Origin of the sequence: Histidinibacterium aquaticum, from assembly GCF_008710275.1 — a bacterium.
Lineage (GTDB): Bacteria > Pseudomonadota > Alphaproteobacteria > Rhodobacterales > Rhodobacteraceae > Oceanicola > Oceanicola aquaticus.
In genome coordinates, this window is sequence record NZ_VYQE01000001.1 from 440567 (window position 1) to 887349 (window position 446783).

General features: G+C 68.1%; 444 protein-coding genes, 6 tRNA genes, 1 other RNA gene and 2 pseudogenes (2 of these 453 running past the window's edge). 217 read left to right on the plus strand and 236 right to left on the minus strand.

All coding sequences use genetic code 11. The features are described from left to right. From F3S47_RS02220 to F3S47_RS02245, 6 genes are all read left to right on the plus strand, one after another. Positions 1-2, plus strand: a 2-nt sliver of a protein-coding gene (locus tag F3S47_RS02220) for a LacI family DNA-binding transcriptional regulator (protein WP_150443575.1). 1018 nt of this gene lie to the left of the window's left edge; a 2-nt sliver of its 1020-nt coding sequence is all that appears in the window; its start codon lies off the left edge, out of view; only part of the stop codon is in view: it crosses the left edge, with 2 bases visible at positions 1-2. An 18-nt stretch (positions 3-20) separates the two neighbouring features. Further along, entirely contained in the window at positions 21-1367 is a 1347-nt protein-coding gene (locus F3S47_RS02225) for an ABC transporter substrate-binding protein (protein WP_150443576.1), read from the plus strand. A gap of 61 nt (positions 1368-1428) precedes the next feature. Further along, entirely contained in the window at positions 1429-2661 is a 1233-nt protein-coding gene (locus tag F3S47_RS02230) for a sugar ABC transporter permease (RefSeq protein WP_150443577.1), read from the plus strand. Next, on the plus strand, positions 2658-3860 hold the full coding sequence (locus F3S47_RS02235; RefSeq protein ID WP_150443578.1) for a carbohydrate ABC transporter permease: 1203 nt from the start codon (positions 2658-2660) through the stop codon (positions 3858-3860). Before F3S47_RS02230 ends, F3S47_RS02235 begins: the two co-directional genes overlap by 4 nt. Positions 3861-3909: 49 nt before the next feature. Then, positions 3910-5151: an MGH1-like glycoside hydrolase domain-containing protein gene (locus F3S47_RS02240; RefSeq protein ID WP_150443579.1), complete on the plus strand. Its 1242-nt coding sequence runs from the start codon at positions 3910-3912 to the stop codon at positions 5149-5151. Then, positions 5151-6200, plus strand: coding sequence for an ABC transporter ATP-binding protein (locus tag F3S47_RS02245; RefSeq protein ID WP_150443580.1), 1050 nt, complete (start codon positions 5151-5153; stop codon positions 6198-6200). The genes F3S47_RS02240 and F3S47_RS02245 overlap by 1 nt, the downstream gene beginning before the upstream one ends. Positions 6201-6222: 22 nt before the next feature. On the opposite strand, the gene F3S47_RS02250 is transcribed toward F3S47_RS02245, so the two are convergent. The 8 genes from F3S47_RS02250 to F3S47_RS02285 all read right to left on the minus strand — a co-directional run bounded on the left by F3S47_RS02250 (position 6223) and on the right by F3S47_RS02285 (position 14479). Beyond that, positions 6223-7368 (minus strand): alpha-hydroxy acid oxidase, encoded by a 1146-nt coding sequence (locus F3S47_RS02250; protein ID WP_150443581.1) that lies wholly within the window; start codon positions 7366-7368, stop codon positions 6223-6225. Next, positions 7365-8729, minus strand: coding sequence for an FGGY-family carbohydrate kinase (locus tag F3S47_RS02255; RefSeq protein WP_150443582.1), 1365 nt, complete (start codon positions 8727-8729; stop codon positions 7365-7367). The genes F3S47_RS02250 and F3S47_RS02255 overlap by 4 nt, the downstream gene beginning before the upstream one ends. Then, positions 8726-9040 carry an L-rhamnose mutarotase gene (rhaM, locus tag F3S47_RS02260; protein WP_150443583.1) on the minus strand — a complete coding sequence of 105 codons (315 nt, stop codon included), beginning with the start codon at positions 9038-9040 and terminating at the stop codon, positions 8726-8728. Before rhaM ends, F3S47_RS02255 begins: the two co-directional genes overlap by 4 nt. Next, complete coding sequence (locus tag F3S47_RS02265) at positions 9040-10047, minus strand: ABC transporter permease (protein ID WP_150443584.1); 1008 nt, start codon at positions 10045-10047, stop codon at positions 9040-9042. The genes rhaM and F3S47_RS02265 overlap by 1 nt, the downstream gene beginning before the upstream one ends. Next, entirely contained in the window at positions 10044-11024 is a 981-nt protein-coding gene (locus F3S47_RS02270) for an ABC transporter permease (protein WP_150444190.1), read from the minus strand. Before F3S47_RS02270 ends, F3S47_RS02265 begins: the two co-directional genes overlap by 4 nt. Then, complete coding sequence (locus F3S47_RS02275) at positions 11024-12568, minus strand: sugar ABC transporter ATP-binding protein (protein ID WP_150443585.1); 1545 nt, start codon at positions 12566-12568, stop codon at positions 11024-11026. The genes F3S47_RS02270 and F3S47_RS02275 overlap by 1 nt, the downstream gene beginning before the upstream one ends. A 63-nt stretch (positions 12569-12631) precedes the next feature. Continuing rightward, a complete protein-coding gene (gene rhaS, locus F3S47_RS02280) occupies positions 12632-13630 on the minus strand; it encodes a rhamnose ABC transporter substrate-binding protein (protein ID WP_150443586.1) in 999 nt (332 codons plus the stop codon). A gap of 42 nt (positions 13631-13672) precedes the next feature. Further along, positions 13673-14479 (minus strand): DeoR/GlpR family DNA-binding transcription regulator, encoded by an 807-nt coding sequence (locus F3S47_RS02285; RefSeq protein WP_150443587.1) that lies wholly within the window; start codon positions 14477-14479, stop codon positions 13673-13675. Between the two features lie 188 nt (positions 14480-14667). Between F3S47_RS02285 and F3S47_RS02290 the strand changes: the two genes are divergently transcribed. The 3 genes from F3S47_RS02290 to F3S47_RS02300 all read left to right on the plus strand — a co-directional run bounded on the left by F3S47_RS02290 (position 14668) and on the right by F3S47_RS02300 (position 19351). Next, positions 14668-16770, plus strand: a complete 2103-nt coding sequence (locus F3S47_RS02290) for a bifunctional rhamnulose-1-phosphate aldolase/short-chain dehydrogenase (RefSeq protein WP_150443588.1) — start codon at positions 14668-14670, stop codon at positions 16768-16770. Positions 16771-16849: 79 nt separating this feature from the next. Further along, positions 16850-18127 carry an L-rhamnose catabolism isomerase gene (rhaI, locus tag F3S47_RS02295; RefSeq protein WP_150443589.1) on the plus strand — a complete coding sequence of 426 codons (1278 nt, stop codon included), beginning with the start codon at positions 16850-16852 and terminating at the stop codon, positions 18125-18127. Between the two features lie 192 nt (positions 18128-18319). Next, the gene (locus F3S47_RS02300; RefSeq protein WP_150443590.1) at positions 18320-19351 is read left to right on the plus strand and encodes an aldo/keto reductase; all 1032 of its coding nucleotides are present in this window, start codon (positions 18320-18322) and stop codon (positions 19349-19351) included. A gap of 99 nt (positions 19352-19450) precedes the next feature. Here F3S47_RS02300 and F3S47_RS02305 read toward each other — a convergent pair whose 3' ends face one another. After that, positions 19451-20383 carry a LysR family transcriptional regulator gene (locus F3S47_RS02305; RefSeq protein WP_150443591.1) on the minus strand — a complete coding sequence of 311 codons (933 nt, stop codon included), beginning with the start codon at positions 20381-20383 and terminating at the stop codon, positions 19451-19453. A 111-nt stretch (positions 20384-20494) separates the two neighbouring features. Here F3S47_RS02305 and F3S47_RS02310 point away from each other — a divergent pair, with 111 nt between their 5' ends. Continuing rightward, positions 20495-20938, plus strand: coding sequence for a cupin domain-containing protein (locus F3S47_RS02310; protein WP_150443592.1), 444 nt, complete (start codon positions 20495-20497; stop codon positions 20936-20938). 31 nt (positions 20939-20969) lie between these two features. Here F3S47_RS02310 and F3S47_RS02315 read toward each other — a convergent pair whose 3' ends face one another. Further along, positions 20970-22034 carry a GlxA family transcriptional regulator gene (locus tag F3S47_RS02315; protein WP_150443593.1) on the minus strand — a complete coding sequence of 355 codons (1065 nt, stop codon included), beginning with the start codon at positions 22032-22034 and terminating at the stop codon, positions 20970-20972. Positions 22035-22230: 196 nt separating this feature from the next. Here F3S47_RS02315 and F3S47_RS02320 point away from each other — a divergent pair, with 196 nt between their 5' ends. The 3 genes from F3S47_RS02320 (at position 22231) to F3S47_RS02330 (ending at position 25954) form a co-directional block, all read left to right on the plus strand. After that, complete coding sequence (locus F3S47_RS02320; RefSeq protein WP_150443594.1) at positions 22231-22839, plus strand: LysE family translocator; 609 nt, start codon at positions 22231-22233, stop codon at positions 22837-22839. Between the two features lie 153 nt (positions 22840-22992). Then, entirely contained in the window at positions 22993-25449 is a 2457-nt protein-coding gene (locus tag F3S47_RS02325; RefSeq protein WP_150443595.1) for a heavy metal translocating P-type ATPase, read from the plus strand. A 109-nt stretch (positions 25450-25558) separates the two neighbouring features. Continuing rightward, entirely contained in the window at positions 25559-25954 is a 396-nt protein-coding gene (locus F3S47_RS02330) for a MerR family DNA-binding protein (RefSeq protein WP_150443596.1), read from the plus strand. Positions 25955-25975: 21 nt separating this feature from the next. On the opposite strand, the gene F3S47_RS02335 is transcribed toward F3S47_RS02330, so the two are convergent. From F3S47_RS02335 to F3S47_RS02345, 3 genes are all read right to left on the minus strand, one after another. After that, the gene (locus tag F3S47_RS02335) at positions 25976-26911 is read right to left on the minus strand and encodes a pirin family protein (RefSeq protein ID WP_150443597.1); all 936 of its coding nucleotides are present in this window, start codon (positions 26909-26911) and stop codon (positions 25976-25978) included. A gap of 227 nt (positions 26912-27138) precedes the next feature. Next, positions 27139-27225 (minus strand) — tRNA-Leu (locus tag F3S47_RS02340). 67 nt (positions 27226-27292) lie between these two features. Further along, positions 27293-27787, minus strand: coding sequence for a DUF2306 domain-containing protein (locus F3S47_RS02345; RefSeq protein WP_150443598.1), 495 nt, complete (start codon positions 27785-27787; stop codon positions 27293-27295). Between the two features lie 151 nt (positions 27788-27938). On the opposite strand from F3S47_RS02345, the gene F3S47_RS02350 reads away from it, so the two are divergent. Both F3S47_RS02350 and lipB read left to right on the plus strand, forming a co-directional pair. Continuing rightward, on the plus strand, positions 27939-28655 hold the full coding sequence (locus F3S47_RS02350; protein ID WP_191090053.1) for a LytTR family DNA-binding domain-containing protein: 717 nt from the start codon (positions 27939-27941) through the stop codon (positions 28653-28655). Then, a complete protein-coding gene (gene lipB, locus F3S47_RS02355; RefSeq protein ID WP_150443600.1) occupies positions 28655-29329 on the plus strand; it encodes a lipoyl(octanoyl) transferase LipB in 675 nt (224 codons plus the stop codon). Before F3S47_RS02350 ends, lipB begins: the two co-directional genes overlap by 1 nt. Before the next feature lie 3 nt (positions 29330-29332). Here lipB and F3S47_RS02360 read toward each other — a convergent pair whose 3' ends face one another. Continuing rightward, entirely contained in the window at positions 29333-30103 is a 771-nt protein-coding gene (locus tag F3S47_RS02360; RefSeq protein WP_191090054.1) for a DUF4403 family protein, read from the minus strand. A gap of 281 nt (positions 30104-30384) precedes the next feature. On the opposite strand from F3S47_RS02360, the gene ctaD reads away from it, so the two are divergent. The 4 genes from ctaD (at position 30385) to F3S47_RS02380 (ending at position 34410) form a co-directional block, all read left to right on the plus strand. Continuing rightward, a complete protein-coding gene (gene ctaD, locus F3S47_RS02365) occupies positions 30385-32058 on the plus strand; it encodes a cytochrome c oxidase subunit I (RefSeq protein WP_150443602.1) in 1674 nt (557 codons plus the stop codon). A 123-nt stretch (positions 32059-32181) separates the two neighbouring features. Next, positions 32182-33000 carry an SHOCT domain-containing protein gene (locus F3S47_RS02370; RefSeq protein WP_150443603.1) on the plus strand — a complete coding sequence of 273 codons (819 nt, stop codon included), beginning with the start codon at positions 32182-32184 and terminating at the stop codon, positions 32998-33000. Positions 33001-33016: 16 nt separating this feature from the next. Continuing rightward, complete coding sequence (locus tag F3S47_RS02375; RefSeq protein WP_150443604.1) at positions 33017-33526, plus strand: DUF2244 domain-containing protein; 510 nt, start codon at positions 33017-33019, stop codon at positions 33524-33526. Then, a complete protein-coding gene (locus F3S47_RS02380) occupies positions 33523-34410 on the plus strand; it encodes a glycosyltransferase family A protein (RefSeq protein ID WP_150443605.1) in 888 nt (295 codons plus the stop codon). The genes F3S47_RS02375 and F3S47_RS02380 overlap by 4 nt, the downstream gene beginning before the upstream one ends. A 75-nt stretch (positions 34411-34485) precedes the next feature. Here the strand turns inward: F3S47_RS02380 and F3S47_RS02385 are convergent, their stop codons facing one another. Further along, positions 34486-34953 (minus strand): GatB/YqeY domain-containing protein, encoded by a 468-nt coding sequence (locus F3S47_RS02385; protein ID WP_150443606.1) that lies wholly within the window; start codon positions 34951-34953, stop codon positions 34486-34488. A 191-nt stretch (positions 34954-35144) separates the two neighbouring features. Here F3S47_RS02385 and carA point away from each other — a divergent pair, with 191 nt between their 5' ends. Beyond that, positions 35145-36302 carry a glutamine-hydrolyzing carbamoyl-phosphate synthase small subunit gene (carA, locus tag F3S47_RS02390; RefSeq protein WP_150443607.1) on the plus strand — a complete coding sequence of 386 codons (1158 nt, stop codon included), beginning with the start codon at positions 35145-35147 and terminating at the stop codon, positions 36300-36302. A 59-nt stretch (positions 36303-36361) separates the two neighbouring features. Then, on the plus strand, positions 36362-38044 hold the full coding sequence (locus F3S47_RS02395; RefSeq protein ID WP_150443608.1) for a glycosyltransferase family 2 protein: 1683 nt from the start codon (positions 36362-36364) through the stop codon (positions 38042-38044). Here the strand turns inward: F3S47_RS02395 and F3S47_RS02400 are convergent. Further along, positions 37998-38651 carry a GntR family transcriptional regulator gene (locus F3S47_RS02400; protein ID WP_150443609.1) on the minus strand — a complete coding sequence of 218 codons (654 nt, stop codon included), beginning with the start codon at positions 38649-38651 and terminating at the stop codon, positions 37998-38000. The two genes, F3S47_RS02395 and F3S47_RS02400, sit on opposite strands and share 47 nt — an antisense overlap. Before the next feature lie 97 nt (positions 38652-38748). On the opposite strand from F3S47_RS02400, the gene F3S47_RS02405 reads away from it, so the two are divergent. The 4 genes from F3S47_RS02405 (at position 38749) to F3S47_RS02420 (ending at position 42261) form a co-directional block, all read left to right on the plus strand. Beyond that, positions 38749-39420 (plus strand): pyrimidine 5'-nucleotidase, encoded by a 672-nt coding sequence (locus F3S47_RS02405; RefSeq protein ID WP_150443610.1) that lies wholly within the window; start codon positions 38749-38751, stop codon positions 39418-39420. A gap of 10 nt (positions 39421-39430) precedes the next feature. Continuing rightward, entirely contained in the window at positions 39431-40630 is a 1200-nt protein-coding gene (locus F3S47_RS02410) for a UbiH/UbiF family hydroxylase (RefSeq protein ID WP_150443611.1), read from the plus strand. Positions 40631-40736: 106 nt separating this feature from the next. Beyond that, positions 40737-41831: a Hint domain-containing protein gene (locus F3S47_RS02415; protein WP_150443612.1), complete on the plus strand. Its 1095-nt coding sequence runs from the start codon at positions 40737-40739 to the stop codon at positions 41829-41831. A gap of 37 nt (positions 41832-41868) precedes the next feature. Next, the gene (locus tag F3S47_RS02420; RefSeq protein WP_150443613.1) at positions 41869-42261 is read left to right on the plus strand and encodes an HAD family hydrolase; all 393 of its coding nucleotides are present in this window, start codon (positions 41869-41871) and stop codon (positions 42259-42261) included. Here F3S47_RS02420 and F3S47_RS02425 read toward each other — a convergent pair. Together F3S47_RS02425 and F3S47_RS02430 are read right to left on the minus strand one after the other, a co-directional pair. Then, entirely contained in the window at positions 42258-42713 is a 456-nt protein-coding gene (locus F3S47_RS02425) for an Lrp/AsnC family transcriptional regulator (protein ID WP_150443614.1), read from the minus strand. The two genes, F3S47_RS02420 and F3S47_RS02425, sit on opposite strands and share 4 nt — an antisense overlap. Further along, complete coding sequence (locus F3S47_RS02430; protein ID WP_150444191.1) at positions 42710-43165, minus strand: Lrp/AsnC family transcriptional regulator; 456 nt, start codon at positions 43163-43165, stop codon at positions 42710-42712. Before F3S47_RS02430 ends, F3S47_RS02425 begins: the two co-directional genes overlap by 4 nt. A gap of 133 nt (positions 43166-43298) precedes the next feature. Here F3S47_RS02430 and ilvC point away from each other — a divergent pair, with 133 nt between their 5' ends. Next, entirely contained in the window at positions 43299-44321 is a 1023-nt protein-coding gene (ilvC, locus tag F3S47_RS02435) for a ketol-acid reductoisomerase (protein ID WP_150443615.1), read from the plus strand. A 78-nt stretch (positions 44322-44399) separates the two neighbouring features. Here ilvC and F3S47_RS19265 read toward each other — a convergent pair whose 3' ends face one another. From F3S47_RS19265 to F3S47_RS02480, 10 genes are all read right to left on the minus strand, one after another. After that, positions 44400-44561: a hypothetical protein gene (locus F3S47_RS19265; protein WP_191090055.1), complete on the minus strand. Its 162-nt coding sequence runs from the start codon at positions 44559-44561 to the stop codon at positions 44400-44402. 101 nt (positions 44562-44662) lie between these two features. Then, positions 44663-45121, minus strand: coding sequence for a GyrI-like domain-containing protein (locus F3S47_RS02440; RefSeq protein ID WP_150443616.1), 459 nt, complete (start codon positions 45119-45121; stop codon positions 44663-44665). 58 nt (positions 45122-45179) lie between these two features. Further along, entirely contained in the window at positions 45180-46529 is a 1350-nt protein-coding gene (gene glmM / locus F3S47_RS02445) for a phosphoglucosamine mutase (protein WP_150443617.1), read from the minus strand. Between the two features lies 1 nt (position 46530). Continuing rightward, on the minus strand, positions 46531-47376 hold the full coding sequence (folP, locus tag F3S47_RS02450) for a dihydropteroate synthase (RefSeq protein ID WP_150443618.1): 846 nt from the start codon (positions 47374-47376) through the stop codon (positions 46531-46533). Beyond that, a complete protein-coding gene (locus tag F3S47_RS02455; RefSeq protein ID WP_150443619.1) occupies positions 47373-48266 on the minus strand; it encodes a dihydroneopterin aldolase in 894 nt (297 codons plus the stop codon). Before F3S47_RS02455 ends, folP begins: the two co-directional genes overlap by 4 nt. 87 nt (positions 48267-48353) lie before the next feature. Further along, the gene (locus F3S47_RS02460; protein WP_317978251.1) at positions 48354-48890 is read right to left on the minus strand and encodes a cell wall hydrolase; all 537 of its coding nucleotides are present in this window, start codon (positions 48888-48890) and stop codon (positions 48354-48356) included. A gap of 339 nt (positions 48891-49229) precedes the next feature. Then, complete coding sequence (locus tag F3S47_RS02465; protein ID WP_191090078.1) at positions 49230-51737, minus strand: putative PEP-binding protein; 2508 nt, start codon at positions 51735-51737, stop codon at positions 49230-49232. 115 nt (positions 51738-51852) lie between these two features. Then, positions 51853-53904 carry a glycine--tRNA ligase subunit beta gene (glyS, locus tag F3S47_RS02470; protein ID WP_150443622.1) on the minus strand — a complete coding sequence of 684 codons (2052 nt, stop codon included), beginning with the start codon at positions 53902-53904 and terminating at the stop codon, positions 51853-51855. Then, positions 53904-54431, minus strand: coding sequence for a DUF6446 family protein (locus tag F3S47_RS02475; protein WP_150443623.1), 528 nt, complete (start codon positions 54429-54431; stop codon positions 53904-53906). Before F3S47_RS02475 ends, glyS begins: the two co-directional genes overlap by 1 nt. Continuing rightward, positions 54428-55348 carry a glycine--tRNA ligase subunit alpha gene (locus F3S47_RS02480; RefSeq protein WP_150443624.1) on the minus strand — a complete coding sequence of 307 codons (921 nt, stop codon included), beginning with the start codon at positions 55346-55348 and terminating at the stop codon, positions 54428-54430. Before F3S47_RS02480 ends, F3S47_RS02475 begins: the two co-directional genes overlap by 4 nt. Positions 55349-55530: 182 nt before the next feature. On the opposite strand from F3S47_RS02480, the gene F3S47_RS02485 reads away from it, so the two are divergent. Continuing rightward, the gene (locus F3S47_RS02485) at positions 55531-57393 is read left to right on the plus strand and encodes a serine protease (protein WP_150443625.1); all 1863 of its coding nucleotides are present in this window, start codon (positions 55531-55533) and stop codon (positions 57391-57393) included. 6 nt (positions 57394-57399) lie between these two features. On the opposite strand, the gene F3S47_RS02490 is transcribed toward F3S47_RS02485, so the two are convergent. The 3 genes from F3S47_RS02490 to metZ all read right to left on the minus strand — a co-directional run bounded on the left by F3S47_RS02490 (position 57400) and on the right by metZ (position 61342). Further along, a complete protein-coding gene (locus F3S47_RS02490; protein ID WP_150444192.1) occupies positions 57400-58848 on the minus strand; it encodes a TrkH family potassium uptake protein in 1449 nt (482 codons plus the stop codon). A 75-nt stretch (positions 58849-58923) separates the two neighbouring features. Then, positions 58924-60030, minus strand: a complete 1107-nt coding sequence (folE2, locus tag F3S47_RS02495; protein ID WP_150443626.1) for a GTP cyclohydrolase FolE2 — start codon at positions 60028-60030, stop codon at positions 58924-58926. 100 nt (positions 60031-60130) lie between these two features. Continuing rightward, positions 60131-61342 (minus strand): O-succinylhomoserine sulfhydrylase, encoded by a 1212-nt coding sequence (metZ, locus tag F3S47_RS02500; protein ID WP_150443627.1) that lies wholly within the window; start codon positions 61340-61342, stop codon positions 60131-60133. Between the two features lie 267 nt (positions 61343-61609). Between metZ and F3S47_RS02505 the strand changes: the two genes are divergently transcribed. Continuing rightward, on the plus strand, positions 61610-62479 hold the full coding sequence (locus F3S47_RS02505; RefSeq protein ID WP_191090056.1) for a DUF726 domain-containing protein: 870 nt from the start codon (positions 61610-61612) through the stop codon (positions 62477-62479). Between the two features lie 7 nt (positions 62480-62486). On the opposite strand, the gene F3S47_RS02510 is transcribed toward F3S47_RS02505, so the two are convergent. The 8 genes from F3S47_RS02510 to F3S47_RS02545 form a co-directional block, all read right to left on the minus strand. Then, positions 62487-63002: a GNAT family N-acetyltransferase gene (locus tag F3S47_RS02510; protein WP_223877691.1), complete on the minus strand. Its 516-nt coding sequence runs from the start codon at positions 63000-63002 to the stop codon at positions 62487-62489. Positions 63003-63109: 107 nt separating this feature from the next. Continuing rightward, on the minus strand, positions 63110-63277 hold the full coding sequence (gene rpmG / locus F3S47_RS02515) for a 50S ribosomal protein L33 (RefSeq protein WP_076622039.1): 168 nt from the start codon (positions 63275-63277) through the stop codon (positions 63110-63112). A 104-nt stretch (positions 63278-63381) separates the two neighbouring features. Further along, positions 63382-63757: RNase P RNA component class A (gene rnpB / locus F3S47_RS02520), an RNA gene on the minus strand. A gap of 43 nt (positions 63758-63800) precedes the next feature. Beyond that, positions 63801-64499, minus strand: a complete 699-nt coding sequence (locus F3S47_RS02525) for an N-acetylmuramoyl-L-alanine amidase (RefSeq protein WP_150443629.1) — start codon at positions 64497-64499, stop codon at positions 63801-63803. A gap of 5 nt (positions 64500-64504) precedes the next feature. Beyond that, positions 64505-65287 carry a hypothetical protein gene (locus tag F3S47_RS02530; RefSeq protein ID WP_150443630.1) on the minus strand — a complete coding sequence of 261 codons (783 nt, stop codon included), beginning with the start codon at positions 65285-65287 and terminating at the stop codon, positions 64505-64507. A gap of 33 nt (positions 65288-65320) precedes the next feature. Then, on the minus strand, positions 65321-66802 hold the full coding sequence (gatA, locus tag F3S47_RS02535) for an Asp-tRNA(Asn)/Glu-tRNA(Gln) amidotransferase subunit GatA (RefSeq protein ID WP_150443631.1): 1482 nt from the start codon (positions 66800-66802) through the stop codon (positions 65321-65323). Next, positions 66802-67089 carry an Asp-tRNA(Asn)/Glu-tRNA(Gln) amidotransferase subunit GatC gene (gene gatC, locus F3S47_RS02540; RefSeq protein WP_150443632.1) on the minus strand — a complete coding sequence of 96 codons (288 nt, stop codon included), beginning with the start codon at positions 67087-67089 and terminating at the stop codon, positions 66802-66804. The genes gatA and gatC overlap by 1 nt, the downstream gene beginning before the upstream one ends. A 71-nt stretch (positions 67090-67160) precedes the next feature. Beyond that, positions 67161-67826 carry a ceramidase domain-containing protein gene (locus F3S47_RS02545; RefSeq protein WP_150443633.1) on the minus strand — a complete coding sequence of 222 codons (666 nt, stop codon included), beginning with the start codon at positions 67824-67826 and terminating at the stop codon, positions 67161-67163. 57 nt (positions 67827-67883) lie between these two features. Between F3S47_RS02545 and F3S47_RS02550 the strand changes: the two genes are divergently transcribed. The 3 genes from F3S47_RS02550 to F3S47_RS02560 all read left to right on the plus strand — a co-directional run bounded on the left by F3S47_RS02550 (position 67884) and on the right by F3S47_RS02560 (position 70558). Further along, entirely contained in the window at positions 67884-68576 is a 693-nt protein-coding gene (locus F3S47_RS02550; RefSeq protein ID WP_150443634.1) for a metal-dependent hydrolase, read from the plus strand. A gap of 59 nt (positions 68577-68635) precedes the next feature. Further along, entirely contained in the window at positions 68636-70402 is a 1767-nt protein-coding gene (gene recJ / locus F3S47_RS02555; protein ID WP_150443635.1) for a single-stranded-DNA-specific exonuclease RecJ, read from the plus strand. Positions 70403-70483: 81 nt separating this feature from the next. Beyond that, positions 70484-70558 (plus strand) — tRNA-Glu (locus F3S47_RS02560). A gap of 167 nt (positions 70559-70725) precedes the next feature. On the opposite strand, the gene F3S47_RS02565 is transcribed toward F3S47_RS02560, so the two are convergent. The 7 genes from F3S47_RS02565 to F3S47_RS02595 all read right to left on the minus strand — a co-directional run bounded on the left by F3S47_RS02565 (position 70726) and on the right by F3S47_RS02595 (position 76317). Continuing rightward, entirely contained in the window at positions 70726-71796 is a 1071-nt protein-coding gene (locus F3S47_RS02565) for a hypothetical protein (protein WP_150443636.1), read from the minus strand. A gap of 9 nt (positions 71797-71805) precedes the next feature. Beyond that, positions 71806-72312, minus strand: a complete 507-nt coding sequence (locus tag F3S47_RS02570) for a DUF4411 family protein (RefSeq protein ID WP_150443637.1) — start codon at positions 72310-72312, stop codon at positions 71806-71808. Next, the gene (locus tag F3S47_RS02575) at positions 72312-73499 is read right to left on the minus strand and encodes an ImmA/IrrE family metallo-endopeptidase (protein ID WP_150443638.1); all 1188 of its coding nucleotides are present in this window, start codon (positions 73497-73499) and stop codon (positions 72312-72314) included. The genes F3S47_RS02570 and F3S47_RS02575 overlap by 1 nt, the downstream gene beginning before the upstream one ends. 140 nt (positions 73500-73639) lie before the next feature. Beyond that, positions 73640-74143, minus strand: coding sequence for a hypothetical protein (locus F3S47_RS02580; RefSeq protein WP_150443639.1), 504 nt, complete (start codon positions 74141-74143; stop codon positions 73640-73642). Between the two features lie 200 nt (positions 74144-74343). Further along, positions 74344-74919 carry a hypothetical protein gene (locus F3S47_RS02585; RefSeq protein ID WP_150443640.1) on the minus strand — a complete coding sequence of 192 codons (576 nt, stop codon included), beginning with the start codon at positions 74917-74919 and terminating at the stop codon, positions 74344-74346. Between the two features lie 56 nt (positions 74920-74975). Further along, complete coding sequence (locus F3S47_RS02590; RefSeq protein ID WP_150443641.1) at positions 74976-75665, minus strand: hypothetical protein; 690 nt, start codon at positions 75663-75665, stop codon at positions 74976-74978. A gap of 40 nt (positions 75666-75705) precedes the next feature. Beyond that, complete coding sequence (locus F3S47_RS02595; protein WP_150443643.1) at positions 75706-76317, minus strand: hypothetical protein; 612 nt, start codon at positions 76315-76317, stop codon at positions 75706-75708. Between the two features lie 1362 nt (positions 76318-77679). On the opposite strand from F3S47_RS02595, the gene F3S47_RS02605 reads away from it, so the two are divergent. The 4 genes from F3S47_RS02605 to F3S47_RS02625 all read left to right on the plus strand — a co-directional run bounded on the left by F3S47_RS02605 (position 77680) and on the right by F3S47_RS02625 (position 82019). After that, positions 77680-78324, plus strand: a complete 645-nt coding sequence (locus F3S47_RS02605) for a hypothetical protein (protein ID WP_150443644.1) — start codon at positions 77680-77682, stop codon at positions 78322-78324. A gap of 189 nt (positions 78325-78513) precedes the next feature. Continuing rightward, positions 78514-79935, plus strand: a complete 1422-nt coding sequence (locus tag F3S47_RS02610) for a TrkH family potassium uptake protein (protein WP_150443645.1) — start codon at positions 78514-78516, stop codon at positions 79933-79935. A gap of 1632 nt (positions 79936-81567) precedes the next feature. Further along, positions 81568-81759 (plus strand): hypothetical protein, encoded by a 192-nt coding sequence (locus F3S47_RS02620; protein WP_150443647.1) that lies wholly within the window; start codon positions 81568-81570, stop codon positions 81757-81759. 32 nt (positions 81760-81791) lie between these two features. Then, on the plus strand, positions 81792-82019 hold the full coding sequence (locus F3S47_RS02625) for a TFIIB-type zinc ribbon-containing protein (RefSeq protein WP_150443648.1): 228 nt from the start codon (positions 81792-81794) through the stop codon (positions 82017-82019). 715 nt (positions 82020-82734) lie between these two features. Here the strand turns inward: F3S47_RS02625 and F3S47_RS19270 are convergent. The 3 genes from F3S47_RS19270 to F3S47_RS02635 form a co-directional block, all read right to left on the minus strand. Then, entirely contained in the window at positions 82735-82884 is a 150-nt protein-coding gene (locus tag F3S47_RS19270; protein WP_191090057.1) for a hypothetical protein, read from the minus strand. 83 nt (positions 82885-82967) lie between these two features. Next, positions 82968-83243 carry a hypothetical protein gene (locus F3S47_RS02630; protein ID WP_150443650.1) on the minus strand — a complete coding sequence of 92 codons (276 nt, stop codon included), beginning with the start codon at positions 83241-83243 and terminating at the stop codon, positions 82968-82970. Between the two features lie 96 nt (positions 83244-83339). Continuing rightward, positions 83340-83660, minus strand: coding sequence for an H-NS histone family protein (locus tag F3S47_RS02635; RefSeq protein WP_150443651.1), 321 nt, complete (start codon positions 83658-83660; stop codon positions 83340-83342). Between the two features lie 183 nt (positions 83661-83843). On the opposite strand from F3S47_RS02635, the gene F3S47_RS02640 reads away from it, so the two are divergent. Then, positions 83844-84101: a hypothetical protein gene (locus F3S47_RS02640; RefSeq protein ID WP_150443652.1), complete on the plus strand. Its 258-nt coding sequence runs from the start codon at positions 83844-83846 to the stop codon at positions 84099-84101. An 8-nt stretch (positions 84102-84109) separates the two neighbouring features. Here F3S47_RS02640 and F3S47_RS02645 read toward each other — a convergent pair whose 3' ends face one another. From F3S47_RS02645 to F3S47_RS02690, 11 genes are all read right to left on the minus strand, one after another. After that, positions 84110-85651 (minus strand): hypothetical protein, encoded by a 1542-nt coding sequence (locus tag F3S47_RS02645; RefSeq protein ID WP_150443654.1) that lies wholly within the window; start codon positions 85649-85651, stop codon positions 84110-84112. Positions 85652-86448: 797 nt separating this feature from the next. Next, entirely contained in the window at positions 86449-86706 is a 258-nt protein-coding gene (locus tag F3S47_RS02650) for a hypothetical protein (protein ID WP_150443655.1), read from the minus strand. Next, complete coding sequence (locus F3S47_RS19275; protein ID WP_191090058.1) at positions 86703-86867, minus strand: hypothetical protein; 165 nt, start codon at positions 86865-86867, stop codon at positions 86703-86705. Before F3S47_RS19275 ends, F3S47_RS02650 begins: the two co-directional genes overlap by 4 nt. Further along, on the minus strand, positions 86864-87349 hold the full coding sequence (locus F3S47_RS02655) for a DUF5681 domain-containing protein (RefSeq protein WP_223877692.1): 486 nt from the start codon (positions 87347-87349) through the stop codon (positions 86864-86866). The genes F3S47_RS19275 and F3S47_RS02655 overlap by 4 nt, the downstream gene beginning before the upstream one ends. Continuing rightward, positions 87349-88443, minus strand: a complete 1095-nt coding sequence (locus F3S47_RS02660) for a bifunctional DNA primase/polymerase (protein ID WP_150443656.1) — start codon at positions 88441-88443, stop codon at positions 87349-87351. Before F3S47_RS02660 ends, F3S47_RS02655 begins: the two co-directional genes overlap by 1 nt. Further along, positions 88440-88670 carry a transcriptional coactivator p15/PC4 family protein gene (locus F3S47_RS02665; protein WP_150443657.1) on the minus strand — a complete coding sequence of 77 codons (231 nt, stop codon included), beginning with the start codon at positions 88668-88670 and terminating at the stop codon, positions 88440-88442. Before F3S47_RS02665 ends, F3S47_RS02660 begins: the two co-directional genes overlap by 4 nt. A 97-nt stretch (positions 88671-88767) precedes the next feature. Further along, the gene (locus tag F3S47_RS02670) at positions 88768-89154 is read right to left on the minus strand and encodes a hypothetical protein (protein WP_150443658.1); all 387 of its coding nucleotides are present in this window, start codon (positions 89152-89154) and stop codon (positions 88768-88770) included. A 105-nt stretch (positions 89155-89259) separates the two neighbouring features. Continuing rightward, the gene (locus F3S47_RS02675) at positions 89260-89454 is read right to left on the minus strand and encodes a helix-turn-helix transcriptional regulator (RefSeq protein WP_150443659.1); all 195 of its coding nucleotides are present in this window, start codon (positions 89452-89454) and stop codon (positions 89260-89262) included. 92 nt (positions 89455-89546) lie between these two features. Next, positions 89547-90020, minus strand: a complete 474-nt coding sequence (locus F3S47_RS02680; protein WP_150443660.1) for a hypothetical protein — start codon at positions 90018-90020, stop codon at positions 89547-89549. Next, positions 90017-90214, minus strand: a complete 198-nt coding sequence (locus F3S47_RS02685) for a helix-turn-helix transcriptional regulator (RefSeq protein WP_150443661.1) — start codon at positions 90212-90214, stop codon at positions 90017-90019. The genes F3S47_RS02680 and F3S47_RS02685 overlap by 4 nt, the downstream gene beginning before the upstream one ends. Before the next feature lie 60 nt (positions 90215-90274). After that, positions 90275-91477, minus strand: coding sequence for a tyrosine-type recombinase/integrase (locus tag F3S47_RS02690; protein ID WP_223877693.1), 1203 nt, complete (start codon positions 91475-91477; stop codon positions 90275-90277). A 283-nt stretch (positions 91478-91760) separates the two neighbouring features. On the opposite strand from F3S47_RS02690, the gene F3S47_RS02695 reads away from it, so the two are divergent. Then, the gene (locus tag F3S47_RS02695) at positions 91761-92810 is read left to right on the plus strand and encodes a YihY/virulence factor BrkB family protein (RefSeq protein ID WP_150443663.1); all 1050 of its coding nucleotides are present in this window, start codon (positions 91761-91763) and stop codon (positions 92808-92810) included. Position 92811: 1 nt separating this feature from the next. Here F3S47_RS02695 and F3S47_RS02700 read toward each other — a convergent pair whose 3' ends face one another. The 8 genes from F3S47_RS02700 to F3S47_RS02735 form a co-directional block, all read right to left on the minus strand. Further along, positions 92812-93687 (minus strand): DMT family transporter, encoded by an 876-nt coding sequence (locus tag F3S47_RS02700; protein WP_150443664.1) that lies wholly within the window; start codon positions 93685-93687, stop codon positions 92812-92814. A gap of 93 nt (positions 93688-93780) precedes the next feature. After that, a complete protein-coding gene (locus tag F3S47_RS02705) occupies positions 93781-94998 on the minus strand; it encodes a CaiB/BaiF CoA transferase family protein (protein ID WP_150443665.1) in 1218 nt (405 codons plus the stop codon). Beyond that, a complete protein-coding gene (locus F3S47_RS02710) occupies positions 94998-95369 on the minus strand; it encodes a Na+/H+ antiporter subunit G (protein WP_150443666.1) in 372 nt (123 codons plus the stop codon). The genes F3S47_RS02705 and F3S47_RS02710 overlap by 1 nt, the downstream gene beginning before the upstream one ends. Further along, positions 95366-95635: a K+/H+ antiporter subunit F gene (locus tag F3S47_RS02715; protein ID WP_150443667.1), complete on the minus strand. Its 270-nt coding sequence runs from the start codon at positions 95633-95635 to the stop codon at positions 95366-95368. Before F3S47_RS02715 ends, F3S47_RS02710 begins: the two co-directional genes overlap by 4 nt. Continuing rightward, positions 95632-96135: a Na+/H+ antiporter subunit E gene (locus F3S47_RS02720; protein ID WP_150443668.1), complete on the minus strand. Its 504-nt coding sequence runs from the start codon at positions 96133-96135 to the stop codon at positions 95632-95634. Before F3S47_RS02720 ends, F3S47_RS02715 begins: the two co-directional genes overlap by 4 nt. 1 nt (position 96136) lies before the next feature. Then, positions 96137-97744, minus strand: coding sequence for a monovalent cation/H+ antiporter subunit D (locus F3S47_RS02725; RefSeq protein WP_150443669.1), 1608 nt, complete (start codon positions 97742-97744; stop codon positions 96137-96139). Beyond that, a complete protein-coding gene (locus F3S47_RS02730) occupies positions 97741-98112 on the minus strand; it encodes a Na+/H+ antiporter subunit C (RefSeq protein WP_150443670.1) in 372 nt (123 codons plus the stop codon). The genes F3S47_RS02725 and F3S47_RS02730 overlap by 4 nt, the downstream gene beginning before the upstream one ends. 1 nt (position 98113) lies before the next feature. Next, a complete protein-coding gene (locus F3S47_RS02735; RefSeq protein WP_150443671.1) occupies positions 98114-100978 on the minus strand; it encodes a monovalent cation/H+ antiporter subunit A in 2865 nt (954 codons plus the stop codon). Between the two features lie 184 nt (positions 100979-101162). Between F3S47_RS02735 and F3S47_RS02740 the strand changes: the two genes are divergently transcribed. Further along, positions 101163-101939 carry a phosphatase PAP2 family protein gene (locus F3S47_RS02740; RefSeq protein ID WP_150443672.1) on the plus strand — a complete coding sequence of 259 codons (777 nt, stop codon included), beginning with the start codon at positions 101163-101165 and terminating at the stop codon, positions 101937-101939. A 264-nt stretch (positions 101940-102203) separates the two neighbouring features. On the opposite strand, the gene F3S47_RS02745 is transcribed toward F3S47_RS02740, so the two are convergent. Together F3S47_RS02745 and F3S47_RS02750 are read right to left on the minus strand one after the other, a co-directional pair. Continuing rightward, positions 102204-103529 carry an MFS transporter gene (locus F3S47_RS02745; RefSeq protein WP_150443673.1) on the minus strand — a complete coding sequence of 442 codons (1326 nt, stop codon included), beginning with the start codon at positions 103527-103529 and terminating at the stop codon, positions 102204-102206. A 465-nt stretch (positions 103530-103994) separates the two neighbouring features. After that, positions 103995-104068 (minus strand) — tRNA-Cys (locus F3S47_RS02750). 128 nt (positions 104069-104196) lie between these two features. Between F3S47_RS02750 and F3S47_RS02755 the strand changes: the two genes are divergently transcribed. The 4 genes from F3S47_RS02755 (at position 104197) to F3S47_RS02770 (ending at position 108940) form a co-directional block, all read left to right on the plus strand. Then, positions 104197-104850 (plus strand): protein-L-isoaspartate O-methyltransferase family protein, encoded by a 654-nt coding sequence (locus F3S47_RS02755; RefSeq protein WP_150443674.1) that lies wholly within the window; start codon positions 104197-104199, stop codon positions 104848-104850. Between the two features lie 44 nt (positions 104851-104894). Then, the gene (locus tag F3S47_RS02760) at positions 104895-106256 is read left to right on the plus strand and encodes a TolC family outer membrane protein (protein ID WP_150443675.1); all 1362 of its coding nucleotides are present in this window, start codon (positions 104895-104897) and stop codon (positions 106254-106256) included. Positions 106257-106388: 132 nt separating this feature from the next. Beyond that, on the plus strand, positions 106389-107564 hold the full coding sequence (locus tag F3S47_RS02765; RefSeq protein ID WP_150443676.1) for a hypothetical protein: 1176 nt from the start codon (positions 106389-106391) through the stop codon (positions 107562-107564). A 161-nt stretch (positions 107565-107725) separates the two neighbouring features. Beyond that, entirely contained in the window at positions 107726-108940 is a 1215-nt protein-coding gene (locus tag F3S47_RS02770) for a 3-deoxy-D-manno-octulosonic acid transferase (RefSeq protein WP_150443677.1), read from the plus strand. On the opposite strand, the gene F3S47_RS02775 is transcribed toward F3S47_RS02770, so the two are convergent. Then, positions 108937-110070 (minus strand): acetoin utilization protein AcuC, encoded by a 1134-nt coding sequence (locus F3S47_RS02775; RefSeq protein ID WP_150443678.1) that lies wholly within the window; start codon positions 110068-110070, stop codon positions 108937-108939. The genes F3S47_RS02770 and F3S47_RS02775 overlap by 4 nt on opposite strands. After that, on the minus strand, positions 110060-110521 hold the full coding sequence (locus F3S47_RS02780) for a glutathione peroxidase (RefSeq protein ID WP_263405964.1): 462 nt from the start codon (positions 110519-110521) through the stop codon (positions 110060-110062). Before F3S47_RS02780 ends, F3S47_RS02775 begins: the two co-directional genes overlap by 11 nt. 170 nt (positions 110522-110691) lie before the next feature. On the opposite strand from F3S47_RS02780, the gene F3S47_RS02785 reads away from it, so the two are divergent. The 5 genes from F3S47_RS02785 to F3S47_RS02805 all read left to right on the plus strand — a co-directional run bounded on the left by F3S47_RS02785 (position 110692) and on the right by F3S47_RS02805 (position 114664). Further along, positions 110692-111165 (plus strand): NUDIX hydrolase, encoded by a 474-nt coding sequence (locus tag F3S47_RS02785; RefSeq protein WP_150443679.1) that lies wholly within the window; start codon positions 110692-110694, stop codon positions 111163-111165. 83 nt (positions 111166-111248) lie between these two features. Then, complete coding sequence (locus tag F3S47_RS02790; RefSeq protein WP_150443680.1) at positions 111249-111689, plus strand: DUF1178 family protein; 441 nt, start codon at positions 111249-111251, stop codon at positions 111687-111689. Next, positions 111686-112330, plus strand: coding sequence for an SDR family NAD(P)-dependent oxidoreductase (locus F3S47_RS02795; protein WP_150443681.1), 645 nt, complete (start codon positions 111686-111688; stop codon positions 112328-112330). Before F3S47_RS02790 ends, F3S47_RS02795 begins: the two co-directional genes overlap by 4 nt. Before the next feature lie 7 nt (positions 112331-112337). Then, positions 112338-114152, plus strand: coding sequence for a M3 family oligoendopeptidase (locus F3S47_RS02800; protein WP_150443682.1), 1815 nt, complete (start codon positions 112338-112340; stop codon positions 114150-114152). Beyond that, positions 114149-114664, plus strand: coding sequence for an N-acetyltransferase (locus tag F3S47_RS02805; protein WP_150443683.1), 516 nt, complete (start codon positions 114149-114151; stop codon positions 114662-114664). The genes F3S47_RS02800 and F3S47_RS02805 overlap by 4 nt, the downstream gene beginning before the upstream one ends. A 101-nt stretch (positions 114665-114765) precedes the next feature. Here the strand turns inward: F3S47_RS02805 and F3S47_RS02810 are convergent, their stop codons facing one another. Then, positions 114766-115068 carry a DUF4389 domain-containing protein gene (locus tag F3S47_RS02810; RefSeq protein WP_150444197.1) on the minus strand — a complete coding sequence of 101 codons (303 nt, stop codon included), beginning with the start codon at positions 115066-115068 and terminating at the stop codon, positions 114766-114768. Between the two features lie 33 nt (positions 115069-115101). Beyond that, positions 115102-116073, minus strand: a complete 972-nt coding sequence (locus F3S47_RS02815; protein ID WP_150443684.1) for a Gfo/Idh/MocA family protein — start codon at positions 116071-116073, stop codon at positions 115102-115104. 97 nt (positions 116074-116170) lie between these two features. Between F3S47_RS02815 and F3S47_RS02820 the strand changes: the two genes are divergently transcribed. Beyond that, positions 116171-116728, plus strand: a complete 558-nt coding sequence (locus F3S47_RS02820; RefSeq protein WP_150443685.1) for a VOC family protein — start codon at positions 116171-116173, stop codon at positions 116726-116728. 57 nt (positions 116729-116785) lie between these two features. On the opposite strand, the gene F3S47_RS02825 is transcribed toward F3S47_RS02820, so the two are convergent. Both F3S47_RS02825 and F3S47_RS02830 read right to left on the minus strand, forming a co-directional pair. Beyond that, positions 116786-117523 (minus strand): Bax inhibitor-1/YccA family protein, encoded by a 738-nt coding sequence (locus tag F3S47_RS02825; RefSeq protein WP_150443686.1) that lies wholly within the window; start codon positions 117521-117523, stop codon positions 116786-116788. Between the two features lie 156 nt (positions 117524-117679). Then, the gene (locus tag F3S47_RS02830; protein ID WP_150443687.1) at positions 117680-117886 is read right to left on the minus strand and encodes a DUF1127 domain-containing protein; all 207 of its coding nucleotides are present in this window, start codon (positions 117884-117886) and stop codon (positions 117680-117682) included. A 139-nt stretch (positions 117887-118025) separates the two neighbouring features. On the opposite strand from F3S47_RS02830, the gene F3S47_RS02835 reads away from it, so the two are divergent. Beyond that, positions 118026-118880: a LysR family transcriptional regulator gene (locus F3S47_RS02835; protein WP_150443688.1), complete on the plus strand. Its 855-nt coding sequence runs from the start codon at positions 118026-118028 to the stop codon at positions 118878-118880. Positions 118881-118910: 30 nt separating this feature from the next. Here F3S47_RS02835 and F3S47_RS02840 read toward each other — a convergent pair whose 3' ends face one another. Further along, positions 118911-119513: a riboflavin synthase gene (locus F3S47_RS02840; protein ID WP_150443689.1), complete on the minus strand. Its 603-nt coding sequence runs from the start codon at positions 119511-119513 to the stop codon at positions 118911-118913. Positions 119514-119576: 63 nt separating this feature from the next. Beyond that, positions 119577-120863 carry a capsule biosynthesis protein gene (locus F3S47_RS02845; RefSeq protein WP_150443690.1) on the minus strand — a complete coding sequence of 429 codons (1287 nt, stop codon included), beginning with the start codon at positions 120861-120863 and terminating at the stop codon, positions 119577-119579. A gap of 288 nt (positions 120864-121151) precedes the next feature. On the opposite strand from F3S47_RS02845, the gene F3S47_RS02850 reads away from it, so the two are divergent. Both F3S47_RS02850 and F3S47_RS02855 read left to right on the plus strand, forming a co-directional pair. Further along, positions 121152-122249, plus strand: coding sequence for a polysaccharide biosynthesis/export family protein (locus F3S47_RS02850; protein ID WP_150444198.1), 1098 nt, complete (start codon positions 121152-121154; stop codon positions 122247-122249). Beyond that, the gene (locus F3S47_RS02855; protein WP_150443691.1) at positions 122236-124275 is read left to right on the plus strand and encodes a capsular polysaccharide biosynthesis protein; all 2040 of its coding nucleotides are present in this window, start codon (positions 122236-122238) and stop codon (positions 124273-124275) included. Before F3S47_RS02850 ends, F3S47_RS02855 begins: the two co-directional genes overlap by 14 nt. 75 nt (positions 124276-124350) lie before the next feature. Here the strand turns inward: F3S47_RS02855 and F3S47_RS02860 are convergent, their stop codons facing one another. Further along, entirely contained in the window at positions 124351-124665 is a 315-nt protein-coding gene (locus F3S47_RS02860) for a DUF6476 family protein (RefSeq protein WP_150443692.1), read from the minus strand. Between F3S47_RS02860 and F3S47_RS02865 the strand changes: the two genes are divergently transcribed. Beyond that, positions 124664-125689 (plus strand): RluA family pseudouridine synthase, encoded by a 1026-nt coding sequence (locus tag F3S47_RS02865; protein WP_150443693.1) that lies wholly within the window; start codon positions 124664-124666, stop codon positions 125687-125689. The two genes, F3S47_RS02860 and F3S47_RS02865, sit on opposite strands and share 2 nt — an antisense overlap. A gap of 164 nt (positions 125690-125853) precedes the next feature. Further along, on the plus strand, positions 125854-126750 hold the full coding sequence (rpoH, locus tag F3S47_RS02870) for an RNA polymerase sigma factor RpoH (RefSeq protein WP_150443694.1): 897 nt from the start codon (positions 125854-125856) through the stop codon (positions 126748-126750). A gap of 117 nt (positions 126751-126867) precedes the next feature. Here the strand turns inward: rpoH and ribD are convergent, their stop codons facing one another. The 9 genes from ribD to F3S47_RS02915 form a co-directional block, all read right to left on the minus strand. Further along, positions 126868-127956 carry a bifunctional diaminohydroxyphosphoribosylaminopyrimidine deaminase/5-amino-6-(5-phosphoribosylamino)uracil reductase RibD gene (gene ribD / locus F3S47_RS02875; RefSeq protein ID WP_223877696.1) on the minus strand — a complete coding sequence of 363 codons (1089 nt, stop codon included), beginning with the start codon at positions 127954-127956 and terminating at the stop codon, positions 126868-126870. Beyond that, positions 127953-128420, minus strand: coding sequence for a transcriptional regulator NrdR (gene nrdR / locus F3S47_RS02880; RefSeq protein WP_150443695.1), 468 nt, complete (start codon positions 128418-128420; stop codon positions 127953-127955). Before nrdR ends, ribD begins: the two co-directional genes overlap by 4 nt. 141 nt (positions 128421-128561) lie before the next feature. Continuing rightward, positions 128562-128975, minus strand: a complete 414-nt coding sequence (locus tag F3S47_RS02885; protein WP_150443696.1) for a secondary thiamine-phosphate synthase enzyme YjbQ — start codon at positions 128973-128975, stop codon at positions 128562-128564. A gap of 12 nt (positions 128976-128987) precedes the next feature. Then, on the minus strand, positions 128988-129266 hold the full coding sequence (locus F3S47_RS02890; RefSeq protein ID WP_150443697.1) for an HlyU family transcriptional regulator: 279 nt from the start codon (positions 129264-129266) through the stop codon (positions 128988-128990). Positions 129267-129270: 4 nt separating this feature from the next. Further along, positions 129271-131271, minus strand: coding sequence for an RNA polymerase sigma factor RpoD (rpoD, locus tag F3S47_RS02895; RefSeq protein WP_150443698.1), 2001 nt, complete (start codon positions 131269-131271; stop codon positions 129271-129273). 117 nt (positions 131272-131388) lie between these two features. Beyond that, positions 131389-133329: a DNA primase gene (gene dnaG, locus F3S47_RS02900; RefSeq protein ID WP_150443699.1), complete on the minus strand. Its 1941-nt coding sequence runs from the start codon at positions 133327-133329 to the stop codon at positions 131389-131391. A 73-nt stretch (positions 133330-133402) separates the two neighbouring features. Continuing rightward, a complete protein-coding gene (locus tag F3S47_RS02905; protein WP_150443700.1) occupies positions 133403-135187 on the minus strand; it encodes an SLC13 family permease in 1785 nt (594 codons plus the stop codon). Beyond that, positions 135184-136131, minus strand: a complete 948-nt coding sequence (locus tag F3S47_RS02910; protein ID WP_150443701.1) for a DMT family transporter — start codon at positions 136129-136131, stop codon at positions 135184-135186. The genes F3S47_RS02905 and F3S47_RS02910 overlap by 4 nt, the downstream gene beginning before the upstream one ends. Further along, complete coding sequence (locus tag F3S47_RS02915; RefSeq protein WP_150443702.1) at positions 136128-136943, minus strand: TIGR00282 family metallophosphoesterase; 816 nt, start codon at positions 136941-136943, stop codon at positions 136128-136130. Before F3S47_RS02915 ends, F3S47_RS02910 begins: the two co-directional genes overlap by 4 nt. 93 nt (positions 136944-137036) lie before the next feature. Here F3S47_RS02915 and F3S47_RS02920 point away from each other — a divergent pair, with 93 nt between their 5' ends. Beyond that, positions 137037-138146, plus strand: a complete 1110-nt coding sequence (locus tag F3S47_RS02920) for a pyridoxal phosphate-dependent aminotransferase (protein WP_150443703.1) — start codon at positions 137037-137039, stop codon at positions 138144-138146. 55 nt (positions 138147-138201) lie between these two features. Then, positions 138202-138402 (plus strand): hypothetical protein, encoded by a 201-nt coding sequence (locus F3S47_RS02925; RefSeq protein WP_150443704.1) that lies wholly within the window; start codon positions 138202-138204, stop codon positions 138400-138402. Here F3S47_RS02925 and F3S47_RS02930 read toward each other — a convergent pair. The 3 genes from F3S47_RS02930 to F3S47_RS02940 form a co-directional block, all read right to left on the minus strand. Beyond that, positions 138383-139585, minus strand: coding sequence for a pyridoxal-phosphate-dependent aminotransferase family protein (locus tag F3S47_RS02930; protein ID WP_150443705.1), 1203 nt, complete (start codon positions 139583-139585; stop codon positions 138383-138385). The genes F3S47_RS02925 and F3S47_RS02930 overlap by 20 nt on opposite strands. 141 nt (positions 139586-139726) lie before the next feature. Next, positions 139727-140356 (minus strand): inner membrane-spanning protein YciB, encoded by a 630-nt coding sequence (locus F3S47_RS02935; protein WP_150443706.1) that lies wholly within the window; start codon positions 140354-140356, stop codon positions 139727-139729. Positions 140357-140365: 9 nt separating this feature from the next. Continuing rightward, positions 140366-141268 (minus strand): DMT family transporter, encoded by a 903-nt coding sequence (locus F3S47_RS02940; protein ID WP_150443707.1) that lies wholly within the window; start codon positions 141266-141268, stop codon positions 140366-140368. A gap of 53 nt (positions 141269-141321) precedes the next feature. On the opposite strand from F3S47_RS02940, the gene F3S47_RS02945 reads away from it, so the two are divergent. Continuing rightward, the gene (locus F3S47_RS02945; protein WP_150443708.1) at positions 141322-141822 is read left to right on the plus strand and encodes an MgtC/SapB family protein; all 501 of its coding nucleotides are present in this window, start codon (positions 141322-141324) and stop codon (positions 141820-141822) included. Between the two features lie 83 nt (positions 141823-141905). Here the strand turns inward: F3S47_RS02945 and ftsY are convergent, their stop codons facing one another. Continuing rightward, a complete protein-coding gene (ftsY, locus tag F3S47_RS02950) occupies positions 141906-143147 on the minus strand; it encodes a signal recognition particle-docking protein FtsY (RefSeq protein ID WP_150443709.1) in 1242 nt (413 codons plus the stop codon). Positions 143148-143256: 109 nt separating this feature from the next. Here ftsY and F3S47_RS02955 point away from each other — a divergent pair, with 109 nt between their 5' ends. Both F3S47_RS02955 and F3S47_RS02960 read left to right on the plus strand, forming a co-directional pair. Further along, positions 143257-144303 carry an alkane 1-monooxygenase gene (locus F3S47_RS02955; protein WP_150443710.1) on the plus strand — a complete coding sequence of 349 codons (1047 nt, stop codon included), beginning with the start codon at positions 143257-143259 and terminating at the stop codon, positions 144301-144303. Positions 144304-144340: 37 nt separating this feature from the next. Beyond that, complete coding sequence (locus tag F3S47_RS02960) at positions 144341-144733, plus strand: hypothetical protein (RefSeq protein ID WP_150443711.1); 393 nt, start codon at positions 144341-144343, stop codon at positions 144731-144733. A 4-nt stretch (positions 144734-144737) separates the two neighbouring features. Here the strand turns inward: F3S47_RS02960 and xseA are convergent, their stop codons facing one another. Beyond that, on the minus strand, positions 144738-146282 hold the full coding sequence (xseA, locus tag F3S47_RS02965; RefSeq protein WP_150443712.1) for an exodeoxyribonuclease VII large subunit: 1545 nt from the start codon (positions 146280-146282) through the stop codon (positions 144738-144740). Positions 146283-146399: 117 nt separating this feature from the next. On the opposite strand from xseA, the gene purD reads away from it, so the two are divergent. Beyond that, a complete protein-coding gene (purD, locus tag F3S47_RS02970; RefSeq protein ID WP_150443713.1) occupies positions 146400-147662 on the plus strand; it encodes a phosphoribosylamine--glycine ligase in 1263 nt (420 codons plus the stop codon). 22 nt (positions 147663-147684) lie between these two features. On the opposite strand, the gene F3S47_RS02975 is transcribed toward purD, so the two are convergent. Continuing rightward, positions 147685-148488: an SDR family NAD(P)-dependent oxidoreductase gene (locus tag F3S47_RS02975; RefSeq protein ID WP_150443714.1), complete on the minus strand. Its 804-nt coding sequence runs from the start codon at positions 148486-148488 to the stop codon at positions 147685-147687. A gap of 28 nt (positions 148489-148516) precedes the next feature. After that, positions 148517-150259, minus strand: coding sequence for an extracellular solute-binding protein (locus F3S47_RS02980; RefSeq protein WP_150443715.1), 1743 nt, complete (start codon positions 150257-150259; stop codon positions 148517-148519). A gap of 280 nt (positions 150260-150539) precedes the next feature. Here F3S47_RS02980 and F3S47_RS02985 point away from each other — a divergent pair, with 280 nt between their 5' ends. From F3S47_RS02985 to F3S47_RS03005, 5 genes are all read left to right on the plus strand, one after another. Beyond that, complete coding sequence (locus tag F3S47_RS02985) at positions 150540-151502, plus strand: sugar ABC transporter substrate-binding protein (protein ID WP_150443716.1); 963 nt, start codon at positions 150540-150542, stop codon at positions 151500-151502. Positions 151503-151580: 78 nt separating this feature from the next. Further along, positions 151581-152378, plus strand: a complete 798-nt coding sequence (locus F3S47_RS02990; protein ID WP_150443717.1) for an SDR family NAD(P)-dependent oxidoreductase — start codon at positions 151581-151583, stop codon at positions 152376-152378. An 85-nt stretch (positions 152379-152463) separates the two neighbouring features. Continuing rightward, complete coding sequence (locus F3S47_RS02995) at positions 152464-153438, plus strand: ABC transporter permease (RefSeq protein ID WP_150444200.1); 975 nt, start codon at positions 152464-152466, stop codon at positions 153436-153438. A 13-nt stretch (positions 153439-153451) separates the two neighbouring features. After that, on the plus strand, positions 153452-154453 hold the full coding sequence (locus tag F3S47_RS03000; protein WP_150443718.1) for an ABC transporter permease: 1002 nt from the start codon (positions 153452-153454) through the stop codon (positions 154451-154453). Further along, positions 154450-155976: a sugar ABC transporter ATP-binding protein gene (locus F3S47_RS03005; protein ID WP_150443719.1), complete on the plus strand. Its 1527-nt coding sequence runs from the start codon at positions 154450-154452 to the stop codon at positions 155974-155976. Before F3S47_RS03000 ends, F3S47_RS03005 begins: the two co-directional genes overlap by 4 nt. A 70-nt stretch (positions 155977-156046) precedes the next feature. On the opposite strand, the gene F3S47_RS03010 is transcribed toward F3S47_RS03005, so the two are convergent. The 5 genes from F3S47_RS03010 to F3S47_RS03030 all read right to left on the minus strand — a co-directional run bounded on the left by F3S47_RS03010 (position 156047) and on the right by F3S47_RS03030 (position 161041). After that, positions 156047-156562: a CarD family transcriptional regulator gene (locus tag F3S47_RS03010; RefSeq protein WP_150443720.1), complete on the minus strand. Its 516-nt coding sequence runs from the start codon at positions 156560-156562 to the stop codon at positions 156047-156049. Between the two features lie 178 nt (positions 156563-156740). Continuing rightward, a complete protein-coding gene (gene fdxA / locus F3S47_RS03015; protein WP_150443721.1) occupies positions 156741-157076 on the minus strand; it encodes a ferredoxin FdxA in 336 nt (111 codons plus the stop codon). Positions 157077-157129: 53 nt separating this feature from the next. Beyond that, positions 157130-157501: an RNA-binding S4 domain-containing protein gene (locus F3S47_RS03020; protein WP_150443722.1), complete on the minus strand. Its 372-nt coding sequence runs from the start codon at positions 157499-157501 to the stop codon at positions 157130-157132. A gap of 6 nt (positions 157502-157507) precedes the next feature. Next, entirely contained in the window at positions 157508-160456 is a 2949-nt protein-coding gene (locus tag F3S47_RS03025; protein WP_150443723.1) for a helicase-related protein, read from the minus strand. A gap of 27 nt (positions 160457-160483) precedes the next feature. Beyond that, entirely contained in the window at positions 160484-161041 is a 558-nt protein-coding gene (locus F3S47_RS03030; RefSeq protein ID WP_150443724.1) for a tetratricopeptide repeat protein, read from the minus strand. A 72-nt stretch (positions 161042-161113) separates the two neighbouring features. Here F3S47_RS03030 and F3S47_RS03035 point away from each other — a divergent pair, with 72 nt between their 5' ends. From F3S47_RS03035 to ptsP, 11 genes are all read left to right on the plus strand, one after another. Then, positions 161114-161404, plus strand: coding sequence for an SCP2 sterol-binding domain-containing protein (locus F3S47_RS03035; RefSeq protein ID WP_150443725.1), 291 nt, complete (start codon positions 161114-161116; stop codon positions 161402-161404). 8 nt (positions 161405-161412) lie between these two features. Next, complete coding sequence (locus F3S47_RS03040) at positions 161413-162348, plus strand: alpha/beta fold hydrolase (RefSeq protein WP_150443726.1); 936 nt, start codon at positions 161413-161415, stop codon at positions 162346-162348. A 66-nt stretch (positions 162349-162414) separates the two neighbouring features. Beyond that, entirely contained in the window at positions 162415-162684 is a 270-nt protein-coding gene (locus tag F3S47_RS03045; protein WP_150443727.1) for a DksA/TraR family C4-type zinc finger protein, read from the plus strand. A gap of 40 nt (positions 162685-162724) precedes the next feature. Then, positions 162725-163741 carry a ligase-associated DNA damage response exonuclease gene (locus tag F3S47_RS03050; protein ID WP_150443728.1) on the plus strand — a complete coding sequence of 339 codons (1017 nt, stop codon included), beginning with the start codon at positions 162725-162727 and terminating at the stop codon, positions 163739-163741. Then, the gene (locus F3S47_RS03055) at positions 163738-165327 is read left to right on the plus strand and encodes an ATP-dependent DNA ligase (RefSeq protein WP_150443729.1); all 1590 of its coding nucleotides are present in this window, start codon (positions 163738-163740) and stop codon (positions 165325-165327) included. The genes F3S47_RS03050 and F3S47_RS03055 overlap by 4 nt, the downstream gene beginning before the upstream one ends. Positions 165328-165366: 39 nt before the next feature. Then, a complete protein-coding gene (locus F3S47_RS03060; protein WP_150443730.1) occupies positions 165367-166143 on the plus strand; it encodes a DeoR/GlpR family DNA-binding transcription regulator in 777 nt (258 codons plus the stop codon). Next, positions 166140-167285: an MFS transporter gene (locus tag F3S47_RS03065; protein ID WP_150443731.1), complete on the plus strand. Its 1146-nt coding sequence runs from the start codon at positions 166140-166142 to the stop codon at positions 167283-167285. The genes F3S47_RS03060 and F3S47_RS03065 overlap by 4 nt, the downstream gene beginning before the upstream one ends. A gap of 58 nt (positions 167286-167343) precedes the next feature. Continuing rightward, positions 167344-168582 carry an aspartate kinase gene (locus F3S47_RS03070; protein ID WP_150443732.1) on the plus strand — a complete coding sequence of 413 codons (1239 nt, stop codon included), beginning with the start codon at positions 167344-167346 and terminating at the stop codon, positions 168580-168582. A gap of 128 nt (positions 168583-168710) precedes the next feature. Next, positions 168711-169178 (plus strand): hypothetical protein, encoded by a 468-nt coding sequence (locus F3S47_RS03075; RefSeq protein ID WP_150443733.1) that lies wholly within the window; start codon positions 168711-168713, stop codon positions 169176-169178. 83 nt (positions 169179-169261) lie between these two features. Then, on the plus strand, positions 169262-169756 hold the full coding sequence (locus F3S47_RS03080; protein ID WP_150443734.1) for a hypothetical protein: 495 nt from the start codon (positions 169262-169264) through the stop codon (positions 169754-169756). 191 nt (positions 169757-169947) lie between these two features. Then, positions 169948-172200, plus strand: coding sequence for a phosphoenolpyruvate--protein phosphotransferase (ptsP, locus tag F3S47_RS03085; protein ID WP_150443735.1), 2253 nt, complete (start codon positions 169948-169950; stop codon positions 172198-172200). A 360-nt stretch (positions 172201-172560) separates the two neighbouring features. On the opposite strand, the gene F3S47_RS03090 is transcribed toward ptsP, so the two are convergent. The 6 genes from F3S47_RS03090 to F3S47_RS03115 form a co-directional block, all read right to left on the minus strand. Continuing rightward, on the minus strand, positions 172561-173094 hold the full coding sequence (locus F3S47_RS03090; protein ID WP_150443736.1) for a sarcosine oxidase subunit gamma: 534 nt from the start codon (positions 173092-173094) through the stop codon (positions 172561-172563). Continuing rightward, positions 173087-176008: a sarcosine oxidase subunit alpha family protein gene (locus F3S47_RS03095; RefSeq protein WP_150443737.1), complete on the minus strand. Its 2922-nt coding sequence runs from the start codon at positions 176006-176008 to the stop codon at positions 173087-173089. Before F3S47_RS03095 ends, F3S47_RS03090 begins: the two co-directional genes overlap by 8 nt. Next, positions 176005-176259, minus strand: coding sequence for a sarcosine oxidase subunit delta (locus F3S47_RS03100; protein ID WP_150443738.1), 255 nt, complete (start codon positions 176257-176259; stop codon positions 176005-176007). Before F3S47_RS03100 ends, F3S47_RS03095 begins: the two co-directional genes overlap by 4 nt. Positions 176260-176318: 59 nt before the next feature. Further along, positions 176319-176765, minus strand: a complete 447-nt coding sequence (locus tag F3S47_RS03105) for a hypothetical protein (RefSeq protein ID WP_150443739.1) — start codon at positions 176763-176765, stop codon at positions 176319-176321. A 30-nt stretch (positions 176766-176795) separates the two neighbouring features. After that, positions 176796-178049, minus strand: coding sequence for a sarcosine oxidase subunit beta family protein (locus F3S47_RS03110; RefSeq protein WP_150443740.1), 1254 nt, complete (start codon positions 178047-178049; stop codon positions 176796-176798). A gap of 119 nt (positions 178050-178168) precedes the next feature. Beyond that, positions 178169-179611, minus strand: coding sequence for a Glu/Leu/Phe/Val family dehydrogenase (locus F3S47_RS03115; protein ID WP_150443741.1), 1443 nt, complete (start codon positions 179609-179611; stop codon positions 178169-178171). 320 nt (positions 179612-179931) lie between these two features. Between F3S47_RS03115 and F3S47_RS03120 the strand changes: the two genes are divergently transcribed. The 3 genes from F3S47_RS03120 to F3S47_RS03130 are packed head-to-tail and all read left to right on the plus strand — an operon-like array spanning position 179932 to position 182749. Then, positions 179932-181635, plus strand: coding sequence for a TadE/TadG family type IV pilus assembly protein (locus tag F3S47_RS03120; RefSeq protein ID WP_150443742.1), 1704 nt, complete (start codon positions 179932-179934; stop codon positions 181633-181635). Beyond that, entirely contained in the window at positions 181632-182165 is a 534-nt protein-coding gene (locus F3S47_RS03125; protein ID WP_150443743.1) for a TadE/TadG family type IV pilus assembly protein, read from the plus strand. Before F3S47_RS03120 ends, F3S47_RS03125 begins: the two co-directional genes overlap by 4 nt. Then, on the plus strand, positions 182162-182749 hold the full coding sequence (locus F3S47_RS03130; RefSeq protein WP_150443744.1) for a TadE/TadG family type IV pilus assembly protein: 588 nt from the start codon (positions 182162-182164) through the stop codon (positions 182747-182749). The genes F3S47_RS03125 and F3S47_RS03130 overlap by 4 nt, the downstream gene beginning before the upstream one ends. Here F3S47_RS03130 and F3S47_RS03135 read toward each other — a convergent pair. Further along, complete coding sequence (locus F3S47_RS03135; protein ID WP_150443745.1) at positions 182746-183228, minus strand: hypothetical protein; 483 nt, start codon at positions 183226-183228, stop codon at positions 182746-182748. The genes F3S47_RS03130 and F3S47_RS03135 overlap by 4 nt on opposite strands. A 221-nt stretch (positions 183229-183449) precedes the next feature. On the opposite strand from F3S47_RS03135, the gene F3S47_RS03140 reads away from it, so the two are divergent. Together F3S47_RS03140 and F3S47_RS03145 are read left to right on the plus strand one after the other, a co-directional pair. Next, positions 183450-183809, plus strand: coding sequence for a hypothetical protein (locus tag F3S47_RS03140; RefSeq protein ID WP_150443746.1), 360 nt, complete (start codon positions 183450-183452; stop codon positions 183807-183809). Positions 183810-183882: 73 nt separating this feature from the next. After that, positions 183883-185169 carry a homoserine dehydrogenase gene (locus tag F3S47_RS03145; protein WP_150443747.1) on the plus strand — a complete coding sequence of 429 codons (1287 nt, stop codon included), beginning with the start codon at positions 183883-183885 and terminating at the stop codon, positions 185167-185169. A 3-nt stretch (positions 185170-185172) separates the two neighbouring features. Here the strand turns inward: F3S47_RS03145 and F3S47_RS03150 are convergent, their stop codons facing one another. Next, positions 185173-185625, minus strand: a complete 453-nt coding sequence (locus F3S47_RS03150; protein WP_223877697.1) for a YkvA family protein — start codon at positions 185623-185625, stop codon at positions 185173-185175. Positions 185626-185662: 37 nt separating this feature from the next. Here F3S47_RS03150 and glpX point away from each other — a divergent pair, with 37 nt between their 5' ends. Continuing rightward, entirely contained in the window at positions 185663-186634 is a 972-nt protein-coding gene (glpX, locus tag F3S47_RS03155; RefSeq protein ID WP_150443749.1) for a class II fructose-bisphosphatase, read from the plus strand. Between the two features lie 90 nt (positions 186635-186724). On the opposite strand, the gene F3S47_RS03160 is transcribed toward glpX, so the two are convergent. After that, positions 186725-187174, minus strand: a complete 450-nt coding sequence (locus F3S47_RS03160; protein WP_150443750.1) for a nucleoside deaminase — start codon at positions 187172-187174, stop codon at positions 186725-186727. 97 nt (positions 187175-187271) lie between these two features. Between F3S47_RS03160 and F3S47_RS03165 the strand changes: the two genes are divergently transcribed. The 15 genes from F3S47_RS03165 to F3S47_RS03235 all read left to right on the plus strand — a co-directional run bounded on the left by F3S47_RS03165 (position 187272) and on the right by F3S47_RS03235 (position 201896). Continuing rightward, on the plus strand, positions 187272-188081 hold the full coding sequence (locus F3S47_RS03165) for a pseudouridine synthase (RefSeq protein WP_150443751.1): 810 nt from the start codon (positions 187272-187274) through the stop codon (positions 188079-188081). 69 nt (positions 188082-188150) lie between these two features. Then, complete coding sequence (locus F3S47_RS03170; protein WP_150443752.1) at positions 188151-188996, plus strand: TerC family protein; 846 nt, start codon at positions 188151-188153, stop codon at positions 188994-188996. A 52-nt stretch (positions 188997-189048) separates the two neighbouring features. After that, positions 189049-189273, plus strand: a complete 225-nt coding sequence (locus F3S47_RS03175) for a hypothetical protein (protein ID WP_150443753.1) — start codon at positions 189049-189051, stop codon at positions 189271-189273. Next, the gene (locus tag F3S47_RS03180; RefSeq protein WP_150443754.1) at positions 189273-190136 is read left to right on the plus strand and encodes a 5-bromo-4-chloroindolyl phosphate hydrolysis family protein; all 864 of its coding nucleotides are present in this window, start codon (positions 189273-189275) and stop codon (positions 190134-190136) included. The genes F3S47_RS03175 and F3S47_RS03180 overlap by 1 nt, the downstream gene beginning before the upstream one ends. Positions 190137-190167: 31 nt before the next feature. Next, positions 190168-191379, plus strand: coding sequence for a toxic anion resistance protein (locus F3S47_RS03185; protein ID WP_150443755.1), 1212 nt, complete (start codon positions 190168-190170; stop codon positions 191377-191379). After that, positions 191379-192341 (plus strand): DUF2927 domain-containing protein, encoded by a 963-nt coding sequence (locus tag F3S47_RS03190; protein ID WP_150444201.1) that lies wholly within the window; start codon positions 191379-191381, stop codon positions 192339-192341. The genes F3S47_RS03185 and F3S47_RS03190 overlap by 1 nt, the downstream gene beginning before the upstream one ends. Before the next feature lie 4 nt (positions 192342-192345). Continuing rightward, positions 192346-193818: an L-lactate permease gene (locus F3S47_RS03195; RefSeq protein ID WP_223877698.1), complete on the plus strand. Its 1473-nt coding sequence runs from the start codon at positions 192346-192348 to the stop codon at positions 193816-193818. Between the two features lie 72 nt (positions 193819-193890). After that, positions 193891-195027 carry an SPFH domain-containing protein gene (locus F3S47_RS03200; RefSeq protein ID WP_150443756.1) on the plus strand — a complete coding sequence of 379 codons (1137 nt, stop codon included), beginning with the start codon at positions 193891-193893 and terminating at the stop codon, positions 195025-195027. Positions 195028-195282: 255 nt separating this feature from the next. Beyond that, positions 195283-196371, plus strand: coding sequence for a zinc ribbon domain-containing protein (locus F3S47_RS03205; protein ID WP_150443757.1), 1089 nt, complete (start codon positions 195283-195285; stop codon positions 196369-196371). 58 nt (positions 196372-196429) lie between these two features. Next, positions 196430-197344 carry a carbohydrate kinase family protein gene (locus tag F3S47_RS03210; protein WP_150443758.1) on the plus strand — a complete coding sequence of 305 codons (915 nt, stop codon included), beginning with the start codon at positions 196430-196432 and terminating at the stop codon, positions 197342-197344. Next, the gene (gene dtd / locus F3S47_RS03215) at positions 197341-197784 is read left to right on the plus strand and encodes a D-aminoacyl-tRNA deacylase (protein WP_150443759.1); all 444 of its coding nucleotides are present in this window, start codon (positions 197341-197343) and stop codon (positions 197782-197784) included. Before F3S47_RS03210 ends, dtd begins: the two co-directional genes overlap by 4 nt. Positions 197785-197826: 42 nt before the next feature. Further along, positions 197827-200223 (plus strand): ligase-associated DNA damage response DEXH box helicase, encoded by a 2397-nt coding sequence (locus F3S47_RS03220; RefSeq protein WP_150443760.1) that lies wholly within the window; start codon positions 197827-197829, stop codon positions 200221-200223. Between the two features lie 52 nt (positions 200224-200275). Further along, positions 200276-200980, plus strand: coding sequence for a ligase-associated DNA damage response endonuclease PdeM (gene pdeM, locus F3S47_RS03225; RefSeq protein WP_150443761.1), 705 nt, complete (start codon positions 200276-200278; stop codon positions 200978-200980). A gap of 102 nt (positions 200981-201082) precedes the next feature. Then, positions 201083-201400, plus strand: a complete 318-nt coding sequence (locus F3S47_RS03230; RefSeq protein ID WP_150443762.1) for an ArsR/SmtB family transcription factor — start codon at positions 201083-201085, stop codon at positions 201398-201400. A gap of 1 nt (position 201401) precedes the next feature. Next, entirely contained in the window at positions 201402-201896 is a 495-nt protein-coding gene (locus F3S47_RS03235) for an SRPBCC domain-containing protein (RefSeq protein WP_150443763.1), read from the plus strand. Positions 201897-201910: 14 nt separating this feature from the next. Here the strand turns inward: F3S47_RS03235 and folD are convergent, their stop codons facing one another. Further along, entirely contained in the window at positions 201911-202804 is an 894-nt protein-coding gene (folD, locus tag F3S47_RS03240; RefSeq protein WP_150443764.1) for a bifunctional methylenetetrahydrofolate dehydrogenase/methenyltetrahydrofolate cyclohydrolase FolD, read from the minus strand. 84 nt (positions 202805-202888) lie between these two features. After that, positions 202889-204565, minus strand: coding sequence for a formate--tetrahydrofolate ligase (locus tag F3S47_RS03245; protein ID WP_150443765.1), 1677 nt, complete (start codon positions 204563-204565; stop codon positions 202889-202891). A 188-nt stretch (positions 204566-204753) separates the two neighbouring features. Between F3S47_RS03245 and F3S47_RS03250 the strand changes: the two genes are divergently transcribed. Further along, complete coding sequence (locus F3S47_RS03250) at positions 204754-205800, plus strand: EF-hand domain-containing protein (protein ID WP_191090059.1); 1047 nt, start codon at positions 204754-204756, stop codon at positions 205798-205800. A gap of 84 nt (positions 205801-205884) precedes the next feature. On the opposite strand, the gene F3S47_RS03255 is transcribed toward F3S47_RS03250, so the two are convergent. Together F3S47_RS03255 and F3S47_RS03260 are read right to left on the minus strand one after the other, a co-directional pair. Further along, positions 205885-206502 (minus strand): MOSC domain-containing protein, encoded by a 618-nt coding sequence (locus F3S47_RS03255; protein WP_150443767.1) that lies wholly within the window; start codon positions 206500-206502, stop codon positions 205885-205887. A gap of 52 nt (positions 206503-206554) precedes the next feature. Continuing rightward, positions 206555-207457: a LysR family transcriptional regulator gene (locus F3S47_RS03260; protein WP_150443768.1), complete on the minus strand. Its 903-nt coding sequence runs from the start codon at positions 207455-207457 to the stop codon at positions 206555-206557. Positions 207458-207551: 94 nt separating this feature from the next. On the opposite strand from F3S47_RS03260, the gene F3S47_RS19630 reads away from it, so the two are divergent. Then, positions 207552-207683, plus strand: a complete 132-nt coding sequence (locus F3S47_RS19630) for a hypothetical protein (RefSeq protein ID WP_263405967.1) — start codon at positions 207552-207554, stop codon at positions 207681-207683. 57 nt (positions 207684-207740) lie between these two features. Here the strand turns inward: F3S47_RS19630 and ftsH are convergent, their stop codons facing one another. The 14 genes from ftsH to ruvC form a co-directional block, all read right to left on the minus strand. Beyond that, positions 207741-209657: an ATP-dependent zinc metalloprotease FtsH gene (ftsH, locus tag F3S47_RS03265; protein WP_150443769.1), complete on the minus strand. Its 1917-nt coding sequence runs from the start codon at positions 209655-209657 to the stop codon at positions 207741-207743. 76 nt (positions 209658-209733) lie between these two features. Beyond that, positions 209734-211008, minus strand: coding sequence for a tRNA lysidine(34) synthetase TilS (gene tilS, locus F3S47_RS03270; protein WP_223877699.1), 1275 nt, complete (start codon positions 211006-211008; stop codon positions 209734-209736). 10 nt (positions 211009-211018) lie between these two features. Then, positions 211019-211843: a tol-pal system protein YbgF gene (gene ybgF, locus F3S47_RS03275; protein ID WP_150443770.1), complete on the minus strand. Its 825-nt coding sequence runs from the start codon at positions 211841-211843 to the stop codon at positions 211019-211021. 10 nt (positions 211844-211853) lie between these two features. After that, entirely contained in the window at positions 211854-212366 is a 513-nt protein-coding gene (gene pal, locus F3S47_RS03280; RefSeq protein WP_150444204.1) for a peptidoglycan-associated lipoprotein Pal, read from the minus strand. 66 nt (positions 212367-212432) lie between these two features. Further along, positions 212433-213761 (minus strand): Tol-Pal system beta propeller repeat protein TolB, encoded by a 1329-nt coding sequence (gene tolB, locus F3S47_RS03285; RefSeq protein ID WP_150443771.1) that lies wholly within the window; start codon positions 213759-213761, stop codon positions 212433-212435. 157 nt (positions 213762-213918) lie between these two features. After that, positions 213919-215091: a hypothetical protein gene (locus F3S47_RS19280; protein WP_191090061.1), complete on the minus strand. Its 1173-nt coding sequence runs from the start codon at positions 215089-215091 to the stop codon at positions 213919-213921. Between the two features lie 6 nt (positions 215092-215097). Beyond that, a complete protein-coding gene (locus F3S47_RS03300; protein ID WP_150443773.1) occupies positions 215098-215574 on the minus strand; it encodes an ExbD/TolR family protein in 477 nt (158 codons plus the stop codon). A gap of 1 nt (position 215575) precedes the next feature. Next, positions 215576-216250: a protein TolQ gene (tolQ, locus tag F3S47_RS03305; protein WP_150443774.1), complete on the minus strand. Its 675-nt coding sequence runs from the start codon at positions 216248-216250 to the stop codon at positions 215576-215578. Positions 216251-216425: 175 nt separating this feature from the next. After that, positions 216426-216818, minus strand: coding sequence for a tol-pal system-associated acyl-CoA thioesterase (ybgC, locus tag F3S47_RS03310; protein ID WP_150443775.1), 393 nt, complete (start codon positions 216816-216818; stop codon positions 216426-216428). Beyond that, complete coding sequence (locus tag F3S47_RS03315) at positions 216815-217447, minus strand: hypothetical protein (protein WP_150443776.1); 633 nt, start codon at positions 217445-217447, stop codon at positions 216815-216817. Before F3S47_RS03315 ends, ybgC begins: the two co-directional genes overlap by 4 nt. A gap of 149 nt (positions 217448-217596) precedes the next feature. After that, positions 217597-217923, minus strand: coding sequence for an SH3 domain-containing protein (locus tag F3S47_RS19285; RefSeq protein ID WP_191090062.1), 327 nt, complete (start codon positions 217921-217923; stop codon positions 217597-217599). Positions 217924-218104: 181 nt separating this feature from the next. Continuing rightward, positions 218105-219124 (minus strand): Holliday junction branch migration DNA helicase RuvB, encoded by a 1020-nt coding sequence (gene ruvB / locus F3S47_RS03325; protein ID WP_150443778.1) that lies wholly within the window; start codon positions 219122-219124, stop codon positions 218105-218107. A gap of 49 nt (positions 219125-219173) precedes the next feature. After that, positions 219174-219839, minus strand: a complete 666-nt coding sequence (ruvA, locus tag F3S47_RS03330) for a Holliday junction branch migration protein RuvA (RefSeq protein ID WP_150443779.1) — start codon at positions 219837-219839, stop codon at positions 219174-219176. Continuing rightward, entirely contained in the window at positions 219836-220342 is a 507-nt protein-coding gene (ruvC, locus tag F3S47_RS03335) for a crossover junction endodeoxyribonuclease RuvC (protein WP_150443780.1), read from the minus strand. Before ruvC ends, ruvA begins: the two co-directional genes overlap by 4 nt. Before the next feature lie 302 nt (positions 220343-220644). Between ruvC and F3S47_RS03340 the strand changes: the two genes are divergently transcribed. Continuing rightward, positions 220645-220854 (plus strand): DUF1127 domain-containing protein, encoded by a 210-nt coding sequence (locus F3S47_RS03340; protein ID WP_150443781.1) that lies wholly within the window; start codon positions 220645-220647, stop codon positions 220852-220854. A gap of 94 nt (positions 220855-220948) precedes the next feature. On the opposite strand, the gene F3S47_RS03345 is transcribed toward F3S47_RS03340, so the two are convergent. The 5 genes from F3S47_RS03345 to F3S47_RS03365 form a co-directional block, all read right to left on the minus strand. Further along, positions 220949-221299, minus strand: coding sequence for a hypothetical protein (locus F3S47_RS03345; protein ID WP_150443782.1), 351 nt, complete (start codon positions 221297-221299; stop codon positions 220949-220951). 64 nt (positions 221300-221363) lie between these two features. Continuing rightward, positions 221364-222236, minus strand: a complete 873-nt coding sequence (locus F3S47_RS03350) for a 50S ribosomal protein L11 methyltransferase (RefSeq protein ID WP_150443783.1) — start codon at positions 222234-222236, stop codon at positions 221364-221366. 194 nt (positions 222237-222430) lie between these two features. Further along, positions 222431-223081 (minus strand): peptide-methionine (S)-S-oxide reductase MsrA, encoded by a 651-nt coding sequence (gene msrA, locus F3S47_RS03355; protein ID WP_150444205.1) that lies wholly within the window; start codon positions 223079-223081, stop codon positions 222431-222433. A gap of 65 nt (positions 223082-223146) precedes the next feature. Next, positions 223147-224379 (minus strand): MFS transporter, encoded by a 1233-nt coding sequence (locus tag F3S47_RS03360; protein WP_150443784.1) that lies wholly within the window; start codon positions 224377-224379, stop codon positions 223147-223149. A 63-nt stretch (positions 224380-224442) separates the two neighbouring features. Then, positions 224443-226671, minus strand: coding sequence for a primosomal protein N' (locus F3S47_RS03365; protein ID WP_223877700.1), 2229 nt, complete (start codon positions 226669-226671; stop codon positions 224443-224445). 128 nt (positions 226672-226799) lie between these two features. Between F3S47_RS03365 and fsa the strand changes: the two genes are divergently transcribed. From fsa to F3S47_RS03405, 8 genes are all read left to right on the plus strand, one after another. Beyond that, positions 226800-227453, plus strand: a complete 654-nt coding sequence (gene fsa, locus F3S47_RS03370; protein WP_150443785.1) for a fructose-6-phosphate aldolase — start codon at positions 226800-226802, stop codon at positions 227451-227453. Positions 227454-227540: 87 nt separating this feature from the next. Beyond that, positions 227541-228236, plus strand: coding sequence for a CoA transferase subunit A (locus F3S47_RS03375; protein ID WP_150443786.1), 696 nt, complete (start codon positions 227541-227543; stop codon positions 228234-228236). A gap of 80 nt (positions 228237-228316) precedes the next feature. Beyond that, entirely contained in the window at positions 228317-229366 is a 1050-nt protein-coding gene (locus tag F3S47_RS03380) for a PAS domain-containing protein (RefSeq protein WP_223877701.1), read from the plus strand. Positions 229367-229476: 110 nt separating this feature from the next. Beyond that, positions 229477-230106 (plus strand): CoA transferase subunit B, encoded by a 630-nt coding sequence (locus F3S47_RS03385; protein WP_150443788.1) that lies wholly within the window; start codon positions 229477-229479, stop codon positions 230104-230106. Further along, positions 230096-230392, plus strand: coding sequence for a GNAT family N-acetyltransferase (locus F3S47_RS03390; RefSeq protein WP_150443789.1), 297 nt, complete (start codon positions 230096-230098; stop codon positions 230390-230392). Before F3S47_RS03385 ends, F3S47_RS03390 begins: the two co-directional genes overlap by 11 nt. A gap of 146 nt (positions 230393-230538) precedes the next feature. Next, entirely contained in the window at positions 230539-231471 is a 933-nt protein-coding gene (locus F3S47_RS03395; protein WP_223877702.1) for a lysylphosphatidylglycerol synthase transmembrane domain-containing protein, read from the plus strand. Continuing rightward, the gene (locus F3S47_RS03400) at positions 231468-232769 is read left to right on the plus strand and encodes an FAD-binding protein (RefSeq protein ID WP_150443791.1); all 1302 of its coding nucleotides are present in this window, start codon (positions 231468-231470) and stop codon (positions 232767-232769) included. The genes F3S47_RS03395 and F3S47_RS03400 overlap by 4 nt, the downstream gene beginning before the upstream one ends. Further along, positions 232766-233491 carry an SDR family NAD(P)-dependent oxidoreductase gene (locus F3S47_RS03405; protein ID WP_150443792.1) on the plus strand — a complete coding sequence of 242 codons (726 nt, stop codon included), beginning with the start codon at positions 232766-232768 and terminating at the stop codon, positions 233489-233491. Before F3S47_RS03400 ends, F3S47_RS03405 begins: the two co-directional genes overlap by 4 nt. 107 nt (positions 233492-233598) lie before the next feature. On the opposite strand, the gene F3S47_RS03410 is transcribed toward F3S47_RS03405, so the two are convergent. Both F3S47_RS03410 and F3S47_RS03415 read right to left on the minus strand, forming a co-directional pair. Next, complete coding sequence (locus F3S47_RS03410) at positions 233599-235071, minus strand: UbiA family prenyltransferase (RefSeq protein WP_223877703.1); 1473 nt, start codon at positions 235069-235071, stop codon at positions 233599-233601. A 1-nt stretch (position 235072) separates the two neighbouring features. After that, entirely contained in the window at positions 235073-235948 is an 876-nt protein-coding gene (locus F3S47_RS03415; protein WP_150443793.1) for a lytic transglycosylase domain-containing protein, read from the minus strand. A gap of 420 nt (positions 235949-236368) precedes the next feature. Between F3S47_RS03415 and F3S47_RS03420 the strand changes: the two genes are divergently transcribed. The 11 genes and pseudogenes from F3S47_RS03420 to F3S47_RS19515 all read left to right on the plus strand — a co-directional run bounded on the left by F3S47_RS03420 (position 236369) and on the right by F3S47_RS19515 (position 247515). Then, positions 236369-236551: a Flp family type IVb pilin gene (locus F3S47_RS03420; RefSeq protein ID WP_150443794.1), complete on the plus strand. Its 183-nt coding sequence runs from the start codon at positions 236369-236371 to the stop codon at positions 236549-236551. 35 nt (positions 236552-236586) lie between these two features. Continuing rightward, positions 236587-236769, plus strand: coding sequence for a Flp family type IVb pilin (locus tag F3S47_RS03425; protein WP_150443795.1), 183 nt, complete (start codon positions 236587-236589; stop codon positions 236767-236769). A gap of 186 nt (positions 236770-236955) precedes the next feature. Next, the gene (locus F3S47_RS03430) at positions 236956-237141 is read left to right on the plus strand and encodes a hypothetical protein (RefSeq protein WP_150443796.1); all 186 of its coding nucleotides are present in this window, start codon (positions 236956-236958) and stop codon (positions 237139-237141) included. A gap of 103 nt (positions 237142-237244) precedes the next feature. Further along, complete coding sequence (gene cpaB, locus F3S47_RS03435; protein ID WP_150443797.1) at positions 237245-238102, plus strand: Flp pilus assembly protein CpaB; 858 nt, start codon at positions 237245-237247, stop codon at positions 238100-238102. A gap of 197 nt (positions 238103-238299) precedes the next feature. Then, complete coding sequence (locus F3S47_RS03440) at positions 238300-239715, plus strand: type II and III secretion system protein family protein (protein ID WP_150443798.1); 1416 nt, start codon at positions 238300-238302, stop codon at positions 239713-239715. Positions 239716-239730: 15 nt separating this feature from the next. After that, a complete protein-coding gene (locus F3S47_RS03445; protein WP_150443799.1) occupies positions 239731-240381 on the plus strand; it encodes an OmpA family protein in 651 nt (216 codons plus the stop codon). Between the two features lie 265 nt (positions 240382-240646). Continuing rightward, complete coding sequence (locus tag F3S47_RS03450) at positions 240647-241918, plus strand: AAA family ATPase (protein ID WP_150443800.1); 1272 nt, start codon at positions 240647-240649, stop codon at positions 241916-241918. Positions 241919-241945: 27 nt separating this feature from the next. After that, complete coding sequence (locus F3S47_RS03455) at positions 241946-243457, plus strand: CpaF family protein (RefSeq protein WP_150443801.1); 1512 nt, start codon at positions 241946-241948, stop codon at positions 243455-243457. A 6-nt stretch (positions 243458-243463) separates the two neighbouring features. Further along, positions 243464-244432: a type II secretion system F family protein gene (locus F3S47_RS03460; RefSeq protein WP_150443802.1), complete on the plus strand. Its 969-nt coding sequence runs from the start codon at positions 243464-243466 to the stop codon at positions 244430-244432. A gap of 200 nt (positions 244433-244632) precedes the next feature. Further along, positions 244633-245310: pseudogene (locus F3S47_RS19510) on the plus strand (vWA domain-containing protein); the annotation flags it as partial. 1230 nt (positions 245311-246540) lie between these two features. Further along, the gene (locus F3S47_RS19515; RefSeq protein WP_223877726.1) at positions 246541-247515 is read left to right on the plus strand and encodes a type II secretion system F family protein; all 975 of its coding nucleotides are present in this window, start codon (positions 246541-246543) and stop codon (positions 247513-247515) included. A gap of 79 nt (positions 247516-247594) precedes the next feature. Here F3S47_RS19515 and F3S47_RS03470 read toward each other — a convergent pair whose 3' ends face one another. Further along, positions 247595-248638: an aldo/keto reductase gene (locus F3S47_RS03470; RefSeq protein ID WP_150443804.1), complete on the minus strand. Its 1044-nt coding sequence runs from the start codon at positions 248636-248638 to the stop codon at positions 247595-247597. Positions 248639-248783: 145 nt separating this feature from the next. Between F3S47_RS03470 and F3S47_RS03475 the strand changes: the two genes are divergently transcribed. The 3 genes from F3S47_RS03475 to metG all read left to right on the plus strand — a co-directional run bounded on the left by F3S47_RS03475 (position 248784) and on the right by metG (position 252701). Continuing rightward, positions 248784-249539, plus strand: a complete 756-nt coding sequence (locus tag F3S47_RS03475; protein ID WP_150443805.1) for an SDR family NAD(P)-dependent oxidoreductase — start codon at positions 248784-248786, stop codon at positions 249537-249539. Between the two features lie 153 nt (positions 249540-249692). Beyond that, a complete protein-coding gene (locus F3S47_RS03480; protein ID WP_150443806.1) occupies positions 249693-250928 on the plus strand; it encodes an MFS transporter in 1236 nt (411 codons plus the stop codon). Positions 250929-250988: 60 nt separating this feature from the next. Next, entirely contained in the window at positions 250989-252701 is a 1713-nt protein-coding gene (gene metG / locus F3S47_RS03485) for a methionine--tRNA ligase (RefSeq protein WP_150443807.1), read from the plus strand. 3 nt (positions 252702-252704) lie between these two features. Here metG and F3S47_RS03490 read toward each other — a convergent pair whose 3' ends face one another. After that, complete coding sequence (locus F3S47_RS03490) at positions 252705-252893, minus strand: hypothetical protein (protein ID WP_150443808.1); 189 nt, start codon at positions 252891-252893, stop codon at positions 252705-252707. Between the two features lie 418 nt (positions 252894-253311). On the opposite strand from F3S47_RS03490, the gene F3S47_RS03495 reads away from it, so the two are divergent. Continuing rightward, positions 253312-254133: a LysR family transcriptional regulator gene (locus F3S47_RS03495; RefSeq protein ID WP_150443809.1), complete on the plus strand. Its 822-nt coding sequence runs from the start codon at positions 253312-253314 to the stop codon at positions 254131-254133. 74 nt (positions 254134-254207) lie between these two features. Here the strand turns inward: F3S47_RS03495 and asnB are convergent, their stop codons facing one another. Continuing rightward, complete coding sequence (asnB, locus tag F3S47_RS03500) at positions 254208-255740, minus strand: asparagine synthase (glutamine-hydrolyzing) (protein ID WP_150443810.1); 1533 nt, start codon at positions 255738-255740, stop codon at positions 254208-254210. Between the two features lies 1 nt (position 255741). Continuing rightward, a complete protein-coding gene (locus F3S47_RS03505) occupies positions 255742-256848 on the minus strand; it encodes an AI-2E family transporter (RefSeq protein ID WP_150443811.1) in 1107 nt (368 codons plus the stop codon). 137 nt (positions 256849-256985) lie between these two features. On the opposite strand from F3S47_RS03505, the gene F3S47_RS03510 reads away from it, so the two are divergent. Beyond that, positions 256986-257579, plus strand: a complete 594-nt coding sequence (locus F3S47_RS03510) for a YdeI/OmpD-associated family protein (RefSeq protein ID WP_150443812.1) — start codon at positions 256986-256988, stop codon at positions 257577-257579. A gap of 10 nt (positions 257580-257589) precedes the next feature. Here the strand turns inward: F3S47_RS03510 and F3S47_RS03515 are convergent, their stop codons facing one another. Beyond that, positions 257590-258654 (minus strand): S1C family serine protease, encoded by a 1065-nt coding sequence (locus F3S47_RS03515; protein ID WP_223877704.1) that lies wholly within the window; start codon positions 258652-258654, stop codon positions 257590-257592. Positions 258655-258791: 137 nt separating this feature from the next. Between F3S47_RS03515 and F3S47_RS03520 the strand changes: the two genes are divergently transcribed. Both F3S47_RS03520 and F3S47_RS03525 read left to right on the plus strand, forming a co-directional pair. Next, positions 258792-259598, plus strand: a complete 807-nt coding sequence (locus tag F3S47_RS03520; protein ID WP_150443814.1) for a lytic murein transglycosylase — start codon at positions 258792-258794, stop codon at positions 259596-259598. Between the two features lie 82 nt (positions 259599-259680). Then, positions 259681-259950, plus strand: coding sequence for a hypothetical protein (locus F3S47_RS03525; RefSeq protein ID WP_150443815.1), 270 nt, complete (start codon positions 259681-259683; stop codon positions 259948-259950). A gap of 31 nt (positions 259951-259981) precedes the next feature. Here the strand turns inward: F3S47_RS03525 and F3S47_RS03530 are convergent. Further along, positions 259982-260095, minus strand: a tRNA-OTHER gene (locus F3S47_RS03530). 159 nt (positions 260096-260254) lie between these two features. Here F3S47_RS03530 and F3S47_RS03535 point away from each other — a divergent pair. Then, complete coding sequence (locus tag F3S47_RS03535) at positions 260255-260914, plus strand: hypothetical protein (protein WP_150443816.1); 660 nt, start codon at positions 260255-260257, stop codon at positions 260912-260914. 97 nt (positions 260915-261011) lie between these two features. On the opposite strand, the gene F3S47_RS03540 is transcribed toward F3S47_RS03535, so the two are convergent. The 5 genes from F3S47_RS03540 to F3S47_RS03560 form a co-directional block, all read right to left on the minus strand. Next, positions 261012-262346, minus strand: coding sequence for an HNH endonuclease (locus F3S47_RS03540; protein WP_150443817.1), 1335 nt, complete (start codon positions 262344-262346; stop codon positions 261012-261014). Between the two features lie 113 nt (positions 262347-262459). Next, positions 262460-262852: a hypothetical protein gene (locus F3S47_RS03545; protein WP_150443818.1), complete on the minus strand. Its 393-nt coding sequence runs from the start codon at positions 262850-262852 to the stop codon at positions 262460-262462. Positions 262853-263034: 182 nt separating this feature from the next. Then, on the minus strand, positions 263035-263811 hold the full coding sequence (locus F3S47_RS03550; RefSeq protein WP_150443819.1) for a contractile injection system protein, VgrG/Pvc8 family: 777 nt from the start codon (positions 263809-263811) through the stop codon (positions 263035-263037). Between the two features lie 125 nt (positions 263812-263936). Then, complete coding sequence (locus F3S47_RS03555) at positions 263937-265256, minus strand: glutamine synthetase family protein (protein ID WP_150443820.1); 1320 nt, start codon at positions 265254-265256, stop codon at positions 263937-263939. After that, the gene (locus tag F3S47_RS03560; RefSeq protein WP_150443821.1) at positions 265253-266098 is read right to left on the minus strand and encodes a MurR/RpiR family transcriptional regulator; all 846 of its coding nucleotides are present in this window, start codon (positions 266096-266098) and stop codon (positions 265253-265255) included. The genes F3S47_RS03555 and F3S47_RS03560 overlap by 4 nt, the downstream gene beginning before the upstream one ends. Positions 266099-266271: 173 nt before the next feature. Between F3S47_RS03560 and F3S47_RS03565 the strand changes: the two genes are divergently transcribed. The 9 genes from F3S47_RS03565 (at position 266272) to F3S47_RS03605 (ending at position 274687) form a co-directional block, all read left to right on the plus strand. Then, positions 266272-267075, plus strand: a complete 804-nt coding sequence (locus tag F3S47_RS03565; protein ID WP_150443822.1) for an N-formylglutamate amidohydrolase — start codon at positions 266272-266274, stop codon at positions 267073-267075. A gap of 187 nt (positions 267076-267262) precedes the next feature. After that, positions 267263-267907 (plus strand): isochorismatase family cysteine hydrolase, encoded by a 645-nt coding sequence (locus tag F3S47_RS03570; protein WP_150443823.1) that lies wholly within the window; start codon positions 267263-267265, stop codon positions 267905-267907. Next, on the plus strand, positions 267904-269214 hold the full coding sequence (locus tag F3S47_RS03575; protein ID WP_150443824.1) for a M20 family metallopeptidase: 1311 nt from the start codon (positions 267904-267906) through the stop codon (positions 269212-269214). Before F3S47_RS03570 ends, F3S47_RS03575 begins: the two co-directional genes overlap by 4 nt. Positions 269215-269264: 50 nt before the next feature. Then, a complete protein-coding gene (locus F3S47_RS03580) occupies positions 269265-270500 on the plus strand; it encodes an ABC transporter substrate-binding protein (protein ID WP_150443825.1) in 1236 nt (411 codons plus the stop codon). Positions 270501-270560: 60 nt separating this feature from the next. Next, complete coding sequence (locus F3S47_RS03585; protein WP_150443826.1) at positions 270561-271292, plus strand: ABC transporter ATP-binding protein; 732 nt, start codon at positions 270561-270563, stop codon at positions 271290-271292. Next, positions 271289-272014: an ABC transporter ATP-binding protein gene (locus F3S47_RS03590; protein ID WP_150443827.1), complete on the plus strand. Its 726-nt coding sequence runs from the start codon at positions 271289-271291 to the stop codon at positions 272012-272014. Before F3S47_RS03585 ends, F3S47_RS03590 begins: the two co-directional genes overlap by 4 nt. Beyond that, on the plus strand, positions 272011-272883 hold the full coding sequence (locus tag F3S47_RS03595; RefSeq protein WP_150443828.1) for a branched-chain amino acid ABC transporter permease: 873 nt from the start codon (positions 272011-272013) through the stop codon (positions 272881-272883). Before F3S47_RS03590 ends, F3S47_RS03595 begins: the two co-directional genes overlap by 4 nt. Then, on the plus strand, positions 272880-273875 hold the full coding sequence (locus tag F3S47_RS03600; protein WP_150443829.1) for a branched-chain amino acid ABC transporter permease: 996 nt from the start codon (positions 272880-272882) through the stop codon (positions 273873-273875). Before F3S47_RS03595 ends, F3S47_RS03600 begins: the two co-directional genes overlap by 4 nt. 74 nt (positions 273876-273949) lie before the next feature. Next, positions 273950-274687 carry an alpha/beta fold hydrolase gene (locus F3S47_RS03605; protein WP_223877705.1) on the plus strand — a complete coding sequence of 246 codons (738 nt, stop codon included), beginning with the start codon at positions 273950-273952 and terminating at the stop codon, positions 274685-274687. Positions 274688-274958: 271 nt separating this feature from the next. Here the strand turns inward: F3S47_RS03605 and F3S47_RS03610 are convergent, their stop codons facing one another. From F3S47_RS03610 to F3S47_RS19710, 12 genes and pseudogenes are all read right to left on the minus strand, one after another. Further along, positions 274959-275492: an NrsF family protein gene (locus F3S47_RS03610; RefSeq protein ID WP_150443831.1), complete on the minus strand. Its 534-nt coding sequence runs from the start codon at positions 275490-275492 to the stop codon at positions 274959-274961. Beyond that, positions 275492-276364, minus strand: a complete 873-nt coding sequence (locus tag F3S47_RS03615) for a ribokinase (protein WP_150443832.1) — start codon at positions 276362-276364, stop codon at positions 275492-275494. The genes F3S47_RS03610 and F3S47_RS03615 overlap by 1 nt, the downstream gene beginning before the upstream one ends. Beyond that, positions 276361-277242 carry an HpcH/HpaI aldolase/citrate lyase family protein gene (locus tag F3S47_RS03620; protein WP_150443833.1) on the minus strand — a complete coding sequence of 294 codons (882 nt, stop codon included), beginning with the start codon at positions 277240-277242 and terminating at the stop codon, positions 276361-276363. Before F3S47_RS03620 ends, F3S47_RS03615 begins: the two co-directional genes overlap by 4 nt. Further along, the gene (locus F3S47_RS03625; RefSeq protein ID WP_150443834.1) at positions 277239-278456 is read right to left on the minus strand and encodes a CaiB/BaiF CoA transferase family protein; all 1218 of its coding nucleotides are present in this window, start codon (positions 278454-278456) and stop codon (positions 277239-277241) included. Before F3S47_RS03625 ends, F3S47_RS03620 begins: the two co-directional genes overlap by 4 nt. Continuing rightward, the gene (locus F3S47_RS03630) at positions 278453-279517 is read right to left on the minus strand and encodes an ABC transporter ATP-binding protein (RefSeq protein WP_150443835.1); all 1065 of its coding nucleotides are present in this window, start codon (positions 279515-279517) and stop codon (positions 278453-278455) included. Before F3S47_RS03630 ends, F3S47_RS03625 begins: the two co-directional genes overlap by 4 nt. A 3-nt stretch (positions 279518-279520) precedes the next feature. Beyond that, positions 279521-281590 carry an ADP-ribosylglycohydrolase family protein gene (locus F3S47_RS03635; RefSeq protein ID WP_150443836.1) on the minus strand — a complete coding sequence of 690 codons (2070 nt, stop codon included), beginning with the start codon at positions 281588-281590 and terminating at the stop codon, positions 279521-279523. Then, positions 281587-282798 carry an ADP-ribosylglycohydrolase family protein gene (locus tag F3S47_RS03640; protein WP_223877706.1) on the minus strand — a complete coding sequence of 404 codons (1212 nt, stop codon included), beginning with the start codon at positions 282796-282798 and terminating at the stop codon, positions 281587-281589. Before F3S47_RS03640 ends, F3S47_RS03635 begins: the two co-directional genes overlap by 4 nt. After that, complete coding sequence (locus F3S47_RS03645; RefSeq protein ID WP_223877707.1) at positions 282795-284210, minus strand: extracellular solute-binding protein; 1416 nt, start codon at positions 284208-284210, stop codon at positions 282795-282797. Before F3S47_RS03645 ends, F3S47_RS03640 begins: the two co-directional genes overlap by 4 nt. 35 nt (positions 284211-284245) lie before the next feature. After that, positions 284246-285139 (minus strand): carbohydrate ABC transporter permease, encoded by an 894-nt coding sequence (locus tag F3S47_RS03650; protein ID WP_150443837.1) that lies wholly within the window; start codon positions 285137-285139, stop codon positions 284246-284248. Further along, on the minus strand, positions 285139-286155 hold the full coding sequence (locus tag F3S47_RS03655) for an ABC transporter permease (RefSeq protein ID WP_223877708.1): 1017 nt from the start codon (positions 286153-286155) through the stop codon (positions 285139-285141). The genes F3S47_RS03650 and F3S47_RS03655 overlap by 1 nt, the downstream gene beginning before the upstream one ends. Positions 286156-286165: 10 nt before the next feature. Then, entirely contained in the window at positions 286166-287176 is a 1011-nt protein-coding gene (locus tag F3S47_RS03660; protein ID WP_223877709.1) for a LacI family DNA-binding transcriptional regulator, read from the minus strand. Between the two features lie 1657 nt (positions 287177-288833). Beyond that, positions 288834-289028, minus strand: a pseudogene (locus F3S47_RS19710) (helix-turn-helix domain-containing protein); the annotation flags it as partial. 305 nt (positions 289029-289333) lie between these two features. Here F3S47_RS19710 and F3S47_RS03665 point away from each other — a divergent pair. The 4 genes from F3S47_RS03665 (at position 289334) to F3S47_RS03680 (ending at position 293295) form a co-directional block, all read left to right on the plus strand. After that, positions 289334-289753 carry a hypothetical protein gene (locus F3S47_RS03665; protein WP_150443839.1) on the plus strand — a complete coding sequence of 140 codons (420 nt, stop codon included), beginning with the start codon at positions 289334-289336 and terminating at the stop codon, positions 289751-289753. Positions 289754-290273: 520 nt separating this feature from the next. Continuing rightward, on the plus strand, positions 290274-290462 hold the full coding sequence (locus F3S47_RS03670) for a hypothetical protein (RefSeq protein ID WP_150443840.1): 189 nt from the start codon (positions 290274-290276) through the stop codon (positions 290460-290462). Beyond that, positions 290459-291514: a site-specific integrase gene (locus tag F3S47_RS03675; protein ID WP_191090064.1), complete on the plus strand. Its 1056-nt coding sequence runs from the start codon at positions 290459-290461 to the stop codon at positions 291512-291514. Before F3S47_RS03670 ends, F3S47_RS03675 begins: the two co-directional genes overlap by 4 nt. 230 nt (positions 291515-291744) lie before the next feature. After that, positions 291745-293295 carry an Eco57I restriction-modification methylase domain-containing protein gene (locus F3S47_RS03680; protein ID WP_150443842.1) on the plus strand — a complete coding sequence of 517 codons (1551 nt, stop codon included), beginning with the start codon at positions 291745-291747 and terminating at the stop codon, positions 293293-293295. Positions 293296-293302: 7 nt separating this feature from the next. Here F3S47_RS03680 and F3S47_RS03685 read toward each other — a convergent pair whose 3' ends face one another. The 6 genes from F3S47_RS03685 to F3S47_RS03710 form a co-directional block, all read right to left on the minus strand. Continuing rightward, positions 293303-294031, minus strand: a complete 729-nt coding sequence (locus F3S47_RS03685) for a hypothetical protein (protein ID WP_150443843.1) — start codon at positions 294029-294031, stop codon at positions 293303-293305. Next, entirely contained in the window at positions 294028-295155 is a 1128-nt protein-coding gene (locus tag F3S47_RS03690) for a hypothetical protein (protein WP_150443844.1), read from the minus strand. The genes F3S47_RS03685 and F3S47_RS03690 overlap by 4 nt, the downstream gene beginning before the upstream one ends. Continuing rightward, entirely contained in the window at positions 295152-297464 is a 2313-nt protein-coding gene (locus tag F3S47_RS03695; RefSeq protein ID WP_150443845.1) for an ATP-binding protein, read from the minus strand. The genes F3S47_RS03690 and F3S47_RS03695 overlap by 4 nt, the downstream gene beginning before the upstream one ends. A gap of 314 nt (positions 297465-297778) precedes the next feature. Further along, a tRNA-Leu gene (locus tag F3S47_RS03700) sits at positions 297779-297862 on the minus strand. A gap of 48 nt (positions 297863-297910) precedes the next feature. Then, positions 297911-298456, minus strand: a complete 546-nt coding sequence (locus F3S47_RS03705; RefSeq protein WP_150443846.1) for a tetratricopeptide repeat protein — start codon at positions 298454-298456, stop codon at positions 297911-297913. A gap of 36 nt (positions 298457-298492) precedes the next feature. Continuing rightward, positions 298493-298960, minus strand: a complete 468-nt coding sequence (locus F3S47_RS03710; RefSeq protein WP_150443847.1) for an Lrp/AsnC family transcriptional regulator — start codon at positions 298958-298960, stop codon at positions 298493-298495. 110 nt (positions 298961-299070) lie between these two features. Between F3S47_RS03710 and putA the strand changes: the two genes are divergently transcribed. Beyond that, complete coding sequence (putA, locus tag F3S47_RS03715) at positions 299071-302523, plus strand: bifunctional proline dehydrogenase/L-glutamate gamma-semialdehyde dehydrogenase PutA (protein WP_150443848.1); 3453 nt, start codon at positions 299071-299073, stop codon at positions 302521-302523. A 134-nt stretch (positions 302524-302657) separates the two neighbouring features. On the opposite strand, the gene F3S47_RS03720 is transcribed toward putA, so the two are convergent. Continuing rightward, the gene (locus tag F3S47_RS03720; protein ID WP_150443849.1) at positions 302658-302909 is read right to left on the minus strand and encodes a DUF167 domain-containing protein; all 252 of its coding nucleotides are present in this window, start codon (positions 302907-302909) and stop codon (positions 302658-302660) included. A gap of 53 nt (positions 302910-302962) precedes the next feature. On the opposite strand from F3S47_RS03720, the gene F3S47_RS03725 reads away from it, so the two are divergent. From F3S47_RS03725 to F3S47_RS03735, 3 genes are read left to right on the plus strand one after another with little or no spacing between them, the layout of a single operon-like run. Beyond that, positions 302963-304066, plus strand: coding sequence for a class II histone deacetylase (locus F3S47_RS03725; RefSeq protein WP_150443850.1), 1104 nt, complete (start codon positions 302963-302965; stop codon positions 304064-304066). 51 nt (positions 304067-304117) lie between these two features. Further along, positions 304118-304693, plus strand: a complete 576-nt coding sequence (locus tag F3S47_RS03730; protein WP_150443851.1) for a nitroreductase family protein — start codon at positions 304118-304120, stop codon at positions 304691-304693. Then, positions 304690-305388: an EI24 domain-containing protein gene (locus F3S47_RS03735; protein WP_150443852.1), complete on the plus strand. Its 699-nt coding sequence runs from the start codon at positions 304690-304692 to the stop codon at positions 305386-305388. Before F3S47_RS03730 ends, F3S47_RS03735 begins: the two co-directional genes overlap by 4 nt. On the opposite strand, the gene F3S47_RS03740 is transcribed toward F3S47_RS03735, so the two are convergent. Both F3S47_RS03740 and mce read right to left on the minus strand, forming a co-directional pair. Continuing rightward, positions 305385-305672, minus strand: coding sequence for a DUF1467 family protein (locus F3S47_RS03740; RefSeq protein ID WP_150443853.1), 288 nt, complete (start codon positions 305670-305672; stop codon positions 305385-305387). The two genes, F3S47_RS03735 and F3S47_RS03740, sit on opposite strands and share 4 nt — an antisense overlap. Beyond that, positions 305672-306076: a methylmalonyl-CoA epimerase gene (mce, locus tag F3S47_RS03745; RefSeq protein ID WP_150443854.1), complete on the minus strand. Its 405-nt coding sequence runs from the start codon at positions 306074-306076 to the stop codon at positions 305672-305674. The genes F3S47_RS03740 and mce overlap by 1 nt, the downstream gene beginning before the upstream one ends. Before the next feature lie 141 nt (positions 306077-306217). On the opposite strand from mce, the gene F3S47_RS03750 reads away from it, so the two are divergent. Continuing rightward, a complete protein-coding gene (locus F3S47_RS03750) occupies positions 306218-306934 on the plus strand; it encodes a response regulator (protein WP_150443855.1) in 717 nt (238 codons plus the stop codon). Positions 306935-307049: 115 nt separating this feature from the next. Continuing rightward, the gene (locus tag F3S47_RS19290) at positions 307050-307226 is read left to right on the plus strand and encodes a hypothetical protein (protein WP_191090065.1); all 177 of its coding nucleotides are present in this window, start codon (positions 307050-307052) and stop codon (positions 307224-307226) included. 2 nt (positions 307227-307228) lie between these two features. Here F3S47_RS19290 and F3S47_RS03755 read toward each other — a convergent pair whose 3' ends face one another. The 5 genes from F3S47_RS03755 to F3S47_RS03775 all read right to left on the minus strand — a co-directional run bounded on the left by F3S47_RS03755 (position 307229) and on the right by F3S47_RS03775 (position 310475). Further along, positions 307229-307828: a sugar transferase gene (locus tag F3S47_RS03755; protein WP_150443856.1), complete on the minus strand. Its 600-nt coding sequence runs from the start codon at positions 307826-307828 to the stop codon at positions 307229-307231. Then, positions 307825-308646 (minus strand): NAD-dependent epimerase/dehydratase family protein, encoded by an 822-nt coding sequence (locus F3S47_RS03760; protein ID WP_191090066.1) that lies wholly within the window; start codon positions 308644-308646, stop codon positions 307825-307827. Before F3S47_RS03760 ends, F3S47_RS03755 begins: the two co-directional genes overlap by 4 nt. Before the next feature lie 59 nt (positions 308647-308705). Then, complete coding sequence (locus tag F3S47_RS03765) at positions 308706-309749, minus strand: succinylglutamate desuccinylase/aspartoacylase family protein (RefSeq protein ID WP_150443858.1); 1044 nt, start codon at positions 309747-309749, stop codon at positions 308706-308708. Positions 309750-309833: 84 nt separating this feature from the next. After that, a complete protein-coding gene (locus F3S47_RS03770) occupies positions 309834-310058 on the minus strand; it encodes a DUF1150 family protein (RefSeq protein WP_150443859.1) in 225 nt (74 codons plus the stop codon). 3 nt (positions 310059-310061) lie between these two features. Further along, positions 310062-310475 carry an Hsp20 family protein gene (locus F3S47_RS03775; RefSeq protein ID WP_150443860.1) on the minus strand — a complete coding sequence of 138 codons (414 nt, stop codon included), beginning with the start codon at positions 310473-310475 and terminating at the stop codon, positions 310062-310064. Positions 310476-310630: 155 nt separating this feature from the next. Here F3S47_RS03775 and F3S47_RS03780 point away from each other — a divergent pair, with 155 nt between their 5' ends. The 3 genes from F3S47_RS03780 to F3S47_RS03790 all read left to right on the plus strand — a co-directional run bounded on the left by F3S47_RS03780 (position 310631) and on the right by F3S47_RS03790 (position 312471). After that, on the plus strand, positions 310631-310852 hold the full coding sequence (locus F3S47_RS03780; RefSeq protein WP_150443861.1) for a YdcH family protein: 222 nt from the start codon (positions 310631-310633) through the stop codon (positions 310850-310852). A 67-nt stretch (positions 310853-310919) separates the two neighbouring features. After that, positions 310920-311408, plus strand: coding sequence for a 5-(carboxyamino)imidazole ribonucleotide mutase (gene purE / locus F3S47_RS03785; RefSeq protein ID WP_150443862.1), 489 nt, complete (start codon positions 310920-310922; stop codon positions 311406-311408). Then, positions 311401-312471, plus strand: coding sequence for a 5-(carboxyamino)imidazole ribonucleotide synthase (locus tag F3S47_RS03790; protein WP_150443863.1), 1071 nt, complete (start codon positions 311401-311403; stop codon positions 312469-312471). The genes purE and F3S47_RS03790 overlap by 8 nt, the downstream gene beginning before the upstream one ends. Here F3S47_RS03790 and F3S47_RS03795 read toward each other — a convergent pair. Continuing rightward, positions 312468-313247 carry an esterase/lipase family protein gene (locus F3S47_RS03795; protein ID WP_223877710.1) on the minus strand — a complete coding sequence of 260 codons (780 nt, stop codon included), beginning with the start codon at positions 313245-313247 and terminating at the stop codon, positions 312468-312470. The two genes, F3S47_RS03790 and F3S47_RS03795, sit on opposite strands and share 4 nt — an antisense overlap. A 127-nt stretch (positions 313248-313374) precedes the next feature. On the opposite strand from F3S47_RS03795, the gene F3S47_RS03800 reads away from it, so the two are divergent. Beyond that, entirely contained in the window at positions 313375-313818 is a 444-nt protein-coding gene (locus F3S47_RS03800; RefSeq protein WP_150443864.1) for an NUDIX domain-containing protein, read from the plus strand. Positions 313819-314264: 446 nt separating this feature from the next. Here the strand turns inward: F3S47_RS03800 and F3S47_RS03805 are convergent, their stop codons facing one another. From F3S47_RS03805 to F3S47_RS03815, 3 genes are all read right to left on the minus strand, one after another. Beyond that, positions 314265-315101: a GGDEF domain-containing protein gene (locus tag F3S47_RS03805; protein WP_150443865.1), complete on the minus strand. Its 837-nt coding sequence runs from the start codon at positions 315099-315101 to the stop codon at positions 314265-314267. A gap of 125 nt (positions 315102-315226) precedes the next feature. Continuing rightward, entirely contained in the window at positions 315227-316867 is a 1641-nt protein-coding gene (gene groL / locus F3S47_RS03810) for a chaperonin GroEL (protein WP_150443866.1), read from the minus strand. A gap of 54 nt (positions 316868-316921) precedes the next feature. Continuing rightward, positions 316922-317233 carry a co-chaperone GroES gene (locus F3S47_RS03815; RefSeq protein WP_150443867.1) on the minus strand — a complete coding sequence of 104 codons (312 nt, stop codon included), beginning with the start codon at positions 317231-317233 and terminating at the stop codon, positions 316922-316924. Positions 317234-317738: 505 nt separating this feature from the next. On the opposite strand from F3S47_RS03815, the gene F3S47_RS03820 reads away from it, so the two are divergent. Then, complete coding sequence (locus tag F3S47_RS03820) at positions 317739-318023, plus strand: hypothetical protein (RefSeq protein ID WP_150443868.1); 285 nt, start codon at positions 317739-317741, stop codon at positions 318021-318023. 85 nt (positions 318024-318108) lie between these two features. Continuing rightward, positions 318109-319095, plus strand: coding sequence for a TraB/GumN family protein (locus F3S47_RS03825; RefSeq protein WP_150443869.1), 987 nt, complete (start codon positions 318109-318111; stop codon positions 319093-319095). A gap of 17 nt (positions 319096-319112) precedes the next feature. Here F3S47_RS03825 and F3S47_RS03830 read toward each other — a convergent pair whose 3' ends face one another. After that, positions 319113-319760: a DUF2161 domain-containing phosphodiesterase gene (locus F3S47_RS03830; protein WP_150443870.1), complete on the minus strand. Its 648-nt coding sequence runs from the start codon at positions 319758-319760 to the stop codon at positions 319113-319115. A gap of 108 nt (positions 319761-319868) precedes the next feature. Here F3S47_RS03830 and F3S47_RS03835 point away from each other — a divergent pair, with 108 nt between their 5' ends. The 7 genes from F3S47_RS03835 (at position 319869) to F3S47_RS03865 (ending at position 325377) form a co-directional block, all read left to right on the plus strand. Then, positions 319869-320789, plus strand: coding sequence for a manganese-dependent inorganic pyrophosphatase (locus tag F3S47_RS03835; RefSeq protein WP_150443871.1), 921 nt, complete (start codon positions 319869-319871; stop codon positions 320787-320789). A gap of 65 nt (positions 320790-320854) precedes the next feature. Next, positions 320855-321313 (plus strand): VOC family protein, encoded by a 459-nt coding sequence (locus F3S47_RS03840; protein ID WP_150443872.1) that lies wholly within the window; start codon positions 320855-320857, stop codon positions 321311-321313. 61 nt (positions 321314-321374) lie between these two features. Continuing rightward, positions 321375-322247, plus strand: coding sequence for a TIGR01459 family HAD-type hydrolase (locus F3S47_RS03845; RefSeq protein ID WP_150443873.1), 873 nt, complete (start codon positions 321375-321377; stop codon positions 322245-322247). Between the two features lie 94 nt (positions 322248-322341). Continuing rightward, the gene (locus tag F3S47_RS03850; protein ID WP_150444212.1) at positions 322342-322785 is read left to right on the plus strand and encodes a MaoC family dehydratase; all 444 of its coding nucleotides are present in this window, start codon (positions 322342-322344) and stop codon (positions 322783-322785) included. A 98-nt stretch (positions 322786-322883) separates the two neighbouring features. After that, the gene (locus F3S47_RS03855) at positions 322884-323822 is read left to right on the plus strand and encodes a bifunctional riboflavin kinase/FAD synthetase (protein WP_150443874.1); all 939 of its coding nucleotides are present in this window, start codon (positions 322884-322886) and stop codon (positions 323820-323822) included. After that, a complete protein-coding gene (locus F3S47_RS03860; protein WP_150443875.1) occupies positions 323815-324318 on the plus strand; it encodes a YcgN family cysteine cluster protein in 504 nt (167 codons plus the stop codon). Before F3S47_RS03855 ends, F3S47_RS03860 begins: the two co-directional genes overlap by 8 nt. Next, complete coding sequence (locus tag F3S47_RS03865) at positions 324319-325377, plus strand: threonine aldolase family protein (RefSeq protein ID WP_150443876.1); 1059 nt, start codon at positions 324319-324321, stop codon at positions 325375-325377. Between the two features lie 188 nt (positions 325378-325565). Here F3S47_RS03865 and F3S47_RS03870 read toward each other — a convergent pair whose 3' ends face one another. Next, the gene (locus F3S47_RS03870; RefSeq protein WP_150443877.1) at positions 325566-326168 is read right to left on the minus strand and encodes a 2-hydroxychromene-2-carboxylate isomerase; all 603 of its coding nucleotides are present in this window, start codon (positions 326166-326168) and stop codon (positions 325566-325568) included. A gap of 94 nt (positions 326169-326262) precedes the next feature. Between F3S47_RS03870 and F3S47_RS03875 the strand changes: the two genes are divergently transcribed. The 3 genes from F3S47_RS03875 to F3S47_RS03885 all read left to right on the plus strand — a co-directional run bounded on the left by F3S47_RS03875 (position 326263) and on the right by F3S47_RS03885 (position 328449). Further along, positions 326263-327279 carry a ribose-phosphate pyrophosphokinase gene (locus tag F3S47_RS03875; protein ID WP_150443878.1) on the plus strand — a complete coding sequence of 339 codons (1017 nt, stop codon included), beginning with the start codon at positions 326263-326265 and terminating at the stop codon, positions 327277-327279. A gap of 74 nt (positions 327280-327353) precedes the next feature. Beyond that, entirely contained in the window at positions 327354-327884 is a 531-nt protein-coding gene (locus F3S47_RS03880; RefSeq protein WP_150443879.1) for a dihydrofolate reductase family protein, read from the plus strand. A 43-nt stretch (positions 327885-327927) separates the two neighbouring features. After that, entirely contained in the window at positions 327928-328449 is a 522-nt protein-coding gene (locus tag F3S47_RS03885) for a DUF6653 family protein (protein WP_150443880.1), read from the plus strand. 2 nt (positions 328450-328451) lie between these two features. On the opposite strand, the gene F3S47_RS03890 is transcribed toward F3S47_RS03885, so the two are convergent. The 8 genes from F3S47_RS03890 to F3S47_RS03925 all read right to left on the minus strand — a co-directional run bounded on the left by F3S47_RS03890 (position 328452) and on the right by F3S47_RS03925 (position 339126). Next, positions 328452-330326 (minus strand): ArnT family glycosyltransferase, encoded by a 1875-nt coding sequence (locus F3S47_RS03890; protein ID WP_150443881.1) that lies wholly within the window; start codon positions 330324-330326, stop codon positions 328452-328454. Then, the gene (locus tag F3S47_RS03895; RefSeq protein WP_150443882.1) at positions 330323-331273 is read right to left on the minus strand and encodes a glycosyltransferase family 2 protein; all 951 of its coding nucleotides are present in this window, start codon (positions 331271-331273) and stop codon (positions 330323-330325) included. The genes F3S47_RS03890 and F3S47_RS03895 overlap by 4 nt, the downstream gene beginning before the upstream one ends. Positions 331274-331387: 114 nt before the next feature. Further along, on the minus strand, positions 331388-332299 hold the full coding sequence (locus tag F3S47_RS03900) for a hypothetical protein (protein ID WP_150443883.1): 912 nt from the start codon (positions 332297-332299) through the stop codon (positions 331388-331390). Then, positions 332296-333201, minus strand: coding sequence for a hypothetical protein (locus tag F3S47_RS03905; RefSeq protein ID WP_150443884.1), 906 nt, complete (start codon positions 333199-333201; stop codon positions 332296-332298). Before F3S47_RS03905 ends, F3S47_RS03900 begins: the two co-directional genes overlap by 4 nt. Continuing rightward, the gene (locus tag F3S47_RS03910) at positions 333198-334307 is read right to left on the minus strand and encodes a glycosyltransferase family 4 protein (protein WP_150443885.1); all 1110 of its coding nucleotides are present in this window, start codon (positions 334305-334307) and stop codon (positions 333198-333200) included. The genes F3S47_RS03905 and F3S47_RS03910 overlap by 4 nt, the downstream gene beginning before the upstream one ends. A gap of 182 nt (positions 334308-334489) precedes the next feature. Further along, complete coding sequence (gene hrpB / locus F3S47_RS03915; protein WP_150443886.1) at positions 334490-336901, minus strand: ATP-dependent helicase HrpB; 2412 nt, start codon at positions 336899-336901, stop codon at positions 334490-334492. A 39-nt stretch (positions 336902-336940) separates the two neighbouring features. Beyond that, positions 336941-338467 (minus strand): cryptochrome/photolyase family protein, encoded by a 1527-nt coding sequence (locus F3S47_RS03920; RefSeq protein WP_191090068.1) that lies wholly within the window; start codon positions 338465-338467, stop codon positions 336941-336943. Next, complete coding sequence (locus F3S47_RS03925) at positions 338464-339126, minus strand: SDR family NAD(P)-dependent oxidoreductase (RefSeq protein ID WP_150443887.1); 663 nt, start codon at positions 339124-339126, stop codon at positions 338464-338466. Before F3S47_RS03925 ends, F3S47_RS03920 begins: the two co-directional genes overlap by 4 nt. Before the next feature lie 130 nt (positions 339127-339256). Here F3S47_RS03925 and F3S47_RS03930 point away from each other — a divergent pair, with 130 nt between their 5' ends. From F3S47_RS03930 to F3S47_RS03970, 9 genes are all read left to right on the plus strand, one after another. Continuing rightward, positions 339257-340012 (plus strand): hypothetical protein, encoded by a 756-nt coding sequence (locus tag F3S47_RS03930; RefSeq protein ID WP_150443888.1) that lies wholly within the window; start codon positions 339257-339259, stop codon positions 340010-340012. A gap of 241 nt (positions 340013-340253) precedes the next feature. After that, positions 340254-341819 carry a 2-isopropylmalate synthase gene (locus F3S47_RS03935; RefSeq protein ID WP_150443889.1) on the plus strand — a complete coding sequence of 522 codons (1566 nt, stop codon included), beginning with the start codon at positions 340254-340256 and terminating at the stop codon, positions 341817-341819. A gap of 43 nt (positions 341820-341862) precedes the next feature. Continuing rightward, positions 341863-342324 (plus strand): ASCH domain-containing protein, encoded by a 462-nt coding sequence (locus F3S47_RS03940; RefSeq protein ID WP_223877711.1) that lies wholly within the window; start codon positions 341863-341865, stop codon positions 342322-342324. 162 nt (positions 342325-342486) lie between these two features. Then, a complete protein-coding gene (locus F3S47_RS03945) occupies positions 342487-343527 on the plus strand; it encodes a rod shape-determining protein (protein WP_150443890.1) in 1041 nt (346 codons plus the stop codon). A 58-nt stretch (positions 343528-343585) separates the two neighbouring features. Further along, on the plus strand, positions 343586-344536 hold the full coding sequence (mreC, locus tag F3S47_RS03950) for a rod shape-determining protein MreC (RefSeq protein WP_150443891.1): 951 nt from the start codon (positions 343586-343588) through the stop codon (positions 344534-344536). Further along, the gene (locus F3S47_RS03955; RefSeq protein ID WP_150443892.1) at positions 344529-345071 is read left to right on the plus strand and encodes a rod shape-determining protein MreD; all 543 of its coding nucleotides are present in this window, start codon (positions 344529-344531) and stop codon (positions 345069-345071) included. Before mreC ends, F3S47_RS03955 begins: the two co-directional genes overlap by 8 nt. Next, a complete protein-coding gene (gene mrdA, locus F3S47_RS03960) occupies positions 345068-347023 on the plus strand; it encodes a penicillin-binding protein 2 (protein ID WP_150443893.1) in 1956 nt (651 codons plus the stop codon). Before F3S47_RS03955 ends, mrdA begins: the two co-directional genes overlap by 4 nt. Then, positions 347023-348162: a rod shape-determining protein RodA gene (gene rodA / locus F3S47_RS03965; protein ID WP_150443894.1), complete on the plus strand. Its 1140-nt coding sequence runs from the start codon at positions 347023-347025 to the stop codon at positions 348160-348162. Before mrdA ends, rodA begins: the two co-directional genes overlap by 1 nt. Beyond that, complete coding sequence (locus F3S47_RS03970; RefSeq protein ID WP_150443895.1) at positions 348159-349091, plus strand: 2-hydroxyacid dehydrogenase; 933 nt, start codon at positions 348159-348161, stop codon at positions 349089-349091. Before rodA ends, F3S47_RS03970 begins: the two co-directional genes overlap by 4 nt. A 10-nt stretch (positions 349092-349101) precedes the next feature. Here F3S47_RS03970 and F3S47_RS03975 read toward each other — a convergent pair whose 3' ends face one another. The 3 genes from F3S47_RS03975 to F3S47_RS03985 are packed head-to-tail and all read right to left on the minus strand — an operon-like array spanning position 349102 to position 351062. Further along, positions 349102-349884: an SseB family protein gene (locus F3S47_RS03975; protein ID WP_150443896.1), complete on the minus strand. Its 783-nt coding sequence runs from the start codon at positions 349882-349884 to the stop codon at positions 349102-349104. After that, positions 349881-350468: a uracil-DNA glycosylase family protein gene (locus F3S47_RS03980; protein WP_150443897.1), complete on the minus strand. Its 588-nt coding sequence runs from the start codon at positions 350466-350468 to the stop codon at positions 349881-349883. The genes F3S47_RS03975 and F3S47_RS03980 overlap by 4 nt, the downstream gene beginning before the upstream one ends. 15 nt (positions 350469-350483) lie before the next feature. After that, positions 350484-351062: a hemerythrin domain-containing protein gene (locus F3S47_RS03985; protein WP_150443898.1), complete on the minus strand. Its 579-nt coding sequence runs from the start codon at positions 351060-351062 to the stop codon at positions 350484-350486. A 266-nt stretch (positions 351063-351328) separates the two neighbouring features. On the opposite strand from F3S47_RS03985, the gene F3S47_RS03990 reads away from it, so the two are divergent. The 6 genes from F3S47_RS03990 to F3S47_RS04015 all read left to right on the plus strand — a co-directional run bounded on the left by F3S47_RS03990 (position 351329) and on the right by F3S47_RS04015 (position 357933). Next, complete coding sequence (locus F3S47_RS03990; protein WP_150443899.1) at positions 351329-352978, plus strand: peptide ABC transporter substrate-binding protein; 1650 nt, start codon at positions 351329-351331, stop codon at positions 352976-352978. An 80-nt stretch (positions 352979-353058) separates the two neighbouring features. Beyond that, positions 353059-353982: an oligopeptide ABC transporter permease OppB gene (gene oppB, locus F3S47_RS03995; RefSeq protein WP_150443900.1), complete on the plus strand. Its 924-nt coding sequence runs from the start codon at positions 353059-353061 to the stop codon at positions 353980-353982. Between the two features lie 13 nt (positions 353983-353995). Continuing rightward, positions 353996-354931, plus strand: coding sequence for an ABC transporter permease subunit (locus F3S47_RS04000; RefSeq protein ID WP_150443901.1), 936 nt, complete (start codon positions 353996-353998; stop codon positions 354929-354931). Between the two features lie 27 nt (positions 354932-354958). Then, positions 354959-355930: an oligopeptide/dipeptide ABC transporter ATP-binding protein gene (locus F3S47_RS04005; RefSeq protein WP_150443902.1), complete on the plus strand. Its 972-nt coding sequence runs from the start codon at positions 354959-354961 to the stop codon at positions 355928-355930. After that, positions 355930-356925: an oligopeptide/dipeptide ABC transporter ATP-binding protein gene (locus F3S47_RS04010; RefSeq protein ID WP_191090069.1), complete on the plus strand. Its 996-nt coding sequence runs from the start codon at positions 355930-355932 to the stop codon at positions 356923-356925. The genes F3S47_RS04005 and F3S47_RS04010 overlap by 1 nt, the downstream gene beginning before the upstream one ends. A 60-nt stretch (positions 356926-356985) precedes the next feature. After that, entirely contained in the window at positions 356986-357933 is a 948-nt protein-coding gene (locus F3S47_RS04015) for a YihY/virulence factor BrkB family protein (RefSeq protein WP_150443903.1), read from the plus strand. Here the strand turns inward: F3S47_RS04015 and F3S47_RS04020 are convergent. Both F3S47_RS04020 and F3S47_RS04025 read right to left on the minus strand, forming a co-directional pair. Next, positions 357930-358142 (minus strand): hypothetical protein, encoded by a 213-nt coding sequence (locus tag F3S47_RS04020; protein WP_150444216.1) that lies wholly within the window; start codon positions 358140-358142, stop codon positions 357930-357932. The two genes, F3S47_RS04015 and F3S47_RS04020, sit on opposite strands and share 4 nt — an antisense overlap. Continuing rightward, on the minus strand, positions 358139-360430 hold the full coding sequence (locus F3S47_RS04025; RefSeq protein ID WP_150443904.1) for an adenosylcobalamin-dependent ribonucleoside-diphosphate reductase: 2292 nt from the start codon (positions 360428-360430) through the stop codon (positions 358139-358141). Before F3S47_RS04025 ends, F3S47_RS04020 begins: the two co-directional genes overlap by 4 nt. A 93-nt stretch (positions 360431-360523) precedes the next feature. Between F3S47_RS04025 and F3S47_RS04030 the strand changes: the two genes are divergently transcribed. After that, positions 360524-360952, plus strand: coding sequence for a DUF1489 family protein (locus tag F3S47_RS04030; RefSeq protein WP_150443905.1), 429 nt, complete (start codon positions 360524-360526; stop codon positions 360950-360952). Between the two features lie 51 nt (positions 360953-361003). Here the strand turns inward: F3S47_RS04030 and hisG are convergent, their stop codons facing one another. Genes hisG through hisS form a run of 3 tightly spaced genes read right to left on the minus strand, consistent with a single transcriptional unit; the run spans position 361004 to position 364262 of the window. Next, the gene (gene hisG / locus F3S47_RS04035; protein WP_150443906.1) at positions 361004-361696 is read right to left on the minus strand and encodes an ATP phosphoribosyltransferase; all 693 of its coding nucleotides are present in this window, start codon (positions 361694-361696) and stop codon (positions 361004-361006) included. Beyond that, the gene (locus tag F3S47_RS04040; RefSeq protein ID WP_150443907.1) at positions 361693-362790 is read right to left on the minus strand and encodes an ATP phosphoribosyltransferase regulatory subunit; all 1098 of its coding nucleotides are present in this window, start codon (positions 362788-362790) and stop codon (positions 361693-361695) included. The genes hisG and F3S47_RS04040 overlap by 4 nt, the downstream gene beginning before the upstream one ends. Next, entirely contained in the window at positions 362787-364262 is a 1476-nt protein-coding gene (gene hisS, locus F3S47_RS04045; protein WP_150443908.1) for a histidine--tRNA ligase, read from the minus strand. The genes F3S47_RS04040 and hisS overlap by 4 nt, the downstream gene beginning before the upstream one ends. Before the next feature lie 115 nt (positions 364263-364377). Between hisS and F3S47_RS04050 the strand changes: the two genes are divergently transcribed. Continuing rightward, positions 364378-364575, plus strand: coding sequence for a SlyX family protein (locus tag F3S47_RS04050; protein WP_150443909.1), 198 nt, complete (start codon positions 364378-364380; stop codon positions 364573-364575). Positions 364576-364581: 6 nt separating this feature from the next. On the opposite strand, the gene F3S47_RS04055 is transcribed toward F3S47_RS04050, so the two are convergent. Together F3S47_RS04055 and dnaE are read right to left on the minus strand one after the other, a co-directional pair. Beyond that, a complete protein-coding gene (locus F3S47_RS04055; RefSeq protein WP_150443910.1) occupies positions 364582-365391 on the minus strand; it encodes a hypothetical protein in 810 nt (269 codons plus the stop codon). 159 nt (positions 365392-365550) lie between these two features. Next, the gene (dnaE, locus tag F3S47_RS04060; RefSeq protein WP_150443911.1) at positions 365551-369045 is read right to left on the minus strand and encodes a DNA polymerase III subunit alpha; all 3495 of its coding nucleotides are present in this window, start codon (positions 369043-369045) and stop codon (positions 365551-365553) included. A gap of 120 nt (positions 369046-369165) precedes the next feature. Between dnaE and F3S47_RS04065 the strand changes: the two genes are divergently transcribed. The 14 genes from F3S47_RS04065 (at position 369166) to F3S47_RS04130 (ending at position 383484) form a co-directional block, all read left to right on the plus strand. Further along, complete coding sequence (locus F3S47_RS04065; RefSeq protein ID WP_150443912.1) at positions 369166-369501, plus strand: ArsR/SmtB family transcription factor; 336 nt, start codon at positions 369166-369168, stop codon at positions 369499-369501. Then, positions 369498-369956 (plus strand): SRPBCC family protein, encoded by a 459-nt coding sequence (locus F3S47_RS04070; RefSeq protein WP_150443913.1) that lies wholly within the window; start codon positions 369498-369500, stop codon positions 369954-369956. The genes F3S47_RS04065 and F3S47_RS04070 overlap by 4 nt, the downstream gene beginning before the upstream one ends. A 51-nt stretch (positions 369957-370007) precedes the next feature. Next, entirely contained in the window at positions 370008-370481 is a 474-nt protein-coding gene (locus F3S47_RS04075) for an SRPBCC family protein (RefSeq protein ID WP_191090070.1), read from the plus strand. A gap of 128 nt (positions 370482-370609) precedes the next feature. Beyond that, the gene (gene xdhA / locus F3S47_RS04080) at positions 370610-371986 is read left to right on the plus strand and encodes a xanthine dehydrogenase small subunit (protein WP_150443915.1); all 1377 of its coding nucleotides are present in this window, start codon (positions 370610-370612) and stop codon (positions 371984-371986) included. Continuing rightward, the gene (gene xdhB, locus F3S47_RS04085) at positions 371983-374385 is read left to right on the plus strand and encodes a xanthine dehydrogenase molybdopterin binding subunit (protein WP_150443916.1); all 2403 of its coding nucleotides are present in this window, start codon (positions 371983-371985) and stop codon (positions 374383-374385) included. The genes xdhA and xdhB overlap by 4 nt, the downstream gene beginning before the upstream one ends. After that, positions 374382-375125: a xanthine dehydrogenase accessory protein XdhC gene (gene xdhC / locus F3S47_RS04090; RefSeq protein ID WP_150443917.1), complete on the plus strand. Its 744-nt coding sequence runs from the start codon at positions 374382-374384 to the stop codon at positions 375123-375125. The genes xdhB and xdhC overlap by 4 nt, the downstream gene beginning before the upstream one ends. After that, entirely contained in the window at positions 375122-376639 is a 1518-nt protein-coding gene (locus F3S47_RS04095; RefSeq protein WP_150443918.1) for an ABC transporter ATP-binding protein, read from the plus strand. The genes xdhC and F3S47_RS04095 overlap by 4 nt, the downstream gene beginning before the upstream one ends. Positions 376640-376651: 12 nt before the next feature. Beyond that, complete coding sequence (locus F3S47_RS04100) at positions 376652-377773, plus strand: ABC transporter permease (protein ID WP_150443919.1); 1122 nt, start codon at positions 376652-376654, stop codon at positions 377771-377773. 10 nt (positions 377774-377783) lie between these two features. Next, positions 377784-378698 (plus strand): ABC transporter permease, encoded by a 915-nt coding sequence (locus F3S47_RS04105; protein WP_150443920.1) that lies wholly within the window; start codon positions 377784-377786, stop codon positions 378696-378698. Positions 378699-378730: 32 nt separating this feature from the next. Next, positions 378731-379801, plus strand: a complete 1071-nt coding sequence (locus tag F3S47_RS04110) for a BMP family ABC transporter substrate-binding protein (protein ID WP_150443921.1) — start codon at positions 378731-378733, stop codon at positions 379799-379801. A 108-nt stretch (positions 379802-379909) separates the two neighbouring features. Beyond that, a complete protein-coding gene (locus F3S47_RS04115) occupies positions 379910-380593 on the plus strand; it encodes a lysophospholipid acyltransferase family protein (protein ID WP_150443922.1) in 684 nt (227 codons plus the stop codon). 52 nt (positions 380594-380645) lie between these two features. Continuing rightward, positions 380646-381581, plus strand: coding sequence for an aldo/keto reductase (locus F3S47_RS04120; RefSeq protein WP_150443923.1), 936 nt, complete (start codon positions 380646-380648; stop codon positions 381579-381581). Then, entirely contained in the window at positions 381578-382663 is a 1086-nt protein-coding gene (locus F3S47_RS04125) for an NAD(P)/FAD-dependent oxidoreductase (protein ID WP_150443924.1), read from the plus strand. The genes F3S47_RS04120 and F3S47_RS04125 overlap by 4 nt, the downstream gene beginning before the upstream one ends. Then, a complete protein-coding gene (locus tag F3S47_RS04130) occupies positions 382660-383484 on the plus strand; it encodes a glycoside hydrolase family 25 protein (RefSeq protein ID WP_150443925.1) in 825 nt (274 codons plus the stop codon). The genes F3S47_RS04125 and F3S47_RS04130 overlap by 4 nt, the downstream gene beginning before the upstream one ends. Here F3S47_RS04130 and F3S47_RS04135 read toward each other — a convergent pair. Further along, on the minus strand, positions 383481-384494 hold the full coding sequence (locus F3S47_RS04135; protein ID WP_150443926.1) for a Hint domain-containing protein: 1014 nt from the start codon (positions 384492-384494) through the stop codon (positions 383481-383483). The genes F3S47_RS04130 and F3S47_RS04135 overlap by 4 nt on opposite strands. Before the next feature lie 110 nt (positions 384495-384604). Next, positions 384605-387103 carry a GcvT family protein gene (locus F3S47_RS04140; RefSeq protein ID WP_150443927.1) on the minus strand — a complete coding sequence of 833 codons (2499 nt, stop codon included), beginning with the start codon at positions 387101-387103 and terminating at the stop codon, positions 384605-384607. 202 nt (positions 387104-387305) lie between these two features. Between F3S47_RS04140 and panC the strand changes: the two genes are divergently transcribed. The 3 genes from panC to F3S47_RS19295 all read left to right on the plus strand — a co-directional run bounded on the left by panC (position 387306) and on the right by F3S47_RS19295 (position 389239). Next, entirely contained in the window at positions 387306-388163 is an 858-nt protein-coding gene (gene panC / locus F3S47_RS04145; protein ID WP_150443928.1) for a pantoate--beta-alanine ligase, read from the plus strand. Then, positions 388160-388969: a 3-methyl-2-oxobutanoate hydroxymethyltransferase gene (gene panB, locus F3S47_RS04150; RefSeq protein ID WP_150443929.1), complete on the plus strand. Its 810-nt coding sequence runs from the start codon at positions 388160-388162 to the stop codon at positions 388967-388969. The genes panC and panB overlap by 4 nt, the downstream gene beginning before the upstream one ends. Positions 388970-389101: 132 nt before the next feature. Next, entirely contained in the window at positions 389102-389239 is a 138-nt protein-coding gene (locus F3S47_RS19295; protein WP_191090071.1) for a hypothetical protein, read from the plus strand. Between the two features lie 32 nt (positions 389240-389271). Here the strand turns inward: F3S47_RS19295 and F3S47_RS04155 are convergent, their stop codons facing one another. The 5 genes from F3S47_RS04155 to F3S47_RS04175 form a co-directional block, all read right to left on the minus strand. Further along, a complete protein-coding gene (locus tag F3S47_RS04155) occupies positions 389272-390282 on the minus strand; it encodes an NAD-dependent epimerase/dehydratase family protein (protein ID WP_150443930.1) in 1011 nt (336 codons plus the stop codon). A 76-nt stretch (positions 390283-390358) separates the two neighbouring features. Further along, positions 390359-390868: a pyridoxamine 5'-phosphate oxidase family protein gene (locus F3S47_RS04160; protein WP_150443931.1), complete on the minus strand. Its 510-nt coding sequence runs from the start codon at positions 390866-390868 to the stop codon at positions 390359-390361. A gap of 1 nt (position 390869) precedes the next feature. Then, positions 390870-391076, minus strand: a complete 207-nt coding sequence (locus F3S47_RS04165; RefSeq protein ID WP_150443932.1) for a CsbD family protein — start codon at positions 391074-391076, stop codon at positions 390870-390872. A gap of 34 nt (positions 391077-391110) precedes the next feature. Next, a complete protein-coding gene (locus F3S47_RS04170) occupies positions 391111-391272 on the minus strand; it encodes a DUF1328 domain-containing protein (protein WP_150443933.1) in 162 nt (53 codons plus the stop codon). A 199-nt stretch (positions 391273-391471) separates the two neighbouring features. After that, positions 391472-392458 (minus strand): 2-hydroxyacid dehydrogenase, encoded by a 987-nt coding sequence (locus tag F3S47_RS04175; RefSeq protein WP_150443934.1) that lies wholly within the window; start codon positions 392456-392458, stop codon positions 391472-391474. A gap of 99 nt (positions 392459-392557) precedes the next feature. Between F3S47_RS04175 and F3S47_RS04180 the strand changes: the two genes are divergently transcribed. From F3S47_RS04180 to F3S47_RS04190, 3 genes are read left to right on the plus strand one after another with little or no spacing between them, the layout of a single operon-like run. Beyond that, positions 392558-393058, plus strand: coding sequence for an SH3 domain-containing protein (locus F3S47_RS04180; RefSeq protein WP_150443935.1), 501 nt, complete (start codon positions 392558-392560; stop codon positions 393056-393058). A gap of 55 nt (positions 393059-393113) precedes the next feature. Then, positions 393114-394031, plus strand: coding sequence for a cation diffusion facilitator family transporter (locus F3S47_RS04185; protein WP_150443936.1), 918 nt, complete (start codon positions 393114-393116; stop codon positions 394029-394031). Further along, positions 394028-394264, plus strand: a complete 237-nt coding sequence (locus tag F3S47_RS04190; RefSeq protein WP_150443937.1) for a hypothetical protein — start codon at positions 394028-394030, stop codon at positions 394262-394264. Before F3S47_RS04185 ends, F3S47_RS04190 begins: the two co-directional genes overlap by 4 nt. Before the next feature lie 44 nt (positions 394265-394308). On the opposite strand, the gene F3S47_RS04195 is transcribed toward F3S47_RS04190, so the two are convergent. The 6 genes from F3S47_RS04195 to F3S47_RS04220 all read right to left on the minus strand — a co-directional run bounded on the left by F3S47_RS04195 (position 394309) and on the right by F3S47_RS04220 (position 401077). Beyond that, positions 394309-396330, minus strand: coding sequence for a M3 family metallopeptidase (locus F3S47_RS04195; RefSeq protein ID WP_150443938.1), 2022 nt, complete (start codon positions 396328-396330; stop codon positions 394309-394311). Positions 396331-396566: 236 nt separating this feature from the next. After that, positions 396567-397625, minus strand: coding sequence for a HesA/MoeB/ThiF family protein (locus tag F3S47_RS04200; protein WP_150443939.1), 1059 nt, complete (start codon positions 397623-397625; stop codon positions 396567-396569). Then, entirely contained in the window at positions 397622-398080 is a 459-nt protein-coding gene (gene dut / locus F3S47_RS04205; protein WP_150443940.1) for a dUTP diphosphatase, read from the minus strand. Before dut ends, F3S47_RS04200 begins: the two co-directional genes overlap by 4 nt. 37 nt (positions 398081-398117) lie before the next feature. Beyond that, positions 398118-399317, minus strand: a complete 1200-nt coding sequence (coaBC, locus tag F3S47_RS04210; RefSeq protein WP_150443941.1) for a bifunctional phosphopantothenoylcysteine decarboxylase/phosphopantothenate--cysteine ligase CoaBC — start codon at positions 399315-399317, stop codon at positions 398118-398120. A 135-nt stretch (positions 399318-399452) separates the two neighbouring features. After that, complete coding sequence (locus F3S47_RS04215) at positions 399453-400202, minus strand: ChaN family lipoprotein (protein ID WP_150443942.1); 750 nt, start codon at positions 400200-400202, stop codon at positions 399453-399455. Beyond that, positions 400199-401077 carry an RNA polymerase factor sigma-32 gene (locus tag F3S47_RS04220; protein ID WP_150443943.1) on the minus strand — a complete coding sequence of 293 codons (879 nt, stop codon included), beginning with the start codon at positions 401075-401077 and terminating at the stop codon, positions 400199-400201. The genes F3S47_RS04215 and F3S47_RS04220 overlap by 4 nt, the downstream gene beginning before the upstream one ends. A gap of 92 nt (positions 401078-401169) precedes the next feature. On the opposite strand from F3S47_RS04220, the gene cobU reads away from it, so the two are divergent. Both cobU and F3S47_RS04230 read left to right on the plus strand, forming a co-directional pair. Beyond that, complete coding sequence (cobU, locus tag F3S47_RS04225; RefSeq protein ID WP_150443944.1) at positions 401170-401694, plus strand: bifunctional adenosylcobinamide kinase/adenosylcobinamide-phosphate guanylyltransferase; 525 nt, start codon at positions 401170-401172, stop codon at positions 401692-401694. Then, the gene (locus tag F3S47_RS04230) at positions 401691-402269 is read left to right on the plus strand and encodes a histidine phosphatase family protein (RefSeq protein ID WP_150443945.1); all 579 of its coding nucleotides are present in this window, start codon (positions 401691-401693) and stop codon (positions 402267-402269) included. The genes cobU and F3S47_RS04230 overlap by 4 nt, the downstream gene beginning before the upstream one ends. Here the strand turns inward: F3S47_RS04230 and puuE are convergent. Next, positions 402266-403681 (minus strand): allantoinase PuuE, encoded by a 1416-nt coding sequence (gene puuE, locus F3S47_RS04235; protein ID WP_150443946.1) that lies wholly within the window; start codon positions 403679-403681, stop codon positions 402266-402268. The two genes, F3S47_RS04230 and puuE, sit on opposite strands and share 4 nt — an antisense overlap. A 95-nt stretch (positions 403682-403776) precedes the next feature. On the opposite strand from puuE, the gene uraH reads away from it, so the two are divergent. Further along, the gene (gene uraH, locus F3S47_RS04240) at positions 403777-404118 is read left to right on the plus strand and encodes a hydroxyisourate hydrolase (protein WP_150443947.1); all 342 of its coding nucleotides are present in this window, start codon (positions 403777-403779) and stop codon (positions 404116-404118) included. On the opposite strand, the gene F3S47_RS04245 is transcribed toward uraH, so the two are convergent. The 4 genes from F3S47_RS04245 to F3S47_RS04260 form a co-directional block, all read right to left on the minus strand. Beyond that, positions 404115-405629, minus strand: a complete 1515-nt coding sequence (locus F3S47_RS04245) for a YifB family Mg chelatase-like AAA ATPase (protein ID WP_150443948.1) — start codon at positions 405627-405629, stop codon at positions 404115-404117. The genes uraH and F3S47_RS04245 overlap by 4 nt on opposite strands. Before the next feature lie 55 nt (positions 405630-405684). Continuing rightward, the gene (locus F3S47_RS04250; RefSeq protein WP_150443949.1) at positions 405685-406359 is read right to left on the minus strand and encodes a glutathione S-transferase; all 675 of its coding nucleotides are present in this window, start codon (positions 406357-406359) and stop codon (positions 405685-405687) included. 77 nt (positions 406360-406436) lie between these two features. Then, a complete protein-coding gene (locus F3S47_RS04255) occupies positions 406437-407096 on the minus strand; it encodes a GntR family transcriptional regulator (RefSeq protein ID WP_150443950.1) in 660 nt (219 codons plus the stop codon). Between the two features lie 31 nt (positions 407097-407127). Then, complete coding sequence (locus F3S47_RS04260; protein ID WP_150443951.1) at positions 407128-407820, minus strand: M48 family metallopeptidase; 693 nt, start codon at positions 407818-407820, stop codon at positions 407128-407130. Positions 407821-407925: 105 nt separating this feature from the next. Here F3S47_RS04260 and F3S47_RS04265 point away from each other — a divergent pair, with 105 nt between their 5' ends. Both F3S47_RS04265 and F3S47_RS04270 read left to right on the plus strand, forming a co-directional pair. Continuing rightward, the gene (locus tag F3S47_RS04265) at positions 407926-408258 is read left to right on the plus strand and encodes a TIGR02300 family protein (RefSeq protein WP_150443952.1); all 333 of its coding nucleotides are present in this window, start codon (positions 407926-407928) and stop codon (positions 408256-408258) included. Positions 408259-408350: 92 nt separating this feature from the next. Further along, a tRNA-Ala gene (locus F3S47_RS04270) sits at positions 408351-408426 on the plus strand. Between the two features lie 102 nt (positions 408427-408528). Here the strand turns inward: F3S47_RS04270 and F3S47_RS04275 are convergent. The 6 genes from F3S47_RS04275 to F3S47_RS04300 form a co-directional block, all read right to left on the minus strand. Then, positions 408529-408900 (minus strand): hypothetical protein, encoded by a 372-nt coding sequence (locus F3S47_RS04275; protein ID WP_150443953.1) that lies wholly within the window; start codon positions 408898-408900, stop codon positions 408529-408531. A gap of 123 nt (positions 408901-409023) precedes the next feature. Further along, entirely contained in the window at positions 409024-410085 is a 1062-nt protein-coding gene (modC, locus tag F3S47_RS04280) for a molybdenum ABC transporter ATP-binding protein (RefSeq protein WP_150443954.1), read from the minus strand. Then, positions 410082-410774: a molybdate ABC transporter permease subunit gene (modB, locus tag F3S47_RS04285; protein WP_150443955.1), complete on the minus strand. Its 693-nt coding sequence runs from the start codon at positions 410772-410774 to the stop codon at positions 410082-410084. The genes modC and modB overlap by 4 nt, the downstream gene beginning before the upstream one ends. Further along, positions 410771-411517 (minus strand): molybdate ABC transporter substrate-binding protein, encoded by a 747-nt coding sequence (gene modA / locus F3S47_RS04290; RefSeq protein ID WP_150443956.1) that lies wholly within the window; start codon positions 411515-411517, stop codon positions 410771-410773. Before modA ends, modB begins: the two co-directional genes overlap by 4 nt. Before the next feature lie 81 nt (positions 411518-411598). Continuing rightward, the gene (locus F3S47_RS04295) at positions 411599-411964 is read right to left on the minus strand and encodes a winged helix-turn-helix domain-containing protein (RefSeq protein ID WP_150443957.1); all 366 of its coding nucleotides are present in this window, start codon (positions 411962-411964) and stop codon (positions 411599-411601) included. A gap of 42 nt (positions 411965-412006) precedes the next feature. Next, the gene (locus F3S47_RS04300) at positions 412007-412735 is read right to left on the minus strand and encodes a response regulator (RefSeq protein WP_150443958.1); all 729 of its coding nucleotides are present in this window, start codon (positions 412733-412735) and stop codon (positions 412007-412009) included. Between the two features lie 162 nt (positions 412736-412897). On the opposite strand from F3S47_RS04300, the gene F3S47_RS04305 reads away from it, so the two are divergent. From F3S47_RS04305 to F3S47_RS04335, 7 genes are all read left to right on the plus strand, one after another. Beyond that, on the plus strand, positions 412898-415027 hold the full coding sequence (locus F3S47_RS04305; protein WP_150443959.1) for a putative bifunctional diguanylate cyclase/phosphodiesterase: 2130 nt from the start codon (positions 412898-412900) through the stop codon (positions 415025-415027). 83 nt (positions 415028-415110) lie between these two features. After that, positions 415111-416733: an alpha-amylase family glycosyl hydrolase gene (locus F3S47_RS04310; RefSeq protein WP_150443960.1), complete on the plus strand. Its 1623-nt coding sequence runs from the start codon at positions 415111-415113 to the stop codon at positions 416731-416733. 97 nt (positions 416734-416830) lie between these two features. After that, a complete protein-coding gene (locus tag F3S47_RS04315) occupies positions 416831-418030 on the plus strand; it encodes an NAD(P)/FAD-dependent oxidoreductase (protein WP_150443961.1) in 1200 nt (399 codons plus the stop codon). Positions 418031-418040: 10 nt separating this feature from the next. Further along, on the plus strand, positions 418041-418880 hold the full coding sequence (locus F3S47_RS04320) for an NAD-dependent epimerase/dehydratase family protein (RefSeq protein WP_150443962.1): 840 nt from the start codon (positions 418041-418043) through the stop codon (positions 418878-418880). 259 nt (positions 418881-419139) lie between these two features. After that, complete coding sequence (locus tag F3S47_RS04325) at positions 419140-419868, plus strand: helix-turn-helix transcriptional regulator (protein ID WP_223877712.1); 729 nt, start codon at positions 419140-419142, stop codon at positions 419866-419868. 93 nt (positions 419869-419961) lie between these two features. After that, complete coding sequence (deoC, locus tag F3S47_RS04330; protein WP_223877713.1) at positions 419962-420960, plus strand: deoxyribose-phosphate aldolase; 999 nt, start codon at positions 419962-419964, stop codon at positions 420958-420960. Positions 420961-421338: 378 nt separating this feature from the next. Beyond that, positions 421339-423669, plus strand: coding sequence for an aldehyde dehydrogenase family protein (locus tag F3S47_RS04335; RefSeq protein WP_150443964.1), 2331 nt, complete (start codon positions 421339-421341; stop codon positions 423667-423669). A gap of 147 nt (positions 423670-423816) precedes the next feature. Here F3S47_RS04335 and F3S47_RS04340 read toward each other — a convergent pair whose 3' ends face one another. The 11 genes from F3S47_RS04340 to F3S47_RS04390 all read right to left on the minus strand — a co-directional run bounded on the left by F3S47_RS04340 (position 423817) and on the right by F3S47_RS04390 (position 435405). Beyond that, complete coding sequence (locus tag F3S47_RS04340; protein ID WP_150443965.1) at positions 423817-424851, minus strand: DUF3618 domain-containing protein; 1035 nt, start codon at positions 424849-424851, stop codon at positions 423817-423819. After that, positions 424841-425290, minus strand: a complete 450-nt coding sequence (locus tag F3S47_RS04345; RefSeq protein WP_150443966.1) for a phage holin family protein — start codon at positions 425288-425290, stop codon at positions 424841-424843. The genes F3S47_RS04340 and F3S47_RS04345 overlap by 11 nt, the downstream gene beginning before the upstream one ends. Then, a complete protein-coding gene (locus F3S47_RS04350) occupies positions 425290-425835 on the minus strand; it encodes a hypothetical protein (RefSeq protein WP_150443967.1) in 546 nt (181 codons plus the stop codon). Before F3S47_RS04350 ends, F3S47_RS04345 begins: the two co-directional genes overlap by 1 nt. 177 nt (positions 425836-426012) lie before the next feature. Next, complete coding sequence (locus F3S47_RS04355) at positions 426013-426696, minus strand: DUF1523 family protein (RefSeq protein WP_150443968.1); 684 nt, start codon at positions 426694-426696, stop codon at positions 426013-426015. Between the two features lie 13 nt (positions 426697-426709). Beyond that, a complete protein-coding gene (locus F3S47_RS04360; RefSeq protein ID WP_150443969.1) occupies positions 426710-426973 on the minus strand; it encodes a hypothetical protein in 264 nt (87 codons plus the stop codon). 5 nt (positions 426974-426978) lie between these two features. Then, on the minus strand, positions 426979-428325 hold the full coding sequence (locus F3S47_RS04365; RefSeq protein ID WP_150443970.1) for a DUF6638 family protein: 1347 nt from the start codon (positions 428323-428325) through the stop codon (positions 426979-426981). Between the two features lie 13 nt (positions 428326-428338). Further along, on the minus strand, positions 428339-428683 hold the full coding sequence (locus F3S47_RS04370; protein ID WP_223877714.1) for a hypothetical protein: 345 nt from the start codon (positions 428681-428683) through the stop codon (positions 428339-428341). A gap of 190 nt (positions 428684-428873) precedes the next feature. Then, on the minus strand, positions 428874-430805 hold the full coding sequence (locus tag F3S47_RS04375) for an AAA family ATPase (RefSeq protein ID WP_150443971.1): 1932 nt from the start codon (positions 430803-430805) through the stop codon (positions 428874-428876). Between the two features lie 57 nt (positions 430806-430862). Then, positions 430863-431978: a hypothetical protein gene (locus F3S47_RS04380; RefSeq protein WP_150443972.1), complete on the minus strand. Its 1116-nt coding sequence runs from the start codon at positions 431976-431978 to the stop codon at positions 430863-430865. A gap of 59 nt (positions 431979-432037) precedes the next feature. Beyond that, positions 432038-433114 carry a coiled-coil domain-containing protein gene (locus F3S47_RS04385; RefSeq protein WP_150443973.1) on the minus strand — a complete coding sequence of 359 codons (1077 nt, stop codon included), beginning with the start codon at positions 433112-433114 and terminating at the stop codon, positions 432038-432040. 131 nt (positions 433115-433245) lie between these two features. Then, the gene (locus tag F3S47_RS04390; protein ID WP_150443974.1) at positions 433246-435405 is read right to left on the minus strand and encodes an esterase-like activity of phytase family protein; all 2160 of its coding nucleotides are present in this window, start codon (positions 435403-435405) and stop codon (positions 433246-433248) included. 91 nt (positions 435406-435496) lie between these two features. Between F3S47_RS04390 and F3S47_RS04395 the strand changes: the two genes are divergently transcribed. Further along, positions 435497-436465, plus strand: a complete 969-nt coding sequence (locus F3S47_RS04395; RefSeq protein ID WP_150443975.1) for a P1 family peptidase — start codon at positions 435497-435499, stop codon at positions 436463-436465. On the opposite strand, the gene F3S47_RS04400 is transcribed toward F3S47_RS04395, so the two are convergent. Beyond that, positions 436462-437232, minus strand: coding sequence for an alpha/beta hydrolase (locus F3S47_RS04400; protein ID WP_150443976.1), 771 nt, complete (start codon positions 437230-437232; stop codon positions 436462-436464). The genes F3S47_RS04395 and F3S47_RS04400 overlap by 4 nt on opposite strands. 75 nt (positions 437233-437307) lie before the next feature. Here F3S47_RS04400 and F3S47_RS04405 point away from each other — a divergent pair, with 75 nt between their 5' ends. After that, positions 437308-438786, plus strand: a complete 1479-nt coding sequence (locus F3S47_RS04405; protein ID WP_150443977.1) for an NAD-dependent succinate-semialdehyde dehydrogenase — start codon at positions 437308-437310, stop codon at positions 438784-438786. A gap of 85 nt (positions 438787-438871) precedes the next feature. Here F3S47_RS04405 and F3S47_RS04410 read toward each other — a convergent pair whose 3' ends face one another. Beyond that, positions 438872-439369: a GFA family protein gene (locus F3S47_RS04410; protein ID WP_150443978.1), complete on the minus strand. Its 498-nt coding sequence runs from the start codon at positions 439367-439369 to the stop codon at positions 438872-438874. Positions 439370-439478: 109 nt separating this feature from the next. Between F3S47_RS04410 and F3S47_RS04415 the strand changes: the two genes are divergently transcribed. From F3S47_RS04415 to F3S47_RS04425, 3 genes are all read left to right on the plus strand, one after another. After that, on the plus strand, positions 439479-439877 hold the full coding sequence (locus F3S47_RS04415; RefSeq protein ID WP_150443979.1) for a VOC family protein: 399 nt from the start codon (positions 439479-439481) through the stop codon (positions 439875-439877). Between the two features lie 78 nt (positions 439878-439955). Continuing rightward, entirely contained in the window at positions 439956-440618 is a 663-nt protein-coding gene (locus tag F3S47_RS04420; RefSeq protein ID WP_150443980.1) for a potassium channel family protein, read from the plus strand. A 1-nt stretch (position 440619) separates the two neighbouring features. Then, positions 440620-441954, plus strand: coding sequence for a TrkH family potassium uptake protein (locus F3S47_RS04425; protein ID WP_150443981.1), 1335 nt, complete (start codon positions 440620-440622; stop codon positions 441952-441954). Positions 441955-441957: 3 nt separating this feature from the next. Here the strand turns inward: F3S47_RS04425 and F3S47_RS04430 are convergent, their stop codons facing one another. Then, positions 441958-442506: a hypothetical protein gene (locus F3S47_RS04430; protein ID WP_150443982.1), complete on the minus strand. Its 549-nt coding sequence runs from the start codon at positions 442504-442506 to the stop codon at positions 441958-441960. A 257-nt stretch (positions 442507-442763) separates the two neighbouring features. Between F3S47_RS04430 and F3S47_RS04435 the strand changes: the two genes are divergently transcribed. Next, a complete protein-coding gene (locus F3S47_RS04435) occupies positions 442764-443300 on the plus strand; it encodes an RNA polymerase sigma factor (RefSeq protein WP_150443983.1) in 537 nt (178 codons plus the stop codon). Continuing rightward, positions 443297-445264: a vWA domain-containing protein gene (locus tag F3S47_RS04440; RefSeq protein ID WP_150443984.1), complete on the plus strand. Its 1968-nt coding sequence runs from the start codon at positions 443297-443299 to the stop codon at positions 445262-445264. Before F3S47_RS04435 ends, F3S47_RS04440 begins: the two co-directional genes overlap by 4 nt. Here F3S47_RS04440 and F3S47_RS04445 read toward each other — a convergent pair. The 3 genes from F3S47_RS04445 to F3S47_RS04455 form a co-directional block, all read right to left on the minus strand. Next, a complete protein-coding gene (locus tag F3S47_RS04445) occupies positions 445233-445958 on the minus strand; it encodes a helix-turn-helix transcriptional regulator (RefSeq protein WP_150443985.1) in 726 nt (241 codons plus the stop codon). The two genes, F3S47_RS04440 and F3S47_RS04445, sit on opposite strands and share 32 nt — an antisense overlap. Position 445959: 1 nt before the next feature. Further along, positions 445960-446325 (minus strand): VOC family protein, encoded by a 366-nt coding sequence (locus F3S47_RS04450; protein WP_150443986.1) that lies wholly within the window; start codon positions 446323-446325, stop codon positions 445960-445962. Positions 446326-446397: 72 nt separating this feature from the next. Beyond that, positions 446398-446783: the 3' portion of a hydroxypyruvate isomerase family protein gene (locus F3S47_RS04455; RefSeq protein WP_317978252.1), read on the minus strand. 334 nt of this gene lie beyond the right edge of the window; 386 of the gene's 720 nt are visible here — the last part of the coding sequence; its start codon lies off the right edge, out of view; the stop codon is at positions 446398-446400.

Genomic DNA, 446783 nt, shown 5'->3' on the forward strand with positions numbered 1-446783 from the left:
AAACCAACGGGAGGAAAGCGATGACCACCAAAACACTGACCAGAGCCCTGATGGGCACCGCGCTGACGACGCTGATCGCGTTGCCGGCTGCGGCCGATATCCGTTTCTGGACAACCGAGGAACAGCCCGAGCGCCTCGAGCGTCAACAGCAGCTCGCGGCCGATTTCGAAGAGCAGTCGGGCATCGCCGTCGAGGTGATCCCGATCACCGAAAGCGACCTCGGCACACGAGCGACCGCCGCCTTCGCCGCGGGCGACCTGCCCGACGTGATCTACCACACCCTGCAGTACACCCTGCCCTGGGTCGAGGCCGGGATCCTCGACGCCGAGATCGCGACCGAGGTGATCGAGACGTTGGGCCCCGACACATTCGCCCCGGGCGCGCTGGAATTCGCCGCGACCGAGGACGGATACGCCGCCGTGCCGGTGGACGGATGGACGCAGATGATCCTCTACCGCCAGGACCTCTTCGAGGAGAATGGCCTCGAGCCGCCCACGACCTACGAGGCCGTGACCACCGCGATCGAGGCACTGCACAATCCGCCGGAGATGTTCGGGTTCGTCGCCGCGACCAAGGTGGACGAGAACTTCATGAGCCAGGTCCTGGAGCATGTCTTCCTCGCCAACGGCGCGAGCCCCGTGGGTGAAGAGGGCTTCACCGGCTTCGACGAGGAAGCGACCGTCGAGGTGCTGGAGTTCTACAAGACCCTCGCCGAGGCCTCGCCGCCGGGAGAACTCTACTGGGACCAGTCGCGCACGCTCTACTTCTCGGGCGAGGCGGCGATGATCATCTGGTCGCCCTTCATCCTCGACGAGCTTGCGGGCCTGCGCGACAGCGCCCCGCCCACGATCAACGACGATCCGACCTCGACCGAGCTGGCATCGAAAACCGGTATCGTCACGAGCTTCGCCGGACCTTCGAACCCCGACGGGGCGGCCTGGGCCGACGTGCGCTATTTCGGGATCACAGCGGACGCGGATTTCGACGAGGCGCAGGCCTTCGTCGAGTTCTCCATGAGCGACGGCTACACCCAGACGCTGGCCATCGCGCCCGAGGGCAAGTTCCCGGTGCGCCGCGGCACGCAGGAGAATCCGCAGGAGTTCATCGAGGCCTGGGCCGAGCTGCCGGTTGGCGTCGATCGCAAGGCGCCGCTCGCCGAGCTCTATGACGCGGAGATGATCGACGAGATCGTGGCCGGTCTCGACACCGCGCAGCGCTGGGGCATCGCCGACGGGCAGCTCGCGCTCGCCTCCAAGATCATCAACAGCCAGGTCATCAACCGCGTGGTCCGCCAGTACATCGACGGCGAGATCGACGCGACTGCTGCCGTGCAGCAGATGAACGACGAACTGGCCGAGATCGAGTGACGACAAGGGGACGCGCGCGGGATCACTGCCGCGCGCGTCCCGTCCGGGGGAGGAGACACCGATGACGGACGCCGTTCCACCGAAAGGCCGCGGCCCCCTTGCCCGGCGCGAAGCGCGTCTGGCCTGGAGCCTGCTCGCGCCCACGGTCGCCATCGTGTCGGCCGTCGTCGTCCTTCCCCTGCTCGCGATCTTCTGGATTTCGTTCAAGCCGGTGGGTCTCGCCGACCTGCGCCCACCTGCCCCGGTCGTCCGCGAAAGCCTGCGCGGCGACGGAGAGGACCTGCGCGTCCAGTACCGGCTGCGGAACTCGTCGCAGGATATCGCGATCTCAGGCGTGACGATCACCGACACCCTGCCGCCGGGCCTCACAGTCCGCGAAGCCGACGACCGCTGCGAAGTGAGCGACGGCACGATCCTGTGCGACCTCGGCGATCTCGAGGCCGGCGGGCGGGACGAGATCGAGATATTCGTCTCAACCGAAGACGATCCCGACGCACTCGGCGAAGAGGCCGAGGCGAGCGCGCCGGACGTGACCGGCCGGGCTCCGAACATCCTGACCAACGCCGAGTTCACGCTGGAGAATTTCGCCCGCATCTTCGACGGAGACGAGTTCTGGGGCGTGCTCGGGGTGACGCTGTTCTACGCCACGGTGGGCACCATCGGCGCGTTGGTCGTCGGGCTTTTCGCGGCCATGCTGCTCGACCGGTCCTTCCGCGGCCAGGGTATCCTCCGCGGCCTCTACCTCTTTCCCTACGTCGCCCCGGTGATCGCGGTCGCCTTCACCTGGGTGATCCTGTTCGACCCCTTCTCGGGTTCGGCCAACGCGCTGCTGCTCCGCATGGGCGTGACCGAGAACGCGATCAACTTCTTCGGCGACCGGCCGCTCGCGCTGATCATGGTGACCGTCTTCGAGATCTGGCGCTACTTCCCGCTGTCGTTCCTGTTCATCCTCGCGCGGATGCAGTCGATCCCCGAGGACATGTACGAGGCGGCCGACATGGACGGCGCCTCGCCCTTCCAGAAGTTCTGGTTCCTGTCGCTGCCGCAGCTTCTCGGCATCCTCTCGGTGCTGTTCCTGCTGCGCTTCATCTGGACCTTCAACAAGTTCGACGACATCTTCCTACTGACCGGCGGCAACGCCGGCACGCGGACGCTGACGGTCAATGTCTACGAACAGGCTTTCGCGGTTTCGAATATCGGAGCCGGCGCGGCAGTGGCCGTGGTGATCTTCGGCTGTCTGCTCCTGTTCTCTGTCTTCTTCTTCAAGGTCCTGAGCCGGGAGGAGGGACTATGAGCGCGCTACGCTACGGATACGTCACCGCCGCGATCCTCGGCCTCCTCTGGACCTTCACGGTCGCCGTTACCGTGGCCGTCGCCATGTCCTTCCTCACCGGCGCGGCCTTCCAGCCCTCGATGCTCCTGTCGGGCCTGGCCGGCGCGCTGGCCGGGGCCGCGTGTCTATGGGGGCGCGCTGGCGCCGGCATCGCGGCTTTCGGGCTGCTGGCGCTCGGTGTCATCGGTCTCGGCCCCGTCCAGACCGGGGAGGTCGGGCTTCTCTCCCTTGTCATCGGCCATGCACTCGCCGCATCCGCGACTGTGGCGGGGCTCGATGGCTTCCTTCGCAAGTTGCCCTCCGGGCGCCTCACGCGGCACGAGTTCGAGGACGCCGTCATCCGCTTCCTCACCGGCTTCGGCTACGTGTTCTTCACCGCCATCGTCGCCATCCCCTTCTACGTCATGGTGATGACCAGCCTGAAAAACCAGCAGCAGCTGGTGCAGAACCCGCTCGACTTCAGCATCGATCTCTCGCGGGGCTGGCACCTCTTCGACAGCTACGTCGAACTGTTGACCGTGTTCAATTTCGGCTCCTACCTCTGGACGAGCTTCTACGTCGCGGTGCTGACCGTCCTCCTGACGCTCGCCTTCTCGATCCCGGGGGCATACGCGGTGGCAAGGATGCGGTTTCGCGGCGCGGCGGTCTTCTCGCGCTCGATCCTGCTGATCTACATGGTGCCGATGATCGTCTTGGCCCTGCCGATCTACATCGGCTACTCGATGGTCGGCCTGCGGAACTCGATCCTCGGCATCGTGCTGATCTACCCGGTCACGACCATCCCCGTGGCTCTCTACATGCTGCAGGGCTACTTCCGGGGCCTTCCGGCCGAGGTCGAGGAAGCGGGGCTGATGGACGGTCTTTCGCGCCTCGCGGTGATCTGGAAGATCACGCTGCCGCTCTCCCTGCCCGCCCTCGCCTCGGTCTCGCTCTACGTCTTCATGATCGCGTGGAACGAGTTCCTTCTCGCCTTCATGCTGCTCGACGATCCCTCGAAATTCACCCTGACGCGCGGCATCGCCTCTCTCAACAGCTCCGAGATCCCGCGCCAGCACCTTATGGCCGGGTCGGTGATCGCGACGGTCCCGATCATGGCGATCTTTCTCGGCCTCGAACGCTTCATGACGCGCGGCCTCACTGCCGGGTCGGTGAAGGGATGAGGAGCGAAGGGACGATGCCGGAGGACCATACGATGCGAAAGACGGACCGATGACCGACGAAGACCTCGACGCGGTCGCGCGCGATATCCTGACCTCGAACGACCGCGGCGGCTACACGATCCCGACGGCGGGGCTCTACCCGTTCCAGTGGAACTGGGACTCCGCCTTCGCGGCCTGGGGTTTCTCGACCTTCGACGCGGACCGCGCCTGGACCGAGCTCGAAACCCTGTTCTCGGCGCAGTGGACGACCGGCATGGTCCCGCACATCGTGTTCCACCAGGAGGATGACGGGTATTTTCCCGGGCCCGACGTCTGGGCCACCGGGACGACGCCCGCCACCTCGGGCATCTCGCAGCCCCCCGTCGCGGCGATCCTCGCTCGGCTGATCCACGACAGCGTGGGCGGGACCGAAAGGCTCCGCGCACTCTATCCGAAGCTTCTGGCCTGGCATCGATGGTGGCGCGAGAGCCGCATGGCCCACGGCATCGCCTGTGTCGCTCACCCCTGGGAGTCGGGGCGCGACAACTGCCCGGACTGGGACCCGGGAATGGCCAATGTCGATACCACCGGCATCGGCCCCTACCAGCGCCGCGACACCGGCCATGTCGACGCCGCCATGCGTCCCGGCAAGGAGGACTACGACCGCTACCTTGCCATGGTGAAGTTCGGCCGGGACTGCGGCTGGGACCAGGAGAAGATCCGCGACGATGGCCCGTTCCTGATGGGCGATCCGGCGATCACCTTCATCCTGGTCCGCGCGAACCGGGACCTCGCGGCCATCGCCGAAGCCCTGGGCGAGGACGGGGCCGTGCCCGCCGCTTGGGCCGACGAGATGGAGGCCGCCCTGCCATGGCTCTGGAGCGAGTCGCTTCAGGCCTATGCGGCGCGCGACGTGCGCACCGGCACCTTCGCCGGCACCATCTCCTCGGGCGCGGCGCTTGGCCTGCTGGCCGGTGTCGAGAACGCGGCAATGGAAGAGAAACTCGCCGCCATGTGGGACCGCGTGCGCTACGGAATCCCGTCGAACGATCCCGCCACACCCAGCTTCGAGCCGCGTCGCTACTGGCGCGGACCGACCTGGCCGGTGGTCAACGCGCTCATCGCGGTGGGCCTCAAGTCGGCCGGCCGTATCGCCGACGAGGCGCGCCTGCGCCGTGAAACCGCAGAGCTGATCCGGCGCGGCGGCTTTTACGAGTACTTCGACCCGATGGACGGCACGGCCTGCGGCGGAGACCAATTCACATGGACGGCCGCCATCTGGCTGGCCTGGGCCAACAGGGAGGATGCGTGATGGGGGCGATCCGGCTCGACCGTCTCGAAAAGTGGTTCGAGGCGCTGCAGGTCATCAAGGGCATCGACCTCGAGATCGAGGACGGCGAGTTCATCGTCTTCGTCGGCCCCTCGGGCTGCGGCAAGTCGACCCTCCTGCGAATGATCGGCGGGCTGGAGGAGATCAGCCGCGGCAAGCTGGTGATCGACGGGCGCGACGTCACCTCCGATCCGCCGTCGAAGCGCGGCCTGTCGATGGTGTTCCAGAGCTACGCGCTCTACCCGCACATGTCGGTGCGCGAGAACATGGGCTTCTCGCTGAAGACCGCCGGCGCTCCGAAATCGGAAATCACCGAGAAGGTCGACGACGCCGCGCGCATCCTCAAGCTCGGCGACTACCTCGACCGGCGGCCGAAGGCGCTCTCGGGCGGACAGCGGCAGCGCGTGGCCATCGGTCGCTCGATCGTGCGCGACCCGACCGCGTTCCTTTTCGACGAGCCCCTGTCCAACCTAGACGCCGCGCTCCGCGTGGAGATGCGATACGAAATCGCCAAGCTGCACCAGACGCTGGGCCGGACGATGATCTATGTGACCCACGATCAGGTCGAGGCGATGACGCTCGCGGACCGGATCGTGGTGCTCGAGTTCGGCACCATCGCACAGGTCGGCACGCCGCGAGAGCTCTATGAGAGGCCCGCCAACCTCTTCGTCGCCGAGTTCATCGGTTCGCCCGCGATGAACATCCTGCCCTGCGTTCCGTCCGACGGCGGCCTCGCGGTGAAGGGCGGCCGCCAGATACCGGACAGTTCGGGGCGCGACGGAGCGGTGAAGATCGGCGTGCGGCCGGAAGACCTCGGGGCGGTTGCCCCGGGCGAGGGGATGCTCGACGCCGAAGTCGAGGTCGTCGAGTACCTCGGCGCCGACAGCTTCCTTATCCTCGGGACCGAGCAGGCCGGCCAGGTCACGCTGCGCGCGGACGGCACCACGCGCGCCAAGCCGGGCGACACGATGGGCCTCGCCCTGACGGGGAGGCTCCACGCTTTCGATGAGAACGGACAAGCGCTGCGCTGACGCCTGTCAGGCGCCCGGCTGACTACCGGAAGCGCAGGTTGTCCCGCCCGAGCTGGTCGAGGCTGGTACGGCCCATGAGCCGCATGTCCCGGATCAGCTCGTCGCGCATCAGCCCGAGCGCGCGCTCGACGCCGGGCCGCCCCGCCGCGGCGAGGGGGAAGAGGTAGTACCGGCCGAGGCCCACGGCTTTCGCCCCGAGCGAGAGCGCCTTGAGCACATGCGTGCCACGGGTCACGCCGGAATCCAGCATCACGTCCAGGCGGTCGCCCGCGGCCTGGACGATCTCGTCCAGCTGGTCGAAGGGCGAGCGGCTGCCGTCGAGCTGCCGGCCGCCGTGATTGGAGATCACGACGCCCTTGCAGCCGATCTCGGCCGCGCGGACGGCATCCTCGGGGGCCATGACCCCCTTGAGGCAGAACGGCCCGCCCCAGAGGTCCACCATCTCGGCGACATCGTCCCAGTTCATCGAAGGGTCGAGCATCTCGGTGAAGTACTGGCCGATCGAGGCGGTACCGGTCCCCAGATTGGTGTGCCCCTCGAGCTGCGGCAGCGAGAAGGGCTCGTGGGTGAAATGGTTGAAGGCCCAGGCCGGGCGGGCGGCGAAGCCGGCGATGCCCTTGAGGTTCAGCTTGAAGGGGATCGAGAAACCGGTGCGCTTGTCCCGCTCGCGGTTGCCGCCGGTGATCGAATCCACGGTCAGCATCATCACCTCGACGCCGGCCTCCTTGGCGCGCTGCATCATTGCCTTGTTCAGCCCCCGGTCGCGGTGGAAGTAGAACTGGTAGACCTGCGGCGTCTTGTGCTTCTTGCGCATCTCCTCCAGCGAGACCGTCCCCAGCGAGGAGACGCCGAACATCGTGCCGAAGGCCTCCGCCGCCGCCCCGACCGCGCGCTCGCCCTCGTGGTGAAAGAGACGCTGCAGGGCGGTGGGCGAGCAGTAGACCGGCAGGTCGAGCCTCTGTCCCATGACCGTGGTCGAGAGATCGACCTCCTCGACACCGCGCAGGATGTTCGGGATCAGGTCGACGTCGCCGTAGCTGGCGGCGTTGCGGGCATAGGTCGCCTCGTCGTCGGCGGCTCCGTCGATGTAGTCGAAGATCGGACGGGGCAGCCGGCGCTTGGCCAGCTTCCGGAAGTCCTGGAAATTGTGGCAGTCTGTCAGTCTCATCGGGTCTCCAGCGCGCTTCGCCAGCCCGCAGCATAGGTCCGCAGCGCCTCGGCGTCCTGCGGCACGATGCGGCGGCCCGGGGCGTCACGGTAGGTCTGAGCGAAGAGCAGAGCTCCGCCGGTCGAGGTCCCCGTGGCCGAGGTGGAGGCCTCCACCGGGCCGTCGCGAAGCGCGGCGAGCATCTGCAGGTAGTCCTCGTTCCGGGCGAAGGGCCCCTCGACGATCACCGGCCCCCGGGCGCCGATGAGGCTCAGACAGGTGTCGGTCATCAGGGCGAGGTAATAGGAGAGCGCCAGCATTCGCTGGCCGGTCGAACCGGGCTCGCTCGTGAACCCGCCCGATCGCTCCGGAAAAGGCCCGGATCCGGTGACAACCGCAGGCCGGAGGTACAGCCCCCGCAGGACGGCGGCCCGGTCCTCGGCAGAGGGATCGGCCTCCTGGCCCTCGCGGATGGTTTCGAATTCCCGCCCGCCCATGAAGCGGGCCGAGGGCACGGGCTCGCCGCGCGCGTCGACGTTGACCAGCGTGTCGCGCGCCGGGTCCAGCGTCACGTCCGACGCCCCGACCGCCATGGCAACGACCCAGGTCCCGGTCGAGACCACCGAGAACGGCGGCTCGCGGCCCGCGAGGTGCGGATAGAGCGAAGCGTTGCTGTCGTGGATGCCGCAGGCGACAGGCGTGTCGGGGGCGAGTCCGGTGGCCTTGGCGACCTCCTCCGTGATGGGGCCCAATCGGTCGAAGGAGCGCCGGGCCGGCGCGATCGCGTCGGTAAGGCCCAGGCGCTCGACCAGCGAAGAGGGCGCGCCCTTCCACGGGTTCCAGAGATCGGTGTGGCAGCCCAGCGAGGTGACATCCGTCGCGAAGGTCCCCGTCAGGCGATACCCCCAGTACTGCGGATAGGTCAGGAAATGCGCCGTCCTGTCCCGGAGCCCGGGATCGGTTTCCAGCATCCAGTGAAGCTGGGCCCCGAGGTTGAGCCCCCTCGGCAGGCGCGGACTGCCGGTCTCGGAGAAGGGCGGTCTCAGGGCGTCGTAGGCCTCGGCGAGGCTGTCCGGGCCATCGTGCTCGTAGTCGAGCATGGGCGCAGCGAGCTCGCCCTCTGCATCCAGCAGGACACCCGAGGCGCCGTGGGTGGTCACGGACACGGCGTCGACCCCATGCTCCCGGTGCATGCGGCCCAGCGCGTCCAGCAGGAACGCCCAGTGGCCGTCGAGATCGAAGTGCGGCCACGGCGGGCCCGGACGCACCGTGTTCGGCCGCGTCTCGACGGCGAGTTCCTCCAGCGACACGGCGTCGACCAGCGCGAGCTTCGCGTTGGTCTTGCCGATGTCGATGACGGCGATGTGGCGCAATTCGCTCATGCCAGGTGAAACATCGTCTGCAGGGGCACCTGTACGGGGGAGCCGTCCGGGTTCGTCTCCATGATGTCCGCCATGTGCGCCCACCACTTCTTCATCACCGGGTGATCCGGAAGGTCCGCCATGCCGTGCCCCTCGCGCCGCCAGAGCACTGCGAAGAGGTGGTTGGTCTCGGGATCGAGGTGGATCGAGTAATCCTCGACTCCGGCCTGGCGCAGCAGCTCGGCGAGCTCCGGCCAGATCTCGTCGTGGCGTCGCTTGTATTCCTCAACCCGGCCCGGGTGCAGGTTCATTCGGAAGGCGATCTTCTCCATCACGCCCTCCGCCGCAGACGCACCAGCGCGATCAGCCGCGGGATGGCGATGACGCCGATGAGCAGCGCGCCGATGAAGATCGACATGACGATCCCGGGGACGTTGAGCAGGCCGAGCCCGAAGGTCACGAGCCCCATGACCAGCGCCGCGATGACGACGCCGAGGATGCTGCCCGCTCCGCCGAGGATCGAGACCCCGCCCAGGACGACCATCGTCACCACTTCCAGTTCCCAGGCATAGGCGATGGAGGGCCGCGTCGAGCCCAGCCGCCCGGTCAGGCAGATCGCGGCGACGGCGGCCATGACGCCGGTCAGCAGGAAGAGAATGAACTTCACCCGCTCCACCCGGACGCCGGAGAAACGGGCCGCGGTCGGGTTGTTGCCGATGGTATAGATCTGCCGCCCGAAGTTTGTCTTGTGGAGCAGGACGCCGAAGACCACCGCGAAGACCGCGAAGAGGACCAGCTGCACCGAGACCACCCAGAAGGCGTAGCCGCGCCCGAGGAAGGCGATGCCCTCCGGATAGCCGTTGAAGGCCTGATCGCCGAGGATGATGTAGCTGATGCCGCGGAACAGGCTCATCGTCCCGATGGTCACCACGATGGACGGTAGCCCGAAACGCGTGACCAGCGCGCCGTTGAACGCCCCGCAGGCCAGACCGACTGCCAGCGCGATCGCGATGAGACCGGCCGTTCCGACATCGAACTGCAGCGCCCAGCCCATCGCGGTCGACGCGAGGGCGATGATCCCCGCGACGCTGAGGTCAATCTCCCCGGAGATGATGAGCAGCGCCATCGCGAAGCCGATCATCGCGCGTTCAGTGAAGTTGAACGTGGCGTCGGAGAGGTTCCAGGGATTGAGGAAGTACGGGCTCGCCAGGCTGTTTGCGACGAAGATGCCCACGGCGACCGCGAAGAGCAGCAGCTCCCAGCTCCGCAGAACCCGCTGCGAGCGTCCGGTCAGGCGGTCGGGTACGTGGCGGGGTTTGGTCCCTTCGGCGAGGCTCATGACGCATGCTCCGCAGACTTGAGAATGACCCGGCCCTTCGTGCGCTCTCCCCGCGCGTTGAAGGCCACGGCGATGATGATGGCCGCGCCCGAGATCGCCATCTGCCAGAAGGGCGAGATCCCGGCGACCGGCAAGGCGTTCTTGATCGTACCGAGGAAGAGCGCGCCGAGGACGGCGCCACCCACGGTCCCGATGCCGCCGGCGATGGAGATGCCGCCGATGACGCAGGCCGCGACGACGTCGAGCTCGAAGCCCTCCGCCACGTCCGTATAGGCCACCGCGTAGCGGGCGACCCAGAGATAACCGCAGAGCCCCGCAAGCCCGCCCGCGATGGTGAAGGCCGTGAAACGCGTCCGGCCCACGTCGATGCCGGTGTAGACGGCGGCGTGAGGGTTACCGCCGACCGCGTAGAAGGCCCGCCCAAGCGAAGTGCGGGTCACGAGCACGATGAAACCGAGGATGATCGCCACGGCGACCCAGGCCATCACCGGCAGGCCCAGGATCTCGAACCGGGGCAGCCCCTTGTAGGCCGCGCTCATCTCGTGGCTGTTGATCCACTGCCCGCCCGAGAGGATGAAGATCAACCCGCGGTAGATGGTCAGCGTGCCCAGCGTCACGACGATGGGGGGGATGTCGAGCTTCCACACGAGGATGCCGTTGAAAGCGCCCATGACCAGCCCCATGCCGATCGCCATGGCGATCAGGAGCGGGACCGGGATGCCGGGCATCGCCGCATTGACCATCGCCGTCGCCATGCCCGTGAGGGCGAGGTTCGACGCCAGCGAAAGGTCGATGCAGCGGGTCAGGATCACCAGCATCTGCCCCAGCGCCAGGATCATCAGGATCGCCGTGTCGTTGAAGACGGAGGCGAGGTTGCCCGGCGCCGCGAAGCCCGAGAACCGGGACTCCACCAGCAGCACCAGGGCGATCAGGGCTGCGGCGAGGATAGCCTCGCGCGATTTCAACAGGCCCGCCATCATGCCGCCTCCTCACCATAGCCGGCCGCCGCGCGCACGAGCGCCTCGGGCGACAGGTCGTCCTTCGGGTATTCACCCACCATCCGGCCCTCGCGCATGACCACCACCCGGTCGGACATGCCGAGGATCTCGGGAATTTCCGAGCTCACCATGATGACCGAGAGACCCTCGCGCGCGAGTTCGGCCATGAACTCGTGGACCGCGGCCTTCGAGCCCACGTCGATGCCCTTGGTGGGTTCGTCGAGGATGATGACCTTGGGCTTGGTCGCGAGCCATTTCGCGATCACGACCTTCTGCTGGTTGCCGCCCGAGAGCTCTCCCACAGGCTGGTCGAGCGCCGCGGCGCGCAGCTCGAGCCGCTGCGTGTACTCGCGGGCGAGCTTGAACTCCTCCGCCATGCGCACGAACCCCCGCTTCGAGGTCCGCCCGAGGGACGGCAGTGTCACGTTCTGGAAGATCGGCATGGCGGTTATCGCGCCTTGCCGCCCGCGGTCCTCGGGCACGTAGACGATGCCTTGATGGATCGCGTCGGCGGGCGAGCGTATCTCCGCGGCGCGGCCCTCGATCTGGACCGAGCCGCCCGATGGCCGGGTCACCCCGAAGAGCGCCTGCATGAACTCGGACCGCCCTGCCCCGACCAGCCCGTAGAAGCCGAGGATTTCTCCCCGGCGCAGGCTGAAGGAGATATCGGCGAACTCGGTCGGATGCGCGTAGCCCTCGACCCGCAGAACCTCTTCGCCCGGCTGCGACTGGCGCTGCGGGAAGATGGTGTCGACAGAGCGGCCGACCATCTTTTCCACCAGCGCGTTCTCGGACGTCTCCGAGATCAGGCCGGCATCGACCATCTCGCCGTCGCGGAAGACCGTGTAGCGGTCGGCGATCCGGAACACCTCGTCGAACTTGTGGCTGATGAAGAGGATCGCCTTCCCCTCCCCCTTCAGCCGCTCGACGAGGTCGTAGAGTTCCTCGATCTCGGTCTGGCTGAGCGATGCGGTGGGCTCGTCCATAACGACCACCCTCGCCTCGATCGACAGTGCGCGCGCGATGGCCACCAGGTGCTTGTTGGCGATCCCGAGTTCGCGCAGGACCACCTTCGGATCGATGCGTGCGCCGATCCGCTTGAGGATCTCGGAGGCCTCCCGGTTCATCCGGGGCCAGTCCACGAGCCCGAAACGGCCGCGCGGCGCATGCCCGAGGAATATGTTCTCGGCGACGGACAGCTCGTCGAAGAGCACCGTCTCCTGGTGAATGGCGGTCACGCCGGCCTCGGCCGCGTCGTTGGCCGTCGGGAACCGCGTGGGCGAACCGTCGATGACGATCTCGCCGCCATCGGGTTGGTAGATCCCGGTGAGGATCTTCACCAGAGTCGACTTGCCGGCGCCGTTCTCGCCCACGAGCGCGGTCACCTGCCCCGGATAGAGCGCGAGTTCGACGTCCGAGAGCGCCTTCACGCCCGGGAACGACTTGCTGATCCCGCTGAGCCGGAGCACCGGGTCTCGCTCGGAGACGGGCTCGACGGCCGCGGATTGTGTGTTCTGCTGCATGACTGCCTCGGAAGGGCCGGAACGAGAGGATGGGCCCGGCGAGACGCCGGGCCCGAGGGAACATCAGAAGATGTCCTTGTACTCGTCGATGTTGCTCGCGTCGTAGGTGAAGGGCTCGCTCATCGCCGCGGTGTTGTCGTCGTCGAGCGTGGCGGTGCCCATCCGGCCCATGCCGATCTCGGCGCCCGGCTCGGCGGTCGCTTCGTCGGTGGCGAGGTTGTAGGCCAGCATCGCGGTGGCATAGCCCAGGTCGACCGGGTTCCAGATCGCGAAGCTCTCGGAGGCACCGCTCTCGATGGCGCCGGCCATCTCGGAGGGCAGGCCCAGGCCCGTGACGTTCACTTCACCCACCTTGCCGGCGTCCTGAACCGCCTGTGCGGCGGCCACGATGCCCACGGAGGTCGGCGCGATGATCGCGTCGAGGTCCGGGTAGGACTGCATGAGGCCCTGCGCTTCGCGGTAGGACTTGTCGGCCAGGTCGTCACCGTAGACCGTCGCGACGACCTCGATGTCCGGGTACTGATCCATGACCGCGTTCATTTCCTCGATCCAGGCGTTCTGGTTCGTGGAGGTCGAGGTGGCCGAGAGCACGGCGACCTGCCCCCCTTCGGGCATGTGGTCGGCGGCGAGCTTGATGATCGTCTGACCGATCAGCTCGTTTGAGGACGGCGCGAGGTGCATCTCGCGGCCTTCAGGGGCGACACCGGAATCCCAGGAGATCACGGTGATGCCGCGCTGCATGGCGCGCTGCAGGGCCGGAACCACGGCGTCGGGGTCGTTGGCCGAGATCGCGATCGCGTCGACCTGCTGGGCGATGAGGCTGTTGATGACCTCGATCTGGCCCTCGGCGGTGGTGCTGGTGGGGCCGGTGTAGATGATCTCGGCGTTGCCGAGTTCCTCGGCGGCCTCCTCGGCGCCGCGGGCGGCGGCCTCGAAGAACCCGTTGCCGAGGCTCTTGGCGACGAGCGCGATGCGCACGTTGTCCTGCGCGATGGCGGCCGTACCGCCCATCAGGGCGCCGGCGAGAGTCAGCCCGGCGGCCAGTTTCGTGAAGAGTTTCATTGTCTTACCTCCCTAACGATGAAACCGGAGTTCCCCCGCCGGCTACCCGGCCGAGGGCATCTCCTCCTCGTGGGCGCGCGTCGGCGCCACGATCAGTCGCACGTCCGCGCTCTCGAGGAGTGCGGCGTGCCTGTCTTCGAGACCGTCGTCGGTGATCACCGTCCCCACCCGCTCCAGCGGGCAGAGGATCAGGCTCGACCGGCCCGCAAATTTCGAACTGTCGGCGAGAACCACCAGCTCCTCGGTCTGGCCGATGAGCTTCTCTTCGGCCTGGATGATGAGGGGGTCGGTCTCCATGATCCCGACCGGGGCGATGCCCTGGCAGCCCATGAACATGCGCCGCGCGTAGAAATTGCGCGTGACGTCGTTGTCGAAGGGGCTGAGGACGATGTTCTGCTCGCGGTAGATCGTTCCTCCCGAGAGCATGACCGTGTTCTTGGAATGCTTGAGCAGGTGTTCCGCGATCGGGAAGCTGTTGGTGAAAACCTGGCAGCGGCGATTGGCGAGCGGATGAACCATCTGGAACGTCGTCGTCCCGCCGTTGATGATGATCGGGTCGCCGTCTTCGCAGAGCTCGACCGCCGCCTTGGCGATGGCGCGCTTCTGCGGGGCATAGTGCGACTGGTTGACCGAGAAAGGCCGCCCGGCCAGTCCCGGGAAGGCCGGCGGCGCCACGGCCTCTGCCCCGCCCCGCACGCGGCGCAGCTTCTTCTGCATGTGAAGGGTCGCGATGTCCCTGCGGATTGTCGCCTCCGAGCTTTCCGTCATCTCGACCATCTCCGCGACAGTGACGACAGGCTTCGCCTGGACAGCGGAAATGATGAGCCGGTGGCGCTCGGATTCGTGCATCGTGTCCTCCCTGTCGCCGAGCATCGCCACTCAAACCGATCATTGTCAATCATAAATGATCGATACCGATTATTCTGCACCTGCAAAATGATCGCATGTGATCGTTTATGATTGACAATGACGGGTGAGGCCGGGATGGTCCGCGGGAACGATGTGGGGCCGAGTCCCGGCCCGATGGGAGGAAACCGATGTCACAGACCGCCGCCGGGTCCCGGCTCCAGAACCTTTGGGACGACGCCAAGGCCGCCTCGATGTCCGAGCCGGAGAAGCTCCTCTACCGCTCGAACCTGCTGGGCTCCGACAAGCGCGTCACCAACTACGGCGGCGGCAACACCTCCGCGAAGGTCACGGAACGCGACCCCCTCACCGGCGAGGACGTCGAGGTGCTCTGGGTCAAGGGTTCCGGGGGCGACATCGGCACCATCTCCATGGACGGTTTCGCCACGCTCTACATGGACAAGCTGCGGGCGCTGAAGGACCTCTACCGCGGCCCCGAGCACGAGGACGAGATGGTGGGCTACCTGCCCCACTGCACTTTCAACCTGAACTCCCGCGCCGCTTCGATCGACACGCCGCTGCACGCCTACGTCCCCCGCAAGCACGTCGACCACGTCCATCCCGACGCGATCATCGCCATCGCGGCCTCGGCCAACTCCAAGGAACTCACGCAGGAGATCTTCGGCGACGAGATCGGCTGGCTTCCGTGGAAGCGTCCCGGCTATGAACTGGGCCTCTGGCTCGAGGATTTCTGCAAGAAGAACCCCGACGCGAAGGGCGTCGTGCTCGAAAGCCACGGCCTCTTCACCTGGGACGACGACGCCAAGGCCTGCTACGAGCTCACGCTCGAGATCATCAACAAGGCCATCGCCTTCTTCGAGGAGAAGACGGACGGCATTCCGGCCTTCGGCGGCAAGACCCATGAGACACTGCCCGCCGACGATCGCCGCGCCGTCGCCGCGCGCCTGATGCCCGCGATCCGCGGCTTCGTCTCCGGCAACCAGCACATGGTCGGCCACTTCGACGACCAGGACGCCGTTCTGGAATTCGTCAACGCCAAGGACATGGAGCCGCTCGCCCGCCTCGGCACCTCCTGCCCCGACCATTTCCTGCGCACCAAGATCCGCCCGCTCGTCGTGGACTTCGACCCGGCCAAGCCGGACATCGATGCCACCGTCGAGAACCTGCGCGGCATGGTCGAGAGCTACCGCGACGACTACGCGGCCTACTACGAGCGCTGCCAACACGAGAACAGCCCGCCGATGCGCGACCCCAACGCGGTAGTCTACCTCGTCCCCGGCGTCGGCATGATCACCTTCGCCAAGGACAAGGCCACCGCCCGCATCTCCGGCGAGTTCTACGTGAACGCCATCAACGTCATGCGCGGCGCCCACGCGGTCTCGGAGTACCGGGGCCTGCCCGAGCAGGAAGCCTTCGACATCGAGTACTGGCTGCTCGAAGAGGCCAAGCTCCAGCGCATGCCCAAGCCCAAGAGCCTCGCCGGACGCGTGGCGATCGTGACCGGCGGCGCGGGCGGCATCGGCTCGGCCACCGCCGCGCGCTACCTCTCCGAGGGCGCCTGCGTCATGCTCGCCGATATCGACCCCGACGCGCTGGAGGCCACGCGAGAGCAGCTTGCCGGCAAGTTCGGCAAGGACATGGTCCGCACCGTCAGCATGGACGTGACCTCCGAGGACGCGGTGATCAGCGCCTACGGCGAACTCGCCGTCGAGTTCGGCGGCGTCGACCTCGTGGTCTCGAATGCCGGCATCGCCTCCTCGGCCAAGATCGAGGACACGACGATGGAGCTCTGGAACCGCAACCAGTCGATCCTCTCGACCGGCTACTTCCTGGTGGCGCGCGAGGCCTTCAAGCTGCTCAAGCAGCAGGGCATCGGCGGGTCGATGGTCTTCGTGGCCTCGAAGAACGGCCTGGCCGCCTCTCCCGGCGCCTCGGCCTACTGCACCGCCAAGGCCAGCGAGATCCACCTCGCCCGGTGTCTGGCGCTCGAGGGCGCGCCCGACGGAATCCGCGTCAACGTGGTCAACCCCGACGCCGTCCTGCGCGGATCCCGCATCTGGACCGGCGAGTGGCTCGACCAGCGCGCGTCGACCTACGACCTGGACAAGGAGGGACTGGAGGAGATGTACCGCCAGCGGTCGCTGCTTAAGCGCTCCGTCCTGCCAGAGGACGTGGCCGAGGCCTGCTACTTCTTCGCGGCAGAGGTGAGCGCCAAGTCCACGGGCAACATCATCAACGTGGACGCGGGCAACATCCAGTCGTTCACGCGGTAATCGGGGCGGTGCGTGCCTGGCACGCACCCCACCGCACACTTGTAGGGTGCGTGCGCGCCGCGCACCGGGAGGAGAGACAATGATCGACGCCGACGTCCTTCAGCAATCGAACGAGGCCGCCGAGGCCGACCTGCGCGCCGACTACGACTCGCTCGGCGAGCGCCTGGCCCGCCGCGGGATCGACATCGCGGCAGTGAAGGAAAAGGTCGCCGGCTACGGCGTCGCCGTTCCCTCCTGGGGCGTCGGCACCGGCGGGACCCGCTTCGCGCGCTTCCCCGGCCAGGGCGAGCCGCGCCACGTCTTCGACAAGCTCGACGACTGCGGCGTGATCCACCAGCTGACCGGCGCGACGCCCCGCGTCTCGCTGCACATCCCGTGGGACGACGCCGACCCCTCCGACCTGCTGGCCAAGGCCGAGCAGACCGGCCTCGGGTTCGACGCGATGAACTCCAACACCTTCCAGGATCACGAGAGCCACCCGCTCTCCTACAAGTACGGGTCCCTCTCGCACACCGACGCGGCGGTGCGCCGGCAGGCGGTGGAGCACAATCTCTACGTCATGGAGCTCGGACAGAAGATCGGCTCGAAGGCGCTGACCGTCTGGCTCGGCGACGGCTCGAACTTCCCGGGCCAGGTCAACATGACACGCCAGTTCGAGCGCTATCTCGAAAGCACCAAGGAGATCTACAAGGGGCTCCCTGGCGGCGACTGGCGTCTCTTCACCGAGCACAAGATATTCGAGCCCGCGTTCTACTCGACCGTCGTGCAGGACTGGGGGACCAATTACCTGATCGCCCAGGAACTCGGCCCCCAGGCTCAGTGCCTCGTGGACCTCGGGCACCATGCGCCCACGGTGAACATCGAGATGATCGTCGCCCGGCTGATCCAGTTCGGCAAACTCGGCGGCTTCCACTTCAACGACAGCAAGTACGGCGACGACGACCTCGACACCGGGTCGATCGATCCCTACCGCCTCTTCCTCGTCTTCAACGAGCTGGTCGATGCGGCCGACACGCCCGGCTTCGACCCCGCCCACATGCTCGATCAGAGCCACAACGTGACCGATCCCATCGAAAGCCTGATGATGTCGGCCATGGAGGTCCAGCGGGCCTACGCCCAGGCGCTGCTGGTCGACCGGCGGGCGCTCGCCGGGTTCCAGGACGAGAATGACGCGCTCATGGCAAGCGACACGCTCAAGCGGGCGTTCCGCACCGACGTCGAGCCGATCCTCGCCATGGCGCGTCTCGAGCGCGGCGCGGCCATTGATCCGATCGCGGCATATCGCCAGGGCGGCTACCGTGCCCGGGTCGCTGCGGAGCGCCCCCAGAGCGCGGGCGGCGGCGGTGGCATCGTCTGAGCCCAAGGGCTCGTCCGGCAGACGGGCCTCCAGCATCGGTTACTGCGGGCTCGCACGAGCAGTGCGGGTCGAGGAAGGCTGAGCGACGCGTCCGTGGCGCCTGTCGCTCCGCCCCTCCTTATTGGACCCGGCCGACTTCGATGATAGCCAGACCGAAATCAACTGAGCGCCACCGGGAATAGGATAAAAGATATGGAATACAGAAAGCTCGGTGGCAGCGGCGCCGTTGTCTCGAACCTCGCGCTGGGCACCATGACCTTTGGTGACGAGGCGGACGAGGCGACCTCGCACCAGCTCATCGATGACTACGTCGCGGCGGGCGGGAACTTCCTCGATACCGCGAATGTCTACAGCGCGGGCATCTCCGAGGAGATCGTCGGACGCTGGCTGGCCAAGAACCCCGCCGAGGCCGAGAAGATGGTCGTAACGACGAAGGCCCGCTTCCCGATGGGCGATGGCCCCAACCAGTTGGGCCTGTCCCGCATCAACCTGCGCAAGGCGCTAGACGCCTCGTTGAAGCGGCTCGGGGTGGAGCATATCGATCTCTACCAGATGCATGCCTGGGACGCGCTGACGCCCATCGAAGAGACCCTGCGCTTCCTGGATGACGCGATCAGCGCCGGCAAGATCGGCTACTACGGGTTCTCGAACTTCCTGGGATGGCAGCTCACGAAGGCCGTGCATGTCGCCCGGGCCGAAGGCTTCGCCGCGCCCGTCACCCTGCAGCCGCAGTATAACCTTCTCGTCCGGGACATCGAGTTCGAGATCGTTCCGGCCGCGCTCGACGCGGACATCGGGCTGCTGCCGTGGTCGCCCCTCGGCGGCGGCTGGCTCAGCGGCAAGTACAAGCGGGACGAGGAACCGACCGGGGCGAGCCGCCTCGGAGAACAGCCTGACCGCGGCATGGAGGCCTACGGGCCGCGCAACGCCCAGGAACGCACCTGGTCCATTCTCGATACCGTCCAGCAGGTCGCCGACCGGAACGGGGCCTCGATGGCACAGGTCGCCCTTGCATGGCTGGCAGCGCAGCCCGCTGTCACTTCCGTCCTGATCGGGGCACGGAACCAGAAGCAGCTATCGGACAACCTCGGGGCGGCGAACCTGAAGCTCTCGGCAGAAGACCTGGACCTACTGACGACCGTCAGCGCGCCGCAGCACAACGTCTATCCCTACGGAGACAAGGCCGACCAGCAGCGCCATCGCAACATCGCCGGCAGCCGGTAAGGCGACAGAGGCTTGGCCGTGCGTCCCCTGCGACTGCGGCCCGGCCCCCGGTCGAGACATCGATGCAGGGGTCGCACCGTCGGCTGGCCCGTAGTCGGATCAGGCGACGCCATCCAGCGGCTTGAGTAGCTCGAAGATCCGGGCGCGCATCCATGAGGCCATGGGTGCCTGATCCATCCTCTTGTGCCAGATGCCGATGATGAGGGCCGGATCGATCCGCATCGGCGGTTGGAAGACCTTCAGCCCGTAATCCGCCTCCACCTTGCGGGCGAGCTGGACCGGCAGCAGGGCGATCAGGTCGCTGCCGCCGACTGCGCGGCAGACCCCGGAGAACACCGGCACCGTCATCGCCACCTGCCGGGTCCGTCCGACCCTCGCCAGGGCCGCGTCTCCCATCGCGCTCAGGTTGCCTTCCGGTGAGAACAGGACATGGCGCAGCTCGCAGAAGGTGTCGATGGGCATGACCTCTCCGGGGGCAAGCCCCGAGATCCCGGGGTTCCCGTCCCGCGCGACCACGACGAAAGGCGACCAGAATAGCGGCTGGCGGCTGATCCAACCCGGCAACTCCGTGTCCGGGATCAGCGCGAGATCGGCGTCGTAGCGTTCGAGGCTTTCGATGTAGTCGTAGGGCACGAGATCGACCAGCTGCGCCCGAAGACGAGGAGCCTTCTTGTCCAGAAGATCGCCGAGCCGGGGCATCAGCATTTCCGCCATGAAGTCGGACGCCGCGATCTTGAACGTTCCCTCCGCGCTCGCGGGATCGAAGGCGGCAGGCGGAGACAGCAGCGACCGCAACCGCTCCAGTTCTTCCGGCAGTGTGTGGCGCAGCCCCTCGGCGAAATCGGTGGCGACGAGGCGATTGCCGTGCCGTACGAAGAGCGGGTCGTTCAGGGCGTGTCGCAGCCTCGTCAGGGACGAGGAGACGGCAGACTGCGACAGTCCCAGGCGTTCGCCAGCCCGGGTCGTGGAGCCTTCGCGGAAGAGCGCGTCGAGGACCTTCAGCAGGTTCAGGTCGAAGGTCGCGAAATTCATGCCGTCGATACCCTTTATGCCGAAAGGCGATTTGCTCCATATGGTGTGCTTGGATTAACCTTTGGTCAACGAAAGCGCTTTCGTTTCATCCCGGATCGAGGACCTGAAACGATGAAAGACCTGACCATGGACGACACCACGATCGAATGGCTTGGTGTCCGCTACAAGACCATCCTGGGGCCTGCAGACACCGGAGGCGCGATGTCCATCGTGGACAGCCTCTCTCCCGTCGGCAGCGGCCCACCGCGCCACGTCCACCACAACGAAGACGAGATTTTCGTGATCCTGAGCGGCACCTGCCGTCTCTGGATGCAGGGCGAGGAAACCGACCTGCTCGCGGGACAGAGCGCGTTCATCCCGCGAGGCAAGGAGCATACCTTCAAGGCCATAGGGGACGAGCCGTGCCGTCACCTGGTCATCCTGACGCCAGGCGGGTTCGAGGGCTTTTTCGCCGATATGGCGGCCGGACAGTTCGCCATTCCGGACGACATGCCCGCGATCGCGGAGTCGGCCGAACGGCATCACATGACCTTCACCGGTCCTCCGCTGGACTGATGCGGGGGACCCGGGGGAGCCGAGACGCGCGCTACCAGACGGACTTGCCGGCCACGACGCTTTCGAAATCCATCCGGAGAGTGTCGGCGGGCGGGTCCGTCCGCGTCGAGACGATGACCCCGAAGTTCGTTCGATACTGGCTAGGCGACACGCCCAGCCTCCGCTTGAAGACACGTCGCATGTTCGCGTCGGCCCCAAAGCCGCTCGACCGCGCGACGGACTGCATCGGATGGTCGGTCGTCTCCAGCAGCAGGCGGGCCCGGCCAAGTCGAACGTCTTCTATGTACTCGGAGAGGGTGCTGCCGGTCGTCTCCTTGAATCGTCGGACGAGGGACCGCTCGCTCATGTTGGCCGTCGCAGCGAGGCTCTTGTGAGTAAGCTCGGCCTCGGGGTTCTGCCAGATGTGAAGCTGCACCCGGCGGATACGGGGATCCTCCGTCGCGTCCGCCATGAGCTGTGCGCTGAACTGGGACTGCCCGCTGTTGCGCCGCAGGGCGAGAACCATGAACCGGGCGATGTCGAGCGCGAGCTGCCGGCCATGGTCGGCCTCCACGAGACCTAGCGCAAGGTCGACGCCGGCGAGCATGCCGGCGGAGGTCCAGAACTTGCCCGACCTAACGTAGATCGCATCGGGGTCGACGAGGCCGCCGGCCCCCTCTTTCTTCAGTCGCATGGCTTCGAGCCAATGCGTCGCGATCCGGTGATCCTTCGTCACCCCGGAGGACCGGAGCACGGTCGACCCGGTGCAAACCGAGCCCATCGTCCGGCAACGCGGCTCCAGCTTTCTGAGCCACCGTCCGATCTCCGGATCGGCGGCAGCCGCCATGTAACCGGGCCCCCCAGCCACGAGGAGCAGGTCCATACGGCCGGGGAGTTCGTCGACCGAGCAGCTCGGGCGGATGGTCAGATAGCCTCCGGCAACCGCCAGCGGCCCACCGTCGATCGAGGTCGTCATCGGGTGATAGAGGCGGCGGCCCGTCAGGAAATTGGCGAGGCCGAAGACTTCCAGCGCGCCCGTGACATCCACTGCAGCAACATGCTGGTAGAGAAACATCACCACCACTCTGGTGCGTTCGATCGTCCGGCCGTCGTTCACAAAGTGATTCCTTATTGAGCAAGTCCGACCTGCCGCGCGCTCAGTTAATCTTACCCTACGTCAGCGCGTCTATCCGTGGAAGCATTTGCTTGACGCCAGATACCGCTCAATCCGCGCCAAACTGGGTGGCCGCCGCCCTCACCTGCCGGAAGTCGTGCGAGCCTCTTTCATCGGCTCGCATTTCCTGGTGGTGGTCATGGAGACCTCTGCGGTCCTTACCTATCTCACGACTCTTGCGGCGCTCACCCTGACCCCGGGACCGCTCGTCGCCGTGCTTGCCGCGCGGTCGGCCAATGCCGACAGGGCCGGCGCCTGTGCCATCGCAGTCGGAATCTGTGCTGGCGACGTCATCGTGATCCTCGCGATCTGCGCCGGACTGGGGTTCTGGCTGCAGGCGAATCCGGAGGTCTTCAGTGTCGCCAAGTACGGCGGGGCCGTCGCGCTTTGCTGGATGGCCTGGCGGATGTGGTTCTCTGTGAAAGCCGACGAGGACGAGGCAAGCCCACCCACCGGAGTTTTGGCGGCGGTCGCGGCCGGGCTGTTGATCTGCCTCAGCAGCCCCCAGACCGTCGTCATCTACCTCATCCTGCTCCCGCGCGTGCTGGACCTTACCGCCATCCAGCCGAATGACGCCGCGATACTCATCCTGCTGACGGCACTGGTCCTGCTCGCCATCTTCATGAGCGTCATTCTGCTGGCCGAAGGGATGCAGCGGCTGTTGAATTCGGAAGGCGGGTCGAGGCTCTGGCAGCGATCGACCTCCATGGTGGTCGCGCTCTCGGCGGTCTGGATCATGGTCTCCTGAACGACGAAATGCGCGCTGGTGTTTGGCCGGCGCTTCGGTGTCTTCGGGTCCGGGAATTTTCGAACGTCATTCGCCAACTTTCCCCTTGACCCTCCAGCTACTGGAAGCCCCATCTACCAGCCTGAACACTCATTTCGGCGAGAAGGTCAGGCCATGGACACCGCGCACGCACACCACGAAACCGGGGATAACGCCATCATCCGGGACGCGGTCTGCGGGATGACAGTCGACCCGGACGCGGGCAAGCCCAAGGCCGAGGTCGAGGGCCATACCTACCACTTCTGCTCGGAGCGATGCCGCGAGAAGTTCGTCGCGGACCCGGAGGCCTACCGTACCGCCAAGGACCCGGTCTGCGGCATGACCGTGGAGCGCGCCAATGCCGCGCATATGGCCAAGCACGAGGGCGAGCGCTTCTACTTCTGCTCGGCCGGTTGCCAGACGAAGTTCGAAGATGACCCGGAGCGATATCTGGGCGACCGCCCTGCCCCCGAACCCATGCCGGAAGGCACGGAGTACACCTGTCCGATGCATCCCGAGATCGTGCAGGACCACCCCGGCGACTGTCCGAAGTGCGGCATGGCGCTCGAGCCAATGACCCCGACGGCCGACAGCGGGCCGAACCCCGAATACGTCGACTTCAAGCGCCGTCTCTGGATCACGGCTCCGCTCGCCCTCGCGGTCTTCCTGCTCGAGATGGGCAGCCACATCGGCCTGCCCTTCGCGGATTGGATCGGACACTCGGCCTTCGGCTGGCTGCAATTCGCGCTCGCCACGCCCGTCGTCTGGATCTGCCGCCCGTTCTTCAAGCGGGGCTGGGCCTCTGTCGTGAACCGCTCGCCCAACATGTGGACCCTGATCGCGCTCGGGACGGGCGCGGCCTACGTCTTTTCCATCCTCGCGCTGATCGCGCCCGGCCTCCTGCCCGCCCAGATGCGCGGCGGGATGGGCGGCGCGCCGGTCTACTTCGAGGCGACTGCGGTCATCCTGGTGCTCGTGTTGGTCGGCCAGGTCCTTGAACTGGCCGCGCGCGAACGGACCGGCGACGCGATCCGGGCCCTGATGGATCTCGCGCCGAAGACCGCGCGCAGGGTTACGGGCGACCGTGAAGAGGACGTTCCTCTCGACGACCTGCGGACGGGCGACATCCTCCGGGTCCGTCCCGGCGAGAGCGTGCCAGTGGACGGCGTGGTCACCGAGGGACGCTCCTCGGTCGACGAGAGCATGATCACGGGCGAGCCCGTCCCGGTGGAGAAGGTCGTGGGCGAAGAGGTCACCGGCGGCACGCTCAACAAGACCGGCAGCTTCCTGATGGAGGCCCGCAGCGTGGGCGCGGACACGACTTTGAGCCGCATCGTGCAAATGGTCGCCAGCGCGCAGCGGTCGCGCGCTCCGATCCAGGCCATGGCGGACCGTGTCGCGGCCTACTTCGTGCCCGCTGTGGTGGCAGTCGCTATCCTGGCCTTCGTGGCCTGGTGGATTTTCGGGCCCGCCCCGGCGCTGTCCTACGCCTTCGTCGCCGCGGTCTCGGTGCTCATCATCGCCTGCCCCTGTGCCCTCGGTCTCGCGACGCCGATGTCGATCATGGTCGCCACCGGCCGCGGTGCGAACGCGGGCGTCCTGATCCGCGACGCCGAGGCGCTGGAGCGCTTCGCGAAGGTCGATGCGCTGATCCTCGACAAGACCGGGACGCTCACCGAAGGCAAGCCGACACTCACGGACGTGGAGCCCGAGGGGCTCGAAGAGGCCGAGTTCCTGTCGCTCGTCGCGGCGTTGGAGCGCGGCTCGGAGCATCCGCTGGCCGAAGCCATCGTGTCGGGCGCCGAGGAGCGGGGCGCAGTCGGCAAGGACAGCGCCGACTTCGATGCCGTGACCGGCAAGGGTGTGACCGGAACTGTCGACGGCCGCAACGTGGCGCTCGGCAACGCGGCGCTGATGGAGCAGCTTGACGTCGAAACGGGACCCCTCTCCGACAGGGCCGCCGCGCTGCAGGCCGAGGGCAAGACGGCGATGTTCGTGGCGGTCGACGGCCGGGCCGCCGGTCTCATCGCCGTCGCGGACAGGATCAAGGAGACGACCCCGCAGGCGATCCGCGCGCTGCACGAACTCGGTCTGCGCATCGTCATGGCGACCGGCGACGCCGAAGCCACGGCACAGGCCGTCGCCCGCGATCTCGGGATCGACGAGGTCCATGCCGGCGTCAGCCCCGAGGACAAGGGCGCCCTCGTCCGCAAGCTGAAGTCCGACGGCCTGTCTGTCGCCATGGCGGGCGACGGCGTCAACGACGCGCCGGCGCTGGCCGAGGCGGACGTGGGCATCGCCATGGGCACGGGCGCGGACGTCGCGGTGGAGAGCGCCGGCATCACCCTGGTCAAGGGCGACCTGGGCGGCATCGTCCGCGCACGGAAGCTGGCGGAAGTCACCATGCGCAACATCCGGCAGAATCTCTTCTTCGCCTTCGTCTACAACACCGCGGGCGTTCCGGTCGCCGCGGGCATTCTCTACCCCTTCGTCGGCGTGCTGCTCTCGCCGATCTTCGCGGCGGCAGCGATGAGCCTTTCCTCCGTCTCGGTGATCGGCAACGCGCTGCGGCTGCGGGCGACGAAGCTGTGACGTTTGCGGGGCCGACCACTCCGGGGCGTGACCTACTACACGTGAGGCGTTGGGAGTCTTACCTTCCAGCAACGAGACGGTCCATCGAAGCTCGTCGAGGAGACTTGCCATGAACATCGGGCACGCGGCCGCTGATACCGGCCTGTCGGTAAAAACCATCCGCTACTACGAGGAGATCGGACTGATCGAGGCCGACCGGGCCGCGAACGGCTACCGCGACTTCGGCGAGCGGCACCTCGACCAGCTCCGTTTCCTGGCGCAGGCGAGGCATCTCGGCTTCGGGCTGGACGAGTGCCGCCGCCTGCTGGAGCTGTACGCGGATCCCGACCGGACGAGCCGAAGCGTCCGCGACCTCGCGATCGAGAACCTCGAGTCCGTACGGGCCAAGATCACCCAGCTCCGCACACTCGAAACGCGGCTGGAGACGCTGATCGATCAGTGTCACGGCAACGACGACCCCGATTGCGCGATCCTCGACAGCCTTGAAAAGGGGGCCCACGACTGAAGGTGGTGCCGGTCGGCGCGGCTACTCCGGCAGACGGATGAACTCGCTGTCGTCTCCGGGCGGCAGGTTGAAACGCCCGTTGGCCCAGTCCGCGGCAGCCCATTCGCTCTTGGCGGCCTCGATCCGCTCTCGCGAGGAGGCGACGAAGTTCCACCAGATGTATCTGGGGCCGTTGAACGTCTCGCCCCCGAGCATCATCAGCCGCGCGCCCTGCTCTCCGGCCGTGATCGTCATCGCGTCGCCGGGCCTGAAGACCATCATCCGGCCGGCCTCGAAGGTGTCGCCGGAGATGACGACGGAGCCCTCGGTGACGTAGATCGCACGGTCCTCGTGGTCGTCCGGCAAGGGAATCCGCGCTCCGGGATCGAGCCGCGCGTCGGCGTAGAACATCTCTGAATGGACCCTTGCCGGGGCCCGCTCGCCCCAGGCGGTGCCGAGGATGAGCCGGACGTCCTTGCCCTCCCCCTGCAGAAACGGCAGCGCATCCGATCCGGAGTGCTCGAAGGTGGGGGCTTGGTCCTCCACTTCCTCGGGCAAGGCGATCCAGGTCTGGATCCCGAAAAGCGAATGCCGCGACTTGCGCGTCTCGGCCCTGGTCCGTTCCGAATGCGTGACACCCCGCCCGGCCGTCATCAGGTTCACCTCTCCGGGGAAAATCGTCTGGTGCGCGCCGGTACTGTCCCGGTGCTCGAACTCGCCGCGGTAGAGATAGGTCACGGTCGACAGCCCGATGTGCGGATGCGGCCGGACATCGATTCCGCCCTCGGTGATGAATTCGGCCGGACCCATCTGATCGAAGAAGATGAAGGGCCCGACCATCTGCCGGGCTGGCGCCGGAAGCGCCCGCCGGACCTCGAAGCCGCCGAGGTCGCGTGCCCGGGGCACGATCAGGGTGGAGATGGAGTCGAGGTCGCCCGCGTCGGGGCAACCAGGCTCGATTGCGGGGTTCCAGCTCACACCAGACTCCGAACTGCTTCGCGAATGGACCTCGGTGGCGCGACACGAGCGCCACCCCGTTGACGACAGGATAGCACGTCGCGCGTCCGTCACAGTACGAATTTGAATCGCCCGGCCCGCAGACAGGAAACGCCCAGATTCGCCGGCGTTTCACGATCGTGCTGGGCGCGACCTGACGACCAGGGGCGCCGGGGCGGCCTGAGCAGCTGCTTCATCTGTCAGGAGAATGGTGCGGTCGAGAAGACTCGAACTTCCACGGGTGTTACCCCACAGCGACCTCAACGCTGCGCGTCTACCAATTCCGCCACGACCGCACTGCCTTGGCTTGGTGGCGGGTCTCTAACGAAGCGCCCGGGGAATGTGAAGGGCAAAATTCGCCCTTCACGCAACGGCCCGTCGAGCACGGTCTCGGAGCGCCACGACGGCCAGCAGGATCAGGCCCAGGACGATCGCCGACCAGGCCAGACTCGGGCGGCCTCCGAAGAGAACCTGTCCCATGATCCGGTCGGGCATGAAGGTGAACAGCCCCGCAACGCCCAACGCGCCGAAGGCCAGGGACCGCATCCCGCGCCGGTGCGCCTCGATGCGGCCCGCCCGGGCATCGCAGACCGCGCGCCAGAGCCCGACAAGCGTGATCGGAACGAGGATATGGATCGGGCCGTAGGGTCCGACCACGGCCAGGCCGAAGCTCGGGATGAAGAGAGCGGTCAGTGCCAGCGCGGCCATGGCGGTCACCCAGACATATCCTCCGGCCCGGTGGATGTGGTCACGCCGGTCGCGCCAGATCTGCAGCGGCGCCAGTATCACCGCGACGAGCGCGGCGAGGAGATGGAGTTGGATGACGGGGCTCGTCGAAAGGATGGGATCGAAGGTCATTGGGCCTCCCTTGTCTTGCTGGATTGGAGCGGTGCTGGCAGTCTCCTCGCCGATCCCTCGCGGGGGCGTCGACGCCTCCTGCGCAAGTTGAGGCCGCCGCTTCGTGAACCGCCCTGCCCCGTCATCCGCGCTTCGTGAAATGCGGCGTCACATGAGCGACCCGCAGGTCGCGGCGGCCCTTGGCGGGGTCGGCGTGATTCTCGGGATCGCCGGGCCCTTCGGTACGGACGACGTTCTGCGGCCCCTGCCGCGTGTGGCCTATTGGCTCGCGGTCGCGGTCGTGACCTACGGGCTGGGTGTCCTCGCCGACCTGGTCATCAGCCGACCGCTCCGTCTGCGCGGCTGGCCCTCCTGGGCCAGGATTGCCCTGGACGGCGTCGTCACAGGCCTGCTCGCAAGCGCCGCCGTCACGCTGATCACGCTGGCTGCCCTCGGAAACCCGCCTGCCCGGGGCCGGGAGTGGGCGGGCTTCATCGCCGCCGTCATTCTGATCTCGATGACGATCTCAGCCGTCGGGGCCGTGCGCCGGGGGCGCCGGAAGGAGAGCGACAGCGGGGCTCCTGCGCTCCTGGGCCGGCTCCCGGTCGCGAAGCGGGGGAGCATCCTCGCGCTTTCCGCAGAAGATCACTATGTCAGGGTGCGGACAACGAAAGGGGACGCGCTCATCCTCATGCGACTGGCCGACGCCATTGCGGAGACCTCACCGGTCGAAGGCCTTCGGATTCACCGGTCGCACTGGGTGGCACTGGGCGCCGTAGCCGGGGTGACCCGGCGCGGCGACGGAGCGGAGATAACGCTCCCCACGGGAGAGACCGTGCCGGTCAGCCGCGCGAACATGGCCGGCCTGCGAGAAAAGGGACTGTTGTGATGGTCGAGTGGATCACCTCGCCGGGTCTCGTGGATTACGAGGAGGCCGTTTCCATCATGGAGGCGCGGGCCGAGGCCATCCGCCGCGGCACCGAGGGCGAGGCGATCTGGCTGCTGGAACACCCGCCGCTCTATACCGCCGGAACCTCGGCCGACCCGAAGGACCTGACCGACCCGGACCGCTTTCCCGTGATCCCGACGAAACGGGGTGGTCAGTATACCTACCACGGTCCCGGGCAGCGGGTGGCCTACGTCATGCTCGACGTCGCCGCCCGTGGGCGGGACGTGAGGCGGTTCGTCCATGACCTCGAGGACTGGATCATCGCCACGTTGGCGGAATTCACCGTGATCGGCGAGCGGCGCGAGGGCCGCGTGGGCGTCTGGGTGACGCGGAAGGACAAGCCTCTCACCGCGGCGGGGCTGCCCCCCGAGGACAAGATCGCCGCCCTGGGCATCCGCCTGCGCAAGTGGGTCTCCTTCCACGGGATCTCGATCAACGTCGAACCGGAGCTGGAGCATTTCTCCGGCATCGTGCCCTGCGGCATCGCGGAGCATGGCGTCACAAGCCTCGTGGACCTCGGCCTGCCGGTGACGATCGAGGATCTGGACGTCGCCCTGAAGAAGACCTTTCCGGAGGTCATGGGCGTCCCGGAACTGGCGGCGGAGCGGCGCTAGGGCTCAGTCCTCCAGAAGGTCCAGCCTCTCCGGCAGCGGCGGACAGGCCATCGGCTCCAGCCGCAACTGGGCAGTCACGACGAGCGTCAGCCGGACGGCCTCCTCCTCGAAACGCGGCTGCGTGGCGGCGATGGCCACGGGCCGGAAGGCGCCCATTGCGCCCGCGTCAGCGCAGGCGTCTTGCCAGACATCCGCGAGGGATTCCTTCAGCACCGGTTCGGAGGCGAGTTCTTCCGCCCGTTCCCGAAGCGCCCGGTCCACCGCGCGGTCGAGCCTCGGCTGCAGTCGGCGTCGCAGGTCGATCTCCAGCCCCCAGAGGTCGAGCTCGGCCCGTTCGAGGCGCGCCCGGCCGGTCGGTTCGAGCTCCAGCGAGTAGTCCCCCCGCAGCCTCGGAAGGGCACTGAGATCGACGCGAACGCGAAGGTCGACCGTCTCATCGAAGAAGATGCCGGCAAGACGGCCCTTCACGTCGATCTCTCCTTCCGCCACCGCCCGGAGACGCAGGCCGCCCTGCTGCGCCGGGCCGGCGCTCACCTCGCGGACCTTGGCGGACCATTCGAGTTCATCGTCCGAGAGACGGTCGGAGACATCCTTTCGGCGGCCCTGCCAGTCCCTGTCCAGATCATCGCTCAGGAGCCGGGTCACGGCCTCGTAGGGCAGCTCCAGCGTCACGGCCGCGTGGCTGCCGGGCGACTGCAGGCGCTCAGCCAGCGTCTCGGCCCAGGCGCCCTGCGCAACTGCCAGTAGGGCCCCGATAAAGGCGGCACGACGCATGTCACTTTGCTCCCGATGCCCGCGAGACGGCTTCCGGCTGTTGATCTGGCGCAAGGCGCGGGGAGGTCCAGTCGGCGAAGACCCGTCCCGGGAGCCGGGAGGACGGGACCGGCCGCGGCGAGGGAGACGACGGCGCGCCGCGGCCGGCGCCTGCGCTAATTCGGCGCAATACATTCGGGCCTCGAAATATTGCTCCCCCGGCGCGAGGGCTCTAGAACCCTCCCCGATGACACGCGTCCGACTCAAGGACGCGCGCGAGACGCATCTTGGGAGAGCCAAACATGGCAGACGCCGCCATTCACGGCCACGAGCACGAAGACCAGCGCGGGTTCTTCACCCGCTGGTTCATGTCGACGAACCACAAGGATATCGGGATCCTCTACCTGTTCCTCTCGGGCGTCGTCGGCTTCATCGCCGTGGCCTTCACCGTCTACATGCGCATGGAGCTGATGCAGCCCGGCGTTCAGTTCATGTGCCAGGAGGGCGCCCGGTTCCTGCCGGCCGCGCCCAGCGAGTGCACGCCGAACGGTCACCTCTGGAACGTTCTGATCACTTACCACGGCGTCCTGATGATGTTCTTCGTGGTGATCCCGGCGCTCTTCGGCGGCTTCGGCAACTACTTCATGCCGCTGCAGATCGGCGCGCCGGACATGGCCTTTCCGCGGCTGAACAACCTGTCGTTCTGGCTCTACGCGACCGGTGTCTCGCTCGGCGTCGCCTCGATGCTCTCTCCCGGCGGCAACGGCCAGCTGGGTTCGGGCGTGGGCTGGGTGCTCTACCCGCCGCTCTCGACCTCCGAGGCCGGCATGTCGATGGACCTCGCGATCTTCGCCGTCCACGTCTCTGGCGCCTCGTCGATCCTCGGCGCGATCAACATGATCACGACCTTCCTGAACATGCGCGCTCCGGGCATGACCCTCCACAAGGTGCCGCTCTTCTCCTGGTCGATCTTCGTCACCGCCTGGCTGATCCTCCTGGCCCTGCCCGTGCTGGCTGGCGCGATCACCATGCTGCTGACCGACCGGAACTTCGGGACCACCTTCTTCCAGCCCGCCGGCGGCGGTGACCCGGTGCTCTACCAGCACATCCTGTGGTTCTTCGGGCACCCCGAGGTCTACATCATCATCATCCCCGCCTTCGGCATCATCAGCCACGTGATCGCGACCTTCTCGAAGAAACCGATCTTCGGCTACCTGCCGATGGTCTACGCGATGGTGGCGATCGGCGTGCTCGGCTTCGTCGTCTGGGCGCACCACATGTACACCGTGGGCATGTCCCTGACCCAGCAGAGCTACTTCATGCTGGCGACCATGGTCATCGCGGTGCCGACGGGCGTGAAGATCTTCAGCTGGATCGCGACGATGTGGGGGGGCTCGGTCGAGTTCAAGACGCCCATGCTCTGGGCCTTCGGCTTCCTCTTCCTCTTCACCGTGGGCGGCGTGACGGGCATCGTCCTGTCGCAGGCCGGCATCGACCGCGCCTACCACGACACCTACTACGTCGTGGCGCACTTCCACTACGTGATGAGCCTCGGCGCGGTCTTCGGCATCTTCGCGGGCATCTACTTCTACCTGCCCAAGATGGCCGGCCGCATGATGCCGGAGTGGGTCGGCAAGACGCACTTCTGGGCGATGTTCATCGGCGCCAACCTGACGTTCTTCCCCCAGCACTTCCTGGGCCGTCAGGGCATGCCCCGCCGCTACATCGACTACCCCGAGGCCTTCGCGACCTGGAACATGGTCAGCTCGATCGGCGCCTTCATCGCCTTCGCGAGCTTCGTGTTCTTCATCGTGATGCTCTTCAAGACGCTGCTCGCCCCCAAGAACGCGACGCAGCCCAACCCCTGGAACGAGTGGGCCGACACGCTGGAGTGGACGCTGCCCTCGCCTCCGCCGGAGCACACCTTCGAGACGCTCCCGAAGAAGAGCGACTGGGACCGGACCCACGCGCACTAGGCGCTGACCTCCCAGCAAGCCCATGACGAAGGCCCCGGACTGACCTCCGGGGCCTTTGACATTTCGGCGGAGCGATACAAACTCTGCCTCTGCCGGTTCGATGGATCGAAGGAGCATCCTCCAATGTCGCAGCTGACCGAGAGCGGACGTCGCATCGTCTCCGAGACCGCGGCACGCCACGGCGTGACGGAGGATACGGTCGCCCGGATGTTCGCCGCCGTCGCGCGCGGCGGTGGAACACAGGCCCAGTTCGACATTCCCGAGCTCGGCGGCATGGGGCAGTGGAGCCAGGGTGGCATGACCATGGTCGGCGACATGTTCAACACCGGCCTCCAGGCCCGCGTCTCCGCCCTCTGCGCCGACCTCGCCCATGCGCTGCGCGACGACACCAGCTTCCAGCCGGCCGGGAACACACAATCGCAGAGCCAGAACGGCGCCGCGCCGTCCATGCCGCGCACAGCCTATTTCGAGCCCGAAGGGCGAACCGCCCGCTGGCCGGACGAATTCGGCCCGCCCTCCAGCGAGGGCGCCCAGAACGATACGGCCTACGCCGTCTTCCCGCAGGTGAGACGGCTGGCGATCGAGAGAAACGGCAGAGTGACGATCTACGATACCGGCGACCATCGGATTTCGGGCGTCTCGCAATCGCAGGGCGTGGGGCACGGACTGACCTTCACCAGCCAGCACGGACTGGTGGGCCTCAGCGACCTGCCCGAAGTATCTCCGAAGGAGCCGGCCGCCCCGGTGGACAGGGCTCCGGCCGGCACCGCCGCCCCAACCGCCCGGCCCGACCCGGAGGCCAGCAGCCCGGTCGCCGCCGAGACCCTCTCCGATGACGCGATCTTTTCACGGCTCGAGCGTCTCGCCGAGTTGCGCGACCGGGGCATTCTGAGCGACGAGGAGTTCGCGGCCAAGAAGGCCGAGCTTCTCGCCCGCCTCTGATCCACCGCCCTGCCCCATGCCCTACGAATGGACAGAGCCTCGCCCGGGAGGACCCGGAAATGCGCCGCTCGAGGAATGCCACCTCTGGCCGTTCCGCTCGCTCCCCCGGCGCGGAATGGTCGTGTTCATCGGCATCACCTGCGCCCTGGTCTCGATTCCCCTTCTCGCGGTCGTCGGCTCCCCCGTGCTCTGGGGGCTTCTGCCTTTCCTCATCATCGCGATCGGCGGGGTCTGGTGGGCGATCGAACGCAGCTACCGGGACGGCACCGTCCTCGAAGTCCTGCGCCTCTGGCCGGACCGAGTTGCCCTCACCCGCCACAATCCGCGCGGCCCCCGGCAGGAGTGGGAGGCCAACCCCTACTGGGTCGACGTCCGGCTGCACGCCGATGGCGGACCGGTCGAGGACTATCTCACGCTCAAGGGTAACGGCCGGGAGGTCGAACTCGGCGCCTTTCTCGCGCCGGAGGAGCGGAAGGCGCTCCACGACGATCTGACCGGCCGCATCGCTCGGCTGCGTGCGCCATGAGCCAGGCGCCCGCCACTCCCAAATCGCGGCGCGCCTCCAGGCTCCTCCGGGCGCGGCTCGGCATGTCGCAGGGCGACCTCCTCCCCTCCGAGCGTGCGGCGCTGGCCCTCCGCGAAAAGCCGGCAGAGCCCCCGGTCGACCCCACCGTCGTCTTCCTTCTGCCCCTCGTCGGGGCGCACCACGTCACGGACCCGCGCGCGGTCGCCGAACGACTCACCCGCACGCTGGAGAGCTTTCGCGCGCAGACCGATCCGCAGTGGAGGGCGGTGGTCTGCAGCCAGGAGAACCCGGGGCTTCCGGAGGACGACCGTATCAGTTTCCTGCCCTTCACCGATGCGATGGAGGGCAACGACAAATGGGCGAAGCTCGACCGCCTCTGCCGTCACCTGCCCGATCTGGGCCCGGAGCTTGGCTACGTCATGCCCTTCGACGCCGACGATCTGCTCCACCCCGGGGCGGTCGAGGAGATGCGCAAACGGATGGAGCCGGGCGGCTACCTCGTCACCACCGGATACGTCCGGGACGTGGCATCGGGCATCATCGGGCGAGCCGCTCCTCCCTCACCGGCGGCCCCCCTGCGCAAGCCCTTCTGGAAGCTCTGCGGGAGCTGCGCGGCCTTCGCGACCGATCTGCGGGACGCGCGCGGGCCCGCCTTCCTCGCGGCGGCGACGGCGCACGAACACCGGATGTTTCCATATCTAGCGCGGCTGGCAGGACGGCCGCTGTCGCCGCTCTCCCGGCCATCGGTGCTCTACGAGCTCAATCACGGAGAGAACTTCGGCGCACGACGCGGCCGGGTCGGGTTCAAGACGCGCTTCACGCGCCGCTTCGCCGTGACCGATCGCGCCGAACTCGCGCGGATCGCCGAGGATTTCGCCCTCTAGCCGCCACCTGGCCCGCGGGACGGCGGGCGGGGCGCCTTCCTCCGCCGCGGGGCGGAGGAACAGCGTCGTCCGCCGTCAACCGGCGAGACGGTCCTTGACCATCGGCCCGACCTTGCCGAAATCCATCTGCCCTGCGTGGCGGGCCTTCAGAGCGGCCATGACGCGCCCCATGTCGCGGATCGAATCCGCGCCGGTCTCGGCGATGGCCTGGTCGACGGCCGCCTCCGTCTCCTCCGCGTCGAGCTGGCGCGGCAGAAACTCGGATATCACCTCGATTTCCGCCTGCTCCCGCGCTGCGAGGTCGAGCCGTCCGCCCTCCTCGTAGGCCCGCGCGCTCTCCTGCCGCTGCTTGACCATCTTGCCCAGGATCGCCAGCACCTCGTCATCGGAAACGCCGCCCGCGGCGCCCTCCTCGCCGGTGCGCGCGGCGATATCCCGGTCCTTGATGGCGGCATTGATCAGCCGCAACGTCGAAAGTCGTTCGGCCTCCTTCGACCGCATCGCGGCCTTCAGGGCCTCGTTGACCCGCTCTCGCAGTTCCATTGTCCCGATGTCCCCTTGCGGTCGCCGCCCATCCCCGGCGGCTTCACAGAAGTCGGACACTACTCAGAGGGCCTGCCGCTGACAACCGCGCGAGCCTTCTGCCGACCCTGGGTCAAGCGCCCTTGACCCCGCCGGACGGCACTCGTACCTGAGCACCGTTTACCCGCACACCGCCGCCGCAGGAGAGAGCCATGCCGGAGAGCCCCAGCCACCCGACCGCCTGCCTCGCGCTGGCCGACGGAACGCTCTTCTATGGCCGCGGCTTCGGTGCGACCGGCCAGACGACGGCGGAGCTTTGCTTCAACACCGCGATGACCGGCTACCAGGAGATCATGACCGATCCCTCCTACGCCGGGCAGGTGGTTACCTTCACCTTCCCGCACGTCGGAAACGTCGGCGTGAACCCCGAGGACGACGAGACTCAGGACCCGGTCGCGGAGGGAATGGTCGTGAAGTGGGATCCGACCGAGCCCTCGAACTGGCGGGCCGCCGAGGCGCTGCAGCCCTGGCTCGCGCGCCGCGGCCGGATCGGGATCGGCGGCGTCGATACCCGCCGGCTCACCCGTGCGATCCGCCAGCAGGGCGCGCCGCATGTGGCGCTCGCGCACGACCCCGAGGGAAAGTTCGACATCGACGCCCTCGTGAAGGCCGCCCGCGCCTTCCGCGGTCTCGAGGGGCGCGACCTCGCCAAGGGCGTCACCTGCGCCCAGTCCTACCGCTGGGACGAGACCCGCTGGGCCTGGCCCGAGGGCTTCGGCCGTCTGGACCAGCCGCGCCACCGCGTCGTCGCCATCGACTATGGCGCCAAGCGCAACATCCTGCGCTCTCTCGCCTCCGTCGGCTGCGAGGTGACCGTGCTCCCGGCGACCGCGACGGCCGACGAGGTCCTGGCGCTCGCGCCCGATGGCGTCTTCCTCTCCAATGGCCCCGGCGATCCGGCAGCAACCGGGCAGTACGCGGTACCGATGATTTCCGAGGTGCTGGATCGCAGCGAACTGCCGGTCTTCGGCATCTGCCTGGGCCACCAGATGCTCGCCCTCGCGCTCGGCGCCCGGACCATCAAGATGAACCACGGGCATCACGGCGCGAACCATCCGGTAAAGGACGTGGAGACCGGCAAGGTCGAGATCACCTCGATGAACCACGGTTTCACGGTCGACAGCCAGACCCTGCCCGCGGGCGTTCGCGAGACGCATGTCAGCCTCTTCGACGGGTCCAACTGCGGAGTCCGGATGACCGACCGGCCGGTCTTCTCGGTCCAGTACCATCCCGAAGCCAGCCCGGGTCCGCAGGACAGCGCCTATCTCTTCGAGCGCTTTGCCGCCGCCATGGCCGAACGCGCCAGTTAACCTAACGTTAGCCATGGCCGGGCAATGCTCCGTCCGACCCTTGGAAGGGACGGTACGGCATGACGGGACAGGCACCACAGGTTTTTGCGCAGCCCCCCGGCCAGCCTGAGGCAGCACCCGACGTACGGCTCGTCGAAGCCTACGGTCCGGCACGGTGTCTTCACGATGGCATCCTTCCCTTTCGCAACGTCGGGGGCTGCACGCTCGTCCTGACGACGCGCCTGCCCGTCGGGAGGCACCATCGCGACCGTCTTACGCGCCTCTTCGGCGCGGTCCGTTTCGCCACGGCGGACGAACGGCAGCTTGAACGGGGTGTGCGCGCGGTGAGCGAGGCGGCGCTCCTGCGCCGGGCTGAGGCACGCGTTCCCCGGCGCGAGAGCAGCCGCCTCTGGGCCAGGCGGCGCAACGGCGCCCTTGCGCTTGTCGCGGCCGGGCTCGTGGCTGCCGCCTCTGCTGCGGCGCCGGTCGCCGTGCTGCTCGCCCTCATCGGATTGGCCACGACGCTCCTCGTGCTCTCGACGGCACTGAAGCTGGCCGCCGCCCTTGCCAGTCCCGCCCGACGCCTCAAAACCCACGACCGGAGCGCCGACCGACCGACAATCTCCCTGCTCGTTCCGCTGTTTCGCGAGCGGGACATCGCGGGGCATCTGCTGAAGCGGCTCGAGGCCCTCGACTACCCCCGCGCGCGGCTCGAGGTCTGCCTGATCCTCGAGGCCGACGACCGGACGACGGCAGCGGCGCTGGACACCTTGTCCCTGCCCGCCTGGGTCCGCACGCTCTCGGTCCCGGCCGGCACGCTCCGCACCAAGCCGCGTGCGCTGAACTACGCCCTGGATTTCACGCATGGGGAGATCGTCGGCGTCTACGACGCCGAGGACGCGCCGGCCCCCGACCAGCTTCTGGTGATTGCCGAGCGCTTCGCCCGGCGTGGCCCGCAGGTCGCCTGCCTGCAGGGGACGCTCGACTACTACAACGTCGCCGCTGGCTGGCTGACGCGCTGCTTCACGCTCGAATACGCCGTGTGGTTCCGTGTGGTCCTGCCCGGCCTCGCCCGGATGGGTCTCGTCGTGCCGCTGGGCGGGACGACGCTCTTCCTGCGCCGCACTGCGCTGGAGCATCTCGGGGCATGGGACGCCCACAACGTCACCGAGGATGCCGATCTAGGCCTGCGACTTGCGCGCCACGGATACCGCACGGAGCTGATCGGGACCGTGACCGAGGAAGAGGCGACGAGCAGTGTCGCCCCCTGGGTCCGCCAGAGGTCGCGCTGGCTGAAGGGTTACGCGATGACCTACGCGGTCCACATGCGCGACCCCGCGCACCTCCTGCGCGACCTCGGTACCTGGCGCACCGCCGGCGTGCAACTCGTCTACCTCGGGACCGTGCTGCAGTTCGCCCTCGCCCCGCTACTCTGGCTGAGCTTCTGGCTCCTGCCCGCGACCCTGGGCGAGGCTTTGCCGGGCGCCGCCTGGTGGGCGCTCCTGATCCTCTTCCTCGCCGCCGAAGCGGTGAACCTGGTGTTGGCGCTGGTCGCCGCCCGCCGCGCGGGGAAACCGGGGTTGGCACTCTGGGCGCCGACACTCGTGTTCTATTTCCCGCTGGCGACACTCGCGCTCTACCGGGCGCTCTGGCAGCTCTTCCTGCGGCCGTTCTACTGGGACAAGACGGCTCATGGAGCCTCGCTCGCGCAGGAGCTTACTCCGCCGCCTCGACCGCCGCCGCGTCCAGCTTCAGGCGCGTGACGAAGGCCTTCGAAATGTGCTCCCGCAGGGCCTGGTCGGCCGCCTCGCCGTCGCCGGCCTCGATGGCGCTGACGATCTGCGCATGCTCGCGCAGCGTGTCCTCGGGCCGCCCGTCCGCCGCGATGGAGGTCGAGGCGAGCAGCGCCATGGATCGGTGAACCAGGTCGAGCTGCTGCACAAGGAACCGGTTGTGCGACGCCAAATGGATCTGCTTGTGAAACCGTCGGTTGGCCCGCGCCATCGCGTCGGGATCGGACACCAGCGCCTGATCCGCCTCGAGCATGTCCCGCAGCACGCGCACCTCCTCCGGAGCGGCGTGTCGCGCTGCCAGGCGCGCGGCGAGACCTTCGAGCTCGCCGCGGACGACGTAGAGCTCCGAGAGCTGTGAATGATCGAGCGAGGCGACGATCAGTGACCGCCCGTCCCGCGTCAGCAGGGACTGCGTCTCGAGCCGCTGGAGCGCCTCCCGGATCGGGGTGCGCGACACGCCGAAGCGATCGGCCAACTCGCTTTCGACGAGCCGGTCGCCGGGCTTGTAGAGCCCGGTGTCGATCGCATCGAGGATCAGCCCGTAGGCGTCCTTCTGCGCGGGCCGCGTCTCCGGCATGCGAGGCTCCTGCCGTTCAGGTCCCGCGATCCTATCCGCTCGGCGGCCTCTGCGGCAAGCCGGTTGCGGCGGCCCTCTCCCTGCGCGACAAGGCGGCATGGTCGCCGCCAGCTTTTCCCACGTCCGCGTCTGGGTCTTCGACCTCGACAATACGCTCTACGACCCGTCGGCCCGGCTCTTCGCCCAGATCGAGACGCGCATGGCCGCCTGGATCATGCGGGAGCTCGACGTGGACGAGGTCGAGGCCCAGCGCCTGCGCGCCGACTACTGGCGAGGGCACGGCACCACGCTCTCCGGCCTCATGGTCGAGCACGGCGTCGATCCGGTGCCCTTCCTCGAGGACGTGCACGACATCGATCTTTCCGGTCTCACCCCGGACCCTGCGCTGGCCGGGGCCATCGGCGCCTTGCCCGGCCGCCGGATCGTCTTCACCAACGGGGACCGTCCCTATGCGCACCGCGTCCTCGCCGCCCGCGGGCTGACCGACTGCTTCGACGCCGTCTACGGAATCGAGCATGCGGACTATCGCCCCAAGCCGCAGCAGGCCGCCTACGAGGCCGTTTTCGCGCTCGACAGCCTCCTTCCGAGCGAAGGCGCGATGTTCGAGGACGATCCGCGCAACCTTGCCGTGCCGCACAGCCTCGGGATGCGGACCGTCCTGGTGGGGCCAGAACCGCTGCCGCAGGACCATATCCACCATCACACGTCCGACCTGACGGATTTTCTGTCGCAGCTCTCCGCCCTTTCCGGTCCCCGCGGCGCGGCCTAGCTTGCGCGCCATGAGCTTCGACGCCGACATCTTCATTTCCGGGGGCGGCGTGGCCGGCCTGACCGCCGCCGCGACCTTCGGCGCGGCGGGCTTCTCGGTGGTCTGCGCGGACCCGGCCCCGCCCGTCACCGACGAGGCGGCCGAGGGCGCGGACCTCCGCACCACGGCCTTCCTTCAGCCCGCACGCGACCTGCTCGACGAGGCCGGCCTCTGGGACCGCCTTGCCCCTTACGCGACAGAGTTACGCACCATGCGCATCGTCGACGCCGGCGGCGAGCAGGCGGAGGCGCGCGTCACCCGCGATTTCGACAGCGCCGACCTCGGCGACGCGCCGTTCGGCTGGAACCTCCCGAACTGGCTGCTCCGGCGCGAGATGCTCGCACGCATCGAGGACCTGCCCACTGTCGACTTCCGCCCCGGCACGGGTTTCCGCGCGATGCTGACCCGCGAACGCGAAGCCCGGGTCACGCTGACCGACGGGGCCCGCCTTCGGGCTCGCCTTGTGATCGGGGCCGACGGACGGGGCAGCCCGGTGCGGGAGGCGGCCGGGATCGGCGTGCACACGATGCGATACGGGCAGAAGGCCGTCACCTGCGCGATGACCCACGAGGCGCCGCACGGGAACGTCTCGACCGAGATCCATCGGACGGGCGGCCCGTTCACCCTCGTCCCTCTCCCCGACCACGAGGGTCGGCCCTGCTCGGCGCTCGTCTGGATGGTGCCCGGCCCGGAGGCACAGCGCCTCGCCGCGCTCGAGCCCGAGACCTTCGAGACCGAGGCGACGGAGCGCAGCGCCCACCTTTATGGTCCGCTCACCCTTGCATCGCGCCGCATGGTCTGGCCGATCATCAGCCAGCTGGCCGACCGGATGAGCGCCGAGCGCACTGCGCTCATGGCCGAGGCCGCGCATGTCATGCCGCCCATCGGCGCGCAGGGACTGAACACGAGCCTGGCCGACCTCCGCGTCCTCCTCGACCTCGCCCGCGAGGCGCCAGACAGCCTTGGCGACCGTCAGATGCTTGACCGCTATCATCGCCGTCGCCATCCCGACGTCCGCCTGCGCGTCCAGGGCATCGACCTGCTCAACCGGACGTCCATGGCCGCGGCCCCCGCCCTTCGCGACCTCCGCGCAAGGGGCATCGAAACGCTCTACGGCATTGCTCCGCTCCGACGGTCGCTCATGCGGCTCGGCCTCGGCGCACGGTCCTGAAAGCCACCGTATCGCCAAGTTCGCGACGCGGTGAGGCCCCGACTCACCACGACTTTCGGGGGAACACTGCAGGCGCCCTCGAAGGCGCCGCGCCGAGGGGGCAGACGTGGACACGACGATCATTCTGAACGGGTATTCCGTTCTCGACGACCCGTCCGTGGGTACGACGAGCGGAGCCGGCTATCAGGGTGGCGGCCAAATCACGGTCAGCGGTGGCACGCAGCCGTTCGAAAGCGATGATATCGTCACCTTCCAGGTGAAGGACGCGACGAGCGATCTCGAGGTGGACGGTTCGAGCTCGATCATCGGGATCACCGTCTACGATTCCGCCGACGACTACCTGAGCGGAACCGTGAAGTACGACTACGGCCCGATGAACCCCGATCAGACCGCAACGATCCAGTCTGACCTGAGCGGGCTTGGCGACATCTACCTGCGCTTCAACGGCAGCGTCCTCGTGTCGGACGATCCCGACGCGCCGCAGCTGTCGAACATCTTCGCCGTCGCCGGAACGGATCTGCGCCAGGTCGCCGAGGGCGAGACCCTGACCGTCGACCGCTACGTCGACAACGACTACGACGAGGACGGCACGATCGAGAGCGGCACGGTCGAGGAGGCCAACGCCGCGTTCGCGACCCAGAACAACCAGATGACGGTCATCTGCCTGGCCGCCGGAACCCTCGTGGAGACGCCCGACGGCCCGCGACAGGTGGAGACTTTGGTGCCGGGCGACCTCGTCACGACCCTGGACGACGGTCCGCAGCCGCTGGCCTGGATCGGCCGCCGCCGCGTTCCCGCAGACAAGGAGCACGCGCCCATCCGCATCGCGGCCGGCACGCTCGGCGCCATGCGGGATGTCTACGTCTCGCCGAACCATCGGATGCTCATCGAGGGGCAGATGGCCGAGCTTCTCTTCGGCGAAGCGGAGATGCTCGTCGCTGCGAAGCATCTTATCAACGACAAGACGATCCGCCCCGTGCCACGCGACGAGATCGAGTACGTCCACGTTCTCTTCGACCGCCACCAGATCATCTTCGCGGAGGGCGCCCTGACCGAGAGCATGCACCCGGGCTGCGAGGCTATGCGGTCGCTCGCGCCCGAGACGCGAGACGAGCTTCTGGAACTCTTCCCCGAGCTGGAGCGCCGTCCCCTCTCGCGTCCGGCGCTTACTGCGCGGGAGGCTCGCCTGCTGCGCGCCTGAGATTGCCTGAGGGCCGCGCGCCGGGATATTCTTGCGCATGGTGACCATGCACGTTCCCTTCAGCGCGATTCTCTGGGTCGCCGATGGCGTCTTCGGACCCGATCACGCGGTGCTTGCGCCTTCCGACCGCCTGCTCGAAATCTCCGACAAGGCCAGCCGGCGCGGTCTCAGACAGGCGGTGGTCTCGAACGGAGAGGCCTCCGCGCTGGAGCCCCAGCTCGCTGCCCTGCCCGAAGCGGAGACCGTGATCGGCACCGACGACCTGACGAGGGCCGCCGAGGAGATGGGACTCGAGCCGCCCGAGATCCTGCTCGTCTCGACGTCGAGCGCGACGATCCACGAAGCGGCACGCGCCGGTTTCCGGACGTTCAAGTTCTCGACCCTCGCCCTCGACGCGCTCGACGCGCGCCTGCCCTCGCCCCGGCGCTAGAGCGGGCCGGGCCGGCGCTCCTCGGTCAGCAGGACGTTCGCCTCCACGTTGCCGATCCCGGGCAGGGTCATGATCCGCCGTCGCAACACCCGCTCGAAGTCGGCGAGGTCCCGGGCCACGACACGCAGCCTGTAGTCGTAGAGACCAAGCACGTGTTCGACCATCCGCACCTCGGGAATCGCGGTGACCGCGCGCTCGAAGTCCTCCAGCCCGACGCGCCCCTTGGTCGCCAGCTTCACCCCGAGGAAGACCGTCACGCCGAGCCCGAGCTTTTCCGGGTCGAGCCGCAGCCGTCGCCCCCTGAGAACGCCCGCCTGCTCCAGCCGGCGGATCCGGCGCCAGGTTGCCGGCTGCGAGAGGCCCACCTTGCGGCCGAGGGCCCCGGCGGACTGCCCCGCGTCCTCCATCAGCAGGCGCACGAGGGCGAGGTCGGTGTCGTCGGGCGCGCTCATACCGGCAGACCTCCCTCGTCCTTGACGGTCGAGATGGTCAGCAGCGCTTCGATGTCGGCGATGTGCGGCAGCGTCAGGATCCGGTCGCGGTAGACCTCCTGGTAGTGCGCCATGTCCCGGGCGATGACCGCAAGGCGCAGGTCGACGCGGCCGAGGAAGGTCTGGATCTCGATGACCTCGGGGATCTCCCGCGCCGCCGACATCAACTCGTCGAGCGCGCGCGGAGCGGCCTTGTCGACGGTAACCCGGAGCGAGACATGCACGGCGAAACCGAGCGCGGCCCAGTCGACCACTGCTTCGCGCCCCTGGATGATCCCCTCCGACTCCATCCGTTCCACGCGCCGCGCGGCCCGCGCGGGTGTGGTCCGAGCGAGGTCCGCGAGGTCGGGCATCGAGAGCCCGGGATCCGCCTGGAGCTGCCTGAGAATCCGTCTGTCGATGTCGTCGAGCATGAAACTGGCGATAATTGCCGAAACGGCGAATAGCAATCTTCACTTGAAGCCGCTTTTGCCCACCCGCGCATCTCGATCCCTAGACTGCAACGGATATTGTGCGCGCCGTAACACCAACGAAAGGGATGACCCGATGCGCGTTTATTATGATCGCGACTGCGACGTGAACCTCATCAAGGACAAGAAGGTGGCGATCCTCGGCTACGGCAGCCAGGGACACGCCCATGCGCTCAACCTGCGCGACTCCGGCTGCAAGAACGTCGTCGTCGCCCTGCGCGACGGCTCGCCCTCCCGCGCCAAGGCCGAGGGCGAGGGGCTTCAGGTCATGGGCATCGAGGAGGCCGCGGCCTGGTGCGACCTGATGATGTTCACCATGCCCGACGAACTGCAGGCGGCGACCTACAAGGCGCATGTCCACGACCACCTGAAGGAAGGCTCGGCGATCGCCTTCGCCCACGGGCTCAACGTCCACTTCGGGCTCATCGAGCCGAAGCCGGGTGTCGATGTCATCATGATGGCGCCCAAGGGCCCCGGCCACACGGTGCGCGGCGAATACGTGAAGGGTGGCGGCGTGCCCTGTCTGGTGGCGGTCGACAATGACGCCTCCGGGAAGGCCATGGAGATCGGCCTGTCCTACTGCTCGGCCATCGGTGGCGGGCGCTCCGGGATCATCGAGACCAACTTCCGCCAGGAGTGCGAGACCGACCTTTTCGGCGAGCAGGCCGTGCTGTGCGGCGGTCTCGTGGAACTGATCCGCATGGGCTTCGAAACGCTGGTCGAGGCCGGATACGAGCCCGAGATGGCCTACTTCGAGTGCCTGCACGAGGTGAAGCTGATCGTGGACCTGATCTACGAGGGCGGCATCGCGAACATGAACTACTCGATCTCGAATACCGCCGAGTACGGCGAGTATGTCTCCGGCCCGCGGATCCTTCCCTACGAGGAGACGAAGAAGCGGATGAAGGAGGTTCTCACCGACATCCAGACCGGCAAGTTCGTCCGCGACTTCATGCAGGAAAATGCCGTCGGCCAGCCGATGTTCAAGGCGACCCGCCGTCTGAACGACGAGCACCAGATCGAGCAGGTCGGCGAGAAGCTGCGGGGTATGATGCCCTGGATCGGCGCCGGCAAGCTGGTGGACAAGGCCAAGAACTGAGGCGGCGTCCAAATTTGGACACCCGCCCAACCCACTGAAAAGCAACGACGTTCGCGGCCTAGGCCGCGAACGTTAACCTTAGTTAAAGAGCCGCGGACCCGGCCCGTCCTTGGCAAGCGAAGACTTCTTGTGGTTCGGGTCGTGACGCAGATCGTCGGTGCGCCGCTTGCTGATGCGGGCGAGGATCAGGACGCCGACAAGGGTCCCGAAGGCGAGAAACGGAAGCAGGGCGTCGAACATCGGATATCCTTCCGGTCGAGTTCAGAGTCCGCACCGAACCCCACGACATCCCGGACCGTTCCCGGCGATGCCGCGACCGTGATGGTACCCGGAGGTGAGGGTCAGCCGACGGCCCGGAAGATCTCCGTGCGCAGCGCCTCCTCGGCTACCTCGCCGGGATCGTCCAGGTAGACTTCCCAGACGGGCATCCCGACCTCGAGCCCTTCGCCTCGCGCGTAGTCCCAGAGCTGCTGATGGGTCTGGCCGAGGGAGGAATAGGGCCCGACATGCACGCCCGCCACCGCCTCGGTTGGAAGGACGCCGGCCTGCACCGGGTCCGCCGCCTTCACCGCGTCGCCCTCCGCCACCACGACACCGGCGTGGAAGCGGATGGGGTCGGTCATGTCGAAGTAGACGCAGATCGGGGCGGACAGCGGCGTGATCCCCCGCGTCCCGCAAAAGCCGAAGACCTCCGCGAAGCCGGACCCGATCGCCTCGGACATGGCCTCGGGGGTCATGGCACTTTCGCGCGGAACGTAGAGATAGCTCTGCGGCGGGAGCGTGATCCGATCGAATGCCATGGAGACCTCCCGTGCAGCGGCTCCGTCAGCCTAGCCCGACTCCCACCGCGCTGGGAAGTCAGGCCGGGGCGGAGGCTGCCTGAACCTCGGCCACAATCCCCTCGACCACCTGGGTCAGAAGCGCCTCGTCCTCGCACTCGGCCATGACGCGAACCAGCGGCTCGGTCCCCGACTTGCGGATGAGGACGCGGCCCCCCTCGCCCATCTCGGCCTCGGCCGAGGCGATGGCCTTCTTGACCGCCTCGGAGGTGAGCGGATCGAGAGCGGGATCGTAGCGGACGTTTTGCAGCAGCTGCGGCACCCGGTCGAAGGTCTTCGCCAGGGCGGAGGCCGGCTGACCCGTCTCGACCATGGCGGCGAGGTACTGCAGGCCCGCGAGCAGGCCGTCTCCCGTGGTGGCGTAGTCCGTCATCACGATATGCCCGGACTGCTCGCCGCCAAGATTCCAGCCGCCCTTGCGCATGGCCTCGACAACGTAGCGGTCGCCGACCCGCGTGCGCTCCAGCCTGAGGCCCTGCCCCTGGAGGTAGCGCTCGAGCCCGAGGTTGGACATCACGGTCGCCACGAGCGTGCCGTCCCGCAGGCGCTGCTGCTCGGCCCAGCGGGCGGCGAAGAGCGCCATGAGTTGGTCGCCGTCGGCGACCTCGCCCGTCTCGTCGAGGATCATCACCCGGTCGGCGTCGCCGTCGAGGCAGATGCCCACGTCGGCTCCGCTCTCCAGGATGGCCTTCGAGGCGGCACCGGTCGAGGTCGAGCCGCAGTCCCGGTTGATGTTGAGGCCGTCGGGGTCGGTCCCCACCTCCACGACGTCGGCGCCCAGTTCCCAGAGCACCTCGGGCGCGACGCGGTGGGCCGCGCCGTGCGCACAGTCGATCACGACCTTCAGACCGTCCAGCCGCATGCCCGAGGGGAAGGTCGACTTCACCCGCTCCGCATAACGGAAGCGGCCATCGTCGATCCGGCGGGCCCGCCCGATTTCCCCGGCAGGCGAAGGCGACATGGGTCCGGCGACCATTTCCTCGATCTCCGCCTCGGCGGCGTCGGAAAGCTTGAAGCCATCGGGACCGAAGAACTTGATTCCGTTGTCCTCGTGCGGGTTGTGGCTGGCCGAGATCATGATGCCCATGTCGGCGCGCATCGATGTCGTGAGCAGCCCCACGGCGGGGGTCGGGACGGGGCCCAGCAGCAGCACGTTCATGCCGGTCGACGTGAGTCCCGCGGTCAGCGCGTTCTCGAACATATAGCCCGAGAGCCGCGTGTCCTTTCCGATCACCACCCGGTGGCCGTTGCGGCCGTCGCCCCGGAAGTGGCGGCCGGCAGCCGCGCCGATCTTGAGCGCCATCTCGGCGGTCATCGGCCAGCTGTTTGCGGTGCCCCGCACGCCGTCGGTGCCGAACAGCTTGCGCATGTCAGTCCTCCTCGAACCCGTCCTGGATCGCCAGATGCAGGCGGAGCGCCTGTCCGGTCTCGTGTGTGTCGTGCACGCGCAGGATATGCGCGCCCTTCGTCGCCGCCGCGAGTGCCACCGCGATGGAGCCGCCCAGCCTGTCTGCGGCGTCGTCCGCGCCGGTGATGGCCCCGATGAACCGCTTGCGCGACGCGCCGAAGAGCAGTGGAACGCCGAGCGCATGATAGCGGTCGAGATGGCGGATGAGACTCAAATTGTGTTGCAGAGTCTTGCCGAAGCCGATGCCCGGATCAGCGATGATGTTGCGGCGGTCGATGCCCGCATCCTCTGCCGCGGCGATGCGCTCTTCGAGGTGGGCGTAGACCTCTTCGACCACGTCGTCGTAGCGGGCATGGGCCTGCATGGTCTTGGGATCGGCGACCGAATGCATCAGGCAGACGGGGACGCCACGACCGGCCACGAGCGGTAGCATTTCCGGGTCGAAGCGGCCGGCCGTCACGTCGTTGACCATGTCGGCTCCGGCGTCGAGCGCGGCCTCTGCGACCGCCGCCTTGCGGGTGTCGATGCTGATGGGGGTGGCGAGGCCCGCCGCACGAATGGCCTCGATCACCGGTACGGTGCGAGCGATCTCCTCGGCCACCGGAACCTCTTCGGCGCCGGGCCGCGTGCTCTCGCCGCCGATGTCGAGGATCTCGGCCTCCCGCGCCATCGTCCGGGCGCGGGCCAGCGCCGCCTCGACCGTCGCGTGCCGTCCGCCGTCGGAGAAACTGTCGGGCGTGACGTTGAGGATACCCATGAGCCGGGGCCGGTCGAGAGCCAGGCCGCAGAGCGGCGGATGCGTGATCATGCGACCTCCGTCCTGACGGGGACCTCGGCCTCGGGCGGTTCCACGCCGACCACGACGAGCTCGGCCGCCGACATCTCGGCGGCGAACCAGGCGGCGAGGGCCAGCGGATCGCCGGTGGCGGGGCTCTCGACGGCGTCGAGGACGATCTTGGAGGGGGCCCAGACGCAGGTCTGGCCGTTCTTCATGGCCCAGTCGAGCTCGGTCCGCGATCCGGTGACCACGCAGCGGCGGTCCCGGCCGGCGAGGACCCATGCGTTCTGCTCGATGGCCAGCAGGTCGATCCGGCGCTGCGCGAGGGGCTGGTCGGCCTGCGGGGCGAGACGGTCGGAGGGGCCGACGGTGAGGATCAGCGGCGGGCCGTCGGTGAGGCGGTCGAGCAGGTGGGAGAGCCCGTCACCTTCGATGGCAGCGTTGGAGAGATAGGCGACTCGGGGATGCGGGGCCTCCTGGTGGACGGAGGCCGGCAGGTCGTCGCCCTCTCGCGAGCGGACGATCTCCACGCCGAGGTCGTAGGGGCCGCGGTCGATCTTCTCGATCCGGACGAAGACGCGGGCAGCGCGGGGTTCCGCCAGAATGCGCCAGGCGACACGCTCGGCCAGCGTCTCGAGCAGGTTGATGCGCTCCGCGCCGAGTTCGATGCCGATGGCCTCGGTCAGGCGGTCGTAGGAGAGGATGCGGTCGACGTCGTCGTCGATGGGACCGCGCTCTGGAGTGACCTCGACCGCGATGTTGAAGCGGACGCGCTGGAGGGTGCCGCGCTCCTGCTGGAAGGCGCCGATCTCGACCTCGACGGTATAGTCCCGGAGCGAGATGCGGTCGCGCGGCGCATGGGCCGATGCCTCGGCCCGCTCGGAGGGATGGGCAAAGGCCTGTCGGATCTCGTCGGTCATCTGCGCCCCCTTCGTGGTCCGCCCGGCTCGGCTCCGGGCGCCGCGACTTACCGCCGCCGGCGCCCGGGACGCAAGGGTGCCCCGTCCTCAGTTGGAGGCGGTGCGCAGCGGCCAGCGGTAGAAGTGGTGCACGCCGATGGAGGCGGTGCGGGGGAACTGCCGGGCCCAGCCGGGATTGACGGCGCGCGTGTGATAGTGCGTCGCCCCGTCGGTCAGGCGGCGCGGCGCGCCGTCGATCAGGAGCTTCGCGATCTTGCCGACGCGGCTCCAGGCCCCGCGTTCGGCCACGTTCTCGGGGCGACCGTCGCAGGTGTAGGTGAACTGGCACTCCCACTGGCGGCCGGTCCCCTGGTTCACGACAGAGCAGATGGTCCCGGGGTAGCGCGGATCGTCCACGCGGTTGAGGATCACCTCGCCCACGGCGAAGAGCCCCTCGAGGTCCTCCCCCCGGGCCTCGAAGTAGAGCGCCTCGGACAGGCAGCGCCACTGGGCGTCGCCGGTGGTGACCGGGAGGGCGTCGATCGAGGCCTCGGAATAGGTGACGGTGTCCGGCGCCGTGCCGCCGGCCCGGGTCTCGGGCGCGGGCGGCGCGAGCAGCACTTCCATCCGTCGGGATGGAACCACCTGGAGAGATTCGCTTTCTTGTCCCAGAAGGGACTCGAGCCGTGCGGCGAGAACGGTGTCGGCCGAGGCACCCCCGGCATGACCGAATCCAACAAAAACACACAGAGCCGCATATGCGGCGGCGCGCAGCGTAGCGCGTCCCGTCATGGTCTTCCCCCACTCTCTGTCGCGCGGGTCCAGCACCGCGCAAATTCGAACTGGTGGTGCGACAAGCCTGCCGCACAGCTGTCAAGGCTCTATCGCAGGGAGCCCGCGAAAACCACCCGGGGGCATGCCGTGCGGGTCACACTCGCCCACGCCCCGAGTCGGTTCCCCATATCTGGGGGGCGAATTCTTAACCTACGCTAAGGAACGGTTCGATTCCCGTTCCGCGAGTGCCAGCTGAGCAGCGGAAAGTCGCGCAATCGGCACGCGGAACGGCGAGCAGGAGACGTAGTCGAGGCCGTGCTGCCGGGAGAATTCGATCGCCGACCGGCTGCCTCCGTGCTCGCCGCAGATCGACAGCACGATGCCGGGCTCCGACGCCCGGGCCCGCTCCGCCCCCATCGAGAGCAACTCTCCCACACCGTCGAGGTCGAGGGTGTGGAAGGGGTCCTCGGCATAGACCTTTTGCTGCACGTAGGCGGACATGAACCGTCCGGCGTCGTCGCGGCTCAGACCGTAGGTCATTTGCGTGAGGTCGTTCGTGCCGAAGGACAGGAACGCGGAATGCTGCGCGATGTCGCCCGCCCGGAGCGCGGCGCGCGGCGTCTCCACCATGACCCCGAGACGATACTCCAGGTCGGCGCCGGTCTCGTTGTGAACATTGACCGCGACGGCATCGATCCGGTTCTTCACCAGCTCCACTTCGCGCATGGCCGAAACGAGCGGGATCATGATTTCAGGCACGACCCTGGCGCCGGACATCTTCGACAGGATCGCCGCCTCGAAGATGGCGCGGGCCTGCATCTCGTAGATCTCGGGGACGGTGACGCCGAGCCGGACGCCGCGCATTCCCAGCATGGGATTGTATTCCTCGAGCGCCTCGATCCGGGCCGTGACCTCGGAGAGCGGCCGGTCGAGCACGTTGGCGAGCTCGCGGATCCCGGCCTTGTCGGAGGGCAGGAACTCGTGCAGTGGCGGGTCGAAGAGGCGGATGCAAACCGGGTAGCCGCCCATGATGCTGAAGAGGTCCGCGAAATCGGCGCGCTGCATCGGCAGGAGCCGCTCCAGCACGGCGGCCCGGTCCTCGCCCTTGTCGGCGAAGATCATCTCGCGCATGACCGAGAGGCGCTCGCCCTCGAAGAACATGTGCTCGGTCCGACAGAGGCCGATGCCCTCTGCCTCGAAGTTGCGCGCCGTCTGCGCGTCGGCGGGCGTGTCCGCATTGGCGCGCACCCCGATATCGCGCACGGCATCCGCCCACTGGAGGAGCGTGCGGAAGGCCCCGTCGAGCGAGGCCTCCAGCATCGCCGGCTGCCCGGCGAGAACGTCGCCCGTCGTGCCGTCCACGGTGATAACGTCGCCCTCGCGGAACACGCGTCCGTCCGGCGCGGTGAGGCGCTTGGCCTTCCGGTCGATCAGGAGATCGGAGGCGCCGACGACGCAGGGGAGACCGAGCCCCCGGCCGATCACGGCGGCATGGCTCGTGACGCCGCCCCGCACGGTGAGCACTGCGGCGGCGGCGTGCATGCCGCGGATGTCCTCCGGAGAGGTCTCACGCCGGACGAGCACGCAGTCCTCGCCCCGGGCAGCGGAGGCCTGGGCGTCGTTCGCTGTGAAGACGATCCGCCCGGAGGCGGCGCCGGGGCTCGCCGCGATGCCGTTGGCGATGCGGTCCCGCTCGGCGTCGAGGGCAACCTGGCGGTGCAGCAGCTCCGACAGCGCGGCGGGGTCCACCCGCATCACCGCGTCTTCGCGCGAGATGATACCGTCCTGCGCGAGTTCGACCGCGATCCGGACCTTCGCGCGCGACGCCCGGTGGACCCGCACGGCGTCGAGGACCGAGAGCCGTCCGCCATCCAGCGTGAACTCGATCTGCATTTCCTCCCGGAGACGCGTGCGGGCGCGTTCGCCCATCTCCAGGAGCTCGGCGAAAACCTGTGGGTACTCGTCCTGCAGCGACGGCCCGCGCGGATCCCGGGTGAGGTAGACGGCCCCCGCCGGGTCCTCGAGCGCCTCACGTCCCTGGGACTGGCTCAGGTAGCGGCCGGTGACCTGCCGCTCCCCCGTCGCGGGGTTCACGAACTGGATGACGCCCGACCCGCAGGCGCCCTGCCCGACACCGAGCGCCAGTTGCTGGACGACGAGGCCCAGCCCGGCGCCCTCGGGCGCGCCCTTGGCCTTGCGCAGGAGGCGGGCGCTCGTCCCCTCCCAGGCGCGTGCCATGGAGCCCAGGATGTCACCCAGCTGGCGCTCGACCTCCTGCGGGAAGGGCTCTTCGGCCTCCTCCTCGTAGGTGCGCAGGGCGACAGCGAGCGTCTCGTGCGTCGGGTCCTCTGGCACCTCGAAGAGGTCGTCGTCGAGCCGGGCGACATGGGTCGCGTAGGCCTGGATGAAACGGAGGTAGAGCGAGGTCGCCGCGCGTTCACCGATCTCGTCGCAGAGCGTCGCGTGGAGGGTGTCGCAGATGCCGACGTTGAGGATGGCGCCGGGCCCGCCCCAGTCCGGGTCCTGGCTGGAGGGCCGGACCGAAAGCAGCGGCGTGGGGCCGAAGTGGCGCAGGATCTCGGTCACGTCGGGAGGCGTGCCGGCGGCGATCCGGCGCACGGCGTGAAAGCTGAGCGCCACGGTCTGCGGCACCGGCATCTCGAGCCGGATCAGCCGTTGCAGGCACTTCGCCCGGCCCCCGTGCACCTCCGCCGACATCCGCGCATCGGGCGTGATCGGGGTGATATCGGACTGGGCGAACTCTTTCTGCACTGCGGCATCCTCTTCGTCCCCACCATAGTCGGTGTGACCTTCGAGGCAATGGAAAGCTGAATCAGCCCTCGACGCGGGTCAGATCGGCCACCGAGAGGCAGAGCCTCCGGATCCGGCTGAGCAGGTTCAGCCGGTTGCGGCGCAGGATCTGGTTGTCGGAGTTCACCTGCACGGCCTCGAAAAAGGTGTCGATCGGCTGACGCAGACCGGCCATTGCCCCCATGGCGGCGACGAAATCCTCGCGCTCCATGGCCTCGTCGATCACCGGCTCTGCAGTGTCGAGAGCGGTGAAGAGCTCCTTCTCCTCGGCGGTCTCGGCGAACTTGGCGTCGGCGCCGAAGGAGTACTCCACCCCGTCCTTCTCCTCGGCCTGGGTGAGGATGTTGTTGGCGCGCTTGAAGCCCTGCAGGAGGTTGCCGCCGTCGTCGGTCTTGAGGAAGTCGCTCAGCGCCCCGGCCCGCTTGACCAGCAGGGTGAGGTCGTCATTGCCGGGCATGGCGGTGACCGCGTCGATCACGTCGTGCCGGATGCCCTCGTCACGGAGGTGCACCTTGAGGCGGTCGTGGAAGAAGGAGAGGAGGTCCTCTGCATCTGCTTCGCCGTTCGCCGAACCGATCGTCTGCAGCAAGCCGAGGCGATGGCCGTTCGACAGCACCAGCCGGATCACCCCGAGCGCGGCGCGGCGGAGGGCGAAGGGGTCCTTGGAGCCGGTCGGCTTCTCGTCGATGGCCCAAAAGCCCGAGAGGGTGTCGAGCTTGTCGGCGAGGGAGACGGCGACGGAGACCGGGGCCGAGGGGACGGTGTCGGAGGGGCCGAGGGGCGAGTAATGCTCTTCGCATGCCTGGGCGACCTCGGGCGGAAGGCCGGCGGCCTCGCTGTAGTAGCGGCCCATGAGGCCCTGAAGTTCGGGGAATTCGTAGACCATCTCCGAGCTGAGGTCGGCCTTGCAGACGCGGGCGGCCTGGGCGGCGAGCTCGGGATCGGCGCCGACCGTCGGAGCGAGCTCCTTCGCCAGCGCCTCGATCCGGGCGACGCGGTCGGCTTCGGAGCCCAGGCGGCGCTCGAAGGTGCGGTGGGAGAGGCTGTCGAGCCAAGGGCCCATGCCCTCCTTCGCGATGCGCAGGTCGTTCTCCCAGAAGAAGGCGGCGTCGGAGAGGCGGGCGGAGAGGACCTTCTGGTTGCCCGCGAGGATCGTGGCGCCCTCGTCGGCGGTCTCGATGTTGGCCACCGTGACGAAGTGCGTGATCCGGCCGTCCTTTCCGGCCGAGAGGAACTTCTGGTGCTCCTTCATGGAGGTCTGCAACACCTCGGGCGGCAGCTCCATGAAGCGCCGCTCGATCTCTCCCATGAGCACGACGGGCCATTCGACGAGCCCCGCGACCTCGGCCAGCAACCCGCGGTCCTCGCGCACGTCGAGCCCGGCGGCGAAGGCGCGGTTGGTGGCGTCGTGCCAGATCAGTTCCTGGCGCTCCTCGGCGCGCAGGAGAACCTTGGCGCGCTTCAGCTTCGCCTCGTAGTCCTCGAAAGAGCCTACGGAAAACGGCTCCGGCGCCATGAAGCGGTGGCCGCGCGTCGTATTGCCCGCATGGATGCCGTCGATCTCCAGCGGCACGACCTCGGCGCCCTCCTCGGTGGTGAGGATGCAGAGGATCGAGTGCAGCGGCCGGACCCAGCGCAGGCTGCCCTCGCCCCAGCGCATCGCCTTGGGCCAGGGGAAATTGCGGATGGTCTGCTCCAGCACCTCGGCCACGATCTCGGCGGCGGGGCGGCCGGACTTCTCGATCACCGCGAAATAGAACCGGCCCTTGTCGCTCTCGCGCTCTTCCAGCTCGTCGCGGCTCACGCCCGCGCCGCGGCAGAAGCCCTCGATGGCCTTGTCGGGCGCGCCGACCTTGGGACCGCGCCGCTCTTCCCGGGTGTCCGGGCTGCGCTCGCCCAGCCCTTCAACGGTCAGCGCGAGCCTGCGGGGCGTCGCGAAGCCTGCGGCAGAGGCGTAGGAGAGGCCGGACTCGACCAGGCCGTCGGTCATCAGCTTCTTCAGGTCCTCGGCGGCCCGGGACTGCATCCGGGCCGGGATTTCCTCGGAGAAGAGTTCGATCAGGAGATCGGGCATCAGCGGTATCCTTCGGGTGCGGGCGGGCAGCCCTCCGGCGCGGGATCGCCGTCGAAGACGACCTCTCCGCAGCGGTTCAACTGGTTCCAGGCGTAGGCGCGGCCGTCGGGCATCACTGCGACCACGCGGTCGACGCCGTATTCGATGTTCTCCTCGCCCAGGAAGGCGATGGCCTGGTCCTCGAGCGCGGCGCCGATCTCGTCGGCGTCGAAGCAGTCGAACCAGCCTGGAGCGACGAGGGGCACGGCCTCTTCGTAGATCTCGTAGGTTTCGGTCAGCGTGGGCACCGAGAGGCCCATGTCGAAGCAGGCGCGGTAGCGGATCGGAGAGCTGCCGGAGTCGATGCCCTGGAAGTTCTCGACGCGCACGTCTTCCGGCTCTCCGGTCGAGAGGTTCACGAGCTGCACCTTCGCCTCTTCCGGCGGGATCTCCTCGTAGTAGGCGAAGACCTGCAGGTAGTAGAGAGCGATCCCGGCGACGAGCGCAGTCACGAGAATTCCCAGTATGGCGATGCGGCCTGCGCTCATGCGGCGGCCCCGCCGGCCTCCGTCCTGACGAAGGCGTCGGCGCAGAGCTTGGCGAGGGTGCGGACCCGGCCGATATAGGCCTGCCGCTCGGTCACCGAGATGACGCCGCGCGCGTCGAGCAGGTTGAACAGGTGGCTGGCCTTGATGCACTGGTCATAGGCCGGATGCGCCATGACGATCTCGCGCCCCGTCTTGGGGTCGGTGTCGGGCTCTTCGAGAATGCGGCGGCATTCGGCCTCGGCCTCCTCGAAGTGGCGGAAGAGCAGATCGGTGTCGGCCACGTCGAAGTTCCAGCGCGAATATTCCCGCTCGGTCTGCCGGAAGACGTCGCCGTAGCTCAGCGGCTGCGGCGCGTCGGGGGCGTTGAAGGGCATGTCCATGACGTGATCGATGCCGAGGACGTACATCGCCAGCCGCTCCAGCCCGTAGGTCAGCTCGCCGGAGACCGGGTGGCAGTCGTGGCCGCCGACCTGCTGGAAGTAGGTGAACTGGCTGACTTCCATGCCGTCGCACCAGACCTCCCAGCCGAGGCCCCAGGCGCCGAGGGTCGGGCTCTCCCAGTCGTCCTCGACGAAGCGGATGTCGTGCATGCCCATGTCGATGCCGATGGCCTCGAGCGAGCCAAGGTAGAGCTGCTGGAGGTCCGGCGGCGAGGGTTTGATGAGCACCTGGAACTGGTAATAATGCTGCAGGCGGTTGGGGTTGTCTCCGTAGCGGCCGTCCGTCGGGCGGCGCGAGGGCTGCACGTAGGCTGCGGCCCAGGGCCGGGTACCGAGCGAGCGCAGCGTCGTGGCCGGGTGGAAGGTCCCCGCGCCGACTTCCATGTCGTAGGGCTGCAGCACGGCGCAGCCCTGCCCCGCCCAGTAGGTCTGCAGAGCGAGGATGATTTCCTGGAAGGAACGGGGTTTCTGGGCCATCGGCGCCTCTCTCCTCGGGTCGCGGCCTGCAATAGGCAAGGCCGAGGGGAGGGTCAATCACGCCACGTCCGATCAAAACCCTATCAGGCTGCCACTTTTCCGGCTGACGCGACAGGCTACTTTGCTAGGTTCGGCGAAAACATGAACAGGCGGCCGCGGAATGCGGTTCTTCGGAGAGATTGATGAACAAGACCTTGACCTCGTGTCTTCTCGCGACCGCGCTGGCTTGGCCCGCGGTCGGCATGGCCCAGAGCCAGGACACGGTATGGCTCCAGATCGAAGCGCGGCAGACCGTCGCCGGCGCGTCCTCCGCGGCGCGCTCCTACGCTCAGCAGCTCGAGAACGTCGTCGGCTTCTCCCTGGGCAACGGCTTCTACGGGATCGCGCTGGGGCCATACTCGCCACAAGACGCGCAGGCGCTGTCGCAGCAGCTGAAGGCACAAGGTCTGATCCCGCAGGACGCCTATATCGTCAGCGGCAACTCCTACGCGCAGCAGTTCTACCCGGTGGGCACCGGCGTCTCGCTTGACCCGCAGCCCCTGCCCGACGGGATTTCGGCGCCGGAGGGTGCGGCGACCGCGGAGGACTCCGCTACGATCTCGGTCGAGGACCTGGCGCGGGCGCTGGAAGAGCCGGTCGCTGCCGCCGAGGGTGAGGAAGAGCCCCAGGCCGAAGCGGAGACGGAGACCGCAGAGTCCGCGCCCGAGCCTCCGCCCGAGCCGCAGGAGACGCGCGCGGAAGCCGTCCAGTCCGAGCGTCAGCTGTCGCGAGACGAGAAGCGCGATCTGCAGATCGCGCTGGAGTGGGCCGGCTACTACGACGGGGCCATCGACGGGCTCGTCGGTCCCGGCACGCGCGGCGCGATGCGCGGGTGGCAGGAGGCGCAGGGCCTCGAGGCCACTGGCGTTCTCACCACCGCTCAGCGGAGCACGCTGCTGCGCCAATACAACGCGGTTCTCGAGGGTCTGGGCCTCGCCACCGTCCGGGACGACGCCTCGGGCATCGAGATGCTGATCCCGACAGAGGTCGTGGAATTCACCGAGTACGAACCGCCCTTCGTGAAGTTCGAGCCGACCTCGGACGACCTCCCGGCGCAGGTGCTCCTGATCTCCCAGCCCGGCAACGAGGACCGGTTCTTCGGCCTTTACGAGATCCTGCAGACGCTCGAAGTCGTACCGATGGAGGGAGAGCGCTCGCGCAACGGGCAGGAATTCACCATCGACGGCGAGAACGAGACCTACCGGACCCATATCCAGGCGAGCCGGGAGAACGGCACGATCAAGGGCTTCATGCTGGTCTGGCCCGCGGGCGACGATGAGCGCTTTAGCCGGGTCCTGGACGAGATGCAGGAGAGCTTCACCCGTATCGAGGGTGTCCTCGACCCGGCGATCGTCGCACCCGACGATGCGCAGGCGGTCGACCTCGTGGCCGGCCTCGAGGTGCGCAAGCCCGAGCTGTCGCAGTCGGGCGTCTTCATCGACCAGGCCGGGTCGGTCCTGACCAGCTCGCGGGTCGCCGAGGGCTGCACCGAGCTTACGATCGGCGGAGAGCACGAGATGCAGGTGGTCCACAGCGATCCCGACCTCGGCATCGCGGTACTGCAGCCCCAGGGCGCGCTCGCGCCGATGCGCGTGGCGGAGTTCCAGACCGCCACGCCGCGCCTTCGGGCCGAAGTGGCGGTCGCTGGCTACCCCTACGGCGGCATCCTCTCGGCTCCGGCGATGAGCTTCGGCACGCTGGCCGACCTGCGCGGGCTGGAAGGTGAGGAAGACCTCACGCGGCTCGAGATGACCGTTGAGCCCGGCGACGCGGGGGGACCGCTCTTCGATAACGGCGGTGCGGTTCTCGGGATGCTTCTCCCGCGGAACGACGAGGGCCGGGTCCTGCCGGAAGACACCAACTTCGCCGCGGATGCGGGCGCCATCGTGGCCTCGCTCGGGGGCGCCGGGATCGAGGTGCAGACCACCCGCGGCATCGAGGCGATCACGCCGGAGAGGCTGACCCAGCGGGCCGCGGAAATGACCGTGCTCGTCAGCTGCTGGTAGGGCCGCTCAGTCCTGCCAGAAACGGGCGGTGAGGATCGTCAGGACGGCGAGGACCTCCAGCCGTCCGACCAGCATCGCCGCCGAGAGCAGCCACTTGGCGGTGTCGTTGACCTCGTTAAAGTTGCCCACGGGCCCGATCTTGTCGCCGAGACCGGGCCCGACGTTCGCGATGGCGGTAGCCGCGCCGGAGACCGAGGTGATGAAGTCCTCGCCCGTCAGGCCGATCGCCACCGTGAAGAGACCCATGGTCACGATGAAGGCGACGAAGAAGCTCATGACCGAGTTCAGCACGTCCTCGCCCACGGGGCGGCCTTCGTAGCGTGGAGCGAAGACGCCGTGCGGTGAGTGGATCCGACGGATCTGCGTGCGGATCGAAGCGAAGAGCAGCTGGTAGCGGAAGATCTTGATCGAGCAGGAGGTCGAGCCCGCGCAGCCGCCGATCAGGCCGATGAAGAAGAAAAAAGTCACCGCGAACCCGCCCCAGAGCATGTAGTTCGCGCTCGCGTAGCCGGTTCCGGACATGATCGAGGTGACGTTGAAGAGGACCTCGCGGAAGGCCTTTTCGCTGAAGGTGCCTTCGTAGGTCATCAGCCAGAGGCTCAGCACGAGAACGCAGGCGAAGATGGTCCCCATGAAGCCGCGGATCTGGCTGTCCTTCCAGAGCGGGTCGGCCTGCCCCGAGACCAACTGGACGTAGCGCACGAACGGCAGGGCCGCGAGGACCATGAAGACGACGGCGACGTAGTGCGCCCCCGCCCCGTAAGCCCCGAACGAGGCGTCAGAGTTGGCGTACCCGCCGGTGGAGACCGTGGTCATGGCGTGGACCAGGGCATCGAAGCTCGTCATGCCCGTGGCCGTGTAGGCGATGGCGCAGGACAGGGTGAGTGCCACGTAGATCACGGAGATCCGGCTCGCGATCTCCGCCGCGCGGGGGAGGATCTTGCCCATGGTCTCGAAGGCTTCCGAGCGGAAGATCTGCATGCCGCCGACCTTGAGCTCGGGCAAGAAGACCATGGCCACGACGATGATCCCGATGCCGCCGAGCCACTGCAGGATTCCCCGCCAGAGCTTCAGTCCCTCCGGCAGGGCCTCGATGCCTCCGAGAACGGTCGAGCCTGTGGTCGTCAGCCCCGACATGGATTCGAAGAAGGCATTGGTGAACGAGAGGTTCGAGGCGCCCAGCATGAAGGGGATCGCCCCGAAGAAGGGAAGCGCGACCCAGACCAGGACGGTCAGCAGGAAGGTCTGTCGAAGCGTCAGCCCCTCGCTCACGCCGTTGGAGCAGGCGAGCGCCGTCAGGGCCCCGGCGACCACGGTGATCCCGGCCGACTCCAGGAAGACCGGCCAGTGACCGTTGCCCGAAACCAGGTCCGAGATCAGGGGCGCCAGCATGGTCAGGCCGAGGGAGGCGACCAGCAGGCCGATGACGTAGCCCACCGGCCTGAGATCGAGCATCGCGGTGTGATGGTGCCGCCGAGCGAGATTGTCGATCTGGTGTGACGACACCTTCAGCGCTCCATGGCCTGCGGCTCAGCCGACGTGGTGGAGCGTGTTGAAGAACTTCGGGTCGAGGCTCTCCGAAGAGAAGGTCTCGCCCTCGACGAGGATCGACACCGCGTCGTGGCTGTGCAGGCTCTCCTGGTGGCTGGCAGCCACCCGGAAGTCGCCGATCCGCGGGTCGGCGCGCAGGCGCTCGCAGAACAGCCGCGCGGCGTCCTCGACGAATATTGGGTTGGCGGCGTTGAGCTCGGCGAAGGCCTGTTCGTCCTCGCGCTTGACCATGACCTGTGTCTCGGTCGGCACGGCGTCGCGGGCCATGCCGATCAGGTCCTCGAACCAGAGGCAGCCGGGCGCGCTCTGATCGACCTCGACGGAAATCCGCGCGACGGACCGCTGGCTGTGCGGCGTCGCGAGCCGGCCGCGCACCTGGCGGGCGTGCTCGCTCAGTTCCAGCGAGCAGGGGCAGGTCGAGGAATAGACGTAGTCGAGATGGATGAACTTCTTGGCGACGCCGTTCTGCTCCACCAGTTCCAGCGCGATGTCGTAGTACTGAAAGCCGGCGAGGCCAGAGCGCAGGCTCTCGACCCGCATCGGGAAGGAGAAGCGCATCTGGATGCGGGCATCGATGCTCTCGAGGTCGGTCTTGTAGTCCGCCAGCGCCCTCTCGATCACGTCGAAGGAGAAGGTCTCCTCGGCGTGCCGGTAGAAGGTCCGCATGATGCGGGACATGTTGATGCCCTTCTTCTCGGCCTCGAGGCTGACCGTTCCGGTGACGCTGGTCTCCAGCGTCATGTCACCGCCCTCGCGGCTCTGGAAGCGGATCGGCAGGCGGAAGTTGGAGATGCCGACGTGCTGGATCGGCGTCGCCTCGCCGCGGATCAGCGCGGCGGGTCCGTTCTGAAGATCCGGCATCGTGGCCTTGTAGGCCTCGTCGGCGACGAAGTCGGCATCGTAGTCACGGGCAAGGTCGGGGTAGTTCGATACCTCGCGCCCCGGCAGCAGCCGGGACACGGCGGGGTCGAGCGTCGCGACCTCCTCGGGTGTCGCGCCACCGGCCCAGCGGCGCAGGACCGCCAGGGCGGTTTCGGCCTCGGTCCGCGTGGGCTCGCGGTCGATCTCTCGGGTGTAGAGGTTCATAGGTGTCGTCCCCCTCGTGCGGCCTCTCCCCGGAATGTGGGGTCTGAACCGCCGATTTCCATCGCATGTCGGCTGGATACGCCGCCCCGGCGCCCCTGGATCAAACGCCCTCCAGCGCGGCAACGAGGTCCGCAAGCAGGTCTTCGGGCGCTTCCAGCCCCACCGAGAGCCGCACGAGCCCCTCGGTGATGCCGAGCGCGGCGCGCTGCTCCTCGCCCAGCCGCTGGTGGGTGGTCGTGGCGGGGTGAGTCGCGATGGATTTCGCATCACCCAGGTTGTTGGAAATCGTCCATATTTCCAAGGCGTTGAGCAGGGCGAAGGCGGCGGCCTTGCTGCCGCAATCGATAGCCAGCACCGTGCCCGCCTCGCCCGTCTGGCGGCGGGTCAGCTCGTGCTGGGGATGGCTTTCGAGCCCCGGATAGAGCACCCGCGACAGTTTCGGGTGCTCCTCGAGCGCACGAGCAAGTGCTTTCGCGCCATGGCACTGTGCGCGAACGCGCAGGTCCATGGTCTCCAGCCCCTTCAGCAGGAGCCAAGCGGTGAAGGGCGAGAGGCTCCCGCCCGTGTGCTTCAGGTAGGGCTCCACCGTCTTGCGGATGAACTCCTTCGTGCCAAGGATGATGCCGCCCAGCGCCCGTCCCTGACCGTCGATGTGCTTGGTGGCGGAATAGACCACCACGTCCGCGCCCTGGCGGATCGCGTTGGAAAAGACCGGCGTCGCGAAGACATTGTCGACGATCACCTTCGCGCCGACCTCGCGGGCGACGGCGGAGACCGCCTCGATGTCGATGACCTCCAGCGTCGGGTTGGCGACGCTTTCGAAGAAAACGGCGCGGGTGTCGGGGCGCACGGCATCCCGCCACTGGTCCAGGTCGGTGCCATCGACGAAGGTGACCTCGACGCCGAAGCGGGGCAGGATCTCCTCCAGGATATAGAGACAGGATCCGAAGAGTGCCCGGGACGACACCACGTGGTCGCCGGCCTTGAGCATGGAGACCAGCGCCCCGTTGACGGCGGCCATGCCGGAGGCGGTCGCAAAGGCGTCTTCCGCGCCTTCCAGCGCGGCCATCCGCTCTTCGAACATGCGCACCGTGGGATTGCCGTAGCGGGCGTAGATGAACTCGTCCACGCCGGCCTTCAGGAACCGCTGCTCGGCGGCCTCGGCACTCTCGTAGACGAAGCCCTGTGTCAGGAACATCGCCTCACTCACCTCTCCGTACTGGCTGCGGCGGATGCCGGCGTGCACGGCCTTGGTGCGGCGGTCGAGGTCGCGGCCCGCGCGAAGGGCCTTGGGCTTGGGTAGTTCGGTCATCGGGTCGCTCTCCTGTTCCAGTCCCGACACCGGCAGAAGGCGACGGGGCTGCGGCCCCTGACCTCTTTAGCGGCTTTGATTCACGCGAGGCCAAGACCCCACGACCGTGGCCCGCAATCCGGTGAACAAATCGCCACGTCGGGCGGATTTACGCGCGGGGAGGCACTGCGGTCAAGCACGCTGCGGCGTCACGGGGCTGTAACGCTCCGGTCACGGCCATGTCGCACCTGAATGGCATGTGCCGACACAAGATGTCGTGGGGCAGCCATGTCACTCCTACAGGTCAACAGCGACGATCTTCCGGACGGCCCCCGGCTCCGGGCCGCGCTGGAGAGGCTGCCGCCGGGCGCTCCGGTCGTGGTGATGATCCACGGTTTCAAGTTCGCGCCGGGGTCCTCCTCCGATCCGCACCGACACATCCTGTCGCTGGAGCCTCGGCGTGACTGCTGGAAGTCGGTCTCGTGGCCCCGGCACCTCGGACTGGCGGGTGGCGGCGGGCTCGCGATCGGGTTCGGCTGGCCGGCGCGGGGCTCAATCTGGAGGGCGTGGCGGGCCTCCGCGCGAGCCGGGCGCAGGCTGTCGCGGCTGCTGACGATGCTCCGGGAGGTTGCGCCGGAGCGTCCGATTCACCTCGTTGGCCACTCGCTTGGTGCTCGGGTGGCGCTGTTGGCGCTGCCCGGCCTGCCGGAGCGCACGGTGGGCCGGATCATCCTGATTTCCGCCGCCGTGTTCCGGACGGAGGCGACTCGGCTGGCCGTGTCACCGGCGGGATGCAGCGCGGAGATCTTCAACGTCACGGGCCGGGAGAACACGCTCTTTGACCTCCTGCTGCGTCTGGCGATGCCGCTGGGTGGACGGACGCTGGGACAGGGCGGGCCCTCCGGGCGCAACTGGCTGGACCTCCCGCTCGACCGGTCCGGCCCTCTGCTGGCGCTGCGGGGGTTGGGGTACCGCATCTCCGCTCCGCGCGCCCGCATCTGCCATTGGTCGGGCTACCTTCGCCCGGGGGTCTGGCGCCTCTACCGCGCCCTGCTCCTGACGCCCGCCCGCACGCCCCTGCCGCTTCTTCGCAACCGTCTGGTCGCGGACCGGGAACGAGAATCGGCCTGGCGGCTGGCGGCCTTGCGCCGGGCCTGAGGCGCGATCAGAGCGGGCGCCACATCTCGACCGCCGGAAAGTCGATCCCCGGGGCGAGTGGCACGACGGTGTTCCCGATCCGGCGAAACCCCAGCGCCGCGTAAAAGGGCTCTGCCGTCAGCGTGGAGACGCAATGCATCCAGCGCCGGCCTGCCGCACGCGCCTCGGCAAAACTGTGCAGAAGCAGCGCGCGCCCGATCCCCCGGCGCAGCGTGCTGTCGCAGGTCACGACGTGCCGGACGTCGGCGCGTTGGCCCAACCGCCCGGGGCGGTCCGACGGGGTCCATCCGCCGGCGCCCCGGATCGCACCGTCGAGTTCGGCCACGTAATAGGTGCCGCTGGCGAGCAGCCGGGGCTGCGCTCGCGCGATCATGGGCACCGCGGTCACCAAAAGGGACGGCGGGTAGTCGGCCTTGAGAAGTCGCGGATAACTGCGGGCGAAGAGCGCGTCGAGTTCCGCCAGGTCCGAGGGACGGGCCGGTCGGATCCGCAGGGCCTCGGCCGCGTCAGGCGCGGGGGACACGGCGGTCGTTCACGCAATGAGGATCGGTCGTCATGGCCTCTCTCCCAAAACGAAAAAGGGCCGCGCCCGGTGGCGCGGCCCTTATCGAAGTCGTCCGGAGGCGAAGATTACTTGATCTTGCCTTCCTTGTACTCGACGTGCTTGCGCGCCACGGGATCGAACTTCCGTACCGTCATCTTCTCGGTCATGGTGCGCGCGTTCTTCTTCGTCACGTAGAAGTGCCCGGTCCCCGCGGTGGAGTTCAGGCGGATCTTGATGGTCGTCGGCTTCGCCATGTTAAGGGCTCCTGCTCCGCGGGCTCTTGGCCCGGCGTGAAATCCGTTGAAGCCCGCCTCTTACCGATTGCGCCCGTCATGTCAACCGGGATGGGCGGGGAAAGGCGCGCGGACGGCCTGTAAGCCGGATTCTGTTCCCCGGGCGTGCCCGGTTCGATGACCATTCCTCTGGACGGCCCGTTACCGGACCGCCTCCAGCTGCCAACCCGGGCCTCTCGGGTCAGGCTCCCCTGCCTTCCGGCGCGAGGCCCCTATTCGGCATTGCTCCCGGTGGGGCTTGCCATGCGGTCCCGGTTGCCCGGTCCCCGGTGGGCTCTTACCCCACCGTTTCACCCTGACCCCGGCCTGCGGGGCGGACTGTTCTCTGTGGCGCTCTCCCTGGGGTTTCCCCCGCCGGGCGTTACCCGGCACCGTGCCTTCATGGAGTCCGGACTTTCCTCCCCGCTCCCGGAGGAGCGAAGCGGCCATCCGGCCATCCGCGCGGAGCCCAGCTAAGGGCCGGAGGGCCCGGGGTCAATGTGCGTCAGTCGGGCCGGACAGGCCATCGGAGGGCGAGGTCCTCGGCCATGGCGAGGTCCGTTCCGTCGAAGGCCCCCGCCTCGGGGCGGAAGCGCTGCCGGAAGGCGTCGAAGAGCAGCGTCGCCTGGCTGCCCCGGTAGCCGAAGCCCGTGAGCGCCGCGGTGAGTCGCGCGAGCCGTTCCGGCGTGGCCTCTACCAGCTCGGGCGCGGCGCCGGTCTCGGGCCAGACCGAGAGCCCCTGCTCCGCCAGCCGCTGCCATGGAAAATGCGGGCCGGGGTCGCGCTTGCGGGACGGGGCCATGTCGGAATGGCCGATGACCCGTTCCGGCGGGATCGCGTGACGCTCGAGGATGTCCGAGAGGAGGCTCTCCAGGGCGGCAACCTGCACCTCGGCGAAGGGATGATCGCCCCGATTGTCGAGCTCGATGCCGATGGAGCGTGAATTGACGTCCGTCACAGGGCCCCAGGCGCCCTGCCCCGCGTGCCAGGCGCGCTGCTCTTCCGCGACGAGCTGCAGCAGGCTGCCGTCCTCTCCGATCAGGTAGTGAGAGGAGACGCCATGCTCGGGCGCGCAGAGCCGCTCGAGGGCGGCGTCGCAGCTCTCCATGGCGGTGTAGTGCAAGACGACCATGTCGGGCCGCACCCCGCCGCGCCGATCGCCGAAGTTCGGCGAGGGGTGCCAGAGCGCCCCGTCCGCCATCATGCCGCTCAGCCGCGGGCGGCGCGGAACGGCGCCGGATCCCAGCCGCAGGCGAAGCCGTCGCCGTCCGGGTCGAGGCCCCGGCGGTCGCGCTCCGGTCCGCCGCGCGCGAGGAAGTCGCGCTGCGCGGCGTCGGGCGTGCGGTACTCCGCGCAGTTGCGCTGGAACCGGCCCTGCGAGGGGGCAAAGCGGCGGTAGATCTGCTGGCCCCGCGCATTGGTCGTCTGGAGGGCATAGGCGACGATGTTCGGGCCCGCGTCCTGAGTGCGCTCCGGCGTGTTGCCCTGCACGACGCGGTAGTTGGCCTGCGCCTGCTCCAGCCGGGCCGCGTCGCCCTCGATCGAGCGACGGTCGGAGACGGCGTCGAAGTCCTGCTCGTCGGAGAGGCCGGGGTTGTTCACCAGAACCGGCGCGGCATTGGTCGGCGAGGCCTCGACCTGGACCGAGCGACCGGCCTCAGCCAGCGTGTCGCGCTGGCGCGGGAAGCCGGGCGGCGTGGCGGCCGGGCCGGTCGGCGGCGCTGCCACCGCTCCGGGCTGGGCACCGATTCCCGCCGAGGCGAGATCGTCGAGGGTGATGGAGCCGTCGGCGGAGCGGGTGGCACCGGCGGAGGCGACGGTGCCCGGAACGCCGGTCACCGGCACCCCGGCCGAAGGAGAGCCGGCTGCTCGGGCCGCCTGTTCCTGCGAGTAGGTCTCGTAGTCGCCGAAGCCGACGCCCGGCCCGCTGTCGGGCACCTGGGGCCCGCAGGCGGCGAGAAAGAGTGCCACAGCCGTCAGTTGGATCCGCATTCCGCTATCCCGAACTCCATGTCGGAGCGTGGCTTACCACCACTTCGTGGGTTTGGAAACGAAACCGGCGGCCTGCTCCAGCGCGTAGGCGGTATTGAGCAGATCGGCCTCTTCCCACGGCCGACCGATAAGCTGGAGACCGAGCGGCAGACCCTGCTTGTCGGTCCCGGCGGGCACCGAGATGCCCGGAAGGCCGGCCAGGTTCACCGTCACCGTGAAGACGTCGTTGAGGTACATCTGCACCGGGTCGGCCTCGGTCATCTCGCCCAGCCCGAAGGCGGCGGAGGGCGTCGTCGGCGTCAGGATCGCATCGACACCCTGGTCGAAGGCCTCGTCGAAGTCGCGCTTGATGAGGGTCCGGACCTTGCGGGCGCGGTTGTAGTAGGCGTCGTAGAAGCCGGCAGAGAGGACGTAGGTGCCGACCATCACGCGGCGCTTCACCTCGGCGCCGAAGCCCTCGGCGCGGGTCTTCTCGTACATCTCCACGATGCCGTCGCCCTGGTCCAGCTTGGCGCGGCGGCCGAAGCGCACGCCGTCGTAACGGGCGAGGTTGGAGGAGGCCTCGGCGGGGGCGATGACATAGTAGGTCGGCAAGGCGTACTTGGTATGCGGCAGCGAGATGTCGACGACCTTGGCGCCGGCATCCTCGAGCATCTTGCGGCCCTCGGCCCATAGAGCCTCGATCTCTTCCGGCATGCCCTCCATGCGGTACTCGCGCGGGATGCCGATGGTCTTGCCCTTGATGTCGCCCGTCAGAGCCGCCTCGAAATCGGGGACCGGCAGGTCGGCGGAGGTCGAGTCCTTCTCGTCGTGGCCGCACATGGCGGACAGAAGGATCGCCGTGTCGCGGACGTCCTTGGCCATGGGCCCGGCCTGATCGAGCGACGAGGCGAAGGCGATGATACCCCAGCGCGAGCAGCGCCCGTAGGTGGGCTTGAGGCCCGTGATCCCGGTGAAGGCGGCGGGCTGGCGGATCGAGCCGCCGGTGTCGGTGCCGGTCGCGCCGAGGCAGAGGTCGGCCGCCACGGCGGAGGCCGAACCGCCGGAAGAGCCGCCGGGCGTCAGCGACCGGTCGTCAACCTTCCACGGGTTCACGGCATTGCCGTAGGTCGAGGTCTCGTTGGACGAGCCCATCGCGAACTCGTCCATGTTGAGCTTGCCCAGCATGACCGCGCCCGCGTCCCGCAGCTTGGCCGAGACGGTGGATTCGTACTCCGGCCGGAAGTCGGTGAGGATCTTCGAGGCCGCCTGCGAGGGCACGGCCTCGGTGCAGAACAAATCCTTGATGCCGAGCGGGATGCCGCAGAGGTCGGGCGCGTCGCCGGACTTGATGCGGTCATCCGCGGCCCTGGCGCGCTCGGTGGCGATCTCGGGCGTCTTGTGGACGAAGGCGCCCAGCGCGTCGGCGGCGTCGATGGCGCCGAGGCAGGCCTCGGTCAGCTCCAGGCTCGTCACGTCGCCCTTGCGGAGGGCGTCGCGGGCTTCGGCGATCTTTAGTTTCGTCAGGTCGGACATCACTCAACCACCTTCGGCACGGCAAAGAAGCCCTCACGGGCGTCGGGGGCGTTCGACAGGACCTTCGCGGCCTGCGAGCCGTCGGTCACCACGTCCTCCCGGCGCTTGAGCCGCATGGGCGTGACGGAGACCATCGGCTCCACGCCGTCCACGTCGACTTCCTGAAGCTGCTCGATGAAGCCGAGGATGGTGTTGAATTCCGAGGCGAGCGCCGGAAGCTCGTCCTCCTCGACCCGGATGCGGGCGAGATGTGCGACCTTGCGGGCGGTGCTTTCGTCGATGGACATGGGGCCTCCGTTGAGGGGTCGCGACCGTCTAGCGCGGCCGCCGGGGGCCTTCAAGGCATGGCGCGGCGCGCTCAGCCCGCCTCTGCCGCCCGGCGGGCGCGCATGTGCCGCCGGTAGACCTCGATCATCCAGGGCAGCATCACCGCGTTCAGCGTGTGCCAGAGGAAATGCGTCCCCCAAGGGAACCAGTCGCAGACCATGAGATCGACCGACCGAACGGCGATGGAGACCGACAGCAGCGAGGCCCCGGCCACGAAGCCCCAGGCCGTGGCGCGGTTGCGCCGCGCGACGACGGGCGCATAGGCCAGCAGCAGGACCGGAACCGTCCAGTAGAAGTCCGAGATCCGGAAGAAGGCGACCCGGTCCAGCGCCGGCACCAGCACAGCCGCGTAGGGAAAGAACCCGGCCGTCGCGAGACCGGCCTTCCACCAGATCAGCCCGAGCACGTCGCGGTTCACCGCGAAGAGGTAGACGAGGATGAAGATGCCGATGGGCGTCGTGTCCGCCGTCGAGGCCCAGAGCGTCGCCGTCGTGTGAAAGAGGAAGGACCCGATCGCGATGAGGCCAAGGAGGATTGAAAGCAGGACCGCCAGCGGCAGCCCCTGCCGCCGGACCCGCAGGAACATCAGCATCGCGCCCGCCAGGTAGAGCCCGTTGGTCAGCGCGTTCAGCGGCTCCGACCAGAAGGTGAAATCGGTCCGCTCGCAATAGACGTCGATCTGCTGCGTCCAGTCCACTGGTCCCGTCCCCTCTTGCGACTAGTCTAGTTGGCAAGAACCCACCGGAGACGCACCATGAAAATCACCTGGCTCGGGCATTCCGCCTTCCGCATCGAGATCGGCGACCAGATCCTGCTCATCGATCCCTGGCTCGAGGGCAACCCCTCGTTTCCCGACGAACGCCGTGCGGAGGCCATCGACCGCGCGACGCATATCCTGCTGACCCATGCCCATGGCGACCACGCCTCCGAGGCGCTCGGAGTGGCCGAGGACACCGGCGCACCGATCTGCGCGATCTTCGAGCTTGCCGAGAAATGGATCGAACCGGCGGGATACGAGGCCAAGGGCTTTTCCAAGGGCGGGACGCTGGAGCTCGGCGACGTGCAGGTCACCATGGTGACGGCGCATCACTCCTCGTCGCTCGACTTCCTCAACAACCCGCCGCCAGCCGGGGCCGAGGCCGGGTTCGTGATCCGCGGCGAGGGCCATTCCATCTATGTCTCCGGCGACACCGACGTCATGGCCGACATGGACGTGATCGCCAAACGCTACGCGCCGGACATCGGCATTCTCTGCGCGGGCGGACACTTCACCATGGACATGGAGGGCGCGGCCTGGGCGGCGAAAACCTACTTCGACTTCAAGACCGTCATCCCCTGCCACTACAAGACCTTCCCCCTGCTCGCGCAGAGCGCCGAGCCGCTGGTGAAGGCCCTGCCGGACGTCGACGTGAAGACGCCGGAGGTGATGGAGCCGGTCGAGATCTGACCGATCGGAACGCAGGGTCGGACGTGGCGAATCCCGGCGGGCTCCTCTAGTATGTGCCCATGGTCGCCCTACAAGATATCGCCCCCACCGCCTTCCTCGGTGTCGAAACCTCGCTGAACGGCCGCCGCTGGGTCGGCCCGGATGCGGGCGCCGACCGGGCGGCGGAGGCTCTCGGACAGGCCACCGCCCTTCCTCTGGCCGTCTGCCGGCTGCTGGCCGCGCGCGGCATCGAAGCGGCGGGCTGCGAGGCCTACATGGCCCCTGCCCTGCGCGACCTCCTGCCCGACCCGCGCTCGCTCAAGGACATGGAGACAGCCGCGGAGCGCTTCGTCTCCGCGGTCGCCAGGAAGGAGAGGATCGCGGTCTTCGCCGACTACGACGTCGATGGCGGCGCCTCGGCCGCGCTGCTGCTCGTCTGGCTGCGCGAGCTCGGGCTCGAGGCGACGCTCTACATCCCGGACCGGATCGACGAGGGCTACGGCCCCAACGCCCCCGCGATGGCCGAGCTGGCCCGTGCGCACGACCTGATCCTCTGCGTGGACTGCGGCACGCTCTCGCACGATGCGCTCGCGGCGGCGCAAGGCACCGACGTGGTCGTGCTCGACCACCACCTTGGCGGCGAGACCCTTCCGCCCGCCCTCGCCGTCGTGAACCCAAACCGGCAGGACGAGGGCGGTGAGCTCGGACACCTCTGCGCCGCGGCGGTCGTCTTCCTGATGCTGGTCGAGGCAACCCGGCAGCGGCGGGTCGCGGGTCTCAAGAGCCCCGACCTGCTCGGCCTGCTCGACCTCGTGGCGCTGGCGACCGTCGCGGACGTGGCGCCGCTGACCGGGGTGAACCGGGCCTTCGTGCGGCAGGGCCTCGCCGTCATGGGACAGCGGCGGCGGCCCGGCCTGGTCGCCTTGGCCGACGTGGCCCGGCTGGACGAGGCCCCGACCTCCTACCACCTGGGCTACGTGCTGGGGCCCCGGGTCAACGCCGGAGGCCGGATCGGTGCGGCGGACCTCGGAGCCCGGCTCCTGTCTACCGCCGACCCGCACGAGGCCGCGGCCCTGGCGGAGCGGCTCGATGCTCTCAACACCGAACGGCGTGAGATCGAGGCGGCCGTCCGCGACGCGGCCCTCGCGCAGGCCGAGGAGCGTGGGCTCGACGCCCCGCTGGTCTGGGCCGCGGGCGAGGGCTGGCATCCCGGCGTCGTCGGCATCGTCGCGGCACGCCTCAAGGAAGCGACGAACCGCCCTGCCGTCGTCATCGGACTGGACGGAGAGATCGGCAAGGGATCTGCCCGGTCCGTAGCGGGCGTCGACCTTGGCGCGGCGATCCAGCGCGTCGCGGCCGAGGGCCTGCTGCTCAAGGGCGGCGGCCACAAGATGGCGGCCGGCCTGACCGTGGAGCGCGACCGCATCGAGCCCGCGATGGAGCGTCTGTCCGAGCTTCTCGCCCGGCAGGGCGCCGTACGCATGGGTCCCGCCGACCTGCGCCTCGACGGCATGCTCATGCCCGGGGCGGCCACCATCGATCTCTGCGAGGCCCTCGAGCGCTGCGGACCCTTCGGCCAGGGCGCCCCCGCCCCGCGCTTCGCCTTCGCCGACATGGCGATCGGGCAGGTGCGCGAGGTCGGCTCCGGCCACCTTAAGGTCGCGTTCCACGACGGCATGGGCGCCCGGCTCGAGGCCATTGCCTTCGGGGCCTTCGAGGGGCCGATGGGCCAGCGCCTCATGGCCCACAAGGGCGCGCGCTTCCATCTGGCGGGCCGTCTGGAGATCAATAGCTGGCAGGGGCGCCGCAGCGTCCAGGTCAAGCTGGAGGACGCCGCCCCTGCCTGACGCAAGCGGAGGTGAAAAATCCGCAAGAATCCCCTTGCACCGGCAAATCCCTTTGGCTAATCCACGCCCCACGCCAAGCGTGGCCCGTTCGTCTATCGGTTAGGACGCCAGGTTTTCAACCTGGAAAGAGGGGTTCGATTCCCCTACGGGCTGCCACTTCACCCTGATATCTAGTTGTAATCATTGACGCCTTGCGGGCTCTGCAAGATCCGTCCCGCCACTTGTCCCACCAGCGAGCATAGGTTCGGACCAGATTTGGGGCCGTCTGTGCAGAAAACCCGCTCTTTACTGCCGCCGTGATCTACGGCAACCGATCCTGAGTCCTAATCTCCCGCATCCTGCGACTCCCGGAGCTGGCGGGCTTCTTCCTCGGCTTCCCGTTGGCGTCGTTCGGCAAGAGCCGCGCGAGCCAGCGCGCTGTTGAGCTGTTGGCCGAGGGCCTCGAACTGGACGTCTGCGGCTCGGTCCTCTTCTTCGGCCATATTGAGTAGTGACTGTAGCGAACCTACTTGATCGCGGAGTTGGCTAAGCTGCTCGTTCAGAAGGGCGACCTGCCGCTGCGACTCGGCCGAAAGAGCTTCCTCCTCGGTGAGCGCACGATTGGCTTGAGCCAGCAAGCGCTCTCGGCGCTCAGCGTCTTCCAGCCGCTCCGTTGCTAGGCTCTCCGCTTCTTGTGCTCGCGCCATTGTATCGGACAGGCGAGCGCGTAGGCTGTGGAGTTCTTCCTCCACTTCAGACCTAGCAAGAAGCGCCTCGGCAAGGCGGTCTTCAAGCTGCGCTCGCGTGTTGCGATCCCCTGAAGTCGCGGCCCTCAATGAGGAGAGTTCTGCAGAAAGTGCTTCGCGAGCCATCACGGCGGAAGCTAGACGCCTCTCGACTTCCGCAAGTTCTTCGTCAGCTCGCGCCAAACGCTCATCCGCGAGAACGATTTGCTGCTCTCGCTCAATCACCCTCTGTTCGAGGGAGGAGATGCGACGCTCAACCACCTCATCAAGCTCTTGGGGTTCCAGTGCCATCGCAACCGAAAGCTCCGTCGACACATCGACGCATTCGCCCTGAACCAAGGCTCCATCCTCAAGTCGAAGAGCTCTTTCGTCGAGGAACTGGAATACTGCTCCGTCGAGTACCGCAGTCACTGTCCCGCTTTGGTTAGTAACCGAAGAACCCGGCGAGGCCAGTAGAACAAGTGAACCGTCCGGCTCAGGCTGGAATACGAAAGCCGAAGGATTCTCATCAAAAATACACATATAGGATAGAAGAGAGGGGCTATCCTCTCGCTCTAACTGCTCCTGCTGCCCAAGCGCGAGACTCCCAAGAACGAGACCGAGCCCGGTCGAAACCCAAAAAGTAAAGCGACCGACAATCATGAAGCGAATTCCACCCAATGCGCGCATCCCATCCACTTATGCCTTAATGTTCTCAGCCCTGAGCAAACGGTTAAAGTCGAAGTGCTCTACGTTCTCGCGGTCGCAGAGCTCCGGAATTCGTATTTTCTTCTGGCTAGGAGTGGTATTGCGCCTCTCCATGCTTGCGACTGGCAACCGCAAAGTCGCCCCAAGAGCAACAATTGAGCAATCGTTCAAGCCGACTGTGCCCTTTCGGTTTCCGTTGTATTCAGATATGTAATCCTTGTATTTTGTTCTGTAGCCTTCGAATATCTTCAGATACCTCCTCCAAGCCCAAGAACCGACACCAACTTCCAAACAACACTCTTGCTTCGCATTTCCTAGCTGCTGGCCGACTTGACCACCAATGGAACCGTCGAGCTCTTCCCAAATCTCGACATTCCAGCAAAAACTACCGACATCTATTAAGTGACCAATTTTTTCCCAAAGCGAGACATGGATATCGGGAGGCATCTCCAGTAGAGGATTCGAAATCCAAGAAGTATCCAGGCAGTATTTAGGCATCAAGAAGAAACATCTCGCCTGATATCCTCCAAATGCCGAAAGTTCTTTATTCCCATGAACTCCGCCGCATTGTGGGCAGATATTGCGCCAGCCGCCCAAGCCTCCATCACCAGACCAGTATAATAATCACCAAGCTTACTCTTATACCGCGAGCCATAGTAGGGGCTTCGGGCTGGTGGCGGCTCATATCCCTCTTCTTCTTCTATGAATTGGGGGCGCTTTATTCTCCAGTAATACTCCGCCTCAACATAATTGAGCGCAACAAGACGAATTAGCATCGCCTGCCGACTCACGCCAAATAGGGATGCCATCTCCGAGATAGTGTCGTCGGAGATTTCGTGATGCGGACTCTCAGGAACTGACAGGAACCTCAGCACCTCAGATGCTGGCATTAGAAATGCTGCAGCAAACCTATTACACCACCCCTCAACCTTCTTATTGAGGTTTCCGGTTCTCCCAAACCTTGGGTAGGAACTAATCGCACTTTGCCGAAGGATGATGTGAGCGAATTCATGTGCCAGAGTGAACGCCTGAGCGCCAGGCGCCTCATTTCCATACACAATGATCGGCAGTGGCTCCGCATACAGACAGAGGCCGCGAGTTCGAAGCCTTCCAAGAGAGCTATATTTGAGCACCAGAACATTGCATGATGAAAAATATGTTCTAACTATATTCGGCAGCTTATATTTTTCTGATCGCGGGAGACTTGTTTGCTCGTCCGGCGAGAATCCAAGAAAATCCCTAACGCGAATTGAGGCATCCTCTACATCGTCAGAGAGCTTTGAATAGAGTTTCTCTGGGAAAGGTGCAGGCGCTTCACCGAGTAGATCAAACAGGTCAAAGGCGTTCAGCCGTTGCTCCTCTGCCCAAGATTGAACCTGTTGCAGTGAATGCGTTTCCGCCGGGCCTGCAGGCTTCCTATGGAAGCGAAAATCGGGAACGAGACTAACCTCTGGGAGGTCAGGGACCTCGTTTGCGAAGAACTCTAGGAATGGTCGATGGTAGTGCTTGGCTAGGATTCGCGCTTGTCTGGGGGTCGGTGAGTCGTCGCCCTGCTCCCAGTCAACAACGCGCGACGGCCGGACGCCCGCCTTTGCGGCGGCATCCTCAACTTCGATACCTGCGCGCACTCGCGCCCATGCGAGTACTTGTGGGTTGATCGGAAGCTTTGCGCTCGCTGCGGCCATGGACTGAATCTAGTGTGTCATGTGCGCCTAAGCTAGTTGGTCGGCGGCATGACGCGGCTAGACTGCGGCAGTTTTGAATCATTTGTTCGTCGGGATGCTGTGTCTGCTTTCGGCCCTGCGATGCGACGCGTCAATATTCGCTATGAATGCGCCAGGACCAGCGGCGGCTCCTGAGGGAAGCTCCGGATGTCGAACCACTTGAACCGCGTCCCGTCCGGGTTGGACTTGTCACCCGAGGCGATGCGCAGCCCGTTCGCAGACTGACGGATGAGCGCGGCCCGGAAGGCACGCAGGTCGATGAGCCACCATCGCTCAATGTGCCTCTCAGAGGCGTCAGAGTGGCCGTAGAAGAGCCAGTCGCCCGCGCCGTTGACTATCTTCGCGAGCTCCGTCTCCGCGCCTGAGGGGACCTGGGAGCGGATCGTGAACTGGAACGGGTAGCGGTCGGCGTAGCCTGGTCTACGCACCCGTGCTGCGATCCTCAGGTCCCTGCCATCGAGGACCATGAGGTCCGTGGCCTGGTGCATGTCGAAGGGGTCTGCTGCGACGTCGAGCAGGTGGGCGCCAACGATACGCCTGATCTCTGGGATGAAGCGGTCGGACCACGACCGGTTGAAAGCATAGCCGTCAGGGTAAGCGTTCATGAACGAAAAAGCCCACAGCTGGAAGCGCGCGGCAGTCAGGTGGAAAGATTTCTCGGGAGCCCGGAAGCTCCCGAAATCTGATTCATCGGTCCCGTGATCTTGTTCATCTTGAGCGAGTAATGGGGACAGCGGGCGGTTGGGGTGTTTCTGTCCACCGGCCCCGCACTGTTGGAGAGCGACAGAGCCGGTGGCGGGGGCGCCTAAGCTGCTCTCTGCTCCTCGACCACCTGCCGATAGGTCGCCATGACCTGCTCGACGTTCAGCTTGTCAGCCAGAGCGATGCGGAGAGTGGCGGTCAGGGCGCTCAGTTCGGCCCGGCTCAGCCCTCGGACCGCATCGAGAGTATGCTCGTCCTCGAGCTTGGACCTCTGCATGAGCTTGACCAGCTTGTCCTGACAGCCGTGCATGAGCCAATCCAGGTCGCCGCCAGCTTCCCGGCAGAAATCGATCAGCTCATCGGTGAGGCGGGCGGCTCCGTGGTCTTCCGCCTGAACAGGGACCGGCTCCATGCCAGCCAAGCCGGCCAGCATGTCCACGCGCCGCTGCACGACGAGCTGTGACATGGCCTCGTTGTGCTCGCGGAAGGCCAGCGCCAGGGGGCGCACATCCCCGGCGAAGAGCCAGTCGAGACAAAGCTCCTGCTCGTCGGAGTACTGCAGCAGCTCATCCGTGGGCGCGCCGTCAGCGTCGACCAGCGACGCGGGTGCCTCGGTGTTGGTCCACCCGGCGAACTGGGCCAGCCGGGCGCGGGCTTCGATCAGGTCGTTGTTGGTCATGGTCGTCTCCTTGTTCGGAATGGCGGGGAGAACCCCGGTCTGGCCGGTGCGTTGGCTCAGTCGAGCTTTTCGAAGTCGCGCTTGCGACCGGCGAGGGTGTGTGCGCCGTAGCGCAGGGTGGCGAGGAATCGGGTCTCCGGGTCGTCCATGATCGAAGCCCAGATGTCGGTCCCCGGCGTCACGTCGAGGGTCTCGCGCCACTTCACGTCGAGCATCATGGCGAGGCCCTCCGGCGTCCTGGGCGGGGTCTTCTCGATTTCCCGTTCGAGCTTGATGAGGGCGTCAATGGCATCGCCAACGCGCGGGTCTTCGGGCATCCAGCCGCTCTCCTCCATGTTCGGCGTGGAGTTCAGAAAGTCCCGGATGCGCATTTGCCGCTGCGCTAGCTCGATGACCGGGTCGTCCTGCTCAAGGATGCGCTTGGCTTCGCTGGTGAGCGCTTCGAAGGCGCCCTCGGGAGGATCGCCCGCAAGGAGAGCGGCCACCTTGCGCAGCACGTCCTGCATGGTGCGGGCTTCGACCTTCACGAGGTCGGCGGCGGCGTCCGCGACGTTGGCGGCTGCCTTGTCACGGTCGGCTTCGGCTTTCGGGAGGCTGTCGGCAAAGCTCTTGCCGTTCACCCCGTTCGGCATGGTCTCGGCAAGGCGGCGAAGTCCCTCGACCTCGGATTCTGCTGACGCGAGGCGCTCGCGGAGGTCGGTCAGCGTCTCGACGGCCGCTTTCACGGTGTGGGCCTTGTAGTGCATGTGGGTTCTCCCTGGATCGAGTGGCTCGCCGGCTTGAGGCTCAGGCGAAGGTGTGGACTTGGCCGTTGGCGGCGATGCGCGAGATGGTGGCGAGGTTGATTGAGCGGCAGACTCGCTTCTGGGCGTCCCAGACCGGCATGAGGTTCGGATGGCGCTCAGCGCGCGTCTGAGAGGCCCTGCGGCCCGCGTCCGAGGCGTCTTCCCCCTTGAGGCGGGACCGCAGCGCGTCGGGCTGCACGGTCATGGTGCGCTCGGCTCCGTCCTTCTTGGTGAAGGTGACGGCGACAAAGCGGCCGGTGCCGGTGGCGATCAGCTCACGCTTCGCGGCGAAGTCCTCCCGCTCGCGGGCCCTGGCGAGAGCGCATCGAAGCTTGGCGAGGCGGTTGGCGCCATCGATGCCGATGATGCTGCGGTTCTCGATGTGCTCGATTTCCCGGGACAGGCAATCGACCGAGCGGGCCTCGAGTTCGGCCTTTGCGCGGGCGAGTTCCATGCGGGTCTTGGCGTTAACCCAGGCCTCCCGCAGGTAGCGGCGGAAGAGCGGGCGGAGGAACAGGCGGGGATTGTGGGCCAACGCCTCGTGGGTGCGGGACCAGGCCTCGGACATGATCGCGGAGAGGTCGTAGGTGGCGCTATGGTCGGCTACGGTCATCTTCGGGATTTCCTTAACCAGTGTTTTGTTCTACACCTCATATGTATGTAGATACACACCGCGTGTCAACACACAGTGTGTATCTTACAACAAAAAAAGTGTAGGTTGGAACGTATGCCTCTTCTGACTCCTCAGCTTTGCAAAGCAGCCCGGGCGTTGATCGAATGGACGGCGGCTGACCTGTCCGAGAGCTCCGGCGTCTCGTCGGACACAATCCGGTCTTTCGAGAGCGGAAGATCACGTAGCCTGCGAGGTGATAACGACGCCGCCGTCAGAGCTGCCTTCGCCCGCGAAGGAGTCCGCTTTCTTGACTCTGGAGAAACGGCTGAAGGAATTGGCGTCGTAAGGAAAACACCATGAAACGTGCAATCCTAGTCAGTCTCGCGTTGACCGTGGTTCTGCTTGGCAATTCAGGTGCCGCTCAAGATGCCTCCGGTCCGTTCCAGACAACATCGAACGGGAGCGGTCCTGGCGTATGGATCACAGACACGAGGAACGGCGCGGTTCGACTTTGCTTGCCCGAAGCCAACAGCGGCACGCGCACAGGCTACATCGTCGTATGCACTGACGCTGTAGAATGGAACGAAAAGGGCGGTTGACTCGCTGGCGCTCTGTTACGCTTCACTGCATGCTAATCGCGGGCCGACACCGTCAGATTATTCATAACTCATGCCTCTGAAAGCGATTGCCGCTGGCTGTCTGCACAATTCCCTACTCAGCATCACTCGCCCACTAAACTGTGCTAGAGTTGACTGGCGATAGTTAGCCGTGAGGTTTAAGAATGCGTTTCAGCCTAGTAATTTTCTCGGTCACATTGGCTTGGACCTCAGCCTGTATTGCTCAAGTCACGACAGTTGGTGACGCTATGGGCCGCTGCAGCAATCCCCACAGGCAAGGCGAAATCACCTTAAGCGGGGGACAAGAGGCCTACGACATTGGGGTTTGCTTAGGCGTTGCGAGGGGGGTCGCGTGGGTGATGATGAGCAACTGCAACGTGTATCGTCTGGAAACCGGTCAATACAACAATGGTGGTGGCCTCAGAGCAGCGCCGCCAATCGGCACTGGTGCTGCCTGGCAAGCCTTCAAAAACTGGTCGGAGGAGAATCCAGGATCATGGAACGAGCCGCTTCAATTAGGGATGACGAGGGCATTGAATGAGGGTCTTCCGTGCATCCGTTAGATACGCAACGAAGCTCGATGGCCGGGCCTGGAGTCGCCCTGCGGAACGAGGACTGACAGCGGTGTCGGCCGCGACCGGCATGGCGGCTGGCCGGAGGTCGTACCTCAGCGACTGAACTTGTGGCTCTTTCTCCAGTTGGTCGAGTCGACGCGCTGCGTCGCTCAAACCGAAGGAGAGAGCAAATGCCGAAGTTCAATCATGTTCAGGGTGCGACTGCCGTAATCGCGCTTCTTGCCCTCACCGCGCCTGCCGTGGCGCAGGACAGCTCCAGTGCCAACGGCTCTTCTGCTGACGCTGCGACCTCGGAGACCGACCAGGGCTCGGGCGGCGACCTTGCCGATGTGGTCGACGACGCGGAAGCGCCTGCGACTGACGGCACAAACCAGACTGAAGGCGCTGGCACCACAGGTTCAGCCGAAGGGAACACGCCTGGCGACACCGCCGTGGCGCCTGGCGACATGAACGTCGGCGGCATGACCAACCAGAACGCCGGGCAGACTGTGATGTTGGACATCGAGTCCTTCGCCCAGCAGATTTACGAGCGGGGCTACCGCCAAGGATACATGAGCGGCGTCTCCGACACCCGCCAGCAGGTCATGGAGCAGGTCCGCGCTCAACGCATGCAGCAGATGCAGAACGGCGAAATGAACATGCAGGGCCAACAGACCGGCAATGGTGACCAAGCATCGAACGACGCCGGGTCTGGGCCAAACGCACAAGGCACCAACCAACGCAGCGCGGCGCGCTCCGGTGGATCGATCATTGTCCTGCCGCCCGGTGTCAGCCCGGAAGCCTTCATCGAACAGATGATGCAGCAGAACCAGTAAGAGCCGCCGAGGCGATCAAACCCCAGTAGCCCGGCACCAACGCGGTGCCGGGCTTTTTTATCGGGTCTTCGCAACCCAGTACCAGAGCAACAAGCAACAGCTACTATAGCTGTCCCTAGTCGCCAGAGCCTGCTATCTGAGAATAACAGTTTTCTGCAGCTGATCTGTCCATAGCTTCAGGCCCTCCCCATGTCCTTCATAGTATTTGCGAACGGCCTTGTGCTGTTGGGCCTTGCAGCAGTCATGGGCGTGATTGGCATCTTTTTCCCGTTATCGAGAACCGTGTTCCTTGAGTCGGCGCTGCTGGCCGGGTTCATCGGTCTCTGTCTCGTACTCGTCGCGTCGTCTGATCGTCGAGGGCTTCAACGACTTCATGCTTTCCTACTAACGGCCAGCGTCTGGATCGTGGCAGCGCTGGCCGGTGCCTTGCCCCTTTGGCTCTGGGGGCTGCGCCTACCGGACGCCATCTTTGAAGCTGTGTCAGGCATCACGACGACGGGCTCGACGGTGATGGTGGGCCTCGACAACACCGAGCACGGAATTCTGCTCTGGCGGTCCATTCTCCAATGGATCGGCGGGGTCGGCTTTATTGTCGCGGGAATCGCACTCATGCCCATCATGCGCGTTGGCGGGATGCAGCTCTTCCGGACCGAGAGTTCCGAGCGCGGCGACAAGGAGATGACGAGTGCCGCTCTCTTCGCTGGCGCCACGGTGTGGATCTACCTCGGCCTGACGGCACTCTGCACGGTGGTCTACATGGCCGGGGGCATGCTGGGGTTCGATGCCCTGAGCCACGCCTTCACGACCGTCTCCACGGGAGGTTATTCGACTTCCGACGCGTCTTTCGGTCAGTTCGAGAGCAGCTACCTCCAGTGGTCCGCGACAGGCTTCATGCTGGCCGGAGCACTTCCATTCGCTTGGTACATCCGGCTCCTGAGACGTGGATCGGCTCAAAGCGAACAGGTTCGGACGCTCTTCTTGGGTCTGGCCGTCGCGATCCTAGTCATCACGACCTGGCGCGTCCTCGAGGCGCACACTCCGATCATGGAAACCCTGCGACTGGTGTCGTTCAATGTCGTCTCCGTCGTCACGACGACCGGCTACGCCACTGTGGACTATACGGCGTGGGGGCCGTTCGCGGCGACGGCATTTCTCCTGCTCACTGTCATCAGTAGCTGCACAGGCTCCACCTCAGGAGGGGGAAAGATCATGCGATGGATCATCTTTGCCCGGGCGACAGTCGTCCAGGCACGGGCCGTCCATAATCCTCACGGTGTCTTCAAGGTCCGCTACGAAGGCCAAGCCGTCGGCGATGATGTGGTCAGCGGCGTCATCTCATTCTTCGTACTGTATGCGGGAACGGTCTTCGCCCTCGCGTGGGCCCTTGGTCTGATCGGCCTCGATGCCACGACAGCCGTAAGCGGGGCTCTCACAGCCGTCGCGAACGTCGGGCCTGGAATCGGCGGCGTGATCGGTCCGGCAGGCAACTTCTCCTCCCTACCCGACCCCGCCAAGTGGCTGCTCAGCTTCGGCATGTACGCAGGCAGGCTTGAAATGCTGACCGTTTACGTGATCCTTTTACCGAGCTTTTGGCGCGAGCTGCCTCGCTGACCGGCCAATAGTGACGCGCCAGACTAATGCGCGAACTCCGAGCGCCGCTCGACCAGCCCAGAGCGCTCGCAGAGCATCCCGACATAGACCTTTACGCTAAGTCACATCTTCGGTGACACTGAAGCAGGTTGGTGATATGCGATCACTAGCCGTTTGGGGACGCGGCGCGGGAAGGCACTGCAGAGGACGGGACGAAGTGTTTGATTCCCTGGATGGGAGCAATCCGGGACGGCACGAGCGATGCAATATCTGCGAGGACTCGGGCCAGGTCGTTGATGCAGTTCCGATCATCCGCCTCACAGGTCCACGATACGCCGTTCTCCTCTGCCGAAAGCGGTGCTTTGCTTGCGTCGCAAGAAACCATGCGGACTGCGGCGGGAACCTGCTTTCGGCAATGGTAACCCTCTCCCTGTGCGACGGGAGAGAGTCTCTCGACGTCGCACCAGTGACATCTTGTCCGCTCTGTCCGGTTTCCGGAGACGGCTGAAGACGGTCAGAGGGTCCAGAGGTCTGGAACGATGGGTGCGCGATAGCGTGTCTTCTTGCGGCTGGCAGATTGCTGCTGAGCCCGAGGGGCCAAGCTGAGCCAGCACTACCAGAAGCGTAGAAAGCGGGGGAGTTTCACGCCTCGCCGGATGCCTTGGGCGCTTTCGCTACGCACGATGCCTCTGAGTTTCTTCCGCCGGTGGAGGACCGCGACACGTTCGACGAGTACCGCTCCAACGAAGAGCGCGACGTAAATCGCGGTGATCACCCGGCCCGCAGTCTCGGTGGCACCGCCCACGATCCCACTGAAGCCGAACACTGACGCGATAACTGCGATTAGAAGGAAGGAGACCTTCAAACTCATATCGATGCCCTCGCTAACCGATACAACCTACGCGACAGAGCTGTCGGGGGGAAGTTGCGGTGCCACAGCCCAGTAAAGTGTAGAGTCGCGGGTCGCCACCTCGACCGCTGTCCGATTCCGCACCAACGGTCCCAGCGATGCCCGAAAAGGCTCCGCCTTAATTGTCGCTCGGGGGTCTGGCGCGCACTTGGGCATCCTGTTGGACGCGCTGACGGCGAAACCAATCTACCGACCTGACGCAGACCACGAACAGGAAGAGCGCCAGATGAACGATGGTGATGAGACGGGCCGAGGCTTCGGTCGAGCCGCTGGTAACCCCCGAATAGCCGAACACCGCTGAGACAGCTGCAATGAGCAGGAGTATCGATGTCAGTCGCAAGGTCGCTGCCCCTCTGTCTTTGCTGCTCTCTCGGAACCCGACCAACTGCTTACCTTGCGTCAAAACCAGATGGCCCCCCTTCCGGTTCCAGAGGGTTCGCTTCCGTCGAACCCAGCCGCTCTCGACACCCAACGCAGGGCGTGAGAAGCATCTATCGGTGGCACAAACCTGGTTGCCGCATAGTGACCGAATGACTCGCCCCGGCCCGAAGGTCGGGGCCTTTTTCGTCGCCTTAGCCCGGACGGAATGTTCGGTTCCGTACTGGGACGATCCTGAACCACACCGATGCTCCGTGCATTGCCGTACTAGCCGCTGCGGCTGTCATCGGTACGCGAACGGTTCCCGCTCTGCTCCGTGGAGTGGTCGCCGCAGCGGCACCCACCTACTGAACGGATACTGACGCATGACCGATCAGCAGCGCGAAAAGGTGACCGCCACGGATGGCGAAGGTCGCGAATATGAAGTTTACCTCGAAGGTGACGGCGACAAGCCGAACGCGCGGCTCGCATCCGGTCTGACCGTGGAGGCGATCAGCCGTGACGTCTTTGCGATGCCTGCGACCGGTACCCTTCTAAGACGGGTCGATGACACCTAGCTTGTGGCTAGGACCGAAGGAGGGAGACCACGATGCAGTGCCCAGTTGACGGAACCCAGCTCGTCATGAGCGAGCGCGCCGGTGTCGAGATTGATTATTGCCCGCAATGCAGAGGTGTCTGGCTTGATCGCGGAGAACTCGACAAGATCATCGAGCGCTCGGACGTCCCTGAGGGCCCACGCCGCGAGGCTTCCGACTATGGACGCTCATCGTCAAAGAAAAAGCGAGGCGGTCTCTTGGGCGAAATCTTTGATTTCTGACGCCGCTAATTGAGCATTGCAGCCTTCAGGGCCCGGTGAAGGCTCCGCTCATCCGCAGGTTTGGCTAGCGTCGCCCGAGCTTGTCTATGGGCTTCGCTGAGCTGTTCAATTGGCCAAGCTGACACGACGACGAACGGGATACGGAAATCGGCCAGTTTCTCCGCCGCTGGCTCCGAAGTCTCTCCCCTAAGCCGCCCATCGAGGATGGCTGCGTCGAAGTTCTCGACCTCCACCAACATTCTGGCTTAAGCGTTGGAGTGAGCCATCTCGGCAGCGGTCCACCCCCAGCTCTCAATCATGTCCGCATAGTTCAGCGCTAGTATTGCCTCGTCCTCGATGACCAGGACGTTCGGCGAGCTACGAAGTTCAGTCACTTGTTCCCCTTCCATCGGGAGAAGAGACCGATTGGCCCCTGTGGGTGCAGAATGGCTGGAGAGAGGCTGGTGGCTCCAATGCCTTGGTGCGTACGTGGTAAACAAACGGTGCCGTTCAGCCGAAGGTTCCTGCACTGCAGAAGTTCAGAGGACGATGGAGGCGCGAACACCAGAGCGGAGTTCAGGAGTAGACTCCAATTCGCGCCTCGCACCGCCTCCCAACAGCACGCTCGTGAAAACGAGGGAAGCACACGAGCGCGCTTGTCCAAGAGTAACGAGACGGGGGTGCGGATGTTCCCGCCTTGGGTTGGCCCCGAGCGCCTCTCGGCCGCTCAGCGTGATCAGAAGAAGAGCGCGAGTGCTATCGCCGGGGCCAAGACAATTGCGTGGGCGCCAATGAAGCGCACAGCGGCCTCAACCAATGCCTTGGCTTCGGGATCATTTACGTTCTGCGCCCAGGCTTTCGCGGATCGGTTCGGAATGTGACTCATGGGTTCGACTCTTCTTGAACGCCCCCCACACTCGACGCTTTGAACGGGGCACGATGCTGGCCGGTTCCCGGCTATTTGGCGGCTTATGGTGCCTGCGACCGGTCCGCGAGAACGAAGTCGGGAAAGGCTCGTAGGAACGCCGCGCCGTCCTCGATCCGGCGAAAGTGAAATGCCATGGCATCGCACCCGAAGCTCTTGGCCGTGCCCTCCGCGAAGTTTCCTACACCGACGTTCTCGCGGCACCAGCGGATCGCGTCACCTAGACGATTGCCGAGGCCTGTTGGTGGAACAAGTACCTTCACGCGGATAGGGAAAGAGAGGTCATCGCGCTGGCTGGACGGCATGGTGCGGCGAGTCATCAGAGTGCCTAGATGTGAGTGACGAGCCAGCAGAATGCCGTCACTCAACGCCCTAGCCAAGCCGCACGTCGCGCCAACCCCGCGTAGCAGTCCGGTCTACTTGATCCGAAGCTCTTCGAGGTCCTTCCCGGCTTCGACCCATTCCTTGACCCACTCGGGACGGCGGCCCCTGCCGGTCCAGGTGACGTCGCTGTTCTCGGGGTGCCGAAACTGCGGGGCTCCCTTTGACCCGGTCTTCTTGGTCTTCCCGCCGGTCAACTCGGAAAGCGAAAAGCCGTACTGCTTGGCCGCGTCCTCGGCTGCCTTCCGGGCCGCCTCGCGCTCGCGCTTGTCGACTTGCGTCAGCGCCTTCTCCACGTCCTTGCGGAGGGAGATGAGTTCAGTCCTAGAGAACTCGTTCAGGTCGATTTTTGCCATCTCTGTCTTCCGTAATCATGTTTTGAGTGGGCAATCCGAGCGTTCATAAATTTATTCAGCGCTTCAATCACCGTCTGGGGCAACATACATCAGGAACAATCAACATCGTAGACCTATTGCCAGTAGCCATCTCGGCGCAAGGATCCATAAGATAGAGCTCGCATTCAGCACGGAGCGCAGACCATGATTGAGGCCAACGAAGAGCTGATGCAGCGCCGATTCGACATCAAGATTCAGGAGCGGCGCCGCGATTGGTGGCCTATCGCGATGGCGAGCTTTGCAGTTATTCTGGGCTTCTGGAACGGCGAGGGGAATATCTGGCTTCGCCTTAGCGGGGGAGAAGCCTTCGTGGCGGTTTTCCTATTCATCATTCTGCGCGAGGTGCTCGATATCAATGTCATGCTGCTGAGACGCGACCTCGCGCGCTCGATGGGGCGATAGGCTTAACCTCACCGCCCTCCTTGATAAGACATAAGCCCGGCGGGAGACGCCCCCGCCGCCGGAGCAGCAGGGTTCGAACGCCGCATCAGCGCCTCCACGATGGCCCTGCGGTGGTCGGTGCTAGCGACCGCGTCCCTCAGGCTGTTCCCCCTGCGTCTGACCATGGCGTCCGCGACCTTGCCCACGCCCCAGCCTGCCGCCGGTAGCGCAAGGGCAGTGGGACCGGCCGCGTAGGTCGCGCCGCCGGTGATTGCCACACCGGGCAGTGAATTGAGCGAGAAGAGGCGGCCAAGGCCGCGCAGCGTCTTCACCCCGGCCCCGCCCTGGGCGATGGAGCGCATGAGGCGGACTTCCTCGTCGCTGAAGCCCCGAAGATTGCGCGGGTTTCGCAGTAAGGTCCGGAAGCGGCTCTGGAGCGTCCGCTCGAAGTTGTCGTAGTTGCTCGCGTCGTCGATGATGCTCTCGATCCGACCAAGACGGCTCATCCGGGCCCAGAGCTGGCGCGCTTCTCGCAGCATCCCGCCCTGGTCGCTCAGCTCCTCCACCGTGTCGTCGATCCGGTCGATGGCGACCATGGCAAGCCGACGCTCATCGGGGTCCAGCGAGCTGGCCGCGTTGCCCGCGATCCGGCGCAGGATTTGCATGTCACTCATGGACGCCGCGCCGCGCCTCGCCATCTCGTCCATCTCGTCCAGGACGACGCTCAGGCGGGGGTGAAGCCGGGGATGGTAACCCTCGGCGCGCAGGGCCCTCTCAGAGCCCCGTGCGAGGCTCGTGACGCTCTGGCCGGGGATTGAGCCGCCCGACCGGTCCACGGCGGCGTAGAGGCGCTGTGACGCCTCCTTGAGGCTCTCCATGGTCGGAACGGCCTCCCGGAGCACAGGATTGCGGCTCAGCGCTCGTGCAGCCCGTGAGAAGCCCTCGCCGATGCCGGTGACAGCGCCTCCACCAAGAGCGCCCACACCTGCCCCGATGGCACCGCCCATCACGCGGCTTCCGGTGTCCTCGCCTTCCATCGCGCCCATGGTGGCACCGGAGGCAGCGCCAACGCCCGCACCACGGAGCAAGCGACCTCCGACGGTGCGGGCTCCGTTGATGACGGCACTTGCTCCCTTGCCGGGTCCGAGGATCGCACCGAGCGTGTCAGCCGTGATCGCCATGGCGGGAGCCTCCTCGCGCAGCTCCTCCTGCCGCCTGCGGTAGAACTCGGTGCGCTCGTCTGCATCGCCCCGACCGATCATCTGGTCGAAGCGGCCAGCGGCTTCGTCGCCGACAAGCCCCATTGTCATCATCTCGCCAGCGCTGTTGATGGCTGCGCCGATGTTTGCCCCGAGCTGCTGCCTACGGGCTTGGTCGTTGACTTCCCAGGCCCGCGCCTCCTGCGGGGTCTGTATATTGCCGTATCCTCCGGGAGTGCTGTCCAGGTGGCCTTGTGCGGGCGTCGTGACGCCACTTCGCGCCGGGATCGAAGGCGCATCATCGAGACCCGAGCGGTAGGCAGAGCGGCCGAAGCCGCGTTGTGCCTTCGCATCGTCGGCATACTGCGTCACCGGCTGCGCTGGGCGGGGCGTGGAGGGCGAACCTTGTCCTGGAGGGGGAATGCGTACCGTCTGACCGGCCGGGGCTCCTGACGCTCCCGTGGCGCGTCTGGCGCGTTCGGCACGAGCGAGTTCGAGAAGGTCGTCAATTTGGGACTGCTGTGCATCCCGCTTCTCCTGCTCTGCGGCAATGGCAGCGCGGCCGATGGCCTCGCGCTGAGCCGGGGTCAGCTCGCCCCTCGAAGCGGCAGGAGGCGGAATGCGAACAATGGCAGGGCCGGACGGGTCCACTGGAAGGCTGGGAGCACGCTGCGGTGTGGCCTGGGCATCCCACGGCTGCGGCATTGGCGACGGCACCCGAACCGGAGAACGGGGCGAAGGTTGCATCTGCGACGGCTGCTGTGGAGCAGCTTGGCGAGCGCGCGCGGCAGCCTCTCCTGGAACGTCCGGTGCAATGAAGGTCTGCGGCGCTGCGCTCGTGGACTGCGAGGTTTGCAGCGGCGAAGCCTGCGACGGGGAAGCGACGGGCCTCTGACCCGACCGCTCCGGAAGATAGCTGGACAGAGGTTCCTTGGACGGCTGCCCCCCGAGGATCGCCCCCATTCGAAGCGGCTGATAACCGTGTTCTGTCAGCGACTTATTGGGCTGACTCCTCCTCGGAGGGTCCATGAGCAGGTTCGCAATCACGGAGATGATCCCGCCGCCTTCGAAATGGGAGCCGGAGCGTCCGGGGCCCCCACCGTCGAACATGTCGCCGATTGACTGGTATTGGGTCGAGCGCCGCTGCTGGGGCACTTTCGTCGTTGTCATCATTGGGGTGCCCTCCGGCTCTCCAGTGTTTCGTTTACCGCGAGCTTCACCCTCTCTTCGAAGGCGGAAGCTGGCTCGTCGTCGTCTGCGTCGAAGAAGTCGGTGTCGTTTGGGCCATAGATGACGACCGCTCGCCTGAAGCGTTCGACCTCGCTGCCATCTGCTGCGTCGAAGAAGGTGCGGAAGAAGACGAAGATAGGCTCATCGGCCGGGGCGCGCTTGCGCTCGACTTGCTTCAACCTTTGTTCCAGTCTCATTGGGTTTCCTCCGGCTCACAGTAGCGACGCTCCCATTCCTCGGGCGTCATCTCGCCTTCCGGCTCATCGACTCCGACCGGGGAACGCCGGATGACCAACCGCTCCTTGCCAGCCACTCTGCGGCCATCCTCGAGCTTTCGAACGCGGTGCTTGACGGTCATTGGCTTCCCTCCAGTGCAGCGATGCGACGCTCCAGTTCGGTGAGTTCCAGCGTCTTCCGGTAGCCCTCCACCAGAGCCATCACGGACGCAGCCTCGACAGGGGTGAGTTCACCTTCTGAGACAGCCCTGAGGACGGCGGAAGCGGCCTCTGAGGCCTCCTGCGCGTTGGTCATCGGCGGAAGGTCGAACTGGACCGGCGCGTCCTTCTTCGCGGGCGCGATCCGCTCCAGGCAGAGACGCAGAGCCGTGGTGTCGCCTTCGAGAGCCAGCTCGACGGCCTTCCGGGTCAGGCCCTCGGCCTCGCCTTCAAGCAGCTCTTCGACGGCGCGTGTAGTGCGGTGGCGAGCACCTGCAGGCCGTCCGGGGTTGCCGGGCGCGAAGGTGCCGTCCGGGTTGCGGCGGTCCGTTGTGGAGCCGTTGTTACGGTCGGCTGGAGCACGGCAAATGCCATGCAACGGGATCCCGTAAACATAAGTGAACACTAAACCCCTCCCCCTGTGGCTTGGGCTGCATGCAGCTCTGTGACGTTCGAGGCTGACGGACGCAGACGGCTCAGTCGGTAGGTCCGTGGCTGCTTTCCAGCGATGTGGTGCTCGGCGACAGTGAGAAGCCCAGCCTCCTGAAGCGCCTTGCGAGCCGCGAAGAAACGCTCCCGGGAAAGGTCCGTATGGCCTGCTGCTTTCATTGCGGCATGGTCGAGCGGAAAGGCCACTGCGGGTCGGTGTCCGTGTTGGCTCTGCAAGACGACGAAGAGGCCCAGGGCATCGGTGGCGTTGGGCATCGCCATGATCGCATCGAGGGCCTGCCGGTTGATCCTGAACTCGCTGTTTCGGCCTCGAAACACGTTGCCCTCCAGACGCTTCGACCACGCCCAGGCAGCAATCTTGCGAAGCTCTTCATCCGGGATGCTGGCAGGGTCCTCGCACTCGTCGTCCCGGATGAAGGCCAAGTTGCCGAAGAGTTCGTCGGTGTCATCGACGGTCTCGACCATCTGGATCGCGGCGACGCTGAGCGCGTAGTTGCGCGTGCCCTTCTCGATCCCTTGCGAACGTTGCTTTTGGCTGGGGGTCTGGAGGAGGAGTTCGGGCAGGGTGTCGGAAGTAAGGTTGCCCTTATCCTGGACGTAGCTGCCACCATCGGCCCGCACCGAACCTGGTCCGGCGACGTAGGAATTCGCGCCGCGCTTGATGTCGACCGGCAGGCCTTCCTTGCGGAGGTTCGGATACTGGCCGGACGCACTGGCTCGGTAGTAGAGATGCCGACCGCGCGGGGTACGGACGTGAACAGGAGACGCGCCGAAGCGCGCCTCCATATTCTCGATGAGCTTGGGGTCATCCACGTCGCAATCGACTACGGCAAGGCCGTCCAGGCGGACGCCATAGCAGGTGGAGCCAGTGCGGTGCATCGGCGCGAGGACACGCTTCAGCGGCAGCCGTGACTTTCCCTTGAAGCCAATGATCGGGCTCTTGCCGTCCTCCCCGCCACCGAGTGGCAGCAGGGAGAAGCCAGCGTGATGCAGACGGGCCATCTCGTCGGACGGGATGGCGGAAGGAACGAGGCGAGGAAGAGCGGTCATGCAGCATCCTCCTTCGGCTCTGGCTGAGCGTCCTGCGCTCGCCGGAGGGCGTTCAGCAGCTCGGGCAGAAGCTCCGCCTTTAAGGCGATGCCCTGCTTGCCCGGCCTCATCTCGTCCCCCGCGTCGTAGAAGACGCGGAGGTTGATCATGTCGTGGCCCTTGTAGTCGTCGCGGGACACGCGCAGCTCTTCGCGGGCGTTCTTGCGGATGCTGGCAAGGACGGTCATCGGCTCCGCCCTCCGAAGGCCAGTTCGGCCACGGCGCGAGCCGCTGGTTCGGAGAGAGCGTGACGCTGACGGATATGGCGGATGCGCTGATCATGGGTCATGCCGCCTCCGCCGTCTTGGGAGCCTGGGCACCGAGGGTCTCGACCTGCGAACGCAGCACGTAGACTCCGAACCGCGTGGGCGGGTCGTTGGTGTCGTCCTCGAAGAAGAGCGTCTCGATGTCTGCGCCGTGCTCGCGCTTGAGGACGTAGACGACATCCGAGAGCCTGACGGGGCTCGCACAGTAGAGCGGCGAGCGCCGCAGCGCTTCGAGCACCTGGCGGTAGGTGGTCGAGATTGCGCTCGTGGTCTCGTTTCCTTCGCGGTCGGTCAGCCTGTAGAGTACGGCGGCGCGGGTGTTCGGCAGGTCCTTCCTGCGCATGATCCATCGGGTATCCGACGGAGGATGGATGCCTCTGGATTCCTTGGGAGTTTCAGTAGTCATTCTGCTCGTCCTTGTTGATTGGACGGGCGGACTGCGCTATATCCCTTGTACCGCTACACGAGATTGCGCCCCCGCCGCCCGTTCCGGGTTGGTGGGGGTTTCTCGTTAAGCGGCTTCCCGCATCTCTGCGGCCTTCGCGATTGCCTCCTCGATTTCGGACATGCGCCAACGGCTCATCCCACCAATCTTGATGGGCGGAGGGAACGTGCCGTCTGCGACACGCCGCCACCAGGTGGCGACTGACGCGTTGATCATTTTCGCGCCGTCTTTATCGCGGATGAGTGGATCGGTGATCGTCATTTCTCAGCCTCGCGCTTGATTGCGTAGGGCTGAGATATCTGACGACTCTTAGTGCGGCACTTTCGAAGAAATGGACATGATTTTTTCGAAAGCTACCAAGACATGCGATCCAAAAGATCACCCCATCCGGGGTCGCTCTTCCTGAGCCACGCCAGTCCTTGGCTTACAGACTGCTGAAGCCTGGTCTCTGACGGAGCGAACAAGCGTGTCCTTTTTTCAATTTTCCCTTGCTCAACTCCCAACTCGTCCAGGAACTTGACCATTCGGACCATTTCAATCTTGGTCTTCGGAGCCCAGCCCCTAGCCAGCATGTCCCGGTGCATGGCAGAAACAATCGCAGCGCGGATGGCGTCTTTCGGAACTTCCTTCTTTGGCGCTCCACGCGGACGCTTTTTCAGCTCTCTCAGCTCTTCTTGCGTTTCAACGAGAAGGCCCCGAAGGAAGTGCCTGAGCTGATGAACTGTTATCGTTCTGGGAAGGCGATATTCCTCAGCGAGCTGGATGACTTCCGGCGGCATGGCCAAGAGCTCTACGATCCGCGCGATACTCTCTTCTCGTTCCGTCATACGTGATCATCGCACGATGCCGAAGGTTGAGTATCAAGCCACTCGTTCAGCTGTGACTCGCGCCAGCCCACGGCGCGCATTCCGATCCTGGTCTGTCGTGGAAAGTCGTCCCGGCTCACCATCCGGTAAATCGTTGCCCTGCTCAGGCCGGTCAGGCGCTCGACTTCAGGCAGGCGGAGAATTCGGTCGTTCATCAATATATCCTCGTTAAGGTTGATGACCAATGTCCTACCAGTCCTGGGTTTCGGCATCGTTTAGGTTCCTGCTAGTCTGACGACCTTGCCGTCATCCTGCCCCGTCGCGAACTTGCCCCACTGCTCCATTAGCTCGACCCGCCGAAGAAAGAGGTCGGATCTGGCGTAGGCCCGCTCGACCTCGTTGCCGGTTGCGTGCGACAGCGCGGCTTCGGCGACTTCTCGGTCAACCCGGGCGTATTCACTTGCCCAATCGCGGAAGGTCGAGCGGAAGCCATGGGCAGTGACGCCCTCTACCTTCATCCGATCCAGCAGGCTGCCGAAGACGTTCACTGACTGTGGCTTGGCCTTGCCCGCTTCGTCTCGTGTGATCGCTGGGAAGACATACCGATCATCAAGGCCCTTTAGCTCTTCAACGACCGCAAGCGCCTCATTGGAGAGCGGCACCCTATGGGGAATGTCGCGCTTCATGCGCTCAGGAGGCACCGTCCAGATGCTTCCGGAGAACTCGCTCCACTCCGCGCCTCGCACCTCCCAAGAGCGGCACGCGGTCAGGATGAGGAACTTCAGCGTGAAGGCCGACATACCCTCGCGCTTCGAGAGGTCATCCATGAAATCCGGCAGCTCCTGCCAGGGGAGCGCGGGCCTATGCTTGGTCCGGCGTCGGACCTTCGGCAGGCCGCTCACCAAGTCCCGGTTGACCGGGTTCGCGTTACTGTAGTGCCCCGCTGCGATTGCCCAAGAGAACACGTTGGCGACGCGCTGCTTAACTCGCCGGGCCGTGTCGGGCTTGCTGGTCCAGATCAGTGCAAGCGCTGACCGAACATCAGGTTGGCCGATGTCCTCGATGAGCCTGTCACCGAAAGCCGGGAACACGTGGTTCTCCATCGAAGACCACCAGATGTTCGCGTGCCGCTCGCTTTTCCAAGTGGGCTTCATCTCCGCGTGGACGCGCTCAGCGGCCTTTCGGAAGGTGATCTCCTCGTGATCGCGAGCAGCACCTGGGTCCTGCCCTTGCCGCGCGAGAGCCCGAAGCTCCTGAGCCTTCAGCCGAGCGTCTGCTAGCGAGACGTCGTTGACCGAACCGAGTCCGCCCTCCCAACGCAGTGGCTTCCCGCTCTGCGTGAAGCGCCCCTTGATCCTTGTCCGCAGAATCCACGACTTCGATCCCGAGGGGCCGACGCGAAGGTAGAGCCCTCCACCGTCGCCATACATCCCCGGCTCCTTCTTCGCTTTCACTTCGCGAACCGTAAGGCTAGGCACCGAACCGTCCCGCCACTTGTCCCACCATCTGTCCCGCCACTTATTCTGAGTAGGTGTGAGTATTGATGAGAAGACACTAGAAGACCGGCGCTACTTTCTCAAGGATTTCAGGGATTAAATGAGAAGTCTTGGGTAGCCATGATGCTCTGGTGTGATAGCCCTACGGGCTGCCACCTTCCCTCCTCCTCAGCTGTACTTGCCTTCCCGGCCAACCGCTCTTCCTCGTGTTCGGATGGAGCGCATTGCGTGTCCCGCGTGTTATGGGGTGCGAAGGGAGTGACCGGTGCAGGACCGACCAGGCGAAGGCCCCGGCCCCGGACAGGGGGCCGAACCCAGTCCGAAGGGCGCGCACCCCGCGGCGCCGGAGCCGCGGGAGGAGGCCGAGCGCGAGACCGGTCACGGTCGCGAGGCCTGGCGGCCCCACAGCATTCCATTCTCCGGGTGGCGGGACATCTTCATGCGCGCGGGCGGACGCATCGGGCGGGACCTCGTGCCGCTCGTGGCCGCGGGAATCGCCTTCTTCGGCCTGCTGGCGCTCTTTCCCGCCATCGCCATGCTCGCCTCCCTCGCCGGCCTGATCTTCGAGACGGACATCGTGATCCGACAGATCGACGCGCTCGACGGGCTCGCCCCGGCCGAGCCGCTCGCCGTGGTCCGCGAGCAGACGGTCGCGCTCGCCGGGCAGGCGCCGGGCCGGGCGACGGTCACGGCCGTCGTCAGCCTCGCGCTCTCGCTGTTCTGGGCCTCGCGCGGGATCGACAACCTCGTGAGCGGAATCAACATGGCCCATGCAGAGGTCGAGACCCGGAACATCATCGTCCGGAACACCGTCTCGCTCGCCCTGACCGCGGTGCTGACCGCGCTGGCGTTGTCGGTCCTCGCCTTGGCCGTCGCCGTCCCGCCAGCCGCCGGGGCCCTCGGGCTCTCGGGCTGGACCGACACCATCGTCACCGTTGGCCGATGGCCCGTGCTGGCGCTCCTCTCGATGGTCGCGCTCGGCGTCCTCTACCGCTATGCGCCGGCGCGACGCCCTCCCCGCTGGAGCTGGGCGACCCCCGGCGCGATCACGGCCACGACCCTCTGGCTCGGCGGGTCGGTGCTCTTCTCGGTCTTCGTGCGCAATTTCGGCAGCTACCAGCCCACCTACGGCGCCATCGCCGGCGTGGTGATCCTGCTGCTCTACATGTGGCTGACCGCCTTCGTGGTGCTTCTGGGCGCCCTCCTGAACGCGGAGATGGAGCACCAGTCCCGCCGCGACACGACACGCGGTCGGGTCCGGCCCATGGGCGAGCGCGATGCCGAGATGGCGGACACCCTGGGCCGGCGGCCCTGACCTATCGGCGCGCCGGGACCCAGGAGACGACGGCGAGCCCCACGAGGATGAGCGCGACCCCCGCGAGGTTCGCGGGCGTCACGGGCTCCTGCACGACCAAGGTCGCGAGAAGCCAGGCCGTTGCGGGTTCCGCCAGTGCGAGCGTGACGGCAGTGGAGGCGGCGACGCGGGTCAAACCCCAGGTGTAGAAGGCATAGGAGAGGCCGGTCGCCCCGATCCCGAGAAATGCGAGGGCGACCCAGGCGCCGAGCGTGGTGCTCCAGCCGAGCGGGACAAGGAAGAGAACAGGCGAGGTGGCCAGCGCGGCGACGGAGAAGGTCGCTGCGGCGAGCGAGGTCGAGGGTGCCCGGCTGCCGCTCCGGCTCGTGATCAGTGAGTAGCCCGCGTAGCAGGCGCCCGCGGCCAGGGAGAGACCGAGGCCGGCGAGGGAGCCGGCCGGCCCACCTCCGACCAAACCGAGGAGCGCCACGCCAAGGATCGAGACCCCCTGCCCCATGGCCCGAAGAAGCCCCGGGTCGCGCCGCAGGATCACCGCCTCGTAGGCGGTCGTCCAGAGCGGAGCGCTGCCGATCGCGACGGCTGTGCCCACGCCGACTCCCGCCTCGAGCACCGCCCAGAAGAAGAGGAGGTTGTAGGCGCCGATCGATAGGCCCGCCCCGATCGCGCCCCGCCACGGCACCCGGCGCAACCCGGCGCGTGTCTCCGCCCGGACCAGAGCCAGGACGAGAAGCGCGGCGGCCCCGATCGCGAGGCGCAGGGCGCCGACGGCGAGCGGCTCGCGCCCCTCCGGCAGGAGAGCCTGGACCGTCCCTGTCGAGCCCCAGAGCACGGCCGCGAGAACGACCGCCGCAATCCCGGCCTCTCTGCCTGCCTGCATGTCCCGTTTCCTCGCCTGTCCGGCGCACCTACACAGCCAGCCTCGAGCATGGCAAGCGGGCCCTGCGCCCAACGATCCGCAGCCTGGCCGGGATCAGTCCTCGGGAGAGCCCTCGCCGCCGTTCGCGATCCAGTCCATCACCCGGACGGTGTCCTCTCCGAAGTGCGGCGGGGGACGTCGGTAGGTCACGGGAGAGGACGAGAACTTCAGCGGGTTGCCGATCAGTTCGACCCCGCCCCGCTCCACGTCCTCGCGCGCCATCTCGATCCGCATCCCTCGTGCAGCCACCTGGTCGGTGGCGAAGACCTGCTCCAGCGTGTTCACCGGCCCGACGGGCACCCGAAGCGCCTCCAGTCCGGCGATGATCTCGTCGCGTTCGCGCCGGGCGAGGAGCTCCGAGAGCAGCGGAATGAGATCGTCGCGGTTCGCAAGCCGCGCCGGGTTGGTAGCGTAGCGGGTATCGTCGCCCAGCTCGGGTCGGCCGAGGTAGTCGCAGAGCCGCCGGAACTGCGCGTCGTTGCCCACTGCCACGATGACCCAGCCATCCGCCGCGGCGAAGACCTGGTAGGGCACGATGGCCGCATGCCCGTTGCCCCGCCGCTGACGCGGCTCGCCCGTCGTCAGGTGGGCCACGCCCTCGTTGATGAGCCAGGAGACCTGCGTGTCCACCAGCGCCAGGTCGATGTGCTGGCCCTCGCCCGTCCGGTCGCGGTGGCGGAGCGCCGAGAGGATGCCGACGGCGGCGTACATCCCGCACATGACGTCGGCGACCGCCACGGCGACCTTCATCGGCTCGCCCTCCGGCTCACCGGTGAGCGACATGATCCCACCCCAGCCCTGCGCCATGAGGTCATAGCCCGGCTTTTCACGGTTGGGACCGGTCTGGCCGAAGCCCGAGATCGAGCAGTAGACGAGGTGCGGGTAGTCGCGAAGCAGCGTCTCGTGGTCGAGACCGTAGCGCGCGAGGCCGCCCGGCTTGAAGTTCTCGATCACCGCGTCCGCCCGCGCCGCGATCTTGCGGACGGCGGCCTGCCCCTCTTCGCTGGCGATATCCAGCGCCACCGAGAACTTGTTGCGGTTCGAGGACATGAAATAGGACGACAGGTCGGTCGGCGCCCCGTCCGGGTCGTGGACGAAGGGCGGGCCCCATGTCCGGGTGTCGTCGCCCCAGGTCGCGGGGTTCTCGATCTTGATGACGGTCGCGCCCAGGTCCCCGAGCAGCTGAGTGCAGGTCGGCCCGGCAAGGATCCGGCTGAGATCCAGCACCACGAGCCCGTCGAGGGGCCCGCGCGATGGCCGTTCCTCCGCCATCAGCCGGCCCTGTCGCGGTCGCCCGGCAGGTCCTTCGTGGCCCAGACCCGGTCGGCCGGAGGCCGCGGCAGCGGGTCGATGTTCCGGTCGCGGTGTATGTGCACCTTGGAGATGAAGTAGGCCGAGACCGGCGCGGTCACGAAGATGAAGGCCATGATCAGCAGCTCGTGCAGCGACCCGTCGCCCCGGACGAAGCTGTTGATCATCGACGCCATGAGGATGCTGCCGACACCCAGCGTCCCCGCCTTCGTCGGCGCGTGGAGCCGCGACATGGGGCGGTCCAGCTTGACCAGGCCGTAGGAGCCGACCAGCACGAAGAGCGCGCCGAGAATGAGCGCGATGGTCACGGCGATCTGTGCGATCTCGGTCATTCGATGATGTCCCGGCGCAGCACGAAGCGGCAGTAGGCCACGGTGGAGACGAAGCCGAGCATGGCGATGATCAGCGCCGCCTCGAAGTAGATCTGCGTTCCGCCCCAGATGTTCAGCAGCACGATCAGCGCCACCGAGTTGATCGACATCGTGTCGAGCGCGAGAACCCGGTCGCCCACGGACGGACCGGTCACGAGCCGCCACAGGCAGAGAAGCTGGGACAGCGCCACCGAGGCGAACCCGAAGTAGAGGGCGTAGAGGATCATTCGAAGATCTCCTTCAGCCTGCGTTCGTATCTGTGCTTGATCTGGTCGCGCACCGCGTTCGGGTCGGGCGCGTCGAGGGCATGGACCAGAAGCGCGTGCCCCTCGTCGGACAGGTCCACCGAAACGGTCCCGGGCGTCAGGGTGATGGTGCCCGCAAGCGCCGCGATCGCCTCGGGCGTCCGAAGCTCGAGCGGGATCGCGACCCAGGTCGGGGACATCTTGTCGTTGCTCTTGAACAGGACGATCAGCGCGACCTCGACGTTGGCGACGATGATGTCCCAGATGACGATGACGAGATACAGCCCCAGCTTCAGCGGCCGCAGGAGCTTCGGCTTGTCCGGCCAGTAGGCCGCCGTCAGCATCGGCACGGCGATGCCGAGGATCAGGCCGAAAGCCACGGTCCCGCCGCGCAGCTCGTTGATGAGCAGACACCACGTGACGGTCAGGAACAGCGTGAGGAGCGGGTGCGGGAAGATCCGCTGGACGAGACGTGCGGCCATGTCAGTCGTGTCCTCCCGCGTCGGTTTCGGCCTCGGCCTCGAGCTCCGCGTCGTACTCGTAGCCGTGGGTGATCTCCTTGCCGGGCGTCTCCATGACCTCGGTCACGTAGGCCTCTGGCGAAAAGAGTTGCTCCGAGGTCGCCGAGAGGAAACGCTGCGCCGGGCCGGCCAGAACGGTCAGCGCCACCAGCGCCGCGATGAGACCGCCGATCGCGATGACCGGTAGCACGGGCGGCGCGAGCGGCGGCACGAGCTCCGGATCGCGCCGCTCGGTTTCGGCGGCGGCATGACTCTTCCAGAAGATCGTGCTTCCGGCCCGGGCGAAGCCGACCACCGCCACGAGGCTGGACGAGAGGATCACCGCCCAGACCCACCAGACCCGGGGGTCGTCGAAGGCGGCGTCGAGGATCAGCAGCTTGCCGACGAAGCCCGAGAGCGGCGGCAGACCGGCCATGGCGATGGCCGAGGCAAAGAAGAGCCCCGCGATCAGGGCGGCTCCGGTGAAGGGCGGTGCCGCGACCAGATCGGACCCGCGTGCGCCGCGACGTTCCCGCACGATGTCGACAAGCAGGAAGAGCGCCGCGGTGACGAGCGTGGAGTGAATGGCGTAATAGAGCGCCGCCGAGATGCCCGCGGGCGTAAAGAGCCCCACGGCTGTCAGCAGCATCCCCATCGAGCCCACGACCGAGAAGGCGACCAGCCGGTCGAGCCCCCGTGCACCCAGAACCCCGATCATGCCGATGGCGCAGGAGACCAGCGCCGCCGGCAGAAGCCAGGCCCCGAACAGGCCCTGGGTCAGCGCGAGGTCCGGCGGGAAGACCAGCGTGTACATGCGGATGATCGCGTAGGCCCCGACCTTGGTCATGATGGCGAAGAGCGCGGCGACGGGCGCCGGAGCCTCCGAATATGCCGACGGCAGCCAGAAATGCAGCGGCAGGAGGGCGGCTTTCACGGCGAAGACCATGATCAGCAGGACCGCCGCCACCCGGATCCCGGCCGACCGGTCCGCTGGGATCTCGGCGATCCGCTGGGACAGGTCCGCCATGTTGAGCGTCCCGGTCTCGCCGTAGATCGTCCCCAGGGCGAAGAGGAAGAGCGTCGAGCCAAGGAGGTTGAAGACCACGTACTGCAGGCCCACGCGGAACCGTTCTGGCCCGCCACCGTGGATCATCAGCCCGTAGGAGGCGATCAGCAGGACCTCGAAGAAGACGAAGAGGTTGAAGGCGTCGCCGGTCAGGAAGGCGCCCATGAGGCCCATGAGCTGGAACTGGTAGAGGGCATGGAAGTGCCTCCCCCGCATGTCCCAGCCCGAGCCGATGGCATAGAGCAGGACCAGCACCGCGAGCAGTGCGGTCAGCAGGACGAAGAGCGTGGCGAGCCGGTCGGCCACCAGCACGATCCCGAAGGGCGCGGCCCAGTCGCCGAGCTGGTAGAGCGTGACGGTCCCGTCCGAGGCGTTCCAGAACAGCGCCGCCGCGATTACCAGGAGCGTGACCGTGCCGGCGAACGAGAAGACGCGCTGAAGCACCGGCTGGTGCCGCAGCACCAACACCATGAAGGCCGCCATCATGGCGGGCAGCACGACGGGAGCGATCGTCCAGTGCGTCATCCGTCCCCCCTGTCACTGTCGCCGCGGATCGAGGGGCCAAGGCCCGCCGGCTGATCGTCGACATGGTCGTCGTTCGAACTGAGATAGGCCGCGAGCGCGACCATCACCGCGACCGCCGTCATGCCGAAGGAGATCACGATGGCGGTCAGCACGAGGGCCTGCGGCAGCGGGTCGGTGTAGCTTTCCACGCCGTCCCGAAGGATCGGCGGCTGGTTCACCACCAGCCGGCCCGAGGCGAAGAGAAAGACGTTGACCGCGTAGCTCAGCAGCGAAGTCCCGATGATCACCGGGAAGGTCCTGAGCCGCAGGACGAGGTAGACCCCGGCCGCGGTGAGCACGCCGATGGCGCTTGCCATGAGCAGTTCCATCTCAGCCTCCCCGTCCGGCTTCCGCGCGCTCTTCGCGCGAGGGGTCGATGTCCATGGCGTGTTCGCTCCGGTCCTTCCGGGCCCGGCGCGCCAGCCGCGAGAAGCTCTCGAGCGAGAGCATGACGGCGCCCACGACCGCGAGGAAGACGCCGAGGTCGAAGCCCATGGCCGTCGCCAGCTCGAACTCCTCGAAGGGCGGGATGCGGAAATAGCCGAAGGCCGAGGTCAGGAAGGGATAGCCCGCGAACCATGAACCGATGCCCGTGACGCCCGCGACCAGCACGCCGGCTCCGATGATCGTGTGATAGGGGTAGCGCTGCCGCTCGTCAGCCCAGGCAAAGCCCGAGGCCATGTACTGCACCACCAGCGCGATGGCGACGACGAGACCCGCGATGAAACCGCCGCCCGGCTCGTTGTGCCCGCGCAGGAAGATGTAGATGCCGACCATCAGCATCACCGGCATCGTGACCCGCGTGACGACGACCATCAGCAGAGGATGCGCATCGCCCGCCAGGGGCTCGTCCGGTTTGCGGGCCGCGAGTCGCGCCCGGGTCGGCCCGATCAGCAGCGCCTCGGTGATGGCGTAGATGATCAGCGCGGCAATCCCCAGCACGATGATCTCGCCGAAGGTATCGAAGCCCCGGAAGTCCACGAGGATCACGTTGACCACGTTGGTCCCGCCGCCCCCGGCGTAGGAGTTCTCCAGATGGTATTCCGAGATCGGCGTCGTGGCGAAATCGCGGACCAGGATCGAGTAGATCAGCGCCGCCGCTCCGGTGCCCGCGCCGAGTGCGATCACCCCGTCGCGGATCCTGCGGGACCAGCTGCTCTCGACCGGGGTCTGCTTGGGCAGGAAGTTCAGCGCGAGCAGCATCAGGATGATGGTCACCACCTCGACCGAGAGCTGGGTCAGGGCCAGGTCGGGCGCGCTCAGGTAGGCGAAGCCGATCGAGACCATGAGGCCGATCACGCCCATGAGGACGAGCGCCAGCAGCCGGTTGCGGTGGCAGTAGACGAGGAAGCCCGTCGCGATCACCAGCATCAGCCAGCCGGCGAGCTGCATCGGCCCGAGCGGAATGAGGTCATGGGTCGGCGGCGATTTCGCCCCCGTCGCCCAGGCGTGATAGGCGACGGCCACCACCGTGACCGTGAAGATCAACGCATACCGGGTGAGCGCACCGTCGTGCAGTCGGCCGGTGACGAAGCGCGCGACCGAGACAGCGCCACCGATGACGCCGTCGAACATCGCCTTCGCGTAGGGCGGTCCGGCCGTCTGCCAGCCCTTATCCAGCGGGCGGAAGAGCGCCAGCAGCACCAGGCCCCCGAGCACGGCGATGATCGACATGTAGAGTGCGGGCGTGAACCCGTGCCAGATCTTCAGGTGAGCGTCCGGCATCTCCGCCGCCCCGCCAAGCACCGCCTGCGTCACTAGCCGCACCGTCGGTTCGGCCAGGAAGGGCGCGACGCCGATCAGCATGACGAGCGCCACGAGGAAGGCGGGCGGCCACCACATGCCGATCCCGGGGTCATGCGGATGCGAAGGATAGTCGTCCCGCTCCGCCCCGAGGAAGGTGTGCCCGAGGTAGCGGAAGGAATAGGCCGCCGAGAAGAGCGCGCCGATGGTCGCCAGGACCGGCACGAGCCAGGCGCTGTCGAAGAGAACGGTGTGGCTCGCCTCCTCCAGCATCATCTCTTTCGACAGGAACCCGTTGAAGAAGGGGATCCCCGCCATCGAAAGCGACGCGAGCGTCGCGATGACGAAGGTGACCGGCATCAGCTTCCGCAGACCGCCCAGCCGCTTGATGTCCCGAGTCCCCGCCTCGTGGTCGATGATCCCGGCCGACATGAAGAGCGCGGCCTTGAAGGTCGCGTGGTTCAGGATGTGGAAGACCGCCGCCATCGCCGCGTAGGGCGTGCCGATGCCCAGCAGCATCGTGATCAGGCCGAGGTGGGAGACCGTCGAGAAGGCCAGCAGCGCCTTCAGGTCGTCCTTGAAGAGCGCGATGATCGCCGCGACGACCATCGTGACGAGCCCCGCCGTGGTGACGATGAGGAACCAGGCGTCGGTCCCCGCGAGCACCGGCCACATGCGCGCCATCAGGAAGATGCCCGCCTTCACCATGGTGGCGGAGTGCAGGTAGGCCGAGACAGGAGTCGGCGCCGCCATGGCGTGCGGCAGCCAGAAGTGGAACGGGAACTGCGCCGACTTGGTGAAGCAGCCGAGCAGGATCAGGATCAGCGCAGGCAGGTAGAGCGGAGAGGCCTGGATCGCCTCGCGATTCTGCAGGATCGTCGTCAGGTCGTAGCTGCCCGCGATCTGACCAAGCAGGAGCATGCCCCCGATCATCGCGAGGCCGCCCATCCCGGTCACGGTGAGTGCCATCCGCGCGCCCTGCCGCCCCTCTGGCAGGTGTTTCCAGTAGCCGATCAGCAGGAAGGACGAGAGCGAGGTCAGCTCCCAGAAAACGAGCAGCATCAGGATGTTGTCGCTCAGGACAATGCCCACCATCGCGCCCTGGAAGAGGAGCAGGTAGCTGTAGAACTCTCCCATGTTGTCGCGCTCGGACAGGTAGGCGCGGGCATAGGCGATGATCAGCAGCCCGATGCCCAGGATCAGGCAGGCGAAGAACAATCCCAGTCCGTCGAGGAACAGGTTGACGTTCAGCCCCAGCGCCGGGAGCCATATGGCGCGGGCCGTGATCGTCTGACCGTCGACCACGGCGGGAATATGGGTCGCGAGGCCGATGAGAGCGGCGAGGGTCACCATGAAGGTGGCGGAGGCACAGGTCTGGCGCCCTGCCTGGATCAAGAGCCCCGGCAGAAGCGCGCCGAGGAACGGCAGTGCGACGATCAGAAATAGCGACATGGATTCCCGGTCTTCGTCCTCTCACGCAATCTTATGGGAACGCGCCGCCCTTAAGAGCGGTGGCCTGATGTCGCGCCCGTCCCGTCGTGCCCCTTAATCTAGATTGTGCCGCCCGGGGGCAAGTCGATCCGGTCCTCCGCCGCCCGGAACGGAACCGGCCGCGGGACTGCGCGGTTCGCCCCCCATGGACTTGAGCCGGGCCAAGCGAGGGGCGAGCTGGGTGCGCCGCAACGTCGAGATCAGCTCGATGCTGGTTCTCGCGCTGTCGGTCGCGGCCGTCTGGGCCTTCGCCGAACTCGCGGACGCGGTGCTGGAAGGCGCCACGCGCGATCTGGACCGTGATCTGCTTCTTCTGCTGCGCACGCCCGGCGATCTCTCCGACCCCATCGGCCCGCCCCTGCTCGAGGAGATCGGCCGCGACCTCACCGCCCTCGGTGGGGTGATCGTCCTGACGATGACCACGCTCGCGGTCGCAGGCTTCTTCCTGCTCCAGGGCAAGATCCGCTCGACAATCTTCCTGTTCTGCGCGGTCGGCGGCGGAATCCTGATCTCCGGCATTGCCAAGGAAGCCTTCTCGCGCCCCCGGCCGGATCTCGTTCCGCACGGTTCGATCGTCCACACGGCGAGCTTTCCTTCCGGCCATTCGATGATGGCGGCGGTGACGTATCTCGCGCTCGGCGTGCTCGTGGCCCGGGTGGTGCCGCTGCGCCGCCTCAAGGTCTACGTCCTGTCCGTGGCCACGACGATCACGATCCTCGTCGGGGTCAGCCGCGTCTACCTCGGAGTGCACTGGCCGACGGATGTCCTCGCCGGCTGGCTCGCCGGCGTCGGCTGGGCCGTCATCTGCCTCATCGCTGCGCGCCTTCTCGCGCTGCGCGGGCATGTCGAACCACACGCCGACGAAGACGATTCTGACCCCCGGTCAGCTCGCGAGACCCGCGCGCGGGCCGGAGGAGACTGACGCCCACTCCCCGACCTGCCTTGTCGTCCGACATGCCGAGATGCTCTCCTTGCGTACCATTTCGTACCAGGTTTCCGGGCTAGTTGCCGTTCGGTCGGCCGCCCGGCGAGGTCGCCGAGACGATGCTGCCATGCAAGAAATGACGTCAGACGTCGTTGCGGCTTTGGTTGATGCGTAAGTTTTTACCGAGACCGCTTTCGGGCGGTGGCCGCAGCGGCGTCGCCTTCCTCGCCCTCGCCTACCCCATCATCAGTCCGGCACCCGCTAGCCCGTGGGCCATTCCGGGTGCAGGCGGTCGATCACGACGGGATGCGCATGCCGTCGACGTCCACCGTGCTCCGCAAGGTGCGGATGGTCGGGAGGCAGGTCATCGTGCCCATGCGGTAGCGTCTGCGGATCACCCGCCGGCCAGAGCCGCAGGGCAGCGCCGATGCCGAATAGCGCCAGGGCGACGAGTCCGAAGAGCGCCACCGAAGCCCCAGCATAGGTCATCAGGAGCCCAGCGAGGGGATAGGTGATCAGCCAGCAGGCATGGCTGAGCGCGAACTGCGCGGCGAAGATCGCCGGGCGGTCCTCGGCATGGGCCGAGCGGCGCAGGAGCCTGCCCGAGGGCGTGAGGACCGTCGAATACCCGATCCCCGCGACCAGCCAGGCCGCGATCAGCAGCGGCCAGGAGAGGCCCGAGGCCAGGATCGTCGCGCCAAGGAGCACCAGTGTCGTCGTGAGCACGATCGCGCCGCCGAGCATCACGGGGCGGTCGGACGCGCGGTCCAGCACCCTCGGCAGGGCGAATGCCGCGATCATCGACCCGGTCCCGAAGGCCCCCATCGTCCAGGCCAGGGCGCTCTCTCCCAGCCCCAGTTCTCCGCGCACCAGGACGACGGTATTGACCAGCACCATAGCCCCGCCGGCCGCGGCGGCGAGGTTGAGCGCCAAGAGGCCCCGCAGGCGCGGCGTGGCGAGGTAGATGCGGATGCCGCGGGTGGAGCGCTCGTAGATGCCGCGGGGCTCGGTCGGCTGCGGGCTCGGCAGCAGCACCGAGACGACCAGCATGGCCGAGGCGAGGAAGCCCAAGACCGTGCCGAGGAACAGCACGTTGTAGGACATCAGCACCAGGAGCAGCCCGGCAAGCACCGGGCTCACGATGTTCTCAAGGTCGTAGGCCAGCCGGGAAAGGGAGAGGGCACGGGTGTAGCGTTCCTCCTGTGGAAGCACGTCCGGGATCGTCGCCTGGAAGGTCGGCGTGAAGGCGGCCGAGGCCGACTGAAGCAGGAAGATCAGGACGAAGACCTGCCAGATATCGGTGACGAAGGGCAGCGCGAGCGCCGTCCCGGCCCGGACGATATCGAGCCCCACGAGCATCGCGCGGCGCGGCCCCCGGTCGGCAAAGGCGCCTGCGATGGGCGCGACGGTGACATAGGCCACCATCTTGATCGTGAATACCGTGCCGAGAACGAGTCCCGCCCGGTCTCCGGCGAGATCGAAGGCCAGAAGGCCCAGCGCGACGGTCGCGAGGCCGGTGCCGAGCAGGGCCACGACCTGTGCGAGGAAGAGATGGCGGTATGTCCGGTCGCGGAGAATGCTCAGCATGGTGCCCTCGCAGGTTGAATGCGTTCGCCTTTCGTCTCGGCGCGATCGATCTCCGTGTTCCCGAATCCCGGTCGCGGGTGCCCTCGTTGAGGCCGACAGCACATGGCTCGGCTCCGAAGCGCCTGAGGACCTCGGCCGCCGAACGCAACTCGGAGGCGACTAATGGCGGAGCCGGCACCTCCCCGGCCGAGGCGGCGTACTAGTCGTCCCCCAGCGGCGCGACGCGGCGCAAAGGCAGTGATCGAATCCGCTCGGCGTAGTCTGCGCGGGAATTGCCCGCGCGTCACTCCTCGAACCGGAACGACGCTCATTCGCGCGAATGATCAGTGAATAGATCGAACTGGCAGCACTTTGATGGAAGCTGGACCAAGGTCCGAGGCTCAGCCCCACGCGGAGCCTGCTGGCCGTCACCGGTTGCGACCGTGACAGCCGACCGAACGCCGATCTTGCAGGAGCGAAGAAATGTGGAGGCGAGTACCGGAATCGAACCGGTGTACACGGATTTGCAATCCGCTGCGTCACCACTCCGCCAACTCGCCGAAGTGGCCTTTCGCATATCGCGCGCGCCCATCCGCCGCAAGGGGGGATGCGGGCCGATAGGCCGTTGCCCGACGGGCGGGGGTGTGGCATCACCGGCTCGACCCGAACTGAACCAACGAGTCCAGACTTGGCCGACTTCAAGACACGCCGGACCGCTATGGTCGACACCCAGGTTCGTCCCTCGGACGTGACCAAGTTTCCCATCATCGAGGCCATGCTGGCGATCCCGCGCGAGCTCTACGTGCCCGAGTCCATGCGCGAAGCGGCCTACATCGGCGAGAACGTCGATCTCGGAGAGGGCCGTGTCCTGCTGGAGCCGCGCACCTTCTCCAAGATGCTCGACACGCTCGATCTCGGCCCCGGCGACGTCGTGCTCGACCTGGGCTGCGGCCTTGGCTACTCGACGGCCGTCATCGCCTCGCTGGCCGAGTTCGTCGTCGCCGTCGAAGACGACGAGGAGCGCGCGGCCGAGGCGCAGGGCCTGCTCTCGGAACAGGGCGTGGACAATGCCGCCGTGGTGCACGGTCCCCTCGCCGAGGGAGCTGCCAAGAGCGCGCCCTACGACGCGATCGTCCTGCAAGGCGCGGTCGAAGTCATTCCGCAGGCCCTCGAGGCCCAGCTCAAGGACGGCGGCCGGATCTGCGCGATTTTCGCGGACGGCGCGCTGGGGACCGTTCGGATCGGCTGGAAGCTCGACGGGGCGATTACCTGGCGGTATGCTTTTCATGCCTCGGCTCCGGTTCTTCCTGGCTTCGGGCGCGCGGAAACCTTCGCACTATAGATAGTTCTGGTATGTTGGCTGCGAGCCACGAGGGGAGACAGGTCATGCAAATCCTCGGACGTGCCGCCGCCATCGCGTTCGCGCTGAGCCTGGGCTTCGCCGCTCCGGCCGCCCGCGCCCAGAGCCTCGCCGACACCCTCATGAACGCCTACGAGAGCTCGGGCCTGCTGACCCAGAACCGGGCGCTGTTGCGTGCCGCGGACGAGGACGTGGCGCAGGCGGTTTCGCAGCTCGCCCCGATCATTTCCTGGACCGCGAACGCGCAGGTCACCGATCCACGCCCGATCGACGGCGACTTCCTTACGACCTCGCTCGGCCTCTCCGCCCAGCTGCTGATCTACGACGGCGGCGCGACGCAGACCGCGATCGCCGCCCAGAAGGAGACGGTCCTCGCCACCCGCGCCGAGCTCCGCGGAATCGAACAGGACGTCCTCCTGCGCGCGGTCGAGGCGCATCTGAACATCCGCCGCGCGAGCGAGTTCGTGCAACTCCGCCGCAACAACGTCCGTCTCATCACGGAGCAGCTCCGCGCCGCGCGCGACCGGTTCGAGGTCGGCGAGGTGACCCGGACCGATGTCTCGCTGGCGGAAGCCCGTCTCGCCTCCGCGCGCGGCAACCTGGCCTCGGCCGAAGGCGACCTCGCCCAGGCGATCGAGGAATACATTGCCGCCGTGGGCACCCGGCCCGGCACGCTCGGCGCGGTCCAGCCAGCGCAGATCGGCTACGATCAGGCTGCCGCCAAGGCCTTCGCCGTGCGCAATCACCCCTCGATCGAGGCCGCCCAGCACCAGGTCGCCGCGGCCGAACTCAACATCCAGCGGGCCGAGGCCGCACTGCGCCCCAACGTGAACCTGCAGGGCAACATCGGCCTCGACGACGACTTCAACAGCACCGAATCTCTGAGCCTCAGCCTCTCCGGCCCGATCTCCCAGGGCGGACGCCTGGCGTCCTCGATCCGGCAGGCCATGGCTCGCCGCGATGCCGCACGGGCCGGCCTTCACATCTCGCGCCAGCAGATCGAGCAGCAGGTGGGCAATGCCTATGCCCTGCTCGCCGTTGCCCGGGCGAGCGCCGAGGCCACGGACCGCCAGGTCCGCGCGGCCCAGGTCGCCTTCGACGGCGTCCGCGAGGAGGCCACGCTCGGCGCCCGCACGACGCTCGACGTTCTCGACGCCGAGCAGGAGCTGTTCGACGCCCGGACGGCCCTGATCTCCGCGCAGATCGACGCCACCCTCGCCACCTACCGCGTGCTGGCGGCCATGGGCCTGCTGACCGTCGACCGACTCAACCTCGGCATCCAGACCTACGATCCGGCCGCCTACTACAACCTGGTCGAGGATGCGCCGCTCGGTCAGTCGGACCGGGGGCGCGCGCTCGACCGCGTGCTGCGTTCGATCGGCGACTGAACCGCGACAATACACGCTGGAGTTGTGGCTCCGTTGCCGTGAGCCGACCCAAAGGGACCAACTTTATCCATATGTGTTGTTGTATTCACGGGCGCGGGATACACTCTGTGGTGAGGCCGAAGCAGGAATCGCATGTCAGATCCCCTTACCAATGTGGAGATCGAGGACGTACTGGAATCGATCCGCCGTCTGGTCGCCGCCGGCGACTCGTCCGGACACGCCGTCCCGAAACCCGAGGACCGCGCGCGTGACAGGCTGGTCCTGACACCCGCGCTGCGTGTCGACCGGGATGCCGACAGGTCCGTCGAGGACACGCCGCCAGCGAGGTGGCGCACGGAGGACAGGCGCGCTGCTGCAACTCCGGCTGAAACAGGTGGCGCTGATCGGACCGCCAACACGAAGGACAGCGAGGAGCTGCTCGCCGGCATCCTTGCGGCCACCTCGAGCAAGCACATCGACGACGCCGAGTTCGTGGACCTCGCCGACGACGATGAAAGCGACGCCGACCGGGACAACGACGCAGCGCCCCGGAGCCGCCTCGCCTCCTCTGACCTCGCGCGGCTGATGCCGGAGTCCTTCGACTCCTCGGAAGACGATGAGGCCGAGGCCGACGACCACCGTGACCCGGCCACCAACGACGCCCGTCAGGACATCGAGACCGAAGAACCGCCGATGCCGACCTTCGTCGCCTCGCCCCGGCAGCGGCTCGAGGACACGATTGCCGAGCTCGAAGCCGCTGTGACCTTCTCCGGGCAGGACTTCGAGCCCGACGGCACCGAGCCCTCGGACTGGTCCACCGTGACCGCCAACCGCCCGGGCCGCCTGCATCTCGTCTTCCCCGATGCCGAAGAGGCCGCGGAAGAAGATTCGCAGCCTGAAGAGGCCACGACGGACGACAATTGGGAGGCCGCGATGGATGACGACACGCCGGCGGAACCGCCCGAGTCCAGTGAGAGCGTCGCGCCCCTGCGCCTGCGCCCCTCCGAGCGCACGCGCCGCAGCCCCGAGGCGCCGCAGCGCTCCTTCCGGGTCTACGAGGGCGACCGCGAAAGCCAGCGCGCCGAAGTCGCGCAGTCCGAGTCGCAGGAGAGCCGCCTCGCCGCCCGTCCCGATCTCGACGACGACGAGGATCTCGCCGCCTACTTGGGCAACACCGGCGCCGTCGACGAGGAAGCCATGCGCGAACTCGTGGGCCAGATCGTCCGGGAAGAACTTCAGGGCGTGCTCGGCGAAAGGATCACCCGCAACGTGCGCAAGCTCGTCCGCCGGGAAATCCACCGCATCCTGAACAGCCAGGACTTCGACTGACGGCCCGGGCCCTGGGCCCCGCCGACAGACAGGCATTTCTTCGCGCGCCCATGGGACGGCGGGCGGGGCGTCGCCGCAGGCGAGCGCCGTCCCGCCGGAGACTGGAACGCCCCCCTCCCGGCTGCTACGTCCGCCCCGTCTGACAACGGAGCGCCCGCCGCGTGATCCTCTACCGTCTCCTGCTGAGCATCGCGGTTCCGGTGCTGATCTCGCGCCTGCTCTGGCGACGCCTGCGGCGGGAGGATGGCCCAGGCAGCCTCTCCGCCCGCCTCAAGGGACCCGACCCCGAACCGGGGGCCCTCTGGATCCACGGCGCGAGCAACGGCGAACTCGCCTCCGCGCGTCCCCTCGCCGCCGCGCTTGCCGCGCGCACCGGTCGGCCTCTCCTCGTCACCGCCAACACCGCGACCGGCCGGACCCTCGCCGAGGGCTGGGACATCCCCCGCACGCAGGCCACCCTCGCCCCTCTCGACTTCCGGGCGAGCCTGCGCCGCCCCCTCTCCCGCGTCTCGGGGCTCCTCCTCCTAGAGAACGAGATCTGGCCCAACCGGATCATCCTCGCAGCGGCCCGCGGTCTGCCCGTCCTGATGGTCGGCGCCCGCATTTCCGAGCGCAGCGCCGCCCGCTGGGCCCGCTTGCCCGGCCTCGCCCGACGCATCCTGTCTAGCGTGACGCTCCTCTCGCCGCAGGACGCCGAAAGCGGCGCGCGGTTTCGCGCCCTCGGCCTGCCCGCCGACCGCCTGATCGCGCCTGTGCAGCTCAAGTCGCTCTACATCCCGCCCGACCAGCCGCCACCGGAGGAGCTGCGCACCGCCTTTCCCCGCGCACGCACGCTGCTCGCCGCCTCGACCCACGAGGGTGAAGAGGAAACGGTCCTCGACGCCTTCGCGCGTCTTCACGCCGAAAACCCGGGACTGAAGCTCATCCTCGCGCCGCGCCATCCCCGCCGGGCCGAGGCCATCGCCCGCCTCGCGTCGGAGCGCGGCCTCCGTACCGCCCGCCGCTCCGCGGCTGACGCGCCGGACGGTCCCGTCTATCTCGCCGATACGATGGGAGAGATGGCGCACTGGTACGCTCTCGCCGGCTGCGCCTTCGTCGGCGGCTCCCTCGTGCCGAAGGGCGGACACACCCCCTACGAGCCCGCGGTCCACGGCTGCGCCATCCTGCACGGCCCACATCTGGCCAATTTCGCCGACGAATACGCCCGGCTGGATACCGAGGGAGGGGCGCTTCAAGTCGAGGATGCCGCCGGTCTTGCCGAGGCCTGGCAGCTGCACCTCGAGACCTCCCCGATGCCGGACAAGGCGCGCGCCGTCCTCGCGCCCGGCAACGCTTCCGAGCTGCTCGACCGGATCGTGGAGGTCCTGTCCCGCTAGACCCAGACCCTCAGCCGCGCGTCCAGCCGGTCGAGCCTCTCTCTCACCTCGGGCCGGATCGGACCGGATCTCGGCGCGTCCCGAAGCGTCTCCACCCAGTGAGCTTCGGGAAAGATCTCGCGGCGCGGCCCTTCCCAGCGCAGCGCCTTGAGCACTGCCGCCGCGCGGTCCGGCAGGCGGCGCGGGATGTCCGCCCCGATGAGCGTGCCCCAGACCCCGGCCCAGAGCCGCCCGCAGGACCATGGGTTGTAGCCACCGCCCCCCAGGACGATCAGCCGGGGTGCGAGCCGCTTCACCGCCCCGACGACCGCCCAATGCGCGTTGTTCGACAGCGAAAGCCGCGACTGCGGGTCTTCCTCGACCCCGTCCGCCCCGCACTGCAGCACCACGGCGTCGGGCCGGTGGGCCTCGAGGACGGGGAGGATCAGCCGCTCCCGGATCAGCGCCATCTCGTCATCGTTGAGCCCTCGCGGCACAGGAAGGTTCCAGACCTGCCCCGCGCCACGGTCCTCCAGCGGACCGGTCCGGGGCCAGCGCCCCTCCTCGTGGGTCGAGATCAGACAGACCTCGGGCTCGTTCCGGAAAGCATGGTCGACACCGTCCGGGTGATGCGCGTCGATGTCGATGTAGACGACCCGGCGCGCACCCACACGGCGCAGCGAGAGGATCGCGAAGACGGGGTCGTTGAGGTAGCAGAATCCGTTCGCCCGGTCGGGCAGTCCGTGATGCGTGCCGCCCGCCGGGTTGTGGACTACGCCGCCCCTGGCCACGAGTTCGCCCGCCAGGATCGAACCGCCCACGGCAGTCGCGGGTCGTCGGTACATCTCGGGGTAGACCGGGTTCGAGGTCGTCCCCAGCGCGTGGCGCTCGCGCACCTCAGGGCTCACCCACTGGCGGTCCTCGGCGGCCTGAAGCTCGGCGACATAGGCCGGATCGTGGAAGGCGTGGAGGGCGGCCGGCTTTGCGCGCGGGCTCTGCACGAAGCGCGCCGGAGGCAGCCAGCCCAGCGCCCGCGTCAGGTCGGTGACGGTCGAGACGCGCGGGATGCGCAGCGGGTGCCACGCTCCGTAGGAGGAGTTCCGGTAGATCTCGGAGCCGATGTAGAGCGGCCCGCCGCCCTCAGCCGCCAAGCGCCCCCTCCACGGCCTCCGTGATCATCGGCGACATGGGCTGCACCGCCGAGGGCCAGTCGGTGATCACCCGGCCGTCGCGATCGATCAGCACCTTGTGGAAGTTCCACTTCGGCACGACCCCTTCGCCGGCGAGCCAGAGGTAGAGCGGATGCGCGCCCTCCCCCAAGACCGGCGTGATGGCGGTCATCGGCATGTCGATCCCGAAATGCATCGCGCAATAGTCGCGGACCGCCTCCTCGTTTTCGAGCTCCTGTCGGAAGTCGTCGGAGGGCACGGCGAGCACCATGAGCCCGTCCGATCGGTAGGCGTCCCAAAGGTCCTGGAGCCCGGCGAACTGCGGCGTGAAGGCGCAGAGCGAGGCGGTGTTCACCAGCAGGATCGGCTTCCCGGCGTAGTCGCCCAGGTCGATCTCGCCGCCGTCGATCGAATTCAGCGTCACATGGGGCATTTGCCCGTTGCGTTCTCCGGTCGCGGCGGCGGCCGCTGTCATAGTCACAAGAAGAACAATTATCGCATAAAGCGCACGAATTGCGGAATTATTCATTTGAGCCATCCGGCAAAGCCGTTCACATTACCGGACGATCTATCGCGCAGTAAAACGAAGGCAAGAAAAGCCCGATGTCCATCCAGTCCAGGATACAGCGCCCCTTGCGTCTGTCCGGTGCCGCCAAGACGGACCCGCGCACGCAATTCGCCGTGCTGCCCTGGCGGATCAGCAAGGGCAAACTGAAGGTCTGCCTTGTCACCTCGCGCGAGACCGGCCGCTGGATCCTGCCCAAGGGCTGGCCGATGGGCGGCGCCACACCCGCGCAGGCCGCGGGGAACGAAGCCTGGGAAGAGGCGGGGCTCAAGGGCGATATCGCCCCCCAGCCCATCGGCCTCTATTCCTACCGCAAGCGGCTCGGCTCGGACGAACTTCCGGTGATCGTCGTGGTCTACGCCATGCGCGTGACGGAGGCGGCGGCGGACTACCCCGAGCGCGGTCAGCGCAAGCGCAAGTGGATGGGCCTCAAGAAGGCCTCAGAGCGTCTCTCGGACGAGGAACTCGCGCATATCGTGCGGCACTTCGACCCCAAGCTCGCGAAGGTCTAGCGATCTTCCGAGGGCAGCCCTGCCATTGCATCGCGCCCGTCAGCGGCTAAATATCGGGAACTCCTGAAGCATCGGCACGAGAGATGATCCGATACGCCCTGAAATGCTCCGGCGGCCACAGCTTCGACAGCTGGTTCCAGTCCGCCGCCGCCTATGACCGCCTCGCCGAGGCGGGCCACGTCGCCTGTTCCGTCTGCGGTTCGAGCGAGGTCGGCAAGGAATTGATGAGCCCCGGCGTCAGCGCCCGCGAAGAGCGCGAGCCCGCGCGGCCCGCAGCCGACCGTCCGCTCGCGACGCCGAGCACGCCCATAGAAAAGGCCATGGCCGCCCTGCGCAGGAAGGTCGAGACGGAGAGCACCTACGTGGGCAACCGCTTCGCCGAGGAGGCCCGCAAGATGCACGAGGGCGAGACGCCCCAGGCCTCGATCTACGGAGAGGCGCGCCTCGCGGATGCCAAGCAACTGATCGAGGACGGCGTCCCAGTCTGCCCCCTGCCCTTCACGCCCCGCCGGTCGTCGAATTGACCCGCGCCCTGGTGACAGGCGCGAGCCGCGGCGTCGGCGCCGCGCTGAAGGCCCGGATGGAGGCGCGCGGTGACGAGGTGATCGGCACCTCGACCAGCGGCGGCGACGGCCTCATGCAGCTCGACGTCACCGATCCCGCCTCCGTCGCCGACCTCGGGAACAGCGTCACGGGGCCGCTCGATCTGCTCGTCTGCAACGCCGGCATCTTCCCCGACCGCCACGAGCGGCTGGACGACGGCTTTCCCGCAGAGATGTGGGCGGAGTCCTTCGCCGTGAACGTCACCGGCGTCTTCCTCACCGTGCAGGCGCTCCTTCCGGCCCTGCGCGACGCGCGCGGCCGCATCGCCATCCTGTCGTCGCAGATGGGCTCGTCCGAGAAGGCCGGCGGCGGATCCTACATCTACCGCGCCTCCAAGGCCGCCTCGGCCAACCTCGCGCGCAACCTCGCCACCGACCTGCGCTCGGACGGCATCGCCGTGGGGGCCTACCACCCCGGCTGGGTGGCGACCGACATGACCTCCCACAAGGGCGAACTGTCCCCCGAGCAGTCCGCTGCCGGGTTGATCGACCGCTTCGACGCCCTCACCCTCGACACGACCGGCTGCTTCCAGACCTGGGACGGCCGCGACCATCCATTCTGAGGTGACCATGACCAAGCGACCTGTCTTCGACGCCGAGCCCTCCGGCGGACGCGATCTCGGCCGGCTTCCCGAATGGGACCTGACCGACCTCTACGAGTCCCCCGACGCCCCGGAGCTGAAGCGCGACCTCGACTGGCTCGAGGCCGCCTGCCGCGACTTCGCCGCCGACTACGAGGGCAAGCTCGCCGAACTGACGGCTCAGGATATGCTTGAGGCGGTCCGCCGCTACGAGCGCATCGATGTCATTGCCGGCCGGATCATGTCCTACGCGGGCCTGCGCTACTACCAGGAGACCACCGACGCCGACCGGGCCAAGTTCCTCTCCGACTGCCAGGACAAGATCACCACCTACACCACGCCGCTCGTCTTCTGGGGGCTGGAGTTCAACCGGCTCTCCGACGAGCACGTCGAGGGGCTCTGGTCGGCATCGGACGAGCTCGCTCGCTACCGCCCGGTCTTCGACCGGATGCGCGCCATGCGGCCCTACCAGCTCTCCGACGAGCTGGAGAAGTTCCTGCACGATCAGTCCACCGTCGGCGCCTCGGCCTGGAACAAGCTCTTCGACGAGACCATCGCCGGGCTCACCTTCACGGTGAACGACGAGGAACTCGGCATCGAGGGCACGCTCAACCTGCTGACCGAACAGGACCGCGCGAGCCGCGAGGCCGCCTTCCGCGAACTTGGCCGCGTCTTCTCCGGCAACGTCCGGACCTTCGCCCGCGTGCACAACACGCTGACCAAGGAAAAGGAGATCGAGGACCGCTGGCGCGGGATGGAGACGCCGCAGACCGGCCGCCACCTGGCGAACCACGTCGAACCGGAGGTCGTCGAGGCGCTGCGCGATGCCGTCGTCGGCGCCTACCCGCGCCTCTCGCACCGCTACTACGCGCTCAAGGCCAAGTGGCTCGGGCTCGACCGTCTGCAGGTCTGGGACCGCAACGCCCCCCTGCCGATGGAGAGCGACCGCATCGTCGACTGGGACGAGGCGGTGGAGACCGTGCGCAGCGCCTACGCGGGCTTCGATCCGCGCATGGCCGAGATCGCCGAGCCCTTCTTCACCAAGGGCTGGATCGACGCGGGCGTGAAGCAGGGCAAGGCCCCCGGCGCCTTCGCGCATCCCACGGTGACCGAGGTGCACCCCTACGTGATGCTCAACTATCTGGGCAAACCGCGCGACGTGATGACCCTCGCCCACGAGCTGGGCCACGGCGTGCACCAGGTCCTCGCGGCCGGTCAGGGCGAGCTTCTTAGCTCCACCCCCCTGACCCTGGCCGAAACGGCGAGCGTCTTCGGCGAGATGCTGACCTTCCGCAAGCTGCTGGCGGAGGCCCCTTCCGAGGCCGAGCGCAAGGTCCTGCTCGCGGGCAAGGTCGAGGACATGATCAACACGGTCGTCCGGCAGATCGCCTTCTACGATTTCGAGTGCAAGTTGCACGACGCCCGCCGCGGCGGAGAGCTGACGCCCGACGACATCAACGCGCTCTGGATGTCGGTGCAGGCCGAGAGCCTCGGCCCCGTCTTCGACTTCGCCGAAGGCTACGAGACCTTCTGGGCCTATATCCCGCACTTCGTGCACTCGCCCTTCTACGTCTACGCCTATGCCTTCGGCGACGGGCTCGTGAACGCGCTCTACGCCGTCTACGAGGAGAGCGGAGAGAGCTTCAACGAGAAGTACTTCGACATGCTCAAGGCCGGCGGCGCCAAGCACCACAAGGAGCTGCTCGCTCCCTTCGGCCTCGACGCCTCCGATCCCTCCTTCTGGGAAAAGGGCCTCGGCATGATCGAGGGCTTCATCGAAGAGCTCGAGGCAATGGAGCGGTGACAGGCGTCACGCTTGCGCCCCTGCCCCGGTCCGAGACGCATCGGGTCCTGCACCTGAGGCTGCCGGAGGATCAGAAGGTGTTCGGCGGCGACATCGCGGAGACGGCCGCGGACCCGGATCCGGAGACGGATTTCCACGTGATCGAGGCCTCGGGGGCGGTCGTGGGCTTCTTCAAGATCGAGCGGCCCTACGGGACGCGGTACGACTTCGCGCCTGCGGGCGCCCTCGGGCTGCGGATGCTGCAGATCGACGCGGGCGCCCAGGGCTTCGGCTATGGCCGCGCGGCCTTCGCCGCGCTGCCGGGCTACCTCCGGGAGAGGTACCCGGACCGTTCGGAATGCTGGCTGACGGTGAACTGCCGCAATCCCCGCGCGGGACACGTCTACCTGTCCGGCGGCTGGGAGGACACCGGGGAACTCTACCATGGGGGCCCGGCCGGTCCCCAGCACATCATGCGCCTGTCCCTGGTCCCCGTGGCGGGAAGGGGGCTGTCTGCCCCCTCTTGCGCCTGACGGCGCAATTCACCCCCGAGGATACTTGGACCCAGAAGAGGGCCGTTTCCGGTTTTTCTTTCTGAATCAGGATGATGCCGAGGCGTCCAAATTTGGACGCCTCAGTCGAGCTCCGTCCAGGGCCAGGGCTTCACCTCCGAGGCGGCGGTCTGGTAGCGCGCGGCCTTGGCCATCCAGATGCCGAGATCCGTGCCCGCGTCGGCGAGCCGCTCGTTCGGCTCGCCCCGGTTGAGCAGCATCATCACCACCTGGAAGACCGCCATGACCCCGAGCGCGGTGCCGGCGAGGCTCAGCATCACGCCGATCAGGATCATGTAGAAGACCCGGAGCACGATGTTCTCGCGCTCCTCGGGCTCGTTCTGGTCGCCCAGCGTCCGGCCCATCACCTTCTCGTCGTCGGTCATGCCCATGGGGAGTCTCCCTCAGCCGCGGGAATATTACCCCTCCGCGGCCGCGAATACCATGTCGATCATCCGCAGCGTGCCTCGCGAGAACTCCAGCGGGCAGGCGTAGCTCTCGCCCTGGCGGAGCGCCCGGCCGAAGGCCTCGACCTGCAGGACGTAGTGGTTGTCGCGCGGCCAGCGCTCCAGCTCGACCTTGCCCGCCTCGCGCTCCAGCCGGAGTTCGGCGAGGTCGTGAACGTTGGCGTTGAAGGGACAGGTCAGCGTGATCAGCCCCTTCTCGCCGTGGAAGGTGATGTACTGCCGCGGGAAGGCGCGCATCGAGACGGTGCCCGAATAGGCGAAGTCCGGGAAGCGCGCCGCGACCTGGGTGAAGACATCGACACCGTTCTCGCGCCGCAGGTTGGCAAGGGTGATCTCCTCGGGCTCCTGCCCGGTCACGAAGCGGGCGGCGCCGAAGATGTAGACCCCGATGTCGTAGAGCGCCCCGCCCCCGGTCTCTGGCCTGTTGCGGATGTTGCCCGCGTCGCGGTTGTCGAAGGAGAAGACCGCATCGACCTGCACGAGATCGCCGATCGCCCCGCCCTGAACCAGCTCGCGGGCGCGCTGGAACTGGGGATGGTGGACGATCATGTAGGCCTCGGCGGCGAGGATGCCGGTCTCGTCGCGCTTGGCGATGACCGGATCGAAATCCGCCGCTGTCAGCCCGAGCGGCTTTTCCACCAGCACCGGCTTGCCCGCATCGAGGGTCTTGAGCGCCCATTCGACGTGAAGATGGTTCGGGAGGGGGATGTAGACCGCGTCGATCTCGGGATCGGCCAGCAGTGCCTCGTAACTGTCGTGGACGCGGAGGCCCGGTGCGAAGGCGCGAAAGCCCTCGGCCTTGTCGGGCGAGCTCGTGGCGAGCGCGGCGAGTTCGGCGCCGGAGGCGGCGTGGATCGCGGGGCCCATCTGGCCCTTGGCGAAATTGGAGGCGCCCAGAATGCCCCAGCGGATCGTATCGGTCATGTCCTACCCTCCCTTCGGTGTCCCGCGCACCAAACGCCAGTTGTCCGGGGAACGAAAGCCCCGCGGTGGATTTGACCCAGAGAAAGCGGAGGGCGACATGACGATCCAGGTCCAGGGACTGCACCACATCACGCTGGTCGGCGCGAGCCGGGCAGAGACGATCGACTTCTGGGAGGGCGTCCTCGGGATGCCGTTCCTCTTCGAGCAGCCGAACCTCGACGCACCGGAGGAGGCGCATCTCTACTTCGACCCGGGCGACGGGCGGCTGATCACGATCTTCTGCCACGAGGGCGCGGAGGCGGTCCACGACAAGACACCGCGGGATCCCGGCTGCGTTCATCACATCGCCTTCGCGGTCTCGAATGCCACCTTCCGGCAGATCCCGGAGCGGCTCGACGCGCGGGGGATCAAGCACTCCGGACCGAAAGACCGAGGGTTCATGGATTCGATCTACTTCCGCGATCCGCTGGGGCTGCTGATCGAGCTTGCCTCCTACCGCTTCGAGCCGCCCACCGGGGCGAGCCACGCGGAGGTGCTTCACATGGCTCACCGCCGTAGGGTGGAGCGGGGCGCGAGCCACATCGAGCCGCTGGATCTGGCGGACGCGACCGAGGCCCTGTCTCGGAGACGGAACCTCAGCCTCTCTGATGACTGACCCACGAAAAAGGGCCGCCCGAAGGCGGCCCTGTCTTGGTCGGCGGTCAGGCCCTGCTTACTCGCGGTTGCCCATGAGCTGGAGCAGGAACATGAACATGTTGATGAAATCGAGGTAGAGGTTCAGCGCGCCCATGATGGCGGCTTTGCCGAGCCACTCCTGATCCCCCTGCGCCGCGTGAGCGATGTAGGTGTTCTTGATGTTCTGCGTGTCGTAGGCGGTCAGGCCCGCGAAGATCAGCACGCCGAGGATCGAGATCGCGAACATGATCGCCGGCGAGGCCAGGAAGATGTTGACGATCGAAGCCACGATCAGGCCGATCACGCCCATGATGAGGAAGGTTCCCCACCCCGAGATGTCCTTCTTCGTGGTGTAGCCCCAGAGGCTGAGACCCGCGAAGGCGATCGAGGTCACCAGGAAGACCTGGGCGATCGAGTAGCCGGTGAAGGCCACGAAGATCCAGGACAGCGACAGGCCCATCACCGCCGCGAAGGCGAAGAAGAAGGTCTGCGCGCCGGCGGCGGAGAGCCGGTTGATCATGGCACCGAAGGCGAAGACCATGATGAGCGGCGCGAACATGGCGATCCAGCCCAGGATGTTGGGCTGCAGCGTCTGCGGATCGCGGAAGATCGCCAGCAGCTGCGGCGAGGTGCCCACGGCCCAGGCCACGGCAAAGGTGATCAGCATGCCTACGGACATCGTGCCGTAGACCTTGTTCATGTGGGCGCGCAGCCCCTCGTCGATGGCGGCGGAGCGGACACCGCCCGCCGTCCGAACCGTCTGATACTCGGCCATCCATTCCCTCCAGATGTATCGGTGGCGTCCGACAAGCCGGACGCCTTGCTCCGAAATATTGGAGGTTCCGGCCGTCGTTTCAAGGTTTTCCGGTCGGGATCCGGCCCTTCCCGACCGTTTGACGCAGGTTTGATCGGCGCCGGAGCGCCTGAGGCCTCAGCAGCGCCAGCCGGCGGGCACGTCCCAGACCGGGCGGGCGGCTTCGCGCGCGGCATCCGAGGCGCTCACGCCGATGTCGCGCAGGCCGGACGCATCGAGCCGGGCCAGCGCGCGGCGCTGGCGGTAGAGACCGAGAAGGTCGAGAAGGCCGGCGGCGCGGCGACGGCTGCCGGTGACGGCGAGCGTACGGGTCATGGTGGTCATGTCGGTCCTTTCCCGGAGCGCCGGCAGCCGGCCGATCCGTGATGTGTCAAAGCTCAATCATCATGTAGCTTGATTTATAGGGCCTCGGCTGGCATAGGTGAAACGAATGATTTTCAACTAACGCATCACGGAACGTGATATGCCCCGGAACCTCGACATCACTTCGCTCCGGTCCTTCGTCACCGTCGCCGAAAGCGGCGGGGTAACCCGGGCGGCCGGCCTGCTGCATCTGACGCAGTCGGCGGTCTCGATGCAGCTCAAGCGGCTGGAAGAGAGCCTCGACACCCGCCTGCTGGAGCGGGCCGGCCGCGGGGTCGGCCTGACGGCGGCGGGGGAGCAGCTGCTGTCGCACGCGCGGCGGCTTCTGGAGATCAATGACGACATCTACCGGCGCATGACCTCCGAGGATCTCGAGGGCGAGCTGACGCTCGGCGTCCCGCACGACATCGTCTACCCGGCGATCCCCGAGGTCCTGCGTCGCTTCGCGGCGGATTATCCCCGGATGAAGGTCCAGCTGCTCAGCTCCTTCACCCGCGCCCTCAAGGAACAGTACCGGCGAGGCCAGGCCGACGTGATCCTGACGACGGAGAGCGCCTGCGACCCGGGCGGCGAGACGCTGGCCACGCGCCGGCTGGTCTGGGTGGGCGCCCCGGACGGCAGCGCCTGGCGCGCGCGCCCGCTGCGGCTGGCCTTCGAGCGCAACTGCATCTTCCGCTCGGGCGTGCAGCGGCGGCTCGACGAGGCGGGCATCGGCTGGGAAATGGCCGTGGACAGCGACGCCAGCCGGTCGATCGACGCGACGGTGAGTGCCGACCTCGCCGTCAGCGCGCGGATCGAGGGGACCGAGGCCACCTACCTCGAGCAGATCGACCACGGGCGCACCCTGCCCGAGCTGCGCGAAATACAGGTGAACATGTACGTCGCTGATCACGGCCAGGGCCCGGCGGCCGAGGCGCTCGCCGAGATGATCCGGAACGCCTACGCTGCGGTGTAGCGCGCCCGAAACGGATCAGGCACGGCCTGGTCAGCCCCACTCCTGAAGACGCGCCACGTAGCGCGCGAGGGTGTCGATCTCGAGGTTCACGGCGTCGCCCTCCGCGACGTCGCCCCAGGTGGTGGCGACCTTGGTGTGGGGGATCAGGTTCACCCCGAACTCGTGCCCTCTCACCTCGTTCACGGTCAGCGACGTGCCGTTGAGCGCGACCGAGCCCTTGGGGGCGACGAAGCGCGCCAGATCGTCGGGCGCGCGGAAGCGGATGCGCGTGCTGTCGCCCTCGTCGGTGATCGAGACCACTTCCGCCACGCCATCGACGTGGCCCGAGACGATGTGACCGCCCAGCTCGTCGCCGACCTTCAGGGCGCGCTCCAGGTTGACCCGACGCCCCGGTGCCCAGGCATTGCGGCCGATCGAGGTCTTGGAGACCGTCTCGGCGGAGACGTCCACGTCGAACCAGTTGCGCGGCTCGGAGCCCTTGGCGACCACGGTCAGGCAGACCCCGTCGCAGGAGATCGAGGCGCCGATGTCGATACTGGCGGGGTCGTAGTCCGTCGCGATCCGCGCACGCAGGTCGCCACGCTGCTGCACCTCGATGACCTCACCGACGTCGGTGACGATGCCCGTGAACATGGCGCTGTCTCCTTCACTCGCTGCCCCGACTGCAGATAGCAGCGGATCGCGCGGGGCAACAGGTCAGTTGACGAGGCGTAGCGGCTGACGGGGCCCGGCCTTGCCGTTCTTGAGCGCGTCGTAGGGATCGTCGGCGGCGAGCATCATGTCGACGACCTGGCGGAGCAGTTGTCTGCGGCCCCGGGCCGAGTAGAAGCCGCCGGAGATCTGGCTGGTCTCCAGAAGGAACCGGCGGAAGTCGCGATAGGCCCGGCTGTCCGGGCGCGCGGGCTCGGAAAAGAACTCCGGAAGCGGCTGGCCGGAGACGAACTCCGGCTTGGCATAGACCGCCCGCCCGAAGACCTTGAGCGGAATGCCCCGCCAAAGCACCTGCTGGCCGGCGGTGGAATTGACGGTCACCGCCGTTCGGGCGTGATCCAGCAGCCGCGCGAGCTTGCCGCCCCGCACGTAGTGAATCCGGTCCGCGACCCGGTGCTTCCGGGCGACGCGCCGCAGGATCCTGCGGAGCGGCGACTGGCCGTTCTCGAGCGGATGCGCCTTGAAGACGAGGTGATGATGGCGCGGCGCGCCCTTGGCGAAGCCCTCGATCACGACCTCGATGAACTCCTCCATCCGGGAGAACGGCGAGTGCATCCGGAAGCTCGCGTCATGCTCGAGCTGCATCAGCACGAGGTGATAGGGGAAGCCGCCGTACTTGATCCGCGCGGTGGCGATCATCCGGTCGAGCGCGACGAAGGGCATGAGCAGGAGCCGCCGGGTATAGAGCAAACCTTCCCTGGCGACGGGCAATTCGCGGTGCCGGCGGAAACCTCGGTATTCGAGGGAGCGAAAAAGCAGGAACCAGTGGTAGAGCGCGCCGTAGAAGACATGGCTCTTCATGTCGCCCCAGTGCGCTGGAGGCTCAGGGATCTCCAGGTCGCTCAGCTCCAGGACCCGCTTCATTTCGGGCAGCGTCATGTCCATGAGGCGGGAGTGGCCGTTGGAGCCGCCGCGCTCGTAGGTGACCCAGTAGGGCCGCATGTAGCCTTCCTCGAAAACGTGGATCTCCAGCCCCATCTCACGCGCGGCCTCGACCGCCTGGGCATGCACCGGGCGCGTGTCGCCGTAGAGCACGAGATCGGTGATCCCGCGCTCCTCGACGATCTGCCGGAAGCGATCTGGCCAGTCCTCGGGCCGGCCCCGGTAGGGAATGTAGTTGTCGAAAGAGAACCAGAAGGCCCGGTCGCCACCGTTGAAACCGACCCGCCAGACCTCCGCCCCCGCCCGCGCCAGCATCCTGCCGAGACGGTGGAAAAAGGGGCCGTGTGGCCCCTGCAGGAACAGAAATCTGCGTGTCGACGGCATTGTCATCGGTTAGCGGTGCAATCTCCTCGCGGAAAGGCATAGGTCCGCAACCGGGCGGATTTGCGACCCTTTTCGCGGGATTGCGTGGCATGGAGGCCCGCTCAAAGGCGCCGCCGCAGGTTCCGCAGTCCGCGCGGCCCCTGCGCAACAGTCGCGAATCGGGCAGTGGCGCGCCCTCTAGGCAGAAATGTCCGAAGCCGCTAGGCTGCCAGAAAAAATATTGGCAGAGCATAAGGTCGAGGAGACCGAGCAGTGACAGTGAACAGCGTGCGCCTCGCGCGGGCCGCCCTCCTCATGGGGGCGCTCGCGCTTCTGGCGGGCTGCGGCCTTCCCCGGTCGGGCCCCACCCGCGGAGAGATTTTCAACGGATCGGTTCTGCGGGAGGGCGACGCCTTCGTGCTCGTCGTGACCGATCGCGTCAACGCCATCGCCTCGGTGGCCCCGGCCCTCGGGTTCTCGAGCGAATTCCGGGACGCGGGCCTCGTGGGCTCCGACATCATCAGCCCAGGCGACGTGCTGGGCCTGACCATCTGGGAGAACGTCAGCGACGGTCTTCTCGTCCCGACCGGCCAGAACGCCACCGTCCTCGAAGAGGTGCAGGTCGACGGACAGGGCTTCATCTACGTCCCCTACGCCGGCCGCATCCGCGCGGCGGGCAACACGCCGGAGCGCGTGCGCCAGATCATCACCGACCGCCTGGGCGACCAGACGCCGGATCCGCAGGTCCAGGTCCGCCGCGTCGCGGGCGACGGCGCCACCGTGTCCGTCGTCGGTGCCGTCGGCGCGCAGGGGATCTACGCCATCGAGCGGCCCACCCGCACCCTGAGCCAGATGCTGGCGCGTGCCGGCGGCGTCGCGGTCGATCCGGAGATCGCGCGCGTGACCGTCACCCGCGGGGGCCACACGGGCTCGGTCTGGTTCGAGGATCTCTACGAGCCGGGCCACGACATCGCCCTGCGCAACAACGACCGGGTCATCGTCGAGGCCGACACTCGCGCCTTCACGGCGATCGGCGCCACCGGCGCGCAGTCGCGCGTCAACTTCGAGAGCCAGTCGATCAGCGCAATCGAGGCCATCGCACAGGTCGGCGGCCTGAACCCCTCCCTCGCCGATCCCGAAGGCGTCTTCGTGCTCCGGAACGAGCCCGAGGAAATCGCCGAGCAGCTCACCGGCCAGGATCTCGTCGGGACGCAACGCATCGTCTACCTGCTCGACCTGACGCGGCCGAACGGCCTCTTCTTCGCGCGGGATTTCGCGGTACGCGACGGCGACACGATCTACGTGACCGAAGCCCCCTTCACCCGCATCAACAAGGCCGTCTCGGCGCTGACCGGCACGCTTGGCGGCGTCAACGCCGTCTCCAGCGCGGCCCAGCAGATTGCCGGGAACTGACCCGGACGAGGAGGCGCTGCGGCGCCTCTACGTCTACAACGGCGGGTTCCTGACCCAGGGCCGGGTCCGCCGCATCCTACAGCTTTCAGGCTACGACATCCGCATCGGCAAACCCGGCGAGGGCGACCTCGTCGGGGTCTGGGGCAAGTCTCCGACCGCCCCCCGCGGAGAGGCAGTCGCCGCGAAGACCGAAGCTCCGATGCTTCGGGTGGAGGATGCGTTCCTGCGCTCCGTCCTGCCCGGGCGCGCCGGGGGCGGCCCGCCGCTCGGACTGCAACTCGACCTGGGCGGCGTGCATTTCGACCCCGCGACCGTCTCCGACCTGGAGCGGCTGCTGTCCGAGCATCCGCTCGACGACACGGTCCTGCTGGACCGGGCGCGCGGCGCCATGGCCGAGATGCGGCGCCTTCACCTGACGAAGTATACCGGCTTCGCCCCGGAGGCTCCGGTGCCCGAGCCCGGCTACGTGCTCGTGATCGACCAGACCCGGGACGACGCGAGCGTCACAGCGTCAAAGGCGGGCCGGAACACCTTTCTCGAAGCGCTGATGCTGGCCCGGGAAGAACACCCGGCCGCGCGAGTCGTGGTCAAGGCGCATCCCGAGACCGCGGGCGGCCATCGCTCCGGCCATATCGGGAACGAAGACCTGCGGCCCGGCGAGACCCTGCTGACAGAGGCCGTCTCCCCCTGGCCGCTGCTGGAGGGTGCGGTCGGGGTCTACACCGTCAGCTCGCAGATGGGGTTCGAGGCTATCCTCGCCGGGCATCGGCCCGTCATCCTCGGCCAGCCGTTCTACGCGGGCTGGGGGCTGACCGACGACCGCGCGCCGCTCGCGCGGCGCCGGCGCAGGCTCACACGGCCCCAGCTCTTCACCGCCGCGATGATCCTGCACCCTGTGTGGTACGACCCCTTCCGCGACCGTCTCTGCGAGCTGGAGGACGCTCTCGCCATCCTCGCTGCCGAGACCCGGGCCTGGCGCGACGACCGGTCGGGATGGATTGGGACGGGCATGCGGCTCTGGAAGCGAGGTCCGATGACCGAGGTCTTCGGCCGTCCGCGCGGCATTCGCTTCGACGACCAGGAGAGCCGCGCCATTCGCCGCGCGCGGAAGAGCGGCCGCCGTCTCATGGTCTGGGCCGGCAAGACGACCCCCGCTCTGGAAGAGGCGGGGGCGCACCGGGTCGAGGATGGCTTCCTGCGGTCTCGGGGGCTCGGGGCCGACTTGGTGCCGCCCCTCAGCCTCGTGCTCGACGACCTCGGCATCTACTACGATCCGACCCGCGAGAGCCGGCTCGAACGGCTGATCGCCGCCTCGACGGAGCTGTCGCCGCAGGCGCGCTCGCGCGCGCGCCGCCTGATCCGGCGGCTGCTGACCGAGAGACTCGGCAAGTACAACCTCGGCGGCGCGGGCCTGCCCTCCGGCCTGCCCGCCGGACGGCGCATCCTTGTGCCGGGACAGGTGGAGGACGACGCCTCGATCCGGCTCGGCGCGGACAGCGTGGGCACGAACCTCGCCCTGCTGGAGGCCGCGCGCGCGGCGAATCCGGCAGCCGTGATCCTCTGGAAGCCGCATCCGGACGTGGAGGCCGGCCTGCGCCAGGGGAGTGTCCCGGAGGCTGGCGGCATCGCCGATGCGGTCCTCACGGAGACCGACCCGATGGCCGCCCTCGACGCCGTCGACGAGGTCTGGACGATCACCTCGACGCTGGGCTTCGAGGCGCTCCTGCGCGGCAAGACGGTCGTCTGCTTCGGTCGGCCCTTCTACGCGGGATGGGGCCTGACGGACGACCGCGGGGCGCCCCTGCCCCGGCGGACCGCGCGACCCGATCTCGAAGCCCTCGTTCACGCCTGCCTGATCGACTACCCCCGCTATTTCGACCCGGTCACCCGGCGCGCCTGCCCCGTGGAGGTCGCCGTCGACCGTCTCGCCTCGGGCGAGATCCCTCGGCCGTCCCGGGCCAACCGGCTGCTTGCCAAGTCGCAGGGCGCGCTCGCCGGACAGGCCTGGCTCTGGCGGCGGGGGTGAGTGAGAAAAGGGCCTTCGAAGGCCCATTTTCAAGCCGCTTCGAAGCGGCTTGACCCCCGGCCCGGGCGTGACGCGTCAGTTCTCGGGACGCGTGATCTCGATCTCCTGCCAGAGCTCGCCGGTCGCCCGCCCGTAGACCAGGATGCGGTCCTGTGAGGTCGTCACGGCGATCCAGTCGACGCCCTGGGTGAAGGCGACGGCCTCCTCACCTTGGGGCAGCTCTATCCGCTCTGGAAGAGGCAGGGGGCTCGCGCTAAGTCGGATGACAAGAGTGGCGATCAGGACTACAAACCCGCCGATCATCACCACCGTCAGCACCGTGACGAGCCTTCTGAGGCGCGTCAGATGCGGCGGCAACCCGTCCTCGTTTTCCTCTGGAGCGCCTACCATGCCGCCCTCCCTCGTCACATTCCGGATCGCGCCCGATCCGCCGCCGCGCCTTGATAAGGCGCTGGCCCGGGATGTGCCAGAGGAGGCCTCGCTCTCCCGCTCGCGCCTCGCCCGGATCATTCCCGACGGCGCGGTCCGGGTGAACGGGGTCGTGGTCACCTCGCCCCGCGCCCGCGTCGGCGTGGGCGACGCGGTGGAGATCGCCCTCGACATGGCCGAGGAGAGCCACATGGGGGCCGAGGCCCTGCCCCTCGATATCCGTTACGAGGACGACGAGGTCATCGTGGTGATGAAGGAGGCCGGCATGGTAGTGCACCCGGCTCCGGGCTCGCCGGACGGTACGCTGGTCAACGCGCTCATCCATCACTGCGGCGAAAGCCTCTCCGGCGTGGGCGGCGAGCGGCGGCCGGGTATCGTCCACCGGCTGGACAAGGAGACCTCGGGTCTCATCGTCGCTGCCAAGACCGACCGCGCGCACCATGCGCTGCAGGTCCAGTTCGAGGCCCGCGAGGTCGAGCGGATCTACCAGGCCGTCTGCTACGGCGTGCCCGATCCCGCCGATCCGCGACTGCGCGGGATCCGGGGCACGGCCTTCGAGCCCGGCGGCGTCCTCAGGATCGAGACCCAGATCGCCCGCCACAAGACCGATCGCCAACGCCAGGCGGTGGTCTGGCACGGCGGCCGCCACGCGATCACCCGCGCCCGGGTGCTGGAGCCCTTCGGCAAGCCGCCTGTCGCGGCCTTGGTCGAATGCAGGCTGCAGACCGGCCGGACGCACCAGATTCGGGTGCACATGGCCCACGTGGGCCACGGCCTGGTGGGCGATCCGACCTATGGCGGCAATCGCAAGCTCGCCAAGGACGCGGTCAGCGAGATGGCCCTTCAGGCGGTCCGCAGCTTCCCCCGGCAGGCGCTCCACGCGGCCTCTCTCGGGTTTCGGCACCCCGCAACCGGAAAATTGTTGAGGTTTGTCGCGGAAATGCCGCCCGACATGCAGGAACTCTGCGCAAGCCTGCGGAATTGAGACTGTAACGCCCGTCACATGTGCGGGAGCGCACGTTAATCGCTCTGGCGCCCGACGAACGCTGCATTCATGCTGCGTTATGAAAACTGAACTAACCGGTCTTGTATCGCGCCGTTAGCGCACACATATCCATGTTAAGCCCATATACATTGGGAGGGGCAGACATGTCGACTTACGCAAATCTTCCGGCTCCGTCGCCGGAACAGGGCCTGAACAGGTACCTGCAGGAAATCCGCCGGTTCCCCATGCTGGAGCCGGAGCAGGAGTACATGCTGGCAAAGCGCTGGGTGGACCACGAGGACACCGACGCGGCGCACCAGCTCGTCACCTCCCACCTCCGCCTCGCCGCGAAGATCGCCATGGGTTACCGGGGCTACGGCCTGCCGCAGGCCGAGGTGATCTCGGAGGCCAACGTGGGCCTGATGCAGGCGGTCAAGCGTTTCGACCCGGAGAAGGGCTTCCGGCTCGCGACCTACGCCATGTGGTGGATCCGCGCCTCGATCCAGGAGTACATCCTGCGGTCCTGGAGCCTGGTGAAGCTCGGCACGACCTCCGCCCAGAAGAAGCTCTTCTTCAACCTCCGCAAGGCCAAGGCCCGCATCGGGGCGCTGGAAGAGGGGGACCTGCGGCCGGACAACGTGAAGCAGATCGCCAACGACCTCGGCGTGACCGAGGACGAGGTGATCTCGATGAACCGGCGCATGTCGGGCGGCGACGCGTCCCTCAACGCCATGGTCGGCCAGGACAGCGAGAGTTCGACCCAGTGGCAGGACTGGCTGGAGGACGAAGGCGCCAACCAGGCGAGCGAGTACGAGGAACGCGACGAGCTCGACGCGCGCCGCGAGTTGCTGGCCGAGGCGATGGAGGTCCTGAACGATCGCGAGAAGGACATTCTCGTCCAGCGCCGCCTGCAGGACGAGGTCGTCACGCTGGAGGAACTCTCGGGCCAGTACGATGTCAGCCGCGAGCGCATCCGCCAGATCGAGGTCCGCGCCTTCGAGAAGCTGCAGAAGCGGATGCAGGAACTCGCCCGCGAGAAGGGCATGCTGGCGGTCGCCTGAGGCTGACTACGGCCGGGGGCTCTGCCCCCGTCCGCGCCATGTTGGCGCGGACTCCCCCGGGATATTTCGGCCCAGAAGAAGATGGTCCGTGCCCTGAAAGGCGCGGACCGTCTCGTCTCAGGATCGGGTCCAGCGGTGCAGGACGTCCGGCCCGATCGGCCGGGACTCGCCCAGAGCAAAGCAGGGCGCATCCGCGAGGCGACTGATGCCCATCGCCCCAAGCATCGGCGTGCCCTCGGCCCCGATGGCAAGGCCTGCGGTGAAGCAGATCAGTTCGTCCACGAGATCGGCGTCGAGCAGCGCCGCGGCCAGGCTGCCGCCGCCTTCGCAGAAGACCGATGTCAGGCCCGCGCGACCCAACGCCTGCAGGGCGGGTCCGGGGTCCAGCTGGCCGCCGGTGACGGCGGTCTCGATCAGCGTCGCTCCGGCCCCGGCCCAGAGGCTGCGGACCTCGTCGGGCGCATCGGGACCGTGGCAGAGCCAGAGCGGGGCTTGCGAGATCGTGGTGGAGAGCGCGGAGGGATGCGGCAGGTCCAACATGCGCGAGAAGACCACGCGGACCGGCTGGCGGTCGTGATGCCAGCCGCGCACCGTCAGGCTCGGATCGTCGGCGCGGGCGGTGCCCCCGCCCACCAGGACTGCGTCGGACCGGGCGCGCCAGGCGTGAACCAGCTGGCGCGCCGGCGCGGCCGTGATCCAGCGGCTCTCACCCGAGGCCGTGGCGATGCGCCCATCGAGGCTCGCGGCGAGCTTGAGGGTCACGCGCGGGCGGCCCTTGGTGACGCGCGTCAGGAATCCCGCGAGATCGGCGCGGGCCTCGGCTTCGCGGCAGGCGGTTTCTACCTCGACGCCCGCCTCGCGAAGCATGGCGATGCCCCGGCCGGAGGTGCGCGGGTCAGGGTCACCCGTCCCGATCACCACTCGCGCGACACCGGCGCGCGCCAGTTCGGCGGCGCAGGCGGGTGTTTCCCCGACATGGGCGCAGGGTTCAAGCGTGACGTAGGCCGTCGCGCCTCGCGGGTCGCACTGGGCGAGCGCCGCGGTCTCAGCATGGGGCCGACCGCCGTCCGTCGTGCGGGCCCGGGCGATCACCCGGCCGTCGCGAACGATCACGCAACCGACCGCGGGGTTCGGCCAGGTCCGGCCCAAGCCACGGCGCCCGAGCGCGAGCGCCTGGCCCATGAACCGCCGGTCGGCGTCGGTCACTGGTCGCCGGGGGCGTGCGGCCGCAGCTCGCTCACGAACTTGTCGAAGTCGTCGGCGGCCTGGAAATTCTTGTAGACGCTGGCGAAGCGGACGTAGGCCACGGTGTCGATCCGCGCGAGGCTCTCCATGACGATCTCGCCGATCACCTTGGAGGGGATGTCGGTCTCACCCATGCTCTCGAGCCGGCGCACGATTCCCGAGATCATCTGGTCGACGCGCTCGGGCTCGACGGGGCGTTTCTGCATGGAGATCCGGACGGAGCGCTCGAGCTTGTCGCGGTCGAAATCCTCTCGGCGGCCGTTGGTCTTGACCACGACGAGATCGCGAAGCTGCACGCGCTCGTAGGTGGTGAACCGTCCGCCGCAGGCCGGGCAGAAGCGGCGCCGGCGGATCGCCACATGGTCTTCGGCGGGCCGCGAGTCCTTCACCTGAGTGTCCACGTTTCCGCAAAATGGACAACGCATCGCAGTCCCCTCTCGTCTGCCTCTAGGGGGCCCCCGGCCCTTCTCGCCGAAAACTATAGGGGGGTCGCGAGGATTTGGGTAGGGGGCAGTTTTTGCCGCTAGATCATGGGGGTCGGGGCCGTTGCGGATCCGACTCAGGGGTCAGGCGAGGTGAGCCGCGACCTCGCGCCGATGGGGCCGGGCGCGGTGCTCGAAGAGGTATATGCCCTGCCAGGTTCCCAGCCGCATGCGGCGGTTCATGACGGGGATCTGCAGGCTCACCGGCAGGTGCGCGGCCTTGATGTGGGCCGGCATGTCGTCGGGCCCCTCGGTGACATGCGTGAGGTAACTCATCTCCGGCCGGTCGGCATCGGGCACGAAGCGCTGCAGCCAGGCCAGGAGGTCGCGCTGCACGTCCGGGTCCGCGTTCTCCTGGATGAGGAGCGAGCAGGAGGTGTGACGCACGAAGAGCGTCAGCAGCCCCTCGCCGGGGCCCTCGGAGACCCAGCGGGCGACCTCCGACGTGAAGTCGTAGAGGCCGGGGCCGCTGGTCTGGAGTGTGAAGGTCGTCTGCACGGCGTCGGCCCCTCAGTCGAAGAGCCGATCGCCCTGTTCGTCGATCAGCTGACGCGCCTTGCCGATGGAGGCATCGACCGCCGCCGTCTCTTCGTCGAGCGTGTCGACCCGGACGAGCTGGTGTTCCTTCAGCTCGCCGTCCACTTCCTTGACGATCCGGGCGGCGATCCGCCACGAACTGCCGTCGCGCACCGGCTCGGGATAGATGTCGTAATCCTTGTAGCGCTCAGGCTCGCGCGCCGGAGGCTCGTCGTCCCTGGGTCGTCCGAAGAGGCGTGAGAGGATTGACATCGGCCTACTGGTCCAGGAAGGACCGCAGCTTGCGCGAGCGGCTCGGGTGCTTGAGCTTGCGCAGAGCCTTGGCCTCGATCTGGCGGATCCGCTCCCGGGTGACGGAGAACTGCTGGCCGACCTCCTCGAGCGTGTGATCGGTGTTCATGCCGATGCCGAAGCGCATCCGCAGAACCCGCTCCTCGCGCGGAGTGAGCGAGGAGAGCACGCGGGTCGTGGTCTCCTTGAGGTTCTCCTGGATCGCGCTGTCCAGCGGCAGGACCGCGTTCTTGTCCTCGATGAAGTCGCCGAGCTGGCTGTCCTCCTCGTCGCCGATCGGCGTCTCGAGGGAGATCGGCTCCTTGGCGATCTTCATCACCTTGCGGACCTTCTCGAGCGGCATCTGCAGCTTCTCGGCCAGTTCCTCGGGCGTCGGCTCGCGGCCGATCTCGTGGAGCATCTGGCGCCCGGTCCGGACCAGCTTGTTGATCGTCTCGATCATGTGGACCGGGATACGGATCGTGCGGGCCTGGTCCGCGATGCTGCGGGTTATGGCCTGACGGATCCACCAGGTCGCGTAGGTCGAGAACTTGTAGCCGCGACGGTACTCGAACTTGTCGACAGCCTTCATCAGGCCGATGTTGCCCTCCTGGATGAGGTCCAGGAACTGCAGGCCGCGGTTCGTGTACTTCTTGGCGATGGAGATCACGAGGCGGAGGTTGGCCTCGACCATCTCCTTCTTGGCCTGCCGGGCTTCCTTCTCGCCCTTCTGGACCTGCGCCACGATGCGGCGGAACTCGGAGATGTCGACGCCGACGTACTGGCCGACCTGCGCCATTTCGGCCCGGAGTTCCTCGATCTTGGGCGAGGAGCGCTCGATGAAGCTCTGCCAGGCGCGGCCGGGCTTCTCGGCCATCCGCTCGGTCCAGGTCGGATCGAGCTCATAGCCGCGGTAGGCGTCGATGAACTCACGCCGGTTGATGCGGGCCTGGTCGGCCAGCTTCACCATGGCGCTGTCGATCGACATGATCCGGCGGTTGATGCCGTAGAGCTGGTCGATCAGCGCTTCGATGCGGTTGTTGTGCAGGTGGAGCGAATTCACCTGCACCACGATCTCGCTGCGGAGCTTCTGGTACTGGCCCTCGTCGGCCTCGGTGAAGGAGCCATCCTCGTTGAGGGTGGCCGACATGCGGGCATCCTGCATCTCGGACAGGCCGGCGAAGTCCTCGGCGATCCGGTCGAGGGTCTCGAGGACGCGCGGCTTGAGGGCGGCCTCCATCGCGGCGAGCGACATGTTCGCCGCTTCCTCGTCCTCTTCGTCGTCGTCCTTCTGGATCGGGTTGCCGTCCGCGTCGAGCTCCGGACCATCGTCCTTCTTCTGCGACTCGGAGTTCTGGGCAGCGGGCGCGGCGGAGGGATCGACGACGGGCGCATCGGCCACCTCGTCGCCCATCTGCGTGCCGAAGGTCGCCTCCAGGTCGATGACGTCGCGCAGCAGGATGTCCTCGTTGAGAAGCTCGTCCCGCCAGATCGTGATCGCCTGGAAGGTGAGCGGGCTCTCGCAGAGCCCCGAGATCATCGTGTTGCGGCCGGCCTCGATGCGCTTGGCGATCGCGATCTCGCCCTCGCGGGACAGAAGCTCGACCGAGCCCATCTCGCGCAGGTACATCCGCACCGGGTCGTCGGTGCGGTCGAGCTTCTCCTGGTCCCCGGAGCCCAGGGCAACTTCGCGGGAGCCTTCCTTGGTGACCAGCTCGGTCGACTTGCCGTCGTCCTCGGCCTCTTCGGATTCCTCTTCCTCGGTGACTTGGATGCCCATCTCGGAGAGCATCGACATCACGTCCTCGATCTGGTCCGACGAGACCTGATCCGGCGGAAGCACCTGGTTGAGCTGATCGTAGGTGATGTAGCCGCGTTCCCGCGCCTCGGCGATCATCTTCTTCACGGCGGCCTGGCTCATGTCGAGCGTCATGTGGTCGCCGTCCTGGTCGTCCTTCTCGCGGTCGTCGGTATCTTTCGCAGCCATGTGCGCTCCTCGATGTGCCGGCGGGCGGGCAAAATAGGCGTTCGTCCGAATCAAGATGCGACTCAGCCGATTCGCAAGTCCCCGAGGCCGGTTTTCCCTTACATGCGTCCCGGGTCGTCAGCTAGCGCCGCCACGTCCCTTTTCAAAACCGATTCGGGCGAGGAGCTCGTCGAGTCGCGCCTTCTCGTCCCGGTTCACGGGCGCGCCGTTCGGGGCGGTGTCGAACTCGGCCCGGTCCTCGCCGATACCCTGCCGGCCGGCCCGGTCCATCGCGGCGCCCGAAAGCGCGAGGCGGGCGGTGACGTGTTCACCCGCAACCTCTGCCGCGATGTCCTCCTCGGCCTCCTCGACCTCGCGCCGGTGGCCCCGGCGCGCGTTGAGCTTGGCGAGTTCCTCGGCCACGCAGAGCCGCGCGGCCTCGACATCGCCCGGGCGGCGTACGCCCGGAGTGAGCGCGACATGGCCATGGGCGAACAGCTTTTCAAGGGTTTCCGCGCCAGCCCGCACGGCAATGCGCGCCTCCGGATCGGGGCTATCGGCCTCCGCCAGCAGCGCCGCGGCGAGCGCGTCGTGACCCGGGCCGGTGAACTCCAGCGCCTCGATCTCGCCGGTAAACTCTTCGAGCGCGGCGGGCGTGCGGATGAGCGTGGCGAGGATCACCGCCTCGCGCAGGCCGTCCTCGGTCAGGCTGCCGGTCGCGAGCGCCGAACTGCGCGTGCCCGGCCGGGCCGTCGCCACGGGCATGCGCCGGCCGGTGCGGGCGGCGGGCCTCGGGCTGCGGAAGAGCTCCCAACGCAGGCGGCGAATCTCCTCGCCGTAGTGCGACCGGATCGAGGGGTCGCGAATCATCCCGATCCGCTCGCGCAGCGCCTTGTCGAAGGCCGCCCGACGTTCGGGACTGTCGAGCGAGCGCCCCTCGGTCTCGCGCCGCCAGAGCAGCTGCACCAGCGGCTGCGCCTCTTCGACGAGCGCGCGCATGGCCGAGGGGCCCTTGGCCCGCAGCAGATCGTCGGGGTCCTGCCCCTCCGGCAGCAGCACGAAACGCAGCGACTTGCCCGCCACCAGCAGCGGCAGCGCGAGGTCCATGACCCGGTGCGCCGCCCGCAGGCCGGCCGTGTCGCCGTCAAGCGCGATGACGGGCTCGTCCGCCATCCGCCAGAGCAGCTGCAGCTGGTGCTCCGTCACCGCGGTGCCGAGCGGCGCGACCGCGGCCGGGAAGCCGTGCTCCGACAGGGCGATCACGTCCATGTAGCCCTCGGCGACGATCAGCGGCGCGCCTTTCCCGGCGGCCTCGCGCGCGGGCCCGTGGTTGAAGAGCGTGCGCGACTTGTCGAAGAGCGGCGTCTCGGGCGAGTTCAGATACTTCGCGTTGTCGCCCGGATCCATCGCCCGCCCGCCGAAGGCGATGGCGCGGCCGCGCGCATCGCGGATCGGGAACATGATGCGGTGGCGGAAGGTGTCGTAGGGCTCGCGACCCTTCGAGCTCTCCTTCACGAGTCCGGCCTCGAGCAGACGGCGCCCCTCCACGCCGCGGCCGTTCAGGTGGTCGCGCAGGGCCTGCCAGCCGGGCGGGGCGAAGCCGATCTCCCACCGGGCCAGCGCCTCCTCGGAGAGACCCCGCTTCGCGAGATAGTCGCGCGCCTCGGCAGCGGCGCCGGTCCGGAGCTGCAAGCGGTAGAACTGGACCGCCTGCTCCATGACGTCGCTCAGTTCCGTCCGGCGGTCGGCCTTCTCCTGCGCGCGGGGATCGCGCTCCGGGACCTGCATCCCGACCTCTCCTGCCAGGATCTTCACCGCCTCCATGAAGTCGACGTTCTCGGTCTCGCGCACGAAGGAGATCGCGTCGCCCTTCGCGTGGCATCCGAAGCAGTAGTAGAAGCCCTTGCGGTCATCGACGTGGAAGCTGGCCGTCTTCTCCTGGTGGAAGGGGCACGGCGCCCAGAGGTCGCCCTTGGCCTGGTTGGACTTGCGATTGTCCCACATGACCTTGCGCCCGACGACCTGGCCGAGGCTCAGGCGCGAACGCAACTCGTCGAGGAATCCGGGGGGCAGACTCATGAAGGCAGCTTCGACTCCGTGAAGACCCGAAGGCTACCCCATGTCGCCGGCATGTGCGAGCCGCCGCGTGGCCCTATTGCAGCGGCCAGATGAATGGGATCGCGGTCGACACGACCAGCGCCAGGGTGATGTTCAGCGGCAGTCCGACCCGAAGGAAGTCCGAAAACTTGTAGCCGCCGGGGCCGTAGACCAGCGTGTTGGTCTGGTATCCGATCGGCGTCGCGAAAGCCGCCGAGGAGGCGAACATCACCGCCACGACGAGCGGCCGCGCATCGACGCCCAGCGCCTCGGCGAGGCCGATGGCGATCGGCGTCATCACCACGGCCACCGCGTTGTTCGAGACGATCTCGGTCAGCGTCGTCGAGAGCAGGTAGACCGCGAGCACGATACCGAAGCTCGGAAGCCCGCCCATGAGAGGGGCCACCGCGTTCGCGACAAGCTCCACCGCGCCGGAGGAATCGAGCGCGGCCCCCACCGCCAGCATCGCGAAGATCAGCGCGAGGAGCCGCCCCTCAACGTACTCGAAGGCCTCGTCGGCATCGATGCAGCCGGTCACCAGGACGATGGCGACCGCGATGACGGCGAGCGCGAGGATCGGCGCCACGCCAAGCGCGGCGAGGGCGACGATCCCGATGAGCGCGCCCACGGCGATCGGTGCATGGGCCCGCCGGAAGGCGCGTGCGGAGGGCTGGGAGACGTCGACAAGCTCCATCTCTGCCGCGAGCCGCTGGATGTCTTCCGGGCTGCCCTCGAGCAGCAGCGTGTCCCCGACCCGCACGACCAGGTCGTCGATGGCGCGGCCGATGTTCTGGTTTCTCCGGTGAACCGCGAGCACATAGACCCCGAAGCGCCGGCGCAGGCGCAGCGCGCCCAGCGTCCGGCCGACCATCTTGCAGCCCGGCGTGATGAGCACCTCGACCGTTTGCGTCTCGACAGAGCTCACCTGGTCGACGCGGCGCAGCGACTTGTTGCGCTGGAGCGAGAGGAGCTCCGTCATCGCGGTCCGCAGCACGACCCGGTCGCCGACCTGCAGCTCCACCCCCTGCAGGTTGCGCCGCAGGGACTGGTCGCCGCGGATGACGTCCACCAGCCTCACACCCTCGCGCTTGAAGAGCTGCACCCCGGTGACTTCGCGCCCGATCAGGTTGCTGTCCGGCGGGATCACGGCCTCGGTGAAGAACCGCATCTTGGACCGGTCGGAAAGGAGCTGCGCCATGCTGTCCCGTTCCGGCAGCAGCTTCGGCGCGACGAACCGTAGGTAGACCATGCCCCAGGCGATGACGATGAGGCCCAGCGGGGTGATCTCGAAAATGGTGAAGGGCTCCAACCCCTGGCTGCGGGAGACGCCGTCCACCAGCAGGTTGGTCGAGGTCCCCAGCAGCGTCAGCGTGCCGCCCATGATCGCGGCGTAGCTCAGCGGGATCAGGAACTTGGAGGCCGACTCGCCCAGCGTCTTGCTGAGTTGTACGATCACCGGGATCATCACGACCACGACGGGCGTGTTGTTCATGATCGCCGAGGCGAACATGACGAAGAGCAGGACCGCCGGGATCGCGAGCTTCGGGCGCCGCCGGGCGCCTCGGTCGGCAAAGGTCGTCAGCGCGTCTAGCGAGCCCGTCCGCACCAGCGCGCCCATGACCACGAACATCGCCGCGATGGTCCAGGGGGCGGGGTTCGAGAGCACTTCGAGCGCGTCGTCGTAGGGCAGCAGCCCGAAGATCAGCATGAGCGCCGTGCCCGCGATGGCGACGACCTCGGTCGGATAGCTCTCGCGCAGGAAGGCCAGGAACATCAGCACGACGATCGCGAGCGTCAGGATCGCCTCGCCGGTCTGGGAGAACTGGAGAAGATCGGTCATGGGGTTCCCGCGTCTGGCCGAAGGCGATCCTTAACTGGCACCGGACCCGGCGCAAGCGGCCTGCGCCGCCGCGGTTGCACGAGGGCCACGCCCGCGAGCATCAGGGCGAGCGCGAGCCAGACCGTCGTCGCGTAGCGCTCGCCCAGCATGAGCATGGACCAGAGCACCCCGAACCCGGTCACCAGGTAGGCGACCTGCGCCGCGAAGACCGAGCCCGCCCGGCCCACGAGCCAGACGTAGCCCGCGTAGACCACGGCATGGATGACCGCGAGCGCGATCAGGGCGAGATCGGCCTCCCCGAGCGGCCAGCGGGGCGTGATGAACTGCCCGGTGGCCAGCGCGAGTGGCGCGGACAGGATCGCGCCTATGACCGAGGCCGCGAAGAGTGTCTGGATCGGCCCCATCCCGGCGGTGCCCCAGCGCGCCACGACGTTGCCCTCGACCGCGTAGCAGAACGGCGCGAAGAGCGCGACGAGCACCCAGGGCGCGGCGGCCCCGGCCGGCAGGCTCGCCTCCGGCAGCGCGATGAGGGCGACGCCGCCGAGCCCCAGCGCGAGACCCAGCACGCGCAACGCCGAGAGCCGGTCCATCCCGAGAGCGAGCGCGATCGGAAAGGCGAACATCGGCACCGCCGAGACGGCGATCGCCATGATGCCGGCAGGCAGGTGATTGGCGGCCTGGTAGCTGGCCGAGTTCGGCAGGATCGTCCCCGTCAGCGCGATCAGGGTGCCGAAGGCCAGCGCCCTCCCGGACACCAGGACCAGCGGCCTGCGCCGCAGGAGCTGCACCAGCCCCAGCACGACCGCCCCGAGCGCGAGCTGCCAGAAGACGAGGCCCACCGCTCCGTAGCCGTCACGCACGGCGATCTTTGTGAGCGGCGTGGTCAGGCCCCAGCCCGCCCCGAGCAGAGCGAGGAGGGCCAGGAGGCCCGCCGTCTCCCTCATTGCGGTCCCGAGGCCTCCAGCCGTCCGCCCTGGCGCACGGGGACGCAGCGCGTCGCCGCGCCCGTCCGGTCGTCGGTCTCGATGTAGAGGCCCGAGAGCGTGGCCTCGCCGCGCGCAGGCTCGAACCGGCCCTTCGGCATACCGGTGATGAAGCGGCGCAGGGGCTCGTCCTTCTCCATCCCGATAACGGAATGGTAGTCGCCGCACATGCCCGCGTCGGTGAGGTAGGCCGTCCCGCCGGGCAGGATCATCGCATCCGCAGTGGGCACGTGTGTGTGCGTGCCGATAACGGCGCTCGCCCGGCCGTCGGCGAAATGGCCCATGCCCATCTTCTCAGAGGTCGCCTCGCAATGCATGTCGAGGATCGAGGCCTGCACGAGCCCGCCCCGAGTATGCGACCGCAACACCTGGTCGACCGCCGAGAAGGGATCGTCGAAGGGCCGCTTCATGAAGACCTGTCCCAGCACCTGCGCCACCAGGACCTTGCGCCCGCCCGGCGCATCGAACAGCCGCGCGCCCTTGCCCGGCGCGGCCTTGGAGAAATTGAGCGGGCGGACGATGCGCGGCTCGGTCTCGCAGAAGCCCATCATGTCCTTCTGGTCGAAGGCATGGTCGCCGAGCGTGATCGCATCCGCCCCGGCCTCGAGTATCAGCTTCGCGTGGTCGGGCGAGAGGCCAGCCCCGTTGGTGGCGTTCTCGCCGTTCACGACGACGAAATCGAGACGCCAGTCGGCCTTCAGCCTCGGCAGATGGTCCTTGATGGCGGTCCGGCCGGCGCGTCCCATGACGTCGCCGAGAAAGAGAATACGCATGACGCAAGGAGGTATCAGCGCCCCGGCCGGTCGGAAAGCCCGGATCGCGGGGGGCGTTTGCTCTTCCCGCGCTCCGGGGGCAGTCTGCGCGCCATGACAGACGATCCGCGCCTCACCCCGCTTGCCGCCTCGCTCCCGCCGACCGTCCCCTTCGTGGGACCCGAGGAGCTAGAGCGCCGCCGCGGCGCGCCCTTCCGCGCCCGGCTCGGCGCCAACGAGAGCCTCTTCGGCCCCTCGCCCCGGGCCGTCGTGGCGATGAAGGCCGAGGCGGCTGAGGCCTGGAAATACGGGGACAGCACCTCCCACGAGCTGCGCGAGGCGCTGGCGTCGCACCACGGCGTGCGGGCGGAGAACATCACCGTGGGCGAAGGCATCGACGGCATCCTCGGCAACCTCGTCCGGCTGCTCGTGGAGCCGGGAACCCCTGTCGTGACGTCCGCCGGGGCCTATCCCACCTTCAACTACCACGTCGCGGGCTTCGGCGGCGAGCTGCACAAGGTCCCCTTCGCGGGCGACCACGAAGATCCCGACGCCCTGCTGGCGAAGACCCGGGAGACCGGCGCCCGGCTGGTCTACCTGTCGAACCCCGACAACCCGATGGGCACCTGGCACGAGGCCGCGACCGTCGAGCGGATGATCGAGCAGGTCCCCGAGGGCGCGCTCATGGTCCTCGACGAGGCCTACTGCGACTTCGCCCCGGCCGAGGCGATCCCGGCCATGCGCGCCGATGACCCGAGGGTGATCCGGATGCGGACCTTCTCCAAGGCACATGGTCTAGCGGGCGCCCGTGTGGGTTACGCCATCGGGCCCGAGCCGGTCATCTCGGCCTTCGAACGCATCCGGAACCACTTCGGCATGACCCGCATCTCGCAGGCGGGCGCGCTCGCGGCCCTGCGAGATACCGAGTGGCTCGGCCATGTGGTGAGCGAAGTCGCCTCGGCCCGGGAGCGGCTGGCGCGGATCGCCGCGGACGCGGGCTGCACCTCCCTGCCCTCCTCGGCGAACTTCGTGGCCATCGACTGCGGCGGCGACGGCGCCCTCGCCAGGCGGGTGCTCGAGGAACTCGCGTCCCGGGACGTCTTCGTCCGGATGCCGGGCGTCGCGCCCCTCGACCGCTGCATCCGCGTGAGCTGCGGCACCCCAGCCGATCTCGACATCTTCGAGCAGGCTTTCGCTCCCGCGCTGGCCGCCGCGCGGAAATAGTCGACTCGGGCGCGGGGCTCGCTACCTTCGGGTCAGAGACAGCCCGGAGTCGCCCATGACCGACCGTCCGCGCCGCGCGCCGAACTACACCCGCGCCTTCCTCGTCACCACGGGGGGCATTCTCTTCATGGCCTTCTTCACGCTCGCCGCAACCTGGGGCTTCGCCTCTGTCGTGCTGACCGCGCTGCTGCTCGACCTCGGTCTTCAAGCCGCCGGTCGGAGGCGCGCAGAGGCCGTCACTCGGCGGCGCGGCTGAGGGCCTGCGCGGGCTCCGCGAGAGCCTGCGCCGCCGCGTCCCCCGCGCCTTCGCCGTGCGGGATGCCGAGTGCCCGAAGCCCGGCCTCGAGCACGCCGACCACGCCCATCACCATGTGCGCGTTGACGTGGCCCATGTGCCCGATGCGGAACCAGTCCTCCCGCGGCTCACGTCCCAGCCCGATGCCCAGGGTCACCCCGAGGTTCTCCGAGCACCAGAGCCGCAGCCTCTCGCCCTGTCCGTCGGGCAAGTGGACCGAGGTGATCGCCCGGCTCCGCGCCGCGCGCTCGCTCACGTTGATCCGCATGGGACCGCCCTGCGACCAGGTCTCGATCGCCGCCCAGTAGGCGGAGGCCAGCGTCTCGTGCCGGGTCCAGACCTGCTCCAGCCCCTCGGACTTGAGCATGTCGAGCGCGGCGCGAAGGCCGAAAAGGTGATGCGTGGGCGCGGTGCCGCCGAAGTGCTGGTAGTAGTACTCGGGATTGGCCCGCGGCGCCCAGTCCCAGTAGCGGCTGAGCGGCCGGGTGCGGGCCCCTGCCGCGCGGTCGTTGAACCAGATGAAAGCCATGCCGGGCGGCGTCATCAGGCCCTTCTGCGAGGCGGCGAGCGTCACGTCCGCACCCCAGGCGTCCATCTCGTAGCGGTCGCAGGCGAGCGAGGCGATGCAGTCGATGGCAAGCAACGCCGGGTGACCCGCCGCGTCGATGGCGGCGCGGAGGGCGGGAACGTCGTTGCGGACCGAGGACGAGGTATCCACGTGGCAGGCGAGCACGGCCTTGATCCGGCGCTCCGTGTCTGCGCGCAGCGCCTCCTCGATCCGGGCCGGATCGGCGGGCGCGGACATGCCGAAATCGAGGACCTCGGTCTCGATCCCCATCTCCCGCGCCATTTCGCCCCAGCCCTGGCCGAAGCGGCCGTTGGCGACGACGAGGACCTTCTCGCCCGGCTGGGCCATGTTCGCGAGCGAGGCCTCCCAGGCGCCGTGGCCGTTGGAAATGTACATGGCGACATGGCCCACGGTCCGGGCCACCCACTTGAGATCCTGAGCGATGGTATGGGTCGTCTCGACGAGGTCGCCCTCGTAGATGTTGGGCGCGGGCCGGTGCATGGCCTGCAGCACCTCGTCGGGCATGACCGAGGGGCCAGGGATGGCGAGGTAATGGCGGCCTTGGGAGAGGGTCATGGAAGGGCTCCGGGAGATGACGCCGCGAAGTCTAGGCCCGGCGCGCGGGCGCGGCAAGAGCGGGTGACCAGGGTTGGTCACTCCTGCAAATCACTGGAAACGAATGAAAAATATGGTTAACGCGTCGGGTGTTAACACTTTTCACGCGCTGCCCTGACCGGGGTCCTCCCCGGTCTTGTCGGGGTCGATGAGGTAGCCCTGCAGGGCGATGATCTGCCACCAGAGAAAGGCCACCAGCGCCGCGGGGAAGGCGAAGGTCTCGAGCTTGACCCAGAGATCGGTCGACTGCGTGCGCCAGATCAGCTCGTTGGCGACGGCGAGCAGCACCAGGAAGCCGGCAAGCCGCCGGGTCAGGATCATCCAGCCTTCGTGCTTCATCGGCATGAGCTCCCCGATGACCCACTCCAGCCAGCTCTGGCGCCGGAGCAGGCCGATCCCCAGCAGGCCCGCCATGACGCCGTAGACGATGGTGGTCTTCATCTTGAAGAACCGCTCGTCGTTGAACCAGGCGGTCAGCCCGCCGAAGAAGACGACCATGACGGCGGTGAAGATCTGCATCCGGCTGAGGCTGCGGGTCAGCGCCCAGAGCACACCCATGGCGGCCAGCAGCACCGGCACGAAGATCACCGTCGCGACGATGAAGCCGGAGTACTCCGCACCGGCGAAGCTGAAGCTCTCGTCGCGCAGGCGCAGGTAGATCAGGAAGAAGACGATCGTGGGTCCGAGTTCCAGGACCTGCTTCAGGACGGGATTGATGGGACGCTCGCTCATGGCTCCCCTTTATCCTCCGAGTTCGACGATGACAGCCCCAAGAGCGATCAAAGCCATGAGAATGAGCCGCCGCGGCCCCACGGTCTCGCCCAGGATGAACCAGCCGATGAGCGCGGCGAAGACCGTCGAGGTCTCGCGCAGGACCGCCGCCTCGCCCACCTTGTCGAGCCGCGTGGCCAGCATGACGCCGCCGAAGCTGATCCAGGCGATGAGGGCCCCGGCCGCCCCGCGCAGCGCCAGAGAGCGCAGGCCTCCCGGCACGCCCGAGCGGCGGATGCGCAGCGCGGCGATGACCGGAAAGTCGAGCGCCGTGATGAAGAAGAACCAGGCCAGGAAGGTGAAGGGGTCCGGCGACTGCCGGATGCCGTAGGCGTCGTAGGTCGTGTAGAGCGCGACCATGATCCCGCCGGCCAGCGCCCAGGCGAGGCCCAGCTTGAGCGCGTGGCGGTCGATCCGCTCTTCCGAGTAGTTGCGCAGCGCCAGCAGCAGGATCGCGCCCGAAAGGCAGGCCACTCCCAGCCACTGCGTCGGCGTGAAGCGCTCGTGGAAGACGACCGCGGCGAAGATCACCGTGACCAGCGGCCCGGTGCCCCGGATCACCGGGTAGACCACCGTGTAGGCGGCCTGCTCGTAGGCCAGAGCGACCGTCAGCTTGTAGACGAAATGCAGGGCGAAGGCCCCCAGCAGGATCAGCATCGAGGAGGGGGTCGGCCAGGGCACCACGAAGAGGGCGATGGGCGCGGTGAAGACCACCAGGAAGAAGTCGATGGAGCCGCGCATTAGCCAGGGATCGTGGCGGCCCTTCTGCAGCGCGCCGAAGACCGCGTGGGCGAGCGCCGACATCAGGGCGAGCGCCGTGGCGAGTTGCGCGCCCGCCGACGTGCCCGAGATGGAGACCAGCCAGTCGCTCATACAGGGAACGCTCTCGGTCGCCTGACGTTTCCGTGAGAATGACGGAGGACGGGATGCTGCAAGCCATACTGGACGAAATGACCGGCGGGTTCGCCGTGGTGGATCCGACGATATCGGGCGCGCGCCTGCTCGCCGCCGCGTTCCTCGCGGGCGCCATCGGCTTCGAACGCGAGCGCCGCGGCAAGGCCGCGGGCCTGCGGACCCATATCCTGGTGGGCACGGCGGCCTGCCTCTTCATCGTCGTGGGGCTGGAGCTGTCGCAGCTCCCCTTCGGTCGGGACGGCGAGATGCGCATCGATCCGCTGCGCCTGATCGAGGCGGTGACCGCCGGCGTGGCCTTCCTCGCCGCGGGGCTGATCTTTACCGCCAACGGCAAGGTCAAGAACATCACCACCGGCGCCTCGATGTGGCTCGCGGGCGCGGTGGGGCTCGCCTGCGGCGCGGGCGAGGTGCCGCTCGCCGCCATGGCCACGGTCATCGTGATCACGGTGCTCGTGGTCCTGCGCTGGATCGAGCGGCACTTCGGCTTCGAGCAGGAGGCCGAGGGCGAGTAGCGCCTTCATTGTCTTGATGTATCGCGGGGGGAGTCCGCGCCCTGCGCGGACGGGGGGCAGAGCCCCCCTGGCACCGGCCGCCCTCACGCGTCGAGACCCACCAGGGCGGCTGCGAACTCCTCCGGGTCGAAAGGCGCGAGGTCGTCGATCTGCTCGCCAACGCCGATGGCGTGGATCGGCAGGCCGAATTTGTCGGCCAGCGCCACCAGCACGCCGCCCTTGGCGGTCCCGTCGAGCTTGGTCATCACCAGCCCCGAGACGTCGGCGAGTTCCTGGAAGGTCTTCACCTGGCTCACGGCGTTCTGGCCGGTGGTGGCGTCGAGCACCAGCAGCGTGTTGTGCGGCGCGTCCGGGTCCTTCTTGCGGATGACGCGCACGATCTTGGCGAGCTCCTCCATGAGGTCGGCGCGGTTCTGCAGCCGGCCCGCGGTGTCGATCATCAGAAGGTCCGCGCCCTCGGCCTGCGCCTTGCCCAGCGCGTCGAAGGCGAGGCTCGCGGGGTCCGAGCCCTCGGGCGCGGTCAGCACCGGCACGCCGGCCCGGTCGCCCCAGACCTGCAGCTGCTCCACCGCCGCCGCGCGGAAGGTATCGCCCGCGGCGATCACCACCTTCTTGCCGGCGGCATTGAACTGGCTGGCGAGCTTGCCGATCGTCGTGGTCTTGCCCGAGCCGTTGACGCCCACGACCAGGACCACCTGCGGCTTGGAGGGATAGAGCGGGAGGGGCCGGGCGACCGGCTCCATGATCCGGGCGATCTCCTGGGCCAGCGCCTCCTTGATCTCTTGGGTCGAGACCTTCCGGCCGTAGCGGCCCTCGGCGAGGTTCGCGGTCACGCGCACAGCGGTTTCGACGCCCATGTCGGCGGTGATGAGCAGTTCCTCGAGGCTTTCGAGCATCTCGTCGTCGAGGGTGCGGCGCATGACCGGCGTGTCGGACTTGCGTCCCATGAGACGGCCAAGGAAGCCGCCGCGCTCCTCGCCCGGGTCGGCGGCCTGTTCGAAGGCCTCCTCGGGGATCGGCTCGGGCGTGGGCCGCGGCATCACCGGCTCCTGCGGCGGCGGGGGCTCGGGCCGCGGATCGGGCTCCGGCTCCGGGGCGGGCGGAGGCTCGGACGATCCCGGCGCGTCGGGTTCGCGGGCATCGGGGACGACCGGCGGCTCGTCGGAGGCGACGTGTTCGGCGGGCGGATCCTCGGCCTCGACGGGCGGCGTGGTGTCCTCGGTCACCTCTTCCTCGCCCCCCTCCTCGACGATGGCGTCGAGCCCCTCCTCGAGCTTGGAGGAGGACTTGAAGAGGCGGTCCTTGAGCTTGCGGAAAAAGGCCATGCGCGGGGCTCCGGGTCGTGGTTGGTTCCGACCTAGACCCGGGGGACGGCGATTGGAAGGGGCGCGGGCGCGGCTATGATCCCGGACGGTTGTCGTGATATGGACGGCCATGCGCAGTCCCGTGCCCTATTTCGCCGTCGCGACCCTGGCCCCGGTGGCGCTGATCCTCGCCGGCGGCGCCTGGGGCGGTGCCTGGGCGCTCGCGGGACTCCTGTGGATGACCGCGCTGGCCGCGACGCTCGACGAGGCGGTCGCGGCGGTGCTGCCGGAGGCGGACGCCGGGGCGGAGTTTCCCTCGGCCGACTGGCTCTCCGTCGCGCTGGGCCTCGCGCACATGGCGGTGCTTTTCGGCACGGTGGCGGCTCTCTCCTCGGGACGGCTCGCGGCCTGGGAGGGCATCTGCCTCTTCCTCGCCGCCGGGCTCTTTCTGGGACAGGTCAGCAATTCCAACGCGCACGAGTTGATCCACCGGGGCTCCCGCGGGCTGCGGCGGCTGGGGACGGCGGTCTACGTGACGCTCTTCTTCGGGCACCACGCCTCGGCGCATCCGCTGGTCCACCACGTCCATGTCGCCACCCCGCGCGATCCGAACTCCGCGCGGCTGGGCGAGAGCTACTGGCGCTTTGCCCCGCGCGCCTGGATCGGGTCGTTCCGCGCTGGCCTCGCGGCCGAGAGCGCGCGGATGGCGCGCGCCGGACGGCCGGCCTGGCGGCATCCCTACCTGGTCTATACCGCGGGAGGGCTCGCGGCGCTCCTGCTCTCGGCGCTGATCGGCGGCCTAGGGGGCATGGCCGCGCACATGACGCTCGCGGGCTTCGCTGTGAGCCAGCTGCTGATGTCGGACTACGTCCAGCACTACGGCCTCACGCGCCGGATCGGGCCGGACGGCAAGGCGGAGCCGGTCGGCGCGGCGCACAGCTGGAACAGCCCGCACTGGTTCACCTCCGCGCTCATGCTGAACGCGCCGCGGCACTCAGACCATCATGCGCATCCCTCCCGCCCCTACCCCGAGCTGGCGCTGGAGCCGGACGCGCCACGCCTGCCTTATTCCCTGCCGGTCATGGCCTGCCTCGCCCTCTCACCCCGCCGCTGGCGGCGGGTCATGACACCGCGCGCCGAGGCCCTGCGCGGCGAGGCCCCGGTCGCCGCGGAGTGACTGGCCGTGTCCGCCACGCTCTGACAGCCTGCGCGGCATGAAACCGATTCTCGCCCTGTTGTGCGCCCTCGCGGCCGCGCCGCTCCACGCCGAAACGCCGCTCGACGCCGAAAGCTTCGAGGCACTGGTCGAGGGCCGGACCCTGACCTTCGAGATCGCGGGCGAGCCCTACGGCATCGAACGATACATGGAGGGACGCCGCGTGATCTGGTCCTTCCTCGACGGCCAGTGCACCCAGGGCGAATGGTACCAGCAGGGCGAGGCGATCTGCTTCGTCTACGACCGCGCCCCCGACGATCCCCAGTGCTGGGAGATCTACGACGAGGGCGAACGGCTGCGGACGGTTTTCCTCTCTGGCGAGCAGCGCAGCACGCTCTACGAGGCGCGGCCCGGCGACGAGGAGCTGGTCTGCAACAACTTCGGTTTCTGATCCGCTAGAAGAGCGAGCCTTGTTCGGGCGGCTCGTCGCCCTTGCGCGCCCGCTTCGGGGCCCCTCCGCCCGGAGTCATGCGCCCGTCGGCGAATTCGATCTCCAGCGACACAGCCTTTCGAGCCTCCGCCGCGCGCGTCACGACGGCCCCGTCGCCGCGCACCACGGCATAGCCGCGGCTGAGGGTGGCCTTGTAGCTCAGCGTCTCGAGCAGCCGGGCCGCCCCCGCCACGCGTTCGGCCCGCCGCCGCTCCTGCGCCGAGGCGCAGCGCGAGAGCCGGGCGGTGGCCTCGGCGAGCCTGCGGCGGTCCCGCTCGGCGGCGCGGGAGAGCGGCTCGGGGCGCAGCTTGATCGCGCATTTCCGAAGCTCTTCGCGCTGGCGGTTGACCAGGCGCTGGAGCCCGGGCGCGAGGCGCGCGCCGTCCCGGTCCAGCCTCCGGCGCGCCTCGGCGAGCCGGGCGCGCATCCCTGCGGGGCGCAGGCCGCCGGAGGCCTCTGACAGCCGGTGGCGCTTGGCCTGAACGACAGAGGTAAGCGCGCGCGGCAGACGGTGGTCCTGAGCGTCGAGCCGCTGCCTCGGGGCCTCCACCAGCGACTGCGGTCGCCCGAGCCCCCGGGCGAGATCCCGCAGGCGCTGGCCGCGATTGACGAGACCCTGCGCGGTGCAATGGCTCATCCGCGCGCCCTGCCCGTCGAGCCAGGCGCGCAGCTCCGCGCGGACCGGCACGGCGATCTCCGCCGCCGCCGTGGGCGTCGGCGCGCGGCGGTCGGCCACGTAGTCGATCAGCGTGGTGTCGGTCTCGTGCCCCACGGCTGAGACCAGCGGGATCTCCGAGGCCGCCGCCGCCCGGGCCACGATCTCCTCGTTGAAGCCCCAGAGGTCCTCGATGGAGCCGCCGCCCCGCGCGACGATCAGCAGGTCGGGACGCGGCAGCGCGCCGCCGGGAGAGAGCGCGTTGAAGCCGGCGATGGCGCGGGCGACCTCGGGCGCGCAGGCCTGGCCCTGCACGGCGACCGGCCAGACCAGCACCTTGCGTGGGAAGCGCTCGCGCAGGCGGTGCAGGATATCGCGGATCACCGCGCCCGAAGGCGAGGTGACCACGCCGATGACCTCGGGCAGGAAGGGCAGCTTGCGCTTGCGCGACTCGGCGAAGAGGCCCTCCGCCTCCAGCGCCTTCTTTCGCTTCTCGAACATCGCCATGAGCGCACCGACGCCCGCGACGGAGACCTCCTCGACGTTGAGGTTGTACTTCGACTGGCCGCCGAAGGAGGTCATCTTGCCGGTGACGACGACCTCCAGCCCCTCTTCCGGCACGACCGAGAGGTTGGGGATCTGGCCCTTCCAGGTCGTGCAGGCGAGGACGTTCCGCTCGTCCTTCACGTCGAAGTAGAGATGTCCCGAGCGGGCGCGGAAGACGCGGCCGACCTCGCCCTTCACGCGGATGCGGCCGAAGGCATCCTCCAGCGTGCGTTTCACCGCGCCGGAGACCTCGGTCACCGTGTACTCGGGCAGGTTGCCGCCGGGGGTCGGGTCGTCGATCAGGTCCATGGGCGGACCCTAGGGCTTGCGGCGGCGGGAGGGAAGGTCGCGCCGCGGGGCGGGCGGGCCGGTTGCCCTCCTTTCCGGGCGGGACTAGGAGAGGCGCGACCACCGGAGGGAGGCCGCATGAACATCCTGATCCTCGGCTCCGGCGGCCGGGAACACGCCATCGCCTGGGCGGTGAAGCAGAACCCCAAATGCGACCGGCTGATCGTGGCCCCGGGCAACCCCGGGATCGCCGAACTGGCCGAAACGACCGAGCTGGACATCCTGGACGGCGACGCGGTCGCGGTCTTCGCCGCCGAGAACGCGGTGGACCTGACCATCGTCGGCCCCGAGGCGCCGCTGGCGGCGGGCGTGGCCGACCGGCTGCGCGCGGCGGGTCTCGCGGTGCTCGGCCCCTCGGCGGCGGCGGCGCGGCTGGAAAGCTCCAAGGGCTTCACCAAGGCGGTCTGCGACGCAGCCGGTGCGCCGACGGCGGGCTACGCCAAGTTCCAGAACCCGGTCGAGGCCCATGCCTACGTCACCGCCAAGGGCGCGCCCATCGTGGTCAAGGCCGACGGGCTCGCCGCGGGCAAGGGCGTCACCGTCGCCATGACCGAGGACGAGGCGCACGCCGCGCTCGACGAGATGTTCGGCGGCGCCTTCGGCGAGGCCGGCGCGGAGGTCGTGATCGAGGAGTTCATGACGGGCGAAGAGGCCTCGTTCTTCTGCCTGGTGGACGGGGAGACCGTGCTGCCCATCGGCACCGCGCAGGACCACAAGCGCGTGGGCGAAGGGGACACCGGCCCGAATACCGGCGGGATGGGGGCCTATTCACCGGCGCCGGTGCTGACCGAGGAGGTCGAGCAGGCGGCGCTGAACCGCATCGTGCGGCCGACGATGGCGGTCCTCGCCCGGCAGGGCACGCCCTTCCGCGGCATCCTCTACGCCGGGCTGATGATCGAGGACGGCGTGCCGCGACTGGTCGAGTACAACGTGCGGCTGGGCGATCCCGAGGCGCAGGTGCTGATGATGCGGCTGGGGGCCCAGGCGCTCGACCTGTTCCAGGCCTGCGCGGAGGGGCGGCTCGACGAGGTCGCGCCGAACTGGGCCGACGACCACGCGATGACTGTGGTGCTGGCGGCCAAGGGGTATCCGGGAGCCTATGAGAAGGGCAGCGCGATCGGCGGGCTCGAGGGGCTGCGGCGCGACAGCCAGCACATGGTCTTTCACGCCGGAACCGCAGAGGCCGACGGCAAGACCGTCGCCGCAGGGGGAAGGGTCCTTTCGGCCACGGGACGCGGCGCGAGCCTGCAGGAGGCGCGCGACCGGGCCTATGGCCTCGCCGACGGCGTGGACTGGCCCGAGGGCTTTTTCCGGCGGGATATCGGCTGGCGCGCGCTCTGAGACCCGCGCCAGCCGGCGCGCGTCACTGGATGACCCAGCCGCCGTCGATGTGGATCATCTGGCCGGTCATGTAGTCGCTGTCGTGGCTGGCGAGGAAGGCGGCGGTGCCCTTCACGTCATCGGGGTAGCTCACCTTCTTCAGCGCCAGGATCTCGGCGAGGTCGTCGAAAGCCTGCCCCTCGCGCTCCTTGAAGCCGATCTCGACGAGGTCCTTGTCGAGCTGCTCCCAGAGCGGGGTCTTCACCACGCCCGGGGCGTAGCCGTTCACCGTGATGTTGTGCTCGGCCAGGGCGATCGCGCCGCAGTGGGTCAGCGCCAGGCAGCCGTATTTCGAGGTGCAGTAGACGGTCACGTCCACCAGCGGCTTGCGCGAGGCGACGGAGCCCACGTTGATGAGCTTGTAGGGCGTCTCCTCGGGGCCCTGGGCGATCATCTGGCGCGCGGTCTCCTGCATACCGAGCCACATGCCCTTGGTGTTGACCGTCATGATGAGGTCCCAGTTCGGCTCGTCGATATCCATGAAGAACCGGGGCTTGTTGAGGCCGGCGTTGAAGACACCGATGTTGATCGAGCCGAAGGCCTCGACGGTGGCGGCCACCGCGTTCGCGTTGTCTTCGCGCTTGGTGACGTCCATCTTCACGGCGATGGCCTTGCCGTTGCCGCGCTCGTTGATCTTGTCGGCGACGGACTGCGCCTCGTCGAGGTCGAGGTCGCCGAGGCAGACGTTGCCCCCCTGCTCCGCGAAATGCTCTGCGTTCACCGCGCCCATGCCGCGCGCGGCACCGGTGATGAGGATGTTCTTGCCCTTGAGGCGGTTGGGGTCCATCGGTTTCCTCCCTGTCTGACCTTGGTCGCTACGGAATGGCGGCCTCGGCGCGCTCCTGCGCGCGCCTGAGCGCCTGCCGCGGGGAGACGACGCCCCGCAGCATGTCGTGGAATTCCTCGCCGCAGATGCGGATGATCTCGGAGATCTCGGGGATCGGCGGGCGCGGCCAGAACTGCAGCTCGTCGCGCCAGGACATCTGGTCGACCGCCTCGAAGATCGGGCTGAGGCGGCGCACCTCCGGGTCGGCGCCCACGGAGTAGCGCGGGCTCGTCCGGCTGCCGTTCTGGATGTAGAGCTTCTGCGCCTCGGGAGAGGTGAAGGCGATGAGCGCCTCCGCTGCCTCGGCACGGCGGTCGGGCGCGAGGTTGGCCGGGATTCCAAGGACGTAGCCGCCAACCGGGGCCACCGGGCGCGCGCCGGGCCCGTGCGGGTGCGGCAGGTAGCCGGTCGTACCGTTCGCGGGCGAGGCGGGGTCGAGCTCGAAGTAGGGTGCAAGCAGCGTGTAGCCGTAGGCCATCGCCACCTTGCCCTCGGCGTAGGGGCGCACCCGCTCGTACCAGGACATCGAGAGGATGTCGGGCGGGGCCACGTCCATCAGGTCCATGAGGTACTCGGCGGCGGCGAGGCCCCGCTCGGTGTCGATGGTCACCCGCGGTCTCTCGCGGCCCAGCCAGTCGGCGTCGTAGCCCCCGGCGATGGGCTGCATGTCGAGGATCGGCTGGCCGAAGTCGGCGCAGGCCATCATGAAGGTATGTCCCAGGGCCGTCCCGCGCGCCGCGTTCCAGGCGATGCCGTAGCGCCCGTGGCGCGGGTCGTGCAGCGCGCGGGCGGCCTCCAGCACGGCGCCGGTGGTCGTCGGCGGCTCGAGCCCTGCCTCGGCGAAGAGATCGCGGCGGTAGAACATCAGTTCAGGCGTGGTCTGCGCAGGCACGCCGTAGGGGCGGCCCATCCAGTGCGCCGCGCGCCAGCCCGCGGTGTGGAAGTCGCCGGGATCGAGGCGAGAGACCTCCATCATCTCGTCGAGCGGGGCGAGGACGCCGCGCGCCACGAACTCGCCGACCCAGGGCAGGTCCACGGCGATCAGGTCGTAGCGGCTCTGCGGCCGGGCGGCGTTGCGGATCGCCTCCTCGCGCAGCCGGTCGATCGAAAAGGCGCGCTGATTGATCTTCGCGCCGACGAGCTGCTCGAACTGGCGCTTCAGGTTGTCCATGACCATGAAGGTCGGGTCGCCGTGGACGAGGATCCGCAGCCCTCCGGCGAGACGGAGCGGGCGCTGCAGGACCTGAGGCGGCGGAATCAGTGTCGTGGAATCGATATAGGAGCCACCGAAGTAGTAGTCGGCCTCGGCCGGAGCGCCCGTCTCGACGAAGGCGCGGCGGCCGAGGCGCAGGATGCGGTCCGAGAGCTGGGCCCAGACGGACAGCATCTCTTCGCTGGGATGAAGCGAGAAGGACTTGCCGGTCTTGGACCGCGGCCGCTGCTCGATCAGGCCCGCCTTCTGCATGTCGGCGAGTCGACGGACGGCGGTCGCGTAGGGCACACCCGCCGCGGCGACCATGCTGGAGGGGGTGACGATGCGCCCGTCCAGATGGCTGCGCAGCAGGTGCAGGCTCATGCCGAGGTAGGGGTCGGGGGTCGAAGGCTCCAGCGCGCCGCCCAGTTCGAGCATCAGCTCCTCGAGGAACCCGGTGGCCATCGCCAGATCGGTCCGGCCCGACCGCTCCGCCGGCTGGCGGGAGGCGGCCTGTCCGATCTGGATGTTCTCGGCCATTGCGTTCACCTGTCGGAGGTCCTTCGGCGGGGGGTCTGTTCTGTCGCGTCGGCTCACAGCGGGTCTCCGTGGAAAAATGTCCAGTTCGATATCCAGACGTTACGTCCAATATATCCATTATGGATACATCCATGTCCGAAACGGACATCTTGCCTGACGCTTGGGCGGCCATGTTCGTGGAAAGTGAGGGTCGAGACTTCCGCGGCCCGACGAGGGCCCCGCCAAGAGGAGGGCGGCGGACAGTCCGAAGAACAGTCAGTCTCTAGGGAGGACACCTGACATGACACCGACCAAGATCACTCTGGCCGCGACCACCGCGCTCGTCACCGCCGGCCTTGCCGGCGCCGCGGCCGCGCAGGAGTACACGATCGGCATCACCCAGAACAACGTGGGCGTCGACAGCTACCAGACCACCTACGAACAGGCCTTCATCGAGGCCGCCGAGGCGAACGAGAACGTCGAGGTAGTGGTGCTGGACGCCGGCGGCGACGTGGCCCGCCAGATCGCGCAGGTCGAGGACCTGATCCAGCAGGAAGTCGACGCCATCATCATCTGGCCGACCAACGGCGAGGCCGTCATTCCCGCCGTGCGCAAGGCCAGCCAGGCCGACATCCCGGTGATCGTCACCAACTCCAACATTGCCGAGCCGGGCTTCGACTTCGTCGCCTCCTTCTCGGGCCCCGACAACATCACGCAGGGCGCGCGCTCGGCCGAGATCATGTGCGACCGCTTCACCGAGCTCGGCATCCAGGACGAGGCCCAGATCGTGCAGATCTCCGGCCAGCCCGGCTACACCACCGCCATCGAGCGGGCGCAGGGTTTCGAGGATCGTCTGCCCGAGGTCTGCCCGAACGTGACCCTGATGGAGACGCAGCCGGGCGACTGGAACCGCGAGAAGTCGCAGCAGGTCATGGAAGCCTTCCTGGTCAAGTACGACGACATCGACGGCGTCTATGCCGGCGACGACAACATGGGCGTGGGCGCGTTGAACGCCGCGCGCGCCGCGGGCCGGTCCGAGGACATCGTCTTCGTCGGCGCCACCAACTTCGCCGTGGGCTACGAGGCCATGGGCGAAGGCGATTACTGGGGCTCGATCTACCAGTCGCCGGTCGACGACGCCGAGGCGGCGCTGCAGACCGCGCTCGACGTGCTGAACGGCGAGGACGTGCCGTTCCTCAACTACTTCGACACGCCGAAGATCACCCAGGACAACATGGATGAGTTCGAGAAGCCTGTCTTCTGATCTCTCCTCCCTGGCCGGGCGCGGGACCTCTCCCCGCGCCCGGTCTCATTCTTCAGCTTCGAACAAGGGTATCGGGTTATGGGACGTGTGGCAGGCCGCTCCTGCATCGTGACGGGCGCCGCCCGGGGTATCGGCCGCGCCATCGGCGAAGCCCTGGTCGAGGAAGGCGCCGACGTCTGCTTTGCGGACATCAACGGTGACGCCGCAGCCGAGGTCGCCGAGGGCGCCATGGGCCGGGTCAACGGGAGCGGCGCGCGCGTGACCCACGCGGCCGTCGACGTCACCGACCGCGAGCAGGTCCGCGCGATGATCGCCCACGCGGTGGAGCGCTTCGGCAAGCTCGACGTCAAGTTCAACAACGCGGGCGTCAACAAGCCCATGAACTTCCTCGACGTGACCGAGGAGAACTGGAATTTCATCATGGGCGTCAACGGTCTGGGCTGCCTCATCGGCATGCAGGAGGCCGCCCGCCAGATGATCGCCCAGGGCACGGGCGGCAAGATCGTGAACACCGCCTCGATCGCTAGCCGGCAGGGCTTCGACAACGTGGCGCCCTACTGCGCCAGCAAGCACGCCGTGGTCTCGCTCACCCAGTCGGGCGCGCGCGACCTGGCCAAGCACAACATCACCGTGACCGGCTTCGCGCCGGGCGTCGTCGCCACCGAGATGTGGGACCAGGTCGACAAGGACCTGATGAACATCGGCGCCGCCGAGCGCCCCGGCCAGGCGATGGAGGAGTTCTCGACCGGGATTCTGCGCGGTCGAGTGGCCCGGCCGGACGACATCACCGGCACGACGACCTTCCTCGCATCGAAGGACAGCGATTACATGACGGGGCAGATCGTAATGATCGACGGGGGGATGACCCTCGTCTGACAGACGTCTCGGGGAGGAGGCGGACATGGCAGACGTATCGGACAAGCGGCCGGCGACAAGCGAGACCGGCAGGGAGGACAGCAAGATGGCGGGCCTGAGCAAGGCGTCCGTGGGAACGTTTCTGGCCAAGCAGGGAATCCTGGTGGCCTTCGTCCTGTTCATCATCGGTTTCACCATCGCGAACCCACGCTTCATCGACCCCGACAACGTGCTCGGCGTCGTCCGATCCTCCGCGATCCTGGGGGTCATGGCGCTCGGCGTGACCTTCGTGGTCATCAGCGGCAACCTCGACCTCTCCGTGGGGTCGATGATGTCGTTCTCGACGATCGTCGTGCTCGACCTGCACGACAAGATCGGCCCAGCCCTCGCGATCCCCGCGATGTTTGCCATGACGCTCTGTCTCGGCGCCTTCATCGGCTTCCTCGTGGGCTACCTGAGGCTCAACTCGCTGATCGTGACGCTGGGGATGCTCTCGGCCATCCACGGGCTCACGCTCACCTATTCCGGCGGCCAGAACATGGACATCGCCGACAAGTCCGGGACCTGGTTCAGCGTCTTCGGCCAGGGCGAGGCCCTGGGGATCCCGGTGCCGATCCTGATGTTCCTCGCGCTCGCCGCTGCACTCGGCGTCATCCTCGCCAAGACCCCTTTCGGACGGAAGGTCTACGCGGTGGGCGGCAACGGCACGGCGGCCACCTTCTCGGGGATCCGGCGGGCGCGCGTCGTCTTCGCCTGCTACCTGATCTCGGCGTTCTGCGTCGCCTGCGCGGGCCTCATCCAGGCCAGCCGGTCGCTGGGCTCGCAGAACACCGTGGGCCAGGGGATGGAGCTCGAAGTGCTTGCGGCGGTGATCCTCGGCGGCGCCTCGCTGCTGGGCGGCTCCGGTACGATCTTCAAGACGGTCATCGGCGTGCTGATCCTGGGCTTCATCCAGAACGGCCTGCTGCTCGTCGGCCTGCAATTCTACGTCCAGTACGTCGTCACCTGGATCATCATCATCCTGGCGGTCTGGCTCGACATCGCGGCCAAGCGCGGCCGGCTCTGGTCACCGATCGCCTGAGGAGGGACACCCCATGAAACCCGGAACCCTCAGCACCTTCCTCGCCCGCGGCGCGATCTGGGGCTTCATCGTCCTCGAGCTGATCTTCTTCAGCATCGCCGGACAGTTCTTCTCGGTGAGCGACAACGCCTTCCTCGACCCGGCGAACATGCTGCTGCTGCTCAAGCAGTCGGCCCCCATCGGGATCATCGCGATGGGCATGACGATCATCATGATCAACGGCAACATCGACCTCTCGGTGGGCGCCACCTTCGCCCTGGCCGCGGTCGTGCTGCTCGACAGCATGACATGGCCCTTCATGGCGGCGATGGGCGACTGGGCGATCCCGCTCGCCTGGACCTTCGCGCTGCTCACCGGTGCGGTGCTGGGCGCGATCAACGGGCTCATCGTCTGGAAGACCGGCGTCGACGCCTTCATCGTGACCCTGGGGTCGATGCTCGGCTTCCGTGGCCTCGTCTTCATGTACAACGGCGAGCAGCCCACCAGCCACCTCAACTGGACGCTGGTCGATTTCGCCGAGGCGCAGTTCCTCGGCCTGCACACCGCCACCTGGTTCCTGCTGGGCGTGACAGCGGTGATCTGGGTGGTGATGCACCGCACCATCCATGGCCGGAACGCCTATGCCATCGGCGACAACCGCGAGGCGGCGATCAACGCGGGTATCCGTGTAGGCCCGCACATGATGCGGAACTTCGTCCTGATCGGTTTCCTCGCGGCCCTCTCTGCGGTGGTATTCTACTCCGAGAGCGGCTCGGTAAATCCCAACGACGGCCAGCTCTACGAGCTCTGGGTCATCACCGCGGTCGTCCTCGGCGGCACCAAGCTCACCGGAGGTTCGGGCTCGGTGATCTCGACCCTCGGCGGCGTCATCGCGATCCAGCTGCTGCGCAAGGGACTGGGCCACATCGGCGCGGACACCGAGACGGTGAACCTCGTGATCGGCCTCATCCTCATCGCCGTTCTCTTCCTCGACCGGCAACTGAACGTGAAGGGCAAGGAGGCCCTGCGGACATGACCCAACCGGCTCTCAGGCTCGAAGGTATCGTCAAGACCTTCCCCGGCGTGCGCGCGCTCGACGGTGTCTCCTTCGACGTCCTCCCCGGCGAGGTCCATGCCCTCATGGGCGAGAACGGCGCCGGCAAATCCACCCTGATGAAGGTGCTGGGCGGCATCCACCAGCCGAACGAGGGGCGCATTCTCGTGGGCGAGACGCCCGCCGTGATGGCGAACCCGCTCGACGCCAAGGGCAAGGGGATCGTCTTCATCCACCAGGAGCTCAGCCTCGCCGAAGAGCTGACGGTGGCGGAGAACATCTACCTCGGCGAGCTGCCGAAGAAGCGCTGGGGCTTCGTGGACTGGGAGACGCTCTACGAGCGCACGGATCGCATCCTGAAGACCCTGCGCGTGGGCTTCGACGCGCGGACTCGCGTGGGCACGCTCTCCATCGCCAACCAGCAGATGGTCGAGATCGCGCGGGCCCTCACCGTGGACGCCAAGGCGGTGATCTTCGACGAACCCACAGCCTCCCTGACCGATGCCGAGAAGGTCGTGCTCTTCGACGTCATCGCCGATCTGAAATCGCAGGGCGTGGGGATCATCTACATCTCCCACCGGATGGAGGAGATCTTCAAGATCACCGACCGGATCAGCGTGCTGCGCGACGGACAGTACCGCGGGACGCTCAACACGGCCGAGACCAACGAGGACGAGGTGACCCAACTGATGATCGGCCGGACGCTCGACCTCAGCCGCAACACCTCGCACCACCAGCTGGGCGAAGTGGCGCTCGAGGCGCGCGGGCTCTCGTGCCGGGGGCTCTTCGAGGACATCAGCTTCGAGGTGCGCAAGGGCGAGGTCGTGGGCTTCTACGGGCTGGTCGGCGCCGGCCGTACCGAGATCGCCGAGACGCTCTTCGGCCTGCGCAGCCCGACGGCGGGCTCGATCCACGTTCACGGCAAGGAGGTGCGCATCCACTCTCCCGCCGAGGCGATCTCTCTCGGCATCAGCCTGGTGCCGGAGGACCGGAAGAGCCAGGGGCTCGTCCTCGGCATGAACTGCCGGGACAATATGACCCTGCCGCAGGTCGGGGAGCTGTCGAGCGGGCCTTTCACCGCCGAGGGCGCCGAGATCGCGATCTTCGAGAAGTACCGCGAGAAGCTGGATATCCGGACACCGAGCTGGAAGCAGACCGTCGGCAACCTCTCGGGCGGCAACCAGCAGAAGATCGTGATCGGGAAATGGCTGTCGATGAACCCCGAGGTGCTGATCGTCGACGAGCCGACACGGGGCATCGACGTGGGCTCGAAATCGGAGATCCACAACCTGATCCGCGAACTGGCGTCCCAGGGCTACGCGGTGATCGTCATCAGCTCGGAAATGCCGGAGGTGCTGCACGTCAGCGACCGGATCGTGGCGATGTACTCCGGCCGCATCATGCGGACCTTCACCTCCGAGGAGGTGACCGAGGACAACCTGATCCAGGCGATTTCGGGCATCGAGCCCGGCAAGAGCGCAGAGCGGGAGCCGGTCAGCGCCTGAGCCCTGCCCCCTGAGACGAAGAAAGCCGCGGGACACCCCGCGGCTTTCTCGAGTCAGATCGGTCCGAGTATCAGGCCGCGGCGGCGCGGCTCACCAGGACGTCGTCGATTTCCTTGGCGGCGGCGGTCTCGTCGTTGCCGCCGACCGCGGCGATCTCGCGCGTCAGACGCTCGAGCGCGGCCTCGTAGAGCTGACGCTCCGAGTAGGACTGCTCGCGCTGATCGTCGGCGCGGTGGAGGTCACGGACCACCTCGGCGATGGCGATCAGGTCGCCGGAGTTGATCTTCTGCTCGTACTCTTGGGCACGGCGCGACCACATGGCCTTCTTGACCTTGGCCTTGCCCTTAAGCGTCTTCATGGCGTGCGAGACGACGTCCGGCGAGGACAGCGCGCGCATCCCCACTTCCGACGCCTTGTGGGTCGGAACGCGGAGGGTCATCTTGTCCTTCTCGAACGAGATCACGAAGAGTTCGAGCTCCATGCCCGCAACATCCTGCTTCTCGATCGAAATGATCTGCCCCACGCCATGCGCGGGGTAGACGACGTAGTCGTCAGGGGAAAAGTCGTTCTTCTTGGTCTTGCTCATCGCAGGGTCCTTCCAGGGGCACCTGACACCATCGGACGACAGAAGACCGGCGGGGACCGGGGCCTCCGTCGATCATCGAGGTTTCTTGCGGTTCAGGATTCCAGCAGCATCGATGCACAATATAGCAGAATCAGCGGCCCAATGGAAGGGCCGCCGCCACCGCTGGGTAAACCGGCGCTTAGCCGCCCTCGCCGGGCGCCTCCGAGAAGAGCTCCATCTTGCCCTCTTTGCCGTCCATCTCGTCGGCGCCGGGCAGCGGATCCTTCTTCGTTATGATCACGGGCCATTTCTCGGAGTACTTCCGATTGAACTCAACCCATTTTTCCATGTCGGGCTCGGTATCGGGGCGGATCGCATCCGCCGGGCACTCCGGCTCGCAGACACCGCAGTCGATGCACTCGTCGGGATGGATGACGAGCATGTTCTCGCCCTCGTAGAAGCAGTCCACGGGGCAGACCTCGACGCAATCGGTGTATTTGCAGGCGATGCAGTTGTCGTTGACGATATAGGTCATGTACCGGCCCGTCCTTCCTTCGCACGCCGACCTAGAACAGCTGCGAGGGAGCTTCAAGCACCCTTGGGACCATGCTTCGCGAGGTCGCGCCGGTCCTTCGCAGAGGGGCGCCCCTTGCCCTCGTACCGGGGCGGCGGGGGCGCTTTCGGCTCTGGCTCCGGCGTGAGATCCTCGTAGAGCTCGCGCGCCTCGGGCGCGGGCCCCCGCCGGGTGCCGATGGCCACGATCCGGACGACCCTGATGCGCTCTCCCTGCGGGAAGGTCAGGACGTCGCCGGGTCCCACCGCGCGGGCGGGCTTCGCGATCGGCGCCCCGTCCAGCCGCACGCGCCCGGCCGAGACGAGCTCGGCGGCCCGGCCGCGCGTCTTGAAGAAGCGGGCCTGCCAGAGCCACTTGTCGATGCGGAGCGTCGGACGCGGCTCCAAGCGGCCTCAGTTCGTCTTGAAGCCGGCGAGCGCCGCCGCGAAGGGATTGTCGGGGTCGATCTTCTTCTCGCGTTTCGGACCTGCGCTGTGTTCGCGCGGGCCCTTCTGGCCACCCTTGGCGGGGCCCTTGGGCCCCTTGCCCTTGGGCTTGCCACGTCCCTTGCCCTGCTTCTGCTCGGGACGGCGGCCCTTTTCGCGGCGACCGGCCCAGGTGAAGGTGTAGAACACCTCCATCTCCGGCTCGGCCTCCTCGGCCTGCGCCGCCACGGCGTCGACCTCGGCGGTCTGCTCGGGCAGCTCCGGCGGAGGCTCTTCCACGGGCGTCTCGTCCGGCGCGTCGGGCGGAGACTCGTCCGGCGTCGGCGGCTCTGCCGGCGGCAGGTCCGGATCGGGCACGGGCGGCTCTTCCGGCGGCACGTCGGGACCGGGCGGCGGCGTCTCCGGCGGGGGCGTCCCCGGCCCGGGCGGCGCCTCGGGCGGAACCTCGGGGCCCGGCGGGGTCGAGGGCGGCGCGGGCGGCTCGCCCGGAGGCATCGGGTCGCCGGCGGCGTCCGTGGGCTCGGTCGCCGCGACCGGCTTCTGCTTCACCCTCTCGCCCTTCTCGGCCTTGTACCCGAGCCCCTCCATGAGGTTGGCGAACTGCTCCAGCGTCATGCCGGTGATCGAGAGCATGTCGGCGGTCGCCTCGAAACCGCCCTTGCTGTCCTTGTCGCGCAGCATGTCGGCGAGGCGTTCCAGCATGTCGATGCGGATCGCCCGCTCCCCCGCGGCGCGGTAGCCGGACATCGCGTAGACGCCCGGCTCGGCATCCTTGGCGGCCGGCACGGTCACGAGGCCCGGCGGCGGCGCCTCGGGGAAGGTATCGAGGCCCTTCTGTAGCGACCAGAGCACCAGCCGGAGCCGCGTCGGCGCGGGCTTGAGCAGGAGCGGCATGAAGACGGTGAACTGCCCGAACCGGACGCCGTGCCGGCGCAGAGCGCCGCGGGCGTCCTGGTCGAGGTCGCGGACCTCCTGCGCGACGTCGCCGCGCGGGATCACGCCGAAATTCTCCACCAGCCGGAAGGCGAAGCCGCGGGCGAGGCCCGTCAGCGCCTCGTCGTTCCGCATCTTCATCAGCGGCTCGAAGTCCTTGGCGATCTTGCGATCGATGAAGTGCTGCAGGCGCCGCTCGACCTTCTGCCGGATGTCGGGACCGGCCTCGTCGTCGACGAAGGGCTCGACGCGCGGCTTCAGCGGATCGTCGCCCGCGGTAAGCTTGCCCACCGCCTCCTTGCCCCACATGAGGCCGCCCTGCTCGGTGAAGTCGAGCTCGGTATCGGGAGAATTGTAGAAGCGGTCGGCCCTCAGGTGGAACTGCGGCGCGAGCGCCTTGAGGGAGGCCTGCCGGACGGTTTTGTCCTCGTCCGCCGTGCCGCTCTTGTCCTGCCGGAAGCGGAAGCCTTCCAGCCGCCCGACGTGCTGACCTTCGACGGTCACCGCGCCTTCATCGTTCACCTCGGCCAACATGGCCTCCTTCTGCTTGAGCCGGCGGAGAAGCACGCTCGTCCGCCGGTCCACGAATCTCTGAGTCAGCGCGCCGTGCAGGGCATCCGACAATCGGTCTTCTACCGCGCGCGTCTCCTCACGCCAACGCGATTCGTCCCTCACCCAGTTCCGCCGCTGAGCGACATAGGTCCATGTGCGGATATACGCCAAGCGTTTCGAGATCGTGTCGATGTCGCCGTCGGTGCGGTCGATCCGTTTGACCTGCCGGGCCATCCAGTCGTCTGGCACGCGGCCGTTCTCGTGGAGGTAGCCGAAGATCTGTCGCAGCAGACCCGCGTGTTCGCCGTGGCTGATCCCACGGAAGTCGGGGATGCGGCAGACGTCCCAGAGCAGCCGGACCGAGGCCCCGTCGGAGGCACGCGCCTGCACCTCGGCGTCCGCCGCCAGCGCCTTCAGCGCCTGCAGGTCGTCGGCCTCGCGCATCCGGCTGAGCCAGGGGTCGTCGGTCTTCTGCTCCAGCGATCCGATCAGCCGTCCGACCGAGCCGAACTCCAGCCGCGCATTGCGCCAGTGCAGCTTCTTAACCGGCTGGAAGCTGTGCGAGGTGATCCGCTCGACCACGCCCTCGTCGATCTCGGGAGCCTCGCCGGTCACGCCGAAGGTGCCGTGGTTCATGTGCCGCCCGGCCCGACCCGCGATCTGGGCGAGTTCCTCGGGCGCGAGGGGGCGCATCTTGCGCCCGTCGAACTTCGCCAGCGAGGAAAAGGCGACGTGGTCGATGTCGAGGTTGAGCCCCATGCCGATGGCGTCGGTGGCGACGAGGTGGTCGACGTCGCCGTTCTGGTACATCTCGACCTGCGCGTTGCGGGTCCGCGGGCTGAGCGCGCCCATAACGACCGCCGCCCCGCCCTTCTGCCGGCGCAGCAGCTCGGCGATGGCATAGACGTTCTCGACCGAGAAGCCGACGATGGCCGAGCGCCCCGGCATCCGGCTGATCTTCTTCGAGCCCGCGTAGGTCAGCTCGCTGAACCGCTCGCGCCGCATGAACTGCACCCCGGGCACATTGGCCGCGATGGCCGAGCGCATGGTCTCCGCGCCGAGGAACAGCGTCTCGTGCAGGCCCCGCGCGTTCAGCAGCCGGTCGGTGAAGACGTGCCCCCGGTCGGGATCGGCGGCGAGCTGGATCTCGTCGATGGCGAGGAAGTCGCAGCCCATCCCGTCGGGCATCGCCTCGGTGGTGCAGACCCAGTACTGGGTCCGCTCAGGCACGATCCGCTCCTCGCCGGTCACAAGCGCGACCACCGAGGGACCGCGCACCGCCTTGATCCGCTCGTAGACCTCGCGGGCGAGCAGGCGCAGCGGAAGGCCGATGATACCGGTGCGATAGCCCAGCATACGCTCGATGGCGTAATGGGTCTTGCCCGTGTTGGTCGGGCCGAGAACGGCCGTGATCCGGGAATTCGTCGTCATCTTGGCCTTTCGCCGGAGGCCGGCTCCCTAGAGCGGGATGCCGTCCTGCCGCAGCTCGAGGCGCTCGAGGGCCTCGGCGACATCCGCCATATAGGGATGGATCTCGAGGATTTCGCGGGAAACCTGCATCGCCGTTTCCTCGTCGCCGATCTGCTCCAGGATGATCGCCAGCCCGCGCATCGCCCCGAAGTGGCGGGGGTTCAGCACCAGCGTCTGGCGGATGTCGTCCAGGGCCGGACCGTAGAGGTCCTGCATGAAGTAGGCCGTGGCCCGGCCGTGATAGGCCTCGGCGAAGTCCGGCGCGTGGTCGATGGCCGCGGTGAAATGCTCGGCCGCGGTGCGGGGATCGCCCGCCTCCAGCGCATCGCGCCCGCGCTGCCACAGCAGGTCGATCGCCGCGGAGCCGCTCTTGGCCCATTCGCTCGCGATGCGCTCCTCGATGCGGCGCGCCTCCTCCTCGGTCTCGGCCGCGGCCAGATCCTGGTACATCTCGTCCAGCGTCTCGGCGCCCGCGGACAGCGAAAGTCCCGCCGACAGCAGCCCCGACGCCACGATACATTTGATGAGGGTCCGAATGCTCGCCATAACCCGGACTGTAGAGGTTGCGGAGCGGGGCGCCACCCCCGCCCCGTCACGAACAAGGGAAAAGGGCCCAGCATGAGCGAAGTCGTGAACGAGGCGGTCACCCGCCTGAACGAAAAGATGGCCGGTCAAGGCTTTGACAGCACGGCCAAATTCGTCATCGAGAACGAAGGCAGCGTGATGATCGACGGCGACGGCGCCCGGGCCGGAGACGAGGACGCGGAGGTCACTCTCACCTCCGACACCGAGACCTTCCAGGCGATTCTCGATGGCGAGGAAAACCCGACGGCCGCCTACATGACCGGCAAGCTCAAGCTCGACGGTGACATGGGCACCGCCATGCGTCTCGCCAGCATCCTCGGATAAAGGTGACGATGGAGCCCGCCCCCTTCTTCGCAGAGGTCGCCGACGGGCCCGACGACGGCGCGGCGCACTGGGTCGAAACGCGGGACGGGCTCCGCCTTCGCATCGGCCACTGGCCGGCCCCCGGCGCCCGCGGAACCGTCCTGCTGTTCCCCGGGCGCACCGAGTACATCGAGAAATACGGCCGCGACGCCCGCGCCCTGGCCGAGCGCGGCTACGCCTCGGTCACCATCGACTGGCGCGGCCAGGGGATCTCCGCCCGGATGCAGGACGACCCGCTCGTCGGGCACGTCGAGGCCTTCCCAGACTACCAGCACGACGTCGCGGCGATGACGGCCTATGCCGACGAACTCGGTCTTCCCCGCCCGCACTACCTGCTGGCCCATTCGATGGGCGGCTGCATCGGTCTGCGTTCGCTCTACGAGGGGCTCGACGTCGTGGCCGTCGCCTTCTCCGCGCCCATGTGGGGCATCCAGATGTCGGCAACCCTGCGCCCGTTCGCCTGGGGCCTGTCCAGCATCGCGCGGCCGCTGCGCTTCGGTCACCGCTTCGCGCCGGGACACGGCGGCGACCCTTACATCATGCGCGCGGCCTTCGAGATGAACAATCTCACCTCGGACCGCGAGATGTTCGACTACATGCAGCGCCAGATCCACGAACACCCGGACCTCGGGCTCGGCGGACCCTCGCTGCACTGGCTGAACGAGGCCCTGACCGAGATGCGCGAGCTTGCCCGCCGCTCCTCGCCCGACATCGCCTGCGTCACCTTCCTCGGCACCGAGGAGACCATCGTCGACCCGGGCCGGATCGAAGCGCGCATGGCCCGCTGGGAAAGCGGCGAACTCGTGCCCGTCGAGGGGGGCCGCCACGAGATCCTGATGGAGGCGCCGCGGCACCGCGAGATGATCTTCAACCGCATCGCCGACCACTTCGCCGCGGCCGCCTGACCGGCGCCTTTGACGGCTCGCCTGCCCGTTCCTATCTTTCTTGCTCTCACCTGAAGGAGACTGATCATGGCCGGCGGCTGGTCGCGCGATGGCGCGGTGAACGAACAGATCGAAGCCTCGATCGAGGACGAACTCAAGCGGCTCAAGGCGCGCCGCGCCCCGCAGGGCGAGAGCGCGACCCACTGCGTGGAATGTGACGAGCCGATCCCCGAGCGCCGGCGCGAGGCGATCCCGGGCGTGAAGCTCTGCGTCGACTGCCAGCAGGAGCGCGACGGCCGCTTCCAGGCGCGCGGCGGCATCAACCGGCGCGGCTCCAAGGACAGCCAGCTCAAGTAGCGCTCTGGCCCTCGCGGCCTGCGCGGCTAGATCGCCCGGCATGGCGGACGTGCTCACCTTCACCGACCGCGGCATCTACTGCCCGGCGGCCGACATCCACATCGACCCCTGGCGGCCGGTGGACCGGGCGCTCATCACCCATGGCCACGCCGACCACGCCCGCCCCGGCATGGGCCGCTACCTCTGCACCGAGGGCTCGGCCCCCGTCATGCGCCACCGGCTGGGCGAGATCGACGTCGAGACCGTCCGCTACGGCGAGCGGGTAACCATCGGCGGAGCGACCTTTTCCTTCCACCCCGCCGGCCACGTCCCCGGCTCGGCGCAGATCCGCGTGGAGGTGGGCGGCGAGGTCTGGGTCGTCTCCGGCGACTACAAGACCGTGGGCGACGGCCTCTCCGAGCCCTTCGAGCCCGTGCGCTGCCACGCCTTCATCACCGAGTGCACCTTCGGCCTGCCGGTCTTCACCTGGACCGCACTGCCCGCGCTCCGCGCGCAGATCAACGACTGGTGGCGCGCCAATGCCGCCGAAGGCCGCGCCTGCATCCTCGGTGCCTATTCCCTCGGCAAGGCCCAGCGCCTGCTGCACGACCTCGACCCCGAGATCGGCCCCATCCTGACCCACGGCGCGGTCGAGAACACCAACGCCGTCCTCCGCGAACAGGGCCTCGCCCTGCCCGAGACCATCCGGGTTGAGCCCGAGACCAGGGGCAAGGACCACCCCGGCGCCATGGTCATCGCGCCGCCCTCCGCTCTCGGCTCAGCATGGGCGCGGCGGTTTCCGAATTCCTCCACCGGCTTCGCCTCCGGCTGGATGGCGCTGCGGGGGGTGCGCCGACGCCGGGCCGCCGACCGCGGCTTCATCGTCTCCGACCACGCCGACTGGCCCGGCCTCAACGCCGCGATCGCCGAGACCGGGGCCGAACGCATCTTCGTCACCCACGGCTACACCTCGATCTTCCGCCGCTGGCTGGAGGAGCAGGGCTACGACGCGAAGATCGTCGAGACCGACTACGAGGGCGAGAGCCTCGACGACGCGGGCGACCAGGAGGCGGCGTGAAGGACTTCGCCACGCTCTTCACCCGCGTCGACCAGACCACCAAGACGACGCGGAAGGTCTCCGCGCTGGCGGATTTCTTCGAGACCGCCGCGCCCTCCGACAGGCTGTGGTGCATCGCGCTCTTCTCGGGTCGCCGCCCGCGCCGGGTCATCACCACCTCGCTCCTGCGCGAATGGGCCAGCGAGCGCGCCGGCATCCCGCTCTGGCTCTTCGAGGAGAGCTACCCCATCGTCGGCGACCTGGCCGAGACCATCTCCCTCGTCCTGCCGGCCGGCGAACCCGCCGAGGACAAGCCGCTCACGTTCTGGATCGAGCGCCTCGCCGAGCTCTCCCGCGCCGACGAGGACACCCGAAAGGCCGGCATCCTCGAGGCCTGGGAGGGGCAGGACCGCACCGAGCGGCTACTCTTCACCAAGCTCCTCACCGGCGGTTTCCGCGTCGGCGTCAGCCAGAAGCTCATGACCCGCGCCCTTTCGCAGGCCACCGGGCAGGAAGAGGCGCTGCTGACCCACAAGCTGATGGGCAGCTGGACCCCGGAGACCACGACCTGGGAGCGGCTGATCGAGGCCGAGGACCCCTCCGCCGATCTCTCGCGCCCCTATCCCTTCTACCTCGCCTACCAGCTCGAGGAGGGCGACGACCTCGGTCCCGCCACCGACTGGTTCGCCGAGCGCAAGTGGGACGGCATCCGCGGCCAGCTCATCCTGCGCGGCGGAGAGCATCACCTCTGGTCGCGGGGCGAAGAGCTGATGACCGACCGCTTCCCTGAGTTCGCGCGGCTCATCGACTACCTGCCCGAGGGCACCGTCATCGACGGAGAAGTCCTGGCCTTCCAGGACGAACGCCCCCTGCCCTTCAACGCCCTGCAGAAGCGGATCGGCCGCAAGACCGTGCCGAAGAAGCTGCTGATCGAGAGCCCGGTCGTCCTCATGGCCTATGACCTGCTGGAGGAGGCGGGCCGCGACGTCCGCGACCAGCCCTTCGCCGACCGCCGCGCCCGGCTGGACGCGCTCGTCGCCCAGGCCCCCGCCGAGGCACCCGTCCGCCTCTCGCCCAACGTCTCGGCCGAAGACTGGGAGTCGCTGGCGGAGACACGCGCGGAGAGCCGGGACTTCAACGCCGAGGGGCTGATGCTGAAGCGCCGGGACTCGCCCTACCTCTCGGGCCGCAAGAAGGGCGACTGGTGGAAGTGGAAGGTCGACCCGCTGACCATCGACGCGGTGATGATCTACGCGCAGCAGGGCTCGGGCCGCCGCGCCAACCTCTTCACCGACTTCACCTTCGCCGTGCACGACGGCGACACCCTGGTGCCCTTCACCAAGGCCTACTCCGGCCTGACCGACGCCGAGTTCCGCCGCATCACCCAGTGGGTCCGCAAGAACACCGTCCAGCGCTTCGGCCCGGTCAGGCAGGTGACCCCGACCCACGTCTTCGAGATCGCCTTCGAGGGCATCCAAGAAAGCCCCCGCCACAAGTCCGGCGTCGCCCTCCGCTTCCCCCGCATGGCCCGCTGGCGCCACGACAAGCCGGTGGCGGAGGCCAATACCCTTGAGGACCTCAAGGAGATGCTGCGGATGTACGGCTAGGGGCTCGACGCGCCCGGTATTACCGGGTAATGCACGTTTATGCACGATTCGACCCTGCCTCTCGGCCGCCGCCGCACTATCGCAGACCGCCTTTCGGGCGGGCAGTCGGTGGTGGCAAGTGACCTTGCGCGCGAGTTCGGCGTCTCTGAGGATGCGATCCGCCGCGACCTCCGTGCCCTCGCCGCCGACGGGCTTTGCACCCGCGTCTACGGCGGTGCGCTGCCCCTCTCACCCGCGAACGGGCCGGTGACGGAGCGGCAGACGGAAAACACTGCCGCGAAGCGGGCGCTGGCCATAATTGCAGCCGGCCTGATCCGGCCCGACAGCACCATCTTCCTCGACACAGGGAGCACCGTGGCCCTCCTCGCGGAGGTTCTCCCCCCCGGCCTTCGCGTTGTCACCAATTCCCTGAGCGCCGCAAACGCCCTCTCGCGCCGGAGCGACCTCGCGCTCTTCCTCGTCGGCGGCGCCTTCGACCCGGAGACCGGCGGCTGCACCGATGCCCAGGCTCTCGCCGCACTCGAGCGCTATCGCATCGACCTCTGCTTTCTCGGTGCCTGCGCCCTCTCGCCGGCGGAGGGGATCGCGGGCTTCGACATGGCCGACGTCGAGATGAAGCGCGCCCTTCTCGACCGGAGCGCCGAAACTGCGCTGATGATGACCGCCGACAAGCTCGGCACCACGGCCCCATACCCGATCGCCCCGCTCGCGCGGCTGACCCATCTGGTCATTTCGGCCGGAACCGACGACACCACCCGCGCGGCGCTCGCCAAGGCAGGCCCGCAAATCCATCTCGCCAAGGACGCCGCCCAATGACCGCCCTCGCCGACACTCCCGCCAGCCTCGCCCCCGCGCGTCTCGCGACGCGGCTCGCCTTCTTCGCGGCGGGCTTTGCCGTGTCCTGCTGGGCGCCGCTCATTCCCTTCGCCAAGGATCAGACCGGTGTCAGCGAGGCCGGGCTGGGGCTGCTGCTGCTCTGCCTCGGGATCGGCTCGGTCATCGCCATGCCGGTGACCGGCTGGCTCTCGGCGAAACGGGGGGCGCGGCCAATGATGCTGGTCAGCGGGTTCGGCCTGGCCGCCGTGCTGCCGCTGCTGATCCTGACCTCCGAGCCGATGATCCTCGGCGCGCTGCTCTTCGTCTTCGGCGCGGCGCTCGGCACGCTCGACGTCTCGATGAACGTGCACGGGGCCGAGGTGGAACGTCGGGACGGGCGGCCGCTGATGTCGGGCTTCCACGCGCAGTTCAGCATCGGCGGGCTCGTCGGGGCGGGCGGCGTGACGGCCCTCCTCGCCGCGGGTCTCTCGCCGCAGGGGGCGGCGCTGACCGGCAGCGCCCTGACACTCGCCGCCATGCTGGGCGCGGCGCCCCGACTGCTGCGCGCCCGCTCGGGCGAGGCGCCGACCTTCGCGCTGCCCAGGGGCGTCGTCCTGCTGCTCGCCGTTCTCGCCGCGATCTGCTTTCTCGTGGAAGGCGCGGTGCTCGACTGGGGCGCGCTACTGCTGGTCGAGCGCGACCTCTCCGCGCCGGAGCGGGCGGGGCTCGGCTACGTGGTCTTCTCGGTGACCATGACCATCGGGCGGCTGACCGGCGACCGCATCGTCTCCACCGTCGGCGGCAAGCGCGTGCTGATCTGGGGCGGCATCCTCACCATGGCGGGCCTGGCCCTCACCGCTTCCGCCCCGGCCGGGTGGATCGCGCTGGCGGGGTTCGCGCTGATCGGTGCGGGCGCTTCCAACATCGTGCCCGTGATCTTCAGCCACGCGGGCCGGCAGACCGTCATGGACCCGGGCCTTGCCATCGCGGCGGTCACCACGACGGGCTACGCGGGCGTTCTTCTGGGCCCCGCGGGCATCGGGGTGATCGCGGAATGGGGGAGCCTGCCCGCCGCCTACTGGATGCTCGTCGTGCTCATGGCGCTGATCCCGCTGTCGGCTGCCCGCGCCACGCGGGGCTGAGATCTTGCGCGGGCCCTCCGCGCGCAATATGAGCGCGCGGAACGAAGGGCGAGGGACCATGCCCATCCTTGTGATGAAATTCGGCGGCACCTCCGTCGCCACGCCCGACCGGATCCGCCGGGCCGCCAAGCGCGTCGGCGTCGAGGTCGCCAAGGGCTACGACGTGATCGTCATCGTCTCCGCCATGGCGGGCGAGACCAACCGCCTCGTCGAGCATGTCTCCGAGATCTCGCCGCTCTACGACGCGCGGGAATACGACGCCGTCGTCAGCTCGGGCGAGAACGTTACCGCCGGCCTCATGGCGCTGACACTGCAGGAAATGGATGTTCCCGCCCGCTCCTGGCAGGGCTGGCAGGTGCCGCTGCGGACCAACTCCGCCCACGGCGCCGCGCGGATCGAGGAGATCCCGCCCGAGAACATCAACCGCAAGTTCGCCGAGGGCATGCGGGTCGCCGTGGTCGCCGGCTTCCAGGGCATCTCTCCCGAGGGCCGGATCACGACGCTGGGCCGCGGCGGGTCGGACACCACCGCCGTCGCCTTCGCCGCCGCCTTCGGGGCAGAGCGCTGCGACATCTACACCGACGTCGACGGCGTCTACACCACCGACCCGCGCATCTGCGACAAGGCTCGCAAGCTCGACCGCATCGCCTTCGAGGAGATGCTGGAGCTCGCGAGCCTCGGCGCCAAGGTGCTGCAGACCCGGTCGGTCGAGCTCGCCATGCGCTACAAGGTGCGCCTTCGGGTGCTAAGCTCGTTCGAGGAACAGTCCGACGAGGCCGGAACGCTCGTCTGCGACGAGGAGGATATCGTGGAAAGCAATGTTGTCGCCGGGGTCGCCTACAGCCGCGACGAGGCCAAGATGACCCTCATTTCCGTCGCCGACCGTCCAGGCATCGCCGCCTCGATCTTCGGCCCGCTGGCCGAGGCGGGGGTCAACGTCGACATGATCGTCCAGAACATCTCCGAGGACGGCCGCACCGACATGACCTTCTCCTGCCCCGTGGACCAGGTGAAGCGGGCCGAGGCCGCGATGGAAAAGGCCAAGGCCTCCGGGAGCATCAACTATCACGATCTCGTGGCCGATACCGGTGTCTGCAAGGTCTCGGTCGTGGGCATCGGCATGCGCTCCCACGCCGGCGTCGCAGCCAAGATGTTCGAGGCGCTGAAGGCCGAAAACATCAACATCAAGGTCATCACGACCTCCGAGATCAAGATTTCGGTGCTCATCGACCGCAAGTACATGGAGCTGGCGGTCCAGGCACTGCACGACGCCTTCGAGCTCGACCGCGCGGCCTGAGCCGCGCCTCCGCCCTTGGGTCAACCTGTCGCGGAACCCCGCGGCGGGCCAGCGCCGTTCTTCATGTCATCGACGACGCGGGGACCGCGGGCGGCTGGCGCCGTCCGCCAGACAAGCGGAGGACATCCATGTTCAACACGTCTGCCAAGGTATCGATCGCGGCGCTCCTGAGCCTCGCGCTCACGACCGGCGCGCTCGCGCAGGACGACGCCACCGACAACGCGAACGCCGACGCCCAGAGCGAGGAAGAGGTCAATGACGAGACGGGCACGCCCGGCAGCGTCGCCGATCTCACCACGACACTGCAGGGTGGCGCGGCCAACCCCGACGAGGCCTTCGACGGGCTTCCCGAGGACACCGACGTCACCGTCGTACGCCTCAGCGAGATCGACGGCTCCGACGAAGACCTCGCCGACCTCGATGCCGAGCTCTCGGCCCGCGCCGAGCAGTTCATCGAGTACCACCGCCAGATTGCCGACCGCGACTACCTTGCGTCCGGGATCGCCGACGCGGGCTATAACGTCGAGGACGTGGTCGCCTGGTTCAACGGGCCGGACGGTCCGCTGCTGATCGTGGACGACCGCAACCGGATGTGACGAAACCTGCACTCTCCGGACACGTTGAGTCATCGAAGGCGGCGGTATGTCCGTCAGCCAAAGTGACAAGTCTGGAGGGTGCCATGCGTCCCCACATCTATCCCAAGACAGCTCTAGCCGCCCTGCTCGCCGCAGGCCTCGCCCTTCCCGCGACCGCGCAGGAAAACGACGATGCGGGCGGCCTCAAGGAAACCATGACCTTCGAGGACGGCGTCGGGGCCGATACCTACGGGATCGTCACGGATATCGGCGAAGATCCCACCTTCGACCAGGTCGTTCAGGACGTCGAAGCCATGGGCGGCTCCGATCCGTCCGAGGTCATTCGGGAAATCGATCCGACCGCCGAGCTTCGCACCGTGGCCCTGTCCGAGCTGAGTGAAGGGTCCGAGACCTCGACCGAGGACCTCGACCGCGTGCTCGGAGAGAACGCCCAGAGCATCGCCGACGTCCACCGTGCGATCTCGGAGAACAGCGTGATCACGGAGGCGCTCGAAGCCGAGGGTGTCGATCCCCAGACCGTCGTCGCGCTGGAACGCACCGACGACGCCGTGACCTTCATCGTCGACGACCGGGGCTGACTCATCCGACCCGTTCCTCTTAGGGCTCGCCCCCCGGGCGGGCCCTTTTTCGCGTCTGCTCACGCGCCGTCGCGCCGCCTCGACCGGGCCGGCCCTGACTGTCGGTCCCGCGTCGCGGCATGTCTTTCCCGGTTTCCCTTCTCCGGGGCGTTCGCCTATAGCTTGTCCCCGGACGACCGGGGAGAGCCAGAATGGCGGTCCAGTTCGAAAGCGAAAGCCGCAAGCTTCTCGGACGTTTGCGGGACACGATGGCCGAGGACGCCGCCGGCCAGGCGCGCCTCGACAAGATCGTGCACCTGATCGCCCACTCGATGGGGGCGGAGGTCTGCTCGATCTACCTGTTCCGTGACCCCGACACGCTCGAGCTTTGCGCGACCGAGGGCCTTGAGCAGGAGGCCGTGCACCAGACGCGGATGCGCCTGGGCGAGGGTCTCGTCGGCCGCGTCGCGCGGTCCAAGCGGCTGATCAACACTCCCGACGCCCCGGCGGAACGCGGATTCCGCTACATGCCGGAGACCGGCGAGGAGCGGTTCTCGTCCTTCTGCGGCGTGCCGATCCAGCGCCTCGGCGAGGCCCTGGGCGTGCTCGTCGTGCAGTCCAAGGAACAGCGCAAGTTCACCGCCGACGAGGTCTACGCCCTCGAGGTCGTGGCCATGGTGCTGGCCGAGATGACCGAGCTCGGCGCCTTCGTCGGCGAGGGCGCCGCGATGGAGGCCCGCCACCAGCAGCCGGTGCTGTTCCGCGGCGTCGTCGGCCAGGAGGGCGCGGTCGAGGGCCGGGTCTACCTGCACGAGCCCCGCGTCACCGTCACCAACCCCGTCAGCGACGACCCCGACCGCGAGCTGGAGCGCCTGACCGAGGCGATCGAGCGCCTGCGGGTGTCAGTCGACGACCTGCTCGAGTCCAGCATGGCGGTCGACGCTGAGCAGAAGCAGGTCTTCGAGGCCTACCGCATGTTCGCGAACTCCCGGTCGTGGCTGCGCCGGATGGAGGCCGACATCGCCAACGGCCTGACCGCCGAGGCCGCCGTCGAGAAAGAACAGTCGCTCGCCCGGACCCGAATGAACCAGGCGCAGGACCCCTACCTGCGTGACCGGCTGCACGATCTCGACGACCTCTCGAACCGCCTGCTGCGCATCCTCACCGGACAGGGCCGGGACACCGGGGCGGAGATGCCCGAAAACCCGATCCTCGTGGCCCGCAACATCGGCCCCGGCGAGTTGCTGGAATACGGCAAGACTATCCGCGGCATCGTGCTGGAGGAGGGGTCGGTCGGCAGCCACGCCGCAATCGTCGCCCGCGCCTGGGCGATTCCGCTGGTGATCCGCGCCAGCCGCATCACGACCGAGGCGCTGAACGGCGACCCGATCCTGGTGGACGGCGAACAGGGCGTGGTGCATCTGCGTCCCGACGACAGCGTGCAGAATGCCTTCCGCGACAAGATCGCCATGAAGGCCCGCGCGCAGGAGCGTTACGCCTCGATCCGGGACGAACCCGCCGAGGCGCTCTGCGGCACGCGGATCTCGCTGCAGATGAACGCAGGCCTCATGGCCGACCTGCCCTCCCTGCCCTCCTCGGGCGCCGAGGGGGTGGGCCTTTTCCGCACCGAGCTGCAGTTCCTGATCCGCAACCAGATGCCCCGCCGGGCCGAGCTCTCGGCGCTCTACTCGAGGGTCATGGACGCCGCGGGCGGCAAGCGCGTCGCCTTCCGCACGCTCGACATCGGGTCGGACAAGGTGCTTCCCTACATGAAGCCCAACGAGGAGCCGAACCCGGCCCTCGGTTGGCGGGCGATCCGGGTCGGGCTCGACAAGCCGGGCGTCCTCCGGATGCAGCTGCAGGCCCTGATCCGCGCCGCCGCGGGCCGGCGGCTGACGGTGATGTTCCCCTTCATCGCCCAGCTCGCCGAGTTCCGCGACGCCCGCGCCGAGTTCGACAAGGCGATGGAGCGCGAGAGGATCCTCGGCCATCCCCTGCCCGAGGTGGTCGAGGTCGGCGCGATGCTGGAGACCCCCTCGCTCGGCTATGCGCCGGACATCTTCTACGACGAGGTCGATTTCCTGTCCGTGGGCGGCAACGACCTCAAGCAGTTCTTCTTCGCCGCCGACCGCGAAAACGAGCGGGTCCGGCGGCGCTACGACACGCTCAACGTCTCGTTCCTGCGGTTCCTGCAGCAGGTCATCGACCGGTGCGAGGCGCATGGCACGCCGCTCTCCTTCTGCGGGGAGGACGCCGGCCGGCCGATCGAGGCCCTCTGCCTGGCCGCCATGGGTTTCCGCACGCTGTCGATGCGCCCGGCCTCCATCGGGCCGGTGAAGCACATGCTGCGCCGCTGCAATCTCCGGGAGGTCCGCGAAGTCATCGAGGACGCCGCCGCGCGCGGTGAGCAGTCGGTGCGCGAGCCGGTCATGGCCTATCTCGCCGAGCAGGGATGGGCGAACTGAGCGCAGCGTACGCACCGGTCACCGCCTCTTAACCGTCCTCTGGCAGGGTGGCCCACGGTTGACCCGCGGCCGGCTGTGCCGGTCGTGCCATATGGAGACTCTCGTGGCTGCCGGCCCCCTCGCGGGGCAGGTCCCTGCGCGCTCCGACCTTGGGGGGGATGGCATCCCTCCACGGCCCGCCCGCCAGAGATACGATACGGAGACGATCCGCGGCCCCCGCCGCATCAGCCCGGCGCCCATGAGGCGACCCGGGCCGGAGGCGCGTGCGTCGGGTGCGTTTCCAACGCACCGCCGCACCAGACACCGCCACGCCGTGGGGTGCGTTCTCCGGACGCACCGCCAGGCCAAACGACTCGCGCCCTACCCCCGGGCGGCCACCGATCGTGCCGCGCGCTCGACCTCCTCGACGAAGGTCCCCGCCATGGAGCGGAAGACCATCACCTCGAAGCCCTCCCCCACCCGCGTTACGCTCGCCGACATGTGGCCCACGAGCGTTCGCGCCGTGGCATCGGCGCCGAAGGCCTGTTCCGAGAGGTCCACCGGTACCAGCCGCGCCAGCACCTCGCGCACCGTCGGCCCCTCCAGCGCCGCCACTGCCCAGCCGTCGGAGACATCGGTCACGGCTGCCCCGGGGATCTCCGGCGGGACGGCCCCGACAAGGAACGCCTGCCCCGGCCCGACCGAGACCAGCCGACCCGACGCACCACCGGTCCACCGGTTCGGCGCCGGCCAGTCGAACCCCGCCGCGCCCAGCGCCTCCGCGGTGCCCTCCAGTCCCGAACGGTAGGGCGCGATCCAGTGCACCGGGCCCGGATCGACCTCGGTCACCCGCAGCGAGCCCACCTCGCGCGGCAGCAGCCCTGCGAAGGGTGAGAGGGGCGACAGCTTAACCACGGACCAGTTTCCCCTCGGGGTCGTAAGCCACCGGATCCCCCACCTCGCAGAGAACCTCGACACCGCGCAGGTGATCGACCAGCTTCACCGTCTCCCCATGCCTCGAGCGCCCGCGCGCGAGGAACCCCATCGCCAGCGTCGTCCCGAGCGTGGGCGAATAGGCGGCAGAGGTCACATGCCCCTCCGCCGCCTCCCGCACGGCAGCCGCGTCGGGCGCAAAGAGGAAGGCGCCCGGCGGCAGGGCCGCCACCGCCCCCACCGGGCGCAGGCCCACGAGCTGGGGACGGTCCTCGTCAAGCAGCCCCTCCCGCATGGCGGCGGCGCGGCCGATGAAGTCCGGCTTCGAGAGCATACGCTGCATCCCCAGGTCGAAGGCCGTCACCCGCCCGTCGATTTCGGCATGGGTGAGGAAACCCTTCTCGATCCGCAGGACGTTGAGCGCCTCCATCCCGTAGGGCCCGCCGCCCCAGCCCTCCGCCTGCGCCAGCAGCAGCCGCCAGAGCGACGCGCCGTAGCGCGCGGGCACGGCAATCTCGTAGCCCTGCTCGCCGGAGAAGGAGATCCGGAAGAGCCGTCCGTCCACGCCCCCGATCCCGACCGGACCGCATGACATGAAGGGCCAACGCTCGGCATCCATCTCCTCGTCGAGCAGCGAGGCCACCACCCCCCGCGCCTCGGGACCCGCGACCGCGAACTGCGCCCAGTGCTCGGTGACCGAGGTCAGCCGCACATCCATCTCCGGCCGCAGCACCTGCGCGGCGTAGTCCATGTGCGCCATCACCAGACCGGCTGCGGCGGTGGTGGTCGTCACGAGGTACCGATCCGAACCGAGGCAGGCCACGGTCCCGTCGTCCATGACGTGCCCGTCCTCGCGCAGCATGATCCCGTAGCGCACCCGCCCGGGTTTCAGGCTGCCCATGCGGTTGGCGTAGACATAGTCGAGGAAAGCCGCCGCGTCCGGGCCCTGCACTTCGATCTTGCCCAGCGTCGAGACGTCGGCCACCCCCACCGACCCGCGCACCATGGCGACTTCCCGGTCGCAGGCTTCGCGCCAGGCCTTCTCGCCCGCCTTCGGGAAGTAGGCCGCACGGTACCAGAGCCCGGCCTCGACCATGGGCGCGCCGCGCGACCGCACCGCGGCATCGGAGGTCGTCCGGCGCACCGGCGCGAAGCCCTCCCGCTCGCCCCCCGCGCCCATCGCGGCGATGGAAACCGGCGTGTAGGGCGGGCGGAAGGTGGTCGTGCCGGTCTCGGGAATGCTGCGCCCCGTGGCGTCGGCCAGCACCGCGAGCGCCGCGACGTTCGAGGTCTTGCCCTGGTCGGTGGCCATGCCCTGCGTCGTGTAGCGCTTCATATGCTCGACCGAGCGGAAGTTCTCGGCGGCCGCCCCCGCCACGTCCTTGACCGTCACGTCGTTCTGCATGTCGAGCCAGGCGCGCCGCTTGCCCGGCACATGCCAGAGCGCGGCGATGCGGTAGGGATCGTCCTCTGCCTCCGGCAGCTCGGTCCGCGTGGCGTCGAAGCCCAGAGCCTCCAGCACCTCCGCCGCCACCGCGGCGCCGTCTTCCAGGCAGGCCCGGGTGGAGAAGCGCCCCCGCGCCGCGCCTGCGACTGCGAGCCCCGGCACCGCACCCTCCGGCGGCAGGAAGGCCAGCCGCGCCTCGTCCCAGACCGGGCGCGCGCCCATGTGGCAGGTCAGGTGAACGGAGGGGTTCCAGCCGCCCGACACGGCGAGGCAGTCGGTCGGGATCTCCCGCGTGCCGCCGGCATGGGTGACGGTAACCGAGCGCAGCCCCAGCCGCCCCCGGGTTCCGGTGACCCGGCCCGAGGTATAGACCGGCCAGTCGCCCTCGGGCGCCGAGTCCCGGCTGTCGACCACCCCGGCGACCGTCACCCCTGCCGCCGCGAGATCGCGGGCGGTGCGGTGCGCGTCGTCGTTGTTGGCGAAGAGCGTGACCCGCTGTCCCGGTGCGACGCCCCACCGGTTGAGATAGGTGCGCACGGCCGAGGCCGTCATGATCCCCGGCCGGTCGTTGTCGGCGAAGGCCACGGGCCGCTCTATCGCGCCCGCGCAGAGAACCGCCCGCCGCGCCGCGATCCGCCAGAAGCACTCCGGCGGCAGGTCCGCGCGCGGCGCCGCGTGCAGGCCGACGCGCTCCAGCGCGCCGTAGGTCCCCTGGTCGTAGGCCCCGGTCACCGTGGTGCGCGGCATGAGCCGGACGTTGGGCAGCGCCGCGAGCTCTGCCAGCACCCCGTCTGCCCAGGCGTGACCCGGACCCCCGTCGATCTCGTGGGTCTCCGACAGGAGCCGCCCGCCCATGCGGGCCTCCTCGTCGGCCAGGATCACCCGCGCGCCCGCCCGGCCCGCCGTCAGCGCCGCCATGAGACCGGCGGGACCCGCCCCGATCACCAGCAGGTCGCAGAAGGCGAAGGCCTTCTCCGAGGCCTGCTCCGGCGGCTCTCCCGAGAGGTGGCCGAGACCTGCCGCCCGGCGGATCATCGGCTCGTAGACCCTCTCCCAGAAGCCGCGGGGCCACATGAAGGTCTTGTAGTAGAACCCCGCGCCCAGCAGTGGCCAGGCGAGATCGTTGACCGCCATGAGATCGCGCGACAGGGCGGGCCAGGAGTTCTGGCTGCGCGCCCGGAAGCCATCCCAGATCTCCTGCATCGTGGCACGCACGTTGGGGCGCTGCCGCCCCCGGCGGCCCACGGTAACCAGCGCATTGGGCTCCTCGGACCCGGCCGTCAGGATGCCCCGGGGGCGGTGGTACTTGAAGGACCGGCCCATCAGGCGCACGCCGTTGGCCAGCAGCGTCGCCGCCAGGGTCTCGCCGGTCCGCGCGTCGTAGGGCTTGCCGTCGAAGTAGACCTCCGCCGGCGGTCCCTCGTGAAGGCCGCGACCGGGGAGCCTCACGACCCGGGCTCCCGCGCGGGCCGGGACTCCGCCACCGCGTGGGTCGCCGTGTTCCGGGTCACGCTCAGCCAGCTGCCGCAGGGGCCGTGATACCAGAGATCCCGCGTCTCCCCGGCCGGGTTCCGTCGCAGGTGCAGGTAGGCCTCCCAGTCCGGCCCCCAGTCCGGCCCCTCGGGCAGCGGCAGGTCCGCACCCTTGTAGGTGAACTCGCGCAGATCGCGCTCACCGCAGTGAGGACAGGGCAGTCTCATTCGGGCGCGTCAGACCCTCGTGAGCGGAGCGGGGGTGGAAGGCACGGCGTGGCGTCCCATCAGGCGCAACTGTCGACGGTCACGTCGCCGACGAGCGCATCGTCCGAGCCCAGGAAGCGCACGCGCAGCCGGTTGCCCGAGGCGAAGAAGGTGCGCGCGTTGTCGTCGGCGCAAAAGCCTTCGAGCAGGGCGTTGGTGAAGGTCGGCCCGACCTCGGCGCGATCCTCCTCGGAGAGATCGGCGCCGGGGAATGACAGGCCGAACTCCGCGGTCACGAGCTGGCCCTCGGCCACGGCGGAGCGCAGCTGGAGCCCGCTCTCGGCCAGGACGTCGGCGCGGGCGTTCAGCCGAGCGGCCACGGTCCGGGCCTGCGCCGCCGGATCGGCGGCGGCGGGGGCTGAGGCCGGCACGGCTGCGGTCGTGGCGGGAGTCGCGACCCGGTCCATCCCCTGCCCGCAGCCCGCGAGCGTGAGGGCGAGAAGGGCGGTAAGCGCAATCGGTTTCATGTCGATCTCCGGTCTGTGTCCGCTTCGCGGTCAGTGAAGGTTGTGCTGGGCACCCGTGCCCTCCTCGTCCATCAGGCCCCTGCCGGTCGCGAAGCGGTCCAGCCGCATCCGCGCGGCGCTCTCGTGCGGCCGATCCTGCGCGATCAGGTGGGCGAAGGCAAAGCCCGATCCGGGCACCGCCTTGAAGCCGCCGTAGCACCAGCCGGCGTCGAGGTAGAGGCCCTCGACGGGCGTCCGGTCGATGATCGGCGAGCCGTCGGGCGTCATGTCCATGATCCCGCCCCAGGAGCGCAGGACCTTGGCCTGCCCGATCATCGGCATGAGGGTCATGGCGGCCTCCATGACATGCTCGACCCGCGGAAGGTTCCCGCGCGCGGCGTAGGAGGCGTAGAAATCGAGGTCGCCGCCGAAGACCAGCCCGCCCTTGTCGGACTGGCTGATGTAGAAGTGGCCCATGCCGAAGCTCACGACCTGGTCGATGCAGGGCTTGAGCCCCTCGGTCACGAAGGCCTGCAGGACGTGGCTCTCGATCGGCAGGCGCAGGCCCGCCATCTCGGCCACCTGCGAGGACCGTCCGGCGACCACGATGCCAACCTTCTTCGCCTTGATCGCGCCGCGCGTGGTCTGGACGCCGGTGACGCGGCCGCCCTCCACGTCGATACCCGTGACTTCGCAGTTCTGCACGAGGTCCACGCCCCGCCGGTCGGCGGCGCGGGCATAGCCCCAGGCCACCGCGTCGTGCCGGGCGGTGCCGCCGCGCGGGTGGTAGAGCCCGCCGTAGATCGGGAAGCGGCCCTGCTCGAAGTCGAGGTAGGGCAGGTGTTTCCGCACGCCCTCGCGGTCCAGCAGCACCGCGTCGTCGCCCTGGTTGATCATCGCGTTGCCGCGCCGGGCGAAGGCGTCGCGCTGGCCGTCGGAGTGGAACAGGTTGATGAGCCCGCGCTGCGAGTGCATCACGTTGTAGTTCAGGTCCTGCTCGAGCCCCTCCCAGAGCTTCAGCGAGTGCGAATAGAACTCCGAGTTGCCCGGCAGGAAGTAGTTGGCGCGCACGATGGTCGTGTTCCGGCCCACGTTGCCGCCGCCGAGATACCCCTTCTCCAGCACCGCGACGCTGCGCGCGCCGTGCTCCTTCGCGAGGTAGTAGGCGGTGGCGAGGCCGTGCCCGCCGCCGCCGATGATGACGATGTCGTACTCGGACTTCGGCTCCGGGTCGCGCCAGACGGGCCGCCAACCGGCATTGCCGGTGAGCGCCTCGCGTATGATCCGCCATCCCGAATAGGCCATCGACCGGTCCCCTCTCCTGGCCAGCCTATCCCCTCGCGGGGCGGTGGCAATGGCCTGCGGCGGTCAATCGCCGCCGGGAAGGGGGCCGACGTCGCGCGCCGCGCGGAGGAGGCCCTGCGTCAGAGCCCCTTGGCCTGGTAGCTCGCCACGACCCGCTGGATCGCGACGATGTAGGCCGCGGTGCGCAGGTCGTGGACGTCGTCGCGGCCGTGCCAGACCTCGGACATGGACTGGTAGGCCTCGCGCATGGTGTCGTCGAGGCCCGAGCGCACCAGCTCCAGCTCGCCCGCCCCCTGCAGGTAGCGCGACTTGAAGTCCGGGGTCAGCTGCCAGCCGATGCCGGTGTCGGCCGAGAGCCGCTCCAGCTCGGTCACGATCAGCTGGTGCCGCGATTCCTCCTGCCGGCGCTGCATCCGGCCGAAGCGGATGTGGCTGAGGTTCTTGACCCATTCGAAGTACGACACCGTCACGCCCCCGGCGTTGGCGTACATGTCGGGGATGATGACGGTGCCCTTCTCCCGCAGGATCTGGTCGCCCCCGGCGGTGACCGGACCGTTCGCCGCCTCGATGATCAGCGGCGCCTTGATGCGGGCGGCGTTGTCCTGGTTGATGACCCCCTCGAGCGCCGCCGGAATGAGGATGTCGCACTCTGCCTCCAGCACCTCGGCGCCGTCGGCGTGGTGGTTCGCGTCCGGGTAACCCGAGACCCCGCCGTGCTTGAGGATCCACTGCTTCACCTGCTCGACGTGCAGGCCGGTCTCGGAGTAGAGCGCGCCGTCGTGCTCGATGATCCCGGTGATCCGGGCGCCGTCCTCCTCCTGCAGGAACTTCGCCGCGTGGTAGCCCACGTTGCCGAGGCCCTGGACGATCACCCGCTTGCCGTCGAGCGAGCCCGAGAGGTTCGCCTTCTTCACGTCCTCCGGGTGGCGGAAGAACTCGCGCAGGGCGAACTGCACGCCCCGGCCGGTCGCCTCGGTCCGGCCCTTGATGCCGCCGGCGTGGACCGGCTTGCCGGTGACGCAGGCGTTGGCGTTGATGTCGGTGGTGTTCATCCGCCGGTACTGGTCTGCAATCCAGGCCATCTCGCGCTCCGAGGTGCCCATGTCGGGCGCGGGCACGTTCTGGGCGGGGTGGATCAGGTCGCGCTTCGCCAGTTCGTAGGCGAAGCGGCGGGTGATCCGCTCGAGCTCGTCCTCCTCCCACTGCCGCGGGTCGATGCAGAGCCCGCCCTTGGAGCCGCCGAAGGGCGCCTCGACCAGTGCGCACTTGTAGGTCATCAGTGCTGCCAGCGCCTCGACCTCGTCCTGGTTCACGCTCATGGCGTAGCGGATGCCGCCCTTGACGGGCTCCATGTGTTCGGAATGCACCGAGCGGTAGCCGGTGAAGGTGTGGATCGCGCCGCGCAGGCGCACGCCGAAGCGCACGGTATAGGTCGCGTTGCAGACGCGGACCTTCTCTTCCATCCCCGGGGAGAGGTCCATGAGCGAGACCGCGCGGTTGAACATGATATCGACGCTCTCGCGAAAGGTCGGTTCTCCGGCGGGGCGATGGGGTTGGGACATCGGGCTCTTCTCCTCTTTGCGTCTGGCCGCACCCTAGACCCGATTCGTGAGGAAAGTGCACATATTCCGGGCGGCGCGGCATGGTCCGCCCGGCCGGCTGGGCGATGTTTCCCCTACGTCGACACTGGGCCCCACATGCGCCCTTCGCGGCCCGGACGGGCGTCCGCGGGAAACAATGTGGCGCATTTCTGTCTAAACTGCGCCCTCAATGTGCCGCATTCCCGTGACCTAATCATGGCACGGATACCGCGCCTCCACCGGGGGCACCGCGCCCCCGGCGCGGCGGGCAGGGTGTGGATCCACGAGAGTAAAGGTGCCCGATGCCGCCGCTGCCAGCCTCCCGACCCCGTCTCCGGGGCCCTGTCGCCGATGCCGTCCGCCGCCTGCGCCAGATGCGCCGCGACGAGCACGGGGGCATGATCATCTTCTCGCTCTTCATCTTCGTCGTGATGCTGCTCATCGCGGGCCTCGCGGTGGATTTGCTGCGCACCGAGACGACGCGCACCCGGCTGCAGGGCACGCTGGACCGCGCCGTCCTCGCCGCCGCCGACCTCGACCAGGAGCTCGACCCCGAGGCGGTCGTGCGCGACTACGTGGCCAAGGCCGGGCTTTCGGATCACCTCGTCGAGGTCACCGTCTCCAACGACAGCGGCAGCCGCGTGGTGGGCGCCCGGGCCCGCGCCGATGTCCTGCCGTTCTTCTCGCACATGGTCGGGCTGGAGTCCTTTCCCGCCCCCGCCGCGAGCATGGCCGGCGAGACCGTCAACAAGATCGAGGTCTCGCTCGTGCTCGACATCTCAGCCTCGATGCAGGGGACCAAGATCGCCGAGCTTCGGGACGCGGCCAAGCAGTTCGCCGGGACGCTGATCGGCGCGATGGGCGAGGAGCGGATCTCGGTCAACCTCGTCCCCTACTCCACCCAGGTCGCCGCGCCGACGACGCTCTTCGACCTCTTCGGCAACATCGCCCGCCAGCACGGCTATTCGAGCTGCGCCACGATGGCCGGGGCGGACTACGGCTTCACCTCGCTGCTGGGCATCGAGAGCATGACCCAGACCCAGCATTTCGACCCCTGGACGATGTACGGGCCGCTCTACGGCACCGATTCCTCGGACGGCACGCTGGTCTGCAATCCGCACGACTGGGCTCGGGCGGCACCGGGCCTGACCGGACTGGAGACGATCCAGGACCGGATCGACGCGCTGCAGGCGGACGGGAACACCTCCATCGACATCGGCATGAAGTGGGGCGCCTCGCTTCTGGACCCGGCCATGAACGCGGTGCTCGCGGCCTTCCAGGGCGACATCGGCGGGGTTGTCCAGGCGCTCGCCTCCTTCGACGACACCCAGGTCGACAAGATCATCGTGCTGATGACCGACGGCGTGAATACCGACGAGTACCGGCTCGAGGGAATCGACATGACTGCGCTCTCGGACATCTGGTTCGACGAGCTGCGCAACGAGATGTGGGTCCGCGCGGAGGGGCGCTGGTTCAACCCGCGCCGCAAGGCCTACGGCTGGAGCAACACCTGGTTCGACGACGACGAGTGGCCCTGGGGCACGCCGGCCGACGACAACGGCAACGGCTACGACGATGACGGCGAAGGCTGCGGATGGCTCCGGCCGGACGACGAGTGGATCAACGTCGACTGCGAGATCCGGAACCACCTGCGGCAGCTGACCTACGGCGAGCTCTTCGACCGCGTCTCGGTCCGCTACAACGCCTACTTTCACCACCGGGCGCAGCACGGCCGCCAGAGCGACTACAACGCCTGGTACGGCGACCTGCTCCGCGCCCCCGCCCGTTCGGCCAAGGACGACCGGCTCCGGGCCGTCTGCCAGGCCGCGAAGGACGAGGGGATCACGGTCTTCACCGTGGGCTTCGACCTGAACGACGACCAGGTCGACCTGATGCAGGAGTGCGCCTCGACCGACTCGCACTACTACCGCTCCGCGAACAACGAGCTGGTCGAGACCTTCGAGGAGATCGCCCGCCACCTGACACAGCTGAGACTGCTGCAATGATCCGGCGTCTCGGCAGGACATGGCGCCGGTTCCGCCGGCGCGAGGGCGGCAACGCGACGGTGGAATTCGTCATCGTCTTCCCGGCCTTCATGCTGCTCATGGCCTCCGGCGCGGAATCGGGGCTGCTGCTGATCCGGCAGATGATGCTGGAGCGCGGACTCGACCTCTCGGTGCGCGCGGTCCGGCTCGGCGGCGCCGGCGGCTCGGTCGATGCCGACGAGCTGCGCGAAATGATCTGTGAGGGGGCGGCCATCATCCCGGACTGCATGAACCAGGTGAAGGTCGAGATGATCCGGATGAACCCCCAGGGCACCCTCGCCTCGCCGCAGGTGCCCGACTGCGTGGATCACGACGAGGAGGTCCAGGTGAGCCGCACCTACGACAGCGGCGCGGGACACGACCTGATGTTCCTGCGGGCCTGCGCGCTCTTCGACCCGATCTTCCCCAACTTCGGCCTGGGCGTGAAGCTCGCGGACGAGCACCTCGACTACGCTCTGGTCTCGTCCTCGGTCTTCGTGATCGAGCCATGAGGGGGCCGCGGCATATCCTGCGGGCTCTGCGGCGCGACGAGCGCGGCAGCATCTCGGTGGAATCGGTGATCGTCTTTCCGCTGCTGATCTGGGCCTATATCGCGACCTACGTCTATTTCGACGCCTTCCGCGTGGTCTCGCTCAACGACAAGTCGGCCTTTGCCATCGGCGACCTGCTGAGCCGGCAGACCTCGCTGGTGACCGGACCCTACCTCGACTCGATGCTGCGGGTGCACGAGCTGATGACGCAGGACCCGGAGGACGTCCGGCTGCGGCTTTCCTCGGTCCTCTGGGACGCGGACGCCGGGGCCTACGAGGTCGTCTGGTCGACCACGCGGGGCGGCGGGACGGCCTTGCAGGACGCCGATCTCGCCAGCGGCGGCGCGCTGGACGGACGGATGCCGATCATGAGCGACCGCGAACGGGTCATCGTGGTCGAGGCCTGGCGGCCCTTCACCCCGCCCTTCGAGGTGGGTCTGGACCCGATCGACTTCTACAGCTTCAACACGATCTCGCCCCGCTATGCCTCTCGGCTCTGCTACGACGTGCTGGGCACGGGCGATCTGAACGACGCGGCCTGCTAGCGGGGCCCGCGCTCGTCCAGCAGGAGCGCGAGCCGGTCTGCCAGGGCCCGCGCCTCCCCCGAGGAGACGAGCCCGCCGACGCCCACGCGCCGCCCGACGCGCCACCAGAGCCCCGGCGTCCACGCGCGGCCGAGCGGCCGGTCCAGCACGACCGCGAAGCCGTTCGAGGGCTTGAAGGCGAAGAGGCCGCGGTCGACCGACCGGATCCTTTCCAGCGGCGCGACCTGCGCGCCCACACCGTCCGTCAGCCCCTCCCGCGTGAGGCGGACCTCCTGCGACCCTGTCCGCCGCACCCGCTCGCCCTGCACCAGCACCAGGAGCGCGATCGCGAGGATCGCCACCCGCGCGCCCGCGCCCAGCGCCGCGGTGAGGGCAAGCAGCACCAGCAACCCGCCCAGGCCGAAGAGCACGGCGAGCGCCAGCGCCCAGCGGCCGGGCGCGGGGCGGAGCGTCGCGAGGATCTCGTCGGGGGCATCCATGGACCGCCTCCTAGCGGGGCGCGGCGCCGGGGACCAGCCGTTCCCGAAAAGAGCGGCCTGACGGCCGCGCCGGGTCAGCCCGGCGACCGCCTCCGGCGGCCCCCGGGCGGGGTCGGGGCTCTGCCCCGTCCGCGGCGGGGCCGCGGACTCCCCGGGATATTTCTCCCCAGAAGAGGGAGAGGCGCTTTCCGCCGGGGGGCGGGCGGGATAGCCTGCGGGTCATGCTCCGGTCCCTATGCCTCGTCGCTCTGCTCGCGGGTTGCGCCCCGCCGCCCCTGGAGGGCCGGCTGACCGCGGCCGACCGCGCCGCGCCCTATCCCGACCTCGTCCCCCTGGGCCCGATCCTCGCCGCCGCGCCGGAGGGGGGCGACCCGGAGGGAGAGGCGGCCGCGCTGGAGGCCCGGGCAGCGGGCCTGCGGAGCCGGGCGGCGCAGGTGGGCGCGCCCCTCGGTCCGGACCCGGCGCTGGAGGCGCGCGCGGGGGCGCTGCGCGACCGGGCGGCGCGGATCCGGGGCGAGGTGGTGCCCGAGCCCGTGCAGGAGCGCATGGACGAAGGCGTCGACTCCGCGCCGTTGCCCTGAGCGCCGAGACCGGCTAAGGGCCGGGCGGCCCCCGGGCCCCCGATTTTCGCCACCAAGAACAGGAGTGTCACCCATGTCCGATCCGCTGCGTCTCGGTATCGCCGGTCTCGGGACCGTGGGCGTGGGCGTGCTCAAGATCCTGCGCGACCAGGCCGAGCTGATCGAGGCGCGCGCCGGACGCCCGCTGGTGGCCACCGCGGTCTGCGCCCGCTCGCGCGACAAGGACCGCGGCGTCGACATCTCCGACCTCGCCTGGGAGGACGATCCGGTCGCCCTGGCGCAGCGCGAGGACGTGGACGTCTTCGTCGAGCTCATGGGCGGCTCGGACGGTCCCGCCAAGGCCGCGACCGAGGCCGCCATCGCCGCCGGAAAGGACGTGGTGACCGCCAACAAGGCGATGCTCGCCGTCAACGGCCAGGCCCTCGCCGAGGCCGCCGAGACGGCCGGCCACGTCATCCGCTTCGAGGCCGCGGTCGCAGGCGGCATCCCCGTCGTGAAGGCCCTGACGGAGGGTCTCTCGGCCAACCGGATGGAGCGCGTGATGGGCGTGATGAACGGCACCTGCAACTACATCCTCACCCGGATGCAGTCGGCGGGCCTGCCCTACGAGGCGGTCTTCGAGGAGGCCGACCGGCTGGGCTACCTGGAGGCCGACCCCGAGCTCGACGTCGGCGGGATCGACGCGGGACACAAGCTGTCGCTGCTCTCCTCCATCGCCTTCGGGACCAAGGTCGACTTCGAGGCGGTGGAGCTCGAGGGGATCGGCGAGGTCACCATCGAGGACATCCAGCAGGCCGCCGACATGGGCTACCGGATCAAGCTTCTGGGCGTGGCGCAGATGACCGGCCGGGGGCTGGAGCAGCGCATGCAGCCCTGCCTGGTGCCCGCCACCTCACCGCTCGGCCAGCTCGAGGGCGGAATGAACATGGTGGTGCTCGAGGGCGACGCGGTGGGTCAGATCGTGATGCGCGGCGCCGGTGCGGGCGAGGGCCCGACGGCCAGCGCCGTGATGGCCGACGTGATCGACATCGCGCGCGGCATCCGGGTCTCGACCTTCGGCCAGCCGGCCGCGGGCCTGCGCGCGGCGCGTCCCGCCAGTTCGGCGGTGCCCGCGCCCTACTACCTGCGCATGGCGCTGCTCGACCGGCCGGGGGCGCTCGCCAAGGTCGCGCAGGCGCTGGGGGACAACGGGATCTCCATCGACCGGATGCGGCAGTACGGCCACACCGACGAAACCGCCCCGGTGCTGATCGTCACCCACCGGACCATGCGTTCGGCCCTCGAGAGCGCGCTCTCCGACATGGCCGGGACGGGCGTCGTCTCGGGCAAGCCGGTGGTGCTGCGGATCGAGGAGGTCTGAGCCTCAACCCGGCCAGAGCCAGAGGGCCAGCGCGAGCGCGAGGGCCAACCACAGAGAGACGACGATCACCGCCCCTGTCCGGCCTCCCCCGGCGGCGACCTCTCCCTCCGCGACCCGGCGACGGCTCTCGGCCATGACCCGCGCCGGCACCATGCGGCGCGCCAGCCAGAGCGCGGCGGGGACGATCAGCACATCGTCCAGCAGGCCGAGGACCGGGATCGCGTCGGGGATCAGGTCGATGGGCGAGAGCGCGTAGGCGACCGCACCGACGATCAGCCATCGCGCCGCCCGCGGCGTGCGCGGATCCCGCGCCGCGAGGGAAAGGACCGCGATCTCCCGCCGCAGATCCTCGGCCCAGGTTTTCAGCCGGTCTTTCAGCTCGGTCCCCTTCCCCGGCGGCCCCGGCCCCGGGCCGTTAGCGCGCGCAGTCTTGTCCCTGTCGTCTTCGCCGGTCACAAGTCGGGAAACCGGAAAAGACCGAAGGATCCGCCAGATGAGAACGCCGCCGCCCGAATTCCACGACCGAATGCTGTCCCTCGGGCTCGCCCGCGTCTCCGAAGCGGCGGCCATCGCCTGTGCCTACCTGATCGGGCGGGGCGACGAGAAGGCGGCCGACCAGGCGGCGGTCGATGCCATGCGCACCCAGCTCAACCACCTGGAGATCCGCGGCACCGTCGTCATCGGTGAGGGCGAGCGGGACGAGGCGCCGATGCTCTACATCGGCGAGGAGGTGGGCGCGGGCACGGGCCCCGAGGTCGACATCGCGCTCGACCCGCTGGAGGGCACGACGCTCACCGCCAAGGACATGCCGAACGCGCTGGCGGTCATCGCCATGGCGCCGCGCGGGACGCTGCTGCACGCGCCCGACGTCTACATGGACAAGCTCGCCATCGGTCCGGGCTTCAAGCCGGGCGTGGTGACCATGGCCATGTCCCCCGCCGAGCGGGTCTCTGCGCTGGCCGCCGCCAAGGGCTGCTCGGTCGCCGACATCACCGTGTGCGTGCTGGAGCGGCCGCGCCACGAGGAGATGATCGCCGAGATCCGCTCCACCGGCGCGGCGATCCGGCTGATCACCGACGGCGACGTGGCGGGCGTGATGCACTGCGCGGAGCCCTCGACGGGCATCGACATGTACATGGGCTCGGGCGGCGCGCCGGAGGGCGTGCTCGCGGCGGCGGCGCTGAAGTGCATGGGCGGGCAGATGTACGGCCGGCTCACCTTCCGCAACGACGACGAGCGGGCGCGGGCGAAGAAGGCCGGGATCACCCATCTCGACCAGGTCTACACCCGCGACGACCTCGTGACCGGCGACGTGATCTTCGCCGCGACCGGCGTGACCGACGGATCGCTGGTGCCGGGCATCAAGCGCGAGCCGGGCTACGTCACCGCCGAGACGATCCTGATGCGTTCGAAGACCGGGTCGGTCCGCCGCATGATCTACCGCAACCCGGTTGAGTGGACCTGAGCCCCTCCCCTCTTCTGGGCGGAAATATCCCGGGGAGCGCGAGGGGCTGGCCCCTCGCTCCCGTCCGCGGCGCCGGGTGATCCCGACCGCTCAGCGGCGGCGGGCGAAGAAGTCCCTGAGCAACCCCGCACTCTCCCCGGCGGCCAGCCCATCGTAGACCTCGGGGACGTGGTGGCTCTGCGGGTGGGCGAAGACCCGGGGCCCCTGCGCCACGCCGCCGGACTTGGGATCGGCGGCGCCGTAGTAGAGCCGGCGGATCCGGGCGAAGCCGATGGCGGCGGCGCACATCGGGCAGGGCTCGAGCGTGACGTAGAGATCGTGGTCCGGCAGCCGGTCGGAGCCCGCGGCGGCGCAGGCGGCGCGCAGGGCGAGGATCTCGGCGTGCGCCGTCGGATCGGCCAGTTCCCGGGTGCGGTTGCCCGCCCGGGCCACGATGCGCCCCGCCCCGTCGGCCACGACCGCGCCCACGGGCACCTCGCCGCGATCGGCGGCGGCGCGGGCCTCCTCCAGGGCGGTCTGCATGTGGCTGCGGAAGGACATGCACTCTCCTTTGCAGGCGGCGCGCGGAGCGGCAACGGGTTTCGCGTCCGACGGAAGGAGATTGCGCGACCCCGTCCTTCCGGCGTAGCAGCGGCGCATGAGCGGAGACGGCACGGACGGCGAGCGGATCGCCAAGGTTCTGGCGCGGCGGGGCGTGGCCTCGCGGCGCGAGGCGGAGCGCATGATCGGCGAAGGCCGGGTGGCGGTGAACGGGCGGGTCATCGACAGCCCCGCGCTCAACGTCACCGAGCGCGACCGCATCGCGGTGGACGGCACGCCGCTGGCGGCGGCCGAGCGGCCGCGGGTCTGGCTCTACCACAAGCCTGCGGGGCTGGTGACCACGGAGCGCGACGAGAAGGGCCGCAAGACGGTCTTCGACGCCCTGCCCGACGACATGCCCCGGGTGATGTCGGTGGGACGGCTCGATCTCACCTCCGAGGGGCTGCTGCTGCTCACCAACGACGGCGGGCTCAAGCGGCGGATGGAGCTGCCCTCCACCGGCTGGCTGCGGCGCTACCGGGTCCGCTGCCATCCCGTACCCGCCCCCGAGGCGCTGGAGCGGCTGCGCTCGGGCATCGAGGTCGAGGGCACGCGCTACCAGCCTATGCAGGTCGCCTTCGACCGCGAGCAGGGCCAGAACGCCTGGCTCACCGTGGGTCTGCGCGAGGGCAAGAACCGCGAGATCCGCCGCGCGATGGAAGCGGTGGGCGTCACCGTCAACCGCCTGATCCGGCTGTCCTACGGCCCCTTCCAGCTCGGCCGGCTGAAGCCCGGCGAGGTCGAGGAGGTCCGTCCCAAGGTGCTGCGCGACCAGCTGGGTCTCGAGCCGCCCGAGGGCGAGGGCGAGGCGCGCCGCAAGGTGACGCGCGGGCCCAAGCGACGCCCCGGAGGCCGTCCCCGGCGCTGAGCCTGGCCTTGCCCCTGGACGACCCATGTGCAACCTGACCCGAAGTCCGGGACAGGGAGCGACAGGCGAATGGCCGATCTCATCACGCTGGAAAACGCCACGAACCTGCTGATGCTCTGCTTCCTGCAGGCGGTACTCGGGTTCGACAACCTGCTCTACATCTCGATCGAGAGCCAGCGCGCGCCCGTCGCGCATCAGAAGGCGGTGCGAACCTGGGGCATTATCCTCGCGGTGGCGCTGCGGATCATCTTGCTCTTCGTCATGGTGCAGCTGCTCGCGACGCTGCAGGCGCCTTTCTACACCTTCGAGTGGGAGGGGATCCTGACCGGCGCTGTGAACTTCGCCACGGTGGTCTTCATCTTCGGCGGCGGCTTCATCATGTACACGGCGGTCAAGGAAATCAGCCACATGCTCTCGATCGAGCAGGTCGGCCACGACGTCGAGGGGAAGTCCGCCAAGTCGGCGACGCAGGTGATCCTGCTCATCGTCATGATGAACCTGATCTTCTCCTTCGACTCGGTCCTCTCGGCCATCGCCATCACCGATGTCTTCGTCGTGCTCGCCGCGGCGATCATCCTGTCGGGGATCGCGATGCTCGTGCTCGCGGACGGCGTCACGCGCTTCCTGCAGAAGAACCGCATGTACGAGGTCCTGGGCCTCTTCATCCTGCTTATCGTGGGCGTGGTCCTGCTCGGCGAAGCGGGCCAGGCGGCGGTGCACGGGGCAGAGGCCACGGGCATGCCCCACGAAGAGGCCGAGGCGCTGGCGCTGCACGTCTTCGGCTACGAGATCGTGCCGATGTCGAAATCGACCTTCTACTTCTCGGTCGTCGTGCTCTTCATCGTGGAAATCCTGCAGACGGGATACAAGCGGAAGCTCAACAGCGAGCGGAAAGCGCTGCAGGAACACTCGTAATCCGCCGGGTCACTTCCTATCATTGTTGAGAACCCGGGAAGCGTGAGAGCCCATGACTCGACTGATAATCGGCCTGCTGCTCTTTGCCGTCGCGGCGCTCGCGGTGCATGCCGCGGGCCTGCTGACGCGGCCCCGCGCGGGCGGAGGCGGCCGCCCGGCACGACGGTCCCACGAGAGCACGGAGGTCGCCATGCCCGACAGCTTCCGCAACATTTCCTACGCGATCCTGCTTCTGCTGGCGCTCGGCGTCACCTCCGGCTGGCTCGGGGGTCCGTGATGGCCCGGCGCTTCGGCGGACGACACAGCCCGGGCACGCCCCGGCCGGAGGAGGCGCCGCTCGACGCCGCCCCGGTGGACGCCGGCGGCGCCAAGGCGAACCTGATGTTCCTGCCGCCGGTGGTGCTCGCGGCGACCTCCCTGGGTGCGGGGCCGGTCGGCCTCGTGGCGGGGCTCGCCGGCGCGGGCCTGCTGGCGCTGGCCGCCTGGCTGACCCGTGAGGGACTGCGGGCCGAGGCGGCCTACAATGCCCGCAAGGTCGCCCGCCGTCCGGCGCTGCCGCGCAAGATCTTCGGCTCGCTGCTCACCGGCGCGGGCATCGGCCTCGCCGCCTGGACCGGCGACAGCGGCATCGTGGGATCGGTCCTCTACGGCATCGCCGCTGGCGGGCTGCACGTCGCGGCCTTCGGCATCGACCCCCTGCGCGACAAGCGCGTGGAAGGCGTCGACCACTTCCAGCAGGACCGGGTCGCGCGGGTGGTGGACGAGGCCGAGGACTATCTCTCGGACATGTACGCCACGATCCAGACCACCGACGCGCGGCAGCTGCAGGACAAGGTCGCCGAGTTCTGCGCCACCGCCCGGCACATGATCCGCACCGTCGAACAGGATCCGCGCGACCTGACCGGCGCGCGCAAGTTCCTGGGCGTCTACCTGATGGGTGCGCGCGACGCGACGCGCAAGTTCGCCGAGGTTTGGCGTCGCAAGAAGGACCCGGAGGCGCGGAAGAACTACGAGGCGCTGCTCGACGACCTGTCGCGCAACTTCGCCGCCCGGACCGAGAAGATGATGCTGGACGACCGCAGCGACATGGATATCGAAATCAAGGTGTTGCGCGATCGCCTCCAGCGCGAGGGCGTCTGACCACAGCCGGAACCATCGAGGGGGACAGGAGATGTCCGAGAAGACCGCGGAAAACAGGGCGAAGGCCGAAGCGAGCCTCGCAGAGGTGGAAAAGGTGACGAAAGTGGTACTTCCCGAACCCAAGGGAGAGCTGGTGGCGTCCGAGGGCGCGGACGCCCCCGACCAGGGCGAGGTCAAGGCCCGCATGGCCGAGCTCGACATGGGCAACACGAACTCGATCATCTCCTTCGGCTCCGCCGCGCAGGACGAGCTGCAGCAGATCAGCCAGTCCATGCTGCAGGGCGTGCGCAACAAGGACGTGGGCCCCGCGGGAGACAGCCTGCGCGACATCGTCACGACGATCCGCGGCTTCTCGATCTCCGAGCTCGACATGCGCCGGAAGCTCTCCTGGTGGGAAAAGCTCGTCGGCCGCACCGCCCCCGCCGCGAAGTTCGCCGCGCGCTTCGAAGAGGTGCAGGGCCAGATCGACCGCATCAGCGACGACCTGATGAAGCACCAGCACACGCTGCTGAAGGACATCGAGAGCCTCGACCAGCTCTACGAGAAGACGCTGGCCTTCTACGACGAGTTGGCGATCTACATCGCCGCCGGCGAGGCCAAGCTGTCGGAGCTCGACAACACCACGATCCCCAACAAGGAGCGCGAGGTCCAGGCCGCCTCGGAGGAGCAGGGCGTGATGAAGGCGCAGGAGCTCCGCGACCTGCGCGCCGCCCGCGACGACCTCGAACGGCGGGTGCACGACCTCAAGCTCACGCGGCAGGTGACCATGCAGTCCCTGCCCTCGATCCGGCTGGTGCAGGAGAACGACAAGTCCCTCGTCACCAAGATCAACTCGACCCTGATCAACACCGTGCCGCTCTGGGAGACCCAGCTGGCGCAGGCGGTGACGATCCAGCGCTCGACCGAGGCCGCCCAGTCGGTGCGCGACGCGAACGACCTGACCAACGACCTGCTCAAGGCCAACGCCGCGAACCTGCGCGAGGCCAACGCCAACATCCGCCAGGAGATGGAGCGCGGCGTCTTCGACATCGAGGCGGTGAAGGCGGCCAACGCCAACCTGATCGCCACGATCAACGAGAGCCTGCAGATCGCCGACGAGGGCAAGGCAAGGCGCAAGGCGGCCGAGGCCGACCTGCAGAAGATGGAGCACGAGCTGAAACAGACCCTCGCGCAGGCCAAGGCCAAGCAGACCGGGCTGGGCGAGACCGTCGGCCAGTCCGCCGGACCCAAGGGCGCCGCGTGATCCGTCCCGCCGGCCTCCTCGCGGTCCTCGCCGCCCTCGTTCTCGCGGGGTGCGAGCCCGCGCCTGCGCCCGACCCCGAGCCCGCGCCGGCCCCGCCGCCCACGGCGGCCCCCGACAGCTCGCCGCAGCCGCCGGCCCGCGACCTCACGCCCTCCGCCGAGAGCGAGGCGCTGCGGACCTTCTACCGGCGGCTCGAGAACGACCTGCTGGTACAGGGCCTGCTGCGCACCGACGGCGGCGGGCCGGACACGCCATATACCGACGCGATGCTCGCCCGGAACTTCGAGCGGATCGCGCTCTTCGACGAATACGTCTCCGACGGCAGCAACCTGCGCGCCCGGCAGACCGAGAGCCGCCTGCGCCGCTGGGAGCGGCCGGTCCGCTTCGGCGTGGAGTTCGGCGCCCGCGTCCCGCAGGATCAGCGTGTCCGCGACCGCAACTCGGTCCAGTCCTACGTCAACCGCCTCGCCCGGGTGACCGGTCACCCGATGTCCTACGACGAGAGCGACCCGAACTTCCACGTCCTGGTCCTGACCGAAGACGACCGCAGGACCTCCGCCGCGCGGCTGCGGGAGCTGGTCCCCGGGATCACCGAGAGCTCGATCCGCGCCTTCCAGACCCGCGACCGCGGCTGGCTCTGCCTGGTGCTCGCCTTCTCCGACGGCACGGGATCCTCCTACACCCGCGCCGTGGCACTGATCCGGGCCGAGCACCCCGACCTCCTGCGCCTGTCCTGCATCCACGAAGAGCTGGCCCAGGGCCTCGGTCTCGCGAACGACAGCCCCGCCGCACGGCCCTCGATCTTCAACGACGACGAGGAATTCGGCCTGCTGACGAGCCACGACGAAGACCTGCTGCGCATCCTCTACGACGAGCGCCTCTCGCCCGGCATGACCGCGCCGGTGGCGATGCCTCTCGTCCGGCAGATCGCCTCCGAGCTGATCGGAGGCGGCGCGAGCTGATGCCGTGACCGGCGTCGCGGCGGCCCTGCCCATTGCGGTGGTCCTCCTGGTCATGGGGATCCTGCGCCGCTCGGCGGTCGTCGCCGGCGCCTGCGGCCTGGCGGTCGCAGCCCTGCTCGCCCCGGTCCTCTTCGTAGAGGCGCCACAGCTCGGCCTCGTGGCGGCGGGCAGCGGGCTCGAGGCGGTGCATTCGACCCTCACCATCCTCTGGATCGTGCTCCCGGCGCTGGCGCTCTACGAGTACCAGGCCGCGAGCGGCGGCATCGCCCGGATCCGCGACGCCCTCGGCGGGCTGACCACGGACCACCGGATGCAGGTGATTCTCATCGCCTGGTTCTTCGGCCTCTTCATGGAGGGGGCGGGCGGCTTCGGCACGCCCGTGGCCCTCGCCGCCCCGCTGCTGGCGGGGCTCGGCCATCCGCCGGTGCGCGCCGTGGCCCTCGCGCTGCTGGGGCACGCGGCCGGTGTCTCCTTCGGCGCGGTGGGCACGCCGACGCTCGCGCAGGTGGGGCTGACCGGGCTCGACCCGCGCGCACTCGCCGGAACGGCGGCGGCACTCCACGCGGTCATCTCGCCGATCCTGCTCCTGGCGACGGTCCGGCTCGCCGCCGAGGGCCCGCTCACCCGCCGCGACCTCGGATGGACGGCCCTCGCCTGGGCCAGCTTCGCCCTGCCCTCCCTCGCCCTCGCCTGGTTCGTCGGGCCGGAGGTGCCGAGCCTCGGCGGCGCGATGATCGGCCTGGCGATCTTCGTGACCGTCCTGGCCCGGCGGACCGGCGGCGCGCGGGTCGACCTGCGCGCGCTACTGCCCGATCTCGCGCCCTACCTCGCCATCCTCGCACTGGTCCTGGCCACGCGCCTCGTCGGGCCCGTGGGCGCGGCGCTCGCGGGCCTGAGCCTCGACTGGACCCTCGCAGCCCGCTTCGGCGGCAGCTTTGCGCCGCTCTATCACCCGGGCACGCTGCTCATGCTGGGACTCGTCCTCGGCGCCGCCGCGGGAGCGGGCACGGCGCAGGTCGCCCCGGCGCTCCGGCGCGCCCTCGGGCGGATGGTGCCGGTCGCCTTCGCCCTTTTCGCCATGCTCGCGCTCTCGCGGCTCATGGTCCACGCCGGGATGATCGCAGCGCTGGCCGAGGCCGCCGCCCGCACCGGCGCGTTCTGGCCGCTTCTCGCGCCCTCGCTCGGCGTGCTCGGCACCTTCATCACCGGCTCGGCCACGGCCTCGAATATCCTCTTCACCGAGCTGCAGGTCTCCGCCGCCACCTCGCTCTCGCTGCCGCCGGTGCTCATGGCCGCGGGCCAGAGCTTCGGCGCCGCCGTAGGCAACGTGATCGCGCCCCACAACATCATCGCCGGCAGCGCCACGGTCGGGCTGACCGGCCGCGAGGGCGACGTGCTGGCCCGCACGGTGCGCCCCGGGGCGACCGCCGTCGTCGCCGGCGGGCTGCTGATCCTGGCGCTTGCGGCGATCGCCTGACGCAGGCGTAGCGCCCGCCCCCGCGAATCCCTATATCGGGGCGGGACGCAGACAGAGACAGGACCCCGACGCATGGCCATCTTCGACTTCCTCTCCGGTCAGTTCATCGACGTCATCGAATGGACCGACGACACCCGCGACACCATGGTCTACCGGTTCGAGCGGCACGGGCACGAGATCAAGTACGGCGCCAAGCTCACGGTGCGAGAGGGTCAGGCGGCGGTCTTCGTCCACGAGGGCCAGCTGGCCGACGTGTTCCAGCCCGGTCTCTACATGCTCGAGACCAACAACATGCCGATCATGACGACGCTGCAGCACTGGGACCACGGCTTCCGCAGCCCCTTCAAGTCCGAGATCTACTACGTCAACACGACCCGCTTCTCGAACCTCAAGTGGGGCACCAAGAACCCGATCATGCTGCGCGACCCGGAGTTCGGCCCGATCCGCCTGCGCGCCTTCGGCACCTACACGATCAAGGTCGCCGATCCCGCGCTCTTCCTGCAGGAGATCGTGGGCACCGACGGCGAGTTCACCACCGACGAGGTGACCTTCCAGATCCGCAACATCATCGTGCAGGAAACCTCCCGCGCCCTGGCCCAGAGCGGCATCCCCGCGCTCGACATGGCCGCCAACACCCGCGAGATGGGCGAGCTCGTGGCCAAGGCCATCGACCCGGTGATCAAGCAGTACGGCCTCACCCTGCCCGAGCTCTACATCGAGAACATCTCGCTGCCCCCCGCGGTCGAGAAGGCGCTCGACCAGCGCACCTCGCGCGGGATCGCCGGCAACCTCGACGAGCACCTGAAGTGGAAGGCCGCTGAGGCCATGGGCCAGGGCGGCGCCATGGGCGACTCCATGGGGGCTGGCATGGGCGCGGGCCTCGGCATGGCCATGGGCAACATGATGGGCGGCATGGCCCAGGCCGGCCCCTGGGGCGGCCAGCAGCAGCGCCCGCAGCCCGCGGCCGCCGCGCCGCCACCCCCGCCGCCCCCGGTCGAGCACGTCTGGCACATCGCCGAGAACGGCCAGACCAACGGCCCATTCTCCAAGGCCGCCATGGGACGGATGGCGCGCGAGGGCGGTCTCACCCGGGAGAGCCTCGTCTGGACCCCCGGACAGGACGGCTGGATGCGCGCCGAGGACGTGGCCGAGCTCGCCCAGCTCTTCACCGTGATGCCGCCGCCCCCGCCTCCCCCGCCGGGAGCCTGACCGCGACCCGACGAGGGGCGGGCCGCGACCGTCCGACCCGGCGCGCGCGCCGCCCCTTCATCTAGCCCGGAAATACCTCCGCCGGAGGCTCCCCCGCCCTGTCCCGGGCCGGCCGCCCGCAAGCCCGGGCACCCCGCGGGACGGCGGGCGGGGCGATGGCGCAGCCGAGCGTCGTCCGCCGAGCCCGACTGCGGTTCCCCCCGCCGCCCCGCCCCGCTAGGGTCCGGCCCGAGGACCAAGGACGAGAAGGCGGCGATGGCCGAGGAACACCACTTTCCCTGCGACGCCTGCGGCGGCGACATGCGGTTCGATCCAGGGCACGACCGGATGGTCTGCGACCACTGCGGCAACACCCAGCCGGTCGAGGACGCGGGCCCCTGGGGCGGCACCGCGATCAAGGAGCTGGACTTCGCCCGCGCGGTGGCCGGCCAGGTCGAGGCCGAGGACGTGGAGGAAACCCGCGTCCTCTCCTGCCCCAACTGCGGCGCGCAGGTGGAATTCGACGAGGCCACCCACGCCAAGGAATGCCCCTTCTGCGCCACGCCCGTGGTCACCGGCACCGGCACCCACCGCCACATCAAGCCGCGCGGCCTGCTGCCCTTCGCGCTGGAGGAGAGGCAGGCCCACGACGCGATGAACGCCTGGCTGGGCAAGCTCTGGTTCGCGCCCAACGGGCTGCAGCAATACGCCCGCAAGGGCCGCAAGATGACGGGGATCTACGTCCCCTTCTGGACCTTCGACGCCGACACCACGAGCCGCTACTCCGGCCAGCGGGGCGACGACTACTACGTCACCCGCACCGTGACCCGCAACGGCGAGCGCAAGACGATCCGCGAGCGCCGCACGCGCTGGTCCGCCCGGTCGGGGACCGTCCGGCGCTTCTTCGACGACGTGCTCGTGCTGGCCTCGCGCTCGCTCCCCAAGAGCTACACCGACGCGCTGGAGCCCTGGGACCTCTCCGAGATCGTCCCCTACCGGCCCGACTTCATCGCGGGCTTCCGCTCCGAGGGCTATACCGTCGAGCTGGAGGAAGGCTTCACCGAGGCGCGAGGCTACATGGACCGGATGATCCTGCGCGACGTGAAGTTCGACATCGGCGGTGACCGCCAGCGGGTGCACGACATCGACACCGAGGTCCGCGACGTGACCTTCAAGCACGTTCTGCTGCCGGTCTGGCTGGCCGCCTACAAGTACCAGGGCGAGAGCTACCGCTTCGTGGTCAACGGGCGCACCGGAAAGGTCCAGGGCGAACGGCCCTGGTCGACATGGAAGATCGCGCTGGCGGTCCTGCTGGGCGTGATCCTCGCGGCGGGCCTCGGATATCTCTACGCCACCACCCAGTGACGCTTGCCGCAGGGCGGCGAGCCCGGCATGAAGGCCGGACCGAAGAAGGAAGAGCGCCATGATCCTCGCCTGCGGCGAAGCCCTGATCGACATGCTGCCCCGCACCAGCACGGAGGGCGAGACCTGCTTCGCCCCCTACCCCGGCGGCGCGGTCTTCAACACGGCCATCGCCCTCGGCCGCCTGGGCGCGCCGACGCGGTTCTTCTCGGGCCTCTCCTCCGATCTCTTCGGCGACATCCTCCGCGCCTCGCTGAAGGCCTCGGGCGTCGACGCCTCCACCGCCGCGACCTCCGACCGGCCGACGACGCTCGCTTTCGTCACCCTGGTCGACGGCCAGGCCAGCTACGCCTTCTACGACGAGAACACCGCCGGCCGGATGCTGACCGAGTCGGACCTGCCCACGGTCGAGGCCGACGCGCTCTTCTTCGGCGGCATCTCCCTGCCGGTGGAGCCCTGCGGCGCGGCCTACGAGGCGCTGATGCTGCGCGAGGCGCCCCGCAAGGTGACGATGATCGACCCCAACATCCGCGCCGGTTTCATCCGCGACGAAGCACGCTACCGCGCCCGGCTCGACCGGATGATCGCGGTGGCGGACATCGTGAAGGTCTCCGACGAGGACCTGCACTGGCTACTGGGCGAGGGCGAGGCCGACGCGCTGGCCGAAGGGTTGCTGGAAAAGGGCCCGAAGCTCGTCTGTGTGACCAAGGGCGCGGAGGGGGCTACCGGCCACACCGCCGCAGGGAGGGTCGACGTGGCCTCCGAGCGGGTCGAGGTGGTCGATACCGTCGGCGCGGGCGACACCTTCAACGCCGGGATCCTCGCCAGCCTGCAGGAGGCCGGGGCCCTGACCAAGGAGCGCGTCGCGGCGCTGACCGAGGACGAGGTGCGCGCCGCGCTGTCCCTCGGCGCCCGGGCGGCGGCGGTGACCGTGAGCCGCGCCGGAGCCAACCCGCCCCGGAAGGACGAGCTGTGAGGGCACTCCTGCAGCGGGTGAGCGAAGCCTCGGTCACGGTCGAGGGCGAGCGCATCGGCGAGATCGGCCCGGGTCTCCTCGTCCTCGCCTGCGCGATGCAGGGCGACACCGAGGCCGTGGTACCGAAGCTGGCGGCCAAGATCGCCAAGCTCCGCATCTTCCAGGACGACGCCGGCAAGATGAACCTTTCCGTCCGTGACGCGGGCGGGGCGGCGCTTGTCGTCAGCCAGTTCACGCTCGCCGCCGATACCTCGCGCGGCAACCGGCCCGGCTTCTCCACCGCCGCGCCGCCCGAGGAGGGCGAGCGCCTCTACCTCGCCCTGGCCGAGGCGCTGCGGGCCGAGGGGATCGAGACGCAGACCGGCCGTTTCGGCGCGGACATGAAGGTGCGGCTGCTGAACGACGGGCCGGTGACGATCTGGCTCGACACCGACGCGTGAGCCCGGCTTGACGGCGCGCCCCCGGGCGGCATCTTCGCCGCCATGACCCTGCCCGCCCGCTTTCAGACCTGGTTCGACAGCCGCGGCTGGCAGCCTCACCCCCACCAGCTCGACATGCTGGAGCGCGCCGACGACCCAGCGCTCCTGCTCATCGCGCCCACCGGCGGGGGCAAGACGCTCGCAGGCTTCCTTCCGACGCTGGTGGAGCTCGCCGAGGGCGGGCACCAGGGGCTGCACACGCTCTACGTCTCGCCGCTCAAGGCGCTGGCCACGGACATCCGCCGCAACCTGACGATGCCGGTAACCGAGATGGACCTGCCCGTGCGGATCGAGGACCGGACCGGTGACACCAGCGCGACGCGGAAGAAGCGCCAGCGCGCCGACCCGCCGCACATCCTGCTGACCACGCCCGAGAGCCTCGCCCTCCTGACAAGCTACGAGGACGCGCCGCGCATGTTCGCGGGGCTCAAGCGGGTGATCGTCGACGAGGTCCACGCGCTGTCGGAGAGCAAGCGGGGCGACCAGCTGATGCTCGCCCTTTCACGGCTCGACGCCATGGCGCCCGGGCTGCGGCGCGTCGGGCTCTCGGCCACGGTGGAGAACCCCGCCGCCATCGCGTCGGAGCTCGCGCGGCATCCCGACCCCTGCCCGATCCTGCACGCCGACCCGGGGCCGGACCCGGACATCTCCATGCTGGTGACCGAGGAGCGTCCGCCCTGGGCCGGCGGAGGGGCAAAATATGCCATTCCCTCGGTTCTGAGAGAGGTCAAGCGTCACAAGACCACGCTGATCTTCCACAACACCCGTGCCCAGGCGGAGATCTTCTTTCACAACCTCTGGCTCGCCAACGACGAGGACCTGCCCATCGGCATCCACCACGGCTCCCTCGCCCGCGAACAGCGCGAGCGGGTCGAGCAGGCCATGGTGCGCGGCGACCTGCGAGCCATCGTCTGCACCGGCACGCTCGACCTCGGGATCGACTGGGGCGACGTGGACCTCATCATCCAGATCGGCGCGCCCAAGAACGTGAAGCGACTGGTCCAGCGCATCGGCCGGGCCAACCACCGCTACAATGCGCCCTCCAAGGCGATCCTCGTGCCAGCCAACCGCTTCGAGATCGTCGAATGCGTGGCGGCGCTCGAGGCGGTGCGCGACCGCGACCTCGACGGAGATCCCAAGGGACCCGGCCCGCGCGACGTGCTCTGCCAGCACATCCTGATCCGCGCCTGCGCCGGCCCCTTTCTCGCCGAAGACCTCTACCGCGAGGTGAAGAGCGTCGGCGCCTACGCCGGGCTCAGCCGCGCCGCCTTCGACGACTGCCTCGAGTTCTGCGCCACGGGCGGCTACGCGCTCCGCGCCTACGACAAGTGGCAGCGGCTCAAGCAGACGGGCGAGCAGTGGCACCTCCGCGATCCCCGCGCGGCGCAGCGGATCCGGATGAACATCGGCACGATCCAGGACACCGACACGCTGAAAGTCCGGATGCGCGGCCGCGGCAAGCCGCTGGGCGAGGTCGAGGAGGGCTTCGCCGCCACCCTCACCCCCGGCGACACCTTCCTGATCGGCGGCGAGATCGTGCGCTACGAGTCGATGCGCGAGATGACGGTCGAGGTCACCCGCCGCGCCGACAAGGAGCCCAAGATCGCGACCTTCATGGGCACCAAGTTCGCCACCTCCACCCAGCTCAGCCAGCGCATCCTGCGCATGTTCCGGCAGGAGAGCTGGCCCGAGCTGCCCGAGCACACCGCCGGCTGGCTCGCCCTCCAGCGCGAGGTCTCCAAGCTGCCCGAGGCCGACCGGATCCTCGTCGAGACCTTCCCCCACGACGGCCGCCAGCACCTTTGCGCCTACGGCTTCGCCGGGCGGAACGCGCAGCAGACGCTGGGGCTCCTGCTGACACAGAGGATGGAGGAGCTTGGCCTGCACCCTCTGGGCTTCGTCTCCACCGACTACGCCACGTTGGTCTGGGGGCTGGACCAGGTGCCCGACCCGGCGCCGCTGCTCTCGCCCGACACGCTGCGCGAGGAATTCGAGACCTGGCTCATGGGCAACGCGGTGATGAAGCGGACCTTCAAGACCTCGGCGACCATCGCCGGCCTCATCGAGCGCAACACGCCGCAGGTGCGCAAGACCGGCAAGCAGGCGACCTTCTCCTCGGACATCCTTTACGACACGCTGGCGCGCTTCGAGCCGGACCACCTTCTCATGCGCATCACACGGGAGGAGGCGCTGCGCGGGCTCGTGGACTTCGGACGGGTCGAGGAGATGCTGACCCGCACTGCCGGCCGGATCGACCATGTCGACCTCGACCGCGTCACCCCCCTCGCCGCGCCGCTATTCCTCGAGCCCGGGCGGATCCCCGTTGCCGCCTCGGGTGCGCAGCGGATGCTGGAGGAGGAAGCCGCGCGGCTGATGGAGGCCGCCGGCCTCTCCGGCTGACGCGGCGCCCGACTTGCCTCACCGCGCGCGCTCTGGCAGAGACGAACGGAGCATGAACACCCTGCCCGTCACCTTCGCCGGCGAGACCCTGCACCTGACCGGCTCCGGCGCGCTGCACTGGCCGGCGCGGGCGCTGCTCTGCGTCTCCGACCTGCACCTCGCGAAATCCGACCGCATCGCCCGGCGGGAGGGGCGGATGCTGCCGCCCTACGAGACCCGCGCGACGCTCACGCGGCTCGCCGATGTGCTGGAGGCGACGGGCGCGACACATGTCGTCTGCCTCGGCGACAGCTTCGACGATCTCGACGGGCAGGCCGCGCTCGACCGCGAGGATGCCGAGACGCTCGCCGCCCTGCAGGCGGGACGCGACTGGACCTGGATCGAGGGCAACCACGACCCCGGCCCCGTCACGCTCGGAGGCACGCACCGGGCGGAGCTTTCGCTCGGGCCGCTGACCTTCCGCCATATCGCCGAACCCGGCGCGACGGGCGAGATTTCCGGCCACTACCACCCGAAATGCCGGGTGCGCGGTCCGGCCCGGCCGGCCTTCCTGATGGACCGGGAGCGGATGATCCTGCCGGCCTTCGGGGCCTATACCGGTGGGCTCGACTGCAGCGCCAAGCCGCTGCAGGAGCTGCTCACCGACCCGGCCGTCGCCATCCTGACCGGCCCGCGACCGGTGCCCGCGCCCCTGCCGCGGACCGGGAGGCGCCAGCACCTGCCGCCGCAGGGCCGCCCGCGCCGGATCGGCGCCTGATTCCAAGCCCTTCAAACTGAACGATAAATGCGCGCGGCACCGGGCGACTTGACCGCTCGCGCCTTTATATCGATACTCACTTATATAAACGGATATCGAATCATGCTCGACCCGACCCTCGCCGCCCTCTCCGACCCGAACCGCCGCGCGATCCTCGCCCGGCTGGCCGAGGGCGAGGCGACGGTGGCCGAGATCGCCGCCCCGCTGCCGATCAGCCAGCCCGCCGTCTCTCACCATCTCAAGGTGCTGGAAGAGGCCGGCCTGATCCTGCGCCGCGTGGACGGCCAGCGGCGGCCCTGCCGGATCGCGCCCGACGCCCTCGCCCCGCTCGAGGCCTGGATCACGCGACTCCGCAGCGCCATGGAGCACAATTACCAGCACCTCGACGCCATCCTGGCCGAGGCTCCCGAAGGAGACTGACATGCCCCTCAAGCTCGTCACCGACGGCAATACCGCGACCGTCACCCGCCGCTTCGCCGCCCCGCCCGAACGGGTCTGGGACGCCCATACCGATCCCCGGATCGTGCAGCGCTGGATGACCGGCTACCCCGGCTGGCATATGTCCCGCTGCGAGTCCGATCCGCGGCCCGGCGGCAAGATCCACTACACCTGGGAGCGAACCGAGGGAGAAGCCTCGGAGGCGGACATCACCGAGGGCTTTTCCCTGACCGGTGAGTACATCGAGCTCGAACGCCCGCACCGGATCGTCCATATCGAACGGATGCACCTGCCCGACCCGACGCCCGACAACCGTATCGAGACCCTCTTCGAGGCGAAGGACGGCGGCACGCTCATGACCATGACGATGACGGTCCCCACCGCCGAGATCATGGAGCAGATGCTGGCGACCGGCATGGCCGACGGCATGGAGGTGAGCTACGCCAAGCTCGAAGCGGAGGTCCTGCAGGGCGCCTGAGCGCCGGGACCGCGCTAGGCGGTCAGGCCTTCGGGCTCCGCCAGGCCATTGGCCCGGCAGCAGGCGGTGACCGTGTTGGCCAGCAGGCAGGCGATGGTCATGGGGCCGACGCCGCCCGGGACCGGTGTGATGGCGCCCGCCCTCTCCGAGGCCGAGGCGAAGTCCACGTCGCCCACCAGCCGCATCTTCTCGCCCTCGCCGGGCACCCGGTTGATGCCCACGTCGATGACCGTGGCGCCCGGCTTGATCCAGTCGCCCGGCACCATCTGCGGGCGGCCCACGGCCGCCACCACGATATCGGCGCGCTTCACCACCTCGGCGAGGTTCTTGGTCCGGGAATGCGCGATGGTCACCGTGCAGCTGTCACCCAGCAGCAGGTGCGCCATGGGCTTGCCGACGATGTTGGACCGCCCGATCACCACGGCATCGAGCCCCGAGAGCGAGCCCAGCTGATCGCGCAGCATCATCAGGCAGCCGAGCGGCGTGCAGGGCACCATGGACTTCTGCCCCGTCCCCAGCAGGCCCACGTTCGAGATGTGGAAGCCGTCCACGTCCTTGGCCGGGGCGATCGCGTTGATGACCTTGTCGCTGTCGATATGGTCGGGAAGCGGGAGCTGCACGAGGATGCCGTGGATCGCCGGATCGGCGTTCAGGTGCTCCACCAGCGACAGCAGGTCGGCCTCCGAGGTATCCTCGGGCAGGCGGTGCTCGACCGACTCCATGCCGACTTCGCGCGTCATCTTGCCCTTGTTCCGGACGTAGACCTGGCTGGCGGGATCCTCGCCCACCAGCACGACGGCCAGCCCGGGGGTGATGCCGTGCTCTTCCTTCAGGCGGGCGACGTGGCCCGCCACCTTGTCCCGGATGGTGGCCGCGAAGGCCTTGCCGTCGATGATCTCGGCCGTCATGGCTGGCTGCTCCTTCTTTGCTCGGGGCGCACGTTCTTCCAGAAGCCCGTGGCCCGCAAGCGTCTTCTGCCAGTGGGTTTTCCCCTAGAACAGCCCCTCGACGAGACCGCACCCGTTGAGCCGGATCGCCTCGGCGGAGGGCACGCGCGGCAGGCCCGGCATGGTCATGATCTGCCCGCAGATCACGACGACGAAGCCCGCCCCGGCCGAGAGCCGGACTTCGCGGATCGGCACCGTGTGACCGGTGGGCGCGCCGCGCAGGTTGGGGTCGGTCGAGAAGGAGTACTGCGTCTTGGCCATGCAGACCGGCAGGTTGCCATAGCCCTGCTCCTCCCACTGACGCAGCTGGTCGCGGATCGACTTGTCCGCGATGACCTCGTCTGCGTGGTAGATGCGCTTGGCCACCGTCTCGATCTTCTCGAAGAGGCCCATGGCATCGGGGTACAGCGGCGCGAAGTTGGCGCTGCCGGAGTCGGCGAGGTCGGCCACCTTGCGCGCGAGATCCTCGATCCCCGCGCCGCCCTGCGCCCAGTGCTTGCAGAGGATCGCCTCGGCGCCCTGCTCGGCCACGTAGTCCTTCACCGCCTGCACCTCGGCCTCGGTATCGGTGACGAAGTGGTTGATCGCCACGACCACCGGCACCCCGAAGCCCTTCACGTTGGCGATGTGCCGGCCGAGGTTGGGGCAGCCCTTGCGGATCGCCTCGACGTTCTCGGTTCCGAGATCCTCCTTGGCGACGCCGCCGTTCATCTTCATCGCCCGGCAGGTGGCGACCACGACCACCGCGTCGGGGGCGATGCCGGCCTTGCGGCACTTGATGTTCATGAACTTCTCGGCGCCGAGGTCCGCGCCGAAGCCCGCCTCGGTCACCACGTAGTCGGCGCAGCGCAGCGCGGTGGTGGTCGCGGTCACCGAGTTGCAGCCGTGGGCGATATTGGCGAAGGGCCCCCCGTGCACGAAGGCCGGATTGTTCTCCAGCGTCTGCACGAGGTTCGGCTGCATCGCGTCGCGCAGCAGCACGGTCATCGCGCCGTCGGCCTTGATGTCGCGGCAGTAGACCGGCGTGCGGTCGCGGCGGTAGGCGACGATCATGTCCCCAAGCCGGCGCTGCAGGTCCTCGAGCCCGCTGGCGAGGCAGAGGATCGCCATGACCTCGGACGCGACGGTGATGTCGAAGCCGCCCTGCCCGGGAAAGCCGTTGGCCACCCCGCCCAGCGAGGTCACGATGTCCCGCAGCGCGCGGTCGTTCATGTCCATCACCCGTCGCCAGACAATCCGGCGCTGGTCGATGTCGAGCTCGTTGCCCCAATAGATGTGGTTGTCGATCATCGCCGAGAGCAGGTTGTGCGCACTGGTGATCGCGTGGAAGTCGCCGGTGAAGTGGAGGTTCATGTCCTCCATCGGCACGACCTGCGCGTAGCCGCCGCCAGCGGCGCCGCCCTTCATCCCGAAGTTCGGGCCCAAAGAGGCCTCGCGGATGCAGATCGCGGCCTTCCTGCCAATCCGGTTCAGGCCGTCGCCGAGGCCCACCGTCGTCGTGGTCTTGCCCTCGCCCGCCGGGGTCGGGTTGATCGCCGTCACGAGGATCAGCTTGCCTTTCGGCCGGTCCTGCACGCTGTCGATGAAGGACTGGGAGATCTTGGCCTTGTCATGCCCGTAGGGCAGCAGGTCCTCGGGGCCGATCCCGAGCTTCGCCCCGATCTCCTGGATCGGGCGCTTCTTCGCCTCGCGGGCGATCTCGATGTCCGTCTTGTGCGCCATAGTCGGTGATCCCTCGTTCCCCGGCGTTACGTTCTCTCTGCCATAGGAGAGAAGCCTGCAGCGCACGCGGGCGATTGCGACACTCTCGGGCGCGGGACCGTCGCGGCTGGAAGCGGGGAACCGGGGACGGGGGTGTGATCTTGAGTCGCCGTATGGGGACGGGGACCCCTGTCACTTGGAGGAGCCAAATGACCCGTACGACCCTTTCCGTCTTCGCCCTCGCCGCCGCCGGCATGGCCCCCGCGGCCTTTGCCCAGGACGGCACCGCCGAGCTCGGAGACTACTGCCAGAACGCCTTCTATGCCGGTGACCAGAACGCCGACGCGCAGCTCAGCGACAGCGAGCTGCAGGAGATGCGCAACGCCGTCTACGAGCAGATCGATGCCAATCAGGACGGAACGATTACCCGCGAGGAATTCGCCAACTGCGAGACCATGGCCCAGGAAGCCAACATCGAGAAGATCGGCGAGACCTGGGGGCCCGACCAGAACCGCGCCGCCGCCTCGATGATGGGCGACGTGTGGCCGGGTATCGGCCCGGAAGCCGCCGAGCCGGTGGTGCCCGACGACAGCGGCAGCTCCGACCAGGCGAGCGCCTCGGACACCGAGGGCATGGCAGAGGAGCTTGAGACCTCCGAGGAGGACACCCTCGAGGCAGGTGACAACACCGGCGTGAACGAGGAAGACGCCTCGGAGAGCGCGGAGGCGCTCAACGATGCCGAGACCACCGGTGATGCCACCGAGAGCGCCCAGGCCACGAGCTCCACGCAGATGACCGACGAGGAGATGAGCCGCGACGACTTCATGTCGGCGGCGAACACGGCCTACGAGGAGAACATCCTCGCCTCGCCCGACGACGACAGCGTCGAGCCGAACGAGGATTGGGCCAAGCCCTTCATCTTCCTCGGTGAAGGCGAGAGCGCCTCGGACCTGAGCGCCGAAGAGTTCGCCTCCCGCGCGGCCTACACCTTCGAGACCACGGATGCGGACGGCAACGACGCCCTCAGCCAGGAAGAGTACCTGAACCGGTCCGACGTGCTTGAAGTCGACGCTGAAGAGATCAACCAGCGCTTCGACGCGATGGACGCGAACGCCGACGGCTCGATCTCTCAGGAGGAGTTCAACCAGGCGTCCGAGAGCCGGAGCAGCGCCGCGGCCGATGCCGCCGGTGAGGCCGGCATGTCCACGGACGCGGGCGTTCCGGTGATCTACTACTTCTTCTACCAGCGCTCGTAAGACTGGACGTCAGTCCCGGGCCGGCGGTCACCGCCTGTCCCTCGCGCCCGCCCGGCCTCGCCGCGGCGGGCGTCTTTCATCCGGTCATCGCGCCGCTTCGGGCATCCGCGCCGGCGCCTCTTGCGGGGCCCAGTTCCGCTGCGCGGGAACGAACAGCCGCAGCCGGTCCCCCAAGCGCAGGACGCCCTCGCGCTCGACCCAGGCGGTCACGCCGCGGCGGCCCTCGGCGGCGGGCTTGAAGGCCTTGCCGTGCCCCGGCATGGCGCGCTCGATCGTCATCGCCGGGAACTGGCATGGACCGTTTTGCAGGTCGACCGTGAGCGTGGTCCCATTCTCGGCCTGCAGGCGCGCGTTGGGCGGGACGTGACTGAAGTCGGGAATGCCTTCCACGACCACCGAGGCCCCGAGCCAGGCCGGATCGAGGCTCTCCAGCCCCAGCACCCGCCCGATCTCGGCGAGCTCCTCGGCGGAGACGATGGAGAGCTGGCGGGTGTTCCGGATCTCGGTGTCGCGCGGGTAGAGGTCGAGCACCCGGCTGCAGGAGGGTCGCGTCAGCCCGGCGTGATGCTCGCCCTCGAAGCCTGCAAGCGTCAGCGGCATCTCGTCGAACGCCTCGGCGCTGATCTCGCGGGTGTCGCGGTCCGTCACCCGTCCCAGCCAGGTGACGGTGCCGTAGATCTCGGTGGGGGTCAGCGCGGCCATGTCGGTCTCCTTCGGCAGCGACTATTCCGCTGCGACCGGGCCAAAGCAAGGGTCAGCCCGCCTCCCGCCGCAGCCAGTCGGCGAAGGCCACGACCTCCGGCCGCCGCGCCGCTTCGGGCGAGAGGGTGACGTGGTACTGGAGGTCCGAGGGCGCGATCTCGGAAAAGGCGCGCACGAGGCGGCCGCGCTCGATCTCGTCGTGAACCAGGGAGGTGCGGACCAGGGCCAGCCCCTCCCCCTCGATGCAGGCAGCGATCATCTCGGCGAAGGTCTCGTAGGTCGGGCCGAAGGTGCAATCCTCGAAGGGCAGGACGCGCGGGTCGTCGGGTACGACCTGGTCATACCACCGTTCCCAGTCCAGCACCGTCTGCCGCGAGCCGGCATGGCGCAGCAGCGGCGCGGCCCAGAGCCCGTGCCGTTCCGGCAGGCGCTCCGAGACCTCGGGCGCGCAGACGACGAACTCTTCCTCGAGTCCCAGCGGATAGGAGACGAGACCGCGCCCGCCCGGGGCCGGCCATACGGACATGTCATCGCTGCTGGTTCTCAAGTCCGGGCGGCGGTGGCCTACGCCCATGCGGATCCGCACGTCGGGGACCAAGGTCAGGTAACGCTCCAGCCGCGGCCCGAGCCACTGGGTGCCGAGCTCCGGCGTGGTGGCGACGGAAATTTCCGCGACCTCCGGTTCTTCCCGCAGCTCGGCGAAGCCCGCCCGCAGGGCGGCGAGCCCCGCCTCGACCTGCGGATGGAGCCGGGCCCCTGCGGCGGTCAGGGTGACTCCGGACGGTGCGCGGCGGAACAGCGGCGTTCCCGCCCAATCCTCCAGCTTGGCGATCTGGTGGCTCACGGCGGTCTGGGTCAGGCCCAACACCTCGCCCGCGCGGGTGAAATTGCGCTGCTCGGCCACGGCGAGGAAGGCGCGGAGGCATTGCAGCGGCGGCAGAAGGTCATGCACCATGAAAAACCGTCATACCTCGCGGTGACGTCAATTCGTTTCAGATACTTATAAAAAAGGCGCATCCACGGGTCGAGAGAAATGACGGAGGCCCACCATGATGACACTTCTTCTTGCCCGACTGCATCGGAGGCTCGCCGACCGCGCCCCGTCGAACGACCACCTGCGGCGTGACGTCGGGCTGCCGGAAGAGCGGGATGGCGTCAGGGGCTGGTGGCGGCTGCTCTGAACGAAAAACGGCGCGACGGGGGCCGTCGCGCCGCTAGCATTCGTAGCTCAGGAGGCCTCAGGTCGGCTCGGGCTCGAACCCGCCGTCGCCGCGCGGCTTCTTCGGCTTGTTGGTCTTCGGGATCGCCGTGATCGAGGAGCCGCCGGAGGGCGGCGTATCGTCGGCGTCGTCGGACCGGTCGAGCGGCTCGCCGTTGATGACCTTGGTGATCTCGGAGCCGGTCAGCGTCTCGTACTCGAGAAGGCCCTGGGCCAGACGCTCCCACTCATCGCGCTTCTCGGTGAGGATGCGCTTGGCGACCTCGTAACCCTCGTCGATGATTTCCTTCACCTTGGCGTCGATCCGCTTCTGCATCTCCTCGGAGTGCGCCGTGCCGCCGCCATAGGCACCCAGATAGCTCTGCTGCTCGTTCGCGTAGTCGACGTAGCCCAGCTCCTCGGCGAAGCCGAACTGGGTCACCATCGCGCGCGCGATCTTGGAGACCTGCTGGATGTCCGAGGCGGCGCCGGAGGTCACGTTGTCCTTGCCGAACTTCAGCTCCTCGGCCACCCGGCCGCCCATCGCCATGGCGATCTTCGACTTGTACTTTGTCAGCGTCACCGAGAGCTGGTCGCGCTCGGGCAGCGATAGCACGAGACCCAGCGCGCGGCCGCGCGGGATGATCGTCGCCTTGTGCACCGGGTCGTGCTGCGGGACGTTCAGGCCGACGACGGCGTGCCCGGCCTCGTGGTAGGCCGTCAGCTGCTTTTCCTCGTCGGTCATGACCATGGACCGCCGTTCCGAGCCCATCATCACCTTGTCCTTGGCGTTCTCGAAATCGACCATCGTGACGAAGCGCCGACCGACGCGGGCCGCCATCAGCGCCGCCTCGTTCACGAGGTTGGCGAGGTCGGCGCCGGAGAAGCCGGGCGTGCCGCGTGCGATAATGCGCAGATCCACGTCGGGGCCGAGTGGCACCTTGCGGGCGTGGACGCCGAGGATCTTCTCGCGGCCCTTGATGTCGGGGTTCGGCACCTGGACCTGCCGGTCGAAGCGGCCCGGACGCAGCAGCGCGGGGTCGAGCACGTCGGGGCGGTTGGTCGCCGCGACGATGATGATACCCTCGTTCGCCTCGAAGCCGTCCATCTCCACAAGCAGCTGGTTCAGCGTCTGCTCACGCTCGTCGTTGCCGCCGCCGTAGCCGACGCCACGCGAGCGGCCCACGGCGTCGATCTCGTCGATGAAGACGATGCAGGGCGCGTTCTTCTTCGCCTGCTCGAACATGTCGCGGACACGGCTTGCGCCGACACCCACGAACATCTCGACGAAGTCGGAGCCGGAGATGGTGAAGAAGGGCACGCCCGCCTCGCCCGCGATGGCGCGCGCGAGCAGCGTCTTACCGGTGCCCGGAGGGCCCACGAGGAGCGCGCCCTTGGGAATCTTGCCGCCGAGGCGCGAGAACTTCTGCGGATTGCGCAGGAACTCGACGATCTCTTCCAGCTCGTCCTTCGCCTCGTCGATGCCCGCGACCTCGTCGAAGGTGACGCGGCCATGCTTCTCGGTCAGGAGCTTGGCCTTGGACTTGCCGAAGCCCATGGCGCCGCCGCGCCCGCCGCCCTGCATCCGGTTCATGAAGTAGATCCAGACGCCGATCAGCAGCAGGAAGGGCAGAAGCCCCACGAGGAAGGTCGTGAAGCCCGACTGCTCCTGCGGGCGCGCGTCGACGGGAATGTCGTTCTCGAGCAGGAGCTGGGTGACCTCGGCGTCTTCCGGCTTGATCGTCACGTAGTCGCGGCCGTCCGTGCCGCGGTAGCGGATCTGCTCGCCGTCGATGGTGACGGAGCTCACGCCGTCGTTCTGCACCGACTGCACGAAGTCGGAGTAGTTCCGAGAGGTCGACTGCATGGTGCCCTGTCCGCCCGAGAACAGGTTGAAGAGGGCGAGGATCAGCAGGAAGAGGACGACCCAGAAGGCCAGGTTGCGCGCGTTGCCCAAGGATAGCTCCCGTGAATAGCGTCGCCGGACCTCCTCAGTCCGGCTTTGCCTTAAGATAAGGGTTGGGGCGGCTACTTCAATGCGATTGAAGCCAGCCGGCCACGCCCCGCTGACCACCGGGGCGGGCGGAGCACAGCTCTGCCCGATGGGCCGGCCCGTGACCGAGCGCGGCGCAGGCCACGAGGCGGTCCCCGTCCCAGACCGAGGGCAAGGCGTGGAGCAGGGCCGCGGGACAACCTGCGCGGTCCTCCGGCGCCGCCTGGCGCAGCCCCTCTGGACCCAGGGCCCGGATTTCCAGGTCGTTGATTTCCGGGCCCGAAATCCGCCAGCGCCCGTCCCAGAGGCTTTCGGGCCCCGCCGTCTCGCGCAGGTCGCGCACCGCCGCATACTCGCGGAATACGAGCAACCGCCCGCCGCGCGCCATGGCCTGGCAGCCGTGCAGGGTGATCGTTCCGCCCGAGAGAATACGGTCCAGCGCGTCCTCGAGGGCGGAGGCGCGGGGCCGGTATTCGGCCTGCGCGACATATTGCAGCGCCGCCGCCAGGCAGCGCATCTGGGTGTCGGTTTCCACCGCCGCGAACCGGTCGCGGTCCCAGACCACCGCCCCCGCGGCCGACGTCGGGGGCATGCTCACCTCGACCTCGGTCAACACGGACAGCGCCCGCGCCGTGAGTGCCTCCCGCGCCCGCGCCAGCCTCCGGGCCGTGGCGACGAGTGTCTCCCGGCCCAGCCCCTCGGCCTCCAGCGGATCGAGAAGGGCCCGGATGCGCGCGCGGTCGTAGGCGGGGTCCGAGTTCGTCGGGTCCTCGGCATAGGGGATGCGCAGGACCTTGAGGTAGTGCCTCAGCTCCGCGCGCGAGACCTCGAGCAGCGGCCGAAGCACAAGCCACTCCCCTATGTGCCGCGATGCGGGCATCGCCGCGAGGCCCTCGACCCCGGAGCCACGCTTCAGCCGCAGCAAAAAGGTCTCGGCCACGTCATCGGAGGTATGCCCGAAGCAGACATGCCGGACCGTGCCGCGCCATTCGCCGATCAGGTCGAGCCGGGCGCGGCGGGCGGCGTCCATCAGGTTGCCCTGCCCGTCCCACTCCCAGCGGAGAATGTCGTGCGGCAAACCCAGCCCCGCGGCCTCGTCGGCGACCATCGCGGCCTCCGCGGCGGCGGCGGGGCGGAGCCCGTGGTCCACGGTCACGACCCGCAGGCCGATCCCCCAGACCCGCGCCCAGCCGGCGGCGAGGTGCAGCATCGCCATGCTGTCGCCGCCGCCGGAGACGGCGAGGCCGATCTCGGTCGGAAAGTCGGGCCCGGTCAGGGCCCCCATCGCCTCGGCGAACCTCTGGTCGAGGCTCACGGGCGCGCCCTCACTGACAGGCGAGCTGCGCGCGCGCCTGGCCTACGTCAAGGGCCGCCTCGGAGGCCGGGAAGCGGTTGCTCACCTCGGTCAGTGTCACGCAGGCCTCCTGGGTCTGCCCGAGACTGCCGAGGGTGGTGCCCAGCTTGTAGAGCGCGTCCGGCGCGATCTCGCTGTCGGGATAGTCGCTGAAGGCCGTCAGGTACGACCGTGCGGCCTCCTGGAGCTCTCCCAGCGATTCCAGCGCGTCGCCCCGCAGGTAGTGGGCGCGGGCGCTCAGCGGTCCGCCGGGGTAGGTCTCGACATGGGCCGCAAAGAGGTCAGCGGCGCTGCGAAAGTCACCGTTGGCGAGCGCCTCCTGCGCCCGCTCGAAGTCGCGCTGTTCACCGACGGCCAGCGCGGGGCCCTGATCCTGGGGTTCTGCCGGCTCGGGCAGGTTCTCGGCTGCATCCACGCCGCCCAGCGTCGGCGTATCGCCGAGGCTGCCGATATCGCATCCCTCTTCCAGCTCGCAGAGCCGGAATTCCAGGTCGCCGATCCGGTTGGTCCCCTCGCGGGTCACCCGGTCGATGCGGAACTCCAGCTCCTCGGTCTTGGAGGTGAGCCGCTGCAGCTCCGCCTCCATCGCGTTGACGCGCTCGAGCACGGATCCCGCGCCGGTGTCCACCTGCGGGAAGCCGGTGGTCGAAAGCTCCGTCCGCAGCGACTGGATTTCCTGGTAGAGGACGGTCAGCTGCTGCCGGATGTCGGCGAGAGTCTGGTCCTGGCCCTGCTCCTGCCCGGCGGCGCCGAGGGGCAGCGCGGCCAGGAGCGCGGCGGCGATCAGGCGGCGCATCGTCACCTCCTCAGCTCAGGGCACCGGCGGCGATGACCGTGACCGCACGGCGGTTGCGGGCGTAGCAGCTCTCCTCCGAGCAGACGGCGATGGGCCGCTCCTTGCCGAAGGTGACGGTCTGCAGGCGGTTCGCCGAGATGCCCTGGCTGACCAGGTATTCCCGCACCGACTGCGCCCGGCGCGAGCCGAGGGCGAGGTTGTATTCCCGCGTGCCCTGCTCGTCGGCGTGGCCCTCGATGACGGCGGTGTAGTCGGGGTTCGACTGCAGCCACTGTGCCTGACCGTTCAGCGTCTGCTGGGCTGCGGCGGTCAGCGTGTGCTGGTCCACCTCGAAGAGCACACGGTCCCCGATCGTCTGCTGGAAGTACTGCGGCGAGTTCGGGTCGGAGGCCCCGCCCGGGGTGACGTTGACCGAGGGCGCGGCGTTCACGTCGGCACCCACACCGGCGCCCGCGTTGCGGTTGGCGCAGCCCGAGACGGCCACGGCCGCGACGAGGAGGAGGCCGGGGATCAGTCGCTTCAAAGACATCATGCGTTCGCTCTCAATGCTCGATTTTCCGCTTGGTAACACAGTTGGCGCACCGGTGCATCAGGGTTGCAGCGGTCCCCACGACGGGTCGGACGCACCGGCCGGGGTCTGGACCCGCTGCAGGTTCCGGCCCGAGACGTCGACCGAGTAGATCGACGGCGCACCGGTCTCGCCCTGCGTTTCACGGGTGAACATGAGCACGCGCCCGTTCGGCGACCACGTCGGGCTCTCGTCCAGGAAGGACGAGGTGAGCAGCCGCTCCTCGGAGCCGTCGGTGCGCATCACGCCGATGTGAAACCGCCCCGCGTTCTGCTTGGTGAAGGCGATGAGGTCGCCGCGCGGCGACCAGACCGGGGAGCCGTAGCGCCCCTCGCCGAAGCTGATCCGCCGCGGCTCGCCGCCGGAGGCGGGCATCACGTAGATCTGCTGGCTGCCGGAGCGGTCGCTCTCGAAGACGATCTGGCTGCCATCGGGCGAGAGCGAGGGCGCGGTCTCGATCGAGGGCGCGGAGGTCAGCCGCTGGTGCTGCCCGGTGGGCACGTCGGTGCGGTAGATGTCGGTGTTTCCGCCGTTGGAGATCGAGTAGATCACCGACCGCCCGTCGCGCGAGAAGCGCGGCGAGAAGGCCATCTCGCCGTCGATCACCGGCAGCGCCTGCCGCGTCACCGTGCCCACGTCGAGCGCGTAGATCCGCGGGAAGCCGGAGTCCCAGCTGGTGTAGATCACCCGGTCGCCGTTCGGCGAGAACCGCGGCGCCAGCACGATGGAGGAGCTGTCGGTCAGGTACTGAACGTTGGCGCCGTCGTAATCCATGATCGCCAGCCGCTTGCGCCGGTCCGCCTTGGGGCCGGTCTCGGCCACGAAGACCACGCGGCTGTCGAAATAGCCGCCTTCGCCGGTGATCCGGGAATAGACCTGGTCGGCCACCTTGTGTGCCATGCGCCGCCAGCCGTCGGTGGTGCCCGAGAGCTGCTGGCCCGAGCCCAGCTCCTGCCCCGAGAAGACGTCGTAGAGGCGGAACTTCACCGTCACCTGGTTGCCGTTCACGGCCACCGCGCCGGTGATGAGCGCCTGGGCGTTGATCGTCCGCCAGTCGGTATAGGCGACCGGCTGGGCGAAGCTCTCGATGCTGGAGACGAAGGCCTCCGCCGGGATGCGGCGGAAGACGCCAGTGCCGGTGAGGTCGGCGGCGATCACCTCGGTGATGTCGGCGGCGAGCTGCTCCGCCCCGGGCGTCTCGGCCTCGAAGGTCGGCACGGCGAAGGGCAAGGGCTCGACGTTCGGATCGGTGATGGTCAGGCGCAGCGGCCCGTCCTGCGCCTGCGCGGCGAGCGCCGCCAGCATCAGGAGAACCGCGAGGAACGGGGCGAAGAGGGCTTGGCGTGTCATGGGTTCATATTCTCCGGCAGGGTCCGGGTTGCAATCGTCGTGGGGCCGTTACGGCAGGAATTCACCGAGTCGGGGCAGTAAGCGGTGCCGCCGGGCGCGGTTCCGGTGGGCCGGGCGGATCGGGTCGGACAGATGCCGATCTGCATCGCTGCTCCCCTCAGTACGGCGTGCGGGCGTCGAAGGTCATCTCCACATCCCGCCATTGGCCGTATTTCTCTTCCGGCAGGTCGTAGCCCGACCGGCCGTTCGCATTCTGGCAGCGCAGGACCGCGCGCCGGGCGGCCTCGAAGGCCGCGTTGACCGCAGCCTGCGGCCCGTCGTCGGCCGAGATCTGGCGCACAGAGCCCTCGACCCGGCCATTCCGGTCGAGCGAGAAGCCCACGGTGACGGCGATCCGCGCGGCCTCGGAGCCCGCGTCAACGTTCCAGCAGGCCTGCACCGCGACGCGGAAGCCCTCCTGCTCGGAGCCGGTGAGCGGCGGGCCGGAGGGCGCCTCGGGCGCGGTGGCTTCGGCGGCACCGGCGAGCGCGGCCTCGACGGCGGCGTCGACGGCATCCTCCTCGACCTCCGGCGGCTCGGGCTCCTCGGCGGCCTCGGAGCTCGCCGTGGTCGTCGTGGGCTCTGTCTCGGGCGCGGGCTCCGGCGGCGCGGGACGGTTCGGGCGCGCCTGCGGGCGAAGCGAGGCGAGCGGGGCAGAGGCGGCGGGCTCTTCGGCCTCGGTCACGATCTCGGTCGCGGCCTCCTCCGGCGCGGTCTCTTCCTGCGGCTCCTCGACCACCTCTTCGGGCGGAGCCTCGGACTCGGCGGCCTGCTCCTGCGCCTCCTCGGCGACGGTCACGTCCTCCGGCGGCGCGGGGGCGGCCTCGGACGAGACGCGCTCGGAGGGGCGCGGCGTGGGGCGCGGGCTCTCCTCGAGCGTCGGGTCCTCGACGATCTGCGGAACGGCGGGCTCCGGCTGAGCCTCCGGTTCGGGCTGCGGCTCAGGCTCGGGCTCGGGCTCAGGTTCCGGCGGCGGGGCCGGCTCGGGCTCGGGCTCCGGTTCGGGCACAGGCTCAGGCTCGGGCGCAGGCTCGGGTTCGGGAGCGGCGGGCTCCGGCTCGGCCGGCGCCTCGGGCGCGGCCTCGACCTCGGGCGCGGGCGCCACCGCCTCCTGCTCCGTCTCCGGCTCGGGCGTACTGGCGGAGCGCATCGCCTCGAACTCCTCGGAGGAAACGACCGACACGTCCATCACGTCGAACTCGAGCGGTTCGGAGGCGAGGCCCCAACCCATGACGAGCCACAGCAGGAGCCCCGCGTGGCCCGCGCCGGATATGTAGCCTCCGGGCGTCATGTCTGATCAGCCGTCCGTTCCGTCGAGCCGCGGGCCGCCGATGTCCGTGACCAGGCCGATGTTGTCGAACCCCGCCGCGTTGAGCGCGCCCATGATCTCGGCCACCTGGTTCCAGGCGTTGGCCCCGTCGGCGCGCAGGAAGACCCGGTCGCCCTCTCGCTCTTCCGCGATGGCGCGCAGCCGGGTGATGAACTCCTCCCGCTCCACGTCCGTGGTCTGGATCTGCAGCCCGCCCTCCGCGGTGAGCGTCACCGTCAGCGGCTCTTCCTGCTCGGTCGGCAGGGCGTTGGCCGCCGTCTCGGGCAGCTGCACCGGCACGCCCACCGTCAGCAGCGGCGCGGCCACCATGAAGATGATGAGCAGAACCAGCATGACGTCGACGAAGGGCGTCACGTTGATCTCGGACATCGGCTGGGTGCGGCGCGACCTGCGGCGTCGCTTGCCGCCCCCGTCCCCGCTCGATTTCATCACCCCTGCGCCCATGTCAGGAATCCAGCTGGCGCGAGAGGATGGTCGAGAATTCGTCGGCGAAGGCCTCGTAGCCCGCGATGATGCTGTCGGCGTCCGAGGAGAGCTTGTTGTAGAAGATCACCGCCGGGATCGCCGCGAGCAGGCCCAGGCCCGTCGCCAGCAGCGCCTCGGCGATGCCGGGGGCCACGACGGCGAGGTTGGTGTTCTGCTGCTCGGCGATCTCGATGAAGGCGTTCATGATGCCCCAGACCGTGCCGAAGAGGCCGATGAAGGGCGCGGTCGAGCCGACGGTCGCAAGCACCGGAAGCCCGCGCTGCAACTTGGCCGCCTCCTTGGCGATCGCCACGTCCATCGAACGCTCGATCCGCGAGGCCGCGCCCGGGATCAACGCCCCGTCCTGCCGGTGCGACCGGCGCCACTCGATCATGCCCGCGGCGAAGATCCTCTGCGACTGGCCCTTCGGCTCGGGGCCGATCTCGTCGAACAGCTCGTCCAGCGGCTCGCCCGACCAGAACGACCGGTCGAAGCGGTTCGCCTCGCGCCGGGCCGACTTGTACTGGATCCACTTGTCCACGATGACCGCCCAGCACCAGATCGATGCCGCGATCAGGATCAGCATCACGAACTTGACGGTGAGAGTCGCGCGGGCGAAGAGCGCCCACATCGAGAAATCGGTAGCTGCTTCCATCTGCCTGCCCGTATCCGCCTGCCCCCTTCTTTGACTGGGACGGATCCGTCCCGGGGGGGTCTTGGCCCGGATATACCATGTCCGGGGCGAAATCCACGCGCATCAAGTTCACGACCGCGTATCTCGCGGGAGAAGCGAAAGTTTGCCGGAAGACCTGGGACCGGCCCCTCGCGTCTCAGGTCGCCAGCCGCTCCCGCAGCGTCGCGGGGAGCCGCCGGGGCCGACCGTCCTCGCCCACCGCCACCAGCGTCACCCGGGCGGCGAACAGCCGCTCGCTCTCCCGCAGGACCCGCTGGTCGAGCTCCAGCCGCGAGCCGCCGAGCACGGCGACCTCGGTCTCGACCGCGAGGACATCGTCGAACTTCGCCGGCCGCAGGTACTCCGCGTCGATCCGCCGGACCACGAAGACGAGCCCCTCCTCGGCCTTCAGCCGTCCCTGGTCCACACCGAGCTCACGCACCCACTCCGTCCGCGCCCGCTCGATGAATTTCAGGTAGTTCGCGTGATACACGATCCCGGCGAGGTCGGTGTCCTCGTAGTAGACCCGGCAGGTGAAGCGGTGGGTCATTGCGCCTGCATCCGCGCGTAGATCCTCAGCGCGTGGCTCGGGTCGTGGGCGACCGCAGGCAGGACGGGATCGTAGGCGGCGCGTATGACCGCCGCGATCTCGGGCTTGAGGACGGCCTGGCCGTCGAGCAGGCCCAGCGGCGAGCTCTCCGTGAAGGCGCGGTCGGACCATAGCAGGATCGACTGCGCCGCCTGCCCCAGCGCCAGGGTGGCGGCGGGAAGCTGCGACAGTTCCGCGTCCATGCGCAGGAAGACGAAGCAGGCCCGGATCGCGCCCGCCTGGTCGAAGCGGAAGACCCGGTACTGGTTCGCGCCGCTCTCGCTCAGCTTCTGGACGAGCGGTGCCAGGCCGTCGATCAGCCGGTCGAGGTCCGGCACGCCCAGGAGCTCTTCCCAGTCGCGGCAGAAGAACATCATCAGGTTGGCGCCGAGCTCGGGGTCGGTCTCGGCCATCTTGTGATCGGCCAGCACGACCACCGCCTCGATCGCGCCCTTGAGCGTCATCAGCGTCCTGTCCTCGACGCCGAAGACGATCGGGACCACCGGCCGGCCCCAGCGCGCGCAGACGAAGCTGCCGTCAGACCGGGTGAAAAGCGCCTCGATCTGCTCTGGCGAAACAGGCGCGGTCACGGAGCCTCGCGCGGCGGAAGGGCCGTCGGTCCGGGGACTTCGAGCCTCGGCACGGAGCGATCTTGGGGGCGGGCGACCGTCGGCGACATGCGCCCTTCTTTCCGGTCCCGGCCCGCGGGGTCAAGCCCGCGGGCCGCCGCGCCGGCGCGTCAGCCCGCCCCGTCGACCAGCCAGTTGCCGTGGACCCACCCCACACGCCGGGGCTGGCCGTAGTAGACGCCCCACCAGGGCCCGCTCCGGGCACAGGTGCGCACCATGTCCCCGTTCACCAGCTCGTCGAGCTTGCGGTAGCTGGACCCCGGTCCGCTGCGCACCGCCAGGAAGCCGTCCCCGCCCGGGTCCAGCCCCGCGACCACGCTCCCCGCGCATCCGGCGGCCTGGCCGTCTTCTGCGATCGGAAACCCGACATCGAGGTCCTGCGCCTGCGCCGGTACGACGAGGAGCGCGATTACCGCTGCGAGACAGAGCCGTCCCATGCCGAATCCCTCCGCTAGATTGACCCTTGGTAAATCATGGCCCTGAAGCCTGAAGCGATCAACGCCAGCCGCGTTCGGCGCTCCGGTCCTGGCCCGCGCCTCGCACCGGGGCCGAAAGGTCACGAAAACACGCTTTTCATTGTATTTCCGATCGTTGACCCCCTGTCCAAATTTGGACAGCTCAGTCGAAGAGCCCGCCCTGCCCCGCCGGCCGATCCAGCCCGAGGTGCCGCCAGGCTCCATCGGCCAGCATCCGGCCCCGCGGGGTCCGCTGGATCAGCCCCTGCTGCAGCAGGAAGGGCTCGATGACCTCCTCCAGCGCGTCCCGGCTCTCCGACAAGGCCGCCGAGAGCGTCTCGATCCCCACCGGCCCGCCGCCGTAGCTCTCGGCGATGAGCCTGAGGTAGCGCCGGTCCGCCCCGTCGAGGCCGAGCCCGTCGACCCCCAGCCGCGTCAGCGCCCGGTCGGCGATCTGCTGTGTCACCGTCCCGTCCCCCTCGACCACGGCGAAGTCCACCACCCGCCGCAGCAGCCGCCCCGCGATCCGCGGCGTTCCCCGCGCCCGCCGCGCGATCTCCTGCGCGCCGTCCTTCGTCGCCGGAGCGCCCATCAGCCGCGCCCCGCGGGTGACGATCTCGTGCAGCTCGGGCACGGTGTAGAACTGCAGCCGCGTCGGGATCCCGAACCGGTCCCGGAGCGGCGTCGTCAGCAGCCCCAGCCGCGTCGTCGCCCCCACCAGCGTGAAGGGCTGCAGCTCGATCCGCACCGTCCGCGCCGCCGGACCCTCGCCGATCACGAGGTCCAGTTCGAAGTCCTCGAGCGCCGGGTAGAGCACCTCCTCCACCGCCGGGTTCAGCCGGTGGATCTCGTCGATGAAGAGCACGTCCCGCGCCTCGAGATTGGTGAGGATCGCCGCGAGATCGCCCGCCTTGGCCAGAACCGGCCCCGAGGTCGTCCGGAACCCCACCCCCAGCTCGCGCGCCATGATCTGCGCGAGCGTCGTCTTCCCCAGCCCCGGCGGCCCGTGGAACAGCACGTGATCCATCGCCTCGCCCCGCCTCCGAGCGCTCTCGACGAAGACCCGCAGGTTCGCACGCGCCTCTTCCTGGCCGATGAACTCGTCCAGCGCCTGCGGCCGCAGTGCGCGGTCGGCGTCCTCCGGCTGCCGGTCGGGACGCAGAGTCGGATCGGGCTCGGTCATGGCGCGGCCTTTCGCAAAGTCGCCCGGAGGGCGGATGAGCGGCCCATCCCTAGCCCTTCGGCGCCAGCCGCCTCAAGGCGGCGCGGATGAGGCCCGCCGTGTCCTCGGCCTCTTCCCCGGCCTCGGCGACGGCAGAGGCCGCCTCGGAGGGACCGTAGCCCAGGTTGGTGAGCGCAGAGAGCGCCTCGGACTGGGCCGCCCCGCCGCGTGGAGCGGGTGCCGGCGCGGGCCGCGGCGCGTCGCTCTCGACGACCTCCGGCTCTTCGACGTGACCCGCCATCGCCGCGGCCATCGTCCCGCCCAGCGCCATGACGGAGGGCGCCTTGTCCTTCAATTCGCGCACCACCCGTTCGGCCGTCTTCGGCCCCACCCCCTTGGCCGCCGAGATCGCCGCCGCGTCGCCGAGCGCCACCGCCCGGCCGACGCCCTCGGCCCCGAGCGCACCCAGGATGGCGAGCGACGCCTTGGCCCCGATCCCTTGCACCGACATGAGAAGCCGGTGCCACTCCTTCTCCTGCAGGGTGGTGAAGCCGAAGAGCTGGAGCAGGTCCTCCCGCACCAGCAGGTCGGTATAGAGCGAAACCGCCTCCCCCGGGCCCGGCAGCGCGGCCATGACCCGGTCGGAGACGAAGACGACGTAGCCGACGCCGCCCACCGAGATCAGCACGTGATCCGCGGCCCGGTAGTCGAGCCGCCCGGAGAGCCGACCGATCATGCCCCGGCCCTCGCCACCGCCGCGGCCACCGAGCTCGCGGACTGAAGGTGATGCGCATGGCAAATCGCGACGGCGAGCGCGTCGGCCGCGTCGGGCCCCGCCGGATCACAGCCCGGCAGGTGTAGCCGGACCATGTGATCGACCTGCCGCTTGTCGGCGTGCCCGACGCCCACCACGCATTTCTTCACGGCGTTGGGCGCATATTCCCCCACGGCGAGCCCGGCCCGCGCCGGCACCAGCATGACGATCCCGCGCGCCTGGCCGAGCTTCAGCGTCCCGGCCCCGTCGCGGTTGACGAAGGTCTGCTCCACCGCGGCCGCTTCCGGCGCCCAGTCGGCGAAGACCGTGCTCAACTTTAGAAAAAGGGAATGAAGGCGATCCGACAGCGCGGTGCCCTCGGAGGCGCAAACGCCGTTCGCCACGTGGACCAGGCGGGAGCCGCGCAAGTCGATCACGCCCCATCCTGTCCGCTGCAATCCCGGATCGAGCCCGATTACCCGCATGCCTGCCCCTTATGTTTTGCCGGACGCTAGCACAAAGAGCGAACATCGGCCAAGCCGATTGTCACAATCCGTGATCGAGGCGCACCGCGGAGAACAGGGTCCAATCCCGGCACAACCTGTCCCGAACGCGACATCCCGGGCCGAATTTAACGTCGTTTTTCAGCCACTTGCGTCGCTTCCGTGACATGCAATCCGAGCATGGGACCCATGCAAAAAATACGCTTCCGTGGCCTTGATTCTCCGCCTACCTGCGCTGAACGACACCCACCGCGAGGCCCCTCGCACCGGCTAAGGACAGCACCATGGCGCTCTACGACCAGACCCGCCCCTTCGCCGCCCCCCAGGGCGGCGCCGCCCCTCTCCACACCCGCGCGCTCGCCGCGTTCCGCGCCTGGAACGACTCCCGCAAGACGCGGGGCACCCTCGCCCGCCTGACCTCGCACGAGTTGGCCGACATCGGGCTCGACCACGGCGATATCGACGTGGTGGCCGACGGACGCCGCCGCCGCTGAACGCGGCTCGGACCGGACATTAGGCACAGCCTGTCGCCCGACCCCGGGCGGCAGGCTTTTCTCGTTGAGGGAACATGTGGCGACCCCGCCCGGCTCAACCCCCGGCCCGGTCGACCTGCTCCGCGATCCAGAGAGTCGCGGGGTCCGGCTGCAGGACGAAGGCCCCGGCGCGGTCGACCGGGTCCTCGGGATCGAGCGCCGCGAGACGCTCGGCCCAGTCCTCGGGCCCGAGATGAAGATAGAGACCGGCCTTCAGCGCGAAGGCCAGCAGCGGGACCAGGAGCAGCGCCCGCCACGGAAACCGCCGCATGCGCCGCCGGGCCTTCACGACGATGAGCCCGTCGCGCGTCAGCCGCGGGTCAGCACCATACTCGTTGATCTGCCGGTGCCGCTTCTCGATGCGCTTGACGCGCTGCTCGAAGGGCCGGCGCTGCGTGTCCGACATGAGAGGTCTCCCTCGCTACGGGAGCGGACCCTGCATGGGGAATGGGGCAGTATCGCGGCGCGCGTCAGGCCCTTCGGCGGAGAGTGAGCGTACTCCAGTCGCCGATTTCCTCGTGGTGGGCGAGGTCGAAGCCCGCCTCGTCGTAGCGCGCGATCACCTCCGCCGCCTGGGCATTGAGCAGACCCGAGAGGATGGCGTGGCCGGAGGGCGCCGTCGCCCGCGCCATGGGCGCGGCCAGATCGAGCAGCGGCGCCTTCAGGATATTGGCGAAGACCAGGTCGAAGGGCGCGGCCGCGGCGATCTCGCCGGCCTCGAAACCCGCGGCCTCGACGCAGCGGATCCGGTCGGAGAGCCCGTTGGCCGCGGCATTGGCCCGGGCTACCTCCACCGCGACGGAATCGATGTCCGAGGCGAGGATCTCGCCGGGCCAGAGATGCGCCGCCGCCATGGCGAGCACCGCCGTGCCGCAGCCCACGTCGATCACGGAGTGTTTCACCTCGCCCGCCTCCGCCAGCCGGTCGAGCGCGCGGAGGCAGCCCAGCGTCGTGCCGTGGTGGCCGGTGCCGAAGGCCATGGCCGCCTCGATCAGCAGCGCGACGCGCCCCTCGGGGACGCGATCGGCGTCATGGCTGCCGTAGACGAAGAAGCGACCGGCCTCGACCGGCGCGAGATCGCGGCGCACCTTGGCGACCCAGTCGGTCTCCGGCAGCTCCGAGACGGTGAAATCCCGCGCGCCTTGGGCGGCCGCCAGCAACGAGAGGGCGACTCCATCGGGCGGCTCGGTGAAATAGGCGCCGACCTCCCAGAGCCCGGAGCCATCCTCCATCTCGAAGACGCCCACACCGGTGGGTTCGGGCTCCAGCGCCTCGAGCGCCTCGCCCAGCGCCTGGGCGCGGGCCTCGTCGGAGAGAGTGGTGATCGCGGTATAGGTCGGCATGCCCGCCGCCTACCCGATCGCGCGGGGCCGCGCCAGCACCCTTCTTCTGGGCCCAAGTATCCCTCGGGGGCGGCGAAGGCCCCGGGCCTTCGCCGGCGGGGGCAGACAGCCCCCGACCGCCTTGTCCCGCGCAGGCGGGGCAAGGCTCAGCATGGCTGCGCGGGCCGCAGGCCCGGGCAGTCCGCCGGATCGCGTCAGGCGCCCGTGCCCACCGGGCAGGTCACGCCGGTGCCGCCGATGCCGCAGTAGCCGCCGGGCTCCTTGGCGAGGTACTGCTGGTGGTAGTCCTCGGCGAAGTAGAACTCCGGCGCGGGCAGGATCTCCGTCGTCACGGCGCCGTAGCCCGCATCCTTGAGACGCGGCGCGAACTGGGCCTTGGTGCGCTCGGCGGCCTCCTTCTGCGCCTCCGAGGTATAGTAGATCCCCGAGCGGTACTGGGTGCCGCGGTCGTTGCCCTGCCGCATGCCCTGGGTCGGGTCGTGACCCTCCCAGAAGACCCGCAGCAGGTCCTCGTAGGAGACCTTGGAGGGGTCGTAGACCACGCGGACCACCTCGTTATGGCCGGTCTTGCCGGTGCAGACCTCGCGGTAGGTGGGGTTGGGCGTCTCGCCGCCGGCATAGCCGACCATGGTCAGGTACACGCCGTCGAGCTGCCAGAACATGCGCTCGACGCCCCAGAAACAGCCCATGCCGAAGATCGCCACCTCGTGGCCCGCCGGCACCTCCATGGTGAGGGGGCGTTGGTTGACGAAATGGGTCTCGGCGGTGGGGATGGGCTCGGCGCGTCCCGGAAGGGCTTCGCCCGGCGCCGGCATCTCGAGCGATTTGTTGAGCAGTCCGAACATGGTCTCTCCCGTCATCTGTCTGGGCCTTATATAGGCGGCCCGGGCGGCGGCTTCCACGGGCCGCGTCACTCCGCCGGGGCGGGCAGCCCCCGGCGGGCGAAGATCGTCTCGTTGCCCGGGGCCGGATGGCGCGGCACCAGCAGCCCCAGCGCGAAGGAGCCTCCCGCGATCCCGGCGGCAAGCAGGAAGACCCCGCCCGGCGTCACCAGCCAGAGGTAGCCCAGCGCTGCCGGCAGGAAGACCGCGGCGATGTGGTTGATGGTGAAGGCCACCGCCGCCGTGGGCGCGATGTCCGACGGGTCGGCGATCTTCTGGAAATAGGTCTGCATCGCCAGCCGCAGCGCGAAGAAGAGGTGGTCCACCACGTAGAGCGCCGAGGCCAGCACCACGCCCCAGCCGAACCAGTAGACCCCGCCGTAGGCGAGGAAGACCACCACCAGCCCGCCGTACTCGAAGAGGAGCGCCGCGCGCTCGCCGAAGACCGCGACCACCCGCCCGAAGACTGGGGCGAGCACCATGTTGGCGACGAGGTTGATCAGGAAGAGCGCCGTCACCTGGTGCACCTCGAAGCCGAAGCGCTCCACCATCATGAAGCCCGCGAATACCACGAAAATCTGCCGCCGCGCGCCCGACATGAACTGAAGCGCGTAGTAGAGCCAGTAGCGCCGCCGCAGGATCAGCGTCTTAAACTGCGGATCGGGCGACTCGAACTGCGGGTAGGCGAAGAAGGCGAAGACCGCGATCAACGCCGTCGCCCCGCCCGAGAGCCAGTAGACGAAGCTGTAGGAGAGATCGAAGCTCTCCCAGGTCAGCACGATGAGGACGTAGGCCACTAGCGTCGCCGCCGATCCGGCGGCAAGGATCCAGCCCAGCACCTGCGGCGCCCGCTCCCGGTCGATCCACTGCAACTGGAGCGACTGGTTGACGGTCTCGAAGTAGTGGAAGCCGATCGACGAGAGCATCGTGATCGTCAGGATCCCGCCCAGCGAGGGGAACTGCGCGGTGAGGGCGGTCGCCACCCCCAGCAGGGCCAGCGCCACGAGTCCCAGCACTTGCTCGCGCACCACCAGGATCAGCGCGATCACCCCGACCGCGAAGAACCCCGGCACCTCCCGCACCGTGTGGAGCCAGCCGATGTCCGAGCCGTCGAAGTCCGCGACCTCGATGACGAAGTTGTTGAGCAGAGACGACCAGGTGGCGAAGGCCACCGGCATCGCCATGGCCATCAGGAAGAGCAGCGTCACCGGCCGCTGCCAGAGAGGCAGGGACGGGGCCTCGGAGAGACGGACGATCCGCATGTTCGGTGGATTAGGCCCCTTTTCCGGGGGCCGCCAGACTCCAATGGCCAAGGCGGGCCGGGATCAGAAGAAGCTTTGCGGGTCGATGTCGATGGCCATGCGCGTCTCGCCCTTGAGACGCACCTGCCCGGCCCAGTCCGCGAGGGCCGCCTGCAGCGGCGCGCCCTTGTCGGCTTTCACGAGCAGGCGGACGCGGTGGCGGCCCCGGATCCGGGCGATGGGCGCGGGCGCGGGACCGAAGACCTGGGCGCCGATCCGGCGCAGCGCGACGTCGTTCCGCGCGAGCCGGGTGCCGAGGTCGAAGACCTCCTGCACGTCCGTCCCCGAGAGCACGATCCCGGCCATGCGTCCGTAGGGCGGCACGCCCGCCGCCTCGCGCTCGCGCGCCTCGGCGGCCCAGAAGGCCTCCTCGTCACCGCCGAGGATGGCGCGGATCACCGGGTGTTCGGGCTGGAAGGTCTGCAGCAGCGCCTCGCCCGGCTGGTCGGCGCGTCCGGCCCGGCCCGCGACCTGGCGCATGAGCTGGAAGGTCCGCTCGGCCGCGCGCAGGTCCGAGCCCTGCAGCCCGAGGTCGGCGTCGATCACGCCCACCAGCGTCAGCAGCGGGAAGTTGTGTCCCTTGGCGACGATCTGGGTGCCGATGATGATGTCGGCCCCGCCCTGGGCGATGGCCTCGATCTGCGCCTTGAGCTGTCGCGCGGTCCCGTAGAGGTCGGACGAGAGGATCGCCACCCGGGCGTCGGGAAAGACCCCGGCGACCTCCTCGGCCAGCCGTTCCACACCAGGTCCCACCGGCGCCAGCTTGCCCTCGGCCTCGCAGGAGGGGCAGGCCTCCGGGATCGGCTTGGTCTCTCCGCACTGGTGGCACATCAGCCTCTTGAGGAAGCGGTGCTCGACCATCCGGGCGTCGCAGTGGTCGCAGCCGATCTGGTTGCCGCAGGCCCGGCAGATGGTGACGGGGGCGTAGCCGCGGCGGTTGAGGAACAGCAGCGCCTGCTCGCCTTTCTCGATCCGCCCCTCCACGGCGCGTTTCAGCGTGGGCGAGATCCAGCGCGCGCCGGGCAGATCCTCGTCGCGCATGTCGATGGCGCGCATCCGGGGCATGACGGCGGGGCCGAAGCGGTCGGTCAGGTCGATGCGCTCGTACTTGCCCGCCTCGGCGTTGGCCCAGCTCTCGAGGCTCGGCGTGGCAGAGGCGAGCACCACCTGCGCCCCGGCGAGCGAGGCCCGCAGGACGGCCATGTCGCGCGCGTTGTAGAGGACCCCGTCCTCCTGCTTGTAGGAGGTGTCGTGTTCCTCGTCGACGACGATGAGCCCCAGGTCGCGGTAGGGCAGGAAGAGGGCCGATCGCGCGCCCACGACCATCCGGGCCTGGCCCTCGCCGACCATCTTCCACGCCCGCCGGCGCTCTGTCATGGTCACGCCCGAGTGCCACTCGGCGGGCAACCCGCCGAAGCGGGTGCGGACCCGGTCGAGAAACTCCGACGACAGCGCGATCTCGGGCAGGAGCACCAGCGCCTGCCTCCCCTGCCGCAGGCATTCGGCGACGGCTTCGAGATAGACCTCGGTCTTGCCCGAGCCGGTCACCCCGCGCAGGAGCGTCGTGCCGTAGCGCCCCGACCGGACGCCGGCGCGCAGCCGCTCCGCCCCGGCCTGCTGATCGCCGGTCAGCGCCTTGCCCGGCAGGTCGGGGTCGAGCAGCGGATAGGGCGCGTCGCGGGGTGTGTCCTCTTCGCGGACGGCGCCCTGTTTCACCAGGCCCTTCACGACCGAGGTGCCCACGTCGGCGTAGTCGGCCAGCTCCTTGAGCGTGAACGAGAGCCCGCCGTACTCGCGCAGCACGCCCAGCACCTTCTCGCGGGCGGGGGTCATCCGGTCGGGCGCCCCCTCTCCCAGCCGGTAGACCTTGCGCATCGATGGCGGATCGCCGAGCCCCGGCGCCCGGGTCCCGAGACGCAGCATCGCGGGCATCGGCGTCAGCGTGTAGGCCGCCGCCCGCTCGAGGAACTCGCGCATCTCCTCTGTCATGGGCGGCGCGTCGAGCACGCGTGAGACTGGGCGGATCTTCGACAGGTCGTAGTCGCCGCGCCCCTGGGCCCAGACGACGCCGAGCACGCGGCGGGGCCCGAGCGGGACCTCGACGAACTGGCCGAGCATGCAGCCGCCCTCGGGCGCACGGTAGTCCAGCACCCGGTCGATCGGCTGCGTGGTGAGCACGCCGACGAGATCGCCCTCGTCGAAGAAGCCCTCTTCGGGCGATGTCTGCATCTCGGGAAAGAGGCTCTCGCGCATGGTCCCTCCGAGCGGAGGGATTAGGCCCGCGGGCGGGCGAGGACAAGCCGGGTGCGACGGCTTCCGGCCGGGAGGCGTTTGCGCTAGACCGGCCCCGACCCCATGTTCCGCCCGAAAGGAGCCACCCCATGAAATTCTTCGTAGACACGGCCGACATCGACGCCATCAAGGAGCTGCACGCGCTCGGCATGGTCGACGGCGTGACGACGAACCCCTCGCTGATCCACAAGTCGGGCCGCGACATCAAGGACGTGACCCGCGAGATCTGCGAGCTGGTCGACGGCCCCGTTTCCGCCGAGACCGTGGCGCTCGACGCCGAGGGCATGATCGCCGAGGGTCACGAGCTCAAGAAGATCGCCGACAACATCGCCATCAAGGTTCCGCTGACCTGGGAAGGCCTGAAGGCCTGCAAGCAGCTCACCGACGAAGGTAACATGGTCAACGTCACGCTCTGCTTCTCGGCCAACCAGGCGCTGCTCGCCGCCAAGGCCGGCGCGACCTTCATCTCGCCCTTCATCGGCCGTCTCGACGACCTGAACCTCGACGGCATGAACCTGATTGCCGACATCCGCGAGATCTACGACAATTACGGCTTCGAGACGCAGATCCTCGCCGCCTCGATCCGCTCGGCCAACCACATGTCCGAGGCCGCCAAGATCGGCGCCGACGTGGCCACCGCCCCGCCGAAGGTCATCCAGGCGATGGTGAACCATCCGCTGACCGACAAGGGTATCGAGAGCTTCCTGTCCGACTGGGAAAAGACCGGCCAGAGCATTCTCTAAGCTTGCCTGACGCGGCCCGGGGGGCGGATTGACACCGCTCCCCCGGGCCGTAGGCTTGCCCGCAACACAGATTTACCGGGGGATATCATGCAGAAGGTCTACGGCAACGCGGCCGAGGCTCTGGACGGGCTGCTTCACGACGGAATGCTCATCGCGGCGGGCGGCTTCGGCCTCTGCGGCATCCCCGAGCTGCTGATCCAGGCGATCCGCGACAGCGGCGTGAAGGATCTGACCGTGGCCTCCAACAACGCGGGCGTCGACGGTTTCGGCCTCGGGCTTCTGCTGGAATCCAAGCAGGTCAAGAAGATGATGTCGTCCTACGTGGGCGAGAACAAGGAGTTCATGCGCCAGTACCTCGGCGGCGAGCTCGAGCTCGAGTTCAATCCGCAGGGCACCCTGGCGGAGCGGATGCGCGCCGGCGGCGCGGGCATCGCGGGCTTCTACACCAAGACCGGCTACGGCACGCAGATCGGCGAAGGCAAGGAAGTGAAGGTCTTCGACGACGAGCATTACATCCTCGAGCGCGGGATCTTCGCCGACCTCTCCATCGTGAAGGCCTGGAAGGCCGATACCACGGGCAACTGCGTCTTCCGCAAGACCGCCCGCAACTTCAATCCGCCGGCGGCGATGTGCGGCAAGATCTGCGTCATGGAGGTCGAGGAGATCGTCGAGCCCGGCGAGCTCGATCCCGATCACATCCACCTGCCCGGCATCTACGTGCACCGCCTGATCCAGGGCGAGCACGAGAAGCGGATCGAGCAGCGGACGACCCGGGCGGCCTGACCCCGAGCACGGCCAAGGGCGATTTGTCCGGGGAGCTGTCGTAAGAGTGTTGTAGTTAACGATTCGTGGAGACCGGTGCCGTGGCTGACATACGCAATCTGAAGAGCGAGATCGCGACGACGGCAAACGTCGGCGGTGCGCTCGACAGAACGAGCCTCGGCATCGTGCTGACCAACCCCGAGCTCGACGACAACCAGATCGTCTACGTCAACAGCGCTTTCGAGCAGATGACCGGCTATTCGGCGGCCTCCGCCGTCGGCCGGAACTGCAGGTTCCTGCAGGGCGAGGACACCGACCCCGCCGCCGTGGCCCGCCTCCGGGAAGCGATCCGCGACAAGGAGGAGACCCGCGTCGACCTCCTCAACTACCGCGCGGACGGCGAGCCCTTCTGGAACCGCGTCATGGTCACGCCGCTGCAGCTGGGCGAGAACGAGACGCCCTACTTCCTCGGCGTGCAGGTCAGGATCACGGAGCCCGGCGGCGACGAGGAGCGCGAGGACGGCGACGAGAACTCCATCGACACGATGCTCCACGAGATCCAGCACCGGGTGAAGAACCACCTGTCGATGATCGTGGGCATGATCCGGATGCAGGCGCGCGGCCATTCCGCCGAAGAGGATTTCACCACCCTCTCGCGCCGCGTCGAGACGCTCCAGCTGCTCTACGAGGAGATGGCCTTTCGCGGGGTGAGCCAGCGGCGGAACGACGAGTCGATCGACCTCGGCGCCTATCTCACCAGGGTCGCCAGCGCGATCTCGCACCTCGACGGCCGCAGCGGCGTGCGCGTCAACGTCAACGCCGAGGCCAAGGAGGTGCGCTTCGAGACGGCGACGCGCATCGGCCTGCTGGTCTCCGAGATCCTCACCAACAGTCTCCAGCACGCCTTCGACGGCCGCGACGCGGGGCTTGTCGAGGTGAGTATCCGGGATCTCTCCTCGAACGTGCTGCGGGTCCAGATCAGCGACGACGGGATCGGCCTGCCGCAGGGCCTCGACTGGCCAAACGACGGCAATCTCGGCGGGCGCATCGTCCGCCAGCTTGCGGACGGCCTGGAGAGCGAGGTCATCGTGACCAAGGCCACCTCCGGGACAATCATCACGGTCGACGTGCCCGCCGACCAGCGGGACTAGGCAGCCCTCGACCGTCCCCTCCGGCTGGGCTATCCATCGATGCAACGGGACCGGCCCGCCGCGATGCGCGCGGCGCAGAGCCGGCGGGAACGGCAGAAAGGACGCAGCACATGCCCTGGGATCGCAACGAGATGGCCGCCCGCGCGGCGCAGGAACTCGAAGACGGCACCTACGTGAACCTCGGCATCGGCATTCCGACCCTGGTGCCGAACTACATCCCCGAGGGCGTGAACGTCACGCTACAGTCGGAGAACGGGATGCTGGGCATGGGTCCCTTCCCGCTCGAGGGCGAGGAGGACCCCGACCTCATCAACGCCGGCAAGCAGACCATCACCGAGCTGCCGCATACCGCCTACTTCGACAGCGCCACCTCGTTCGCGATGATCCGCGGCGGCAAGATCGCCATGGCGATCCTCGGCGCGATGGAAGTGGCCGAGAACGGCGACCTCGCCAACTGGATGATCCCCGGCAAGCTGGTGAAGGGCATGGGCGGGGCCATGGACCTCGTCGCCGGCGTGAAGCGCGTGATCGTGGTCATGGATCACCAGAACAAGGCGGGCGAGTCCAAGCTGCTCAAGGAATGCACCCTGCCCCTGACCGGCACGGGCGTTGTGAACCGCATCATCACCAACCTCGGCGTGCTCGACGTGGTCGAGGGCGGGCTGAAGATCATGGAGACCGCTCCCGAGGTCACCGAGGACCAGATCCGCGAAGCAACCGAGGCGACGATTGTCAACTGACACCCCCGAGATCCGGCGAGAGGTGGAGGGGTCCAAGGGCCGCTACGTGATCTCGACGCCGGAGGGGGAGGCGGAGCTGACCTACTCGGTTCTCTCCGCCGCGCTCGTCATCGCCGATCACACCGCCGTACCCAAGGCGCTGGAGGGCAAGGGCTACGCCCGTGCCCTCCTCGACCGGATGCTCGATGACGCGCGGACCGAGGGGTTTCGCATCGTGCCGCTTTGTCCCTACGTGAATTCCCAGCGGGCCAGGCACCCGGAATGGGCCGATCTCTTCTCGGTCTGACGCCGATCCGGCGTTTCCGGATCCGGGACGACGTCATTCTATTGCCCCAATCCGTCGCTAATCCGGCGCCAATGACACCGAAGCCCGCAGTCCCCGCGCCAGAGGTGCGCGCGTCCTCCCTGGACACCCGCCGCAGGTGGCGGGACGTGGCGTTGCTCGGCGGTCTCTTCGTGCTGGTCATAGCGGGCCTCGTGAGCCTCGCGGCCGCCACCGGCTGGGAGGAGACGCGCGCCCAGCTGATGAAGCTCGGCCTGCCCCAGATCATCGCCCTGCTGGCGCTGAGCGGGGCCAATTACCTCCTCCGCGGACTGCGCTGGCACGTCTGCGCGCGGCGGCTCGGCCTCTCGACCGGGCTCGGCCAGAACCTGCGGCACTTCCTCGGCGGCTTCGCCATGTCCGTGACCCCCGGCCGGCTGGGCGAGCTCGTCCGGATGCGCTGGCTGCGCCGCGAGACCGGCTGGCCGGTGGAGCGCACCGCGCCGCTGGCGCTCGTGGACCGAGCGGGCGATCTCGCCGCCATGGCGCTGCTGCTGGCCCTCTCGCTTGCCTTGGCGGCCTCGGGCATCGCCTTCGCGCTGCCGGTGGCCCTCGCCTCACTCGCCGCGGCCTGGGTCGCCACCCGGCCCCGGCTGCTCGCGCAGATCACCACGTTGACATACCGGGCCACCGGGCTCGCGCCCCGGCTTATGGGCCGTCTGAGACGTTCGGCACGGTCGCTGGCGCTCTTCTCCAGCTTCCCGGTCGCCGCCGGTGCCATCGCGCTCGGCCTCGCGGGCTGGGCGGCGGAGGGCTACGCCTTCCACCTGCTGCTGGTCTGGATGGGCGCCGACCTCGGGCTCGCCAAGGCGGTGGCGATCTTCACCTTCTCCACGCTCGCGGGCGGGCTCACCGGCGCGCCGGGTGGCGTCGGCGGGGCCGAAGCGGCGATGATCGCCCTGCTCTCGCTCGACGGCATTCCGCTGGAGGTCTCGATCCCCGCCACGGCCATCATCCGCGTCACGACGCTGTGGTTCGCCATCGGCATCGGGCTGCTCATCTTCCCGGTGGCCGAGCGCCTGTCCCGCAAGGCGGGCCCATGACCTGGAAGCGCACGCGATACGCCGGCTGGGGCCGGGCGCTCTGGGCAGACGGAGAGCTGGCCCGGCCCGAGCGGCAGCGCGACCTGCCCGCACTCGCCACCGAGGGCCCGGCCATCGGCAACCGACGCAGCTACGGCGACGCGGCACTCGTCTCGGGCGGACGCGCCAGCGATCTCACCCGCCTCGACCGGATCCTCGGCTTCGACGAAGAGACCGGCATCCTGCATGTCGAGGCCGGAGCGACCCTCGGCGACATCGCCCGGCTTTTCGCCCCGCGCGGCTGGCTGCCCCCTGTGATGCCGGGCACCGGCTTCGCCACGGTGGGCGGGGCCATCGCCATGGACGTGCACGGCAAGAACCACCACGGCGCGGGCTCCTTCGGCCAGCACGTGACCGAGATCGAGCTGCTCGGCCCGGACGGCCCCCGCACCCTGACGCCGGAAGACCCCCTCTTCCGCGCGACGATGGGCGGGCTGGGGCAGACCGGTATCCTCTCCTCGGCGAAGATCGCGCTCAAGCGCGCCAAGGGCGACGTGATGATGGTCACCGAACGCCGGGCGCCGGACTGGTACAGCCACCTCAGCCTGCTCGACCGCTCCGAGGCGACCTACGTCGTCGGCTGGATCGACGCCACCGCGACCGGAGAGGCCCTCGGCCGAGGCGTCGTCGAGGAGGGCGAAACGGGCCCGGGCCTCGTCCCCCGCCCGAAGACTGCCCGCCGTGTCCCGCTGGATGCGCCCGGCGCCGCGCTGGCGCCGCCGGTCGTGAAGGCCTTCAACGCGCTCTACTACCGGCGCGTGCCGAAGTCCGGCCGGACCGTCGTCCGGCCCATCGAGACCTTCTTCTTCCCGCTGGACAAGATCCGCGACTGGAACCGGCTCTACGGCCGCCGCGGCTTTCACCAGTTCCAGTGCGTCGTGCCCATAGGCGCCGCCGACGCGCTCCGTGCCATGCTGGAGCGGGTGGCGAAGTCCGGCCTCGCCTCGCCGCTCGCCGTGCTCAAGCGCATGGGCCCGGGGCGCGCGGGGCCGATGTCCTTCCCGATGGAAGGCTATACCCTCGCGGTCGACTTCCCCAACCGGTTGCAGGCCGCACGGCTCATCGAGACACTCGAAGCCATGACCGAGGAGGCGGGCGGGCGGCTCTACCTCGCCAAGGACGCGCTCGCGGGACCCGAACGGGTGCGGGGGATGTATCCCGAACACGCGGACTGGCTCGACGAGGTGACGAAGGCCGACCCCGAGGGGCGCTACGTCACCGACCTCGTCCGCCGCCTGAAGCTCAGGGAGGCCGCATGACCTGGATCGTGCTCGGCGCCACCTCCTCCATGGCCCGCGCTCTCTCCCGCCGCCTGGCGGAGCGGGGCGAGGCGCTGCTTCTCTGCGGACGTGACGCCACCGATCTCGAGGCGATCGCCGCCGATTGCCGGGCACGCGGGGCTGGGTCCGCCGAGTGGCAGAGCTTCGACGTGCGGGATCCCGGCAGCTTCGCGCCCATCCTCGACTCCGCGCGCGCGCGCGAGGGCCCACTGCACGTGGCGGTCTTCGTGGGCTCCATGCCCGAGCAATCGCGGATCGATGCCGACCCCGCGCTGATCGAGGGCACGGTGACCGACAGTCTCACCGGCCCCGCCCGCTTCCTGCACGAGATCGCCTCCCTCCTCGAAGAGCGCGGCGGCTCCGTCGTCGGCGTCTCCTCGGTGGCCGGGGACCGGGGACGGGTGACGAACTACGTCTACGGTGCGGCCAAGGCAGGCTTCACGGCCTATCTTTCGGGCCTGCGCAACCGGCTCGGCCGCTCGGGCGTGCACGTCATGACGGTGAAGCCCGGACCGGTGGACACGGCCATGACCTGGGGGATGAAGATGCCCCTGATGACCACGCCAGAGGCCGTCGCCGAGGCCATCCTGGCCGGGCTGCTGCGCAAGCGGAACGTGATCTACACCGCCGCGGCCTGGCGGCTCGTCATGACCGTGATCCGCGCCGTTCCGGAGCCGATCTTCAAGAAGACCTCGTTTTGAGGTGACGCGCCTGTGGGATCATCGGCGCGGTGGGGTGGAACCCCACCCTACGCGGACCACGACCGTAGGGTGGGGTTCCACCCCACCAAAGCGGCCCCCAAACGCCCCTACCCGAACCAGATCGCGAACCAGTCCTCCCAGAGCCCCGCGGCGTAGAACATCAGCCCCAGCGTGATGAGCAGCAGCCCCACGCCCCGCTTGTCGCGCAGGGCGAAGACGATCGGGTCGTAGTCCTGCTTGCCGTACCAGCCGAGCCGCACCATCCGGAACAGCCACCACGAGATCGGAATCAGCGCCACCCAGAGGATCCACCTGTCGGGGTAGAGCGTCCGGCCCTGCTCGGAAAAGGAATAGGCGAAGAAGATCAGCAGCGCCCCGGCCGCACCCAGGATCGAGACGTTGAGCAGGTCGTCCCGGTCCGGCCGGCCGTAGCCCCGGCCCGGCAGACGCTCGTCCCCCTTGGCCAGCGTGAGCTCCGTCAGCCGCTTCACGCAGCCCAGCGTGATGAAGACCGGGAAGATGAAGACCAGCATGAAGACCGAGGCCTCAACCCCGCTGGCCGCCGCCCCGGCCACGACACGGATCGTGTAGAGCGAGGCCAGTGTCGCGATGTCGATCCAGCGCATCCGCTTGAGCCTGAGCGAGTAGGCGAGCGAGAGGACCATGTAGAGTGCGACGACCGCGAGAAAGGCCGGGCCGAGGAACGCTCCTATCCCCACCGCCGCCAGGCCCAGCGCCAGCGTCGCCAGCATGCCCGCCCGTATGGGGACCGCGCCGCTGGCGAAGGGCCTCCGGCACTTCGTGACGTGCAGCCGGTCGGCCTCCAGGTCGAGCAGATCGTTGACGAGGTAGATGCAGGAGGCCGCCGCTGAGAAGGCCGCGATGCCGAGACAGACCCAGAGTAGCGTGGCCAGGGTGAACTCGTGCGCCGCGATCATCGGCAGGAACAGCAGGACGTTCTTGACCCACTGGTGCGGCCGCATCGCCCGGACGAGATCCCTTGGCGCCCAGCCGCCCGCGATCTCGCGGACCGGCTTGCCTTCGGCCTCCAGGTGCCGCGCCGAGGCACGGTCGCCGACGACCACGGCCTCGGCCGCATGGGCCCAGACCTTGCGGTCAGGTGTTTCGTTCCCCGCGTAGTCGAAGCCCCCCTCGCCATAGGCCTCGCTCAGCACCCGGGCCTTCTCGCCGGCCTTGAGGTTCACCCGGCCGTCCGAGGCGAATGCCCTGTCGAAGCCGTGGTGATCGGCGAGCGGCCCCACCAGCGAGATGTCCGAGGCCGAGGCGAGCGCCACCGGCCGACCCGCCGCCCTCGCCTCCTCGGCCAGCGCCTTGACCTCGGGCTCGACCGGCAGGAGGTCGACCCGGAGCGGCGCGATCCGCGCGAGCTCCGCCTTCAGGCGCGCGCGGTCTCGCCAGTGCCGGGCCGACGCGCGCAGCGTGTCCACGGGGCGGCGACCCAGTCCGGCCCAGAAGCACTCCAGCAGCATGTCCGTGCGCAGGAAGGTACCGTCGGCATCCAGCACCAGCGGCCGGCCCGTCGCCGTCTCGGTCGGGCCCACCGGCGCGGGCGCGGTCACCTCAAATCCCTCCGTCCACGGCGAAGACGCAGCCGTCGGTGACGAGCTGCGGCGGCGTCACGCAGAGGCCGCGGGCGACCGTCCAGGCGGCGAGGACCTTGGGCACGTAGGCGCGGGTTTCGGCGAAGGGCGGGACACCACCATGCTGGCGCACGGAACCCTCGCCCGCGTTGTAGCCGGCCAGCACCAGGATGGGATCCGTCGCGAACTCTTCCATCAGCCAGTCGAGGTAGCGCACGCCGCCCCGGATGTTCTGGCTGGGGTTCAGGCTGTCGGTGACGCCGAAGCGGCTCGCGGTGTCGGGCATGAGCTGCATGAGGCCCTGCGCCCCCGCACCGCTCACCGCCTCGATCCGGCCGCCGGACTCGACCGCGATGACCGCGAGGACGAGCGCCGGCGAGACGCGGGTGCCCACCGTCTCGCGCAGGATGTCGGTGCCATGCGCCCGGGCGATGTCGCTGAGCCCCTGCAGCGCCGGCGGGCGGACCTTCGCCTCGTCCGGGGCGCGGTCCAGCGCGGTCAGCGAGAGCTGCAGCCGTCCGGGGCCGCTGTCCTCCATGGCCGGGGAGACGGCCTGCCAGAACCAGGCGACCTCCGGCGCGCGCGGCACGGTCGGCACGCCCGGCGCGGCGGGAGCCGCGGCTCGGACCGGCTCCGACGGAGAGGAGGGCGCGGAGGGCGGCGACGGGGCGCGGATGGCGCTCGGGGCGTTGGGATCGATCTGCACGGTGATCCGACCGCCGGTGCTGCCGTGCTGAGGGACGCCCACGCGGCGGAAGGTGAAGTCCGGCTGAAGCCTGGAGCTCTCTGCAAGGGCTGCGGCACCACAGAGGCAGCCAGCGGCCCACAGCCCCAGCGCGACTAGGGAATGTCGCATATGTCTCGACCTGCTCTCGCTCGAATTGGGCTCTCGCGGCCCTCGTTTTGTTATCCTCTATGGCCCATTCACCCTTTTCAGACCAGTCCGCCTTACCCTAGGTGCTCCGGCACCCAACCCGGCGACGCCTTTTTGCAACGCCGGGCGCCAGCGGCCCCTGGCGAGACCGCCCGCCAGCGCCTTTGCCCGTGCTTCGTCGATAGTCGGGCGAGGGTTAACATGTTGTCTCCGAGGGGCGTGTCCTTCCTCGAAATCGCCCCCGAGCCCCAGCGAAAATGATCGATTGCGGCCAAAATCCCGCCCCAATCCCAAGGCTATAACCGGCTCATCCGATCCGGGATGGGCCGCTTGAGAGGCCGGACCATCGAGCCACCGGTAGGACGGAACAGACCGGACCATAGCCCCTGAGGAGGGACAGAAATGCAGAAGTTCATCAAAAAATTCCGCCGCGACGAAGACGGTGCCGTCACCGTTGACTGGGTCGTGCTCACCGCCGCCATCGTCGGCCTCGGCGTCGCCGTCATGGGCACCGTCAAGGGCGGCGTCGAAGACCTCGGCGACAAGATCTCCAGCAGCCTTTCGTCCCAGACCGTCGGCAGCTGACACCCGATCCTGAGCGCTTAGCCAAGGAGAATATCATGACCAAGTTTCTTTCCAAGTTCCGCCGTGACGAAGACGGCGCTGTGACCGTCGACTGGGTCGTGCTCACCGCCGCCATCGTCGGCCTGGGCGTGGCCGTCATGGGCACCGTGAAGGGTGGCGTCGGAGACCTCGGAGACAAGATCTCCAGCAGCCTTTCGTCCCAGACCGTCGGCAGCTGATAGCGCCCTCGGCACGGACAGACGCACCAGAGGGCCGCGCCACCAGGCGCGGCCCTTTGTCGTAACCCGGCGGTCGCACTGCAGCTTTCCGCCAGCGTGTTTCCGCCGCGACTCCGCGATTTGGCCACATTGGTCGATCAAGGTGCCGGCGAAGGGCCGGGATGACCGCCCGAAGGAGAGACTGCCATGCTCAACAACCTCAAACGCCTTCTGTGGCGGGAAGACGGTGCCGTCACCGTCGACTGGGTGGTGCTGACAGCCGCCATCGTGGGGCTCAGCGTCGCCGCGATCTCGACGGTGCGGACGGCTGCGACAGACAAGTCCACCGGGATCGGCGCGCGGCTTTCGTCGCATCAGGTCGGGCTGGACTGACGGGGACACCCGGGGCGGGAACGCCCCGACGTGACAGAGACCGCGGGTCCGCGGCAGGCCGGACGGGGATCCGGTCGAAGTGGGGAACGAAAGGACAGCAGGCATGAGAGCGGTATTCGGACTCGTACTGATCGTTGGGATCGGCCTCGCCGGCTTCGCGGTCTACATGGCCCAGGACTACCTCGAGCAGACCCAGGCCCAGCTGGCGCGCGAACGTGCCGCCGCGGCCGAGGCGGTTCCGACCGTGGAGATCTACGCCGTCAACCGGGAGATCGGCTACGGAGAGCAGCTCACCCCCGAGGACGTCCAGATCATCCGCTACGCGGAGCCCTTCCTGCCCGAGGGCACATTCGCCACCGAGGAGCAGCTCTTCCCGGAGGGGGCCGAGGAGCCGCGCGTCGTGCTGCGGCCGATGCTCGCGCTGGAGCCGGTGCTCGCCGCCAAGGTCACCGAGCCCGGCGAGGACGCGGGCCTTACCTCCCGCCTGTCGCGCGGGATGCGGGCCTTCGCCATCCGCGTCGACGTCTCCTCCGGCGTGTCGGGCTTCCTGCGCCCCGGCGACCGGGTCGACATCTACTGGACCGGTCGCTCTGTCTCGAACGACGGCCGGGTCGAGGAAGTCACCAAGCTGATCGAAAGCGCCGTGAAGCTGATCGCCGTGGACCAGCAGGCCGACGGCTCCTCCAGCTTCAACGCGACCATCGCCCGGACCGTCACGGTCGAGGCCACGCCCCAAGAGGTCGCCGCCCTCGCCCAGGCGCAGTCCACCGGGCGGCTCTCGCTGTCTCTCGTGGGCCAGGACGACGATACCGTCGCGGGCCAGATCGAGGTCAACCAGCGCCGCCTGCTGGGGATCCCCGAGCAGGAGGAGACCGTAGAGGCGCCGGCCGAGGAGGTCTGCACCATCCGGACCCGCCGTGGCGCCGAGGTCGTGGAAATCCCGATCCCCTGCACGAACTGAGGCGAATCATCCGCCGCGATCCAAAGGGCGTGCCGCCGGCGCGCCCTTTTTTCGATGCGACCGACCTGTTGCGCCAGACCCACATGAACGACGCAGGGTAAATCTTTGATTCTTGCAAAGGAGTCCCGCCCCGGCGATGCTGCCCCAAACGACGGGCGAAATGCCCGCGCCGAGCGTGACATAGAGGCAGGTCACCGATGAAATACGACGGATTCCTTAAGGCGGCCCTCGCCGGCCTGTCCATCGCGCTCGCGGTTCCGACCGCGCCGGCCGAGGCCCAGGTTCTCAACGTGATGCGCGGGGCCCCCTCCAGCGAGCTCAAGGTTTCGATGAACCGCGCGGTGGTGGTCGAGAGCGACACTCCCTTCACCGAGGTCTCGATCGCCAACCCCGGCATCGCCGATATCTCCACCCTCTCAGACCGCACGCTCTACGTGCTCGGCAAGGAGCCGGGACGGACGACGCTGACTCTCCTCGGCGCGGACGGGCGGCTGATCACCAACGTCGAAGTCCAGGTCACCCCGGACATCGAGGAGTTCAAGGAGCGCCTGCAGCAGATCCTGCCCGGCGAGCACATCGAGGTCCGCACCGCCAACGACGGGATCGTGCTCTCGGGCACAGTCTCCTCGACGGCGCGCCTCGACCGGGCGCTCGAACTGGCGCAGCGCTATGCCCCCGACCGGGTTTCCAACCTGATGACCGTGGGCGGCGTGCAGCAGGTCATGCTCAAGGTGCGCTTCGCAGAGATGCAGCGGTCTGTCTCCAAGTCGCTGTCCTCATCGCTCGTCGCGCAGGGCACCGCCCTTTCGGACAACCTGGGCCTGAGCGCGGGCACCGGGCGTCTCGTGGACGATGGGTCGGTCGGCAACTCGCTCAACGGCAGCCTGCCCGCCAGCAACGCCAACAACGGCGCGGTTCTGTTCGGCTTCAACGCCGGCGGCGTCGAGGTCGGCATCCTGCTGGAGGCGCTGGAGAGCCGCGGCGTGGTCCGCACCCTGGCCGAGCCCAACCTCACCGCGCTGTCGGGCCAGGAAGCCCGCTTCCTCGCGGGCGGCGAATATCCCGTGCCGGTCAGCCAGGAGGGCGGGGCCGTCTCGATCGAGTACAAGCCCTTCGGCGTCGAACTGAACTTCGTCCCCCGTGTGGTGGACGGCGACCTCATCAACCTCGAACTCGAGGCGGCGGTCTCCTCCATCGACTCGGCCAACGGCGTGAACCAGGGCGGATTCACCGTCGATGCCTTCCGCCGGCGCGAGACCTCGACCACCGTCGAGATGCGCGACGGAGAGAGCTTCGCCATCGCGGGCCTGCTCAGCGACGATTTCCAGGACGCCAACAGCCAATTGCCCTTCGTGGGCGACATCCCGGTGCTGGGCGCCCTCTTCCGCTCGGCGGACTATACGCGCCAGCAGACCGAACTCGTGATCATCGTCACCCCGCACCTCGTCCAGCCCACCCGCGGGGAGGCGCTGGCCCTGCCGACCGACCGGGTGCGCCCGCCGACCGAGCGCGACCTCTTCCTCAACGGCCGTGTCGCAGCGCCCCAGCAGGGAGCGGCGGCGGAAGTGGCGCGGCAGGACTTCTCGGGGTCCTACGGCTACGTGATGGACTGAGGAAAGGCGCCCGACATGAGACGAGTCACTCTTTCCGCAGCGGCGCTCCTGGCGCTCTCGGCCTGCGCCCAGACCGCCGGCGGCCCCGGTGTCTTCGACGCCGAGGCGGGAGCGGTCATCGACACCGGCACCTTCGGCAATGCGACGATGCACAACACGCTGGTGATGAACGGCGAGCGTGACTACACCGTCGCCCTGGCCGAACGCTTCGACGCAGAGGTCCCCTCGACCGTCAACTTCGCCTTCAACTCCGCGCAGCTCGGTCCCGAGGCGCGGGCGATCCTGACGCAGCAGGCCAACTGGATGAACCAGTTCCCCGAACTCAGGTTCTCGGTCTACGGCCACACAGACCTCGTCGGCTCGGACAGCTACAACTACAATCTCGGCCTCCGCCGGGCCCAGGCCGCGGTGAACTACCTGGTCACCCACGGCGTGCCCCGCTCGAGCCTGAAGGCCCTCGTGTCCTACGGCGAGGAACAGCCGCTCGTGCTCACCCAAAACCGCGAACGGGCCAACCGGCGCACCGTGACCGAGGTCTCGGGCTTCCTCCGGCGGCACCCGACCGTGCTGAACGGCAAGTACGCCGAGGTGATCTTCCGCGAGTACGTGCAATCGGCCGTGCCCAGCCAGGACCTCGAAGGCGTGACCGCGGCCGGACTGCAGTAGGCCGCGCTCCCCCGCACAGTTAACGCCTTGGAGCAAGGCGATTTCTGCGCCCATCAACTGTTCGTGCGAACGCCGGGTGATCGTCTCCGCAAATCGCACAATGGCGATTGTTTCGCCCCAAATTAGTCAGAATGGTCGGCGACTTTGACCTCATGGGAAGGCGTGTCGCCAATGGCGACTCTCTTCCGTAACGGAAGGAGTTCGACGGCCCCGCGGCCGTGTCCGTTGCGGCAGGGAAAGCCCTTTCCGGAAGGACGAGAGGCTTATGACCAGCAACGCAGTTCTCCAGCCAGAGGCCCAGCCCCTCCTTGCCTGCACCGTCAGCCGGGACGTCCAGGTGTTCGATCTGCTGATCGAGGACATGGAAGGCGCGCTCGGTGAAAGCTGGGGCGATCTGAACTTCTCGGACGCCCTGCCCTTCCTCGACCAGCCCGAGGCGGGCGCGATGCAATTCATCTGCATCGCCATGGACGAGCAGGACGAGGGCGACCTCTCCCTCATCATCGACGTCGTGAAGTCCGCGCGCGGCCGCGGCCTCAAGGTCATCATCGTGGCCGAGGACGTGAGCCCCGCCTCGCTGCACCAGCTCCTGCGGGAAGGCGGCAACGAGTTCGTGCCCTACCCGCTGCCCGAAGGCGAGCTGTCGCAGGCCATCGACCGCGTTCTCGCGCCGCCGCCGCGCCCCGCCATCGCGCCGCCCGCGAACGACGACGCGCAGGTCCCGGCGACCACCACGCCCGCGCTCCGTGCAGAGGGCGACCGCAACGGCGTCGTCATGCCCGTGCACGGGATGGCCGGCGGCACCGGTTCCACCACCCTCGCCGTGAACCTGGCCTGGGAACTGGCGACGATGCAGGGCAACGAGCCGCCACGCGTCTGCCTGCTGGACCTCGACCTGCAGTTCGGCTCGGCCTCGACCTACCTCGACCTGCCCCGCCGCGAGGCGGTCTTCGAGCTTCTGAGCGACACCGAGGCGATGGACGGAGAGAGCTTCATCCAGGCCCTCCAGACCTACAACGACAAGCTGCATGTCCTGACCTCGCCGACCGAGCTCATCCCGCTCGACCTGCTGTCGCCGGAGGACGTGCGCCGGGTCATCGACCAGGCCCGCGCGAACTTCGACTACGTCGTCATCGACATGCCGACGACCATGGTCGAGTGGAGCCAGACCGCGCTCGAGGCGAGCCATGTCTATTTCTCGATTCTCGAGATGGACATGCGCTCGGCCCAGAACACGCTGCGGATCAAGCGGGCGCTCAAGGCAGAGGACCTGCCCTTTTCCAAGATGCGCTTCATCCTCAACCGCGCACCGCGTTTCACCGACCTCAACGGCAAGGCCCGGGTCAAGCGGCTGGCCGATTCCCTCGGCATCTCCATCGAGGTTCAGCTGCCCGACGGCGGCAAGGCCGTCGCCCAGAATGCCGACCATGGCGTCGCGATGGCCGAGGGCATTCCGAAGAACCCCCTGCGCCGCGAGATCGCCAAGCTTGCCGCCAAGGTTCACGAGGTCAACCAATCCGAAGCCAGAGGAGGCTAAGGGCAACTAAATCCTGGGGGATTTAAGATGTTCTCGAAGTACAAGAAGTCCGGCTCCTCCAAGCCGGCCGCCAATGCCTCGGTCCAGTCGACGGCCGCGAACACCGTGGCCGCCCTCGACGCGGCCCGGCAGGCCAGCGACTCTCAGTCCTCGACCGCCACCATCAAGACCGCGCGGGTCGAGGGGAGCCCCGAGACCCAGAAGCCGATCCTCAAGCAGGCGCCCAAGAAGGACGCCAAGGCGGCCCCGGCCGACAAGGAACGCAAGCGCAAGGAACGGCTGGGCGAGATCAAGCTCGAGGTGCACAAGGCGCTGCTCGACAACCTCAACCTGTCCGCGCTCGACAAGGCCTCCGAGCAGGACCTTCGGGCCGAGATCGGCTCCATCGCGACGGAGACGCTGGAGGACATGGGCGTCGTCCTCAACCGCGAGGAACGCCAGCAGCTTCACCAGGACCTCTACTTCGAGGTGACCGGCCTCGGCCCGCTGGAGCCGCTGCTCAAGGACGACACGATCAACGACATCCTGATCAACGGCCCGCACCAGATCTTCATCGAGCGTCACGGCCGGCTGGAGCTGTCGGACGTCACCTTCAAGGACGAGCGTCACCTGCTGCGGATCATCGACAAGATCGTCTCCGCCGTGGGCCGGCGCGTCGATGAATCGAACCCCTACGTCGACGCCCGTCTCGCCGACGGCTCGCGTTTCAACGCGATGGTCTCGCCGATCGCGGTCGACGGCTCGCTGGTTTCGATCCGGAAATTCAAGAAGGACAAGCTCGGCATCGACGAGCTGGTGAACTTCGGCGCCTTCTCCGAGGAAATGGCCGCCTACCTGCAGGCCGCCGTCGCCACGCGGCTCAACGTCATCGTCTCGGGCGGTACGGGCTCGGGCAAGACGACCACCCTCAATGCGCTCAGCTCCTTCATCGCCAACGACGAGCGGATCCTGACCATCGAGGACACCGCCGAACTCCAGCTGCAGCAGACCCACGTCGGCCGGATGGAAAGCCGCCCGGCCAACGTCGAGGGCCGTGGCGCAGTCTCCCAGCGCGACTGTCTGAAGAACGCGCTGCGGATGCGCCCGGACCGCATCATCGTCGGCGAGACGCGCGGCGAGGAGGTCATCGACATGCTGCAGGCCATGAACACCGGCCACGACGGCTCGATGACGACGATCCACGCCAACTCCTCGCGCGATGCGGTCAGCCGACTGGAAAACATGGTCGCGATGGCCGGTATCGAGATGCCGATCAAGGCGGTCCGCAGCCAGATCGCCTCGGCCGTCCATCTCATCGTGCAGGCCAGCCGCCTGCAGGACGGCTCGCGCCGCATGGTCTCGATCACCGAGGTCACGGGCATGGAGGGCGAGGTGATCTCGATGCAGGAGGTCTTCCGCTACCAGCGCGTGGGTCTCACTCCCGAGAACAAGATCATCGGCCATTTCACGGCGACGGGCGTGCGCAGCCACTTCGCGGAGCGCTTCAAGCTCTGGGGCTTCGACCTGCCGTCTTCCATCTACGAACCGACCCTGGGGTAAGCCGACATGGTTCTCTCAGCCGAACCGATCATCTACGGCCTGATCTTCGTCGCCGTTCTCGTCCTGGTCGAGGGCCTCTACCTCACCGTGTTCGGGAAATCGATCTCGCTGAACAGCAAGGTCAATCGCCGGCTCGACATGCTCGAGAAGGGCGACAGCCGCGACAAGGTGCTGGAGCAGCTCCGCAAGGAGATGTCCCAGCACATGAAAAGCCAGCAGGTGCCGATCTACGCCCTGCTCGCGGCCAAGGCGCAGAAGGCCAACATCGCCTTCACCCCGGGCCAGCTCATCGTCGTCATGGCCGTGCTGGGCGGCGTGGCCTTCATGGGCCTGACCGTCGGCACGGAGGCCAGCCTGCTGGTCCGCGCCATCGTCTCGCCGGTCATGGGCATCGGCAGCGCCTACATCTGGGTGAACCACAAGGCGAACAAGCGGATGTCGCTGATCGAGGAGCAGCTGCCCGACGCGGTGGAGCTCATGGTCCGCAGCCTGCGCGTCGGCCACCCCTTCTCCTCGGCGATCAACATCGTCGCCAAGGAGGTGGCCGACCCGCTCGGCACCGAGATGGGCGTGATCGCCGACGAAAGCGCCTACGGCCGCGACGTCGGTGAAAGCCTCAAGGCCATGGCCGAGCGGATGGACATGCAGGACCTTCGCTTTCTCGCGGTCGCCGTGACCATCCAGCAGACCTCGGGCGGCAACCTCGCCGAGATCCTCGACGGTCTCGCCAAGGTGATCCGGGCCCGCTTCCGCCTGTTCCGGAGGGTCAAGGCGATCACCGCCGAGGCGAAATGGTCGGGGATGTTCCTCTCGGGCTTCCCGCTGATCTGCCTCGTGATGATCAACAGCGCCCAGCCGGACTACTACAACGAGGTGATGGAGACGCCGTACTTCATCCCGGCCTGTCTCGTGGTCGCGGGCTTCCTGGTCGCGAACATCATCGTCATGCGCCGTCTCGTCGACATCAAGGTCTGAGGCGCCCCCGCGCCCGCTTCAGGAGCTCACCCGTGATCCGCTTGTTCTTCGCCCTTCCCCTGATCGCCGCGCTGGCGGGGACGCCCCCCGCCCAGGCGCAGGCTCAGACGGACGCCGCCCCTGGGGCGGAGACCGCCGAGATCGACCTCGACGGCGCCATCACCCACCTGCACGGGATCGACGTCTCGGACTTCCCGCAGGTGCGGGTCAACGTGACAGTCGAGCAGGACGGCGCGCTCGTCGGCGGGCTGGAGGCGCACCGCTTCCGCCTGCGCGAGAACGACCGTTTCATTGAGAGTTTCGAGCTCTCCGACCGCCTGCCGCCGCTCTCGGTGGTGCTGGCCATCGACAGCTCCGGCAGCATGGGCGAGTTCATGCCCCAGGCGAAGGACGCCGCGACCGGCTTCGTCGAGCGGCTGGGCGAGGAGGACAGCGCGCAGCTGGTCACCTTCGCGGACGGCATCGACACCGTTCAGCCGATGACCTCGGACAAGCAGGCCCTGATCGACGCGATCACCGGCTTGCGCGGCTGGGGCAATACCCGGCTCTACGACGCGCTCTACTCCTCTGCCGCGAGCCTCGCGGGCACCGGCGGCCGGACCGCGGTCGTGCTGCTGTCCGACGGTCAGGACGACGACGGGACCGGCCAGCAGATCAGCGTGACCGGACTCGACGAGGCCCTGCAGGCCGCCGTCGATGCCGAGGTTCCGGTCTATACTGTGGCTCTCGGCGACGAGGCCAATTCCGAGACCCTGAGCCGCATCGCCGAGGAGACCGGCGGCCGGCACTTCGACGCGCCCGACGGCGCGGCGCTGGATTCCGTCTATGCAGCCATCGGCGAGAGCCTGAACCGGCAGTATGTCCTGAGCTACACCTCCGGCGTCCCCGCGGACGGGCGCGGGCTGAACATCATGGTCGGCGTCGAGGGTTCGAGCCTCGACGTGACCGATGCGGGGCCCCGCGTGGTCTCCATGCCCGGCCAGCGCGTCGGCAGCCTGCTCATGTCGCCCGCCGACGCCCCGCGCCCGGCCCAGCAGGCGCCCGCCGCGCCCGCTCCCGGCCCCGACGTGGCCTCGGGTCAGGCCGCCGCGACGCCGCAGGCGCCTGCCGTCGCAGGCGATCTCTTCTCCGGCAGCGGCAGCGCGGGGACCGCACCCACTGCCGAAGAAGCCGCCCTGATCGCGGAGGTCCTCGGCGTCGATCCCGCGACGGTCACACCCCAGGCGCTCGCCCAGATGGACCCAGCCCTCCGCGCGGAGCTGCTGACCGCCGCCCGTGCCGGACAGGGGACCAGCCCCTCGCCCGAAGCCATGCAGGCCGCCATGCAGGCCCTCGAGGCCGGCCGTGGTGCCTCCGGCGGTGTCCAGGTCCCGGGTATCGCCGGCGGCGGTGCGGCTTCCGGCAGCAATGCCGCCGCTGCGCAGGCCCCCGCCGAGGGCGCAGCTGTCAACGGTCAGGGCAGCGCCGCCACTCCGCAAGCGACGGCCGAAGGCGCGCAGGCCAGCGAGGGCAACGCCCAGACCCCCGCCGCCGCGGGTGCGCCCGGCGGCGGCGCGGGCTCCTCCTCCGCCACGGCCCTGCCCCCCGGCGCGGCCGCCGGGTCCGGCGGCGGCACCTCCGAGCGGACCGTCGACGTCCCCCTCGGCGCGCAGCCTACCGGCTCGGGCGGGTCGCGCAGCGACGGCCCCGCCCCGACCGGGCCCGCCGTCTGCACCGCCGAGACCGCCGTCCGCTCCGAGGGCGCGGGGGTCGAGACCGCCTCCCGCAGCTTCGGCGCAGGCGTCATCGACAGCGCCGCCCGTGTGAGCATGTCCACGACCTCGGCCGAGTCCATGGCCCGCACCGCTGCCGATAGCGGCGAGCCGGGCTGCCTCGCCCTTGCTCTCGGCCTCGCCGAGGAGATGCGCGGAGCGGGCAAGATCACGACCGAGGCCCTAGCCTCCGTGACCGGCATCCTGCAGACCGCCGGCCAGCAGATCTGCCTCGGCGTGAGCGGTCCCGATATTGCCGCCTGCCGAACCGTGATGAACGCCTCCTACGCGGCAGTCGCCGCTGACGAGACGGCGCAGGAGGAGGTCCGCGAGGGCCCCGACCCGGTCCAGATCTTCATGGACTGGATGACCGACAAGCTCGGCCCCTTCGGCCCCTGGATCTTCGTCGGCGGCCTCGGGCTCCTGCTCGTCCTGCTGACGCTGCCCACGCTGCTGAACCGGCCGGAAGACCCGCTCGACAAGCTCAAGCGGTCCCAGCAGAGCGACACCAAGAACCTTATCGAGGCCACGAAACTCCGCCAGAAGCGCGGCACCGACAAGCTCGACAAGTTCTCCAACTTCCTCGAGCCCAAGGACGAGGCCGAGTACACCGCCGTCCAGCTCAAGCTGCTGCAGGCCGGTTACCGCACCAAGAGCGCCGTCAGCCTCTACCACTTCGCGCAGTTCGCGCTCGGCATCCTCGGCCTGGTCCTGGGCGTGGTCTACACGCTCTACCTCAGCCAGACCGCCGCCCCTGGCGCCGAGCCCACGACGCAGAACCTGATCCTCTACACGCTGATCCCGGGCGCGGCGGGCTACATGCTGCCGAAGTACTGGGTGAACAAGCGCCAGAAGGAGCGCCAGACGGAGATCACCAACGGCTTCCCCGACAGCCTCGACATGATGCTGGTCTGCGTGGAGGCGGGCCAGTCGCTCGACCAGGCCATCATCCGCGTGGCCCGGGAGCTCAAGGCCGGCTTTCCGGCGCTCGCCTGGGAATACGAGCTGGTCGCCTACGAGATGAAGGCCGGCAAGGACAAGCTCGCGGTGCTCAAGGACATGTCCGAGCGCTGCGGCGTGCCCGACGTGAGCTCCTTCGTCACCGTGCTGATCCAGTCCCAGCAGTTCGGCACCTCGATCGCCGACGCCCTGCGGGTCTATGCCTCGGAGATGCGGGACAAGCGGGTGATGCGGGCCGAGGAAAAGGCCAACATCCTGCCGACCAAGATGACGCTGGCCACGATGATGCTGACCGTGCCGCCGCTCCTGATCATCCTGATCGGCCCCTCGGTCTACAACATCTACGAGAACCTCGTCCTCGGCGTGCAGTAGCCGGGACCACACCCGCGACACGAAAGGACCCGCGCCCGGGGGGCGCGGGTCCTCTGGTTTTCGTCGCCGGGCGATAGCCTCAGAAGGGCATCGGGTGCGCCTTGTGCGTCGCGTCGATGTCCGCGACCACCTCGTCGGACAGCTCCAGGTCGATCCCGCCGAGGATGCGCTCCAGCTGCTCGACCGACCGAGCGCCGAAGATGGCGGAAATCGGGAAGGGGCGACTGCGCTGCCAGGCCAGGGCCATCTGCACAGGGTCGAGCCCGTGCCGCTGCGCCACCGCGTGATAGGCCGCGACCGCGTCCCAGACCCGCTCGGTGATCCGGCCGCCGAGGTCCTCCTGCCGGGCGCGGCGGCTGTCCTCGGGGATCTGCCCGCCCTGGTACTTGCCGGTAAGCAGCCCCGCCCCCAGCGGCGAGAAGCTCAGCAGCGTGACGTCCTCGGCGGTGCAGGTCTCGGCGAGGTCGGTATCGAAGACGCGGCAGAGCAGCGAGTACTCGTTCTGGATCGAGGCCGGGCGCGGCAGTCCCTCGCGGTCCGCGAGACGACACCACTGCGCGGTGCCCCAGGCGGTCTCGTTCGAGAGCGCGAAGGCCCGGACCTTGCCCGCCTTGACCATCTCGTCCATCGCCCGCAGCACGTCGAGCATGTGCGCCTCGACGGCCTCGGCATCGAGCTTCGAGGGATCGTAGGCCCAGTACTTGCGGAAGTGGTAGGAGCCGCGATCCGGCCAATGCAGCTGGTAGACGTCGATCACGTCGGTCTGCAGCCGCTTCAAAGAGGCATCGACCGCCTGCGGAATCACGGTGCCGTCGTAGCCCTTGCCATCGCGCACGAAACCGCCGTTCGGGCCCGAGACCTTGGTCGCCACGGTCCAGCGGTCGCGCTTGCCGGACTTGGCGAACCAGTTGCCGAGGATCTCCTCCGACCGGCCGACCGTCTCCTTGGTGACCGGCGCGACGGGATACATTTCGGCGCAATCCATGAAGTCGATGCCCGCGTCGAGCGCCATGTCGATCTGCCGGTGCGCGTCATCTTCCGGCGTCTGGTTGCCGTAGGTCATGGTGCCAAGGCACCAGTCCGGCACCTCGATGCCGGAACGGCCGAGTTCGATCCGTTTCATCCTGTTCCCTCGTCTTTCGGTTTGCGCGGACACTAGCCCCGGAAAGCGCCAGCGCAAGACGCCGGGCTGATCGAGATCAAGGCCCGCCTCCCCGCGAGGCGTGATTGTCCCGCCAGACACCCTCCCGAAAGGACAGGAGACCTCGATGGCTTTCGACTTCACAGGCAGGACCGCGCTCGTCACCGGCGGCGCTTCGGGTATCGGCGCCGCGATCTGCCGACAGCTCGCCGCGGGCGGCGCGCGCGTCACCGTGGCCGACCTCGACGCCGAGGGCGCGGGCCGGGTCGCGGACGAGATCGCCCAGGCCGGCGGCAGCGCCCGGGCCGCGACCCTCGACACCTCGGACCCGGCGGCGGTCGAGGCCGCCATCGCCGAGGCCGCGCGGGACGGTGGCGGGCTTCACCTGCTCGTCAACAACGCCGGGATCGGCGGTCCAGCCGAGCCGACGGGTTCCTACCCGCTCGATGGCTGGAAACAGGTGATCGACGTGAACCTCAACGGCGTCTTCTACGGTTGCCGGTTCGGCATCCCCGCGATCCGCGAGGCAGGCGGCGGGGCCATCGTGAACATGGCCTCGATCCTGGGGTCCGTGGGTTTCGCCACGGCCAGCGCCTACGTCGCAGCCAAGCACGCGGTGGTCGGGCTGACGAAGACCGCCGCGCTGGAACACGCCGCCGACGGCGTCCGGATCAACGCCGTGGGCCCCGGCTTCATCCGCACGCCGCTGCTCGACAAGCACCTCGACGTGGAGACGCTGGACATGCTCGCGGGCCTGCACGCCACGGGGCGGCTCGGCACCGCCGAGGAGGTCTCGGAGCTGACCTGCTTCCTGCTCTCCGACGCGGCCTCCTTCATCACCGGCAGCTACCACCTCGTCGACGGCGGCTACACCGCCCGGTGACGGCGTCGAAGGCGCTTCGAAGCGCCTTCCCCCGAACGCCCTTCGACGGGCGTTCGGCACGCGCCTGTCAAAGGCGCGTCCCGCAAGGGCTTTCGAAAGCCCTTGCCCGGCTTTCGCATGGACCCTCGGCCCGCCCCGGCGCAAGAAGGGCCCATGCGCACCCTGCTGACCTTCGCCGCCCTCTTCCTCTCGGTCGCCTTACTGCAGCTCTCCTCGGGCGGCGTCGGACCCCTCGACGCGCTGACGGGGCTCGCGGGCGGGTTCTCGCGCTCCGAGGTGGGCCTTCTGGGCTCGGCGCATTTCATCGGCTTCTTCCTCGGCTGCTGGTGGGCGCCGCGGCTCATGGGCGCCGTGGGTCACGCCCGCAGTTTCGCCGCGCTCACCGCGCTCGGCGCGATCGGGCTGCTTGCCCACACCATCGTCTTCCATCCGCTGGCCTGGGCGGTGCTGCGGATCGCGACCGGCCTCTGCATCGCGGGTTGCTACACGGTGGTGGAATCCTGGCTGCAGTCCTCGGTCACCAATGCCACCCGGGGACGGACCATGGCCGCCTACCGCGTGGCCGACATGGGCGCCTCGCTGCTCGCGCAGCTGATGATCGGCGCGCTGGCGGACCTCGAAACCTACCTCGCCTACAACACCCTCGCGCTCTTCGCCTGCGCCGCGCTGCTGCCGCTGACCCTCACCCGGTCCAGCCCGCCCGGCACGCCCGAGACCCCGCGCCTGCGCCCCGCGCTGGCCTTCTCCCGCTCGCCCCTCGCGGTGGCCGGCGTTCTGGCCGCCGCCGTCACCGCCGCCTCGTACCGGATGGTCGGGCCGATCTACGGCGCCGAAGTGGGGCTCTCGGCCGACCAGATCGGCGTGCTGCTGGCCGCCTGGATCGGCGGCGGCGCGCTGGCGCAGTACCCGGTGGGCTGGCTCGCCGACAAGTACGACCGCCGCTGGGTCCTCATCGGCCTTTCCGTTGGCGCCGTGCTCTCCTGCGGCCTGACCGTGGCGGCCGCCGGCATGGGCACCACGGCGATCCTTGCCGCCTCGGCAGTCTTCGGGGCGACCTCCTTCCCGATCTACTCGGTCTCCGCCTCGCATGCCCACGACTTCGCAACCGCCCCCGAGAGGGTGGAGCTCTCCGCCGCCCTGATGTTCTGGTTCGCCTGCGGCGCCATCGCCTCGCCGCTCGTCTCCTCCGCGCTGATCGGCGCCTTCGGACCCGCCGCGCTCTTCGGCTTCATTTCGCTCGCCCACATCGCGCTGCTGCTCTTCGGCCTCGCGCGGATGGGCCGCCGCGCCGCGCCCGCCACGCGGACCCGCTACGTCTGGACCCCGCGCACCACCTTCACCGTTGGGCGGCTGTTGGCGCGCGACCGCGAGCGGGACCGGGACGACTGACTGGCCCCCGCGGCGCGCCTGCACTAGAGGAGACCCCGACCCCGAGACGACAGGACGACCATGGCCCGCCACCTCATCACTTCCGCCCTGCCCTACATCAACGGCATCAAGCACCTGGGGAACCTCGTGGGCAGCCAGCTGCCCGCCGACCTCTACGCCCGCTACCTGCGCGCGCGCGGTCACGAGGTGCTCTTCCTCTGCGCCACCGACGAACACGGCACCCCGGCCGAGATCGCCGCGAAGAAGGCCGGCAAGTCCGTCGCCGACTACTGCGCCGAGCTGCACCAGGTGCAGGCCGAGCTCGCGCGGGGCTACGGCCTCTCCTTCGATCACTACGGGCGCTCCTCCTCCAAGGAGAACCACGCGCTCACCCAGCATTTCGCGGGCGTGCTGGCCGAGCAGGGCCTGATCCGCGAGGTCACCGAGACGCAGATGTACTCGCCGCAGGACGGCCGCTTCCTGCCCGACCGCTACATCGAGGGCACCTGCCCCAACTGCGGATTCGAGAGCGCGCGCGGCGACCAGTGCGACAACTGCACCAAGCAGCTCGACCCGGTGGACCTCATCGACGCGCATTCAACCATCTCGGGCGCCACCGATCTCGAAATGCGCGAGACGACGCATCTCTACCTGCGCCAGTCCGCCATGAAGGACGAGCTGGAGCAGTGGATCGACACCCGCGAGGGCTGGCCGGTGCTCACCACCTCCATCGCCAAGAAGTGGCTCAACGACGGCGACGGGTTGCGCGACCGTGGCATCACCCGCGACCTCGACTGGGGCATCCCGGTCAAGAAGGGCACCGAGGACTGGCCCGGCATGGAGGGCAAGGTTTTCTACGTCTGGTTCGACGCGCCCATCGAGTACATCGCCTGCGCGCAGGAATGGGTCGAGGCCGGCAAGGGCGACGACTGGAAGAAGTGGTGGCGCACCGACAAGGGCGCGGACGACGTCACCTACACCCAGTTCATGGGCAAGGATAACGTCCCCTTCCACACGCTCAGCTTCCCGGCGACGATCCTGGGCTCCCGCGAGCCCTGGAAGCTCGTCGACTACATCAAGTCGTTCAACTACCTGAACTACGACGGTGGCCAGTTCTCGACCTCGCGCGGCCGCGGCGTCTTCATGGACCAGGCGCTGGAAATCCTGCCCGCCGACTACTGGCGCTGGTGGCTGCTGAGCCACGTCCCCGAGACCGCAGATTCCGAGTTCACCTGGGAGAGTTTCCAGTCCGGCGTGAACAAGGACCTGGCCGACGTGCTGGGCAACTTCGTCAGCCGCGTCACCAAGTTCTGCCGCTCCAAGTTCGGCGAGGCCGTGCCCTCGGGCGGCGAGGACCTGCCCGTCTCGCAGGAAGATCTGGACGATCTGGTCGAGAAGATCCGGACCTACGAGAAGCACATGGACGCCATCGAGATCCGCCGGGCGGCCGCGGCGCTGCGCTCGATCTGGGTCTGGGGCAACGAATACCTGCAGGAGGCCGCCCCCTGGGCCACCTATAAGGAGGACCCGGACAAGGCCGCCGGCCAGATCCGCTTCGCCCTCAACCTGGCGCACCTCTACGGCGTGCTGTCGTCGCCTTTCATCCCGAATGCCTCGCTCGAAATCCGGGGGGCGCTCAACAGCCTCGACGACAGCTGGCCGACGGATGTGCCGGCGGCCCTGACGATGCTGCGTCCGAGCCATGCCTTCGAGGTGCCGGAGAACCTCTTCACGAAGATCACCGACGACCAGCGCGACGAGTGGCAGGCCCGCTTCGCAGGCAAGCGGGACTGAGGGTCAGGCCCGCGCCCGGCCTCCGGCCAGGCCCCGGCGGCCGGTCATGGCGGCAAGTCGCGCAGCGACACGGCGGACACCGGTGGGACGCGTGCCGGCCGACAGGCTGTCCATCCGCGCCATGGCGAGATCCGCCATGGCGGTTCGCGTCTCGGTGCCGCGCGGCGTGACGACGTTGTAGATCGGGATCATCTCGGCCCTCCGTCCTTGTTCCAGTATTGCCCCGTAGGATGTGTTGCGGAGGCAGCATCTCCAGTGCGCCGCACCGCAGCGAATGTGCGGTGACGCACGGTGCCTCAGGCCCGCGCCGCGAGCGGGGCGGCGGGGCGCGGCGTGATCGGATCCGCACCGGACCGCGTACGTCCGAGCAGCGCGGCCCTGATCCGCAGGAGGCGGCGTCGGCGTGCCCATTTCCGGTGGCTCGCGATCCGTCGGCGGATGATCTCGCACTCCGGGACAGGTGCTGCCCGGGGCGGGACTCGTAGCGGTCGGATGATCGGCATCATGTCTCTGCTCCTCTTGGATTTGAAAGCGTTATTCGGCTTACCTCCAAGATGAGCGCAGCAAGCGCTCTTGAATACTGGCACTCCAGGCAACTAGAATTCCGAAAATGAAACCCTCGGCCTCTCTCGATGATCTGGCGCTGTTCTTGGCGGTCGCCGACACCGGATCGCTCTCGGGCGCGGCCGAGCTCACCCGCACGCCCCTGCCCACCCTCTCCCGACGGATGACCGGGCTCGAGCGCCGCTTGGGGCGCAGGCTCTTCCTGCGGGGCCGGCAGGGATACAAGCTCACGGCCGAGGGCCGCGCGCTGGCGGAAGAGGTCGGCGAGCTGCGCACCGTGGCCCGCCGCGCCGACCGTTGGGTGGAGAGTACGCAGCGCCCGCGGGTCCGCATCACCGCCGGGGTCTGGACCTCGCGCCTGCTGGCCCGCCGCATCGCGGAGTTCTGGAGCCCGGACTCCGACTGGATCCCGGAATTCCTGCCCACCTCCTCGATGGTCGACATCGCCCGGCGCGAGGCGGACATCGGGCTGCGGAACGGCCCGCCCGAGCAGCCCTGGCTCGCCCGGCAACGCGCGGGGCGGGTCACGGTCTCGGTCTACGCGACCTCGGAGGCGGTCGAGGGTTACATCGCCACCCACCGCGACGGGACGGCAACCCCCTCGCAGCGCTGGCTCCGCGCGCATCGGGGCGACCGGATCGTGACGACCGCCGTCGACCCGCGTCTCTGCCTAGATCTCGCCCGCGCCGGCGTGGGCCGGATCGCCCTGCCAGACGAGATCGGCGCGGACGAGCCGCTGCTCCGCCGTGTTGAGGGACCGATCGAGGAGCTTGCCCACGACCGCTGGATCGTGAGCCACGCCGAGGCCCGGCACGATCCGCCGATCCGGGCCGCCCTCGATGCCCTCGCCCGGATGCTCACCCCGTAGGGTGCGTTTTCAACGCACCTAAAACGTAATGATTACAAAACCTTGACCCATCGTCCAAATTTGGACGCCCGCACTCAGTCTGCCGGAACAGCCACCCGATCCGCACTGTCCCAGGTCCCGGCATTCTCGAGAATCCGCTCCGGGTCCTGGTAGGCCTCTCGCAGAAGCCGCTCGTAGAGCGCCCCCTCCGCCGCGCGGTCGACCTCATCGAAACCCGTGAGCCGCTGCAGCGCCCCGGTCAGGGCGTCGACGGTGCCCGAGCCCTCGTCGAACTGCGCCTTCTTCCGCCAGACGAGGCGCGTCGGCAGCAGGTCCGCGCAGGCCTTCCGGAGGATCCACTTCTCGGTGGTCTCTCCGGTCGCCTCCTCAGCCTCCGGATCGGTCCGGCAGAGCTTCAGCGCCGCCGGGATCGACTGGGCGAAGTCGATCAGCTCCCGGTCGAGGAAGGGGGTCCGCGCCTCCAGGCTCTCGGCCATGGTCACCCGGTCGACCCGCTGAAGGTTGATGTTGTGCATCGTCCCCAGCGACCGCGTCAGCTCGTCCGCCAGCGCACGCGGGTCGTCCACGTACTCGTGGTGGTAGGTGTAGCCGGCAAAGAGCTCGTCCGCGCCCTCCCCGGTCAGCACCGCCTTCACCTCCGCCCGCGCCAGCCGCGCGGCGAAGAGCGTGGGGATGGCGGACCTCACGAGGTCCACGTCCGCGCTCTCCAGGTGGTAGATGACGTGCCTCAGGTTTTCCGCGAGATCCTCCGCCGTGAAGACATACTCGCGGTGGTCCGAGCCGATGTGCTCCGCCACCATCCGCGCCGCCAGCAGGTCGGGCGAGCCCTCGGTGCCAACCGAGAACGTCTTGAGCGGACCCTTGCCCTGGTCCGTCCGGACCCTCTGCGCGATGGCCGCGATGATCGAACTGTCGAGCCCGCCGGAGAGGAAGGCGCCGACCTCCACGTCGGCGACCATCCACTTCGCGACCGCCTCTTCCAGCACCAGCCGCAGCTCGGCGGCGGTGCGGTCGATGTCGGTGCCTGGCTCCAGCTCCGCCGCGCCATGGGGCGTGCGGTACCATTGCCGCCAGCCGGCCTCGCTGTCGTAGAGCGTGCCCGGCGGGATCGCCTCGATGGACTCGACCGCGACCCCGTCGAAGGCCTTGAGCTCGGAGGCGAAGGCGTAGCCCTCCCCTATCCGCGCGAGGTAGAGAGGCTTGATCCCCAGCGGGTCGCGCGCCGCCACGATCCTGTTCCGCGTCGCCAAAACGAAGGCGAACATCCCGTCGAGCCGCGAGATCCAGCGCGCCTCTCCCGAGCGGAAGAGATGGAGGATCGTCTCGCTGTCGCTCTGCGTCTCGAAAGCCGAGGCCCCGAGGATCGCCCGAAGGTCCCGGTGATTATAGATCTCGCCGTTGGCGATGAGCATCTCGCTCGACTGGTAGATCGGCTGGGCCCCGTCCTCGGGCCCGATGATCGACAGCCGGCAATGCGCCATGACGACCGGCGCGTTCTCCAGCGTCGCCACCTCCACCGCGTCCGGTCCCCTGTGGGCGATCTTCCGGATCATCGACCCGGCCAACTCCTCGTCACCGACGTTCCAGAGGCAGACGAACCCGCACATCTCAGTTCCCTTCGCAGTCCCTGTCCTCTTCCAGCACGACGGCATCGAGACAGTCGTACGAGGTCCTGTCGCTCATCAGCAAGGCCAGCGGCCTGAGTTCCTGGACATGCGCGGCGGCAATCAGGATCGCGATCATCACCGGCACCCCGAGCAGCGTCCCGGGCAGGCCCCAGATCCAGCCCCAAAGCAGGATCGACACCAGGATCACGAGCGGCGACAGCGCCACCTGCCGGCCCTGGAACTTGGGATCGACGTAGTTGCCGATGATCTGCTCGATCACGAAGAGCCCGCCGCCGATCAGCAGCGCCGTCGACCAGTCCTTGGTCAGCAGCGCGTAGAGCACGGGGAGGAGCCCGGAGACGACGGAGCCTAGGTTCGGGACAAAGCTCAGCAGGAAGGTCAGCAGCCCCCAGACCAGCAGCAGGTCGAGATCGAAGAGCCAGAGCCAGCCGACGTAGAGCGCCGCCGTCACCAGCCCCATCGCGGCCCGGGCCATGAGGTAGAGCCGCAGCTTGTGGGCGATGATCTCGGTCGCCGAACGGCAGGCCCGGCCGCGGTCGCTGTCGGTCGCGGCAGAGAGCTTCTTGGTCCATTGCGGGGCCTCTGCCAGCATCATCAGCACCAGGAAGACCGAGATCACCAGACCGGCGAGCCCGGCCGCCGTCCAGTTGACCATGGTCTGCGCGACGCTGGAGGCGATCTGCATCGACCGGTCGGCGAGGTTCGACAGCAGCGGCTCGATCTGCACGCCAAGCAGCTCGCGGTCGGCAAGACCGGCATTCTGCATGAGCTGGTCGGTGCGCTCGGGGAGATCAGAGAACTCCGCCGCGATCTGCCGCCCGCCGATCCAGAAGCCGAAGCCGAAAAGCGCGAAGATGGCGAGCACGACCGCGAGGGCGGCCATAAGACCCAGCCATTTGAGCGGGCGCGGCATCCGGTCGGAAATCCACCGCGCGATCGGGGCGACGACCAGCGACAGGAACAGGGCAAAGACCACGGGCACCAGCACGGGCGTCATCGCGCGCAAGGCCAAGCCGGTGACGATGATCGCCACGGTCGCGAGCAGCCAGGCCCGAAGTGTGCCGTTGTCCTTGAGAGGTCGTTCCACTGGTTGCCCCTTTTCATGCCAATGCCGGGCGCGGACCGGGGTCCGCGCTCTCGACCTCGTGAGGACAGCGCACGGCACGCGCGGCGGTTCCACCGAAGGGACTTGATCGGCGTCGGAAGCGCGGCTCTCATCGCGTCATGGCGAAACGTCCGCTGGATGATGCAGAAGAGGTCGAGGTGACCTCGCGCGCCGCCCTGCGCGATTGGCTGGCTGCGCATCACGGGCGGGAGCGCGGCGTCTGGCTCGTCACCTGGAAGAAGGCGCATGCGGACCGCTATGTCTCCACCGGCGAGATCGTGCGCGAGTGCTTGGCCTTCGGATGGGTCGACAGCCTGACGCGCGGCAAGGACGCCGACCGTTCGATGCTCTGGATCTCGCCGCGCAAGCCCGGCTCGAACTGGAGCCGCGTGAACAAGGCGCTCATGGCGGAGCTGGAGGCCGAGGGCCTGATGACGGAGGCCGGCCGCGCAACGGTCGCGCGCGCCAGGGCGGACGGCACCTGGACGGCGCTCGACGATGTGGAGAATCTCGTTGTCCCGCCGGACCTGCAGGCCGCCTTCGACGGCGCGCCGGGAACGGAGACCGTGTGGCAGGACTACCCGCGCTCGGTGAAACGCGCCGCGCTCGAACAGCTCCTGAACGCCAAGCGACCGGCCACGCGGGAGAAGCGCATCGTGGCAATCCTCGAGGCGGCGCGCGCCGGCGAGCGCCCGTTCCAGTGGCGCGCCTGACCGCTCCGGTTCAGCCTTCCACCAGCTCCATTTCGACGGTGCGCTCCGAGCGCCCCGAGCGCAGGGTCACCGTCACGCTCTCGCCCGGCTCCCGCGAGTCGAGCGCGGCGAAGAAATCGTCGAGCCCTTCCAGCGGCTCGCCGTCGAGCGCGGTCAGAACGTCGCCGGGCACGATCCGCCCCGCCCGGTCCAGCCTCGCGCCCTCAAGTCCGGCCTCGGCCGCCGGGCTCCCCGGAACGGTACCGAGCACGAGAACCCCCTCGAGGCCCTGCCGGTTGACCGCTGCATTCACCCGGCTGTCGACCTCGATGCCGAGGGAGGGCGGGGTGTACCGGCCGCTCTCGATAAGCTGCGGCACCACCCGCCGGACGGTCCCCACGGGCACGGCGAAGCCGATCCCGGCGGAGGCGCCGGAGGGCGAATAGATCGCGGTGTTGACCCCGATGAGCCGCCCGGCGCTGTCCAGCAGCGGGCCGCCGGAGTTGCCGGGATTGATCGCGGCATCGGTCTGGATGAGTCCGCGGATCGTCCGCCCGGTCCGCGAGGGAAGCTCTCGGTCGAGGGCGGAGACGATGCCCGTCGTGAGGGTCCAGTCGAGGCCGAAGGGGTTGCCGATCGCCAGCACGCCCTGCCCGACCTCGAGATCGCGCGAGCGTCCGACCTGGAGCGGCTCGGGCAGGTCCTCGGCCCGGATCCGCAGCACCGCGAGATCGTGCGCCGCGTCGCGCCCCACCAGCCGCGCCTCGACACTGCGCCCGTCGGCAAGCGCCACGGTCGCCGTCGAGCGCCCGCCGACCACGTGATCGTTGGTGACAATGTGTCCCCGGTCGTCCCAGAGGAAGCCCGAGCCGGATCCCGCCGGCTGCTCGTAGCTTCGCCGGGTCCAGGGATCGACCACGGTGTCGGCGGTGGAAATCGCGACGACGCTCTCGCGCGCCGACTGGAAGAGCGAGATCGTCGTCCGCTCGGTGTCGGTCAGCGGCAAAGGCGGCACGACGATTTCGGGCTCGGCCTGGGCGAGCCCCGCGCGATACCCCGCCGCCCCGCCCGCCAGACCGGCGGCGAGGACCAGCACGAGAAGGGCGGTGAGCCGTCCCCGTAGGCGTCCTTTTGGTCTCCGAGATGTCATCCTCGCGCGAAGTAAGCTTGCTGGATCGCTTCGCCAAGCCATGTTAGCCCAAGAATAACGCCATTTTTTCCGGAGCCCGCTTCATGCGCCGTCTCGCCATCGCTTTCGCCTTCCTCTCCGCCACCGCCGTTCATGCCGCGCCCTGCATCACCAGCCAGGGCGAATTCGGCTCCTACAAACAGGCTCTCGGGCAAGAGGCCCAGGCTGCCGGAGTCGGCCAGCGCGGCATGCAGGCGCTCCAGCAGGCGCAGCTCTCGGGCGTCACCTGGCGGTTCGAATCGAACCCCTCGAGCCAGACCGGCACCTCCTATAGCGACCCGGCGACATTCCTGACCCGCCGGTTCTCCAGCGTCGACAGCTTCGTGTCGAACGCCCGCAGCCGACTGAACAACAACGCCTCGTTCTACGACGCCATCGAACGCGCCTACGGCGTCCCGGGCGAGCTGCTGGTGTCCATCTGGGGCTACGAGACGAGCTGGGGCGGCTACACGGGCGAGACCCCCGTCGTGGGCGGCGCGGTAACGCTCGCCTCCTACTGCCGCCGCCATCCGCGCTTCGAGGACGACGCCATCGCGGCGCTGCAACTCGTCGACCGCGGTGTGATCTCGTCCAACACCACCGGCGGCCCCTCGGGCGAACTCGGCCACATGCAGTTCCTCTCCGGCAACTGGGTCCGCTACGGCGTCGACGGCAACGGCGACGGCCGGGCCGACCCCTACAACGCGGGCGATGCTCTGGCCTCGGCGGCCAACATGCTGCGCGCCAACGGCTGGCAGGCCGGTCAGCCCTACGGCGAGGGCACCGCGAACTTCCGCGCCCTCTCCGCCTGGAACGACAGCGGCAACTACCAGCGCGCCATCGTCTACGCCGCCCAGCGCGTCGCCAACTGATCCACGCACGGTCTAACGTCCGGCCCTCTTACGCGGGCCGGACGTTGCGCTATCCTCTGTCCGACTCGCGACGGAGTTTCCCATGTCCCGATACCGTGACCGGCTGCGCCTGCTGCCCTATGCCGGGGCCGCGCTCCTGCTTCTCGTCCCCGCCATCGCCATGCAGCTGACCGAGGCCGTCCGCTGGAGCCCGGCCGACTTCGGTGTCGCCTCCGGACTGCTCTTCCTCATGGCCTTCGGGGCCGAGTCCGCGCTGAGACGCGACGGGCCTCCCGTGTCGCGCGGCCTCGCCCTCGCCTGCGTCCTGGCCGCGGGGGCCACGGTCTGGGCCCTCCTCGCCGTCGCCGGCTGAGGTGCCCCGTTCATCGCTGAAGATCTCGGAATGGTGCCCGCGGCCGGACTCGAACCGGCACGGCCTTTCGGCCTAGAGATTTTAAGTCTCGCTTGATGTAAGAAAAATCAGCACCTTGGCCCGAACCGTTCCCAAGAACATTGGCGGAACCTAATGTGAATGTGGGAACAGCACACTGCAGCGTCCTAACCCATGCAGCAAGCTCCCCTGGCCATGGGAAAAATGCGTTGGGACATGAGAGCTTGATTTTCCGGGCCGGGGAGACAGAGGATATGTAGACTATTTTGTTCGGGGAGTTCAGCGAGTGATCAGAATCTCAAGTCTCGGCGCAGTACTTTCCGTGGTCTGGGCGACGAGCTCATCTTCTGGGATATGCGACTACCGGCTCAGCCAGTGGATCAGTCCAAAGGCTGCTACCGCTGCTGTTACAGCGGGTAGCGCGGGCGCGACGGTTGGCCCGGCTACCATGGCCATAGGGGGACTATATTTCTTTCCACATGCAACCAGCGGAACTTTGATGTTGGGTTCAACGCTCGCCGGGGCTTCCGGGGCCGGAACAATAGGTATCATCGGAGGCAGTGGTTTTGCGGCAACTGCGCTTGCTGTTCTCACTGCGCCAATAACTCTGTTGGTTGCTGCCGGCACATCCGTCACGGTTGGCGGCCTCGAAGCCGGCTGCTATTTCGTCGATGAGCGAATTACAGAAGAAGAGAAGGTGCTGGAAATTCTAAGGCACGTTGCGCTAACCGCCAATGAGGATTACTTTAGGCTATTTGAGGTGAGCGACGAAGAGGCTGCCTTGACGGGGACAGCGAGTCGAATTCGCATACCTGATGAAAGTGGAGAGTACCAATTTTTCGATGTAGCAGACCTCTACATCGTGAATGGCGAATTAATGCATCGGGATTGGTTTCTCAACACTCCGCTTGGAAACATAGCTGCCGCGGTGGTTACTCTTCGTTAGCCTAATCTTGAACTTAGCATAGGCCTCTTACTGGCCTACGAAAAACTTCAGAAACAGCTTTGGAATTCTTGAGAGAATCTTTGATCTGACTGGATCGTCAACTGTTTGCTCTCTTGAACCGGGTGTACTGAAATACCAAAGGTGCTGAAGCTAGCTTGTGATGAATAGTCCGGCCAGCAAGCTCTCTGTAAGGAGAGGAGGCAAGCTCCGGCGCCAGCACAAGCCGTGCCGACTTTGGATTTATTGCGATGAGACATGCATCGAATAGTGCGTGAATATCGCGCCTAAGGACTAGGCTGTTTTCAGGAACTTCAAACTCATCATTACCAGTATGTGGAATTACATGTGCGGCATCCAGTACGGCAGCGATACTCGCACCGGTCACGACGCAGCGCCCACCGTGTCGCTCCATCGCTTGTTCCCTAAATTTCCATTGCTCGGGCCTGGCCTTTGCAATGGCTGTTTTTCTCTTTCGTTCAGCATCTATTACTTCATCATGGTGCTCATTAAGCGCTCGTTCCAGAACACTCAGGTGTGCAAGCTCGGCAGCCTCCAGAGAGGCCGATCCACGAGAGCACATCTCCGTAATAATCTGATCGAGCTTGATCCGTTCTTCGTTGCTGAGGTTCCAGGCTCGCGGCCGTGGGTCATCTTTCAGTTTTTTGAGAACTCCTGACTCTAGGAAACCTTCGCTCAGATGCCGGAAACCGAAAGGGCGCTTGAGAAGGGCTAGGTCCCCGAGTTGGATATGCAACTCGTCGACTGCAGAGGTTATCCTCTTTGCCTTCGCGATCCCGGTAAGACCTTGGCCGAAACCAAACTCCTCATCTTCGTGAACCCAAAGATATAGGATGTCACCGACCGCGAGATGTGGGCCAGGCGACTTGTCGCTAAGAGAACTCGCGCGTGGGACCCTCCATGGCATTCGCAAGACTTGATCGTCCCAGTCACCGACTTCTTGAGGCCGCGCGATCCCTTGAGGCCCGTTCAGTTCCCCATTGAATTTTAACAGGAAAGTCTTTCCCCGACCCGCGATATCAGTGAAGGAAGGGCCTTTGAGCGATTGCTGCCAAAGCTCGGGACCGCCGGGAAGTTCATCCGTGATCAGACGAAACTCCGGATGACTACCCCAATCGTAAGCAAAAACTCGACCTTGTGCCTCTGGGATGTCGATCTCTCCGGTCACTTCGCGGATATAGGTCAACGCGTCGCGGCTCGGATAGCGCTCTCCCTTCTTCACAAGGATCGTTGTCAGAGGGGGGAGCTGTAATTCATGTACGTATGTTAGTACTACATATAGATTATTGCCAATCCCCCGACCAGTAGGGTGTGGCCACCTTACAGCAGCAGCGAGTTCCTGATAGGTCGCTAGCCGCCCTTCTCTTGCTCGCGCCGCAAGAAATCGAGAAATCTCAAGCTGCAGTTCATTCATCGTCAAACCACTGGCGCTTTTCACCGTCCTTTGATGCCGCCACAACGGCTCGAGTGCATAAATCGACGGGCGAAAAAGGGATGGCGGCAAGCTGACCCGCAACCCCAGTAGAACTATTCACATTTACCTACATAAGATCCGAAAGCATCAAAAAGCCCTTGCCTATGGCGAGAGTAGAAAACCAAATCGTTCGCGAAATCAAAAGTATACAATTCACTGCCCGACATGTAGCCAACATATAGAGTAACTTTCCGATCGCCCTCCAATGCTACGGAGATCGACTGCCCCAACTCGCGCGCCGAGTTATGATCGCCCCACCGGATATCGAAGCCACCTCTGTTTAAGAAAAGAGAAACTTGCGCCTCGCTAAACTGATCTTCACTCCACTCGCCCATCATGTCTGAGTAGGTAGTGAATCCTTCAAGCTCAGTGCAGGTTGCGATAACTTGGGCTAGGCCCGCCGAAGCGGAGATGAAAAAAAGCCCCGATATCGCAATCAATCGCAAGCGGGTCGCTCCCCTGGATGCTTCAGCAATGGAATTGACCCTATTGATATCACATTGGCCAGCAACGAGCGCAATCGAAAATTTTATGCCGCCTTACAAACACCAAAATCGCGACCGGCCGGGGCGGCGCAAGATCTGTCAAGCCTTAGCCACAAACTCCGTCGGAACTCTCCAACACAACCTTATACTAGCCTCTCGCAGCTCAGGTCCGTTCGATATCCTCCGCCATCGACGGTGTGTGTTGCCCGAATAATCAACCAGTCGGTGTCAGCGGGAGCGCCGAAGCCGGAGAGGCGCAGCCGCGCCTCCGCAACCGCGTCCGGGTTGCCCGGCATCTCGACTGACAGCTGGATGCCCTCGCGCTGTCCGCGCCGCCATTCCGCCTCGGCAGCTGCCTGGGCGCTCGCCTCATCGGGGAACCGCTGCCGCAGCCGACGGACCCGGTCACCCTCGCCCGCCGTGACCTCGACCGGCTCCCCGGCCCCGGTGTCCCGGTAGCTGGCGACGACCCGCCCCACTGCCGGCCGCAGAGCCTTGCGGACCCGCCAGGTCGAAACATCCCGAGGCCGGACTGCGATCACCGGCATGGGCTGACCGGAGACCGTCAGGCTGGCTCCGCGCTTCGCTAGGACGAGACGGCTGCCTCCGGGCTTCACGATTGCATCGCGATCCCGCGCCACGCGAGTGAGCAGATTGATGTCCGCCTCGTCCACCTGATCCAGGTGCGGGAGCACCGCCCCTGCGAGGCTCGGCGCGACCGCAGGCTCGAGCCCGTGCTCGGTTGCGATGGTCTCCACCAGCGTGCCGAAAGTGGTCCCATCGGGCCAGCTGCGCGAGCGCTGCTCTGTGAGAGCCGTGAGGCCGGACGAGGTCTCGCCGTGGATGGATGACACGGCCCGGATCATGAGCTCGTCGGGCGGACCACCCGCCTCTATCTCGTCGGCGATGAAAAGTCTCACGTGATGTGAGCGACATCAGCGCCTTAGCCCCATCCGTTCCCAAGAACGGTTGCAGAACTAAGAACGAAAGTGGGAACGCGACGCTCCAGCACCAAAGCACCGAGAAGTACGTTACGCGCTCGGACCTAGTAGACCTCGCTGTAGCGGGCGCATTTCTCGGCGTCGCTCAGACCCTCGATGACCGACATCTCCGTGCGCTTGTGGTCCGCGTAGACCTTCACGAACTCGGCCCCGAACCAGCGCCTCACCGCCTCCGAGCCTTCCAGCCTTTCCAGCGCCTCGAGCAGGCTCTGCGGCAGGCGCGCGAAGCCGCGCGCGGCGAGCTCGTCGGGCTCAAGCTCCGACAGGTCCTCCTGGGTGACGGCGGGCGGCTCGATCTTCTCGCGCAGCCCCTCGACCCCGGCGAAGACCAGCGCGGCCAGCACGAGATGCGGGCTCGCGGCGGCGTCGATGGCCCGCACCTCGAAGTTGAACTGCCGGGCGATGCTGGTCTCGTCCTTCGCCGTGACGGGGCAGATGCGGACCGAGGCCTCGCGGTCGCGGAAGCCGAGGTTGTTGTAGGCCGCGCTCCAGCGATGAGGGGTGAGGCGTAGGTAGCTGATGTCAGAAGGCGCCAGCAGCGCGAGGATCTGGTCGAGATGGGCGAGAATTCCGCCCACGAAGTGCCGGGTCGCCTCGCTCATCCCGTGGGGCGCGTCGGCGTCGTAGGTCGCGGGTTCGCCCTCCGCGTCGAGAAAGCTCATGTGCAGATGGACGCCGTTGCCGACACTCTCGGGATCGAGAATCGGCGCGAAGCTCGCCGCATGGCCCGCACGAGTCGTGACCTCCTGCACCAGAAGCTTCGTGATCGCCGAGACGTCGGCGATGCGGACGCCGTCGAAGGGATCGGTCGTCACCTCGTACTGCGAGGGCCCGTACTCCTTCATGAAGGTATCGGGCCCGATCCCCGCCGCCGCCATCGCGTCGATCAGGTGCTGCGCCCAGCTCTGTGCGCTGCGGAAACCGCGGAAGCCGTAGCTGTCGCCGGGCACGGGCGCCACGTCCGAGAGCTGGAACTCGTGCTCGAAGGCGCCGACGAGGCTCAGCCCCGCGACCGCCTCCAGCTCCGCCAGCGCCCGCTTCGCCAGCGACCGCGTGCAGTAGTCCCAGGGCTCCCCATCGAGGCTCTGGATGTCGCCGAGCGCGAAATCGAGAGGCGGACGTCCGTCCCCGCCGGGGAGCTGGAAGCGGCTCTCGGGATCGGGAACGAGAACGAGATCGCCCAGCGCCCCGAACGGCGTGGGCGCGATGGCGTTGAAGCAGGTGATCTGGACGTTGGTCGGCGTCCAGCCGACGCCACGACGGGACCGTTTGTCCCATGCCGAGACCGGAAAGGCCTTTCCGCGGAGCAGACCGGCAAGGTCAGTCGTTCCGACGAATACCATCGGGTCTTCTGGCAGGGTCATTCAGGGGTCTCCGTCTTGGTTTCTCTCAGGGCGTCCCAGGCCTCGATCCGGTCCTTGGTGCCGTCCCAGTTCCGCTCGGCCAGCGGCACGAGCAGCGCCTCGACCAGCGCGAAGCCGGCGACGTAGCTGTCCCAGAGGGTGCCGGAATGGATCGGCACGGGGATGAGCTCGGTCGCGCCCCGGCTGGCGGGACTGATCCACTGGTCGGTGATGACGATGGTCTGCGCCCGACGCTCGCGAACCTTCACCGAAAGCCGGGCGAGGCTGTCCTGATAGCGGCGGAAGTCGATGATGAGGACGACGTCCTTCGGCCGGAGGCGCAGCAGGTACTCGGGCCAGAGCTCGGGGTCCGACGGAATATGGGTGACATCGGCCCGGATCTGCCGGAGGTGGCCGACGAAGAACCGGGCGATCGTGTCGGTCATCCGCCCACCGATCATGTAGATGCGCCGCCGGGAGTCCGACAGCAGCTCGACCACCCGCTCGAACTGCGTGCGGGGCATCTGTTCGGCGAGCTCGGCCAGAAGCGCCGAGGCCCTGGCGAGATGCGCCGCAAGCGGGTCCTCCGGCGCGCCTCCCTGGGACTCCCGAAGCTCGATCGGCGACGACTTCCCGGCCCGCAGCTCCTTCACAAGGGACTGCTGGAATTCCTGGAAGCCGCGATATCCCAGCTTGTTCACAAAGCGGGAGATCGAGGGCGCCGAAACTCCGGCGCGCTGCGACAGTTCCTGGATCGGTTCGAGACCGGCGAAGGGGTAATCGGCGAGGATGACCGCGGACAGCTGACGCTCGGCCGGCGTCATCGTGTCGGACACGGATTCGATCTGGCTTCTCAAACTCACCGGTCCGCTGCCCCCACCAACCGATCCTCACGTCGCTACCCAGGGCGAGATTGGCGGCGCAAAAAACTTCTGTCAACAAAGCTGCACAAGTTGACTTTGATCGACTTGTTTCAGAGATTCCGACGGGCTCGAACCGGTGAGTTATTGGGCAGACAGCGAACGGAGTGAAGAGAATGGAGAGCCAGGTTCGCAGCGGGCCGAATGGATCTTCGGGCAAGGACCAGGCACCCCTGCTTGACCCCGAACGTGATCCGGCACCGGTCGAGATCGTCGAGCCGACGAAGCGCGACGACATCCTTCTCGTCTGCGAGCATGCCGGGAGGGCCGTGCCCGCCGCCCTCGACGACCTGGGATTGGACGAAGCGGACCTCGGGCGCCACATCGGTAGCGATATCGGGGCCGAGAACGTCGCCCGCGCCATCGCAGCCGAGCTCGGCTGCACCTTGATCGTCCAGCGCTACAGCCGGCTCGTCATCGACTGCAACCGGCCGCCGCGCACCCCGCATTCGATCCCCGAAGTGAGCGACGGGACCGTCGTGCCCGGCAACGCGAACCTCAGCCACGAAGAGACCGAGGCGCGGGTCAACGAGATCTTCGAGCCCTACGCCGAGGCCTGCCGCGAGCGCGCCGCCCTGCCGACGGTCCGGGCGGGCTATTCTATCCACAGCTTCGAACCGGTCCTCGCCGGTCGGGCCCGGCCCTGGCACGTGGGCTTCCTCTACGCCTCGGAACAGAGCCGCGGGGCGCAGCTCGCCGCCGACTTCCGCGCGGCGCGTCCTGAGATGCTGGTCGGGGATAACGAACCCTACCAGATCGAGACCGAAACCGACTGGTTCATCCCCTACTGCGCGGAGGAGAAGAACCTCAGAAACAGCCTGATCGAGATCCGGAACGACCTGATCCGCACTCCGGCCGGCTACGACGCATGGGCCTCAGACCTCTCCTTGCTCATCAGCAGGGCCATCCCCCAACTCTGATCCGCACCCTCATCCAGCCAACCGCCTGCACGATTCGGAGGCAGGGACCCGCGGTCAGCCCGCGCAAGCTGCAATTATTTCCTCACAGTTCTTGCTTTCCTTGACTCTGAAAGTTTCCAATCAATGATGGAGGCGAACATTGCGGCCGGACCCTACTTCCGCCGGCGCTAAGACTTTGGAGCCCGACGTGCAGACACGCGACGTCCCCCTCGACCCGGCCGCTTCCGCCCTCCTCTTCATCGACGTTCAGAACTTCAGCGCGCGCCGTGACGGAGGCGAGTGGAAGGACCTCTCGCCCGAGGCCTTCGAAAAGAAGCTCGGCTGGTTTTTCGAGAGGTTCGAGGCCGATACCCTGCCGAACATGCAGCGCCTCCAGGCCGGCTGCCGGGCCGCCAAGATCGAGGTGCTCTACACCACCATCGAGAGTCTGACGCTCGATGGCCGCGACCGGTCGCTCGACTACAAGATCACTGGCTTCAACGTGCCGAAAGCCTCCTGGGACGGAAAGGTCCTCGACGCAATCGCGCCGGGCGAGGACGAGATCGTCCTGCCGAAGTCCTCGTCCTCGGTCTTCATCTCCACCCACATCGACTACATCCTGCGCAACCTCGGCGTCCGCCAGCTCGTCATTTCCGGGCTCGTCACGGACCAGTGCGTTGAGAGCGCCATCCGGGACGCATGCGACCTCGGCTACCTCGTGACCCAGGTCACCGACGCCTGTCTAACCTACAGCCAGCAGCGACAGGATTTCTCGATCTCGGCGATCAAGGGCTACTGCCGGCAGGTCACCACCGACCAGCTGCTGAAAGAACTCGAAGGAGCGACCCCATGAGCGATACTAAGCAAGCGGTCTGGGATGCGATCGACGCGGACCCCGACTTCGTCACCGAGCTCACGCAAGAACTTGTGCGTATTCCCTCGGTCAACCCGAAGTTCGAGACGGGCGACGGACTGAACCGCGAGAGCGATGTACAAGCTATACTCGAGGAACGACTGAAGGGGTTGGGCTTCGACACCGCTCAGGACGAGGTCTTTCCGAACCGCCCCAACCTGATCGCCGATCTCGCCGGCAATGAGGACCGCAGCCTCATCCTCTGTGGCCATATAGACGTTGTGCCGGTGGGCGCGCGCTCCGACTGGTCGGTCGACCCCTGGGGCGGCGAGCGCAAGGACGGCCGCATCTACGGCCGTGGCGCGGTCGACATGAAGTCTGGCGTTGCCGCCTGCGTCGCCGCCTATCACTTCATCCGGAAAGCCGGGCTGACGCTCGACGGGCGCTTTTCGATCCATTCAGTGGTCGACGAGGAGGCCGGCGGCTTCGGCGCGATGCACGCGGTCAGGCAAGGCCAGCTCGCGAAAGGCGCAATCGTGACAGAACCAACATGGGGCATGGTCCAGCCTGCAGAGGGCGGGCTCGAATGGGTCCGCGTGACACTCTTCGGACGGTCGGGTCATGCCGGCTTCCGCTACAATGACATTTTCCCGCAGCCTGATGTCGATGGCCGGCTCAAGCCCGCGATCAACGCCATCGAACTCGCGAACCGCTTCCTGACCGCCCTGCGCGACTTCGAGCAGTCGCGCTGCCGCAACAACTACCACCCGCTCTGCCCGCCGGGGCTCTCGACCATCAACCCAGGCGTCTTTCATGGCGGAGTCGGACTAGGCGAGGATGGCCTTCCGCAGATCCGCTCGAACCCGGCGATGACGCCGGACACGGCTGTCATCGATCTCGACTACAAGTATCTGCCGCACGAGGACAGTTTCGAGGTCCGGCGCGAGTTCGAGGCCTTCGTGAAAGCCTTTGCCGATACCGACCCCTGGATGCGGGAGCACCCGCCCAAGGTCCAATGGGAGCTGGGCGGACTGCATTTCCCGGCGATGGATACCCCCGTCGACCACCCGCTGGTACAATCGTTAATCGGCGACCACGAGATCATCGAGGGCAAGGCGCCCCCGATCCGCGGCTTCGACGCCGTCACCGACGCCGCGCATTATGCCGGAGCCGGAGTGGACAGCGTCATCTACGGGCCTACCGGCGACGGCTTTCACGGCATCGACGAATACGTCGACATCGCCTCACTCCTTCGCGTGACCAAGGTCGTCGCCGGGGCTGTCATTGATCACTGCGGTCTGCGCTGAGCGCCGATGCCCGACACGGAATCCAAGCAACCACCAATGGGGAAAGTCAGATGAAGAGACGTACACTTATCGCATCGGCGGCCATGTCAGTCGCACTCGCCGCACCCGCCTTCGCTCAGGAGGTCGTCAAGGTTGGTGTGCTCGCGCCGGTTTCCGGTCAGGCGGCCGCCGACGGGCAGGAGATGGTCAACGGCGCCCAACTCGCTGTGGACGAGCTGAACGAGAATGGTGGCGTTGCCGGCTACACTTTCGAGATCGAGGTGGGCGACGTGGGTGACGGCAGCGCGGACTCTGTGGCCACTGCCGCGCGGCGCCTGCTCTCGGACCGCGACATGGGTATCATCATGACCGGCTATGCCTCAGGCTCCAACTTTGAGATCGAGCTGATGGCAGAGCAAGACATGCCCTACCTCATCTCAGCCAATTCCGCTCAGACAGAAGAGATCGTGACCGAGGACCCCGAGTTCTTCCGCACTGTCTGGTCGCTGACACCCAGCTTCGATGGCTACGAAACCGGGGTCCTGCCTGTGGTAGAGAGCCTGGCAGAATCCGGCGCACTCGAGTTGCCGAGCGAGGAAATCGCGATCATCTCCTCGGACAATCCCTACTCGAAGACCATCGCTGAGGGGCTCGCCTCCTCCTTCGAGGAGGGAGGTTGGACGATCACCCAGAACGAGCTTCTGCCTTTCGGTGAGATCAACGACTGGCGCGGCTTCCTCAGCCAGGTTCGTCAGGATCCGCCAGGCCTCCTCGTGAACACAGACTACCTTCCGGGCAATGCGGCGACCTTCATGTCGCAGTTCATGGAGGACCCCACGAACAGCCTCGTCTTCATTCAGTACGCTCCCTCCGTGCCCGAGTTTCTCGAGCTGACGCAGGACGACAGCTCGGGCGTGGTCTACAACCTGCTCGGGGGCATCCTGAATACGCCGAGCAATCCGCGTGCCCAGGAGGTCGTCGGCAAGTACCAAGAGGCCTTCGGCAACGAGCCCGGCACCTACGGGGCGGCATTGTACGAGCAGGTGATGCTCTATGCCGACGCGCTGGAGGCAGTGGGCGATCCGGCCGAACGGGTGGCCATCGGGGAATGGATCGGCAATGCCGAGAAGCAGACTGCAATGGGTATGCTCAAGTTCGATCCCGAAACCCACCTCGCGGTGCAGGGCGACGACGGCATCCCGCTTCAGTTCTACCAGATCATCGATGGCGAGCGGGTACTCTTCAGCCCGGAGCAATACGCCACCGGCGATTTCGTGCAGCCCTCCTGGATGGGCGGCGAAGAGTAGGCACTCCCGGCGCGCCCGCGGACCGGGCGCGCCTTCACACCGACGGGACAGCGCCAAGGAATGAGCAATCCAATTCTCGAGGTAGACCGGGCCAGCCGGACGTTCGGCGGACTAAAGGCGGTGCAAGAGGTCTCCTTCTCTGTCGAGGAGGGCGAGATCTTTGGCGTCGCCGGGCCCAACGGTTCCGGCAAGAGCACACTCTTCAATCTCATCACCGGCATCCCGTTTCCACCGACCTCGGGCAGCATCGTCTTTGGCGGCACCCGGATCGACGGCAAGTCCCCCCACGCCATAGCCCGGTCGGGCCTTGCGCGGACGTTCCAGAAAGACGCCGAGTTCCCGGACCTGTCTGCTCGTGAGACAATGCTCATCGGAGCGAGCTACGCAGGCGGCATGTCCGGTCGCCAGGCAGGGCATGCCGCCGACGACGCGCTCGAATTGGTGAGCTTTCCTGAAGACCGACGCGATGTGGAGTCGGGCCATCTCTCGGTCTACGAGAAGAAGCAACTGATGATCGGCTCAGCCCTCGTTAGCAATCCCCGCATTCTTATGCTGGACGAACCGGCTTCGGGCCTGACCCGGCCCGAGATCGCGGCACTCGACAAGCTGCTTCTCGACGTAAATCGGACCGGCGTCACCATCCTGCTAATTGAGCACGTCTTGTCCCTGTTGCTCTCGGTCAGCGAGCGCCTCCTCGTCCTTAACCAGGGCCAGATCTTGGCGAGCGGCGACCCGCAGGAGGTGATCCGAGACCCGAAAGTGATCGAAGCATACCTCGGAGGCCGCAAATGACCACGTCGCTGCTCGAGGCCAGCCACATCTATGCCGGCTACGGCGAGGTGCCCGTTCTACGCGACATCACCGTACATGTCGGAGCCGGCGAGGCAGTCGGCATGTTCGGACCGAACGGTCACGGTAAGACGACGCTTCTGCGCACAATCTCAGGGCTGCTGCGTCCCTCGAATGGGACAGTCCACTTCGACGGTGACGACGTGACAATCGCGAAGCCTTCGGACATCGTCGGTCGGGGCCTCGTGCATGCCCAACAGGGCAACATGCTATTCGGCGACATGGGCGTCGCCGAGACGCTGGAACTCGCGGCCTTCAAACCACGCGCCCGCGCCGGCGCCAAGGCGGCCCTCGAACGGGTCTATGCATTGTTTCCCCGCCTCGCAGAACGCCGCAAGCAACTGGCACGAACACTTTCCGGGGGTGAACGGCAGATGCTCTCGATCGGCTGCGCGCTGATGTGCGCGCCCCGCCTCCTGTTGCTAGACGAGCCGACCCTCGGCCTCTCGCCCCGCCTTAAGGAAGAGCTGGCTGTCGCCATCGGAGAAATCCACGAGAGCGGCATTCCCCTCATCCTTGTCGAACAGGACGTCGAATTCCTGCTTTCTCTGACCGACCGCCTCTATCTCGTCGAGCACGGCGAGGTGGCGCGCGAGATCGACCAGGCCAGCGCCCCCGATCACCAGGAGATCATGGACATGTATTTCGGAACGGCGGCGACATGACTGAGACGCTGATCGCAACTATCGTCTCGGGCCTGCTGCTCGGGTCGCTCTATGCCCTGATGGCGAGCGGCCTCAGCCTAGTCTGGACGACGCTCGGCGTTTTCAACTTTGCCCATGGCGCGCTGATGACGTTCGGCGCCTTCGTGGCATGGACGGTGGCGGAAGCATGGGGCCTTGGGCTCCTTGCAGGAGCGGTCGCTGGAGTAGGAGCGGCGGCATTGGCCGGTGTGCTCATTGAGTTGCTTCTCGTCAGGCCGTTCTACGGCCATCGGAATATGCTGCTGATCACCGTGATGACGACACTGGCAGCGATGATCATCCTACAAAACGGCGCGCAGGTGATCTGGGGCGCCCGGCTAAAACAGCTTCCGCCGATCGTCGAAGGAAACGTCTCGATCTTCGGAGCGGTGGTCTCGGCGCACGAGGCGCTGATCATCGTGATCGCTCCGCTCGTCCTGCTGCTGCTCTGGTGGTTCGCGAGCACCACCCGCACCGGCCGCAGCCTGCGAGCCGTCGGTCAGAACCAGGATTCTGCTGCTCTCATCGGTATCGATGTCCCACGCGCCTTCTCGCTCGCTTTCGGACTATCCGCGGCACTCGCCGGTCTTACCGGCGTGCTTCTCGGCTCGATCCGATTCATCACTCCTTCGCTCGGTGCCGAACCCTTGGTAAAGGCGATGATCGTAGTAATCTTCGGCGGCCTCGGCAGTCTCGGAGCCTCGGCGGGCGCGGCCTTCGTAATCGGCATGCTCGAGGCCTTCCTCGTGCTCTGGCTCGGCCTCTACTGGACGCCGTCGATCCTCTTCCTGCTGCTGATCCTCGTTCTGGTCTTCCGTCCCAACGGCCTCTTCGGGAGGGCGAACGCATGACGCGCACCCGTATTGCCGCCATCCTCGTAGCCTTTGCCCTGTTGGCTCTCGTGCCACTCGTGGTCACGGACTCCTACGTGCGTCACCTCTTCATCATCGCGTTCATCTACGCAGTGGTCGCCTCGAACTGGGACCTGAGCCTTGGCTACACCGGACTCTTCAACTTCGGTCACCTCACCTTCTTCGGTGTCGGCGTCTACACCGCCGCAATCCTTGCCGAGACCGTCGAACTCAGCCCCTGGGCCGCGATCCTCTGCGGCGGTATCACCGCGGCGCTCGCCGCGCTGCTGATCTCGGCGCCTGTCGCCCGGCTGAAAGGCATCTACGTCGTGCTGGTGACCTTCGCATTCAGCCAACTGGCGATGCAGGTTGTGCTGAGCCAGAGCGACATTACCGGCGGGGCCGAGGGCATCGTCAGGATCCCCTACCTCCAGGTCGGGGACTACCGCTTTATCCGGGACTACAACCTAGCCTATTATTACACGGCCTTCGCGATGCTCTGCGTTTCGACAGTCTTTCTGCTGGCGGTGGTCGCGTCGCCCTTCGGCAAGTCGCTGCGGGCGCTGCGCGACAATCCGGACTATGCGGCGTCACGCGGCATATCGGTGGCACGGCAGCGGATCATGTCGCTGGTGCTGAGCGCCGTCTTCACCGGCATAGCCGGCGGGTTCTACGCCATATACCTGCGCGTCGCCTCGCCTGAGGTCTTCGGCTTCGGCACGCTGTCTTTGGCCCTCTCGATGGTGCTGATCGGCGGCGTAGGCACGATCATAGGCCCAGTACTGGCCGCACTCTTCCTCACATTCCTAACCGAGGCGATGGCCGGTATTCGCGGCCTTGAGGATGCCCGCTTCATCGTCGTTGCGCTCGCGATGATCCTCGTGCTGCGCCTCGCCCCCGGCGGCTCGATCGAAATGCTCTCGCGCCTCCGTCTCGGCGCCGGCTTTCGATCGCGACGCGAGACGACAGACACAGCAGGAAACAGGTCATGACAACACGCACAATTCCCTGCAGCGCATGTGACATCGCTATCGTAGAGTCGGAGGGGTCCGGGCCGACGGTCTTGATGATCCACGGCAATTCGTCCAGCAAGGAGGTCTTTAGAAATCAGTACGACGGGCGCATCGGCGAGACCTTCCATTGCATCGCCATGGATCTCCCCGGGCACGGAGGCTCGGGCGACGCCCGCGACCCGGAGGCGACCTATTGGATGCCGGGCTATGCCGATGTCGCACTCGAACTCATGGAAAAGCTCGGCATCGCCCAATACGCCATTCTCGGATGGTCGCTCGGAGGCCATATCGGTCTTGAGATGATCGCTCGGTCCGACGCGCCAACCGGGCTGATGATTTCGGGCAGCCCGCCTTTCGGCCCCACCGACGAGTCGGTCGAGAGCGGCTTCAAGACAAACGACCACATGCACCTCGCCGGACAACGAGATCTGACACCGGACGAGGTCGAAGCCTACGCCCACGCGACGTGTGGCATCAACGCCCCTTTCGAGACTTTCCTGAGCGAAGCTGTCGCCCGGACGGACGGTCGGGCCCGAGAACTTATGTTTTCGCGCCTCACAGCAGACGGTACCGTCAATCAGCAGGAAGCCGCAGTCGCCTCCCGCGTCCCGTTCGCCATCGTGAATGGCGAGACCGATCAATTCATCAACAACGACTTCATCGCAGCGCTCCCATATGGCGATCTGTGGGAGGGCAAGGTCCACCTTCTGCCCGGCATTGGCCACGCGCCATTCTGGGAAGCGCCAAAAACCTTCGACCCAATCCTCGAACGTTTCCTAGCTTCCATCTAAAGCCACGCCCGACGTGTGGTGGGGCCTGGACAAGAACTGCAGTCGATTGCTTGCGTCATTGCCGACTTGGCCGAACCGACCTTGGGGCCGATCGGCAAATGGGAAAAGGCTCGATCTTTAGGATGTCGAGGTAGCCGATTAAGAACACGGCGAGAGCCGGATCCTAAACGTTCGAGACTGCCGCGCTCTACCCTCACTCGGCGTGGGAACCAGGAGAAATTGACAAAGAACTCCACAGCCAGTGCTCAGGGTAGAGAGGCGCCTCCCCCCTCTAGACACTAAGGAGCCGGGATCCTGCCACCCAGCCCAGCGCTCCGGTGAGGCCGATACCCACAGTGTACCAAAGCAGAAAGAAGCTGGCGGCATCCTCATCGCAGTGCAACGCGTAGATTAGGGCGCCAATACCGTCGGCAGCGAGACCTGCGCCAAGCCCCGTCCGGGCGGGCGCTGTCACGACCCGATGCCTCAGCCCCCAGAGCAGAGCCGCGGCCACCGGGAGCGCTAGGAGCGGCACCGAAATCAGGCAGACCACGGTAGTGTCGGTAACCACGACGCCGCCCGAGAGGACCGCGACGCTCCATAGACCGAGAAGTGCCGTCGTGGCCAAGGCCAGGGGCCGTAGTGAGATCCGCTCCCCAGAGGGCTGGAGTAGCAGGAGGCCCGCGAGATTGGCCAGTGCCAGCGGCCAAGCCACCTTTGCAGCCATCATTGGTTGAGCCGCGAACTCAGCCCAGTCGGGATGGAGGCCCCAAAAGCCCAGTAGGAGCGCCAGCGACACGGCCGCCCCTCCCGCGAGATGGAGCATCAGTGCGCGTTCTGATCGAGAAGGGCCAAGACCTCAGATTCATGCGGTATGGCCGTTGCAGCGCCGGGCGCCTGAACCTGAAGCGCCGCCGCCGCCATCGCGTATCGCAAAGCGAGATCGGCGGGCTCGCCAGCGTCCAACCGGGCCAGGAAGCATCCCAAGGTCGTGTCACCCGCCCCCGTTGTGTCGACAGGATTCGCCCGTATTGCCGGGACGTTGATCGTCTCGCTCGGCGTTATCAGAGACGCGCCTCGCGCCCCATAGGTCACTAAAATCGACAGATGATTGGGAAGCTCTCCGCCGGCTTCCCGCAACTGAGCGAACTCGATCTCGTTTACAGCCAAGAGATCGATGTCCGGCAGCACCGGCCAGATTAGAGCCGCATCGAAGGGAGCGGCAGCAAGGACAACACCAACGCCCTGTCCTCTCGCGAGCGCGGCTCCTTCGGCAAGGACGTTCGTCTCATTCTGCAAAAGCACCCTGTCGCCGGCTTCTAGACGCACAATCTGCTCGCGGCAATGCTCAGCGGGGATGCGCGCATTCGCGCCAGGGTCAAGTATGATCTGGTTCTCGCCGCCCCTCTCGACGACGATCAGGGCGCTGCCGGTCAGGGAACCCGGTATTCCAACGATCCCCGACGTCTCCAGGCCCAAGTCCTCGACCGCCGCACGCATCGCCGCATCAGCTTCGCCTATCGCGCCGACATGGCGGACGCGGCCCCCGGCCCTCTGGATGGCTACGCTCTGGTTCAGCCCCTTGCCGCCGAGACCGACACTCGCGCTCTTTGCGGCAAGGGTTTCACCTGGGCCCGGGAAGTGATCCACGACATAGAGCCTGTCCCAGTTGATCGAGCCGATATTGAGGATCGTCATGAGGCCTCCGGAGGTTCGGTCTGGAGGTTCCTTTCTGTGGCCTGCGCTAAGATGGCACGGGCGCGCTGGGCCATCGGCGCGTCGATCATCCGGCCATCGAGAACAGCAGCGCCACGGCCTTCGGCGCAGCTGGCTTCCAACGTCCGGAGAACCGCCTCGGCCCACGCGATGCTCTCTGGACCGGGAATGAAGCCACCATTGAGCGCAGCGATCGTGCCTGGATGTATTGCGCTCGCCCCGACGAAGCCGAAGGCGCGGGACCGGCGTACGAGCGCGGTCAGATCGTCGTGATCCAGCCGAGCGACGCTATCCAGCAGGCCCAGGGGCGCCACGCCAGCAGACCGGGCCGCTGCCACGAGCCTCTGCCTCGCATAGAGCAGTGCCTCATGCGAAGGCTCCATCCCGCAAGCCGTGGCGTAGTCCTCTGCCCCGAGCGCGAGAGCCGCCACGCGCGGCCCAGAGGCGATCTCGTAGGCCTTTTCGATGGCGCCGGGACCCTCCAGCAACGGCACGAGGTTAACCGTGCCCGGCGAAAGGCCACGCTCGGACTCGAGTCTGTCAAGAGTTTCGGCAATCCAGCTTATCATGGAGGCGCCCCGCGCCTTCGGGACATAGACCGCCCGAAGGCCAGGCCGAACGACCGCGTCGAGGTCGCGGGAAGCCTCAATGAGATCCGCGTTTATCCGCACCATGAGGTCCGCAGGCCCTCCGGCGAGCCTATCCCAATGCTCGACTAGGCAGGCTCGAGCACCGTCCTTCTCTCGGAGTGGAACGGAGTCTTCGAGGTCGAGAATGAGCGCATCCGCACCGCGGCTCTGCGCCTTCTCGACAAAGCGTGTCACGTTGGCGGGTACGTAGAGCAGCGACCGCCAACTCATGCGATTGTCCCCGCAGACCGCAACCGGGCGATATCGTCGTTCGAGTAGCCAAGCTCAGAGAGTATCTCGGGGCCCTGTTCGCCGATAGCCGGGGCAGGTCGCCGCAAGCTTCCCGGGGTAGCTGACATTCGGGGCAGCGGGCTGTGCTGGATCGACTGACCAGTCTCCGGGTCCGGCGCGGCAACGTAGATGCCGCGATCGCGGAAGTGCGGATCGCCGGCGATGTCGGCGCTGTTGTAGATTGGCGCGGCAGTGACGCCGGCCTCGTCCATGGCTTCCATCGCTTCGTCCCGATCGCGCTCCGCGAACCACGCCGAGACGGCTGCGTCGACGTCTTCGCGATGGGCGACCCGGTCGACATTTGTCCGAAACCGCGGATCATCAATCATGTCTTCCCGGCCGATGGCGCGGAAGAGGCGCTCCGCCATGGATTGCATCGAACCTGATACGGCAATCCACGCACCGTCCCGGGTTTGGTACGCGTTCCGAGGGCTGGAGGTATTCGAACCGTTGCCGACGCGCTGCTTCGGAGCGCCAGTCAGCGACTGGTCGAACGCCTCCGGTCCGAGGACCGAGGTCATCGCCTCTAGCAGCGAGAGGTCGATGACTTGTCCTCCCAGCCCGGCGTCTCTCGCACGAAGCGCCATCGAAACGGCATTTGCCCCATAGAGCCCCGCGATCATGTCGGCCAGCGCCAGCGGAGGCAGCAGTGGTCCACCGTCAGACTCCCCATTTCGGGCTGCGAAGCCTGACATCGCTTCGATCAGGGTGCCGAAGCCCGGCCGCTTGGAGTAAGGGCCGGACTGCCCAAACCCGGAGACACGCAGCAGAATGAGATCAGGATGCGCCGAAAACAGTTCTTTCGGCCCCAGCGACATCTTCTCCAGCGTGCCCGGTCGGAAGTTCTCGATGAGAACGTCGCTGTGGGAGATCAGGCGGCGCAGGACGGCTGCCGCCCCGTCGTCGCGAAAGTCGAGTCCGAGGGACCGCTTGTTGCGACCGTAGACCTTCCAAAAGCTCGAGACGCCTGCCTGCTTCCAGGCCCGGAGAGGGTCGCCGGCGGGGATCGGCTCGACTTTGATCACGTCAGCGCCGAAGTCGGCCATCTGCAGCGATGTCATGTTCCCGGCCACCAGCCGGGAAAGGTCTAGCACACGGATGCCCGAAAGCGGACCCTCGGCCTCGGGCCGCCAGCTCGTCTCGGACCAGGTCACAGCAGACGCCCTCCGGTATCGGGGTCAAAGACCAGCGCCCGGTTCGACGGAATGCCGAGGTGAATGCGGTCGCCCTGGCGAAGGGCTGCGGAGGTCGGCAGGACCGCCACCATGTTCTGACCGGCAACGGTGAGCGACACATCGGCCGTTTCACCGGTGGGCTCCACCAGTTGCACCTCCGCCAGTGGGCCGTGGTCGGCGATAGTGATCGTTTGCGGCCGGATACCGTAGGTCACTGGCCGCCCCTCAGGCAGGTCAAGCGGTCGTGGAAGCGGCATGGTGAGGCCCTGGCCGAGGTCGACGTGTGTCGCACGAGGGCCGGCCGAAGTGGCGCGGAACAGGCTAATCTCGGGCGAGCCGATGAAGCTCGCGACAAACTCGGAGATTGGGTTGTCGTAGAGCTCTTCCGGAGGCCCCATCTGGGCGATGCCGCCGTCATTCAGCACGACGATCCGGTCAGCCATAGTCATGGCCTCTGTCTGGTCGTGGGTGACGTAGAGGGTCGTCTTGCCGAGCTTTTGATGCAGCTTCTTGATCTCAGAGCGCATCCGCACACGCAGCTTTGCGTCGAGGTTTGAGAGCGGCTCGTCGAAGAGAAAGGCCTCTGGGTCGCGCACGATGGCCCGGCCCATGGCGACTCGCTGGCGCTGACCGCCGGAGAGTTCCTTGGGCAGCCGGTCCAGTAGGTGCTCGAGACCCAGGATGCCGGCGGCCTCCTTTACCTTGGCATCGATCGCGGCCTTGGGCGCCCCGGCGAGCCGCAGCGAAAAGCTCATGTTGTCCGCCACTTTCATGTGCGGGTAGAGGGCGTAGGATTGGAAAACCATCGCCAGGCCCCGCTCCTTCGCCGGAATACGGTTGGCGACTTTGCCGTCGATCACGATCCGCCCGCGGGTGATGTCCTCAAGACCAGCGACCATGCGCAGCAGCGTTGACTTCCCGCAGCCCGACGGCCCGACGAGGACGACGAATTCGCCGTCCTCGATGTCGATGTCGATGCTTCCCAGGACATCGACGCCCCCATAGCTCTTCCCGACCCGTTCAAGCTGGATGCGGCCCATGGCTCACTCCTCCCTGATCTCGAACCGGGCGCAGCCAATAGCACCCGGCGCGCCGAGGCGGAGCCCAGCCATGCCGCGGGGATGGCGGTCGTCAGTGGCCGACAGCACTTCCTCCCCGTCAATTGAGAGACTGAGGCGGTTCCCGGTCGCAGAAAAAGTCAGGTCGACCTCTTCGCCCGCTTCCACGGGAACTGCGCCCAACTCGGTCCTGCCAAAGTCCTCACGGAGGATGACGGCCCGGCCCGCCTCGATGCCCGCGGCGTAGAAGCGCTGTGTGCCAGCCGCGCGCGCGGTGACGAGGTGGCTGTCACCCTCGAACCGGGTGATCCGGGCCTTAACCGTCTGGTCCGTGGTGAAGGCGTGGCCGGTCCAGAGGTCGCCGTCGTTGTCCGAGCGCCCGACGATCAGGTCGCCATCCAGTCCCCATGTGCCCCGGTTGAAGCTGAACCGGCTGACCGAGCCCCATTCCTCGGCCTCGAGCGCGGGCAAGACCACAGTATGGCCTGCTCCCGTCACACTGAACGACCGGATCAGGCAGGACATCAGCACCCGTCCTTCGCCCTGCTGGATCATCCGGATACCGATCTCGTCGATCGCCTCGGCGCTTTCCGGAAGATCGAAGCGCACCATTTCCCAGTCGAGAGGCAGCGGTCTCCACATGCCCAGATCGTCCCGCTTACCGCTGGACGCATAACGGACGTAGGGTACGAAACGCACGTCGCGCGGGCCTTCGGCCGCGTCGGTCCCCATCAGCTCGATGGCCACGGTCTGGCCCGACGCGACGAGGGGCGAGAGCATCGGACGGTAGCGATTGTCGTCAAACTCCCCTTCCCGATAGAACGGCTTCCAGAAGACGCGGCCACCCTCACCTCCGGCCCAGCGGTCGATCTGAACGTCAAGCGCTCCGCTCAGGTGGTCCGGAATCGTGCGCAGTCGGTGCGATCCCTCTGCGCGGATGCCGTGACTGGCCCCGGGAAGAGCGAAGTCGAACTCGACGGTCCGCGACAGGGCTGCATTGGCCCATTCTTCGGGGATGCTTTCGCCCCGCCGACGTAGGGCCAGGACCGCCATATCACGGGCGGCAGACGGCATGTCGACGATATTGAGCGAGCCGGTAACGGCGGACGTAATGAGGATGTCGTTGATCGGACGGCGCCATTTGGACCAATGCGGGCAGACGCCCTGAAGCACTCCTGCGATGTTGGCAGCGTTGCCGGCGTTACAATCGGTGTCCCAGCCGCACATGGTCGCGATGGCGGCTGTCCGCGGCATGTCGCCCTCTCCGTAGAGCAGGGCTAAAGCAACCACGCCGGCATTCGGGATCACGTGACAGACTCCCGTCCATTTGTCGTAGCCGAAATCGCGCTCGAGCATGTGGAAGCAGCTGCGCCAGTCCTCAGGTTCCTCGGCATGGAATGCCTCTACCGCGTCGATCACCTGCGCGTAGTGAGAACCGTCCTCCACTAAAGCGCGAGCTACGTGGTGTACCTCCTCGATATCCCGCGCGGTGAAGGCGGCGGCGGTGGCCCCGGCGACATAGGCTGCGCCGTGCAGAGCCTCGCCGTCGTGAGCGACCGAGGCCATGATGCGCGCCAGACGGGCGGCCCCCTCGGGGTCCCCGGGGCAGACCCAGCCCCAGCAATCAGAGAAGATCTGACCACCGATCTGCTCTGCTGGCACCTGACCGCGCAGCTCGATACTCCCGGACTTCGGCGGTTTGATCCCCCGTTGCAGATAGCGAAAGGCGGTTTCCTCGGTCGAGATATCGAAGCCGCCCCACCAGAGCATCCCATGTCCGTCGCCGATGTAGTTCAGCCAGTTCCTTCCAGCCGCGGCATGAGTGAGGTCATCGCCCTCGTCCCAAAGGGCGCGGACGAAAAAGAGCGGACCGTTTGTGTCATCGTCGGCAGCGAAGTTCCTGTAATCGCGCACGTAATCGTCGATTTCGCCATAGACCTCGCGGATTCGGTCGTGGTCCCAAACCGTCGGCTCCACGGGCGCGCCTAGGCGAACTCCGACGGCCTTGCCGATCAGCCCGGCATATATCTTCTCGCGGATCGTCTCGGGTGTCATTCGGCCGCGGACCTTTCGGATTTCGTGATCAGGGTCTCGCGCTGCGCGATGATATCGGCGGCGCGGGCGGTATCCTCGAACAGGATGTCGAGTACAGCTTCCGTAAAATGGCCTGCATCGGCAGCGAGATTGAGGCGGTTCGCACTGTCGATCAGCGCGGCGTCCTCGGCATCGATGACCGAGGAGCCGTGCATGGCCCCAAGGATCGCTCCAGCCATGACTCCAATTGAGTCGGTGTCGCGGCCTGAGTTGATGCCATCGACGACAGCCTGCCGGAAGTCTCCTCTGGCCGTGATGCAGAAACCGAGCGCCAGTGGCAATTCCTCAATCGAGAGCAGTCGAGAGGGCTGGTATGCTGCCGAGGCGGCTCCTGCCTTGTCCGGGCCATGCACCACATCGTCACCCATCGGCGAGAATGGGGCGATGACCCTGTGGAATTCGTCCGTTACTTCGTCCGCATCCGCGCCCTTGCGTGCGAGCTCTTCGGCCGCGGCAACGATCTCGGCTATTGCCGTTCGGGTACCATCATGGGCTACATCGTGGGCAGTGCGGACTACCTCGTCCAGCGTCGTGCCGGGGACGAAGGCTTGCGCGACGGCGGCGGCCAGCACGCCGGCGGCCTCTAGACCATAGCTCTGTTGGTGACCGGAGGCGAAGTTGATTGCCTCGTCGTAGGCGGCGGCAGGGTTGCAGGCGTTTGCCGCCCCGACAGGCGCGATGTACATGGTCGCACCACAATTCACCATGTTGCCAACGCCGCCTTGCCTTGGGTCGCAGCCCGCAAGCTGGAGGCGTTGGAAGATCCATTTCTCAGGATAGAAGAGACGTTCGATCAGCGGTGCCTTGCGCTGCAGCTCGGGCACCCAGCGGCTTTCCCAGGCGATTTCGCGCACCATGCCGGAGGCCATGTCCCAGGCGTCGAGATGACGGCGCTCGGCGCCATAAATTCGCATGAGCGACAGCGTCATGGCCGTGTCGTCAGTTGTGATTCCGTTGCCGCGAACCCGGCCCTTACGCTGGTCTTCATCCTGTCCGTCACGGTGCCAGGCCGTCCGCAGCGACGTCACACGTCCATAGCGCTCGCGGATTTCTGCGGCGGTCAGTTTTTCGACCGGGGCGCCCATGGCGTCGCCGAAGGCGACCCCATGGACCATGCCGCGGATGCGGCCCCGCAAATCGGGGCCGGTCCTTGTTTCCGAAAGGCTCACAGCACTTCCTTCGCGTAGTCGACCATCGCTTGCCCGCCAGCGTCGAGCCAGCCCTGGACGTAGGCATCCCAGTCGTCCTCAGTGGACAACTCACCGGAGATGAAACGGAAGGCGTTGGTCCGGTAGTAGGTCTCGGCACCGTCGACCGCCGCGGCGAGGTCAGCGGGCCAGACGAAGGTGTTGTCGGCGCGGAAGCCGTCGACGCCCTGCTGGAGCGAGGCCTGCGCCAGTTCGCTCAGCGGACTGATCGGCGGCTGGTAGTAATTCGGATTGTCGTAGACGAAACGCGGATACCAGGCGCCGAGCTTGTCTGTCGGTGCAAGGGTGTCTCCGTCGCGGGTGTAGTGCTCTCCCTCGAAGCCGAGGCGGTCCATGAGCTGCCCTTCGGGGCTGGCCATGAAGTCGAGGAAGGCCACTACGGCGTCCGTCTGCTCGGTCGTTACTGGAACGGCGAAACCCCGGCTCTCCTTGCTGACGTCGATCGCCTGGATGCCGGCCGGCGGGGTCAGGAGGACCAGCTCCGCGCCTGGGTTCACTTGTGCCATCTTGGCTTCGTAGATCCCGACGACAGGTCCAGCCGTTCCCATCACGACGCCAACATCTCCAGTGTAGAACTTGTCTTCCTTCACTTCCCAGTTGGAGGTGACGAACTCGGGGTCGAGCACTCCGTCGGCGTAAAGGCTCGCGTACCAGGCCAGCTTCTGGCGCTCGCCATCGCTGATCCTCGAGTGGATCCAGGTGCCGGCGTCGTCCTGCAGCCAGGTCTGGTCGATGCCGAAGGCCGGGTCGAAGACCGCATCCAGCTCATCAGTGTTGTTGGGCGCAATGATGCCGTAGGTCACTGGATTGCCGTCGACCTCGGTGCCCGGGATGGCACGCAGCAGGGCGTCCCATTCCTCGAGCGTAGTAGGCGCGGACATGCCCGTCGACTCCAGTAGATCGCGGCGCATGACCGGCGCCTTCGTCCGGGCCGGGAACACGTAGAGCAGGTATGGATAGTTATCCATCCGCGCCGTGTTGTGAGGCCATAGAGCGGGGGCCAGGTGCTCGGTTCCCTCGATCATCGGCCGCAGGTCCATGAGTGCACCTTGCTGCGCGATCTGCTCGTCCCCACCCTGGAAGTAGATGACGTCCGGAATGTCGCCGGAGAGCAGCATCAGGTTGAGCTTCTCGGCATAGCCCTCGGACGGCAGGTCGACGATCTCGATCGAGATGTCGTGCCCGCGGGCAGCCAGAGCCTCTTCGATGCGGGCAATATGCGCCACGTCCTCGGGATTTGTTGTCAGCAGATCCTTCATGACGATCCGGATGCTGCCGGTCGCGGCGCGCACAGGGCGCGGCAGCATGCCGACCATCGGCGTCGCGGCGAGGCCGGCCATAAGGGCCCGGCGGGAAATGGACAGTTTTTGCATCGAGTTCCTCCCTTGGATGCAGATATTGCGTGCGGTCATTTCAGGGCCCCGGACATGGTGCCCTTCGTGAAGTAGCGAAGGATGAGCGGGTAGATCGCGAGGACCGGAAGAATGGTGAACAGTATCATCCCAGCCCGGAACGCCTTGAAGTCGATCTGGCTGGCGCCCTCATAGTTGTTCATGGCTTGAAGCCCGACGATGGCCGCCTTGTCGCCGACCACCACAAACTGGCGCAGTACGACCTGGAGCGGCCACATGTCCTGGTCGTTGAAGTAGATCATCGGCCGCAGGAACTCGTTCCAGTGGTACACCACATAGAACAACGTGATCGTCGCCAGAGCCGGCTTGGCCAGTGGCACCACGACCCGCCAGAAGGTTTGGAAGGCGTTGGCACCGTCGAGTTTCGCTGCCTCGATTAGTTCCTCGGGCACTTCCTCGAAGAAGCGGATCAGGATGATCAAGTACCAGGCATTGACCATCTTGTAGATGATGACCGCCGAATATGTGTCGAGCAGACCTAAGCGACGCATAACGAAGTAGTCGGGAATGATCCCTGGCTCGAAGACGATGGTCGCAAGGATCAGCACGAAGAGTGTCCGCCGAAACGGCAGTCGCTTGCGCGACAGCGCCCAGGCCATGAGCGCGGTGCAGGTCACGTTGAGGACCGTGCCGACAGACGTGATGAAGAGCGAGTTCATCAGCCCTCGCTGCACGGCCGGGTGATTGGCGAGCAGCTTCCAGATGTCGACGGAGAAGCCGTCGGGCGTAATCGCCATGCCGCTCATGCCCGGCACGCGAGCTGGGTCCGACAGCGAGATAGCGAGAAGGTTGAGGATCGGCTGGACCGTCACGACGACGATCGCGATCAGGACCGAGAGGATGATCGCCTCCTCGACACGCTCCAGTGGGGTGCGGTTGCGCGTCGCCATTACCAAACCCCCCTGCCCGTCAAACGCTTGGACAGGAAGTGCGCGCCCAGCATCAGGGTCATGCCGACGACGCCCTTGAAGAGGCCGGCCGCGGTTGCGAGCGAGAACTGCCCGCCCGTTATGCCGAGCCGGTAGACGTAGGTGTCGATGATGTCGATCTTGTCCCTGATCGCATCGTTGGACAGGTTGAACACTTGGTCGAAGCCCGCGTTCAGGAACAGACCGACGTTCAGGATGAATAATGTCGCGATGGTCGGCACGATCCCCGGCAGGGTGATGTAGCGCATCTTCTGCCAGCGGCTTGCGCCGTCCATTTCAGCCGCCTCGTAAAGGGCCGGATCGATCGACATGATCGCCGCGAAGTAGAGAAGGCTGTCCCAGCCGGTGCTACGCCATGCCTCTGACCAGACCAAGACCCAGCGGATTGAGCCGCTCTCGGTCATGAAGCTGCGCCGCTCGAGCCCGATCATGTCGCGCATGTCGTTGATCACCCCGTCTGCGGGGGACAGCGCGGCGATAAAGATCCCAGCGATCACTACCCAGGAGAGGAAGTGCGGCAGGTAGATCACCGACTGCACACCGCGGCGGAAGCGTCCGGAGCGGACCTCGTTCAGAAGCAAAGCCAGAATGATCGGGAGCGGGAAGACGAAGGCGATCTTCATGGCGCTGATGATGAGCGTGTTCATCAGCACCTCAAAAAAAGCCGGCGAGGCAAAAAGCTGCGCGAAGTGCTTCAAGCCGACCCAGACATTCGGGCCAATGATGCGCAGGTCTTCGAACGCCAGCTTAGCCTCCCAGACTGGAAGGTAGTGGAAGAGCGCGAAATAGATCAGCCCGGGGGCCAGCATCAGGTAATACGGCCACCACTCGCGGACCCCATCGCGAAAGCGGGCACCGGGAGTGTCGAACTCATCACCCGGCCATTGGTCGCTGGCAATCTCGGCGGTCAACAGGTCCGGGTTGGGAACGTTCCCATTTCCGCCTGCAGCACTGCTCTTATGGTCCAGCTTGGTCACGGCTTCGTCCCTATCCAGTACTGACGGCGCGGGGGTAGTTTGGTTGAGGCAGCGTCTCGCGCTCGATCAGGGCACATGGCAGCGAGAGTTTCGGCACATCTGGCTCGCCTGCGATCTTCTTGCTCAGCAGCTCGAAGGCCCGCCCGCCAATCTCCCGCGAAGGCTTCGCTACGGTCGTCAGCGAAGGCGCCGAGACCTCGGCGGCCGGAACACCGTCGAAACCAAGGAGCGCGACGTCTTCAGGGCAACGCAGACCGGAAGACCGGATCGCCTGGAGTGCGCCCAGTGCCATCAGGTCATTGGCCGCAAAGACTACCCGCGGAATGTCCCGCGCAAGGAGCCGGTTCATTGCCGCGCGGCCTCCGTCAACCGTGTAGTGACCGTCCTCGAGACGCATTTCGTCGAGTGGCCAGCCCTCGACTTCGCCGATCGACCTGACTGCGGCGACGAACCTTTCGCGAGCGGTGCGCTCGGCGTCGCCGACCAGCAGAGCTGGCATACCGAGGCCTGCCGCGACGATCCGATCAAGGCCGATGGAGACGCCTTGAGAGATGTCGCTTCCGACCGAAGGAAGCTGCGGAAAGCGCTCAGCAGATGAGCCGATCAGCACCAGCGGAATCCGAAACCGAGCGATCTCGTCAAGTCCATCGCGCACCGGGTTTACTATGGCCCCGTCCACGCGGGACTGCGTTAACGCCAGCAGGTGCCGACGCTCGCGCTCCGGGTCCCAGTCAGAGTTGAAAATAAGTAGCGAGACGTTCTCGTCGGCGGCCGCATCCTGCGCCCCACGGGCCACATCGGCCCAGAAAGGGTTGGCGATGTCGGGGATCACAAGGCCGATCATCCCGGTCCGGCCAGACCGAAGCGACCGCGCGAGGTCATTGCGCCGGAAGCCCGATGTCTGGACAGCGGCCATGACCTTCTCACGCGCGTCTTCGGACACGCTCTCCGCCCCGGAGAGAACACGGGACACCGTACTCTTCGACACGCCCGAGAGGCGAGCGATATCGATGATGGTCAATGGTGCGGTCGAGTCCGACACGGTGATTCTCACTCCTCCCAAAACAAAACTATCACGCAAAACCAGCCGTGGGAACCTTCCCACGGGCCAATCGTGGTCGCCAACGGCTGGTTGGCTCTCACAGGCTCTTTGTACTGCCCGCATTTGCGCTGGGGCTGTAAGGAGGATCGTGCCGGAAGCGATGCTGCTCAGAGGTGTTCGAGTGGCACGCCTAAGTTGGGGCTGTCACAGAAGACATTTGCCGCCCCTCACGGCCTCCCCCTTGCTCTCCCGTCGCGCCGAGGACGCGTCGGACAATTTCGTTTTCGCGACCCCCAAAATGATCGCGTCGAGCCCTACCACGAGGAGGTCTCAGAGGAACGCAGCAAGCACCTTACGATACCGTTTAGAGTGCCTGGCTATCCAGCGGTCTTCGACCGTCCAAGAAGGCAGGTACCTCTCGTGGAGCAAAGCAATACGCAGCATTAGTCCAAACGAGGCCCCGCTCCAAATACAAAAAAGACATTAAATTTCCGATAGTTACGAACCTTTCGTCTATCCACGTCAAGCTTGCCACCCTCGAACTGGGGATCGGTCCCGCGGTCTGCGGAAGCGTTTGACCGAACAAATACACAAAGGGCCGCACCCCTGCAGCAGCATCCAACCTCATGCGCGTTACGAGCAAAGCCAATCCTTCGAAGTGGCCCCTACAAGCAGCCCCAAAACGAAACGAAACGGGTTTTTTGTCGCACGCAGACATGCAGTTTGGCGCCTCCGCACACCCGCAAGGCCCTCCCCCGTCAGAAGGACCCATTTTTTCTGAGGGGCTCAGGTTGCCCAGCCGATGCGCTTCGCCAGACGCGACAGGCCGAGGGTCCCACCGGACATGCCGGCGTAGATCAGCGCCGCGAGCAAGACCGAGCCGGCATTGACGTCGACCATCAGCATGCCGGTGTCTTCGTTGAAGCCAACGCAGGCAGAAGAGACATCCGAAGACCCCCGCGGCCCGGCACTCCTCGGCGGAGACCAGCCCGTCAGCGATCAGTCGCTCGGCCAGCTGCCGCGAGACGTGCTGGGCCAGGTACGTCCGGTTCCGGATGGCTTCGGCGAACTTGGTGCGGGTCTTGGCCTCCAGCTCGGGATCCGCCGCAGCCGGCTCGGAGAAAGCCTCCCACCGAGCGTCCCGGAGCCAATTCTGCGGATAGGCGATGTACTGCTTGCGGTTGCCCTTCTGCTCCTCGGCGTAGGCCCTCGCCGCCGCCACAAGCCGCTCAGGCGTCGCGCCGCGACCGAGAGCCTCCTCGATCCCCGCCCGGACGGCCTCCTCGTCACCGCGCCGCGGATAGGCCGCGAGGAAGTCAGCGAGCAGGTCGTCGAGATCAGGCTCCGCCTCATCCAGCTTCGAAGAAGAATCCGATGTGTGTGGCGCCCCCGGCGACACACAAGGTTCCCTTACTGGTTCTTTTACAGGTTCAGCATCTATATAAACTCCACCAGAGTGGAGATTGGTCTGGCCCGAAAGTGGAGATAGCCCCCCCTCCAAAGTGGAGTTAGCCCTATCTCCACTGAGTGGAGATGGCTCTTGGCCTTCTTGAAGCTCAAACCCCAAGATGTAGTGGGTCGGCAGGCGGAGATGCGTCCGCGCTTCGTGCTTCCTCTCCCGCCGGATCAGCCGCTTCTCCTCGAGCGAGCCGAGGGCGTTGTTCAGGCCGCCATTGGACAGGCCGGTGTGATCGCGCAGGTAGTCCTGCCGAGGGAAAGACCCCATCGAGGGGTTGTGGCAGTCGCACAGGTGGAAGAGCACCCGGAACTCGCCGTGCGTGAGGTCGTCAGGCGGGACGTCCGCCAGCCATTTCATGGCGGCGAGGCTCATTGCGCCACCGCCCAGATCGGCCGCTTGCGTGCCATTCGACTGCTCCCGCGTTATTGCCTGTTTCTGGTCTGCCTCGGTGGAGGCATCGCTGGCCCCAAGCAGGGCTTTGTAGCTGCTGTTTCGAGCGGACTAGGTCGGGCCAGGCAGCCCTCCCGGTGCTCCTGAACTGTCACCGCGATATGGGCGCCACTCGCGCCCGTCGTTCTGGCTCAACGGTTGCGAGCGGTCCTGTCCGCGACGTCGAAGACGCGGCAGACAAGGGCGACGCCCCCAAGCTCGTGATCAGTTGATGTGCAGCGTTCGACATGCAACAGAAATATTACGATAAGTTCGTAATATCAAGAATCTGGACCTCAGGAAATGCAGAAATATCGGATTCAGGTAATGACAAGCTGATGGACTACTTGGCAAAGCAGCGCAGGGCGAGGTCCGGCTCGCTGACACCTGATGCGATACACCGCAGGCTCGTCGCGGTGCGGCTAGCAACTGGCTTTAAGGCAACTGACCTCGCCGAGAGCGCATCCATCAAGTACACGACCTTCAAGTCACAGGAGGGCTCGGGTTCGCCATCCCTTCGGATGCTCGACTTCTACTGGAAAGCATTCCAGGTCGATCCGAACTTCATCCTTGGCGGAGACTTCTCGCGAATTCTCCCCGACACCCTTGAAGCGATCTTGTCGCACTTGGACGACCCCGAAGCCGGCACTTCGGATAGAGCAACCTAGTAGCGCCCCGCCCCTTCGGCGCGACCGAAAAAGCCACCAGACGCGCAAACATGCGCCCCCCGCGATGTTCACGGCTCATTCTCCTCCTAGATAGCGAAGCAATTTTGCCGAAAGCATCTAAATTACATTTATCTCGTATTATAGATTGCTGTACTACCAAAATATCGTAATGTGCGCCTCAGTGTTGGTAGGAGGCACCGATGCAGGACACAGAACGCCTAAACCTTGAACGCATGAAGGCGGACTTCTAGATGGCGCCGCCAGCCCAGCGCCTCGAGGTGATGAAGGCCGCCGTCATTAACACCCACAGCGGGTGGGACCTGCCCAGCGAGAGGAGTCTATCAACCGATCATCTGCAGCCTGCAGCTCTTCGCAGTGTACACGATGTCCGACGACATCGAACAGCTCCCGCGCAACTGGCTGAAGGGCGCCAAGGCCCAGCCGGCCCGCAATCGGAGCCGTCATTCCGAAGGCTGGACAGGGCGGATCCGCGCCAGGACTGGCTTCCTCTGTGAGCCGGATGCAGCCCCTCTTCGCCAAGGCACAAACCGCTGCGCGCCTGCTCGACATGGAACGGCCGGAATTCCTGCGCCTCGGCGAGGCGGGGAGCCTGCCCGGCCCTAACAAATTTGGAAGATGGGATGTGTCGCAGCTTCTGGCTATCATGCGGGGCGACGCGATCCGCATGGAGGAGGAGCTCGAGCTGTGACTCGAGGGAGCAAACCCTACCTGAGCCGGAAGGTGATCCGGGGACGGCGAAGGGTCTTCTTCCGTAAGACCTGGCTGGAAAACGGAAAGCGCCGGGAACGCTACGTCGAGATCCAGCACCCGGAAGACAGCCCCGAGTTCGATCGAGAGTACTGGAAGCTCCGCAGCGGGCAGAGCGAGCGCCTCAAACCCGGAAGGGCCACCCACACCTATGGCGAGCTGATCCGGAGCTACCGCCGCTCCAGCGCCTACCTCACCCGCGCCCCGGCTACCCGCAAGAAGTACGACGACGTCCTCGAGGCACTGCTCGAGAAGAACGCGACGAAGGACGTACGGAAGACGACCCGCAGCCAGGTGCGGGCCATCCACGAGAAGTACGCCGCCACGCCTCGGAAGGCGGACTGGCAGATTCAGGTCATCAAGCTGCTCTTCAACTTCGCGATCCAGGAGCTGGACTGGCCTATGACGAACCCCGCCGCGGGCATTTCCCTCTTCGGAACATCGAAGGAGCACGAGCCCTGGCCTGAATGGCTGCAGAAGGCGTACGACAACGCCGCCCAAGCGCGCGACGACGTGCACGGCCAGCGCGCGCTGATCGCTCGACACCTGGGCTGCGGAACCGGTCAGCGCCCCAGCGATCTAGTCTCGATGGAATGGGACCACTTCGACGGCGAGTACATGGCCGTGGTCCAGGACAAGACGAAGACGAGGCTCTGGGTCTACTGTCCTACGTTCCTGCGCAACTTCCTCGAGTCGGTTCCGCGCACAGGGCGCTTCATCCTGGCAAAGAACCTGACGGAGCCACTTACCTACTGGCAGATGGCGTCGGCTTTCCAGAAGGTGCGCGGCGCCCTGGGGCACAAGGCCGAAAGCTACGTCATGCATGGATGGCGCTTCACGGCGGCCACCGAGCTGGCGGAGGCAGGTTGTAGCGACGCGGAGATCCAGTCAGTCACGGGCCACAAGAGCCTGGCGATGGTCCAGAAGTACCGCGGAAGAGCCCAGCAAAAGCTGCTCTCCCGTACCGCACAACAGCGACGACAGCGGGGGTGAGGCCAAAACTCACGAACATGCCAAGGTCATCGCATGGAACACCATTGCTTCACCATTGTAGGTATGAGCAATCTGAGACGGTTGCGGGCGGTGTAACGGACACTCGCGGGCGCTGGAGCGCGTCACGATCAGGAGAGCGCAGCCACTATGGAAGATCGGGAACCAAATCTGCATGTGGGCACGGTTCTCACGCGCCGCGTAGAGAGAACCAGTAACCTACGAGCAACAAGATGAATCAAGACTCGCCGTTGATTGCCGACCCCTTCTACGATCCAAAAAGACTTGGGGCGTTCTACACTCCGACGACGATTGCTGACATGCTCGCAGAATGGGCCGTACGCTCGGGATACGAGCGCGTCTTGGAACCAAGTGCTGGTGAAGGAGCCTTAGTGAAGGCGGCAAGCAATCGTTCGGCACAAATGCATGGAACGCCAAGGGTGACAATCCTCGCCTGCGATATAAACCGATCCGTCATCCCAACAATTGCGAGCCACCTCCCTGAAAATTCCGAAGCAATAGAAAAAGACTTCCTCGATTTAGAGCCGACATCGACAGGCCTCTTCGATGCAGTCATCGCAAACCCGCCTTTCACTCGAAACCATGCAATTTCAGGAGAAATCCGAGTCGAGATCCGACGGCGCTTCCAGGTTTCGGGCGCTGCCGGCCTCTGGGTCTACTTCATTTTACACTCATTTAAGTTCTTAAAGGTTGGGGGTAAAATTGCGGCAGTGATACCAGCAGCCGCCCTCTTCTCGAACTACGGGAGGGAAGCGCTAGAGCGAGTTAGTGAACAATTCTCGACAGTAGAGCTTCGCGAATTTAATAAAAACCCAGCATGGGTCAATAACGCTGACGAAAGGGGGCTGCTACTACTTGCTGGCGGCTTCCGCCAAGGGTCCTGCGCAACCCCACAGAGAACAAAATGGACCACGACGGGCGCGGTCGCAGAAGTTGACCCCGCCTCTGATGCTGAATTCCAGTTCCTCCTTCGGTGTTCGCACCGATTAGAGAAGATTGCGAAAATCAGCATTGGCGCCGTAACGGGCCATAATCTTGTATTTCTTTTGGATGAAGAGACTCGCCGGAGACACGGGATCCCGCCGAGCGAGGTCAGACCAATTGTCTCTCGTGCACGTCATGTACCTGCGTTGACAGTCGGAGCAGCCTCCCTGCGTCGCCTCGCAGCGGCAGGAGAGCGAACGCTTCTCCTGTCACCGCAGTCTATCGACGAACGGGGAAGCGGAAGCAGAAAACAACTTGCACGGATAAACGCTCAACGGCGACGTACTACCCGATGGTTTCAAAAGCGGAATCCTTGGTGGCGCGTATCAGTACCCGAATGCCAGGCTATTTTCACCTACATGAATGACAAAGGGCCAAGGTTGGTCCTCCAGAACGACGATATCGGATGCACGAACACGCTTCACTGCGTAACTTTTATTGCAGGTTTTTCTAGGCGCGAGCAGGAAGCCGCCTCTTTGAGCCTACTATCAACTTTTGGCCAACTCGCAGGAGAAATTCTTGGCCGCCGCTATGGCGGTGGAGTTCTTAAATTCGAGCTCAAGGACGCAAGGGGGCTCCCAATTCTACCAGCACCTAGTGACGTGGGAACGGCGTTTAGCGAGGCCGACGTTGCACTGCAAAACGGAAACCATAGTTTGGCGACTGAGATTGCGGATCGAGCGATAGTTGCGCCAATCCTTGGCCCCGGCTGGCTTAAGGCCGTAGCCAGAATGAGAGTCGAGCTCGCCGACCGCCGCAAAACCCGACGAGGTTGTTGACTCACAGTTACAGCTCTAGAGGTTTAGGGAACGGTCGTTGCATCGCGATCAAAGCATGGGTGTAAGTAAGTCCGACTGTAGCATCCCATTGGTGTAAGATCGCCCTAAGCCGCTCTCGCTGTCGTTTGGGAAGATGGCGAAGAAGCGTCTTCGCCTTTGCCGTGTCGATATGCTTCCGCCAATGTTTCTGATGTAACTCCATCACTGCAAAATTTAGTACGTCGATCGGGTGCACAATCAAGCTAGGTAGCCTTGGAATATCATTCATCGCTCCATGGAATTGGGAATGGAACGGCGGATGAGCCGCCCTTTCGACCGTGCGGCCCTCTACAACTTCCCGCCATCCGCCTTCCTCAGTGTCAAAGTGAACTACTTTAACTCCACCGTTCCCACTATCCCGAAAAGTAATAACAACGGCCCCCTTTACCCACACCCGACCGGTCTCGACCTGCAAACTGCAGAGATAATCAATTGAGATCTCGGCAGTCATGGTGTCAAAATCATCGGTCCCACCCTTCCAGCTCTGAGAACCAGAGAACAGAATAGGATTATCCCTTCTAGTGCGCCAAACGAAATCTTGGCCACCTCCCTTCTTTGCACTCGCTACAGCGCTCACAAGATCGATCCTCAGTTGATCAATGCGGCTCTTTGATCCTTTCTGAAGGAATTTCGCGGCCCCCTTAGAGAATGAGTCTAGATCGTCGGCCATATGAGCGGGATTGAAGGTAAACGTCATTGGTTCTCCGGAAGGTCCGCAGGATCAACCATCGTTCTCGCGATAGGATCGTTCATCGCTTCGTCCCTTCGCATCCAGACATCCAGCGCTTCTGCAGGCCAGCCGGGCGGATTTATCTGTATCGCATCCTCGATACGTTCCAAGCCGGATTCTTCAAGGTCAACATCCACCACCACGACCTGATCTTCATTCTCCAGAGGGCCGACTTCTCCGGGTAAATTATCTTTGAGAGCGCGAGCAAAATCGCCCGCGACTTCCGCATCTCGCTTTATTTTCCAGCTAAGGAAATCGATACCTGCGGTCCACCAACGTCGACCGGTTAGTCCACCGGCAAGACCCTCGAACCTTGCCTCGAGGAGAGCGGGCGATTCTTCGACGCGCTCATTTGCAACTCGACAAAAGTCATCTAGATCGACCCCCAACGTCCAAGCCGCATACTGGTCGGATAGCAGCAAGCCGGGACATGGAAGGACTCTATGGAGCAACCAACGTAGAACTGGCGTTGCCCCGCGGCTCCCGGATTTTGCGTTCCCAGCCTCACTGATCGGCGGACTCCACCTAGAAATCTGGTTGAATGCCATGTCGTACCACGTGGCCTCCTTCGGAACGCGTAGGAAAACCTCAACCTCCTCAAAGCTCATTCTCTGGTCGCCAGCGTCTTCCAACAGTTCCAGGGACACGGCGGCTAAGCACGAAACTGTGTCAAGAGACCCATCTTCATCCTTTGCGATAAGCCATTCGACATCCAGAGCAGGCGCCATGCGCGCCTCTCTACCCACGAAGCTACCGCTGAGTGGCACTGCTGGCCCAAGCGAAGGGATCTCATCCGAAAACGCCTCGACCTCATTGGTATAGATGGCAATCGGAGGGAGTGAGAGATCCTTGGCACGCGCCCAAGACCTAAGATTCCCGACAAAACTTGCTCCATCTAACGTGCCAAGACCGAGAATCTGCTCCCTATCAAGGTTCTGATCGAGAAGTATCAAGCTTGCCGAATCTAGGTTCTCCGCAAGCACTTCCCCAAATTTGCTATCGGTAGTATCGAGCATTACCGCATCAACAGATGCCGGTAGAAGCGCGGGCCTCGGATCATCGTCAATTAGGAGAACTCGGGGCTTTTTCATTTCTTAGGCAACTCCAATTCAACCGCGGTTTCATAACCCTCGGAAGGCGCGACAAACCGAACGCGCCCACCATACTCATCGACAAGGCTTCGAGTGATAGTCAGTCCTAAGCCCATCCCCTGCCCAAGCGACTCATCAATATCAATGCTAGTCGATCGGAAAGGCTCAAACCACTTTTCGGCAGCGGCTATGTCGACACGCGCACCGCTGTTTTCTACCTTCAACTGGAATGAGTCTTTATCCTCATTCGTAGAAATATGCAGTCGTCCGCCCTCCTCAGTGAACTTCACGGCATTACTGATGAGATTGCTTAATAGCGCAGTAAGCTCCGCCGGAAAAATTGGTGGAGTCACTGCATCTTCGTCAACCTGAATCCTCACGGCGAGGGCCTTTTTATGAATAGACGCGTCGAAGAAGGCTAGAACCCTCTCAAGCCGATCTCTTACTCCCTGTCGGCTTCGGCGCCGCCTGCCTTCGATGCCCGTGACGTCAGCCAGATAGACCGCGTTTCGGCGGAGCCTTTCTCTTATTTCTCGACTCTCCGCGGCAATAGCACGAAGTTTCTTGGCTCGACCGATGTTCTCTTCCGCGGCTGCAACTCGGTCTAGCGCCTCAGCGACCGATTGCGCTACGAGAGAGATGCTTCGAACTTCATGCACAAATGCCGCATGCTCCAGCCCAATTGATGCAAGCACTCGGAACATTGTGGCTTCTGATGTCATCTCATCAGATAGCTCTACTGCAGAGCCGAGGGTCTCTTCCAACTTTGCTATTTCCGCCTGAGCATCGGCAAATCTTCCAACGGTCATTGCGGAACGCGCATTCGATATGGAAGCTTGGGCTCGTTGATGGATATCTCGTAGCAAATGAGCAGATGGAGATTGTCCTGATGAGGCCCTTTCGGCGGCACGTTTCTGTCGCCCGCTTGTAGCTCTTCGTGCTTGTTTCACAGTAGACGTCGCGGCATATCTCACCCGCACCTGCAAGTCGATAGCCAAGCGCACGGTCTCCTCTATGAAGGTGAACTGCTCATTAGGAAGGAAACCTTCACGATTAACAAGCATCTGAAGGTCGCTTGCACCGGTTCGTGTAAGCAGTACCGCACCAAAAACCGCAGTATTGCCTTGGACCGCCAGCCCTTCTAACTGTGATCCAGGCGGTAAATCCCATTCTGATCGCCGCCGAAGGCGGCCTAATTCATTATGCCCTCGAGCCCTGTAATCGCGATCCAGTTGCAACCAATCATCCTTCGCGTCGCCATAAGGCAGAACGCGAAAACCTTCGTAGTAGACGCGGACACCCTGATATCGCGCTGGCCATTGGCCATTAGATTTCTGGAGAATCCTTGCTTGGAATCCAACGTTCGGACTGTCGCTTGGCAACTTCCTCTCCAGAACGAACCCCTCTGCGTTCGTATATTCAGAGACGGTGCGGCGCGTCGGTGAAACGCTAATGGTGAGCTTTCGTTGTTGCCTATCGCAATCAACTTCAATCACCCACGAGGCGCCGGCTACGGCCGCAGGTAACTCGCCTTCGGGAATAGCCAAGTCCCCGAGATAGTTGACCTCAAAGCCTCCTGGTCGCAGCTCGTCTCGGACTGACATCTGGTCAAGTAAGGGCTTCGTCGCTGTTATGTCATCAAGAGGCGCCAAAAGAATTTCCGGAGGCGTTAGGGTGGAGACTTCCTGAAAAAATTGATTGCGCTCCCTTTCGCCCCACTGCCTGCGAAGCGGAGCTAGCCGAAGCTGCGTTCCTGCGCTTTCTTTGGATCGTTTTTTTGACTCTACTTTTACAGCGCCGCTTTCTTCGATGTCTGCAATTGTCTCTAGCTCTTCGATTGCATCCCAATCGATCTCTGCAGCTAGCTCATAGCTTGCGGGGAAGCCATGCAGCGTATCTCGTTCCTCTTCGTTCCACCGGCGGGAGCGAACCGAAAGCTTATGTGCCAGCTTATGGGCTGCAAGCCTCCCAACACCTTTCTCCCCAGTATAGCGTCGCTCAAACCACGGCGATCGGCGATCGGTGCCGGTCTTCGAACGGCCTGCGATACGAAGGAATCCGCTGGCGAACTCCTTTTCGGACATCCCTATTCCGTTGTCAGAAACAACAATAGCTCCTGCACCAAGGTCATCGATCGCTTCTCCGACGATTGCCACCTTGGTCGCGTCCGCATCGTATGCGTTTTTGATTAACTCAATAAGTGCGGTCGATTCCCGACCCACCAGAAGCTCGCCAAGCTCGCGAAACAACTTTGTATCGACTGAAAATCCTGGCAATCGCACCGCCTTCTGTTTTTCTGCAGGCCACAACTACCGGTGTCGCGGGCGCAGTTCACCAAGAAAATGGACCGACGTGCGGAGCAGGATCGATCACGTGGGAAATGCGCCACCCGATGTCGCGAACGCGTCGCTGGTCCGGCAGGCATTCAGCCAGGGTTCAGACTACGTCCAAAGCGATTTGCGCAACAAGATCATCGCGAAGCGAGCGTTCCAGACCGAGACAGAAATCGTCGCTAGAACGGAACAAGACCAAAACGAGAAGGTGGGAACGCACTGTGGGAACGCTGTTCGGGCTTCCAGTTGCGAGGGGCTGGTCAGGCCAAATATTACTAGAAAATTCAAAATGGTGCCCGCGGCCGGACTCGAACCGGCACGCCTTGCGGCTAGAGATTTTAAGTCTCCTGTGTCTACCGTTCCACCACGCGGGCGCGGGCCCTTCCTGACGTGTCGGGGCGGCCTCGGCAAGACGGTCCGCGTCAGAGAGGCTCGCCCGGGGGCTCCTCCAGGAGAGACCGTTCGGCGAGCCAGGGGTTGAGCTCCAGCGCTGCGCGCAGGGTCTCCTGCGCTTCCGCCTCGCGCCCGAGCCCCATCAGCGTCAGCGCCTTGCCGGAGAGCGCGGCGACATGGCGGGGGTCGATCTCCAGCGCGCGGTTCAGATCCCAGAGCGCCGCGTCGAAGTCGCGCCGCAGGAAGCTGGCGAAGGCGCGCTGGTTGTAGCCCTCGGCGTAGTCCGGGCAGTAGGCCACGAGCCGATCGAGCACGTCGCGCGCCTCCAGGAAGGCGTACTGCTCCCGCAGCGCCATGCCGCGGTCGAGCAATTCCTGCGCCCGGGCGTCGGGCGCATCGGTCCAGAGCTCCCAGAGACCGTTCGACAGCTGCCGCGCCTCGCCCTCGCCGGTAGCGGACTGGATGTCGGCGATGATCGAATCGAGCGCCGCGCGGTGATCCGGCGCCTCCGGACAATCGTCCTGCGCGAGCGCAGGCGCGGCGAGGCAGGCCAGGAGAAGCAATAGCCGTATCATGCTCAGAAGCGTGACGCTCCCTGCCCATGGGTCAAGTCACGTCGCCGTCAGTCCTTCCTCCTTGACGGCCTGCATGGCGACATAGGTGGATGTATGAGCGACATGCGGCAGAGCCGAGATCGTCTCGGCCAGAACCGCCCGGTACTCGGCCATCGAGGCTGTCCGCACCTTGAGGAGATAGTCGAAATCCCCCGCGATCATGTGGCACTGCTCGATACTCGGAACGGCGAGGATACCGGCGTTGAAGGCCGCGAGGGCCTTCTCGCGCGTGTCGCTGAGCTTGACCTCCACGAAGGCCACGTGATCCCGCCCCATGCGGATCGGATCGACCAGCGCCCGGTATCCCCGGATCACGCCGGACTCTTCGAGCCGCCTCAGCCGCGCCTGGACCGGCGACTTCGTGAGCCCGACGCGACGCGCCAGTTCCGCGAGGCTGATCCGGCCCTCCACTGCCACGATCTCGAGGATCGCACGGTCGAACTGGTCGAGCCTGTCCTGCCCCATCGTCCTGCCCCTTCCACCAAATACAGGCCGTTGTTTTGCAGAATTGGCCGGATCGGTCCATCGTTTCGCGGTCCCGGCACTATACTGCTCGAAATCCACAGGAGACCGCCATGCCCCGTGACGTGACGCCCGACGAGATCCGCGCCCGCATCGACCGCGCGACCTATGCCGGAGAGCAGGAGGTGCTTGAGGACCTCACCGCGCTCGCCGAGCTCGATCCCGCCGCCCGCGCCGCCATCCGGGACCGGGGCGCGGCACTGGTCCGAGAGATCCGCGCCGAGAGCCGCCCCGGCCTCATGGAGGTCTTCCTCGCCGAATACGGCCTCTCCACCGACGAGGGCATCGCCCTCATGTGCCTTGCCGAGGCGCTCCTCCGCGTGCCCGACGCCGAGACCATCGACGCGCTCATCGAGGACAAGATCGCCCCCTCCGACTGGGGCAAGCACCTGGGTCACTCCTCCTCGAGCCTCGTCAACGCCTCCACCTGGGCGCTCATGCTGACGGGCCGCGTGCTGGACGACGAGCGGCAGGCGCCCTTCAAGGCCCTCCGCGGCGCCGTGCGCCGCCTGGGCGAGCCGGTGATCCGCACCGCCGTCGGCCGTGCGATGCGGGAGATGGGCCGCCAGTTCGTGCTGGGAGAGGACATCGAGCGCGCCATGTCCCGTGGCGCGAAGATGGAGGATAAGGGCTACACCTACTCCTACGACATGCTGGGCGAGGCCGCCCGGAGCTGGTCCGATGCCGACCGCTACCAGAAGAGCTATTCCGACGCGATCGCCGCCATCGCCAAGAAGTCCAAGAGCCAGGATATCACCCAGAACGCCGGGATCTCGGTGAAGCTCTCCGCGCTCCATCCGCGCTACGAGGAGATGCGTGCCGAGCGCGTGCTGGAGGAGATCCCGCCGCGCCTCGCCGACCTCTGCGCTCAGGCCGCCGACGCGCACATGGGCCTCAACATCGACGCCGAGGAGGCCGACCGCCTCGCGCTCTCCCTCGACATCATCGAGCGCACGCTGCAGGACGAGCGGCTGTCGTCCTGGAACGGCTTCGGCATCGTGGTGCAGGCCTACGGCCAGCGCGCCGCTCCCGTCATCGACTGGGCCTACGACCTCGCCGGCCGCACCAACCGCCGGATCATGGTCCGGCTCGTCAAGGGCGCCTACTGGGACACCGAGATCAAGCGCGCCCAGGTCCTCGGCGTGCCGGGCTTCCCGGTCTTCACCGACAAGGCCGCGACCGACGTCAGCTACATCGCCAACGCCCGCAAGCTCCTGGGCATGACCGACCGGCTCTATCCCCAGTTCGCCACCCACAACGCCCATACCATGGCCGCCGTTCTGCACATGGCCGAGGGCCTGCCGCGCGACGCCTGGGAGTTCCAGCGCCTGCACGGCATGGGCGAGACGCTGCACGGCCTCGTGCTCAAGGGCGAGAAGACCCGCCACCGGATCTACGCCCCCGTGGGCGCCCACGAGGACCTGCTGGCCTACCTCGTCCGCCGCCTGCTCGAGAACGGCGCCAACTCCTCCTTCGTCAACCAGATCGTCGACGAGCAGGTCGCCCCCGAGGAGGTCGCCGCCGACCCCTTCGCCCGCGCGGGACAGGCTCCGCGCCTGCCGACGGGGCCCGAACTCTTCGCCCCCGAGCGTCCGAACTCAACGGGCTGGGACCTCGGCCACCGCCCGACGCTGGAGGCCATCGAGGCCGGGCGCGGCGCCTTCCACGACCACGAATGGTGCGCCGCTCCCTCTCTCGACAAGACCTACGCCGCCGACGAGTCCGAGGCGCGCACCAACCCTGCCGACCCTGGAGACACCGTGGGCCACGTCCGCTGGGCCACCGAGGAGGACGTGACCGAGGCCCTCGACGCCGCCCGCCCCTGGGCCACCGAGCCCAAGGCTCGCGGCACGATCCTCGCCCGTGTCGCGGACCTCTACGAGACCCATGCCTTCGAGCTCTTCGCGATCCTGCACCGCGAGGCGGGCAAGACCCTGCTCGACGCCGTGGGCGAGGTGCGCGAGGCAGTGGACTTCCTGCGCTACTACGGCGCCAACGCGAGCGACCGCGGCGGAGAGCCGGGCGCCTGGACCTGCATCAGCCCCTGGAATTTCCCGCTCGCCATCTTCACCGGCCAGATCGCCGCCGCCCTGGCCCAAGGCAACGCGGTGCTCGCCAAGCCTGCCGAGCAGACGCCCCTCATCGCCGCCCGTGCCGCCGAGCTGATGCACGAGGCCGGTGTCCCGCGCGAGGCGCTGCACCTCCTGCCCGGCGACGGCAAGGTCGGCGCCGCCCTCGTCTCCTCCGGCCGGCTCGCAGGCGTGGCCTTCACCGGCTCGACCGAGACCGCCCGCCGAATCCGGGCGAGCCTCGCCGAGACCGGCCGCCCCGGCACCCCGCTCGTGGCCGAGACCGGCGGCCTCAACGCCATGATCGTCGATTCGACCGCCCTGCCCGAGCACGCGGTCCGCGACATCCTGGCTTCCGCCTTCCAGTCCGCCGGCCAGCGCTGCTCTGCGCTCCGCTGCCTCTACGTGCAGGAGGATATCGCGCCGAAGCTGCTGAAGATGCTGAAGGGGGCCATGGACACGCTGATCCTCGGCGATCCCTGGCGGCTGGAGACCGACAGCGGCCCGGTGATCGACGAGGAGGCCCGCGCCGACATCGCGGCCTACGTCGACAAGGCCGAGTCGGAGGGCCGCCTGCTGCACCGCCTCGATGCGCCCGAGACCGGCACCTTCGTCGCCCCCGCGCTGATCCGGGTTCCGGGCATCGAGGCGCTGGAGCGCGAGGTCTTCGGCCCCGTCCTGCACGTCGCTACCTTCGGCGCCGAGGAGGTCGACAAGGTCATCGACCGGGTCAATGCTACCGGCTACGGGCTCACCTTCGGCCTGCACACCCGGATCGACGACCGGGTCCAGGAGATCGTCGACCGCATCGCGGTGGGCAATACCTACGTCAACCGCAACCAGATCGGCGCCATCGTGGGCTCCCAGCCCTTCGGCGGCGAGGGTCTCTCGGGCACCGGCCCGAAGGCGGGCGGACCGAACTACCTCCCCCGCTTCCGCCCCGCGCCCGCCCCGGTCGAGGGCCTGGGTTGGGAGAAAGACGACGACCCCGCCCGCCTCGAAAAGGCGCTCTCGGCGGTCACCGGGGGCAAGCCCGTGGGCACGCTGGACCTGCCCGGCCCCACCGGCGAATCGAACCGCCTCACCCTCCTGCCCCGAGGACCGGTCCTGTGCCTGGGTCCCGGCCCCGAGGCCGCGAAGGCGCAGGCGGAAGCGATCCAGGCCCTCGGCGGCCAGCCGGTGAAGGCCGAGGGCTCGGTTGGCCCCGACACGCTCGAGACCCTCTCCCCCCTCGCCTGCGTGCTCTGGTGGGGCGACGAGGAGACCGGCCGTGCCCTCGACCTCGCCCTCTCGAAGCGAGACGGCCCGATCGTGCCGCTGGTCACCGGCAGCCCCGACCGGGGTCACGCCTGCCACGAGCGTCACGTCTGCATCGATACCACCGCCGCGGGCGGCAATGCCCAGCTTCTGGCCGAGGTCTCCGGCGCCCGCGCCTGATCCTCTTCTGGGGTCAAATATCCCTCGGGGGGAGTCCGCGGAGCGGACGGGGGGCAGACAGCCCCCCCTCCGCCCGGTCCTCTCCGCAAGGAGAGGTCCGGGCTTACAAAGTGCGCCGAAGGCGCTCCGCGGGATCACAGCACTTGCACCACCTTGTCCCGCGCGGTCTCGCCCCGCACCAGCCGCAGGCGCGACTTCGGCAGACCCAGCGCCTTGGCGAGCAGCGCCAGGATCGCACGGTTGGCCTTGCCGTCCTCCGGCGGGACGGTGACGTAGACCCTGAGCCCCTCCGTCTCCTCGACGACCCGCTCCTTCGAGGCCCGCGGCGTCGCCCGCAGGGCGATCTCGGTGCCCGGTACGGCCAGGTGGCTGAGGCGTCCCTTCATCGTGTGGATCCTGCCCCCTTGCCGCCCGGAAGGCCATGGACAACGATGCCGCCATGAGCACCGGATTCTACTGGTCGGAGCGCTGTTTCTGGCACTCCGGCGGCAACTACGCGGGCAACGCCCCGGTCGGCGGGCACGTCCAGCCCCTCGCGGCGGGCGGCCTGCCTGAGAACCCCGAGGGCAAGCGCAGGCTGAAGAACCTCATGGAGGTCACGGGCCTCGTCGGGGACCTCGCAGTGGCGGGCGCAGAGCCCGCGACCGAAGCCGATCTCGCCCGCGTCCACGCCCCCGCCTACCTCGAGGAGTTCTGCCGCCAGTCCGACGCGGGCGGCGGAGAAATCGGCCTGCGCGCGCCCTTCGGCCCGGGCAGCTACGAGATCGCCGCGCTCTCCGCGGGCCTCGCCGCGCGGGCGGTCGAGGATGTCCTCGCCGGCCGCCACCGCAACGCCTATTCCCTCTGCAGGCCGCCCGGGCACCATTGCACCGCCGACTGGCCCAACGGCTTCTGCCTCCTGAACAACATCGCCGTTGCCGTCGCCCGCGCCCGGGCGAGTGACCCGGTCCGGGTGGCCGTGCTCGACTGGGACGTGCACCACGGCAACGGGACCGAGGCGATCTTCTACGAGGAGGCGGAAGTCCTCACCGTCTCGCTCCACCAGGAGTGGAACTACCCCCTCGACACCGGCCGCGCCACCGACCGGGGCACGGGACCGGGCGAGGATGCCAACCTCAACGTCCCGCTGCCCCCCGGCGCGGGCCATGCCACCTGGCTGGAGGCGCTCGACCGCCTCGCCCTCCCCGCGATCCGCCGCTTCGCACCCGACCTCATCGTGGTGGCCTGCGGCTACGACGCCGCGCTGATCGACCCGCTGAGCCGCATGATGTGCACCGCCGAGACCTACCGCGAGATGACCCGGCGGGTCATGGCGCTGGCCGACGACATCTGCGGCGGCCGCCTCGTGCTGGCGCACGAGGGCGGCTACTCCGAGGTCTACGTCCCCTTCTGCGGCCATGCCGTCCTCGAGGAACTCTCCGGCTCGCAGGTCCGCGCCCCCGATCCCTTCGCCGAGGCCTACCGCCTGCGCCAGCCCGGCGCGCGCTTCGAGGCCTTCGCGAGCGAGCTCATCGCCGAGCAGGCCGAGGCCGCGGGCCTCTAGCGGAGCCGCGCGGAAGAGGCTAGCTCCGGGGCCAGGCAACACGAGGATCCCATGCCCGAGAGAAACCAGGCCGCGCTCGACTTCCTGCTGACCCGCCGTTCGCGGCCCGCCAAGACGCTTCGCGCGCCCGTGCCCGACCGTGCAGAGGTGGAGACGCTGCTGACCGCCGCCGCGCGCAGCCCCGACCACGGCAAGCTGGAGCCCTGGCGCTTCCTGGTGCTGACCAAGCCCGCGCTCGACCGGCTGGCCGAGGCCGTCGTGGCCCGCGGCACCGAGCTCGGCAAGGACGAGGGCGACATCGCCAAGGCCCGCGCCCAGTATGCCGACGCCGATCTCGCCGTCGCCGTGGTCTCGGCCCCGGTGATCTCCGAGAAGATACCCGAGGTCGAGCAGCTGCTCTCTTCCGGGGCGGTCTGCCTCGCGCTGCTGAACGCCGCGCTGGCCTCGGGCTGGGGCGCGAACTGGCTGAGCGGCTGGCACGTCCACGACCGCAACTTCGCCGAGCGCCAGTTCGGACTCGCTCCGCACGAGCAGATCGCGGGCCTCATACATATCGGCACCGAGAGCAACGCCCCTCCCGAGCGGCCGCGCCCGGATCTCGCCGCCAAGACCACCTGGGTCGAATGATCTTCGGCGACTTCGCCAAGGCCGTTGGCCAGCTCACGGACCCGCGCTTCCGCCGGGTGTTCTGGCTCGGTATCGCGCTGACCTTCGCCCTTCTGGTGATGGTCTACGCGACCGTGCTCTGGATCGTTCAGGGCCTCTCCCCCGACTCGGTCACCGTGCTGAACGGGCGGGAGGTCACCTGGATCGGCGACCTGCTCTCCGCGGGCTCGCTGGTGCTGATGATCTTCCTGTCGATCTTCCTGATGGTGCCGGTGGCCTCGGCCATCACCTCGCTCTTTCTCGAGGACGTGGCCCAGGCGGTGGAGGAGCGTCACTACCCCGGCCTGCCCCCCGCCCCGCGCCTGCCCTGGAGCGACGCGCTGCGCGACACGGCCTCGTTCCTCGCGGTGCTCATCGTGGGCAACCTGGTGGCAATCGTGGCCTACGTCATGCTGCCCATCGGCGCGCCCTTCATCTTCTACGCGCTGAACGGCTACCTGCTGGGGCGCGAGTACTTCCAGATCGCGGCCATGCGCCGGGAGGGGCGCGAGGGCGCCAAGGCCCTGCGTCAGCGGCATACCGGCACGATCTGGGTCGCCGGCTGCCTGATGGCGCTGCCGCTCACGATACCGCTGGTGAACCTGCTGATCCCGATCCTCGGGGCCGCGACCTTCACGCACCTTTACCACCGCCTGAGGCGGCGCACGCCGGTCTAGTCGGTCGGCGCCTCGCGCGGGGCCATGCGCCCGAACCAGTCGAAGTCGCGCACTTCGATCACGCCGGAGATGATGATCCCGGCGATCACGACCCAGATGCCCAGCGCCCAGATCGTCGTGACCTTGGCCTTCTTGCCCAGTTGCGGGTCCGAAGGGGCGGACTTGTGCGTGCCCGGCACGGTCTCGCCGCTCTCGCCCTGGGTGGTCAGGCGCAGGGGGAGGACGACGAAGAAGACCATGAACCAGATCACGGCCAGCAGGACGAGGGCGGAAACGGGACCCATCAGACTTCCTCCAGTTCGATCAGACACCCGTTGAAATCCTTCGGATGCAGGAAGAGCACCGGCTTGCCGTGCGCGCCCGTCTTCGGCCTGCCGTCGCCCAGCACCCGCGCGCCCTGCCCGGTCAGCCGGTCGCGCGCGGCGAGGATGTCCTCGACCTCGTAGCAGACATGGTGGATGCCGCCCGAGGGGTTCTTGTCCAGGAAGCCGCGGATCGGGCTGTCCTCTCCCAGCGGATGGAGCAGCTCGATCTTGGTGTTGGGCAGTTCGATGAAGACCACGGTGACGCCGTGGTCGGGCTCGTCCTGCTGCGGGCCGACCTCGGCGCCCAGAGCATCGCGGTACTGCGCCCGCGCGGCCTCGAGATCCGGGACGGCGATGGCGACGTGATTCAGGCGGCCGATCATGGGCTCCTCCGGCGTGTCGGCGCCCTTATCCGCCCTCGCGTCCCGCGGCGCAACGGACGTCTCGTCGCGGTGGCTTAACCCGGCATTCACCAGCCCGGGGCGATGCTCCTCGGACAGGCGAATCGAACAGCGGAGGGGCGCATGAACTCGCTCGACGACTACCTCGCCACCCGGCCACCCACCGCGGACCGGCCCCTGCTCGGGGTCACCGTGCTCGCGGTGGAGGACAGCCGCTTCGCCAGCGAAGCGCTGCGCCTGCTCTGCCTGCGCTCCGGCGCGCGCATCCGGCGGGCCGAAAGCCTCGAGACGGCACGCCGGCACCTTCGGGTCTACCGGCCCACCTGCATCGTGGTGGATCTCGGCCTGCCCGACGGCGACGGGGAAGAGCTGATCGCGGATCTCGCCGGACCGGCCCCGGCCGTCTCCGTCATCCTCGCCACCAGCGGCGAACCGGACGGCGAGGCGCGCGCGCTGCAGGCCGGCGCGGACGGCTTCCTGGCCAAGCCCGTGGCCTCGCTTGCCGCCTTCCAGGAGGCGATCCTGGCGCGCCTCCCCGACGACCGTCAGCCCGCCGGCCCCCGCCCCCTGCCGGAGGGGGAGGTCGACCCCGACCCGATCGCCCTGCGCGACGATCTCGCGGCGATGGCCCGGACCCTCGGGGCGGAGGCGGAGGGTCACGCGGTGGATTACGCCGCGCAGTTCCTGGGCGGCCTGGCGCGAAGCTCGGGCGACGCGGCGCTCTCGCGGGCCGTCGCCGATCTCACTGCTCGCCGCCGCAGGGGCGAGCCCGCGCAGGCGGAGCTTCACCGGCTGAACGAGATCGTGCACCGGCGGCTCGACCAGACGGCGGCGATCTGATGCAGCCACCGACCCGAAAGCTCCCCCGTCGCGGCCAATTCGCGCCGCATTTGACCGCGAGTTTATTCCGCATGACGCCGCGCCACGGCACGGCAAAGGGACGAAGAGGGAACGCATGGCCCGGGTGATCGAACGGTTCTGGGACGACGAGATGGGAAGCGCGGTGGTCGACCGCGCCATTCTTGCCGCCGGCATCTTTATGCTGGGCTCCGCGCTCGCCGCCGCCGTCCTTCCCGCGCCCGCCGATCTCGCCGCGCAGGACCAGCCCGCGACCCTCGCCCAGGACGTCTGAGACTACTTCCGGGCGGCGGTCCGTCCCATCAGCACCAGATCGAAGCAGAACGACCGGTTCTCACGGTAGATCAGGTCGAGCCGCGCCTTCCGCGGAACGCAGGCCCGCGAATAGACGGCGTCGGTCTCCTCCGTCGTGCGGCAGCGCGACAGCAGCCATTCCTCGTGACCGTGGTACACCAGCGTCGCGAGCCCGGTGATGCCCGGGCGCGACTTCAGCACCTCGCGGTATAGATCGGGAAACCGCTCCACGTACTGACGGAGCGGCGGGCGGGGCCCGACGAAGCTGATGTCGCCCTTCAGCACGTTCCAGAGCTGCGGCAGTTCGTCTGCGCGTGTCCGCCGCAAGACGCGCCCGGTCCGCGTCACTCGCCCCGCCTTGTCGCCGCCCGAGACACCGCTGTCCTCGGCGACCACGCGCATGGTGCGGAACTTCACCAGCATGAAGCCCTCCTCCGGCGTTTTCATCCGCTCGGAGAGGTAGAAGACCGGCGCCCCGTCGCGCAGCCGGATCCAGAGCGCGATCCCGAGGATCACCGGCAAGAGCACCACGCCCAGCAGCAGCGCGAAGAAGATGTCGAAGAGGCGCTTGTCCCAGCTCATGCAGGTTCCTTGAGCCCTTCGCCCTCGGCGATCAAGGCGGCAGGCTCCGCCGCCCCCTCCGGCAGGTCCACGAGCGCGGCCAGCCGGGCACAGTCGAGCGTCACGTCCTGCACTGCCGTCGCGGGAGCGGGTCGCCACCGCCAGGGCTGGCGCGCGGCCTCGAGCAGCCCGGACATCGCCACCGGTCGCTGCAAGGCGACGTTGAGCACCGGCGGCAGAGGGTCGGGATGGCGGGCGAGCGCCACGAGGACGTCCGCAAGCGTGCGCGGTCCGATGTAGCTCCGCCGGGGCCCCTCGCCGTCATCGAAGCGGTCGAGCGTCACGGCGTTGCCCTCTCCCATGCGGCCCAGCAGCGCGTCGGCCCAGGCGACGTTGCCGATCCGAAGGCAGCAGGTCTCGACCTCGGCCCCCGCGACAGCCCGCTCCATCGCCAGCTTCGCCGCGCCGTAGTCGTTCACCGGCTTGCAGGGCGTCTCCTCCGACATCTGCGCCCCGGGACCGTAGACCGCCGAGGAGGAGGCCAGCAGCACCCGCCGCACGCCGCAGTGGCGCGCCATGGCTACCGCCGCTTCGCCCAGGTCGACATTCAGCCGCGCCCCCTCGCCGCTCCGCGTGACGCCCGCGAAGGCGAAGATCACCTCGGCCTGCACCGGCACGGCGGGGTCGAGCGGATCCCACTGCAGCAGGCCCTCGCCCGCCGCGCGCGATTGCGGCACCAGCCGCGCGCCCGGAGGCACCGCGCTCCAGTGGCGAAGGACCATCCGGCCAATGCGCCCGGTCGCTCCAAGAAAGAGCCAGGTTTCAGTGTTCGCGCTCATGATCACTCGCGGTGGTCGGCTTGGCGCCCTCATAGGCGATCCGGGGCCGAGGCGCACCGTCAGATGATCTCGTCTTCATCGAAGAGCGGATCGCGGACGTGGTGGCCCACGATCTCTTCGAGAGCCGCGCCCGCCCGGTCCGGGCGCGAAACCCGCGCGAGGTGGAATATCGCGTCGCCCTCGTTGACCACCGGCAGCACCGCGCGGCCGATCACGAGGCCGTCGAAGGGAGCGGTGATCTCTTCTTCGCGCTCACCGAAGGGATCGCTGACAGCGGCCATGAGCGTGCCCTTCTCCACCGCCTCGCCGTCGCCCTTGAAGGTGCGCAGCAGCCCGCCACGCGGCGCGCGGAGCCACTGGGTCTCGGTCGCGGCGAGCGGGACCTGCCGGGGGCGGCTGATGCCCTTCGCAGGCAGCATGCCCTTGTGGTGCAGCACCCGGAGGATGCCGGCGACGCCGGTCCGCACGGCGAGTTCGTCGAATCGCAGGCCCTCCCCGGCCTCGTAGAGCAGCATCTCCACCCCACGCTCCTGCGCCTCCGCCCGCAGAGAGCCCGCGCGAACGGGAGAGGTCAGCACCACCGGCGCACCGAAGACGCGCGCGAGGGTTGCGAGCTGGGGGTCGCCCGGCGTCACGCGAATCTGCGGGAGGTTGGTCCGGTGGATGGCCGCCGAATGCAGGTCGATGCCGAGATCGCACCGCAGCACGACCTCGGTCAGGAAGAGATTGGCCAGCCGCGCGGCAAGCGATCCGCCGGCGCTGCCGGGGAAGGAACGGTTCAGGTCGCGACGGTCCGGCAGGTAGCGGGAGCGGTTGAGGAAGCCGAAGGAATTGACGATCGGCACCACGAGCAGCGTCCCGCGCAGGCTCCGCAGGAGCGGGGAGCGCGAGAGCCGCCGGGCGATCTCCACGCCGATCACTTCGTCGCCGTGGACCGCGGCGCTCACGAAGACCTTGGGTCCCGGGCGGGCGCCGTGGATCACTTCGACGGAGAGGGTGACGGGGGTGTGGTCGGAAAGAACGGAGACCGGCAGGTCGACGACGCGCCGCTCACCCGGCGCGACGGTGGTTTCTCCGATCTCGAAAGGCGCTCGTCCGGCCAATGGTCCTGCCCCACTCATGAGTGAACGGGGCCAAGAACGTCACAGCCGGGCGCTCTGTGCAAGGCACCCGGCCGCCGCTTGATATCAGTGCACCGTGACCGGCGACATGTCGTGCTGGCGCGCCAGGACGAAGGCCAGGTCGCGGTCCGCCACGAGGGCGAGCTGCTGGCCGTCGCTGTCATGCACCGCGAAGAGCTGGTCCAGCCCCTCGGCCTTCTCCTGCACCTCTTCGGGCAGATCGGAGACGGCGACAGGCTTCACGTAGACCAGGCGATCTCCGAGCTGACCGAAATCGATCTTGGTATTCATCGCTCATTTCCTCCGGATCTGGATTGTCTGGACAACGCTTTCCGGCACCTGCCGGTTCAGATCGACGTGGAGCAGGCCGTTTTCGATCACCGCCTCGCCCACATCGACTCCGTCGGCCAGCACGAAGCTGCGCTGGAACTGCCGCGCCGCGATGCCGCGGTGCAGGAAGACGCGCCCCTCGCCGTCGTCGCGCTGGCGTCCGCGGATCACGAGCTGGTTGTCCTCGACAGTAATGGCGAGGTCCTTCTCGGAGAACCCGGCGACCGCGAGCGTGATGCGGTAGGATTGCTCGGAGGTCTGTTCGATGTTGTAGGGGGGATAGCCGTCGTTGCCCGACTTCGCCGTGCGCTCCACCAGGCGTTCGAGCTCTTCGAAGCCCAGCAGGAACGGGTGCGCCCCGAGGGTGAGTTTCGTCATCGCGACATGTCCTTTGTCAAAGCGACTGTCCTGATGTGGCCCCGTTCTGGCGGCCACGCCCGAAATATGGGGAGACGCTACGGCGCCTGCAAGTCTCCGGGCTAGCCTGACGGCCTGCGCGGCGTTATCTTGCAGCGGTCAGAGGAGACCGCCCCATGAATACCTCCGCCCGGATGGAGCAGCTCGAGGTGCTGCGCGTGGAACTCGAGGTTCTGCGGCAGGAGCACCGTGACCTCGACGCCGCGATCCGCGCGCTCGAGGATCGGGGGCCTGCGGGCGATATCCTGACGATCCGACGGCTGAAGAAGCAGAAGCTGGGGCTCAAGGACCGGATCGCGGTGCTCGAGGACCGGATCTTTCCCGACATAATCGCCTGAGCCGGGCCGCTTGCACGCGGGCCGCGCGTTCCTATAGTGCGCCCTTCCCGGGGGACAGGAGGGCGCGATGGCCGAGCCGAAAGTGGGAATCGTCATGGGCAGCCAGTCCGACTGGCCGACCATGAAGGAGGCGGCGCGCATCCTGGACGAGCTCGGCGTGCCCTACGAGGCGCGCATCGTCTCGGCCCACCGCACGCCCGACCGGCTCTGGTCCTACGGCAAGGAGGCTGCCGGGCGCGGGCTCATGGCCATCGTCGCGGGCGCGGGAGGCGCGGCGCACCTGCCGGGCATGCTCGCCTCCAAGACCCGGGTGCCGGTGATCGGCGTGCCGGTGCAGACCAAGGCCCTCGGCGGTCTCGATTCGCTCTATTCCATCGTCCAGATGCCACGCGGCTTCCCGGTCGCCACCATGGCCATCGGCGCAGCGGGCGCGGTGAACGGCGGGTTGATGGCGGCGCAGATCGTGGCGCTTTCGGACCCCGGGCTGGCCGGGCGGATCGACGGCTGGCGTGACGATCTCTCGGCCTCGATCCCCGAGGAGCCCCGCGATGAATGAGGCCCTGCCCCCCGGATCGGTCATCGGTATCCTGGGAGGCGGGCAGCTGGGCCGGATGCTCGCGCTCGCCGCAGCCCGGCTGGGCCTCTCATGCCACATCTACGATCCCGCGCCCGCGCCGCCGGCCGCGCAGGTCGCGGCGGCCTGCACCACGGCGGACTGGGAGGATGCCGAAGCGCTGGAGGCCTTCGCCCGCGCCGTCGACGTGGTGACCTACGAGTTCGAGAACGTGCCCACGGCGGCGCTCGACCGGATCGAGGCGATCCGGCCGATCCGCCCGAACCGCCGCGCGCTGGCCACCTCCCAGGACCGGCTGACCGAGAAGGCCTTCCTTGAGGACTGCGGCCTTGCCGTGGCGCCGCACGCGGCGGTCTCGAGCCGCGATGAGCTGGGGGCGGCACTCGAGGAGATCGGCACGCCCTCGATCCTCAAGACGCGGCGGCTGGGCTACGACGGCAAGGGGCAGGCGCGGATCACCGATCCGGCGCGGGCGGACGCCGCCTGGGAGGCCGTGTCGGGAGCGCCCTCCGTGCTCGAAGGTTTCGTGGAGTTCGGCGCCGAGGTCTCGGTCATCGGGGCACGCGGGGTGGACGGACAGGTCGCCTGCTTCGATCCGGGCGTGAACCGGCACGAGGACGGCATCCTCCGGACGACGACGGTGCCCGCCGGGCTGCCTGTGGCCCTGCTCACCGATGCGGTGCTGCTGACGGGCAAGGTGCTGAACGCGCTCGACTACGTCGGCGTGATCGGGGTGGAGCTCTTCGTCACGCCGGGCGGGCTGGTCGTCAACGAATTCGCGCCGCGGGTGCACAACTCGGGCCACTGGACGCAGACCGGCTGCGCCATCTGCCAGTTCGAGCAGCATGTCAGGGCGATCTGCGGCTGGCCCCTGGGCGACGGCGCGCGGCATTCGGACGTGGTGATGGAGAACCTGATCGGCGCGGATGTCGACCGGGTGCCCGAGCTCGCCGCCTCCGGCGCCGCGCTGCATCTCTACGGCAAGGCCGAGGCGCGGCCCGGACGCAAGATGGGGCACGTCAACCGGATCACCGGCCCGGCCTAGCGCAGGAGCGCATCGCCGAAGGTCATCCCGTGATCGAAGCTCCCGTGCCGCAGGAAATGCAGCACCTCCGCGACGACGAGCGGATTGTTCATCAGGAAGGTATGGGTGACCGGCAGGACGATGTGGTCCGCCGCCCCTTCCAGACGCGTGGTCTCCACCGAGACCTTGCCGTCGTCGGGCCCCTCGATCACCTGGCTGTAGACGGGGTTGAGACTGCGGTTGCCGGCGATGATCCCCAGCTCGTAGTCCGGCGGCGGCAGCGAAGGGGCGAAGGCCCCCTCTTCCGTGCCGAGCTGCAGCCCGGCGGGGCCGTGGATCCATTCGAAGGCCTCGAGGTCGCCGAAGACGTCGACGAGCTCCGATCCGTGGTTCGGCGGGGCAAGCTGGACGACCCGGCCGAGCTCGATATCGGGGTCGCCCGCGAGCCAGGCGCGGGCGATGATTCCGCCCAGCGAATGGGTCACGAGGTGGATGCGCCGGTCGCCGCACTGCGCGGCCTGCTCCGGCAAGCGGCGGGTCAGCGTCTCGATCGGGGCCTCGGTCGAGGGATAGGCGTCGTTGATCACATGGTAGCCCGCGTTCCGCAGCGCGCCCTCCATGAGCAGCAGCGAAAACTCCGTCCGGGCGAGGCCGTGCAGCAGGATCACGCAGTCCTGCCGGGTCTCCGAGCTCTCGGCGCCGGCGGGGGCGGGGCCGAGGACGGTGCGCAGCACGATCAGCGCCACCAGGAGAACGGTGGCTGAAACGGCGATCAGGGTCGCTCGGAGCGCGCGCATTGGCCTGTCCTCGAGGGTCTGTCGTCAGATAAGGAGATCCCGCGGGCGGCGCAAAAGTTCCGTCAGGTCGCGGGCGGGCGACGGCCGGTGGTTGCACCGGGATTGGCGCCGCGCGAGACTCCGGTCCATGCGCCCGCCCATCCGTCTCGCCGTGCGCGCCGTGCTGCTGCACGAGGCGCGTCTGCTCCTGGTCAACGCCTACCCGGGGCGCGGCGACCTCTGGTGCGCGCCGGGCGGCGGGGCCGAGCCGCATGCCTCGCTGCCCGACAACCTCGCGCGCGAGGTGCACGAGGAGACGGGGCTGAGGATCGAGGTGGGCCTGCCCTGCCTGGTCAACGAGTTCCACGATCCCGATGGCGACTTCCACCAGGTCGACGTCTATTTCCGGTGCAGGCTTTCCGGGTCGCCCGAGCTGGTCGACTGGACCGACCCGGAGGGCGTGGTCCAGCGCCGGAGGTGGGTCACACGCGATGAGATCGGCGGGCTGCGGGTCAAGCCCGACAGCCTCGCCCATGTGGCCTGGGGCGGGAGCGAGCCGCATTACGATCCCCTCGAACCGATCGTGAGATAGCGGAGCGCCTTCGGCGCGCCGGATCTGCCCGGGCCCGCCCGGAGGCAGGCCCGGGCCGTGGGTCTCTTGGCGTCTCGCGCGCGCCGTGCCAGTCGTCGGGCGGGAGGCCCGGCGTCGGAGCCTCCGGCGGAGGTATTTGGGGCTAGATGAGGGAGAGGGGCGCGTAGATCCGGCCCAGGTCGCCTGTGGGGCGCCGGGGTCGGGGCCTTGCGGGCCGGTCTCTTCTTCTGCTCCCGGTCGGGTCGGGGAACGGTGTGGGCCGTGGAGGGACGTCACCCCCTCCAGGGTCGAATGCGCAAGGGACCCGCCCCGAAGGGCCGGCCGACCGCGATATGTCCACATGGCGCGGGGCTGTGAGGCCCGCGGATCGATCGCGGAGAGGTCTAGCGGCGAGAGGTTCACGTTTCCCTGCGGCATCGCGCGATGGGTGTTGCGGCGCGTTCCGGTCATGGGGGTTCCGCCCCCCTTGCACGATCAGCACCCTCCGCCTTGGCGCGGGCGAGCTCCGCCGCGGCGATCTCAAGCGCCTCTTCCAATGCCTCGCCGCCGGGATGCGAGGCGAGGCCGATGGAGGCTGTGAGGCCGGGGCCCTCTGACGGGGCGCAGTCCGCGATGCTTGCCCGCAATCCATCCGCGATCCGGCGGGCCACGCGGCGCGGCGCGCCGGGGAGAAAGACCAGGAGTTCGTCGCCGCCGATGCGGGCGAAGAGATCGTCCCGCCGCAGCAGGCGGCTGCCGGCCTGCACCACCTCGCGCAGGACGCGGTCGCCCTCGGCCATGCCGTGACGCGCGTTCACGCTGGCGAAGCCGTCGAGATCGACCAGGAGGAGCCAACCGGAGGGCGCGTCGCGCAGCAGCCGCTCCGCCCCGCGGCGGTTGAGGGCGCCGGTCAGCGGGTCGGTGTCGGCCTCTCGCCGGGGCTGGTCGAGGCTGCGCTGGGCGCGGGCGATGAGGCGGTTGGCGTGGACCATCAACGCCCCGATCTCGTCTCCATGGCCCTCCGGCAGGACCCGCATCTGGCCTGTGCGCCCCCAGCGGTCCAGCGCCCGCGCCACCTGGAACACCGGGTCGAGCAGGGCGCGGAGGCCGGTGAGGGCGAGCACGAGCCCGGCGCAGCAGCCCGAGACGGTGACGGTGAGCAGCGTGGCGTCGAGACTGCCCTGCCGCAGGGCATGGGCCAGGAGACCGAGGACCGGGAGGGCGAAGCCGGCGCAGACCACAGCGGAGATCTTCGCTAGGTAGCTGTCTGGAAAGAGGCGCGCGAGCGCGGCGTAGAGAGGCATCACCCGGGCTCCGGTCCGTGCGGGGCGGGATAGCCGGGGGAGCTTAACACCGGGTTGACCGGCACGAAAAAGGGGCGCCCGGAGGCGCCCCTTTCCCGCATCTCTGCGATGGGCAGAGCGGATGATTACATCATGCCGCCCATGCCGCCCATGTCGCCCATGCCGCCACCGGCGGGCTCGTCCTTCTTCGGCTTGTCGGCCACCATGGCTTCGGTGGTCACGAGCAGGCCGGCCACCGAGGCGGCGTCCTCGAGCGCGGTGCGGACCACCTTGGCGGGGTCGATGACACCGAACTTGAACATGTCGCCGTATTCCTCGGTCTGGGCGTTGAAGCCGAACTTGAGGTCGTCGCTTTCGCGGATCTTGCCCGCGACGACGGAGCCGTCGACACCGGCGTTCTCGGCGATCTGGCGCAGCGGGGCCTCGAGCGCACGGCGCACGATGGCGATACCGGCGTTCTGGTCGCTGTTCTCGCCCTCGAGACCGTCGAGCGCCTTGGCGCCCTGCACCAGGGAGACGCCGCCGCCGACGACGATGCCTTCCTGCACGGCCGCGCGGGTCGCGTTCAGGGCGTCATCGACGCGGTCCTTGCGCTCCTTCACCTCGACTTCGGTCATGCCGCCGACGCGGATCACCGCAACACCGCCGGCGAGCTTCGCCACGCGCTCCTGCAGCTTCTCCTTGTCGTAGTCGGAGGAGGTTTCCTCGATCTGGCCGCGGATCTGGCTGACCCGGGCTTCGATCTCGGCCTTGTCGCCGGCGCCGTCGACGATGGTGGTCTCGTCCTTGGTGATGGAGACCTTCTTGGCGGTGCCGAGCATGTCCATGGTGACATTCTCGAGCTTCATGCCGAGGTCCTCGGAGATCACCTGGCCGCCGGTCAGGATCGCGATGTCCTGCAGCATGGCCTTGCGGCGGTCACCGAAGCCCGGAGCCTTGACGGCGGCGATTTTGAGGCCACCGCGCAGCTTGTTCACCACGAGGGTGGCCAGGGCTTCGCCCTCGACGTCCTCGGCGATGATCAGAAGCGGCTTCTGGGACTGGATCACCTGCTCGAGAAGCGGAACCATCGGCTGCAGCGAGGAGAGCTTCTTCTCGTGCAGGAGGATCATGCAGTCGTCGAGCTCGGCGACCATCTTCTCGGTGTTGGTGGTGAAGTAGGGGGAGAGGTAGCCGCGGTCGAACTGCATGCCCTCGACGACCTCGACTTCGGTCTCGAGACCCTTGTTCTCCTCGACGGTGATGACACCCTCGTTGCCCACGCGCTGCATGGCGTCGGCGATCTGCTGGCCGATGGCCTTCTCGCCGTTGGCGGAGATGGTGCCGACCTGGGCGACCTCGTCGGAGTTCTCGACCTTGCGGGCGGCCGACTTGATGTGGTCGACGACCTTGGCGGTGGCCAGGTCGATGCCGCGCTTGAGGTCCATCGGGTTCATGCCGGCGGCCACGGCCTTGAGGCCGTCCTTGACGATGGCCTGGGCCAGAACGGTGGCGGTGGTGGTGCCGTCACCGGCCTCGTCGTTGGTGCGGGAAGCGACTTCCTTCACCATCTGGGCGCCCATGTTCTCGAACTTGTCCTCGAGTTCGATCTCCTTGGCGACCGAGACACCGTCCTTGGTGATGCGCGGCGCGCCGAAGGACTTCTCGAGGACCACGTTGCGGCCCTTGGGGCCGAGCGTCACCTTCACCGCGTCGGCGAGGATGTTGACGCCCTTGAGCATCTTGTTGCGAGCTTCGGTTTCGAAGCGAACGTCTTTCGCAGCCATGTTTCGACTAGCTCCTGACTATTATTGATTTCGGAAAGGCTGTGGTGGCGCCGATCAGGCGGCCTGCGCGGCCTTGGCGTCGTCGATGATGCCGAGGATATCGCTTTCCTTCATGATCAGCAGCTCTTCGCCGTCGATCGTGACCTCGGTGCCGGACCACTTGCCGAAGAGGATGCGGTCGTTGGCGGAGACGGACATCGGGATCAGTTCGCCGGATTCCTTGCGCGCGCCCTCACCCACGGAGACGACGACACCCTCCTGGGGCTTTTCCTTGGCGCTGTCGGGGATGATGAGCCCGCCCTTGGTCTTCTCGTCGGACTCGACGCGGCGGACCAGGACCCGGTCGTGCAGCGGTTTGAAAGCCATCTTGTGAGCTCCCTCAGATGTTGAACGGTTAGCACTCACATCGGGCGAGTGCTAATGGCGCCGAGATAGGGAAGGCTCACGGGGCTGTCAACGGGAGAGGGGCGCAAAATTTGCGGCCTCTGAAACCGGGAACGGCGTCGACCGATGTCCCGCCGGGAACCCTTGGTATTAAGGGCGATCCCGCCTCTGCGGCCTCCGGCGAGGCGCACCTCTGTCCGGCATGTGGCCCCCATCCCGTCCGGGTGCAACCGGGTCACTGGAATTTCGCCCGCGAGGGGCCGCCCGGGCCAACCGTGCCCTCCGGGCCACGGTGCGACAGGGCGTCGCAATTTGGCTTGTGCGACTCGGCCGACGCGACTAAGGAGCCCCCACGTAACCTGTAGCGACAGGGGAGGGCACTTCATGCTTTGGATCAGCGCACGCGGCTAGGGCCGCCATTCCAGACTGACCGCGCCGGGCGGACGACGCCTCGCGCATGCCGAACTCCCAAATCGACAGGTGCCCCATGCATCCCCCGTTCTTCGTGGCCGCCGAGCCGGCGCGCCCGACCCGTTCCGGACCCCGACCGGCCCGCTCCGTGACCCGCCGCGGCTCGTCCGAGCGGCTGACTTTCGCCCTGCCGCCCGAGGCCGACCCGCCGCCGCGGCCGCTGGAGCCTCCGGTCTCGCTGGCCGCGCTCGCCCGCAGCGCCCCGCCGCGCCGTGCGCGGACGCCGGACCTGCGCGAGCGGATCGGCCGCTGGCTGATCCGCCTCGGCGAGCGCATCGCAGATCCCGCCCGCCCCGCCTGAGGGGCGGGCGGCCCTCCGCCTTGAGACCTGCGCCGCCGGGACCTAGGTTCCCCGCGACCGACGCCGCCTGACCGGAGCGAGTCCCATGCGCCTCTTCCCCCTTCTCGGCCTTCTGGGCCTTCTCGCCGGGCCAGCCGCCGCTGTCTGCGACGGTCCCAGCTTCGCCGACGAGATGACCGAGGCCGAGCGCCAGGCCGCCGCGGCCGAGGCCGAGGCCATGCCCTATTCCGAGGGCCTGTTCTGGGAGGCGACGCGCGGCGACCGCAGGATCACCCTGGTGGGCACCATGCACGCCTGGGACCCGCGCCTGACACCCATGCTCGATTCCGTGCGTCCGGCGATCGAGGAGGCCGACCTGCTGATGGTCGAGGTCACCCCCGAGGAGGAGGCCCGGATGCAGGAGGCCCTCGCCGAGGATCCCTCGCGCATCCTGGTGACCGAGGGTCCGACCCTGCCCGAGCGCCTCTCGGAGGAGACCTGGCACAGCCTCGTCGAGGCCGCGCGGGCGCGGCAGGTGCCCGGCTTCATGGCCGCGCGGATGAAGCCCTGGTACCTCACGCTCACCCTCGCTACCCCGCCCTGCGCGATGACCGACCTGATGGCCGGGCGCGAGGGGCTGGACCGGATGATCCTGGATGCCGCCGAGGAGGCGGGCCTTCCTGCGGAGAGCCTGGAGCCCTGGGAGACCGTGCTGGACGTCTTCTCCTCCGCCCCGGAGGACGAGCAGATGGAGATGCTGCGCCTGGCCGCCGGACCGCCGGACCTTCAGACACGCGGCTTCGTCGCCATGCTCGAGAGCTACTTCGCCGAGGAGACCGGGCGGGCCTGGGCGGATTCGCGCTTTGCCGCCTACCGCACGCCGGGGCTCAGCCGCGAGCGGGCCGACGAGATCTTCGAGCTCACGGCGGAGGACCTGCTCCACACCCGCAACCGCGCCTGGATCGCGCGGCTGGAGGAGACGGAGGCCGAGCACATCCTGCTTGCCGCTGGCGCGCTGCACCTGCCGGGCAAGCAGGGCCTGCTCAACCTGCTGGCCGAGTCCGGGTGGCTGGTGGAGCGCCGACCTTTCTGAGCGCCCCCCCCCCCGGCCTAGTCCGTGCCCCAGTCGGCAAGGCCGCGCCGTCCGGCGTCCGTCAGCCCGTAGACCCCCCGCTCCACGCGCTCGAACCAGCCGTAGTAATTGTCCGCCATGATCCGCCGTGCCTGCGGGACCTCGGCGAGCGCGGCCACACGCGCCGCGCGCAGCGGCCCTTCGCCGGCCAGCACGCGTGCGCAGGCCAGCGCGTCCTGCCGGTATCCCGTGACGAGCCCGTGCCGCGTGGCGCCGCCCGCGTTCGGATCGCCGCGCAGACGCTCGAAGGCGCGCAGCAGGCGCGCGGCCCGGGCGGGCGAACGGCGGGGCTGGAATGGTCCCGGGTCGCAATGGACCTCGACCCGCCCGTCCCGGGGCCGCACGGTCATCACGCCGAGCCCCAGCCGGCGGGCAAGGCCCAGGTTGCGCTTCAGCGCCGCCGCCCCGGGCCGCGCCACGCAGAGGTAGACGGCCTCGACCGCCGCCTGCCGCGCGATGCCCTGGTGAAAGAGCGCGAGGGAGAAGCCGCGCTTGAGCTCGACGACGACGGGAGGGTCGTTCGCGCGGACCGCCATGACGTCCGCCGCGCCCACCTCGCCCTTCACCTCGTAGCCCTGCCCCTTCAGGTAGGCCTTGACCGGGGGATAGAGATCGCTCTCACGCATGGCGCCGGAGACTGCCCGCCCGGCCCGCTCGCGGCAACGGGTGACATCGCCGTGAGCCCCTCCTATAAGGCGCGCGATCCGACTTTCCCCAAGCCACAGGGTGACCCAATGACGACGCTCGTTTTCGGCCACAAGGCCCCCGACACCGACTCGACCGGCAGCCCCCTGATCTGGGCCTGGTACCTCTCCGAGGTTCGCGGCGAGCCCGCCGAGGCCCGCCTGCTGGGCGAGCCCAACACCGAGGCCGCCTTCGTCGCCGAGCGCTGGGGCTTCCAGGCCCCCTCCGTGATCGAGGACGTGGAGCCCGGCACGCCGGTGGTCGTCGTCGACACCAACAACCCCGCCGAATTGCCCGAGGGCATCAACTCGGCCGACATCCGCTCGATCATCGACCACCACAAGCTGACCGGCGGGCTCGAGACCAAGGGCCCGATCGACATCACGATCCGCCCGCTGGCCTGCACCGCGACCATCATGCACCAACTGATGGGTCCGAAGGCCTCCGAGATGCCCGAGGGGATCAAGGGGCTCATGCTCTCCTGCATTCTCTCCGACACGCTGGAGTTCCGTTCGCCCACCACGACCGACGTGGACCGGGCGCTTGCCGAGAGCCTCGCCTCGGACCTCGACCTGAACATCGCCGACTACGCCACCGAGATGTTCGCCGCGAAGTCCGATGTCTCGGCCTTCTCGGACGCCGAGCTGCTGCGGATGGACAGCAAGGAGTACGAGGTCGACGGCAAGAAATTCCGCGTTTCCGTGCTGGAGACCACCGCGCCGGCCCAGGTCCTCGACCGCAAGGAGGGGCTGGTCTCCGCGATGGACACCGTCGCCAAGGAAGACGGCGTCGACCAGGTCCTGCTCTTCGTCGTCGACATCCTGCGCGAAGAGGCGACGATGCTCGTCCCCAACGACCTGACCAAGGGCGTGGCGGAGAAGAGCTTCGACACCACGGTCGAGGGCGACACCGTGGTCCTGCCGGGCGTGATGAGCCGCAAGAAGCAGATCATCCCGAACCTCAAGGTCTGATCGCCCCCGCGCCCTCGGGCGCGATTCGTGCTAGCCTTGCGGCCGTATCCCGTTGGAGCGGCCGCATGGCGGACCTCGTACCCCACCTCTGGTTCGACGACGACGCCCTCGACGCCGTCGAATTCTACACCTCCCTCCTGCCCGACAGCCGGATCGTGAACGTGGCCAACGCGCCCGACGAGGGCGGCGTCCTCGTGGTGACCTTCATCCTGCAGGGCCAGCCCTATGCCGCGCTGAACGGGGGGCCGCGGTTCCCGCATACCGAGGCCTTCTCGCTCGCGCTCACCTGCGACGACCAAGAGGAGACCGACCGCTACTGGACCGCCCTGACCGCCGACGGCGGGTCCGAGCACATGTGCGGCTGGTGCCGGGACCGCTTCGGCGTGCACTGGCAGGTCGTGCCACGCCGCCTTCACGCCCTGCTCGCCGATCCGGACCCCGGCCGGGCGCGGCGGGCGATGGAGGCGATGCTCACGATGCGGCGGATCGACGTCGCCGCTCTGGAGGCCGCCGCCGCCGGCTGAGCCCGATTGCGCTGCGCCCCGGGTTCCGGCAAGAGCGGGCCGGAGCACCGCAGGAGGCCGCATGACCCGGATCATCGAGAAGTTCGCCGCGATCGCCGGGCAGTACGACGTGGCTTTCGTCGACCTCTGGGGCTGCATGCACAACGGCGTCAGGGCCTTCCCGGAGGCGGTGGCGGCGATGCGGGCCTTCCGCGAGGCGGGGGGCAAGGTGATCCTTGTGACCAACGCCCCGCGTCCGCGCGGTCCGGTCGAGGCGCAGATCGCATCGCTGGGTATCCCCGAGGATAGCTGGGACGCGGTCGCGACCTCCGGCGACAGCGCCCGGACGGCGATGTTCGAGGGGGCGGTGGGCCGCAAGGTCTGGTTCATCGGCGAGCAGACCGACATGTCCTTCTTCGAGCCGCTGCACCTCCTGTCCGACCCGGTCGAGATCACCCGCGTGCCGCTGGACGAGGCGGAGGGCATCGTCTGTTGCGGCCCCGAGGACCGCTTCGCCGACCCCGAGATCTACCGGACCCAGTTCATCCCGGCTCGCGACCGCGGCCTGAAGCTGCTCTGCGCCAACCCCGACATGGTCGTCGACCGCGGCGAGACGCGCGAATGGTGCGCCGGGGCGCTCGCGTCGATCTACACCGAGATCGGCGGCACCAGCCTCTACTTCGGCAAGCCGCACCCGCCGATCTACGACCTCGCCCGCCGCCGCTACGCCCAGTTGCCCGGCGCGCTGGAGGATCCCCGGGTCATCGCCATCGGCGACGGCATCCTGACGGATATCCTCGGCGCGCAGCAGGAGGACATCGATTCGCTCTTCATCACCGGCGGTCTCGCCGCGAGGGAGACCAAGACGGACCGCCAGCCCGACGCGGAGGCGCTGGAGGCCTATGTCACGGGCCAGCAGGTGACGCCGACCTACGCGATCGGGTTCTTGCGCTAGTCGCGCCGCGGCGATTGACTTTCCGCGCCCGCGAAGTAACTTTATTTCTCAGCAGACGCCCATTGAGACCGAAAGTTACATGGTGGAGCACGACATGCTCGACAACCTGCCCCGCGGCACGATCTGCATCGAGGACATCGAGATCGGCATGGTGCGCTCGCTGTCCAAGACGGTGACCGACCGCGACATCGAGCTCTTCGCGGAGGTCTCCACGGACCGGAACCCGGTGCACCTGGATGACTCCTACGCCCGGGACACGATCTTCGAGGGACGTATCGCGCACGGGATGCTGACGGCGGGGCTCGTCTCCGCGGTGATCGGCGAGCAGCTGCCGGGGCACGGGACGGTCTACCTCGGGCAGAGCCTCAAGTTCCTCGGGCCGGTCCGGCCCGGCGACCGGGTGACGGCGGAGGTCGAGGTCACGGCCATCGACCACGCCCGCCGCAGGGTCACGCTCGACACCCGATGCGCGGTGGACGGCAAGCCGGTGCTCAAGGGCGAGGCGACGGTTCTCGCGCCCTCCGCGAAGTTCGACTGAGCGAGCTTGCCGGGGTCACGCCGCGTTGGCCCGCTGCCCTGCCACCGACCTGCGGCGGCCGCCTTGCGCCTGCCCCGTGGCCGCTTTACCTGCGCTGCATGCGCATCGTCCGTGACAGCCTGCCCCCGGAGAGCGCCGCCCGCGGCGCCGCGGCGGCGATCGGAAACTTCGACGGCGTGCACCTCGGGCACCGCGCGGTGATCGACACCGCCCGCGACGTGGCCCGGGAAAGCGGCGCGCCGCTGGGCGTGCTGACCTTCGAGCCGCATCCGCGCGAGGTCTTCGCCCCCGACTCGCCGCCCTTCCGCCTGATGAACGCCGAGGCGCGCGCGAACCGGCTGGAGAAGATCGGCGTGGACGTGCTCTACGAGATGCCCTTCACCCGCGACCTGGCGCAGTTGACGCCCGAGGCCTTCGCCCGCGACGTGCTGGCGGGGCAGCTGGGCCTGTCGCACGCGGTGGTGGGTGAGGATTTCCTCTTTGGCAAGGACCGGGCCGGCACCGCCGAGGGGCTGGGCGAGCTCGGCACGCGCTTCGGCTTCGGCGTCACCGTCGCGCCGCTGCTGGAGCTTAAGGCGGGTCGCGTCTCCTCCACCGCGATCCGGACGGCACTGACAGAGGGCCGCCCGCGAGACGCTGCGGCGATGCTCGGGCACTGGCACCGGATCGAGGGCGAGGTGATCCGCGGCGACCAGCGCGGCCGCGACCTGGGCTACCCCACCGCCAACCTCGACATCACCGGTCTGCACCCGCCGCGCTTCGGCGTCTACGCGGTGCGGGTCGACGTCCGCACCGGGCCGCACCAGGGCACCTACGACGGCGCGGCTTCCATCGGCATCCGGCCGACCTTCGGCGTCAACGCCCCGAACTGCGAGAGCTTCCTCTTCGACTTCTCCGGCGATCTCTACGGCGCCCATGTTTCGGTGGCGCTGGTGGATTTCCTGCGGCCCGAGCTCGCCTTCGACGGCGTGGACCCGCTCATCGCCCAGATGGACAAGGACTGCGCCCAGGCGCGCGAGGTGCTGGCCCATGTCTGACCGCCGCCTCCGCGCCACCGGCGCCCAGGCCAACGACCCGATCCCGCGCGACGGGGTGCGCGAGGGCTACTGGCGGGACACGCCGCTCTCGAAGATGAGCGACCGCGAGTGGGAAGCGCTCTGCGACGGCTGCGGCAAGTGCTGCCTCAACAAGCTCGAGGACTCCGAGACCGGCGAGGTCGCCCTGACACGCGTCGCCTGCAAGCTCTTCGACGACGGGACCTGCCGCTGCAGCAGCTATCCCACCCGTCACCGCTACGTCCCCGAGTGCATTCAGCTCACGGCGGAGTCGATTCCCGAACATCTCTACTGGCTCCCCCAGACCTGCGCCTACCGGCTGGTCCACGAGGGGCGCGATCTTCACTACTGGCATCCCCTGGTCTCCGGCACGCCCGAGACGGTCCATGACGCCGGCGTCTCGGCGCGCGGGCTGACCGTCTCGGAGCTCGTGGTTCCCGAAGAGGACTGGGAGGATCACATCATCGAGGAACCCTGAGTGCACTTCGCTTCCGACAACGCCGGCCCCGCCCATCCCGCCATTCTCGAGGCCCTGACCGCGGCCAACGAGGGCTACCTCATGGGCTACGGCAACGACGACATCACCCGTGGCGTGCAGGACCGGATCCGCGAGATCTTCGAGGCCCCGCGCGCGGCCGTGCATCTCGTCTCCACAGGCACCGCCGCCAACGCGCTCCTGCTCGCGACGCTCTCCCAACCTTGGGAGACGGTGTTCTGCACCCAGGTCAGCCACATCTCCGACGACGAGGCCAATGCAGTCGAGGCGGCCTCCGGCGGGGCCTCGCTGACCCACGTTCCCCACAGCCACGCCAAGATGACGCCCGAGGCGCTGGCCGAGACCATCGAGAGCCGCGGCCGCATGGTGCATTCGCCCCAGCGCGGGCCCGTCTCGATCACCTCGGTCACCGAGCGCGGGACGATCTACTCCACCGAGGAGCTCTCCGCCCTGACAGACGTGGCCAAGGCCTACGGCCTGCCCGTGCACCTCGACGGCGCGCGCTTTGCCAATGCCTTGGTGGCGCTCGGCTGCACGCCCGCCGAGATGACCTGGAAGGCCGGCATCGACGCGGTGAGCTTCGGCGGCACCAAGAACGGCTGTCTCGCGGTCGAGGCCTGCATCCTATTCGACCCGGACAAGAGCCGCGAGCTGGAGATGCGCCGCAAGCGGGCCGGGCATCTCTTTTCCAAGCACCGGACGCTGGCGGGGCAGATGCAGGGCTATCTTGCCGACGACCTCTGGCTGGGGCTCGCGGGCCGTGCCAACGGCGCCGCCGCCGCCCTGGCCGAGGGGATTCGCGCGCTGGGACTGGGCGAGAGCTTCGTCGCCGAGCCGCAGGCGAACATCCTCTACGTCCGCTGGCCGCGCCGGGTGCATGCCGCGCTGATCGAGGCCGGCGCGACCTACTACGTCACCGACGGCCCACTCGAGGGAGACCGCGAGGCGCAACTGACAGGGCGGCTGGTCTGCGACTGGTCGATGACCGAAGAGGCGGTCGAGACGTTCCTCGGCCACCTGCGCGGGGCGGTTCGGGGATAAGTGGCGGGTGGTGGCCGGGCTGAAGCCCGGCCTACGGATGGCTCTTCGCGGTCGCCAGGCGCGTCCGTTTCCCTTGACCGTCGGCCGGGCTTCAGCCCGGCGATCTCTCGCTACAGCCGGCCGAACTCCCCGCCTCCGCCAAGGTCGCGCCGTAGGCCGGGCTTCAGCCCGGCACCCCCGACAAAACCCTACAGCTCCCCCGCCAGGTGCCGGTCGAGATCGTCCAGCCGGTCGTGCCCCCAGAACCTCTGGTCCGTCTCCGCCACGATGTAGAAGGGCGAGCCGAAGGCGCCGCGGTTCACCGCCTCCTCGAGGTTCGCGGCATAGGTCTCGGCCCCGCTGAGCAGGCCCGAATCCGCGAGGCCGGGATCGAATCCCGCCGCCTCCAGGCAGCCCCGGACCACCGAATCCTCGGCGATGTTCTTCTCCTCCGCCCAGCACGCCCGCAGGATCCCGTAGCAGAGCGCGCCCATGTCGCCGCCACCGGCCGACTGGGCCGCGATGATCGCGTAGGAGGCGGGCGCGGCGTTCGTCGGCCAGTGCGCCGGCTTGAGGTTCAGCGGCAGGCCGGTCTTCTTTGATCCCCGCTCCAGCTCCTGCGCGCGGTACTCGTTCCGGCTCGGGTGGCGCTCCTTCGGCGGCACGCCCCCGGTGCGCCCGAAGAGCGCCAGGATATCGAGCGGCCGGTAGTCGATCTGGGCCCCGTGCCGCGCCGCGATCTCCTCCAGCCTTGTGCCCGCGAGGTAGGTGAAGGGCGAAATCGTGGAAAAGAAGTAGTCGATACGCGGCATTCAGCGCCCTCCCCCCGGTCAAAGCTTGCGCGAGCCTAGGTCTGTGCTACGCGGTGTCAACGTCATCTGGATGCCATCCGCCGAAGGACCGCCCATGCCTGCCATCGTCGAGCCGAAGCTCATCGCCGGGAACGCCAACATGCCGCTCGCCCGAGCGGTCGCGAGGCGGATGTCCATGCACAGGGGCATGTCGGTCGGGCTGGTCGACGCCCGTGTCGAGCGCTTCAACGACGGCGAAGTCTTCGTCGAGGTCTTCGAGAATGTCCGCGGCGAGGACATGTTCATCATCCAGCCGACCTCCCGGCCCGCCAACGACAACCTGATGGAGCTGCTGATCATCGCCGACGCGCTCCGCCGCAGCTCGGCCGCCCGGATCACCGCCGTCCTTCCCTACTTCGGCTACGCCCGTCAGGATCGCCGCACCAAGGCGCGCACCCCGATCTCGGCCAAGCTTGTCGCCAACCTGATCCACCAGGCGGGGATCGAGCGGGTGCTGACGATGGACCTGCATGCCGCCCAGATCCAGGGCTTCTTCGACCTGCCCGTGGACAACCTCTACGCCTCGCCAATCTTCGCCCTCGATATCCGCCACTACTTCGGCGACCTTTCCGATGTCATGGTGGTTTCGCCCGATGTCGGCGGCGTCGCCCGCGCCCGCGAACTGGCGACGCGGATCGACGCCCCGCTCTCCATCGTGGACAAGCGCCGCGAGAAGGCCGGCGAAGTGGCCGAGATGACCATCATCGGCGAGGTCGCGGGCAAGCGCTGCATCATCGTGGACGACATCTGCGACACCGCCGGAACGCTCTGCAAGGCCGCCGAGGTGCTGATGGAGAACGGCGCGACCGAGGTCCACGCCTACATTTCCCACGGCGTCCTTTCCGGCCCGGCGGTGGAGCGGATCGGCAAGTCGGTGATGAAGAGCCTCGTCATCACCGATTCGATCGAACCCGCCCCCGAGGTGAAGGCCTGCGACCGCATCCGCATCGTCCCCACCGCGCCGATCTTCGCCCAGGCGATCCTCAACATCTGGAACGGGACGAGCGTGTCGTCGCTCTTCGACCACCAGACCCTCGGGCCGATCTACGAGGGCATGTACAACGCCGCCTGAGCCGGCCCGCGCATGACGCTTGCCCTCCGGTGCGCCGGGGAGGACAGTGACGCATCCCGGTCCCGAGTGCGGCCATGGTCAGCGGACACGTCTTCATCGCCACGAGCCTCGATGGCTTCATCGCGCGCCCCGACGGGGCGCTCGACTGGCTGGAGGTCGAGGGCGCGACCGAGGATCACGGCTACGACGCCTTCATGGCGCGGATGGACGGCCTCGTCATGGGCCGCGCGACCTACGAGACCGTTCTGGGCTTCGGCGACTGGCCCTACAGCAAGCCGGTCGTCGTCCTCTCCCGCAGCCTGACGCCTGCCGACCTGCCGGCGTCCCTCGTCGACCGCGTCCGGATCTCCGCCGCCGCCCCGAGGGAGGTCATGGCCGAGCTCGCCACCGAGGGCTGGGCCCGCGCCTACGTCGACGGCGGCCGGGTCATCCAGTCCTTCCTGCGCGAGGGGCTGATCTCGGAGATCGTGATCACCCGCATCCCGGTCCTTCTCGGCGCGGGCCTCCCGCTCTTCGGGGCGCTCGACCACGACATACCGCTGCGGCACGCCGAGACCCGCAGCTTCGCGGGCGGGCTGGTCCAGAGCCGCTACGACCTGCCGTGACCCGAGGCTTGGCAGCATCGGGCCGCGGGGCCATCCTGGCCCCATGAGTGCACCCGATCTTTACCGCGCGGCCGAGCGGCTGATGGCCATGGACGACCGCGCATGGGCGCGCCATGCGAACCCGTGGTCGGTCTGGACCAGGGCCGCGACGCCGCTTCCGCTCCTCGCCCTCGCGATCTGGAGCCGCGTCTGGATCGGCTCATGGGCCTGGGCCGCGGTGGTCCTCGTCTGCCTCTGGATCCTCGTGAACCCCCGTCTCTTCCCGGCGCCGGACCGGCTCGACAGCTGGGCTGCCCGAGGCGTGATGGGCGAGCGCGTGCTCCTGCGCCACCGCGCGCGCATCGCTCCGCACCACCTGCGCGTGGCCCGACTGCTGAGCGGGGTCAGCGCGGTGGGCGTCCTGCCCTACGCATGGGGGCTCTGGCAGCTCGATCCCTGGGCGACGATCACTGGCATCGTACTGGTAGCCGGTAGCAAGCTCTGGTTCGTGGACCGCATGGCCTGGGTCTGGGAGGACTTCACCCGGTCCGGCGGCACGACGGAGGACCTCTCCGCGCCGGAGTGAGGTCAGGAGGCACCGCAGGTCACCCGGACAAGGGGCGGATCCATTTCGGTCGGTCCGTCCTCCAGCAGCGCGACGCGGCCGTCGAGTTCGGCGAACTGCGCCGCGAAGGCTTCGGGCATGAGGACGCGGTAGCCCTCGGCGCAGGCCGCCTCCACGAAGTCGAAATCGACCGCTCCATCGACCCGGCCGGGCATGGCGAGAAGACGGTCGGGATCGTCGATGGCCTCGGCATAGGCCTCTGCCGCGCCGTAGAAGACGACCGGACCGGCGATCCTCGACGCGGCCTCGGCATGCGCCGCCATGGCACCGCGTCGGGCTTGCGAGGCCCGGAGGTCCTGCAGCGCGAGGACTGTCGACACGCCCATCCCGGCCGCCACGGAGAAGAGCGCGGCGGAGGCCAGAGCGCGGCGCGGGACCAGTCCCGCGACGAGCGAGAGCAGGGCGATGACCCCGAGGAGATAGGTCGAGGCGACCTGGTGGAGCTGCGCCCCGCGATCCGGGGCGAGCAGCGGCCAGAGCGCGGCAAGTAAGAGCCCGGCGAGGGCCGCAAGAAAAGCCGGCCGCACGCCCTGCCCGGCCCGCTCCGCCAGCCGCAGGGTCAGCCAGGCGGCGAGGGCCGTCAGGACCGGAAGCGTCGGCAGAAGGTACCGCATGTTCGAGCCCAGCCCGCCGTGCCAGCTCCGCATCAGGAACGGCAGCGCCCAGAGAACTGCGACCAGCAGCACGATCACCACGCTGCGCCGCTTGTCCCGCCAGTCGAACCCGACCAGCAGGGCGAGACACCCGAGCCATGGGAGCGACTGGCCCAGCGCTTTCTTCGGGAAGCCCCAGAAGAGCAGAGTGCCGTCGGCCTGCGCCTGCATCCCCGGCCGGGGATCGGAGACCGCCGTCGCGTCGATCAGGATCGCGTGAATCCCGCTCAACAGCGCCCGCGGCGCGGAGGAGGCCGGCGAAAGAAGCAACACCACGACCCCGGCCGCCGCGGCGGCGAAAGCCAGGAGCCCGACCCGCCGCCCGCCTCCGCCGGTGAGACGCAGAACGACGAGCCCGCCGAGACCGAGCAGTAGCAGGACCCCGAGCCCGAGGTAGCTCGAGGCGTCGGTGCCTCCGCCCGAGGACCCGTAGGAGAGCGGGCTCCAGCCGCCGAACCGAGCCTGGTTGGACAGCGCCAGCAAGGCGGCCATCGGCAGGAGCCCCAGGGCGCCACCCATCAGGACAGCGATAGGGCGGACGGCGTAGAGGATCGTCGCCGCCGCTATGGCCGGCAGGACGAGGACGCCCTCGAGCCGGAAGAACAGGCCCGCCCCGACCGCGAGCCCGGACAGGACGGACGGCCACCAGGCCGAGCGCTCCCGGTCGAGCGCCCCGAGGAAAAGCCAAAGGGCAAGCGTGACCGAGAAGAGGCTGACAGAATGCGGCCAGTGACCCACGACGTATTCCGCCCAGAAGGTACAAGCCGCGAGCAGCAGGACCGAGAGATCCGCCACATCCCGCGACCCGAAGAGCCGCCGCGCGAGCGCATGGGCGGCGACGAGCGTCCCGACGCCGGCCGCGAGGTTCAGCGCGATGAGCCCCTTCGGCCCGAACAGGCCGATCAGCGGCGCCCCCGCGAGCGCCGTGCCGACGGGATACTGTGGCATGAGCCCCGAGGTGCCCTCGACCAGGAACCAGAGCCTCAGGTCGTCCGAGCCGAACTGCTCGTACCCGTTCTGGACGGCGAAGCCTCCCGTATCGCGCAGGGTCTGCGCGGAGAGGAAGTAGACCAGCTCGTCGATATTGAAGAAGCCGGGCGAGACGAAGGCCGCAAGCGCCACAAGTGCCGCCGACATCCCGAGGATGAGCGCCGCGCCGCGCCGCCCGAACGCGTGAGCCGTCATCGGCCCGCCCGGTCGAGCTCGGCCTTCAGCAGCCGGCTCCGGATGTCGGCCGAGAGCACCCGGTTCGCCGCGATCAGGTCGGCGACGAGGCCGCCCACGAAGACCACCGACCCTGCGGCGATGAGGGCCGCGCCGATCACGAGCGACTGGACGTGGCCGCTGCCTTCGCCCGTCGCGTAGAAGACGAGGAAACGGATGAAGGCCGCGATACCCGGCAGCATGATGATCGCCGCCAGCACAGCGAAGAACCTCAGTGGCCGGTAGAGCACCGCGATGCGCAGGATCGTCTTGGTCGATCTCAGGATGTACTGCGCCACCGACCTCATCAGCCGCGACTCCCGCGTCGGGCCGTTCACCTCGACCGGGACCGAGACCAGCGGGATGCCGAGCCGGCCGGCCTGGATCACCGTCTCCAGCGTGTAGGTGTAGCGGTCGAAGACGTAGAGCTGGGTGGCCGCGTCCCGGTGGATCGCCCGGAAGCCGCTCGGCGCGTCGTCCACGTCCGCCCCGCTCGCCCGGCGCACGACCCAACTGCCGAGGCGCTGCAGCGCCCGCTTGACCGGTGAGAAATGGGCGATGGTCGAGATCGGCCGCGCGCCCACGACGATCTGGGCCCGCCGCTCGAGGATCGGGGCCGTGAGTGCCGGGATGCAGGCGGCGCGGTACTGGTTGTCGCCATCGGTGTTGACGATCACGTCCGCCCCCGCCTTCAGCGCGGCCTCGAGCCCGGCCATGAAGGCGGCGGCAAGTCCCTGGTTGTGCGACTGCTGGACGATGTGATCCACGCCGTGGGCGCGCGCGAGCTCGACGGTGCGGTCGGTCGAGCCGTCATCGATCACGAGCCATTCCACGCTGTCGAATCCCGGGACTTCCCGCGGCAGGTCGGCGAGTGTCCCCGGCAGGGTCACTTCCTCGTTGTAGCAGGGAATCTGGATGACAAGCTTCATGGACCGGACCGGCTGACACGCGTTTCCCAGCCGGGTTCGCCCCGAAATCGGCCAACAGTAAGGCCGCGGCGGGGCGAATGGCTGGAAACCGTGAACAATGGAAGGCGGGGCCGGTCAGAGCGATCCGGACGCAGCCACCCGGGCACGCCAGTCGGGCTCGCCGCCATATCCATGGGCCCGCATGGCGTCGCCGCAGAAATGCGCTACTGCCGCGACCTGGGCATCGCTCCAGGCCTGCCAGCGGAGCGGCGGCCCGCTCGACGCGTTGCGGCGGGACCCGGCGATCGCGTCGAAGTCACCGATCTGGTGCGGCGGGCCCTCTGCGTGCTCGGCCACGAAACGCGCGAGATTATTGAGCGCGCCGGGGTCCGGACCGAAGAGGTCCTCGAACCGGAACACCTCCACGTTCGAGTTGCCCCCGGAAGCCCGGTCGAGGGTCCGGCAAATGAGCGCCCATTCCCACGCCAGCCGCCCCACCTGGTCGAGTTGCGGCCAGAGCACGGCGGCTTCGCGGTCGCCCAGCTTCTCCGGTGTCAGAGGTCCGGGCGGCAGCCGCTCCGTGAGGGCTCCGCGACGACGTTTCGGTTCATGCCGCTGCCACGAGGTGATCCAGTCGCGCGGATCGCGGATCACTCCGGCCAGCTTGGCGCCCGGCCAGATCTGACCGATCCGGTCGGCGACCATCCACCAGGCGTAATAGCTCTCGACAATCAGCGAGGAATTCAGCCCATCGTGGTAGGCACGCCGCGAGGACCGCAGGCGCGAGATCGCGGTCTCCGGATCGATCCGCCCTTCGAGCAGCCGCTGTCCGACGACCCGCACGCCGCGGCGGCCCATAAGCCGGCCCGGGCCCATGTGCCAGGCGCCGAACCTGCGCAGGCGGTCGAGCGTCAGTCTCGAGGCTCCGGCAACCATGTCGGGCTCGTGTTCCGAATGGCAGTCAGAGATGACCTCTCCCAGCATGTCACCGAAAAACTGCGTGCCGGTCCGGCCACCGGAGGCGATGAAGACGAGTTGCTTGGTCATAGCTCATGCCTGCCGGACAGGACAAACCCCAGGCTGACGATCGCCCCTGCCGCGAGCCCGAGCGCTCGGTTGAGGGCGACGGCGAGGAAGGCCGCCGCGGGCGAGCCCGAGACGAGCGCGGCGAGGCCGGCGGCGATCGCCTCGTTCAGGCCGAACCCCGCCGGTATGATCGCGACCGTCGAGCCGAGCGAGGCTGCGACCGTGTAGAGGGCCGCTTCCGTCAGGCCGACGCCCGCCCCAAGGGTTGCGAAGCTGACTGCGAGCCTGACCACGCCCAGCGCCAGAGTGACGAGGCGGATGCCCACCATCGCGGCCAGCAACCGCGCCGGAACGCGCCGCGCCAGCCAGCCCAGCAGCGCCACGGTTGCGCCCGCCCCGAGTGCCGTGAGGACCCAACCGCTCCCGTAGCCCATCAGGGCAAGCGCCGTCGCCGAGAGCGTCACCGTCATGGAGAGTGTCAGCACCGCCGTCAGCGTAACGATGCCCGCACTTTCGCCCAGTCCGGCCCCGGCACGGACGAGGGCGGAGCCTCTGACCACCGCGCCTCCGGGCAGGGGCAGGAGCTCCGCCACGTTGGCCAATGCGGCGGTCCGGACCGCCGCGCCAGTGGGGATGGTCCGTCCGATGCTCCGCGCCGTGATGCCGAGCGTCACGCCCGCGACGAGGAGGTTGAGGGGCGAGAGAATCACGAGGTTGAGCAGCAGGAACCCGAGAGAGAGTTCGGAGAGGTCGAGGTCGAGCGCGGCGACCGACCAGGCCGCGCCGCCGAGCAGCAGGACGAGGCCGAGCCCGCCGAACCAGGGGCGCAGGTGCGGCGCGCTTGCCAAGGCGCGTAATCGGGCGAGGGGCGCGAGCCAGGGCGGCATCGCGCGGGCATCGGCCTCGGTGGGGCGGTCGCTCATCGGGCCGCTTGCCACTCGGACCCGGCGGCCGCCGGGTCGGCGTAGACTTCCCGGGTGTCGCGGGCGACGCGGTCCCATGTGAAATGCTCGGCGCAATGGGTCTGGGAGGCGCGGATGAAGGCTTTCCGCTCCTCCGGCGACCAGTCGGCGACCTCGCGGATCGCGTCGGCCCAGGCCCCCACGTCGCCCGGCGGCAGCAGGAGACCGGTGCGCCCCTCGGCGACAGCCTCCTGAAGCCCGGCGTGGCGCGCGGCCAGGACCACACCGCCCGCGGCGGCTGTCTCGGTTGCGACGAGTCCGAAGCCCTCGAAGGTGCCGTTCCCGGTGTCGACATTGGGCACCACCACGCAGAGGGCGTCGGAGTAGGCTTGCCAGAGCGCCGGACGCTCGAGCCGCGAGAGATATCGCACCCGTGGCGATTGTAGCGCCTCGCGTTCCCCGGCGTCCGAGGCGATCCCCGCCACGTCGAGCGTGATGTCCTCGGGCAGGTGCGGAAGGACCTCGCGGATGAACCAGGCGCACCCCTTGAGCGGGATAAGGCGGCCCGAGAAGAGCAGCCGACGCGAGGGCGGACCGGGGCGCGTCTCCGGCCCCTCCGCCGCGAGGGGCACGACCCGGATGTCGCGAAAACCGTAGCCACTGGCGCAGGCGGCGGTCGCGGAGGAATTGGCGATGACCGTGGCGCGCCCGAGGAGGCGCGCTCCTAGCCGCAGGTAGGCCCCGTAGAGCCGGCCCTTCGGTCCGCCGCGCGCCGGGTAGGACACGTCCGTCCCATGCGCCGAGAGCACGATCCGCGCCCCGGGCCGCCGAATGCGCGCGCAGAGGCCGAGCGGCCAGCTCGCCATGTCGGCGACGTGGGTGACCTCTGCGGGCTCGCGGGCAAAGAGAAGCCGTCCCGCTGCCGCGACCCCGAAGCGGATCAGCTCCAGCGGTCCGGGTACGGAGCCGTCCGGATGGCCCGGTAACACGATCCGCAAGACCTCCATGTCGCGCTCCAGCGCCTTCGACAGCTCATGGGCGTAGGTCTCCATCCCGCCCATGGCCGGGGGCCATTTCCGGGAGACGAAACAGAGGGTCGAGGGCGCGGCCATGGCGGCATCATCCACGGCCGATCCTAAAAGGCAAACCGCGGCGGGCGAGGGATGGCCGGTCTGTGGACACCGTGCCGCGGAGGCCGCACCTGCGGCGTTTCGGGCCGGCAACGACTCGAATTTCCCCAAGAACCAGAAAGAAGAAATGATTTTACTATCAGAGACTTAACAACGCGTCCAAATTTGGACGCGACAGCCTAGCCCTTGCGCTTCGCACGCAATGTCGGGTCCGCCTGCCGCGGATCCTCGGGCCATGGATGCTTCGGGTAGCGCCCGCGCATGTCCTTGCGGACGTCTTCGTATGACGACGCCCAGAAGCCCGGCAGGTCCATCGTGACCTGGACCGGCCGCCGCGCCGGAGACAGCAGGCTCACCCGAAGCGGACGGCCTGCCACGACCGGATGCTCCGTGACGCCGAACATCTCCTGCAGCCGAACCTCGATCTCCGGGTGATCGCCGCCATAGTCGATGGGAATCTCCCGGCCGAGCGGGGTGACGAACCTGGCGGGCGCCTCGCGGTCGAGAAGCTGCTGGCTGTCCCAATCGAGCATGGCACGCAGCGCGGGGAGGACATCGAAGCCCTTCCAGTCCTCCGCCGTGACGATGCCGCCGAGGTAGGGCGCGAGCCAGTCCTCCAGTCCCGAGAGCAGGGCCTCGTCCGTCATCTCCGGCAGGTCGGCCCCGGCGGCGCGCACCAGCTCGACCCGGGCGCGGAACCGGGCGGCGGCGCCCTTCAGACCCAACCCGAGCTCGCGTATGCCCTCGCACATGGCCTTGGCCATCGCCTCGGGATCGGCCTCCCGGTCGGGCCGATCCTCCAGCACCAGCGCGCCGAGCCGCTCCTGCCGCCGCGCGAGGACGCGCCGCTCTCTCCGGGACCACTCGCAGAGGCGGACCCAGCCGATCCGTTCGCCCGCCACCTCGCGCAGCTCGCCCTCGGAGAGGCGCGCAGCAAGCCGGATCCGCGCCTCGCGGGTGTCCCCGTCGAGGTCGAGCGCCACGATGAGCCGCTCGCCGGCCAGCGGATCGGCGGCGTCGATCGCCGCCCCCTTGCCGCCGGAGAGCAGGTAGCGCGGCGCGTCCCCCGGGCGGCGCAGGCCGATCCGGTCGGGATAGGCGAGCGCGGCCATCTGGCCGGCCGACATCGCGGGCCCGCCGGGCAGCCCCCTGCCCAGCCGCTTCACCTCGCCCTTCGCCCGGTCCAGCGCGGACCGGCGAATCTCCCCCGGCCCACGGTAGCGTCCCGAGAGGGCGGAGAGACGCCGCGCCACGTCGACCCCGGCACCGGCCAGGATGTCCCGCTCCGACAGCAGGGCCGCCAGCGGCGCAGCCTCCCGGCCCGCCACCTCCAGCATGTGGCCGAGACGGGGATGCACCGGCGCGCGCGCGAGCCTGCGGCCATGAGAGGTGATGTGCCCCTCCGCGTTGAGGGCGCCGAGGTCACGCAGCAGCGCCCGCGCCTCGGCAAGCGCCCCTTCGGGCGGCGGTGTCAGGAGCGGCAGGTCCTCCGCGCCCCAAAGCGCCAGTTCCAGGGCGAAGCCCGCGAGGTCCGCCGCCTCGATCTCGGCCGGGGGAAAGGCGGCGAGCGCGCCCTCCTCGCCCTTCGTCCAGAGCCGGTAGCAGACCCCCGGCGCGACACGCCCCGCCCGGCCCGCGCGCTGCGCGGCCTCGGCGCGGGTCACCCGCTCGGTCACGAGCCGCGACATGCCCGAGGCCGGGGAGAACCGGGAGCGACGGGCGCGGCCCGCGTCGACCACCACGCGCACGTCCTCGATGGTCAGCGAGGTTTCGGCGATGGAAGTGGAAAGCACGACCTTGCGGCCCTCCGTCTCGGGCCGGATCGCCCGGCGCTGCTCGGCGAAGGGCAGCGCGCCGTAGAGGGGCCGCACCGTGCAGTCCTTCGGCAGCCGCCCGTTCAGGAGCCCCGCCACCCGCCGGATCTCGCCTTCGCCCGGAAGGAAGACCAGCACCCCGCCCTCGCTCTCCTCGACCGCGCGGACCACGAGATCGGCGAGCGGCGCCTCGATCCGGGTGCGCGGCGGCAGCGGCTTGTCGAGGTGGCGGATGTCGACGGGGTGGCTGCGCCCCTCGGAGGTCACGACCGGCGCGTCGTCCAGCATCTCGGCCACTGGCCCGGCCTCCAGTGTGGCCGACATGACGATGAGCCAGAGGTCCTCCCGCAGGGCGCCGCGCACCTCCCAGGCGAGGGCGAGACCGAGGTCGGCGTTGAGCGAGCGTTCGTGGAATTCGTCGAAGATTAGGCAGGAGACGCCGGGCAGCTCCGGGTCCTCCTGCAGCATCCGGGTCAGCACGCCCTCGGTCACCACCTCGATGCGGCTGCCGGGCACGCTCTCGCCGCGCATCCGATAGCCGACGCTGGTGCCGGGGCGCTCGCCCAGACCCTCGGCCAGCCGCTCGGCGGCGGCGCGGGCGGCGAGGCGGCGGGGCTCCAGCATGACGATGCGGCCCTCGACCTCCGGCAGGAGCGCGAGGGGCACCCGCGTGGTCTTGCCCGCCCCCGGCGGCGCCTGCAGCACGGCCCGGCCCTCGGCCCGCAGGGCGGCCAGCAGCTCGGGCAGGACATCGTCGATGGGCATGGTCTCGGCCATGGCGCTCACGTTCCAGCCGCGCCCCGGCCCGTCAAGCGCTCAGACCACCCGCCCCTCCGAGAGCGCGTCGAGGATCGCGCCGGCCTCCGACCGGATCGTCTTGCGCTTCTCGTCCGACATTCGGTCCCAGGTCGAATACATCTGCGCCATGCGCGGGTTGCCCTCGAACCGCTCGCGGTGACGGGCCATGAAGTCCCAGTAGAGCAGGTTGAAGGGGCAGGCCCCCTCGCCCGTCTTCGTCTTCACGCTGTAATGGCAGTCGCCGCAGTAGTCCGACATCTTGTCGATGTAGTTGCCGGAGGAGACATAGGGCTTCGAGGCGACGATGCCGCCATCGGCGAACTGGGTCATGCCGATGGTGTTGCCGGCCATCACCCATTCGTAGGCGTCGGCATAGACCGACATGTACCACTCGTGCACCTCCGCCGGGTCGAGCCCCGCGAGGAGGGAGAAGTTGCCCGTCACCATCAGGCGCTGGATGTGGTGGGCGTAGGCCTCCTCGCGCGTCTGGTCGATGGTCTCCGACAGGCAGCGCATCTTCGTCTCGCCGCCCCAGAAGAGCTCGGGCAGCTTGCGGCGGTGATTGAGCGCGTTGCGCTCCATGTAGTCGGGCCCCTGCAGGAAGTAGATGCCGCGCATGTACTCGCGCCAGCCGATGATCTGCCGGATGAAGCCCTCGGCCGCGTTGATCGGCGCCTCGCCCGCCTGCCAGGCCTCCTCGACCGCCGAGCAGACCTCGCGCGGGTCGAGCAGGCCGAGGTTCATGTAGAGCGAGAGGACCGAGTGATAGAGGAACCGGTTCCCGATCAACATGGCGTCCTGGTAGGCGCCGAAGTTCTTCAGACCGTGGCGGATCCAGTGCGAGAGCTGCCGCCGCGCCTGCCCCCGGTCTGTGGCGAACCAGAAGGGCCGCGCCTCCCCGAAGTTGGATGCGAAGCGGCTCTCGACCAGGTCGAGCACCTCCTCGACCGTCTCGTCCGGGGTGAACTGCATGGGCCCGTTGAAATCGATCACTCCGGGCGCGGGTTCGCGGTTCTCGTGGTCGTAGTTCCACTTGCCGCCGGCGGGCTCGTCGCCCTCCATCATCAGGCCGGTCGACTTGCGCATCTCGCGGTAGAAATACTCCATCCGCAGCGACTTGCGGCCCTTGGCCCAGTCCTCGAAAGCGGCGTGGGAGCAGAGGAAGCGGTCGTCCTCGAACTGGTGGACCGTGACGGGGCAGTCCTCGAGCGCCGAGATCAGGCGGAACTCCCCCGGCTCGGTGGCGAGCACCTCGTCCGCCCCTTCCTCCTGCGCGCGCCGCATGAGTTCGCCGCAGATCGAACGCGAGGTCTCCTCGTCGTCGAGCTTCGAGTAGCGGACGCGCCAGCCGTCCTCTTCCAGCCCGGCGGCGAACTTGCGCATGGCGGCGAAGATCAGGGCGATCTTCTTGGGGTGGTGGCGGACGTAGCTGGCCTCGTCCATGACCTCGGCCATGACGACGGTGTCGGTCTCCTTGTCCGCTTCGCGCAGCGCGCGGATGTCGGGCGAGAGCTGGTCGCCCAGGATCAGGATCAACCGGCTCACCAGGGGATCTCCTGACCGTCGTAGGCATAGAAGCGGCCGGTGGCCTTGGGCGTCAGACCTTCCAGCACGGTGACGAGATTGGCCGCCGCCTCTTCTGCGCTCACCTTGCTGTGGCCGGGATAGTCGGCTGTGAAGGGCGTCTCGACCGTGCCGGGATGGAGGGCGACGACGGCGGCCTCCTTGCGCTTGCGGCCGATCTCGATGGCGGCGCCGCGGAGGATCTGGTTCAGCGCCGCCTTGGAGGCGCGGTAGGAGTACCATCCGCCAATGCGGTTGTCGCCGATGGACCCCACCCGGGCCGAGAGGACGCCCACCGCCGATCGTCCCTCGCGCGGCAACAGCCGCTCGGCATGGGCGAGCACCAGTGCGGGCCCCACGGCGTTGACGGCGAAGGTCCGCGCCATCGTGTCGGGCTCGATCTGCCCCAACGCCTTCTCCGGTCCGGCCCCCTCGGGCGCGAGGATACCCGTGGAGATCACGATCAGGTCGAAGGGTCCATCGAGGTTGCCGAGATGGCTCTCGACTGAAGCGGGATCGGTGACGTCGAGCCCGTTCTCGCGGCGGGAGAGGCGCGTGACCTCGTAGTCGCGGCCCTCGAGTTCGGACGAGATCGCCGCGCCGATACCGCCCGAGGCGCCGATGACGAGGGCGCGGCTCATGGCCTGGGGCTCCGGTGTTCGAGGGCTGTCGGCATCGTCGGTCTCCTCCGTCGCTCCGGCGCCGATCTAGGCCGGAGCGACGGTCCGCCCAGAGCGTTGACCCTGCGTCGCGCTGCCCCATCTCTCCCGCATGCGCGCGCTGATCGCCCTCCTGCTGACTGCCGCTCCGGCCTCCGCGATGGAGATCTGGCACCGGGAGAGCTGGCCCGGCTACCGCGGCGTTTCCCTCGCCTTCGATCCCTGGAGCTGCGGTCTCTGGGTGGCGACCGAGGGGCCGGAGCTGATCCTGCTGTCGCCCGCCGGGGAAGAGCTGCGGCGGCTGGAAACACCCCTGCGCGGCGTGCGCGCCGTCGCCGCCGATGCCGAGGGGCTGCTGGTGACCGACGGGCTCGGCAGCTTCTTCCGGCTCGGGCGGCGGGGCGAGGACTTCGGCGACTGGTCGCGGCAGGAGAGCCAGCGCGACGTCGAGGGCCTGCACGTCCATCCCGAGGGCGGGCTGCTGGTGGTCGGCGACGACGCGGCCCTCGTCCAGCGGCTCGATGCCGAGGGGCGCGAGGTCTTCCGCATCGAGGGCTACGGCCTCGACCCGCCGATGCCCGAGCCGCAGGGAATCGGGCTCGAGCCCAACACCGGCAATATCCTCGCGGTCGACGACAACGAGGGGCTGAACGCTCTCTTCGAGTTCGATCCCGAGGGCACGCTGCTGTCGGTGACGCCGCTTTCCGAGTGGGGCTACGACGCCGAGGCGGTGGCGGTCCATGCCCAGACCGGGCAGATCTACATCGGATACGACGGTGGCGTCTCGATCGCCGTCTTCGACTACTTGCCAACGCGCACCGGCGCCGACCGCCCGGTCGAGCCGGGCCCGGACTGCGCCATCTCCTGAACGGGGCGGGCCCGGTCGCTTCGAAATTTCCCGCACCTTAACCCTTTCCAAAGGGAAACCACCGAGTCATAGTGCGCGCCATGACACCCGAGCCGCATATCGCTTCCGGTATTGCCTGTGCCGCGCCCCGTGCGCGCCTGCTCGGCCTGCTTCTGCTTAGCCGCCTCTGAGCGTGCCCTTCGGCGCGAGCGCTCAGAGGAGACCGGACGCGCCAAGAGGCTAAGCACCAAGGACCAGAGACATGACCGACAAGAACCGCGTGTTGATCTTCGACACGACTCTCCGCGACGGCGAGCAATCCCCGGGCGCAACCATGAGCCATGGCGAGAAGCTCGAGATCGCCTCCATGCTCGACGAGATGGGCGTGGACATCATCGAGGCCGGCTTTCCCATCGCCTCGGAAGGCGACTTCCGAGCCGTGAAGGAGATCGCCGAGCGCAGCAAGCAGGCCACGATCTGCGGCCTCGCCCGCGCCAATCCGAAGGATATCGACCGCTGCTGGGAGGCCGTGCGCCACGCCAGGAGCCCGCGGATCCACACCTTCATCGGCACCTCGCCGCTGCACCGCGCCATTCCGAACCTCGACAAGGACCAGATGGCGGAGCGGATCCACGATACGGTGACCCATGCCCGCAACCTCTGCGACAACGTGCAGTGGTCGCCGATGGACGCGACGCGGACCGAGTGGGACTACCTCAAGCGCGTCGTCGAGATCGCCATCAAGGCCGGCGCCACGACGATCAACATCCCCGACACCGTCGGCTACACCGCCCCGGTCGAGAGCGCTGACCTCATCCGGCGGCTCATCGCGGAAGTCCCCGGGGCGGACGAGATCGTCTTCGCCACGCACTGCCACAACGACCTCGGCATGGCGACGGCGAACAGCCTCGCGGCCGTCGAGGGCGGCGCGCGGCAGATCGAATGCACGATCAACGGGCTGGGCGAGCGCGCGGGCAACACCGCGCTGGAAGAGGTCGTCATGGCCATGCGCGTGCGCCACGACATCATCCCCTACGACACGGGCATCGACACCACCAAGATCATGGCGCTCTCGCGCAAGGTCGCGACGGTTTCGGGCTTCGCGGTGCAGTTCAACAAGGCCATCGTCGGCAAGAACGCCTTCGCGCACGAGAGCGGCATCCACCAGGACGGGATGCTCAAGAACGCCGAGACCTTCGAGATCATGCGCCCCGCCGACGTGGGCCTCTCGGAGACGAGCCTGGTCATGGGCAAGCACTCGGGCCGCGCGGCGCTGCGGTCGAAGCTCAAGGAGCTGGGCTTCGAACTGGCCGAGAACCAGCTCAACGACGTCTTTGTCCGCTTCAAGGATCTCGCCGACCGCAAGAAGGAGGTCTACGACGAGGACCTGATCGCTCTCGCGGGCCAGAACGATGGCGCCGACGAGCACGTCAAGCTCACCTCGCTGCGCGTGGTCTGCGGCACCGCGGGACCGGCGGAAGCCGAGATGGGCCTGACCATCGACGGCGAGGACAAGAGCCTCACGACCACGGGCGACGGCCCGGTCGATGCCGCCTTCAACGCGGTCAAGGAGGCGGTGCCTCACGGCGCGCGGCTCCAGCTCTACCAGGTCCATGCGGTGACCGAGGGCACGGATGCGCAGGCCACCGTCTCGGTCCGGCTCGAGGAGGACGGCCGCATCGCGACGGGCATGTCGAGCGATACCGACACCGTGGTGGCGAGCGTCAAGGCCTACATCAACGCGCTCAACCGCCTCATCGTCCGCCGGGAGAAGACCGCGCCCGGCGCGGACGTGAAGGAAGTCTCCTACAAGGACGTGGGCGAATGACAGGCGGGGGGCCCACCGGGCCCCTCGTCCCCGAGCGGCGCGGATGAGCCTGCCGCACACCGAGGCGACCCGGGCCATGTGGCGGGCCTATTGCGAGGCCACCGGCCACGAGGGCGACTGCGTCGTCATCCGCTTCGGCGACAGCCCCGGGATGGCCGAGGAGCTCGCGGCGCTCGTGCTCTTCGGGCCCAAGCGCGCGACGGCGAGCCTCGCTCGGGAGTATGGTCCCGACGAGCCCCTGCCCGCGGTCGGCGATCACGTTCTCTTCCTCGGCGGCGACGGCACACCGCGCGGCATCTGGCGGACGACCGATGTCCGGGTGGGTCCCCTCACCTCGGTGACCGACAGCTTCGCCCACGACGAGGGCGAGGGCGCGCGCACCCGCGACAGCTGGCTCGCCGACCACCGGGCCTACTTCTCCCGCCAGGCCGAGGCCGAGGGCTTCGCCTTCCACGACGGGATCGAGACGGTCTTCGAGCGCTTCGAGCTTGTCTGGCCCCGCTGAGCCGCGCCGTGCACCGCGGCACGCCGGACGCAACGCGGCGAGATTACGCTGATCCGGCCCCCCGCCCCCCTTTCACCGTACCGGGCCCTCCCCTATAAGGCGCGAGCCGCCGACCATTGGGGAGTCGGGCGGCCTTTGGACAATGGGATAACGGGGCAGGCGATGTTTGGCTTTCTCTCGGGCGTGTTCTCGTCGGACATGGCGATCGACCTCGGAACGGCCAACACGCTCGTCTACGTCAAGGGCAAGGGCGTCATTCTGAGCGAGCCCTCGGTCGTGGCCTACCACGTCAAGGACGGCGTGAAGAAGGTTCTGGCCGTCGGCGAGGACGCGAAACTGATGCAGGGCCGGACGCCCGGCTCGATCGAGGCGATCCGGCCGATGCGCGAAGGCGTCATCGCGGACTTCGACGTCGCCGAGGAGATGATCAAGCACTTCATCCGCAAGGTGCACAAGCGCTCGACCTTCTCGAAGCCGAAGATCATCGTCTGCGTCCCCTACGGCGCGACCCCGGTCGAAAAGCGTGCGATCCGGACGTCCGTACTGAGCGCCGGCGCCCGCCGCGCCGGCCTGATCGCGGAGCCCATCGCGGCCGCCATCGGCGCGGGCATGCCGATCACCGATCCGACCGGCAACATGGTCGTCGACATCGGCGGCGGCACCACCGAGGTCGCCGTTCTTTCGCTGGGCGACATCGTCTACGCCCGTTCCGTCCGCGTCGGCGGCGACCGGATGGACGAGGCGATCATCTCCTACCTGCGGCGTCAGCATAACCTGCTCATCGGGGAATCCACCGCCGAGCGCATCAAGACCTCCATCGGCACGGCCCGCATGCCCGACGACGGGCGCGGCCAGTCGATGCACATCCGCGGCCGCGACCTGCTGAACGGCGTGCCGAAGGAGACCGAGATCTCCCAGGCCCAGGTCGCCGAGGCGCTAGCCGAGCCGGTCCAGCAAATCTGTGAAGCGGTGATGACCGCGCTCGAGGCCACCCCGCCCGACCTCGCCGCCGACATCGTCGACCGCGGCGTGATGCTCACCGGCGGCGGCGCGCTGCTGGGCGAACTCGACCTCGCGCTGCGCGAGCAGACGGGGCTGGCGATCTCGGTCGCGGACGAGTCGCTCAATTGTGTGGCCCTCGGAACCGGCAAGGCGCTAGAGTACGAGCGCCAGCTTCGCCACGTGATCGACTACGACAGCTGAGAACCGGGCAAATCCGGCAAATCGCAGGGCCAATTGAGACCACCGGAGTGATGCGGCCTTGGCCAGGGAACGGCACCAGACCGATTTCATCGGCCCGATCCGGCGCCTGCTGATCGGGATCCTCGTCCTGTTCTGCCTCGCGGTGTTCCTCGTCTGGCGGATCGACTCGCCGCGCGTTGAGCGGTTCCGCGCAATGGTGGTGGACCGGGTCGTACCCTCCTTCGACTGGGCCATGGCGCCGGTCACCGGCCTCGTGAACCTCGCGCAGGACTTTGAATCCTACCAGCGGCTCGCCGAGCAGAACGCGGACCTCCGGCGCGAACTCCAGCAGATGAAGGCCTGGCGCGAGGCGGCGCTGCAGCTCGAGCAGGAGAACGCCAAGCTGCGCGACCTCAACCAGGTCAGCCTCGACCCCGAGCTCACCTGGATCACCGGCGTGGTCCTGGCCGATTCCGGCTCGCCCTTCCGGCAGTCGGTTCTGCTCAACGTGGGCCGGCGCGACGGCATCCTCGACGGCTGGCCGGTCATGGACGGCATCGGCCTCGTCGGGCGCGTCTCTGGCGTGGGCGCGGACACCAGCCGGGCGATCCTGCTGACGGATACCTCGAGCCGCATCCCCGTCACGATCCAGCCCTCCGGCCAGCGCGCGATCCTGGCGGGCGACAACACCGTGAACCCGCCGCTGATGTTCCTGGAGAACGACGATCTCGTGCGTCCCGGCGACCGGGTCGTGAGCTCCGGCGACGGTGGCGTCTTCCCGGCCGACCTGCTGGTCGGGCAGGTCGCGCTCGGCACGGACCGGCAGCTTCGGGTGCGGCTCGCCGCCGACTACGAGCGGCTGGAATTCCTGCGGGTCATGCGCAGCCAGCCCGCCGAGCGGATTTCCGAGACCGGCGCCCTGATCGCCCCGGTCGCGCCGCCCACGCCCGACGAAGAGGAAGAAGCCGCCGAAGGCGAGCCTTCGACCGAGCGGCCGGACCTGCTGGCCTCGGAGGCCGCCGATGGCTGAGCGCGCGCCCCTCACCCGGCTCTGGATCGGCCGCGGGGTCTATATCGCTCTGGTGGCCCTGCTGATCTTCCTGCACCTGCTGCCGCTCGACACGCTGCCGTCGAACTGGGCGCCGCCGGACTTCATCCTCGCGCTGACCTTCGCCTGGGCCGCGCGTCGGCCGGATTTCGTGCCGGTGCTGCTCATCGCCGCCGTGTTTCTCCTGACCGACCTGCTCTATCACCGGCCGCCGGGGCTCTGGACCGCGCTCGTCATCGTCGCGACCGAGGCCCTGCGCCACCGTGCGCAGGATCTCCGCGCCGTGCCGTTCCCGCTGGAATGGGCCACCGCCGCCTTCGCCATCGTCGCGGTGACGCTCGCCAACCGGGTCGTGCTGGGCTTGACGATGACGCCGCAGGCGCCGCTCTCGCTCACCATGATCCAGATGGTGCTGACCGTTCTGGCCTACCCACTCGTGACCGGCCTTTCCTACCTGATCTTCGGCGTCCGCCGCCCCGCGCCGGGCGAGGTCGACGCCCTGGGACACCGCCTATGAAACGCCCCGCCAAGGATCTCGAACGCGCCAGCCGCGTGGTCACACGCCGGGGCCTCGTCCTCGGCGGCCTGCAGCTCGGCGTCATGGGCGTGCTCGGCTGGCGGATGCAGTCGATGCAGGTCGAACAGGCCGAGCAGTTCCGCCTGCTGGCGGAGGAGAACCGGGTCAACCTGCGGCTCATTCCGCCGGAGCGGGGCCTGATCTTCGACCGCAACGGCGTGAAGCTGGCCGAGAACTCTCAGAACTACAGGATCGTCATCATCCGCGAGGACGCGGGCGACGTGGACGAGACGCTCGCCCGCCTCGCCCGGCTGATCCACGTGCCGCCTGAGGCAATCGAGACCGCCAAGGAGGAGATGGCCCGCCGCTCCCCCTTCGCGCCGGTTCCGATCATGGAGCGCGTCCCGTGGGAGGACGTGGCCCGGGTCACGGTCAACACGCCCTCCCTTCCCGGCATCATCGCCGAGGTCGGCCTGTCGCGTCTCTACCCCCAGCGCGAGGAACTGGCCCACGTCGTGGGCTACGTCGGTCCGGTCTCGGACTACGACCTCACCCGCGGCTACCTGGCGACCGACACCGATCCCGTGCTGCGCGAGATCCCCCGCTTCCAGGTCGGCAAGACCGGCGTGGAGGCGAAGATGGAGCACGATCTGCGCGGCTCCGCCGGAACCAAGCGGATCGAGGTGAACGCCGCGGGCCGTGTCATGCGAGAGCTCGGACGGGTGCCGGGCACGGCCGGGAGCGACGTCCAGCTCACCATTGACTCCGGACTGCAGAGCTACCTGCACGCCCGCCTGGAAGGCGAGAGCGCGAGCGTCGTGGTCATCGACCTCGAGGACGGCGACGTGCGGGCCATCGGCTCCGCCCCGTCCTTCGATCCGAACCTTTTCGTCCGCGGCATTTCCGTGGCCGACTGGCGCGCGCTCAACGAAAACAAGTATCGCCCCCTCGCCGCAAAGGCGGTGCAGGACGCCTATCCGCCCGGGTCCTGCTTCAAGATGATCACCGCCCTTGCCGCGCTGGAAGCGGGCGAGATCGACAGCCAGGAAACCGTATGGTGTCCCGGTCACCTCGATGTCTCCGGCACGCGCTTCCACTGCTGGCGCCGCGGCGGCCACGGTAACATCAACCTCCACGAGAGCCTGAAGCAGAGCTGCGACGTCTACTACTACGACGTGGGCCAGCGCGTGGGCATCGACAAGATCGCCGAGATGGCCCGCAAGCTGGGCCTCGGGGTCAACCATGACCTGCCGCTCTCAGCCGTGACCGAGGGGATCGCGCCGGACAAGGCCTGGAAGCGCACGACCCGGGGCGAGGATTGGCGCATTGGGGACACCGTCAACGCCTCCATCGGCCAGGGCTACGTGCTGGCCTCGCCGCTGCAGCTCGCCGTGATGGCGGCCCGCCTCGGCACCGGCCGGGCCGTCACGCCGCGCCTCGTGCGGACAGTGGACGGCGTGCCCCAGCCCTCGGGCGGCGGCGAGAGCCTCGGCCTGAACGAAAACAACCTCCGCCGTATCCGCGAGAGCATGTTCGACGTGTCGAACCACCGGCGCGGCACCGCCTGGCGCAGCCGGATCGAGGCCGAGGAGATGCTGATGGCCGGCAAGACCGGCACGTCGCAGGTCCGCCGCATCACCGCCGAGGAACGCGCCCGGGGCGTGACCTCCAACGCGGACCTGCCCTGGGAGCGGCGCGACCACGGGCTCTTCGTGGCCTTCGCGCCCTACGACAATCCCAAGTACGCGATCTCGGTGGTCGTCGAACACGGCGGCGGCGGCTCCACCGCCGCGGCGCCTATCGCGCGGGACGTGATGTTGCAGGCCCTCTACGGCGGCACGCCGCCGCTGGAAGCCTATCCCTCTGCCGATCGCGGCCGGATCGACGAACTGCAGCAGCAGATCCAGGACCGCGCGCAGCAGCGCGCCTCCGAAGGACGGGACCGCGCCTGATGTCCTACCTCGAGTACCAGGTCAAATACATCCCGGCGGGCTTCCGGAAGCTGCTCTACATCAACTGGCCGCTGGTCCTGCTGCTGGCCGCCGTCGCCGCGACGGGCGTTCTGATGCTGACCTCGGTGGCCGGGGGCGAGACGGCCCGCTGGGCCGAACCTCAGCTCAAGCGCTTCGGGCTAGGACTGGTGCTCATGCTCGGCGTGGCCATGGTGCCGCTCTGGTTCTGGCGGAACATGGCGGGCGTGGCCTATGCCTCGGGCCTCTTCCTGGTGATCCTGGTTGAATTCGTGGGTGTCGAGGTCAACGGCTCCGTCCGCTGGATCAACCTGGGCTTCATGCAGCTGCAGCCGTCCGAGCTCATGAAGGTGGCGCTCGTCCTGGCGCTCGCCGCCTACTACGACTGGCTGCCGGTGACCAAGAGTTCGCGCCCCCTCTGGCTGATCCCTCCGCTGGCGCTGATCCTGCTGCCCACCTTCCTCGTGCTGCGGCAGCCCGACCTCGGGACGGCGCTCCTGCTGCTGACGGGGGGCGGCACGATGATGTTCCTGGCCGGGGTGCACTGGGCCTATTTCGCCACGATCATCGCCGCGGGCGTCGGCACCGTCGTCGCCGTGTTCGAGAGCCGGGGCACGCCTTGGCAGATCCTGGCGGATTACCAGTACCGGCGGATCGATACCTTCATCGACCCCGAGAACGACCCGCTCGGCGCGGGTTACCACATCACACAGGCAAAGATCGCGCTGGGCTCCGGCGGGCTCACCGGCAAGGGCTTCATGCAGGGCACGCAGTCCCGGCTGAACTTCCTGCCCGAGAAGCACACGGACTTCATCTTCAACACGCTGGCCGAGGAGTTCGGCTTCGTCGGCGGCATGACGTTGCTGACGCTCTACGGGCTGATCATCTTCTTCTGCGTGGCCTCGGCGCTCCAGCACACTTCGCGGTTCGCGACACTTCTCGTGCTCGGGGTCGCGATGACCTTCTTCCTCTACTTCGCGGTCAACATGGCGATGGTCATGGGCCTCGCGCCGGTCGTCGGCGTGCCGCTGCCGCTCGTCAGCTACGGCGGCTCGGCGATGCTCGTGCTGATGCTGGCCTTCGGTCTCGTGCAATCCGCCCACGTGCACCGTCCGCGATGAGGCGACTGCTCTTCATGGCCCCCGCCCGACGCTGGGCGGAGTACCGCGAGGTGCTGCCCGGGGCGATCGCCCGGGCCGGCATCAAGGCGGAGGTTTCGCCGGAGGTGCCCGACGCCGAGGTCGACTACATCGTCTACGGCCCCGGTGACGGTGGGCCGACCGACTTCGCCCGCTTTCCCAACCTTCGTGCCGTCTTCAGCCTCTGGGCCGGGGTCGAGACCGTCGTCGGAAACGAAAGCCTCACGGTTCCGCTCACCCGCATGGTCGATCCCGGCCTGCGCGAAGGGATGGTGGAATACGTGACGGGCCACGTCCTGCGGCATCATCTCGGAATGGACGCGCACATCGTGAATCCCGACCGGGACTGGGATAACACGGCCCCGCCGCTCGCGCGGCACCGTCCGGTCACGGTGCTGGGCCTTGGCGAGTTGGGCGGCGCTTGCGCGGGTGCCCTGGCAACACTCGGGTTCCCGGTGTCCGGCTGGAGCCGAAGCCCCAAGACCCTCCCCGGCGTGACCTGCCATTCGGGCGAGGACGGCCTCGACGCGGCCCTCTCCGATGCCGAGATCGTCGTGCTGCTGCTGCCGCACACACCCGAGACCGAGAACACCATGGACGCCAAGCGCTTCGCGCAGCTTGCGCTGGGGGCGGTACTGCTGAACCCGGGGCGCGGCGCCCTGGTCGACGACGAGGCTCTACTGGAGGCCCTCGACAGCGGACAACTGGGGCACGCCACGCTCGACACCTTCCGCGAGGAGCCGCTGCCGGGCGATCACCCGTTCTGGGCGCATCCGAAGGTCACCGTCACGCCGCACATCGCCTCCGAGACACGGCCCGACACGGCCTCAGAGGTCGTCGCGGAGAACCTGCGCCGCGCCGAGGCCGGTGAGCCCTTGCTGCATCTCGTGGATCGAAAGCTCGGCTATTGAGCCCGGCGCATCACCTGAGCTTCGGCGGACGCACGGGATCGCTGCCCGGCGCCCTGCGCTCCGAGCGCTGAAGCTCCGGCAGGTCGATCCGGACACCGTGCCGGGCAATCGCCGCGGCGACCGGGTCCTCTCCCGCGAAGAAGGCAACGTCGAGCGCCCCGGCCTCGACCCCGGAAAAGACGAGCGCTTCTCTCACGGCCCCGGCCAGCGCCCTCTCGGCTCCCGGAGCCGCGTCGACGAAGGCCAGCAGCGTCCCCTGCCCGCCCCCGGCATAGCCCACCTGGGCGAGCCATGCGGTCCGCGCGAGTCCCGCGGCGGTCGCCAGCTTCTGGTCTAGGGCACCGAGAAGCACCTCCGGCAGCGCGGCCGGGGCACGGACCTCCTCGATCCGGCCCTCCGCTTCGGCCGGTCCCTCTCCCAGCGTGGCCGCGAGCCACTCGACCGCGTCGGGCGGGATGAGCATGGCCGAGGGCGCGACCTCGATGTTCAGCCCGAGGCCGATACCCTGCCCCGCCATCATCTGGGCAAGCGCACGGCCGGAGAGCTCGGCATAGGCCGAGGCCTGCCCGGTGAAGCCGGTCAGCCGATCCGCGCGGTCGAAGGCCAGGGCATAGGACACCCCCTCGATCTCGAAGAGCCGCGGCTCGACGGAGTCGGCCTCGATCTCGCGCTCGAGCAGCAAGTTGAGCTCGGCGTCGGCAACCCTCTCCCAGAAACGCAGGCGGGCGGCATCGTCCTCCGGCGCCGCCTCCATGGCGGCATGGGCGCGGTCGATGGCGGTCTCTTCGGTCATCGTTCCAGTTCCTCGCGGACACGGGCCTGCAGGGCGGGCACCAGCTCCGCCTCGAACCAGGGATTGCGCTTGAGCCAGGCCGTATTCCGCCACGAGGGGTGCGGCAAGGGAAAGAGCCCGGGCGCGTGGTCGCGCCAGCCGGCCACAGTCTCGGTGACGTTCTTGCGCGTGCCGAGGTGCCAGCGATGGGCATAGCCGCCGATCAGGAGCGTCAGCCGCGCCTCGCCAAGGTAGTCGAGGACCGAGTCACGCCAGGTGTCGGCGCAGACTTTCGGCGGCGGCAGGTCGGAGCCCGCGGCATTGTAGCCCGGAAAGCAGAATGCCATGGGCACGATCCCCACGCGGGAGCGGTCGTAGAACTCGTCCTCGCTGACGCCCATCCACTGGCGCAGGCGCTTGCCGGAGTTGTCCCAGAAGGGCGTGCCCGCCTCGTGGACCCGAAGCCCCGGCGCCTGGCTCGCGACCAGGATGCGCGAGCCGGGCCGGAACCACACGACCGGACGGGGCCGGTGGCCCGTCGCTGTCGCGGCGAACCGGTCGGCACAAATCCGGCAAGCCGCGAGACGGTCGCGCAGGTCGCTCATGCGGCCGTCCGGGCCTCAGTGCGGAAGGGCATCCGCACCGTATTTCAGGATGACGGGCACGACGAGTTCCTCCTCGTCGATCAGGTGGCGATTGAGAAAGCCTTCCAGCGTCTCGAGCCCGGAGTGGAAACGGCCGGCGCCGTCCTTCAGCCGGTCGCCGTTGTCCAGCACCTTGAGCGCCCCGTTGGCGTTCTCCACGAAGGCATTGAGATGGCCGTCGATCGAATGGTGATCGTGGTCGAGAATCTCGAAGCCCCGGGCGACCCGGTCGTCCTGCCGCTGGAGGACCGGAAAATAGTGGATGTCCTCGATCTGGTGATGCCCGTGCAGCTCCTGGACGAACATCCCGCCCATCCGGCTGAGCTTCTGGCCGTAGACCTCCGGCGCGATCCTCGCGTCGAGCAGCGCCTCGGTCTCTTCGCGCATCATGCCCATGAGCTTGCGGAACATCATGTGCCGGTCGAGCCAGAACTTCACCATGCTGGCGAAATTCTCGTGGGCGGCCCAGCCTTCCCGCGGATATTCCTTCACCAGAACCCGGAGCGGGTCCGGCAGGCCGTCTCGCTCTTCCAGAGCCAGTCCCGTCATGTCCATCGCAGTCTCTCCTTCCGCCCTCACCTAAGCGCGCGCCGCGGCGCGGCAAGGCCTGGTCGATTCGCTTAAATTCTTGCGCACGTCGCGGGCCGGAACGCAGCTTTCATCACGATTTCCCCGGGTTATTGAAGTCACGCCGGGTCACCGAACCGCCACACTTGATCTTCGGGAGAAGTGTCAGAACACTCGGGACATTCAACCGCCGCGTGCCGCGCGCGGGCGAACCGGACATGTTCGACAAAGAACAGCCACAAGGGAGACCCTCCATGAAGATGACAACTCTACTGAAGGCCTCGACGGCCGCGCTGGTGCTGAGCACCGGGGCCGCCTTCGCCGAGAGCCACACCATGACCGTGCCGGAAGGCGTCGAGCTCGCCGACGAGCAGACCTTCGTCTACCGCGTCCTCGACGAGCATTCCTCCGTCGATCCGGGCATCGTCGAAGACGTCTCGGGCTCCGAGATCGTCCGTGACCTCTTCGAGGGTCTCTACAACGACAGCAAGGACGGCTCGACGCTGCTGCCCGGCGTCGCGCTCGACCACACCGTTTCCGAGGACGGCCTGACCTACACCTTCAACCTCCGCGAGGACGCGGTCTGGTCGAACGGTGAGCCGGTCACCGCCAACGACTTCGTCTACGCCTGGCGCCGCGCCGCGAGCCCCGAGCTCGCCTCTCCCTACGCCTGGTACATGAGCCTCCTCAGCCTCGAGAACGTCGACGCCGTCATCGCCGGCGACGCTCCGCTCGAGGACCTGGGCGTCGAGGCCATCGACGACTACACCCTCGAGGTGCGTCTCACCGAGCCGCTCCCCTACTTCCCGCAGATGCTGACGCATGCGACCACCTTCCCGGTGCCGCAAGCCGTCGTGGAAGAGCATGGCGACGCCTGGACCCGCCCGGAGAACATCGTCTCCAACGGCGCCTACGTCCTTTCCGAGCACGTCCCGCAGGAGCGCTCCGTGCGCACCAAGTCGGACAGCTACTGGAACGCCGACCAGACCGTGATCGAGGAAGTCACCGCGCTCGTCATCAACGACGAGAACCAGGCGCTGACCCGTTTCCTCGCCGGCGAGCTCGACCGGACCGAAGTGCCGGCCGGCCAGTTCCCGCGCCTGTCGGAAGAGTACCCGGAGCAGACGGTCAGCTTCCCGCGCCTCTGCAACTACTACTACACCTTCAACCTGCGCGATAACGGCCCCGAGGCGTTCCAGGACGTCAACGTGCGCCGTGCCCTGGCCCTCGCCGTGGATCGCAACGTGATCGTGGAGAACGTGCTGGCGGGCGGTCAGACCCCGGCCTACACCTTCACCCCGGCCGCGACCGCGAACTTCGAGCCGCCGGAGACCGAGATGGCCTCCATGACCCAGGCCGAGCGTGACGAGCAGGCGGCCCAGCTTCTCGAGGAAGCCGGCTACACCGAGGACGATCCGCTCACCTTCGAGATGAAGTACAACACCTCGGAGGCGCACCGCTCCATCGCCGTCGCAATGAGCCAGATGTGGGCGCAAAAGCTCCCCGTCGAGGTGAACCTGGCGAACCAGGAGTGGCAGACCTTCCTCGAGGCCCGCGACAGCGGCGACTTCGAGCTGGCCCGCGGCGCCTGGTGCGGCGACTACAACGAGGCCTCGACCTTCCTCGACCTGCTGCAGACCGACTCGGGCTACAACGACGCCAAGTACTCGAACGCGGAAGTCGACCAGCTCCTCGCCGAGGCGAAGACGGCCGAGAACCCGAACGAGCTCTATGAGCAGGTCGAGCAGATCGTGGCCGAAGAGCTGCCGATCATCCCGATCTACTTCTACGCCGGCAACTACATGATGGACGAGCAACTCATCCCGTCCTGGCCGGTCGAGAACGTCCAGCAGAACTGGTACTCCAAGGATCTCTACTTCGTCGCCGAGAGCGAACTGGAGTAAGAACCGACACCCAGTGGCCCGCGTCCCCTGTCGAGGGGGCGCGGGCGCTCTATTTCCAGAGCGTGGAGCGGGTCTAGCCCATGTACGTCTACATTATCCGTCGTCTCGCCGTCGCGATCCCGACGATCCTCATCCTCGTCGCGATCAGCTTCGCGCTGATGTACTCGGCGCCCGGCGGCCCCTTCAATTCCGAACGCCCCCTGCCCGCGCAGGTCATGGCCAACATCGAGGCGAAATACGGTCTCGACCGGCCGGTGATCGTGCAGATGGCCGATTACGTCTGGGGCGTCGTCACCCGTTTCGATTTCGGGCCCTCGTTCCAGTACACCGACCGCACGGTGAACGACGTGATCGCCCAGGGCTTCCCCGTCACGCTCACCTACGGCGCCTGGTCGGCGCTTGCGGCGGTGGTCGTCGGCGTCTCGCTCGGCATCGCCGCGGCGCTGCGGCACAACTCGGTCCTCGACTACTTCGCCGTCGGCGTGACCATCGGCGCACAGGCGCTGCCGAACTTCGTCATGGCGCCGATCCTGGTGCTGATCTTCACCCTATGGCTGGGCTGGCTGCCGGGCGGCGGCTGGTACGGCGGCGACTGGGAATACGTCGTCATGCCGGTCATCGCGCTCTCGACCTCCTACATGGCCTCGATCGCCCGGATCACCCGGTCTTCCATGCTCGAGGTGATGAACTCCAACTTTATCCGCACGGCCCGGGCCAAGGGCCTGCCGATGCACCGCGTGGTGATGCGGCACGCGATCAAGCCGACGCTGCTGCCCGTCATCTCCTACATGGGGCCCGCATTCGTCGGCATGATCACCGGCTCTGTCGTCATCGACATCGCCTTCTCCACGGGCGGCATCGGGCAGTTCTTCGTGAACTCGGCCTTCAACCGCGACTACTCGGTCATCATGGGGATCACCGTCCTCGTGGGCATGCTGACCATCACCTTCAACCTTCTGGTCGATATCCTCTACGCCTGGCTCGACCCGAAAATCCGCTACTGAGAAGGGGACGGAGATGGCCAAACACGCCAATCCCGACGCCGACATCCTCGACGAGGTGCAGGAGCCCGTGAACGAGCAGGTCAAGGGCCGCTCGCTCTGGGCCGACGCCCGTGACCGGTTCTTCAAGAACAAGGCCGCGGTCGTCGGTCTCATCGTGCTGTTCTTCGTGACGGCTTTCGCCATCTTCGGCGGGCTCATCTCGCAGTACGAGCCGCAGACCGTCGACTTCTCGCTGATGGGCGCGATGGCCGTAAACGGCTCCCCCTCCATCGAGACCGGCCACTACTTCGGCGTCGATTTCGAGGGCCGCGACCTCTACGCCCGCGTTGTCCAGGGCACCCGCGTCTCGCTCATGGTTGGGGTGGTCGGCGCGCTCGTCGCCGTGGTCGTGGGCACGCTCTATGGTGCCATCGCCGGGTACCTCGGCGGCAAGACCGACGACGTGATGATGCGGCTGGTCGACGTGCTGATGTCGATCCCCTTCATGTTCGTGCTGATCCTGATGCTGGTGATCTTCGGCCAGTCGATCTTCATGCTCTTCCTCGGCATCGGCCTCATCGCCTGGCTCGACATGAGCCGGATCGCCCGGGGGCAGACGCTCTCGATCAAGAACAAGGAATTCGTCGAGGCGGCCATCGCCACCGGCGTGCGCCCCCTCACGATCATCCTGCGCCACATCGTTCCGAACCTGCTGGGCATCGTGATCGTCTACGCGACGCTCCTGGTCCCGCAGATGATCATCTTCGAAAGCTTCATCTCCTACCTCGGCCTCGGCGTTCAGGAGCCCTCGACCTCGCTCGGGGCGCTGATCCGGCAGGGCACGCAGCAGATGAACAACGGCACCCTCTGGATGCTGGCCTATCCGCTCTTCTTCTTCCTCATCACGCTCTTCGCCTTCTTCTTCGTCGGCGACGGGCTGCGCGACGCGCTCGATCCCAAGGATCGCTGAGACCTCTGGACTCAAGGACCGCACTGAATGCCCCTTCTCGAGATCGAAGACCTCTCGGTGAGCTTCACCACCGGGGACGGCGAGGTAAATGCCGTCAATGGCGTGAATTTCTCCGTCGACCGGCAGGAAACCCTCGCCATCGTGGGGGAAAGCGGCTCCGGCAAGTCGCAAACCGCCTTCGCGATCATGGGCCTGCTCGCCCGCAACGGCCGGGCCGCAGGCTCCGTGCGGTTCGACGGGACCGACTTGCTGAAGCTCTCTCCCCGCCAGCTCAACAAGGTGCGGTCGCGCGAGATCGGGATGATCTTCCAGGACCCGATGACCTCGCTGAACCCCTATCTGAAGGTCTCCGACCAGATGGCCGAGGTGCTCCAGCTGCACGAGGGCATGTCCAAGAAGCAGGCCATCGAGGAATCCGCGAAGATGCTCGACGCGGTGAAAATTCCCGACGCCCGCTCGCGGATCGGAATGTATCCGCACGAGTTCTCCGGCGGCATGCGCCAGCGGATCATGATCGCCATGGCCCTGCTCTGCCGCCCGCGGCTTCTGATCGCCGACGAGCCGACGACGGCGCTCGACGTGACCGTGCAGGCGCAGATCCTGCAACTGCTGGCCGACATCCGCGAGGAGTTCGGGACGGCCATCATTCTCATCACCCACGACCTGGGCATCGTCGCGGATGCCTGCGACCGGACCATGGTGATGTACGGCGGCCAGATCATGGAGCAGGCCTCGACCGAGGCGCTCTTCGCCAAGCCGACCCATCCCTACACCAAGGGCCTGCTCGCGGCCGTGCCGCGCCTCGACAAGGAAGACGACGAGCTGCTGACGATCTCCGGCGAGCCGCCGGACATGTCGCGCCTGCCTCAGGGCTGCCCCTTCACCCCGCGCTGCCCCTACCGGCGCGACGAGTGCCCGACCATCAAGCCGCCGCTGGAGGAGTTCGAGCCGGCGCGCTGGCGCTCCTGCCACGCACCCGTTCCGGAGGTGACCTCCTGATGTCCATTCTCTCCGTCAAGGACCTGCGCGTCACCTTCGACGTGCCGAAACGCGGCGCCTGGCCCTGGACTCCGCCGATGAAGCTTCAGGCCGTGGGCGGCCTCTCCTTCGACCTCGAGCAGGGCCAGACCGTCGGCCTCGTGGGCGAGAGCGGCTCTGGCAAGTCCACCGTGGCCCGCGCCATCGTGGGCACCGTACCCGCCACCAGCGGGCAGATCCTCTTCGAAGGCACCGATCTCGCATCCATGAGCGTGGGCGACCGCCGCCGACACCGGCGCGATGCGCAGATGGTCTTCCAGGACCCGCTCGCCGCGCTCAACCCGCGCATGACGGTGGGCGACATCGTGGCCGAACCGCTGACGACCCACTACCCGGAGATGAAGCGCGCCGAGGTGAAGAAGCGCGTGGGCGAGATCATGGAGCGCGTGGGCCTGCTGCCCAACCTCGTGAACCGCTACCCGCACGAGTTCTCCGGCGGCCAGTGCCAGCGCATCGGCATTGCGCGCGCGCTGATCATGCGGCCCAAGCTGCTGATCTGCGACGAGCCCGTCTCCGCCCTCGACGTCTCGGTGCAGGCTCAGGTGGTGAACCTGCTCAAGGAGCTGCAGCGGGACATGGGCCTGTCGATGATCTTCATCGCCCACGACCTCTCCGTGGTGAAGCACATCTCCGACGAGATCGTCGTGATGTACCTCGGACGGATCATGGAGGCCGGACCCACCCACGAGGTGACCACCAAGCCGCGTCACCCCTACACGCAGGCGCTCATCTCCTCGGTCCCGATCCCGGACCCGGTGCTGGAGAAGGCCCGCCCGCGTCCGGTGCTGGAAGGCGAGCTGCCGTCGCCGCTCAACCCGCCCTCGGGCTGCGTCTTCCGTACCCGCTGCCCCAAGGCCCGGCCGGACTGCGCCGAGCCGAAGGACCGCCGCCAGTATGAAAACGGCGTACGGGTGGACTGCCCCTACTTCGAGGTGAAGGACGCCCTCGCCGTCTAGGGCATCGGGAACAGTCGCGGCGCGGGCTCGTTCGGTTCGGAAACCGCAGGAGCCCGACCGATGACCGACAGACCCGGCGAAACCGCCCCGACTCCCAGAGGCCTGCCCCGCGCGGCCTGGATGGAGATCGGCAAGCGTGTCTGGGCCGATATCGGCAGGGACCACGTCGCGCTCATCGCCGCTGGTATCGCCTTTTTCGGTCTGCTCGCACTCTTCCCCGCGATCACCGCGCTCATGGCCATCGCCGGGCTCGTGCTGGAGCCCTCGCAGGTCACAGAGCAGCTCGACCGCATCTCCGCCTTCGTGCCCCAAGGCGCCTCCGAGATCATCCTCGGACAGGCGCAGGAGGTCGCGGGCTCCGATCAGGCGGGCCTCGGGCTCGCCGCGGTCGTGGGGCTCGGGCTCGCCCTCTACTCCGCCTCCAAGGGCGTCTCCAGTCTCATGGAGGGTCTCTGCGTCGCCTACGATGAGCAGGACGAGCGGGGCTTCGTCAAGCGCACGGCCCTGACGCTCGTCCTCACCGTCGTCCTGGTCATCGGCATCGTGGCCGGCCTTGCCGCGACGATCCTCGTGCCCAGCCTGCTCAGCCTGCTGACGCTCGGCCCGGTCACGGAGTTCCTGGTGGCCGCGGCCCGCTGGGTCGTCCTGCTGGCCATGACCGTGGTCGGGATCGGCATCCTGTACCGCTACGGCCCCGACCGCGACGCGCCTCAATGGCGATGGCTGACCCCCGGCGCCGTTCTCGCCACGATCCTCTGGATCGCGGCCTCGGCCGGCTTCGCGATCTACGCGGAGAACTTCGCCAGCTACCAGGAGAGCTTCGGCGCCATGGCCGGCATGATCGTCCTGCTCATGTGGCTCTGGATCTCGGCCTACGCGATTCTCGTCGGCGCGGAGATCAACGCCGAGGCGGAGCGCCAGACAGCCCAGGACTCGACCGTCGGAGAGGCCCGCCCCGCGGGAAGCCGGGGCGCCACCGCCGCCGACCACGCACCGAAGACCGACTAGCGGTCTTCCTTCGCGGCGACCTTCTCCTCGTCCCAGGTGACGAAGAACTGCCAGACGCACCACAGCCCCGCCGCCCCGAAAAGAGCGGCCCAGCCCCAGGCGCCGTTGACGATCTCCATCCCCGTCCAGGCCAGCGTCGCCAGGACGATCGTCACGCGCAGCCAGAGCGGCCGCATCGCGGGCACCTGCAGGTCGAAGAGCCCCTTCATCCGCACTTGGAATACCCGCAGTTGCCGCAGGTCATGCAGCCCTCGACCATCCGCACGTCGTAGCTTCCGCAGGACGAGCAGGAGCCCTGCGGGCGGCCGCCCACCACGGCCACCTCGGCCTGCGGGTCGGACTTGAGGCCCATGCCCTCGCCAGCGAGGAAGCCGATCGCGATCAGGTGCTGCTCGATGACGCCGCCGATGGCCGCCAGGATCGAGGGAATGTACTTGCCCTGCACCCAGGCGCCGCCGCGTGGATCGAAGACCGCCTTGAGCTCTTCGACGACAAAGGAAACGTCCCCGCCCCGCCGGAACACGGCCGAAATCATCCGCGTCAGCGCCACCGTCCAGGCGAAGTGCTCCATGTTCTTGGAGTTGATGAAGATCTCGAAGGGCCGGCGCTGGCCGTTCATGATGATGTCGTTGAGCGTGATGTAGAGCGCGTGCTCCGAGCCCGGCCACTTCACCTTGTAGGTCTGTCCCTCGAGCGCGGCGGGACGGTCGAGCGGCTCCGACATGTAGACGACCTCCGCCCCGCCGTCTCCGCTGTCATGAACCAGCGCCGGCGTCTCGGAGGGGGTCGTGTCCTTCGCCTCGGAGGCGACCGAGAGCACCGACCCCGTGACGTCGTTCGGCCTATAGGTCGTGCAGCCTTTGCAGCCCGTCTCGTAGGCCTGCATGTAGACATCCTTGAAGGCCTCGAAGCCGATGTCCTCGGGCACGTTGATCGTCTTGGAGATCGAGGAATCGACCCACTTCTGCGCCGCCGCCTGCATCCGCACATGCTCTTGCGGCTGCAGCTCCTGCGCGTTGACGAAGTGCCCCGGCAGCTCGGCCTCGCCATGCACCTCGCGCCAGAGGTTCACGGCGTAGTCGACCACCTCCTCCTCGGTGCGCGAGCCGTCCTTCTGCAGCACCTTGCGCGTATAGGCATAAGCGAAGACCGGCTCGATCCCCGATGAGACGTTCCCCGCGTAGAGCGAGATCGTCCCCGTCGGCGCGATGGAGGTGAGCAGCGCGTTGCGGATACCCTTGTCGGCCACCGCCGCGCGCACGTCCTCGTCCATCAGCTGCATCGTCCCGGAGGCGAGGTACTTCTCCGCGTCGAAGAGGGGGAAGGCGCCCTTTTCCTCGGCCAGTCCGGCGGAGGTCAGGTAGGCCGCCCGCGCGATCCTCTTCATCCAGGCCTCGGTCTGCTCGGCCGCCTCCTCGGTCCCGTAGCGCAGACCGACCATCAGCAGCGCGTCGGCAAGGCCGGTCACCCCCAGACCGATGCGCCGCTTGTTGCGCGCCTCCTCGGCCTGCTGCGGCAGCGGGAAGCGCGAGGCGTCGACCACGTTGTCCATCATCCGCACGGCGGTCCCGACGAGCTCGTCGAGCGCCGCCTCGTCCAGCGCCGCGCCCTCGGTGAAGGGCTCGGCCACCAGCCGGGCAAGGTTCACCGATCCCAGCAGGCAGGCGCCGTAGGGCGGCAGCGGCTGCTCGCCGCAGGGGTTGGTCGCCGCGATCTCCTCGCAGTAGGCGAGGTTGTTCATCTGGTTGATGCGGTCGATGAAGATCACGCCCGGCTCGGCGTAGTCGTAGGTCGACTTCATGATCCGGTCCCAGAGGTCGCGCGCGCGGACCGTCTTGAAGGTCTCGCCGCCGAAGACGAGATCCCAGGGGCCGTCCGCCTTCACCGCCTCCATAAAATCGTCTGTCACCAGCACCGACATGTTGAACATGCGCAGCCGCGCCGGGTCGGACTTGGCGGCGATGAACTGCTCCACGTCGGGGTGATCGCAGCGCATGGTGGCCATCATCGCCCCGCGGCGCGAGCCCGCGGACATGATTGTCCGGCACATGGCGTCCCAGACGTCCATGAAGGACAGCGGGCCCGAAGCATCCGCCGCGACCCCCTGCACCGCCGCGCCCTTGGGCCGGATGGTCGAGAAGTCGTAGCCGATGCCACCGCCCTGCTGCATGGTCAGCGCGGCCTCCTTCAGCATGTCGAAGATGCCCGCCATCGTGTCGGGGATCGTGCCCATGACGAAGCAGTTGAAGAGCGTCACCGACCGCTCGGTCCCGGCCCCGGCGAGGATCCGCCCCGCGGGCAGGAAGCGGAAATCCGAGAGCGCCTCGTAGAACCGGGCCTCCCAGCCCTCGGCGTCGTCCTCGACGGCGGCGAGCGAGCGGGCGATCCGGCGCCAGCTGTCCTCGACCGTCGCGTCGAGCGCGGTGCCGTCGGCCTCTTTCAGGCGGTACTTCATATCCCAGATCTGTTCGGCGATGGGCGCGGCGAAGGAGCTCATGGGCGCGGTCCTATTCGGAATCGTGAGGCAGGCAATCTAGCAGAATCGGCTGGTGAGACCTAGCCTTCTCCTACAAGACTTGGGGGCAGGTAAATGGCGAAGCTCAACCTACAGAAACTTTCCGTCGGCACAGAGAGCGTCGAGGACCTAGCCGCCTGGCAGAAGACCCGCCGCGCGCAGACCTCCGACGGCCTGCCCCGCCACGTCACCCGCATGTGGCCGAAACGGGAGGAGGAGATCCTCGACGGCGGAAGCCTCTACTGGGTGATCCGCGGCGTCATCCTCGCCCGCCAGCGCATCCTGCGGCTGGACGAACACGACGGCGGCGACGGCATCCGGCGCTGCGCCATCGTCCTCGATCCCGCGCTCGTCCGCGTCACCGCGACCCCGCGCCGCCCGTTCCAGGGCTGGCGCTACCTCAAGCCGGAGGATGCGCCCCGCGACCTGCCGGAGGGCCGCCAGGCGGAGGACGCCCTGCCGCCGAAGCTCGCCGCAGAACTGGCCGAAATCGGGGTGCTCTGAGCCGGGTCTCCGAGCCGAGCGACGCCGCCCGTCGGGCGGAGGAGCGCCAGTTCAGCGCTCGACCCGCGCTTCGAGCTCGCGCATGGCCTCACGCTCCGCGTCGCCCCACTCGGCGGCCCGCGACTTGAAGAGCGTCGCCTGGCTGGAGTGGATCAGCCCGTCAGTGAGCACCTTGAGGAAATTCGCCCGCAGGGTCTCGCCGGTGGAGGTGATGTCGGCCACCGCCTCGGCGGTCTCGTTCTTCACCGTGCCTTCCGTCGCACCCTGGCTGTCGATCAGCGCGTAGTCCGCCACGCCATGCTCGCGCAGGAACTCGCGCACCAGGCGGTGGTACTTGGTCGCGATGCGCAGCCGGTGGCCGTGCGCGGCCCGGAACTGCGCCGCCACCGCGTCGAGGTCGTCGAGAGTGTCCACGTCGACCCAGGCCTGCGGCACCGCGATCACCAGGTCCGCCCCGCCAAAGCCCATCGGCGCGATCTCCCGCACCTGCTGGTCCCAGTTCGCGAGCCGCTCGCGCACCATGTCCGACCCGGTGACGCCCAGGTGGATCCGCCCGGCCGAGAGCTCGCGCGGCATCTCGCTGGCCGAGAGCAGCACCATCTCGACGCCCTCGATCCCCTCGACGGTCCCCGCGTACTCCCGCTCGCTCTCCGAGCGGCGCAGGGTCACGCCCCGCGCGCCGAACCAGTCGACGGTCTTGTCCATCAGCCGCCCCTTGGACGGGATCCCGAGCCGCAGGGTCATGCCGGAGCCTCCTCGCCCGCCAGAAGCACCTCGGGCCGGATCACACCGCCCACGGCGGGAATGCCGTGCCCGCCGCCCAGCACGCGGGTCAGCGCGTCGTAGCGCCCGCCCGTCGCCACCGGCGGCAGGTCCGGCCGACCCTCGAACGAGAAGCCGAAGACGAAGCCGTCGTAGTATTCCATCGAGGTCCGCCCGAAGCTGCCCTCGAAGGCCAGGTCCTCGACCTCGATCCCCCGCGCCGCCAGCGCCTCCAGCCGGGCCGAGAGCCGGTCGACCGCGGGCCCGATGGCCGGCAGATCGGCGGAGATGTCGCGCAGGGCGACGAGCACGTTGGGCGCGGTCTCCTTCAGCGCGAGGATGGCGTCGATCAACGCGATCTGCGTCTCGGCCAGGGGCGGCGTGGCCGCGTCGTCCCGCAGCCGCGCGATCCGCGCCTCGATCTCGTCCTCGCTCCGCAGGCCCACCAGCGGCCCCGCGTCGGCGAGAGGCGAGGGATCGTTGAGCAGCGCCACCCGCTGCGCCGGCGGCGACTGCCGGCCTCCGAACCGCTCGAGCAGCTGACGGAACCGCCGCGGCCGCCAGACATGCCGGAGCAGCGCCGCCTTTCGCGCCTCGGAGGTATCGAGCCCCTGCACCGCGGCCACCAGGATGCCGATGTCCCCGGTCGAAGCGCGGAGTTTCAGCGGCGCGAGCGCCTCGGCGATGGCGGCGAAGACCTCGGCATCCGCCTGCGCGGGATCGTCGGAGCCGAAGAGCTCCAGCCCGACCTGCAGGTATTCGACCGCCCGGTCCGGATCGACCTCCTGCCGCCGGAAGACCTCGCCGGCGTAGGTGTAGCGCGCGGGATCGGCGCCGCCGGCCATGTGCATCTGCACGACCGGAACGGTGAAGTCCGGCCGCAGCATCATCTCGCCCCGGATCGGGTCCGAGGTCACGAAAGTCCGCGCCCGGATATCCTCGCCGTAGAGGTCGAGCAGCGTCTCGGCCGGCTGGAGCATGGAGGCCTCGACGGCCTGCGCCCCCCCGCTCTCGAAGAGCGAGACCAGCCGGGCGGCCCGCTCCCGGGCCGCGCGCTTGGTCTCCGAGCCGATCACGCCGTGCCGTCCAGGATCTCGCGGACGCGGGCGACGAGCTCGCCGCGCGGCACCTCGTACTGCGAGGGGCGGTCCTTCCACTCCTCCAGCGTCGCGCTCTCTGCGATCTTCGAGCCGAGCACGAGGTCCTTGATCTGGACGACGCCCCGCTCCTTCTCGTCGGCTCCCTCGATGACCGCGACCGGGGACCCCCGGCGGTCCGCGTACTTCATCTGGTTGCCGAAGTTCTTCGGGTTGCCGAGGTAGACCTCCGCCCGGATGCCCGCCTGCCGCAGCTCAGCGACCATCTTCTGGTAGTCGGCCATCCGGTCCCGGTCCATGACCGTGACGACCACCGGCCCCTGCGCCTCGCCGGTCACGCGTCCCTTGGCGCGCAATGCGGCAAGAAGGCGATCCACGCCGATGGAGACGCCCGTCGCGGGCACCGCCTGCCCGGTGAAGCGCTTCACCAGGTCGTCGTAGCGCCCGCCGCCAGCCACCGAGCCGAACTGCCGCGGCCGGCCCTTCTCGTCGGTGATCTCGAAGGTCAGCTCGGCCTCGAACACGGGCCCGGTGTAATAGCCGAGACCCCGGACGACGGAGGGATCGATGACGATGCGGTCGGGGCCGTAGCCCTGCGCTTCGAGGAGGGTCGAGATGGTCTCGAGTTCGTCGACACCCTCGGCCCCCATAGCAGAGCCGCCGATGGCCGCGCGCAGGTTGGCAAGCGTGCTTCCGGCCGTCTCTCCCTTCGACGTGAGAAAGGCGATGACCGGCTCGGCCTGTTCATCCGAAAGTCCGACACCGTCGATATAGGCTCCCGAGGCATCGAGGCGGCCCTTCCCGAGCAGCTCCCGGACCCCGCTCTCGCCGACCTTGTCGAACTTGTCGATGGTGCGGAGGACGGCGGCCTTCCGGCCCTCGTCCTCGACGCCCATGGCCTCGAGTACCCCGTTCAGAACCTTCCGGTTGTTCACCCGGATCACGTAATCCCCGCGCGGGATGCCCACCTTCTCCAGCGCCTCGGCCAGCATCGCGCAGACCTCGGCATCCGCAGCCACGCTGGGCGCGCCGACCGTATCCGCATCGCACTGGTAGAACTGGCGGAATCGTCCCGGCCCCGGCTTCTCGTTCCGCCAGACCGGCCCCATGGCATAGCGGCGGTAGGGGGTCGGCAGATCATTCCGGTGCTGAGCGTAGACCCGGGCCAGCGGCGCGGTCAGGTCGTAGCGCAGCGCCAGCCACTTCTCGTCGTCCTCTTCCTGCCAGGCGAAGACGCCCTCGTTCGGCCGGTCGACGTCCGGGAGGAACTTGCCCAGCGCCTCGACGGTCTCCACGGCGGAACTCTCCAGCGCGTCGAATCCGTAGGACTGGTAGACCTCGGCGATCTTGCCCAGCATCTCCGCGCGCTCGGTCACTTCCGCGCCGAAATAGTCGCGGAATCCCTTCGGCGTCTCCGCCTTGGGGCGGGGCTGTTTCTTGTCCTTGGCCATGCGTGGTGTCCTCGGCTCGGCTCGCGTGGCTCCTCTATCGCGCGCGTCCGGAGAGGGCAACGGAGGGCTTGGCGGCACGGGTCGGCGCGGCTAGGTCGGCGTCAGGAGGTGGCCCATGTCCGAGGCACTCGAAGAACGCATCGCCCATCTGGAGCGGGAGGTCGCCGACCTCTCTGACGAACTCGCCCGCCGCGTCGAGCAGATCGAGCGCCTGTCGCGCCGGGTCGGCCTGCTGATGGAGCGCGAGGCCGACCGTGAGGCGGAAGGCGAGAACTCGATCCCCCTCGCCGACCAGAAGCCGCCGCACTGGTGAGTCGCGCTATTCCTTGAAGTCGATCGCCGAGACGCCGCGGTCGTGCAGCAGCACCTCGACCCAGCGGTCGCCGCCGCCGAACCTCTCGTAGACCGTCAGGAAGACCGTGTTCCGCGCCAGCCGGTCGATCCGGTTGCCGCAGGGCGTGCCGCGCCGGGCGCCGCAGATCCGCGACTTGATCTGTTCGTAGGCCTCGTCGGTCTCTGTATAGCGGATCCCGCTGTTCGAGGGCTGGTAGCGGACCGTCTCGTGGGTCCCGACGTCCCCCGCCAGCACGAGCGCCCCGGTTATAGTGCGCGGGCAGCCGTCCGAGAAGCCGGTGATGTAGTGCGGCCGCGGGGCGGTCGAGTTGGGGATCGAGTCGTAGACGGTGAAGCCCGATTCCTGCAGCACCCGCTGCCCCAGCCGGCGCCGCGGAAGGTCGCAGACCCGAGCGATCCGGCCGTAGGGAATGACGGTTCCGGGCGGCACGTCCTGGGCATCCGGTCCGGACGAAGACCCGCCGCCGAAGAGGCCCCCGCCGGGCGCGGGCGCCGCGGCGGGCGTCGCGCCCCCGCCGTTCCCCAGGCCCAGCATCGCGAAGAGCCCGCGCGGCGGACGGTCGGCGCTGCGGCTGGCCGCCTCGGCCGCGGCTCTCTGTTCCAGGTCGGAAGGGTTGGCGGCCGCCTCGGAGAGCAACTCTCCCTCGCCGCTCGCGGCGACGGAGGCGGAAGGGTTGCCGCCGATGCCGGTCTCGCTGAGCCGGTTCATCCCGCCGAACGGGTCTCCGCACCCGGCCAGAAGAAGTCCGGCCGCCAACAAGGCAATACGTTTCATACCGAGATCCCGCCCGCTCTTTTGTCTTTTGTGTAGCGAATCTGCCGCAACGCGTAAACGGTCACCGCCCCCGTGGCCGGGCCTCGGCGCCGGAGTGCGCAACTTTCGGCAAGTCGCTGATTATCAATGCGAATAGGAGGCGTCCAAATTTGGACGCCCTCACATGTCCTGCACTTCCAGCACACCCGGCAGGGAGCGGAGCGCGCCCTTGATCTGCGGCGTGACCGGGAATTCCGCCCCGAGATCGAGCTCCACCTCTCCCGGCAGCCCGTCGTCCATCAGGCAGAAGTAGATCGGACCGCGACCGCCCCGGCCGCCCTCGGCCCCCTTGAGAACCTGCGCCACCGCCGGCACCGCCTCCGCCCCGTCGACGTAGACCTTGAGGCCCAGCGACCCCGCGTCGGCCACCGCCACGTCGATCGGCGAGACCGACCGCGCCAGCAGCTTGAGCTGGTCGCTCTCCATCGTCGCCTCGACCTGCAGCACGACCTGGCTGCCGCTCTCGAGGTGATCCCGCGCGGCCTCCAACGTGTCGGAGAACATCGTGACCTCGTACTGCCCCGTTGGGTCCGAGAGCTGCACGAAGGCGAAACGGTTGCCCCGCGCCGACTTCCTCTCCTGCCGGGAGGCGACGGTGCCGGCCATCTTCACGATCGCCGCCCCCTGCTCGGCCTTGGCCATGACCTCGTCGAAGGTCAGGACCTGCTTGCGCCGCAGCGGGCCGATGTAGTCGTCGAGCGGGTGGCCGGAGAGATAGAAGCCCACCGCCTTGAACTCTTCCGACAGCCGCTCCGCCGGCAGCCAGTCGGGCTCGCGCGAGAGACGCGGCTCCGGCAGGTCGTCGCCTGCGTCGCCGAAGAGCGAGGACTGGTTGCTCTCGCGCTGCTCGTGGATCGCCGCGGAATAGGCGGTGAGCGCGTCGAGGCTCTCGAAGATGCGGCGGCGGTTGGGGTCGAGCTCGTCGAAGGCCCCGGCCCGCGCCAGCATCTCGAGGCTGCGCTTGCCGACCCGCTTGAGGTCCACCCGGCGGGCGAAGTCGTAGACGTTGGAAAAGGGCTTGCCGTTCCGCGCCTCGACGATCAGCCGCATGGCATCGGTGCCCACGTTCTTGAGCGCGCCGAGGGCGTAGATCAGCTTGCCCTCCTGTACGTCGAAGACCGCGTCCGAGCGGTTCACGCAGGGCGGCTCCCAGGGCAGGCCGAGCCCCTTCTTCACCTCCTGGAAGTAGACGCCGAGCTTGTCGGTGAGATGGATATCGCAGTTCATGACGCCGGCCATGAACTCGACCGGGTGGTTCGCCTTGAGCCAGGCCGTCTGGTAGCTGACCACCGCGTAGGCCGCCGCGTGCGACTTGTTGAAGCCGTAGTTGGCGAACTTGTCGAGCAGGTTCCAGACCTCGAGCGCCTTCTTGTCGTCGACGCCGTTCTTCTTCGCGCCTTCGATGAACTTCGGCCGCTCGGCGTCCATCGCCTCCTGGATCTTCTTGCCCATCGCGCGGCGCAGCAGGTCGGCGCCGCCGAGGCTGTAGCCCGCCATCTCCTGGGCGATCTGCATCACCTGCTCCTGGTAGACGATGATGCCCTGCGTCTCGTCCAGGATGTGATCGACCGAGGGGTGCAGCTTGTCCCGCGCCGAGATGCCGTTCTTGACCTCGCAGTACTTCGGGATGTTCTCCATCGGGCCGGGCCGGTAGAGCGCGACGAGCGCGACGATGTCCTCGATACAGGTCGGCTTCATACGCCGCAGCGCGTCCATCATGCCCGAGCTTTCCACCTGGAAGACGGCGACGGTCTTGGCGGATGCGTAGAGGTCGTAGGTCTTCCCGTCATCCAGCGGGATCAGGTTCATCTGGTTCTCGCCGCCCGGCGTCGGATCGTAGAGCCGGTTGCCGTCCGCCGCTTCGTGCAGGTTGCGCCCGGACTTCAGGATCAGATCCACGGCGTTCTGGATGACCGTCAGGGTCTTGAGCCCGAGGAAGTCGAACTTCACGAGGCCCGCCTGCTCGACCCACTTCATGTTGAACTGTGTCGCCGGCATCTCCGAGCGAGGGTCCTGGTAGAGCGGCACCAGTTCGTCGAGCGGGCGGTCGCCGATCACCACGCCCGCGGCGTGGGTCGAGGCGTTTCGCAGCAGCCCCTCGATCTGCTGGCCGTAGGTCAGCAGCCGGTCGACCACCTCCTCGGCCTTCGCGGCCTCGCGCAGGCGCGGCTCGTCCGCGAGCGCCTTCTCGATCGAGACCGGCTTAACCCCTTCCACGGGGATCATCTTGGAGAGCTTGTCGACCTGGCCGTAAGGCAGTTGCAGGACCCGGCCGACGTCGCGGACGGCGGCCTTGGACAGCAGCGCGCCGAAGGTGATGATCTGCCCCACCTTGTCGCGGCCGTATTTCTCCTGGACGTAGTGGATCACCTCTTCGCGGCGATCCATGCAGAAGTCGATGTCGAAGTCCGGCATCGACACCCGCTCGGGGTTGAGGAAGCGCTCGAAGAGCAGCGCGTAGCGCAACGGGTCGAGGTCGGTGATCGTGAGCGCGTAGGCCACGAGAGAGCCCGCGCCCGAACCACGGCCGGGACCGACCGGGATGTCGTGCTCCTTGGCCCACTTGATGAAGTCGGCGACGATCAGGAAGTAGCCCGGGAACCCCATGGACTCGATGATGTCGAGTTCGAAATCCAGCCGCTTCTGGTACTCCTCCACGCTCGCCGCATGGGGGATGACCGCGAGCCGCGCCTGAAGGCCCTCGTTCGCCTGGCGCCGCAGCTCGTCCACCTCGTCATCGGCGAAGCGCGGCAGGATCGGGTCGCGCTTGTAGGCCTTGAAGGCGCAGCGCTTCGCGATCTCCACCGTGGTCTCCAGCGCCTCGGGCAGGTCGGCGAAGAGCGTCGCCATCTCCTGCGGCGACTTGAAGTAGTGCTGCGGCGTCAGCCTCCGGCGCGGCTCCTGCTGGTCGACGTAGGCCCCCTCGGCGATGCAGATCAGCGCGTCGTGCGCCTCGTAGAGATCCGTCTTGGGGAAGTAGACGTCGTTGGTGGCCACCAGCGGCAGGCCCATGGCGTAGGCCATCTCGACGTGGCCGGGCTCCGACAGGCGCTCCGCCTCCGGCAGGCCGTCATCGCCGGGATGCCGCTGCAGCTCGACGTAGAGCCGGTCGCCGTAGATCGCCGCCAGCCGCTCCATCAGCGCCTGAGCCGCGGGCCGCTGACCGACGCGCAGCAGCCGGCCGACCGGACCGTCGGGCCCGCCGGTGAGGCAGATGAGCCCCTCGGAGTGGATCTCCAGCTCCTCGAGCAGAACCTGCGGCCAGTCTCCGCGCCCTTCGAGGTAGGCGCAGGAGTTGAGCTTCATGAGGTTCATGTAGCCCTGCTCGGACTGCGCCAGCAGCACGACCGGCGCGGGCGCCTCGGCGCATTTGCCGGGCTCGACCTCGCGATAGGAGACGTCGACCTGGCAGCCGACGATGGGCTGAACGCCCTCCTTGACCGCGTACTCCGAGAATTCCAGCGCGCAGAACATGTTCATGCTGTCGGTCACCGCGACCGCCGGCATGCCCTGCGCGGCGGCGAGACCGGGCAGCTTCTTCACCGGCACGGCCCCTTCGAGGAGCGAGTATTCGGTGTGGGTGCGGAGATGGATGAATCGGGGCGCGCTGGTCATGGCACCACCCTATCTTGTGGGCGGCGGCGGGGCCAGTCGCCTCGCTTGTGGATAAGCCATGATTAGCCGATTGGCTAACTTTTTTCTCGCCAGCGTGGTCGCGGTGTGATACCTAGCCTTATGGCTAACCAACTCGACAGTTTCTTCTCTGCCCTCAGCGACCCCACCCGACGCGCGGTGGTCGAGCGCCTTGTGGCGAGCGGCCCGCAGGCGGTCAGCGACCTGCACTCCGCGCACGACATGGCGCTGCCGACCTTCCTGAAGCACCTCAAGGTGCTGGAGGCCGCGGGCCTCGTCCGTTCGGAAAAGGCCGGGCGGGTGCGGACCGTTCATATCGAAGCGGCGCCCATGGCCGAGGCCGAGGACTGGCTCTCCAGGCAGCGCCGCCTCTGGGAGGGCCGCCTCGACAGGCTCGATGCGCTGGTGCGCGAAATGGAAAAAGGATCACGGCAATGACGGACTTCGCCACGCTCACGCTAAGCCGTGAGTATCCCTGCCCGCCCGGGCGGCTCTTCGTCCTGCTCACGAACCCGGAGGCGCGGGCCATCTGGGGCGCACCCTCCGACGACGTGGTAATCGAGATCGACGAGGCCGACATCCGGCCCGGTGGCAGTGAGGTTGCGCGCTGCGGCCCCAAGGACAATCCGGAGTTCGACGTCGTTGCCCAGTTCCACGCGATCGAGCCGGACACCCGCATGGTCCTCACCGAAACCCTGACGGTGGGCGGTGAGATGCTGTCCGTCTCGCTGGTGACGACGGATCTCGAAGCGACCGGAACAGGCACGGAACTGACCGTCACCCTGCAGGTCGCCAGCCTCTCGGGGCCCGAGACGGCGGCCGGCTACCAGGAAGGCTGGGAGGGGGCGCTGGCGAATCTCGCCCGCCTCGTCGGCTCCGAAGTCGCCGCGTGAAACCGCCAGATTCCCACTATGCTCAGGCAGTCCAAAGGAAGGACCACACAAGTGACTGACGAAGACATCGCCCCGAACGACCTCGTTCTGGTACGCCACCTCCCGGCGACCCCGGAGAACGTCTACCGCTGCTGGACCGAGCCCGAGCTCATCAAGCAGTTCTTCGCCCCCGCCCCTGGTACTTGCCCCGAGGCGCAGGTCGATCCCCGCCCGGGCGGCGCCTTCCGCGTGGTGATGGAATTCGAGGAACACGGCCGCATGGACGGTCCCCCGGGTTGCGTCCTGATCGCCGAACCGGGCCGGCGCTTCGCCTGGACCGACGCCCTCGGCCCGGAGTTCCGCCCCAAGGCGGACGGCTTCTTCAGCGCCGACATCACCTTCACCGCCATCCCGGAGGGCTGCGAGTACCGCGTCGTCGCGCGCCACGCCGATGCTGACAGCGCCCAAAAACACCGCGAGATGGGCTTCGAAGAGGGCTGGGGCACGGTGGCCGAGCAACTGGGACGGCTCGCCGCGACCCTGTGACGTTCCGGCGGGCTTGCAAAAGGCGCTGCGCCCCGGTTTCATCGACCGGATTCAGGGGGCGCGCGCTCTACGCCGCATCGACCGCGCGCCGGTGACCCCAGGAACGGGTAAGGCGGCAGGGTCATCGAATGACCGTATCTTTCTGGCTCAACGGAACGCCGGTGACCGCGGAGGCGCCTCCGACGCGGACGCTGCTCGACTGGCTGCGCGAGACGCGCGGGTTGCGCGGCACCAAGGAGGGCTGCAACGAAGGCGACTGCGGCGCCTGCACGGTGATGGTCACCGATGCAGCAGGGGCGCGGGCGCTCAACGCCTGCATCCTCTTCCTGCCGCAGCTCCAGGGCAAGGCGGTGCGCACCGTCGAAGGCGTCGCCGGGGCCGACGGGAGCCTGCACCCGGTGCAGGAGGCGATGATCGCCCGCCACGGCAGCCAGTGCGGCTTCTGCACACCGGGCTTCATCGTGTCGATGGCGGTCGGCCACCTGCACGGGCGAACCGACCATGACGACGTGGTGGCCGGCAACCTCTGCCGCTGCACCGGCTACGCGCCCATCGTCCGCGCCGCCGAGGATGCGGCGAACCAGCCCATCCCGGACTGGATGCGCGCCGATGCCGCCCTGGTGGAGGATGCGCCGGAGGCCGGCGGCTCCGCGCCCTTCGCGCCCAAGACCGCGGACGAGCTGGCAGACTGGTACCTCGACCATCCCGAGGCCACGCTGATCGCCGGTGCGACGGACGTGGGGCTCTGGGTCACCAAGCAGTTCCGCGACCTTGGGGAGGTGGCCTTCCTCAACCGCTGCGAGGACCTCACCACGATAGAAGAGCGCGACGGCGCCCTCCGCATCGGTGCGGCGGTCAACATGTCGGACGTCTGGCAGGCGATGAAGGGTCCCTACCCCTCCTACGCCGAAATGATCCGGCGCTACGGATCGGACCAGGTCCGCAACGCCGCGACCATCGGCGGCAATATCGCCAACGGCTCGCCCATCGGGGACAACCCGCCCGCGCTGATCGCCCTCGGGGCGACACTGCACCTGCGGCGGGGTGACGACCGGCGGGACCTGCCGATCGAGGAGTTCTTCCTCGACTACGGCAAGCAGGACCGCCAGCCCGGCGAATTCGTCGAGGCGGTGACCGTCCCGCTCGGGGCCGAGCCGCTGCGCAGCTACAAGATCTCCAAGCGCTTCGACCAGGACATCTCCGCCGTCTGCGGCTGCTTCAACGTCCGGGTCGAGGATGGCCGCGTCGCCGAGGCGCGGATCGCCTTCGGCGGCATGGCGGGCGTGCCCAAGCGCGCCGCCAATGCCGAAGCCGCGCTGCAGGGCGCAGACTGGACGGAGGCGACGGTCGCCCAGGCCGCCCGCCTGCTGGCGGAGGATTTCACGCCGCTGTCTGACATGCGCGCCTCGGCGGGCTACCGGCTCGAGTCCGCGCAGGGCCTGCTGATGCGCTACTTCCACGAGATGTCGGGACGACCCGTTTCGGTCCTGGAGGTCGCGCCATGACCGTGCAGAAGCCCCTCCCCCACGACGCCGCGCCGCTCCACGTCACGGGACAGGCGCGCTACGTCGACGACGTTCCGGTGCCGGGCGACTGCCTGCACCTCTGTTTCGGCCTCTCGACCTGCGCGCGGGGTCGGATCACCGGCGTCGACCTGACCTCGGTCAGCGAGGCGCCCGGAGTGTTGGCGGTTCTGACTGCCGACGACCTCACCCACGCCAACGACGTCTCGCCCTCCGTCCACGACGAGCCGCTTCTGGCGGACGGTGAGGTCCACTACATGGGCCAGCCGGTCTTCCTGGTCGTCGCCGAGACACATCTCGCCGCCCGGTTCGCCGCCCAGCTGGGGCGGGTGACCTACGAGGAAGAGACCCCGATCCTGACGATCGAGCAGGCGCTCGAGGCCGACAGCCGCTTCGAGGGCGGCCCCGTGGTCTGGTCCAAGGGCGATGTCGAGGAGGCTTTCTCCGGCGCGCCGCACCGGCTCTCGGGCCGGCTCGAGGTCGGGGGGCAGGAGCACTTCTACCTCGAGGGCCAGGCTGCCCTCGCCCTGCCGCAGGAGGGGGGCGACATGGTGGTGCAGAGCTCCACCCAGCATCCGACAGAAATCCAGCACAAGGTGGCCGACGCCCTCGGCCTGCCCATGCACGCCGTCCGGGTCGAGACGCGTCGGATGGGCGGCGGCTTCGGCGGCAAGGAAAGCCAGGGCAACGCGCTCGCCGTGGCCTGCGCCGTCGCCGCGCAGAAGACCGGCCGCCCCTGCAAGATGCGCTACGACCGCGACGACGACATGATCGTCACCGGCAAGCGCCACGACTTCCGCATCGATTGGGAGGCGGGCTACGACGACGAGGGCCGCCTGCATGCGGTGGAGTTCACCCAGTACGCCCGCTGCGGCTGGGCGCAGGACCTGAGCCTGCCGGTCGCCGACCGGGCGATGCTCCACGCGGACAACGCCTACCTCCTGCCCGCCGCGCGGATCACATCGCACCGGCTCAAGACCAACACACAGTCCGCCACCGCCTTCCGTGGCTTCGGCGGACCGCAGGGCATGGTCGGCATGGAGCGCGTGATGGACGCGGTGGCGCGCGAGCGGGGGCTCGACCCGGTGGAGGTGCGCCGTCGCAACTTCTATCGCCCGGCCTCTGAGGTCTCGGCCACGGCCGGCAGTGGCGCCGAGCCGCTGAAGGAAGGCGCCGTCCACGAGGGCGGCGACGTCGCATCGCGCGGCGCCTCGGGGCCTGTCGGCTCCCACGCCATCGAGGCGCGGGGAGAGAACATGACGCCCTACGGGATGGAGGTGACCGACTTCATCCTGCACGAGATGACCGACCGGCTGCTGGAGAGCTCGGACTACGCCGGACGCAAGCAGCGCATCGCGCAGTGGAATGCCGAGAACCCGGTGCTGAAACGGGGCATCGCCTATTCGCCGGTGAAGTTCGGGATCTCCTTCACGCTCACGCATCTCAACCAGGCCGGTGCGCTGGTGCATGTCTACCAGGACGGCTCGATCCACCTGAACCACGGCGGCACCGAGATGGGACAGGGGCTGTTCCAGAAGGTCGCGCAGGTCGCAGCATCGCGCTTCGGCGTGCCGCTCGAGATGGTCAAGATCACCGCCACGGACACCGGCAAGGTGCCCAATACCTCCGCGACGGCCGCCTCCTCGGGGTCCGACCTCAACGGGATGGCGACGAAGGCCGCCTGCGACACGATCCGCGACCGGATCGCGGAGTGCCTCGCCGCGCTGCACCAGACCGATGCCGCGCGCGTGCGCTTCGAGGACGGCGAGGTCAAAGTGGGCGAAGAGCGCATGAGCTTCGCCCGCGCCGCGCAGATCGCCTACGAGAACCGGGTGAGCCTCTCGGCCACCGGCTACTACCGAACGCCCGACATTTCCTGGGACCGGCAGCGCGGACAGGGCCGGCCCTTCTTCTACTTCGCCTACGGTTGCGCGGTGACCGAAGTGGCGATCGACACGCTGACCGGCGAGAACCGGATCCTGCGGGCCGATATCCTGCACGACTGCGGCGCCTCGCTGAACCCGGCGCTCGACATCGGCCAGATCGAGGGCGGATTCGTGCAGGGTGCGGGCTGGCTGACCACCGAGGAGCTGGTGTGGGACGACCTCGGCCGCCTACGGACCCATGCGCCCTCGACCTACAAGATCCCCGCCTGTTCCGACCGGCCCAAGGTCTTCAACGTCGACCTCTGGGACGGTGAGAACTTCGCCGAGACGATCTTTCGCTCCAAGGCCGTGGGAGAGCCGCCGCTGATGCTGGGGATCTCGGCCTGGCTCGCCCTGATGGACGCCTGCGCCGCCTGCGGTCCGAACGACCCCGCGCTCGACACGCCCGCGACGGCCGAACGCGTGCTGGCCGCCGTGAAGCGGGCCCGCGGGTGACCGGCATCCGCGTCACCGTCCGGCGCAGCGCCGGGTCGGTCCCGCGCGAGGCGGGCGCGCAGATGCTCGTGACCGCCGACGCGACGGAGGGGACCATCGGCGGCGGCCGGCTGGAGTGGGAGGCCATGGCCGAGGCGCGCCGGATGCTCGCGGAAGGCCGCACCCGGACGGAGCGCACCTTTCCCCTCGGTCCTGCCCTCGGGCAGTGCTGCGGCGGGTCGGTGACGCTCGACTTCGAGGCGGCCGAAACCCTGGAGGACGGCCCCCGCGCGCCGCTCTGGGTCTGGGGCGCGGGTCACGTCGGCCGCGCCATCGTCGCGACCACGGCGCCCCTGCCGCACTACGCGATCACCTGGATCGACACCGCCCCGGACCGGTTTCCCGACACGATGCACGGCGAAAGCCGCCTCGTCGCCGCCGATCCCTCCGCCGCCGTCCGGCATGCGCCGCCCGACGCGCACCACCTGATCCTGACCTACTCGCACGAGATCGACCTCGCGCTCTGCCATACGCTGCTGTCGCACGGCTTCGCGAGCGCCGGGCTCATCGGGTCGGCAACGAAGTGGGCCCGGTTCCGGTCACGGCTTGCCGCACTCGGTCATCCGAACGCTCAAATCTTGCGCATTGCCTGCCCGATAGGCGATCCTGCCCTCGGCAAGCACCCGCAGGCCATTGCCGTCGGGGTCGCGGCCGCGCTACTCCGGTCGGCGGACCGGGCGATGGGGGACAGGACCGGATGACGGGGACACTGCTGGCACTGGAGGGGCTGACCAAGGCCTATCCCGGCGTCGTGGCGAACGAGGACGTCTCCTTCGACATCGGCCGGGGCGAGATCCACGCCCTGCTGGGCGAGAACGGCGCCGGCAAGTCGACACTCGTCAAGACGATCTACGGCCTGGTGAAGCCCGATCGCGGCCGCATGCTCCTGAACGGCAAGCCCTTCGAACCGGCGGAACCGCGGGCCGCGCGGGCGGCGGGCGTCGCCATGGTCTTCCAGCACTTCTCGCTCTTCGACGCGCTGACGGTGGCCGAGAACATCGCGCTCGGCATGGAGGACCCGCCGAAGACCCGCGACCTCGCGCGCCGCATCCGCGAGGTCTCCGAGACCTACGGCCTGCCGCTCGAGCCCTTCCGAATGGTGGGCGATCTCTCGGCGGGCGAGCGGCAGCGGGTCGAGATCATCCGTTGCCTGCTGCAGGACCCCAAGCTGCTGATCATGGACGAGCCGACCTCGGTGCTCACCCCGCAGGAGGTGAAGATCCTCTTCGAGACCCTGCGAAAGCTCAGCGCCGAGGGCACCGCGATCCTCTACATCAGCCACAAGCTCGAAGAGATCCGCGCGCTCTGCGAGACGGCGACGATCCTGAGGCTGGGGCGCAACGTCGGCACCTGCGACCCGCGCGAAACCTCGGCGCGGGAGATGGCCGAACTTATGGTCGGCGGCACACTCCACGTGCCCGAGCGCGAGACCTCGGAGGCGGGCGAGATCCTTCTGCGGATCGAGGCGCTCTCCGCCCCCTCGCCCCGCGCCTTCGGCACCGCATTGAAAGACATCTCGCTCGAGGTACGCCGGGGCGAGGTCCTCGGTATCGGCGGCGTCGCGGGGAACGGACAGGACGAACTGCTCGCCGCCCTTTCGGGCGAGATGCGGGTGAAGCCGGGCATGATCCTCTTCGAGGGCAAGGACGTGGGGCCCGAGGGGCCGAACCTGCGCCGGGCGCTTGGCTTGCTCGCCGCTCCGGAGGAACGGAACGGCCACGCTGCCGCGCCCGAGATGAGCCTGACCGAGAACGCCGCCCTCACGGGCACGGTGCGCGAAGGGCTGACCCGCCACGGCTTCTTCGACTGGGGCAAGTCCCGCAAGTTCGCTCAATCGGTGATCGAACGCTTCGACGTCCGCACGCCGGGACCGGAGAACACCGCGATGTCGCTCTCCGGCGGCAACCTGCAGAAGTTCGTGATCGGCCGCGAGATCCTCCAGCGCCCCGAGGTGCTGGTGGTGAACCAACCGACCTGGGGTGTCGACGCCTCCGCCGCCGCCGCGATCCGCCAGGCGCTGCTCGACCTCGCGGCGAACGGCACGGCGGTTGTGCTGATCAGCCAGGACCTCGACGAACTCATGGAAATCTCCGACCGCTTCGCGGCGCTGAACGGCGGGACGCTCTCCCCGCCCCGCTCGGCCCGCGGTCTGACGGTCGAGGAGATCGGCCTCATGCTGGGCGGTGCCCACGACATGGAGGCCGCGCATGTCTGACGCGGAGTGCGGATGCTGAAGCTCGAACGCCGCCCCCAGGCCTCGACCGCCTGGACCTACGCGACGCCGCTCCTCGCGGTGCTGCTCACGATGATCGCGGGCGGACTGCTCTTCGCCGCGCTCGGCAAGGACCCCTTCGTCGCGATCCGGACGATCTTCTGGGACCCGCTCTTCTCGGAGTTCTCGTCCTTCTACCGCCCGCAACTGCTGGTGAAGGGCGCGCCGCTCGTGCTCATCGCCATCGGTCTCTCCTTCGGCTTTCGGGCGGGCATCTGGAACATCGGCGCCGAAGGCCAGTACATCGTCGGCGCGCTCTGCGGGGCGGCGGTGGGTCTCGCCTTCTACCCGATGGAAGCACGCTGGCTGATCCTACCGCTCATGGTGATCGCGGGTGCTCTGGGCGGATTGCTCTGGGCCATGATCCCGGGCCTGCTGAAGGTGCGCTTCGGGACCAACGAGATTCTCGTGTCGCTGATGCTGGTCTACGTGGCCGAGAACCTGCTCGCCGCCATGGCGCTCGGGCCGCTGCGCAACCCCGAGGGCATGGGCTTTCCCGGCAGCCGCAACCTTTCGCAGTACGAGAGCGCCACGACCTGGATCGACCGGAGCGCTGGGATGCACTGGGGTGTGGTCGCCGCGCTGATCGCGGTGATCGGCGCCTACGTCATCATGGCCCGGCACATCCTCGGGTTCCAGATTCGCCTGACCGGGCAGAGCCCGCGCGCGGCGGCCTTCTCGGGCGTGAACCCCGCGAGGCTGGTGCTCGTCTGCCTCGGGACCTCCGGCGCGCTGGCGGGTCTCGCGGGGATGTTCGAAGTCGCAGGTCCCGCCGGCCAGGTCTCGATCGATTTCAACGTGGGATACGGCTTCACGGCGATCATCGTGGCCTTCCTCGGCCGTCTGCACCCGGTAGGCATCCTGCTCGCGGGCGGGCTCATGGCCCTCACCTACATCGGCGGCGAGATCGCGCAGAACCAGCTTCAGCTTCCGGCAGCGGCGATCCAGCTGTTCCAGGGGATGCTGCTGTTCTTCCTGCTCGCGGTGGACGTGCTGACCCACTACCGGGTCCGCTTCCAGCGCGCCGAGCACAGACCGGCGGCCAAGCCCGCCGCCGCCCCCGAAGCGGCGGAATGAGGAGCGCGCGATGGACCTGAGCACGATCAACCCCGCCCTCCTCGTCGCCTCGCTCATGGTGGCGGCGACGCCGATCCTGCTGGCCGCCATCGGCGAGCTGGTGGTCGAACGCTCGGGCGTCCTGAACCTCGGCGTCGAGGGGATGATGATCACCGGAGCGGTCTGCGGCTTCATCGCTGCCGTCTGGACCCAGAACCCCTGGGTGGGCTTCGTCGGCGCGGCCCTGGGCGGGGCGGTGCTCGCTCTCCTCTTCGCGCTGCTGACGCAGGTCCTGCTGTCGAACCAGGTGGCCACCGGGCTCGCGCTCACCCTCTTCGGGCTGGGCCTCTCGGCCCTGCTGGGACAAGGCTATATCGGCATCCGGGCCCCGACCCTGCCCCGCGTGGACCTCGGTCCGCTGACCGACCTGCCGGTGGTGGGCCGGATCCTCTTCGGGCAGGATCCGATGGTCTATCTCTCGCTGCTGATCGTCGCGGGCGTCTGGGCCTTCCTCAAGTTCTCCCGCGCCGGTCTCGTCCTGCGCGCGGTGGGCGAGAACCACGGCGCCGCCCACGCACTCGGCTACAACGTCCGCATCGTCCGCACCTGCGCCATCGCCTTCGGCGGCGCCTGCGCGGGCCTCGGCGGGGGCTACCTGAGCCTCGTCCGGGTGCCCCAGTGGACCGAGGGGATGACGGCCGGTGCCGGATGGATCGCGCTCGCCATCGTCGTCTTCGCCAGCTGGAAACCCTGGCGGCTGCTGCTCGGCGCCTACCTCTTCGGCGGCGTCACGGTGCTTCAGCTGAACCTTCAGGCCGGGGGCCTCGCGGTGCCCGTCGAGTACCTCTCGATGAGCCCCTACCTCGTCACCATCCTCGTTCTCGTCGTGATGTCCGCGGGCCGTGCGCCCGGGTCTCTCGGCCGGACCTTCCATGCCTCGTCCTGAGGCCAACACAAACCACTGACAGGGGAAGACACATGAAACTGAAACACCTACTCGCGGGCGCCGCCATGATGTTCGCCGGAGCGGCCGGCGCGCAGGACGATCCCTTCAAGGTCGGCTTCGTCTATGTCGGCCCGATCGGCGACGGCGGCTGGACCTACGAGCACAATGAGGCCCGCCTCGCGGTCGAGGAAGAGTTCGGCGACTCGGTCGAGACCGTCTACCAGGAGAGCGTCCCCGAGGGCCCCGACGCCGTGCGGGTCATGCAGCAGATGGCGCTCAACGGCGCGGACATGATCTTCACCACGTCCTTCGGCTACATGGATCAGACCGTCGAGGTCGCCGAGCAGTTCCCCGACGTGCTCTTCGAGCATGCGACGGGCTACAAGCGCGCCGACAACGTTTCGACCTACTCCGCGCGCTTCTACGAGGGCCGCGCGGTTCAGGGCCACATCGCGGGCCAGCTGACCGAGAGCAACATCGTCGGCTACATCGGCTCCTTCCCGATCCCCGAGGTCATCCGCGGCATCAACTCCGCCTACCTCCACGCCAAGGAGGTGAACCCCGAGGTCGAGTTCCGCATCGTCTGGGTCTACACCTGGTTCGATCCCGCCCAGGAGGCCGAGGCCGCACGCGCGCTCATCGACCAGGGCGCCGACGTGATCCTTCAGCACACCGACTCCACCGCTCCGCAGGCGGCGGCGGCCGAGCAGGAAGGCGTCTACACCTTCGGCCAGGCCTCCGACATGGCCGAGTTCAAGCCGGCCCCGCGCGTCAGCTCCATCATCGACAACTGGGCGCCCTACTACATCGAGCGCGTCCAGGCGGCCATGGACGGCACCTGGGAGTCGCAGGACTACTGGGGCGGCATCGACTCCGGCATGGTCGAGATCGGCGAGATCACCGATGCGGTGCCCGCCGAGGTCCGCGAGAGCGCGCTGGCTCTCAAGGAATCCATGGGGTCGGGCGAGTACCACCCCTTCACCGGCCCGATCAATCGGCAGGACGGCTCTGTCTGGCTCGAAGAGGGTGAGACCGCCGACGACGAAACGCTCCTCGGCATGAACTTCTACGTCGAGGGGATCGAAGGCGACATTCCGCAGTAAGCGCAATCGCTCCGTGCATCGGACGGCCCGCCCACCGGCGGGCCGTTTTTCGTTCCAGACCCCGAATTGCCGTTTTCCGTCGGGCCCCGGGAGGGCTAGAACACCGCCATGACCAAGTGGCAGACCCGCGCAGAGGACTGGCTGCGTCCGCGTCTCGTGCGGCGCTACGGTGCCCACATGGACCGCGTCGCCGCCCGGACCGACTGGCAGCGCATCGGCTTCGAGCCATGGGAAGAGCTGATCGCGGATGGCAAACCCTTCATCCTCGCGCACTGGCACGGCCGTCTTGCCATGTCGGCCTACCTTTCGACCGGCGCGCCCTGGCCACTCACGGGCCTCGCGTACCGCCACCCGATCGCCCGGGTCCTGACCGACGGACTGCCCGAGCGCGGGACCGAGGTCGTCCACCTCAGCCCGCGCCGGTCCAACACCGGGGCGCTCCGCCTCGCGGTCGCCGCCCTGCGGAAGGGGCGGATCCTCGGGATAACGCCCGACGGGCCGAACGGGCCGGTCCACGTCCCGAAGCGCGGTGTCGTCGACATCGCGGCGCTGACCGGCGTGCCGATCGCGCCCTTCTCCTATTCCACCTCGCGCAAGTTCGTCCTGCCGACTTGGGACAGCTTCCTGCTGCCGAGACCCGGCGGACACGGCGTCATGGCCTTCGGCGCGCCGATCACCGTGCCGAAGCGGCCCACGCCGGAACAGGAACAATCGACCCTCGATCAGCTGGCCCGCGTGCTGAACGAACTCGACGCCGACTGCGATGCGGCCGTCTCCCGCCCAAGGGGCTGAATCCGCTCTGCGCCCTCTTCCGCTTGGGGTCCGGTCGTGTCAGCGTCCGGCCATGACCGAGAGCCTCCACACCCTGTCCGGCGCGCCGCTCTCCCGGCTGACCTTCGGAACCATGCAGTTCGGAGGCACGGCCGATGCAGCCGCGAGCCGGGACATGTACGAGGCCGCCCGCGAGGCTGGACTCAATCATTTCGACACCGCCGTCGGCTACACCGACGGCGAGAGCGAGCGGATCACCGGCGATCTGATCGGCCCGGAGCGCGAGGAGATTTTCCTCGCCACCAAGGTCGCCTTCCACGGCGGGGCGGGCCGCGAGAATATCCGCGACCAGTTTGACCGCTGCCGCCGCCAGCTGGACCAGGACGCGGTCGACCTGCTCTACCTCCATATCTGGGATCCCGATACCGAGCTCGAGGAGAGCTTCTCGACCCTTGCGGAGATGCAGGAGCAGGGGCTCATACGCCACATCGGCGTGTCGAACTACGCCGCCTGGCAGGTGATGAAGGCGCAGGGCATCGCCCAGGCCCTCGGCACCCGGATCGACGCGGTCCAGCCGATGTACTCCCTGGTGAAGCGGCAGGCGGAGGTCGAGATCTTCCCGATGGCGCAGGACCAGGAGATCGCGATCTTCCCCTACTCGCCCCTGGGCGGCGGTCTTCTGACCGGCAAGTACGCCGGCGGCGGCACAGGCCGCCTGACCGAGAGCGACCGGTACCGACAGCGCTACGGCGTCGACTGGATGCACGAGACCGCGACGAGGCTCACGCGGCTGGCCGAGGAGCTCGGCACCTCGCCCGCCACGCTCGCCGTCGGCTGGGCGGCCCGCCACCCTGTCCTGCCTTCGCCGATCATCTCCGGTCGAAACCTCGCGCAGCTCCGGCCCTCGCTCGACGCGCTGACCTACGACATGACGCCGTCGCTCTATGCGCGCATCTCCGAGCTTTCGCCGGCCCCGCCGCCGGCCACCGACCGGTTGGAGGAAAGATGAGAGACTTCGTGATCGTCGGCGGCGGCATCGCCGGGATCTCCGCCGCGGCGCGCCTGTCGCACCTCGGAACCGTGACCGTTCTGGAGCAGGAGGACAGCCTCGCGCACCACGCCTCGGGCCGCTCCGCCGCGCTCTTCGAGCAGAACTACGGCAAGGTCTCGACCATCGCGCTGAACGAGGCGGGGGCCGATTACCACGCCACGGCCAATGGCGGCGTCCTCTCGCCGCGCGGTATCATGCTGATCGGCACGGACGAGACCGCCGAGCTTTTCGAGCACGACCGCAAGCAGATGAAACTCGAGGAGGTCGGCTACGACGAGGCCCGCCGGCTCTGGCCGATCCTCGCGCCCCATGTGACCCGCGCCGCCTGGGACCCGAGGGCGAGCGACATCGACACCGACCTGCTGATCCAGAACTTCGGCCGCGAGGCCCGCGGCAACGGAGCCGAGATCAGGACGAAGAGCGCCGTCACCGCGATCCGCCGGACCGGCACGGGCTGGGAGGTCGAGGCGGGCGGCGAGGTCATCGAGGCACGCCGTCTCGTCAACGCCGCGGGGGCCTGGGTCGACGTTGTCGCCCGGCTGGCCGGACTCTCGCCCCTCGGCGTCACGCCGCTGCGGCGCTCCATGGCGCGTATCCCCGCACCCGAGGGCCATGACCCAAGCGGCTGGCCCATGGTCTTCGGCCCGGGCGAGGACTGGTACGCAAAGCCCGACGCGGGCGCCCTGATCGTGTCTCCTGCCGACGAGGACCCGGCCGAACCTCACGACGCCTGGGCCGACGACATGGTGCTGGCCGAAGGCCTCGCACGCTTCGAGGAGCACATGACTGTCGAGGTCACCCGGATGCTCGCCAACTGGGCCGGGCTCCGCACCTTCTCCCCGGACCGCGAACTGGTCATCGGGCCCGATCCCGCCGAGCCGGACTTTCTCTGGTTCGCCTGCCAGGGCGGCTACGGTTTCCAGACCGCCCCCGCCGGAAGCCAACTCCTCGCCGATCTGGCGGGCGGACGGTCCCCCGACCTGCCGCCGGACATCGTGAAGCGGCTCGACCCCGCTCGCTTCGAGCGGGTCCCGGCATGACGACGCGCGCGGGCCGGCACCTGCTGACCCGGCGCGCGATGCTTGCCCAGGCCTGCGCGCTGGCCGCCTGCGGCCCGCGCCCGCCGGAGGAGCGAGCCCCGGCCGGTGCGACAGCGGGTTATGCCGGCCCGCCCCGGGACTGGGGCGACCTCGATCCGCACGACTGGCCCGGCGGCACGCCCTACCGCTATCCGGTTCACGGCGTCGACGCCTCGCGCTACGACGGCCGCCCCGCCTGGCCGACAGCCGCCGCGGCGGGCGTGAATTTCGCCTGGCTCAAGGCCACCGAGGGGGGCGACATCGCCGACCCCCTGTTCCGGAGCCACTGGGCCGAAACCGCCGCCGCCGGGATCCCGCGCGGCGCGTACCACGTCTTCTACTTCTGCCGTCCTGCCGTGGAGCAGGCGCGCTGGTTCATCCAGCATGTCCCCCGCACGCCCGGGGCCCTCCCGCCGGTCCTGGACATGGAGTGGCACCCAACCTCGCCCACCTGCCGCATCCGCCCGCCCGCCGCTCAGGTCCGGGCAGAAATGCGCCGCTTCCTTGAGCTTCTGACGGCGCACTACGGCACGCGCCCGCTGATCTACACGGTCCCGGACTTCTTCGATGACAACGATATCGGGACGTTCGCGGGCTACGAGTTCTGGCTGCGGTCCACCGCCGCCCACCTGTCCGAGCGCTACCCGGAGACTCCCTGGCGCGTCTGGCAGTATTCGGGGACCGGCACCCTGCCCGGCTTCGACGGCTCGACCGATCTCAACGTCTTCAACGGAAGCCCCGGGCGTTTTCGCGCCTGGTACGATGCGGTCCGGGTGCGCTAGGCGACCGCAGACATCAGCTCCCAGCTGCGAAGCGTCATGAAGCCCGCCTCGGGCCGCTCTTCCCCGACCCGGAGGTCCGGAAAGAGGCCGTAGAGTTCGCTGAGGCTCTGACCGTCCAGCGCGCAGAGGCCCTCGCGACCGGAATGGAAGCTCTCGGTGGGCGCGCCCTCGGCAAAGACGATTTCGTGGCGGTCGAAAACGAGATGAACGTAGGTCACCTCGTCCATCCCCGAGTCCACCTCGACGCCCTCGAAGAAGGCGCAGAGCGATTTGGCCCGGACGAGTACCGCCTCCTCGTTGAAGGTTAGACCGATGCGGATGTGGGCATAGAGCATCCGGTGCTGCGGGCTGACCCAGAGATCGCGGCGCGGCAGGCCGAAGCCCATCGAGCCCTTCGCGATCCGCACCGGCCAGAGCGCGCGCTGCGCAGCGAAGGACGGGCCGCCGAGCTTCCGCCGGTGGATCATGCGGACAGGCTGGTCGCCGTTGTCCCGAGTCCGGACGAGGTCGCCCGGCTTCAGGTCGCCGACGCGTCTCTCGCCGTCGGGTGTCGAAACGAGAGTTCCCTCGGTCAGGCAGGCGATGCCTCCGTCCAGCCGTCCGTCTTCATCCAGCCGGTTGCCGTAGGCGTCGAACCGGATCGGACCGTCGGGGGCCGGCGACAGCGGCTCGGCCGCCGCTCCGGCCGCCGGACCTCCATGCGCCACGAGGCTGTCGGTGCCGGCCGAATAGAACCCCAGAACCGGGTCACTCGTCGCAGTATCCACGAGCGCGACGGCATTTGCGGCGTCACTTTCCGGCACAGGCAGCTCTACGGCGGCATAGCCGGGCGCAGGCGACGGCTGGCGCGGAAGATCGGTGACGCGGGCCACGCCCTGCAGCTGTCCATCCTCGCCGTGCAGGGCGACCCGCATGGACCGAAGCCGCGGCGCCGCCGCCTCGGGGAAGATCACGCCAACCCGCGCCAGACGGCCCGCGGGCGTCAGCTCGATCTCTGAAATGAATGCCATGCGAGCCCCTCAGCTGCTTGCTTGAGGAACGTTAAGCATGATGGTGCACCAAAACATGGTCGGGACGGGGTATCTTGGTGGCGCACCCCGCCCAATTGTTGACGCAATGGTCAACCGTCCATGCGGATCCTCTGGTTCTCCGGGTCGTAGGGACTGTCGGCCTGCACTTCCGCCTGCCACAACCTGTCGAACATCTTCACCTGCAGCTTCTGCCCGGGGACAGCGAGCTCGGGCCGCACGTAACCCATTCCGATCGACTTGCCGAAGGCGACCGAGTAGCCGCCCGAGGTCAGCCGTCCGACCCGGGTCTCGCCGTCGTAGAGCGCCTCGCGGCCCCAGGGGTCGGCGTCTTCGGGACCGTCGATCAGCACGGTCACGCATTTCGACCGGATGCCCTTGGCCTCCATGTCGGCCTTGCCATGGAACTCCTTCGACTGGTCCACGAAGCGCGGCAGGTCGGCCTCCAGCGGCGTCGCGTCCCGGCCCAGCTCGTTGCCGAAGGCGCGGTAGCTCTTTTCCTGGCGCAGCCAGTTCTGCGCGCGGGCACCGACGAGCTTCATGCCGTGCTTCTCCCCGGCCCCAACCAAGCGGTCGAAGAGATGGGTCTGCATTTCGATCGGGTGATGCAGCTCCCAGCCGAGTTCGCCGGTATAGGCCACCCGGATCGCGTTTACGGGCACCATGCCGAGCTCGATCCGGCGCGCCGAAAGCCAGGGAAAGCGCTTGTTCGACAGTGCCGTCTCCGGCTCCGCGTCGCCGATGAGACCGCCGAGGATGTCCCGCGACTTGGGCCCGGCGAGAGCGAAGACGCCCCACTGCGATGTCACGTCGTAGGCCGAGATCCAGCCGAACTCCTCCCGCTTGTCCTCGATCGCTTTCATCAGGAAGTCGCTGTCGTAGGCCTGCCAGGCCCCGGCGGAGACCAGGTAGTACTTGTCCTCCGCCAGCCGGACGATGGTGTACTCGGTGCGCACCGTGCCCTGCGCGGTCAGCGCGTAGGTCAGGTTGATCCGGCCGACCTTGGGCAGGCGGTTGCAGGTGAACCAGTCGAGGAAGGCGGTGGCGCCCGGACCCTCGACGATGTGCTTGGTGAAGGCCGTCGCGTCGATCAGGCCGGCCGCCTCGCGAACCGCCTTGGCCTCGTCGTGGGCATACTGCCACCAGCCGCCGCGTCGGAATGACCGCGCGTCGTGGTCGAAGCTCTCTGGTGCGTCGAGCGGGCCGAAGTAGTTCGGCCGCTCCCATCCGTTCACGGCACCGAACTGAGCGCCCCGCGCCTTCTGCCGGTCGTAGGCCGGCGAGGTCCGGAGCGGACGGGCGGCGGGCCGCTCCTCGTCGGGATGGTGCAGGATGTAGACGTGGGAGTAGGCCTCCTCGTTCTTCCGGGCGGCATATTCCGTCGTCATCCAGGAGCCGTAGCGACGCGGGTCGAGGCTCGCCATGTCGATCTCGGCCTCGCCTTCGACCATGACGTCGGCGAGGTACTTGCCCGCCCCGCCGGCGGCGGTGATCCCGAAGGAGAAACCCTCGGCCAGCCACATGTTGCGCAGCCCCGGCGCGGGGCCGAGCAGCGGGTTGCCGTCGGGCGTGTAGCAGATCGGACCGTTGTAGTCGTCCTTGAGACCGACCTCCTCGGAAGAGGGGATGCGGTGGATCATCGACATGTACTCCTCCTCGATCCGGTCGAGATCGAGGGGGAAGAGGTCGGCGCGGAAGCTCTCTGGCACGTCGTGAAGGAACCGCGCGGGCGCGCCGTCCTCGTAGGGCCCGAGGATCCAGCCGCCACGCTCCTCGCGGACGTACCACTTGGCGTCCGCGTCGCGCAGGACGGGGTGCTGCGGGTTGGTCTTGCGCCACTCCACCAGCGCCGGGTCGGGCTCGGTGACGATATACTGGTGCTCGACCGGGATGGCGGGGATCTTGATGCCGAGGAGCCGCGCGGTCCGCTGGGCGTGGTTGCCCGTCGCGGTGACGACATGCTCGGCCTCGATGACGATCCGCTCGTCGGAGGGCACGAGGTTGCCGCCCTTCTCGACCATCTTCACCGCGTCGACGTGCCAGACAGAGCCGTCCCAGCGGTAGCCGTCGACCTGCCACTTCCGCTCGATGGTCACGCCGCGCTGCCGGGCGCCCTTGGCCATCGCCATCGTCACGTCGGCCGGGTTGATGTAGCCGTCGGTGGGATGGAAGATCGCGCCCTCGAGGTCGTCGGTCCGCACCAGCGGCCAGCGCTCCTTGATCTGGTCGGGGGTCATCCACTCGTAGGGCACGCCGCAGGTCTCGGCGGTCGAGGCATAGAGCATGTACTCGTCCATGCGCGCCTTCGTCTGCGCCATGCGCAGGTTGCCCACCACGAAGAAGCCCGCGTCGAGCCCCGTCTCCTCTTCCAGCGTCTTGTAGTAGCGGATCGAGTAGTCGTGGATGTGGGTCGTCGCGTAGGACATGTTGAAGTAGGGCAGCAGCCCCGCCGCATGCCAGGTCGAGCCCGAGGTCAGCTCGTCGCGCTCCAGCAGCATCACGTCGTCCCAGCCCGCGCGGGCGAGGTGGTAGGCGATCGAGGTTCCGACGGCGCCGCCGCCGACGACGAGGGCTTTGACTTGGGTCTTCATGGCGCGGCAACTCCCGGGCGTTATTTCCGCCTCCATCGCAGGGATCGCATCCGCCGCCGCCAAACCCTCCGACGCCTTCTCGCCTGAAACCGACATCGCCTCATCGACCCGCCGCGTTCGGAGCGGACGCGGACCCGACGGCGGGCCGCCTTGTGACACCTCCGCCTTCGATCTAGAAGGCGGCGGAACCCCGGGAGGCCCCATGCAGATCGCCCGCACCGTCAGCGACATCCGCTCCGAGGTGGCCCACTACCGCGCCGCCGGGGAAAGCGTCGGGCTCGTCACCACCATGGGGGCCCTGCACGAGGGTCACATGGCGCTGATCGCCGCCGCCCGTGCCGCCCATGACCGCGTGGTCGCGACCATCTTCGTGAACCCGACCCAGTTCGGAGAGGCCGCCGACCTCGAGGCCTATCCCCGGACCGAAGCGCGCGACATTGCCATGCTGGAGGAGGCCGGCGCCGACGCGGTGCTGATCCCGGAGGCCAGCGAAATCTACCCCGAGGGCGACGAAACCATCGTCGAGACCACCCGCCTCGCCGACATGCACCACGGGCGGACCCGCCCGGGTCACTTCCGGGGCGTGACGACCGTCGTCGCCCGGCTCTTCAACATCGTCGGCCCAGACGCCGCCTACTTCGGCGAAAAGGACTATCAGCAGATCGCCGTGATCCGTCGCATGGCCCGCGACCTGCACTTCCCCCTGGAGGTCCGGGGCGTTCCCACCGTCCGCGCCGAGGACGGGCTCGCACTCTCCTCGCGCAACGCCCGCCTCTCTCCCGAGGACCGCGCCGCCGCGCCGGTCCTGAAGCGTGCCCTCGACGCCGGTCGGGCCGTGGCCCTCCCCGGCACCCGGATCGAGGACATCGCGCAGACCATCCGCGAAACCGTCGCCGAAGAGCCCCGCGCAAGGCTGGAGGGGCTCGACCTCGTCGATCCCATGACCTTCCTACCCGCGACCGGCCCCTTCGAAACGCCCGTCGGCATCATGATCTCCGCCCGCTTCGGCCGGGGCGATGACGCCGTCCTCCTCATCGACCAGATGGAGATTGCCCCGTGAGCCAGCAGACCCGCATCCGCCGCACCACCGTCCCGCAGATCGCGGCGCGCAAGGGAGGCGAGCCGATCGTCTCGCTCACCTCGTACCACGCGCATACCGCCGCCATCGTCGACCGCCACGCGGACTTCATCCTGGTGGGCGACAGCCTCGGCATGGTGATGCACGGGATGGAGACGACCGTGGGCGTGCCGCTCGACCTGATGATCATGCACGGACGCGCCGTGGTCCGCGGCACCGAGAAGGCGCTCATTGTCGTCGACATGCCCTTTGGCAGCTACGAGGAAAGCCCCAACATCGCCTTCCGCAACGCGGCCAAGGTGATGAAGGAAACCGGCTGCGGCGCGATCAAGCTGGAGGGCGGGCGCCGCATGGCGGAAACCATCCGCTTCCTCACCGAGCGCGGCGTTCCGGTCATGGCCCACACCGGCCTGACGCCGCAAAGCTCCCATGTCATGGGCGGGTTCAAGACCCAGGGCCGCGACGAGGAGAGCTGGCAGAGCCACATCGACGACGCCAAGGCGGTCGCCGAGGCCGGGGCCTTCGCACTCGTACTCGAAGGCATGGTAGAGCCGCTGGCGGCGCGTATCACCAAGGAAGTCGCGATCCCCACGATCGGCATCGGCGCCAGCAAGGAATGCGACGGGCAGATCCTCGTGCTCGAGGACATGCTGGGCCTCAACCCCTGGACGCCGAAGTTCGTGAAGGTCTACGGCCAGCTCGGCCCGATGATCGAACAGGCGGTCGGCGACTACGCGGAAGACGTGAAGTCCCGCAACTTCCCGGGCGAGGATCAGGTCTACCGCTGAGGCTGTCAGCGCCGCAAATCCGACACAGTCGGCGTCGGTTGACGCAGGGTGCGATGGCGTTTCCGGGACCCAGCTGCTAGAAGCGCCTCCAGACAGACCCCGGAAAACCGGGGCAGATCGAGGATGAGCAGTATGTCCCGAACCGCCCTACTGGCGCTTTTCAGCGCCTTCGTACTCACGGCCTGCGCCGCCTCCGAAGAGGTGGTGTCCAGCCGCAACGCCCTTTCGCCGGTCTTCGTGGCCGGCCCTTGGGACGGCCGGACGCCCTGAACGGCGCCCGGCCCTGATCCGGCGGCGGGCGATCAGCTGTCCTGGCGGACCACGTCGCCCACGTCGATCATCTTCTGGAACATCTCCTTGATGCCCGGCGCGACGTCGCGCGGCTCGACGCCGAGACGCTCGCGCAGCTTGCTGTTGTCGGCCTTGAACTCCGGATCGTCCGAGGAGGTCGGACGTTCCTTCGGCCAGTCGAAACGCTCGCCGAACTCGGCTTCGAGCATGTCCGCAATCTCGCCGAGCCAGATGGGGCGCTCGAAGGTCAGGTGACGGCCCTCGGCCTCGGTCTCGAAACCGGCACGGAAATGCGCCTCGGCCACGTCCCGCACGTCGACCGCCGGGAGTTGGACCGGAGGCGTGCCCTCCTTGAAGGTGCCGTCGCCGATCTGGCGCAGGAAGTCGAAGGAGGCGCTCGTCTGGGTCGGCGCCTTGCCAGGCCCGACCACGAGGCCGGGATTGACCACGACGAGCCGCCAGCGGTCCTGCCCGTCCGCCATGCGCCAGGCTTCGCGCTCTGCGAGCGTCTTGGAGTAGGCGTAGGGCCCGTCATCGAGGTTCGACTGGGTGTTCCAGACGCTCTCGTCGAGCACGCCGTCAGGCGCGTTGCGCTGGTCGTCACCACCGCCACGGACCGCCGCGATGGAAGAGGTCAGAACGACGCGTTTTACCGTGGGGATCTCGTTGACGGACTTCAGGACGTTCTGCGTGCCGTTGAGCGCCGGGTCGATCAGGTCGCGCTGCGGGTCCTCGTATTTCATCGTGAAGGGGGAGGCGGTGTGGAACACCACTTCGCAGCTCTGCATCGCCTCGGAGAAGGACCCGTCGTCCAGCAGGTCGGCGTGGAAGTACTTGATCTCGCCCTTGGCGCCCTCGGCCATCTCGTCGAGATGCGCACGCTTTCGCGCGTCGTCGGGGTTCCGCATCGCCGCATGGACGGTGAACCCCTCGTCCAGCAGCCGCTGGATCAGCCACCCGGCGACATAGCCGGTTGCGCCGGTGACGAGGACGGGATGTTCCGTGTTGTAGGACAGACTCATTCTTGGCTCCTTTTCGGGAAAAGAAAGGAGCGCCCCGAGGGGCGCTCCGTTCCGATGGGTGATTGGGACCCGGGGCTCAGGCGGCGTTGCGCCATTCGAGAACGCGGTGCGCGCCCATGTGGGGCGTGTCCTCGGTCATGTTGGCGCGCGCGATCTCGAAGCCGAAGGTGATCGGGTTTCGCGGCGTGGACCAGACCGAGGCGTCGCGCAGGGCGAACTTCAGCAGCGTGACCTCGTGGTCCTCACGGCCTTCCTCGAACCAGGCGGCGGCGACGGCATTCCAGATCTCGTCGATCTTGGCGTCGTCCTCGACCTGCTCCATCTGCCCACGCATGCAGGCATAGTAATCGTCGTTCTTGCCGATGAAGGTGAAGTGCGCGGTGGCACCCAGCCCAACGGCCTGTACGAGATCGGTGTCGCGCGACGTGATGAACCAGATCACGCCTTCGTCACGGTCGAAGTAGGGCGTCATGGGCTGCATGTGCTGGCCAGAACCCGGGACGCCGAGCATGCCCGCCTTCACTTCGGAGAGCTGATCGAACATCTGGGCCTTGGCATCTTCGGTTGTGCGATCGACGTCTGCCATCTCAGTGCGGCTCCCGCTTAGAAATCCAGTCCTCGACCTCGCGATGGGCCTCTTCCTTGGACTTGCCGTAGCGCTCCTGGATGATGCCCTCGAGCTTCTCCTGGTCGCCTTCGGCGTGGTCCATGTCGTCGTTTGTCAGGCGGCCCCAGTTCTGGAGGGCTTCGCCCTTGAATTGCTTCCATTGACCTTGGATTTGATCCCAGTTCATGGCGTGTCCTTTCGGGTTTATCTCGGGTGTCTCGTCAGCCTCTCACGACGCGCAGGATCAGCGTGCCGATGAAGAGAACGAGAAAGACGAAGAACAGGATCTGTGCGATCCCGGCGGAGGCCGAGGCGATGCTGCCGAAGCCGAAAAGCGCCGCGACGAGCGCGACCAGTAGGAAAGTAAGTGCCCAACCTAGCATGATGGGTCTCCTTGTTATTCCGTTGTTCTTGGTCCCAGAACCATCCGGCGCCCCGGCAGGTTCCGCGTCGTGACGCCGCGCACCGCCTCGGGCACGCGACCGTGAGCCGCGGCCGGCCCCGCATCGGAAGCGGCCCGGCGCAAGCGCGGGTTTCTCGACTGTTGGCGAGCGGTTCTCAGCTCTGCGCCGGCAGTGGTCGTCAGACCATGGAAGGCAGGACGAGGTCCGGCGGCCGGTGCCCGTCCTCGAAGGTCTTGATGTTGATGAGAACCTTCTCGCCCATCTCCATCCGTCCTTCGGTGGTCGCCGAGCCCATATGCGGCAGCAGCACGACGTTCGGCAGCTCCCTGAGCCGCGGATTGATGTCGGTGCCGTTCTCGTAGACGTCGAGGCCTGCCCCCGCGATATCGCCCGCCCGCAGCATCCGGGTCAGCGCGTTCTCGTCGATCACCTCGCCGCGCGAGGTGTTCACGATCACCGCCGAGGGCTTCATCAGCTTCAGCCGTCGCGCGTTCATCAGGTGAAAGGTCGAGGGCGTGTGCGGGCAGTTGATCGACAGCACGTCGACTCGCGCCGCCATCTGGTCGAGGCTTTCCCAGTAGGTCGCCTCGAGCGACTCCTCGATCTCGTCCCGCAGGCGCGTGCGGTTGTGGTAGTGGACCTGCATCCCGAAGGCGCGCGCCCGTCGCGCCACGGCCTGACCGATCCGCCCCATGCCCAGCACGCCGAGCCGGCGGCCCGCGATGCGCCCGCCCAGCATCGCCGTGGGCGCCCAGCCCTGCCAGTCGCCCGACTGCATGAGCGCGAGCCCCTCGGGGATCCGACGGGTCACGGCGAGGATCAGCGCCATCGCCATGTCGGCCGTATCCTCGGTCACCACGCCGGGCGTGTTGGTCACCAGCACTCCGCGCTGCCGGGCCGAGGCCACGTCGATATGATCGATCCCCGCCCCGTAGTTCGCGATGAGCTTGAGCCGGTCCCCCGCCTGCGCCAGAAGGCCCGCGTCGATCCGGTCGGTCACCGTGGGAACGAGCACGTCGGCCCGCCGCATGGCCTCGCCCAGCTCCTCGCGGGTGAGCCGGGAGTCGCTCTCCTGCAGCTCGACCTTGAAGAGCTCCTTCATCCGGGTCTCGACCTCTTCCGGCAACCGTCGCGTGACGACAACACTCAGGCGCTTGCTCGGCATGCTCGCTTCCTCCCGACCCAGGTTTCTGGCACCTTGCCCGCGAGACGCGCGCACCACAAGAACCGCGCGCCAAGACCAAGTCCCGAGGCAAAGGCAGTCATGGCGGACATTTTCCGGCTGGCCCGTATCGTCGGTCTGGTCCTGCTCACCGGCACCGCGTCCGCGGCGCAGGAGCTGGGGCCCGTGACCAATTTTCCCCTTCCCCGCTTCGTGTCTCTCAAGGCCTCGGAGGGCAATCTCCGGCGGGGTCCCTCGCTCTCGCATCGCATCGACTGGGTGCTCACCCGGCGGAACATGCCGCTGCGCATCACGGCCGAGTACGGCCACTGGCGGCGGGTCGTGGACCGCGACGGCGTGGGCGGCTGGGTCCATTATTCGCTACTCTCCGGCACCCGGACCGCGCTGGTCGAGGACGAGATCGTCAGCCTCTACAGCCGTCCGGAGGTCACCTCTGTCGAGGTCGCCCGGCTCGAGCGCGGCGTCGTCGCCCGGATCGAGGAATGCGAGCCGGACTGGTGTCGCCTTTCCGCCGGCGGCCACCGCGGCTGGGCGCCCAAGGGAGGGTACTGGGGCGTCGAGGACGGCGAGGTTCTCCAGTAGCGTCGCCCCGAGGCCCAGTCTCGACCCGCCCCGCCCGTCGGGCTAGGCATGACGCATGACCCAGGCATCCGAGACTCGGCTCAACCTCTCCGCGGGGATGCTTTCCTCGGCGACGGCGCTCGTCCTGGTGCTGCTCAAGCTCTGGGCGCTGGCCGAGACCTCATCGCTTTCGGTCGCCGCGACACTGGTCGACAGCGCGCTCGACCTGATGATGTCGCTTGGCGGCCTGGCGGCCATCGCCTATGCCGCCCGACCGCCCGACGAGGACCACGCCTTCGGCCACGGCTCGGCCGAGGATCTCGCCGCGCTCGGCCAGTCGGCGCTGATCCTTGTCTCCGCCGCCGTCATCGCGGCCTCCGCCGTCCTTCGCCTGCTCTCCGACAGCCCACCGGAGATCGCGTCGGAAGGCCGAGGGCTCGTGGTGCTCGCGATTTCGATTGCCCTGACGGCGGGGCTCGTTCTCTGGCAGGGCCATGTCGCCCGGACCACCGGCAGCCGCGTGGTGGCCGCTGACCGCCTGCACTACCTCTCCGACCTCCTGCCCAACCTCGGAGCGGTGCTCGCGCTCGTCGCCTCCGCCGCCTTCGGCCTGAGCAGCATCGACAGCGTCGTGGCCCTTGCCGCCGCGGCGCTCCTCTCCGTCGGCAGCCTGCGTATCGGCAAGGGGGCCTGGGACGCGCTCATGGACCGCGCCGCCGACGACGACACCATCGCGGGGATCGAGCGCATCGCGGCCGAGCATCCCGGGGTGCTGGGTCACCACGACCTCAAGACCCGGCAATCCGGCACCCGGCTATTCGTGAACCTGCATATCGAACTGGACGGCGCGCAGAGTCTCGACGAGGCGCATGCCATCGGTGCGGCCCTGCGCCGCGCGATCCTTCGGACCTATCCGAACGCGGACGTCCTTATACACAAGGATCCGGCCGGCGCGGAGCGCCACCCGGACGACCCAAGGGAGACCCAGACATGAGCACCACCGAAGCCCTCGAGGGCCGTATCCTTGCCCAGCGCAAGGTGCTGGCCCGGATCCTCGCGCACCTGAACGCGGCCGAGCTCGACACCTTCCTGTCGGACCGGGACCACATCGAGGCGCACGAGGAGGACCCGGGCTCCGATCCCGACGGCTCCTTCGCCCTGGAGCATGCCCTCGCCGACGAGCTCTCGAAGCTGCGCGACGAGGTCGCCCGCCTCCGCGGCGGCTGACACCCCGGGCGGTCGCCCGGGGTCTGGTCATTGGGAACCGGCCCTCAGGCGGCCAGCCCACGGCCCTTCAACAGGGCCTCCACGCCCGGCAACCTGCCCCTGAACTTCGTGTAGAGGTCCGAGGGCTCCTCGGTACCGCCCGACGAGAGGACATGCGCCTCCAGCTTGGCGGCCATCTCCGTGTCGAAGGGACCGCCTGCCTCCTTGAAGGCTTCGAAGGCATCGGCGTCCATGACCTCCGACCACATGTAGCTGTAGTAGCCGCTGGAATAGCCGTCTCCCGCGAAGACATGGGCGAAATGCGGCGTGGCGTGGCGCATCGGGATCGCGTGCGGCAGGCCGATCTCCTCGAGGATTTCCGCCTGGTGCTGCATCGGATCCGGCGGGGCCTCGCCCTCGTGGAACGAGAGATCGACGAGGGCCGAGGCGATGTATTCGACCGTCTGGAACCCGGTGTCGTAGGTCGCGGCCCCCAGCACCCGCTCCAGCATCTCCTCCGGCATCGGCTCGCCGGTCTCGACGTGGACCGCGTGTTCGCGCAGCACCTCTGGCACCTCCAGCCAGTGCTCGTACAGCTGGCTCGGCAGTTCCACGAAGTCCCGCGCGACCGAGGTCCCCGACATCGAGCGATAGGTCACGTCCGACAGGATCTGGTGCAGCGCATGGCCGAACTCGTGGAACAGCGTCCGGGCATCGTCGTAGCTCAGCAGCGCGGGCTCCCCCTCTGCCGGCTTGGCGAAGTTGCAGACGTTGACCACATGGGCCCGCTCCTCGCCGTCCAGCCGCTTCTGGCTTCGGAAAGCGGTGCACCAGGCGCCCGACCGCTTGGAGCCGCGGGCGAAGTAGTCACCGATGAAGACGGCCATGTGCCGGCCGTCCCGGGTGACCTCCCAGGCACGGCAGTCCTCGTGGTAGAGCGGCGCCTCGATTTCCTCGAACTCCAGTCCGAAGAGCCGGTTCGCACAGTCGAAGGCCGCGCCGATCATCCGGTCGAGCTGCAGGTAGGGCTTGAGCTCCGTGTCATCGAGGTCGTGCTCTTCCTTACGCCGCTTCTCCGAGTAGTAGCGCCAGTCCCAGGGCTCGAGCGGACCGGTCTCGCCGTCGGCGTGAAGCATCGCCGTCAGCCGCGTTTCGTCGGCCAGCGCCTGCGCCTTGGCGGGCTCCCAGACCTGCATCAGCAGGTCGCGCACGGCCTTCGGTGTCTTGGCCATCTCGGTCTCGAGCTTGAAGTCCGCGAAGCTGTCGTAGCCCAGCAACCCCGCACGCTCTTCCCGCAGCTCTAGGATCTCGCCGGCGATGGCGCGGTTGTCGGTTTCACCGCCGTTCGCCCCGCGGGAGGTCCAGGCCTCCCAGGCCCGGCGCCGCAGGTCGCGGCGCGGCGAATACTGCAGGAACGGCACGATGAGAGAGCGCGAGAGCGTGATGACAGGTCCGCCAGCCCCCGCAGCCTTGCCCGCCGACCGCGCGGTCGAGACGACGAAGCTGGGCAGCCCCTCCAGCTCCTCCTCGTCGAGCTCCATGATCCAGGCACGCTCGTCCGCCAGCAGGTTCTGCGTGAACGAGGTGCCGAGCTCCGCCAGCCGGGATTTCACCTGCCGAAGCCTGTCCGCCGAGACACCCTCCAGCTCGGCCCCCGCCCGCACGAAAGCGCGGCGCGTCAGGTACAGGAGACGCTCCTGCTCCTCGGTCAGGTCGAGACTGTCCTTCTTGTCCCAGACCGCCTCTATCCGCCGGAAGAGCGTCTCGTTGGCGAAGATCTCCGAGCTGTAGTCCGCGAGCTTCGGCGAGAGGTCCCGCATCAACGCCTCGCGGTCGGCGTTCGAGTCCGCGCCGCTCACGACGAAGAAGACGCCCAGCACGCGGTCGAGCGGCTCGTCCGCGGTTTCGAGCGCCTCGATGGTGTTGGCGAAATCGGGCTCCGCCTCCTGATCCGCGATGGCGGCGATCGCCGCGCGGCCCTCCTGCATCGCGGCCTCGATGGCCGGGCCGAAATCGGCGTCCGTGAAGGCCCCGAAGGGCGGCAGGCCGAAGGGGGTATCCCAGGCCTCTAGCAGGGGGTTTGTCATGAGAAACGGCTCCTTTCGAGGTCGGAGCCTAGTGCGGGGGCAGTAGGGTTGCCACCCCGGGCCCGAGAGGGACAGGCCGAGACATGCCGAGTTCGCGCCGGTCGGACCGAACCCGCGGGGCCGCTGCGCGTGCTTCAATCCGAGGGGCCGCGCAAGCGACCGACTGAACCTGGCAAGCAGCCCGCGACCGGGCACGCCCAAACCAGCTGAGCCCACCGGACTCCGTCCGCAGGGCCTCAAGCGTCCTTCGGCAGTCCTCCGCAGACCGGGCAGTCCTCCCGCCGCTTCAGTGCGATGGACCGCGTCTCTGCATACAGTGCGTCGTAGATCAGCATCCGGCCCCGCAGGCTCTCACCCGCTCCGGTCACAAGCTTCACCGTCTCGACCGCCATCATCGTGCCCAACACCCCCGGCAGCGGGCCCAGAACGCCCGCTTCTGCGCAGTCGGGCGCGAGCGCCGGGTCCGGCGCCTCCGGGAAGATGCAGGCATAGCAGGGTGCGCCGCGCGCCGGGTCCCAGACGGAGATCTGCCCCTCCCACTGGGTCAGCGCCGCGCCGACGACCGGTACGCCCCGCGCCGCCGCGGCGCGGTTCACCAGGTAGCGCGTCTCGAAATTGTCCGACCCGTCGAGCACCAGGTCGTATTCGGCAAGAAGCTCCTCCGCGATATCCTCCGTGAGCCTCCGGTTATAAGGCCTGACCGTAATGAAAGGGTTGATCCCCCGCATCGCCGCCTCGGCGGAAAAGACCTTCGGCATCCCGATCCGCGCGTCGGCGTGGATCACCTGCCGCTGCAGGTTCGTCCCCTCCACCTCGTCGCCGTCGATCACGCCGATCGTCCCGACCCCGGCCGCCGCGAGATACAGCAGAGCCGGCGAGCCGAGGCCGCCAGCCCCCACCACCAGAACCCGGGCCTCCTTGAGCCGCTTCTGTCCCGGTCCTCCGATCTCCCGCAGAACCACGTGCCGCGCGTAGCGTGACAGCTCGACCTCGCCGAAGCGGCCGGGCTCCTCCGTTTCGGCGGCGGTCCCCTGAACCGCCTCGGCCCGCTGGCGCACCCGCCGCAGCCCGGCCCGGTAGAGCCAGATCACCGCGGCGAACCCCGCCAGAAGCAGCCAGATCGCGGGCGAGCCACCCGTCGCCTCGCGCAGGGGATGGCCGTCGGGAAGCACGACCTGGACCATGAGGACCGCCACAAGCAGCAACCCGATCATCGTCCAGCGCGCCTGGCGCGGCGCGCCCATGGCGACACCGATGCCCCAGAGGACGGCCATCATGGAGAAGACGACGATCATGCGCCCGTCGACCCGAAGCCGCCCGCCCCCCGCGGCGTCTCGTCCAGCGCGGCGACCGATGAGAAAGCCGCCCGCACCACCGGTGCCACGACGAGCTGCGCGATCCGCGCCCCGTGCTCGACGGTAAAGGGCTCGCTGCCGGCGTTCATGACGATGATGCCGACCGGTCCCCGGTAGTCGCAGTCGATGGTGCCCGGCGTGTTCGGCAGGGTGATCCCGTGTTTCAGCGCAAGCCCCGAGCGGGGCCGGACCTGCACCTCGTAGCCCTCGGGGATCGCCATCGCGAATCCGGCCGGGATCAGGGCACGCGCGCCCGGCGCGAGGACCACGCCGTCCCTCTCGCCCTCCGGAAAGTTCGCCCGGATATCGGCCCCTGCCGCTCCGGCCGTGGCATAGTCCGGCAGCGGTACCTCGGGGTCGGCCCCCTCCAGCCGGGTGATGGCGATGGAGATCATCGCGTCCCTCCTTGCTCGGCCCGCGCCCTACAGGCTCTCAGTCGCCGGACAGCGTCATGGCGATCCGGTCCGCCAGCCGCCGGGCGACCGCGTCCTTGCCCATGCGCGGCCAGTCCTCGGGCCCGTCCTCGGTGATCAGTGTGACCTTGTTCTCGGTCCCGCCCATGATGCCCGTCCCGGCGGAGACGTCGTTGGCCACCAGCCAGTCGCAGCCCTTGCGGCGGCGTTTGGCGGTGGCGTTCTCCAGCACGTTCTCCGTCTCGGCGGCGAACCCAACGACCAGCGACGGCCGGTCCGAGCCAAGCCCCGAGATCTCGGCGAGGATGTCGGGATTTTCCGCGAACTCGAGCCGCGGCAGACCATCGGGGGACTTCTTCACTTTCTGGCCGGAGGCATTGGTCACGCGCCAGTCCGCGACGGCGGCGCAGAAGATCCCGGCATCCGCGGGCAGCGCCTCGTGCACCGCGTTGCGCATCTGCTCGGCGGTATCGACGCGCACGACTTCGACCCCAGCCGGCGGAGAGACCTCTGCCGGGCCGGTGACGAAGACGACCTCGGCGCCGAGGTCCGCGAGCGCCCGCGCGATGGCCGCCCCCTGCGCGCCGGAGGAGCGGTTGGCGATGTAGCGTACGGGGTCTATGGGCTCGTGCGTCGGCCCTGAAGTCACGACGATCCGGCGGTCCGACAGCGGACCGGTGCCGAAGGCCGACTCGATCGCCCCGAGGATCTCCATCGGCTCTGCCATCCGGCCCGGGCCGTACTCGCCGCAGGCCATGTTCCCCTCGTTCGGCCCCACCGTGAGAATGCCGTCGCCCGCCAGCCGCTCGGCATTGCGCCGTGTCGCGGGATGTTCCCACATCCGCACGTTCATCGCCGGCGCGATGAGCACGCGCTTGTCGGTCGCCATCAGCAACGTCGAGGCGAGGTCGTCGGCATGACCGCCGGCCATCTTCGCCATGAGGTCGGCCGTGGCCGGCGCGACCACCACGAGGTCGGCGGCGCGCGAGAGCTCGATATGCCCCATCTCCGCTTCGTCGGTGAGATCCCAGAGGTCGGAGAAGACCTTGCGCCCCGCCAGCGCCGAGACCGAAAGGGGCGTGACGAACTCGGCCCCGGCCCGGGTGAGGACCGGGGTCACCTCGGCCCCACGATCGCGCAGCCGCCGGATCAGCTCCAGCGACTTGTAGACCGCGATGCCGCCGCCGATGACGAGGAGGATGTGCTTGCCCGAGATCATGGAGGGGAGACTAGGCTGCGGAGAGGCCGCTCACAAGCGCCCGGGAGTCGCTGCGAAGCTGCAGGGGCATCTCCGGTTTTACAAGCGAATACAGTGACATGGCGCCCCGTCCAAATTTGGACGCCTGCACGTCGATCACTCGAAGGCCGCGCAAGGGTCGGGCCGGTCGACCGGCTCGGTGACGATCACCTCGTCGAAGGGAGCCTCCTCCGGCGCGTCTCCCTCCACCTGCCCCAGTGCGAAGACCTCGACCTCCGGTCGGGCCGCCGCGATCGAGGCCGGGATGCCCCAGTCCGTCCGCGCATGGCCCGTCCCCGCGATCACGACGACCGGCCCGCCCGTCTCGTCGAGCGCCTGCAAGGCCGTCGCCGCGAATTCCGCGTCGCGCAGCCGCTGGGCCTCGACCATGCCTGGCAGCATCTCTTCCGGCAGTGCGTTGCAATGCGCCTCGGACTGCAGAACGATCCGCTCGGCCAGCTCGGCCTCGCCCATTTCCGGGATCAGCAGAGGTTGGGACGCAACCGCCTCTGCGCCGCCCTCCATCGCCTGCATGAGCGGCTCCCGACCGACGGCGGCGCCGTAGAGCGCAACGCCCTCCGGCGCCGCCTCGAAGATCGGATAATACATCGAGAAGTCCGGCCACCCGCCGCTCTCCCAGTCGAGCGCGGCCCCAAGGGCGGCCTCGTCGGACCAGTCCGCCGCCGCGCCTGCCGCCGCCTGCCCGGGCGTGAGCATCTCGAAGACGAGGGCGGAGGGTACGATCTCTGCGACCCGCTCGGCCTGCAGGAGGTGGTGCGCCGGGTGGTCGTGAACCTCGCCCAGCACGAAAATATCCTGGGCCGCCACCGGGGCGGCCCAGACGATCAGGGCGAAGGCCCGTATCACGCGAAGAAGTTGCGCACTTCCCGTGAGTTGTTCTCCAGGACCTTCCGCATCTTGCCGAAGGCCGCGGCCTCCAGCTGGCGGACCCGCTCCTTGGATAGCCCCAGTTCGTTGCCGAGGCTCTCGAGCGTCCGGGGGTCCTCGCGCAACTTGCGCTCGCGGACGATGAAGCGCTCCCGGTCGTTCAGCGAGCTCAGCGCCGTCAGCAGCCACTGCCGGAGCGTGTCCGTATCGTGCGAGGCCTCGACGGTCTCGGAAGCCTGCGGCCCGTCATCCTCGAGCGCCTCGATCCACTCGCGTCCCTCATCCTCGACAGACTGGGTCGCGTTGAGGGAGTAATCGGAACCCGAGAGCCGGCCCTCCATCATCTCAACGTCGTGGAGCGGTACGCCCACTTCCTCGGAGATCATCTGGCGCATCTTATGGCGGTCGATGTTCTCGCCGGAGGCGGCTGCCTCCCGCTCGATCCGGGCCTGGACCCGGCGCATGTTGAAGAAGAGCGACTTCTGCGAGGATGTGGAGCCGGTCCGGACCATGGACCAGTTCCGCATCACGTAATCCTGGATCGACGCCTTGATCCACCAGACGGCGTAGGTCGAGAACCGCACGCCCCGGTCGGGGTCGAACTTGTCCGCCGCCTTCATGAGACCCAAGGACGCTTCCTGGATCAGGTCGTTCATCGGTGCGCCGTAGCGCTTGAATTTGGCCGCCATCGAGATCGCGAGCCGCATGTAGGCCGTGATCAGACGATGGAGTGCGCGTTCATCCCTTCGGTCTCGCCACGCGTAGGCCAGTTCCAATTCGGTCTCAGCGTCCAGAAGCTCCGCCTGCATCGCGCGGCGCGAGAGAGAATGGTCCGCAAACCCATCGAGTGCCATCGACATACCCCCGAGATGATGGTGTCTGGCTTTTGCCTGACTTGTGCAGTCTACGGCGGGTGAACGCGGTCGGATCAAATATGGTTGCACAGATGACCTTGCAAAGACTCACACTCGTTCTAGGAGGCGCCGCCTCCGGCAAATCTTCTTTCGCGGAGAAACTCGTCACGGAAAGTGGCGGCGCTCCGATCTACGTGGCGACCGCTCAGGCCTTCGACGCTGAAATGGCTGAGAAAATTGCGGCGCACCGAGAATCGAGGGGCGATGGCTGGATGACCGTCGAGGCGCCCCGGGATCTGGCGGCGGCCCTGTCCGAGGTCGAACCGGGGTCTGTCGTTCTGCTCGATTGCGCGACGATGTGGCTGACAAACAGGCTTCTTGCGGACGCACCACTGGACACGGCCGGCGAAGAACTTCTCGGGGCGGTGGCGGGCTGCCGCGCCCCGGTGGTCGTGGTCTCCAACGAAGTCGGCCAGGGGATCGTCCCGGAACACGCCATGTCCCGCGCGTTCCGCGAGGCGCAGGGCCGACTCAACCAGCAGGTGGCGGCGGATGCCGACCTCGTGGTCGCCGTCATGGCCGGGCTGCCGCTGGTGCTGAAGGGCTCCCTGCCATGAGCCGGTGGTTCTGGGTGCGGCACGGGCCCACGCATCAGCGTGCCTTCACCGGTCACCGGGACGTGCCGGCTGACCTGTCGGACCTCGCGGCTCTCGAGCGACTCCGCCAGCGGCTCCCCTCCGGTGCGCTTGTCGTCGCCTCCGACCTCACGCGCGCCTCGGCCACCGCCGACGCCATCGCGCAGGGGCGCGACCGCCTGCCCGACCGGCCGGGCTTGCGGGAGTTCGATTTCGGCGACTGGGATGGCAAGGGCTTCGCCGAGGTCAGCGCCAGCAACCCGGAGCTGTCCCGGCGATACTGGGACGAGCCCGGCGACTGCGCCCCGCCCAACGGCGAGAGCTGGAATGAGGCGGCAGCCCGGGTGGAACGGGTCGTAGCGGACCTGAGGCAAGCGCATCCCGGCCGGGACATGATCGTCGTCGCCCACCTTGGCGTGATCCTCACCCGCCTCCACGCGGCCCGCGGCGGCGCGGCGCGCGAGGTGCTGGCGCAGCCGTTAGAGCCGCTTTCCCTCACCGAACTTCGATGGGACGGCCAGCGCTGGTCCGAGATCTCGGCGAACGAGACGCCTTAGCCGAAGAGCGCGCCGAGGCGCAGACGCGCGATGCGCTCGACCTGACGGCAGGCGGTCACGAACTCCGTCTCGGTATCGTTGGCCACCCGAGTCTCGAAGGCCGCGAGGATGCCGGCCTTGTCGTGGTCCCGCACCGCGATGATGAAGGGGAAGCCGTGCTTCGCGACATAGGCGTCGTTGAGCTCGGTGAAGCGCTCGCGCTCCTCGTCGGTCAGCGCGTCGAGCCCGGCGGAGGCCTGTTCCGCCGTGCTCTCCGCCGTCAGACGCTTGGCCGCGGCGAGCTTGCCCGCGAGGTCCGGGTGCGCCTTGAGAACCTGCATCCGCTCCTCGATCCCGGCTGTCCGGAAGGCCCGGGCGAGCGCGTTCGCCATCCCCGCCGCGCAATCGTGGGCCGGCCCCAGCTCCAGCTCGAAGGCCCGCTCCGCCACCCAGGCCGAGTGCTCGTAGATGCCTCCGAAGGTCTCGACGAAGATGTCGCGGCTCATGCCCGAGGGGCGCAGGCCTCCCTGGGGGGGATGATGTTCGGCCCAGTGATGCGCGATCTCGTCGCGCCGGGCGAACCAGGCGCCGCCTCGCTCCGCCACGTGGTCGAGGAAGCGGATGAGCCCGGCGATCTTGCCCGGACGCCCCACGAGGCGGCAGTGCAGGCCCACCGACATCATCGCGGGTCGACCCGCCTCGCCTTCCGCCAGCAGCACGTCGTAGGCGTCGCAGAGGTACTGACCGAAGTCCTGCCCCGTCACCCAGCCCGGCGCGGTGGCGAAGCGCATGTCGTTGGCCTCGAGCGTGTAGGGAATGATCAGCTGGTCGCGGTCGGCGACTCGCGTCCAGTAGGGCAGATCGTCGTCGTAGGTGTCCGAGATGTAGTCGAACGTCCCGGTCTCGGCGGCGAGCCGCACCGTGTTGACCGAGCACCGGCCGGTGTACCAGCCGCGCGGCGGCTCGCCGGTCACCTCGGTGTGGAGGCGGATCGCCTCGGCGATGGCGGCGCGCTCCTCCTCCTCGGGCATGTCCTTGTGCTCGACCCACTTGAGCCCGTGCGACGCGATCTCCCAGCCGGCGTCCTGCATGGCCTCCACCTGGGCGGGCGAGCGGGCGAGGGCGGTGGCGACGCCGTAGATCGTGAGCGGGATGTTCCGGCCAGTGAAGAGCCGGTGCAGCCGCCAGAACCCGGCGCGGGCGCCGTACTCGTAGATCGACTCCATGTTCCAGTGCCGTTGCCCCGGCCAGGGCTGGGCCCCCGCGATATCGGACAGGAAGGCCTCCGAGGCGCCGTCGCCGTGCAGCAGGGAGTTCTCTCCGCCCTCCTCGTAGTTCAGCACGATCTGGACGGCGACCTTGGCGCCGTTGGGCCACTTCGGGTCGGGGCGGTCGGGGCCGTGGCCCAGCATGTCGCGGGGATATCTCTGCATGGGGCGTTTGTTGCGACTGAGGCGGGGCTCCGCAAGTCCCCTTGCATTCCCGCACCGTGCCGGACGACATGGGGAGGCGACCGAGAGGAGACGAGATGAGCGGCTACCTGACGACCCATGTCCTCGACACCGCCCGTGGCGTGCCCGCCGAGGCCCTGCGCGTGGAGCTCTTTCGCCTGACAGGCGGCCGCGCGGCGCTGGCGGACATGCTGACCAACGCCGACGGGCGGACCGGGCACCCGATCCTGCCGGAGGACGACTTCACCCCGGGAAAATACGAGCTGGTCTTTCACGCGGGCGAATATCACCGGGGCACCGACCAGCCGGGCGGGTTTCTCGACGACGTGGTGATCCGCTTCGTCATGGACGAACGGGCCCACTACCACGTCCCGCTCCTGCTCTCGCCGTTCGGATACTCGACCTACCGGGGCAGCTAGGCCTCGGTGCCGAAGCTGAGCCGGAAGCTCACGGCCTCGGCGATATGGGTGCGGGCGACGTTCCCTGCGCCTTCCAGGTCGGCGATGGTCCGGGCCACCCGCAGGACGCGGTGATACCCCCTTGCCGAGAGACCGAAGCGCTCGGCGACCTGGTTGAGCAGGGTCTTTCCCTCCGCGCAGGGAGTCGCGATCTCGTCCAGGGCGGCGCCACTCGCGTCGGCGTTTACGCGGATGCCGTCGCGACCTGCAAAGCGTTTCGCCTGGATATCGCGTGCCGTGGCCACGCGTGCGGCGATGCCGGATGACGGCTCTCCCGTGGCCGGCAGATCGAGGTCGGAGAAGGCCACCGGCGGCACCTCGACCCGAAGGTCGAACCGGTCCATGAGCGGCCCGGAGATGCGCCCCATGTAGTCCTCGCCGCACTGGGGCACCCGGGCGCAGGCGCGGGCGGGATCGGCCAGGTAGCCGCACTTGCAGGGGTTGGCCGCGGCAACAAGCATGAATCGGCAGGGATACTTGACGTGGGCATTGGCCCGGGCCACGACGACCTCCCCGGTCTCGATGGGCTGGCGCAGGGTCTCCAGCACCTGCCTCGGATACTCCGGAAACTCGTCCATGAAGAGCACGCCGTTGTGGGCGAGGCTGATCTCGCCCGGCTTCGCACCGCGACCGCCGCCGATGATGGCGGCCTGGCTCGCCGTGTGGTGCGGCTCGCGGAAGGGGCGCACGCGGGAGATGCCGCCCTCGTCAAGCAGCCCGGCGAGTGAATGAATCATCGAGGTCTCAAGCGCCTCGGCGGCCTCCAGCGGCGGCAGGAGCCCCGGCAGACGCGCGGCGAGCATCGACTTTCCCGACCCCGGCGCACCGACCATCAGGAGGTGGTGACGGCCTGCCGCTGCGATCTCCAAGGCGCGCTTGGCCCGCTCCTGCCCCTTCACTTCGGAGAGGTCCGGACCGCCGCCGGTCCCGGTCACCTCTCCGGGCTTGGCCGGGTCGAGAGGGGTGCGCCCGGTCATGTGGGCGATCACCTGCGCCAGGCTCCCCGGCGCCGTCACGTCGCAGGCGCCGACCCAGGCCGCCTCGGCACCGCATCCCGCCGGACAGAGCAGCGAGCGCCCGCCCGCGGCAGCGGTCATGGCGGCGGGCAGCGCGCCCACGACCGCCACGAGCCTGCCATCGAGAGACAGCTCGCCAAGAGCCGTCACCTCCGCGACCTTGTCGGCGGGGACGACGCCGATCTCGGCCAGCAGCGCCAGCGCGATGGGCAGGTCGAAATGCGAGCCCTCCTTCGGCATGTCCGCCGGCGAGAGGTTCACGGTGATCCGCTTCGACGGCAGGGCGATCGCCATGGCGCCGAGCGCCGTGCGGACCCGTTCCCGCGCCTCGGAGACCGCCTTGTCCGGCAGGCCCACGATGGTGAAAGCCGGCATGCCGGGCGCGAGTGCGCACTGCACCTCGACGTCGCGCGCCTCGATCCCCTCGAAGGCGACCGTGTGGACGGTCGTCACCATCGCCCGCTCCCTGCTTGGCGAGGACAGGGTTAACGGCCCGGGGGTTTCGGAACGGTTAACCGGGCCAGGGGGCTTTCGGCAGGTCCATGTCGTAGTGCGGGACGTGGCGGTTCTCGGCCAGACCCTCCGCCCGCCATTCGAGAAAGGCCGGGTCGCTCAGATGCGCGTCCACATAGGCCCCTGCCCTCTCCGAAACCGGCAGACCGTAAGTCACGATCCGCGTCGCGACCGGCGCATAGAAGACATCCGCCAACGAGTAGTCGCCGCAGAGCCAGGGCCCGCCGAACCGGTCGAAAGCGGCGGTCCAGATCTCCTCGATCCGCCCGAGATCGGCCAGAACCTCCGGCCCGGGTCGGAAGCCCTCCCACCGGTGGCCCAAGTGCATCGGGCAGGCGGAGCGCAGGGCGTCGAAACCCGAGTGCATCTCTGCCGCCAGCCACCGGGCCCGCGCCCGCGCGGCGGGATCGGAGGGCCAGAGGCCTGCTTCGGGATGCCTCTCGGCCAGGGTCTCGGCGATGGCGAGCGTGTCGCCGATCACCTCGCCCTCCGGTGTTTGCATCACCGGAACGAGCCGCGCGGGGGCGAGCGGGGCCAGCCCCTCCGCGAAGGCCCCGGAATAGAGCGGGATCAGGTGGCACCGCACGGGGAGGCCGAACTTGGCGAAGGCCAGCCAGCCGCGCAGGGACCAGCTCGAGTGCAGGCGGTCGCCGATATGAAGGTCGTAGGTCATGCCGCGAACCCTAGCCGGGCGGCGACCTCCCGCGGAAACGCCGATTTGTGTGCCCGTGCTTCACGCCGCGTGATGGGTCAGCCTTTCAGCATCCTCAGGCCTTGGGTCGCATCTGTCCGCACGGCGAGCCGCAGCCCGGGCTCGTCCCCTGCCCTCAGCGCCGCCAGGATCAGGCGGTGATTGTGGGGGGGCTCGGTCCTCTGCAGGCGCCCGTAGAGCGCCGCCATGGTCGGCCCGAGCTGGAGCCAGACGGTCTCTGCCATAGCGAGCATCGCCGGTGCCTGGGCGCGGAGGTAGAGCGTGCGGTGAAACTCCAGGTTCTGCCGGATGTAGCCGGCCGCGTCGTGCCGGTAGACGGTCTGCGCGACCCGCTCGTTGATGGTCTGCAGCCGCTCGATCAGCGCAAGGTGCGCCCGCGGGAGCGCCCGGCTCGCCAGCTCCGGCTCGAGCAGCGCGCGGATCGAGGCCAGTTCCTCGATCCGGTCGTCGGTGAGCTCGGGGGTCGCGACCCGTCCGGAGGAGGAGAGCGACAGCGCCCCCTCGGCCACGAGTCGTCGCACGGCCTCGCGCGCAGGGGTCATCGAGGTCCCGTAGTCCCGCCCGATCCCGCGCAGGGTCAGCGCCGCGCCGGGCAGGATTTCGCCATGCATGATCCGCCCGCGCAGGGCCCGGTAGACCCGGTCATGGGCCGCTCCGGTCGGCGCGGCAGGTTCCGAAGGGCGGGGCGTCAGCAGCATGACGGGATTAGCCGTCGACCGGCGCGCCGGGTCAAGCGCCGAAGGAAACGCGGTGCAGGGCCGGCCCATTGTCGCGCAGCCAGTTGCGATGAGCCTTCCAGCCGGGGCAGCGGGACTCGACCAGCGCCCAGAAGCGGGGACCGTGATTCATCTCGGCAAGGTGCGCGACCTCGTGCAGGGCGACGTAGTCGAGCACCTCGCGCGGGGCCATGATCAGCCGCCAGGAATACATGAGGTTGCCCTCGGACGAGCAGGACCCCCAGCGGGACCGCGTATCGCGCAGCGTGATCCGTCCGTACCGGCGGCCCAGCGCCGCCGCGTGCCGGTCGGAGGCCTCCGCGAGCCGCTCCCGCGCCGCGAGCTTGAAGAAGGCGGAAACTCGCCGTCCCAGCTGGTCCGGATCGCCCGGGACCAGCAACCGCTCCCCCTCTGCCCGCGGGGCCCGGACCGAGGCCGCCTCGAGCGTGTGCGCCCGACCCTCGAAGGGAACGGTGCCGCCGATCTCCAGCGGCTCCGGCGCGCCCATCCGGCCGAGGTGACCGCGTAGCCAGGTCTCCTTCTCCCGCGCGAACCGCTCCCCCTCCCTCTGGGTCACGCCGCGCGGCAGGGTCAACGTCACGCGCCCGTCGAGCTGCGAGACGCGCAGGCTCAACCGGCGCGCCCGCGCCGACCGGCGCAGCGCGATGGAAATCGGGGGGTTGCCGAGCCGGAGGGTATCGCCCATATCCGCCTTTCCCGTCGCACCGCGGCGCGAGGTTTTGACACTGCCCCGGCCTTATGGCAGGGGGACGCATTCCGCTGCAAGACGCATCGAAGGACGAGAACCGACATGCCCAAGGAAGAGTGGGGAACGAAGCGAGTCTGCCCGACCACGGGCAAGCGCTTCTACGACCTCAACGCGAATCCGATCATCAGCCCCTACACGGGCGAAGTGGTCGAGATCGAGACCGGGAAGACCCGGACGATGGTCGCTGACGCCGAGGACGCCCAGTCCAAGAAGTCGGAAGAGTCCGACAAGGATGACGAGAACATCGTCCTCGACGATGACGACAACAATGATGACGCCGATCTCGGCGACGACGTCCTCGAGGACGACGACGACGAGGACACCGTCTCGCTGGACGATCTCGCCGACGTTTCGGACAACGACAGCGAAGACTGATTTTCCTGTGGGGAGGCGGGGATTTTCCCTTGATCTCCCCCGGGCCGCGGCGTAGAGAGCCGCACGTTGCGACAGGGTCGCGACACCAAGGCGGGGCCTTAGCTCAGTTGGGAGAGCGCTTGCATGGCATGCAAGAGGTCAGGGGTTCGACTCCCCTAGGCTCCACCAAATCCCCCATGGAAATAACCACCTGGCTCCGGCACTTTCGTCAGTTGGCTTACCTGCGCGTTCCGGTGCTCGCCTTGGGACATCTACAGCCGCAAATTGGAGTCAGCCCCGGCTCGAGCTCTCGGATGAACTCGTGAGCCCCGCGGCGCGCGTGCCGATCAGCGAAGCGAGCAGGAGGAGCAGCGCGGCCCCCATGGCGATGGCCAAGGGCCAAGATCCCGCGACCCAGGCTGCCCAGATCGCAACCGCCTGAGCGACCGCGACGAGTACGAGCAGGACACGCTCAAGCCTCCACGGAAGCCACTTCAAGCGCACCAGGAGGCTCGTTGCCGCAATGAGCGCCGTGCCAGCGACCAGCCAGAGGCTTTCGATTCGGCCCGACGACCCGATGGTCGTCCCGAGAAAGGCGCCCAAGGCAATGGCGAGCGCGATAAAGGTGCATAGAATCGAGAGTGTGAACAGGTGTCTGGGCATTCGCACGCCCTCCCCGGCGCTACCGATCCAACGGCAGTCGAGCGGCGATGTTCCTCTTGCAGCCGAGGCTCAAGGCGGACGGCGGTTTTGCAACCCATTGTCGAGAGAGGTTTTTCCGCCCTTTCAGAGCGTGACGGTCTTCACGATGGCGTGGCAGCCCAGACCCTCCTTCAGCCCCAGCGCGGAGGCCGAGCGGCGCGTGACGTAGGACAGCACCGGCCCGGCCGGCGTCTCGAGACGGACCAGAACCCCGGGGCCCTCCGCCTCGGTCACGGTCTCGACCCGCCCGGGCAGGACGTTGAGCGCCGAGATCCGCTCCGGTGGGTCGAGCGAGAGCATGACGTCGTGTGCCGCGATGCGCAGCCGGGTCTGAGCCCCGACCTTCCCCGCGTGGCCCGGCACAAAGAGCGGCAGGCCTCCCGCGTCCAGTTCCGTCAGACCGTCAGCGTGATGCGCCGCGACGCGCGCCTCCAGCACCGCGCCCGCCGCGCGCGGACCGACCGGCGTCACCGACGGGTTCCCCAGGATTTCGAGCGCGGGACCCTGCGCGATCACCCGCCCGCGCGAGAGGGCGACCACCGTCGTCGCAAGCCGGGCGACCTCCTCGGCCGAGTGACTGACGTAGAGAACCGGGACGCCGAGGTCATCGCGAAGGCGCTCGAACAGCGGCAGGATCTCCGCCTTGCGCGCCGCGTCCAGGGCGGCGAGCGGCTCGTCGGCGAGGATCAGGTCGGGCGACGACAGCAGCGCCCGGCCCAGCGCAACGCGGCTCTTCTCACCGCCAGACAGCGCCCCCGGCCTCCGGTCCAGCAGGGGGCCGATGCCGAGAACCTCCGTGATCGCGTCGAGATCGCCAGGGCGTCCTCGCCGTCCCGCGAAGCGCTGTCCGTAGCGCAGGTTTCCTCGCACCGAGAGGTGGGGAAACAGGCGCGGTTCCTGGAAGACGTAGCCGATGCGGCGGCGGTGCGGCGCAACCTGTATGCCGCGCTTCGTGTCCAGCAGGACCCGACCGTTCGACACGATACGTCCCTCGTCGGGCCGGGAGAGACCGGCCACGCCGTTGACGACGCTCGTCTTTCCGGCCCCTGACGGTCCGAACAGCACCGTGATGCCGCTTGCCACCTCGAAGTCGACGTCGAGGACGAAGCCGGGCAACCGGCGCGAGATTCGGACCTCCAGCGTCATCGGCCGGAGACCCGCCGCGCCACCCGGACTGACAGCCACTCCGCCAGCATGAGCGCGCCCATGGCGATCACGATCGAGACCACGACGAGGCGCAGGGCCGAGGAGTCGCCCCCCGGGATTTGCAGGAAGGCGTAGATCGCCGTGGAAAGCGTGCGCGTCTCTCCGGGAATGTTCGAGACGAAGGTGATCGTGGCGCCGAACTCGCCCATCGCCTTCGCGAAGGCGAGCACCGCGCCGGCCAGCACGCCCGGCAGGATCAGCGGCAGCGTGACCGTCAGGAAGACCATCGGCCGCGCCGCGCCAAGCGTGGTCGCCGCCGCCTCGAGCCGTGGGTCGACGGCCTCGATCGAAAGCCGGATCGCCCGGACCATCAGGGGGAAGGCCATGATCCCGGCCGCCAGCGCGGCACCCGTCCAGCGAAAGGCGAAGACGATGCCGATCTCCTGCAACGGACCGCCGAGTGGTCCCTGCGTCCCGAAGGTCAGCAGCAGGAGGTAGCCCGTGACGACCGGGGGCAGGATGAGCGGCAGGTGGACCAATCCGTTCAGGATCTGCCGCCCCGGGAACCGCCACCGGGCGAGTGCGTAGGCGGTGAGGATACCCAGCGGCAGGCTCACCACCGTCGCCCAGAGAGAGACCTTCAGCGACAGGGCGACCGCCTCCCACTCTTCCGGCCCGAGCCAGGTCACCGGGGCAGCACCGTGAAGCCTGCCGCCTCGAAGCGGGTCGCCGCCTCCGGACCGGAGAGTGCGTCGAGAAAGGCCAGCGCCGCGGGACTGGCGTCTGCGGTCGCGGCGGCGGGATAGACGATCATCGGGTGGGATTCGTCGGGGAAGACGCCGAGCGTCGCGACCCGTGGGTCGGCCATGGCGTCGGTCGCGTAGACGATCCCGAGCGGCGCTTCTCCGGCGGCCACAAGGGCGAGTGCCGACCGGACATTGTCGGCCTGTGCGACCCGAGGTGCGACCTCGGGCCAGAGACCCAGCGATGTCAGGGCGGCCTTGCCGTAGATGCCGGCAGGGACCGCGTCGACAAGCGCCATGGCGAGGCGTCCCTCGCCGAGGAGCTCGGCCAGTGCGAGGTCGGGGCCGATGTCCACCGGTTCCGCGTCCCTGGCGCCGATCAGGACCAGGCGGTTCGAAAGCAGGTCTCGGCGCGTGCCCGGTGCGAGCAGGCCACGCTCGTCCAGCAGGTCCATCCAGTCCGAGTTGGCCGAAACGAAGATATCCGCGGGAGCGCCATATTCGATCTGCCGCGCGAGCGCCGAGGAGCCCGCATAGGAAATGCGGATTTCATCATTTGTCCGCGCCGCGTAGGACTCGGCGATCGGATCGAGGGCCGTCTGCAGGCTCGCCGCAGCGAAAACCGTGATCTCCTCCGCGGCGGGTCGGGTTGCGAAGAGGACCAGGCAGAGGGCCAGGAGCAGTCGCATTTCGGTCTCCGATATGGTCGAGCGGAAATATCGCCTCGCCACCGGTCTTTGTGCAAGTCTTTGTGCAAGCGATTCCGGCCCCTAGTCGCCGGAGGTCCGCAAGAGGCCCCTTAGGGCCTCGGCGTGGGCGCCGCCGGCCGCGCCCGCCGCACGCTCCAGCGCGCGGTATTCGTCCAGGACCCGCCGGCCGACGTCCGTCAGCCGGGCACCTCCCCCGCCCGGACCGCCGCGGCTGCTCTCGATCAGGGGGCTCCGGAACATCGAGTTCATCGTCTCGGCAAGCTGCCAGGCACGCTTGTAGCTCATGCCCATCCGCCGTCCGGCTGCTGCGATCGACCCGGTTTCTCCGATACCCTCCAGCAGATCGGCCTTGCCCGGTCCCATCCTGCTGCCGGGGCCGAAGATCACGCGGATGCGAAAGCTTGGAGGATCAACGCTACCGGACATGACGCGAAGACTGGCGCGATCCTCGGGCCCGGACAAGGGAGGTCAGCTGAGCCGACGGCTCGGCCCCTCGGGGTCGGCCTCGTCACCGATCCGTTCGATCATGGTCGCAAGGTCGTCGAGGAAGGTGACTACGTCGGTGCAGCTTCGTTCGAGCACCGTCAGCCGGGACCGCATGTCGGCATCGAGATCGTCCTGCTGGCGCAGACCGCGCGATTGCTTGAGGATCCCCGAGAGAACCATCCGCATTTCCGGTCCGCAGGATCGGGAGAAGCGGGTGATCGTGCCCTTGAGCGTGCGCCGGAGCACGCGGGATTCGCTCAGCGCCGCCAGCATCGCCCGCCGCTCGAAGGCACGCGTGACCGACATGCGCAGCAGATCGACGTTGAGGTCGTCCTTCGCGATGTAATCCGCACATCCACGGCGCATCGCCGTGACGGCGACGTCATACCGATCGATGCTAGTGACCATGATCGGCACGGCCCCTGTCTGGTCCGGGTGCGCCCCGAGTTCGCCAAGGGCATCCAGACCGGTGTCCGGCCCGAGGCAATAGTCGATGAAGACGAGATCGAACGGCGCCTCGTCGAGCGCGGCGCGAAACTCGTCGAGATCAGCGGCCTCCGTGACTTCAAGCAGCATCCCCGCCTTCTGGCAAAGCTTGCGCAGACGCATCCGGTCGATGTCGTTGTCGTCGAGGACAAGGGCCGTGAGGGACGGGCCGGCCTCCGGCGCGGCTCTGGGCAGCGGAACCTCCAGGTGGGATTCGGGCAGCATCGCGGACCTCCGTGCGTTCATCCTTCGGGGACCATCGCTGGAGGTCTCTAAGAATTCGTGAACGCACCACGGACGAAGCGAGCGCGACGGGTGGCAGCCGTTTACGGGAAATTAACTCGTCGGTGGCAGACACAAATAGAAACGTCGGGACTGGCCAGCCACATGTCAAAGTTGCCGAAGCCCGCCTCGGCGGAGCGGCCGGAGTTCGACGGTCTGCGCCAGTCGGCCATCGAGGCGCTGATCATCGATGCCGGAAGCGGCCGCATCGATGTGGCCAGCCGGGGTTACTGCGCCCTGACCGGCCACGAGGCCGAGTGGCTGGAGGGGCGCGCGCTCTCTAAGACCATGCCTGATCTTGGCAAAGGTGCCGGCCTCGAGGAACTGCGCCGGATTTCCGCCGCCCCGGGGTCGCTCGAAACGCTGGAGACCCGGGTCCTCCGTTCCGACGGTTCACCGGTCATTTACCAGGTCACCCTTGAAGCGAGCGAGCGGCCCGGCCTGCTCTTCGCCTTCTGTCGCAGCGCCACTGAGCTGAAGCAGGCACGCGACGACGCCCGCACGGCCCGGGACCGTCTGCTAACCGCCATCGATGCCTTGCCCGACGGCTTCGTCCTCTACGACGCCCAGGACCGGCTGGTGGTCTGCAACGACCGGTACAAGGAGCTCTACGCCGAAAGCGCCGAGGCGATCGTTCCGGGCGCCACCTTCGAAGAGATCCTGCGCCATGGCCTCGTCCACGGCCAGTACCCCGAAGCGCTCGGCCGCGAAGACGACTGGCTGGCCGAACGTCTGGCGGCACACAGGCTGGCAGAGACGGAGGTCGAGCAGCAGCTGCCCGGCAACCGCTGGCTGCGCATACTGGAGCGGCGGACGCCGGACGGCGGACGGGTGGGCCTGCGCATCGACATCACGCAGAACAAGACCCGCGAGAGGGAGCTGCGCCAGGCCGCCGACACCGACCCTCTGACCGGGCTGCTCAACCGCCGCGGCCTGACCGCGCGGCTCGAAGAGATCGCCGCCGCCCGCGACCACTGCGAGCGGCTGGCGGTCCATCACATCGACCTCGACAAGTTCAAGAGCGTGAACGACATGCTCGGCCACGACGCGGGCGACGCGGTCCTCATCCACGCCGCGCGGGTCCTTCGACGCCAGACCCGGTCCGCGGACATCGTCGCCCGTGTGGGCGGCGACGAGTTCGTCGTCGTCTGCCGCGATGCGGGTCCGGAGGCGGAGCTCTCGGATTTCGCCACCCGCCTGGTCGAGGAACTGTCCCGCCCCATCCGGTTCAACGGCAAGACCTGCCACGTCGGCGCCAGCATCGGCATTGCCATCAGCGGCCCCGGACCCGGTCCGGGGGAGACGCACTGTCACGAGACACCGCTGCTCGACGCCGACATCGCGCTGAAGCACGCCAAGGAGGGCGGTCGCGGCCGACACGTAATCTTCCGCCCGGGCATGCGCGACGCCGCCCGGGCCGCCGCGCAACTCAGTCACGAGATCAAGACCGGCCTCGACCGGCAGGAATTCCGCATCTGGCTGCAGCCCCAGTTCGACATCACCGGCGACCGCGTCACCGGTTTCGAGGCACTGATGCGCTGGCACCACCCGGAGCGGGGCCTGCTGGGACCGGACGAGTTCCTTCTCGCGGCAGAGACGGCAAGGCTGATCGACTCGATCGACAGCGAGGTCCTGCGGCTCGCCTGCACCGCCGCCAGATCCCTGCGCGGGGCCGGAATCGGCGAGCCGCGGGTCAGCGTGAACCTCTCGACCATGCGGCTGTCCGATCCGCGCCTGCTCGACCAGATCTCCTGGCACCTGCAGTGCGCCGGCCTCGCACCGCAGAACCTCGTGCTGGAAATCCTCGAGAGCACCTTGCTCGACGAGCGGGTGGCGAACGTGGTGGAGAACGTCCACCGCCTGTCGAACGCGGGGTTCTCCATCGAGCTCGACGATTTCGGGACCGGACATGCCGCCATCGCCAACCTGCGTCGATTCCCCGTGGACCGGGTCAAGATCGACCGCTCGCTTGTGGCGGGCCTCGACCGGGACGAGGAGCTGCGCATCATCACCACCTCGATCCTCGCGCTCTGCCGGGGTCTCGGGATCGAGGTCCTCTGCGAAGGGGTCCAGACCGAAGGGGAACGCGCTCTGCTGGAACAGGCCGGCTGTTCCGGTGTTCAGGGATTTCACTTCGCCGGTCCGATGCCGCCAGACGACCTGCTGGCCTGGCTGGCCGACCGGCAGGAAAAGGGCCGGGACAGGATGGCGCACCCGGAGCGCGCACCTTCGTGAACCCCTGTCCAAAACGCTTTGAATGGTCCCGCGCCTTCTGCTAGGCGCGCTGCAACGCATCCCTGTCCGACCGGAGGTCCTCCATGCGCGAATGGTGGCGAGACGCAGTTATCTACCAGATTTATCCCCGCAGCTTTCAGGACGATGACGGAGACGGCATCGGAGACCTCAAGGGGATCACCCGCCGGCTGCCGCACGTCGCCGAGCTCGGCGCCGACGCGATCTGGCTGAGCCCGATCTTCACCTCGCCGATGGCGGACATGGGGTACGACGTGTCGGACTACACCGACATCGACCCCCTCTTCGGCACGCTCGAGGATTTCGACGCGCTGATCGCCCGGGCGCACGAGCTCGGTCTGAAGGTCATCGTCGACCAGGTGCTTTCGCACTCCTCCTCCAAGCATCCCTTCTTCGAGGAAAGCCGCAGCTCCCGCGACAACCCGAAGGCGGACTGGTATGTCTGGGCGGACCCGCTGCCCGACGGCGCACCGCCAAACAACTGGGCCTCGGTTTTCGGCGGCTCGGCCTGGGAATGGGAGCCGCGCCGGCGGCAATACTACCTGCACAACTTCCTGACCTCGCAGCCCGACTTCAACTTCCACAATTCCGAGGTGCAGGACTGGCTGCTCTCGACGATGAAGTTCTGGCTGGACCGGGGCCTCGACGGCTTCCGTCTCGACACGGTCAACTACTACTTCCATGACCCCGAGCTGCGTTCGAACCCGCCGGGGGATTTCGAGCCCGAAAAGATCGACTCCACGCCGACCGAGACCTACGGCTGGCAAAAGCACGTTTTCGACAAGAACCGTCCAGAGAACCTCGCCTTCCTCGAACGCATGCGCGAGCTCTGCGACCGGTACGAGGACATCATGATGGTCGGCGAGGTCGGCGAGGACGGCGACCGCTCGATCGAGGTCATGGCCGAGTACACCGCCGGGACCGAGCGCCTGCACATGGCCTATTCCTTCGCCATGCTCGGGCCGAACTTCTCGGCCGGACACTTCCGCCGCTGCATCGCGGGCTTCCAGAACGGCGCCCCCGACGGCTGGCCGAAGTGGTCCTTCTCGAACCACGACGTCGTGCGCCACGTCACGCGCTGGAGCAAGCACGCCGAGGACGAGACCGTGCTGGCCAAGCAGGCGGTCGCGATGATCATGTCCTTCCCCGGCACCATCGGCATCTACCAGGGCGAGGAACTCGGCCAGACCGAGGCCGATCTCGTGTACGAAGAGCTGACCGATCCTCCGGCGCTTCGCTTCTGGCCCGAGGTCAAGGGCCGCGACGGCTGCCGGACTCCCATGGTCTGGGCGGCGGGTGAAAACGCCGCCGGCTTCTCGAGCGGCACGCCCTGGCTGCCGGTCAAGCCCGCCCAGGCGATCCACGCGGTGGACCAGCAGGGCCAGGGAAGCGTCATGGAAGCCTATAAGCGCACCATTTCCTACCGGAAGGCCAACCCGGCTCTGACCCGGGGCGAGACGGAGTTCCTCGACCTGCCGGAACCAATCCTCGCCTTCCGCCGCAGCCACGACGGCCATGCGCTGACCTGCGTGTTCAACCTGTCCAAGACGCCCACGACGCTCACCGTGGGCGACGGGGCAGAGATCGAGGGCCCCCACAACGCCACGCTTGAGGGCACGACGTTGAAGCTGCCCGCGAACGGCCACGTCTACCTCGCCCACGAGGGCGCGCTCGACGTGAGCGCCTGAGCGATCCCGCCCCGCGCGCCTGCCGCGCGGGGCCCCTTGGCCTCTGTCGTCCGACGGGTCTAGGGTCGCCCCGAAGAGCCACCGGGACGGACCGCAGATGCCCCCCACCCTTTCGACACCTGAGAGCCATCCTGACGTGGTGGTGATCGGCGGCGCCATGATCGGCGCTTCGATCGCGTGGTGGCTGACACGCGACCCGGAGTTCACCGGCACAGTGACCGTGGTCGAGCGCGACCCGACCTATGCGACGGCCTCGACCACGCATACGAACTCCTGTCTTCGCCAGCAGTTCGGGACCGAGATCAACATCCGCCTCAGCCAGTTCACCGCCGCCTTCCTGCGCGACTTCCGCGGCTGGGCCGGGCCCGAGGCGCCGGAAATCGCGCTGCAGGAGTTCGGCTACCTCTACCTCGCCACTTCCGAGGCTGCGGCGGAGAACCTGCGCGCGGCCCATGCGCTGCAGGCCTCGCTCGGCGCAGGGACGCGGCTGATGACACCGGCAGAGATCGCGGAGGCCTTCCCATTCTACGAAACCTCCGATCTGGTGCTCGGTTCGCATGGCACGCGGGACGAGGGCTATTTCGACGGCCACGCCATCTTCGAGACCTTCCGAAAGCAGTCGAAGGCACAGGGGGCACGCTGGATCGAGGACACCGTGACCGGCATCCAGATCGACGGCGACCGAGTGACCGGAGTGACGCTCGCCTCAGGCGAGACGCTGTCCCCCGGCATGGTGGTCAATGCCACCGGCCCCCGCGCGGCGATCACCGCCCGCATGGCCGGGCTCGATCTGCCCGTGGAGCCGCGCAAGCGCTACACCTTCGTCTTCGACGCGGCCGAACCGCTGGACCGGCCGCTGCCGCTGACCATCGACCCCTCCGGCGTGCACGTCCGCTCCGACGGACGCTATTACATGACCGGTTGCCCGCCGGACGAGGACATCGCGGTCGAGCCGGACGACTTCATCGAGGACCACGCGATCTTCGAGGAAAAGATCTGGCCCGCTCTCGCCGCCCGCATCCCCGCCTTCGAGAGGATCAAGCCGATGCAGGGCTGGGTCGGGCACTACGCCTACAACACGCTCGACCAGAACGCGATTCTGGGCCCCCATCCGGAGATGCCCAACTTCCTGATGGCGAACGGCTTTTCCGGCCACGGGCTGCAACAGGCGCCAGGCGTGGGCCGGGGCCTGGCAGAGCTGATCGTCCACGGTGGCTACCGGTCCCTTGACCTCTCGCCGCTCTCCGTCGAGCGTGTGCTCGAAAACCGGCCCCTGCTCGAGCGGGCCGTCATCTGACGGGATACCCATGAAGAAAATCGTCCTCACCGGCGCCGCGGGCGCCCTCGGCACCGTCCTCCGCGAGCCGCTCTCGCGCTCGGCGGACGAGCTCGTCTCCACAGACATCGCCGCCCAGCCGGAGTCGCTCCTGCCCAACGAGACCTGGGTCCAGGCCGACCTCGCGAAGTTCGACGAGATCGAGCCGCTGATGAAGGGCGCCGAGATGGTCGTCCACTTCGGTGCTGTCGTGGACGAGAAGCCCTTCCCCGAGCTGCTCGGCCCCAACTACGTCGGCGCCTACAATGTCTGGGAGGCCGCCTCGCAGCACGGACTGCGGCGGGTGGTCTACGCCAGCTCGGTCCATGCCGTGGGCCTCTGGGAGAACAACGCGGATGTCGACGTCACAGCGCATCATCGGCCCGACACCTTCTACGGGCTCGCCAAGTGTTTCGCCGAGGACATGGGCCGGATGTACTGGGAGAAACGCGGTCTCGAAGCCGTGTGCCTGCGTATCTTCTCCTGCACGCCCGAGCCGCAGAACGCCCGTGCGCTCGGCACCTGGCTCAGCTACGGCGACCTGACGCAGCTCGTGACGCGAGCGGTCGAGACGCCGACCACCGGCTTCGCCGTGGCCTTCGGCGTCTCCAACAACGACCGCTCGCCCATCAAGGATCACGGTGCGCACTTCCTCGGCTACCGCCCGCGCGACAACGCCGAGGACTGGGCCGAGACGCTCCTGGCCAAGGCGCAGCCCGACCCGACCGACCTTGCGCAGATGCGGCTCGGCGGGCCCTTCGCGAGCGTCGCGCTCGGGGAGAGCGGCATGGCCGGAATCCGGGCCCTCTCCGGCGGCGACGAAGAGGAGTAGCGATCCGGTTCGGGCGGCAAATGTCCAGAAATTGGGCAACCGCCGAGAGCCGCCGCAATCTATTCGGCGAAAGGGGCTGTAGAGCGCCCCTGCGATGTCAAAAAGCGTATGGCCGCCGTTCGAATCTGCTATTCTGACGCCGATGTTGCAGACGGTTCTCAGTGCGGTTGACTTCCTGCCGGCAGGCGAAGCTTTTCAGCTCGTCAGGGCCACCGTCGAGCCGCGGCGTCCGAGGGGGCTGATCCGCCGGGATTTCCCCGTGCTCGTCTGGGTCCAGAACGGCGCTGTCAGGCTTCACCTCGCCGAAAGCCGGATCGAGATGGTCGAGGGCGACGTGGTGTTCCTGCGCGCCTCCGACGCCCACGCCCTCCAGGCCCGGGCCGACGAGACTCTGGCGGTCCTCCTGGTCTTCGACCCGCATCTGATCGATACGCTCGGTCAGCGGCACGAGGCACTGGCCGGGCGGTTCTTCTGGTCGGAGGAGCCGACCCCGGTCCGCGTTCACCGCGACATCCGCCAGCTCGCCCAGATGAACCAGGCGGCGCTTCGCCTCGACCGGTCGCGTCGCGACGGGCTGGAGGCCGAGGCCTTTCTTCTTCCGCTCTTCGCGTCGCTTCTGGACGGGGCGAACCTCGTGCCGCCTGACGCGCCGGATTGGCTGGCCCGCGCCTGCGCGGCGGCCGAGGACCCGCGCATCTTCCGCGAGGGCGCGGCCGGCTTCGCGCGGGTGGCGGGGCGGGCCCATCCGCACGTCAGCCGGATGGCGCGCAAATACCTCGACAAGAGCCCGTCCGAGATCGTCAACGCGCAGAGGATGGCCTATGCCGCCAAGCGCCTGACGGGGACGCTCGACAGTCTGGCCGAGATCGCCGCCGACTGCGGCATTCCGAACCTCAGCCACTTCCACAAGCTCTTCCGTCAGCATCACGGGATCACGCCCCAGCGCTACCGCAAGGCGCACCAGCGCGACCTGATCCAGCCCGCCTGAGCGGTGACGCAGCGGCGGGTTTGACCCCGCGTGCGATCCTTGCCAAGCCCCCGGCGGCGTGAGACCCTTTCACGCACGGCTCGGGAGGCTGCCTTGGACACGACGACGGACACGACGAGCGTGGGCGCGGCCCATCTCCCCTCGGTGCACGAGCCGCGCAACGACGGCATGCCGCTCGACATGGCCTGGGTCCGCTCGGTGCAGGCCAATACTTCGGCCATCGAACGCCGCTGCGCCACCCTTCCCGGCCGACGGTCGATCAAGAAAGAGCACCAGGCCGCCTGGCTCGCGCGGGCCGTCTCCTGCATCGACCTCACCACGCTGGCGGGCGACGACACCGAGGGCCGGGTCCGCAGGCTCTGCGCCAAGGCCCGCCAGCCGGTCTCGCCGGGGATCCTCTCCGCGCTAGGGCTGGAGGGGCTCACCGTAGGCGCTGTCTGCGTCTACCACGACATGATCGCCCCCGCCGTCGAGGCCCTCGAGGGCTCCGGCATCCCGGTCGCCGCCGTTTCCACAGGCTTCCCGGCCGGTCTCTCCCCCTTCCACCTGCGCATTGCCGAGATCGGCGAGAGCGTCGCCGCCGGCGCCCGCGAGATCGACATCGTCATCTCCCGCCGCCACGTCCTGCAGGGCGACTGGCAGGCGCTCTACGACGAGGTGGCCGAAATGCGCGCGGCCTGCGGCGAGGCGCACATGAAGGCGATCCTCGCGACCGGCGAGTTGGGAACACTGCGCAACGTCGCCCGGGCGAGCCTCGTGGCGATGATGGCGGGCGCCGACTTCATCAAGACCTCGACCGGCAAGGAGAGCGTCAACGCCACCCTGCCCGTCACGCTGGTCATGATCCGCGCGATCCGCGAGTACGAGGCCCGCACCGGCATCAAGGTCGGCTACAAGCCCGCGGGCGGCATCTCCAAGGCCAAGGACGCGCTGATGTACCTGGCCCTGATGAAGGAGGAGCTGGGCGACCGCTGGCTCTCCCCCGACCTCTTCCGCTTCGGCGCCTCATCGCTCCTTGGCGACATCGAGCGGCAGCTGGAGCACCACGTCACGGGGGCCTATTCCGCCTCCTGGCGTCACGCGATGGGCTGATGGCTGTGCCAATCGCTTCCCAAAACCCCTATTCGGCAAAGGCTTTTGCGCTCAGTCTCCTTTGCATTTCCTCGGCGGCGACGGCTCAGACCGAAATTACGGCCCGAGACCTCTTAGATGCTTGCACGCGTCCCGACCCGGAGTGGATCAGCTTCTGCAATGGTTTCATGCAAGCCGCCGGCGACTTTGCCACGATGACAGAGCAAGCATGCATTCCGAACGGGACAACTAGAACCGACCTGACAAGACTGTTCGATGCCAACGCGAGTCGTCTCATCGCTTTGACCCCCGCAATCGGTGACGAGCCTGCGCTGGTCGTCACTGCATCGATAATCAGCGACGTCTTTCCGTGCGGCTAGCGCGGCATAGGAGAACATGATGACCGTCAAGGAAATCTTCGAGACGATGGACTACGGCCCCGCCCCCGAGAGCGCGGCCGAGGCTCTGGCCTGGCTGGTGGACATGGGCGACCGGTTTGGCCACTTCATCGACGGGGCCTTCACCGACCCGGGCGAGACCTTCGAGGCGAAGAACCCCGCCACCGGCAACGTGCTGGCGAGCGTGACCCAGGCCACGCAGAAGGACGTCGACGCCGCGGTCAAGGCCGCGCGCAAGGCGCAGCCTGCCTGGGCCAAGGACGGACACGCGCGGGCCCGGGTGCTCTACGCCATCGCGCGGCTGCTGCAGAAGAACTCCCGCCTCTTCGCGGTGCTCGAGAGCCTCGACAACGGCAAGCCGATCCGCGAGGCGCGCGATATCGACGTGCCGCTCGCTATCCGGCATTTCTACCACCACGCGGGCTACGCGCAGCTGCTGGACTCCGAGCGCCCCGGACTGGTGGCGCAGGGGGTCTGCGGGCAGATCGTGCCCTGGAACTTCCCGCTGCTGATGCTCGCCTGGAAGATTGCCCCGGCGCTCGCCGCGGGCAACACGGTGGTGCTGAAGCCCGCGGAGTACACGTCGCTGACGGCCCTGCTCTTCGCCGACATCTGCCGCCAGGCGGGCGTACCCAAGGGTGTCGTCAACATCGTCACCGGCGACGGTGCGGTGGGCGAGATGATCGTCAATGCCGAGGTCGACAAGATCGCCTTCACCGGCTCCACCGCCGTCGGCCGCCGCATCCGCGAGGCGACCGCCGGGACGGGCAAGGCGCTGACGCTCGAGTTGGGGGGCAAGAGCCCCTATATCGTCTTCGACGACGCCGACCTCGACAGCGCGGTCGAGGGCCTCGTCGACGCGATCTGGTTCAACGGCGGGCAGGTCTGCTGCGCCGGCTCGCGCCTTCTGGTGCAGGAGGGCGTGGCCGAGCGGTTCCACGAGAAGCTCAAGGCGCGCATGGATAAGCTGCGCGTCGGCGATCCGCTCGACAAGTCGATCGACGTGGGCGCCATCGTCGACCCCGTCCAGCTGCAGACGATCACCCGGATGGTCGAGGAGAACACCGAGGGAGAGACCTACCGCGCAGAGGTGACGATGCCGGCGGAGGGCTGTTTCTACCCGCCGACCCTGGTCACCGGCCTCTCGACGGCCTCGAAGCTGATGCAGGAGGAGATCTTCGGGCCGGTGCTCGTCTCGATGACCTTCCGCACGCCTTCCGAGGCCGTCGCCCTCGCCAACGACACCCGCTACGGGCTGGCGGCGAGCCTCTGGTCGGAGAACCTGAATCTCGCGCTCGACGTGGCGCCGAAGGTCCAGGCGGGCGTGGTCTGGGTGAACGGAACCAACATGTTCGACGCGGCGGCGCCCTTCGGCGGCATGCGCGAGTCGGGCTTCGGCCGCGAGGGCGGCTGGGAAGGCCTGGGCGCGTATCTCAAGCCCGCCGGACAGGGCAAGCGGCTGAAGCGGGTCGAGCCGCAGACCGGTGAGGCGGTTGCCGCCGATCCGCTCGACCGGACGGCGAAGCTCTACATCGGCGGCAAGCAGGCCCGGCCGGACGGCGGCTATTCCATGCCCGTCTGGGGGCCGAAGGGTACGCTGCTGGGGCAGGTGCCGAAGGGCAACCGCAAGGACGTGCGCAACGCCGTCGAGGCGATGAACGGGGCCGCGGGCTGGGGGAGGACGTCAGGCCACCAGCGGGCGCAGATCCTCTATTACCTGGCCGAGAACCTCTCGGCGCGCGCGGGCGAATTCGCCGCGCGGGTCGACGCGATGACCGGCAAGGGCGGCAAGGCAGAGGTCGAGACCTCGATCCGGCGGCTCTTCACCTACGCGGCCTGGGCTGACAAGTTCGACGGCGAGGCCAAGGGCGTGCCGCTTCGGGGCATGGCGCTGGCGCTGAAAGAGCCGGTGGGCAAGATCGGAGCGCTCTGCCCGGACGAGTCGCCGCTGCTGGGTCTGGTGAGCCTCATGGCCCCCGCGATGGCGATGGGCTGCCGGATCACGCTGGTCGCCTCCGAGCCCGCGCCGCTGGCGGCGACGGACTTCTACCAGATACTCGAGACCTCGGATGTGCCCGGGGGCGTGGTGAACATTCTCACGGGCAGCCACGAGGAGCTGGCGCCGGTGATGGCCGACCACCTCGATCTCGATGCGGTCTGGTCGTTCTCGGGGGCCGAGCTTTCGAAGGAGATCGAGCGGCGGAGCGCCGGAAATCTCAAGCGGACCTGGGTCAACAACGGTCTCGCGACCGACTGGGAGCGCGCCGAGGGACGCGCCTTCCTGGAGGCCGCGACCGAGATCAAGACGGTCTGGGTGCCCTACGGAGAGTGACTGTCCAAGTTTGGACAGAGTCCTAAACGCATGTAGTTAAAGAAAAAATTGGTTAACGCGCTGTCACGTTAACCATATCCCATACACAGCAAAACGGCCGCCCCCTCGGAGCGGCCGTTTCTTGGTTCAGGCGATCAGGTCGTCGCGTCAGTGGTGCTGGGGCTTGCCCAGTTCCTGACGCTTGGCCTCGTCTTCGCCAGCGTCGCGGATGCGTTCGGCGGCGCCGCGCACCTCGTCGCCCGCCTGCTTGACGGCGGACTTGTCGCCGGGCGCGGAGGCATCCGCCTGCTCGCGCTTCTCTTCGGCGATGGTCTCGACTTCGCCACGCGCACGGTTGGCGACGGCCGCGGCCTTTTCGCTTTCCTCGCGGTAGATGCGCTCGGCCTCGTCCACGAGGTCGTCGCGATAGGGACCGACGTTCTCGTCCTCCCAGCGGGTCCGCTGGGCCATGCCGGCGACGAGGGCGCCGGCGGCAAGGGCGAGAACGCCCGCGACGAGGGGCTGCCGATCATAGAAGTCGGCCGCCGTGTCGGCACCCTGGGACAGGCCCCGACCGGCTCTCTCGCGGGCATACATGGCGCGCTCGCGGGCGGCGATCACCCGCTCACGAGCTTCTTCGGAGAGATGGTCGGTCCCCTCGCGAAGCCGCGTGCGGGCCTCGCCCGCGCGGGCGGACATGTCGTGTCCGGCAGCGCTGGCCTTGCCGCGGGCCTTGTTCAGGCCGTTCGAGGCGCTGTCCCGCCAGGAGCCGGAGCTGTCGGAGCCGTTGCCCGACCCACGAAGCGCGTCACCGGCGCGCTCGTACCAGCCGGGGCGTGCCGCCGCGGCGCGGGCGCGATAGCGGCTCGTCTCGGTGAGCTCGGCCGGATAGCCGTAGCGCTCGCGCGCAGGCTCGGCGAGGTGGCTGTCGGTGCCGGCGTGCTGCTGCGGCGGACGGTTCGACCCGAAGAGCAGCCAGCCGAGGCCGATGCCGGTGATGGCCAGCGCCATCGGGTTGTTCTTGACCTGCGTGCCGGCGGACTTGCCGAATTCGCCACCGTGCGTCCGGATCTGCGTCGTGACTTCGCGGAACAGGTGATCCACGGTCATGCGGTTTCCGAGTTCGGTCAGCGTGGCGCCCAGTTCCGAGCGCTCGCGGTCGATCTGTTTCTCGATGTCTGCGGAGCTGCGATCAGCGGACATGGGTCGCCTCCTTCAGGGTGCGGGAGTCCTTGCGGACGTTGTCGGTGGTGCGCGTCGGCGCGAGATTGCGAGCCTTCAGCGCGGAGCGGCCGCGCATGACGAGCGCGAGGGCGATCAGGCCGAAGACCACGCCGACGATGAGCGAGGACAGGCCGGGACCGATCGCGAAAGCTGCGGACAGCCAGGACACGAAGGCGGCCGAAAAGGCATTCAGCGCGACGATCGCGAAGACCAGGCCCACGGCGAGGCCCATGAGCGCGCCCGTGGCGCGGTCGATGTTCTCGCTGACCTCGGCCTTGGCGAGGTTGATCTCGCCCCGGATGAGGGCCGAGGCATGCTCCAGCGCGCTGCTCAGCAGGGCGGCGGTGCCCTCCTTCGGACGCTCGCCGGCCGCCGTCTCGGCGCCGTTTCCGTTCTCATAGGTGCTTTGGTAGGTCATCAGTAGCTCTCCGATCCGGAGTTGACTGCGGGCGCTGCGGGCGTGGCGGTCGCCGCCGGGCTGGCCGGGGCACGATCCGCCGGCAAGCGCTCGTCGGGATGAGGGTAGGCGGCCGGCTCGTCGCGCGAGCTGGCGCGGGCGAAGCGGGTGGCGGCGAAGCCGAGCAGTGCCGCACCGCCGAGGAAGGCGAGCGGGTTGCGCCGTGCGAAGCCGTCGAGATCATGCGCCGCTTCGGAGAAGCTCTTGTTGCGCATCTCGTCGGAGAACTCCGCGAGGCTTTCCGCAACCCGGCCGAAGGCCTGCTGCTGCGCCGAGCCTTCGCGGCTTTCTTCCGCCGCCCGGCGCAGGGCGGAGGAAATGTCTCCGACCTCGTCTGCCGCGCGGCCCTTCGCCGCTTCTCCCTGAGCCTGGGCTTCCTGGCTCGCGCGCTGATAGGCGTCCTGCCCGGCCGCGCGGGCCTCTTCCTTGAGGTCGTGGGCCTCGGTGCGGGCCTCGTCTCGGGATGTCCGGCCCTGCGGGCCGCCATGAGTGTTCGTGTCGACCATGTCGCTCTCCAGTTCTCCCCTGATCGCGCAAACGCGTCGGCGCCTGCGCGCCCTCGTCCCGTTGTCATCAAGTCTGGGGGGCGAACGTGGCCTGCGTCTCACGGTTCCGCGAGAGACAGGCTTCCCTACGGGAAAGCGGCAGGGAAGCGCCGCCGCAGGCGGGGCGGCGCTCGGGGGCTACTGGCGGTCCTTGGACTTCCAGCTGTCGAGCCAGGTGCGGAAGCGGCCGCGGCGCTCCTGCAGGCGGGCCTCGGTCCGGTCGTAGCTGTCGCCCACGCGGTCGCGCATGGGATCGAGCGTGCGCTCGCGGAACTGCATCCACATGGCCCGCACGAAGAAGTAGCCGACGATCAGGGCGATGAAGATGACGATGTTGACCCAGGGGATCGGCCGGAAATCCGGGCCGGGCGCGTCGCGGATCGAAACGGCGTTGGGATAGATCGACAGGAAGCGGATCCGCCAGCCGTAGTGGGTGATCACCTTCCAGTCGTAGGGCTCCTGCGTCGAGATCTCGGCCGCCGCCTCGGCCTGCAGGTCCGAGCTGTCAAACTTGAAGTACGGCGGGTAGATCCAGCCGGTGTCCTCGTTGCGGTAGACCATGGTCTGCAGACCGCCGCGCACCAGCCCGAAGAGGTAGGTGCGCCGCCGCTCGGCGTTGATGAGCCTGAGATCGCGCGTCGCCTGTTCCGTCGCGCCGGCGTCGGCCTGCGCGTAGAACCAGCGGTTCACGCCGGAGAAGTCGGTGCGAATGACCTCTGTCGAGGTGATGCGGGCCACGTCTTGCTGCGGCATGACGTAGTGCAGGAAGAGACCCACGATCAGCAGGACGATGAGGCGGAGCACCCGCCGGATATTGCGCATGGGACCGGGGCCTTCAGTTGATCATGTACATTATGATGGAAATCACGGCGACGGGGACGACGTAAACCAGCAGGATCAGCCGTTTGCGCAGGGAATGCTCGTATTCGACCATGCCCTGCTCGATGAAGCGGCGGCGGTCGCCGGCGTCGCCCTGGGGGTTCGCGTCCCAGCTGTCCTCGAGCTTCTCGCGCCGGACGGAGCGGGAGTAGAGCGAGACGCAGACGTAGACCACGGTCATCGCGGCCAGCAGCAGCAGGACCAGACGCACGAACTGCATTCGTCTTACCTCCGTCGCACGGCGCCCCAGGGACCGACCCGGTCCAGCAGCTCCGGATCCGCCGCCGGGGCGGGATCGTCCATCGGCGCCTCGTGGCCGAAGAGCGCCTCGCGCGTCCCGGCCTTGTCGACAGCATATTCCGTTGCGAGCAGCTCCGCCACATAGGCGCGCTTTTCCTCGGGCCACGTGGCGTAGGCGGCGTAGAAGGCGGGCTTGTGGCAGATGAAGAGCTGGCGCACGTCGAGCGGCGAGAGCTCTGCGAGGAGCTGGTTGACGAGGTCGGCGTCGGGTCCGGCGGCGGCGCGCAGGGTGTAGAAGTAGGCGGCGTCGTCGGCGGTGATGCGGGGCCAGGGGCCCGCGTCCTCGGCCCAGCGGGCGAGGGCCGCGAGGTGGTGGTACTCGGGCGGCAGGAGGTCGGCGTGTCGGCGCGCGATACGGCGGAGATCGCGGCGGGTCGCGCCGGTGAGGGTCTCGCCCTGCCCCGCGGCGGTGGCGGCCGTGATGAACTCCATCTTCTGGTGCAGGATCGCCGCGCCGTCGATGCCGCGGGCCCGGACGATGGGCTCCACGAGGCCGTTGCGTTCAAGGAAGCCCGCGATGGCGTTCCGGTCGGAGAGGTCCAGCACCGTATCGACGGGCATGGGGCCGAGCGCCGCCTTGTCGCCGGCGGCGATGACACCGGGCTCGGGGACGCCCCGGAAGAGGTAGAGCCCGCCGAAGAGCGCGGTCCAGGAATTCTGCTGGTCGAAGGTCATCCGCTCCAGCCGCACGGGGTTGCGGACGACGTCGCCGGTCTCGCGGGCGAGCCCGATCATCTCGGCGATGAGCACGTCGTCGTACCAGGCATCCTCCTCGGTTCGGAAGCGGTCGATGAGGGTGCCCAGCCGCTCGGCCGTGCGGACGGTGCCCTCGGTCGTATCGGCCTCGACGGTGATCTTGCGGATCGTGAAGAGGTCGGCCGGCGTCTCGGCCACGAAGACCGAGTTCACCAGCTCGCCCGCCACCGCGTCCTTGGCGGTGAGGGCGAAGAGCTGGGCCTCGTTGGTCTCGATGAACTGCCGCAGGATGCCGCGCGAAGTGGAGAAGGTCGCGTCGAGCAGCGGCGCGGTCTTCTGCGCCGTCGTCAGAAGGATGAACTGCCGGTTCACGCCCTTGGGGTTGAGGTAGAGCGGATCGCCCAGCTCCTGCCCCACCTCGGGCGAATAGCCGGAAATGTCGATATGAAAGTCGGTCAGAGCGGTGGTGCGCCCTGTCAGATGCTCCAGCGCCCGGTTGTAGCGCTCCACGAGGACCGGGGAGGCCACGTGGACGAGGTTGCCGAACATCAGGCCGCGCTCGATCAGGCGTTTCATGGGCGTGCCCTTCTCACCAGGTTTCCTCCACCCATTGCTTCGGCAGTCCCGCCACGCTGAGCACCAGAACGGGCGCCCAGATCAGCGCGGAGGCGGCGCCGAGGCGGGCGAGGTGCAGCAGGCCGTCGACCAGGCCGAGGCGGAAGAGCTGGCCGAGGGTCATGCCGTGGGCGAGGTAGAGCCCGAGGAAGATGGCCATGGCGGTGAAGGTCATGACGGCGGCGGCGCAGAAGGCGAGCGCGAAGAGGGGTTTGACGCCCTCGGGGAAGATGCGGGCCATGAGCCGCGGCACGACCCAGCCGAGGGCGCCGAGGAGGATGGCGGGGAGGATCAGGCTCTGCGCGAAGGTCTCGATCATCGGGCCCCTCCGGTCGCGTGGCGCCCGGTTAGGGGTATCTTAGGGTCCGGGGGATAGACCGGCGTTGGCAGAGGGTCGGGACCCGGATGAGCGGCCGCTTCCCCAGTGGGGGCGCCGGAGGAGGCGAGATGAAACGAGACAGGTGACGGTCCGCGACCCGAGTCGGCAGGGACAAGGCAGGGGCGACGCATCAGGCCCTCCTCGCGAAGCGGCGGCGAGCCTCCTCGGTGCGGGTCATGTCGCGGACCATGGCCTCGACCGCGGCCTCGTCGGAGCTTCCGGCGTAGCGGAATTCGCTGTCGGCGTAGCGGTTGATCTCCTGCAGGACCATCTCCGCCGTGATGGGACGTCTGAGCTCTTCGATCATGGCGGTCTTCTCCTCGTAGGGCCGGAAGAGGAAGAGATCGGGCCGCTCCATCCACTCGTCGGGCAGCTCGAAGTCCATGGCCCGGACCTTGACCGCGTCGGTGATGTTTTTGATCGCGCGGCCGGTGAAGCGCTCGTCCGCCTCCTGGATGGCCTTCAGGTAGGTCCCGAGCCGCGCGAGTGTGTCAAGCTCACCCACCCGTGACCGCACCTCGTCGAAGACGACGCGCAGGCCGTCCTCCTGCGGCTGGGCATGCGCCTCGTAGGACCGGGCCACGGCGCGGCGGATCTCCTGCGCGGCGTAGAGGTCGTGCTGGCCGAGTGGGATATCGTGGTGCTGACCCAACAGCAGGTGGAGAATGTCGATGTAGTCCTCGCGGCTCTGCGGGCCGTCTACGAGGAACCGCGCCCCGGCCCTCTGGCGGAGGGCGTCGTCGACGTTCTCGGGGTAGTTCGAGAACATGCCGAAGGTGCAGTTGCCCCGCACGACGGTATTGGCACCGGCGAAGCTCTCCATCAGCACGGCGGTGATCTCGAGCTGGCCGGCGGAGGACTGGCGGTCGCCGCGCTTGCCGGCCAGCTGGTCGATGTCGTCGATGGTGCCGAAGCCGATCGCGGCGGGGTCGAGGACGTAGTCGATGAAGGCCTTGGCGTTCTGGCCGGACTTGCCCTGGTAGCTGTCGATGTTCTCGGTCGAGAGGTTGCGGTAGCGGAAGGGGTAGCCCGCATTGCGGCAGTACTCGTCGAGCAGGCCTGCCATCATCTGGATCAGCGTGGTCTTGCCGGTGCCGGGCTTGCCGTCGCCCATGAAGGTGAAGATGAAGCCGCCGAGCTCGGCGAAGGGATTGAGCCGCCGGTCGAAGTCGTAGGCCATCAGCATCTTGGCCAGGCGGAGCGCCTGGTACTTGGCGATGTGGTTGCCGACGACCTCGTGGGGCGCCTTGAACGTCATGGTGAGCGTGGTGGAGCGCGCGGTGCTGGCCGGGGCGAAGCCGCGGACGGCGAAGCCGCTCTCCTCCACCCGCCAGGCGGCGGCGGTGAAGGGCTCCAGCCGCGGGGCGGAGGCGGCGCGGGCGGCGATCTTGCCCATGGCCCCCTCGGCCACCGCGATGACGGCGGCCACGGCCTGCGACTCGGTCGCGGCATGGGCGGCGAGAGCGCGGTCGATCTCCCAGAGCAGCCCGTGCAGGGCGAGATGGCCGTTCTCGGTGAGGATCTCCTCGACCTCGCCCACCTCGACCCGCGCCTCGCCCGCATGGTCGGCGAGGTGGAAGGCCGCGGCGGAAGAGAAGGTGAAGCCGGTGACGAGCGCCTCGGCAGCCAGCAATTCGGTGAAGTCGGCGCGACGGGTCGCGGGCAGCGTCCCTTCGAGGTTGGCGCGTTTCAGCTCGGCGAGGTCGGTGCGCTCCGCGTAGTGTTCGGCCACTGCGAGGGCGATGGCGAGGCTGCGGCGCAGGGCACCGAGGAGCGTGGCCTGGAGCGGCGAGATCAGCGCGTCTTCGTCCGTCCCCTCGATCCGTTCGATGAGGCGGACGCCCTGTGTCGCGGTCGGCCGGCGGGTGGCGAGCCCCGGCGTCGTGCTGCGGAAGGCACGGCGGGTCCCGAGGCCGGGGGAGCGCTCCTCCGCCCTGTCGGGCGAGGTCGCGCGGGCGACGCGGGGGCTGTGGTCGATGCCCTCCAGCAGTGTCAGCGCGGCGGGGTAATGCTTGCGGATCTCCTCCTCGCGGAGCTCCATCTGGTCGGAGGTCAGGCTCATGGGCGAGTTCCTCCACCCTGTCGGGCGACGTCGCGGGTCATGGGTGAACTCCCTTCTTCATCGGTAGCTCAGCACCCGGCCGCCGGCGCCCACGACGAACTTGCGCACCTCCCGGAACCCCGGCGGGTCGAGTTCGGCCAGCGCCTGGTAGGGGCGCTGGGGCAGGATGATGGCGCGCTGCGTCTCGGTGGCGCCGGTCTCTGCGCCGCGCGCGGAGAAGGGATCGAGCGCGAAGACCTGCCGCTCGACCCGGTCGAACCAGCCGCTCGGGACTTGCTCGACCGAGGCGCTGCGCAGGTCCTCCTCGGTCCAGGCGAGCGCCCAGTCGTCTCCCTCGGGCGCGCGGGCGGCCTCGAGCACCTGGGCGACGGGACCGCTCTGGCGTGTGAAGGCGGCGGAATACATCGGCCCGAGATGGAAGCGGCGCAGGCGCTTGGGGTGGATGTCGTCGAAGTCCTCGTCGACGCCGCGGGCGATGGTCAGCAGCTTCAGCCCGCCCAGCGCCTGGGCCATGAGGTGACTCTGCAGCTCGGGCCAGCGACGCTCGTCCCTGGGCAGGCCGGTGCGGCCCGTCTCCTCGACCTCCATGAGGTAGACCTGCGGCAGGTTCACCTGGCTGTCGTAGACCGCCCAGTGCAGCAGGAAGCGGCGGCGTGCGCCCTCGGTGCCGAGCCAGACGGCTTGCGGGTCGTTGCGCGCCCAGAACAGCCCGCCGCGGCGGAGCTCCTCGTAGTAGAGCCGCTGGGAGAGGGCGAACTGCAGCTTCGTGGGGATCTCCAGCTCGCCGACGATGGTCTGCACCATCTCGTCCTTGAGGCGACCCGCGTCCGGCAGGCCCGAAAGGTGCCGCTCGGCCTGGGACGCGTCGCTCGCCATGGTGAGCAGCTCGTGGAAGACGGGGAAACCGGACTCGACGCGGTCGAGGGTGAGCCGCCCGGCATGGGCCCAGCGGCCGGAGAAGAGGTACTTGTGAGAGAGCGCCCGGAAGGTGAACGAGAGCGCCACGAGGTAGCGGGCGAGCACCTCGGTCTCGGGGCGGGCGAGCCGGCCTTCGGCCTCCATGGCCCCCGCGACGCGGCCCATGTGGCCGGTGATCGCGCGGAACTTGGCGAAGTAGCGGCGGGTGACGCGCGTGTCCTCCAGCCGGAAGTGATCGAGGGTCCCGTCGGTCATGGCCCCCCGCCGCCGTCTCGGGGATCGGACGCCGGGCGCGACACGGGCGCGGGCATCGCTCAGGCCCCGTAGCGGTTGCTGTCGTGGGCCTCGACGATCTTCTGGAAGCGCCGGACGAAGCGCTCGTCGGCGCGGGCCTTCTGCTCCAGCACCTCGCGGGCGAAGACCATGTGATCCCCGTGGGCTTCGAGCATGTCGGCCATGCGCGAGTTGGTGGCCGAGCCGATGGCGGCCATGGCCGTCTGCGCCTCCTGGTCGGTCTTCACGCCGATCTCGTTGATCCGGTGGGCCACGTCCTGCTGCTGGGCGGTCTTCAGCGACTTCGACAGCGCGTCGTAGAGCACCACCCGCTGTCGGGTGTCGGTCTGCAGCTTGTTGATCAGCACCATCTGCGTGGCGGCCTGGTTCTGCAGGCTGTCGATCCAGGTCTTGCCCTTCTCGATGTAGCGCTCGAGCGTCTGGGAGCGGGCGATCTTGACCTGCTCGTCCCGCACCAGCGCGTTGTAGCGGGTGTTCATCTCGGCCAGCTCCGTCTCCAGCCGCGTGCGCTCTCCCGCATCCTGCTCGACCGAGATCCGGTTCTCGAGGTCGATGATCTTCGGATCCATGTCCTGGATCCCGGTGCGGACCTCTTCGAGATCGGCCACGACCTGCTCACGCTCCTGCAGCGTCTCCTGCAGGTTCGTCTCCACCTTGTCCTTCTGCTCGGTCAGCATCGCGAGCTGGCCTTCGAGCAGGTGGGTGATGGTGTCGGACTTGGCGATGAGGTCCTGCAGCTTGTCGTCGATGGAGGCGGTGCGCATCCGCTCCTGCCGCATGGAGTCGGACTTGGCCTTGGAAAAGACCCCGACAAAGCTCTCCCATCCGGTCTTCGATCGCATCTCCTCGAAGTCGCGGGAGAAGCCCGCGGTCACGTCGTCGAGGCCCATGATGAGCTCGGCGATGTTGGCGTTCATCGCTTCGGTATGGGCATGGACCTCGTCGAGCGTCGCGGTCTCGATGTCGATGGCGACCTCGTTCTCCTGCGCCATCTTCTGGCGAGCGGCCTCGATGCGGCTGGTGAGCTCGGAAATCTTGCTCTGCGCCTCGGCGACCTGGGACTGGCTCTGCTGGATCTGGGTATCGAAATCGGCCATCTCGGGGCTCTCCGGGCAAATGCTGGCGCGGCCGGAACAGGCGACGCGGCGTCAGTCTAGAAGCGGTCCCCGCGCAAGGAAAGAGCCGCGCGAGGGGACCCGCGCGGCTCTTGTTCCGTCTGGGGCCGGGCTCAGTCGAGCTGGAAGGACCAGAACATCGTCTCGCCGGAGTGGTCGTCCACGCCGTCGTTGTCGGTGGAGACCCAGACCGTGCCGTCTTCGGCGATGGCAAGGCCCTCGACCTTGTCGAGGACGTAGCCGCCGGTGGAGGTCAGGTCCTCCATCAGGTCGCGGACCATGGTCTTCTCGACCACCGGATAGTCGCCGCCGAGCGCGACGGGCTCCACGCCTGCCATGTCGACGCGCGTCACGGTCTTGAGCGCCGCGGTCTGGCCAAGGTGGTTGTCCCGCTCGATCAGGTAGAGCGCACCATCATGCCAGGTGATTTCGCTGAGGCCGACCCAGCCGCCGGAGGTGGGCTCTTCCGTCGGATAGTGGACGGCGGACCACTCTCCGGTCTCGGGATCGAGGGCCAGGAGCTTGACGTGCTGCGCGGGGTCGTCGGCCCACTCGCGCTGGACGGCGGCCCAGATCGTGCCGTCGCCATCGACGGTCACGCCCTCGAGGCCGGAGTTGGTGGCGCCGGAGGTCAGTTCCTCGGGGACAACGAACTCGTCCTGCACCACGCCCTCGGCATCGACATGCCAGATCGCGTTGGCGCGGCTGCCGTCGGCGCGGCCCTCGTTGGCGAGATAGAAGCCGCCCTTCCCGTCGAGCGCGATGCCTTCGAGGTCCATCGCCTCGGCAGGTGCGCCGTCACGGGTCACGATGATGCGCGAGGTGATCCGGGCGGGGGTCTGCGCGGGATCGATGGTCAGGATCGAGGGCTGGCCTGCGTAGAAGCTGTCGGTCACGGCGCGGATCATGCCGTCGTCGCCCATCACCATGCCGGAGAGCGCGCCCCATCCGATCATCTCATCCGCCCCGGCGGAGGTGATCATCGGGTAGACGGGCTCCGCGTCCTGGTACTCGAAGAGCATGACATGGGCGCGCGCGCCGCCGTCCTCGACGAGGTCTTCCTCGTTGGCCGAGACCAGCAGGTCGCGCGAGGGGATGGTGACGTAGCCCTCGGGGCCGATGCCGGAGGGCAGGAGCTGGGAAAGCACCGGATTCGCCGGGTCGGTCACATCGTAGATGCCGACGACCGAGCCGCGCTCGGAGCCGACGAAGACCATGGGCGTGCCGCGGTATTCGCCGAAGGTCACGCTCTCGGGCTCGACGCCCTTGTTCTCGGAGCGGCCCTCCGGGTAGTGGCCGATCTCGATCAGCGCGTGCTCGAAGGAGGCGCCGCTTTCGTAGACGACCTCTCCGTCCTGGCTCCAGATCGTCCAGCCGCGCGATCCGCCCTCGTAGTCGCCCTCGTTCGCGGTGGCGAAATGGGTGTCGTCGATCCAGGCGGCGGCGTCGGGCTCCCGCTTCACCGGGGACAGGCTCTCGGTGAAGTCGAGCGCGTCGTCCTCGGTGGCGTCGATGTTCTCGAGGTCCACGGCGCCGGCGGAGAAGTGGCTGAGGATCTCGCCCTGGCTCGAGACCACGACGAGGTGGTTGTTCTCCTGCAGGGTGACGGCAATCTCGCCCTCGGCGTTGACGGTCACGTACTCCGGCTCGGGGTCGGAGGGCGCCACCTCGGCGAGGCCGGTGAGGTCGACGGTGTTGATCGTGTCGCAGGCGAGGTCGCCCTCGGCGACGTTCACGATGACCAGCGCACCGGCGGGCATCTGCGGCAGCGCGCCGTCGTTGAGGTCCTCGTCGCGCTCGTTCTCGATGGCGATGGCGAGGAACGAGCCGTCGGGCGCCTTCGCGACCGCGTCGGGCTGGCCGCCGAGGTCACAACTGGCGGTTTCTTCACCGCTCTCGATGTCGATCTGCGCGATGCGGCCGGAGGGGTCGGTGAAGCTCTCGGAGGTATTGACGCCCACGAAGGCGGTCTGGCCGATCACGGCGACGCTCGTGGGCTCTCCATCCAGTTCGACGTTGCCGAGCGGCTGCGGATTGGCGGGCTCGGTGATGTCGATGCGGCCCAGAACGCCCAGCGGGCTGTCGGTGTAGACCAGTGTCATGCCGTCCTCGGTGGCGGCGATGATCTCGGAGGAGGTGGCCTGCGTGGCGTCCACGCCCTCGGCCATGTTCGAGGCGACCGGGAAGGACGCGATGCGGTTGAAGGCCTGCGCGAAGGCCGGCTGCGCGGCGGCCAAGGCGAGAAGACTGACCGCGGTGATGCGGAACGACATGTGATATCCCCCTGTTCGGTGACTGTCTGCGCGCACCTTCTGGCGCGCGGACGTGACAGCTGCGTGACGGAAGGTCAGGACGGGAGGCGCCATGGAAACAGGACCTGGGAATTGTCTGACGGACGTGCCGGGGATCCTCGTGGGCCATGCCTCGGACCCGGCGCTGAAATCCGGCGTGACGGTGGTGACCTCGGAGCGCCCCTTCAGCGCCGGGGTGCAGGTCATGGGCGGCGCGCCCGGAACGCGGGAGACCGACCTCCTGGCCCCCGACAAGACGGTGGGCGAAGTGCATGCGCTGGTTCTCTCGGGCGGCTCGGCCTTCGGGCTGGCCGCGGCGGACGGAGTCGCGGAGGGGCTGCGCGCGCTGGGGCGCGGGTTCGAGGTGGCGGGCCAGCGGGTCCCGATCGTTCCGGCGGCGATTCTCTTCGATCTGGCCAATGGCGGCGACAAGAATTGGGACCGCTCGCCCTACCCTGCCCTCGGCCGCGCGGCGCTGGAGGCGGCCTCGGAGGAGGTTGCGGTCGGCAGCGTCGGCGCGGGCACCGGCGCGTTGACCGCCGATCTGAAGGGCGGGCTGGGAACCGCCTCGTTGAAGGTCGGGGACGCAACGGTCTCGGCGCTCGTCGCGGTCAACGCGTTGGGATCGGCCGTCGTGGACGGCGGGCCGCACTTCTGGGCGGCGCCCTTCGAAATCGGCGGAGAGTTCGGCGGGCGCGGATTGGCCCGGACAGTCCCCTCGGACTGGCCCCGGACCAAGCTTGACGCCACCGCGACGACCATCGCCGTGGTCGCCACCGACGCGCCTCTCGACAAGGCGGGATGCACCCGGCTCGCAACGGCGGCGCATGACGGGATCGCCCGGGCACTGGTACCCGCCCATACGCCGATGGATGGCGACCTGGTCTTCGCGCTCTCGACCGGCACGGGACCGGAGGCGGACCCGGTCAGGCTGGGCCACGGCGCGGCGCTTTGCCTGTCGCGGGCCATCGCGCGGGGCGTCTTCGCGGCGAGCGCGGCGGAGGGCGACCTGCTGCCCAACTGGGCCGAGCGGTTCGGCTAGGAGAGCAGCGCGCGGGCGAGCGGGCTCGCCGCGTCCGCGAGGCCGTCGATGACATCGAAGTGGTGTCGCCCCGGCTCCACGGTCAACGGCATGTCCCACGAGGCGGACAGCCAGCGCGCCTGGTCGATGAAGGCGGGACGCTCGTCGCCGCCGACCCAGACGTGCACCGGGCAGTCCGGCGCGGGGTGATGCACCGGGCTTTCCTGCTCGGCTTCCCGGGAGTCGATGCGAAGCGTGTCGTTCATCGAGGTCTCACGGAGCGGTTCGAGATCGGAGACCGGCGAGATCGGCAGGATGCGCTCGATCCGACCGCGCTCGGTGAGCGAGACGTCGGAGCAGCACATCCGGGCCACGAGATGCCCGCCCGCCGAGTGACCGGCGAGCCTCAGCGGGCCGGAGACCCGTTCGGAGGCGACCGTCACGGCGCGGGCGACCTGACGGGTGATGTCGCGGATGTGGACGTCGGGACAGAGATCGTATCCCGGCATCGCCACCGCCCAGCCCTCGGAAAGCGGCCCGGCGGCAAGGTGCGACCAGTCCCCGCGACCGAAGCGCATCCAGTAGCCGCCGTGTACGAAGACCACGAGGCCGCGGGGCTCCTGTTCGGGCAGGAACAGGTCGAAGGCCTGGCGCGTGGTTTCGCCGTAAGGCACGACGTCCGGCGGATGGCGGTTGCGGAAGGCGGCAGCCTCCGCAGCCCAACGGGCGGGATAGCTCTCGCCGTCGGGAATGTAGGGGGCGTTGGCGTAGGCGTCGTCCGGACCCAAGGGGCACCTCCGGTGTTTCTCAGGCACCATCCTGATCCGCGCCGCGCCCGGGCGCAAACCTCGAGGAGCTGCCCCATGCTCGATGATGCCACAGATTTCAAATCCCTGCTCTCCGATCCGTCTCTCGTCTGCGAGGCCGCCTACGTCGACGGCGAGTGGGTTCAGGCCGAGAGCGGCAAGAGCTTCGACGTCGTGAACCCCGCCCGCGGCGACGTGATCGCGAAGGTGCCGGATCTCTCTCGCGCCGAGGTGGCCCGCGCCATCGACGCCGCAGAGCGGTCGCGCCACGATTGGGCGAAGCGTCCGGCCAAGGAACGCGCCGCGGTGCTGCGCAAGTGGTACGACCTGATGATGGCCAACCAGGAGGACCTGGCGCGCATCATGACCGCCGAGCAGGGCAAGCCGCTGACCGAGAGCCGCGGCGAAATCGCCTATGCCGGCGGCTTCATCGAGTGGTTCGGCGAGGAGGCCAAGCGGGTCTACGGCGAGACCATCCCTGCCCCGCAGGCCGACAAGCGGATCAGCGTGATCCGCCAGCCGGTGGGCGTCGTGGGCTCGATCACGCCCTGGAACTTCCCCGCCGCGATGATCGCGCGGAAGGTCGCGCCTGCCCTGGCGGTGGGCTGCTCCTTCGTCGCCCGCCCCGCACAGCTGACGCCGCTCTCGGCGCTCGCCATGGCCAAGCTCGCCGAGGAGGCGGGGGTGCCCGCCGGGGTCTTCTCGGTGGTGACCTCGACCTCCTCGTCGGAGGTGGGCAAGGAATTCTGCGAGAATCCTAAGGTGCGGAAACTGACCTTTACGGGCTCCACCGAGGTGGGGCGCATCCTGCTCTCGCAGGCGGCGGACCAGGTGAAGAAGTGCTCGATGGAGCTGGGCGGCAACGCGCCCTTCATCGTCTTCGACGACGCCGACGTCGACGCAGCGGTCGACGGGGCCATCGCCTGCAAGTTCCGCAACAACGGCCAGACCTGCGTCTGTGCGAACCGGATTTACGTGCAGGACGCCGTCTACGACGAGTTCGCGAAGAAGCTGAAGGCGAAGGTCGAACAGCTCTCGGTCGGCGACGGTCTGGAGGACGGCACGGAGCTCGGGCCGCTGATCGAGCCCGACGCGGTGAAGAAGGTGCGCGAGCACCTGCAGGACGCGCTCGACAAGGGGGCAAAGGTCCTGACGGGCGGCGAGGATCACCCGCTGGGCGGGCAGTTCTTCAAGCCGACCATCGTCACCGAGGCCACGCAGGACATGAAGGTCTCGACCGAGGAGACCTTCGGGCCCTTCGCGCCGCTCTTCCGGTTCACCGACGTGGACGACGTGATCGAGAAGGCCAACGACACGATCTTCGGGCTGGCCTCCTACTTCTTCGCCAGGGACCTCAGCCGGGTCACGAAGGTGCAGGAGGCGCTGGAATACGGGATCGTGGGGGTCAACACCGGCCTCATTTCGACCGAGGTGGCGCCCTTCGGCGGGGTCAAGCAGTCCGGCCTCGGGCGCGAGGGCTCGCGCCACGGGATCGATGACTACCTCGAGATGAAATACATCTGCACGGTGGTCTGAGCGGCCCCCCCGGCGGGGTGTCCAAGCTTGGACACCCCGGCAAGCCTTTGATCCGCATATATTTCTATGGTTAACGGCTGAGCTGTTAACTATTGCCGCCCAGCGCCACGGGGTGCGGGTGATCGAAGATGGTCGCCTCCTCCGGCACGCCGTCGTTGGTCGTCGCGTGCCGGATGTATGTCGGGACACCCGAGGGAAGCACGGTGCCCGCCAGGGCGGTCTGCAGGAAGATGTGCTTGGCGTTTTCGCCGTCCCACTTGATCCAGTCAGGATCGTCGAAGGTCCCGCCGAAGATGCCCAGCAGACCCGGGAAACGCTCGAAGGTGTAGACGAGCTTGGTCCCGCAGGTCTCGCAGAAGTGGGCGAGGATCATCTTGCCGCTGCCCTCGGACCGGTGCTCGTAGAGCCGCGGCGTTCCGGCGGTGAAGGTGAAGGCCTCTTCCTCGAAGATCGGCTCCATGAAATAGGGCGCGCCGGTCGCGCGCTGGCAGAAGCGGCAGTGGCAGAAGGTGACGCGCACCGGCGGAGCGGTGACCTCGTATCGGAGCGCGCCGCAGAGGCAGCCGCCGGGCTGGGGGGTCATGGGTCTCTCCTCCGGTTGCCGGAGTTGAGGGTAGCAATTCAATGACGCTGGGTCACCCTATTCCGTTTTCCCGCGTGACGGATGCCCGGGCCGCGCCTATCGTCGGAGGATGGCCGAGCGCATCCAGCCTTTTCTCATGTTCCAGGGCGGCCGCGCCGGAGAGGCGATGGAGTTCTATACCTCGCTCTTCGACGAGGACGCCGTGCTGGTGAAACAGACCTTCGGGCCGGAGGGACCGGGCCCCGAGGGGACCGTCATGCTCGGCTCGATCCGCATCGCCGGGCAGACCGTGCTGCTCAGCGACAGCCCGATCGAGCACGGCTTCGACTTCACGCCATCCAGCTCGCTCTTCGTCACCTGCACCGACGCTCCCGAGCTCGACCGGCTCGCCGCGGCCCTCGAGGACGGCGGCGTATTCCTGATGGAGCCGGGCGACCACGGCTTCAGCAGGCGGTTCGCCTGGGTTCAGGACCGGTTCGGCGTGTCCTGGCAACTCAACCTGGAATAACGCCGGGCCGCCGGCGCCCTGCCCTTGCATGCGCCCCGGAATGTCCCAGATTGGCGCTCTGTTTTCGGGAGAGCCGTCATGGCGCGAAAGAACCGGAGTATCGCGGTACTGGGTCTCGGCAATTTCGGGGCGATGATCGCCACCGAGCTGGCCCGCTTCGGCAACGATGTCGTGGGCATCGACATCGACCGCAAGATCGTCTCGGACCACGCGGAGAAACTCAGCCAGGCGCTGATCCTCGACGTCCGGGACGAGGCCGCGCTGCGCGAGGCCGGGGTCGGAGACTGCGAGGTGGCCGTCGTTGCGATGGCCTCGGATATCGAGGCCTCGATCCTCTCGGTGATGAACCTGCGGCTGCTTGGCGTGAAGCAGATCTGGGCCAAGGCGGTCAGCCGCACGCACCACCGGATCCTGTCGAAACTGGGCGTCGACCGGGTGGTGCACCCCGAGGAGGAGATCGGCCGGTCGCTGGCCCAGATGATCCACAACCCGCTGATCCGCGACCTCGCCTCGCTCGGCAACGGCAACTACGTGGTCAACTTCATCGTGCCCGAGTCGCTCGCCGGGCAGCGCCTCGACGAGCTCGACCTGCCCGCCAAGCACGACGTCAGGGCCATCGGCGTGATGCGCGGATCGGACTGGCTGGGAGGCGAGACCTGCGCCACGCCGCTCGATGCCGACGACAAGCTGATCCTGCTCGGCACGCGCCCCAAGCTGCGCACCTTCGCCGAAGGTCTCTGACATGCGGGTGAGCTTCCGGGGGCGGGTTCTCTGGCTCCCGCCGCCCGCCCTCCTGGCGCTGCTCTACTTCGTCCTGATCCTGGCGGGGACGGCGCTGCTGATGCTGCCCGCCGCGCAGGCGCAGCCGGTCGGGCTGGGTGACGCGCTCTTCATGTCAGCCTCCGCAGTGACGGTGACCGGGCTCGTGGTCGTCGACCCGGGCACCTCGTTCACTCTCTTCGGCCAGGCGGTGCTGATGGGGCTGATCCAGCTCGGCGGGCTGGGCCTCATGGTCTTCGCGGCGCTGCTCCTGCTATCCCTGGGCATCGGCATCGGCCTGCCGCAGCGAGTGGTCCTGAGCGAGGAGCTGGGACAGGGCTCGATGCGGACGCTGAGGCGACTGGCCAAGCTGATCGTCACCGTGGCGGTCGTGGCCGAGCTTCTGGGCGCGTCGATCCTCGCCGTGGCCTTCGTACCGGTCTACGGCTGGGGCGAAGGCCTTTGGCAGGCGCTGTTTCACGCGGTCTCGGCTTTCAACAACGCGGGCTTCAGCCTGTTTCCCGACAGCCTGATGAGCTGGGCCGGCCGCCCCCTCGTCTGCCTGACCATCGCGGCGCTCTTCATCGCGGGCGGGCTCGGCTTCGTGGTGCTCAACGACCTCTGGCAGAAGCGCCGGTGGCGGACGCTCTCGCTGCATTCGAAGCTCATGCTCGCGGGAACGGCGGCGCTGCTGCTTCTCTCCTGGGGGCTGGTGGCGGCGCTGGAGTGGCGCAACCCGGGGACGCTGGGCGCGATCGACGGGACGGGCGCGCGGCTGCTCGCGGCCTTCTTCGAGGGGGCGACGCCACGGACGGCGGGCTTCAACAGCCTCGACACCGCGGCGATGGAGGATGCGACGACGGTGCTGGTCATGGGGCTGATGTTCGTGGGCGGCGGGCCGACCTCGACCGCGGGGGGCATCAAGGTCACCACGGCGATCGTGCTGGTGCTGGCGACCTACGCCTTCTTCCGGCGGCGCGAGTCGATGCATGCCTTCGGGCGGTCGCTGGGGATCGAGGAAGTGCTGAAGGTCATGGCCCTGACGACGATCAGCGTGGCGACGGTCTTTGTCGGGCTGTTCGTGCTGGCGGCGGTGCACGAGGGGCCGCTTTTCGACCTGTTCTTCGAGGTCGTCTCGGCCTTCGGCACCGTGGGGCTGAGCCGCGGGGCGACGGGGGATCTCGATCTCTTCGGGCAGATCGTGATCGGGGGGATCATGTTCCTGGGACGGGTGGGACCGCTGACACTGGGGTTCTTCCTCGCGACCCGCAGCCACCCCCGGGTCGGCTACCCGAGGGGCGAGGTCTACCTGGGCTGAGGCTCAGGCGATCTCCGCCGTGTCGGGGGCCTCTTCAGGCTCGACCGCGGGACCGAAGGCGAGTTCCTCGGCTTCCTCGAAGAGCCGGCCGTAGGTCTCGGCGGCGGTACCGGCGCGGGCCATCAGCGCGTCGCGCAGCATGGCGGTGCCGGGGGCGCGCAGACCGGTCGGCAGCACATCGTGCGAACGGGCCTCATCGGCGAGCAGCAGCGCGAGACGCTGGCGTTCGTCCAGGACCTCGGAGGCGGGCATCGTGTCGGCTTCGCCGGGGCGCAGCGCGTAGGCGGCGATCATCCGGTCGATGGCGCGTTGCACGCCTTCGGGCGCCTTGGCGGCGCGGGACAGGGCGCGGGCCAGGGTGAGCTGGGCATCGACGCGCGAGGCGCTGCCGCGGCAGGCGATGATGAGCATGATCTGCTGGACGATCCAGCGCAGGAGCATCAGTCCGGCGGTCATCAGCGAGACGGCCATGAGGACACCCGGTGCGGCCGGACTCACCTCCACTGCCCAGATGGAAAGAACGACTGTGATGGCGAGGTATTCCGGATGCATGTACGTCTCCCTGTCAGGCGTCGATGCAACCTTCGGGATACAATCGGGCAGTTTCCGGGCGGCAGTGGGTCGGTATCGTGCCTTGAAGGCCCCGATCAGGAAATTCTTTACCTAACGTGCGCCGGATTGACGCCGCGGCGTCAATATCGCCGCGATCTTCGCGCCCGGAATGAGTGCTCGTCCCGGCGCGGGAATCGCTTTTTTCCGCGAGCGGCCAAGGATTGACCGGCGGGTGGCGTCGAAGGACCGTGATGCGCATGGACACGAGCGACGAGGACCTGGCGAGGGCGGCCGCCGACGGCGACGGCCAGGCCTTCGGGCTGCTCGTCGAACGGGTCTACGACCGGCTCTTCGCGCTCGCCTTCCGGCTGACCGGGAGCCGGGCGGAGGCGGAGGACCTGACGCAGGACATCTGTGCCGCGCTCCCGTCAAAGCTCTCGGGCTTTCGCGGTCAGGCGCGGGTCACCACCTGGCTCTACCGCGTCGCGGTGAACGCGGCACACGACCGGCGGCGGCGGCAGGCGAGCTACGCCCGCGCCACCGAGGGCTGGGGCGACTGGGAGATCGGGCGTACGGAGGCCGGGGCGGAAGAGCGGGAGCGGCGGGACTGGCTGACGCGGGCCATGCGGTCGCTGCCCGACGACCTGCGCGACACCGTGGCGCTGGTGCTCGACGACATGAGCCACGCGGAGGCGGGCGAGATTCTCGGGGTGTCGGAGGGTACCATCAGCTGGCGGATGTCCGAAGCCCGGAAACGGCTGCGCGCGCTCAAGCAGAAGGAGGAGGCGGAATGATCCGCCCGGACGAGATCGACGAGCTGAAGGCGGCGATGGAGGCAGAGACCCCCTCGCCCGATCCCGCGCGCCGTGCCGAGGACCTCGCCCGGGCGCGGGAGGCCTTCTGGGCGCTCCACAGGGAGGAGCCCCAAGGATCGGGCCGTCCGCGTCGTCACATCCTCGCAACGGCCCTCGCGGGCCTTCGGAGAGGAGTGACGACCATGACGACGACCCTGACCTCGCGCGGCGGCCTCACGGCGACCACGGCCATCGTGGCCGGCTGCCTGCTCGTTCTGACACCCGGCGGGCGAGAGCTGATCCGGCCGGGCCTGCCGGTCCTTACCGAGGACGCTGCGGAGCCCGTGGCGGAAATCGAGGAGGCCGACACCGCCGTGGCGACCGAGAGCGCCCCTGCCCCGGAGGCCGCCGGCCTTTCGCAGGCGGAGGCGGAGGCGCCGCCCGCTCCGCCCCCGATGCCCGCACCGCAGTCGCTCATGCGGACGGCCCCCGCGGAAGAGGCGCCCCCCGCCATGCAGGGATTCGGATCGCCGCTGGGCGACGACGCCTTCTCCGCGCCGATGCCGGAGCTGGACACCGAGACCTTCGCCGAGGCCAAGTCCTCTGGCGTGAAGGTGACGGTGGAGGAGCCCGTCTCGACCTTCTCGATCGACGTGGACACCGCCTCGTGGTCGGTCATCCGATCCTCGCTCACATCCGGCCGGTTGCCGCCGCCGGAGGCCGTGCGGATCGAGGAGATGGTGAACTACTTCGACTACGGCTACCCCGGGCCCGGGGAGGCGGAGGCGCCCTTTGCCGTCGACCTCGCAGCGATGGAGACGCCCTGGAACGACGGGACCCAGCTCGTGCGGATCGGGATCCAGGGACGGATGCCTGCCGTCGCTGACCGGCCGCCACTCAACCTCGTCTTTCTCGTCGATACCTCGGGCTCGATGAACGATCCCGACAAGCTGCCCCTTCTGGTGCAGTCCCTGCGGCTGATGCTGTCGGAGCTGCGTCCGGAGGACGAGGTGGCCGTCGTCACCTACGCCGGATCGGCCGGAACCGTGCTGGAGCCGACCCCGGCGCGCGAGCGCGAGACCATCCTCCAGGCGCTGGAGACACTGCAGGCGGGCGGGTCGACCAACGGAGCGGGCGGCCTCTCCGCCGCCTACGACCTGGCGGAGGAGATGAGCGCGGAGGGCGAGGTCTCCCGCGTGATCCTCGCCACCGACGGGGATTTCAACGTCGGGCTCTCCGATCCCTCGGCGCTCGAGGACTTCATCGCGAGGGAGCGGGAGAGCGGCACCTACCTCTCGGTGCTGGGTTTCGGACGCGGGAACCTCGATGACGCGACGATGCAGGCGCTGGCGCAGACCGGGAACGGGACGGCGGCCTACATCGACACGCTGAACGAGGCGCAGAAGGTACTCGTGGACCAGCTCTCTGGCGCGCTCTTTCCCATCGCGGATGACGTGAAGATCAAGGTGGAGTGGAACCCGGCGGAGGTCGCCGAGTACCGGCTCATCGGCTACGAGACCCGCGCCCTGCGGCGCGAGGATTTCAACAACGACGCGGTGGACGCGGGCGAACTGGGGGCCGGTCACTCGGTCACCGCGCTCTACGAGGTGACGCCCGTGGGATCGCCCGCCCGGCTCACCGATCCGCTGCGCTACGGAGCGCCGGAGGCCGCGAGCGACGGCGGGGAGCTGGGGTTCCTGCGGCTGCGCTACAAGGCGCCGGGGGAGGACGGGTCGCAGCTGATCGAGACGCCGGTGAGGGCCGGTATGGAAGCCGACGAGGACGCCCGCTTCGCGGCAGCGGTGGCCGGGTTCGGCGAATTGCTTCGCGGCTCGGACTACCTGGGCGACTGGGGCTACGAAGAGGCCATCGAGTTGGCGAGTGGGGCGCGGGGCGAAGATGCCTTCGGCTATCGCACCGAGGCCGTCCGGCTCATGCGCCTGGCGCAGTCTCTCTCTGAATGAGCGGCGCGGGGGCCTCGCGCCAGGCCTCCAGGGCATAGAAGTCCCGCAAGGTCCGGCCGCGCTCGTCCCTGAAGCGTCCGCGGTCCTCGCACCCGCGAATGCGGTCGAGGCGGAACATCCGGAAGTCCTCGCGCAGCTCGCACCAGGCGACGACGGTCCAGACCTTGCCCCAGAACCAGAGACCGAGCGGGCGGACGACCCGCTCGGTCGTCCGCCCCGATGCGTCGGCGTAGTCGAGCGCGAGGCGCACGCGATCGGCGGACGCGGCCTCGATCCGGTCTATGAGGGCCCGGGTCTCGGGCGAGAACTCCGGGGTGGCGAAGGCGTGGACCGGCACCGAGGCCGCGCGGGCACGAGCGGCCTCGGGCAGGACGGCCTCGATCTTGACCAGGGCCTCCTCCGCCGCGGCTGCCATGCCCGCCCCGCCCCAGGCGCGGATGAGCCGGGCGCCCGCGACGAGGGCCGTGATCTCCGCCGCGGTGAACATCAGCGGCGGAAGGTCGTAGCCCGCGCGCATGACGTAGCCCACGCCCGCCTCGCCCTCGATGGGCACGCCCGAGCCCTGGAGGTCGGCCACGTCGCGGTAGATCGTCCGCGTCGTGACCTCGAGCTTTTCCGCCAGAGCCCGCGCCGTCAGCAGCCGTCCGCCCCGGAGGGCCTGGACGATCTGGAAGAGGCGGTCGGCGCGGCGCATGTCAGGCGGAGCCGGGCTGGAACAGGCCGATGGAGTTGCCGTCGAGATCGAGGGCGTACTGGAACCGGCCGACCGGGATCGGGATGATCGGTCCCTCGACCTTGCCGCCGGCCTCGGCGACCCGATCGGCGGCGGCCTCCACGGTATCGGGCACGGCGAAGTGGATCGTCGGCCCCTGCCCCGGCGTGCCGGGATAGAGATGTCCGCCGGTGGTGTCGTTGGCGCCGTCGAAGACGGCCATCGGGTTCGGGCCGCTTTCGTCGATGGTCATGGTCCAGCCGAAGACGGTGGAATAGAAGTCGCAGGCGGCCTTGAGGTCCGTGACCGGTATCTCGGTCCAGACGACGATGGGTCGTGACACGGGCATCTTGCATCTCCTCTGTTTGGCGATGCCTCGAGTATCTCATACCCCCGCTGACAGCGTTCTGTCAGCAGGCTGTCAGGGGGAGAGCGCCGCCATCCAGCCAAGACCCTCCCCGGTGTCCGCCCGCGGACGGTACTCGGCGGAGACCCAGCCCTCGTAACCGTCGGTGTCGAGCCGGGCGAGGAAGGCGGCGTAGTCGATCTCGCCGCTGCCCGGCTCGTGACGGCCGGGATGGTCTGCGATCTGGACGTGGCCGACGTGCTCGCGCACCGCGTCCCAGGTCCCCAGGACGTCGCCGGTGAGCTTGTGGACGTGGTAGGCGTCGAACTGCAGCGAGAGGTTCGGCGCGCCGACCTCCTCTATGACAGCCAGGGCCAGCGAGAGATCGTCGAGGAAGTAGCCCGGCATGTCGTCGGGATTGAGGGGCTCGACGGTCAGTTGCAGCCCCGGCACCTCGTTCG

Bases quoted from the DNA above. Each gene is read 5' to 3' on its own strand.
- F3S47_RS02225 (WP_150443576.1), top strand. From the start codon at position 21: ATGACCACCAAAACACTGACCAGAGCCCTGATGGGCACCGCGCTGACG.
- F3S47_RS02230 (WP_150443577.1), top strand. From the start codon at position 1,429: ATGACGGACGCCGTTCCACCGAAAGGCCGCGGCCCCCTTGCCCGGCGC.
- F3S47_RS02235 (WP_150443578.1), top strand. From the start codon at position 2,658: ATGAGCGCGCTACGCTACGGATACGTCACCGCCGCGATCCTCGGCCTC.
- F3S47_RS02240 (WP_150443579.1), top strand. From the start codon at position 3,910: ATGACCGACGAAGACCTCGACGCGGTCGCGCGCGATATCCTGACCTCG.
- F3S47_RS02245 (WP_150443580.1), top strand. From the start codon at position 5,151: ATGGGGGCGATCCGGCTCGACCGTCTCGAAAAGTGGTTCGAGGCGCTG.
- F3S47_RS02250 (WP_150443581.1), bottom strand. From the start codon at position 7,368: ATGAGACTGACAGACTGCCACAATTTCCAGGACTTCCGGAAGCTGGCC.
- F3S47_RS02255 (WP_150443582.1), bottom strand. From the start codon at position 8,729: ATGAGCGAATTGCGCCACATCGCCGTCATCGACATCGGCAAGACCAAC.
- rhaM (WP_150443583.1), bottom strand. From the start codon at position 9,040: ATGGAGAAGATCGCCTTCCGAATGAACCTGCACCCGGGCCGGGTTGAG.
- F3S47_RS02265 (WP_150443584.1), bottom strand. From the start codon at position 10,047: ATGAGCCTCGCCGAAGGGACCAAACCCCGCCACGTACCCGACCGCCTG.
- F3S47_RS02270 (WP_150444190.1), bottom strand. From the start codon at position 11,024: ATGGCGGGCCTGTTGAAATCGCGCGAGGCTATCCTCGCCGCAGCCCTG.
- F3S47_RS02275 (WP_150443585.1), bottom strand. From the start codon at position 12,568: ATGCAGCAGAACACACAATCCGCGGCCGTCGAGCCCGTCTCCGAGCGA.
- rhaS (WP_150443586.1), bottom strand. From the start codon at position 13,630: ATGAAACTCTTCACGAAACTGGCCGCCGGGCTGACTCTCGCCGGCGCC.
- F3S47_RS02285 (WP_150443587.1), bottom strand. From the start codon at position 14,479: ATGCACGAATCCGAGCGCCACCGGCTCATCATTTCCGCTGTCCAGGCG.
- F3S47_RS02290 (WP_150443588.1), top strand. From the start codon at position 14,668: ATGTCACAGACCGCCGCCGGGTCCCGGCTCCAGAACCTTTGGGACGAC.
- rhaI (WP_150443589.1), top strand. From the start codon at position 16,850: ATGATCGACGCCGACGTCCTTCAGCAATCGAACGAGGCCGCCGAGGCC.
- F3S47_RS02300 (WP_150443590.1), top strand. From the start codon at position 18,320: ATGGAATACAGAAAGCTCGGTGGCAGCGGCGCCGTTGTCTCGAACCTC.
- F3S47_RS02305 (WP_150443591.1), bottom strand. From the start codon at position 20,383: ATGAATTTCGCGACCTTCGACCTGAACCTGCTGAAGGTCCTCGACGCG.
- F3S47_RS02310 (WP_150443592.1), top strand. From the start codon at position 20,495: ATGAAAGACCTGACCATGGACGACACCACGATCGAATGGCTTGGTGTC.
- F3S47_RS02320 (WP_150443594.1), top strand. From the start codon at position 22,231: ATGGAGACCTCTGCGGTCCTTACCTATCTCACGACTCTTGCGGCGCTC.
- F3S47_RS02325 (WP_150443595.1), top strand. From the start codon at position 22,993: ATGGACACCGCGCACGCACACCACGAAACCGGGGATAACGCCATCATC.
- F3S47_RS02330 (WP_150443596.1), top strand. From the start codon at position 25,559: ATGAACATCGGGCACGCGGCCGCTGATACCGGCCTGTCGGTAAAAACC.
- F3S47_RS02345 (WP_150443598.1), bottom strand. From the start codon at position 27,787: ATGACCTTCGATCCCATCCTTTCGACGAGCCCCGTCATCCAACTCCAT.
- F3S47_RS02350 (WP_191090053.1), top strand. From the start codon at position 27,939: ATGAGCGACCCGCAGGTCGCGGCGGCCCTTGGCGGGGTCGGCGTGATT.
- lipB (WP_150443600.1), top strand. From the start codon at position 28,655: ATGGTCGAGTGGATCACCTCGCCGGGTCTCGTGGATTACGAGGAGGCC.
- F3S47_RS02360 (WP_191090054.1), bottom strand. From the start codon at position 30,103: ATGCGTCGTGCCGCCTTTATCGGGGCCCTACTGGCAGTTGCGCAGGGC.
- ctaD (WP_150443602.1), top strand. From the start codon at position 30,385: ATGGCAGACGCCGCCATTCACGGCCACGAGCACGAAGACCAGCGCGGG.
- F3S47_RS02370 (WP_150443603.1), top strand. From the start codon at position 32,182: ATGTCGCAGCTGACCGAGAGCGGACGTCGCATCGTCTCCGAGACCGCG.
- F3S47_RS02375 (WP_150443604.1), top strand. From the start codon at position 33,017: ATGCCCTACGAATGGACAGAGCCTCGCCCGGGAGGACCCGGAAATGCG.
- F3S47_RS02380 (WP_150443605.1), top strand. From the start codon at position 33,523: ATGAGCCAGGCGCCCGCCACTCCCAAATCGCGGCGCGCCTCCAGGCTC.
- F3S47_RS02385 (WP_150443606.1), bottom strand. From the start codon at position 34,953: ATGGAACTGCGAGAGCGGGTCAACGAGGCCCTGAAGGCCGCGATGCGG.
- carA (WP_150443607.1), top strand. From the start codon at position 35,145: ATGCCGGAGAGCCCCAGCCACCCGACCGCCTGCCTCGCGCTGGCCGAC.
- F3S47_RS02395 (WP_150443608.1), top strand. From the start codon at position 36,362: ATGACGGGACAGGCACCACAGGTTTTTGCGCAGCCCCCCGGCCAGCCT.
- F3S47_RS02400 (WP_150443609.1), bottom strand. From the start codon at position 38,651: ATGCCGGAGACGCGGCCCGCGCAGAAGGACGCCTACGGGCTGATCCTC.
- F3S47_RS02405 (WP_150443610.1), top strand. From the start codon at position 38,749: ATGGTCGCCGCCAGCTTTTCCCACGTCCGCGTCTGGGTCTTCGACCTC.
- F3S47_RS02410 (WP_150443611.1), top strand. From the start codon at position 39,431: ATGAGCTTCGACGCCGACATCTTCATTTCCGGGGGCGGCGTGGCCGGC.
- F3S47_RS02420 (WP_150443613.1), top strand. From the start codon at position 41,869: ATGGTGACCATGCACGTTCCCTTCAGCGCGATTCTCTGGGTCGCCGAT.
- F3S47_RS02425 (WP_150443614.1), bottom strand. From the start codon at position 42,713: ATGAGCGCGCCCGACGACACCGACCTCGCCCTCGTGCGCCTGCTGATG.
- F3S47_RS02430 (WP_150444191.1), bottom strand. From the start codon at position 43,165: ATGCTCGACGACATCGACAGACGGATTCTCAGGCAGCTCCAGGCGGAT.
- ilvC (WP_150443615.1), top strand. From the start codon at position 43,299: ATGCGCGTTTATTATGATCGCGACTGCGACGTGAACCTCATCAAGGAC.
- F3S47_RS19265 (WP_191090055.1), bottom strand. From the start codon at position 44,561: ATGTTCGACGCCCTGCTTCCGTTTCTCGCCTTCGGGACCCTTGTCGGC.
- F3S47_RS02440 (WP_150443616.1), bottom strand. From the start codon at position 45,121: ATGGCATTCGATCGGATCACGCTCCCGCCGCAGAGCTATCTCTACGTT.
- glmM (WP_150443617.1), bottom strand. From the start codon at position 46,529: ATGCGCAAGCTGTTCGGCACCGACGGCGTGCGGGGCACCGCAAACAGC.
- folP (WP_150443618.1), bottom strand. From the start codon at position 47,376: ATGATCACGCATCCGCCGCTCTGCGGCCTGGCTCTCGACCGGCCCCGG.
- F3S47_RS02455 (WP_150443619.1), bottom strand. From the start codon at position 48,266: ATGACCGACGAGATCCGACAGGCCTTTGCCCATCCCTCCGAGCGGGCC.
- F3S47_RS02465 (WP_191090078.1), bottom strand. From the start codon at position 51,737: ATGTCGGCGGAGGTGCACGGGGGCCGGGCGAAGTGCCTGCAACGGCTG.
- glyS (WP_150443622.1), bottom strand. From the start codon at position 53,904: ATGCCCGATCTCCTGATCGAACTCTTCTCCGAGGAAATCCCGGCCCGG.
- F3S47_RS02475 (WP_150443623.1), bottom strand. From the start codon at position 54,431: ATGAGCGCAGGCCGCATCGCCATACTGGGAATTCTCGTGACTGCGCTC.
- F3S47_RS02480 (WP_150443624.1), bottom strand. From the start codon at position 55,348: ATGGCCCAGAAACCCCGTTCCTTCCAGGAAATCATCCTCGCTCTGCAG.
- F3S47_RS02485 (WP_150443625.1), top strand. From the start codon at position 55,531: ATGAACAAGACCTTGACCTCGTGTCTTCTCGCGACCGCGCTGGCTTGG.
- F3S47_RS02490 (WP_150444192.1), bottom strand. From the start codon at position 58,848: ATGCTCGATCTCAGGCCGGTGGGCTACGTCATCGGCCTGCTGGTCGCC.
- folE2 (WP_150443626.1), bottom strand. From the start codon at position 60,030: ATGAACCTCTACACCCGAGAGATCGACCGCGAGCCCACGCGGACCGAG.
- metZ (WP_150443627.1), bottom strand. From the start codon at position 61,342: ATGACCGAACTACCCAAGCCCAAGGCCCTTCGCGCGGGCCGCGACCTC.
- F3S47_RS02505 (WP_191090056.1), top strand. From the start codon at position 61,610: ATGTCACTCCTACAGGTCAACAGCGACGATCTTCCGGACGGCCCCCGG.
- rpmG (WP_076622039.1), bottom strand. From the start codon at position 63,277: ATGGCGAAGCCGACGACCATCAAGATCCGCCTGAACTCCACCGCGGGG.
- F3S47_RS02525 (WP_150443629.1), bottom strand. From the start codon at position 64,499: ATGATGGCGGACGGGGCGCTCTGGCACCCCTCGCCGAACTTCGGCGAT.
- F3S47_RS02530 (WP_150443630.1), bottom strand. From the start codon at position 65,287: ATGCGGATCCAACTGACGGCTGTGGCACTCTTTCTCGCCGCCTGCGGG.
- gatA (WP_150443631.1), bottom strand. From the start codon at position 66,802: ATGTCCGACCTGACGAAACTAAAGATCGCCGAAGCCCGCGACGCCCTC.
- gatC (WP_150443632.1), bottom strand. From the start codon at position 67,089: ATGTCCATCGACGAAAGCACCGCCCGCAAGGTCGCACATCTCGCCCGC.
- F3S47_RS02550 (WP_150443634.1), top strand. From the start codon at position 67,884: ATGAAAATCACCTGGCTCGGGCATTCCGCCTTCCGCATCGAGATCGGC.
- recJ (WP_150443635.1), top strand. From the start codon at position 68,636: ATGGTCGCCCTACAAGATATCGCCCCCACCGCCTTCCTCGGTGTCGAA.
- F3S47_RS02565 (WP_150443636.1), bottom strand. From the start codon at position 71,796: ATGCGCGCATTGGGTGGAATTCGCTTCATGATTGTCGGTCGCTTTACT.
- F3S47_RS02570 (WP_150443637.1), bottom strand. From the start codon at position 72,312: ATGCCTAAATACTGCCTGGATACTTCTTGGATTTCGAATCCTCTACTG.
- F3S47_RS02575 (WP_150443638.1), bottom strand. From the start codon at position 73,499: ATGGCCGCAGCGAGCGCAAAGCTTCCGATCAACCCACAAGTACTCGCA.
- F3S47_RS02580 (WP_150443639.1), bottom strand. From the start codon at position 74,143: ATGAACGCTTACCCTGACGGCTATGCTTTCAACCGGTCGTGGTCCGAC.
- F3S47_RS02585 (WP_150443640.1), bottom strand. From the start codon at position 74,919: ATGACCAACAACGACCTGATCGAAGCCCGCGCCCGGCTGGCCCAGTTC.
- F3S47_RS02590 (WP_150443641.1), bottom strand. From the start codon at position 75,665: ATGCACTACAAGGCCCACACCGTGAAAGCGGCCGTCGAGACGCTGACC.
- F3S47_RS02595 (WP_150443643.1), bottom strand. From the start codon at position 76,317: ATGACCGTAGCCGACCATAGCGCCACCTACGACCTCTCCGCGATCATG.
- F3S47_RS02605 (WP_150443644.1), top strand. From the start codon at position 77,680: ATGCCGAAGTTCAATCATGTTCAGGGTGCGACTGCCGTAATCGCGCTT.
- F3S47_RS02610 (WP_150443645.1), top strand. From the start codon at position 78,514: ATGTCCTTCATAGTATTTGCGAACGGCCTTGTGCTGTTGGGCCTTGCA.
- F3S47_RS02620 (WP_150443647.1), top strand. From the start codon at position 81,568: ATGACCGATCAGCAGCGCGAAAAGGTGACCGCCACGGATGGCGAAGGT.
- F3S47_RS02625 (WP_150443648.1), top strand. From the start codon at position 81,792: ATGCAGTGCCCAGTTGACGGAACCCAGCTCGTCATGAGCGAGCGCGCC.
- F3S47_RS19270 (WP_191090057.1), bottom strand. From the start codon at position 82,884: ATGAGTCACATTCCGAACCGATCCGCGAAAGCCTGGGCGCAGAACGTA.
- F3S47_RS02630 (WP_150443650.1), bottom strand. From the start codon at position 83,243: ATGACTCGCCGCACCATGCCGTCCAGCCAGCGCGATGACCTCTCTTTC.
- F3S47_RS02635 (WP_150443651.1), bottom strand. From the start codon at position 83,660: ATGGCAAAAATCGACCTGAACGAGTTCTCTAGGACTGAACTCATCTCC.
- F3S47_RS02640 (WP_150443652.1), top strand. From the start codon at position 83,844: ATGATTGAGGCCAACGAAGAGCTGATGCAGCGCCGATTCGACATCAAG.
- F3S47_RS02650 (WP_150443655.1), bottom strand. From the start codon at position 86,706: ATGAGACTGGAACAAAGGTTGAAGCAAGTCGAGCGCAAGCGCGCCCCG.
- F3S47_RS19275 (WP_191090058.1), bottom strand. From the start codon at position 86,867: ATGACCGTCAAGCACCGCGTTCGAAAGCTCGAGGATGGCCGCAGAGTG.
- F3S47_RS02660 (WP_150443656.1), bottom strand. From the start codon at position 88,443: ATGACCGCTCTTCCTCGCCTCGTTCCTTCCGCCATCCCGTCCGACGAG.
- F3S47_RS02665 (WP_150443657.1), bottom strand. From the start codon at position 88,670: ATGACCGTCCTTGCCAGCATCCGCAAGAACGCCCGCGAAGAGCTGCGC.
- F3S47_RS02670 (WP_150443658.1), bottom strand. From the start codon at position 89,154: ATGACTACTGAAACTCCCAAGGAATCCAGAGGCATCCATCCTCCGTCG.
- F3S47_RS02675 (WP_150443659.1), bottom strand. From the start codon at position 89,454: ATGACGATCACCGATCCACTCATCCGCGATAAAGACGGCGCGAAAATG.
- F3S47_RS02680 (WP_150443660.1), bottom strand. From the start codon at position 90,020: ATGACGGAACGAGAAGAGAGTATCGCGCGGATCGTAGAGCTCTTGGCC.
- F3S47_RS02685 (WP_150443661.1), bottom strand. From the start codon at position 90,214: ATGAACGACCGAATTCTCCGCCTGCCTGAAGTCGAGCGCCTGACCGGC.
- F3S47_RS02700 (WP_150443664.1), bottom strand. From the start codon at position 93,687: ATGCAGGCAGGCAGAGAGGCCGGGATTGCGGCGGTCGTTCTCGCGGCC.
- F3S47_RS02705 (WP_150443665.1), bottom strand. From the start codon at position 94,998: ATGGCGGAGGAACGGCCATCGCGCGGGCCCCTCGACGGGCTCGTGGTG.
- F3S47_RS02710 (WP_150443666.1), bottom strand. From the start codon at position 95,369: ATGACCGAGATCGCACAGATCGCCGTGACCATCGCGCTCATTCTCGGC.
- F3S47_RS02715 (WP_150443667.1), bottom strand. From the start codon at position 95,635: ATGATCCTCTACGCCCTCTACTTCGGGTTCGCCTCGGTGGCGCTGTCC.
- F3S47_RS02720 (WP_150443668.1), bottom strand. From the start codon at position 96,135: ATGGCCGCACGTCTCGTCCAGCGGATCTTCCCGCACCCGCTCCTCACG.
- F3S47_RS02725 (WP_150443669.1), bottom strand. From the start codon at position 97,744: ATGACGCACTGGACGATCGCTCCCGTCGTGCTGCCCGCCATGATGGCG.
- F3S47_RS02730 (WP_150443670.1), bottom strand. From the start codon at position 98,112: ATGGAACTGCTCATGGCAAGCGCCATCGGCGTGCTCACCGCGGCCGGG.
- F3S47_RS02735 (WP_150443671.1), bottom strand. From the start codon at position 100,978: ATGTCGCTATTTCTGATCGTCGCACTGCCGTTCCTCGGCGCGCTTCTG.
- F3S47_RS02740 (WP_150443672.1), top strand. From the start codon at position 101,163: ATGGACTTGAGCCGGGCCAAGCGAGGGGCGAGCTGGGTGCGCCGCAAC.
- F3S47_RS02745 (WP_150443673.1), bottom strand. From the start codon at position 103,529: ATGCTGAGCATTCTCCGCGACCGGACATACCGCCATCTCTTCCTCGCA.
- F3S47_RS02760 (WP_150443675.1), top strand. From the start codon at position 104,895: ATGCAAATCCTCGGACGTGCCGCCGCCATCGCGTTCGCGCTGAGCCTG.
- F3S47_RS02765 (WP_150443676.1), top strand. From the start codon at position 106,389: ATGTCAGATCCCCTTACCAATGTGGAGATCGAGGACGTACTGGAATCG.
- F3S47_RS02780 (WP_263405964.1), bottom strand. From the start codon at position 110,521: ATGCCCCATGTGACGCTGAATTCGATCGACGGCGGCGAGATCGACCTG.
- F3S47_RS02785 (WP_150443679.1), top strand. From the start codon at position 110,692: ATGTCCATCCAGTCCAGGATACAGCGCCCCTTGCGTCTGTCCGGTGCC.
- F3S47_RS02790 (WP_150443680.1), top strand. From the start codon at position 111,249: ATGATCCGATACGCCCTGAAATGCTCCGGCGGCCACAGCTTCGACAGC.
- F3S47_RS02800 (WP_150443682.1), top strand. From the start codon at position 112,338: ATGACCAAGCGACCTGTCTTCGACGCCGAGCCCTCCGGCGGACGCGAT.
- F3S47_RS02810 (WP_150444197.1), bottom strand. From the start codon at position 115,068: ATGACCGACGACGAGAAGGTGATGGGCCGGACGCTGGGCGACCAGAAC.
- F3S47_RS02815 (WP_150443684.1), bottom strand. From the start codon at position 116,073: ATGACCGATACGATCCGCTGGGGCATTCTGGGCGCCTCCAATTTCGCC.
- F3S47_RS02820 (WP_150443685.1), top strand. From the start codon at position 116,171: ATGACGATCCAGGTCCAGGGACTGCACCACATCACGCTGGTCGGCGCG.
- F3S47_RS02825 (WP_150443686.1), bottom strand. From the start codon at position 117,523: ATGGCCGAGTATCAGACGGTTCGGACGGCGGGCGGTGTCCGCTCCGCC.
- F3S47_RS02830 (WP_150443687.1), bottom strand. From the start codon at position 117,886: ATGACCACCATGACCCGTACGCTCGCCGTCACCGGCAGCCGTCGCCGC.
- F3S47_RS02835 (WP_150443688.1), top strand. From the start codon at position 118,026: ATGCCCCGGAACCTCGACATCACTTCGCTCCGGTCCTTCGTCACCGTC.
- F3S47_RS02840 (WP_150443689.1), bottom strand. From the start codon at position 119,513: ATGTTCACGGGCATCGTCACCGACGTCGGTGAGGTCATCGAGGTGCAG.
- F3S47_RS02845 (WP_150443690.1), bottom strand. From the start codon at position 120,863: ATGACAATGCCGTCGACACGCAGATTTCTGTTCCTGCAGGGGCCACAC.
- F3S47_RS02850 (WP_150444198.1), top strand. From the start codon at position 121,152: ATGGGGGCGCTCGCGCTTCTGGCGGGCTGCGGCCTTCCCCGGTCGGGC.
- F3S47_RS02865 (WP_150443693.1), top strand. From the start codon at position 124,664: ATGCCGCCCTCCCTCGTCACATTCCGGATCGCGCCCGATCCGCCGCCG.
- F3S47_RS02860 (WP_150443692.1), bottom strand. From the start codon at position 124,665: ATGGTAGGCGCTCCAGAGGAAAACGAGGACGGGTTGCCGCCGCATCTG.
- rpoH (WP_150443694.1), top strand. From the start codon at position 125,854: ATGTCGACTTACGCAAATCTTCCGGCTCCGTCGCCGGAACAGGGCCTG.
- nrdR (WP_150443695.1), bottom strand. From the start codon at position 128,420: ATGCGTTGTCCATTTTGCGGAAACGTGGACACTCAGGTGAAGGACTCG.
- F3S47_RS02890 (WP_150443697.1), bottom strand. From the start codon at position 129,266: ATGTCAATCCTCTCACGCCTCTTCGGACGACCCAGGGACGACGAGCCT.
- rpoD (WP_150443698.1), bottom strand. From the start codon at position 131,271: ATGGCTGCGAAAGATACCGACGACCGCGAGAAGGACGACCAGGACGGC.
- dnaG (WP_150443699.1), bottom strand. From the start codon at position 133,329: ATGAGTCTGCCCCCCGGATTCCTCGACGAGTTGCGTTCGCGCCTGAGC.
- F3S47_RS02905 (WP_150443700.1), bottom strand. From the start codon at position 135,187: ATGACCGATCTTCTCCAGTTCTCCCAGACCGGCGAGGCGATCCTGACG.
- F3S47_RS02910 (WP_150443701.1), bottom strand. From the start codon at position 136,131: ATGAGGGAGACGGCGGGCCTCCTGGCCCTCCTCGCTCTGCTCGGGGCG.
- F3S47_RS02915 (WP_150443702.1), bottom strand. From the start codon at position 136,943: ATGCGTATTCTCTTTCTCGGCGACGTCATGGGACGCGCCGGCCGGACC.
- F3S47_RS02920 (WP_150443703.1), top strand. From the start codon at position 137,037: ATGACAGACGATCCGCGCCTCACCCCGCTTGCCGCCTCGCTCCCGCCG.
- F3S47_RS02925 (WP_150443704.1), top strand. From the start codon at position 138,202: ATGACCGACCGTCCGCGCCGCGCGCCGAACTACACCCGCGCCTTCCTC.
- F3S47_RS02930 (WP_150443705.1), bottom strand. From the start codon at position 139,585: ATGACCCTCTCCCAAGGCCGCCATTACCTCGCCATCCCTGGCCCCTCG.
- F3S47_RS02935 (WP_150443706.1), bottom strand. From the start codon at position 140,356: ATGAGCGAGCGTCCCATCAATCCCGTCCTGAAGCAGGTCCTGGAACTC.
- F3S47_RS02940 (WP_150443707.1), bottom strand. From the start codon at position 141,268: ATGAGCGACTGGCTGGTCTCCATCTCGGGCACGTCGGCGGGCGCGCAA.
- F3S47_RS02945 (WP_150443708.1), top strand. From the start codon at position 141,322: ATGCTGCAAGCCATACTGGACGAAATGACCGGCGGGTTCGCCGTGGTG.
- ftsY (WP_150443709.1), bottom strand. From the start codon at position 143,147: ATGGCCTTTTTCCGCAAGCTCAAGGACCGCCTCTTCAAGTCCTCCTCC.
- F3S47_RS02955 (WP_150443710.1), top strand. From the start codon at position 143,257: ATGCGCAGTCCCGTGCCCTATTTCGCCGTCGCGACCCTGGCCCCGGTG.
- F3S47_RS02960 (WP_150443711.1), top strand. From the start codon at position 144,341: ATGAAACCGATTCTCGCCCTGTTGTGCGCCCTCGCGGCCGCGCCGCTC.
- xseA (WP_150443712.1), bottom strand. From the start codon at position 146,282: ATGGACCTGATCGACGACCCGACCCCCGGCGGCAACCTGCCCGAGTAC.
- purD (WP_150443713.1), top strand. From the start codon at position 146,400: ATGAACATCCTGATCCTCGGCTCCGGCGGCCGGGAACACGCCATCGCC.
- F3S47_RS02975 (WP_150443714.1), bottom strand. From the start codon at position 148,488: ATGGACCCCAACCGCCTCAAGGGCAAGAACATCCTCATCACCGGTGCC.
- F3S47_RS02980 (WP_150443715.1), bottom strand. From the start codon at position 150,259: ATGGCCGAGAACATCCAGATCGGACAGGCCGCCTCCCGCCAGCCGGCG.
- F3S47_RS02985 (WP_150443716.1), top strand. From the start codon at position 150,540: ATGACACCGACCAAGATCACTCTGGCCGCGACCACCGCGCTCGTCACC.
- F3S47_RS02990 (WP_150443717.1), top strand. From the start codon at position 151,581: ATGGGACGTGTGGCAGGCCGCTCCTGCATCGTGACGGGCGCCGCCCGG.
- F3S47_RS02995 (WP_150444200.1), top strand. From the start codon at position 152,464: ATGGCGGGCCTGAGCAAGGCGTCCGTGGGAACGTTTCTGGCCAAGCAG.
- F3S47_RS03000 (WP_150443718.1), top strand. From the start codon at position 153,452: ATGAAACCCGGAACCCTCAGCACCTTCCTCGCCCGCGGCGCGATCTGG.
- F3S47_RS03005 (WP_150443719.1), top strand. From the start codon at position 154,450: ATGACCCAACCGGCTCTCAGGCTCGAAGGTATCGTCAAGACCTTCCCC.
- F3S47_RS03010 (WP_150443720.1), bottom strand. From the start codon at position 156,562: ATGAGCAAGACCAAGAAGAACGACTTTTCCCCTGACGACTACGTCGTC.
- fdxA (WP_150443721.1), bottom strand. From the start codon at position 157,076: ATGACCTATATCGTCAACGACAACTGCATCGCCTGCAAATACACCGAT.
- F3S47_RS03025 (WP_150443723.1), bottom strand. From the start codon at position 160,456: ATGACGACGAATTCCCGGATCACGGCCGTTCTCGGCCCGACCAACACG.
- F3S47_RS03030 (WP_150443724.1), bottom strand. From the start codon at position 161,041: ATGGCGAGCATTCGGACCCTCATCAAATGTATCGTGGCGTCGGGGCTG.
- F3S47_RS03035 (WP_150443725.1), top strand. From the start codon at position 161,114: ATGAGCGAAGTCGTGAACGAGGCGGTCACCCGCCTGAACGAAAAGATG.
- F3S47_RS03040 (WP_150443726.1), top strand. From the start codon at position 161,413: ATGGAGCCCGCCCCCTTCTTCGCAGAGGTCGCCGACGGGCCCGACGAC.
- F3S47_RS03045 (WP_150443727.1), top strand. From the start codon at position 162,415: ATGGCCGGCGGCTGGTCGCGCGATGGCGCGGTGAACGAACAGATCGAA.
- F3S47_RS03050 (WP_150443728.1), top strand. From the start codon at position 162,725: ATGGCGGACGTGCTCACCTTCACCGACCGCGGCATCTACTGCCCGGCG.
- F3S47_RS03060 (WP_150443730.1), top strand. From the start codon at position 165,367: ATGCACGATTCGACCCTGCCTCTCGGCCGCCGCCGCACTATCGCAGAC.
- F3S47_RS03065 (WP_150443731.1), top strand. From the start codon at position 166,140: ATGACCGCCCTCGCCGACACTCCCGCCAGCCTCGCCCCCGCGCGTCTC.
- F3S47_RS03070 (WP_150443732.1), top strand. From the start codon at position 167,344: ATGCCCATCCTTGTGATGAAATTCGGCGGCACCTCCGTCGCCACGCCC.
- F3S47_RS03075 (WP_150443733.1), top strand. From the start codon at position 168,711: ATGTTCAACACGTCTGCCAAGGTATCGATCGCGGCGCTCCTGAGCCTC.
- F3S47_RS03080 (WP_150443734.1), top strand. From the start codon at position 169,262: ATGCGTCCCCACATCTATCCCAAGACAGCTCTAGCCGCCCTGCTCGCC.
- ptsP (WP_150443735.1), top strand. From the start codon at position 169,948: ATGGCGGTCCAGTTCGAAAGCGAAAGCCGCAAGCTTCTCGGACGTTTG.
- F3S47_RS03100 (WP_150443738.1), bottom strand. From the start codon at position 176,259: ATGAGACTGCCCTGTCCTCACTGCGGTGAGCGCGATCTGCGCGAGTTC.
- F3S47_RS03105 (WP_150443739.1), bottom strand. From the start codon at position 176,765: ATGAAACCGATTGCGCTTACCGCCCTTCTCGCCCTCACGCTCGCGGGC.
- F3S47_RS03110 (WP_150443740.1), bottom strand. From the start codon at position 178,049: ATGGCCTATTCGGGATGGCGGATCATACGCGAGGCGCTCACCGGCAAT.
- F3S47_RS03115 (WP_150443741.1), bottom strand. From the start codon at position 179,611: ATGTCCCAACCCCATCGCCCCGCCGGAGAACCGACCTTTCGCGAGAGC.
- F3S47_RS03120 (WP_150443742.1), top strand. From the start codon at position 179,932: ATGCCGCCGCTGCCAGCCTCCCGACCCCGTCTCCGGGGCCCTGTCGCC.
- F3S47_RS03125 (WP_150443743.1), top strand. From the start codon at position 181,632: ATGATCCGGCGTCTCGGCAGGACATGGCGCCGGTTCCGCCGGCGCGAG.
- F3S47_RS03130 (WP_150443744.1), top strand. From the start codon at position 182,162: ATGAGGGGGCCGCGGCATATCCTGCGGGCTCTGCGGCGCGACGAGCGC.
- F3S47_RS03135 (WP_150443745.1), bottom strand. From the start codon at position 183,228: ATGGATGCCCCCGACGAGATCCTCGCGACGCTCCGCCCCGCGCCCGGC.
- F3S47_RS03140 (WP_150443746.1), top strand. From the start codon at position 183,450: ATGCTCCGGTCCCTATGCCTCGTCGCTCTGCTCGCGGGTTGCGCCCCG.
- F3S47_RS03145 (WP_150443747.1), top strand. From the start codon at position 183,883: ATGTCCGATCCGCTGCGTCTCGGTATCGCCGGTCTCGGGACCGTGGGC.
- glpX (WP_150443749.1), top strand. From the start codon at position 185,663: ATGAGAACGCCGCCGCCCGAATTCCACGACCGAATGCTGTCCCTCGGG.
- F3S47_RS03160 (WP_150443750.1), bottom strand. From the start codon at position 187,174: ATGTCCTTCCGCAGCCACATGCAGACCGCCCTGGAGGAGGCCCGCGCC.
- F3S47_RS03165 (WP_150443751.1), top strand. From the start codon at position 187,272: ATGAGCGGAGACGGCACGGACGGCGAGCGGATCGCCAAGGTTCTGGCG.
- F3S47_RS03170 (WP_150443752.1), top strand. From the start codon at position 188,151: ATGGCCGATCTCATCACGCTGGAAAACGCCACGAACCTGCTGATGCTC.
- F3S47_RS03175 (WP_150443753.1), top strand. From the start codon at position 189,049: ATGACTCGACTGATAATCGGCCTGCTGCTCTTTGCCGTCGCGGCGCTC.
- F3S47_RS03180 (WP_150443754.1), top strand. From the start codon at position 189,273: ATGGCCCGGCGCTTCGGCGGACGACACAGCCCGGGCACGCCCCGGCCG.
- F3S47_RS03185 (WP_150443755.1), top strand. From the start codon at position 190,168: ATGTCCGAGAAGACCGCGGAAAACAGGGCGAAGGCCGAAGCGAGCCTC.
- F3S47_RS03200 (WP_150443756.1), top strand. From the start codon at position 193,891: ATGGCCATCTTCGACTTCCTCTCCGGTCAGTTCATCGACGTCATCGAA.
- F3S47_RS03205 (WP_150443757.1), top strand. From the start codon at position 195,283: ATGGCCGAGGAACACCACTTTCCCTGCGACGCCTGCGGCGGCGACATG.
- F3S47_RS03210 (WP_150443758.1), top strand. From the start codon at position 196,430: ATGATCCTCGCCTGCGGCGAAGCCCTGATCGACATGCTGCCCCGCACC.
- F3S47_RS03220 (WP_150443760.1), top strand. From the start codon at position 197,827: ATGACCCTGCCCGCCCGCTTTCAGACCTGGTTCGACAGCCGCGGCTGG.
- pdeM (WP_150443761.1), top strand. From the start codon at position 200,276: ATGAACACCCTGCCCGTCACCTTCGCCGGCGAGACCCTGCACCTGACC.
- F3S47_RS03230 (WP_150443762.1), top strand. From the start codon at position 201,083: ATGCTCGACCCGACCCTCGCCGCCCTCTCCGACCCGAACCGCCGCGCG.
- F3S47_RS03235 (WP_150443763.1), top strand. From the start codon at position 201,402: ATGCCCCTCAAGCTCGTCACCGACGGCAATACCGCGACCGTCACCCGC.
- folD (WP_150443764.1), bottom strand. From the start codon at position 202,804: ATGACGGCCGAGATCATCGACGGCAAGGCCTTCGCGGCCACCATCCGG.
- F3S47_RS03245 (WP_150443765.1), bottom strand. From the start codon at position 204,565: ATGGCGCACAAGACGGACATCGAGATCGCCCGCGAGGCGAAGAAGCGC.
- F3S47_RS03250 (WP_191090059.1), top strand. From the start codon at position 204,754: ATGACCCGTACGACCCTTTCCGTCTTCGCCCTCGCCGCCGCCGGCATG.
- F3S47_RS03255 (WP_150443767.1), bottom strand. From the start codon at position 206,502: ATGGCCGCGCTGACCCCCACCGAGATCTACGGCACCGTCACCTGGCTG.
- F3S47_RS03260 (WP_150443768.1), bottom strand. From the start codon at position 207,457: ATGGTGCATGACCTTCTGCCGCCGCTGCAATGCCTCCGCGCCTTCCTC.
- F3S47_RS19630 (WP_263405967.1), top strand. From the start codon at position 207,552: ATGATGACACTTCTTCTTGCCCGACTGCATCGGAGGCTCGCCGACCGC.
- ybgF (WP_150443770.1), bottom strand. From the start codon at position 211,843: ATGCGCCGCCTGATCGCCGCCGCGCTCCTGGCCGCGCTGCCCCTCGGC.
- tolB (WP_150443771.1), bottom strand. From the start codon at position 213,761: ATGACACGCCAAGCCCTCTTCGCCCCGTTCCTCGCGGTTCTCCTGATG.
- F3S47_RS19280 (WP_191090061.1), bottom strand. From the start codon at position 215,091: ATGACGCCCGGAGGCTACATATCCGGCGCGGGCCACGCGGGGCTCCTG.
- F3S47_RS03300 (WP_150443773.1), bottom strand. From the start codon at position 215,574: ATGGGCGCAGGGGTGATGAAATCGAGCGGGGACGGGGGCGGCAAGCGA.
- tolQ (WP_150443774.1), bottom strand. From the start codon at position 216,250: ATGGAAGCAGCTACCGATTTCTCGATGTGGGCGCTCTTCGCCCGCGCG.
- ybgC (WP_150443775.1), bottom strand. From the start codon at position 216,818: ATGACCCACCGCTTCACCTGCCGGGTCTACTACGAGGACACCGACCTC.
- F3S47_RS19285 (WP_191090062.1), bottom strand. From the start codon at position 217,923: ATGGGACGGCTCTGTCTCGCAGCGGTAATCGCGCTCCTCGTCGTACCG.
- ruvB (WP_150443778.1), bottom strand. From the start codon at position 219,124: ATGACCGAGCCCGATCCGACTCTGCGTCCCGACCGGCAGCCGGAGGAC.
- ruvA (WP_150443779.1), bottom strand. From the start codon at position 219,839: ATGATCGGTCGGCTCTCCGGGCGGCTCGACTACCGGGCCGCGGATCAC.
- ruvC (WP_150443780.1), bottom strand. From the start codon at position 220,342: ATGCGGGTAATCGGGCTCGATCCGGGATTGCAGCGGACAGGATGGGGC.
- F3S47_RS03340 (WP_150443781.1), top strand. From the start codon at position 220,645: ATGGCGCTCTACGACCAGACCCGCCCCTTCGCCGCCCCCCAGGGCGGC.
- F3S47_RS03345 (WP_150443782.1), bottom strand. From the start codon at position 221,299: ATGTCGGACACGCAGCGCCGGCCCTTCGAGCAGCGCGTCAAGCGCATC.
- F3S47_RS03350 (WP_150443783.1), bottom strand. From the start codon at position 222,236: ATGCCGACCTATACCGCGATCACCACTCTCTCCGACGAGGCCCGCGCC.
- msrA (WP_150444205.1), bottom strand. From the start codon at position 223,081: ATGTTCGGACTGCTCAACAAATCGCTCGAGATGCCGGCGCCGGGCGAA.
- F3S47_RS03360 (WP_150443784.1), bottom strand. From the start codon at position 224,379: ATGCGGATCGTCCGTCTCTCCGAGGCCCCGTCCCTGCCTCTCTGGCAG.
- F3S47_RS03365 (WP_223877700.1), bottom strand. From the start codon at position 226,671: ATGCGCGAGAGCCTCTTTCCCGAGATGCAGACATCGCCCGAAGAGGGC.
- fsa (WP_150443785.1), top strand. From the start codon at position 226,800: ATGAAATTCTTCGTAGACACGGCCGACATCGACGCCATCAAGGAGCTG.
- F3S47_RS03375 (WP_150443786.1), top strand. From the start codon at position 227,541: ATGCAGAAGGTCTACGGCAACGCGGCCGAGGCTCTGGACGGGCTGCTT.
- F3S47_RS03385 (WP_150443788.1), top strand. From the start codon at position 229,477: ATGCCCTGGGATCGCAACGAGATGGCCGCCCGCGCGGCGCAGGAACTC.
- F3S47_RS03400 (WP_150443791.1), top strand. From the start codon at position 231,468: ATGACCTGGAAGCGCACGCGATACGCCGGCTGGGGCCGGGCGCTCTGG.
- F3S47_RS03405 (WP_150443792.1), top strand. From the start codon at position 232,766: ATGACCTGGATCGTGCTCGGCGCCACCTCCTCCATGGCCCGCGCTCTC.
- F3S47_RS03415 (WP_150443793.1), bottom strand. From the start codon at position 235,948: ATGCGACATTCCCTAGTCGCGCTGGGGCTGTGGGCCGCTGGCTGCCTC.
- F3S47_RS03420 (WP_150443794.1), top strand. From the start codon at position 236,369: ATGCAGAAGTTCATCAAAAAATTCCGCCGCGACGAAGACGGTGCCGTC.
- F3S47_RS03425 (WP_150443795.1), top strand. From the start codon at position 236,587: ATGACCAAGTTTCTTTCCAAGTTCCGCCGTGACGAAGACGGCGCTGTG.
- F3S47_RS03430 (WP_150443796.1), top strand. From the start codon at position 236,956: ATGCTCAACAACCTCAAACGCCTTCTGTGGCGGGAAGACGGTGCCGTC.
- cpaB (WP_150443797.1), top strand. From the start codon at position 237,245: ATGAGAGCGGTATTCGGACTCGTACTGATCGTTGGGATCGGCCTCGCC.
- F3S47_RS03440 (WP_150443798.1), top strand. From the start codon at position 238,300: ATGAAATACGACGGATTCCTTAAGGCGGCCCTCGCCGGCCTGTCCATC.
- F3S47_RS03445 (WP_150443799.1), top strand. From the start codon at position 239,731: ATGAGACGAGTCACTCTTTCCGCAGCGGCGCTCCTGGCGCTCTCGGCC.
- F3S47_RS03450 (WP_150443800.1), top strand. From the start codon at position 240,647: ATGACCAGCAACGCAGTTCTCCAGCCAGAGGCCCAGCCCCTCCTTGCC.
- F3S47_RS03455 (WP_150443801.1), top strand. From the start codon at position 241,946: ATGTTCTCGAAGTACAAGAAGTCCGGCTCCTCCAAGCCGGCCGCCAAT.
- F3S47_RS03460 (WP_150443802.1), top strand. From the start codon at position 243,464: ATGGTTCTCTCAGCCGAACCGATCATCTACGGCCTGATCTTCGTCGCC.
- F3S47_RS19515 (WP_223877726.1), top strand. From the start codon at position 246,541: ATGGACTGGATGACCGACAAGCTCGGCCCCTTCGGCCCCTGGATCTTC.
- F3S47_RS03470 (WP_150443804.1), bottom strand. From the start codon at position 248,638: ATGAAACGGATCGAACTCGGCCGTTCCGGCATCGAGGTGCCGGACTGG.
- F3S47_RS03475 (WP_150443805.1), top strand. From the start codon at position 248,784: ATGGCTTTCGACTTCACAGGCAGGACCGCGCTCGTCACCGGCGGCGCT.
- F3S47_RS03480 (WP_150443806.1), top strand. From the start codon at position 249,693: ATGCGCACCCTGCTGACCTTCGCCGCCCTCTTCCTCTCGGTCGCCTTA.
- metG (WP_150443807.1), top strand. From the start codon at position 250,989: ATGGCCCGCCACCTCATCACTTCCGCCCTGCCCTACATCAACGGCATC.
- F3S47_RS03490 (WP_150443808.1), bottom strand. From the start codon at position 252,893: ATGATCCCGATCTACAACGTCGTCACGCCGCGCGGCACCGAGACGCGA.
- F3S47_RS03495 (WP_150443809.1), top strand. From the start codon at position 253,312: ATGAAACCCTCGGCCTCTCTCGATGATCTGGCGCTGTTCTTGGCGGTC.
- asnB (WP_150443810.1), bottom strand. From the start codon at position 255,740: ATGTGCGGGTTCGTCTGCCTCTGGAACGTCGGTGACGAGGAGTTGGCC.
- F3S47_RS03510 (WP_150443812.1), top strand. From the start codon at position 256,986: ATGGCGAAACGTCCGCTGGATGATGCAGAAGAGGTCGAGGTGACCTCG.
- F3S47_RS03520 (WP_150443814.1), top strand. From the start codon at position 258,792: ATGCGCCGTCTCGCCATCGCTTTCGCCTTCCTCTCCGCCACCGCCGTT.
- F3S47_RS03525 (WP_150443815.1), top strand. From the start codon at position 259,681: ATGTCCCGATACCGTGACCGGCTGCGCCTGCTGCCCTATGCCGGGGCC.
- F3S47_RS03540 (WP_150443817.1), bottom strand. From the start codon at position 262,346: ATGAATGAACTGCAGCTTGAGATTTCTCGATTTCTTGCGGCGCGAGCA.
- F3S47_RS03555 (WP_150443820.1), bottom strand. From the start codon at position 265,256: ATGACCCTGCCAGAAGACCCGATGGTATTCGTCGGAACGACTGACCTT.
- F3S47_RS03565 (WP_150443822.1), top strand. From the start codon at position 266,272: ATGGAGAGCCAGGTTCGCAGCGGGCCGAATGGATCTTCGGGCAAGGAC.
- F3S47_RS03575 (WP_150443824.1), top strand. From the start codon at position 267,904: ATGAGCGATACTAAGCAAGCGGTCTGGGATGCGATCGACGCGGACCCC.
- F3S47_RS03580 (WP_150443825.1), top strand. From the start codon at position 269,265: ATGAAGAGACGTACACTTATCGCATCGGCGGCCATGTCAGTCGCACTC.
- F3S47_RS03585 (WP_150443826.1), top strand. From the start codon at position 270,561: ATGAGCAATCCAATTCTCGAGGTAGACCGGGCCAGCCGGACGTTCGGC.
- F3S47_RS03590 (WP_150443827.1), top strand. From the start codon at position 271,289: ATGACCACGTCGCTGCTCGAGGCCAGCCACATCTATGCCGGCTACGGC.
- F3S47_RS03595 (WP_150443828.1), top strand. From the start codon at position 272,011: ATGACTGAGACGCTGATCGCAACTATCGTCTCGGGCCTGCTGCTCGGG.
- F3S47_RS03600 (WP_150443829.1), top strand. From the start codon at position 272,880: ATGACGCGCACCCGTATTGCCGCCATCCTCGTAGCCTTTGCCCTGTTG.
- F3S47_RS03605 (WP_223877705.1), top strand. From the start codon at position 273,950: ATGATCCACGGCAATTCGTCCAGCAAGGAGGTCTTTAGAAATCAGTAC.
- F3S47_RS03610 (WP_150443831.1), bottom strand. From the start codon at position 275,492: ATGCTCCATCTCGCGGGAGGGGCGGCCGTGTCGCTGGCGCTCCTACTG.
- F3S47_RS03615 (WP_150443832.1), bottom strand. From the start codon at position 276,364: ATGACGATCCTCAATATCGGCTCGATCAACTGGGACAGGCTCTATGTC.
- F3S47_RS03620 (WP_150443833.1), bottom strand. From the start codon at position 277,242: ATGAGTTGGCGGTCGCTGCTCTACGTACCCGCCAACGTGACACGCTTT.
- F3S47_RS03630 (WP_150443835.1), bottom strand. From the start codon at position 279,517: ATGGGCCGCATCCAGCTTGAACGGGTCGGGAAGAGCTATGGGGGCGTC.
- F3S47_RS03635 (WP_150443836.1), bottom strand. From the start codon at position 281,590: ATGACACCCGAGACGATCCGCGAGAAGATATATGCCGGGCTGATCGGC.
- F3S47_RS03645 (WP_223877707.1), bottom strand. From the start codon at position 284,210: ATGCAAAAACTGTCCATTTCCCGCCGGGCCCTTATGGCCGGCCTCGCC.
- F3S47_RS03650 (WP_150443837.1), bottom strand. From the start codon at position 285,139: ATGGCGACGCGCAACCGCACCCCACTGGAGCGTGTCGAGGAGGCGATC.
- F3S47_RS03665 (WP_150443839.1), top strand. From the start codon at position 289,334: ATGCAACAGAAATATTACGATAAGTTCGTAATATCAAGAATCTGGACC.
- F3S47_RS03670 (WP_150443840.1), top strand. From the start codon at position 290,274: ATGCAGCCCCTCTTCGCCAAGGCACAAACCGCTGCGCGCCTGCTCGAC.
- F3S47_RS03680 (WP_150443842.1), top strand. From the start codon at position 291,745: ATGAATCAAGACTCGCCGTTGATTGCCGACCCCTTCTACGATCCAAAA.
- F3S47_RS03685 (WP_150443843.1), bottom strand. From the start codon at position 294,031: ATGACGTTTACCTTCAATCCCGCTCATATGGCCGACGATCTAGACTCA.
- F3S47_RS03690 (WP_150443844.1), bottom strand. From the start codon at position 295,155: ATGAAAAAGCCCCGAGTTCTCCTAATTGACGATGATCCGAGGCCCGCG.
- F3S47_RS03705 (WP_150443846.1), bottom strand. From the start codon at position 298,456: ATGATACGGCTATTGCTTCTCCTGGCCTGCCTCGCCGCGCCTGCGCTC.
- F3S47_RS03710 (WP_150443847.1), bottom strand. From the start codon at position 298,960: ATGGGGCAGGACAGGCTCGACCAGTTCGACCGTGCGATCCTCGAGATC.
- putA (WP_150443848.1), top strand. From the start codon at position 299,071: ATGCCCCGTGACGTGACGCCCGACGAGATCCGCGCCCGCATCGACCGC.
- F3S47_RS03720 (WP_150443849.1), bottom strand. From the start codon at position 302,909: ATGAAGGGACGCCTCAGCCACCTGGCCGTACCGGGCACCGAGATCGCC.
- F3S47_RS03725 (WP_150443850.1), top strand. From the start codon at position 302,963: ATGAGCACCGGATTCTACTGGTCGGAGCGCTGTTTCTGGCACTCCGGC.
- F3S47_RS03730 (WP_150443851.1), top strand. From the start codon at position 304,118: ATGCCCGAGAGAAACCAGGCCGCGCTCGACTTCCTGCTGACCCGCCGT.
- F3S47_RS03735 (WP_150443852.1), top strand. From the start codon at position 304,690: ATGATCTTCGGCGACTTCGCCAAGGCCGTTGGCCAGCTCACGGACCCG.
- F3S47_RS03740 (WP_150443853.1), bottom strand. From the start codon at position 305,672: ATGGGTCCCGTTTCCGCCCTCGTCCTGCTGGCCGTGATCTGGTTCATG.
- mce (WP_150443854.1), bottom strand. From the start codon at position 306,076: ATGATCGGCCGCCTGAATCACGTCGCCATCGCCGTCCCGGATCTCGAG.
- F3S47_RS03750 (WP_150443855.1), top strand. From the start codon at position 306,218: ATGAACTCGCTCGACGACTACCTCGCCACCCGGCCACCCACCGCGGAC.
- F3S47_RS19290 (WP_191090065.1), top strand. From the start codon at position 307,050: ATGGCCCGGGTGATCGAACGGTTCTGGGACGACGAGATGGGAAGCGCG.
- F3S47_RS03755 (WP_150443856.1), bottom strand. From the start codon at position 307,828: ATGAGCTGGGACAAGCGCCTCTTCGACATCTTCTTCGCGCTGCTGCTG.
- F3S47_RS03760 (WP_191090066.1), bottom strand. From the start codon at position 308,646: ATGAGCGCGAACACTGAAACCTGGCTCTTTCTTGGAGCGACCGGGCGC.
- F3S47_RS03770 (WP_150443859.1), bottom strand. From the start codon at position 310,058: ATGAATACCAAGATCGATTTCGGTCAGCTCGGAGATCGCCTGGTCTAC.
- F3S47_RS03775 (WP_150443860.1), bottom strand. From the start codon at position 310,475: ATGACGAAACTCACCCTCGGGGCGCACCCGTTCCTGCTGGGCTTCGAA.
- F3S47_RS03780 (WP_150443861.1), top strand. From the start codon at position 310,631: ATGAATACCTCCGCCCGGATGGAGCAGCTCGAGGTGCTGCGCGTGGAA.
- purE (WP_150443862.1), top strand. From the start codon at position 310,920: ATGGCCGAGCCGAAAGTGGGAATCGTCATGGGCAGCCAGTCCGACTGG.
- F3S47_RS03790 (WP_150443863.1), top strand. From the start codon at position 311,401: ATGAATGAGGCCCTGCCCCCCGGATCGGTCATCGGTATCCTGGGAGGC.
- F3S47_RS03795 (WP_223877710.1), bottom strand. From the start codon at position 313,247: ATGCGCGCGCTCCGAGCGACCCTGATCGCCGTTTCAGCCACCGTTCTC.
- F3S47_RS03800 (WP_150443864.1), top strand. From the start codon at position 313,375: ATGCGCCCGCCCATCCGTCTCGCCGTGCGCGCCGTGCTGCTGCACGAG.
- F3S47_RS03805 (WP_150443865.1), bottom strand. From the start codon at position 315,101: ATGCCTCTCTACGCCGCGCTCGCGCGCCTCTTTCCAGACAGCTACCTA.
- groL (WP_150443866.1), bottom strand. From the start codon at position 316,867: ATGGCTGCGAAAGACGTTCGCTTCGAAACCGAAGCTCGCAACAAGATG.
- F3S47_RS03815 (WP_150443867.1), bottom strand. From the start codon at position 317,233: ATGGCTTTCAAACCGCTGCACGACCGGGTCCTGGTCCGCCGCGTCGAG.
- F3S47_RS03820 (WP_150443868.1), top strand. From the start codon at position 317,739: ATGCATCCCCCGTTCTTCGTGGCCGCCGAGCCGGCGCGCCCGACCCGT.
- F3S47_RS03825 (WP_150443869.1), top strand. From the start codon at position 318,109: ATGCGCCTCTTCCCCCTTCTCGGCCTTCTGGGCCTTCTCGCCGGGCCA.
- F3S47_RS03830 (WP_150443870.1), bottom strand. From the start codon at position 319,760: ATGCGTGAGAGCGATCTCTATCCCCCGGTCAAGGCCTACCTGAAGGGG.
- F3S47_RS03835 (WP_150443871.1), top strand. From the start codon at position 319,869: ATGACGACGCTCGTTTTCGGCCACAAGGCCCCCGACACCGACTCGACC.
- F3S47_RS03840 (WP_150443872.1), top strand. From the start codon at position 320,855: ATGGCGGACCTCGTACCCCACCTCTGGTTCGACGACGACGCCCTCGAC.
- F3S47_RS03845 (WP_150443873.1), top strand. From the start codon at position 321,375: ATGACCCGGATCATCGAGAAGTTCGCCGCGATCGCCGGGCAGTACGAC.
- F3S47_RS03850 (WP_150444212.1), top strand. From the start codon at position 322,342: ATGCTCGACAACCTGCCCCGCGGCACGATCTGCATCGAGGACATCGAG.
- F3S47_RS03855 (WP_150443874.1), top strand. From the start codon at position 322,884: ATGCGCATCGTCCGTGACAGCCTGCCCCCGGAGAGCGCCGCCCGCGGC.
- F3S47_RS03860 (WP_150443875.1), top strand. From the start codon at position 323,815: ATGTCTGACCGCCGCCTCCGCGCCACCGGCGCCCAGGCCAACGACCCG.
- F3S47_RS03870 (WP_150443877.1), bottom strand. From the start codon at position 326,168: ATGCCGCGTATCGACTACTTCTTTTCCACGATTTCGCCCTTCACCTAC.
- F3S47_RS03875 (WP_150443878.1), top strand. From the start codon at position 326,263: ATGCCTGCCATCGTCGAGCCGAAGCTCATCGCCGGGAACGCCAACATG.
- F3S47_RS03880 (WP_150443879.1), top strand. From the start codon at position 327,354: ATGGTCAGCGGACACGTCTTCATCGCCACGAGCCTCGATGGCTTCATC.
- F3S47_RS03885 (WP_150443880.1), top strand. From the start codon at position 327,928: ATGAGTGCACCCGATCTTTACCGCGCGGCCGAGCGGCTGATGGCCATG.
- F3S47_RS03890 (WP_150443881.1), bottom strand. From the start codon at position 330,326: ATGACGGCTCACGCGTTCGGGCGGCGCGGCGCGGCGCTCATCCTCGGG.
- F3S47_RS03895 (WP_150443882.1), bottom strand. From the start codon at position 331,273: ATGAAGCTTGTCATCCAGATTCCCTGCTACAACGAGGAAGTGACCCTG.
- F3S47_RS03900 (WP_150443883.1), bottom strand. From the start codon at position 332,299: ATGACCAAGCAACTCGTCTTCATCGCCTCCGGTGGCCGGACCGGCACG.
- F3S47_RS03905 (WP_150443884.1), bottom strand. From the start codon at position 333,201: ATGAGCGACCGCCCCACCGAGGCCGATGCCCGCGCGATGCCGCCCTGG.
- hrpB (WP_150443886.1), bottom strand. From the start codon at position 336,901: ATGGCCGAGACCATGCCCATCGACGATGTCCTGCCCGAGCTGCTGGCC.
- F3S47_RS03925 (WP_150443887.1), bottom strand. From the start codon at position 339,126: ATGAGCCGCGCCCTCGTCATCGGCGCCTCGGGCGGTATCGGCGCGGCG.
- F3S47_RS03930 (WP_150443888.1), top strand. From the start codon at position 339,257: ATGCGCGCGCTGATCGCCCTCCTGCTGACTGCCGCTCCGGCCTCCGCG.
- F3S47_RS03935 (WP_150443889.1), top strand. From the start codon at position 340,254: ATGACCGACAAGAACCGCGTGTTGATCTTCGACACGACTCTCCGCGAC.
- F3S47_RS03940 (WP_223877711.1), top strand. From the start codon at position 341,863: ATGAGCCTGCCGCACACCGAGGCGACCCGGGCCATGTGGCGGGCCTAT.
- F3S47_RS03945 (WP_150443890.1), top strand. From the start codon at position 342,487: ATGTTTGGCTTTCTCTCGGGCGTGTTCTCGTCGGACATGGCGATCGAC.
- F3S47_RS03955 (WP_150443892.1), top strand. From the start codon at position 344,529: ATGGCTGAGCGCGCGCCCCTCACCCGGCTCTGGATCGGCCGCGGGGTC.
- mrdA (WP_150443893.1), top strand. From the start codon at position 345,068: ATGAAACGCCCCGCCAAGGATCTCGAACGCGCCAGCCGCGTGGTCACA.
- rodA (WP_150443894.1), top strand. From the start codon at position 347,023: ATGTCCTACCTCGAGTACCAGGTCAAATACATCCCGGCGGGCTTCCGG.
- F3S47_RS03970 (WP_150443895.1), top strand. From the start codon at position 348,159: ATGAGGCGACTGCTCTTCATGGCCCCCGCCCGACGCTGGGCGGAGTAC.
- F3S47_RS03975 (WP_150443896.1), bottom strand. From the start codon at position 349,884: ATGACCGAAGAGACCGCCATCGACCGCGCCCATGCCGCCATGGAGGCG.
- F3S47_RS03980 (WP_150443897.1), bottom strand. From the start codon at position 350,468: ATGAGCGACCTGCGCGACCGTCTCGCGGCTTGCCGGATTTGTGCCGAC.
- F3S47_RS03985 (WP_150443898.1), bottom strand. From the start codon at position 351,062: ATGGACATGACGGGACTGGCTCTGGAAGAGCGAGACGGCCTGCCGGAC.
- F3S47_RS03990 (WP_150443899.1), top strand. From the start codon at position 351,329: ATGAAGATGACAACTCTACTGAAGGCCTCGACGGCCGCGCTGGTGCTG.
- oppB (WP_150443900.1), top strand. From the start codon at position 353,059: ATGTACGTCTACATTATCCGTCGTCTCGCCGTCGCGATCCCGACGATC.
- F3S47_RS04000 (WP_150443901.1), top strand. From the start codon at position 353,996: ATGGCCAAACACGCCAATCCCGACGCCGACATCCTCGACGAGGTGCAG.
- F3S47_RS04005 (WP_150443902.1), top strand. From the start codon at position 354,959: ATGCCCCTTCTCGAGATCGAAGACCTCTCGGTGAGCTTCACCACCGGG.
- F3S47_RS04010 (WP_191090069.1), top strand. From the start codon at position 355,930: ATGTCCATTCTCTCCGTCAAGGACCTGCGCGTCACCTTCGACGTGCCG.
- F3S47_RS04015 (WP_150443903.1), top strand. From the start codon at position 356,986: ATGACCGACAGACCCGGCGAAACCGCCCCGACTCCCAGAGGCCTGCCC.
- F3S47_RS04020 (WP_150444216.1), bottom strand. From the start codon at position 358,142: ATGAAGGGGCTCTTCGACCTGCAGGTGCCCGCGATGCGGCCGCTCTGG.
- F3S47_RS04025 (WP_150443904.1), bottom strand. From the start codon at position 360,430: ATGAGCTCCTTCGCCGCGCCCATCGCCGAACAGATCTGGGATATGAAG.
- F3S47_RS04030 (WP_150443905.1), top strand. From the start codon at position 360,524: ATGGCGAAGCTCAACCTACAGAAACTTTCCGTCGGCACAGAGAGCGTC.
- hisG (WP_150443906.1), bottom strand. From the start codon at position 361,696: ATGACCCTGCGGCTCGGGATCCCGTCCAAGGGGCGGCTGATGGACAAG.
- hisS (WP_150443908.1), bottom strand. From the start codon at position 364,262: ATGGCCAAGGACAAGAAACAGCCCCGCCCCAAGGCGGAGACGCCGAAG.
- F3S47_RS04050 (WP_150443909.1), top strand. From the start codon at position 364,378: ATGTCCGAGGCACTCGAAGAACGCATCGCCCATCTGGAGCGGGAGGTC.
- F3S47_RS04055 (WP_150443910.1), bottom strand. From the start codon at position 365,391: ATGAAACGTATTGCCTTGTTGGCGGCCGGACTTCTTCTGGCCGGGTGC.
- dnaE (WP_150443911.1), bottom strand. From the start codon at position 369,045: ATGACCAGCGCGCCCCGATTCATCCATCTCCGCACCCACACCGAATAC.
- F3S47_RS04065 (WP_150443912.1), top strand. From the start codon at position 369,166: ATGGCTAACCAACTCGACAGTTTCTTCTCTGCCCTCAGCGACCCCACC.
- F3S47_RS04070 (WP_150443913.1), top strand. From the start codon at position 369,498: ATGACGGACTTCGCCACGCTCACGCTAAGCCGTGAGTATCCCTGCCCG.
- xdhA (WP_150443915.1), top strand. From the start codon at position 370,610: ATGACCGTATCTTTCTGGCTCAACGGAACGCCGGTGACCGCGGAGGCG.
- xdhB (WP_150443916.1), top strand. From the start codon at position 371,983: ATGACCGTGCAGAAGCCCCTCCCCCACGACGCCGCGCCGCTCCACGTC.
- F3S47_RS04095 (WP_150443918.1), top strand. From the start codon at position 375,122: ATGACGGGGACACTGCTGGCACTGGAGGGGCTGACCAAGGCCTATCCC.
- F3S47_RS04100 (WP_150443919.1), top strand. From the start codon at position 376,652: ATGCTGAAGCTCGAACGCCGCCCCCAGGCCTCGACCGCCTGGACCTAC.
- F3S47_RS04105 (WP_150443920.1), top strand. From the start codon at position 377,784: ATGGACCTGAGCACGATCAACCCCGCCCTCCTCGTCGCCTCGCTCATG.
- F3S47_RS04110 (WP_150443921.1), top strand. From the start codon at position 378,731: ATGAAACTGAAACACCTACTCGCGGGCGCCGCCATGATGTTCGCCGGA.
- F3S47_RS04115 (WP_150443922.1), top strand. From the start codon at position 379,910: ATGACCAAGTGGCAGACCCGCGCAGAGGACTGGCTGCGTCCGCGTCTC.
- F3S47_RS04120 (WP_150443923.1), top strand. From the start codon at position 380,646: ATGACCGAGAGCCTCCACACCCTGTCCGGCGCGCCGCTCTCCCGGCTG.
- F3S47_RS04125 (WP_150443924.1), top strand. From the start codon at position 381,578: ATGAGAGACTTCGTGATCGTCGGCGGCGGCATCGCCGGGATCTCCGCC.
- F3S47_RS04130 (WP_150443925.1), top strand. From the start codon at position 382,660: ATGACGACGCGCGCGGGCCGGCACCTGCTGACCCGGCGCGCGATGCTT.
- F3S47_RS04135 (WP_150443926.1), bottom strand. From the start codon at position 384,494: ATGGCATTCATTTCAGAGATCGAGCTGACGCCCGCGGGCCGTCTGGCG.
- F3S47_RS04140 (WP_150443927.1), bottom strand. From the start codon at position 387,103: ATGAAGACCCAAGTCAAAGCCCTCGTCGTCGGCGGCGGCGCCGTCGGA.
- panC (WP_150443928.1), top strand. From the start codon at position 387,306: ATGCAGATCGCCCGCACCGTCAGCGACATCCGCTCCGAGGTGGCCCAC.
- F3S47_RS19295 (WP_191090071.1), top strand. From the start codon at position 389,102: ATGTCCCGAACCGCCCTACTGGCGCTTTTCAGCGCCTTCGTACTCACG.
- F3S47_RS04155 (WP_150443930.1), bottom strand. From the start codon at position 390,282: ATGAGTCTGTCCTACAACACGGAACATCCCGTCCTCGTCACCGGCGCA.
- F3S47_RS04160 (WP_150443931.1), bottom strand. From the start codon at position 390,868: ATGGCAGACGTCGATCGCACAACCGAAGATGCCAAGGCCCAGATGTTC.
- F3S47_RS04165 (WP_150443932.1), bottom strand. From the start codon at position 391,076: ATGAACTGGGATCAAATCCAAGGTCAATGGAAGCAATTCAAGGGCGAA.
- F3S47_RS04170 (WP_150443933.1), bottom strand. From the start codon at position 391,272: ATGCTAGGTTGGGCACTTACTTTCCTACTGGTCGCGCTCGTCGCGGCG.
- F3S47_RS04175 (WP_150443934.1), bottom strand. From the start codon at position 392,458: ATGCCGAGCAAGCGCCTGAGTGTTGTCGTCACGCGACGGTTGCCGGAA.
- F3S47_RS04180 (WP_150443935.1), top strand. From the start codon at position 392,558: ATGGCGGACATTTTCCGGCTGGCCCGTATCGTCGGTCTGGTCCTGCTC.
- F3S47_RS04185 (WP_150443936.1), top strand. From the start codon at position 393,114: ATGACCCAGGCATCCGAGACTCGGCTCAACCTCTCCGCGGGGATGCTT.
- F3S47_RS04190 (WP_150443937.1), top strand. From the start codon at position 394,028: ATGAGCACCACCGAAGCCCTCGAGGGCCGTATCCTTGCCCAGCGCAAG.
- F3S47_RS04195 (WP_150443938.1), bottom strand. From the start codon at position 396,330: ATGACAAACCCCCTGCTAGAGGCCTGGGATACCCCCTTCGGCCTGCCG.
- F3S47_RS04200 (WP_150443939.1), bottom strand. From the start codon at position 397,625: ATGATCGTCGTCTTCTCCATGATGGCCGTCCTCTGGGGCATCGGTGTC.
- dut (WP_150443940.1), bottom strand. From the start codon at position 398,080: ATGATCTCCATCGCCATCACCCGGCTGGAGGGGGCCGACCCCGAGGTA.
- coaBC (WP_150443941.1), bottom strand. From the start codon at position 399,317: ATGATCTCGGGCAAGCACATCCTCCTCGTCATCGGCGGCGGCATCGCG.
- F3S47_RS04220 (WP_150443943.1), bottom strand. From the start codon at position 401,077: ATGGCACTCGATGGGTTTGCGGACCATTCTCTCTCGCGCCGCGCGATG.
- cobU (WP_150443944.1), top strand. From the start codon at position 401,170: ATGACCTTGCAAAGACTCACACTCGTTCTAGGAGGCGCCGCCTCCGGC.
- F3S47_RS04230 (WP_150443945.1), top strand. From the start codon at position 401,691: ATGAGCCGGTGGTTCTGGGTGCGGCACGGGCCCACGCATCAGCGTGCC.
- puuE (WP_150443946.1), bottom strand. From the start codon at position 403,681: ATGCAGAGATATCCCCGCGACATGCTGGGCCACGGCCCCGACCGCCCC.
- uraH (WP_150443947.1), top strand. From the start codon at position 403,777: ATGAGCGGCTACCTGACGACCCATGTCCTCGACACCGCCCGTGGCGTG.
- F3S47_RS04245 (WP_150443948.1), bottom strand. From the start codon at position 405,629: ATGGTGACGACCGTCCACACGGTCGCCTTCGAGGGGATCGAGGCGCGC.
- F3S47_RS04250 (WP_150443949.1), bottom strand. From the start codon at position 406,359: ATGACCTACGACCTTCATATCGGCGACCGCCTGCACTCGAGCTGGTCC.
- F3S47_RS04255 (WP_150443950.1), bottom strand. From the start codon at position 407,096: ATGCTGCTGACGCCCCGCCCTTCGGAACCTGCCGCGCCGACCGGAGCG.
- F3S47_RS04260 (WP_150443951.1), bottom strand. From the start codon at position 407,820: ATGGGCGATACCCTCCGGCTCGGCAACCCCCCGATTTCCATCGCGCTG.
- F3S47_RS04265 (WP_150443952.1), top strand. From the start codon at position 407,926: ATGCCCAAGGAAGAGTGGGGAACGAAGCGAGTCTGCCCGACCACGGGC.
- F3S47_RS04275 (WP_150443953.1), bottom strand. From the start codon at position 408,900: ATGCCCAGACACCTGTTCACACTCTCGATTCTATGCACCTTTATCGCG.
- modC (WP_150443954.1), bottom strand. From the start codon at position 410,085: ATGACGCTGGAGGTCCGAATCTCGCGCCGGTTGCCCGGCTTCGTCCTC.
- modA (WP_150443956.1), bottom strand. From the start codon at position 411,517: ATGCGACTGCTCCTGGCCCTCTGCCTGGTCCTCTTCGCAACCCGACCC.
- F3S47_RS04295 (WP_150443957.1), bottom strand. From the start codon at position 411,964: ATGTCCGGTAGCGTTGATCCTCCAAGCTTTCGCATCCGCGTGATCTTC.
- F3S47_RS04300 (WP_150443958.1), bottom strand. From the start codon at position 412,735: ATGCTGCCCGAATCCCACCTGGAGGTTCCGCTGCCCAGAGCCGCGCCG.
- F3S47_RS04305 (WP_150443959.1), top strand. From the start codon at position 412,898: ATGTCAAAGTTGCCGAAGCCCGCCTCGGCGGAGCGGCCGGAGTTCGAC.
- F3S47_RS04310 (WP_150443960.1), top strand. From the start codon at position 415,111: ATGCGCGAATGGTGGCGAGACGCAGTTATCTACCAGATTTATCCCCGC.
- F3S47_RS04315 (WP_150443961.1), top strand. From the start codon at position 416,831: ATGCCCCCCACCCTTTCGACACCTGAGAGCCATCCTGACGTGGTGGTG.
- F3S47_RS04320 (WP_150443962.1), top strand. From the start codon at position 418,041: ATGAAGAAAATCGTCCTCACCGGCGCCGCGGGCGCCCTCGGCACCGTC.
- F3S47_RS04335 (WP_150443964.1), top strand. From the start codon at position 421,339: ATGACCGTCAAGGAAATCTTCGAGACGATGGACTACGGCCCCGCCCCC.
- F3S47_RS04340 (WP_150443965.1), bottom strand. From the start codon at position 424,851: ATGTCCGCTGATCGCAGCTCCGCAGACATCGAGAAACAGATCGACCGC.
- F3S47_RS04345 (WP_150443966.1), bottom strand. From the start codon at position 425,290: ATGACCTACCAAAGCACCTATGAGAACGGAAACGGCGCCGAGACGGCG.
- F3S47_RS04350 (WP_150443967.1), bottom strand. From the start codon at position 425,835: ATGGTCGACACGAACACTCATGGCGGCCCGCAGGGCCGGACATCCCGA.
- F3S47_RS04355 (WP_150443968.1), bottom strand. From the start codon at position 426,696: ATGCGCAATATCCGGCGGGTGCTCCGCCTCATCGTCCTGCTGATCGTG.
- F3S47_RS04360 (WP_150443969.1), bottom strand. From the start codon at position 426,973: ATGCAGTTCGTGCGTCTGGTCCTGCTGCTGCTGGCCGCGATGACCGTG.
- F3S47_RS04365 (WP_150443970.1), bottom strand. From the start codon at position 428,325: ATGAAACGCCTGATCGAGCGCGGCCTGATGTTCGGCAACCTCGTCCAC.
- F3S47_RS04370 (WP_223877714.1), bottom strand. From the start codon at position 428,683: ATGATCGAGACCTTCGCGCAGAGCCTGATCCTCCCCGCCATCCTCCTC.
- F3S47_RS04375 (WP_150443971.1), bottom strand. From the start codon at position 430,805: ATGAGCCTGACCTCCGACCAGATGGAGCTCCGCGAGGAGGAGATCCGC.
- F3S47_RS04380 (WP_150443972.1), bottom strand. From the start codon at position 431,978: ATGACCGACGGGACCCTCGATCACTTCCGGCTGGAGGACACGCGCGTC.
- F3S47_RS04385 (WP_150443973.1), bottom strand. From the start codon at position 433,114: ATGGCCGATTTCGATACCCAGATCCAGCAGAGCCAGTCCCAGGTCGCC.
- F3S47_RS04390 (WP_150443974.1), bottom strand. From the start codon at position 435,405: ATGTCGTTCCGCATCACCGCGGTCAGTCTTCTCGCCTTGGCCGCCGCG.
- F3S47_RS04395 (WP_150443975.1), top strand. From the start codon at position 435,497: ATGGAAACAGGACCTGGGAATTGTCTGACGGACGTGCCGGGGATCCTC.
- F3S47_RS04405 (WP_150443977.1), top strand. From the start codon at position 437,308: ATGCTCGATGATGCCACAGATTTCAAATCCCTGCTCTCCGATCCGTCT.
- F3S47_RS04410 (WP_150443978.1), bottom strand. From the start codon at position 439,369: ATGACCCCCCAGCCCGGCGGCTGCCTCTGCGGCGCGCTCCGATACGAG.
- F3S47_RS04415 (WP_150443979.1), top strand. From the start codon at position 439,479: ATGGCCGAGCGCATCCAGCCTTTTCTCATGTTCCAGGGCGGCCGCGCC.
- F3S47_RS04420 (WP_150443980.1), top strand. From the start codon at position 439,956: ATGGCGCGAAAGAACCGGAGTATCGCGGTACTGGGTCTCGGCAATTTC.
- F3S47_RS04425 (WP_150443981.1), top strand. From the start codon at position 440,620: ATGCGGGTGAGCTTCCGGGGGCGGGTTCTCTGGCTCCCGCCGCCCGCC.
- F3S47_RS04430 (WP_150443982.1), bottom strand. From the start codon at position 442,506: ATGCATCCGGAATACCTCGCCATCACAGTCGTTCTTTCCATCTGGGCA.
- F3S47_RS04435 (WP_150443983.1), top strand. From the start codon at position 442,764: ATGGACACGAGCGACGAGGACCTGGCGAGGGCGGCCGCCGACGGCGAC.
- F3S47_RS04440 (WP_150443984.1), top strand. From the start codon at position 443,297: ATGATCCGCCCGGACGAGATCGACGAGCTGAAGGCGGCGATGGAGGCA.
- F3S47_RS04445 (WP_150443985.1), bottom strand. From the start codon at position 445,958: ATGCGCCGCGCCGACCGCCTCTTCCAGATCGTCCAGGCCCTCCGGGGC.
- F3S47_RS04450 (WP_150443986.1), bottom strand. From the start codon at position 446,325: ATGCCCGTGTCACGACCCATCGTCGTCTGGACCGAGATACCGGTCACG.